This window comes from Paenibacillus sp. FSL M8-0228, assembly GCF_038007385.1.
In the GTDB taxonomy this organism is placed as follows: domain Bacteria; phylum Bacillota; class Bacilli; order Paenibacillales; family Paenibacillaceae; genus Paenibacillus; species Paenibacillus polymyxa_D.
Genome location: NZ_JBBOXA010000001.1, coordinates 3690045 through 4151417 on the forward strand (window position 1 = coordinate 3690045; position 461373 = coordinate 4151417).

The 461373-nt window shown below is 44.3% G+C and carries 421 protein-coding genes, 1 tRNA gene, 1 other RNA gene, 8 pseudogenes and 2 other annotated features; of the genes and pseudogenes, 82 read left to right on the forward strand and 349 right to left on the reverse strand.

The features are described 5' to 3' along the window. Positions 1-42: 42 nt before the first annotated feature. Together MKY98_RS16430 and MKY98_RS16435 are read right to left on the reverse strand one after the other, a co-directional pair. Positions 43-369: a YnfA family protein gene (locus MKY98_RS16430; RefSeq protein ID WP_029517707.1), complete on the reverse strand. Its 327-nt coding sequence runs from the start codon at positions 367-369 to the stop codon at positions 43-45. A gap of 53 nt (positions 370-422) precedes the next feature. Further along, positions 423-605, reverse strand: coding sequence for a hypothetical protein (locus MKY98_RS16435; RefSeq protein WP_029517708.1), 183 nt, complete (start codon positions 603-605; stop codon positions 423-425). Between the two features lie 353 nt (positions 606-958). Between MKY98_RS16435 and MKY98_RS16440 the strand changes: the two genes are divergently transcribed. Then, the gene (locus MKY98_RS16440; protein WP_029517709.1) at positions 959-1237 is read left to right on the forward strand and encodes a hypothetical protein; all 279 of its coding nucleotides are present in this window, start codon (positions 959-961) and stop codon (positions 1235-1237) included. Positions 1238-1268: 31 nt separating this feature from the next. Then, a complete protein-coding gene (locus MKY98_RS16445; protein WP_029517710.1) occupies positions 1269-2300 on the forward strand; it encodes a glycosyl hydrolase in 1032 nt (343 codons plus the stop codon). 72 nt (positions 2301-2372) lie between these two features. Here the strand turns inward: MKY98_RS16445 and MKY98_RS16450 are convergent, their stop codons facing one another. The 6 genes from MKY98_RS16450 to MKY98_RS16475 all read right to left on the reverse strand — a co-directional run bounded on the left by MKY98_RS16450 (position 2373) and on the right by MKY98_RS16475 (position 6966). Continuing rightward, a complete protein-coding gene (locus tag MKY98_RS16450) occupies positions 2373-2588 on the reverse strand; it encodes a hypothetical protein (RefSeq protein WP_013311038.1) in 216 nt (71 codons plus the stop codon). Between the two features lie 186 nt (positions 2589-2774). Continuing rightward, a complete protein-coding gene (locus MKY98_RS16455; protein WP_029517711.1) occupies positions 2775-3878 on the reverse strand; it encodes a glycerol dehydrogenase in 1104 nt (367 codons plus the stop codon). A 133-nt stretch (positions 3879-4011) separates the two neighbouring features. After that, positions 4012-4560 carry a GNAT family N-acetyltransferase gene (locus tag MKY98_RS16460; RefSeq protein ID WP_081317512.1) on the reverse strand — a complete coding sequence of 183 codons (549 nt, stop codon included), beginning with the start codon at positions 4558-4560 and terminating at the stop codon, positions 4012-4014. Between the two features lie 200 nt (positions 4561-4760). After that, positions 4761-5747: a ketoacyl-ACP synthase III gene (locus MKY98_RS16465; RefSeq protein ID WP_208332683.1), complete on the reverse strand. Its 987-nt coding sequence runs from the start codon at positions 5745-5747 to the stop codon at positions 4761-4763. A gap of 31 nt (positions 5748-5778) precedes the next feature. Continuing rightward, entirely contained in the window at positions 5779-6129 is a 351-nt protein-coding gene (locus MKY98_RS16470; RefSeq protein ID WP_029517714.1) for a hypothetical protein, read from the reverse strand. Between the two features lie 183 nt (positions 6130-6312). After that, complete coding sequence (locus tag MKY98_RS16475; RefSeq protein ID WP_069010300.1) at positions 6313-6966, reverse strand: cell wall hydrolase; 654 nt, start codon at positions 6964-6966, stop codon at positions 6313-6315. 457 nt (positions 6967-7423) lie between these two features. On the opposite strand from MKY98_RS16475, the pseudogene MKY98_RS16480 reads away from it, so the two are divergent. Together MKY98_RS16480 and MKY98_RS16485 are read left to right on the forward strand one after the other, a co-directional pair. Then, positions 7424-8091: pseudogene (locus MKY98_RS16480) on the forward strand (cupin domain-containing protein). A gap of 112 nt (positions 8092-8203) precedes the next feature. Beyond that, positions 8204-8434, forward strand: a complete 231-nt coding sequence (locus MKY98_RS16485) for a hypothetical protein (RefSeq protein ID WP_029517718.1) — start codon at positions 8204-8206, stop codon at positions 8432-8434. A 189-nt stretch (positions 8435-8623) separates the two neighbouring features. On the opposite strand, the gene MKY98_RS16490 is transcribed toward MKY98_RS16485, so the two are convergent. Beyond that, the gene (locus MKY98_RS16490) at positions 8624-8752 is read right to left on the reverse strand and encodes a hypothetical protein (protein WP_013371969.1); all 129 of its coding nucleotides are present in this window, start codon (positions 8750-8752) and stop codon (positions 8624-8626) included. Between the two features lie 168 nt (positions 8753-8920). On the opposite strand from MKY98_RS16490, the gene MKY98_RS16495 reads away from it, so the two are divergent. After that, positions 8921-9187 carry a DUF2642 domain-containing protein gene (locus tag MKY98_RS16495; protein ID WP_025719729.1) on the forward strand — a complete coding sequence of 89 codons (267 nt, stop codon included), beginning with the start codon at positions 8921-8923 and terminating at the stop codon, positions 9185-9187. A 71-nt stretch (positions 9188-9258) separates the two neighbouring features. Here the strand turns inward: MKY98_RS16495 and MKY98_RS16500 are convergent, their stop codons facing one another. Continuing rightward, positions 9259-10803, reverse strand: a complete 1545-nt coding sequence (locus MKY98_RS16500; protein WP_069010299.1) for a GH25 family lysozyme — start codon at positions 10801-10803, stop codon at positions 9259-9261. A 239-nt stretch (positions 10804-11042) separates the two neighbouring features. Continuing rightward, a complete protein-coding gene (locus tag MKY98_RS16505; RefSeq protein ID WP_069010298.1) occupies positions 11043-12068 on the reverse strand; it encodes a YeiH family protein in 1026 nt (341 codons plus the stop codon). Between the two features lie 118 nt (positions 12069-12186). On the opposite strand from MKY98_RS16505, the gene MKY98_RS16510 reads away from it, so the two are divergent. After that, the gene (locus MKY98_RS16510) at positions 12187-13074 is read left to right on the forward strand and encodes a LysR family transcriptional regulator (protein WP_029517721.1); all 888 of its coding nucleotides are present in this window, start codon (positions 12187-12189) and stop codon (positions 13072-13074) included. A gap of 60 nt (positions 13075-13134) precedes the next feature. Here the strand turns inward: MKY98_RS16510 and MKY98_RS16515 are convergent, their stop codons facing one another. The 7 genes from MKY98_RS16515 to MKY98_RS16545 form a co-directional block, all read right to left on the reverse strand. Continuing rightward, positions 13135-14712: a glycoside hydrolase family 43 protein gene (locus MKY98_RS16515; RefSeq protein WP_069010297.1), complete on the reverse strand. Its 1578-nt coding sequence runs from the start codon at positions 14710-14712 to the stop codon at positions 13135-13137. A 16-nt stretch (positions 14713-14728) separates the two neighbouring features. Beyond that, the gene (locus tag MKY98_RS16520) at positions 14729-15685 is read right to left on the reverse strand and encodes a pectinesterase family protein (RefSeq protein WP_029517723.1); all 957 of its coding nucleotides are present in this window, start codon (positions 15683-15685) and stop codon (positions 14729-14731) included. A 25-nt stretch (positions 15686-15710) separates the two neighbouring features. Next, a complete protein-coding gene (locus MKY98_RS16525; protein ID WP_029517724.1) occupies positions 15711-16595 on the reverse strand; it encodes a dienelactone hydrolase family protein in 885 nt (294 codons plus the stop codon). 23 nt (positions 16596-16618) lie between these two features. After that, positions 16619-17980 (reverse strand): glycoside hydrolase family 28 protein, encoded by a 1362-nt coding sequence (locus tag MKY98_RS16530; protein ID WP_069010296.1) that lies wholly within the window; start codon positions 17978-17980, stop codon positions 16619-16621. A gap of 171 nt (positions 17981-18151) precedes the next feature. Beyond that, the gene (locus tag MKY98_RS16535) at positions 18152-19672 is read right to left on the reverse strand and encodes an extracellular solute-binding protein (protein WP_029517726.1); all 1521 of its coding nucleotides are present in this window, start codon (positions 19670-19672) and stop codon (positions 18152-18154) included. A gap of 28 nt (positions 19673-19700) precedes the next feature. Further along, positions 19701-20324 carry a YesL family protein gene (locus MKY98_RS16540; RefSeq protein ID WP_069010295.1) on the reverse strand — a complete coding sequence of 208 codons (624 nt, stop codon included), beginning with the start codon at positions 20322-20324 and terminating at the stop codon, positions 19701-19703. Positions 20325-20345: 21 nt separating this feature from the next. Next, positions 20346-21305 carry an ABC transporter permease gene (locus MKY98_RS16545; protein ID WP_023989418.1) on the reverse strand — a complete coding sequence of 320 codons (960 nt, stop codon included), beginning with the start codon at positions 21303-21305 and terminating at the stop codon, positions 20346-20348. 268 nt (positions 21306-21573) lie between these two features. Here MKY98_RS16545 and MKY98_RS16550 point away from each other — a divergent pair, with 268 nt between their 5' ends. Continuing rightward, positions 21574-22473, forward strand: coding sequence for a carbohydrate ABC transporter permease (locus tag MKY98_RS16550; protein ID WP_013311057.1), 900 nt, complete (start codon positions 21574-21576; stop codon positions 22471-22473). On the opposite strand, the gene MKY98_RS16555 is transcribed toward MKY98_RS16550, so the two are convergent. Beyond that, the gene (locus tag MKY98_RS16555; RefSeq protein WP_069010294.1) at positions 22470-24731 is read right to left on the reverse strand and encodes a helix-turn-helix domain-containing protein; all 2262 of its coding nucleotides are present in this window, start codon (positions 24729-24731) and stop codon (positions 22470-22472) included. The genes MKY98_RS16550 and MKY98_RS16555 overlap by 4 nt on opposite strands. Before the next feature lie 168 nt (positions 24732-24899). Here MKY98_RS16555 and MKY98_RS16560 point away from each other — a divergent pair, with 168 nt between their 5' ends. The 4 genes from MKY98_RS16560 (at position 24900) to MKY98_RS16575 (ending at position 27883) form a co-directional block, all read left to right on the forward strand. Next, positions 24900-26396: a GDSL-type esterase/lipase family protein gene (locus MKY98_RS16560; protein ID WP_029517729.1), complete on the forward strand. Its 1497-nt coding sequence runs from the start codon at positions 24900-24902 to the stop codon at positions 26394-26396. A gap of 291 nt (positions 26397-26687) precedes the next feature. Continuing rightward, complete coding sequence (locus MKY98_RS16565; protein ID WP_069010293.1) at positions 26688-27020, forward strand: hypothetical protein; 333 nt, start codon at positions 26688-26690, stop codon at positions 27018-27020. 266 nt (positions 27021-27286) lie between these two features. Next, positions 27287-27493 (forward strand): hypothetical protein, encoded by a 207-nt coding sequence (locus MKY98_RS16570; protein ID WP_069010292.1) that lies wholly within the window; start codon positions 27287-27289, stop codon positions 27491-27493. 171 nt (positions 27494-27664) lie between these two features. Beyond that, positions 27665-27883 carry a hypothetical protein gene (locus MKY98_RS16575; RefSeq protein ID WP_176715676.1) on the forward strand — a complete coding sequence of 73 codons (219 nt, stop codon included), beginning with the start codon at positions 27665-27667 and terminating at the stop codon, positions 27881-27883. 544 nt (positions 27884-28427) lie between these two features. On the opposite strand, the gene MKY98_RS16580 is transcribed toward MKY98_RS16575, so the two are convergent. The 12 genes from MKY98_RS16580 to lspA all read right to left on the reverse strand — a co-directional run bounded on the left by MKY98_RS16580 (position 28428) and on the right by lspA (position 40835). Beyond that, complete coding sequence (locus MKY98_RS16580; protein ID WP_341011026.1) at positions 28428-29165, reverse strand: hypothetical protein; 738 nt, start codon at positions 29163-29165, stop codon at positions 28428-28430. A gap of 416 nt (positions 29166-29581) precedes the next feature. Then, a tRNA-Ile gene (locus MKY98_RS16585) sits at positions 29582-29655 on the reverse strand. 124 nt (positions 29656-29779) lie between these two features. Continuing rightward, positions 29780-29944: a hypothetical protein gene (locus MKY98_RS16590; protein WP_014282411.1), complete on the reverse strand. Its 165-nt coding sequence runs from the start codon at positions 29942-29944 to the stop codon at positions 29780-29782. Positions 29945-30091: 147 nt separating this feature from the next. After that, positions 30092-30733 (reverse strand): orotate phosphoribosyltransferase, encoded by a 642-nt coding sequence (gene pyrE / locus MKY98_RS16595; RefSeq protein WP_013311063.1) that lies wholly within the window; start codon positions 30731-30733, stop codon positions 30092-30094. Then, positions 30730-31467 (reverse strand): orotidine-5'-phosphate decarboxylase, encoded by a 738-nt coding sequence (gene pyrF, locus MKY98_RS16600; RefSeq protein ID WP_069010290.1) that lies wholly within the window; start codon positions 31465-31467, stop codon positions 30730-30732. The genes pyrE and pyrF overlap by 4 nt, the downstream gene beginning before the upstream one ends. A 124-nt stretch (positions 31468-31591) precedes the next feature. Beyond that, entirely contained in the window at positions 31592-34807 is a 3216-nt protein-coding gene (gene carB, locus MKY98_RS16605) for a carbamoyl-phosphate synthase large subunit (protein WP_029517733.1), read from the reverse strand. Position 34808: 1 nt separating this feature from the next. Continuing rightward, positions 34809-35945, reverse strand: a complete 1137-nt coding sequence (gene carA, locus MKY98_RS16610; protein ID WP_069010289.1) for a glutamine-hydrolyzing carbamoyl-phosphate synthase small subunit — start codon at positions 35943-35945, stop codon at positions 34809-34811. A gap of 61 nt (positions 35946-36006) precedes the next feature. Further along, the gene (locus tag MKY98_RS16615; protein ID WP_029517735.1) at positions 36007-37329 is read right to left on the reverse strand and encodes a dihydroorotase; all 1323 of its coding nucleotides are present in this window, start codon (positions 37327-37329) and stop codon (positions 36007-36009) included. Positions 37330-37388: 59 nt separating this feature from the next. Beyond that, a complete protein-coding gene (locus tag MKY98_RS16620) occupies positions 37389-38303 on the reverse strand; it encodes an aspartate carbamoyltransferase catalytic subunit (RefSeq protein ID WP_023989427.1) in 915 nt (304 codons plus the stop codon). Beyond that, positions 38300-38866 carry a bifunctional pyr operon transcriptional regulator/uracil phosphoribosyltransferase PyrR gene (pyrR, locus tag MKY98_RS16625; RefSeq protein ID WP_029517736.1) on the reverse strand — a complete coding sequence of 189 codons (567 nt, stop codon included), beginning with the start codon at positions 38864-38866 and terminating at the stop codon, positions 38300-38302. Before pyrR ends, MKY98_RS16620 begins: the two co-directional genes overlap by 4 nt. 504 nt (positions 38867-39370) lie before the next feature. Next, a complete protein-coding gene (locus tag MKY98_RS16630; protein ID WP_039272237.1) occupies positions 39371-40342 on the reverse strand; it encodes an RluA family pseudouridine synthase in 972 nt (323 codons plus the stop codon). Position 40343: 1 nt separating this feature from the next. Next, positions 40344-40835: a signal peptidase II gene (gene lspA / locus MKY98_RS16635; RefSeq protein WP_023989430.1), complete on the reverse strand. Its 492-nt coding sequence runs from the start codon at positions 40833-40835 to the stop codon at positions 40344-40346. 235 nt (positions 40836-41070) lie between these two features. On the opposite strand from lspA, the gene MKY98_RS16640 reads away from it, so the two are divergent. After that, positions 41071-41805 (forward strand): TraR/DksA C4-type zinc finger protein, encoded by a 735-nt coding sequence (locus MKY98_RS16640; protein ID WP_069010288.1) that lies wholly within the window; start codon positions 41071-41073, stop codon positions 41803-41805. Between the two features lie 22 nt (positions 41806-41827). On the opposite strand, the gene MKY98_RS16645 is transcribed toward MKY98_RS16640, so the two are convergent. The 37 genes from MKY98_RS16645 to MKY98_RS16825 all read right to left on the reverse strand — a co-directional run bounded on the left by MKY98_RS16645 (position 41828) and on the right by MKY98_RS16825 (position 83323). Beyond that, positions 41828-42175 carry a DUF5665 domain-containing protein gene (locus MKY98_RS16645; protein ID WP_029517740.1) on the reverse strand — a complete coding sequence of 116 codons (348 nt, stop codon included), beginning with the start codon at positions 42173-42175 and terminating at the stop codon, positions 41828-41830. Between the two features lie 185 nt (positions 42176-42360). Continuing rightward, positions 42361-45450 carry an isoleucine--tRNA ligase gene (ileS, locus tag MKY98_RS16650; RefSeq protein WP_069010287.1) on the reverse strand — a complete coding sequence of 1030 codons (3090 nt, stop codon included), beginning with the start codon at positions 45448-45450 and terminating at the stop codon, positions 42361-42363. 79 nt (positions 45451-45529) lie between these two features. Further along, positions 45530-45811, reverse strand: a binding site (T-box leader). A gap of 167 nt (positions 45812-45978) precedes the next feature. Continuing rightward, complete coding sequence (locus tag MKY98_RS16655) at positions 45979-46488, reverse strand: DivIVA domain-containing protein (protein ID WP_023989434.1); 510 nt, start codon at positions 46486-46488, stop codon at positions 45979-45981. 172 nt (positions 46489-46660) lie between these two features. Then, on the reverse strand, positions 46661-47443 hold the full coding sequence (locus tag MKY98_RS16660) for a YlmH family RNA-binding protein (RefSeq protein ID WP_029517742.1): 783 nt from the start codon (positions 47441-47443) through the stop codon (positions 46661-46663). A gap of 8 nt (positions 47444-47451) precedes the next feature. Next, a complete protein-coding gene (locus MKY98_RS16665) occupies positions 47452-47709 on the reverse strand; it encodes a YggT family protein (protein WP_029517743.1) in 258 nt (85 codons plus the stop codon). Between the two features lie 7 nt (positions 47710-47716). Then, on the reverse strand, positions 47717-48169 hold the full coding sequence (locus tag MKY98_RS16670) for a cell division protein SepF (protein ID WP_069010286.1): 453 nt from the start codon (positions 48167-48169) through the stop codon (positions 47717-47719). Beyond that, positions 48160-48861 carry a YggS family pyridoxal phosphate-dependent enzyme gene (locus MKY98_RS16675; RefSeq protein WP_029517744.1) on the reverse strand — a complete coding sequence of 234 codons (702 nt, stop codon included), beginning with the start codon at positions 48859-48861 and terminating at the stop codon, positions 48160-48162. The genes MKY98_RS16670 and MKY98_RS16675 overlap by 10 nt, the downstream gene beginning before the upstream one ends. A gap of 8 nt (positions 48862-48869) precedes the next feature. Continuing rightward, the gene (pgeF, locus tag MKY98_RS16680; protein WP_069010285.1) at positions 48870-49754 is read right to left on the reverse strand and encodes a peptidoglycan editing factor PgeF; all 885 of its coding nucleotides are present in this window, start codon (positions 49752-49754) and stop codon (positions 48870-48872) included. 81 nt (positions 49755-49835) lie between these two features. Continuing rightward, positions 49836-50180, reverse strand: a complete 345-nt coding sequence (locus MKY98_RS16685) for a YlmC/YmxH family sporulation protein (RefSeq protein WP_176715675.1) — start codon at positions 50178-50180, stop codon at positions 49836-49838. 112 nt (positions 50181-50292) lie between these two features. Further along, entirely contained in the window at positions 50293-51075 is a 783-nt protein-coding gene (sigG, locus tag MKY98_RS16690; protein WP_007431182.1) for an RNA polymerase sporulation sigma factor SigG, read from the reverse strand. A 96-nt stretch (positions 51076-51171) separates the two neighbouring features. After that, the gene (gene sigE / locus MKY98_RS16695) at positions 51172-51912 is read right to left on the reverse strand and encodes an RNA polymerase sporulation sigma factor SigE (protein ID WP_176715674.1); all 741 of its coding nucleotides are present in this window, start codon (positions 51910-51912) and stop codon (positions 51172-51174) included. Between the two features lie 105 nt (positions 51913-52017). After that, a complete protein-coding gene (gene spoIIGA / locus MKY98_RS16700; RefSeq protein WP_029517748.1) occupies positions 52018-53004 on the reverse strand; it encodes a sigma-E processing peptidase SpoIIGA in 987 nt (328 codons plus the stop codon). A 188-nt stretch (positions 53005-53192) separates the two neighbouring features. Beyond that, a complete protein-coding gene (ftsZ, locus tag MKY98_RS16705) occupies positions 53193-54317 on the reverse strand; it encodes a cell division protein FtsZ (RefSeq protein ID WP_069010283.1) in 1125 nt (374 codons plus the stop codon). A gap of 67 nt (positions 54318-54384) precedes the next feature. Further along, entirely contained in the window at positions 54385-55656 is a 1272-nt protein-coding gene (gene ftsA, locus MKY98_RS16710) for a cell division protein FtsA (RefSeq protein WP_039272246.1), read from the reverse strand. Between the two features lie 199 nt (positions 55657-55855). Further along, complete coding sequence (locus MKY98_RS16715) at positions 55856-56620, reverse strand: cell division protein FtsQ/DivIB (protein WP_069010282.1); 765 nt, start codon at positions 56618-56620, stop codon at positions 55856-55858. Positions 56621-56677: 57 nt separating this feature from the next. Next, positions 56678-57988, reverse strand: a complete 1311-nt coding sequence (gene murA / locus MKY98_RS16720; protein WP_176715673.1) for a UDP-N-acetylglucosamine 1-carboxyvinyltransferase — start codon at positions 57986-57988, stop codon at positions 56678-56680. After that, on the reverse strand, positions 57978-58883 hold the full coding sequence (gene murB / locus MKY98_RS16725) for a UDP-N-acetylmuramate dehydrogenase (protein WP_029517752.1): 906 nt from the start codon (positions 58881-58883) through the stop codon (positions 57978-57980). Before murB ends, murA begins: the two co-directional genes overlap by 11 nt. Before the next feature lie 146 nt (positions 58884-59029). Further along, positions 59030-60139: an undecaprenyldiphospho-muramoylpentapeptide beta-N-acetylglucosaminyltransferase gene (murG, locus tag MKY98_RS16730; RefSeq protein ID WP_039272248.1), complete on the reverse strand. Its 1110-nt coding sequence runs from the start codon at positions 60137-60139 to the stop codon at positions 59030-59032. 6 nt (positions 60140-60145) lie between these two features. Next, positions 60146-61243, reverse strand: a complete 1098-nt coding sequence (gene spoVE, locus MKY98_RS16735) for a stage V sporulation protein E (protein WP_029517754.1) — start codon at positions 61241-61243, stop codon at positions 60146-60148. Between the two features lie 49 nt (positions 61244-61292). Next, entirely contained in the window at positions 61293-62714 is a 1422-nt protein-coding gene (gene murD / locus MKY98_RS16740) for a UDP-N-acetylmuramoyl-L-alanine--D-glutamate ligase (RefSeq protein WP_069010281.1), read from the reverse strand. A 4-nt stretch (positions 62715-62718) separates the two neighbouring features. Further along, entirely contained in the window at positions 62719-63687 is a 969-nt protein-coding gene (gene mraY, locus MKY98_RS16745; RefSeq protein WP_013311092.1) for a phospho-N-acetylmuramoyl-pentapeptide-transferase, read from the reverse strand. 22 nt (positions 63688-63709) lie between these two features. Continuing rightward, on the reverse strand, positions 63710-65113 hold the full coding sequence (locus MKY98_RS16750; RefSeq protein WP_069010280.1) for a UDP-N-acetylmuramoyl-tripeptide--D-alanyl-D-alanine ligase: 1404 nt from the start codon (positions 65111-65113) through the stop codon (positions 63710-63712). Continuing rightward, positions 65113-66600 (reverse strand): UDP-N-acetylmuramoyl-L-alanyl-D-glutamate--2,6-diaminopimelate ligase, encoded by a 1488-nt coding sequence (locus MKY98_RS16755; RefSeq protein WP_069010279.1) that lies wholly within the window; start codon positions 66598-66600, stop codon positions 65113-65115. The genes MKY98_RS16750 and MKY98_RS16755 overlap by 1 nt, the downstream gene beginning before the upstream one ends. A 55-nt stretch (positions 66601-66655) precedes the next feature. Then, complete coding sequence (locus MKY98_RS16760) at positions 66656-68572, reverse strand: stage V sporulation protein D (protein WP_025721601.1); 1917 nt, start codon at positions 68570-68572, stop codon at positions 66656-66658. 81 nt (positions 68573-68653) lie between these two features. Next, complete coding sequence (locus MKY98_RS16765; protein ID WP_069010278.1) at positions 68654-71008, reverse strand: penicillin-binding transpeptidase domain-containing protein; 2355 nt, start codon at positions 71006-71008, stop codon at positions 68654-68656. 60 nt (positions 71009-71068) lie between these two features. After that, entirely contained in the window at positions 71069-71449 is a 381-nt protein-coding gene (locus MKY98_RS16770; RefSeq protein WP_029517759.1) for a hypothetical protein, read from the reverse strand. A gap of 24 nt (positions 71450-71473) precedes the next feature. Next, a complete protein-coding gene (gene rsmH, locus MKY98_RS16775) occupies positions 71474-72424 on the reverse strand; it encodes a 16S rRNA (cytosine(1402)-N(4))-methyltransferase RsmH (RefSeq protein WP_023989455.1) in 951 nt (316 codons plus the stop codon). A gap of 17 nt (positions 72425-72441) precedes the next feature. Continuing rightward, complete coding sequence (mraZ, locus tag MKY98_RS16780; RefSeq protein WP_013311099.1) at positions 72442-72879, reverse strand: division/cell wall cluster transcriptional repressor MraZ; 438 nt, start codon at positions 72877-72879, stop codon at positions 72442-72444. 331 nt (positions 72880-73210) lie between these two features. Continuing rightward, entirely contained in the window at positions 73211-74476 is a 1266-nt protein-coding gene (locus MKY98_RS16785; RefSeq protein WP_013311100.1) for an adenosylhomocysteinase, read from the reverse strand. 65 nt (positions 74477-74541) lie between these two features. Then, positions 74542-76173: a bacillithiol biosynthesis cysteine-adding enzyme BshC gene (gene bshC, locus MKY98_RS16790; RefSeq protein ID WP_029517760.1), complete on the reverse strand. Its 1632-nt coding sequence runs from the start codon at positions 76171-76173 to the stop codon at positions 74542-74544. 122 nt (positions 76174-76295) lie between these two features. After that, positions 76296-77234 (reverse strand): ABC transporter ATP-binding protein, encoded by a 939-nt coding sequence (locus MKY98_RS16795; RefSeq protein WP_029517761.1) that lies wholly within the window; start codon positions 77232-77234, stop codon positions 76296-76298. An 11-nt stretch (positions 77235-77245) separates the two neighbouring features. Then, entirely contained in the window at positions 77246-78196 is a 951-nt protein-coding gene (locus MKY98_RS16800; RefSeq protein WP_029517762.1) for an ABC transporter permease, read from the reverse strand. Between the two features lie 4 nt (positions 78197-78200). After that, positions 78201-79133, reverse strand: coding sequence for an ABC transporter permease (locus MKY98_RS16805; protein WP_029517763.1), 933 nt, complete (start codon positions 79131-79133; stop codon positions 78201-78203). Between the two features lie 202 nt (positions 79134-79335). Then, on the reverse strand, positions 79336-81039 hold the full coding sequence (locus tag MKY98_RS16810; RefSeq protein ID WP_029517764.1) for a peptide ABC transporter substrate-binding protein: 1704 nt from the start codon (positions 81037-81039) through the stop codon (positions 79336-79338). Positions 81040-81192: 153 nt separating this feature from the next. After that, positions 81193-81582, reverse strand: a complete 390-nt coding sequence (locus MKY98_RS16815) for a DUF3397 domain-containing protein (RefSeq protein ID WP_013311106.1) — start codon at positions 81580-81582, stop codon at positions 81193-81195. A 4-nt stretch (positions 81583-81586) separates the two neighbouring features. After that, positions 81587-82546 (reverse strand): ketopantoate reductase family protein, encoded by a 960-nt coding sequence (locus tag MKY98_RS16820; protein ID WP_069010277.1) that lies wholly within the window; start codon positions 82544-82546, stop codon positions 81587-81589. A gap of 126 nt (positions 82547-82672) precedes the next feature. Further along, entirely contained in the window at positions 82673-83323 is a 651-nt protein-coding gene (locus MKY98_RS16825) for an RsfA family transcriptional regulator (RefSeq protein ID WP_029517765.1), read from the reverse strand. A 297-nt stretch (positions 83324-83620) separates the two neighbouring features. On the opposite strand from MKY98_RS16825, the gene MKY98_RS16830 reads away from it, so the two are divergent. After that, the gene (locus MKY98_RS16830) at positions 83621-84706 is read left to right on the forward strand and encodes a coiled-coil domain-containing protein (protein ID WP_029517766.1); all 1086 of its coding nucleotides are present in this window, start codon (positions 83621-83623) and stop codon (positions 84704-84706) included. A gap of 98 nt (positions 84707-84804) precedes the next feature. On the opposite strand, the gene MKY98_RS16835 is transcribed toward MKY98_RS16830, so the two are convergent. The 5 genes from MKY98_RS16835 to MKY98_RS16855 form a co-directional block, all read right to left on the reverse strand. After that, entirely contained in the window at positions 84805-86136 is a 1332-nt protein-coding gene (locus MKY98_RS16835) for a PhoH family protein (RefSeq protein ID WP_029517767.1), read from the reverse strand. Between the two features lie 302 nt (positions 86137-86438). After that, positions 86439-87500 (reverse strand): LCP family protein, encoded by a 1062-nt coding sequence (locus MKY98_RS16840; protein ID WP_029517768.1) that lies wholly within the window; start codon positions 87498-87500, stop codon positions 86439-86441. A 125-nt stretch (positions 87501-87625) separates the two neighbouring features. Then, a complete protein-coding gene (typA, locus tag MKY98_RS16845) occupies positions 87626-89467 on the reverse strand; it encodes a translational GTPase TypA (protein WP_029517769.1) in 1842 nt (613 codons plus the stop codon). A 291-nt stretch (positions 89468-89758) separates the two neighbouring features. Next, positions 89759-90250, reverse strand: coding sequence for a hypothetical protein (locus MKY98_RS16850; RefSeq protein WP_069010275.1), 492 nt, complete (start codon positions 90248-90250; stop codon positions 89759-89761). A 94-nt stretch (positions 90251-90344) separates the two neighbouring features. Beyond that, complete coding sequence (locus MKY98_RS16855) at positions 90345-91004, reverse strand: TerC family protein (protein ID WP_029517771.1); 660 nt, start codon at positions 91002-91004, stop codon at positions 90345-90347. Between the two features lie 216 nt (positions 91005-91220). On the opposite strand from MKY98_RS16855, the gene MKY98_RS16860 reads away from it, so the two are divergent. After that, on the forward strand, positions 91221-91916 hold the full coding sequence (locus MKY98_RS16860; protein ID WP_069010274.1) for a TerC family protein: 696 nt from the start codon (positions 91221-91223) through the stop codon (positions 91914-91916). A 73-nt stretch (positions 91917-91989) separates the two neighbouring features. On the opposite strand, the gene thiI is transcribed toward MKY98_RS16860, so the two are convergent. The 6 genes from thiI to MKY98_RS16890 all read right to left on the reverse strand — a co-directional run bounded on the left by thiI (position 91990) and on the right by MKY98_RS16890 (position 96797). Next, positions 91990-93216 (reverse strand): tRNA uracil 4-sulfurtransferase ThiI, encoded by a 1227-nt coding sequence (thiI, locus tag MKY98_RS16865; RefSeq protein ID WP_069010273.1) that lies wholly within the window; start codon positions 93214-93216, stop codon positions 91990-91992. A gap of 1 nt (position 93217) precedes the next feature. Then, positions 93218-94366 (reverse strand): cysteine desulfurase family protein, encoded by a 1149-nt coding sequence (locus MKY98_RS16870; protein ID WP_069010272.1) that lies wholly within the window; start codon positions 94364-94366, stop codon positions 93218-93220. A gap of 157 nt (positions 94367-94523) precedes the next feature. Next, on the reverse strand, positions 94524-95216 hold the full coding sequence (locus MKY98_RS16875; protein ID WP_029517775.1) for a lytic transglycosylase domain-containing protein: 693 nt from the start codon (positions 95214-95216) through the stop codon (positions 94524-94526). Between the two features lie 222 nt (positions 95217-95438). Beyond that, a complete protein-coding gene (locus MKY98_RS16880; protein WP_029517776.1) occupies positions 95439-95831 on the reverse strand; it encodes a hypothetical protein in 393 nt (130 codons plus the stop codon). A 44-nt stretch (positions 95832-95875) separates the two neighbouring features. Next, positions 95876-96103 carry a DUF1540 domain-containing protein gene (locus tag MKY98_RS16885; RefSeq protein ID WP_029517777.1) on the reverse strand — a complete coding sequence of 76 codons (228 nt, stop codon included), beginning with the start codon at positions 96101-96103 and terminating at the stop codon, positions 95876-95878. A gap of 187 nt (positions 96104-96290) precedes the next feature. Continuing rightward, a complete protein-coding gene (locus tag MKY98_RS16890) occupies positions 96291-96797 on the reverse strand; it encodes a YpuI family protein (RefSeq protein ID WP_069010271.1) in 507 nt (168 codons plus the stop codon). A 186-nt stretch (positions 96798-96983) separates the two neighbouring features. On the opposite strand from MKY98_RS16890, the gene MKY98_RS16895 reads away from it, so the two are divergent. Then, positions 96984-98864, forward strand: coding sequence for a S8 family peptidase (locus MKY98_RS16895; RefSeq protein WP_069010270.1), 1881 nt, complete (start codon positions 96984-96986; stop codon positions 98862-98864). Positions 98865-98921: 57 nt separating this feature from the next. Here the strand turns inward: MKY98_RS16895 and MKY98_RS16900 are convergent, their stop codons facing one another. After that, positions 98922-99152, reverse strand: a complete 231-nt coding sequence (locus MKY98_RS16900; RefSeq protein WP_080658632.1) for a hypothetical protein — start codon at positions 99150-99152, stop codon at positions 98922-98924. An 88-nt stretch (positions 99153-99240) separates the two neighbouring features. Beyond that, positions 99241-100716, reverse strand: coding sequence for a MocR-like pyridoxine biosynthesis transcription factor PdxR (gene pdxR, locus MKY98_RS16905; RefSeq protein WP_069010269.1), 1476 nt, complete (start codon positions 100714-100716; stop codon positions 99241-99243). Positions 100717-100832: 116 nt separating this feature from the next. Between pdxR and MKY98_RS16910 the strand changes: the two genes are divergently transcribed. Then, positions 100833-102053 carry an aminotransferase-like domain-containing protein gene (locus MKY98_RS16910; RefSeq protein ID WP_029517781.1) on the forward strand — a complete coding sequence of 407 codons (1221 nt, stop codon included), beginning with the start codon at positions 100833-100835 and terminating at the stop codon, positions 102051-102053. A 415-nt stretch (positions 102054-102468) separates the two neighbouring features. Here MKY98_RS16910 and rnpB read toward each other — a convergent pair. The 33 genes from rnpB to MKY98_RS17075 all read right to left on the reverse strand — a co-directional run bounded on the left by rnpB (position 102469) and on the right by MKY98_RS17075 (position 144464). Beyond that, an RNA gene (gene rnpB, locus MKY98_RS16915) (RNase P RNA component class A) lies at positions 102469-102867 on the reverse strand. A 79-nt stretch (positions 102868-102946) separates the two neighbouring features. Beyond that, positions 102947-103513: a flavin reductase family protein gene (locus tag MKY98_RS16920; RefSeq protein ID WP_029517782.1), complete on the reverse strand. Its 567-nt coding sequence runs from the start codon at positions 103511-103513 to the stop codon at positions 102947-102949. Positions 103514-103574: 61 nt separating this feature from the next. Next, positions 103575-104690, reverse strand: a complete 1116-nt coding sequence (locus MKY98_RS16925; protein WP_069010268.1) for a Nif3-like dinuclear metal center hexameric protein — start codon at positions 104688-104690, stop codon at positions 103575-103577. Continuing rightward, positions 104666-105427, reverse strand: a complete 762-nt coding sequence (locus MKY98_RS16930; protein WP_069010267.1) for a tRNA (adenine(22)-N(1))-methyltransferase — start codon at positions 105425-105427, stop codon at positions 104666-104668. Before MKY98_RS16930 ends, MKY98_RS16925 begins: the two co-directional genes overlap by 25 nt. Further along, positions 105424-106263: a hypothetical protein gene (locus tag MKY98_RS16935; RefSeq protein ID WP_069010266.1), complete on the reverse strand. Its 840-nt coding sequence runs from the start codon at positions 106261-106263 to the stop codon at positions 105424-105426. The genes MKY98_RS16930 and MKY98_RS16935 overlap by 4 nt, the downstream gene beginning before the upstream one ends. Before the next feature lie 87 nt (positions 106264-106350). Further along, entirely contained in the window at positions 106351-107484 is a 1134-nt protein-coding gene (gene rpoD, locus MKY98_RS16940; RefSeq protein WP_007431230.1) for an RNA polymerase sigma factor RpoD, read from the reverse strand. A 43-nt stretch (positions 107485-107527) separates the two neighbouring features. Continuing rightward, complete coding sequence (gene dnaG, locus MKY98_RS16945; protein WP_029517786.1) at positions 107528-109402, reverse strand: DNA primase; 1875 nt, start codon at positions 109400-109402, stop codon at positions 107528-107530. Further along, a complete protein-coding gene (locus tag MKY98_RS16950) occupies positions 109395-109871 on the reverse strand; it encodes a YaiI/YqxD family protein (RefSeq protein ID WP_069010265.1) in 477 nt (158 codons plus the stop codon). Before MKY98_RS16950 ends, dnaG begins: the two co-directional genes overlap by 8 nt. 115 nt (positions 109872-109986) lie before the next feature. Beyond that, on the reverse strand, positions 109987-112062 hold the full coding sequence (glyS, locus tag MKY98_RS16955) for a glycine--tRNA ligase subunit beta (RefSeq protein ID WP_069010264.1): 2076 nt from the start codon (positions 112060-112062) through the stop codon (positions 109987-109989). After that, entirely contained in the window at positions 112055-112942 is an 888-nt protein-coding gene (gene glyQ / locus MKY98_RS16960) for a glycine--tRNA ligase subunit alpha (protein WP_023989480.1), read from the reverse strand. The genes glyS and glyQ overlap by 8 nt, the downstream gene beginning before the upstream one ends. Positions 112943-113345: 403 nt before the next feature. Continuing rightward, positions 113346-114098 carry a DNA repair protein RecO gene (gene recO, locus MKY98_RS16965; RefSeq protein WP_013311133.1) on the reverse strand — a complete coding sequence of 251 codons (753 nt, stop codon included), beginning with the start codon at positions 114096-114098 and terminating at the stop codon, positions 113346-113348. A gap of 42 nt (positions 114099-114140) precedes the next feature. After that, on the reverse strand, positions 114141-114278 hold the full coding sequence (locus MKY98_RS16970; protein WP_080658633.1) for a YqzL family protein: 138 nt from the start codon (positions 114276-114278) through the stop codon (positions 114141-114143). 507 nt (positions 114279-114785) lie between these two features. Continuing rightward, entirely contained in the window at positions 114786-115688 is a 903-nt protein-coding gene (gene era, locus MKY98_RS16975) for a GTPase Era (RefSeq protein WP_029517791.1), read from the reverse strand. 49 nt (positions 115689-115737) lie between these two features. Next, positions 115738-116112, reverse strand: coding sequence for a diacylglycerol kinase family protein (locus tag MKY98_RS16980; RefSeq protein WP_025722122.1), 375 nt, complete (start codon positions 116110-116112; stop codon positions 115738-115740). Further along, positions 116112-116609 carry an rRNA maturation RNase YbeY gene (gene ybeY / locus MKY98_RS16985; RefSeq protein WP_029517792.1) on the reverse strand — a complete coding sequence of 166 codons (498 nt, stop codon included), beginning with the start codon at positions 116607-116609 and terminating at the stop codon, positions 116112-116114. The genes MKY98_RS16980 and ybeY overlap by 1 nt, the downstream gene beginning before the upstream one ends. A 55-nt stretch (positions 116610-116664) precedes the next feature. Then, positions 116665-118911 carry an HD family phosphohydrolase gene (locus MKY98_RS16990; protein ID WP_069010263.1) on the reverse strand — a complete coding sequence of 749 codons (2247 nt, stop codon included), beginning with the start codon at positions 118909-118911 and terminating at the stop codon, positions 116665-116667. Positions 118912-119006: 95 nt separating this feature from the next. Continuing rightward, on the reverse strand, positions 119007-119978 hold the full coding sequence (locus MKY98_RS16995; RefSeq protein WP_029517794.1) for a PhoH family protein: 972 nt from the start codon (positions 119976-119978) through the stop codon (positions 119007-119009). Positions 119979-119984: 6 nt separating this feature from the next. Further along, complete coding sequence (yqfD, locus tag MKY98_RS17000) at positions 119985-121178, reverse strand: sporulation protein YqfD (protein WP_069010262.1); 1194 nt, start codon at positions 121176-121178, stop codon at positions 119985-119987. After that, complete coding sequence (yqfC, locus tag MKY98_RS17005) at positions 121175-121468, reverse strand: sporulation protein YqfC (RefSeq protein ID WP_029517796.1); 294 nt, start codon at positions 121466-121468, stop codon at positions 121175-121177. The genes yqfD and yqfC overlap by 4 nt, the downstream gene beginning before the upstream one ends. Before the next feature lie 380 nt (positions 121469-121848). Then, positions 121849-123258 carry an amino acid permease gene (locus MKY98_RS17010; protein WP_029517797.1) on the reverse strand — a complete coding sequence of 470 codons (1410 nt, stop codon included), beginning with the start codon at positions 123256-123258 and terminating at the stop codon, positions 121849-121851. A 421-nt stretch (positions 123259-123679) separates the two neighbouring features. Next, on the reverse strand, positions 123680-124258 hold the full coding sequence (locus MKY98_RS17015; RefSeq protein ID WP_069010261.1) for a hypothetical protein: 579 nt from the start codon (positions 124256-124258) through the stop codon (positions 123680-123682). A gap of 44 nt (positions 124259-124302) precedes the next feature. Beyond that, positions 124303-125304 (reverse strand): flotillin-like protein FloA, encoded by a 1002-nt coding sequence (gene floA / locus MKY98_RS17020; protein ID WP_029517799.1) that lies wholly within the window; start codon positions 125302-125304, stop codon positions 124303-124305. A 43-nt stretch (positions 125305-125347) separates the two neighbouring features. Then, positions 125348-126715, reverse strand: a complete 1368-nt coding sequence (locus MKY98_RS17025) for an NfeD family protein (protein WP_069010260.1) — start codon at positions 126713-126715, stop codon at positions 125348-125350. A 279-nt stretch (positions 126716-126994) separates the two neighbouring features. After that, on the reverse strand, positions 126995-127438 hold the full coding sequence (locus MKY98_RS17030) for a GatB/YqeY domain-containing protein (RefSeq protein WP_013311146.1): 444 nt from the start codon (positions 127436-127438) through the stop codon (positions 126995-126997). A 16-nt stretch (positions 127439-127454) separates the two neighbouring features. Next, complete coding sequence (gene rpsU, locus MKY98_RS17035; protein ID WP_005547957.1) at positions 127455-127628, reverse strand: 30S ribosomal protein S21; 174 nt, start codon at positions 127626-127628, stop codon at positions 127455-127457. 171 nt (positions 127629-127799) lie between these two features. After that, on the reverse strand, positions 127800-128159 hold the full coding sequence (locus MKY98_RS17040) for a histidine triad nucleotide-binding protein (protein ID WP_025722131.1): 360 nt from the start codon (positions 128157-128159) through the stop codon (positions 127800-127802). 162 nt (positions 128160-128321) lie between these two features. Further along, positions 128322-129665 carry an aminotransferase-like domain-containing protein gene (locus tag MKY98_RS17045; RefSeq protein WP_069010259.1) on the reverse strand — a complete coding sequence of 448 codons (1344 nt, stop codon included), beginning with the start codon at positions 129663-129665 and terminating at the stop codon, positions 128322-128324. A 329-nt stretch (positions 129666-129994) separates the two neighbouring features. Beyond that, positions 129995-130399 carry a hypothetical protein gene (locus MKY98_RS17050; RefSeq protein WP_029517802.1) on the reverse strand — a complete coding sequence of 135 codons (405 nt, stop codon included), beginning with the start codon at positions 130397-130399 and terminating at the stop codon, positions 129995-129997. A 261-nt stretch (positions 130400-130660) separates the two neighbouring features. After that, the gene (locus MKY98_RS17055; protein WP_069010258.1) at positions 130661-134056 is read right to left on the reverse strand and encodes an AAA family ATPase; all 3396 of its coding nucleotides are present in this window, start codon (positions 134054-134056) and stop codon (positions 130661-130663) included. Next, positions 134053-135237: an exonuclease SbcCD subunit D gene (locus MKY98_RS17060; RefSeq protein WP_069010257.1), complete on the reverse strand. Its 1185-nt coding sequence runs from the start codon at positions 135235-135237 to the stop codon at positions 134053-134055. The genes MKY98_RS17055 and MKY98_RS17060 overlap by 4 nt, the downstream gene beginning before the upstream one ends. A gap of 28 nt (positions 135238-135265) precedes the next feature. After that, the gene (addA, locus tag MKY98_RS17065; protein ID WP_069010256.1) at positions 135266-139285 is read right to left on the reverse strand and encodes a helicase-exonuclease AddAB subunit AddA; all 4020 of its coding nucleotides are present in this window, start codon (positions 139283-139285) and stop codon (positions 135266-135268) included. Next, positions 139282-142848, reverse strand: a complete 3567-nt coding sequence (gene addB, locus MKY98_RS17070; protein ID WP_069010255.1) for a helicase-exonuclease AddAB subunit AddB — start codon at positions 142846-142848, stop codon at positions 139282-139284. The genes addA and addB overlap by 4 nt, the downstream gene beginning before the upstream one ends. A 236-nt stretch (positions 142849-143084) precedes the next feature. Then, positions 143085-144464: a class I SAM-dependent rRNA methyltransferase gene (locus MKY98_RS17075; RefSeq protein WP_069010254.1), complete on the reverse strand. Its 1380-nt coding sequence runs from the start codon at positions 144462-144464 to the stop codon at positions 143085-143087. Between the two features lie 394 nt (positions 144465-144858). On the opposite strand from MKY98_RS17075, the gene MKY98_RS17080 reads away from it, so the two are divergent. Further along, the gene (locus MKY98_RS17080) at positions 144859-145881 is read left to right on the forward strand and encodes a Na/Pi cotransporter family protein (RefSeq protein ID WP_069012562.1); all 1023 of its coding nucleotides are present in this window, start codon (positions 144859-144861) and stop codon (positions 145879-145881) included. Here the strand turns inward: MKY98_RS17080 and MKY98_RS17085 are convergent. From MKY98_RS17085 to prmA, 5 genes are all read right to left on the reverse strand, one after another. Beyond that, the gene (locus tag MKY98_RS17085; RefSeq protein WP_029515343.1) at positions 145871-146305 is read right to left on the reverse strand and encodes an NUDIX hydrolase; all 435 of its coding nucleotides are present in this window, start codon (positions 146303-146305) and stop codon (positions 145871-145873) included. The two genes, MKY98_RS17080 and MKY98_RS17085, sit on opposite strands and share 11 nt — an antisense overlap. 104 nt (positions 146306-146409) lie before the next feature. After that, entirely contained in the window at positions 146410-147753 is a 1344-nt protein-coding gene (gene mtaB / locus MKY98_RS17090; protein ID WP_029515344.1) for a tRNA (N(6)-L-threonylcarbamoyladenosine(37)-C(2))-methylthiotransferase MtaB, read from the reverse strand. A gap of 1 nt (position 147754) precedes the next feature. Continuing rightward, positions 147755-148519 carry a 16S rRNA (uracil(1498)-N(3))-methyltransferase gene (locus MKY98_RS17095; RefSeq protein WP_029515345.1) on the reverse strand — a complete coding sequence of 255 codons (765 nt, stop codon included), beginning with the start codon at positions 148517-148519 and terminating at the stop codon, positions 147755-147757. Between the two features lie 188 nt (positions 148520-148707). Continuing rightward, positions 148708-149400 carry a site-2 protease family protein gene (locus tag MKY98_RS17100; protein WP_029515346.1) on the reverse strand — a complete coding sequence of 231 codons (693 nt, stop codon included), beginning with the start codon at positions 149398-149400 and terminating at the stop codon, positions 148708-148710. 2 nt (positions 149401-149402) lie between these two features. After that, a complete protein-coding gene (gene prmA, locus MKY98_RS17105) occupies positions 149403-150368 on the reverse strand; it encodes a 50S ribosomal protein L11 methyltransferase (RefSeq protein ID WP_029515347.1) in 966 nt (321 codons plus the stop codon). A gap of 39 nt (positions 150369-150407) precedes the next feature. Between prmA and MKY98_RS17110 the strand changes: the two genes are divergently transcribed. Then, entirely contained in the window at positions 150408-150806 is a 399-nt protein-coding gene (locus tag MKY98_RS17110; protein ID WP_141695525.1) for a hypothetical protein, read from the forward strand. Between the two features lie 84 nt (positions 150807-150890). On the opposite strand, the gene MKY98_RS17115 is transcribed toward MKY98_RS17110, so the two are convergent. From MKY98_RS17115 to hrcA, 10 genes are all read right to left on the reverse strand, one after another. Further along, complete coding sequence (locus tag MKY98_RS17115; RefSeq protein WP_029515349.1) at positions 150891-151076, reverse strand: YfhD family protein; 186 nt, start codon at positions 151074-151076, stop codon at positions 150891-150893. A gap of 24 nt (positions 151077-151100) precedes the next feature. After that, entirely contained in the window at positions 151101-151475 is a 375-nt protein-coding gene (locus MKY98_RS17120) for a hypothetical protein (protein WP_069012560.1), read from the reverse strand. A gap of 168 nt (positions 151476-151643) precedes the next feature. Then, entirely contained in the window at positions 151644-152840 is a 1197-nt protein-coding gene (locus MKY98_RS17125) for an NAD(P)-dependent malic enzyme (protein WP_069012559.1), read from the reverse strand. Positions 152841-152903: 63 nt separating this feature from the next. Further along, complete coding sequence (locus MKY98_RS17130; protein ID WP_069012558.1) at positions 152904-154250, reverse strand: 2-hydroxycarboxylate transporter family protein; 1347 nt, start codon at positions 154248-154250, stop codon at positions 152904-152906. A gap of 121 nt (positions 154251-154371) precedes the next feature. Beyond that, the gene (gene dcuR / locus MKY98_RS17135) at positions 154372-155082 is read right to left on the reverse strand and encodes a two-component system response regulator DcuR (RefSeq protein ID WP_069012557.1); all 711 of its coding nucleotides are present in this window, start codon (positions 155080-155082) and stop codon (positions 154372-154374) included. Beyond that, positions 155075-156730 (reverse strand): DcuS/MalK family sensor histidine kinase, encoded by a 1656-nt coding sequence (gene dcuS / locus MKY98_RS17140; protein WP_081317617.1) that lies wholly within the window; start codon positions 156728-156730, stop codon positions 155075-155077. Before dcuS ends, dcuR begins: the two co-directional genes overlap by 8 nt. 155 nt (positions 156731-156885) lie before the next feature. Further along, positions 156886-158016 (reverse strand): molecular chaperone DnaJ, encoded by a 1131-nt coding sequence (dnaJ, locus tag MKY98_RS17145; protein ID WP_029515355.1) that lies wholly within the window; start codon positions 158014-158016, stop codon positions 156886-156888. A 247-nt stretch (positions 158017-158263) separates the two neighbouring features. Further along, a complete protein-coding gene (gene dnaK / locus MKY98_RS17150; RefSeq protein WP_029515356.1) occupies positions 158264-160108 on the reverse strand; it encodes a molecular chaperone DnaK in 1845 nt (614 codons plus the stop codon). Positions 160109-160285: 177 nt separating this feature from the next. After that, positions 160286-160858: a nucleotide exchange factor GrpE gene (grpE, locus tag MKY98_RS17155; protein WP_029515357.1), complete on the reverse strand. Its 573-nt coding sequence runs from the start codon at positions 160856-160858 to the stop codon at positions 160286-160288. A 121-nt stretch (positions 160859-160979) separates the two neighbouring features. Further along, on the reverse strand, positions 160980-162011 hold the full coding sequence (hrcA, locus tag MKY98_RS17160; protein WP_029515358.1) for a heat-inducible transcriptional repressor HrcA: 1032 nt from the start codon (positions 162009-162011) through the stop codon (positions 160980-160982). A gap of 327 nt (positions 162012-162338) precedes the next feature. Between hrcA and MKY98_RS17165 the strand changes: the two genes are divergently transcribed. Then, positions 162339-162533, forward strand: a complete 195-nt coding sequence (locus MKY98_RS17165; protein ID WP_029515359.1) for a hypothetical protein — start codon at positions 162339-162341, stop codon at positions 162531-162533. 82 nt (positions 162534-162615) lie between these two features. On the opposite strand, the gene MKY98_RS17170 is transcribed toward MKY98_RS17165, so the two are convergent. The 6 genes from MKY98_RS17170 to gpr form a co-directional block, all read right to left on the reverse strand. After that, positions 162616-163092, reverse strand: a complete 477-nt coding sequence (locus MKY98_RS17170) for an N-acetyltransferase (RefSeq protein WP_069010457.1) — start codon at positions 163090-163092, stop codon at positions 162616-162618. A gap of 156 nt (positions 163093-163248) precedes the next feature. After that, a complete protein-coding gene (gene hemW / locus MKY98_RS17175) occupies positions 163249-164436 on the reverse strand; it encodes a radical SAM family heme chaperone HemW (RefSeq protein ID WP_029515361.1) in 1188 nt (395 codons plus the stop codon). A gap of 335 nt (positions 164437-164771) precedes the next feature. Then, a complete protein-coding gene (gene lepA, locus MKY98_RS17180) occupies positions 164772-166586 on the reverse strand; it encodes a translation elongation factor 4 (protein WP_029515362.1) in 1815 nt (604 codons plus the stop codon). A gap of 71 nt (positions 166587-166657) precedes the next feature. Beyond that, entirely contained in the window at positions 166658-167173 is a 516-nt protein-coding gene (locus tag MKY98_RS17185; RefSeq protein ID WP_029515363.1) for a hypothetical protein, read from the reverse strand. Positions 167174-167201: 28 nt separating this feature from the next. Further along, complete coding sequence (locus MKY98_RS17190; protein ID WP_069010456.1) at positions 167202-168461, reverse strand: stage II sporulation protein P; 1260 nt, start codon at positions 168459-168461, stop codon at positions 167202-167204. A gap of 222 nt (positions 168462-168683) precedes the next feature. Continuing rightward, positions 168684-169685, reverse strand: a complete 1002-nt coding sequence (gpr, locus tag MKY98_RS17195) for a GPR endopeptidase (protein ID WP_029515365.1) — start codon at positions 169683-169685, stop codon at positions 168684-168686. Between the two features lie 198 nt (positions 169686-169883). On the opposite strand from gpr, the gene rpsT reads away from it, so the two are divergent. Continuing rightward, positions 169884-170156, forward strand: a complete 273-nt coding sequence (gene rpsT, locus MKY98_RS17200; RefSeq protein WP_013311181.1) for a 30S ribosomal protein S20 — start codon at positions 169884-169886, stop codon at positions 170154-170156. A gap of 143 nt (positions 170157-170299) precedes the next feature. Here the strand turns inward: rpsT and holA are convergent, their stop codons facing one another. From holA to MKY98_RS17240, 8 genes are all read right to left on the reverse strand, one after another. After that, positions 170300-171331 carry a DNA polymerase III subunit delta gene (holA, locus tag MKY98_RS17205; RefSeq protein WP_029515366.1) on the reverse strand — a complete coding sequence of 344 codons (1032 nt, stop codon included), beginning with the start codon at positions 171329-171331 and terminating at the stop codon, positions 170300-170302. Positions 171332-171544: 213 nt separating this feature from the next. After that, positions 171545-173002: an anti-sigma factor gene (locus MKY98_RS17210; protein WP_069010455.1), complete on the reverse strand. Its 1458-nt coding sequence runs from the start codon at positions 173000-173002 to the stop codon at positions 171545-171547. Continuing rightward, positions 172999-173547, reverse strand: a complete 549-nt coding sequence (locus MKY98_RS17215; RefSeq protein WP_013311184.1) for an RNA polymerase sigma factor — start codon at positions 173545-173547, stop codon at positions 172999-173001. Before MKY98_RS17215 ends, MKY98_RS17210 begins: the two co-directional genes overlap by 4 nt. A gap of 403 nt (positions 173548-173950) precedes the next feature. Further along, the gene (locus MKY98_RS17220; RefSeq protein ID WP_069010454.1) at positions 173951-174163 is read right to left on the reverse strand and encodes a hypothetical protein; all 213 of its coding nucleotides are present in this window, start codon (positions 174161-174163) and stop codon (positions 173951-173953) included. 126 nt (positions 174164-174289) lie between these two features. Further along, positions 174290-176863, reverse strand: a complete 2574-nt coding sequence (locus MKY98_RS17225) for a ComEC/Rec2 family competence protein (RefSeq protein WP_256026029.1) — start codon at positions 176861-176863, stop codon at positions 174290-174292. Then, positions 176793-176945 (reverse strand): hypothetical protein, encoded by a 153-nt coding sequence (locus MKY98_RS17230; RefSeq protein ID WP_256026030.1) that lies wholly within the window; start codon positions 176943-176945, stop codon positions 176793-176795. The genes MKY98_RS17225 and MKY98_RS17230 overlap by 71 nt, the downstream gene beginning before the upstream one ends. 178 nt (positions 176946-177123) lie before the next feature. Further along, positions 177124-177642: a deoxycytidylate deaminase gene (locus MKY98_RS17235; RefSeq protein WP_069010453.1), complete on the reverse strand. Its 519-nt coding sequence runs from the start codon at positions 177640-177642 to the stop codon at positions 177124-177126. Between the two features lie 89 nt (positions 177643-177731). Next, the gene (locus tag MKY98_RS17240; RefSeq protein WP_069010452.1) at positions 177732-178379 is read right to left on the reverse strand and encodes a ComEA family DNA-binding protein; all 648 of its coding nucleotides are present in this window, start codon (positions 178377-178379) and stop codon (positions 177732-177734) included. A 294-nt stretch (positions 178380-178673) separates the two neighbouring features. On the opposite strand from MKY98_RS17240, the gene comER reads away from it, so the two are divergent. Continuing rightward, positions 178674-179519, forward strand: coding sequence for a late competence protein ComER (gene comER, locus MKY98_RS17245; RefSeq protein WP_029515371.1), 846 nt, complete (start codon positions 178674-178676; stop codon positions 179517-179519). On the opposite strand, the gene leuS is transcribed toward comER, so the two are convergent. Further along, positions 179500-181938, reverse strand: coding sequence for a leucine--tRNA ligase (gene leuS / locus MKY98_RS17250; RefSeq protein ID WP_069010451.1), 2439 nt, complete (start codon positions 181936-181938; stop codon positions 179500-179502). The genes comER and leuS overlap by 20 nt on opposite strands. Before the next feature lie 61 nt (positions 181939-181999). Further along, positions 182000-182257 (reverse strand) — a binding site (T-box leader). Between the two features lie 184 nt (positions 182258-182441). Between leuS and MKY98_RS17255 the strand changes: the two genes are divergently transcribed. Further along, positions 182442-182831, forward strand: a complete 390-nt coding sequence (locus MKY98_RS17255) for a tautomerase family protein (protein ID WP_029515373.1) — start codon at positions 182442-182444, stop codon at positions 182829-182831. 72 nt (positions 182832-182903) lie between these two features. Here the strand turns inward: MKY98_RS17255 and MKY98_RS17260 are convergent, their stop codons facing one another. From MKY98_RS17260 to spoVAC, 15 genes are all read right to left on the reverse strand, one after another. Continuing rightward, the gene (locus MKY98_RS17260; protein WP_029515374.1) at positions 182904-183677 is read right to left on the reverse strand and encodes a class I SAM-dependent DNA methyltransferase; all 774 of its coding nucleotides are present in this window, start codon (positions 183675-183677) and stop codon (positions 182904-182906) included. 3 nt (positions 183678-183680) lie between these two features. Continuing rightward, positions 183681-184589, reverse strand: a complete 909-nt coding sequence (locus tag MKY98_RS17265) for a CvfB family protein (RefSeq protein WP_029515375.1) — start codon at positions 184587-184589, stop codon at positions 183681-183683. Continuing rightward, positions 184586-184933, reverse strand: a complete 348-nt coding sequence (gene rsfS, locus MKY98_RS17270; protein WP_013311194.1) for a ribosome silencing factor — start codon at positions 184931-184933, stop codon at positions 184586-184588. The genes MKY98_RS17265 and rsfS overlap by 4 nt, the downstream gene beginning before the upstream one ends. Then, complete coding sequence (yqeK, locus tag MKY98_RS17275; protein ID WP_069010450.1) at positions 184930-185526, reverse strand: bis(5'-nucleosyl)-tetraphosphatase (symmetrical) YqeK; 597 nt, start codon at positions 185524-185526, stop codon at positions 184930-184932. The genes rsfS and yqeK overlap by 4 nt, the downstream gene beginning before the upstream one ends. Then, positions 185510-186100, reverse strand: coding sequence for a nicotinate-nucleotide adenylyltransferase (gene nadD, locus MKY98_RS17280; protein WP_029515377.1), 591 nt, complete (start codon positions 186098-186100; stop codon positions 185510-185512). The genes yqeK and nadD overlap by 17 nt, the downstream gene beginning before the upstream one ends. Positions 186101-186117: 17 nt before the next feature. Then, a complete protein-coding gene (gene yhbY, locus MKY98_RS17285) occupies positions 186118-186414 on the reverse strand; it encodes a ribosome assembly RNA-binding protein YhbY (RefSeq protein WP_013311197.1) in 297 nt (98 codons plus the stop codon). A gap of 68 nt (positions 186415-186482) precedes the next feature. Beyond that, positions 186483-187352, reverse strand: coding sequence for a shikimate dehydrogenase (gene aroE / locus MKY98_RS17290; RefSeq protein WP_029515378.1), 870 nt, complete (start codon positions 187350-187352; stop codon positions 186483-186485). A gap of 110 nt (positions 187353-187462) precedes the next feature. Continuing rightward, on the reverse strand, positions 187463-188590 hold the full coding sequence (yqeH, locus tag MKY98_RS17295) for a ribosome biogenesis GTPase YqeH (protein ID WP_069010449.1): 1128 nt from the start codon (positions 188588-188590) through the stop codon (positions 187463-187465). After that, positions 188583-189113, reverse strand: a complete 531-nt coding sequence (locus MKY98_RS17300) for a YqeG family HAD IIIA-type phosphatase (protein ID WP_013311200.1) — start codon at positions 189111-189113, stop codon at positions 188583-188585. Before MKY98_RS17300 ends, yqeH begins: the two co-directional genes overlap by 8 nt. Before the next feature lie 108 nt (positions 189114-189221). After that, complete coding sequence (locus MKY98_RS17305) at positions 189222-191432, reverse strand: transglutaminase TgpA family protein (RefSeq protein ID WP_069010448.1); 2211 nt, start codon at positions 191430-191432, stop codon at positions 189222-189224. Beyond that, positions 191429-192676, reverse strand: coding sequence for a DUF58 domain-containing protein (locus tag MKY98_RS17310; RefSeq protein WP_069010447.1), 1248 nt, complete (start codon positions 192674-192676; stop codon positions 191429-191431). The genes MKY98_RS17305 and MKY98_RS17310 overlap by 4 nt, the downstream gene beginning before the upstream one ends. Positions 192677-192679: 3 nt before the next feature. After that, on the reverse strand, positions 192680-193639 hold the full coding sequence (locus tag MKY98_RS17315; protein ID WP_039272322.1) for an AAA family ATPase: 960 nt from the start codon (positions 193637-193639) through the stop codon (positions 192680-192682). A gap of 215 nt (positions 193640-193854) precedes the next feature. Then, positions 193855-194211 carry a stage V sporulation protein AE gene (gene spoVAE / locus MKY98_RS17320; protein WP_013311204.1) on the reverse strand — a complete coding sequence of 119 codons (357 nt, stop codon included), beginning with the start codon at positions 194209-194211 and terminating at the stop codon, positions 193855-193857. Then, positions 194208-195230 (reverse strand): stage V sporulation protein AD, encoded by a 1023-nt coding sequence (spoVAD, locus tag MKY98_RS17325; RefSeq protein ID WP_029515383.1) that lies wholly within the window; start codon positions 195228-195230, stop codon positions 194208-194210. Before spoVAD ends, spoVAE begins: the two co-directional genes overlap by 4 nt. Continuing rightward, on the reverse strand, positions 195227-195733 hold the full coding sequence (spoVAC, locus tag MKY98_RS17330) for a stage V sporulation protein AC (RefSeq protein ID WP_029515384.1): 507 nt from the start codon (positions 195731-195733) through the stop codon (positions 195227-195229). The genes spoVAD and spoVAC overlap by 4 nt, the downstream gene beginning before the upstream one ends. 185 nt (positions 195734-195918) lie before the next feature. On the opposite strand from spoVAC, the gene MKY98_RS17335 reads away from it, so the two are divergent. Beyond that, on the forward strand, positions 195919-196998 hold the full coding sequence (locus MKY98_RS17335; protein ID WP_069010446.1) for a M42 family metallopeptidase: 1080 nt from the start codon (positions 195919-195921) through the stop codon (positions 196996-196998). Between the two features lie 98 nt (positions 196999-197096). Here the strand turns inward: MKY98_RS17335 and MKY98_RS17340 are convergent, their stop codons facing one another. Further along, on the reverse strand, positions 197097-197813 hold the full coding sequence (locus tag MKY98_RS17340; RefSeq protein WP_069010445.1) for a metal-dependent hydrolase: 717 nt from the start codon (positions 197811-197813) through the stop codon (positions 197097-197099). A 479-nt stretch (positions 197814-198292) separates the two neighbouring features. On the opposite strand from MKY98_RS17340, the gene MKY98_RS17345 reads away from it, so the two are divergent. Beyond that, positions 198293-199006 carry an expansin EXLX1 family cellulose-binding protein gene (locus tag MKY98_RS17345; protein WP_069010443.1) on the forward strand — a complete coding sequence of 238 codons (714 nt, stop codon included), beginning with the start codon at positions 198293-198295 and terminating at the stop codon, positions 199004-199006. A gap of 262 nt (positions 199007-199268) precedes the next feature. Here MKY98_RS17345 and map read toward each other — a convergent pair whose 3' ends face one another. Next, on the reverse strand, positions 199269-200015 hold the full coding sequence (map, locus tag MKY98_RS17350) for a type I methionyl aminopeptidase (RefSeq protein WP_029515388.1): 747 nt from the start codon (positions 200013-200015) through the stop codon (positions 199269-199271). A gap of 26 nt (positions 200016-200041) precedes the next feature. After that, on the reverse strand, positions 200042-200761 hold the full coding sequence (locus MKY98_RS17355) for a TetR/AcrR family transcriptional regulator (RefSeq protein WP_069010442.1): 720 nt from the start codon (positions 200759-200761) through the stop codon (positions 200042-200044). Between the two features lie 266 nt (positions 200762-201027). On the opposite strand from MKY98_RS17355, the gene MKY98_RS17360 reads away from it, so the two are divergent. Then, entirely contained in the window at positions 201028-203289 is a 2262-nt protein-coding gene (locus tag MKY98_RS17360) for a helix-turn-helix domain-containing protein (RefSeq protein ID WP_069010441.1), read from the forward strand. A 76-nt stretch (positions 203290-203365) separates the two neighbouring features. On the opposite strand, the gene MKY98_RS17365 is transcribed toward MKY98_RS17360, so the two are convergent. The 5 genes from MKY98_RS17365 to MKY98_RS17385 form a co-directional block, all read right to left on the reverse strand. Then, positions 203366-204907 carry an extracellular solute-binding protein gene (locus MKY98_RS17365; protein ID WP_029515391.1) on the reverse strand — a complete coding sequence of 514 codons (1542 nt, stop codon included), beginning with the start codon at positions 204905-204907 and terminating at the stop codon, positions 203366-203368. 111 nt (positions 204908-205018) lie between these two features. After that, positions 205019-205912: a carbohydrate ABC transporter permease gene (locus tag MKY98_RS17370; RefSeq protein ID WP_029515392.1), complete on the reverse strand. Its 894-nt coding sequence runs from the start codon at positions 205910-205912 to the stop codon at positions 205019-205021. 18 nt (positions 205913-205930) lie between these two features. Further along, the gene (locus MKY98_RS17375; RefSeq protein ID WP_069010440.1) at positions 205931-206926 is read right to left on the reverse strand and encodes an ABC transporter permease; all 996 of its coding nucleotides are present in this window, start codon (positions 206924-206926) and stop codon (positions 205931-205933) included. Between the two features lie 207 nt (positions 206927-207133). Further along, positions 207134-208324 carry a copper amine oxidase N-terminal domain-containing protein gene (locus MKY98_RS17380; protein ID WP_069010439.1) on the reverse strand — a complete coding sequence of 397 codons (1191 nt, stop codon included), beginning with the start codon at positions 208322-208324 and terminating at the stop codon, positions 207134-207136. A 143-nt stretch (positions 208325-208467) separates the two neighbouring features. After that, on the reverse strand, positions 208468-209355 hold the full coding sequence (locus tag MKY98_RS17385; protein WP_069010438.1) for a DMT family transporter: 888 nt from the start codon (positions 209353-209355) through the stop codon (positions 208468-208470). 217 nt (positions 209356-209572) lie between these two features. Between MKY98_RS17385 and MKY98_RS17390 the strand changes: the two genes are divergently transcribed. Continuing rightward, complete coding sequence (locus MKY98_RS17390; protein WP_069010437.1) at positions 209573-210322, forward strand: YdcF family protein; 750 nt, start codon at positions 209573-209575, stop codon at positions 210320-210322. A gap of 105 nt (positions 210323-210427) precedes the next feature. Here MKY98_RS17390 and MKY98_RS17395 read toward each other — a convergent pair whose 3' ends face one another. Then, positions 210428-210889 carry a DUF523 domain-containing protein gene (locus tag MKY98_RS17395; RefSeq protein ID WP_069010436.1) on the reverse strand — a complete coding sequence of 154 codons (462 nt, stop codon included), beginning with the start codon at positions 210887-210889 and terminating at the stop codon, positions 210428-210430. Positions 210890-211001: 112 nt separating this feature from the next. Beyond that, a pseudogene (locus MKY98_RS17400) lies at positions 211002-211172 on the reverse strand (sigma factor); the annotation flags it as partial. A 224-nt stretch (positions 211173-211396) separates the two neighbouring features. On the opposite strand from MKY98_RS17400, the gene MKY98_RS17405 reads away from it, so the two are divergent. Both MKY98_RS17405 and MKY98_RS17410 read left to right on the forward strand, forming a co-directional pair. Next, on the forward strand, positions 211397-212026 hold the full coding sequence (locus tag MKY98_RS17405) for a TetR/AcrR family transcriptional regulator (RefSeq protein ID WP_029515397.1): 630 nt from the start codon (positions 211397-211399) through the stop codon (positions 212024-212026). Continuing rightward, entirely contained in the window at positions 212023-212997 is a 975-nt protein-coding gene (locus tag MKY98_RS17410) for an alpha/beta hydrolase (protein ID WP_029515398.1), read from the forward strand. The genes MKY98_RS17405 and MKY98_RS17410 overlap by 4 nt, the downstream gene beginning before the upstream one ends. 158 nt (positions 212998-213155) lie before the next feature. Here MKY98_RS17410 and sigK read toward each other — a convergent pair whose 3' ends face one another. Together sigK and MKY98_RS17420 are read right to left on the reverse strand one after the other, a co-directional pair. Beyond that, positions 213156-213857, reverse strand: a complete 702-nt coding sequence (gene sigK / locus MKY98_RS17415; protein WP_069010435.1) for an RNA polymerase sporulation sigma factor SigK — start codon at positions 213855-213857, stop codon at positions 213156-213158. 280 nt (positions 213858-214137) lie between these two features. After that, a complete protein-coding gene (locus tag MKY98_RS17420; protein WP_029515399.1) occupies positions 214138-214509 on the reverse strand; it encodes a hypothetical protein in 372 nt (123 codons plus the stop codon). A 217-nt stretch (positions 214510-214726) separates the two neighbouring features. On the opposite strand from MKY98_RS17420, the gene MKY98_RS17425 reads away from it, so the two are divergent. Then, positions 214727-215236 (forward strand): discoidin domain-containing protein, encoded by a 510-nt coding sequence (locus tag MKY98_RS17425; protein ID WP_069010434.1) that lies wholly within the window; start codon positions 214727-214729, stop codon positions 215234-215236. A gap of 49 nt (positions 215237-215285) precedes the next feature. Here MKY98_RS17425 and MKY98_RS17430 read toward each other — a convergent pair whose 3' ends face one another. From MKY98_RS17430 to MKY98_RS17460, 7 genes are all read right to left on the reverse strand, one after another. Next, complete coding sequence (locus tag MKY98_RS17430; protein ID WP_069010433.1) at positions 215286-219872, reverse strand: fibronectin type III domain-containing protein; 4587 nt, start codon at positions 219870-219872, stop codon at positions 215286-215288. A 193-nt stretch (positions 219873-220065) separates the two neighbouring features. Beyond that, a complete protein-coding gene (locus MKY98_RS17435; protein ID WP_029515402.1) occupies positions 220066-220944 on the reverse strand; it encodes a hypothetical protein in 879 nt (292 codons plus the stop codon). Positions 220945-221156: 212 nt separating this feature from the next. Next, entirely contained in the window at positions 221157-222626 is a 1470-nt protein-coding gene (locus MKY98_RS17440) for a hypothetical protein (protein ID WP_341011045.1), read from the reverse strand. Positions 222627-222899: 273 nt separating this feature from the next. Beyond that, positions 222900-224381, reverse strand: coding sequence for an Ig-like domain-containing protein (locus MKY98_RS17445; protein WP_069010431.1), 1482 nt, complete (start codon positions 224379-224381; stop codon positions 222900-222902). 478 nt (positions 224382-224859) lie between these two features. Continuing rightward, positions 224860-225690 carry a siderophore biosynthesis protein gene (locus MKY98_RS17450; RefSeq protein ID WP_069010429.1) on the reverse strand — a complete coding sequence of 277 codons (831 nt, stop codon included), beginning with the start codon at positions 225688-225690 and terminating at the stop codon, positions 224860-224862. Between the two features lie 10 nt (positions 225691-225700). Continuing rightward, positions 225701-226153, reverse strand: coding sequence for an AAA family ATPase (locus MKY98_RS17455; protein ID WP_069010428.1), 453 nt, complete (start codon positions 226151-226153; stop codon positions 225701-225703). A gap of 2 nt (positions 226154-226155) precedes the next feature. Further along, on the reverse strand, positions 226156-226893 hold the full coding sequence (locus MKY98_RS17460) for a tRNA(His) guanylyltransferase Thg1 family protein (RefSeq protein WP_069010427.1): 738 nt from the start codon (positions 226891-226893) through the stop codon (positions 226156-226158). 60 nt (positions 226894-226953) lie between these two features. On the opposite strand from MKY98_RS17460, the gene MKY98_RS17465 reads away from it, so the two are divergent. Further along, positions 226954-227220 carry a DUF4395 domain-containing protein gene (locus tag MKY98_RS17465; RefSeq protein WP_256026026.1) on the forward strand — a complete coding sequence of 89 codons (267 nt, stop codon included), beginning with the start codon at positions 226954-226956 and terminating at the stop codon, positions 227218-227220. A gap of 27 nt (positions 227221-227247) precedes the next feature. On the opposite strand, the gene MKY98_RS17470 is transcribed toward MKY98_RS17465, so the two are convergent. Further along, complete coding sequence (locus MKY98_RS17470; RefSeq protein WP_013311231.1) at positions 227248-227595, reverse strand: DUF2294 domain-containing protein; 348 nt, start codon at positions 227593-227595, stop codon at positions 227248-227250. Between the two features lie 117 nt (positions 227596-227712). Next, entirely contained in the window at positions 227713-228141 is a 429-nt protein-coding gene (locus MKY98_RS17475) for a MarR family winged helix-turn-helix transcriptional regulator (RefSeq protein ID WP_069010426.1), read from the reverse strand. Between the two features lie 156 nt (positions 228142-228297). On the opposite strand from MKY98_RS17475, the gene MKY98_RS17480 reads away from it, so the two are divergent. Next, complete coding sequence (locus MKY98_RS17480; RefSeq protein ID WP_069010425.1) at positions 228298-229608, forward strand: amidohydrolase family protein; 1311 nt, start codon at positions 228298-228300, stop codon at positions 229606-229608. Between the two features lie 236 nt (positions 229609-229844). Here MKY98_RS17480 and MKY98_RS17485 read toward each other — a convergent pair whose 3' ends face one another. The 8 genes from MKY98_RS17485 to moaA (MKY98_RS17520) form a co-directional block, all read right to left on the reverse strand. Then, positions 229845-231380 (reverse strand): choice-of-anchor Q domain-containing protein, encoded by a 1536-nt coding sequence (locus tag MKY98_RS17485; protein WP_069010424.1) that lies wholly within the window; start codon positions 231378-231380, stop codon positions 229845-229847. A 244-nt stretch (positions 231381-231624) separates the two neighbouring features. Then, entirely contained in the window at positions 231625-232290 is a 666-nt protein-coding gene (gene modB / locus MKY98_RS17490) for a molybdate ABC transporter permease subunit (protein ID WP_069010423.1), read from the reverse strand. Between the two features lie 27 nt (positions 232291-232317). Next, on the reverse strand, positions 232318-233139 hold the full coding sequence (modA, locus tag MKY98_RS17495; protein WP_039274513.1) for a molybdate ABC transporter substrate-binding protein: 822 nt from the start codon (positions 233137-233139) through the stop codon (positions 232318-232320). An 89-nt stretch (positions 233140-233228) separates the two neighbouring features. Further along, positions 233229-234302 (reverse strand): thiazole biosynthesis adenylyltransferase ThiF, encoded by a 1074-nt coding sequence (locus MKY98_RS17500; RefSeq protein ID WP_029515414.1) that lies wholly within the window; start codon positions 234300-234302, stop codon positions 233229-233231. 64 nt (positions 234303-234366) lie between these two features. Continuing rightward, positions 234367-235098 carry a molybdenum cofactor biosynthesis protein gene (locus MKY98_RS17505; RefSeq protein WP_069010422.1) on the reverse strand — a complete coding sequence of 244 codons (732 nt, stop codon included), beginning with the start codon at positions 235096-235098 and terminating at the stop codon, positions 234367-234369. 56 nt (positions 235099-235154) lie between these two features. Then, positions 235155-235403 (reverse strand): MoaD/ThiS family protein, encoded by a 249-nt coding sequence (locus MKY98_RS17510; protein ID WP_039274509.1) that lies wholly within the window; start codon positions 235401-235403, stop codon positions 235155-235157. Between the two features lie 133 nt (positions 235404-235536). Further along, positions 235537-236349: a formate dehydrogenase accessory sulfurtransferase FdhD gene (fdhD, locus tag MKY98_RS17515; RefSeq protein ID WP_039274507.1), complete on the reverse strand. Its 813-nt coding sequence runs from the start codon at positions 236347-236349 to the stop codon at positions 235537-235539. A 40-nt stretch (positions 236350-236389) separates the two neighbouring features. Further along, entirely contained in the window at positions 236390-237403 is a 1014-nt protein-coding gene (moaA, locus tag MKY98_RS17520) for a GTP 3',8-cyclase MoaA (protein ID WP_069010421.1), read from the reverse strand. 641 nt (positions 237404-238044) lie between these two features. Between moaA (MKY98_RS17520) and fdhF the strand changes: the two genes are divergently transcribed. Then, complete coding sequence (gene fdhF, locus MKY98_RS17525; RefSeq protein WP_069010420.1) at positions 238045-240987, forward strand: formate dehydrogenase subunit alpha; 2943 nt, start codon at positions 238045-238047, stop codon at positions 240985-240987. 12 nt (positions 240988-240999) lie between these two features. After that, positions 241000-241482, forward strand: coding sequence for a DUF1641 domain-containing protein (locus tag MKY98_RS17530; protein ID WP_039274499.1), 483 nt, complete (start codon positions 241000-241002; stop codon positions 241480-241482). 82 nt (positions 241483-241564) lie between these two features. Here MKY98_RS17530 and MKY98_RS17535 read toward each other — a convergent pair whose 3' ends face one another. From MKY98_RS17535 to MKY98_RS17560, 6 genes are all read right to left on the reverse strand, one after another. Continuing rightward, positions 241565-241918 carry a hypothetical protein gene (locus MKY98_RS17535; RefSeq protein WP_069010419.1) on the reverse strand — a complete coding sequence of 118 codons (354 nt, stop codon included), beginning with the start codon at positions 241916-241918 and terminating at the stop codon, positions 241565-241567. A 130-nt stretch (positions 241919-242048) separates the two neighbouring features. Beyond that, positions 242049-243050, reverse strand: a complete 1002-nt coding sequence (gene kdgT / locus MKY98_RS17540) for a 2-keto-3-deoxygluconate transporter (protein ID WP_029515422.1) — start codon at positions 243048-243050, stop codon at positions 242049-242051. Between the two features lie 48 nt (positions 243051-243098). Next, positions 243099-244106, reverse strand: coding sequence for a tripartite tricarboxylate transporter substrate binding protein (locus tag MKY98_RS17545; RefSeq protein WP_069010418.1), 1008 nt, complete (start codon positions 244104-244106; stop codon positions 243099-243101). A 129-nt stretch (positions 244107-244235) separates the two neighbouring features. Beyond that, positions 244236-246683, reverse strand: coding sequence for an AraC family transcriptional regulator (locus MKY98_RS17550; protein WP_208332741.1), 2448 nt, complete (start codon positions 246681-246683; stop codon positions 244236-244238). Between the two features lie 215 nt (positions 246684-246898). After that, on the reverse strand, positions 246899-248563 hold the full coding sequence (locus MKY98_RS17555) for a methyl-accepting chemotaxis protein (RefSeq protein WP_069010417.1): 1665 nt from the start codon (positions 248561-248563) through the stop codon (positions 246899-246901). A gap of 27 nt (positions 248564-248590) precedes the next feature. Next, entirely contained in the window at positions 248591-249595 is a 1005-nt protein-coding gene (locus MKY98_RS17560) for a BMP family lipoprotein (protein WP_029515426.1), read from the reverse strand. A gap of 284 nt (positions 249596-249879) precedes the next feature. On the opposite strand from MKY98_RS17560, the gene MKY98_RS17565 reads away from it, so the two are divergent. Beyond that, entirely contained in the window at positions 249880-253056 is a 3177-nt protein-coding gene (locus MKY98_RS17565) for a bifunctional cytochrome P450/NADPH--P450 reductase (protein ID WP_069010416.1), read from the forward strand. Between the two features lie 95 nt (positions 253057-253151). On the opposite strand, the gene MKY98_RS17570 is transcribed toward MKY98_RS17565, so the two are convergent. The 4 genes from MKY98_RS17570 to MKY98_RS17585 form a co-directional block, all read right to left on the reverse strand. Continuing rightward, complete coding sequence (locus tag MKY98_RS17570; protein ID WP_029515428.1) at positions 253152-253739, reverse strand: restriction endonuclease; 588 nt, start codon at positions 253737-253739, stop codon at positions 253152-253154. A gap of 175 nt (positions 253740-253914) precedes the next feature. Then, entirely contained in the window at positions 253915-255324 is a 1410-nt protein-coding gene (aspA, locus tag MKY98_RS17575) for an aspartate ammonia-lyase (RefSeq protein ID WP_029515429.1), read from the reverse strand. 185 nt (positions 255325-255509) lie between these two features. Continuing rightward, positions 255510-256055 (reverse strand): GNAT family N-acetyltransferase, encoded by a 546-nt coding sequence (locus tag MKY98_RS17580; protein WP_069010415.1) that lies wholly within the window; start codon positions 256053-256055, stop codon positions 255510-255512. A 112-nt stretch (positions 256056-256167) separates the two neighbouring features. Continuing rightward, positions 256168-256569, reverse strand: coding sequence for a VOC family protein (locus MKY98_RS17585; RefSeq protein WP_029515431.1), 402 nt, complete (start codon positions 256567-256569; stop codon positions 256168-256170). A 396-nt stretch (positions 256570-256965) separates the two neighbouring features. Between MKY98_RS17585 and MKY98_RS17590 the strand changes: the two genes are divergently transcribed. Next, on the forward strand, positions 256966-258129 hold the full coding sequence (locus tag MKY98_RS17590) for an aminotransferase A (protein ID WP_029515432.1): 1164 nt from the start codon (positions 256966-256968) through the stop codon (positions 258127-258129). A gap of 512 nt (positions 258130-258641) precedes the next feature. On the opposite strand, the gene MKY98_RS17595 is transcribed toward MKY98_RS17590, so the two are convergent. From MKY98_RS17595 to MKY98_RS17625, 7 genes are all read right to left on the reverse strand, one after another. After that, positions 258642-259715 (reverse strand): ABC transporter substrate-binding protein, encoded by a 1074-nt coding sequence (locus MKY98_RS17595; RefSeq protein WP_069010414.1) that lies wholly within the window; start codon positions 259713-259715, stop codon positions 258642-258644. Then, positions 259712-260533, reverse strand: a complete 822-nt coding sequence (locus tag MKY98_RS17600; protein WP_013311255.1) for an ABC transporter permease — start codon at positions 260531-260533, stop codon at positions 259712-259714. The genes MKY98_RS17595 and MKY98_RS17600 overlap by 4 nt, the downstream gene beginning before the upstream one ends. After that, the gene (locus tag MKY98_RS17605; protein ID WP_023989586.1) at positions 260523-261335 is read right to left on the reverse strand and encodes an ABC transporter permease; all 813 of its coding nucleotides are present in this window, start codon (positions 261333-261335) and stop codon (positions 260523-260525) included. The genes MKY98_RS17600 and MKY98_RS17605 overlap by 11 nt, the downstream gene beginning before the upstream one ends. Then, a complete protein-coding gene (locus tag MKY98_RS17610; RefSeq protein WP_029515434.1) occupies positions 261325-262434 on the reverse strand; it encodes an ABC transporter ATP-binding protein in 1110 nt (369 codons plus the stop codon). Before MKY98_RS17610 ends, MKY98_RS17605 begins: the two co-directional genes overlap by 11 nt. Before the next feature lie 66 nt (positions 262435-262500). Further along, positions 262501-263637 (reverse strand): N-acetyldiaminopimelate deacetylase, encoded by a 1137-nt coding sequence (locus MKY98_RS17615; protein ID WP_069010413.1) that lies wholly within the window; start codon positions 263635-263637, stop codon positions 262501-262503. A gap of 181 nt (positions 263638-263818) precedes the next feature. Beyond that, positions 263819-264532, reverse strand: coding sequence for a 2,3,4,5-tetrahydropyridine-2,6-dicarboxylate N-acetyltransferase (gene dapD / locus MKY98_RS17620; RefSeq protein WP_029515436.1), 714 nt, complete (start codon positions 264530-264532; stop codon positions 263819-263821). Between the two features lie 212 nt (positions 264533-264744). Continuing rightward, positions 264745-265653, reverse strand: a complete 909-nt coding sequence (locus MKY98_RS17625) for a hypothetical protein (RefSeq protein ID WP_069010412.1) — start codon at positions 265651-265653, stop codon at positions 264745-264747. 239 nt (positions 265654-265892) lie between these two features. On the opposite strand from MKY98_RS17625, the gene MKY98_RS17630 reads away from it, so the two are divergent. After that, positions 265893-266837, forward strand: coding sequence for a DMT family transporter (locus MKY98_RS17630; RefSeq protein ID WP_069010411.1), 945 nt, complete (start codon positions 265893-265895; stop codon positions 266835-266837). A 75-nt stretch (positions 266838-266912) separates the two neighbouring features. After that, positions 266913-267776, forward strand: coding sequence for a sulfurtransferase (locus MKY98_RS17635; RefSeq protein ID WP_069010410.1), 864 nt, complete (start codon positions 266913-266915; stop codon positions 267774-267776). A gap of 299 nt (positions 267777-268075) precedes the next feature. On the opposite strand, the gene MKY98_RS17640 is transcribed toward MKY98_RS17635, so the two are convergent. The 9 genes from MKY98_RS17640 to MKY98_RS17680 form a co-directional block, all read right to left on the reverse strand. Then, positions 268076-268441, reverse strand: a complete 366-nt coding sequence (locus tag MKY98_RS17640) for a hypothetical protein (protein WP_069010409.1) — start codon at positions 268439-268441, stop codon at positions 268076-268078. Positions 268442-268608: 167 nt separating this feature from the next. Beyond that, positions 268609-269205, reverse strand: coding sequence for a class I SAM-dependent methyltransferase (locus tag MKY98_RS17645; RefSeq protein WP_069010408.1), 597 nt, complete (start codon positions 269203-269205; stop codon positions 268609-268611). Positions 269206-269226: 21 nt separating this feature from the next. Further along, positions 269227-269682 carry a DinB family protein gene (locus MKY98_RS17650; protein WP_069010407.1) on the reverse strand — a complete coding sequence of 152 codons (456 nt, stop codon included), beginning with the start codon at positions 269680-269682 and terminating at the stop codon, positions 269227-269229. 23 nt (positions 269683-269705) lie between these two features. After that, positions 269706-270023, reverse strand: coding sequence for a GNAT family N-acetyltransferase (locus MKY98_RS17655; protein WP_209018384.1), 318 nt, complete (start codon positions 270021-270023; stop codon positions 269706-269708). Positions 270024-270266: 243 nt separating this feature from the next. Continuing rightward, positions 270267-270884 (reverse strand): hypothetical protein, encoded by a 618-nt coding sequence (locus MKY98_RS17660; RefSeq protein ID WP_141695435.1) that lies wholly within the window; start codon positions 270882-270884, stop codon positions 270267-270269. Positions 270885-270911: 27 nt separating this feature from the next. Next, entirely contained in the window at positions 270912-271499 is a 588-nt protein-coding gene (locus MKY98_RS17665) for a hypothetical protein (protein WP_256026025.1), read from the reverse strand. A gap of 933 nt (positions 271500-272432) precedes the next feature. Beyond that, positions 272433-272846 (reverse strand): GNAT family N-acetyltransferase, encoded by a 414-nt coding sequence (locus tag MKY98_RS17670; protein ID WP_069010404.1) that lies wholly within the window; start codon positions 272844-272846, stop codon positions 272433-272435. Between the two features lie 88 nt (positions 272847-272934). Then, the gene (locus MKY98_RS17675) at positions 272935-273384 is read right to left on the reverse strand and encodes a GNAT family N-acetyltransferase (protein ID WP_069010403.1); all 450 of its coding nucleotides are present in this window, start codon (positions 273382-273384) and stop codon (positions 272935-272937) included. 302 nt (positions 273385-273686) lie between these two features. Further along, positions 273687-274244 carry a TetR/AcrR family transcriptional regulator gene (locus MKY98_RS17680; RefSeq protein ID WP_029515451.1) on the reverse strand — a complete coding sequence of 186 codons (558 nt, stop codon included), beginning with the start codon at positions 274242-274244 and terminating at the stop codon, positions 273687-273689. A 240-nt stretch (positions 274245-274484) separates the two neighbouring features. Here MKY98_RS17680 and MKY98_RS17685 point away from each other — a divergent pair, with 240 nt between their 5' ends. After that, a complete protein-coding gene (locus MKY98_RS17685; protein ID WP_069010402.1) occupies positions 274485-275234 on the forward strand; it encodes an SDR family oxidoreductase in 750 nt (249 codons plus the stop codon). 242 nt (positions 275235-275476) lie between these two features. Here the strand turns inward: MKY98_RS17685 and MKY98_RS17690 are convergent, their stop codons facing one another. The 24 genes from MKY98_RS17690 to MKY98_RS17805 form a co-directional block, all read right to left on the reverse strand. Continuing rightward, positions 275477-275932 (reverse strand): NUDIX hydrolase, encoded by a 456-nt coding sequence (locus MKY98_RS17690; RefSeq protein ID WP_029515453.1) that lies wholly within the window; start codon positions 275930-275932, stop codon positions 275477-275479. Positions 275933-276208: 276 nt separating this feature from the next. Then, positions 276209-276598, reverse strand: coding sequence for a hypothetical protein (locus MKY98_RS17695; RefSeq protein ID WP_029515454.1), 390 nt, complete (start codon positions 276596-276598; stop codon positions 276209-276211). Between the two features lie 194 nt (positions 276599-276792). Next, positions 276793-277479 carry a hypothetical protein gene (locus MKY98_RS17700; RefSeq protein WP_069010401.1) on the reverse strand — a complete coding sequence of 229 codons (687 nt, stop codon included), beginning with the start codon at positions 277477-277479 and terminating at the stop codon, positions 276793-276795. A gap of 117 nt (positions 277480-277596) precedes the next feature. Further along, positions 277597-277950: a hypothetical protein gene (locus tag MKY98_RS17705; protein ID WP_069010400.1), complete on the reverse strand. Its 354-nt coding sequence runs from the start codon at positions 277948-277950 to the stop codon at positions 277597-277599. A 215-nt stretch (positions 277951-278165) separates the two neighbouring features. Beyond that, positions 278166-278534 carry a hypothetical protein gene (locus MKY98_RS17710; protein ID WP_069010399.1) on the reverse strand — a complete coding sequence of 123 codons (369 nt, stop codon included), beginning with the start codon at positions 278532-278534 and terminating at the stop codon, positions 278166-278168. 221 nt (positions 278535-278755) lie between these two features. After that, complete coding sequence (locus tag MKY98_RS17715; protein ID WP_029515457.1) at positions 278756-279106, reverse strand: hypothetical protein; 351 nt, start codon at positions 279104-279106, stop codon at positions 278756-278758. Positions 279107-279879: 773 nt separating this feature from the next. Beyond that, positions 279880-281601, reverse strand: a complete 1722-nt coding sequence (locus MKY98_RS17720; protein ID WP_069010398.1) for a helix-turn-helix domain-containing protein — start codon at positions 281599-281601, stop codon at positions 279880-279882. 109 nt (positions 281602-281710) lie between these two features. Beyond that, on the reverse strand, positions 281711-282487 hold the full coding sequence (locus MKY98_RS17725) for a (2Fe-2S)-binding protein (protein WP_069010397.1): 777 nt from the start codon (positions 282485-282487) through the stop codon (positions 281711-281713). Between the two features lies 1 nt (position 282488). Continuing rightward, positions 282489-283529 (reverse strand): ABC transporter substrate-binding protein, encoded by a 1041-nt coding sequence (locus MKY98_RS17730; protein WP_069010396.1) that lies wholly within the window; start codon positions 283527-283529, stop codon positions 282489-282491. 709 nt (positions 283530-284238) lie between these two features. Continuing rightward, the gene (locus tag MKY98_RS17735; protein WP_013372313.1) at positions 284239-284616 is read right to left on the reverse strand and encodes a retropepsin-like aspartic protease; all 378 of its coding nucleotides are present in this window, start codon (positions 284614-284616) and stop codon (positions 284239-284241) included. Then, complete coding sequence (locus tag MKY98_RS17740; protein WP_013372314.1) at positions 284617-284859, reverse strand: hypothetical protein; 243 nt, start codon at positions 284857-284859, stop codon at positions 284617-284619. A gap of 199 nt (positions 284860-285058) precedes the next feature. Continuing rightward, positions 285059-285676 (reverse strand): hypothetical protein, encoded by a 618-nt coding sequence (locus MKY98_RS17745; protein WP_230585174.1) that lies wholly within the window; start codon positions 285674-285676, stop codon positions 285059-285061. Positions 285677-285969: 293 nt separating this feature from the next. After that, complete coding sequence (locus tag MKY98_RS17750; protein WP_341011443.1) at positions 285970-287211, reverse strand: caspase family protein; 1242 nt, start codon at positions 287209-287211, stop codon at positions 285970-285972. Positions 287212-287601: 390 nt separating this feature from the next. After that, the gene (locus tag MKY98_RS17755) at positions 287602-288018 is read right to left on the reverse strand and encodes a DUF2569 family protein (RefSeq protein WP_029515461.1); all 417 of its coding nucleotides are present in this window, start codon (positions 288016-288018) and stop codon (positions 287602-287604) included. Positions 288019-288110: 92 nt separating this feature from the next. Continuing rightward, a complete protein-coding gene (locus tag MKY98_RS17760; RefSeq protein WP_069010395.1) occupies positions 288111-288545 on the reverse strand; it encodes a hypothetical protein in 435 nt (144 codons plus the stop codon). Between the two features lie 169 nt (positions 288546-288714). Further along, the gene (locus tag MKY98_RS17765; protein WP_069010394.1) at positions 288715-289203 is read right to left on the reverse strand and encodes a hypothetical protein; all 489 of its coding nucleotides are present in this window, start codon (positions 289201-289203) and stop codon (positions 288715-288717) included. Positions 289204-289350: 147 nt separating this feature from the next. Further along, positions 289351-289881 carry a hypothetical protein gene (locus tag MKY98_RS17770; protein ID WP_069010393.1) on the reverse strand — a complete coding sequence of 177 codons (531 nt, stop codon included), beginning with the start codon at positions 289879-289881 and terminating at the stop codon, positions 289351-289353. Between the two features lie 266 nt (positions 289882-290147). After that, positions 290148-290960 carry a class I SAM-dependent methyltransferase gene (locus tag MKY98_RS17775; RefSeq protein WP_013372320.1) on the reverse strand — a complete coding sequence of 271 codons (813 nt, stop codon included), beginning with the start codon at positions 290958-290960 and terminating at the stop codon, positions 290148-290150. Positions 290961-291172: 212 nt separating this feature from the next. After that, a complete protein-coding gene (locus MKY98_RS17780) occupies positions 291173-291832 on the reverse strand; it encodes a hypothetical protein (RefSeq protein ID WP_069010392.1) in 660 nt (219 codons plus the stop codon). A gap of 626 nt (positions 291833-292458) precedes the next feature. Next, positions 292459-293064, reverse strand: a complete 606-nt coding sequence (locus MKY98_RS17785; protein ID WP_013372319.1) for a class I SAM-dependent methyltransferase — start codon at positions 293062-293064, stop codon at positions 292459-292461. A gap of 249 nt (positions 293065-293313) precedes the next feature. Continuing rightward, positions 293314-294126: a DUF2785 domain-containing protein gene (locus tag MKY98_RS17790; protein WP_069010391.1), complete on the reverse strand. Its 813-nt coding sequence runs from the start codon at positions 294124-294126 to the stop codon at positions 293314-293316. A 129-nt stretch (positions 294127-294255) separates the two neighbouring features. Then, positions 294256-295134: a hypothetical protein gene (locus MKY98_RS17795; RefSeq protein WP_069010390.1), complete on the reverse strand. Its 879-nt coding sequence runs from the start codon at positions 295132-295134 to the stop codon at positions 294256-294258. 199 nt (positions 295135-295333) lie between these two features. After that, positions 295334-296020, reverse strand: coding sequence for a hypothetical protein (locus MKY98_RS17800; protein WP_069010389.1), 687 nt, complete (start codon positions 296018-296020; stop codon positions 295334-295336). 289 nt (positions 296021-296309) lie between these two features. After that, positions 296310-296513, reverse strand: a complete 204-nt coding sequence (locus MKY98_RS17805; RefSeq protein ID WP_010345194.1) for a helix-turn-helix domain-containing protein — start codon at positions 296511-296513, stop codon at positions 296310-296312. Between the two features lie 171 nt (positions 296514-296684). Here MKY98_RS17805 and MKY98_RS17810 point away from each other — a divergent pair, with 171 nt between their 5' ends. Continuing rightward, entirely contained in the window at positions 296685-296972 is a 288-nt protein-coding gene (locus MKY98_RS17810) for a hypothetical protein (protein WP_129549708.1), read from the forward strand. 193 nt (positions 296973-297165) lie between these two features. On the opposite strand, the gene MKY98_RS17815 is transcribed toward MKY98_RS17810, so the two are convergent. From MKY98_RS17815 to MKY98_RS17845, 7 genes are all read right to left on the reverse strand, one after another. Next, positions 297166-297405: a hypothetical protein gene (locus MKY98_RS17815; protein WP_069010536.1), complete on the reverse strand. Its 240-nt coding sequence runs from the start codon at positions 297403-297405 to the stop codon at positions 297166-297168. Positions 297406-297660: 255 nt separating this feature from the next. Next, the gene (locus MKY98_RS17820) at positions 297661-298032 is read right to left on the reverse strand and encodes a hypothetical protein (RefSeq protein WP_040103232.1); all 372 of its coding nucleotides are present in this window, start codon (positions 298030-298032) and stop codon (positions 297661-297663) included. Positions 298033-298182: 150 nt separating this feature from the next. Beyond that, positions 298183-298680, reverse strand: coding sequence for a hypothetical protein (locus MKY98_RS17825; RefSeq protein ID WP_069010535.1), 498 nt, complete (start codon positions 298678-298680; stop codon positions 298183-298185). A gap of 140 nt (positions 298681-298820) precedes the next feature. Further along, on the reverse strand, positions 298821-299693 hold the full coding sequence (gene xerA, locus MKY98_RS17830) for a site-specific tyrosine recombinase/integron integrase (protein WP_256026033.1): 873 nt from the start codon (positions 299691-299693) through the stop codon (positions 298821-298823). A gap of 277 nt (positions 299694-299970) precedes the next feature. Beyond that, a complete protein-coding gene (locus MKY98_RS17835) occupies positions 299971-302034 on the reverse strand; it encodes a methyl-accepting chemotaxis protein (protein ID WP_069010534.1) in 2064 nt (687 codons plus the stop codon). 284 nt (positions 302035-302318) lie between these two features. Next, complete coding sequence (locus MKY98_RS17840; RefSeq protein WP_069010533.1) at positions 302319-302858, reverse strand: CueP family metal-binding protein; 540 nt, start codon at positions 302856-302858, stop codon at positions 302319-302321. A gap of 229 nt (positions 302859-303087) precedes the next feature. Further along, the gene (locus MKY98_RS17845) at positions 303088-305475 is read right to left on the reverse strand and encodes a polyprenyl synthetase family protein (protein ID WP_069010532.1); all 2388 of its coding nucleotides are present in this window, start codon (positions 305473-305475) and stop codon (positions 303088-303090) included. A gap of 177 nt (positions 305476-305652) precedes the next feature. On the opposite strand from MKY98_RS17845, the gene MKY98_RS17850 reads away from it, so the two are divergent. Beyond that, positions 305653-306222, forward strand: coding sequence for a TerD family protein (locus tag MKY98_RS17850; RefSeq protein WP_069010531.1), 570 nt, complete (start codon positions 305653-305655; stop codon positions 306220-306222). A 43-nt stretch (positions 306223-306265) separates the two neighbouring features. Here the strand turns inward: MKY98_RS17850 and MKY98_RS17855 are convergent, their stop codons facing one another. From MKY98_RS17855 to MKY98_RS17870, 4 genes are all read right to left on the reverse strand, one after another. Continuing rightward, the gene (locus tag MKY98_RS17855) at positions 306266-307186 is read right to left on the reverse strand and encodes a hypothetical protein (protein WP_069010530.1); all 921 of its coding nucleotides are present in this window, start codon (positions 307184-307186) and stop codon (positions 306266-306268) included. 212 nt (positions 307187-307398) lie between these two features. Beyond that, positions 307399-308340 carry an ADP-ribosylglycohydrolase family protein gene (locus MKY98_RS17860; RefSeq protein ID WP_029515476.1) on the reverse strand — a complete coding sequence of 314 codons (942 nt, stop codon included), beginning with the start codon at positions 308338-308340 and terminating at the stop codon, positions 307399-307401. A gap of 83 nt (positions 308341-308423) precedes the next feature. Beyond that, entirely contained in the window at positions 308424-309509 is a 1086-nt protein-coding gene (locus MKY98_RS17865; protein ID WP_069010528.1) for a hypothetical protein, read from the reverse strand. After that, entirely contained in the window at positions 309509-310504 is a 996-nt protein-coding gene (locus MKY98_RS17870; protein WP_069010527.1) for a hypothetical protein, read from the reverse strand. The genes MKY98_RS17865 and MKY98_RS17870 overlap by 1 nt, the downstream gene beginning before the upstream one ends. A 181-nt stretch (positions 310505-310685) precedes the next feature. Between MKY98_RS17870 and MKY98_RS17875 the strand changes: the two genes are divergently transcribed. Both MKY98_RS17875 and MKY98_RS17880 read left to right on the forward strand, forming a co-directional pair. Next, on the forward strand, positions 310686-311336 hold the full coding sequence (locus MKY98_RS17875) for a hypothetical protein (RefSeq protein WP_069010526.1): 651 nt from the start codon (positions 310686-310688) through the stop codon (positions 311334-311336). 34 nt (positions 311337-311370) lie between these two features. Then, positions 311371-311940 carry a DUF1697 domain-containing protein gene (locus tag MKY98_RS17880; RefSeq protein WP_069010525.1) on the forward strand — a complete coding sequence of 190 codons (570 nt, stop codon included), beginning with the start codon at positions 311371-311373 and terminating at the stop codon, positions 311938-311940. A 94-nt stretch (positions 311941-312034) separates the two neighbouring features. Here MKY98_RS17880 and MKY98_RS17885 read toward each other — a convergent pair whose 3' ends face one another. The 4 genes from MKY98_RS17885 to MKY98_RS17900 all read right to left on the reverse strand — a co-directional run bounded on the left by MKY98_RS17885 (position 312035) and on the right by MKY98_RS17900 (position 318987). Beyond that, positions 312035-314965 carry an nSTAND3 domain-containing NTPase gene (locus tag MKY98_RS17885; protein WP_341011057.1) on the reverse strand — a complete coding sequence of 977 codons (2931 nt, stop codon included), beginning with the start codon at positions 314963-314965 and terminating at the stop codon, positions 312035-312037. Positions 314966-315010: 45 nt separating this feature from the next. Continuing rightward, complete coding sequence (locus MKY98_RS17890) at positions 315011-315442, reverse strand: hypothetical protein (protein ID WP_341011058.1); 432 nt, start codon at positions 315440-315442, stop codon at positions 315011-315013. Positions 315443-315515: 73 nt separating this feature from the next. Then, positions 315516-317195: a hypothetical protein gene (locus tag MKY98_RS17895; protein ID WP_069010523.1), complete on the reverse strand. Its 1680-nt coding sequence runs from the start codon at positions 317193-317195 to the stop codon at positions 315516-315518. A gap of 46 nt (positions 317196-317241) precedes the next feature. Beyond that, a complete protein-coding gene (locus tag MKY98_RS17900) occupies positions 317242-318987 on the reverse strand; it encodes a methyl-accepting chemotaxis protein (protein ID WP_069010522.1) in 1746 nt (581 codons plus the stop codon). A gap of 348 nt (positions 318988-319335) precedes the next feature. On the opposite strand from MKY98_RS17900, the gene MKY98_RS17905 reads away from it, so the two are divergent. Next, positions 319336-319923, forward strand: coding sequence for an RBBP9/YdeN family alpha/beta hydrolase (locus MKY98_RS17905; RefSeq protein WP_209018382.1), 588 nt, complete (start codon positions 319336-319338; stop codon positions 319921-319923). Positions 319924-320029: 106 nt separating this feature from the next. Here MKY98_RS17905 and MKY98_RS17910 read toward each other — a convergent pair whose 3' ends face one another. The 9 genes from MKY98_RS17910 to MKY98_RS17950 form a co-directional block, all read right to left on the reverse strand. Further along, a complete protein-coding gene (locus MKY98_RS17910; protein WP_069010521.1) occupies positions 320030-320566 on the reverse strand; it encodes an SMI1/KNR4 family protein in 537 nt (178 codons plus the stop codon). A 52-nt stretch (positions 320567-320618) separates the two neighbouring features. After that, complete coding sequence (locus MKY98_RS17915; RefSeq protein WP_069010520.1) at positions 320619-321053, reverse strand: hypothetical protein; 435 nt, start codon at positions 321051-321053, stop codon at positions 320619-320621. A 28-nt stretch (positions 321054-321081) separates the two neighbouring features. Further along, positions 321082-321741, reverse strand: coding sequence for a DUF2625 domain-containing protein (locus MKY98_RS17920; protein WP_069010519.1), 660 nt, complete (start codon positions 321739-321741; stop codon positions 321082-321084). A gap of 35 nt (positions 321742-321776) precedes the next feature. Continuing rightward, complete coding sequence (locus MKY98_RS17925) at positions 321777-322295, reverse strand: hypothetical protein (protein ID WP_069010518.1); 519 nt, start codon at positions 322293-322295, stop codon at positions 321777-321779. A gap of 30 nt (positions 322296-322325) precedes the next feature. Further along, a complete protein-coding gene (locus MKY98_RS17930; RefSeq protein ID WP_069010538.1) occupies positions 322326-323486 on the reverse strand; it encodes an immunity 26/phosphotriesterase HocA family protein in 1161 nt (386 codons plus the stop codon). An 84-nt stretch (positions 323487-323570) separates the two neighbouring features. After that, the gene (locus tag MKY98_RS17935; protein WP_081317525.1) at positions 323571-324578 is read right to left on the reverse strand and encodes a phosphotransferase; all 1008 of its coding nucleotides are present in this window, start codon (positions 324576-324578) and stop codon (positions 323571-323573) included. A 93-nt stretch (positions 324579-324671) separates the two neighbouring features. Then, complete coding sequence (locus MKY98_RS17940) at positions 324672-325670, reverse strand: AraC family transcriptional regulator (protein WP_029515487.1); 999 nt, start codon at positions 325668-325670, stop codon at positions 324672-324674. A 28-nt stretch (positions 325671-325698) separates the two neighbouring features. Then, positions 325699-326892 carry an MFS transporter gene (locus MKY98_RS17945; RefSeq protein ID WP_341011062.1) on the reverse strand — a complete coding sequence of 398 codons (1194 nt, stop codon included), beginning with the start codon at positions 326890-326892 and terminating at the stop codon, positions 325699-325701. A gap of 14 nt (positions 326893-326906) precedes the next feature. Next, positions 326907-329666: an alpha-L-rhamnosidase gene (locus MKY98_RS17950; protein WP_069010516.1), complete on the reverse strand. Its 2760-nt coding sequence runs from the start codon at positions 329664-329666 to the stop codon at positions 326907-326909. Between the two features lie 260 nt (positions 329667-329926). On the opposite strand from MKY98_RS17950, the gene MKY98_RS17955 reads away from it, so the two are divergent. Then, positions 329927-330931 (forward strand): hypothetical protein, encoded by a 1005-nt coding sequence (locus tag MKY98_RS17955; protein ID WP_069010515.1) that lies wholly within the window; start codon positions 329927-329929, stop codon positions 330929-330931. Positions 330932-331059: 128 nt separating this feature from the next. On the opposite strand, the gene MKY98_RS17960 is transcribed toward MKY98_RS17955, so the two are convergent. The 4 genes and pseudogenes from MKY98_RS17960 to MKY98_RS17975 all read right to left on the reverse strand — a co-directional run bounded on the left by MKY98_RS17960 (position 331060) and on the right by MKY98_RS17975 (position 334077). After that, complete coding sequence (locus MKY98_RS17960) at positions 331060-331461, reverse strand: hypothetical protein (protein WP_069010514.1); 402 nt, start codon at positions 331459-331461, stop codon at positions 331060-331062. 22 nt (positions 331462-331483) lie between these two features. After that, on the reverse strand, positions 331484-331810 hold the full coding sequence (locus MKY98_RS17965; RefSeq protein WP_069010513.1) for a hypothetical protein: 327 nt from the start codon (positions 331808-331810) through the stop codon (positions 331484-331486). Between the two features lie 94 nt (positions 331811-331904). Further along, positions 331905-332759 (reverse strand): annotated as a pseudogene (locus tag MKY98_RS17970) (CbrC family protein). Positions 332760-332874: 115 nt separating this feature from the next. Continuing rightward, complete coding sequence (locus MKY98_RS17975; protein WP_029515494.1) at positions 332875-334077, reverse strand: MFS transporter; 1203 nt, start codon at positions 334075-334077, stop codon at positions 332875-332877. A gap of 360 nt (positions 334078-334437) precedes the next feature. On the opposite strand from MKY98_RS17975, the gene MKY98_RS17980 reads away from it, so the two are divergent. Beyond that, positions 334438-336198: a methyl-accepting chemotaxis protein gene (locus MKY98_RS17980; RefSeq protein ID WP_081317524.1), complete on the forward strand. Its 1761-nt coding sequence runs from the start codon at positions 334438-334440 to the stop codon at positions 336196-336198. Between the two features lie 301 nt (positions 336199-336499). Continuing rightward, positions 336500-338068, forward strand: coding sequence for an S-layer homology domain-containing protein (locus MKY98_RS17985; protein ID WP_069010511.1), 1569 nt, complete (start codon positions 336500-336502; stop codon positions 338066-338068). Between the two features lie 90 nt (positions 338069-338158). Here the strand turns inward: MKY98_RS17985 and MKY98_RS17990 are convergent, their stop codons facing one another. From MKY98_RS17990 to MKY98_RS18125, 28 genes and pseudogenes are all read right to left on the reverse strand, one after another. Beyond that, positions 338159-339121, reverse strand: a complete 963-nt coding sequence (locus tag MKY98_RS17990; protein ID WP_069010510.1) for a helix-turn-helix domain-containing protein — start codon at positions 339119-339121, stop codon at positions 338159-338161. A 130-nt stretch (positions 339122-339251) separates the two neighbouring features. Further along, complete coding sequence (locus MKY98_RS17995) at positions 339252-339647, reverse strand: hypothetical protein (protein ID WP_069010509.1); 396 nt, start codon at positions 339645-339647, stop codon at positions 339252-339254. A gap of 34 nt (positions 339648-339681) precedes the next feature. Then, on the reverse strand, positions 339682-340665 hold the full coding sequence (locus MKY98_RS18000; RefSeq protein ID WP_069010508.1) for a sensor domain-containing diguanylate cyclase: 984 nt from the start codon (positions 340663-340665) through the stop codon (positions 339682-339684). A 24-nt stretch (positions 340666-340689) separates the two neighbouring features. After that, entirely contained in the window at positions 340690-341496 is an 807-nt protein-coding gene (locus MKY98_RS18005; protein WP_069010507.1) for an alpha/beta fold hydrolase, read from the reverse strand. Positions 341497-341582: 86 nt separating this feature from the next. After that, positions 341583-341933 carry a hypothetical protein gene (locus tag MKY98_RS18010; protein WP_029515501.1) on the reverse strand — a complete coding sequence of 117 codons (351 nt, stop codon included), beginning with the start codon at positions 341931-341933 and terminating at the stop codon, positions 341583-341585. Between the two features lie 13 nt (positions 341934-341946). Continuing rightward, positions 341947-342110: pseudogene (locus MKY98_RS18015) on the reverse strand (methyl-accepting chemotaxis protein); the annotation flags it as partial. A gap of 146 nt (positions 342111-342256) precedes the next feature. Further along, on the reverse strand, positions 342257-343714 hold the full coding sequence (locus MKY98_RS18020) for a glycoside hydrolase family 1 protein (RefSeq protein WP_069010506.1): 1458 nt from the start codon (positions 343712-343714) through the stop codon (positions 342257-342259). Positions 343715-343744: 30 nt separating this feature from the next. Continuing rightward, positions 343745-345658, reverse strand: a complete 1914-nt coding sequence (locus tag MKY98_RS18025) for a beta-glucoside-specific PTS transporter subunit IIABC (protein WP_029515503.1) — start codon at positions 345656-345658, stop codon at positions 343745-343747. A gap of 107 nt (positions 345659-345765) precedes the next feature. Then, positions 345766-346599 (reverse strand): BglG family transcription antiterminator LicT, encoded by an 834-nt coding sequence (licT, locus tag MKY98_RS18030; RefSeq protein ID WP_069010505.1) that lies wholly within the window; start codon positions 346597-346599, stop codon positions 345766-345768. 585 nt (positions 346600-347184) lie between these two features. Then, complete coding sequence (moaA, locus tag MKY98_RS18035) at positions 347185-348201, reverse strand: GTP 3',8-cyclase MoaA (protein WP_029515505.1); 1017 nt, start codon at positions 348199-348201, stop codon at positions 347185-347187. 37 nt (positions 348202-348238) lie between these two features. Next, positions 348239-348472: a MoaD/ThiS family protein gene (locus MKY98_RS18040; RefSeq protein WP_029515506.1), complete on the reverse strand. Its 234-nt coding sequence runs from the start codon at positions 348470-348472 to the stop codon at positions 348239-348241. After that, on the reverse strand, positions 348465-348908 hold the full coding sequence (locus tag MKY98_RS18045) for a molybdenum cofactor biosynthesis protein MoaE (protein WP_069010504.1): 444 nt from the start codon (positions 348906-348908) through the stop codon (positions 348465-348467). Before MKY98_RS18045 ends, MKY98_RS18040 begins: the two co-directional genes overlap by 8 nt. Positions 348909-348993: 85 nt before the next feature. Then, positions 348994-350013, reverse strand: a complete 1020-nt coding sequence (locus tag MKY98_RS18050) for a ThiF family adenylyltransferase (RefSeq protein WP_069010503.1) — start codon at positions 350011-350013, stop codon at positions 348994-348996. Then, the gene (locus tag MKY98_RS18055) at positions 350006-351160 is read right to left on the reverse strand and encodes a nitrate/nitrite transporter (protein ID WP_029515509.1); all 1155 of its coding nucleotides are present in this window, start codon (positions 351158-351160) and stop codon (positions 350006-350008) included. The genes MKY98_RS18050 and MKY98_RS18055 overlap by 8 nt, the downstream gene beginning before the upstream one ends. 166 nt (positions 351161-351326) lie before the next feature. Beyond that, positions 351327-351857, reverse strand: a complete 531-nt coding sequence (locus MKY98_RS18060) for a hemerythrin domain-containing protein (protein WP_176715682.1) — start codon at positions 351855-351857, stop codon at positions 351327-351329. A 22-nt stretch (positions 351858-351879) separates the two neighbouring features. After that, positions 351880-352527: a response regulator transcription factor gene (locus MKY98_RS18065; RefSeq protein ID WP_023989699.1), complete on the reverse strand. Its 648-nt coding sequence runs from the start codon at positions 352525-352527 to the stop codon at positions 351880-351882. Between the two features lie 7 nt (positions 352528-352534). Next, positions 352535-353599, reverse strand: a complete 1065-nt coding sequence (locus MKY98_RS18070) for a PAS domain-containing sensor histidine kinase (RefSeq protein ID WP_029515511.1) — start codon at positions 353597-353599, stop codon at positions 352535-352537. Continuing rightward, positions 353600-354052, reverse strand: a complete 453-nt coding sequence (locus MKY98_RS18075) for a GAF domain-containing protein (RefSeq protein WP_029515512.1) — start codon at positions 354050-354052, stop codon at positions 353600-353602. A gap of 45 nt (positions 354053-354097) precedes the next feature. Next, positions 354098-354781 carry a respiratory nitrate reductase subunit gamma gene (gene narI / locus MKY98_RS18080; RefSeq protein ID WP_029515513.1) on the reverse strand — a complete coding sequence of 228 codons (684 nt, stop codon included), beginning with the start codon at positions 354779-354781 and terminating at the stop codon, positions 354098-354100. After that, positions 354781-355347: a nitrate reductase molybdenum cofactor assembly chaperone gene (narJ, locus tag MKY98_RS18085; protein WP_029515514.1), complete on the reverse strand. Its 567-nt coding sequence runs from the start codon at positions 355345-355347 to the stop codon at positions 354781-354783. The genes narI and narJ overlap by 1 nt, the downstream gene beginning before the upstream one ends. Next, on the reverse strand, positions 355340-356917 hold the full coding sequence (narH, locus tag MKY98_RS18090) for a nitrate reductase subunit beta (RefSeq protein WP_028542275.1): 1578 nt from the start codon (positions 356915-356917) through the stop codon (positions 355340-355342). Before narH ends, narJ begins: the two co-directional genes overlap by 8 nt. Beyond that, positions 356907-360581, reverse strand: a complete 3675-nt coding sequence (locus tag MKY98_RS18095) for a nitrate reductase subunit alpha (RefSeq protein WP_069010501.1) — start codon at positions 360579-360581, stop codon at positions 356907-356909. The genes narH and MKY98_RS18095 overlap by 11 nt, the downstream gene beginning before the upstream one ends. A 198-nt stretch (positions 360582-360779) precedes the next feature. Continuing rightward, the gene (gene modB / locus MKY98_RS18100) at positions 360780-361457 is read right to left on the reverse strand and encodes a molybdate ABC transporter permease subunit (RefSeq protein WP_069010500.1); all 678 of its coding nucleotides are present in this window, start codon (positions 361455-361457) and stop codon (positions 360780-360782) included. Continuing rightward, positions 361454-362308, reverse strand: coding sequence for a molybdate ABC transporter substrate-binding protein (gene modA, locus MKY98_RS18105; RefSeq protein WP_069010499.1), 855 nt, complete (start codon positions 362306-362308; stop codon positions 361454-361456). The genes modB (MKY98_RS18100) and modA (MKY98_RS18105) overlap by 4 nt, the downstream gene beginning before the upstream one ends. Before the next feature lie 29 nt (positions 362309-362337). Next, a complete protein-coding gene (ric, locus tag MKY98_RS18110) occupies positions 362338-363057 on the reverse strand; it encodes an iron-sulfur cluster repair di-iron protein (RefSeq protein ID WP_029515518.1) in 720 nt (239 codons plus the stop codon). Positions 363058-363166: 109 nt separating this feature from the next. After that, complete coding sequence (gene hemG, locus MKY98_RS18115; protein ID WP_029515519.1) at positions 363167-364588, reverse strand: protoporphyrinogen oxidase; 1422 nt, start codon at positions 364586-364588, stop codon at positions 363167-363169. Continuing rightward, positions 364572-365687, reverse strand: a complete 1116-nt coding sequence (locus MKY98_RS18120) for a TIGR04053 family radical SAM/SPASM domain-containing protein (RefSeq protein ID WP_069010498.1) — start codon at positions 365685-365687, stop codon at positions 364572-364574. The genes hemG and MKY98_RS18120 overlap by 17 nt, the downstream gene beginning before the upstream one ends. 14 nt (positions 365688-365701) lie before the next feature. After that, entirely contained in the window at positions 365702-366490 is a 789-nt protein-coding gene (locus MKY98_RS18125; protein ID WP_069010497.1) for a YwiC-like family protein, read from the reverse strand. A 169-nt stretch (positions 366491-366659) separates the two neighbouring features. On the opposite strand from MKY98_RS18125, the gene MKY98_RS18130 reads away from it, so the two are divergent. Then, positions 366660-367082, forward strand: coding sequence for a hemerythrin domain-containing protein (locus MKY98_RS18130; protein WP_029515522.1), 423 nt, complete (start codon positions 366660-366662; stop codon positions 367080-367082). 28 nt (positions 367083-367110) lie between these two features. Here MKY98_RS18130 and MKY98_RS18135 read toward each other — a convergent pair whose 3' ends face one another. From MKY98_RS18135 to MKY98_RS18155, 5 genes are all read right to left on the reverse strand, one after another. Beyond that, positions 367111-367908 carry a hypothetical protein gene (locus tag MKY98_RS18135; protein ID WP_069010496.1) on the reverse strand — a complete coding sequence of 266 codons (798 nt, stop codon included), beginning with the start codon at positions 367906-367908 and terminating at the stop codon, positions 367111-367113. 78 nt (positions 367909-367986) lie between these two features. Then, positions 367987-368454, reverse strand: a complete 468-nt coding sequence (locus MKY98_RS18140) for a hypothetical protein (RefSeq protein WP_069010495.1) — start codon at positions 368452-368454, stop codon at positions 367987-367989. A 52-nt stretch (positions 368455-368506) separates the two neighbouring features. Beyond that, on the reverse strand, positions 368507-368977 hold the full coding sequence (locus MKY98_RS18145; protein ID WP_029515525.1) for a DUF6097 family protein: 471 nt from the start codon (positions 368975-368977) through the stop codon (positions 368507-368509). Positions 368978-369154: 177 nt separating this feature from the next. Next, positions 369155-369856 (reverse strand): DUF1963 domain-containing protein, encoded by a 702-nt coding sequence (locus tag MKY98_RS18150; RefSeq protein ID WP_069010494.1) that lies wholly within the window; start codon positions 369854-369856, stop codon positions 369155-369157. A gap of 20 nt (positions 369857-369876) precedes the next feature. Continuing rightward, complete coding sequence (locus tag MKY98_RS18155; RefSeq protein ID WP_069010493.1) at positions 369877-370803, reverse strand: cell division protein ZipA C-terminal FtsZ-binding domain-containing protein; 927 nt, start codon at positions 370801-370803, stop codon at positions 369877-369879. Positions 370804-370962: 159 nt separating this feature from the next. Here MKY98_RS18155 and MKY98_RS18160 point away from each other — a divergent pair, with 159 nt between their 5' ends. The 4 genes from MKY98_RS18160 to MKY98_RS18175 all read left to right on the forward strand — a co-directional run bounded on the left by MKY98_RS18160 (position 370963) and on the right by MKY98_RS18175 (position 374414). Further along, positions 370963-371709, forward strand: a complete 747-nt coding sequence (locus tag MKY98_RS18160; protein WP_039274388.1) for a hypothetical protein — start codon at positions 370963-370965, stop codon at positions 371707-371709. A gap of 269 nt (positions 371710-371978) precedes the next feature. Further along, positions 371979-373064, forward strand: a complete 1086-nt coding sequence (locus MKY98_RS18165; protein WP_069010492.1) for a WXG100 family type VII secretion target — start codon at positions 371979-371981, stop codon at positions 373062-373064. Between the two features lie 35 nt (positions 373065-373099). Then, positions 373100-373936 carry a hypothetical protein gene (locus tag MKY98_RS18170; RefSeq protein WP_069010491.1) on the forward strand — a complete coding sequence of 279 codons (837 nt, stop codon included), beginning with the start codon at positions 373100-373102 and terminating at the stop codon, positions 373934-373936. Next, positions 373929-374414, forward strand: coding sequence for a DUF5381 family protein (locus MKY98_RS18175; protein ID WP_069010490.1), 486 nt, complete (start codon positions 373929-373931; stop codon positions 374412-374414). Before MKY98_RS18170 ends, MKY98_RS18175 begins: the two co-directional genes overlap by 8 nt. 174 nt (positions 374415-374588) lie before the next feature. Here MKY98_RS18175 and MKY98_RS18180 read toward each other — a convergent pair. From MKY98_RS18180 to MKY98_RS18190, 3 genes and pseudogenes are all read right to left on the reverse strand, one after another. Continuing rightward, positions 374589-374726 (reverse strand): annotated as a pseudogene (locus MKY98_RS18180) (phosphorylase family protein); the annotation flags it as partial. Positions 374727-374730: 4 nt separating this feature from the next. Continuing rightward, the gene (locus MKY98_RS18185; protein WP_081317528.1) at positions 374731-375906 is read right to left on the reverse strand and encodes an aminotransferase class I/II-fold pyridoxal phosphate-dependent enzyme; all 1176 of its coding nucleotides are present in this window, start codon (positions 375904-375906) and stop codon (positions 374731-374733) included. 69 nt (positions 375907-375975) lie between these two features. Then, positions 375976-376815 (reverse strand): MetQ/NlpA family ABC transporter substrate-binding protein, encoded by an 840-nt coding sequence (locus tag MKY98_RS18190; protein WP_069010487.1) that lies wholly within the window; start codon positions 376813-376815, stop codon positions 375976-375978. A gap of 289 nt (positions 376816-377104) precedes the next feature. Between MKY98_RS18190 and MKY98_RS18195 the strand changes: the two genes are divergently transcribed. Next, positions 377105-377662 carry a YdhK family protein gene (locus tag MKY98_RS18195; RefSeq protein ID WP_069010486.1) on the forward strand — a complete coding sequence of 186 codons (558 nt, stop codon included), beginning with the start codon at positions 377105-377107 and terminating at the stop codon, positions 377660-377662. A gap of 86 nt (positions 377663-377748) precedes the next feature. Here the strand turns inward: MKY98_RS18195 and MKY98_RS18200 are convergent, their stop codons facing one another. The 5 genes from MKY98_RS18200 to MKY98_RS18220 all read right to left on the reverse strand — a co-directional run bounded on the left by MKY98_RS18200 (position 377749) and on the right by MKY98_RS18220 (position 381991). Beyond that, positions 377749-379632 (reverse strand): stalk domain-containing protein, encoded by a 1884-nt coding sequence (locus tag MKY98_RS18200; protein ID WP_069010485.1) that lies wholly within the window; start codon positions 379630-379632, stop codon positions 377749-377751. 159 nt (positions 379633-379791) lie between these two features. After that, positions 379792-380079, reverse strand: a complete 288-nt coding sequence (locus tag MKY98_RS18205; RefSeq protein WP_069010484.1) for an antitoxin Xre/MbcA/ParS toxin-binding domain-containing protein — start codon at positions 380077-380079, stop codon at positions 379792-379794. Between the two features lie 13 nt (positions 380080-380092). Then, positions 380093-380578: a methylated-DNA--[protein]-cysteine S-methyltransferase gene (locus tag MKY98_RS18210; protein WP_069010483.1), complete on the reverse strand. Its 486-nt coding sequence runs from the start codon at positions 380576-380578 to the stop codon at positions 380093-380095. A gap of 26 nt (positions 380579-380604) precedes the next feature. After that, positions 380605-381165 carry a bifunctional transcriptional activator/DNA repair enzyme AdaA gene (locus MKY98_RS18215; protein ID WP_039274368.1) on the reverse strand — a complete coding sequence of 187 codons (561 nt, stop codon included), beginning with the start codon at positions 381163-381165 and terminating at the stop codon, positions 380605-380607. Positions 381166-381202: 37 nt separating this feature from the next. Beyond that, complete coding sequence (locus tag MKY98_RS18220) at positions 381203-381991, reverse strand: isocitrate lyase/PEP mutase family protein (protein WP_069010482.1); 789 nt, start codon at positions 381989-381991, stop codon at positions 381203-381205. 265 nt (positions 381992-382256) lie between these two features. On the opposite strand from MKY98_RS18220, the gene MKY98_RS18225 reads away from it, so the two are divergent. Continuing rightward, positions 382257-383261, forward strand: a complete 1005-nt coding sequence (locus tag MKY98_RS18225) for a chitosanase (RefSeq protein WP_069010481.1) — start codon at positions 382257-382259, stop codon at positions 383259-383261. Positions 383262-383488: 227 nt separating this feature from the next. Here MKY98_RS18225 and MKY98_RS18230 read toward each other — a convergent pair whose 3' ends face one another. Beyond that, positions 383489-383860, reverse strand: a complete 372-nt coding sequence (locus MKY98_RS18230) for a hypothetical protein (RefSeq protein ID WP_029515541.1) — start codon at positions 383858-383860, stop codon at positions 383489-383491. Between the two features lie 439 nt (positions 383861-384299). Between MKY98_RS18230 and MKY98_RS18235 the strand changes: the two genes are divergently transcribed. Further along, positions 384300-385112 carry a GNAT family N-acetyltransferase gene (locus MKY98_RS18235; RefSeq protein ID WP_029515543.1) on the forward strand — a complete coding sequence of 271 codons (813 nt, stop codon included), beginning with the start codon at positions 384300-384302 and terminating at the stop codon, positions 385110-385112. Between the two features lie 101 nt (positions 385113-385213). On the opposite strand, the gene MKY98_RS18240 is transcribed toward MKY98_RS18235, so the two are convergent. The 4 genes from MKY98_RS18240 to MKY98_RS18255 all read right to left on the reverse strand — a co-directional run bounded on the left by MKY98_RS18240 (position 385214) and on the right by MKY98_RS18255 (position 388027). After that, a complete protein-coding gene (locus MKY98_RS18240) occupies positions 385214-386386 on the reverse strand; it encodes an MFS transporter (RefSeq protein ID WP_069010480.1) in 1173 nt (390 codons plus the stop codon). Between the two features lie 71 nt (positions 386387-386457). Continuing rightward, positions 386458-386736 carry an ArsR/SmtB family transcription factor gene (locus tag MKY98_RS18245; RefSeq protein WP_029515545.1) on the reverse strand — a complete coding sequence of 93 codons (279 nt, stop codon included), beginning with the start codon at positions 386734-386736 and terminating at the stop codon, positions 386458-386460. A 222-nt stretch (positions 386737-386958) separates the two neighbouring features. After that, positions 386959-387696, reverse strand: coding sequence for an SDR family oxidoreductase (locus tag MKY98_RS18250; RefSeq protein WP_069010479.1), 738 nt, complete (start codon positions 387694-387696; stop codon positions 386959-386961). Between the two features lie 49 nt (positions 387697-387745). Next, positions 387746-388027: an Atu4866 domain-containing protein gene (locus MKY98_RS18255; protein ID WP_069010478.1), complete on the reverse strand. Its 282-nt coding sequence runs from the start codon at positions 388025-388027 to the stop codon at positions 387746-387748. Between the two features lie 200 nt (positions 388028-388227). On the opposite strand from MKY98_RS18255, the gene MKY98_RS18260 reads away from it, so the two are divergent. After that, positions 388228-389157: an AraC family transcriptional regulator gene (locus tag MKY98_RS18260; protein ID WP_069010477.1), complete on the forward strand. Its 930-nt coding sequence runs from the start codon at positions 388228-388230 to the stop codon at positions 389155-389157. A gap of 140 nt (positions 389158-389297) precedes the next feature. Here the strand turns inward: MKY98_RS18260 and MKY98_RS18265 are convergent, their stop codons facing one another. Together MKY98_RS18265 and MKY98_RS18270 are read right to left on the reverse strand one after the other, a co-directional pair. Then, the gene (locus tag MKY98_RS18265) at positions 389298-389948 is read right to left on the reverse strand and encodes a hypothetical protein (RefSeq protein WP_069010476.1); all 651 of its coding nucleotides are present in this window, start codon (positions 389946-389948) and stop codon (positions 389298-389300) included. A gap of 117 nt (positions 389949-390065) precedes the next feature. Further along, complete coding sequence (locus tag MKY98_RS18270) at positions 390066-391103, reverse strand: LacI family DNA-binding transcriptional regulator (protein ID WP_013311372.1); 1038 nt, start codon at positions 391101-391103, stop codon at positions 390066-390068. A 341-nt stretch (positions 391104-391444) separates the two neighbouring features. On the opposite strand from MKY98_RS18270, the gene MKY98_RS18275 reads away from it, so the two are divergent. After that, positions 391445-392497, forward strand: a complete 1053-nt coding sequence (locus MKY98_RS18275) for a 2,3-butanediol dehydrogenase (RefSeq protein WP_029515549.1) — start codon at positions 391445-391447, stop codon at positions 392495-392497. Positions 392498-392670: 173 nt separating this feature from the next. On the opposite strand, the gene MKY98_RS18280 is transcribed toward MKY98_RS18275, so the two are convergent. Further along, the gene (locus tag MKY98_RS18280; protein ID WP_081317522.1) at positions 392671-394665 is read right to left on the reverse strand and encodes an AraC family transcriptional regulator; all 1995 of its coding nucleotides are present in this window, start codon (positions 394663-394665) and stop codon (positions 392671-392673) included. 179 nt (positions 394666-394844) lie between these two features. On the opposite strand from MKY98_RS18280, the gene MKY98_RS18285 reads away from it, so the two are divergent. The 3 genes from MKY98_RS18285 (at position 394845) to MKY98_RS18295 (ending at position 398952) form a co-directional block, all read left to right on the forward strand. Continuing rightward, complete coding sequence (locus MKY98_RS18285; protein ID WP_069010475.1) at positions 394845-396149, forward strand: VWA domain-containing protein; 1305 nt, start codon at positions 394845-394847, stop codon at positions 396147-396149. Positions 396150-396443: 294 nt separating this feature from the next. Further along, positions 396444-397787 (forward strand): amino acid permease, encoded by a 1344-nt coding sequence (locus MKY98_RS18290; RefSeq protein ID WP_029515552.1) that lies wholly within the window; start codon positions 396444-396446, stop codon positions 397785-397787. A 7-nt stretch (positions 397788-397794) separates the two neighbouring features. Further along, the gene (locus tag MKY98_RS18295; RefSeq protein ID WP_165149694.1) at positions 397795-398952 is read left to right on the forward strand and encodes a VanZ family protein; all 1158 of its coding nucleotides are present in this window, start codon (positions 397795-397797) and stop codon (positions 398950-398952) included. A gap of 143 nt (positions 398953-399095) precedes the next feature. On the opposite strand, the gene MKY98_RS18300 is transcribed toward MKY98_RS18295, so the two are convergent. The 10 genes from MKY98_RS18300 to MKY98_RS18345 all read right to left on the reverse strand — a co-directional run bounded on the left by MKY98_RS18300 (position 399096) and on the right by MKY98_RS18345 (position 410721). After that, entirely contained in the window at positions 399096-399749 is a 654-nt protein-coding gene (locus MKY98_RS18300) for a nitroreductase family protein (protein ID WP_069010473.1), read from the reverse strand. Between the two features lie 51 nt (positions 399750-399800). Then, a complete protein-coding gene (locus MKY98_RS18305; protein WP_029515555.1) occupies positions 399801-400193 on the reverse strand; it encodes a MarR family winged helix-turn-helix transcriptional regulator in 393 nt (130 codons plus the stop codon). 243 nt (positions 400194-400436) lie between these two features. Further along, positions 400437-401813: an NADP-specific glutamate dehydrogenase gene (gene gdhA, locus MKY98_RS18310; RefSeq protein WP_029515556.1), complete on the reverse strand. Its 1377-nt coding sequence runs from the start codon at positions 401811-401813 to the stop codon at positions 400437-400439. 381 nt (positions 401814-402194) lie between these two features. After that, positions 402195-403586 (reverse strand): threonine synthase, encoded by a 1392-nt coding sequence (thrC, locus tag MKY98_RS18315; RefSeq protein ID WP_069010472.1) that lies wholly within the window; start codon positions 403584-403586, stop codon positions 402195-402197. A 216-nt stretch (positions 403587-403802) separates the two neighbouring features. After that, on the reverse strand, positions 403803-405146 hold the full coding sequence (locus MKY98_RS18320; RefSeq protein ID WP_069010471.1) for a TldD/PmbA family protein: 1344 nt from the start codon (positions 405144-405146) through the stop codon (positions 403803-403805). A 2-nt stretch (positions 405147-405148) separates the two neighbouring features. After that, positions 405149-406543, reverse strand: a complete 1395-nt coding sequence (locus tag MKY98_RS18325; RefSeq protein WP_069010470.1) for a TldD/PmbA family protein — start codon at positions 406541-406543, stop codon at positions 405149-405151. Between the two features lie 402 nt (positions 406544-406945). Then, a complete protein-coding gene (locus tag MKY98_RS18330; protein ID WP_069010469.1) occupies positions 406946-407251 on the reverse strand; it encodes a hypothetical protein in 306 nt (101 codons plus the stop codon). 255 nt (positions 407252-407506) lie between these two features. Continuing rightward, a complete protein-coding gene (locus tag MKY98_RS18335; protein ID WP_176715681.1) occupies positions 407507-407650 on the reverse strand; it encodes a hypothetical protein in 144 nt (47 codons plus the stop codon). A 154-nt stretch (positions 407651-407804) separates the two neighbouring features. Further along, positions 407805-408608: a hypothetical protein gene (locus MKY98_RS18340; RefSeq protein WP_069010468.1), complete on the reverse strand. Its 804-nt coding sequence runs from the start codon at positions 408606-408608 to the stop codon at positions 407805-407807. A 154-nt stretch (positions 408609-408762) separates the two neighbouring features. Further along, entirely contained in the window at positions 408763-410721 is a 1959-nt protein-coding gene (locus MKY98_RS18345; protein ID WP_069010467.1) for an ATP-dependent nuclease, read from the reverse strand. Between the two features lie 843 nt (positions 410722-411564). On the opposite strand from MKY98_RS18345, the pseudogene MKY98_RS18350 reads away from it, so the two are divergent. From MKY98_RS18350 to MKY98_RS18375, 6 genes and pseudogenes are all read left to right on the forward strand, one after another. Then, positions 411565-413590 (forward strand): annotated as a pseudogene (locus MKY98_RS18350) (contractile injection system protein, VgrG/Pvc8 family); the annotation flags it as partial. A gap of 399 nt (positions 413591-413989) precedes the next feature. Then, a complete protein-coding gene (locus MKY98_RS18355; RefSeq protein WP_081317526.1) occupies positions 413990-414646 on the forward strand; it encodes a polymorphic toxin type 15 domain-containing protein in 657 nt (218 codons plus the stop codon). Positions 414647-414661: 15 nt separating this feature from the next. Further along, positions 414662-415210 (forward strand): T6SS immunity protein Tdi1 domain-containing protein, encoded by a 549-nt coding sequence (locus MKY98_RS18360; protein WP_069010464.1) that lies wholly within the window; start codon positions 414662-414664, stop codon positions 415208-415210. A gap of 208 nt (positions 415211-415418) precedes the next feature. Next, a pseudogene (locus MKY98_RS18365) lies at positions 415419-415664 on the forward strand (HNH endonuclease domain-containing protein); the annotation flags it as partial. 20 nt (positions 415665-415684) lie between these two features. Then, on the forward strand, positions 415685-415855 hold the full coding sequence (locus MKY98_RS18370) for a nucleoside triphosphate pyrophosphohydrolase (RefSeq protein ID WP_230585218.1): 171 nt from the start codon (positions 415685-415687) through the stop codon (positions 415853-415855). A gap of 179 nt (positions 415856-416034) precedes the next feature. Beyond that, the gene (locus tag MKY98_RS18375; protein WP_069010463.1) at positions 416035-416772 is read left to right on the forward strand and encodes a hypothetical protein; all 738 of its coding nucleotides are present in this window, start codon (positions 416035-416037) and stop codon (positions 416770-416772) included. A gap of 293 nt (positions 416773-417065) precedes the next feature. Here the strand turns inward: MKY98_RS18375 and MKY98_RS18380 are convergent, their stop codons facing one another. The 3 genes from MKY98_RS18380 to MKY98_RS18390 all read right to left on the reverse strand — a co-directional run bounded on the left by MKY98_RS18380 (position 417066) and on the right by MKY98_RS18390 (position 421532). Continuing rightward, on the reverse strand, positions 417066-417584 hold the full coding sequence (locus MKY98_RS18380) for a DUF6985 domain-containing protein (protein ID WP_069010462.1): 519 nt from the start codon (positions 417582-417584) through the stop codon (positions 417066-417068). Between the two features lie 178 nt (positions 417585-417762). Further along, a complete protein-coding gene (locus MKY98_RS18385) occupies positions 417763-418806 on the reverse strand; it encodes an ankyrin repeat domain-containing protein (RefSeq protein WP_069012685.1) in 1044 nt (347 codons plus the stop codon). 485 nt (positions 418807-419291) lie between these two features. Further along, the gene (locus MKY98_RS18390; RefSeq protein ID WP_069012684.1) at positions 419292-421532 is read right to left on the reverse strand and encodes a right-handed parallel beta-helix repeat-containing protein; all 2241 of its coding nucleotides are present in this window, start codon (positions 421530-421532) and stop codon (positions 419292-419294) included. A 200-nt stretch (positions 421533-421732) separates the two neighbouring features. Here MKY98_RS18390 and MKY98_RS18395 point away from each other — a divergent pair. The 6 genes and pseudogenes from MKY98_RS18395 to MKY98_RS18420 form a co-directional block, all read left to right on the forward strand. Continuing rightward, positions 421733-421984, forward strand: a pseudogene (locus tag MKY98_RS18395) (phenolic acid decarboxylase); the annotation flags it as partial. Positions 421985-422916: 932 nt separating this feature from the next. After that, entirely contained in the window at positions 422917-426063 is a 3147-nt protein-coding gene (locus MKY98_RS18400) for a contractile injection system protein, VgrG/Pvc8 family (protein WP_245231614.1), read from the forward strand. A 12-nt stretch (positions 426064-426075) separates the two neighbouring features. Beyond that, positions 426076-426480, forward strand: a complete 405-nt coding sequence (locus MKY98_RS18405; RefSeq protein WP_341011078.1) for a hypothetical protein — start codon at positions 426076-426078, stop codon at positions 426478-426480. Positions 426481-426915: 435 nt separating this feature from the next. Further along, positions 426916-427203 (forward strand): hypothetical protein, encoded by a 288-nt coding sequence (locus MKY98_RS18410; RefSeq protein ID WP_069012536.1) that lies wholly within the window; start codon positions 426916-426918, stop codon positions 427201-427203. Positions 427204-427951: 748 nt separating this feature from the next. Continuing rightward, positions 427952-428248 (forward strand): hypothetical protein, encoded by a 297-nt coding sequence (locus MKY98_RS18415; protein WP_256026127.1) that lies wholly within the window; start codon positions 427952-427954, stop codon positions 428246-428248. 267 nt (positions 428249-428515) lie between these two features. Beyond that, positions 428516-428881, forward strand: coding sequence for a putative zinc-binding protein (locus tag MKY98_RS18420; RefSeq protein WP_069012535.1), 366 nt, complete (start codon positions 428516-428518; stop codon positions 428879-428881). 631 nt (positions 428882-429512) lie between these two features. Here the strand turns inward: MKY98_RS18420 and MKY98_RS18425 are convergent. From MKY98_RS18425 to MKY98_RS18460, 8 genes are all read right to left on the reverse strand, one after another. Beyond that, entirely contained in the window at positions 429513-430445 is a 933-nt protein-coding gene (locus tag MKY98_RS18425; RefSeq protein WP_039273027.1) for a M23 family metallopeptidase, read from the reverse strand. After that, the gene (locus tag MKY98_RS18430; protein ID WP_069012534.1) at positions 430445-431569 is read right to left on the reverse strand and encodes a serine hydrolase; all 1125 of its coding nucleotides are present in this window, start codon (positions 431567-431569) and stop codon (positions 430445-430447) included. The genes MKY98_RS18425 and MKY98_RS18430 overlap by 1 nt, the downstream gene beginning before the upstream one ends. A 10-nt stretch (positions 431570-431579) precedes the next feature. Then, on the reverse strand, positions 431580-432368 hold the full coding sequence (locus tag MKY98_RS18435; protein WP_245231612.1) for a DCC1-like thiol-disulfide oxidoreductase family protein: 789 nt from the start codon (positions 432366-432368) through the stop codon (positions 431580-431582). A 544-nt stretch (positions 432369-432912) separates the two neighbouring features. Then, entirely contained in the window at positions 432913-433596 is a 684-nt protein-coding gene (locus MKY98_RS18440; RefSeq protein WP_069012532.1) for a DUF5819 family protein, read from the reverse strand. 75 nt (positions 433597-433671) lie between these two features. Then, positions 433672-433989 (reverse strand): hypothetical protein, encoded by a 318-nt coding sequence (locus MKY98_RS18445; protein ID WP_039273018.1) that lies wholly within the window; start codon positions 433987-433989, stop codon positions 433672-433674. Positions 433990-434583: 594 nt separating this feature from the next. Then, the gene (locus MKY98_RS18450) at positions 434584-435108 is read right to left on the reverse strand and encodes a VOC family protein (RefSeq protein ID WP_069012531.1); all 525 of its coding nucleotides are present in this window, start codon (positions 435106-435108) and stop codon (positions 434584-434586) included. Positions 435109-435159: 51 nt separating this feature from the next. Then, entirely contained in the window at positions 435160-435786 is a 627-nt protein-coding gene (locus tag MKY98_RS18455) for a type 1 glutamine amidotransferase family protein (protein WP_069012530.1), read from the reverse strand. Positions 435787-435895: 109 nt separating this feature from the next. Then, on the reverse strand, positions 435896-436858 hold the full coding sequence (locus MKY98_RS18460) for a helix-turn-helix transcriptional regulator (protein WP_069012529.1): 963 nt from the start codon (positions 436856-436858) through the stop codon (positions 435896-435898). Between the two features lie 279 nt (positions 436859-437137). Between MKY98_RS18460 and MKY98_RS18465 the strand changes: the two genes are divergently transcribed. The 8 genes from MKY98_RS18465 (at position 437138) to MKY98_RS18500 (ending at position 445657) form a co-directional block, all read left to right on the forward strand. Continuing rightward, the gene (locus MKY98_RS18465; protein ID WP_069012528.1) at positions 437138-438640 is read left to right on the forward strand and encodes a hypothetical protein; all 1503 of its coding nucleotides are present in this window, start codon (positions 437138-437140) and stop codon (positions 438638-438640) included. Between the two features lie 20 nt (positions 438641-438660). Continuing rightward, complete coding sequence (locus MKY98_RS18470) at positions 438661-439764, forward strand: pentapeptide repeat-containing protein (protein ID WP_069012527.1); 1104 nt, start codon at positions 438661-438663, stop codon at positions 439762-439764. 12 nt (positions 439765-439776) lie between these two features. Further along, the gene (locus tag MKY98_RS18475; RefSeq protein ID WP_069012526.1) at positions 439777-440289 is read left to right on the forward strand and encodes an imm11 family protein; all 513 of its coding nucleotides are present in this window, start codon (positions 439777-439779) and stop codon (positions 440287-440289) included. A 12-nt stretch (positions 440290-440301) separates the two neighbouring features. Continuing rightward, positions 440302-440934 carry a hypothetical protein gene (locus tag MKY98_RS18480; RefSeq protein WP_069012525.1) on the forward strand — a complete coding sequence of 211 codons (633 nt, stop codon included), beginning with the start codon at positions 440302-440304 and terminating at the stop codon, positions 440932-440934. Between the two features lie 31 nt (positions 440935-440965). Continuing rightward, positions 440966-441421 (forward strand): DUF4280 domain-containing protein, encoded by a 456-nt coding sequence (locus tag MKY98_RS18485; protein WP_069012524.1) that lies wholly within the window; start codon positions 440966-440968, stop codon positions 441419-441421. 24 nt (positions 441422-441445) lie between these two features. Beyond that, positions 441446-444349 (forward strand): CdiA C-terminal domain-containing protein, encoded by a 2904-nt coding sequence (locus tag MKY98_RS18490; RefSeq protein ID WP_141695521.1) that lies wholly within the window; start codon positions 441446-441448, stop codon positions 444347-444349. Positions 444350-444356: 7 nt separating this feature from the next. Further along, positions 444357-444824, forward strand: a complete 468-nt coding sequence (locus MKY98_RS18495; RefSeq protein ID WP_069012523.1) for a hypothetical protein — start codon at positions 444357-444359, stop codon at positions 444822-444824. A 575-nt stretch (positions 444825-445399) separates the two neighbouring features. Beyond that, a complete protein-coding gene (locus tag MKY98_RS18500) occupies positions 445400-445657 on the forward strand; it encodes a helix-turn-helix domain-containing protein (RefSeq protein ID WP_029515616.1) in 258 nt (85 codons plus the stop codon). Positions 445658-445817: 160 nt separating this feature from the next. Here MKY98_RS18500 and MKY98_RS18505 read toward each other — a convergent pair whose 3' ends face one another. The 10 genes from MKY98_RS18505 to MKY98_RS18550 form a co-directional block, all read right to left on the reverse strand. Beyond that, positions 445818-446699: a carbohydrate ABC transporter permease gene (locus MKY98_RS18505; RefSeq protein ID WP_069012544.1), complete on the reverse strand. Its 882-nt coding sequence runs from the start codon at positions 446697-446699 to the stop codon at positions 445818-445820. 55 nt (positions 446700-446754) lie between these two features. Then, positions 446755-447636 (reverse strand): carbohydrate ABC transporter permease, encoded by an 882-nt coding sequence (locus MKY98_RS18510; RefSeq protein WP_029515618.1) that lies wholly within the window; start codon positions 447634-447636, stop codon positions 446755-446757. 26 nt (positions 447637-447662) lie between these two features. After that, a complete protein-coding gene (locus tag MKY98_RS18515) occupies positions 447663-449006 on the reverse strand; it encodes an extracellular solute-binding protein (protein ID WP_029515619.1) in 1344 nt (447 codons plus the stop codon). 135 nt (positions 449007-449141) lie between these two features. Next, on the reverse strand, positions 449142-449942 hold the full coding sequence (locus tag MKY98_RS18520) for a response regulator transcription factor (protein ID WP_029515620.1): 801 nt from the start codon (positions 449940-449942) through the stop codon (positions 449142-449144). Positions 449943-449944: 2 nt separating this feature from the next. Continuing rightward, a complete protein-coding gene (locus tag MKY98_RS18525; protein ID WP_029515621.1) occupies positions 449945-451705 on the reverse strand; it encodes a cache domain-containing sensor histidine kinase in 1761 nt (586 codons plus the stop codon). A 296-nt stretch (positions 451706-452001) separates the two neighbouring features. Then, entirely contained in the window at positions 452002-452994 is a 993-nt protein-coding gene (locus tag MKY98_RS18530) for a Gfo/Idh/MocA family protein (RefSeq protein WP_069012522.1), read from the reverse strand. A gap of 168 nt (positions 452995-453162) precedes the next feature. After that, positions 453163-453606 carry a HEAT repeat domain-containing protein gene (locus tag MKY98_RS18535; RefSeq protein ID WP_029515623.1) on the reverse strand — a complete coding sequence of 148 codons (444 nt, stop codon included), beginning with the start codon at positions 453604-453606 and terminating at the stop codon, positions 453163-453165. Positions 453607-453725: 119 nt separating this feature from the next. Continuing rightward, complete coding sequence (locus tag MKY98_RS18540; protein WP_069012521.1) at positions 453726-454067, reverse strand: cupin domain-containing protein; 342 nt, start codon at positions 454065-454067, stop codon at positions 453726-453728. A gap of 74 nt (positions 454068-454141) precedes the next feature. Continuing rightward, complete coding sequence (locus MKY98_RS18545) at positions 454142-455392, reverse strand: PTS ascorbate transporter subunit IIC (protein WP_029515625.1); 1251 nt, start codon at positions 455390-455392, stop codon at positions 454142-454144. A gap of 322 nt (positions 455393-455714) precedes the next feature. Then, positions 455715-456737 (reverse strand): substrate-binding domain-containing protein, encoded by a 1023-nt coding sequence (locus tag MKY98_RS18550; RefSeq protein ID WP_039272991.1) that lies wholly within the window; start codon positions 456735-456737, stop codon positions 455715-455717. Between the two features lie 374 nt (positions 456738-457111). Here MKY98_RS18550 and MKY98_RS18555 point away from each other — a divergent pair, with 374 nt between their 5' ends. Both MKY98_RS18555 and MKY98_RS18560 read left to right on the forward strand, forming a co-directional pair. Then, positions 457112-458305: a glycoside hydrolase family 5 protein gene (locus MKY98_RS18555; protein ID WP_069012519.1), complete on the forward strand. Its 1194-nt coding sequence runs from the start codon at positions 457112-457114 to the stop codon at positions 458303-458305. A 215-nt stretch (positions 458306-458520) separates the two neighbouring features. Beyond that, positions 458521-458850 (forward strand): hypothetical protein, encoded by a 330-nt coding sequence (locus MKY98_RS18560; RefSeq protein ID WP_029515629.1) that lies wholly within the window; start codon positions 458521-458523, stop codon positions 458848-458850. 145 nt (positions 458851-458995) lie between these two features. On the opposite strand, the gene MKY98_RS18565 is transcribed toward MKY98_RS18560, so the two are convergent. Together MKY98_RS18565 and MKY98_RS18570 are read right to left on the reverse strand one after the other, a co-directional pair. After that, the gene (locus MKY98_RS18565; protein ID WP_029515630.1) at positions 458996-459577 is read right to left on the reverse strand and encodes an NAD(P)H-dependent oxidoreductase; all 582 of its coding nucleotides are present in this window, start codon (positions 459575-459577) and stop codon (positions 458996-458998) included. Between the two features lie 74 nt (positions 459578-459651). Continuing rightward, positions 459652-460236, reverse strand: coding sequence for a TetR/AcrR family transcriptional regulator (locus tag MKY98_RS18570; RefSeq protein ID WP_029515631.1), 585 nt, complete (start codon positions 460234-460236; stop codon positions 459652-459654). 282 nt (positions 460237-460518) lie between these two features. Here MKY98_RS18570 and MKY98_RS18575 point away from each other — a divergent pair, with 282 nt between their 5' ends. Then, positions 460519-460698, forward strand: coding sequence for an oxidoreductase (locus MKY98_RS18575; protein ID WP_238437886.1), 180 nt, complete (start codon positions 460519-460521; stop codon positions 460696-460698). Here MKY98_RS18575 and MKY98_RS18580 read toward each other — a convergent pair. After that, the gene (locus MKY98_RS18580) at positions 460676-461317 is read right to left on the reverse strand and encodes a DUF4183 domain-containing protein (RefSeq protein WP_080658569.1); all 642 of its coding nucleotides are present in this window, start codon (positions 461315-461317) and stop codon (positions 460676-460678) included. The genes MKY98_RS18575 and MKY98_RS18580 overlap by 23 nt on opposite strands. Positions 461318-461373 lie beyond the last annotated feature (56 nt).

Genomic DNA, 461373 nt, shown 5'->3' on the forward strand with positions numbered 1-461373 from the left:
ATAGTCATGTTTTTAAAAATAAAAAAAGGGTTTTTCGTCCTATCATCCTGATCGCGGAAACAGGATTACAGCTATACCGACCAAACAAATCAATCCACCAATGAAATCGTACAAGTCGGGTGTCTTTTTATCAATCCACCAGCCCCATGCAATGGAAAGAACAATAAAGACACCACCATATGCTGCATATACACGCCCAAAGGAGGAAAATACCTGAAAGGTAGCAATAATTCCATACACAGCTAAAATTAATCCGCCGCAAAGTCCGACATACCATGTCTTCCCTTCCCGCAGCCACTGCCAAATCAAATATCCTCCTCCAATTTCAGCGATGCCAGCCAATATAAAAAGTAAAGCTGCCTTTAGCACCATTTCACATCCCTAATTCTTTAAATTTTTTTTGATTTTTTTGGGATATCTCATTAGAGCACTCGACCTAAAATGATAATCAATGCAATCACACCAACCAGAATCAGCAGGTTGCTGACCTGACGCCATAAGCTAGGCACTCCCTCGGAGTGAAGCTTCCGCTGATTGGCATCAAAGTTCGCTTTTGCTCCTTCAGCATCTGCTGATCTAGAGAAGGGTCTGTTTTCTTCATTCATAAGAGTACCTCCTTTTCAATCCACTTTAATCATACCAAACTTTTCCGTCGATTTCGCGTTGCTTTTATGTATATACTTACCACATATTTCTGATTGCATCTTCATATATGTGAAGTGTACCCCCTTATGTCAATATTTCGCTGAATATAAAGTCTGATGTCGAATCAAGGTAGAGTGGGTATTTAGACGTCTTTCATTGCAGGACGGTAGTTATGGTATAATTTAGTCAACTTGTTCAAGATCGTAACCAGTGCTCAATTGTTTACTCAACTTGCAATTAAATTCACATCCAAGAATCCACATTCCGTTTACAACCTGCATATTCTGTTTGTAAACCCAGGAGGAGGATACCGATGTCCCCAATCTTTTTAGCAAGTTTAATGATAATGGGTATATTTTTATTTCAGGCAGCCATCGTTTTCGGCATCATACATTGGATTTCGAAACGCACTCAACGTCCAGCACAAACCAAAATGTATCTCACAATGAGTTTGCTCGTTGTAATTTTAGGCTTCCTTGTATGGGACAACTGGATACACTCACAGGAATTCAATGGATGGGCCATGATTAGTCTGCTGGTGATTATTATTAGTGCCTATATACAGCTTAGAAAGCAAAAAGAAAAATACTAATCCCATTACCATGCATCAAAGGAGGAGCGCCATGAAATCTCACTCAACACGCTTTTGGTTACAGAGGGTGCTACTGCTAATGCTTGTTTTACTCTTCAGCGGCTCTCAGCAATCGTTCATTGTTGCCGATGCCGCCCCGCCAATTAATGTTCAGGCCTCTGCCAAAGCCAAGCAATTACTTGCCTACCTATCTAATGTACCGGATGGTATGCTAATTTCCGGGCAGCATGATTACTTAGAGGCACCGGATGAACAAAATAACAAGCTACAACAAATCAGCGGACAATACGCAGGGCTTCACGGCTATGAGTTTGGAGGATTAGCCAATCAGTCTCTTACGGCCCTACGAGAGCAACGTCAGCATGTTGTGAATAGTGCTATCCAATGGAGTCGGGGCGGCGGAATCGTAGCTGTTACCTTCCATCAGGCGCTACCGGGCAAACCCAAAACGTGGAAAAACGTACAAGCAAAAATTACTCAAGCTGAATTTAATCGTTACATCACGCCAGGTACCCCGCAATATAAACAACTGATCGCCGATCTGGATGAGGTGGCTCTGTCCCTTAAGACCTTACGAGACGCGGATGTACCTGTTTTATGGAGGCCCTATCATGAAATGAACGGCAACTGGTTTTGGTGGGGAGACAAGCAAAATTACGCCAAGTTGTGGAATTTAATGTATGATCGATTTACTCATGTCCATCATCTGGATAACCTGTTGTGGGTGTGGAGTCCCAATGCCCCAAACGCATATAGCACTCCTTATGATCTTTCCTTCCCAGGTATTAACCGGGTAGATATTCTTGCAGCTGATATCTATAACAATGATTACAAATCCTCTTACTACACCGAATTACTAAAGCTTGCGCAGGGCAAGCCTATGGGAATCGGAGAAAGTAATATTCTGCCGAGTGCGAAGGTGCTGCAGAACCAGCCAGCCTGGGCCTATGCCATGACATGGGGTAAGGAACTGTCGGCAACCAATTCACAAGCAGCAATCAGACATTTTATGAACCAAAATAATATCATTACACGAGACCTTCTTCATGAATCTCTGGACTGAAAGAAAAAAGCTTTCACTTCGCTCTAGAAGCAAAGTGAAAGCTTTTTTATACCAAAATCCAAATAAAGTTCTCTAACTATTCCTGATAACCTCTTCTAGATCAATATCGGCATATGCCTCTTCTCCAAGATGTACGGATACAATGGTGTAGATCCGCTTGGACAGTCTAGACATCAGCCGATCACCCGGTGCTACAGAGTATTCTTCCCGATAATCTCCAATTTTGTGAAAACCGCTGGACATATGGATGTACAAGTTGCCCCTACGTGTTTTACCATGCACCAACATCAAATCTCCTCCTGCTGTGTAACCAACCTAATTTCCCTGTTACATGTATATCGGTCAGAACAAGATAGGATATAAGTCCCTGGTATCCTTCTTTCGTTTCACATGTAGTGCACGTACACGAAACGGGTCTGCCAGTGATGTGACAGACCCGTTTTTGCAAACCCATTTTCGTGATTTAGGAAGAAACTATTCTTGATAGGATTCTGCTATTGCATTCGCTGCAATGATTGCATTGTACACGTCAGCAGGACTAACCGGGAACGGCATGTTGACCATTGTATCATTCGATGCACAAGCAGCTTCAGCCACTTGGCGCCATTCAGCCTCAACAAATTCCTCTACACCCAAGTCACGAAGTGTCAATGGAAGGCCTACATCCTTAACCAGTTTAATCACGGTTTCCAGTTCTTCTTTCGGTGCATTTTCCAGCACTAGCTGGGTTAACAAACCGAATGTGACTTTCTCACCATGCTGTGCTTTATGAAGCGAAGGAACAGCCGTCATACCATTATGAATGGCGTGTGCTGCTGCCAATCCACCTGATTCTGCACCAACACCGCTCAGATAAATGGTAGCTTCAATCGTATCCTCCACCGCACGAGTATATACTTTACGATCCACAGCACGTTTGGCCTTCACAGCATTTTCCAGCAACGTATCATAACAAAGACGAGCAAGTCCCAGCCCTGTAGTGGAAGGCTTGTTCAGAACCAGGTTATCCCCGTTGGCCTGATAGCAAGCACGAGCTTCAAAATAAGTGGCCAGTGCATCACCGATTCCAGCTGCAAAGAAACGTGCAGGCGCTGCTGCCAGAATGCCTGTATCCGCCAGTACAACGTCTGGATTAGTAGGCAGGAACAGATATTCATCGAAAGAGCCATCTTTTTTGTATATAACCGCAAGCGCGGTACAAGGAGCATCTGTAGAAGCAATCGTTGGGAAAATAACAACAGGCAGCTTTTCATAATAAGCCGTTGCCTTAGCGGTATCCAATGTTTTTCCCCCGCCAATGCCTATGATAATGTTCGAACCATGTTTACGCACCAATTCGCGGTTACGATCAATCTCTTCTTTTGTACATTCATATTGGAATTTCTCGAAGACCACTTGGTTACCAGCTGCTTCAATTGAAGCGCCTGCCTCCTTTTGGGCCCTTTCAAGTATGAACTCATCGCAGATAACAAAGGCTTTATCGCCATAATCCTTAATATAGTCATTTAACGACGAGAGCAGATTTTGTCCAGAAATAAATTTCTTGGGTGAAGTGATGGATCTTACAACGTTTGCCATGTAAATTCCTCCTCAGCTTTGACTCATACTCAAATTAATAACCATTTGGGCATGTGACCCCTTAACTATAAACCTCTTTTTACATTATTAAAAGGCTTATTATGGAATATTTTATGAACAAATTGTGTATCTATTATACTTGAACAGTCGAGCTCCATTCAGAATACAGGATACCCATCATGATACGATCATAACTGTTGCCATCACGAAGAACAGCGGAACGAACTCTACCCTCAAGCTGGAACCCCGCCTTCTCATAAGTTCGGATCGCTTGTGTATTGTACTCAATCACATCCAAGCCGACCCGATTTAAATTGAGCTCATAAAACGCATAACGAAGAATGAGACCTACAGCTTCTGCCCCAAAGCCCTTGCAACGGTACTCCGTATTACCTATACCTATTGCCAGTTGTCCGCTGCGATTATTCCACTCAATCCCGTGGATAGCAACAAATCCGATCAAGACATCATCTGCCAATGTTCTTAATCGAAAATAGACCTCGTTAGATCTGGGAGATCCTTCTGACTCCATCTGTTTCAACGTGTAAGGAAGCGCTAAATCCGTATCTACATTTCGCAGATACTTCGCATCCTCACCCCATTTGAACATCACTTCGGCATCTTCTTCCCTGACTGCGGCCAGCTTTATTCGTTCTCCATAAAATAAATTTTCGATCTTAATGACCCTTCAGCTCCTATTATGAAATGTGTGCTATGTTTTCTGTCACAATTGTCATGCTATCCGATGCCGCAATATAAGCTCTCCCTTATGAATTCAATGTTTAAATTTTACAAAATAATCAAACATAACACAACCAAATCATTACAATTGTCATTGTGTGATACACAAAAAGACCTTGCAGCTGCAAGGTCTTCGCATAACTAATATTTAAACAACATAGCAACCAGCTGATACCCAGCTCCAATCGTCCAGAACAGCACATAATCACCGCGCCGGATACGACCCGATTCAATACCTTCATGTAGAGCAATGAACGGGCTACTGGTTCCTGTGTAACCATATCGATCACCCACATAAATCATTTGGGCATCCTCTAGCTCCAAGTGATCCCGAATCTTTAATACATTTGCTAACGAGAACTGAGACAGACAATAAGCCCGTACATCCTGAGGCGATAGCCCATTCTTTTTTAAAATGCGTTCAAGCAGATCAAATGTAGGAGGCAAGGCCATATTAGCATCGAACGGAAGCCACTGAATATATTTTCCGGGGGCATTCCTTTGGAGTGTTGCCGCTAACCCCTGAGCCGGGTACAAAATTTTATCTATATTGACTGGGTCCGTAAAATACATAGAATCTATAAATCCGGTGTCTTCTTCTGTACGCTCCAAAATAACCGCACATGCAGCATCTCCATAGTTCGCATAAGTAATCTCATCCTCCGGACCGGAAATGAGTGAATTATAATCCGAACCGATAATAAGCGCTGTCCGCACGTCAGGATTAGATAACATCGACCGACTGGCTTGATCGACAGCGACTGTCATGCCTGCACAATTCGCGTTGGAATCCATCACGGCCACATCAGGTCTGGCCCCAATCGCATGGTGAACAAACAAGGCATTCATCGGAAACAGTGACTCAGGAACTTGAGTGGAGAACACGATCATATCCACGTCACAGCCTGTCATACCAGCCTGTTCCAAAGCTTTTTGCGCAGCCGCAATTCCCATGGTTAAACCGTTTTCGTTCGGATCATCAATGATATAACGCTGTTTTCTACCCATATGCTCCATGAAGCGTCGAATATCTTTGCCCCGCTCGTCAAAATGGCGAACATAGTATTCATTATCCAACGAATGGGACGGATGGTACACACCCAGTGCTTTTATTTTGATATGGCTCATCAGGCTTCCCCCTTACACAAACGTCAGCGCATTATTGTACAACAATATCTACGTTGTTTAATCCTGCTTCGCGTGCTACTCGACCAAGCTGCATTTTAATAATGGTTTGTTGAAGGCTGATACCAAAGATTACTTTGGCAAATCCGGTTTCTTTATAACGTACAAATGAGCCCTTCAATTTTTCCACTTCTCCTGGACCCAAAAGTGCCATCTGGGTACAATCTACCTTGAGTGTAAAGCTGGACGCCTGAATGGATGAGGTTTTGGCTACATAATCTTTTACAAAGCTATCATACTCCTCCTGGCTAAACACTCCATTCACCGCCATATGTACCGTTTTCATGGCTTGATCTACTTCGATAGTGTAAGGATGTTGACTCATTTTAGAAAGACTCCTTTAATTTCATTTTTTTGTCTATTAAGAGTATCGGAATAATAGGTAGAATTTTTAATATTAAATCAGATGAATCACCACTAATATATTACAAATTTGCGAATATAAAAAACCGTCACTGCTCCTAAAGAAGCAACTGACGGCTAGAGATTTGCGTATTCTCATGTGAAATTAATTCGTAAACGTATGGCGCCCGAGTGAGATGACAGCCGGGCGACTTTTACTCCATTTGGCTGTGGCAATGGCCGGGTTGTAATAAAACAAGGACCCATTGGTCGGATCAGCACCATTAAGTGCCTGTCTGGCTGCGCGGTACGCAGTCTTGTTGGGTTTCAGGCGGTATTGTCCATCCTGTACAGCGGTGAATTGGCCAGGCTGCAAAATAACGTCCGGGATCGAGCTTGGAAACTCGCCGGACTGAACACGGTTTAATACGACAGCCCCGACAGCCACTTGACCTTCAAACGATTCTCCGCGCGCCTCAGAATAAATGATACGAGCCAGTTGATCCAGCGCGGTTACGCGCACCTTACCGAAGGATTTCAGCTTGGCTTGTGTAGCAGCTCCGGCTACTCCATCAGGTGTCAGACCGTTATCCCGTTGAAAACGAGTCACCGCTTTACTGGTCAGAGAACCATAGTACCCAGTAAACCCGGCTTTGAAATAACCGAGCAAATGAAGCCGCTGTTGAAGCTCCAGCACCCGTTCGCTTTGAACCCCTTTCTTCAAAGCTGACGATTGTGCTTGTGCTTGTCCTGGTGCGACTGACAATACAGTACCTAACATACATGCGCAGGACAGGATTAAAATAGATAATTTTTTCATATTCCAGACAACCTCCTCTTTCATGTTCTGTCCGGTGCAACCATTCCGGCCTGTACAACTCAGGGACGTTTATCCGATGATGTTTCTTATGACATAACTTATGCCTAGCTGCAGAAATGACGCGTGGCTACATACGGAATGGGACAATCATGCTTTCACACGTCCGTTGCAGTATACCACAAGCCGCATTTACGTATCATCCGGCTCTGGTCCTAAGACTACCCAAGCAAATAAAACGCCATCCCTAAAGGAATGACGTGTATTAAAAGCAATGGAGCATGTTCTGGATACACTTGAATACGTGACTTTTTTCGCTATTTTTCGCTTTAACTTACCCGGGACCGAAGCCTGATTTCTATGAATTCAAATCACATTTCCGCGCACACATATATGGGCGTATGCATAGAGTAGCGTACGATCCTCAAATTTCGAATAACAGAAAGGCTGGAAACGACGCGTGAATTCATATATGGATTACACCTCTCCTACTGTACAATTCACCTATGATTTAAGAGACAATGTTTTGTTTCAGAAGGATGCTCAAAATTCGATCAACGAGCTGTCGATCCAGCAGCTGAATACATTGGCAAATGTATCGCTGCTGGATATTCGCCTCAGCACTGCTAATGTTGTGGAGCCTCACTATCATCAAAATGCCACAGAACTGGTCTACTGCATCTCTGGAGCCGTAACCGTGTCACTGATTAACCCCTTTACCCGCGAGTTACGACATTTTCCGATCACACCTGGCCAAGTGGCTAACGTCCCTCAAGGATGGTGGCATTATCTGGTCGCCACGATGGATAACACTCATTTGTTGACGATTTTTGATGCCCCGACCCCTGAATTTATACTGGGATCTGACATTTTGCGCCTAACGCCAAATAACATTATGGCTCATACTTACTGCCTGGATGAGAATAAGGTTCAGGAAGCGCTCGTCCCTATTAAAAAGCCTGTCATCATCGGTCCTCCCAATGACTGCAAGCAGCAGCCCCCCCCCGAAAACCTGGGATACATGTGAGGCTTGCTGATGCTTCACCACACTATCAAGCCGTCCCCCAAAGAGATTACGCCTATACTAACGGATATCCTGGCTTCTCTTTTAATCCCTATCAAGAATAGGCTAACTCTAGTCAGGTCTTAAGTTCGAGGGAATACCTTTTCCCTGTATGTTCGCCGTTACCATAAGACCGTCCCTCTCATAAAATGCCAATGTATAAGAGGGGGTGATGGAATGGACGCTTACTACAACTGTTTGAACTGCATGAATAAAAAAGTACGTATTCTCACCATGGACGGAAAACAGTACGAAGGAACCATTATGGATGTGGATCGTAATAATGTGTACTTAAAAACAGAACGGAACGGACGTGTACAAACGTCTGCCTTTTATCCTGGCTACGGGTATGGGAATCAAATCTTAACATTGAGCCTGTTCACCCTGCTGGCGATTGCGTTAATTTAATCCCTGACCCATTGTCCGTTCCTGTCTATAGATGCCAATGTACCTCAAATGACAGCTGTCCCGCCCGGTACCATTTGTGTAGGGCTTGTACGCTGTTATTTGAGGTGTTTTATCATTTATTCCATCCTCTAAAACACTTAACCCCCCATCAGTTATATACCGATGGGGGGTTAAGCTACTCATTTTAAATTAAACCCATAAAGACTTCGTAATGATAACGAGCAGAATGAACAGTACCAGAATAGCTCCTGTCGATGTCCAAACTCCTGGGTAGCCTCCTACTGAACCGCCGCCACAACCTCTTTCACATTCACTCATGGTCATTGCCTCCTTCAATTCAAGGTACAACATAGCTTATGTATTGAGCTTTCCCATGGACCGGGCTTTTTGGCAATGTTATGAATGTTTTCGCTGATGGGCATTAGCCTACACCTTTCCTAGGCAGGAGCATAGGATAACACAACTAATCTTGAAGGAGTGAAGCAATTGAATTCAAATCAAATGCTCAATTACAACGTTAATCAACCTTTTCCTCACCATCCTACCTCTCACCACGTCGTGGTGCACCCTGTAGATCCATACGTCGTAGAAACATTAAAATCGGTGATCGGCAAGTACGTTGTACTTGAGACCACTCGTGGCAGAATTGATGGATGCGTAGTTGATTGTAAGCCCGACCATGTTATTTTAGATGTATATGGGAAAAAATTCTTTGTTCGAATCAGCGAAATCGTATGGATCATGCCCAACTAAACAAATCAGACATTAAAAATCCTCGCAGATCCTGTTCCGGATTCGCGAGGATTGATCATAATATGATTATGCTAATCGAGCTCTCCTCCAAGTGAAGCCCGGAGTTCATCTATCGTTCCGTTGTATTCATCCAAATCCACTTGGCCTCGAATACCCGGAACACTGCCTGTGCTACTGTACTGCCAAGCCCACCAGTTATTCCAAGCTGGAACCGCGGTCGGCTTTTGCGTAGTGCTGTATCGGGCTACCCACAGTTTATACATAGAAAATGTAGGATCAAACTTGGAAGCAAAGACATTACCCGTGTATACGATCGGCTGACGTCCGGTAAGCCTCTCCATTTCATCCAAAAAGGCATGAGCCACTTCATTAATTTGTGCAGGAGTAAGACCTTTGGGGTTATTTTCATAGTCCATCACAGGGGGCAGATCCAGCCTGCCTCCTGCTGAATCTAGAGCCCTAGCAAAGTTAGCAGCTTCCTGACGAGCTCCATCCGCGGTAGTTGCGTTCAAAAAGTGGTAAGCGCCAACCAAGATGTTAGCCTCTCTGGCACCCTGTACATTTATCAAAAATTGATTATCTTGATATTTTGTGCCCTCTGTAGCTTTAATAAAAGCAAATGTTTTACCTGCCGCTGCCACTTGCTGCCAATCAATATTGCCATTATAGTGTGAGACGTCAATCCCTTGCGCGTGTCCATCGGAAGAAATCACAGGTGCAACAGGTATGGTAGGTAAAACGTTCTCGGTAGTTGATGGCTCCTCCGTTTCCTGATCCAATGCTATAACAACCTTACCATCATCTGCATTGAGTATATGAAAAGGTGTGCTGTTATTAAGATCAACCACAATACGTACCGATGCGGGAGTTGTACTAAACATGGAATATCTTACTTGGGAAACATCTGGATCTTCTGTGACTGGAAAACTTCCTTGTCCACTATTGTCAAATGATTGCGATGCTAGAAATTCCTCAGCAAACTTTGTATCCGGTATGTCTACAACAATACGGTCTGCATGAGTCAACGTAGTTACTTTGGGGGTTACTTTTCCATTAACAGCTATAGTCAATTGGTGATTAGCGAAGCTAATTTGGTTTATAGCCGTGCGCGCACTCTCTTTAGGATTACTTACAGCTGGAGTAGCAGAATGATCATGAGTGGACTCGCTATTCCCGCTTGAAGCAGGTGGAGTCGTCAGGAACACGGTTTTAAGCTCGTTGTTCCAGACCACATCAACCCCTGTCTGTTCGGATACAAAGCGAAGCGGAACATAAGTCGTCCCCTCTCTAAGCAAAGGCGCTACAGCCAATCCCATTTGATGATCATTAACAGAGGCCATGGGATTGTTGACCTGAAGACTGAGGTTAAGATTTTGCTTATGTATAGTTATGGTCCCTGTCTTGGACTCCCAATTCACGCTATAACCCGATTCCTCTACAATGAGACGGAGTGGAACCAGTATATTCCCCTTTACTTCTTGAATCTGAACACCTTTGCCAACACTTATATCTTTACCGTCTAACTGAAGATGTGAACTCGAAGAGGCAGCGTGACTCTCTCTTGGAAATGCTAGTAGAAACAGAAACAAAAAAGCAAATAAACAAATTTTCTTCATTATGTACCCTACCATTCTCTATATTTTCGCTTATGAAATTCTTGCACTCTATGATTCTCAGGACCTCCATTTTGATAGACGCGAATCATATGTAAAAAGTTACGATTGATTCAGTACATATTTCAGTTTTATCATACAAAAGTACTAAAAAACTCTACCAGCTATATAGCAAGCAGAGCTTTTTCCAGTTTTATTAATCTGGTTTACTAGCAATCTTATCACAAACGAATACTTCATGTTCACACTGTTAAAAATGTTAAACCTATAAGAATGATCGAGGTAACAGACAGTACCAGTAAGGGAAGCATTGCTTTCTCTCGCAAAGCCTTAAAGCTCACATTCAGCCCCATACCTACCATAGCCATCGTTAACATAAAGGTGGTAACTTGAGAAATTCCGTTTGTCAGACTAGATGGAACTACAATATATTTTCCAAAAACATAGCTGCCCACAACACTTGTAGCCATAAAGCCGATGAGGAACCAGGGAAACTCCACTTTAGCATCTGTACGAATTTTTCCGGTTCGTTTCATCCAAACCATTAAAACAAAGCTGAGCGGTATGAGCAAGAAAACACGCCCCAGTTTGGCTAATAAGCCCATTGCAAGAGCATCCTGTCCGGCAGGCGCTGCAGCTAAGGCCACATGTGCAATTTCATGTAAACTGACGCCCGACCAGATCCCATATTGCATATCCGTCAAAGGAAGCCAGGGTCGAAGCACGGTAAACAAAATGGCAAATATCGTACCAACCAAGGCAATGAGTCCTACTCCTATGGCTGTATCCTCATCTTTGGATTTTAACAAGGGAGAAACCGCTGCAATCGCTGCTGCACCGCAAACTCCTGTTCCAATACCAAGAAGAAGCGAAAGCGAAGCATCTGCCTTGAAACGTTTTGCCAGCCAAACCGTAAAAAAGATGGAAAATACAACGGTGCCCACATCACGCAAAAGTAAACCCAGTCCATGATGAATGACAACATCCATATTCAGCTTCAGCCCAAATAACACAATCGCTCCGCGTAGTATTTTCTTTGCTGAAAACTCAACCCCTGAGCGCACAGCTTCAGGGTATCCCCACAACTGTCGGTACAGAATAGCGAGAAACATGGCACAAGCCAATGGACCTACATAATGAAAGCCTGGCAATTCGTTCAGACCGTAGCCTGCCAAAGCAAATAACATCGTGAGGATAATGCCAAATATACGCTGGAATAATCGCCCTCTGTTCGAAAATAATTTGGTATGTTGTGTATGACTATTCATGGTGAACCCCTCCAATTCTACATACATCCAGCTTAATATGTTTTTTGTCATAAGAAAAATAAATCATTATAATTATGATAATAAGTAAATAGATATAATAAATTTGGAGGAATGGGCTTTGGACCAATCTTTAATCGTATTTGTTAGGGTCGCAGAGAAACAAAACTTCACACGAGCTGCCGAGGTATTACACATGACCCAACCTGCGGTAAGTCAGTATATTCAAATGCTGGAACGTAGCGTAGGAACCCGTCTCCTGGAGCGTAGTAATAAATATGTGCGCTTAACCAAAGCAGGTGAAATTGTGTATCATCATGCCCAGGAGATTATCCGACTCCATACACGTATGCAGTACTTGGTGGATGAGCTAATGCATACGGCAAAGGGTAACCTGTCTATTGGTGCAAGCTACACGTATGGCGAATATGTGCTGCCGCATGTGATTGCGCAAATGAGAATCCAGTATCCACTCATTCAGCCCTCCATTACCATCGGCAATACATTGGAAATTGAAAAGCTCGTGATCCATAATCAACTGGATGTGGGGATTATCGAAGGAGAATTTCAGCATGACCATCTACACATTGAATCATTTGCTGATGATCGAATGTATATCGTCGTTCCGCAAAATCATCGTTTGGCTGGTAAATCTCAAGTGGATATAAATGAGCTGCATGAGGACATCTGGATTCTGCGGGAAGAAGGCTCTGGAACCCGGGAGGCGGCTGAAAAGATGTTTGCACAGCTTCGATTTTATCCTTCTCATATGATGAATTTTGGCAGTACACAGATCATCAAAGAGTCTGTAGAAGCAGGCTTGGGGATTTCTTTGCTGTCCCAATGGGTCATTCAGAAGGAACTTGCTTTGGGAACATTAGAAGTATTGGATATTCTCAATCTCCCGTTCATTCGGAAATTTTCTTTTCTGACCCCTTCTGCAGTATTTGAGACGAAAGCATGCACCGCTTTTTTGGAGGTTTTGCGAAGTTATAATGTGAAAAGATAACGTGCATAAACAAAAAAGCACCCATAAAGGTGCTTTCAGCATTCATCATTATAATATTTTTTATGAAGAAAGATGATCCATACCATGATATAAGAAATGAGAAAAATCAGCGTAGCTTCCTTGGAACTGTTGCATATCATGAGCAGCAATACCTACAAAATTCCCTGTAAAACCACCGGATAAAAAGCTGATATCCTGCATTTCAAAAAGTCGCTTCCAAGCAGATCTATCTCCGACTCCATAATAAAATTGCCCGTGGGATGCATGGACTTCCACAGCTAAATGTATAGGAAGATCGTCCTGAAGCGTAATCGCTTGGGGAACTAAAGTAAATGTATTGGCTTCACATCGCATCAAGCGTAGTACCTTCCCTTGTCCTTCCTCATAGCTAATATAGGCGTACAAATAATCTTCTTCATTAAGGTACAGTAGTAGCCCCGCCATCTGCAAATAGCTTGTTGGCTGGTACTCCAGTGCTGTTTCTACCCGGAAATGATGATCTGTTTGCCGAATGGCAAGCACGTGATGCTGGAACAGACTTTGTATGGATTCCCCAGCATGGATTCGAAGATAGCCCGGGCGCTGACTTAATGAACACCAGCTCTCGTTCGCTAGGATACGCAATGTGTTCCACGTTTTATCTAATAGGGCTCCCTCGAAAAAATCCTCGAAAATATTACTCTTTTGCTCTTGCTTAACCGAAATTGTCCCTTGAGGTGCAGGCACCTCCAATTGAGGCGTATGGCCCCCCGCGGTTAATCGCAGCCAGCCTTCATCATTCCAGTACACTTGCTGCAAGGCTGTTTCCCGTCCCAAAATGGCATATTTCCCCTCTACCGGGCGTGTGCATAAATGAGCCATGTACCATTCGCCGTCCGGTGTTTGTACAAGACTGCCATGTCCTGCACATTGTAACGGGAAATCCTGTCGATCACGTGATGTAAGCATCGGGTTGTGCGGGTCTACTTCATATGGTCCGGTTATTTGCTTCGAGCGTGCTACGGTAACGGCATGCCCCGTACCCGTTCCGCCTTCCGCTGTAACAAGATAATAATATCCGTTTTGCTTGTAGATATGAGGCGCTTCTGTTTTCTTCAAAGGAGTACAATCAAAGATTTTAACAGGCTCCCCAATGAGCTGTTGTTGCTTGCTATCATACTCCTGCATAACGATACCGGAAGATTTATTGCTTTCCAACATGCGATAATCCCACAATGCGTTCAACAGCCATTTGCGTCCGTCCTCATCATGAAATAAAGACGGATCAAATCCGCTACTATTCAGATAAACGGGCTTCGACCACGGTCCTTGGATCGTAGGCGCCGTCATCACAAAATTATGAACATCCTTGAACGGACGTTTGGTGCTTTTCACATCCGTATAGAGCAGATAAAAAAGGTTATCCGCATAACTAAGCTGTGGTGCCCAAATACTGCAATTTTTAGGATTACCTCTTAAGTCAACCTGATCGGTCAAAATATCTGTGCAGTGCTCCCAATGGGCCAAATCTTTGGACTGGTACACCCGTACTCCAGGCAGCCACTCAAACGATGACACCACAATATAGTAAGTATCCAGGGCTCGTGTAATACACGGATCGGGATTAAAGCCTTTTAATATGGGATTTTGGATCATCATGAGACCTCACTTCTCCTTACTTCCAAAATGTGACTTCAGCAAAAACCTGTTCCTTGCTCCATGCTTCTGTTCCCGCCTCAAAACAATCCGCCCACGGAACACGCTGCTTACGTAACGTAGCAACTTCATCGGGTCCGTTATATTCCTGATAACAGACGGTTTTCTCGTTCGCAACATTGTTCCAATTGTCCCAGCCACGTGGGTCAATATGATCGCCCATTTTACAATCGACAAATACGGTTTTGGCATATTCCCGCCACGGACGGCCCAAAAAAACCGGGGTAATATCAGGCTCTGCAGTTAGGTAGCATTGGTTGAATACATAGCCATACGCTTGTCCTTGCGGCGTAGAGGCGGCTGTGACGTAGCTCGTTTGGTTCTCATGATGGCGTAAACTGCGAATTTCGCAATCTTCAAAATAAGCGGTAGCCCCACCAAAAATAAAGTCCACCGTACCCTCTATATAACAATGCTGATAGAGCTGCCGATAGTGTCTATGGTGCTCCTTCAAATGGATTCCACCAAACTGGAGTCGTTCTTTCGGTGCAGGAGGTAGAGGGCCTGTAAATAAAGTATCCTGGTGCCCTTTAAAGGTACAGTTTCTAAAGACCGTTTCATCGCAATGAGCGTATACCGCAACGGCCTGCCCAATGGCTTCTCCCTGTCCTGCCGTGTTGGAAATCGTGAGATTTTCCAAGATCAGATGGCTACCGCCTAAAAATAAAGTGGGTGTCGCAAAGGTCCCTATTTCCTCACCCGCTTCATTCCGCTCCTTGGCATACCGATTCATTCGAATCTCTACCTGCCCGATGCCTATAATATGAAGATACGAACGGTAAATTCGCACCTCTTCCTCATAAATACCTGATAAAATAGTTAACGTTTCCATTTCATTGGAAGCCGACTGCTCCAATACAGCAATTGCCTCCTGAATCGTATGGAAATCACAAAAGGATTCTTTTCCAACTAGCATGATTACCCCGATCCTTTCATTTGATTTACAGGTGCTTGGCTAAAAATGTCTGCCACGCCGTGCGCATTTGCAGCGTCTCCATATGTCCACCGCCTGCAATCACAGGCTGCCAATGCTCTGGGTGACCTGCCTGCTGGTAAGCTTCCAGCAACCCTTTTGCCAAATGCTCGACTCCTTCAATAGGACACATCCGGTCATTTTGACCTGTTATACTCATCCGTGGACGAGGTACGATCCGCTTTTGAATATCAAGGGTGGTAAAATGCTTCAGCAAGCCGGGGACATAGGAATAAAAGCCATGATGGTCCAATCCCCGTTTAGCGATTAGCGTATGGGCATCTACCTGTCCACAAATATCAACCGTAACCTGTATCCGTTCATCTAACGCAGCCATCCACCATGCCATGAGTCCGCCCATCGACATACCGATTGTTGCGATACGGGAAGCATCAATGTCTTCACGCTGGCACATATAATCCACCAAGCGACGGTTATCATACAGCATCATGCCCCACAGCACTTGGCCCTGCCAGAGCATTTCCTTTACCAGCTCGCTTTCGGTTTTGCCCCCACGTTCATTGAAGCCCCACATGTCAATGCAGCATACGCAGTACCCCATGTCTGTCAGGGTTGTAGCAAACGAGGGCTGCTGCAAGTAAGAGCTGCTATGGAGCAGTTCCTTACGTCCATTCGTATAGTTGCCCCCATGCGAATGGTTAAAAACGACCATTGGAAACGGACCGTTCCCTTGCAAGGGTGTAGCTACATAAGCGGGTACAGATTCGATCCCGTTCAAGTCCAGCAGGAGACACTCCAGTCGGTACCCCTCACGCTCTTCTTCATTCAACAGAGTTGCCGTTATAGGGCGATCTGCCGGAAGGTCTCCCAACAATGCTTGTAATTTATCCACGTTGTACCTCCTTTCATGTCCTCCTAATTCATCCTATTTTGTTCAGAAGGTTGTATCGTTACTTGTTCTATCAGCTTTTCGGGCTCAGCTGTATTCTTCGAATGGCAACGATTGATTTCAACGTCTTCCCCATTCTCAATATAAAAGGCAGGACCTTGATGATTTTCAATCGTCACCTGTTGAAAACGAATATCCCTCACGTTACCTAGATAAAAACCACGGTTATTCATATCTTCGATCCCTGTCATCATGGCCGGACGACCGGGAATTGCATTTTTAGCCATAGAAATATCAATATTGGAGAATGTAATTTCAGCAATATATTGTTCTGCTAGTCCGTATAAGAATCCAGCAGCCGCATGAACCTGTCGTGCCGTAATATCGGAAAAATGAATTCGTCTAAAGCACGGGGTTTCATCGGTAATCGGATAGGGATTTTTGTCCCACACATATTTGTCTTTGCCCCGAGGGCCGCAGAAATAATACAGGTTCAGAATAAATGGACAAATGACCTCCTCCATCACAATGTTGCTGACGCGGATATCCTCGATGATTCCGCCACGTCCCCGTCTGGATTTCAGACGTATACCCCGATCTGTTTGCTTGAACACACAATTGCTGATCGTAACATTACGAATATCACCACTCATTTCGCTCCCCAGTACAACTGCGCCATGTCCATGCACCATCGTACAGTTGGTAATCGTAATATTTTCACATGGAATTCGCTCTTGTGTATCTTCGGTCCCCGCTTTGATCGCAATACAATCATCGCCCACATCTATATTGCAGTTGCTAATACGAACATTGGAACAGGATTCAGGATTAATGCCATCCGTATTGGGGGAGTCCGCCGGGTTAAGAATGGACAAATTATCAATCGTAACGTTATAGCAAGCGATGGGGTTCACAGTCCAACTGGGGGAATTTTTTAACATAACATCTTTAATGGTAACCCGCTGACAACGGTCAAAGCTGATTAATTTGGGTCTCGGATACTGTAACTCCTCTGGATGATTTCGGTGCTTTTCCCACCACGGCTGACCATTTCCATCCAGCGTTCCGCTACCTGTAACTGAAATATTCTCAAGATTCTGTCCATAAATGCATGACGCATGCACTTCCCGCTGAACGCCTTCCCATCTGGATTCCACTACAGGGTAATCAGCCAGATCCGTACTGAAGGACAGAATTGCGCCAGGACTTACATGTAGTTCAATGTTATTTTTCAGAAAGATAGCACCTGTCAGATACGTCCCAGACGGAACAACAACGGTTCCTCCTCCAGCATTGCTGGCCGCTTCAATGGCAGCCGCAATCGCTCCCGTAGCCAACGTCGTGCCATCCTGAACTGCTCCATATTCTACAATGTTATACAATTGCATTTCGTTCTCTCCTGTCTTTTTTTTGTGAATACGAAAATGATTTATAGACTGGGCTTGAAAATACACTGGAAAACGGAATAGGCGGAATGGTGCTGGACAAGTGTCAGCGATGGTAAGCACCTTCCGCCTGCGTAGTGGCAATTCATGTACACTCATGCTCAACCTATATCTTTATTTTTTCGTTTTCTTATACGCTTCCTCATACTCAGCAGTAATCCGTGATCCACCGGAGTTTTTCCAGTTTTCTACGGCTGCTTTAAATCCGGCTTCGTCAAGCTCACCCATAATAAATTTGAAGGAGGCGTCGGTAATGATTTTCTCCAGCTCTGTTCCTTGCTCATTAGCGGTGACTGAATCCAGTGGCACGGTCGGGTCCAGAACAGCAAATTCATTATTTTCTCGGACTAATTCATTAGCCAGTTCCTTTTCTGGATTGGCATCTTTTAAGTTATAAGTCACTTCACTTGGTCTGGAGCTTGAAAATGGCTGAACATCTGCTTGCCACAAATCTGTATTCGTAATTTTGAAGGCTCCATCTTTTTCGATTTTATAATGAGTGCCTTCAATACCACCGGTCATATACATATATACATCTTTGTCAATTAAATCATCTACAAATTGCAGCAGTCTCTTCAACTCAGCTTCTGTTTTTACTTCGGATTTCGGAAATGCCAGCAAACCTCCTACCCCGCTTCCCTCAGACCATACGTGGTATTTGCCATCTCCATTCGAAATCTTGTTAACTGGTACCAGCTTCAGCCCCTTTTGCAGGCCTTGGGACAAGGTTCTGAGGTTAGAGATATCGATCATGCCTGTATAAATACCTGCTTTACCTTGTGCAAATTGTTGCTGCTGGTCCGTTTTAGCGGTTACAGCAAAGTCTTTAGAGAGATATCCGTTTTTGTATAACTTATTCGAATACTTTAAGGTCTCCAAATATTGGGGAGTATCAAATTCCGGCGTAAACTTTCCGCTTTCATCTACTTTCCAGCCATTAGGTGTGCCAAAGTAGGAACTTAAAGTTTTGAAGCTGCTGTAGCGTAGATCCGATCTGTCAACAAATCCAGTCGTATCCTTTTTTCCATTCCCATCCGGATCATCTTCTGTAAACGCTCTCGCAACTTCATACAACTCATCCAGTGTCGTCGGCACCTTCAATCCTAAGCGATCCAGCCAATCCTGACGAATGACCAGACCTGCCCGAGCCAGATTCTTCTGGAACGGAACGCCATACAGTACCCCTTCAATGGATGCGGCTTCTCGCACTTCAGGCGGGATCTTCTTCAAATTTTCATAATCATCCAAATACTTTCCTACATCCCAGAATAGTCCTGATTTCAATGAACTACGCACTGAAGAGTTAGTCATCATCGTCAGCGTCACCATATCAGCCAGTTCACCAGAAGCCAGTGCGGTGGTAATTCTCTCTTCTTTGGAAGCATCCGGCACCCAGTTGAACGTGATTTTAGAATTGGTGTATTCTTCAATTTTGCTTTTGATCGTTTCTGTAGGCGGAGAAGCTGTATGCAATACGTTTAACCAAGTGAACTCCAGTTTGGACTTCGGATCATAGGTTTGGCCGCTTTGATCCTCCCCCCCCTTATCACCACAAGCTGCTAAAAAAACACTCATGACCATTAGTACAGCAAGAAGGCCTGATACTCCCTTTTTCGTCGTGATTCCCTTTTTCATCGTGTTTGCTCCTTTTCTGTTTGTATATTCATGCCATATCTTCCTCTTTCACCAGAACCTCTCGCTCTATTTTGCTGAATACCTGATGCGTCATCCACATCACGAGATAGCCCATAATACTTACTCCGGCAAAAGTTAGAATTCCTGGGTACAAGCCTAGAATCAATGCAAATAGCACGACAATGGCTACAAAAAGAACAAGCGTGTATTGTAAATACGAAAATCCAATCACTATTGACATCTTGACCTTCAGTCTGATGCCTTTCCAATCATAGTGAGCCAGCAGCGGGAAAATATAGGCCAAAGAGATAAGATACAAAAAGGCTCCAATAAGCGTCACCACACGAACATACCAGGACGAGACGTTGACGATATCCACGTAGAGCACGTAACCCACAAGGCTGTAAAGCCCGCCAATGATTGCTGCTTCTTTAAAGCTTTCTCTAAAGTAACGTACAAACGTCGGGAAAATAGCGACTTCCTCATTGCCCCGAATCCACTGTCTTAAAATACTAAGCATAGCAACGGTTGCAGGCCCAACGCCTATAAAACCCAAGCCCAGAATCGTCGCAACCGTCCAAAGCAAATTAAGGTAGACCAGGCGTAGCAGGCGCATGCACCATTTGTTCATGTTTTCTACAAACCGCACCATTTTGCATCCTTCCCGTCGTCATTAGTAAACGCCGTCTTCACCAAATTTCTTGGCCAGTCGATTGGAGCCCATAATCAGGATTAAACCTACCACACCTTTAAAAAGCCCTACCGTTGTACTAAAACTTAATTGTCCATTCTTTAAGCCCGCAGTATAAATGTAAGTGTCAAAGATTTCGGCAACTTCGCGGTTTAAGGAGTTCAATAGCAGATACATATGCTCAAAGCCCAAATCCAACGTGCTACCGATCTTCAAAATTAACAATGTAATAATGACTGGGCGGATCGCAGGCAAGGTAACGTGCCATGTCTTTCTCAGGCGTCCAGCTCCGTCCATCTCTGCTGCCTCATACAATTGCGTATCTACCACTGTAATCGCAGATAGATAAATGATGGTAGACCAGCCCAGTTCCTTCCAAATCACTTGCCCGATGTAGACTGTTCGCAGCCATTGCGGAGAAGTTAAGAAACTGATCTTCTCACCACCTAGCGCGGCAATCATTTCATTCAGCACCCCACCGTCTACGGTTAGGAATACATAAGAAATCGAAACAATGATAACCCATGACATAAAGTGCGGGATGTAGATAATGGTTTGGATAATGTTCTTAAAGAACATCTTCCTGACTTCGTTCAGCATAAGCGCCAAAATGATGGGCAATGGAAAAAAGATTACAATGTTCAATGCAAACAAAACCAGCGTATTGCGAAGCAGCATAAAAAACGTAGGCTCGGTAAACAAACGAATAAAATGCTTCATGCCTACCCATGGACTGCCTGTGATTCCCTGAAAAGCTTGATAATCCTGAAATGCAATCACCAATCCCCCCATAGGAAAGTACTTAAAAATAATGAAGTATACCAGTCCGGGTAAAACCATTAGATAGAGCAGCTTGTGTTTCTGCATTCGTAAAAGGCTTTCCGTCGTTCTTTTGTTCTTTTTCATTTTCATGTTTGGTGCGGGGACACTTGAAACTTTCATTAGTTCGACCTCCTTCAAACGTTCCTGTATACGTTTTCAAGAGTATGCGATTTTCAGCATTCCGTATATAATCACCAAATGATAGCGTTTACAAAATTGGGTGTGCAGCCTACTTTTCAACCTTTCACCTTAGCTAATGATTACTACACAACCTAATGATCATTCGCTTTTTTCCAGGCTTAGGGAACACCTCAAGATTTGATTATATACGGAATTCTTTCCTCTTGATAAGGTTGCCATGTAAACGATTACGAGGAGGTCAACCACATTGACACAGCCATTACGAAAACAAAAATTACGAAAAAAAGAATCGCTGGGCAGCCGTATCTTCAACATTGTAAACAGTACACTATTGATTCTCATTGCCCTCACTTGTCTCTTACCTTTTTTGAATATCATCGCCAGCTCTTTTGCCTCAACCGAAGAAGTGATAGCCAAGAAGTTCATTTTATTCCCAGTTACTTTTTCCTTGGATGCCTACCGCTATATTCTGTCGACTCCCACCATTTTTAGAGGTCTCGGGGTTTCGGTCGGCGTAACGATCGTCGGTACAGTTGTAAGTATGATATTTACTGCTTTTATGGCTTATGGATTATCCCGAAGATATCTACTCGGCCGCAATACGATTAACTTCATTGTCGTGTTTTCTATGTTGTTTAGTGGGGGGATGATTCCAACATTCCTGGTTGTAAAAAGCATGGGGCTTATCAATTCGTATTGGTCCTTGATTCTTCCTGTGGCCATTAATGCGTTTAACCTGATTATCATGCGTAACTTCTTTCAGGCGCTGCCAGATGATCTGGAGGAATCAGCCAAGATGGACGGGTGCAACGATTTTGGTATCTTCTTTAAAATTATGTTGCCATTAGCCCTGCCTTCTATTGCAACCATCTCTCTATTCTACGCTGTTGCCTACTGGAATACGTATATGCACGCCATTCTCTATATCAATGATTCTGCCAAATGGCCGATTCAAGTCTTGCTACGTCAAATTGTAATCGTTTCCAGTGGTATGCAGGCAGAAGGGACTGCTGTAGATGTCATTCCGCCTGCGCAGACGATTAAGATGGCGGTCATTGTCATTGCGACCGTTCCGATGTTAATCGTGTATCCATTTGTGCAAAAGCACTTTGTCAAAGGAGCTTTGTTAGGAGCGGTTAAAGGTTAATTGGCTTGCTTCATCTTTCGGTAAGCTCCCGGTGTAACCTGTTCCTTTTTCCGAAAAGAGCGGATAAAGTTTTGCGAATTATGATATTGCAGTCGCTCGGCGATTTCTTTAATCGTCATATCTGTCTCAACGAGCCACTTCTTACCCATTTGCAGCCGGTAGCCCATCAGATATTCACTAAACGTCGTTCCGTATTCTTTTTTGAAAATACTGCTTAAATAATTCGGATTGTAATGAAGTCGGTCTCCAATGAGTTCTAATGATAATTCCTGGTCATATTCAGCACGGATAATAGCAGCAATTTTCTCCGAGAGACAGCGGAATTGCTGGTTGGTCTTCTCCTTCATGCTTTTTACCATGGGGAAAATAACTTGCTCTATCAGCATACGTTCTATCTCTTCCGGATTACGGATGTCCAGCAAACGATGATACAAGGCATGATTGTCTTGCGTCAGCAGCACTTCAATCCCTAATAGTTGCTCTAATTGGATGAGGTTATTCACAAACCGTACCAACAGCACCTCAAAGTTCATGGAATGATTGTTTTTTACCATCATTTCCTCCAATAATGAGTGCACGGTATGATATACCTGCTCTTCGTCCCCTATTCGGATGGCATCAAATAGTTTTGATTCCAATTCCGTAGGATAATGGAGCAGCACCGGACCTGAAATGACCATGGAAATATCTTCATAAAAAATAATCGACTCTTTGCCTAAATTTAAACGGTGATGCAAAGCTTGCTTGCTCATCTCACAGGCTTCTTTACTTTCTAATAAGTTATCATACGCCGTACTAATGCCGATGCTGATGGAAACATTTAAATACTCTTTTACGTTTCGAACCAAAAGGGTCGCATCATCCAAGACTTGCTTTCTCATTTCCTGTTCGCTCAACCCTGTCAAAATTAATATGGTGGCCTGAGTGTTATCGTTCAAAATGATGGGAAGCATTCGCTGCTGCTCTGGAATCGTTTCTTCTACGATTTTGTTAATAGCCAGCAGCAAAACATCTTTATCCGAGGGCTCTCGATCTCCCAGATTATCCAGTTGGACTAACAAGGTAATATACATTTGATTCTCGATCTGCGGATAACCCAAGCGTGGCATTTTTCGTGCCAATTCCTCTGCAGAAATACGTTTGCGGAACAGGTTGAGAATCAATTGGGTTTCCAACTGTGGCATTTCGGACTGAATGAGACTTTCCAAGCTTTCCTTCTCGGTTACAATGTTATCGATGGAATTAATAATCCATTCAATTTCATTTTTAGAAGGTTCATTTTTGAAAGCGAAATTAGGATTTTTAGGCAAGCTTCGTTTTATTTGCTGAAATGGCTTTGTAAAGTAAATGGCAATGAAGTACGCCACTACCACCATTAAGAGCGTTAATACAAGTCCCATCATGATGATCCCAAATTTGGTCGTTTGAAAGGCATCCGCAATTTCTTTCTTATCTAATACTGTTAAGTAAGTCCAATTGTTATAGGCAGATTTGGCATAGATGACTTGTCGTGCAGGCTGCTGATCCGTTTTCTCCAAAGTTAGCATACCTGTGTTGCTCGGCTTCACTGTGGCTTCTGAAATATGCTGGAGCTGCTGGGTGGACAATAATTGTTCGGCAGGCTGGGTTTCATACATTAAATCGCCTTGATTATTCAAGATAAAAACAGCCATATGATCCTCGGTTTGAATCGTATGATTTAATGTTTGCAGCGAAATATCCGACAGAGCAATGGCTTGCTTCTTCTTAGAGAATACAGGCAAGGTATTAACAAAACGAATCCCTTTATCTGTTTTAACCCAGAATAGTCCCTGATTCTGATGGTCGATATAGGTATTAACCAGCTTCTCCCTTTCTGCTTTCGTCAAATAAGACAGGCTTCCATTGGAGATTCTCCAATTCTGATCCAGACTGATGAGTGAATATTCCGTTCCCTCTAATCCCATCGTAGCAATATAATTGAGCTGAGTATTCACATTCCGATACGCTATAAAATCTTTTTCTGTAATGGGATTTTTCACAACATCATTAAAGGAACTGGTCGTGCTATACGTATTAAAAGCATATTCAATCGTTTGAATTTTCTGCTCCAGGCTATTTCTGATCTGTGCCATATAGCTTTGCTTGGTATTGGAAACCCTCTCCACAACGGAGCTAATTGTTGTAAAATAGATGTAGCTTCCAAAACTGGCCACAAATCCTATTCCTAAAACCAGAATCGTAATAAAAATGGTGTAGAACATTCTTCCTTTTTTCATTGCGCTCCCCCTCTGGCTCTTTGCATCACATCAAAATTATAGCGCTTTCATAACAAGGTTTAAATCATTTTTTTCACGTGTGCATTATTTTTTACATCCGTATCATTCCAATTTAAGTCGATTTTGTTTGGTTGGCGGCAGTTAAAAAGAAATTTGGAGGAATTACTTATGTTACATGTTGTTAGTCCTAAAGAACCGATTGTAAAAGAAGAATTTCCGTCAGAAACTTCCTTTCTCTCCCTCTATCCCCTAGCAGTTGGTGAAGCTCGTCCTTTTATATTGGTATTACCTGGCGGTGGTTACGAGCATTTGGCCTCACATGAAGGAGAGCCTATAGCTCGGTGGTTAAACGATCTAGGTATTCATGCGGGTGTGCTGGAGTATCAAGTCGGTGATTTCGAGATTACTTCCTTGTTGGAGGATGTAGAACATGCTCTGCAATGGATTCGCCAAACATCGCATGACTGGCTGGTCATCCCTGACCAAGTGGGGCTCATCGGTTTTTCAGCAGGCGGTCACTTGGCCTCCATTGTCTCCACTATAGGGACGGTAAAGCCAGATCTTCTGTTGTTGGGATACCCTGTAATTTCATTTTATGAGCCTTATACACATATCGGAAGCCGTACGCATTTTTTAGGGGAACAGCCGACGCTGGAACAGCTTCAAGCCTTTTCATCCGATCGGCAAGTGACTTCAAAGACACCTCCAACTTTGATGTGGACTACAGCCAATGATGGCGCTGTACCGGTAGAAAATAGTCTGTTGTTCGCTTTTTCATTATCCAGGGAACGTATTCCGTTTGAACTGCATGTATTTGAGGAAGGACGACACGGCTTGGGACTGTCAGAGGACAACCATGAATGCCATCAATGGCTCAATCTGGCGGAAACTTGGCTTCAAAAACATGGATATGCTCGGGCGAGACAACAGATCACAACTCGACTGTTTATCGCCGGGGACTCCACTGCAGCTCAAAAAGGGGCTACCGAAAAACCGATGACAGGCTGGGGTGAACACTTGCAAAGCTATTTGGCACCGTCTGTTCATGTGGACAATCGTGCTGTCAATGGGCGAAGCACCAAATCTTTTATAGCAGAAGGCCGATTAGCTGATATTGAAAAAGATATTCTAGCTGGAGACTATCTGTTTATTCAATTTGGACACAACGATGAGAAAAAAGAAGACCCCACTCGCTATACCGATCCTGATGGAGATTATCGTCAAAACTTAATTCATTACATTCAGTCCGCTAGAGAGCGTGGTGGAATTCCAGTGCTATTGACCTCTGTAAGCCGCCGCCGATTCACCGCAAACGGTGAACCTGATCCGCTGGCTGTAGGAGCCTATCCCGCTGCCATGAGACAAGTAGCCGCGGAAACCAAAACACCCCTGCTCGATATTTTTGAAGCTTCTCAGCAGCTTTATCGTTCCATGGGTGAAAAAGAGTCCCAGCAGCTATTTATGTATTTGCCTGAAAAAGCGCACCCTAATTACCCCGCTGGTATAACGGATAATACCCATTTTTCTGACAAAGGAGCCAAACAGGTCGCCCAGCTTATAGCGGAAGCCATTCGTCAGTGTGCGGAACTGTCTGCATTAAAACAGCGTATGGTAGAAAGGAATCTAGACAGCGATGAGAGACTTGCACATCAACTTGTCAACTGATATCAAGAACTAGAAAGAATACAAATACGAAAAACGGGCTTGGAGCTAATCACTCTGACGTCCGTTTTTTATTCCGTGTGGATCAAAGACTATACAGCCAGGAGAATAGTTCAAAAATACAGTACAATAAAATGAATTTCTTTAATTGTTATATTTTAATTATTTTGTATCTTATAGGACTTTAGAATCGTTTTTTGTATTATTTTGACAACATTTGTCGAATAAAGCGAAATCAATAATTTTACATGGTATATTTTAGGAGCTCATATCATACATCAGGAGGAATTTTTTATGAATACTAAGAAAATCTTATTAACAACAGCAATGTCTTTGGGGCTAATTGGTAGTATCATCGTCCCTAGTGCGTCCGCAGCAGTAGGTCCTTCGCCAGTAATTACGCCTGTTGTAGAAGTTAACGGAGTATATTACAGAACGGCTACATTGCCACGAAATTATTCCTATGCGCTGTCAAATTACCCGGGCGATACTTATAAAGTGGCGAGCGGAAATGTCACAGTCTCCTCTTCCGGCGTGGTAACAACCACCACTGCAACGAGCGCAAGAGTAGAAATTTACGGCGGTAACGGTAAATTGAGAATGGTGTATACCGTCAAGGTAAACTAAGGTTGGAATAAGCGTTCCTGGGAGTACGGAGTCAACGATCATTATCAAAATGGTGATTTGATAGCGAGTTTCTTAGGCACTTTGTTAAGTGATTTCGAGAATATCAAAAGAAGCACTGTCCGTTTATTGGGGCAGTGCTTTTGTTTAATGCAATCGTAATTATTATTCGTACATACACCAGCAGTAGCTAGTTTAAATAATTTGTTTAAGTAAATTAGGCGTTTATCAGTATGAAATATTGTATTGTAAGGTGGTGGTTAATTTTAATGCAAGCTTTTTGGGTTTATTACTATCCTGTCGCTATGCAATTTGATGCCCGTCCCCCTCTATATCCAGAATTAATCAAACAACTTTACTTAGATAAAGAAGTAAATGTTTTTACAAACCAAGGAGTGTTGATTAAAGGAAAAATTACGATGTTTGGGATTCAACCGATGTTGCAATGGGGCGACCTTATGGATATGTATTTATAACAGATCATACGGACCCTTCAAAACCTAAATATTGCAACCTTAAATATACAGACATACAATGGATTGCATTCACCTAAATTTAGGAAGAAAAGCTACATGAACGTAATAGAAATCGAAGTATACAATATTTAACGGTTCCTACTGCCAAAAGTTTTGAGAAAAAAGGTAGATATGATATTGAAAAATGGGTTTATTTACAAAACCGCTTATATTGAAGAAGTTGATATTTCGTCTGGCGCTAATTTTGGATCTGTTAAGTTTTTCCCTCAGGGAGCACTACCAGATGCACCACAATTTACAACAGCTGATGATATTATAGCGATTGCTGCGGCAGGGCAGCTTGTTATACCTGGCGGAAGTACATCTGGTAGTGGTATGCCTGCCTGGTAGTGGTATGCCCGGTACTGGTGTGCCTGGTGATGGCTATTACCCAAGAAATTGGTATCCTCAAATGTATCCTTAACAAAATTATAGTTTTTCTTCCCCTTCCCCGTTTTGGGTATGTTATTATCCCGTTGCCTTTCACCTATATTCCTAAAACTATAAATTCTGATTTGCTCCGAAATTGAATAAAACTTTGAAGATGCTTGTTCAGTCACGATATAGTTATTGTAATTATAAAATATGAACAACTACTCTACTATAGAAGAACATGGTGGCAAGACTTCGGTCCACAATAGGTATTCCTCTCAAAAAAAGAACTTTATAAATTTGTTATGAGGTGACAAAAAACAAATGACATAATAATCTTTCGATCCGATCTGTTCCCTATCCCTCGATACCAAAAACGCTGATTCTCATAATTCCCAATACCTTTAGCGACAGTATTCAAAGGCGGTCGGCTGAGAAAAAAAGAGTATGTGCGACAGCTTTTGTTTTACAAGAGATAAAAAGAGCAGGAAAGGTACCTTCACTGCTCTCTTATTAAATTTATTTAAAACTTCAATCCTGACCAAGAACCAACTTTAGTTTTTCCTCCCGTAGTCTTAAGCCATTTACCCAATAAATTTTTGTGTTGAGATTCAACTTCGATCCATAATTCCTTGTTTACTACCCATATTGCAAATTTTATTCTCGTTACTATGCTTGTAGGGTAAGTACCTTCAACTCTATTTTTGTCTCTATTCAATACAAACTTTTGAACAGGTATTCCGGCAACTTTTGGCGTTACTTCGATTTGGCATTCATGTACCGTGTAACTTACCGACCCTATCGAGATACTAGCTTCTCCCGAATAAAGGAGATTACCTTTACCTCCAGTTATGGCACAATTTTGAGGTGTTGGTGTTGGTGTTGGTGTTGGTGTTGGTGTTGGTGTTGGTGTTGGTGTTGGTGTTGGTGTCGGTGTCTCACCGCCTAACACTTCTAAGCCACTCAATTCATCAGGAAGATAACTTAGATTTCCATAGTTTACTCCTGTTCTGTCACTAATAATATTAATCAACTGGACTCGGTTTGTATTCGAATCATAATCCCCTACTGTGGCGGTAATTGTCCCGGTTATATTTGGTACAGTCGTTCGGATTTTTTTGCCCTTTAGATTTTTTACTTCGGGTAAGGTAATAAGCTGAAGCGATCTGACAGATGAAATAAAATTTTGCTTTCCTTTTTTTCTTAATTGCTGAGCCGGACTTTTTCGGGAAGTTTTCAAACTTCCCACCTTGTTCTTCACAATCACCACTCCTTCGCTGATCAATATGATTGTTAACTACATGCTTAGCTTATAAAGTCATAGTTATAAATGTCCGGGCAATTTTCACTTTATTTATGTCATCAACTTAAAAATACTTCGACAAATGAATAAATAGGTATATAAGGACTTCTACTAATAAGATAGTATTCTTTGTGGAAACAGTGTCCCCCAAGTTATCCTTCTTATGGAAAAAGGTTTTCATAGATAAATTATTCAATACCATTCTTCCTTTTTCAAAAAGTTTAATTAAATTAAATTAAATTTATTTGATTAATAAGAGGGTCACTTTTAAGTTTCCATCTTGTAAATCACTTTCAGTAGTCCTGTGTCACTCTTTTCCTAATGCTTCTATAAACGACGAAAAAACCCTTGCTAAGCAAGGGTTTTTGAGGAAATGGGCCCTGAGGGACTCGAACCCCCGACCAATCGGTTATGAGCCGACCGCTCTAACCAACTGAGCTAAGGGCCCTCAAAAAAACATGTATATTCACGTCACATATTCATAACAGCAACGTTAATTAATATACAACATTTTCTTGTGTTTCGTCAATAGTCTTTCGAAAATTTTCTTTTTAAAAATTATTTTTGTGGACTTACGGAATAAATCGGACACCATAACGACCTTTGCGCGAGCGGTACACCTCCACTGCGCGGGGATCATTGTAGCCATACATCCAGCCGTCGTGCTCCAACCTTTTTGCCAGACATCCTGCCTGAAATTTAGTCGTGTACAGTCTGCCATAGTAAATCCAATACATCCGAGCTCCCTCTTTTCACATGATGGTAGGAGTTAGTGTAACCGGATCGAATTCGATTTACACGGCCTGGGCCATAACAATCTACAATGGTTAGCAAAGAGTACGAATCGCTCTAATCATTAGACCTATTGGCCTCTATAGCTCATCTTATTTACCAAAGGAAGCGGGGTCCTGGCGCCAGGAACGCAGCAGTTCCATCTCTTCTTCCTGAATGGTTCCTTCACGCAAGGCAACGTTCATCAGGGCTGTATAATTGGACAAGCTTTGCAGCTCCACACCCGCTTCTTCAAAGGCTTGAGTCGCTTTGTCTAGCTGGTAGCTGAAAATGGCCAGTACCGCTAATGGCTGAGCGCCTGCTTGTGCTACGGCCTGTGCTGCTTTAATGGAGCTGCCTCCTGTAGAAATAAGATCCTCGATAACCATAACCTTCTGACCTGCACTAATACGGCCTTCGATTTGGTTTTCTTTCCCATGTCCTTTGGCTTTGTCCCTTACATAGGCCATTGGCAGATTTAGCTTTTGCGCCACCCAGGCTGCATGAGGAATCCCTGCTGTAGCTGTCCCTGCAATGACTTCAGTTTCGGGGTATTGCTCACGAATAAGGGCAGCAAATGAGTCTGCGATCAGCTCGCGCACCTCCGGGTAGGACATGGTCAGGCGATTGTCACAGTAAATTGGCGATTTAATGCCGGATGTCCATGTAAAAGGCTGTTGTGGGCGCAATGCCACCGCCTGAATACGTAACAGATGGGATGCAATTTGCTCAGGTATACTATTGAATGTGGTCATACTTGTATCATCTCCTCAATAATGTGTTCCGCTGCGGCGCGTGGGTCTGCTGCTGCGGTGATAGGACGTCCAACGACAATGTAGCTGCTGCCTTGTGCAATGGCTTGGCGAGGTGTAAGCACACGCGACTGATCGCCTGTAGCACTACCTGCCGGGCGTATGCCAGGAGTTATCGTCTTAAAGTCTGATCCACATACAGCACGAATGGCAGGCACTTCCAAAGGTGAAGCTACCACACCATCCAGTCCCGCCTCACGGGTCAGTTGCGCGTAACGAACCACTGCATCCTGTACCGTACCAGGAATACCTAACTCCTTATTCATGGTCGTCTGATCCGTGCTGGTCAGCTGTGTGACTGCAATAATGAGCGGCATGGAAAGCGAGCTGTCTGCGGAAATAGCTGCTTCTGCACCAGCTTTAGCGGCTGACATCATATTAACGCCCCCAGCAGCATGTACGTTGAACATATCTACACCTAAGCGGGTAATGCTCTCTGCCCCTCCCCGCACCGTGTTAGGGATATCATGCATTTTCAAATCCAGAAATACGGAGTATCCTCTGGACTTTAGTTGTTCTACAAAAGCTGGCCCTGCACTATAAAACAGTTGCATACCTACTTTTATATAACAAGGAATCCCTTCTAGCTGCCGAATTAACTGCTCAGCCTGTTGTGCATTGGGATAATCTAACGCAACCATCAGCCGTCCTGCCATCTGCTGAAATGCTCCATTCACCGTTCTTCATCCCCTTTTTACGTCAATTCGGGTGCATTTGCCCGTGATAAAGGACATCCGTCAGCCGAAGCTGATGAATGTCCTTCCCTGTGCTACTTATTTCCTCACATCTATTCGTAACGCATTATTTGCTCAGGACCGGCATGGATTCGGATGTGAAATTGATCGTTTCCAGCATTCTTAGCAAAGCGCGTACTGTATCCAGTGAGGTCATGCAGACAATGCCATTCTCAACTGCTTCGCGGCGGATACGGAATCCATCACGCTCTGGCGTTTTGCCTTTGGTCAACGTATTGAAGACAAAGTTGGCTTCACCCGTGCGAATCATATCCAGGATGTTCGGATTACCTTCGCTCAGTTTGTTGATCGTGTTCACTGGAATATTGGCCTGCTTCATAGCAGCCGCCGTTCCACCTGTTGCAATAATTTTATAGCCCAGTCTGTAAAAGCCCTGCATCAACTCGACAGCTTCTTCTTTGTCCTTATCTGCCACTGTAATGATGATCGCCCCAGTGGATGGAATTTTCATACCAGCTCCCACAAGTCCTTTGTACAGTGCTTTGGCATACTGAATATCGCGTCCCATAACTTCACCTGTCGATTTCATTTCCGGGCCCAGCGTCGGCTCTACACGACGCAGTTTGGCAAAGGAGAATACCGGAACCTTAACCGAGACATAATTACTTTCAGGCCATAGGCCTTCTGAATAACCTGCATCTTTAAGCTTACCGCCCAAAATAGCCTGTGTAGCCAGATTCGCCATTGGGATATTTGTTACTTTACTCAAGAAAGGAACTGTCCGCGAGGAGCGAGGATTAACCTCGATCACGTACACCTCGTCTTGATGAATAACAAACTGGATATTTACCAGACCGATGGTTTTCAATTCCTTAGCGATGCTGATTGTAATTTCCACAATTTTTTGTTTCAGCTCGACAGATAAGTGCTGTGGTGGATACACCGCGATAGAGTCACCTGAGTGAACCCCGGCCCGTTCCACATGCTCCATAATGCCTGGTACCAATACTGTCTCGCCGTCGCAGATGGCATCGACCTCTACTTCTTTACCCAGCATATAACGGTCGATGAGCACCGGATGCTCTGGATTGATTTTAACCGCTTCTTCCATGTACCGCAGCAATTCCGTATCTGAGTACACGATTTCCATAGCGCGTCCGCCCAGAACGTAGGATGGACGTACCAGAACTGGATAGCCCAGCGCCTGTGCGGTTCCTACTGCTTCATCAACTGATGTGACCGTGTTGCCTTTAGGCTGTGCGATAGCCAGACGAGACAAAAGTTGCTCAAACTTCTTCCGGTCTTCCGCTTCATCGATACTTTCCAGACTCGTACCCAAAATATTCACGCCTGCCGCACTCAGTGGAGCTGCGAGATTAATGGCCGTTTGACCCCCGAACTGGACGATAACCCCAATCGGTTTTTCCTGCTCGATAACATTCATTACATCTTCGAAGAAGAGCGGTTCAAAGTAGAGGCGGTCGGATGTGTTAAAGTCCGTAGATACCGTCTCCGGGTTGTTATTGATAATCACTGCTTCGTAGCCCGCTTTTTGAATAGCCCATACCGCATGTACGGTGGAGTAATCAAATTCAATCCCTTGCCCGATCCGAATCGGTCCGGAACCGAGTACGATAACTTTCTCTTTGCTAGATGGAATCACTTCATTTTCCACCTCGTAAGAGGAGTAGTAGTACGGAGTTGTGGCTTCAAACTCGGCTGCGCACGTATCTACCATTTTGTAGACCGGACGCAGGTTTTGAGCTAGACGGAATTCACGTACCTCACGCTCGGTTGTCATACTGTCGTTTTGGCCCATACTGCGAATCTCGGCGATCGAGCGGTCGGTAAAACCTTTACGTTTGGCCTGATAGAGTGTTTCGTAGGTCAGCTCAGCTTCTCCAGCGATGATGGCTTCGAACTTGATGATTCCCTCTACCTTATCGAGGAACCACCAGTCAATTTTCGTCAAATCTTGAATCTCCTGCTGCTGCCAGCCGCGACGGAACGCCTCGGCTACCAAGAACAAACGCTCATCATCTGCTTTAATCAAGCGATCCTTGAGCACGTCATCAGACAGCTGATCGGCTCCCTTAAGATGCAGACGGTGTACACCGATTTCCAAAGACCGTACCGCTTTCTGGATGGACTCTTCGAATGTGCGTCCGATGGCCATGACTTCACCCGTTGCTTTCATTTGCGTGCCCAGCTTGCGGTTGGCAGAAATGAATTTGTCAAATGGCCAGCGTGGTATTTTGCTCACGATGTAATCCAGTGTTGGCTCAAAGCAAGCATACGTCTGTCCCGTTACCGGATTCACAATTTCATCCAACGTGTAGCCGAGTGCAATTTTAGCAGCCATTTTAGCAATCGGATATCCGGTTGCCTTGGAGGCCAGTGCCGAGGAGCGACTTACGCGTGGGTTTACTTCAATGACATAGTATTGATAGCTGTGCGGATCAAGCGCAAACTGTACATTACAGCCGCCTTCGATATTGAGGGCGCGGATAATTTTCAGAGAAGCAGAGCGCAGCATCTGGTATTCGCGATCTGACAGCGTCTGACTCGGAGCTACGACAATACTGTCGCCAGTATGCACGCCGACTGGATCAAAGTTCTCCATATTACAGACAACGATGCAGTTATCATTGCCGTCACGCATGACCTCATACTCGACTTCCTTCATGCCTGCAATACTTTTTTCCACCAAACATTGTCCGATTGGACTGTATCTCAAGCCAGAGCTGACGGTTTCACGCAGTTCTTCTTCTGTGGAGCAGATACCGCCACCTGTTCCCCCTAGCGTATAAGCCGGGCGAACGATAATTGGATAACCGATTTCGTTAGCAAATTCTAAAGATTCTTCCAAGGTTGTTACAATGACACTCTCTGGTACAGGTTGTTCCAACTCGCGCATCAAATCACGGAACAGATCACGATCTTCGGCTTTTTCTATCGAATTCAGTTGAGTTCCCAGTAGCTTAACGTTTTCACGCTCCAGCACTCCGGCGCGAGCCAGTTCCACTGCCATATTCAGACCTGTCTGTCCTCCCAGCGTAGGAAGCAGACCATCTGGACGCTCTTGACGGATAATCTGTGTTACAAAATCAAGTGTAATCGGCTCGATGTATACTTTGTCTGCCATGTTGGTGTCTGTCATGATGGTTGCCGGATTACTGTTGATCAGTACTACCTCGACGCCTTCTTCTTTGAGCGCTTGGCAAGCTTGTGTACCAGCGTAATCAAATTCTGCTGCCTGACCAATGACGATAGGACCGGAACCGATCACGAGTATTTTTTTAAGTTCTGTATTTTTCGGCATATTAGCGCTCTCCTCTCACTGCGGCGGCGATAGCAGCCTGACGCGGTTGCTTTGGATGATTTCTTTTGTGCTCACGGATCATGTCCAGAAAGCGATCAAACAGATAGCCATTATCGTAAGGTCCTGGTGCAGCCTCTGGATGATATTGCACCGAAAACGCGGGATACTTGGTATGTTTTAGACCTTCAATCGTTTTATCGTTGTTATTAATATGTGTCACTTCAAGCTCAGTCCCTTGGATCGAATCCTCATTCACCGTGTAGCCGTGATTTTGTGATGTGATAAAGCAGCGTCCGCTCTCCAGTTCTTTCACCGGATGGTTACCACCGCGATGTCCGAATTTCAGCTTTTCCGTATCCGCTCCCGAAGCTAAAGCGAACAACTGGTGTCCCAAGCAAATTCCGAAAATCGGATATTCCCCTAACAATTCAGCTACCGTACGAACGGCATAGGGTACGTCTTTTGGATCTCCAGGGCCGTTAGACAGCTGGATACCGTCTGGGTCCAAGCGACGAATTTCCTCAGCCGTCGTATCATGTGGAACGACAACTACATCGCAGTCCCGTTTATTCAGTTCGCGCAAAATGCCGCTTTTTGCACCGTAGTCAATCAATACGATCCGCTCTCCGTTGCCAGGACTGCTGTACGGATGAGGTGTGGAAGTCATAGGAACCTGATTGCGCAGTTCTTCAATGGTCAAGTCAGACATCATTTCTTTCAGTTCTTCCAGCGGCTGGGAACCAGTCGTCAAAATGCCCTTCATCGTACCGTGATGGCGAATAATCCGGGTAAGCATGCGGGTGTCGATGTCGCTAATGCCAATGATGCCATATTCCTTCAGCAAATCGCCCACGCTGTATTGAGCACGCCAGTTACTTGGCGCTGGCTCGTAATGTCTAACAGCAAAGCCATGGACATAAGGCCGTACCGATTCAAAGTCATCACGAGTAATTCCATAGTTGCCAATCAGCGGGTAAGTCATCGTTACGATTTGTCCGCAGTAAGAGGGATCAGTAAGCACCTCTTGATAGCCTGTAATCCCTGTGTTGAAAACGACCTCGCCTGTTTTATCACCTTCCGCACCAAATGATGTGCCTGTAAACAGCGTGCCGTCCTGAAGTAACAATCTTGCCTGCATCCCGTCTCACTCCTCTATATTGTTTCCTGCTATAAGGTTCTATTTTTTTAGTGGTTTCTATTTATTTTGCTTCGTCAGCAGACCATACCAGTTTGCCATCTACCCAAGTTTTCACAGGCCAGCCTTTGAGCTTCCAGCCTGTAAAAGGAGTGTTGCGTCCTTTGCTGGCAAACGTTTGCGGATCAACTGCCTGCTCCTGCTCCAGATCAATCATGGTCAGGTCAGCTGGAGCCCCTTCTTCCAGGCGTCCCGTATCAAGGCGGAAGACACGCGCTGGATCAGCAGTCATACGACGCACCAGAAAGTCCAGCGTCCACTGTCCGGTAGCTACGAATTTCGTGTACAACAGCGGGAAGGCCGTCTCAAATCCAACGATCCCGAATGGCGCCAGCTCCATCCCCCTTGCCTTCTCTTCCTCACTGTGCGCTGCATGGTCGGTTACGACGATGTCAATCGTACCGTCTTCCAGTCCCTCGATGCATGCCTGCACATCACGCGGGGAGCGTAGCGGAGGATTCATTTTCCAGTTCGCATCCAGCCCAGGGATATCCTCATCTGACAATACCAAGTGGTGCGGGCATACCTCAGCCGTTACCTTGATGCCAAAAGATTTCGCATGGCGGATTAACCGCACTGACTGCTCCGTGCTGACATGGCATACATGATAGTGTGCCCCGGTTGCCTCGGATAGTAAAATGTCCCGTCCGACGTGAATCGCTTCAGATTCGTTCGGAATGCCTTTAAGCCCGTGGCGCTTGGCAAATTCGCCGTCCGTCACTGCCGCTCCTTCAACAAGTGTGTTATCCTCACAGTGTGCAATAACCGGCATATCCAGTGCTTTGGCCCGCGTCATGGCGTCCTTCATCATTTGCGCGCTTTGCACCCCGACACCATCGTCAGTAAAGCCGATGGCACCTGCTGCTTTGAGCGCTTCAAAATCTGTCAGCTCACGACCCAGTTCGTTTTTCGTGATGGCTGCGTAAGGAAGAACCTTGGCTAGCCCCGCTTCCTGTCCCTTTTTCAATACCAGCTGAACTGTGTCCACATTGTCCGTCACTGGACGTGTATTTGGCATGCAGGCAATCGTCGTAAATCCGCCTTTCACCGCCGCGCGGCTACCCGTTTCAATCGTTTCTTTATATTCAAAGCCGGGTTCTCTCAGATGCACATGCATGTCGATTAAACCGGGGATGACCAGCTTCCCCTGGGCGTCAACTTTCTCGACTTCGCGCTCCTGCCCAGATGCGCCTTCTTCCATAAGTAGGCTGATTCCAGCATCCGCACTTGCGATAGCCAAAATCTTTCCGTCGGCGATTAGGATGGATTTCAATTCAGCCTCGCCCTGCTCGTTCAATACGCTTGCATTCATAATTAATTGTTTCATCTGAAATATTCCTCCGCTCAGTTTTTTGCAACTTTTCCCTACGATCCTACTGACAGCTTCTACAGCTTCATTGCCCGTTCCATAACCGCCATGCGGATCGGAACCCCGTTTGCCATTTGAGGAAAAATTCGCGATTGTTCGCTTTCCACAACTGCACTATCAATTTCCACATTCCGATTCACTGGAGCTGGATGCATGATAATCGTTCCGGGCTTCAGGTTCGCTGCTCTTTTCTCTGTCAAACCGTACTGCTCTCGGTATTCATCCGCTGAGCGCAACATCCCTTCGGCATGCCGTTCCAGCTGTACCCGAAGCATCATGACCACGTCCGCTTGTAGTGCCTCTTGCATCGGAACATAAGGCGCGTAGGCCGCAAGATCAGGTGCTTGCATATTATCAGGAGCGCAGAAGCTTACCTTGGCTCCGAATTTTTGCAAGGCCCACAGATTCGAGCGAGCGACACGGCTGTGCAGAATATCTCCTATGATGGACACTCTCAAGCCTTTAAGCTCACCGAAAGTTTTGCGCATGGTGTACAGGTCCAGCAGAGCCTGCGTTGGATGCTCATTGTTGCCGTCCCCCGCATTAACCAGTGGGACACTGACCTTCTCAGCGAGCTCTTGCAGCACTCCGGCTGGCTTTAACCGGATGACTCCTGCATCAATGCCCATGGATTCGAGCGTACGTACTGTATCGTAAATGGACTCCCCTTTTTCCACACTGGAAGCCGCAGCGGAAAAGTTCAAAACCTGAGCGCCCAGCCGCTTCTCTGCCATTTCAAAAGAAAAGCGGGTACGAGTGCTGTTTTCAAAAAACATGTTGGCCGCAAAGCGTGATTGCAGTACTGGAACCAGTTTTTCTGGTTGAGATTCCCAATAATGAGCGCGATCCAGAATGGACTCGATTTCATTTCGGCTGAGTTCCTTTAACCCGAGTAGGCTACGTTCTTTAAGTTGACTGGCTGTGGTGATCATAGCTGTTCCCCCCGGTTCTGAATGATTGTCACTTCGTCCTTACCGTCCGTCTCTTGAAGGGCTACTACGATTTCCTCAGATTTGGAGGTCGGGATGTTCTTGCCGATGTAATCCGGACGAATCGGAAGCTCACGGTGTCCGCGATCCGCTAGTACTGCCAGCTGAATCATTTGCGGTCGTCCGCAGTGCATCAATGCATCCATCGCCGCGCGGATGGTGCGGCCTGTGTACAGCACATCGTCAAAGAGAATGACTTTCTTATCATGAACCGATACGTCAGCAGGATTCATCAAAAGCTCTTTTCCATTTCCTTTAGCTTCGGCTACGCTGTTCCGGTCATCCCGGTAGGCTGTGACGTCCAGCTCTCCCCATGGAATTGGTGCGCCTTCAATCTCAGCAATTTTTTCAGCCAGGCGTTGCGCCAGATGAACTCCGCGTGTTCGAATACCTACTAGCACACAATCGTCAATACCTTTGTTTTTCTCCAAAATTTCATGTGCAATCCGTGTCAATGCCCGACGAATCGCAATTTCATCCATCAGTACATGTGTTTCATTACTCATGCTTCCAGCCTCCTCAGGTGATGTTCCCTTCAGACCTGGTCCCGTGTTCGGATACAAAAAAGACTCCTTGCCCAAGTTTGGCAAGGAGTCTCGTGTGAACAGTCTTCTACTGTTCTCCGATCTCTCGGACACACTGAAGACATACCGCCGCAGCGGATGCACTGATCAGTGATCCATTCACGTTACCTTGCCAGCCTCACGGGACTGATTTAAAGGTGCTATTCAGGATTTCCTTTGTCCTGCTTCTCATAGTGTGAGATGGTTAGCCATCTCTTGGACAAAGTTCATCGCAACTACAAGAAGTATGACAGATTGAAAATCGTGTGTCAACACCCGTTCAACCGGAACCACCGGAAGCACTTTAATAATTATACAATGTCATTGTATAATTATCCATAGTTGTTTTTACCCATACCTTGTCTCACAATAAAAAAACCGCCATTTAGGCGGTTTAACTTAATAATTTATTCAGGTTTGTGAATAGGAATGCAAATCACCATTGTTTTAACGACTACGCAAGGATGCTAACACATCCTCCATATCAGGAGGAATCGGTCTGCTGAATTCCATGTATTCTCCAGTGGATGGGTGCTTAAAGCCCAGTACCGCCGCATGCAGCGCCTGACCATCCATACGAACCCCTTTGCTGCGCCCATACATAGGGTCACCAACCAATGGGTGTCCAATAAATTTCATGTGAACACGAATTTGATGTGTTCGTCCTGTTTCCAATTGAAGTTCAAGGAGGGTATAATCCCCCAATCGTTCAATGACGAGAAAATGGGTGACGGCATGCTTGCTGTTACGTTCCGTCACTGTAAACAATTTGCGATCACCCGAATCACGGCCAATCGGAGCATCTACCGTTCCCTGATCGTGGCTCAAATGACCGTGAACTAAGGCTATATATTTCCGAGTCACACTATGATCCTTAAGCTGTGCTGCAAGTGATGCGTGAGCCTGATCATTTTTAGCCGCCATCAGCAGTCCTGATGTATCCTTATCAATACGGTGAACAATACCAGGACGTAATTCCCCGTTAATGCCCGAAAGATCGTGACAGTGGTACATCAGTGCGTTAACTAATGTTCCTGAAGAGTGTCCCGGTGCAGGATGCACGACCAGACCACGTTGCTTGTTAATAACAATAACGTCCGAGTCCTCGTAAACGACATCCAACGGAATATTCTCTGGAACAATATCTACACTTTCTGCTTCCGGTACTGATAATACAATCCGGTCTCCTTCAGCCAGCTTGTAGTTCGCCTTAATCGTCGTACCGTTCACCAGCACGCGACCATTTCCGATCCACATCTGTATCTGAGAACGAGACACTTCCTTCATTTCTTCGGCGATATATTTGTCTATACGCGTTTTGGCATCGCTGGAATCGGCCGTCCATTCCAGAGATTCACCCTCCAGTTCGTCCTCATAAGACAGACCTGCGGCTTCGCCGTTTTCATTCACTTCGCTCATGCTATGACTTCCCTTCAATGCTATCATTGCCATTTCCCTTTTCCCGACGCGATTCCAGCAATGTATCCAAAATAATCAGTGCTACACCGATGACAATTGCCGAATCTGCCACATTAAAAATGGGGAACGTATAGCTTCCAAAATTAAATTGCGCAAAATCAACCACTTCCCCTGAAATAGCTCGATCCAGAAAGTTACCGACTGCTCCCCCCAGCACTAAACTTAGCGCAACAGGAAGTAGCTTTTGTCCAGCCTTAACTGTTTTTCGCAGATACCAGACGATACCAATCACCACTACAATTGTAATCACGATAAAAAGCCAACGTTGACCTTCCAAAATCCCAAAAGCGGCTCCACGATTACGATGGGAGGTGATTAAAAAGAAATTGCCGATGACTGGTATTTGTTCGTACAATTCCATTCGTGTAGCCACCAAATATTTGACTCCCTGATCAATCAAAAAAATTATTAGCGCAATACCAAAATAAATCACAGTCCTTCGTCACTCCGATCCGCTTATATCCGTTGTTGAACCCATTTATTGTAGCATAAGCGTTCTCAGATCGTCCACGAAACCCGCAAGCTATCAAGCACAGACCATCCATAAAATAAACTCCTTCGCATTTGATTAGAATTTCCTATGTAAAAGAGGTCTTCCCGGTGCAAACTACAAGGAGCATACTCGACACAACGCATGCGCATGAAACCTAGAACAAGGAGATGATTCCATGTCCCCATTGACGGAGCAACAATTGCAGGGTCTGCGTAACGAACTGCTGGAACGCAAAAAGGAAATTGAGCATCGCTTGCAAAACAACGACCATTACGGACTCGGTGATTCACAGCGCGATCAAACCGGTGAGCTTTCTCCCATTGATAACCATCCAGGCGATCTGGCTACCGAAACCTACGAGCGAGCCAAAGATATTTCCTTATTGGAGCATGATGAGTTTCAATTGGAACGTATCAAATCAGCCTTGATGGCAATGGACAAGGGGACCTATGGCATTTGCGCCGCCAGCGGTAAACCTATTCCCTATGAACGGCTACTGGCTGTTCCCTATACCATTTACTGCAAAGAGTACAGTCCCGAAACAGAAGTGTCTAACCGCCGCCCAGTGGAGGAAGAATTTCTCGCTCCCTCGTTCGGCAGAACGAGTCTGGATGAGCGTGATGATCAAAATGGCTTCGACGGTGAAGATGCCTGGCAGATCGTCGAAAATTGGGGTACATCTAACACCCCAGCCATGGCCGAAAGCGGAGAAATCCACAGTTATGATGATATGGAAATTGAAGCAGGCGACGATAATATGGGCTTCGTAGAACCATACGAAAGCTTTGTTGCTACTGACATTTATGGACAAAATGTATCTGTTATTCGCAGCTCCATTTATCAGCGTTATATCGAAGATGGCGAGGGCGAAGGTCTACTGGAGCCGGATACGCACGAAGACGAATCGTGAACTTCAAGGTGGAAATCGCTTCCTAATAGGTAGTAAGCTCCAATTGTCGTTGTACGATCCGTACAATATCAGCGATATAATCACCGATAATCGGCAAATTCAACGCTCCGAGCACTTGCAGCACATAAATAATGGTAGCGGCAAAAAAAGTAAAACCTAGCGCAATGCCGATTCCCCGGGAAACGCCTGATATTAGATTTAGCCAGAGCAATCGCCAAGGCTTATTCAACAGCAAAGCGTAATCTGCAATACGTGTCCGTTCCATCTGCTCTGAGACAGCACGTATCAGCTTTTCAACACGACTTAATCGCTCTGTCTGATTACCTATTTTGCTTTTATCTGTGGCTATGGCAGCTCCTTCTCCGTTCATCCCTCGGAGACTCCTCTTCTGTCTACGCCTTGATCGTGCCGTCATGTGCACAATCCCCCTTTTCCCATGGCTGCCCTGAACGCAGCAAACGAGCCGAAGCACGTAACGGAGAAAACCCGTTTCCGATGCTTAGGCTCGTTTTTATATGCTGCCTGTTATTGTATTATGGGACAGGGGGCTTGTAATTATTCCCCAATATGAACGCCGATGGTTTTACCGTTCACTTCCACATGTTCTGCCGGTTCGGCTTGACCAAATGTCACAGTCGTAACCAATACGTTCTCACGCAACACAGTGTCGAAGCTTGCGATGGCCTGGCGCAGCTCGTTATCTACATCCAACGTCAATGCCACATACTTTTCAATCGGCAGATCCAGTTTTTTACGGTAATCCTGTACCGCACGAACCACTTCACGTACCCAGCCCTCTTGCTCCAGCTCCGGTGTAATGTCCGTGTTCAACGCTACCGTTAAGCCATAACCGGAAGCAGAAGCGAAGCCTTCTTTCGCTTTTTTCTCTACCAGCAATTCTTCAGCTGTAACTTGTAGCTCTTCACCTTCTGGAGAAGCGACATTTAACATTCCCTGTTCTACAACAGTACGGGTATCCTCAGCAGACATTCCTTTGAAAAAGTTTTGTAGGAAACCGACATTTTTGCCGTATTTCTTGCCTGCTACTTTCAAATTCAGTTTCAGTGTAAAATCTACAAAGCCGCTATCGTCCGTCTCAACATGAATATGCTTCACGTTAATCTCATCTTTGATGATATCCTCATAGCCACTCAGTTCAAAATCTTGATCCATGGATAGAATCAACTCGGACAACGGTTGACGCGTTTTCAAACCCGTTTCGTTGCGGACGTTACGCGCCAATTCGACAACACGACGTGCCGTTTCCATATCTCGTTCCAATTCCAGATCGATCAAGGATTCATTGGCAGTCGGATAATCATCCAGATGAACACTTTCCCCGTTACTCAGGTTGAGGTAAATATCCTCTGCAAGCAGTGGTGTAAACGGCGCAAGCAGTTTGGCAGTCGTTAACAGCACTTCAGTCAGTGTACGGTATGCATCCAGCTTATCTTCTGTAAGACCATTGCCCCAGAATCGGTCGCGTGAACGACGGATATACCAGTTGCTCAGCTCATCCACAAACGACTCAATTGCTTTGGATGAGTTCAGGAAGTCATTTACAGCCAGCGCTTTGTCCACTACCAAAATCAGGCTGTTCAGACGGGACAAAATCCAGCGATCCAACTTATGAGCCGATGGTTTGAACGGGTGCTGTGCCGGATCAAATCCGTCGATATCCGCATATAAGGTCAGAAAAGCATGTGTATTCACAAGCGTATCTACCAGCTTCGATTTAGCCTCACCTACGATTCCTTTGGAAAAACGTTTGCTATTCCATGGTGCACTATCGGACAACAATGCCCAGCGGAAAGCATCTGTACCATACTCGTCAATCACTTCCCACGGATCAATAACATTACCCTTTGATTTGGACATTTTCTGCCCTTGCTCATCCAGTACATGGCCTGTCGCCATGACAGCTTTATAAGGAGCTTTGCCAGTCAGCATAGTCGAAACCGCAAGCAAGCTATAGAACCAGCCACGAGTCTGGTCAATTCCTTCACAGATCATATCTGCCGGAAATTGCTGCTCAAACGTTTCATTATTTTCAAAAGGATAATGATGCTGTGCAAACGGCATGGAGCCGCTATCAAACCATACGTCGATCACTTCCGGTGTACGAGTCATTTCGTATTTACCGCATTGGCTACGAACCTTAATATCATCTACATATGGTTTGTGCAGCTCGATGTCCGCTGGTACGTCGCCAATCGCACGTTCCCTCAATTCAGCAATACTATGCGGAGCAAACTGTTCTCCAGTTTCCTCACAAACCCAGATGTTTAGCGGTGTACCCCAATAGCGATCACGACTGATGTTCCAATCCACCAGTTCCTCCAAAAACTTGCCAAAACGTCCTTCACGTACATGACCCGGATACCATTCGACTTCGCTGTTGTTGGCAATCAGTTGATCCTTGATCGCAGTTGTTTTGATAAACCAACTGTCCATAGCATAGTACAATAATGGAGTATCGCAACGCCAGCAGAACGGATAGCTATGCTCGTATTTTTCCTTGCTGTACAGCAGGCCTTTTTCGGACAGCATTTTTACAATATCTACATCACAGTCTTTCACAAAACGACCTGCAAAATCAGTGATTTCCTCTACATAGTTACCTTGAAGATCCACTACGTTGATGAACTCAACACCATTTTCACGACATACCCGGTAATCATCTTCACCATGCGCTGGAGCCATATGAACGATACCTGTACCGCTGGAATCTGTTACGAACTTCGCACCCAGAATCTGATTACCCTTCTCAACCTGAAAATACGTAAATGGCGGGGTATAGGTTTGGCCAACCAGTTCTGAACCAGATAGCGTGCCAATCACTTCATGCTCGCCTTTAATGACGTCTTCAACCAGATTTTTAGCAACGATGTATACACCGTCTTCCTGCTTCACACGTGCATATTCCAGTTCAGGGTTGACGGCGAGCGCCACGTGACTCGGCAAGGTCCAAGGTGTTGTCGTCCAAGCCAGTACATATTCACCACTACTATGCAACTTGAACTTGGCCGTGGCACTCAGATCCTTTACATCTTTGTAGCCCTGCGCTACTTCATGAGAACTAAGCGTTGTCTGACAATCCGGACAATACGGACTCACACGATGACCACGATACAGCAGATCTTTTTCATGAATGGTCGCCAAAATGTTCCATACGCTCTCGATATAGTTATTATCCAATGTAATGTACGGGTTATCGAGGTCTGTCCAGTATCCGATCGCTTCGGTTAGATCACGCCATTGTTGCTCGTACTCAAACACGCTCGCCTTACATTTTTTTATAAACTTTTCAACGCCGTATTCTTCAATTTCAGGTTTATGGGAGATCCCCAGTTGCTTCTGTACACCTAATTCTACCGGCAAGCCATGCGTGTCCCAGCCTGCCTTACGTACGACGCGGTATCCCTTCATTGTCTGATAGCGGCCCACAAAATCCTTAATTACACGGCCCAGCACGTGACCGATATGCGGTTTACCGTTAGCTGTTGGTGGGCCCTCATAGAACACAAAATTTGGCTTTCCTTCACGATTTGTAATGGATTTACGGAATGTGTCCTCCTGCTTCCATTTGCTCAGGATGCGCAGGTCACGGGACCGTGCTTTTTCTTTAACATCCACTCTGTTCATACTGTCATACTCCCTCTCTGCTCATCATTGATTTCCCTAGCATTTCCTAAAAAAAGCAACAAAAAAAGCCCCATCCCTGTAAAGGGACGAGACTGTGCTCGCGTTACCACCCTGATTCCGTAAAAATAGACCATTCTAAAAATACAGTCTCATCACGGCTCTCTGAGCCCCACTCAACTACAGCAGGGCGCCATTATAACGCATGGCAAACGGTGATTGCTTACACACGCCATACATCTTAAGCGCTTCAGCTCACTTCTCCGGGAGGATCTTCGGTCATGTTCTGAACGTTGGCTTGCACCGGAAGGCCAACTCTCTGAGGGACAAATCATGACGTACTCGTTCCCATCAACGAATTAAACATGTTAAATTCATCGAATATTAAACAGCAACATCGTTGCCTTGAATAACAACCATCAGCCGACGGACGGACAATCGTTGAATTCAGTATAGTATTTACAGTTATAGCCTGTTTAAAGTGAAAAGTCAACCCTAACAACGTCTAATAAAAGCTTGTCAGAAATGAAATTAGTAAATTTCTTTCATCTCACGCTCGCGCTCCAGTACTTCGCGTTCCCGGTTTTCAAGAGCTTCCCAGCCGTCTTGGCTTAACAAGTCAAGCTGTGCTTCCACCAGTGTACGAAACCGTGCTCGGTAAATCGATGCCTGCTTCTTCAGCTCTTCAACCTCCAACGCGATCTTGCGGGATTTGGACAATGCTTCGTTCACAATACGGTCCGCATTTTTTTCCGCTTCCTTCACGATCAGTTGGGATTCTTTCTTGGCGTTGTTACGAACTTCATCTGCGGCTTCCTGCGCTACGATAATCGTCTTACTCAGCGTATCCTCAATAGTCGCGAAATGATCGAGCTTCTCCTGTACGTTCAACAACTCGGTGCTCAGTTCTTTATTTTCACGAATAACGCCCTCGTAATCTTTGATCACCTGATCCAAAAATTCATTAACCTGATCCTCATCATAACCGCGAAGCCGGCGGGCAAATTCCTTGTTATGTATATCCAATGGCGTTAATGGCATGCCGTCCACCTCCTATAAGATTGACAAAAAATACATTTTCCGCGTCACGACGCTCACTATCATCTATCGGTCATCATACCCCGTTTTGTGAATACTGTACAGAGCAAAATCGTTCCAGTTCTTCGCTATAGCTTAATTCTTTCGACAGAAAGCTCGTGATTCCTGCCTACAGCTATACAAACTTACCAATTTTGACACGGAATCTTCCCTTTTTTGTCATCCCGTCTGTTTCAAGCACTTTGAAACGCCCAAAACCCTGCATGGAAATAACGTCTCCAGCTTTAAGTGGAGTGGATGGATTCTCCTCCACCTTCCAATTTACCCTGCACCGTCCCGCCCGAATCGGTGTTAATATTTTACTGCGGCTTAGCTTGTACACATCGCTAGCAATACCGTCCAGACGCAAAGAAGCGACCGTCAGGTCTAGCGTCTCTAATGCAACTTCCTTCGTTCGCAGACTCGCTACAGGCAATAGTTCTGTCCATACATGAACACGGTGTACCTGCTGCAAATGCATCGTCATAAAATTACCGATCTCTGAAGCTACCAATACATGACACCCATCATCCAGTACATGAATATCTCCAATTTTCCCACGTTTGATTCCAAGTCCCAGTAGGGCACCTAGATAATCACCGTGCTCAAGGGTACCTATTTTAAGATCGTCAGATGTGATGGAAAGGACCTGAATCCCCATCTCCTCACCGTCCAAATACGAATAATCGGGCGCAATCAGCGCCCGCTTTCGTTCCGAAGCCATGTATCCGCCATCTACCCTAATCGTGACCTTGTCTTCCTTCGAAGCAAGTGTCTCCAATATGTACTGTTGGCGCGGGTCCAAAAAATCAGTCAGCTTCTGCTCATGATAAGCCCCCGCATGACTGATCCATTCGGAAGCACGATCCACATAATCCCGTTCATCCGGGTGAAAATGCTCATAAATCTCAGTTCGCATAACTTCTCCTAGACGAGCTTACCAATTAAAGAAATCAAACCGTACGACGCAAAACGCAGAGCAATCAGCGCAACGATGGGAGAAATATCAATCATCCCGAAGATTGGCGGTATAAACCTGCGAAAAGGAGACAAATACGGCTCCACAAACTTGGCAAGTAAATCACCAATCACACTCTCTCTAGCATTAGGAAGCCATGACAGCAGAACATATGCAATGATCATGTACGAATAAATCTGAAATAGCCAGTAAATTACCTCGATCAAGAAAAGTTCACCTCATTCTGTTAAGTTCTTGTTCAGTGTCAGCCAGTATTTCCGTAATAGAGCCTTGAATCTCAACCGTATCTGGTGTACACAGAAAAATATTGTTCCCGACTTTGGAAATACCACCACCCAGTGCATACACAGTACCACTCAAAAAATCAATAATGCGTAGCGCCTGATCCTTGCGAATTCGTTGCAAATTGACTACGACGGTGCGATGGGAACGGATATGGTCGGCAATTTCCTGTGCTTCATCATAAGAACGCGGCTCATACAGGACAACTTTCACATTTTTCTGTGAATGGATGCTGACAACATTAGTGCCCTTCTGGTTCTTACGTTTATCAAAGCTTGGGGTTTCAATTTCTTGATCTTCCTGCGTATTCATAACCTCTCGCTCTATAACTTCCTCTTCTTCCTGAAGCCCCAGAAAGTTCATGAACTTATTCATTACGCCCAATGGAAATCCTCCTCTCGTCCGACCAGTACGGAACCAAGCCGCAGCCAGGTCGCTCCTTCTTCAACCGCCACTTCAAAATCATTGGACATCCCCATAGACAAGTGAACGATGGGTTCCCTGGTCAAGGCTTGTCCATTTAACCTATCCCGTAATTCACGCAATCCCCGAAACACAGGCCGAGTTTTTTCCGGGTCTTCCTCATGAGGAGCCATCGTCATCAAGCCAATCACGTCCACATGTTCCAGCTCGCGAATTTGTTCCAAAAAGGGGACAACCGCCTCAGAGGACAAGCCATATTTGGACATTTCCCCAGAAATATTGACTTGCACAAAAGCTTTAACTCGCAGTCCCAGAGCAGCTGCCTTCTTATCCAATTCCTGAGCGAGTGATAAGCGGTCAAGCGAATGTATAAATTTAAATTTTCCAATTACATCTTTAACCTTATTCGTTTGGAGATGACCAATAAAATGCCACGTTCCCCGGTCACCCAGCTTACTCCATTTATCCGCAGCATCCTGCCAGCGATTTTCGCCCACATGCTCTAAGTCGCTATCCAATACCGATGTCATTGTCGCCGCCGAAACATATTTCGTGACAGCGATCACATTTACTTCATCACGCGAACGTCCGCTTCGGGCACATGCCGCTTCTACACGGGCATTCACTTCTTTAATTCGTTCCTCCAAAGACACGGGAGGACTCACCTCTCTTCCAGACCAATCCAACTCGCCATTCTTCCTGTGACGCCGCCTTCTTTGCGATATGAAAAAAACAAATCGCTACGGCTACTCGTGCATAAGGTAGTACATTCGATATGGCTCGGCAATATTCCTGCTTTCATCATAATGTGTCGATTGCATTGTTTCAAGTCAAGTAGTGTTTTACCGTCGGCTAAGGGGAAGTAAACAGAACCTTCCCATTTATCATTACCCGGGCAATCATGCTCCAAAACCCGAATTTGGTTCATCACGTGCTCATCCACCTCATAGGATTCAGAACCAATGGAAGGACCAATAGCTGCTAGTATATCAGACGGCTGAGATCCATATTCGTTTTGCATGGTCTGTACCATTTTCAATGCGATTTCCGCAACGGTTCCCTTCCAGCCTGCATGCGCCAACCCAATCACACGGCGCACTGGATCACAAAAATATAAGGGTACACAGTCTGCATAAAAAGACGTCAGCAAAATGCCAGGTACATTCGTCAACAGTCCATCTGTGTCCTGAAAAGCGGATGCACGATCTATAAAGCCCCGCCCGCGGTCAGTAGCCTTGACCACAGCAACATGATGACCATGAACCTGCTCACCGCACGTCCATGCTTCAGCAGCAAAACCAAGTTGCTCTGCAATGAGCCGCCGGTTACGAATGACTTTCTCGGGGTCATCCCCTACATGAAACGCACAGTTCAGACTAGCGTAGGGAACCTCACTGACACCTCCATGACGACCTGTAAAACCCGCTGTTAATCCCTGAACCTGTCGTTCCCAGGATTGAATATATAACAACTCCGGTACGGGACGTCCGCCATCTTGCATTGGCATAGCCCCCGTAGCCTCGGTATTCATTACAAATGGTTCCATTCATTCTCACCTCTACTGCCCAGTGTACCAAAAAGCCGCCGCTGTGTCTTCACAACATACTAAATTACGTGTCCCTCTTGTTCAAAAGACCCGTCGGTCATTCCGCTCCTGACGTTCGATATACGGCTTTTCCTCCCTTTCATCCGGTGGATCATGCAATCCCTCCAATCGAACAAGCACAACATCCGAACCAATTTTCACAATGTTGCGCCACGGAATAACCAATTCGCTTCCCCCTCCAAACCAGCCCATGAATCGACTGCTGCCCGGAACCACAATAGCTTCAATTTTCCCTTGTCGTACGTCAATCTCCAGATCACTGATTTGTCCCAGACGTCGCCCATCTACAATGTTAATGACATCCTTGGTTTGAAACTCGGAAATTTTCATGGCTCTTACTGACGTTTCCGGTGCACTCACACGCATCACATCCTTTAATTCACTATATGAGCGAAAGAGCCCAAAAAATGTCCTGTAAACGCAAAAACGATCCGGATAGGATCGTTTTTATCGCTGAATCATTCCAGCATTCATTTCATTAGGACTTTACATGTTTTTGCATTTGCTGAATAGCCGACTTCTCTAATCTTGAAACCTGGGCTTGAGAGATACCGATTTCGTCGGCAACCTCCATTTGCGTCTTTCCTTCATAAAAACGCATAGACAATATCATCTTTTCACGCTGGCCCAGGCGATGCATCGCTTCCCGCAGAGCGATTTCCTCAATCCATGAGACGTCTTTATTTCTGTCATCACTGATCTGATCCATCACATAGATTGGGTCGCCCCCGTCGTGATATATCGGCTCGAACAGCGAAACCGGATCCTGAATTGCATCCAACGCGAACACAACATCTTCTTTAGGCACATTCAGTGCCTCTGAAATTTCAAAAATCGTGGGTTCCCGCGAGTTCAGATTCGTCAGACTGTCCCGCACCTGAAGCGCCTTATATGCAATATCCCGTAACGAACGGGATACTCGGATCGGATTGTTATCCCGCAAATAACGGCGGATCTCTCCGATAATCATCGGCACCGCGTAAGTGGAGAACTTTACGTTTTGCGAAAGGTCAAAATTATCAATCGCCTTCATTAGGCCGATACATCCTACCTGAAACAAATCGTCCACAAACTCTCCCCGATTGTTAAATCGTTGAATCACACTCAGGACGAGTCGGAGATTGCCGTTGACCAATTTTTCTCTGGCTGATCGTTCATTATTTTGCTGAAGTGATGTGAACAACTCGCGCATTTCTGCATTGGTTAATACCGGCAGTTTGGCGGTATCCACACCGCAAATTTCCACTTTGTTTCGGGTCATCGTGTCTTACCTCCCAAGGAGCAACATTAATGTACATTATCTCCTGAGGGCATTTTTTTATTCGCCGTTTCCATCGCTTCCGGATATACCCATGCATTATACCATTTTATTAAATTCTTTTCGTAAGCGCTTTATTATTCGTTTTTCCAGACGCGAAATATACGATTGCGAGATACCCAACAGGTCAGCAACATCCTTCTGTGTCTTCTCTTCTCCGTCTTGTAAGCCGAAGCGCAGCTCCATAATCAAACGCTCTCGATCCGTCAACTTATCCAGTGCTTTATGCAATAATTTACGGTCTACCTGCTCTTCAATATTACGGTAAATGGTATCATTTTCCGTCCCCATCACATCGGAAAGCAACAACTCGTTACCGTCCCAATCAATATTCAGAGGCTCATCAAAAGAAACTTCCGTTCTTGTTTTACTATTGCGACGCAAATACATCAAAATCTCATTCTCAATGCATCGGGACGCATAGGTGGCAAGTTTGATTTTCTTCTCCGGATCAAAAGTGTTAACCGCTTTGATTAGTCCAATAGCACCGATGGATACGAGATCTTCAATGTTGATGCCCGTATTCTCAAATTTGCGGGCAATATATACGACTAACCGCAAATTTCTTTCGATTAGCATCGACCGTACTGCCGCATCTCCAGAAGAAAGTTTTCCCAGCAAATATTCTTCTTCGTCTCTCGTCAGCGGTGGGGGGAGCGCCTCGCTGCCGCCAATATAATAAATTTCTTCACTTTTCAGCCCAAGTAAAAATAAAATACGATAATATTGCAGTTGCAACGCTAGCCTAATTTTCATCTTCAATTTCATCTGTTCCCGCATATCATTCTCCCCCTTTTGAAAATAGTGCAATTCCTGCTGTGCTCCGTGCATTTCACCATTGGATATTTCTTGTCGCCTTCAAACATCATTTTGTGTTATGCTCCATCATCCTGATTCTGTAAAATGTTCACTCAAATGTGCATCTCGTTTCTGGTTGGTATCAGCACTGCCCCCTTCTTGTGCCGTCACATCCGGGTGGATGATGGCGCGATACTTCCCCTCTGCCGACAATGTTCCCCCGTCCAAGCCAATCAACACTCGATGATGTACAAAATGAACCCCATTCATCACCACCTCTACCCGGTCTGGTTTAAGGGCAAGCATAAAGGAATGACTGCGGTTAATTCCACGATAGGGGACGAGACGAACACGATCCTGCCAGCTAAACGATTCGTCTCCCAGTTCCATCACCAGTTGGTCAGCATTACCCTCAGAACATTTTTGGAGCCAGGAAGCGGGCAAATACGACTCCCACAATGCTGCCTCCATGACCATCACCGGGGTTCGGGTCAAAGGATCATGGAGCTGGTTACCTGTATCCAACAAGCCTGTACACTCAATATGATCCTGCCCAATCCACACCTGCACTTGTCCCAGAAACCCACTCATCCTTTCTGTGCGCTGCTTTGAGGACTGCACAATTCGAAAGAAAAGCATCACTCCGCCAAATGCGCATAAAATAAACCAGAATGCAATTTTCAGTTCAAAAGACATTCCTCCTGAAGCGGTGTACCAGATGCCATTAAACAATTCCCCCGTATTTTGGAGAAAATAATGCATCCCCAAAATGCCACCTGCAGCTACAAAATTGATCATGTAAAAGGCACCCATTGTACGAAGATACTTTTGCATGCTGCCAAATCCAAAAGCCACCAGCAGCATTATGACCGATAATGCCAGCTTGATCAGGAACGTAAATAAAAAGGACAGTTCCGGCACAAACATCATGACCACGTACATTGCGCCGATTCCAGCTGAAGCCATCAACCTCCACCACACCGGACGGATTTTTCTCATCCAAGCGGTGACCATCAGCAGCACAGCATCAATGAACAAATTGGCCAAAAAAATCAAGTCGATATAAACAACCAAGGCTTCACCCGCCCAGCGTTTGCAGGATAGGCTTAAGTATAGTAGTCATGCTGTTCAAAGTCTGTCTAACGGTGGGGACGGTGACCGACTAATTTTGTCGGAAAGAGGAGAAGCACCTGAACTGCAGGATACGTAAAACAGAAAGAAGCCCGCATCTCCAGGGAGAATGCGGGCAGTCTGAATTGAAACTAGTTATCGTTATTATTATTGCGCGAACGGTTACGTAAAAATGTAGGAATGTCTAATTGATCACTGCTTTGAGTGTTACCAAATGGACGCAAGTTAGGAGAGCCTTTTTCCGCCGATTCGGAAGTAGCCGGGTTAGCTACCGGTTTACGTCCCGGTGCCGGTTGACTTGGCTTGCCTTCAAAGCCAGTGGCAATGACGGTAACCTTGATCTCTTCTTTCAACTCTTCGTCAATGATAGCACCAAAAATCATGTTTACTTCCGGATCGGAAGCCGATGTTACAATTTCAGCTGCCTCATTAACCTCATACAGAGACAGGTTGTTGCCGCCAGTGATGTTCATAATCACACCGCGAGCACCTTCAATGGATGTCTCCAACAACGGGCTCATGATCGCCTTGCGTGCTGCTTCAGCCGCACGATTTTCACCAGTTGCTTCGCCAATCCCCATCAAAGCGGAGCCACGCTCCGTCATGATCGTCTTAACGTCAGCAAAGTCAAGATTGATTAGACCCGGTACAGCGATCAAATCTGAAATACCTTGTACCGCCTGACGCAGAACATTGTCCGCTTCACGGAATGCTTCCAACATCGGGGTTTTCTTGTCCACAATTTCAAGCAAGCGGTCATTCGGGATTACAATCAAAGTGTCTACTTTTTCTTTTAATCCCTCAATACCAAGTTCAGCTTGATTGGAGCGCTTACGCCCTTCAAACGTGAACGGTCGGGTTACCACGCCTACAGTCAGCGCGCCGCATTCCTTGGCAATTTCAGCAATGACAGGAGCCGCTCCGGTTCCTGTACCGCCACCCATTCCCGCCGTTACGAATACCATATCCGCACCTTTGAGCGTATTCATAATGAGCTCACGCGACTCTTCAGCCGCTTTTTTACCCACATCCGGGTTAGCGCCGGCACCCAGACCGCGGGTCAGCTTATCGCCAATTTGAAGCTTATGCTCAGACTTCGCTAAATGAAGTGCCTGGGCATCTGTATTGACTGTAATGAACTCCACACCCTGAACACCATTTTCGATCATTCGGTTAACCGCATTGCTGCCGCCGCCTCCGACGCCGATCACTTTAATTTGAGCCAAGCTCTCCATTTCAAAATCAAATTCCAACATACTATTCCATCTCCCCCTCAATGTGCATGGATGGCCCGTCCATGATTGGCATAATTAGCAATGAACGTTATATAAATTCACTGAACATATTTTTTAAGCGTTCAATCAACCCCTGCTTTTGCTCGCCTTCCGCAACGGGACTACTGCTTTTGGTTCGGTTAGTCGGCTTCTTGGCACTTCCGCCACTGTTGCTAACGCTAGTCGATCTTCCGCGATAGTAACGAATAGCATTATGCAAGATTCCTACTCCGCTCGTGTAGCCCGGATCCCTTACACCGATAAAATCAGGTACGGCGATCCTTACGGAAGCGGCCAGTTCGCTTTGTGCCACCTGAAGTACACCAGGCATGGAGACGGTGCCTCCGGTAAGTATATAACCTCCCGGAAGCTCTGTGTAACCCAAGCGCTTAACTTCCGCCTGAATGAGTTGAAAAATTTCCTGCACTCTCGGCTCAATAATAGCAGCCAAATCCTGCTGGTTGAACTCCTTATCCACATTACTGCCGATACGTGTCACTTTAAAGACGACATCGACTGCCGCATCATCATACCATGCGCAGCCGTATTTAAGCTTTACTTTTTCGGCTTGATCGGTAAGGGTTCTCAGTCCGTAGGCAATATCATTGGTTACAAACTCTCCACCAATCGGAAGTGTTGATGTGGCAACAATCGTTCCTTCCTGGAAAATGGCAACATTCGTAGAACCTGCACCAATATCCACCAGCACTGAACCCATCACCTTTTCATCCTTCGAAAGAGACAATTGTCCGGCTCCAAGAGGCAGCAAGACCAGATCTTTAATCCTCAAGCCAGCTTTCTCAACGCAGCGCAACAGATTATGTATCGGGGTCTTGCCTCCAGTAACAATCGTAGCCTCTACTTCGAGACGAACTCCAATCATACCGCGAGGGTCCTGAATGCCTTCAAGGCCATCTACGACGTACTGCTTGGCTACCACGTCAATAATTTCTCTCTCCGGTGGTACGGCAATAACTTCAGCTGCCTTCAGTACACGCTCAATGTCCTCCTCACCGATTTCACGGTCCTCGTTGGACACAGCTACTACGCCATGACTATTTTGCAGGCCAATATGATTGCCTGAAATCCCCACATACACTTCTGTTATTTGAATACCAACCATGCGTTCTGCGTGATCCACGGCGTTACGGATTGATTGCACGGTTTGATCAATGTCTACAATTGCACCTTTGCGAATCCCTTCCGAGTCGGCAGATCCAACTCCAATAATATTAAAGGTTCCATTATTCATTTCCCCAATAATAGCCCGAACTTTGGATGTACCGATGTCCAAACTAACAATGATGTCATTGTTGCTCAAGTCTGTGGCACCTCCTGACTCCAAAATGAATTTCGTTCTTTAAACACACTCTGTACATATTCAACAAACTCCATGCTTTCCCTCTTTTTTCTACAAATTTTTTAGAAGCCAATTTATGGTTGCAGTCACATAAAAATTTGAAGAAAAAAGAAGGAGGCAAGTCTATTACCCATAAAATCAATTCTAGCATTTTTTCACATCACTGAGTAGTATCTTTTTCTTGGCTCTCTTCACTCGTATCTGGTTTGAACGGAACGTAGGAATCCGCCTCCAACATGGTGATCAAACCTGGATCTTCTGTTTCTAGCACCTGATTCAAATAGCTGATTTTAGAATTCAGTAGAGAAACGGTTGTTATAACCTCAAACTGGGAACGTGTGTACATTTTGATGCGGTCCGGAAAAGAAGGAATCGGCGCAGGAATGATTTCCGAAATATCGGCAGTCCATTCCCCCGGAATGCGTGATAAAGCATCACACAGCTTTGCTTTGTACGGATCATCAGATTTCCATTTGGTCAAAATAGGCTTCTCAACGGCTATTCCGCTACTCCCCACGCCCACGCTTGTCCCATTCGCTAGAATAGCACGAAGGCTCCCGTCACTCTGCAACTCGTAAGCGACCGTAGCAAACTCTTTAATGTGAATAGCAATAATACCCGGAAACTGCTTGTCCACTGTGACTTGCTGTATCGATTGAATTTCCCGCAACTTCTCAGAGATGTCAGATGAACTGACTCCGAAATACTGATCTCCAACAGCCAGACCGCTTCGGTTAAGAAGCTGGTCTCGGGTCGAAAATACATTACCATCAAAACGAATTTCAGAAACCCGACTCAACGAAGAACGGAAAAAGAGAACAGCGAGCAATACGATAAACAACAAAATGAGAAGAATAGCAATCTTTCGGCTTGTTCTTTTTTTCGTTCTGTTCTTTTTAAGAACAGGTATTTGAGCATTTGGCATAGCTTCTCTCCACAAAAGCCCTTTTGTCCCCCCGTTAATGGAGGGACATTACAGGCATTAATTTACGAAATCCAGTTGCTCCGGCACCGGAGACTGACGGCTCATTCGGGCACCCAGTCCCTGAAAAAGACGCTCGATCCGGTCATACCCTCTGTCAATATGATGAACCTGCTCGACAACGGTACGTCCTTGAGCCGCTAGACCCGCTATGACCAGCGCAGCCCCTGCCCGCAGATCGGTAGCCTCTACCGTAGCCCCGTACAGACGTGAAACTCCTCTTATAAAGGCAGCATTTGCATCAACCGTAATATCAGCACCCATTACATTTAGTTCATCCACATGTTTGAATCGGCTCTCGAAGACGGTCTCTTTCATGACACTGAATCCGTCCGCCAAAGAAAGCAGAACCATGACCTGAGATTGCAAATCCGTCGGAAAAGACGGGTAAGGGGAGGTAACGATCCTCTCCACTGCTTTGGGACGACTCATACAACTTACGGTCATTATATCATTCAAGATGCCGACTTGAACACCAGCCCGCCTGAGGACATGAATCAGAGCAGACAAGTGGGATGGATTGCAGTGTGTCAACGACACACTTCCTCGTGTAGCTGCAGCTGCGATCATAACCGTTCCAGCAACTATGCGGTCAGGAATGACCTCATACGTACACGGATTGAGGCAACTGACCCCCGTAATTGTAATCGTGTCGGTTCCAGCACCGATAATGCGGGCTCCCATGGCATTCAAGAAGTTTTGTAAATCCTGAATCTCCGGTTCCCTCGCTGCATTGGTGATCGTTGTTCGTCCTTCAGCCAACGCAGCGGCCATCATAATATTTTCCGTTGCACCTACACTCGGGAAATCCATGTGGATGTCCGAGCCGATCAGCTTGTGGGCTCGAAACGTGATTTGCTCGTCTTTTTCCTCTATCTCTGCGCCAAGAGCTTTTAAGCCCTCTAGGTGAAGATCAATTTTGCGCTCGCCTATGGCACAGCCTCCGGGCTGGTAAATAGAAACTTCTCCATATCTGGCGAGCAGCGGTCCCATCAGAAAGATAGATGAGCGCATTTGCTTCATCAAATCTTCCGGAATTTGGAACGTTCGGACGGACGACGTATCCACGTATACCGTTTCCTCTTCATGTCGGCATGTACAGCCGAGTCTTTCAAGGATGTGCAGCATGACCTTAATGTCTAAAAGATGGGGCACATTCCGAATTTCTACCTTACCTTGTGCAAGTAAGCTCGCTGCAAGAATAGGTAGTGCCGCATTTTTTGCCCCATGGATACGTATGGTGCCTGACAGGGGACGGCCTCCCTCAATCACCAATTTGTCCAATGTATCACCTCCGAGTTTACCGCTCACCCACTACGAAAACCTCCGGAACTAGCTTGATGCCGGTTTGAGATGATATTGTACTTTGAATATGCTTCATTAGGGTAAGCACGTCCTCTGCTGTCGCTTGACCGGTATTTACAATGAAATTGGCATGCTGTACAGATACCTCTGCGCCTCCCGCCTTCAAGCCCTTGAGACCTGCGCTCTCAATAAGACGGGCAGCATAGTCTCCTGGAGGATTGCGGAACACGCTTCCTGCACAAGCTAACTGTAGCGGCTGAGTCAGCCGACGGCGGTCTTTAAAAGCCGCAAGCGCTGCTGAAATTTCCTCGCGGTCGCCCCGCTTCATCCGAAACACTGCCTCTGTCACCATTCCACGTTGCTCATGCAACACGGAGTGACGATAGCTGAAATGCATATTCTCGGCATCGTACACAGCCAATTCCCCTGTATCCAGCACAATCTCAGCGGACTGGAATATTTGTGACACATCAGACCCATGGGCACCGGCGTTCATGTAGACAGCCCCACCGACCGATCCTGGGATACCACCAGCAAATTCAAGACCGGATAGGCCCTGTTTGCTGGCCATAACGCACAGTTTGACCAGTGAAACGCCTCCTCCAGCAACGATCTGTTCATCTTCAAAATGAACATAATCAAATCCTGGTCCCAGCTTGATCACAAGTCCCCGTATCCCTTTGTCAGAGACGAGCATGTTGGAGCCCCGCCCCAACTGCATCCAGGGAATTCCGTGCTCGCTAGCCAGCTTCAAAACTCTTGCCAGCTGCTCTTTGGTATCCGGGATGACAAGTGCATCCGCAGGGCCTCCAATCTTCCATGTCGTATATTTGGACAGCGGCTCATGCTCCAGCACTTTTCCGATATCATGCTCCGCTAATAATGGCATCCATTGCTGCATTGTACTGAAACCTCCTTGTTGCTTGCCCCGCATGGTTATAAGGCTCTCACCTGACAACCGGCAGCCTGAGTGATGGTCACAATCTATAGGGTATCCTATGTAAATACCATCCGGTGTGTGACAACCGCCCAATTCTACGCTGCAAACTACCTTTTACGGGCAAGACGTTCCATTTCTTTTACTAAAATATCCGCTGAGTCAGGCTTGCCAAGCGCAGACGCCGACTCCGCCATGCGACTCCGCCATGCCTTATCCTTCATAATTCCCGCTATAGATTGAAACAGGGCCGGGCCACTCAGTTCCTTTTCTACAATCATGACGGATGCGCCTGCCTTTTCAAGGGTACGAGCATTAGCCTCCTGATGGTTATTCGTCACATTAGGTGATGGGATCAGAATGGACGGAATGCCGAGCGATGTAATCTCTGCCAAGAAGGACGCACCTGCGCGATTAACAATTAAAGAAGTACAGGCCAGCACCTCTGGCATATTGTGAATATAGGGAAGCACATGTAGATGATTGGGCAATGAGCCGATCTGATTCCGTATGCTATCCAGCGTTTGCTCGTAATAAGATTCACCGGTTACATATACAAAATGGACGTCTTTCAGTTGCGAAAGTTGCGGAGCCATTGCAATCATGGCGTCATTAATGGCCTTCGCTCCCCTGCTGCCACCGACCACAAGGACAACTGAGCTGTCCATCGGAACCCCAATCGTAGCAAATCCCCGATCCCGGTTAGCCAAACGAACTGTTGTAGCACGTGGGTTTCCGGTGTACAGTACATTTTTAGCTTTGGGAAAAGCTCCTTCTGAGCCTTCAAAGCTAACAGCCACTGTATCCACATAGCGACTCAGAAATGTATTAGTCAGCCCTGGAATTGCATTTTGCTCATGAATAATGCTGGGAATTCCCAACTTGGAAGCTGCATAAACGACGGGGCCACATACATATCCCCCAGTTCCAATAACGACATCTGGCTTAAATTTCTTTAATAATGCTTTGGATCTGCGAACCCCTTTGAAAAAACGCATGATCGTTTTTATATTTTCCACAGACAAGCTGCGACGAAATCCTGTGATATCAATAGCCTCAAATGGAATTTTTTCCTGAGGAACCAACTTACTTTCGAGTCCTCGTTGACCGCCAATGTATAAAAATTCAGCGTCTGGATCAATCTCTTCGCACTGTCTGGCTACGGCCAACGCCGGATAAATATGCCCTCCGGTGCCGCCGCCGCTCAACACGACGCGCATAAACGTTCACCTCGCATAACGTGATAAATTTAGTAAAATGCCCAGAGCAGTTAGCATTAAGGTCAGAGAAGAACCTCCATAGCTGATTAAGGGCAGTGTTATTCCTGTCACCGGCATTAAACCGATAACGACACCAATATTAATGACGACCTGTACGGCGACCATTGCGACAATACCCACCGCAAGCAAACTACCATAGGTATCCGGAATGGTTATAGCGACACGCATTCCTCTCCACACGAGAACCAAAAAGAGCCCCAGCACCGTCATTCCACCGATAAAGCCAAGCTCCTCCGCCAAAATGGAAAAAATAAAATCAGTCTGCGGCTCAGGAACGTAGCTATATTTTTGTCGACTCATTCCGAGTCCCAAGCCCGCCAGCCCGCCAGGACCAATCGCATATAGCGATTGAATAATTTGATAGCCTGCGCCAAGCGGATCGGACCAAGGGTCCAGAAAAGCTGTGATGCGCTGGAGTCGATAAGGCGCAGCTGCAATCAGTGCAGCAAACCCCGCTGCTCCCGACAGAGCTAGCAGACCGAGATGCTTCATACGCGCGCCTGCCGTAAATACGATGAGCATGGACGCTCCCATCATTACCGTACCTGTGCCCAAATCGGGCTGGAGCATAATAAGCCCAAAAGCCAGTCCCATGAGTCCAAGCGGCGGCAACAGGCCGCGCGTAAAAGAGCTAATATCATAATCAGGACGACTGAGCCAACGAGCGAGAAAAAGAATCATACCCAGCTTCATAAACTCGGAAGGCTGAATGCCGAAAGAGCTAATACCGAGCCAGCTTCGTGCCCCGCCTCTTACTACACCAATGCCGGGAATTAATACGGCAACCAGCAGCGCTAGACAGATCAACAATACGACCTTGGCATATTTCTGCCAGACCCGGTAGTCCGTTCTGGCAGTAAAGTACATCGCTACTAGGCCGAGCCCCGCAAACAGCAATTGTCGCTTAACAAAATAGTAGGAGTCCCCGTACTCGTGAAAAGCGAGGACGGCGCCCGCACTATATACCATAACCATGCCGATGGCTAATAAGCTTACAATACAAACGAAAAGCCATAGATCCGGCGCTGGACGAGACTGCTTCATCAGGAGGCCACCCCTTGCATAAAAGTAGGGGCTTATCCAACCCCCCTACTTACAATTTATGCGCCGCCTCTTTAAAAATACGTCCACGCTCTTCATAGGATCGGAACATATCCCAGCTTGCACAGGCGGGTGAGAGTAATACCACATCTCCCGTCTCAGCAAATTCAGAAGCCTTGTTCACAGCCTCCACGAGCGTAGCGGCGGCATCCTCCCCATTATCGACGACCTTGACATGCTCTATTCCGGCCTGCTTGGCCCGCTCAGCCAGCTTATGCCGTGTCTCACCCAGGAGCACAACGGCTTTCACACCTTCCTGTAAAGAAGGTACGAGCTCTGTATAATCAGAGCCACGATCCAATCCTCCGGCAATGAGTACAATAGGCTGCTTAAAGGAAGATAAGGCCATCATCGTTGCTTTCGAATTGGTTGCTTTGGAATTATTGTAATAAGCTACACCAGCGTGTTCTAAAACATATTCAAGCCGATGTTCTACGCCGCGAAAAGTACTTAATGGTTCCGCCAAATTTGCTGGTTCTGCGCCTGCAGCAATGGCGATTGCGCAGGCAGCAAGAGCATTTTCTACGTTAAAACGACCCGGAAGTCCAATCTCAGCTATGCCTATAATGGGATGCAGCACACCATTTCCATCGCGGTATACGATGCTACGTTCAATATCGTCCGTCACATCCGGTATGTATGGCGGATCAGCAAACAACCCTTCCTGCAAACGTTCTGTCGTAGAGAACGGAAGCAGCTTCGCTTTTATATAGGGTACCAGCTCCCGGCAGACGGGGTCGTCCCAGTTCACCACCGCAGTATCCGCCGCCGTTTGATTGGCAAATAGACGCGCCTTGGATGCAACGTAGTCCTCCATGCCTCCGTGGTAGTCCAAATGGGTCTCTGCTACATTGAGCAGGCAGGCCACAGCGGGCTTGAAATCCTTTGTTCCTTTTAACTGAAAGCTGCTCAGCTCCACAACCATCCACTCATCCGACTTGGCGTCCACAGCCGCCTCACATAAGGGCGTACCGATATTACCAGCCACGATTGGATTCATGCCGGATGCCTCCAACAGCTTGCCTACCCAAGTGGTCGTGGTCGTCTTTCCGTTGGAGCCAGTAATTCCGATGATCGGAGCTTTACATAGATGGTAGGCGACCTCAACCTCGGTCACAACCTCAATGCCGAGCTCGACAGCTTTCTGTACGGGAAGGGCCGTATAAGGAATGCCTGGATTTTTGACAACCAGCTTCACTCCAGGATGAATCAACCCCTCTGGGTGACCCCCGCATAAAACGGAAATTCCCAAAGCCTCTAATTCAGAAGCTTCGGGACATTGTTCCCTATCTTTTTTATCATTGACTGTCAGCTTCGCTCCGGCCTGGTGCAGCACCTTGGCAACTTGCACACCGCTTTTGGCCAGACCGATAATGACGACTTCCTGATCTCTGTATGCGTCTGGATGATTCATTAGTCTACAACCCCTTGTTGAGATAAAGTCCGAGTCCTGCCAACAGCAGTCCTACAGCCCAGAATGTAATAACTACGCGCCATTCGGACCAGCCGGACAGCTCGAAATGATGATGAATAGGGCTCATTTTGAAAATACGCTTGCCACGTGTTTTAAAGGAAGCTACCTGCAAGACCACGGACAGCATTTCAATTACGAATACACCGCCGATAATGAGAAACAAAATTTCGCTTTTCGTAACGATGGCAATGGCACCTATGGCGCCGCCGATTCCCAGCGAGCCTGTGTCACCCATAAACACCTTGGCAGGATGAGCATTATATACAAGAAATCCTAGTACAGCGCCGATCATAGCTGCTGAGCATACTGCTGCCGGAAGCGAGGTTGCCTGAATCGCGACAATGGCATAAGCAGCAAAGGCAATGGCACTTGTACCGGACAGCAGCCCGTCCAGCCCATCCGTGAAATTGACAGCGTTGCTAATTGCCAGCATCATGATAATAATGAACGGATAATAGAACCAGCCGCCCCAATCAAATGACCATGACGTTCCAGGGATGCCGATCGCAGTACTATGATCATTGCTAAGCAGAAGCCAGCACATGATCGCGCCAAACAATAATTGTCCAAACAGCTTTTGACGCGCCGTCAGGCCTAACGAGCGTTTGAATACAATTTTGATATAGTCATCCAAAAAGCCGATCAGCCCAAAACCGAGTGTAGCAACCAGCAGAACGTAAAAGTCCGTATTTTTGATAGCTGAAAACTTAAGAAAGGTCAGCGTAAAAGCCACCAGAATCACGATACCGCCCATTGTAGGCGTACCTATCTTTTTAAGATGGCTTTGTGGCCCGTCATCCCGGACCTGCTGGCCAAATTTCATTCGCCGCAGCAGCGGAATGAGCAGTGGAGCGGCAATGACCGCCAGTATAAACGATACGACGATCGTCAGCAGTAATAATTGAATATCCATGGGAGTCTCCCTCTCGTCAACATCAGTTCTGTAGCGGACCGTTTTTCAGCGCATCCACAATTTCTTCTAGTCGCATCCCTCTGGATGCCTTAACCAGCACAATATCATTGGCGTGGAGATGAACCCGCAAATGCTGGATCAACTCTTGCTTATCTGTATAGGCGTGCACGTTAACAGCTGGCATCAACCCTTGCGCGCCCTGTGCAATCGAAGTGCCTAACGCACCGTAGGTAAACAGTACCTCTACGTCGTGCTTTGCCGCGAAAATTCCAATTTCCTCATGGAATTGCTTTTCCTCAGGTCCCAGCTCCAGCATGTCACCAAGTACGGCGACTTTACGTCCATCCGTTTTATACGCAGACAACGTCTGAATTGCAGCCTTCATAGAAGCCGGACTGGCATTATAAGCGTCGTTTAGCACAGTAAGTCCATTAGGACAGTTCACGACCTCAATACGCATGCCCGTCAGTTTTAAAGACGACAACCCTTTACGTATATGGTCTGCATCGACATTGAAATGACGCGCTACCGCCAGTGCTGCCAAACCATTTACAACATTGTGCTGTCCAAGCAAGGGAAGTCGGAAAGCCTCTTTGCCAGATTGGGCTGTTATGAATAAGCTACCTTCTCCATCCGAAGTGATTTCAGTTGGATAGTCATCGTTGCCTGCAGCTAGCCCGAACGTAAATAATTTTAAACCTTCAGGCTTGACCGTTTCAGACTCCGCCAACACTTGTGAAAGCAGTGGTTCATCCCCGTTGTAGATCAGCAAACCACCGGGCTTAAGGCCACTTGTGATTTCCAACTTTGCACGAGCGATTTCCGCACGAGAACCAAGCTGCAGCAAGTGCGATTCGCCTATGTTCGTTATGATAGCTACATCTGGTTGGGCAATATTAGCCAGCAGACGAATCTCTCCACGTCCACTCATGCCCATCTCCAGAATGAGAATATCTGTATCCTGCGGCATGGACAGTACCGTTAAAGGCAAACCGATATGATTGTTATAATTTCCTTCGGTTTTGTGTACTTTAAAAGTCGTGCCCAGCAGAGCGTTTACGATGTCTTTCGTTGTCGTCTTGCCGTTGCTTCCCGTGATCCCAACGACAGAAACGCCAGTTTCGCGTAAGTATGCAGCTGCTAGATGCTGAAGGGCTTCTAACGTATCCTCTACCTCAATAGCGTTCTCAGCCGGAGGTACGCCATGATCCTTTTGCCATAAAAATGCAGCTGCACCTGCCTCACTTACGATCTGCTGCACATAATTATGCCCATCAAATCGTTCGCCCACGAGTGGAACAAACAACCCTTGGCTCTGCGGCCTGCGAGAATCTGTAAAAACGCCTTCGACTATCTGTTCGGCGTCCGCTTCTCCGTGAAGTGTTCCTTCACACATAGATGCAATCTGACCGATTGTTCTTTTCATCACTTGGATAAACCCCTTATCGCTTCTTTGGCTACGATGCGGTCATCGAATTCATGCACCGTTTTTCCGATCAACTGGTAAGTCTCATGACCTTTTCCCGCAATCAATACTACATCGTCAGGGCTTGCCATTTCAACAGCTTTATGAATTGCAGTTCTTCGATCCACGATCAATTCGTATCGTTCTGCGGGTATACCTTCATCAATCAGCCCTTGTTCGATGTCTTTCAAAATCACTTTCGGGTCCTCTGTTCGCGGATTGTCGGAAGTAATAAACGAATGATCACTGTAACGCGCAGCAATTTTCCCCATCAACGGACGTTTCGTACGATCCCGGTCACCGCCGCATCCAAATACACACCATACTTTACCGACCGCAAATTCCTTTACGGTGCGAAGGACATTTTCCAATCCGTCCGGTGTATGGGCATAGTCTACAATAACAGCAAAGGGCTGACCCGCATCTACAGGCTCTACCCGCCCATCTACGCCCGCGATAGACTCTAGACTCCTCTTGATATCCGCCAGCGAAATTCCCTCCAGCAGAGCTGCGGTAATGGCCGCCAGTGCGTTGTACACATTGAACTTGCCCACCATTCGAAGCTCAATATCGGTATCTCCTTTAAAAGTGGACACATGGAAGAAGGTTCCCTTGGCACCAATAGTGATACGAGATGCCTGCACATCAGATTCCTTTTCCACGCCGTATGTAATCACTTGGGCCGCAGTTTGAGCCTGCAAATAGGAAGAAGCCGGATCGTCTGCATTCAGAACAGCATATTTGCTATCTGATGCATCACGCGAGAAAGCATTTCCCAACCTAGAGAACAAAAGTCCTTTTGCAGCACGGTACTCCTCCATTGTGTTGTGGTAGTCCAGGTGGTCCTGCGTCAGGTTTGTAAATATAGCTGTGCGAAAATCAGTTCCCTTGACGCGACCCTGCTCCAACGCATGTGAGGATACTTCCATGACACAGCATTGAACCCCCTGCTCTGCCATATTTCCCAGATAACGTTGAAGTTCCACCGCTTCGGGCGTAGTGCCAGACATTGGATAAGACTGACCACCGTAACGCATTTGAATCGTACCAATCAGTCCGGTGTTCACCCCGGCGTCCTTCATGATCTTTTCAATCAGATAAGTTATCGTTGTTTTACCGTTGGTTCCGGTTATGCCGATCATGCGCATGCGTCGGCTCGGTGAATCAAACATATAATCCGCCAAAACCGCCATGGCATGTCGTGCATCCTTAACTACAAGCTGCGGAACAGGTACATCCAGTTCCCGTTCAACGACCAAAGCTGCCGCTCCGGACGCAATTGCCTGCTCGGCATATTCATGTCCGTCCACTGTAAAACCTGGCAGACACAGAAATAAATCTCCCGGTTGCACTCGACGTGAATCCGCCCCGATTCCTCGGCAATCCACTGTACCGTCACCCACGACACGGGAGACGGCCAGCAGTGAAGCCAATTGTTGAAGCTGCATCTTTCATTCCTCCATTGCTCTCTCGTTATTCATAGTATGGTATAAAATGAACCTATCAATCCCCCATGTAAATACGGATCGTTGATCCCCGCTCCAATCTGGAGCCCGGCTTCGGCGCCTGACTCACGACCGTCTTGCCTGACCCGGATTTTACGAGCATAAAGTTCATATTCATATCTTCGTACAAATCAGCTGCAGTAGCACCTACCAGATCAGGTACCGTTTCGATCGGATTTTCTCCATACTTGTACTCTTTGGCAATTTGATTGGTGCGAGGTGGTATTTTTAAGGCAATCAGCGCGTCCTTTAAAATATTTTGCACGATTGGCGCAGCAACAACCCCGCCGAATTGAATGCCCTTCGGGTTATCGACAGCGGTATAGACGACGATTTGCGGATCATCTGCCGGTGCAAAACCAATAAAGGATACAATATGCTCCGAGGAAGAATAACGCCCGTTAATCACCTTTTGTGCTGTCCCCGTTTTACCTCCCACCCGGTAGCCTTCAATAAAAGCAGGACGACCTGTACCTTTAGCAACGACACTTTCCAGCGCTTCCCTTACCTGTCGGGAGGTGTCCTCTGAAATGACCCTACGTACCAGTTCTGGTTCTACTTTTTCCAGCACTTTTCCGGTTCCCGGCTGAACCCAACCTTTTGTAATGTGAGGCTTGTAAAGATTACCGCCATTGATTGCCGCTGATACAGCCGTAACCTGCTGGATCGGGGTGACAGACACCCCTTGACCAAAAGCGGTCGTCGCCAGTTCTACAGGACCTACCTGAGGTAGCTTGAACAAAATGCCGTTGCCCTCACCAATCATGTCGATCCCCGTTTTGCTGCCGAAGCCAAAATTGCGAATGTACTTGAACAGTGTTTCTTTGCCTAACCGCTGCCCCAATGTTACAAAACCAGGGTTGCAAGAATTCTCCACCACTTGAAGGAAAGTTTGGCTCCCATGTCCGCCTTTCTTCCAGCAACGCAGACGTGCTCCACCGACTTCAATATATCCCGGATCAAAAAAACGGTCATTTTTGAGATTGACCTTCTTTTCTTCCAAGGCAGCCGCCAATGTAATAATTTTAAAAGTAGACCCAGGTTCATATGTCATCCAGATAGGCAGATTTCGATTGTAGATTTCAGGCGCATATTGCTTGTATAGCGCTGGCTCATAGCTTGGTCGTCCAGCCATGCCTAATATTTCACCCGTCTTGGGGTTCATAGCTATAGACAACGCGGACTTCGCCTGAAATTTGACCATGGCTTGGTCAAGCTCCCGCTCCATAATGGACTGCACAGACTTATCAATGGTTAATTGTAAATTCAGTCCATCCTTCGGTTCAATGTATTTTTCGGAAGAACCTGGCATCAGACGACCACCTGCATCTGATAAATATGCAATACTTCCGTCAATTCCCCGAAGCTTACTGTTTTGCTGCTTCTCTACGCCTGTCAGCCCTTGATTATCAATTCCTGTAAACCCAAGAATATGAGCGGCTAGATCACCATAAGGATAATAACGTTTGTTGTCTTCAGCAACAACGATACCCGGCAGCTTCAAATCACGAATTTGCTGCGCTTTCTCCATCGTAATTTTTCGTCCGCCGGGCTGAAGTTTTTGGCTTGCTGTTCGTTTGGTAATCAGCTTGAGCACTTTATCCTCACTCATATCCAGCAAGGGCGCCAGCCTGCGTGCCGTTTCTTCCGGCTTCTTAATCTGTACTGGTATCGCCATGACTGTGGGCGAACTGACATTGTAGGTCAGCGCCGTACCCTGCCGATCCAAAATTTCGCCACGCTTGGCGGCAAATGGAATATTGCGGCGCCACGAATCCTCAGCCTTGGCCGAGAGCTCGCCTCCTTTACCCAATTGAACATAGGCGAGCCGGATCGACAAGGCCGCAAACAGTACAAATAATCCCATTAGCCCCCATACCAGCCTTCGCCGCATGGTCACGTTAGATTTTTTCAAACGCGCTCCCTCCGTTCCTCAAATACTCATGACATGTCTTACCTCATGAATATTCAAAAGAACGAACATTAGAACAAGCTATCAGTTATCCTCGCCTTTAATCTCAGCAGCACTTTTCTCATCTGCAACAGCCGATATTCCTCTCTTAGGAGCTCCCGCATCTGTTCCAGCTTCGGCAGTAGTACCGGATTCGTTTTTATTATCGGCCTCCGTTTTTGTTGCGCTCCCAATCTGGTTAGCTGCAACTCCATTGGTCGAGTCCTGTGTATCCTCCGGTTTCACTCCGGTCACCGTTTCTTTGGCCGGCTGAAGCATCACACTGACGATTCGCTTTCCATTTACCATTTGCGCCTTTTGAGAGACGACATAACCTTCGCCGCTTACCTGCACACCAACCCTCATAAGGGTTAGAACTTGAAGTGTGTCACGCAACGAAACACCTGTAAAATCAGGGATAGTCATGTTGGCACTATCCTCAGTCAGCAAGTAAATGCGTTGTCCGGGTTTCATTTTGACGCCTGCTTCAGGATACTGGCGAACAATTTTGGAGCCTTTGCCTACCGTTTCATAGGCAATCCCCTGTTTGAGCAATGCGTTTTGCGCATCCTTCTTCACCTGACCCGTTAATTGTGGTACCGTTGGCAAATTCACTGTTTTTACAACAGCGCTGCCTGATTTATTCGTTTTAGTTCCCGTTTTTGGAACACCCATATATTGCAACGATTGGGATACGATTTTTTTAAATACAGGCGCTGCTGCTGTACCGCCGCCTACCGATTTGTTAGGTTCGTCCATAACAACCAAAACAGCCATTTTCGGATCATTTACCGGTGCAAAACCTATAAAGGACACGACATCCTTCGAATGGTCATATACTTTTCCAACGACCTTCGTCGCTGTACCTGTTTTACCAGCTACACGATATCCGTCGATATAAGCAAGGCGTCCCGTACCAATTTCCTGGTCAGACACAACCTGCTCCAGATAGCTACTTGTCTGAGCTGCAGATTCCTGAGTAATCACTTGGCGGATTTCCTTTGGCTGAATCGTCTGCACTTCGCCTGTATCTGGGTTTATAATTTCCTTTACCAGATGAGGCTGCATCAGCTTCCCCCCGTTAGCAATTGCCGAGATGGCAGCTACCTGCTGGATTGGCGTCACCTGGACACGTCCGTGTCCATATGAAGCTGTTGCGACCTCGGATTTGTACTGGGTATGGAATGTGATAGCTCCGGTAGACTCACTCGGAAGATCAATACCCGTTTTCACCCCGAAACCAAAGTTATTAATATATTTCTTCAGCCTTTCGCCACCCAACTTATCCAGCCCCAGATGGACAAAGCCGACGTTACTTGAACGCTTGACTCCCTGAAGATAAGTTAACGTTCCCCAGTTACGGCTTACGTCACGAATATCCCAACCTCCGACCCGAATCATACCAGATTGGTAGGATTCATTCGGGTTGAATACCTTTTCTTGAACCGCGGCAGCCAAGGTCACAATCTTAAACGTGGAGCCCGGCTCGTAGATGGACTGAGTAGCATTATTACGGAAATTTTCCAAAGGTGTACTCCCATATGTATTGGGATTAAAATTCGGGTAGGTCGCCATACCGAGAACATCCATCGTTTTGGGATCAGCCGCTACCACAGTCATCGTTTTCGGATTGTATTTTGCAATAGCTTCCTGCATGGCATCCTCTATATAATACTGAATCGTATCGTCAATCGTCAGCTTTAAATTTTTACCATTTTGTGCCGGCTCATAGACACTTCCCGATCCTTGAAGAGGAACTCCCTTCCGATCCCGCTGATACAGAAGCTTTCCAGCCGTCCCCGAGAGCTCTTTATTATAATAAGCTTCCAACCCCATACCTGCTGTGCCATCTTTTCTTTGATAGCCAAGAACATGGGAAGCCAGCTTATTTTCTGGATAATAGCGTTTGGATCCTTGAACAGTGTCCACAGCTCCAATTACTTGATACTTATCCTTCAAATACTCTTTGAACGTATCCACTTGTGCCTTGACCTCAGGATCTACCTTCCAGCCTCCATTGCGGATCTCGCGGTTTTTTAAGTAGTTCCCCGCTTTATCCTTTGCAGAAAGATGCCTTCTCAGCTCATCCTCAGGTGTTTTGAGTAATTGGTGTAGCTTAGCTACAACCTCATTCTCCAAATCATACTCCTGAATAATGGTAGGATTGACAACTACCGTATAAGCTGGTGCATCCGTAGCCAATACGTTTCCTTTACGGTCCGTAATGGTTCCACGCTTGGGCTGAATCACCTGATCTTTTTCCACTTGAGTAACTACCAGGTTATGCCAGTACTCCCCGCTCACAACTTGAATCCAAAATACCTTAAGTAGCAGAACAAGAAAAAAGAGGGTAATACATCCCCCTATCAGCAGTGTACGAAGCTTTATTCTTTTGACCATAGCTCAAACCTCTCTGCAAAAAAATGTACGTCAGAGCATAGCTTGATGCTATGCCCTTAACTATTTGGCAGCCTGCTTTTCCACACGAATGGGCTCTCTTGTTGGTTCGATATATCCCTGTTCCTTTGCAGTCGGCACGATCTGATTTTCCAGACGCTCTTTTTGAATCTTCAGTTGGGCGATATTGGTCTGTAATTTGGAAATGTCCTTGCTTGCCGTATTAATCGAATAATTGATTTGATAAATGTGAGCGTACCTGCCAATCAACATACCAGCAATGACAATGCACGCTACAAGTGTCAATAGATACAGCAGCTTTTCTCGAATCGGCAGCTCTCTGCGGCGTGTAACGACTTTGGTGGTCTCACGATACCGTTGTTGCTGAACCTGTTCCTGACGGGCTCTTTCTTTTACAGCCAAATTACCGCGTGTATAAGCCATGTCGCCTCTCCTTCTCCATTAAATTTACAATTTTTCGGCAACTCTCAGCTTCGCTGACCGGGACCGTGGATTAAGCTCCAATTCCTGCTCTGACGCTACAATCGGCTTACGGTTCACCAGCTTCAGATCGCCTATCATTTTGTCCTCCAAAATAGGCAAATCAGATGGATAGATGCTTTTCGCCAAATACTCCTTGAAAATATGCTTGCATATCCGATCCTCCAGAGAATGGAATGTAATGACCGAAATTCTGCCTCCTGGAGCCAGACATCTTATTGCCTGATGCAAAGTATCTTCCAGTGCACCCAACTCATCATTTACAGCAATCCGCAAAGCCTGGAAACTGCGTTTAGCCGGATGTCCCCCGGTTCTGCGTGCCGCAGCCGGAATTCCTTCTTTGATAATATCGACAAGTTCCCCTGTTGTGTGAATAGGCTTGTTCAATCGACGTTCAATCATGATCTTTGCGATCCGCCGTGAAAACTTCTCTTCTCCGTAATGAAACAAAATACGCGCAATCTCTGCTTCCGACCATTCATTGACAATTTCGTAAGCCGTAAGCGAGCTACTCTGATCCATCCGCATATCAAGCGGCGCATCATGATTGTAACTAAATCCCCGTTCCCCCTCATCGAACTGGGGCGAGGACACACCCAGATCGAACAAAATACCCTGGACCTGCGGGACGCCGTCTTTTTCGGGCAATCCCAATTCAGTCAGCTTGTCCTGCAAGTGGCGGAAGTTAGATTTCACTAATGAAATCTTTCCTTCATAGGCTGACAGCTTCTCTCGCGCATTGTTCAATGCCCAGTCGTCCTGATCAAAGGCAATAAGCCTTCCCTCAGGGCCAAGCTGTGATGCAATGACGGAACTGTGTCCTGCCCCTCCCAACGTGCAGTCCACATAAATCCCGTCCTGCCTGATGTTTAGTGCCTGTGTTGCTTCTTCTTTGAGTACGGTAATGTGGTGAAACAAACGGCTGACCTCCTAAATTACAATTCAAAGTTGAAATCAACCAATTTCTCAGCAATGTCATTAAATGCTTCCTCTGATTGGTTGAAATATTGCTCCCAAGTGTGCTTACTCCAAATCTCTACACGGGTGGACACTCCCAATACGACGCACTCTTTAGTAAGCTTGGCGTATTCGCACAAATTCCCCGGTAAATTTACCCTGCCCTGTTTGTCCAATTCGCATTCAGTCGCCCCCGAGAAAAAAAAACGGGTAAACGCCCGCGCATCGGCCTTCATCAGAGGCAGTGCTTTAAGTTTTTTCTCCATGACAGCCCACTCATCCATAGGATACACGAAGAGGCATTGGTCCAGCCCGCGGGTAACCACGAACGAGGCACCGAGAAGTTCACGAAACTTGGCCGGTACAGTAAGCCGACCCTTCTCATCAATGCTATGTTGGAACTCCCCCATAAACATTGGTTTCGTCACCCCTTACCCCATTCTCCCACTTTGGCCCACTTTCCACCACCTAAGCATAATAGATTCGCTTTAAAAAATCAAAGACCTCTTTTTCATTACCAAAAAGTGATAGAAGCTGGATCCATAGCATTATGTCTGTTATTGTAGCCCTGCGTCATAAGATACAAAAAAGCCCCTTATCCCATGAAGCCGGCACCCGACAATATGCATCAGGTTTCGAAACCACACGGAATAAAGGGCTTACTCTCTGTCCATTATGTCAACCTAAACAAACACTTGCATTAAAAACACAACACTTTTGCAGCGAAAATCGTGACGAAAAATCCGCTTACGCGTTCCAGCTGTCCAAATAGATCTTTTGGTCTTCAGTTAACGTGTCAATTTGAATTCCCAGACTATCAAGCTTGAATCGAGCTACCTGCTCATCAATTTCATAAGGTACATTGATAACGGCCTTACCAAGCTCATTATAACGATCATTCACGTATTTCAAGCCAAGCGCCTGAAGCGCAAATGTCGTATCCATAATTTCTGCTGGATGACCATCGGCGGCAGCTAGATTCACAAGGCGTCCTTCTGCCAGCAAATACATTTTACGTCCATCTTTAAAGCGATATTCCTCAATATTACGACGCACCGTACGAATGGATTCGGAACGTTTAGCAAGCTCAGGCTTACTAACCTCCACATCAAAATGCCCTGCGTTACACAGCACAGCCCCATCCTTCATCACATCAAAGTGTTCCCCTGTAATTACAGCCTTGTTACCAGTTACTGTAATAAAGAAATCACCCAGTTTGGCAGCCTCTACCATTGGTAACACATGGAAACCATCCATATGGGCTTCTACAGCCTTGATTGGATCAACCTCGGTTACAACAACGTTGGCTCCCAACCCTTTCGCACGCATTGCAACCCCTTTGCCACACCAGCCATAACCTACCACAACCACTGTACTTCCGGCTACAACCAGATTAGTCGTACGAATAATGCCGTCGAAAGCTGACTGTCCTGTACCATAGCGGTTGTCAAACAAATATTTGCAGTAAGCATCATTAACAGCCACCATCGGAAAGTGAAGTTGCCCTTCTTTTTCCAATGCCTTCAAACGAATAATGCCAGTAGTTGTCTCCTCTGCTCCCCCACGGATCGTAGAAATCAGATCAGGCCGTTCGGATTGCAACAGAGTAACCAAGTCACCACCATCATCTATAATGAGATCCGGCTTTGTTTCCAGTGCCTTGATTTGCAAATTTTTGAATTCTTCTGGGTCCGGATTGTATTTAGCTAATACTGTAACGCCATCTTCAACTAATGCGGCGCAAACATCATCTTGTGTGGACAATGGATTACTACCCGTAATAGTTACCTGCGCTCCACCTGCTTGTACCACTTTAGCCAAATAAGCCGTTTTGGCCTCCAGATGTAGACAGATGGTTACCTTCAAACCAGCAAAAGGCTGTTCTTGCTCGAATTGTTGACGTATACGGTTCAATACCGGCATATGTGCTTCTACCCAATCAATTTTCAAATGACCTTCAGGAGCCAATTTAAGATCGTGAACTATGCTATTTTGCAGAGAATGGGAAGTCATACTTTGTTTCCTCCTTCAAATTGGTTAAATTTTATTCCATGATAAATCCTATATAAAACAACAAATTATACATAAATAACACGATGCGTCCCCGTCAAATCCAATGGTACATTCATAATCGTATCCATCAGACTGAGACCATAACGATTCAGAAAATGATAGATCGTATACGCCCGCTCCTGCGGCTGTCCAAATGGGAAAAGCGACCATTCAATACGATCCCACTGGCGAAGTGCTGTTTCATTTTGTCGAAGCAACGCTTCCTGAACTTTTGCCTCCAGATAGGCGATCTGTGACAGAATCTTATCGCGGTTGGTTTCTCCAAGCCGTAGCAAACCTTTTTCAATCAAACCTGTCTGCTGCACAAGCGGTTCGTACATGCGGACAAAAGCTTCCTTTGCCCCGGAAAACTGATCCTGCATTCCAAGCTGGTCTTGAGTGGCAATCCATTGCTTTTTCCGTTCCTCAAGTCCGTCTCGAACTTGACCAAAACTTAATTCATACTTAAGCATATGCTTCTCCACACCTGACTCTACCAACGTAAAAGACATCCGTGGCAGCAGTATCGGCATCTGCATCTCCAACACCCCGAAAGCATCCCGTGTAATCGCCCAGTAAGCAATCTCTCCTAGACCCAGCACAGATGCCAGCACCGGAAACATTGAATCCTGCATTAGAGGACGAGTTAGCACATTATTACTAAAACGTTCGGGATGTCTATCTATCTCTTCAAGCAGTTCATCCACAGTAAACACCACCAGACCGTGTCGATCTGTGAATAGCCCAGCTTTTTTGAAAAGCAGCAAACGTTCATCTTCATGGATATAAAAGAGATTCGCGCCGCCTTCATGCACATCCGCTTGTAAATGATAGCCATAATCTACGATCCGCGTGGCAGTCGTCCGGTAAGCCTGCTCCAACTCATCATTGTGCTGAACCAGCCGCTTAAAAACGGATGCTTCCAGCTTGCGTAGCGAAGGATCTGCTGAATCCAAAAGTACTAATCCATAGCTGCCGAACAAAAGGCCCAGCAACTTGGCAAAGGCTTCACTCAGTCCATATGAGTCCGTTAATCCGTTCTCAATCATGCGCATTATATCAGCCTTATGTTCTGAATCTGGCAAGCTTTGCTCTATATCCGCTATCGCTTGCTTCCACTCAACAGTATCAACTTTAATCGCACTAACCGAAGAACGGCGTTCTAGTTGCTTATTCAGCTTGATTTTGACGGCTTGTGGGTCATTTGCCATTACGTATGTATGATTGACCTCATCCCAGTCATGATCTTCGCCAGCAATCCAGAAGACGGGGATAACCGGACGTCCAAGCCGTTCCTCAGCTTCTCTCGCTGCCTTAATAATTGTAGCGGCTTTGTAAATGACCAGCATCGGACCTGTGAACAGTCCGCTTTGCTGTCCGCCAGCTACTACTAAGGCATCTGGACTATCCAGACGGTCCAATGAAGCACGAACCGCCTCATGCGAATTGTATTTCTCATTGTATATACGAAGACATGCTACGACATCCTTACGGTTTAATCGCAGATGCCCCGTCTTATCCAGCCACTTCGCCCGTTGGGCATAAGCATCGGCGTGCAGCACATTATACTCATACAAATCGCTTGCGCGTCCCGTACCCTGTATATAATCTTCTGCCAAAGCCGACCCTCCGCGAAGCGTTTCCGGAATTATTTTCATGGGTCTGCCTCCTGTCTCCACCAAAACCTTACTGCTTGATTGTACCGAAAGCCCATGTCCACGTCAAAGCTTCCTACAAAAAAAACCGCCGAATAACTCGGCGGTTGTTGCATAAAACAAGATCAGGCGTAAGGCTCAGCTACAAAATGTCCTTTAGACACTTCGATAAGCGTGGCATTTTCCAGGTTATAAGCCCCTGTCTTATTGCCAGATGCATCATGAATCGGGCCTGCTTGGTCGCCTGGCATAATAATCCGTTTTTTGTTAGCTTCTACTTCTGGATCAGGAAGTGGGATCGCCGACAAAAGCATTTTCGTATAAGGATGGATCGGATTTGCATACAACTCAGCGCTTTCTGCAAGCTCGACCATTCTACCCATATACATTACAGCTACCCGATCACTGATGTGCTTAACCATCGACAGATCATGCGCAATGAACAGATATGTCAGACCCAAACGTTCTTGAAGCTCTTTTAGCAGGTTGACAACCTGAGCCTGGATAGATACGTCAAGAGCTGAAATCGGCTCATCACAAATGATGAATTTAGGATTAACCGCTAGTGCGCGTGCAATACCGATCCGCTGACGTTGACCACCAGAAAACTCATGCGGATAGCGTGTTGCATGGTCAGGGTTCAAACCAACCAGATCAAGTAACTCTTCAATCCGTTTCTTACGTTCTGCACGGCTACCCGCCATATTGTGAATATCCAGCGCCTCACCAATAATATCAGAAACAGTAAAACGCGGGTTCAATGATGCATACGGATCTTGAAAGATCATCTGCATATCACGGCGCATGGCTTTCATTTTACTCGGTGATAATTTGTAAATATCCGTCCCGTTAAAACGTACGCTTCCTGCTGTAGGTTCATACAAGCGCAAAATCGTACGACCCGCTGTAGACTTACCACAGCCGGATTCGCCAACCATACCCAGCGTTTCACCCTCACGAATATAGAAATTCAGGTTGTCCACCGCTTTGAGCACACGGTTTTTGCCAACATTAAAATACTTTTTAAGACCTTCAACCTCAATTAAATTGTTGCTACTCACCATGATCTCACCTCCTATTTCTTCAACTTCGGATCAAGCGCATCACGCAAGCCGTCGCCAAAAAGGTTGAACGCAAGCATAATCAAACTGATCAAACCTGCCGGGAAAAGCATCCGCCACGGGTAATACATCCACCCGGTCAGAGCTGATTCAATCATTGAACCCAGCGATGCCTCCGGATTCGGTACCCCTAACCCGAGGAAGCTCAGGAAAGCTTCGGAAAAAATAGCGGTCGGAACGCTCAACGTCAATGTAACGATGATCGGACCTACTGCATTAGGCAAGAGGTGGCGGAAAAGCAAACGACCTGCTCCAGCACCCATGGAACGGGAAGCAAGTACAAACTCTCTGTTTTTGAGTTGCATCATTTCACCACGTACAATCCACGACATGTTAATCCACCCGGTCACACAAAGCGCAATAATGATTGTAGTGATACTTGGCTCCAGTACAACCAGCAACAGGATCGTAACAAGCAAGTAAGGAATGGAGTACAAGATTTCAGAAAATTTATTCATGATTTCATCAACGCGGCCACCAAAGTAACCCATAATTCCACCATAAATAACACCAATCAGCAAATCAATCAAAGCTGCAGCCAGACCTATCGTCAAGGAAATCCGTGCTCCCATCCATGTACGGACAAACATATCACGTCCAAGATCATCCGTACCGAACCAATGCTCCGCGGAAGGTGGCAGATTCGTGCTGAGTAAATCATTAGAGTAATAATTATAGGGTGACAATATCGGGCCGATTAAAGAAAAAAGCACAATCAGAACTAAAACAATCAAGCTAGTCATTGCAACCTTGTTTTTACGAAGTCGTTCCCAGGCATCGCGCCAAGCAGATAAGCTTTCTCGCTGAATAACTTCAGACTGCTTTTCATCGACACCTATTTTTTGGAAATCTTCCGGTTTCACCTGAAGTTTATCCAAATTCACAGCATTGTCTTTCACAGACATAAAGTTACCCCTCCTTCCCGCCGGACAGCTTAATCCGAGGATCAATAAACCCATACGCGACATCTGTAATAAAACGCGCTAACATAAGCAAAACACCGTAAAAAATCGTTATCCCCATAATCATAGTGTAATCACGGCTTGTGATACTTTCCACAAACACTTTACCAATACCGCCAATCCCGAAAATCCGTTCAATAACCACAGATCCGGTAATAATATTCGCTGTCATTGGACCTACGTAGGTAACAACTGGCAAAATAGCATTCCGCACAACGTGCTTGAACATGATCGTAATGGATTTCAAGCCTTTAGCTTTGGCCGTTTTGATATAATCTGCATGCAGTACTTCTATCATACTGGAACGCGTCAATCGTGCAATAAACGCAATTGGTTGAGCGGACAAAGCCGCAACAGGCAGAACGTAGTCCATTGGGCCCTCAAAACCCATAACATTAAACAATTCCAACTTTTGGGCAAAAAAGAACTGGATTAATGATGCCAAAACGAAGCTGGGAACCGCAATACCTAGAATTGCCAATATCATCGCTACGGTATCAATGAGTCTACGATGGTACAAAGCCGCCAGCATGCCTAGTAAAATACCGACAATAATGGAGACAATAATTGCTACCAGACCTAATTTTAATGATACCATAAAGGTCTGTCCAATAATGTCGCTCACATCTTGATTCAATTTTTTCATAGAAATACCAAAATCACCCGTAACAATATCACCTAAGTATTTAAAATATTGTACATATACAGGCTTATCCAACCCATACTGTTCCATTAATCGGGCTTGAATCTCAGGAGACGTCGCTCTTTCGCTCATAAAAGGGTTACCTGGAATTGCCTTCATCAGAAAGAACGTCGCAGAGATCAGAATGAGCAAAGAAATAAGCATAAATATAAATTTACTGATCAAATAACGCGCCATCGCCCGTTTACACCCCCCATATTTTTTCGACACCATTCGATTCTATAGAAATAGAGTTGGGTTGTCCAATCTACTTATATGCATGGTTAATTTAATCATATTAAGAAGAACCCTCACACACAAAAAAAACGGGATATATATGGCAGTACCCACATATATATCCCGAAGTAACTCTTCAACTTCAGAATCAAGTATCAGCTACTTACTGTGTTATATAAGCTCTTGTAAAATCAATTGCACCACTAAAATCCAAGGCAACGCCTTTTACATTTGGTTTCGTCAAAGAAGTATTAGAGTAGTAATAAATCGGCAGTAAAACCATATCATCCTGAACAAGAAGCTTCTCTGCTTTCGCAAATATTTCCATGCGTTTTCCTGGATCAGTTTCTGTTTTAGCCGCTTTAATCAAACCATCATATTCAGGATTAGAATATCCAGAATTATTGTTGCCATTACCAGTTGTCCAGATATCCAAGAATGTCATCGGATCATTAAAGTCAGCAGACCATCCACCACGAGCAATTTGGAAATTCAACTTGTTACGTGTTTGGATAAATACGCCCCACTCCTGGTTTTGCGTTTTCACATCGATTCCCAGGCTTTTCTTCCACATATCTGCAACTGCCAAAGCAATTTTTTGGTGTCCTTCAGTAGAATTGTAGAGTAGAGTGATTGGAGGGAGTGAAGTTACTCCTTCTTCCTTCATACCTTCTTGAAGCAATTTCTTCGCTTCAGCTACATCTTCTTTGAAATAATCATCTTTATGCTCATTACGGTATTCCTGAGATAAACCTTTAATACCCGGAGGTACAAAGCCGTAAGCAGGAATCTCTCCACCCATCGTTACTCTATCAACAATCGGCTGACGTTGAATCGACATTGCAAATGCTTTACGAATTTTAAGATTATTGAACGGTTTTTCGGTGACGTTAAACAAATAGTAATAGGTGCTTGCTATACCTTTAGCCTGGAATTCATTAGGCATTTCATTTTTCACAGCCATCATTTGGTCTGCAGGAATTTCACCATTTGGTTTACCTGCATAATCAAGTTGTCCACTTCTGTAAGAAGCGAGTTCTGTTGCACCGCTGTTTACAAGGGACATTGTAATTTTCTTCAGTTTAATTTCGTCCTTACCCCAATAATTCTCGCTTTTGGAAACCTCAATCTTTTGACCTGTCTCCCAAGTCGACAATGTGAAAGGCCCGTTAGTGATCATGCTTTCTTTTTTAGTCGCCCATTTATCATTACCTTTAACAGACGGATGCACCGGATAATAGGTGTAGAAAGAAGTCAATCCCAGGAAGTAAGGTGTTGCATGTTCCAGTTCTACCTGTAATGTATGGTCGTCAACTGCTTTGACACCTACATCTTTGAAGTCCGTAACTTTAGTACCTTTAAAAGATTTGGAAGTGCTCAGGTTGTAACCCTCAGCATTTTTGATATAGTACAATTGGTAAGCATATGGAGGTGCAGGAGCCGTGGAAGGATCCAATACCCGTTGCCAAGCAAATACGAAGTCGCTTGCTTTGACTGGGTCGCCATTACTCCATTTTGCAGTATCGCGAAGCTTAAACGTATAGGTTTTGCCGTCATCGGAAATTTTCCAAGATTCAGCTACGCCAGGAATTTCTTTACCATCAGGGCCCATGCGAACAAGACCTTCATACATTGTTTTTAAAACAGTGTTTGCTTGAGTATCTTGAGCCTGTGCCGGATCGAACGTTGGCGGCTCGGATGCAAGGTTAATGCGCAAAATTTGCTTGTCGGCCGGAGCCGGCGTAGTCGAGGTGTTTTCTTGTGCGCCCTTACCATTGGTATCGTTCTTGCTGGAGCCGCAACCTGCGAGCAATGCGCCAACTGCAAGAATGAGTGTCAAAAGGACTAAAAAGCTTTTCCTTTTCATCTAGCGTTTTCCCCCTAGTTCTAAAGTGGTATATGTTTATAGATTATACAACCAGCGGTCAAAAAAATCTACATTACATTTCTTCAAATTAAGCTTTTTTTTCAAAAAAACATGATTAATTCATATTTTTTCACCATTTCATGTCATGTTATATCACATGATGTTGAATATATTCTTAAATATGCCAACAACAGTCAACAAAATATACGCCAATGTCATTGCTATAAAAGTTAATCTCCAGACCGCTCTACATAATCTTTTACCATCAACCTTCCCTTTTATTCGATTTTGAGCTCCTCCAATTAAACCCAAGGCCAGTAATAGGAGCAGTAGAATCAAATAAAAACCGAATCGAGATGTAAAAATGACGTTAAAGAGTGCTGCGACGGAAAATATCAGAAAAAACGTGGTAATATCCATAGAAGTAAGTAACGATTTCTTTTTTTCCATTTTAAGAATGTAGCGACAAACCGCAAACACGATCAAAAACGGAAAAAAGGGAAGAATACTGAAAGTGATAATAGTACCTTGTATAAGACTCAACTGATCACCCCTCTTTTAGCCGCATACCTTCAATTAATTGCCACAATACCTCATGAGTTGGTGCAGTAACCCCAGCCTGATCTGCCATCTGCACCAGTTGTCCGTTAATTGAAGCAACTTCTGTCATGGACTGTGCAAGTACATCAGCTAGCATGGACGAGTGATTTTCTGCCGTTGACCGGCATACATTTATAATTTGCTCCCACCATGCGTTTTCCCAGTGGATACCATGAGCTTCATACACTTGAATGCCTTCATCGTACAACCTGCGCATCATATGTATTCGAATAGGGTGCGAAAGCAGCTCGCCATTACGAACTCGCCATACCGCCGTCAGCGGATTGATTACAGCATTGATCAACAACTTGCGATACATACCGTTCTCGATTTCTTTCGACAAGCAAGCGTCAAATCCTGCTGCAAGCAGCCGATTTAGCACACATTGGTTAAAATTATTGTTCTTCGACTCCTCCCCTTCCTCCGAACAACCTATTTCAGTAACACCCGATCCTGCATGTACAATAGATGCGACTCCCTGCCTCTTGGCTCCTTCAGTCGTCACAGCAGGGTATACCACAGCTTTAGGCCAAGCCTTTCTAATGCGTTCTATATGACCGATTCCATTCTGCAAGCAAACGATTCCTATATCTCTGTCCATTTGAGCTGCAGGCTGGATCTGTTCTAATACTTCCTCAATCGCCCCCTGTTTGGTCATAAGCATTATCCATCGTGCCGGAGCCTGTGAATTTAACCGTTGCCAATCTGCCAATGGCGCTACCTTCAATTTATCTCCAGACATATGTACTGCCACCTGCCCCTCCTTATCAAACACAGTAATTCCTTCATGAGTAATGACGCGTGCTTGTTCAAGTGTACGTGTCCACAGCCTTACTTTCGTACCTGAAGCAGACAACCTCCCCGCAAACAACAATCCTAGCGAACCCGCTCCAATAATATCAATCACCTTTGTATCGTCTCGCTTCCATCTTTTTTTCTACTATATCATATGCACTCTAAAGAAATACAAAAAACGCCAACTACGGCAAAGCGCTAGTTGACGTTTTATTTCAGAATTGCAGAAGTAATCTTGTTACTCAATGCGCTCCAGATTCCCATTGGCATCCATTTTGAATCTGGATTTAAGCTCTTCCTCATCTTCAGTAATTAGAGCCAAGCGCCGAGCCCGGTCCATAATCTGAATCAGAGCTTTATAATCATCATTCACAACACGATAGTCGGTTTGCACCTCATTCACTTCTTTGGACAGCCGGTCATTAATGGAGCGAAGCTGACTCAATTCTTCTTCCTTTTCCCGTAAATCTTTCTCCAGCATCTTAATCTGCCGATTCGTTTCCTGGACGGATCCCTTCCATTGACGCAAGAAACGAATTACTGCATCAATAGATAATGTATCCTCACTCGTACCATCCGTTCTGTACCCACCTTCGACTGTATCAAGCGAGGCAAAAGCCGCAACCTGTGATACACCTACCGGGTTCTGCTTGCGGATATAACTGCGCTTCTGGCGCTGTGCTTTGGCAATGCTAATTGCTTCATCGTAACGTTTGCGCACGCAACTGTTCCAACGAAAGCCGCATGCTGCAGAGGTTCTTCCTATCTTTTGTCCAACCTCCTCAAACGCAGCAAGCTGCGTTCCACCTTCACGGATATGCCGCAATGTCACCTCCGCCAATATCAAGTCATCTTCCACACTCCATGCATCTTGTCTTATTGCAGTCATGCCTCTAGCCCTCCTAACAACATCCTGAAATAACCGTCTTCATGAACCGATCCTGCCGGTATTTGAATAGGGTATAAAAGCTGTTTATTCATTCCTATGCCTCTCGTAGAGTTCATAGAATCTATTTGATACTAAATTGTATTTCCATTTCTGCAAGAACTCATACGTGAACGTAAACAGTTTCGGGTTTCAAGCATGCTCAGACTGCTGTACAATAAAATGAATGGTTAAAGAAACAGAAAGGATCATATACATTACCATGAGTTTTTTTCGGGAATACATAAAAGGGGAAACCAAATGAACAAACGAATAAAAATCACAATCAGCACCCTGCTGAGCACCATTATGTTGCTAACTTTCATATATGTACGTCCTACTCTAGCCGCTCCCTCCCAAGAAGAAAGTCAGATTTTACAAGATAGTCTGTCGATTGTAGAGATAGACCATGAAATTGAGCGAATCAGTCAGGAGCAACAGACTCTTTTGCAGCGCCAGCAGGAACTGCGAAGTAACCTCACCGTTCAGCAAGAGCAAATGACCATACAACGGAAGCGTGCAGGCTCTGTGCTGCGATCTTATTATATGGGGGAAAGGGACAAGCTGTTAAGTGTGGTGCTAGGGGCAAAAAGTATAAGGCAACTTCTCTCTCTGTACGATTACTACTTGTTATTGATTAGTCACGATCAGGATGTGCTTCAAGAATACGAATCCAATTATCAATCTATGCGAAAAACAGAACAACAAGTCATCCAAGCGTCAATGGAATTGGAGACAGTCAAAACAAACTTACTGGCTCAACGCAAACGCATTGTCCTGCTTCAGTCGCGTGTAAATGACGGCGTTAGCGCCAGTAATGACCCGGATACCCTACGCAAGCTAATTGGCGAAATGACAGCTTATTGGGAAAATGTAGGTGTCTACGAGGTAAATAAACACTTTAAAGCATTAGCTCAAGCTATGCAGGATTTACCGCAATTCATTCAACAACAACAAGGTGCCATGGTTACAAATGGAAAAGTCATTACGATAAGCATTCGTGAAGAGGACTTTAACCGTTTTTTAAAGTCAGAAAATGAATTGTTTAATCACTTCAACTTTACATTTGCGCAGGATCAAATTATGGTAGAAGGCCAACAAGGAACGATGAAATTAAGGGTAGAAGGTCACTACACGGTAGAGAATGAACCGAAAAATGCAATTTTATTTCATGTGGATCGATTAGTATTTAATGGTCTGGAACTACCTGATACGACCCGCAACAAGCTGGAAAGGGATTTTGATCTGGGTTTCTACCCACAGCAGCTTATTTCCTATGTCAAAGCCACAGAAGTACGCACTTTAGCAGGAATGCTTGAAGTTAAGCTCGAATTAAACTTTAAATAAGCTTTTGCCCACTTTCATTGTTCTGAACTTTTACGTGTACAAAACAAGAGACCCCGGGATATTCCCGAGGTCTTTATTATTGTAATAACGATAGGACTTTATAGCAAATCAGCTGCCAACTGCGCGAGCTTGGAGCGTTCTCCTTTTTCCAACATAATATGCCCGCTAATCCCTTCTTGCTTAAACCGCTCCACCACATAGGTTAAACCGTTGCTGGCTGCATCCAGATAAGGGTGATCAATCTGCTCCGGGTCTCCCATCAAAATGATCTTGCTTCCCTCACCCACCCGAGACACAATCGTTTTAATCTCATGTCGGGATAAATTCTGCGCCTCATCGACTATAATAAATTGCCCAGGTATCGAACGTCCGCGAATATAAGTAAGTGCCTCCACCTGAATACTGCCCAAGCCCATCAAAATTTTGTCGATATCACCTGATTTTTTGGCATCAAACAGATATTCCAGATTGTCGTAGATTGGTTGCATCCATGGACGAAGCTTTTCATCCTTTTCTCCTGGTAAATAACCAATATCCTTGCCCATAGGAACAACAGGTCGAGCAATCAGCAGTTTCTTGAAGCGATGCTCATCCTCTACTTTAAGCAAACCTGCCGCCAGCGCCAGCAACGTTTTGCCCGTACCCGCTTTTCCTGTAATGGTCACGAGAGGGATATCATCATTAAGCAAAAGCTCCAATGCCATCCTCTGTTGAGCATTGCGCGCGCTGATTCCCCATACTGATTCGTTACTTAAGTACAGCGGCTCTAATCGCTCTGCCTCCTGGTTAACTTTCAGTAATGCTGATTTTCCAGTTCCCATTTCATCTTTCAGAATGACAAATTCATGTGGATACAGTGTATAAGGTAGTTCCAGTGACTTGATTAGTAAAAACCGGTTAGAGTAAAATTCATCTATGATGGACGGGTGCACCTGTATTGCCGAGTATCCGGGGTATAGCTCACTTAAATCGCCTGTTCTATCGGAGAGGTAGTCTTCAGTCAGCAGTCCCAATACATCTGCTTTGATCCTGACCAGCACGTCTTTACTGACCAAAACGACCGAACGCGGCTCAGGCTGCTCCTGCTCTTCCAGATGATAATTCAAGGCGACCGCCAAAATCCGGTTATCGTTCGAAACCTCCCCGAACATCTCCTGAACTTTCAAAAAACTTCGGTGGTTCAACTCAACCTTAAGCCTTCCACCTTGGGGAAGTGGAACGCCACTATGCAGATGGCCCACTTCTCTCAACCCGTCCAACAATCGCGATACATTGCGGGCATTCCGTCCAATCTCATCCGCGTTGCGTTTTTTGGAGTCGATTTCTTCCAGAACTACAGCTGGAATAACAACTTCATGTTCTTTGAAGGTAAAAATGGCTTTCGGATCATGCAGCAGCACATTCGTATCCAGCACAAAAATTTTCTTCATTAAATCCCCTCCAAAGCGGCGTGGACAATCTCGTGTTTCATACCTATACCTATTCACCGGGTACCTAATACTTGCTGATTCCCTGAAAAAAGAACCCCAAAGCAGCATAAAACAACGAAAAGTTGTAAGTGAAGATAGCCTCTGAGCCTGTCCATTTTTGAATTTAGACACAAAAGGCCCAGTGATTGCTCACTGGACCTAGACTTGGTTCACTATAACTTTAGACATACCTCAACCCCCTTATGTTATATAAGAGCTTTACTCGCTGCGAGTATAACATAAGCGGGAAGAAATATACATACTCAGGAATTGGAAGAAGCTGCGGTATTGTCGCTTACTTTTTTAGCTAACTCCTCTTGTAGCGCTTGTTTGGCCAAATCGAGCTGTTGCTCATCAATGTACACATACGGGCTACGCCATGTTCCCGCTACCGGATTGTATTTCACATTTTGCTTGGAAATATTCCAATAGGTTTGTACGATATTCTTCATTTGCTGTGACTCAATATCTGTCATCATATTCTTATCAACCGATTTAATAATTGCACTAAACTTGGTCAAAGCGTTAAAGGATTGCATTTGGTCAATTAGAGAATGAAGCACCTGATTTTGTCGACGATTGCGATCAAAATCGTCAGATTCAGCTGTTCTCGGACGACAATTCGATTTGCGGTAGCGAACAAAATCAAGAGCCTGGTCACCGTTCAAATGCTTGGCTCCAGCTGTCAGATTAATATCGGTACCATCTGCACGGTCACGATAACACATGTTTTTATCAACCGTCACATCTACGCCACCCAAATTATCTACTACATCTCTAAAGCCCTGGAAGTTAATAACCGTCACATAATCGATATCAATGTTTAAATATTTGCCGATCATCTTCTTCATCTGTTCTTCAGCAACTTCACCAGATTCTTTTTCTCTAGCCTTAAACACCGGATAATACTCATTCAACTTGCGAGGTTTATATCCATCCATTTCTAGACGCGTATCGCGCGGTAGGGACACGATGGTAGACGATTTAGTATTGGGGTTCAATGTAGCTACCATAATAACGTCGGACAAATAAGTCGGATGATCAGGGCGGTAATCGGTTCCTAGCAATAAGATAGTCAAAGGCTTAGTTTCTGCCAATTGTGTTTTGGGTACTTCCTTGTTGATCCCCGTATCCAAAACTTCCTCTACCTGATTGTAAAGATAGTAGGTATAACCACCTGCTGCTAAAATACCTATAATGAGCAGAAACAAGACAAACTTCATAAACGATCTGAAAAAGCTTTTTTTCTTTTTCGTTTTTTTCGGTTTGGCGGATTTTTTCCCAGTTTGTGTCCGGGGAGGCAATCCGTTCGAAAGATTACTCATGCTTCAACACCTTTTCCTGCGTTTTGAGAAATATAGCTTTCTCCAAGTTTACAATCCTAAAACACACACAGCGGCGCATCCCGTTCCCGGGCGTCGCCGCTGTGGCCAAAGACCAATCCAATCAATTACATATTTGCTTGTGCTGTTTTACGTTGCTTCTCTGCACGCTCGCGTTCACCTTTGTTCAAAATCTTTTTACGCAAACGGATGGCATTAGGTGTAATTTCGCAATACTCGTCATCATTCAGGTATTCGAGCGCTTGCTCCAAAGAGAAGATTACAGGTGTTTTCAGTTTAACTGTATCGTCTTTTGTTGCTGAACGAACGTTTGTCAGTTGTTTTTCTTTACAAATGTTAACGACGATGTCGTTATCACGTGTGTGCTCTCCAACGATCATACCCTCATAGATTTCAGTACCTGGCTCTAGGAACAAAATACCGCGATCTTCTACGCCCAGCATACCATAAAATGTAGAGCTGCCGTTTTCTGTTGACACGAGTACACCCTGATGACGTCCACCTACTTGACCGCCAACAAATGGTCCATAGCTGTCAAACGCATGGTTCATTACGCCATAACCACGAGTCAAAGTCAGGAAGTTTGTAGTGTAGCCGATCAGACCACGTGCAGGGATCAGGAATTCCAAGCGAACTTGTCCGGTGCCGTTATTAATCATGTTAACCATTTCGGCTTTACGGGAGCCCAAACTTTCCATAACTGCGCCCATGCTTTCTTCCGGAATATCAATAAGGAGACGTTCGATTGGCTCCATTTTCTTACCATCAATTTCCTTGACAATAACTTCCGGTTTGGACACTTGCAGTTCGTAACCTTCACGACGCATGTTTTCAATCAAGATACCCAGATGCAACTCACCACGTCCGGATACAATAAAGGCGTCCGGGCTATCCGTTTCATCAACACGTAAGCTGACATCCGTTTCGAGTTCTTTCAGAAGACGCTCACGCAATTTACGGGATGTTACCCACTTACCATCGCGACCTGCGAATGGGCTGTTGTTAACCAAGAAGGTCATTTGCAGTGTCGGCTCATCAATCTTCAGTACAGGCAGCGCTTCAGGATGGTTTGGATCAGCAATGGTTTCACCAATGTTGATATCTTTAATTCCCGCAATCGCTACAATGTCACCAGCGCCCGCTTGATCCGTTTCAATACGTTTCAGGCCTTGGAAGCCGAACAGCTTCTCAATACGCGCCGATTTACTACTACCATCACGTTGCATAACTGTGACTGCTTGCCCCTGCTTGATGATACCGCGGTTTACACGACCTACTGCAATTCGGCCAAGGTATTCGTTATAATCCATCAGTGTTACGAGGAATTGAAGAGGCTCATCTACATTCTCAGTTGGAGCCGGAATATGCTCTACAACTGTTTCGTACAATGCTTGCATGTTATCGTCTTGCTTTTCAGCATCCATGCTGGATGTTCCGTTCAGCGCCGAAGCGTACACAACGGGGAATTCCAGTTGCTCATCATTCGCACCCAGCTCGATGAACAGATCCAGTACTTCGTCAATAACTTCTGCCGGACGAGCCGCCGGACGGTCAATTTTGTTCACTACAACGATAGGCGTCAGATTTTGTTCCAGCGCTTTACGCAGTACGAATTTCGTTTGCGGCATGCAACCTTCGTAAGCATCTACGACAAGCAAAACACCGTCAACCATTTTCATAATCCGTTCCACTTCGCCACCAAAGTCGGCGTGTCCTGGTGTATCTACAATGTTAATCAGATAATCTTTGTAAGTGATAGCTGTATTTTTAGCCAAAATCGTAATACCGCGTTCACGCTCCAGATCGTTGGAGTCCATGGCGCGCTCCTGAACAGCCTCGTGTTCTCTAAATGTTCCGGACTGTTGAAGCAGCTTGTCGACAAGCGTCGTTTTTCCGTGGTCGACGTGGGCAATAATCGCAATATTGCGAATGTTTTCTCTAGCATGCATGGTTTGTATCCATATCCTTTCCGTATATCAAAATAGTGTCTCTATCCTGAAGCAGTGCTGATTCAAGGCTAACAATCGTTCTTTAGGCCCACTCCCTGCCAGCCTTCTATATGTTTCAGGCTTTGTACAGACAGCTTCTCTCTCCGATTCGCGTGAAAACCTTAAAATAAGCGTCAGAAATCATTCCGACGCTCTTATCATATCCATTATATTATAGTTGAAATATGTCATAAAGCAAGACATTATTGCCTGTTCCGTAATTTACCGCCATAAAATCTCATTGCTTGTCGTTTACCATTTGCGTTTGCCACGGTTGTTTACGACCAACCAGATTCCAGCGCCGATCAGTAAAACTGCAATAACATATATGATACCCGTTCTTAACAGGGTAATGACCAATAAAAACACCGATACCAAGCCCAATATCACGCCTCCCGTATATACATTACGAGAAAGCGAAATATCATTAAGGGCGTACTCCCATAATCCAACCGCCACACCTAGAAGTAACAAAGGCCATAAATAGGCCATTAAATGCCAGCCCCAAATATTGCAGAGCAAAAATAAGAAGCCATAAACCGATAAAATCCCTGCTGGCAGCAACATAAAGGGTGAAACTTTACGCTTCATGTACATTGCATGCAGTACGATTCCAGGTATTAAAAACAGCAAAGGCCAAAAGTTTCGTCCCAAGAAGGAGAACGTCCCCAGTTTCCCCAACAAAATAATCAGTCCTACGGCAACAATGCCCACTCCGATCATACGCTCTTTTCCGGAATTCATCGTGGTCTCCTTTGTTTGCTGAATTTGTTTTTAGGTCGCTTAATGTGATTGTTTTTAAGTATATTTTAGCCGATGTTTTCCAAAAAAACTACGTTCAAATATGATGAGCACGTAGCTGACGATATATTCCTGCAATCACAACTGCTGAGGCTAAGAGTCCTGGTAACCATGCATGTATAAGCTCTCCCGTACCTGCTAACCATACACCCAATCGGGGATCACGCAGTAGCATTTCTCCTGCCGTAAAAGCCAGGATTGCAGATCCGAGCAAAACAAGTACAGGGAACCGGTGAAGCCAGATCGCAATTACGTTGCTGCCCCAGACAACTATCGGAATGCTAATTGCAATACCAATGACAATAATGGCGATATCCCCATCTGCTAGTGCTGCAATAGCTAATACGTTATCTAGACTCATCACAAAGTCCGCTACCAGAATCACCTGTATAGCCTTCCATATGGTTGTTTCTGCTCTGACTCCTACATGATCCTCACTCTCATAAAGCAGCTTAAACGCAATCCATAACAGAAGTAGACCGCCTGCCGCCTGAATAAAGGGTATGCCCAGCAAAATGACAGCTACAAAAGTCAAAACACAGCGCAGGAGGACTGCACCGACTGCCCCCCACCATATAGCTTGACTCCGCTGCCTTGCAGGCAAATTTTTGCTCGCCATGGCTATAACAACCGCATTATCACCGCTTAACACCAAATTAATCATTAATATTTTCAACAGCAAAATGATATGCTCCATGTGTACAAACACCCCCATCCTACTTGTATGCGAAATAGGACGAGGCTATGCTTATAAGCTTTGTCAAATAAGTCATCATTTATTAAAAAATGATGTCAAATTCGTTGAGTAAAGACCTTGAAATCAATAACAAACAGCCATATAATGAATCGTATTTCTGGAAAACGGGTATTAAAATAAACACATACAACGATTTTAGGATGTTTAATCAGGGAGATGAGAACGATTGATATGTCCGGACTTCAGTTCTTTTGGCTACTGCTTAATGTGATATTTATTGATCTTCTGCTCGCAGGGGATAATGCGATTGTAATTGGACTTGCCGCCAGAAAGCTGCCTCCTGCAACGCAAAAAAAAGCGATACTGTACGGCACCGGTGGTGCCCTGCTTATTCGCATAGCAGCCACCATTGTGGTACTCTGGCTGCTTCAAGTACCGTGGTTGTTACTCATCGGGGGGATTATGTTAGTCTGGATTGCGTATAAGTTGCTCGTAGACCAGGAGGACCATACCGAAGTCAAAGCGGGAACAACATTATGGGGTGCTATCCGCACGATTGTTGTAGCCGATGCGGCTATGGGTCTGGACAATGTGATTGCTGTTGCTGGCGCTGCCCAGCAGCATTTGCTACTTGTAGTGCTGGGCCTGTTAATCAGCGTGCCAATCGTGGTATGGGGAAGCACTCTTTTTATCAAACTGATCAATAAATTCCCCTGGATTATCTATTTGGGATCGGCTGTACTTGGTTATACGGCCTCTAATATGATTACTGAAGAACGTAAGCTGGAACCTTACTTTACCGAGCACCCTGCGCTGCGTATCTTGTTTATTGCTACAGTTATGGCTGGTATTTTGCTCACGGGATATCTTCAAAATCGCAAAGCAATGTCCAGTCGAGAAAAAGCTGTTTAAAATGCTTCAAAAACTGTTTTAACTAAAATCAAAAAAGGCAGACCCCATAATAACAGTGGGTCTGCCTTTTTGTTTAAAACCAATCTTCCTGTATAACTTCCTCATTACGCCCCTCTATAGCTCCGCCTGCCTCCAGGACAAGCGTTTCCGTTGCAGCCACAGCCTGTTCAATCAAGGCATTTAAATCCCGAATAGAGGCTTCAATCTTTTGAACAACCCACAAATTTGGATTGGTCGTTGGGGATTTAGGAACAAACAATGTGCAGCAATCCTCATATGGAAGGATGGATAAATCGTAGGTGCCAATTTGCTTAGCGATTTCCGTGATCTCCTGCTTATCCATCATGACGAGAGGTCGCAGCAATGGTAATTCTGTCGAACGGCCAATCACATTCATGCTGGATAACGTTTGACTAGCAACTTGACCCAGACTGTCACCCGTCACGAGTGCCAGCGCTCCTTCACGCTCAGCCAGCATCGTTGCAATTCGCAGCATAGACCGTCTCATTAGCGTTATAATCAGATTGTCCTGTCCAGTGCGCGTAAAGGCCGTCTGCACCTCTGTAAACGGTACAAGGTGGATTTTGATCCGCCCTGCATAGCCTGCTAATACCCTTGCCAATTCAATGACCTTTTCTTTCGCACGCTCACTTGTAAACGGATAGCTATAAAAATGTACACATTCAATTTCCAGTCCTCTACGCATGGAAGACCATCCTGCTACCGGGCTGTCGATTCCACCAGACAGCAGCAGCATAGCTTTACCGTTCGTTCCTAACGGAAAGCCCCCTACAGCCATAATAACATCGCTGAATATATAGGCCGCCTGCTCTCTGACTTCCACACGCAACTCAATATCTGGTTGATGCACATCGACCCTCAACGCTTGAAACTCTCGCAAAATAGGAGAACCAATTAAATGGTTCATCTCTTGTGAGGAATGAGCAAACTCCTTCCACACTCTGCGGGCATTTACCTTGAAAGTCGTTCCCTCGGCCACATTCAGCTCACGCATCAAGGCTACAGCGGTCTCAATTATAGCACCCAGCTCGACAGGAGCCATTTTGACAGGACTTATTGTCGTGATGCCAAACACTTTTTGTAACACTTGAATGATCTGTTCATAAGGCTCTCCTCCGAGTACCACATAAATCCGTCCAAATTCCTTCCGCAAAGAAGCGCCAGGGAACGGCTTGAGCAGCAGCTTCACGTGATTCAGTACTGCCTTTTCAAAACGAGTTCGATTCTTCCCTTTTAATGTAAATTCACCGAAGCGAAGTAACAGCATATCATAGTGCATTTTAACGTTTCCACCTTTCAAGGGATTCCAGCTTGGCTACAGCCTGTTGCAGTGCAAGTATAAGCTCATCGATATCCTGTTCCGTATGTTCATCACCGAAGCTGATACGAATGCCGCCAGATGCTTCTGCCTCATTGCGGCCCATCGCCTGCAGCACCCGGCTGGGCTCGGCCAACTTCGAAGAACAAGCCGATTTGGTGGATACGGCCACACCTAGTTGCTCCAGCGTATGCAGCAGCACCTCGGCCTTCATACCCGGATATGAAAAGTGGACAATATGCGGTGCTTCCTCCCCGCTGTTTAGCCGCAGTTGAGGGATTGTCTGCACTTCTGCGACCACCCGTTCTCTCCACTCGGTCATACGTCGTGCTGTTTCTGCTTGTCGTTCGCCCGCTAGTCGTACCGCTTTGGACATACCAACAAGCAGTGGCACATTTTCCGTACCTGCACGAAAACCCTGCTCCTGAGAGCCGCCACTATGCAGTGGGAAAATCTCTACACCTTCCCGAACGAATAGTAGTCCAGCACCTTTAGGTCCACGCAGCTTATGCGCAGAGAGGCTGTACAGATCAGCCCGCCAGCCCCGGATATCAACCGGCAGCTTTCCAAACCCCTGTACACCGTCAATATGAAATAGAACACGGGGGAACTGTTTCTTCAGCGCAGCTCCGATATCATGCACCGGTTGCACCCTTCCCGTCTCATTATTGACATGCATAATACTGACTAAAATCGTATCTTTACGGACAGCGGCACAAACCTGTTCGGCGCTCACATGCCCTTCCGCATCGACAGGTAAAAATGTAACCTCAAAGCCCAGATTTGTCAGTTGTCTGCAAGCTTCATACACAGACGGGTGTTCTGTCGATACAGTAACAATATGCTTGCCTCTGGTCTGATACTGCAAAGCTACTCCCTTAATAGCAAGATTGTTGCTTTCCGTTGCCCCAGATGTGAAGACAATCTCTGATGGATACACTCCCAAAGCCGCAGCACATACTTCGCGCGAACGCTTAAGCAACTTATCCGCATCCTCTCCATACCGATGCATCGAAGATGGATTGCCATAGTGGCGTCTCATGATCTCAGCAACGGTTGTAATCACCTCTTCAAAAGGCGGAGTTGTCGCCGCATAATCAAAATATTTCATTAAACTCCCCTTTCTGCCCTACAACTGCTGCAACAAAAAAAGACCAAAACAGGGAAAGGCCGCTACATTATAGCGACACCCTTTCCCCATATTGACCCTGTTCTGCGGACCTAATCTAATTGAAATTACGCACTTTTTTCGTTATAAGCTATAGGGCTTAGATCGTATATTTTTCACGTGCATTTTGAATCTTGTTAATATATCTTTGCGTTTCCAGCGGAAGCTTATCTAGTACAGACATTAACTGTTCATCACTACTTACACCAAGCCGCTGCACCCGTCCGGGACCTGCATTATATGCAGCCAGCGCCATATTTTCTTGTCCGTTAAAACGTTTAATCTGATAAGACAAATAACGAACTCCAGCATCAATATTTTGTCCAGGATCATACGGGTCACTGACTCCCAGACCTTGAGCCGTAGCATCCATAAGTTGCATAAGCCCTTTGGCCCCGGCCGAAGAAGTGACCGACGGATTGAATGAAGATTCCGTATCAATAACTGCTTTAATCAACGCTACTGGAACGCCGTATTTCTGACTAGCCTCGTTAATCATATCATCATATGCCGTAGGTGTTGTAGGCCCGTCTGTTGCTGTGCTGGAAGGAGCGGGATACAATGACGAAGCCGTTCCCCTCGAAGGTCCCAATTGAAGCCAAAGCAAACCATTTTCGTCTCTGGTAACATCACTTGAATTTTCTCGAGTCACAGCACCATCTGTTTCCAACTGACCTACTTGTTCCAGTAATCCGGAAAAAGCGTCCGTTGTCCCCGTCTGGGTTGTAGCACTCATATTATTTAACAGCTGCATGTCTAACATGGACTTGGACACGCGCGGATCAATTTGCATGTGGTGTTCCCAACTTTCTATAGTTGTTATATCCCAAATAGCTTGTCGTTACTGCTATGATACAACTTTTTACTATGTACTTCCATACCTTTTAATGAAAAAAAGCTCCGTTTCTGTCGAAAAGACAGCGGAGCTTTATAGATCAGCTTAAATGTAATTATATCACTAAGATGATTTTTCTCGGATATACAAAAGAAAACTGTACTTTTTCCTCCAGCAAGGTCAGCGAACGAACGGGATAAAAGCAAAATAACTCAATGTCGCCAGCGCCCCAAGACCAATCGACCAAATGCCGGTCGTTTTGCTGCCATTCACATAAGCAAAAAAGCCTAAAACTGCAGCAATAGGCCCCAGTACTATGGACCACATAAACAATGAGGCAATTCCCGCAGCCAGACCAACATAGCCAGAAATACGACCACTATTGTTTATAACTTGCTCTTCACCCTTGACCTCATGTCGAGTCACAACTGAGCCGGGAGCAACCTCTGCTGCATATTCCTCACGATCATTACGGCGCTTGGCAGATCGTTCATGAATGTGACGGGGGTAATCTACACGTTTGCGGCTAACATGCTCTTCATTCTGATGCTTGTCGTTTTCATGATCTTCCATAATAAACTGCACCTCCAAATGCAAAATGAATCGCGTAATAAAATTTACACGGACTTCGGTTTAAAAGTGTGGCAACAGGTTGCGGCTGACGTGTCGGCCTTATCACGTTCTTCTGAACTGAAGCTTTCCCCCGCATATTCTTCTTTAAATTTCTTTCCGGCATGACCATCAACTTCAATCATGATCAAATCTGCCTTGCACAAGTTGTTTTCTCCCCAATAATGACAATTGGCTACGCTACACTTAACGATTGGCTTGGCCTCTTGGCTCATGATCATCACCTCGGATTCATTGTCCCCCCGCTATCCCGCACCTATGCGTTTATGGTATATGGCAGTTGGTGACATACGAAAAAAGCCGCTTCCTTCACCTCCTCCAAAATGGCAGGAAGCAAGTAGAAAACGGCTTGCTTGTCTTGTTTTAGTTTTTGATTAGAAATGATCTTCCCCGTTGAATGCTTTATGCATGAGTACGGCGAGTCTGCATCCGGCGCTGAGTCAAATAGTCACTTTCATAATAAGTCAGATCATCACGCAATTCTTCAAAATTTTTCGTAATGTCCATGATCACTTCGCGAGCGGCTGGCACTGGCGTTTTACGGAAGCGGATAGCATCTTGCCCCGTATACGCATAACGTCCATCCTCTGCGTAAGTTTCATTTTTGGGATAAAAAAAGCTGTTCACGCAGTCATGGTAAACGTTATACAATGCCTTTTCCGCAAAATCGACGTCAAAATTGGCACGGCGTAAAGCCACACCCAACTTTTCATAAGATACTTCGGAAAAAACAAGGACATGACGGAGATCCGACAAAAAGCCTTTGTAAAAGAGCACGGACTCCTCATTGCCATCTGCAGCCAGTTGCGGCAGAGCATGCTCATTGAGGAATGTTTCCACCCGTTTCACGGCAGTTTTCAGTCTCTCCTGCGCCGACTCACATAATTTTTGTACGTTGACTGCTGACATCAAGGCAGCTCCCCCTTATTTGTTGCTTGTTCATCAATTTGGTTACCCGAAAATAGTCCCCTCTAACCGAAAGAGCTGTAATTTTCAGTATTTATCCTACCACAAATAAGCATTGAAAGGTATAAAAACATGCCAACCTCCTCACGCTAAACCATAAATTTATGAATTCTCAAGGAGGACGGTCCCATGTCTCGGCGAAAATGGTTAAAACCCCTGCTAGGAGCAGCTGCCGGGGTGCTTCTCATCACACTGATGCTGCCTTCCCGTGATCACCGCCATACACCGCAGCCCGAATATACGGCCAAGATGGTGCCACAGCAAGAGAAGCAACTCAAAAAAGGAATGTTGGCTTTGGACCTGTCCGCTACGGATACCCTCACACGCATGGATGCAAGGCAGGATATTCAGTACGTGATGCGGGAACTTGATGGTAAAACTGCTGATCAGAAAAGGCAGTTTACCCGCACGCTACAGCAATCGCACAGTCATCTTCATACGTTACAGTGGATTCACACAAGCGACGGGAATACGAACACCTACACGGGCAGCAAAGCACAAACTCGTCTGCTCAGTCATCCTCAAATTAAAAGCAGCTTGGCTGCGGCTCGCCGTTCCGTCATGCAAAATAAATCCTACGAATCTGCTGCATTTCAGGCTGAAGGCGGTAAATATTTTGTCATGGCAGAACCATCGGCTGACGGAACATGCGGCGTTGCTGCTCTGGTCAGTCAGCAAGTATTGCGTGACGTGGAGAAGCATCAGCGGAAAAATTTGCGTTTGATTCCCTATCCAAAAGAAGGCAGCTACAAAATCGAATCCGTACATCCCGACACATTGCACGATATTACTGTCAAGACGGGCCACGACAACGAAAATGCAAGCCATTATTTTGAAAATGAAATTGTCGTTCGCTTCCATCATAATCCTGATTCACGACAACTGCAGGAAATTGCAGCAGATTTACACTGTGCGCCAGGCCGCAAGCTTGGTTATACCTATGTATTTCATTCGGATAAGATGAACTTTAAGGAGCTAAAGCAATATTTTTCAAGAAAGTGGAACCCGCTTTATACGGAACCTCACTATATGTATCTAACCAATGAGAGCACACCTATCAAAGCGGACAGCTCTATTCCCAATGATTTGCTCTTTTCCCGCTATCAATGGAATCTGCCGGCAACTGAAACCAACCGAGGTTGGAAATTAAGCAAAGGCAGCAAGGACGTAATTGTCGCTGTCGTAGATACGGGAGTAGATTTGGATCACCCCGACCTAAAAGGTCAAATCCTTTTAGGTCATAACGTGGTAAACCCGTCTGAAAAGCCTTATGATGACGTCGGTCATGGAACGCACGTCGCCGGCATCATTTCTGCCCTCGTGAATAATGGTGAGGGGGTCGCTGGCATGACATGGTACAACAAAGTCATGCCGATCAAGGTACTTGACCAATCCGGCTCCGGTACGACTTACTCGGTTGCAGAAGGTATTATCTGGGCAGCTGATCACGGTGCCAAGGTTATCAATTTAAGTCTGGGCAATTACGCACAAGCTGAATTTTTGCATGATGCGATCAAATACGCCTATGATAAAGATGTCGTATTAATTGCAGCCACAGGCAATGACAATACGGAACGGCCTGGGTATCCAGCAGCGTATCCTGAAGTGTTTGCCGTTTCCGCTACAGATTCTTCTATGCACCGTGCATCCTTTTCTAACTATGGAGATTATGTAGACGTCATGGCTCCAGGTGCAAGTATTGCCAGTACGTACCCAGGGAATCAATATGCTGCACTGTCGGGCACTTCAATGGCCAGTCCCCATGTATCAGCACTTGCTGCCCTGATTCGATCCGTTAACCCCGATCTGACCAACAAAGAGGTTATGGATTTAATGAGAAGCAGCGTAATTGACTTGGGCACACCAGGGCATGACAAATATTTCGGGTATGGTCAAATTGATGTGTATAAAGCGTTGAAAGCAGCACAACGTCCATATGTTCCTTTGCAATTCTATCCACAGCATTTAAGTGACAAGTTAAAATCTATTTTGAAGAAACTGGAAACGTAAGATTCCTTATTGGAAAAAAGCAGCCATGTTGCTCCATGGCTGCTTTTTTGGGCTTTATTAACGCTTGGAACTGCTGCGAACAGGACGCTTGCTATGACTGCGAGTATGACAGCAAGGTTCTCCAGGATCCTTTATACTCACCGGAAATACGTGATGTGGTACAGGTACAATGTGCGTCTGATTAACAATTTCAATTGGATGAACCACAGGCACGACTTGTGGGAAAAATTGATGATTTACAAATTGGATCGGCGGGCACACGATCGGGTCGTAAGGGCAATGACTCATAATGTGCAACTCCTTTCGGTGAATTAGTACAGCATATTAAGAAGGCATGTGCTGTGCTTGGATGTTTACCCCCTAATACAAATATCCCTTATAAAATAGGCTTCCGTTCAACAATGACCGAATGATCAAGCAGTTCGCCCAACAAACGGCACAGTTTGTGAAGACCTGTTATAAGTGTTTCCTTGTCCACATACGAAAAAGAAATACGGATATGATTACTGTCCATACCACCTGCATAGCACACTGCACCAGGTAAAAAGGAAACGCCTTCTCGGTCAGCCAGCCGCTCCAATTCTGGAATATCAACATTAGGAGGAAGCTTAATCCACACATTTAAGCCGCCTTCGGGAGCATACCAGCTAACCTCTGGCGGAGCATAGCGCTGGAGCGTATACAATGCGACTGTCAACCGATCCCGCATTTGTTCCCGCAACCAGACAAGATGTCGATCAAGACGGTTCCTGATAAAGGGCAATATCGCTTTTTGCGTTAATAGAGGGCTCCCCAAATCCGTAGTAGACTTGGCAGCCACCAAACGATCCATTACACTGCCAGTGGCCGCTACACAAGCTATACGGCAGCCGGGAGCAACGGTTTTGCTAAAGCTTTTGATATATATCACATGTCCGGATTGATCATGTGCCTTGATAGAGAGTGGCGGCTTTGTTTTATAGTAGAGGTCAGAAAATGGATCATCCTCAACAATGAGGCAATGATAACTTTGAGCTAGATCCAATAATTGTGTGCGTCTGGCCGTCGTTAAAGTTACTCCGGTAGGATTATGAAAGGTGGGTATCGTGTAGATCAGTTTTGGGGGATGAGTATCACAAAGACGCGTGAGGATATCGATCCGCATGCCCTGCTCATCCATCGGAATCATAATTACTTTGGCACCACGACTGGTAAATACATCAATGGCCCCCGTATATGTAGGAGCCTCCATGTAGACAACATCTCCAGAACCAACAAAAGTACGTGCCACCAGGTCAATGCCCTGTTGGGCACCACTGGTCACGAGCAGCTGTTCTGCAACAGTGCATAGGCCACGTTCGTTCAGGTGATCTACAAACACTTCCCTCAGCGCTAAATCACCTTCAAAAGTACCGTATGCTGCCATTGCATCAGGATTTCCAGAGGATAGACGTTGAGTATCAGCGATGATTTCGCGTGTAGGAAGAAGCTCCGGTTGAATTGCTGCTATATGAAAAGAATAGGGAACCTGTCTGCTATGGTTAAAGTTTCTCCATAACTGTGCGCGTGGCAAATAATCGATCAGCGACATTTGCCATGACAAATCCTGCGCTCCCTCACGTTGAACAGCTACCGAAGGCTCTGCTACATAGCAACCTTTTCCCTGTGTACAGGTAACCAGATTAATAGACTCCAGCTCAGCATATGCCTTGCTTACAGTTACGGGACTTACCGCAAGCAAACTGGACAAATGACGGACAGAGGGAAGCTTTGTGCCCTGAGGCAACAGTCCAGACTGGATGCGATCTGCTAATGTTTTGGCAATCTGTAAATATAATTTAACACTGCTATTGCGGCTGAGATCAATATGCATCGGAACCGTCCCCTCCAAAAATCAACTGTTACATTTAGACGTTTACTGTTATACTTCATTATCGATATAATACAACAAATTTCATAGTACAGTATAGAACACAGGAGATGATTGGATTGGAACACAAATTTTCGGGTATGGCTCGTACTCAGGGCTCGTCCATGGTAAGGGACATTTTAAAGCTGACACAGGGAACAGATGTGTTATCTCTGGCAGGCGGCCTTCCTGCCGATGCCTTTTTCCCCATCGAAGCTGTTGCTAAAGCCTATGAGCAGGTATTTCGCCTCGGCGGTACTACCGCTCTTCAATACGGCCTAACCGAGGGCTACATTCCTCTACGGGAACGTCTTGCAGCAATCATGTCATCCCAAGGCATCTCCGTCACCAGAGATAACATCATCATGACGACGGGCTCACAGCAGACCATTGATCTGGTTTCGCGTGTATTGCTCGATCCGCAGGATACTGTATTGGTGGAGTCCCCTACTTATTTGGCAGCTCTTCAGGTATTTAATTCCTATGGTGCCAACATTGTAAGTGTAGATACAGACTCTAACGGTATGCGATTAGAAGATCTTGAAGCCAAGATCAAAAAACATCAGCCTAAATTCGTGTATGTCATCCCAACCTTCTCCAACCCGGCAGGAAGTGTTTGGAGTATGGAACGAAGAACAGGCGTTGTTGAAATATGCCGTAAATACGGCACTTTGATTTTTGAAGATGATCCTTACGGACGTCTTAAATTTGACGAAAACCTTAACTTTCCATCCCTTTTCTCAATCGATCAACAGCTAGGTGGAGACGGTCATGTGATGTACACTTCTACATTCTCCAAAACCGTCGCTCCTGGTGTTCGATCTGGTTGGCTGGTAGCTAATCAAGCGATTGTCGTTAAAGTCGCCAATGCCAAACAATCTGCCGATCTGCACTCCAGCAGTATTGATCAACGTGCTTTGAATGAGTTATTGGACTTTTTTGACTTGGACGGACATATTCGTACTGTGTCTGCTGAGTACCATACTCGTATGCTACGTCTCACGTCGCTGATGAAAGAACGCCAATGGGAAGGAATCACCTGGAATGATGCACTTGGCGGTATGTTTATGTGGGTTACTTTACCCGAGGGATTCCGTTCTGATCGGTTGCTGCAACTCGCAATTCAGGAAGGAGTGGCATTTGTGCCTGGACAAGTCTTCTATGCTGACCTAAGTGGCAGCAACCATATGCGAATCAACTTCACGCATACGGATCCTTCCTTGCTTCCAAAAGCAGTTGACCGATTGGATCGGGCACTGAAGATGTACACAGAGGAAAGTGTTGTAAACAGCGTGCGATGATGGAGTTGGCAGGACACGTACGTGAGGCCGCTTCACGAATCATTTGATTTTACGATCGCTGTTCCCTCTGATTCGTTTGGAATTTGAATAGCATGTTGGAATCTGGGACAAAGATGTACGCCTCGCCTCCGTAGATTCAAATGCGTTTGCTACGCTGACTACGTGCCTCATTCTCGAACGGTTTTACGGTAGAGAAGTAAAAATTAGGATGAAAGCCCACAGTAATTATGCTGGGGGCTTCATTCTAAGAATGCACTATATCTGCGTAAGTACGGTATGTTAAAAAGGGTGTGCCATCATTCCCACAGGAATATGACACACCCTTTTTAATTCAATAAATACATTTGGATTAAAGGCTTTCATGCAAACAGGTCATTTACAAAAGTTAAATTCATACTTTTTAAGGTGTTGCAGTGGGGAAAGTTTTCCGTAAGCCGGGTTCTGTGCTATTCGTGGTACAGACGGGAACTACCCTCCCACTACAAGCGACAATCATCTATCTAGGCCGAACATTGCTATCCAGCTCCAGCGACCAACCTAGACACGCCTCGGGCTAAGGCTGCTTCGCGAAGAAGCTGTGTCCCATTAGGTCTTGCTCCAGATGGGGTTTACCAGGAACGAAGTCACCAGCGTTCCTCGGGGTCTCTTACACCTCGGTTCCATCCTTGCCTGTGCCGCAAGCGGCCATCGGCGGTCCATTTCTGTGGCACTATCCTTCAACTCGCGCTGACTGGACGTTATCCAGCATCCTGCCCTATGGAGCCCGGACTTTCCTCTCGCGGCTTACGCCACCAGCGATTGTCTGTCAAACTTTCCGAACAACATTACATAGTATACAGGGAACGCGCGCATGATACAACCCTGAAAATATTGTAAAACGTATAGATCTCTGTTTACTTGCCCAAATAAAACGGATGTACCTTTCTCTGCAATGAATCATCCGCCACATAATAAGCAGACCTTCCCACGTATAGCGGGATAGAAAGCTTACTAAAATCAGGAACGTCCTCATCTAGGAACAGTTCATCATCTCGGTAGGTCTGCTGTATTTCACCGACGATCCAATCATGATCTCCATAGGTATGAATATCCACGACTTTACACTCATAAGCAAGATAAGCCTCCAGCAATATAGGCACATTGACTGAAATTCCATCCTCATATGCAATGCCAAACTGCTGAAACTTATCTACATCTTTACCACTAAAGGTACCTACAGCCTGAATCCATTCCGATCTGTGCGCAGGCAGAAACTGAATACCAAAGCCTCCGCTTTTCTCGATCAGTCCGTGAGAATATGTTTCCTTCCTCAGTGAAATGCCATACATGCCCGGTGATGATCCGATATAGGTATGCCAGCCTGAGGCCATTACATTATTTTCCCCCTCATAGCGGGAAGTAACAACAGCGACCATGCCTGGATAGGCATGAATTGCAGAATCAGCTATCAGCGTCCGCATAGAACCTCTCCCTACGAAAAAAATAATAGAGCATCTTCATTTTCTCATAGATGTTGAGATTTTACAAAAATTGAAAAGGTTCGGTTTCTACCTGAGATACATGTACTTCCGTTGAATAACGACCTTCTACCAAGCGTTTGCGCATCCATTCTGCGGTTTTAGGCTTCATAATCTTTTCAGCATTATGTCCAGGGTCAATAATAGCAATCCCCGCCATCAGGGCATCGTGAGCCGTGTGATAGTCAATATCCCCTGTGACCAATACATCAGCGCCTTTGAAAAGCGACTTATTCACATAGCGGCTGCCTGAGCCCCCAAGCACGGCTGCCTTTTTGATCATACGGTCCAAGTCGCCCACCACACGTACATGCTCCACGTTGAGGCCATTTTTCACAACATCGACAAACTCCCGTAGCGTGCGAGTTTCCTTAAGCTTGCCCACCCGTCCCAAACCAAAGGAACGGCCCTGCAAATCCATGTGATACAGGTCATAAGCCACCTCTTCATAAGGATGAGCCTTCAGCATCGCTTGAATGACTTTGTTGCGTACAGCCTGCGGTACAATGGTTTCAATACGAACCTCTTCGCTACGTTCCATTTTGCCCGGCTCACCCAAAAACGGCTGTGTGCCTTCACCCGGCACAAAAGTTCCATAGCCGTCAATGTTAAAGCTGCAATGGCTGTAGTTGCCGATATGTCCAGCTCCCGCCCCCAGTATGGCATCCAGTACCCGTTGATGATGTGTTTTTGGTACGAAAACAACAAGCTTGAATAATTGCTCGGTGTGAACATCCTCCAGCGTACCTTCACTTTGAATACCCAGTGCTTCTGCCATCCAGTCATTCATGCCGTCCTCAGCTGTATCCAGATTCGTATGACTGATGTAGACAGCAATATCATTCTTGATCAGTTTTTCATACAATCTACCCGCAGGCTGATCTGTGTTCAAAGCTTTAAGTGGGCGGAATATAATTGCATGATGCGCAATAATGAGGTCAGCTTTTATGCGGATTGCCTCTTCGACAACCTCATCATTAACATCCAGGGCTACTAATATGCTTTTGATTTCCTTTTGCAGACTACCCAGCTGAAGCCCAATTCTATCGTCCGGAACTGCCAAGTATTTCGGAGCCAGCTGCTCCATATAGCTAATTACTGTCTGTCCTTTGGCAAACATGCAAGTACCTCCTCTAGCTGTTCAATTTGCTTGCGCAATTGCTCCCGCTTATGCTGTGCGGATTCCTGATCTGATCGTGCCACTTGTGCCAGCACATCCTCAAGCTTGCGAATCTCCAATTTCCATTTATAAAAAAAGATTTCATTCGGTGCTTTGACCAATAGTGGTCCGAGTTGCATCAACAAATCCGGTGTCAGTACCAGCGAACTATCGGGAATTTTCCATGGTTGATACAGCGCATCCTGTTTCAGTGGGCTTACCGAATCAGGTACTGCCGTCAGAATCTCATATATTTTCCCGTCTTCTTCCATAATATGTTCACTTGTTAGTATCCATTGATGTTCGATGAGCCAACGGCGTAAGATATCCTCTCCTACGTTAGGTTGTAGAACAAGTTGTTTCACTGAAACAAGCTTGTCTTTCCCTTGCTCTAAAATGGTAGCGATCAAGGCACCACCCATCCCGGCTATCGTAATAACATCAACTTCATCGACCTTAATTACAGCCAAGCCATCTCCCTTTCTAACCGCAATGCGATCCGTGAGACCTGCTTCGGCCACCTGCTTTTGAGCCGCACGCAACGGTCCATCATTGACTTCACCCGCCACAGCTTGCGGTACTCTGCCACTACGCACTGCGGCCACGGGGAGTAGTCCATGATCCGAGCCAATATCCGCAAGTCTGCTCCCGGCAGGAATTTGTTCCATAATATATTGTAATCGTTGAGAAAGTTTCATAACGTCACCCACGTAATCCATTTTTTTCGAGTCCAAAATAAAATTCCAACAACAAATGCCAACTTCAGTAGGCTGTAAAACACCACATCTCCCGCCGCTTGATGGCGCAGGATAATCGTGTCTGCTTCAGCCATGAATGCTAGTGTCATGCCTATAGCGAAATAAACCAAAGCGAGACGCGGAAAGCGGCGATGTACCCACCAGCTTAACCAGATCAACAATACTGCGTGCAAAATCCAAAATGCCTCAAGCATCACTAAAGTTGCTGTAGGCCAGAAGCGGCCTATAAGGATCGCGTACACTAAAAGTAGCCCAGCAATGCCACAGTAATGAAGTAAGCTGTTGCGCAAAGTTAATCCCACAAGACACCATACCACACCGCATAGGCCTACGAGCAAAAGAAACCAAACCTTAGCTTCACCTTGATGGAGCTGAATGATCCATACACCCGAACCCAACATAATCGCACTGCCTAAAGTGCTCAACATCGCGCTCATACTCTTTTCAGAAGACCGCCAAAATGCGGCCACTCCATAGCAAATCGTAGTAACTGCACTCGCCGAGAATATTTGCATTGCCAACGGAAAAGCGGTAAAATAAAAACCGATCAAACAAATGCAGGAAATAATGACAAAACCAAGAAGCCAGGCGATCCCATGCCCGTGTCTAAGATATGTAAGCAGCCCGGTGTTGTTACGGTTCTGGCTCTGCGTCGGATCTTCGTCCTCCCGATACAGGTTAGACAAAAAATCGCAATATTGCTCAGGGAGCAGCCGACTTCGCCGCCAATGCTCAATTTCATGTAACAGTATTGCCCGCTTTTTCTCCTGGTCCAAGCTTCTTCCCCTCCACCAAGACTGCCATGAGATAAAAAAAGACCTCCTGCGCGCTTCAAGCCGCAGAAGGTCCGCAATGTAACGCTTCTATTCGAGGAAATCCTTCAGTCGCTTACTGCGGCTTGGATGGCGCAACTTACGTAGCGCTTTGGCCTCAATCTGACGAATACGTTCACGTGTAACACCGAACACTTTACCCACTTCTTCAAGGGTTCTGGTTCTTCCGTCGTCCAAACCAAAGCGGAGACGCAAAACATTCTCTTCCCGTTCGGTTAACGTATCCAGTACATCCTCGAGCTGTTCCTTCAGAAGTTCATAGGCAGCCGCATCTGCAGGCGCCAACGCTTCTTGATCCTCAATGAAATCCCCCAGATGTGAGTCATCCTCTTCACCAATTGGTGTTTCCAATGAAACCGGTTCTTGGGCAATTTTCATAATTTCCCGTACTTTTTCCACGCTCAGCTCCATTTCGGCAGCCACTTCCTCGGGCGTAGGTTCGCGCCCCAGCTCTTGCAACAGTTGACGCGATACGCGAATCAGCTTGTTGATCGTTTCCACCATATGCACCGGAATACGAATCGTTCTCGCCTGATCGGCTATCGCGCGCGTAATGGCCTGACGAATCCACCAGGTTGCATAGGTACTGAATTTAAAGCCTTTTTCGTAATCAAATTTTTCTACTGCCTTAATCAAACCCATATTACCTTCCTGAATCAGATCCAGGAAAAGCATTCCGCGACCAACATAACGTTTGGCAATACTTACAACCAGACGCAAGTTCGCTTCTGCCAACCGGCGCTTAGCTTCTTCATCGCCGTTATTGATCCGTTTGGCAAGCTCCACCTCATCATCAGCAGAAAGCAACGGTACACGACCGATTTCTTTCAAGTACATCCGGACTGGGTCATTAATTTTAATACCGGGAGGCAGGCTCAGATCGTCATCGAAATTAAAATCATCCCCATCATTGTTTTCCGGGTCGTCATTTTGACGCAATCTGGTAACTTCTTCGTCGTTGTCATTCACAACCTCAATCCCCAAGTCACCCAGCTGCTCATAAAACTCATCCATTTGCTCGGGGTCCTGATCAAACGGCGATAGTTTTTCCATGATATCTTTGTAGTTCAGAGAAGAACTTTTTTTACCCAACTCAATCAGTTGATCTTTAACCTGATCCAGTGTTAGTTCCGTCTCCAGTTCAGTATGCTGATCATTCGCCATCTTTCGACTCCCTCCTCCCTAGAAACATCCGACCTCTGTGTGTTCATTGTCTCTCTAGGGCTATAATCTCACTTGCAATTTGTGCTGCGCGCAGAAAGTCACCTAAGCGCTCAGCGGCTCTCATTTCTTCCCTCTTCAAATCCAGTTGCTCCTGCAATGGAAATTTTCGCACTTGATGAATATAATCATCCAAAATGTGCGGTGCCCATACGCCTGGAGCATCCATCATCATGATCGAACTTACGTTCTTCTCCAGTCGGTCGTCTTGCAAAGATGAAATAAAACGGCTTGTATCCGGTAACTTCCCTTGCGCGTAATAGGCATATAGATAAGCAGCAATTGCTGCATGATCCTCAATATTAAAGGCGTCGCCCAGATGCTTTTCTACATACTCTGCAGCTTCTAAATCCTGCATCATCCAGTGAAGCAGTCTGCGTTCAGCCACATGGTAAGCCGGCAACAGATTAGGTGTGGAGACCTGCCCTTTTTTATGCCTACCATTATTCCACCCATTTTCGTTATTATCCCCAAAGTTCTGTTTTTTTTGCAGGGATTGACGCAGTAAATTGCATTCTTGCTTCAAGGTTTCAAAATCCACCTTGACTTCGGCTGACACTTCGCGCAGATACACTTCCCGCTCGGTCGGGGATGACAGAGGTGCAATGACATTTAATGCTTCGCGGGAATACGCGATTCTTCCTTCTTCCTCTTGCAGTATATGGTTTTTTTTCAGATATATAAGCTTAAATTTCACCGTTGAAACGGCACTTTCGATAATTTGGCGCTGGAATCGTTCGCCGCCGTATTGCCGGATAAAATCATCCGGGTCCATACCGTCACTGACCAGCGCTACTTTCACGTGAAGCCCCGCATTTTCCAACAGCGGAAAATTTTTAAGCGCAGCAGCTTGTCCTGCCCGGTCACCATCATAACAAATAATGACCTCGTCGCACAGTCCTTTTAACATCGTAGCATGGTGCTCTGTTAGAGCAGTGCCCATGGCGGCCACCCCATTTTGTACGCCAGCTTCCCATGCCGAGATGACATCACCGTAGCCTTCAAAAAGAACACTTTGGCGAAGCTTGCGAATTGAGGTTTTAGCATGATGGAGATTGTACAGCGTTCGGCTCTTATTGAATAGCTTGGTCTCCGGTGAATTCAAATACTTCGGCTGTCCCTCACCAAGTATACGGCCTGCAAAGGCAATAACTTTTCCGTTGCGATTCCAAATGGGAAACATGATACGATCTCTGAATCGATCCACATATCCATCACCCTCATGCCGGGGAGAAATAAGCCCTCCCTTTTCCATCTCCACGGGATCAAAAGAACGCTTATCCAGAAACTGAACGATCGTATCCCATCGGTTGGGTGCATAGCCAATTTGAAATTGATCAATGATCTTGTCACTGAATCCTCGTGAGCGCAAGTATTCCATAGCTGGTTTGCCGTGCTCCGTATTTTTAAGCAAAAAATGGTACATCTTAGAAGTTAACTCATACGCTTGCAACAGCCTGTCCAACTCAGGATGCTGATGCGATGAATCACGTCCCTGCCATTCGCCGAGCGGGATATGACTTTCTTCTGCCATTGTCCTGACAGCTTCGGGAAAGGATAGTCCTTCGATTTCCATCATAAACTTGATGGCATTGCCTCCCGCGCCGCAGCCGTAGCAGTAAAAAATCTGACGATCCGGTGTCACGGTGAATGAAGGGGTTTTTTCGGAATGAAAAGGACAGAGGCCTTTCATATATTTCCCCTGCTTGGTCAAATGCACGTACTTGCTTACCGTATCTACAATATCATGATGTTGTAAAACTGACTCAATGATATCGTCCGGTATGTTACCTTGTCCGGCACTCATATTAACCACCTTCATCTCTTTAGCACGTAAATATAATTCGATACCGTTACTCATTCTCCTGCAAGCGAAGTAAAAGTTTTGTCAGTTTATGTTGAAAAACTTCACGATCCTCTAATGAAAACGGTTTAGGACCTTTTCCATAACGTCCTTTTTTCCGTTCTTTGGCAGAAGTATGACGTCGGTCAAGCATGAAATCTATCGAATCGTTTCGATACATAGCTCCGCGAAAAGACATCACTTCACAACCTTTTGCCAAGGCAAGTGCAGCAAGACCATAATCATTGGTGGTTACAATATCTCCGCGGCGGATATGATTGGCAATATAGAGATCGGCACTTTGGTCGCTTCGGTCTACTTTAACGACGCTTACACCTTTGCTGCCCTGAATGAGATGATCATATGAAGATACCATAATAACCTCAATATGAAAACGGGAAGCTATCTCCGCAATTTCACTTTTAACAGGACAAGCGTCCCCGTCAACAACGATCCTCACACCCAGTAAAGTTTCGGTTCCCCCCATAAGCATCCCCCATCCGCATTCGAGTAAAATACGGAACGGCTGCAAGATTACTCTTACACCGTTCCGTATATTTATACCCATTTTTTCAAGTTGTTCATACTACCACAACTGACGTTTAAACTACAAGCTTGGAAAAATCGGCAAAACGCTTCAGCTCTGAGTCAATAACAGCCAGCAATGCCAAACGATTATTACGAACAGCGTCATCCTCAGCCATAACCATAACGGAATCAAAGAACGCCGTTACCGCAGGGGTAATGGATGAAGCTAGCGCTAACGCCCGTGTCGCATCACCTTCCTGTAGAGCTACGCTGTAAGATTCATAAGCGCTATACCATGCTTCGTAAAGCGTTTTTTCGCCTTGTTCCGTAAACTCACCCGTATTAACTGACTTATGCACTGCTTTAGCAGCCAGATTACCTACACGATTAAAGGATTCAACTGTTGCTTTGAATACCTCACCTGTTTGTACGGCAGTCATTAACGCAGCTCCGCGGTTAACAACGGAAGCAACGTCGTCATATCCAGCTGCAAGCACAGCATCCACAACGTCATAACGAAGTGTCCTAGACAATAGTTTCTTCACGCGTAATCCAAAAAACTCATGTAATTCTTTACGTATTTCATCCGCGGAACGTTTCATATTTCCAAGGTTGCCGTGCACATCGAGCGCGATATTGAACACATCAGACAACGTAGCTGAAAGCTTACGATCCAACAAAATCTGCACAATACCTGCTGCCTGGCGACGAAGCGCGTAAGGGTCCTGTGAACCTGTTGGAATAATACCGATGGAGAAGCAGCCTGTAATAGTATCTATCTTGTCTGCGATACTTACAATCGCTCCAGCATTCGTTGAAGGAACCGTTTCTCCTGCATAACGCGGCTGGTAATGCTCAAACACCGCTCTTGCCACTTCTTCCTTCTCTCCAGCCTTACGAGCATAGTCCTCACCCATCACACCTTGCAGTTCCGGGAACTCATATACCATTTGTGTTACCAGGTCAAATTTACAAATATCCGCTGCTCGACTAACCGATTCCTGTGTATCTGGAGAAACGCGAAGCTTCTCTACCAGAGCATCAGCAATACGGCGAATCCGGCGTACTTTGTCTCCAACCGTTCCCAGCTCTTCGTGGAAAACGATACTTTCCAGTTTGGAGAGTGCATCCTTAATTTCCAGCTTCTGATCTTCTTCATAAAAGAATTTGGCATCAGACAGCCGCGCACGCAATACTTTTTCATTCCCTTTAGCAATGACTTCCAGCGATTGACTTCCTCCGTTACGTACCGTAACAAAGTATGGCAGTAGCTCTCCTGTGCGATCCAGCACTGGGAAATAGCGTTGATGTTCACGCATGGAAGTAATGAGTACATCCTTCGGAATGTTCAGGAACGCAGGATCAAAACCTCCGAACAGTACTGTTGGGGTTTCCACCAAATACAGCACTTCTTCCAGCAAATCATCCTTGACCGCAATCGTCCAATCTTTTTCGGCTGCCAACGCTTCAATCTGCTTTACAATAAGCGTTTGACGTTCCTCAATGTCCACAATGACATGCTGCTTGCGAAGTACTTCAACATAGTCAGCTGGACTTTCTACAACGGCATCCTGTCCCAGGAAACGATGCCCTCTTGTCACATTTCCTGACTGTACGCCGGCAATCTCCAAATTAACAATATCGTTACCAAACAAGGCAATCAACCAGCGGATCGGACGAACAAATTTAAAGTCATAACTTGCCCAGCGCATGAATTTAGGGAATGTCATCGCATGTAAAATGTGCAATAAACCTTCGGACAGCACTTCCGCTGTTGGTACACCTATGCTGCTCTTAGTTGCGTAAATATATTCGACGCCTCCAAGCTCCTTGAACGTGAACTGTTCAGGATCAACACCTTGGCTACGAGCAAAGCCTAGTGCAGCCTTGCTCCAGTTACCAGCTTCGTCGAGTGCGATTTTGCGGGAAGGACCTTTAACTTCTTCGTTAATATCTTCTTGCTTCTCCGCTACTTCCTTGACAAGTACCGCCAAACGGCGAGGTGTAGCATAAGCCTCTACAGCACCATAAGCAATACGCGAGCTGTCAAGCCACGCCGTCATACGCTGCTTCAACTGCTGAATTGCATTCGGGATAAAACGTGCAGGGACTTCTTCCAATCCGATCTCAAACAATAAATCCTTAGACATTTGCCGCACCTCCTTTCTTCAACAGCGGGAAGCCCAGCTTCTCGCGCTCCTCCAGATAGGTCGCAGCCACCTGACGCGCCAAATTGCGCACTCGTATAATAAACCCAGTCCGTTCCGTCACACTGATCGCTCCGCGAGCGTCCAGCAAGTTGAACGCATGAGAACATTTCAGCACATAATCATAGGCTGGAAATACAAGATGCTGCGCCATCGCTTTATTTGCCTCTTCTTCGTACATATTGAAAAGAGTAAAGAGCATTTTGACGTCAGATACTTCGAACGTATACTTGGAATGCTCAAATTCAGGCTGGTGGAAGACATCACCGTACGTGATTCCATTGACCCACTCCAAATCGAACACATTCTCCTTGTCCTGGATGTAGGAAGCAAGACGTTCCATACCATACGTGATTTCTACCGCAACCGGACTGGCATCAATACCGCCCACTTGCTGGAAATAGGTGAATTGGGTAATTTCCATACCGTCCAGCCATACTTCCCAACCTAAGCCCCACGCTCCCAACGTCGGTGCTTCCCAGTTGTCTTCAACGAAACGAATATCATGCTCCAGAGGGTTAATGCCCAAACGGCTCAAACTCTCCAAATACAATTCCTGAATGTTATCCGGTGAAGGCTTCAAAACGACTTGGAACTGATGATGCTGATACAGGCGATTCGGGTTCTCACCATAACGTCCGTCTGACGGACGACGAGAAGGCTCAACATAAGCTACATTCCACGGCTCAGGTCCGATCGAACGTAAATACGTCATTGGGTTCATCGTGCCTGCCCCTTTTTCCGTGTCATACGGCTGTACAATAATACAGTTGTGTTCAGCCCAAAATTGTTGCAGCGTTAAAATCATCTGCTGAAAATTCATTGGTACACGCTCCCTTTCCACTTCTCTCAAATGTTGGTGATTTCTTCTCATTAAGCTCGTATGTACAGGGCTATTTTATCCCAAAAGCCTTGCTAGAGACAGCAAAAAGCCCCCGCCTCTACGCCTGTACAGACGTAGGGACGAGAGCTGACTCCCGCGGTTCCACCCTACTTGATTGCGATCCTATATCACCAATCAGATCGTAATCCTCTTTTCCGTGTCCATTCAGACGCTCCCGAGTGCCTTGTTCACGAAGAATTCCCGCTGGGCTTACACCGTCCCCAACTCGCTAATTACAGAGAATACATCCCGCTACTTTCTCGTTCAATGCATCTGCTCCCGAAGGAGATATATAGTAGGATATTACACGGTTTCAGCAATACAGTCAAGAGAATAGGGCGTTTCACATATCGTATTTGTCGAGCTGATCCAAGAAATTGCGGGATTTCAGCTTGACCTCCAACTGCATATCCATGAACTGACGCATGACATGTTTGATCTCCAGCTTGGTGGAGTCCTTCACGTCAATGTTGCCGAGCCGATTCAAATCCATTCTGGCGAACAAGCGCAGCAACTTCAATGTACGTGGAGTCACGCTCAATGCCGCTGGATCAAAATGCTTGTAGCTCCGACACAAAACTCCGCCTAGTCTCGGACTGACAAACATATCTTCATCAGCACATTGTTGACCACTTGAAATACATGCATCAAGCTGAGGAGCATATCCGGCCGCCTGCAATATTTTAAATTCATAAATACTCATGACGATCAGCGGATCTTTGCCACTCTCCAGCGCCTCCAAACATGCTTTTAGCTGCTTAAACCAGAACGCACCTGTTTCCTCATCCTGTAACACCCGATCGAGTAATTCACAAGCATAGGAAGCGTAAGCAGCCTTAGTAATATCCTCGCGTAATGTATGGTGGGATTGGATGATTTCACCGGCATTCAACGTGCCTAAGCCTGTGTTTCGAAAAAAAACGAATTCACCGTACGTAAACGGCTGCGTTAAAGCAGCGTGACGGCTTTTGGACTTTTTTGCACCTCTGACCAGCACGCCTGCTTTGCCTCCGCTTTCGGTGCAAAGCGTAATAATTTTGTTCCCCTCACCGTAATCCATGCTGCGGATGACGATTCCTTCCACCCTGTAAAGCATGCCTCTTCCCCCAAACATTCGCGAAGAAGCCAGTGGCTTGTACTATTCACGGGCTTCTTCATGCTCGTCCGACTCTCCTTCATCCGTATCTTGCTCCCTTGTCATGGCGCTCTCCCGGTATAACAGATACGCACCGACATCTCCAGTCATCGCAAAATACTTCCACGAAAAATCTCGCAATCGTATTCATCCTCTCTTCGGAAATGACGTTTGCATCTCAAAATTAGGATGATGCGAAGAGAAGGGAAGTATGCGATGAAATAAATGGATTGCGTTAAAAAAGGCTGCTGTATGTAGAATGGAATACGCTTCGCAAATGATTTGATCTTACGATCGCTGTTACCCCCGAATTTATTTGAATGTAAAACATACAAAGGGTTAAATTCGGGGGTAAAGGCGAACGCTATCGCTTCTTCAGATTCAAATCCTTCGCTCCGCACATCGTGCATACAAGGCCTTTTTTAAAGCACACCTATTTCATCGCTGGAAGAAAAGGATAAAAAGAGCAAGAAGTTAAGCGCCGCACATACGCGGCGCTTTAAATGATCAGGAGACTATTACTATCTCAGCCAAGAGATCGGGACGGCTTTTTTATGATGCTTACTACAACTATACATATTTATATAATATCAATTTTTAACCTCAATAAACCCTTGAACTAAAGTGACGTAGAATCGAGTTCTGTTTTTAAGCGTCGCGATGAAAGCCAAGGTCACGAAGGACGCGTTCCTGGTTGCGCCAGTCTTTTTTGACCTTAACCCAAAGTTCCAGGAAAATCTTGGAGCCTAACAGGTTTTGGATATCCTGGCGTGCCTGTTTGCCCACTTCTTTGAGCATGGCTCCCTGTTTGCCGATAATAATCCCCTTCTGGGAGTCACGTTCTACAAAAATAACAGCCATAATATGCACTACACCATTATCCTGCACTTTCATGTCTTCAATCATAACCGCAATAGAATGGGGTACTTCCTCACGTGTCATATGCAGAATTTTTTCACGCACCAGCTCGGCAATGACAAACTGTTCTGGATGATCGGTAATTTGATCATCCGGATAATATTGCGGACCTTCTGGTAAGTATTTTTGCACCTGCTCCAGCAGGGTGTTTACATTGTTGCCCATTTTGGCCGAGATGGGTACGATTTCTGCAAAGTCGTACAACTTGCGATACTGCTCAATCAGGGGTAACAATGCTTCTGGCTCAATACGATCAATTTTATTCAGCACCAAAATAACTGGCGTTTTTACTTGTTTAAGCTGTTCCGCAATAAAACGGTCGCCACCGCCTAGACCTTCAGCAGCGTCAATAAGAAAAAGTACCGCTTCTACTTCACCCAACGTATTAAAAGCAGTCTGATTCATGTAATCGCCTAATTTTGACTGACGCTTATGAATCCCGGGTGTATCCAAAAATACAATTTGCGTGTCCTCTGTAGTAAATACGCCGTGAATTTTGTTGCGTGTAGTTTGTGGCTTGTCTGACATAATGGCGATCTTCTGCCCAATGACGTGGTTCATCAGTGTTGATTTTCCGACATTAGGTCTGCCAACAATTGCGACAAAGCCTGATTTAAAGTGTTTCTTAGCCATTTCATTTCCTCCAGCGCGATTAAGCACCTATTTTATTTTGGTTTTTCCATTAAAACAGCGAACTAATTAACGTCAACATAGGCCTATAAAACACAAATATACCAATAATTACAGCAAAAACCGCTGCCAGGAGCACGGCTCCGGCGGCGGTGTCTTTAGCCGCTTTGGCCAGCGGATGAATATCAGGTGAGATGAGATCCACCGCTGCTTCAACAGCGGTGTTGAACAGTTCGGCTACAATGACTATAGCGATAGCCACGCAGACGAATAACCAGTCGAGCCGGGAGATGTGCAGAGTTAAGCCTGCTACAATGACAAGGAGCGCCACGGCCACATGTATCCGCATATTTACTTGCGTACGCAGAGCGTACATCACGCCTTCTGCCGCATAGCGAAAAGTCATTCTCCAAGGCTGACGTCTCATTACCTTGTCAACCCCGCTTGAGCCAGTACAGCTTCCTGTTTGCCCATCATTTCAGCTTCACTCACATCATCCTGATGATCATAGCCTAACAGATGAAGAAAGCCGTGAACAAACAAAAAACCGATTTCACGCTCAATCGAATGTCCGTATTCTTCACTCTGAGCTTGCGCTGTTTGTACAGAGATTATAATATCCCCCAAAACATCAGGTACATCATTCAATGAATTTTCATCATTCGGTTCGTAAATAATTTCAAGCTCTTCATCCAGTGTTTCCTTCATAGCAAAAGACAACACATCGGTGGGACGATCAATTCCCCGATAGTCCCTGTTCAACTCATGAATTTGCTCATCATTAACGAAGGTAAGGGCTACCTCACCGTCAGTGACTCCTTCCACTTTGCCTGCCTCCTCTAATAAGGTGTTCAGCAGCGTAATCAAGGATTCGTTAATTACCATATCGTTTTGTTCATTATTCCAAGCTAATTGAAGGCCCATGCCAACCGCTCCTTTTAATTCTAGTGCTCTAACCGTACTTCATGCACAAGTTATATTAAGCTTTTCCGTTTTCAGACTTGGGCCTTTCCTCCGGATACTCAATACGGGAATGGAAAATCCCCATTACTGTTTCCTTGAGGGTTTGAGCCACGATATCAAGCTCCCGCATGGTCAGCTCGCAGTCGTTAAATTGGTGATCATCAAGACGGCTCTTAATAATTTTCTCAATCATGGATTCAACCTGTTCCACTGTCGGCTTCCGTAAGGAACGAACTGCTGCCTCCACGCTATCAGCAATTCCCACCACAGCAGACTCTTTAGACTGAGCCTTCGGTCCCGGATAACGGAAATCATCCTCCGTGAAGTCAGGCTCCACCCCCCGCTCTTCAGCTTCGCGCAACGCCTTGTGATAAAAATAGTGTAAGAATGTCGTTCCGTGGTGCTGCTCGGCAATATCGCGAATGGGCTTGGGCAGCTTGTAATCCAATTGCATTTCCACGCCGTCACGAGCATGGGCGATAATGATGGATTTGCTCAGCTTGGGCTCTATTGTATCATGTGGATTTTCCAACCCATTTTGATTTTCAATGAAGTACGAAGGCCTCTTGGTTTTACCAATATCATGATAATACGAACCAACCCGGCACAACAAGCCGTTTGCCCCTATAGCCTCCGCTGCGGCCTCTGACAGATTACCCACCATTACACTATGATGATACGTTCCCGGTGTCTCCGTAAGCAGCTTGCGGAGCAATGGATGATTGGGATTTGACAGCTCAACAAGCTTCAGTGCCGACAAGATACCAAAGGTAGACTCAAAAAATGGCATTAGCCCAATAACAAGTATTGCTGTTATCAGACCGCCTGCAAAAGCAAAAGCTACCCCATAGAGCGTCGTCGTTTGAGTCCAATTCCCTTGGTCAATCAGTGCCAGAGAAAAAACAGACAGGGCACCGAACAGGCATACCATAATCGCCCCTTTGAACAGTGTTGAACGCTGGCTGGCTCGATGAGTAGAGAAAATCGCTGCCAGACAGACCACAATAGCAAAAAATCCAAAATTAAAGTCGAAAATTTGTCCCTGACGGACATTCAAAATAACACTTGCCAATATACTGAATATAACGGCACATACGAAAGCCAACGACATATCAAGCAACAGCGTTACAAGCATAGCTCCAAGCGCGATAGGCGCCAGATAGCCGAGATAGGAACGTTCATTGTTCTGCAGTATGGAAATTAACATCATTGCTCCAACTGTTATCACAAAGATTAATACTAGCATGAGCAACTGCGCATTATTATACTTGAAGTTTCGTGTTCGTGATTGAAATTGACGAATATACATAAACAGGCCCAATGCCAGCATCATAGACAGCATCAGCAGTCCAAATTGTGGCCAATAATTGATTTTATCCTTGAGCAATTCATTTTCATCAAGCAGTGTATAGATTTCCTGGGTAATAATCTCACCCTTCTTGACGAGTACTTCACCCTGTTTAATGTAAACTGTCGGTGTATCTTCACGAGCCTGTACCTTTGCGTCCTTCGTAGCTGTATCATCATAAAACTTGTTGGCGGTAATCACAAGCCTTGCAAGTTCCTGAACAACCTCCCGTGAAGTACGCTTAGTAAGCGAGCTTGTACTAACCCGCTCAGCTACTTTCGCTCGGGCTGTCTGAGCATCCGTAATTTGATCATTCATCAACCCTGTCACAATCTCACGGGCAACAGGCCGCATTTCAGCAATATCCTCAGATGTAAGGCGCGGAATTTTAATGAATGTCTCCTCTGGAATTCGGTACGTTTGCTCTTTCGTTTTTTCCAGCACTTCATCCAGCAACTTATCTGGGTAGGCATCCGCATTACGGCTGTTATTCACAAAATTTTGTACAAATTCCCGTGCACGTTGCGGAATCTCATCCTTATAAATCGAAATCTTATCTGCTCTGGAGACCTGGTCATCCTGATTGAGCCGTTCAATTCGATCCAAAATACCAGTAATCAGGTTATCGTTGCGAACGGGCACAATGGTATACATGGGCTGCACACGTTCAGCTGATTCCTCTTGAGCCTTCAAAGTCGCCTTACTGTTAGGAAGCTGCATCGGGGCGACAATTTCCTTTTCACTCGGTTGATTTACCCGAATATCATAACGCTCGGGAAGCAGCTTGGACGCAAAGCCTACATAAAAAAGAACCACCAAAAATAAAAACAGAAGATAGCGTGTCGCCACGCTATACTTCCATCCATTCATTCTATGCTGGAACGTTTTCCCTTTAGATAATTCCTTCGAGGTCATCTAAAACAATCCCTCTCCATCATCTTTTTCAAGGCAGCTACACTGCTCATTTTATACTTTTTCTGGTCGTACACGGCATACTCGTGATTGAATGACTATCCTTGATTTTCGGCAACTCGGTCATAAGCAACAATAATTTTTTGAACCAGGGAATGACGGACAACATCCTCTTCTGCAAACTGGACAAAGCCTATTTCCTCAATCCCTTGTAAAATCGCATTTGCTTCAATCAGACCGGATTTTTTGCCACGAGGCAAATCAATTTGCGTGACATCGCCGGTAATGACCATTTTGGAGCCGAAGCCAAGTCGAGTCAAAAACATTTTCATTTGCTCGGGTGTAGTGTTTTGCGCTTCGTCCAGAATAATAAAGGAGTCATCCAGCGTACGTCCCCGCATATAAGCCAAAGGTGCAATTTCTATTAATCCGCGCTCCAGTGCCTTTGCAGTCTGCTCTGGGCCCATCACATCGTATAGGGCATCATACAATGGGCGTAAATACGGATCAACCTTTTCCTGTAAATCCCCTGGTAAAAAACCTAAATTTTCACCTGCTTCCACCGCAGGACGAGTCAGTACAATGCGCTTGACTGAACCTTCCTTCAGGGCAGCTACGGCCAGCACTACAGCCAGATAGGTTTTACCAGTACCCGCCGGGCCAATTCCAAATACAATATCGCGTTTCTTAATCGTGGTTACATAGTGCTTTTGTCCAATCGTTTTGACGCGAATCGGTTTACCCCGGAACGTCGTCGTAATTTCACCCTTGAACAAATCGAGCAGCTGATCAGCGCGCAAATCTTTTGCCAGTTCAATCGCATAATGGACATCCCTTTCGGTCAGTATATACCCATTGCGAATTAACTGGAGTAATACGTCGAACAATTGTTCGAGCACTTCCACCTCGTGAGCATTACCAAAAACATTAACTTCTGCCTCTCGAGATGCTATTTTTGCGGGAATAGCTGCTTCGATTAATTTCAAAAAGGAATCCTGCGGGCCAAATAACGCCTGTCCTTCTCCCGCATTGTTCAATGCAATTTGTATGCTGCGTTGTTGTTCTGCCAAATAGCCTCATTCTCCTTGGTTATGAACTAACGGAAGTTCTTCCGCAATATCCTGCTCCACTTCAAAAAGCACTTTCATATAAACTTTACCATTCTCTCTCTTCTCATGCAAAATTTTTTGGCTCATTATTTTCGTTCCTTTGCCGTATTTAGCTAAAATATCAGCTCGCGCGCCTTCTAAACCTGACATTTTCGCTTCTGCTTCCGTAAGCTTCTGCTCCTGTATCTTTGTCTCTCTCACACTTTCGGTCATCCAACCCACCGGAAGTTTGTAGGAACGCCATGTTAGCGGATCATGTTCAACTGTTGTTTTATGTGTAGAATAAGGTATTTTCCCATATCCCCATAATTGTATCGCACGGTTGCCTAATACCAGATACAAGCGGTCGTGACTGGTACCTGTATACGTGCTGCTGCGTTGCACCATGGGACTGCTAATTTCGTATTCATGCCATACAAGACCCTTAACCTCTCCTTTGGCTACGACCTGCTGTTGGTTCTCCTCATCTCCAAGCGTTCCAGAGATGAGGATGGCTCCTTTTTTGACACGCGTATTTTTATGCACGACAGGACGACCCTGCTCGGCAAAAATTTCAGTAACTACCGCATCTGCCTTACTAATGATATGACGAGGGCTGTAGAGCGGCGCAGGGGTAGGCTGTGAAGCTTCAACAACCTGAATCGTCACCAAAGTACCCTGCTTTTCCACACCGATCCAGGATGCCTCTGGAAGCTTCTGCATGAGCGCACGTGAAAGCTTGTCTTGACTGGATAGACGAAAGCTCCATTGAAATGGATACAGCCCCTCCTGTCGAGCGGCTTTGAGAACGGATTCCGTCGATAGTTTATCATTCCCCTTTACTTCAATGTCCCAGATAAGTGAAGACATCAGCAGGAGACCTATCCAGAACAAAGCCAATCCAGCCAGGAAAAACTTACGTTTGGCAAGTCGTGCAGCAGTAAAGGGAAGCCCTTGCCGCTTCAGAACATGCATTTTACAGCCTGTCCTTCTCAAAAGCGGGCGTAGGAGGAAGACGTGCGGCAGTAGAAGGTTCATTTCTGCATGTCTAGTACCCATCGGCCGCACGTTCCACACAGGTAAATGGTGATCGGTGAGTAAATTAATGAAAGCTTCCACACTTTCGCCCTTGATAGCAAGGGTAACCGTACCACGCAGCTTTGCTAAAGCAGGATGTTTCACGAGCCTTCCTCCGTTCCTTCCATTTGGATATCCGTTATATGTCCCTCCACACTTACCTGCTCTGGCAGAATAGACGTAATGACTAGATCATGGCCGGACACCCTCAGCCTGCCTTGCGCAAGTGCAAGTACGAGCTGATCCGGCGTGAAATCCACCACGCCCCGGTGATTCTCCACATAAAGCTGACGGCTGCCGATGAGGGTTAACCGCGGCAGGTCAAATAGAATGTCCTGCGGAAGCTCCAGCGTCTCGCTGGCCCACTTTCGCAGTTTGCGGCTCATCCTGCTCATACGGCGAAATCTCCCTTCCTGTCATCAAAATATTTGTTATCCAACGGCTAGAGTTGTTTTGATGACAGCACGCTGCTATTTTTTCATCTTCTGTTATTGCCATCCGGTACCCATAGATGTTTCAAGGCAGCTACGCTGCTGGCTTTCCATCTTATATTCTTATGATCAGTGAACACCATTACACCAGTGCCACAGATATCTGTACTGTACATTTTATGATCCAGTCGCGGCATTTATGAGGCTAAACTTACAATTCGTAGTAGCTACTATATTGCAGAGGAAAAAGATGTGTCCTTTCAAAATTCCCAACAAAAAAGACAACCTCATTTTCATATTGAGAACAAAGGTTGTCTTTTTTTGAATTTCATTAAATGACACGGTTATTTTTCGCTATCTCGATTTAAAAGAGAGTTTTTTCTAGAGTATAAGAAGTAAACAGCCATACCAATGACAAGCCAAATAATAAAGCGAATAAATGTCTGGCCATTCAAATTAAGAATGAGCACCCCACATGAAACGATAGCCAGGATCGGGATATACGGAACTCCAGGACATCGGAAGGCCCTTGGCAAGTCAGGTTGTGTTTTTCTCATAACGATAACGGCGACCGAAATCAGAATAAATGCTGACAAGGTTCCAATGTTCACCAAACTTGCTAACTCATCCAGCGGAATCAGTCCACCCATTAATGCAGATAAAGTGCCGAAAAACAACGTGTTAATGTAGGGCGTTTTGTATTTGGAATGAACCTTGGATAATACTTTGGGGACTAAGCCGTCACGTGACATAGCAAACATAATACGAGTTTGACCATAGAGCATTACCAGCATGACCGTTGTCATCCCTAAGATGGCTCCTATATCTACAATACCTGCAACCCAGTTCTGGCCCGCAACCTGCAATACCAATGACACGGGGTGAGAGATACCTTCAAATTGCATAAACGGTACTATACCAGTCATAATCGCGCTAACAATGACATACAAAAACGTACAAATAATGAGTGAGAAAATAATGCCTCGCGGTAAATCAGTAGTGGGATTTTTAGTTTCTTCAGCCGCCGATGAAACAGCATCAAAACCAATAAAAGAAAAAAACACAAGAGCTGCGGCTCCAAACACCCCACTGAACCCAAACGGCATAAACGGTGTCCAGTTATCTGGCTTCACATATTTAAAAGCAACGATGATAAATAATAAAATAACAACAATTTTTATGATTACCATGATGTTGTTTATCCGTTTTGATTCTTTTATCCCTAAATAAAGCAAGAACGTGATACCCATCAAAATTAAAAAAGCTGGGAGATTAAAATAAGTAGTTTGGTCTTTCAAAGCCCCCGGTGCAGCAGTGAATTCAAGCGGAATGTGAAGGCCAATTCCGTTCAAAAATGATACAAAGTAACCCGACCAACCTGCGGAAACGGCGCTGGCTGCCAGCATGTATTCCAAAATTAAATCCCATCCAATAATAAAGGCCAATAGCTCCCCCATCGTAGCATATGTAAAAGTGTAAACAGAACCGGATACTGGAACGGTGGATGCAAACTCCGCATAAGCCAATGCTGCGAATAAACACGCGAGTCCCGCAATCACAAAAGAAAGAACCAAGCCTGGACCAGCCGTAACTGCTCCTGTACCTGTCAACACAAAAATTCCCGTTCCGATAATGGCTCCAATTCCAAGCATCGTTAAATCAAACGCACCCAATTCCCTTTTGAGTGCTTTTTCCCCTCGCGTAGCGGCAATCAACTGATCAATGCTCTTCTTTCTAAACAAGCTATTTCCCATCGATCCCATCCTCCTAAAAATTAATTTTTCCATTTTTATGACCTTGTTGTATCACCTCGATATAAATAAAATTTTAGGTAAATTTGGAGTGAATTTCATAAGTATCTATCATTGAGAACATTATATATAAAAAAGAAAAAATGAAAACTGCTTTCGGAAAGCTCCATTCATATTGTTACATTTGATCATTTTTCAGGAATATATTTTCATAAATGAGACGCTAAATTAGACAAAATGCCACCATTTTAGATGACAACAAATGTGAGAAAGCTAGAGCACACAAGGGATTATCACATTCGTTGTCAGGTAATTAGAGCATTTGTCGTTAATTCACTTTTTATTCCGAGCATGGTTATGTATTCCTAAAGCATCACAAAAAAAGATCCGCCACAGCCAAAGCCGTGACGGATCCACTATCATTTTAACGTCTTCCTCCACCCATGTAGCGCTTGGAACGTGGAGGACCTAATATTTCTGCCCAAATCACACCTCTGCGCAGATCAGCCGTATCCACCGTATTACGGTCTTGCGAAGCTATCTCTGGCGCATCTGTAATTTCCCCTGACTCCCTCGCATTGGATATACGATCGAGACGGGCTAAAACCATTTTTCGTTCTTCTTCCATAGCACGGATCCGGTCCTCTAGAGTCGAACCATTATCTAATAAATCCCGGTCCATCCGTTCTTCGGTTTCCGACCGATCGCCCATTTCTTCTATGCGACGAGCTTCCATAACCGTCCGTCGTTCATTAGGAAATTGACGTTGCAACTCTCCAGCAATATCCTGCTGACGTTGCTCTTGCCCATGTTCCATTGTGAAGGGTCTGGATGACGTCGAGGGTCCACGAGAACCATGATCACCACCAAAGGTAGGCATACCTTTTCGCGGCGGTGATTTCCGCCCTGTACCTTGGATGCTTTTCCCCAAAAAGGACACCAAAGCAAAGCCAATCACGATCAGGATATACAAATGTTCAAAGATCCAGCTGATAAAGTTCATTACTCACCACCTAGCTGCCGTAATTCATCGGCTATGTCCCGTTATTAATCCCGGTTTTTGTTGTCATTCCCCGAGTTCTCATTCGGTTTGCCTAAGGAGCCACGCATTTGCGTATCCGCCTCAATATTTTTCAAATTCATATAGTCCATGACACCAAGCTTCCCGCCGCGTAGCGCTTCAGCCATTGCCAGCGGTACTTCGGATTCGGATTCCACCACGCGTGCTCTCATTTCTACAACACGTGCCTTCATTTCCTGCTCCTGCGCTACAGCCATCGCACGCCGCTCTTCCGCTTTTGCCTGCGCAATACGTTTGTCGGCTTCCGCCTGCTCTGTTTGCAGAAAAGCACCGATATTTTTACCTACATCAACGTCCGCAATATCAATGGACAGGATTTCAAATGCTGTCCCGGCATCCAAACCTTTGGACAATACGGTTCTTGAAATTGAATCCGGGTTCTCCAGCACGTCCTTATGCGAGTTACTGGAACCTACGGTCGTAACAATACCTTCACCGACCCGTGCAATAATCGTTTCTTCTCCAGCCCCCCCAACAAGTCGATCAATGTTGGCACGCACCGTAACACGAGCTTTAACCTTCACTTCAATACCATCCTTGGCGACCGCAGCAACAATAGGTGTCTCAATAACACGCGGATTAACGCTCATTTGGACCGCTTGCAGAACATCCCGTCCAGCAAGATCAATCGCTGCCGCACGTTCAAACTCAAGCGGAATGTTAGCACGCTGCGCAGCAATCAACGCATTGATCACTCGGTCTACATTCCCTCCTGCGAGAAAGTGGCTTTCCAGCTGGTTGATGTTCAAGCCCAGACCCGCCTTGGTTGCCTTAATGAGCGGATTGACAATTCGGCTTGGCGTGACGCGCCGTAAGCGCATAGCTACCAGCGTAATGATGCCAATGCGCACACCCGAAGCCAATGCTGAAATCCACAGCATCACCGGGAAGAAACTAAAAAATACGCTCAATACAATAATCACTACAACGGCAATCAGCAAAACGCTGACAATACCCGATTCGAACACTCGCATCATCCTCCATTAATCTAATTCTTTGTTATTTGCTTGTTTAGACGCTAGTGTCTGCCTTGACCACAATTCGCCCGCCTTCTACTTTGGATACTATAATCGGCATATCTGTAGCAATAAACTCGCCGTTCGTTACAACATCGACTCGCTCATCAGCGATCAGCACCGTTCCGGCTGGACGAAGTGGAGTCAGACTGACACCCCTTTGACCTAATAGCATTTCCCGGTTCACAACTGAAGAAAAACCTTGTTCAGCCGTTAAACTTTCTTTAAGTATAAAACGGTTCCATATCCCTCGGTCCTTGAATACAACCGCGATGATCGCTACCACGGCAACCGCAGCTGCAAAGGCAATGCCCAAAGATATAAACGCATGCTGCATGTTGTATGCTGCACGAACAACTCCGGCGACAAGGCTGACGGAACCCAGAATGCCCAAAATACCAAAACTCGGGATGAACATTTCAAGTATAAGCAGAGCCAGACCGATAATAAACAACAACCACGTCTCCGAACCTGCAAAACCAGCGATATAATTGCCGAAAAAATACAAACCAAATCCGAGTATGCCCAAAATTCCCGGTACACCAAAACCGGGTACGATCAACTCAATAACAATACCTGCGATACCGATAAATAAAAGCAACGTCTGTACAATTGGGTTGGTCAATATCTCGGCTGCTTTTTCAGCCCATGTTCGCTCCACATGAATGACATCATCCGTGCTGTAACCCATCCACTGAATAACCTCTTGTTCGGAAGACGCGATGTGATCCGCATAACCCAACTTCAGCGCTTCCTCACTGGTTAAAGAAATGATCTGACCATTTTCCTTGTTAAAGTTCATCTCAGGAATAGATATGGTCGTTTTAGAGTCAACCATACCTCTGGCAATATCCGGATTACGTCCGCCAGCTTCTGCGGCAGATGCCATGCTACTCTTCCACCAGGCTATCGTTTTTGGATCTGTGATAGCCTGCCCCCTGCCGTCTACTAACGCTGCTGCTCCGATAATACTCCCCGGTTTCATAACAATCTTGTTTGCGCTCAACGCAATATAGCTACCCGCTGAGGCCGCTTCGCCCCTTATATAGGCTACGGTCGGAATTGGACTGTCTTTAATCAGTTTGCCCAGCTTCTCCGCTGTATCTACCCGTCCACCGGGAGTGTTAATATCCAGTAAAATCAGACCTGCTTTGGAATCTGCTGCTTCTGCAAATCCACGTTCCATAAATTTGCCCAGGCCATGCTCAATTTCCTGATCGACTGGTATAACAAACACAGCTCCACCTTTAGTTTGGGCCGCCGCTGATTCGGAATGAACTAAGGGCAACAGCAAAACGGATACCATAATCCACAACGTTAAAAGGATCCATTTGCGACTGGAGTGGTGATGTTCTCTATGCATTTCTCTCCCCCTTTCGATCTCTCTATGTTACAGCATACCAAACTTTGTTAGACAAACTATACAGTTTTCAGGATTTAATGTGAAATTATTGGGTATATTGCTAATCCTGACGGCTGCCAAATACTTTACGCACCCAATGAACATCACGTTTCACATAATTAACAATAGCGCTTACATATAAGAATCTTCTCATCATTACATTCTATGGTAGGCAACACATATATAGAAATAACACCCTCTGTAAACAGAGGGTGTTGTGTTTTCCTGTTTGTCGCAGGTTTATTGCAGAAATTGCTGAACCGCTTGGTTCACGAGCTTACCGTCAGCGCGGCCTTTTACCTTAGGCATCAAGGCCGTCATTACTTTCCCCATCTCGGCTTTCGAAGAAGCACCGGTTTCCTGGATGGTCTGCTGTACAATAACTTTAATTTCTTCCTCAGAAAGTTGTTCGGGAAGGTACTGAGCGATGATCTCTATTTCTGCTTTAGTGCTTGTCGCAAGTTCATCACGACCGGCTTTTTCAAATTCATGGAGGGCATCTTTTCGCTGTTTGATCTCACGACTCAGAATATCAAGCACTTCGTTGTCGTCCAAATCCCGTTTCAAATCTATTTCAAGATTTTTAATCGTAGAACGAACCATTCGAATGGTGGAGAGTTTGAACTTGTCCTTACTCTTCATTGCTTGCTTCATATCTTCGTTCAATCGTTCGCTCAAATTCATGATTGCTTAGATCCTCCTAGAACTTTCTCTTACGAGCAGCCTCGGACTTTTTCTTGCGCTTTACGCTTGGCTTTTCATAATGCTTGCGTTTCTTCACCTCAGCCAATACGCCATCCTTAGCAATGGAACGTTTAAAGCGACGAAGTGCAGCATCAATTGTCTCGTTTTTGCGAACTTTAGTTTCAGACACCAGTTTTCCCTCCCTCCGACCAGACCGTCCAAGAGCAATAACACGGTTCATCAAATTTTATTATAGGTGAAACGGAAACCAGGTGTCAACCTATAAGAAAAAATGAATACATAAAGGGCCACTTTTCTCCATTCACATCCGTATTACTGAAAAGACAAGCTCTGTCATTTTTTAAGAATGTGAGTCCGAAATACCTGTCAGGGCACCCAATTTGGCGCCGCCCAGTAAGTGATAATGCAGATGCCCCACCGCTTGTCCACTATCCGGGCCACAGTTGTTAATCAACCGATAACCAGACTCGGCGATTCCTAACTTTTTTGCAACCTCAACCGCAACACGATGAATCTCCGCGATAAGAGGAAGATCCTCCTCCGTCACAGCGTTCATTGAAGGAATATATTTTTTGGGAATAATGAGCACGTGTACTGGCGCCGCAGGCTGGATGTCATGAAATGCGAGCACATTGTCGGTTTCCAACACCTTCTTGCTGGGGATGGTTCCATCCACAATTTTCAAAAACAGATCGTCCATTCAAAACCCTCCTTTGGCAGTGAGCCGATCCTAAGCAAATAGACACAACCCCCCCTTGCTCTCGGCATTCAAAGTTATGTATTTCCCACACTGAATAGAAACATATACAGCCATGTTTGGTTATACTTATGTTTCTATATGTATCATAACGGAAAAAGGGTCTTAATACCAGTTTCCCTTACTAACTTCCTCTACAATGGCTTTCACCCCTCCATCAATTTGATCCAGCTGCGCGCGCGAAATACTTATGCGCAAAAACTTCTCTTGTTCCCTATAGCCTGATAAATAAAAACCTTTGCCAGCTACAACCTGGATGTTCCTCGCAGAAAGACACTGTACCAAGCGTTCCAAATTCACTGTCCGAGGCAGTTTAAACTGCATATAAACTCCTGAGGTTACAGCTGAAGTCTGAACGTATCCGGCCTGATTGTATCGTTCCACGGCCTTGTTCAGAGTACGAATGCGCTCCGAATACAGTTTACATATCGTGTGCTTGTGGCGTTCATACATTCCATTTTTAATATAAATATCAAGCGCCGCCTGAGACAACATAGATGTGTCGACATATCTTTTATAAGCGTTAAACGTCTTTAATAGGACTTCTGGCAATACCGCAACTCCTAATCGCAAGCCTGGGAAAATGATTTTCGAGAAGCTTTTCAAATAAATAACATGGTCCGAATGGTCGTATGCATAAATGGGATCAAAAAGATGATCGGCCCCCAAATCTGCCATATAGTCATCTTCTACGATGTACACATCATATTTGGCGGCTAAGGCAGCTATCGCTTTTCGCTCCTCTGTGTTATATGAGATCCCTAATGGATTATGATATCTTGACATGGTATAAAAAAACTTGATGCTCTCGTTCTTAAATTGATTCTCCAATTCGTGAAAATCCATACCTTTCGCTGTCCGGACGATGGTACTGACGGGTATGTTCTCTTCCTCCAGAAAGCGCAAATAAATATCGTAACTTGGCTGCTCGACCAAAACCTTTTCTTTGCCATTGGGAAACGGCATTTTAGCGAGTATCTCCAATGCCTGCTGAACACCCGAAGTAACGATAATCCGATCCATTTTTGCAAACACCTGAGTATTAGCCAAATGGGAAACCAACGTATGACGCAGTGTTTCCAGTCCTTGCGAATCGCCATAAGTGAACAGATGATATTTGTAGGTATCAATAGCCTGATTCAAACAATGTTGGAAATCCAGATAAGGGAATACATTTAAATCCGGGGAGGCCGAAGCAAAATCAACGGAGTCTTGCATATGACTATGGTGTAAATCGCCCGAATTTTCCACTACATAGTATCCACTTTGCGGTATGGAATAGATGGCGTGTTTCTTTTCAAGTTCAGAATATGCCCGCAGAATCGTGCTTTTGCTGCATCTATATAATTCTGAAGCCTCACGGACCGACGGTAGCTTGTAACCTGATTTATATTGTCCCTCGCGAATTTTAAGCTCTATATCCAATAAAATTGATACATATTTTTTCACAATATCCACCCACCTGCTCTTTACATACTCATTACATGCTCATTTCATTACATGCTTATTCCGTCTTATGTTTCTTTACACGCTAGATGTTACCATGCTTTATGGATAAACAGGATACCTCATTTCATTGAACTGTACTGATACAGTTTCAATTATTGGATCATATTGGGGATAGAATATGTGAAAAAGAGACTGTTTCTTCATGATGGAAGAAACAGCCTTGCATGGTGATGATGTATGGATGCGCCTTAAAGTCCCTTGTACTGTACAAGAGCTGTAGGCGGGAGAGAGCAGAGAATTCACTATATCTGGCGACTAAGAAATTAGGATTAGTAATAAGGCAGCAAGCTGATCGCTGTCAACGCTGCAAGTGGCAGAATCAAACGATTAAAGCGACGGCGTCCGTAGGGGAACCCATATGCATAAGCAGGTACTGGATACGGGTACGGGTACGGATACGGAGGATAAGATGCATAGCCACCATAAGCACGGGAACCGCAGCCACAATTGTTAGGCGGATACGGGAGATTAACATTGACATTCTCCATCTCGTCTCCACCCATAGGAACGGCTAAGTATATCTTTTCATCATCCACATGCTCTACAATGCCATCATACATTGTCCCGTCCTTCACCCATACGCATACATAACGATGCATATGCTTTTGACATAGTGTTTTAGCATCCGTCTGTTCCGGTGCTGTAACTTTTTCGGTTGTCATGCTTTTTTCCATGGTTGTTTCCTCCTAGGCTCTTGCATGTATACCGTATGTTATTCAAAAACGGGCCATTTGCTACATCAAATTGGGCGAATTCCGGCTTGCAAAAAAAAGAAGCACCCCGGGAGCTCTTGGCAGAGCCCCTCTGAACGGACGTATGATGGGAAGATTTCTTCCGCAGCATACGTCCGCCGGGGTGCTGTATGATTAACTTGTCGGCTTGGCTGTATTATAACAATAGTTTGAAACTGTATCTGTGACCTGTATCACATTACTTCAAAAAGTTTCCATAACCACACGTGATCCGCCTCCAGCCTGCTCTGCTGGAAGAACAACCAACTTGCGCGGAAGACGGGCCCGTAGTTCAGGCACATGACTAATCACACCAACAGACAATTGATCGTGGTGCAGCTTTTCCAGTGAGGTGATCACCGTGTCAAGCAGCTCAGGGTCCAACGTTCCAAAGCCTTCATCCAGAAAGAAAAATTGCAGAGGGTACTGGCCCCGCAATTGAATTTGAGCCGACAGCGCAAGCGCAAGCGACAAGGAGGTCAGGAACGTTTCGCCACCGGACAAGGTCGATACCGGACGTTTGACCCCACCGTTGGCATCGTCACTAATGACAAAACCACCGCTGGAATCTACCTCTAGCGCGTATCGCTGCTTGGTCAGAAAACGCAGGCGGCGTGAAGCCGATTGACTGACCTGCATGAGCTGCTCCTCAGCAATATATTCAACAAAGGCATTGCCGCGAAAAACAGTCTGGAGCTTGGACATTTTTTCCGCTTCACTACGCAAATGTACACGATTGGACTCCAGCTCCATCCAGCGGACGTGCCGACGCTGCAAGTCCTCTAAATCACGCTCAGCCTTGGCGCGATTTTGAAGCGCCTCTTCATCGCGTGCACGGCAATCACGTAGCTGTGCAGTGGCCGCTTCCCACTGTTCCTCTGTTACCGTTGCTCCATTCAGCTGCTCTTCGACATGCTTTAAGCGGGAAGACATCTCCTTTTCCCGTTCTCGATGTAAACTCACTTCACGCTCATAGCGTGCGGCTTCTTCCGGTCCCAGGCAGCATTCCATAACCTCTGCTTCCGTAGCAAAAGAGGAGGCTTCCAGACGACTGCCCCAACGGGACTCTGCCATCTGACGTCTTTCTTCTGCCGAGTCGGAGGCCTGCCGGGCAATCAGTGAAGCATGAACGGCTTGCTGCTTGCGTTCTTCCGCTTCAGTACGTTGTCGTGCCGCGACTTCGGCTCCGTTTTTCAGCCCCAACAGTCGCGAGGTCGCTTCTTCCAGCAATGAAGCCGCTTGGCCATCTCCAACCCACTTTCGGAGCTGGGCCAGCTTTTCGCGAAGCGAATCATCTTTGCTTTGGAGCCCTGTACGACGGGCAATAATGATTTTGTCTTCCTCGATGATACTCTGCTGTATCTGTTGAACACGCGCCGCCTTTTCTTCGAGGAAGGTCACACTCGTCTCCAGCCGGGACCGCAGCTCTTCCGCGCGCCCATCGCGCTCCTGCATGGCGCGGTAACGCTCCGCGGCTTCGTCCGGAGCGACATCCGTTAGCTGCGCCGCCCATTCGGCGCGCAGCCCCTCGCTGCGCGTGGTGCATGCCTCGCGCTTGCTCTGTGCCTGCGTCAGCGCTACAGCTGCTGCCTCCTGCTCGGCGGCGGCACGGATACGCCGCTGCTGTCCAGCGGCGTCTGCTTCGCGCAGCGCCAGTGCCTCGGCAGGCAGCGCATGCGCACGTGCGGCTAGCTCGGCTGCAGCACGTTCCAGCGCCGCGCAGCGCTCCGCCCATGCTGCGGCACCACGCGGCTCTGCTGGCGCTGCCGCAGGCGTGAAAGGCTCGCCCGTGGCGGCAGCGCCACTGTTTGCGGTGGCGGGCTGCGCCAGCAAGCTGCGTTGCTCGTGCAACTGCTGGCGCAGTGTGAGGCGCAGCTCCTGCAAACCAAGCCGCAGGCGGTGCATCTCATCTGGCGCAGCGGCATCCGCGCTATGCGCCGCGACGACGGCAGGCGCGGGGTGATGCAGCGAGCCGCACACTGCGCACGGCTCGCCTTCGCGCAACTCGGCAGCGAGATGCTGAGCGAGACGCCCCAGCTCCTCGGCACGGAGCTCGTGACGCAGCTGTTCTTCCTCGGCAGCCAGTGACGACATATCGGCGGTGATTTCTGCCTCCAACGTCAGCAATGCCTCAATGCCATCAGCTGCCTGTGCAGCAAGGGCAGAACGCCGTGCCTCCGTCTCCTGTGTCTCCTGGTCCGTCAGCTTTAGACGTTCGTCAGCTTGCGCAAGCCGTTTCTCCTGAGTCACGTACTCCAGTTCAGCTTCACGCAATTGCTCATTCGCGATTTCCAGCTGTTGCAACCGTTGCACAGCCTCTTGCAGCATACGCCGCTCATCTGCTCGCACTTCATTTTGCTTTAGCTCTTGTTGAAGCTCTTGCTGTCGCTTCAAGCCTCGCGTCTGTAGCTCTTGTTCCTTTGCGAGTCCTTCTGCATGTTCAGCAAGGATTTGTTCGCTATGCCCAAGCTCGGCCGCCAGACGGTCCCGTTCGGTCCGCAACGCTTCCGTATCACGCTCCAGTTGAAGCGCCTGTTCTAGTTGGTCGATCCGAAGCAATAGCTTTGGTTCTTCGGCACTGAGTGCTTGCCGGGCCTGCTCATCTGCTTGCGCAGAGACAAGCGCAGCCTCCTGCGCGGTAGCGGCCAGGACTGCCACTTCTTCGGCAGTCTTATGCCGTTTTTCCGCTTCAGCAATGGCTTCCTTCCAATCCGTCAGCGCAGGCAGCAATGCCTCGGCTGAAGTTGCTTGTCGAAGCTTGTGCTCCAGCAAAGCAATGCCCGGCTCCTGTGCTGCCAACTGCTTCAGCTCTTTCGATCTTTGGCTGAGCTCGATGACTAGCTCACGTGTTTTGTTTAGCGCCTCCGATTCACGTGAGACACGCTCTAGCTCGCGACGCGAAGCTTCTGCATTGGCAATCGCCTCTTTGAGACGCAACTCTACATGTTCAAGTGCTTCAGCACTCGCATCCCCCAGCCCTTGCTGCTCCGCCTCTAATGCTTTCAGTGCGATATCGTTATCTTTCACACGACGGCTTAGCTTCTGTGCAAGTTGATCTCCGTACTTCTCCAGATGGAACAAACGCTGTAGCATCTGTCTGCGTTCACTGCCCTTTAAGGACAAGAATTCCGCAAACTTTCCCTGCGGCAATACGACAGCTCGTGTAAAATCGTCCATTTTCAGGCCGATATACTCCTCCACACAGCGCGTCACATCCTGCACCTTATCGGCAAGCACTTCCTCGCCATCCTCTGTTAACGCAATAAAACGGCTAAGCGTATTATTAACCGATACGCCTCCAGCACGTTTGAAACGTCGTTCTACACGGTAACGACGAGGTCCTTGAGCTGACATTAATTCAAACGTAAATGCAACAGACAACGTATCCTCGGCATGATTCATAATGCCTTGTGTACCATTCACTGCCCGCTCCACTTTACCGTACATAGCCAACGTAATAGCATCCAGCAGCGTTGATTTACCACTACCCGTTGGGCCGAATATTCCGAACAATCCAGTTTCGGTCAAATCGTCAAAGCGAATTTCCTGCGACTCCCGGTAGCTTTGCAACCCCGCCAGTTTTAGAAGGATTGGTTTCATGCGTCCTCCTCCTCAGCGTGATCTCTTGCATCATCCTGTTCCACCAGCTCCAGAAACAACTGCACTAATCCGTCATCTGGCTGTGCTCCGCCTGTCTGCCGCTGATAGAATGCCCGGAACAGCTCATGCACTGGCAGTTCTGATCGTTGGTGCTCCAGCTGTGCGGCAGCCATTTCTGGATACATGGGGCGAATATGAATGATACCTTCACGGCTTTTGCGCAGCCGCTGAATATCTCCCATTGACATTGCTTCATCCAGCGTAATTTCCAGATCAATAAAGGCATCGGCATCTAGTCCTTCGTCCAGCCAGCGATATACTTCCTCCAGACCTCCCCGTGCGCGCCACCTCACTAATGGGCGTCCACTGGTAATATACAGTTCCTCGACCTGAGCAGGCTTGCCAGCAACCACGTCAATTAACGTAACCGATTTGGCTTGTCCGGCTTCGGAAAAGCTATAAGCCAGCGGCGAGCCACTGTAACGCATCAGCCCGTCTCCTTTCACATATTGGGGACGATGCAAATGTCCTAGAGCCGTATACTGTGCCCCAATGCTCAAAGCAGACGGATCTACGGTATACGCCCCCCCGACCTGAATCGGGCGTTCCGAGTCCGACTCCAGCCCGCCGAGCACATAAATATGGCTCATTGACAAATTGACGGTGTCAGGCCGAAATGCTGTACCCAGCTGTGACATCAGCAAGCCCACACGGCGACTGTATGCCTCGCGCAAGACTGTTTCATCTCCGTCTTCAGACAATAGCTCGTTCAGACGAGACTCGGAGGGATATGGCAAGGCTGCAATGCATGCCATTTCACCCGTTCGCGGTGTACGAACGCGTACCGCTTCCCCATGGGGCAGTCCCAGCAATGTAATTCCGCGCCCGCTCACCAGTGGTGTGACCGAGGATACCCTTTCCGGCTGATCATGATTGCCCGCAATGACGACTAGTGGTCTTCCTCCAGCCGTAAGACGGGCAGACGTTTCATAAAACAATTGCTCGGCTGCGGCTGAAGGATTGACTGAGTCGTATACGTCTCCAGCCATCATAATCAAATCGGCCTGCTGATCGTCAGCCATTTTCGCTAGTTCTTCCAAAAACGCCTCCTGCTCCTTCAAACGGCTGCGTCCTTCCAACGTGCGACCCAAATGCCAATCACCTGTATGCAAAATCCGCATGTTATTCCTCCTCTCCCTAGCTATATAACTACAGCTGTACACTCTCTCCAGCTTCTAAAAAATACAGCCACTTCTCAGCAACCTTTTTGCCTGTAATTTCTTCGATCACACGGGCATACAGCTCCAATTGAAAACGATATTGGTCTGTTAAATGGGACAGTGTACGATACTCAGATATCCGATCTGTTTTATAATCCACCAGCACGAGTCCTTCGGGAGTTTCAAATAGACAGTCAATAATGCCGTTCATCAGCACTTTATCTCCGTCCTGTCCACCTTCCGAATCTGTTTCTTGTCCTGGTGACATCGATGGTAAGCTGTGGTTCCAGTAATCGTTTGCCCGCATGGTATAAGTAAACGGAAGCTCTCTTTGAACATGCGATGCCCCCAACATTCTGCTACCCAGCTCACTAGTGAAAAAGCGTAATATTTTATTCGTATCTAGCGCCTTTGCATGGACATTCAGTAACATACGCTGATTGAGCAAACGAGCCTTTGTTTCCTCAATAACTTCGGCGCTCATCCCCCCATCTAGTGGCAAATGCAGCATCAACGTATGATAGACCGTTCCTCGTTCCGTTGGAGTCAGTCGCTGATTCCCCATAAACTTAGGTCTGCGCAAGTGTAATTGACTGCCCCCAGTGTGAGAATCCTCCCGATCCTCCGGTAACTCTGCTAGTACGGTGGTAGATAGATTCAACCAGTCGTCCGATCCCATCTCCTGCATTTCCAGCCATCTTTTCATCTCAGTAACCGATGTATTGGCTGCCGTCTTGCCGGCCCGCTCATACGGATAGGTCCAGGAAAGAGCAGCTTCAATGTCCGTTTCACTCTTTTCGTTCAAGTCGATTAGCTCCGCATTTCTCAGTGCTTCTGTCTTCTTTTGGCGCTCTTCGCCCGACACCTCTTCCTCATGATCTGAGTTCACACGAGAGCCGGAAAATGTTTCCGAGGCCACAATTTTAAATAACCAGTCTGTTCCCGGCATATGTTCCAATTTGTGATAGTACCCATCTTGATCACCTGCCGCTTCCCTCAACAAAGTAGCAGAAGGATGCCGAATCAAAGCGGGACCTACCCAGTCCAGATAGCTGCGGCCTGCCGCCAGCATATAGTCTGGTAAGACCGTTTCCGTATGCTCTTTGGCACGTGCCCAACCCGCTGCGCGTGAAGCTAGATCCTTCACGGTTCCGGTCATAATCAGCTTTTCACGCGGCCGTGTAAGCGCCACATATAACACCCGCATTTCCTCAGCCAATAGCTCCAGCTGTGAGCGTCGGCGGATCGCTAAATTGGGCAGCGTAGGGTAGCTGACACGATTTTGTTCCTCCACATATTTAGGACCAAACCCCAACTCCTTGTGCATAAGAAACGGCGCATTGAGATCCTGTTGATTGAACATTTTTGCCGTCCCGGCTATAAACACGATAGGGAATTCAAGTCCTTTACTTTTATGAATGGTCATAATGCGGACAGCTTGATCGGGTTCGGTCCCCCCGCTAATGGATCCTAAATCACCGCCTCGCTCCCGTAGACGGGAAATGAAGGTCAGAAATCGGAACAATCCTCGGTTGGACGTTGAAGTCTCATACTGTCTCGCTCGGTCATATAGCGCCCGCAAATTGCTTTGACGCTGTGAGCCGCCAGGCAGTCCACCGACCCAATCCAGATACCCTGTTTCCTCCAGCACATTCCAAATCAATGCACTTAAGCTACCTTGTCGGGCTTCCTGCCGCCAGGCTTCCAAATTATGCAAAAATGAACGTAGTCGGGCAGACAACGTATTCCCGTTATTTCTATTACCAAAGTCAGATGAAGATAAAGAGTCCTCAGGGAAAAGATACAACTCCATGATGTCAGCAGTGGTCCCTTTTTCGCTCTCCTTCAGTGGGTCCGCCTCTGCCGCCGCCAGCAATGCGCCATAAAACAATCCATCCGGCTTTTCCAACCGAATTTGTGCCAGTTCATCTTCGGTCAAGCCGACAATCGGCGAACGAAGCACGGATGCAAGCGGGATGTCCTGCTGTGGATTATCAATAATGTGCAGCAGAGACAACATTACCTCAACTTCCGTTGCTTTAAAAAAGCCAGTCGTCTGCTCCCCGGAGGCCGGAATGCCCTCAAGCCGCAGTTCCTCTACAATTAGGGGGGCCCACACGCTTGCCGAACGAAGCAAAATGACGATATCGCTGTAGACTGCCGGACGCATCGCTTTTAATCCTCTGTCGTAAATCAACAGTGGTTGTCCGGTATCTCCGGTCAGTTCTTTAATCCGTTGCGCAATCGCACGAGCCTCTAACTGTGCCGTTTCCAGCTCCACAAGCTCAGCCAGCTCACTTTCCTGAAAAACAGATTCGTCCTCCGTTTCGGACAGCTCCGAAGCCTCGGAAAGACCATGGCCACCCTTATCTACTAACAGCAGCTCAGGTGCATATACAGATGCGGTGTCTTGATCCGACGGGTCGGGATAGGATGCGCCGTGTACCAGCCACGCTCGTTCATCGTACTCAATTTCCGCCACATCCACACTCATAATCTGGCGGAACACCAAATTGACCGCATCGACAACTTCCTCCCGACTGCGGAAATTACGCGCCAAATCAATTAAAAATCCATCTTCCTGCTCCTGCATGCCGTACCGTTGATACTTATTCAAAAACAGACCCGGCTCCGCCAGCCGAAACCGATAAATACTCTGTTTCACGTCGCCCACCATAAAACGGTTACCCGGTTCCTCCCGTGATACCAGCCTAACGATATCTTCCTGTACGGTATTCGTATCCTGATATTCATCTAACAGCACCTCGTCGAATTGCGCCTTGTATTCGAGCGCAGCGTCGGAAGGTAGTAGCTTGTACGGAGTAGAATCGGGATGTCGTAATATTTTCAGACAATAATGTTCCAAATCCCCGAAATCCACCAACCCTTTTGACTGCTTGTGCTGTTGAAAACGTTCCCCGAATACAATCACGGTTTCTACCAATTCGTCCATCAACGGAGCTGCGGCGTGTAGCTCCTCCCAATAGGCTTCTGCTCTCCTGCCAAACAGGGAAGCCTTCATATCTGTAATCATTTTTTTGGCTGCTTCGCGCAGCGTCTTAACCCGTTCCTGCAATGCAGGCTCAGTCTGATCTTTTTTGACCGGCTTGAGCTTACCGAAGGCAGCTGCCTGAAAATGATCATATAGAGATGCCCACGGCTGTGTCTCCAATTCCTGCAGCAATCCCTTCACCATCGCCGTATCCTCTTGCAGCGTCACTGTATAAGGTGCAGGACCGCCGGGCTGCATAGCAGTTTCATGCGCCTGTTCCAGCAAGCTCGCTGCTCCGCGCAATGAAAGTGCAGCATCCGCCAAAATGCTGCGAACCCAAGGCGTCTCTCCGAGAGCCGCTACATCCTGCACACGAAATGCAGCTGCTGTCTCCCGCAGCCAATGCTCCGGCCAAGGATGACTTTGAGAAAAATCATACAACCGCTGAACAAGCACATACATCGCATCATCGGTGCGTTCTCCACTAAACCAGTCGACTAGTCTGCGGAATGTACTGCCTTCATCATGAGCCTCATATTTCTCCTCAAACAGTTCTTCTAGAAGCTCCTGGCGCAGCAATTCTGTCTCATGCTCATTCATAATCCGAAAACCAGGATCAAGGGGAATGGCCTGATAATGCCTGCGGATGACCTCCATACAAAATGAGTGAAGCGTCGTAATCGAGGCCCGATTCAGCAACGATAGCTGACGGCGTACATGTTCACTTTCCGGTTCCTGCTCCAATACACGTTCCAACGCTTCGCGTATCCGTTGACGCATTTCGGCGGCGGCTGCCTTCGTAAAGGTCGCTACCAGTAACCGATCCACACTGAAGCCAAGCTGGGGATCGACAATTTTACGAATAATACGCTCTACAAGCACCGCTGTTTTACCAGACCCTGCCGCTGCCGCAACCAGCATGTTGTTACCAGATTCCGAAATGGCACGCCACTGGTCATCGCTCCACATACTGCCTTCCGGCTTCGGTAAACCTTTAATGTTTGACATGCCTATCATTGGTCCATTCCTCCTTTCCCTTCCTGTGTATGACCCAGCAGATTCCAGATCTGATCCTTACCGGGTTTACCCCATTGATTGTAGCCACTGCCCTCCAGACTGTCGTCAAATTGACAAACAGGCTTAAAAGAGCAGAAGGTACATGCCGTCTCTTGCTGGATACGATACGGTTCAATGGCCACATCGCCCTCTGTCATCCGTGTACCAATCGTCCGAATATTATTACGCACCGAAGCTAGCAGGCTGTCCCACTGTTCCGGCGAAGCAACCGAGGCACTGCTATAAAAACTACCGTCTGCTTTCACCGCAACAGGTAAAATAGAAGAATATCCCTTGTCCAATGATGTATCCATCTGCCCAACTACATCCCGATCCGCGAGCAACAATCCCTTCATCTTGAAGCGTTTCAAAAGCTCCTGACGGGCCTGTTCTTCGCTAAGACCGTTAGGCGACTGTAACATCGGATTGTGGACGTGAAAATACAGCGTACCCGCCGGATAAGCAGTCTCGCCCAACCATTCCTCCGCCGCATTCAGCAGCACATCCAGGTACGTGAGCATTTGCAAGGACAAGCCATAGTACACTTCATGCAGCTTGAGATCCTTTTGGCTGGACTTGTAATCGATGACACGCAAAAGTAAACCTTTTTCTCCCTCTGCCACATCTACACGGTCGATCCGTCCGACAATTTCCATCACAACACCGTTATCTAACCGGAAGCTTAACGGAGGAAGCTGCTGACCCGGCCCAAAGTCCAACTCCAGCCCAATCGGCTCAAAACTACCTCTTCGCGCATGTTCACCTAAAATCAACGAAGCACGGCTCACGATATCTTTCAATTTGCGCAAAATGTACCCATACCGCTTGGAGCTCATTAGAATCTCGCCTTGCAGACGAGGAGCCAAACGCTCCACTGTACTTTCCGCCTCTTGGCGGCATTCCTCCGTGCTGAGACTGCCCCAGCTGACATTGCGATTACGCAGATTGATCGCCATCTCTCCAAGCGCTGCATGGAATAATTGTCCGATATCCGGGGCCTTCAGGCGATACATTTGACGTTCCTTCAAACGAAGACCATGAGAGGCAAAGTGCGAAAATGGACATGCCACAAAACGTTCCATACGAGATACGCTGGTACGCAGCTTGCTGCCGTACAGACGACGGCTCGTTTCCTTCTGCATTTCGGCATGGTTCTCGTAAAAAAGTGAGGTCAACAGCTGACGCAGCTTGTCCTTCTCACGCCCTTGCTGGCTGGCATACCAGTTATATACCTCCCACCAAGGAGATAAAATGTCACCGCCACGTCGCCATTGTCGTAATTGCGCAATAAGCTGCGGCAAAGCCTCGGACGGATGAGAAGCATACTCCCATTGCGTCGTCCAAGCATCCCCAGGCAAAGGGTATCCAGCCAGTGGGCGTTCGTCCAGACTAGGAAACAATTGCCGCACATGTCGTACTAACTCAGACGGCAACAATGACTTGCCTTCTTCATCAGTCACGGCATAGCTCATCCACAGGCTTCTACCGGCTGAAGTAAGGGCCGTATAAGCGAGAAAACGTTCGTCCAGCAGACGTCTTGTCATATCCGGCGCCAGCTCTACGCCTCGTTCGTTTAATGCCGTACGCTCCTGCTCATTCAGCACACCGTCCTCATGGAACACAGCCGGCATCACACCTTCGTTCATACCTAGCACAAAAGCATGTTGAATACCGGTCACACGTGTACGATCCGTGTTTCCGACTAGAACCTGATCCAGAGCTGGCGGAACAAGTCCCATACGGAATTCAGCCAATCCCGTTTCCAGCACACCCGCAAACAAAGAGGTATCCAGCCTCTCGTCACCCATCATTTCGACGATTTGATCCAGTAGTTCAAGCACTGCATCCCATACCTGACGATGCTCCTTGGCCTGCTCAGGATTTCCTGCTTCCTCTGCCTGATGAATGAAGGCGTCCAGCTTGTGGCCAATTTCTGCATCCTCCAGTAACAGATATACCGCTTCACACTTCTCAAGTGCAGTTCGTGCCTTGCCCACACGTTTCTCAAACGCACGTAAAGGCGTCACGATTACATCCCGACACAGCTCCATCAAATCCAACGTTTCATCCCGCCTACGGTTCCGTTCCTGCTCCTCCAGCTCCAGTGACAAGCTGGGCACAGCCTGCCACGGGCGACCGTCTGTCCAACGGCTACCTTGTATTCCGCAGGCCAGTACATAGTTTTCCAGACGATCCATCTCCTCGCGGCTCACCCGACCATCCAGCGGCAGGAGAAGATCTGTTTTGACCGCACGGAATACATCCTCATATCGCCAGCGTCGCTGCACGATATCCAGTGAAGCCCGAATCAATTCCACTAAGGGATGATGCAATACACTTCTCCGCTGATCCAGAAATACTGGAACCTCATATTGTTTGAATATCGGTTCCACCCATGACTCATAATCTTCAATATGACGCACAAACAGGGCCATCTCCCGATAACGCGCGCCCTCATCTCGGGCTAAACGACGCATTTCGCGTACAGCACCTTCCAACTCAGCGCGGCGATTCGCCGCAGCATACAGTTTTATGCCTTCCGGCTGTTCTTCTGTCCACTGCTCTCGTAGCTGCTGCAGCCGCATCCGTTGTTCCTGATTCCGTAACCCTGTACGATATTCAAAGTTAGCCTCCAAATACGCCAACGCCGGACGCTCCTTAAATCTCGGCGGCGGATCAGGGCGAAGTAATTGTGTCTGCGTCTCTATCATCAGCTCGTCTGCCATTCCTTTGAGCTTTACATACGTAGCCGCCGAAGGATGAAACAAATCCAGCTCATGCGGAAGCTGTCCGCTCTCGTAGCTGCGGTTGCAAGTCAGCGCCACTGTCAACGAAGAGGCATGCAGCATAAGTTGCTCCACCACTTTATATTCATGTGGTGTAAACCTACGGTAGCCATCCATCCAAATGTCTGCTCCACGCACAAGGGAAGACTCTGCAATCTGTTCTGCCAGCATGCGCAGCGTATCTTCACCGTCAATATATTTAAGCGTCAGCTCTCGTTCAAAATCCTCGTAGATTAGACTGATATCTTTGAGCTTGCCGCGCAAAATCGGAGTTGACTCTCCAGCAGCGTTCATTCGCTCCAGTTGCTCGGGTACAGACCGAGTATCATTTCCATACTGCTTCAGCTCCGTGAACAATGTATTCAACCGATCCACAAAGCCGAGCTGGTCTCCCGAATCCTTAAACAAACTCAGTTCATCCTTGCGACGACGAATAATTTTATATAAAAGCATCTTCTTGCCTTCTTCCGTTACAGGCACCAGCGCTGAACCCCCGGTTTCCTGCATAACTAAATAGGCAAGACGGTGAAATCCCATCACTTGGGCGCGCACCGACCCCTGAATACCGTTTCCGGCTTCTGTAAGTAACGCATGCTCAGAAGCAAATGACGATTGCTCCGGTACAAGTAACAGCATAGGCTTACCTAGCGGCTCCTCGCGTAACAAAGACGTCATTTCATTGCGGATTAACGTACTTTTACCACTCCCAGAGCGGCCAATCAACAAACGGACCGACATGATGCGGCCTCCTTTCCAACGAACAACATTCTATTAAACAGTATAGCATATCAGGCAAGAGAGAAAAGAACGTACGTTTGCCATGTTGTAGCAATTCTTTCTCCCTCTAAAAAATAAATCAGTCCCGCAGATTGGCTTGGTGCACGCCTTCTCTACAGGACTGATTTATACCTAAAACGAGTTTATTTTACCTATTTAATCACCAAAAGGGCGATTGACTTTGACTTTGTATGAAACTACAACTGTGTCCGGCTGCGCACCTCAAAGATGGCGAATTTCAAGTAATGGCCTTCCTCCACACCCAAAATTTGAGGATGGTCCTTACCAGCTGCTCTCCAGTCTACCAGACGAAGGATTTTGCCGGCATCTGCCGCTGCTTCCTTAATGGTGTCCAAAAACAACTCCGGCCGCATGTGGAACGAGCAACTCGCTGTCACCAGATAGCCGCCCTCATTAACGAGCTTCATCCCGTGCAGGTTGATATCTTTATATCCACGTGTAGCCCCTTTGACAGCGTTCTTCGTTTTGGCAAAGGCTGGCGGATCAAGAATGACCACGTCAAAGGTGCGTCCGCCACCCGCTGTCAGCGGCTTAGACGTATCTCCTTTGCCCCCGGCTCGTGCATTGCGTTCCTCTACACCTTTCACCTGATTGCGCAAATATTGAAAAGCATCGTCGACGACAAACTCGACGCGTTCCTCAAAACCGTTCAGCTTGACATTGTCCCGCGCACTTTCAATCGCATGCTCAGAAATATCAAGACAAGTTACTTTTTTAGCACCATATTTACAGGCATTGAGCGTAAAGCTTCCCGTATGTGAAAAACATTCCAATACGGTTGCGCCGTCCCAGAATGGGAATTCAACAACCTTACCACTTTTATTCACTGGCTTCATGACCGTTGTGGCAGCGTCCCCTGAGTCTGTAGCAACTTCTTGTAGCGTAATTCCACTACGTGCTCCCCAACCTGTCATCAACGGTGCTATGGCCGCACGATTTTCACGCTGGTCAAAGAAATAACCCGTCTTCTGGCCCTCTACGATATCAACCTTGATGTGCAGGCCATTTTCCGTCACCACTACATGACGCGGGCAATCACCGTACAAAGGACCCTTCGTTTGTTTCAATCCTTCCAGCTCTCGGATGGATACATCACTGCGCTCATATATACCAACAGGACCCAATACTTCAACGAGCGCATCCCTGATTTCTTCCCTGCGCCGATCCATGCCAAGCGTTAACAGCTGCACAACCAACACATCACCAAAACGGTCTACAATCAGTCCAGGCAAAAAATCAGCCTCGCCGTACACCAACCGATAAGCGTCTCCCCCGGTCACAAAACGTTCGCGGTGCTCCAGACATTTGCGAAAGCGTTGGGCAAAAAAGTTTTGATCCATCGCTTCCAGCGGCTCATAGGACATCACACGCACTGTAATTTGTGAAGCCGGATTATAGTAACCTGTCGCCAAATAACGCCCCTGATGGTTAACAATACTGACCAAATCGCCTGCCTCTGGGTCTCCTTCGATCTTGGCTATTTCGTTTTTAAACACCCAAGGGTGTGCGTGCTCCAGCCTTTTTTTACGGCTGCGTTCTAATATTACTGAAGGCAAAATCCTTCACTCCCATTCTTGGATTACTCAAAGTGTTAAAACGTTGTTCGATAGGGGCGCGGCTCTGCGGATCATTTGATCTTACGATCGCTGTTGCACGGGGATTCTTTGGATTTTATAAATGATTTTAATGGTAAGAATCCCCCTAGGTTTATACTTCCGAAGCAGCTTTCCTTTGGAAAGCTTTCAGGCGAACGCTCTCGCTTCTCCAGATTCAAATGATCCGCTTCGCTACTGCCCGCCTGTATATCGGCGTCACGCTTTTAAAGCTTGTGAAGATACTACAAAAATTATCGTTTTCCTAAAAAGAGCTTAGCCATGCTTGTCATGGCTGTCCTCGACAGATCATAGGCTGTTACATAAGTATTTTCACCTAGAAAAGGGGGCTATGCCCGTGCTTATACATGTTATACTCCCGCTGTGCGGCGGACTGTTTATTTTTTTGGGCGGGATGAAGCTGATGGAAGCAGCCCTCCGGCATTTGGCTGGCCCCTTCCTCACCCGTTGGCTGAACCGCGCCACCGTTTCCCCTTGGCGGGGTATGCTGTTCAGTTCAGGCATTACCGCCCTGTTGCAAAGCAGCACCGCTGTAACGGTGCTGACGATCGGACTGGTCAACGCCGGGCTATTGACCTATGGCCGTACGCTCGGCATCATTCTTGGCACCAATATCGGTACCTGTCTCACCACCGAGCTGATGGGGCTCCAGCTTGGCAAGCTGGCTGTTCCGCTGCTCTGCGGCTCACTGCTCTGCTGGAGCGCCGCCGTACTGTGGGGAGAATCCGTCTCCGTTCGCCAGTACGCGTCTGCCGGAATTTCACCCGGCTCCAATGGGCTTAGCCGTCCGCAGGCTGTACAATATATCAGCCTCGTATTTGCTGGATTTTCGCTGATTCTGGCGGGTATCCGCGTAATGCAAACGGTCGGCCCATGGATTGAGCAGGCCGGACTATTCCGCTGGTTTCTTGATCACGCTGCGGCCAACATGTGGTGGGCCTTCGCTGCGGGTGCCTGCCTGACCGCACTGGTTCACAGTAGCGCAGCCGTTATTGGCATGGCGATCAGCCTTGCCGCTGCGGGTGCCTTGCCAGCCGATGTGGGGATCGCCATCGTCATCGGCTCCAATGTAGGCACCTGCGTAACCGCCCTGATTGCCGCTGTTGGTGGCAGCGTGTCCGGCAAATTTGTAGCCTGGTCCCATGTGCTGCTGAACGTAGGCGGAGCCTTGCTCTTTATGCCGTTGATCCCTGGGCTAGAAATGGCCGCCGCCTGGATATCTACCGAGCCCGGAGCCAAGGTAGCCCATGCCCAAACCCTGTTTAACGTCATTAGCTCTCTGCTGGTCTTGCCTCTGTGCTACCTACCTGTATGGACGCGTTTAGAGGATCGTATATCTCCCCACAGAATCAAACGTTAATTCCTAGCATGGACAGCGCCTTGCTCAAAATGACATCATTATTGTCATATCCGCCCTGGCGCTGGAGAAGCCATGCTTCCTCAGGCTTATGCCATGCAACTCCCTTAATTTCTTCGATTTGTGCCTGTAAATCCCCATCTAGTGCCTCTACAAGATAATAGTGTACTTCTTTATCCACTTCCCCAAATTCCGGATGCTGATACGTATAAGCAATCATATCTACATGCTGGATAATCCGCCCGTTCAACCCTGTTTCCTCGCGAATTTCACGTAAAGCCGTCTGTTCGATTGTTTCTCCCAACTCCATTTTTCCTTTAGCCAAGGATACCTTGCCATATCGGTCAGTAATGAGCTGAATTTCAAGTTGCTCCCCCTGTTTGCGAAACACAACACCGCCTGCTGAAATTTCCTTTTTTGCTGCCATCCTGTAATCTCCCTTCCTTGCGCAACAAGGATTCCGTCCTCTCTGTAAGGAAAGGCGAAATCCTTGTTTGCCATCTCTATTGCCTTTTCAGGCTTTTTTTGTTCTTACAGAGCTGTTTGCAGCCCATTCTCCAGTACGCGAACCAATTGGCCTTCACTTTCATTAATGCCTGCCTTCGTTAGCTTCACGCGGCATACCTTGCCAACCAGATCCTCAGTACCTTCAAACGCCAGTTGAATATAATTGTCACTATATCCATGGAGTATGCCGCTATCTTCGGTCCCTTTCGGCGCAACTTCCGGAATGACCTCCAGCACCTGACCTACAAACCTCTCAGCATACGCCAGTTGCATTTGCTCTGACAGTTGTATCAGCTCATGCACTCGTGCATTTTTCACGTCTTCGTCCACCTGATCCTCCATACGCGCCGCAGGAGTTCCACTACGCTTGGAGTACGGAAACACATGCATTTCTGAAAAACCGATTTTTTTCATCAGCTCATAGCCATTGCGGAACATTTCATCCGTCTCCCCAGGGAAGCCGACAATTACGTCCGTTGTAATCGCAACATCGGGCATTGCTTTGCGAATCATAAGCATTTTGTTATAAAACTCTTCTGTGGTGTACTTACGACGCATCCGTTTCAATACAGTGTCGTCCCCCGCCTGAAGCGGTATATGAAAATGACGAACCAGCTTGGTGGAACGGTTCAGTACATCAAGCATTTTTTCATCAATCTGGCTGGCTTCAATCGAACTGATGCGGATACGCTCCAGCCCTTCCACTTTCTCCAGATCCCACAGCAGATCAGATAGGTCATAATTATCCATGTCGTCACCATAACCGCCAGTATGGATACCAGTGAGTACTATTTCCTTGTAGCCTGCGTGTACCAGTTGACGCGCCTGTGCAATAATGCTCGCAGCGTCACGACTGCGGGATAGCCCCCGCGACCATGGAATGATGCAGAAGGTACAGAAGTTGTTGCACCCATCCTGAATTTTCAAAAAGGCCCGAGTATGATTAGCAAAATCAGGCACATCCATTTCCTCAAATACACGCGTTTTCATAATATTGCGCACGGCGTTCACTGGTTGACGCGTCCCTTGAATTTCCTGCACGAACGGAATGATTTTGTCCCGATCTTGAGTCCCGATAACGAGATCAACGCCAGGAATATCCATAATTTCGGCAGGAGAAGTTTGGGCGTAGCAGCCCGTCACTGCCACAATGGCATCTGGATTCCGGCGAATCGCGCGGCGAATGATCTGACGACTCTTTTTATCACCGGTATTCGTAACGGTACATGTATTAATAAGATAGACATCCGCGGTCTGCTCATCAAAGTCCACCTGTTCATAACCTTCATTTTTAAACAGCTGCCAGATCGCTTCTGTATCATAAAAGTTTACCTTACAGCCCAATGTGTAAAATGCCACTGACGGCATATTAAACCCCTCCCATTTCTCCTGTCTCATATAAAATGCAAGCCAATGCAGCCATTCCTGCGGTCTCAGCACGCAAAATACGTCTTCCCAGTCCTGTAGACTGGGCCCCAGCCTGCTCGGCCTCCAGGCTTTCCGCTTCAGTAAAGCCGCCTTCCGGGCCTACCACCAGCAGAACACGCGGCATGTCCGTCGACGCCCATTGTCCTACCAATGGCTGGATTACATCCCGTAGCTGCTGACCCTGCTCTTTTTCATAACAATAACATATCAAATCATACCCAGCAAAAGAAGCCAGAAGTTCTTTCCACGTCATTGGCGCACTAATTTCTGGAATCCGGTTACGGTGGCTTTGTTCAGCCGCTTCCTTCACAATCTTGCGCCAACGCTCCAGTCGCTTGCCTTCTTTTTTGGCATCATACTGCACTACTGTACGCTCGGACAAAAACGGTACAAACCCGGTTGCTCCGATTTCTGTACATTTTTGCATCACCGTCTCCATCTTGTCTCCTTTAGGAAGACTCTGAGCGATGGTGACCTGCACATGCGGTTCAGAGGTCATCTTCAGCGGCTCAATAATCGTCGCCGTAACATGATCCTGCTCTATCGTATCCAATGCAGCCAGTGCTTCCCTAGATACCCCGTCACTGACTATAATTTTGTCACCACTACGGCCCCGCATGACTTTAGCGATATGCCGCGCGTCCTCACCCGCAACAATCACGTGATCTTCTAGAAATTGCTCTGCCGGAATAAAATAACGCTGCATTCTCTCTCACACCTATTCCTGGATTTTGCAAAAATCCTCATTCTAAAAATAACTGTTATCCACTAATGTTCCGTACAAAATCCGAATAAATCACCAAGCAACATCATATCATCTTTTGCGCCTGTATGACCAGTCTGTTCACTCTTCTATTCAAGGTATACCTACCATTCTCGTAAAAAAAGGAGCCCTTAGGCTCCGAACAATCCAGTGATATAAAAAGAGAACTGCAAAAACTGTATATAAATCATCTGGGCCAGCGTGTAAAGAGGTTCAATCGTTACAACTCGAACCTGTGGAATGACCAGGATAAGCAGAAAAATAAAGATCGACCACTGTTCAAACTGCTGGAGTTTGCGACGTACAGGAGTGGGGGCCACATCTTCCACAATCCGGTATCCATCCAGTGGAGGCAATGGGATCAAATTAAAGATAAACAAAAACAGATTTAAATTGATCAAAGCATTGATAAACAAATAGATTGCTTGAGCCACCCGTTGGTTCTCCATCCCCGGCAATACTTGAAAATGAAGGAGCACGGCATAGATTAAAGTAGTAACAAATGCAAGCAGCAGATTGCTGAGCGGACCCGCAGCCGATACAATAATGCCCATGAGGCGCGGACGACTAAAGTTATCACGATTAACCGGAACTGGCTTGGCCCAGCCAAAGCCTCCGATCAGCAGCAGTAGCGTACCCAGCAGGTCAATATGCACTGCCGGATTTAAAGTCACGCGCCCAAGTAGCTTGGCTGTAGGGTCACCAAATTTATTGGCATAAAATGCATGTGCAAACTCATGAACCGTGAACGATATGATCACGGCCAGCAAATAAAATGGAAGAACATTTAAATTTACACGAAAAATATTTTGTAAAAAATCCATACTTACCTCTTTCTCGCCACAAACGCCAGCCAATCTTCATCCCGGCTTATTTCGGCAATCTCAAAGCCAGCTGCCTTCAACGCAGTTTCGACAACTTCTTCTTTGTTCTTCCAAATCCCTGAAGCAATATAAATACCACCTGGTTCCAGGGCTTTATATACATCGTCAATGAACAGCAAAATAATCTCTGCCAATATATTAGCTACCACTAGCTTGACGGGTAACTGGATACCCAGCGTTGGATCGCTTGCATTAAGCACCGATAGCAAATCACTTTCTTTAATGGTAATGCGTTCCTCCAGCCCGTTCAGACGCGTATTTTCCCGCGCACTGGATACTGCCACCGGATCGAGATCCAAGGCAAGTACATGCTTCGCTCCCAGCTTTACAGCTCCAATGGCCAAAATACCGGAACCCGTGCCGACATCAATGACTTCTTCCCCGCCCTTAATTACAGATTCCAGCGTTCTCAGACAAAGGGATGTCGTAGGATGCGTTCCAGTCCCGAAGGCCATACCAGGGTCCAGCTCAATGATTTTTTCCTCTTCACTCGCAGGCTCATAGTCCTCCCAAGTGGGTTTAATCGTCAGACGGTCCGACACACGCAAAGGCTTGAAATATTGCTTCCAAGCATTTGCCCAGTCGTCCTCATCAACTGTTTTTAGTTCATACTGAACCTCACCAGGGTCAATATCGAAAGTTCTCAATTCTTCGACGCGCGGCTCAATTTGCGAACGAATACTATCCATGTCCACTTCTTCGGCAAAATAGCCTTTGATGATCGCTTGTCCTTCAGGTATGTCGTTCAAAGGTCGATCATACCACTGTCCATAGGACGTATCCCGCGGCTTGTTGAGCGAACCGGATTCTTCAATGGAAACCCCTCCTGCACCTGCTTCGTGCAGAAAATTCGAAATCATTTCGATGGCTTCTTCGGTTGTATGTATTGTAATTTCATTCCACAACATGGTTTTCATTTCCTCCTCATTTCACATGCATACATTACATTGTACTATATACATGCACAGGAGTTCAAAAAAGCTGGTAATCGTCCTTTTCCGATTTCTCCAGCCGGACTTGGAATTGCTACGACGTCTGTATTTATTGATCCTGCTATTTCTGGTGCTGTCAACAACCGTGTAGAGTTAAAAGCCTCGATTGGACTACGTTTCGTCGGTGTCGGCAACATTCGAGTACTTGTACGTATATGGAGAGCCGGCAAGGAAATTTATTACGGACTGGAATCCAATGTCTTCGATAACAATATTATTCTTAATGTCGAAACGGTAGACGTTGCGCCTCTGGGCGTGCAAAACTACCAACTAATTATTGAAAATCAAACGCCTGCGACTACTGCTTTCGTCGCCGGTCCTCTTGTTTTTAGTGCAACAGCATACAGCGGATAATGAATAGAAAAAGGAAAGAACACAAATAAGACGGGCTATCCCACAAATCATCCTATTGATGGAGATAACCCGTCTTATTAAATTCTACTCATTGTCGTTTATGATACGCTGCTGACGACGGTCAGCTCCTTCGCTACGCCGGATCGCTTCCAGATCCTCAGCATCTGCCTGATCTGCTGAGAACTCAACATCTTCATTTTTAGCAGATTGCATGCGTTTGATTTTCTCTGTTTTGGTTAGCACTTTATCAAACCGTTTGTTTTTAGACATCGGTCACTGCCCCTTCCAAACTTTTCACAGCATTCCACCCGCTTGTTCCACGATGGACATTGCCTGATGATGAATGGATTCATCCACCACAGCAGTCAACAAAATATCGCGGCCTGTCGGTCCGCCCTGTCCTCCATCACTCATGCCACTGGCGGACGGATCAGCCGCAGCCAGTATTGCTGGAGTTGCATCTGTAAAGTCCACGCCCTGTGTCAATGAGGACAAGCTGCTAATCTGTCCTGAAAATACAGGCAATCCGGCGTTGCCAGTAGACTGCCGCGGATACCGGCTAAATCGGTCTATCGACACATCGGCTGCCCGGAGAGCTTCCAGTTTTCTAGCAGCTCCCTGTGCTTCCTCAGGACTTTTGAAATACGCCAAAATATTTTTTTCGCCCATCTCAAAATCTCCCTGTGTAGTATTGAGCGCAACTGCTCTTCAAGAGCATAGAGCGTTACGCTTTGTTATATCCTGCTCATTGGCACGATTTTATATTCCGACGGATGCAGACGATATCAAGAACAGTAGGCCAAGACAGTGAACCAGAGTTTGTGAAGAGCATAACTTTTACGGGTGTAAAACAGCTGCTGGAGCTTCACCTGACTTAGCTACTCCTGTCTCCCAAGCAGCGCGAATAACTGCATCCCGTACCTTTTGAACCACCTTCGGATTAAAGACATTCGGTATGATATAAGTTTCACTTAGCTCCTCAGGACAGATCGCATCAGCGATGGCAAGTCCGGCAGCTAGTTTCATTTCCTCATTAATCGTCGTAGCATGACAATCTAGAGCACCCCGGAAAATTCCCGGGAAGCACAGCACATTGTTAATCTGATTTGGAAAATCGGAGCGGCCAGTAGCGAGCACACGTACATAAGGTGCAGCTACAGCCGGATCGATTTCCGGAATCGGATTCGCCATGGCGAACACAATAGGATCAGTTGCCATGCTCTGTATATCCTCTACAGTCAGTATGTTCGGGCCTGACACACCGATGAATACATCAGCTCCCACAATCACCTCGGATAAACTCCCACTTAAATTGTGCGGATTAGTCATGTTCGCATACTCTGTCCAATGCGGATTACTGTACTCCACATCACGGTGAATAGCTCCCTGTCGATCAACGCCAATCAGATTGCGCACACCTGCCTTAAGCAGCATACGGGAGCAGGCCATACCCGCTGCACCGATTCCTGCAAATACGACTTTGACATCCTCCATTTTTTTGCCACATACCTTTAATGCATTGACCAGACCCGCTAACACAACGACTGCCGTACCATGTTGATCATCATGAAATACTGGAATGTCCAGTTCCTGCTTCAACCGTCTCTCGATTTCAAAACAGCGTGGCGAAGATATATCCTCCAAATTAATGCCGCCAAAAGCAGGAGCAATCATTTTAACAATTTGAACAATTTCATCAGCGTCCTTCGTGTTGAGACAAATCGGAAAGGCGTCGACACCTGCAAATTGTTTGAACAACACCGCTTTACCCTCCATTACAGGCATAGCAGCCTCCGGCCCGATATCTCCTAATCCCAGTACTGCTGTTCCATCTGATACGACCGCTACAGTATTTTTTTTGATCGTTAATTCGAACGCTTTGGCAGGGTCATTGGCAATTTCCATACAAATTTCAGCTACACCCGGCGTATACACTTTGGACAGCCCCTCCATCGTTTCAATTGGTTTCTTCGGTAAGGTCTCCATTTTGCCACCTGCGTGTAATTCTCTAATTTCATCTATTAAACTGCTCATATTTTTCTCCGTCCTTTCATGTCTCTTTTTGGATATGAATCTCAGTCCTGTGTATAAAACTCATCAGCTCCATAATTGGAGTAACAAAGTTGCTAAAATGACCGTGCCTGCCCCACCAATACGTGTTGCAATTTGCGCAAAAGGCATCAGTTCCATCCGATTGGACGCAGACAGAATGGCTACATCTCCCGTGCCCCCTAATCCACCGCGACAGCTAGTCACCAAAGCAGCTTCTACAGGATACATGTGAATCCATTTTCCTGTGAAGTATCCGGTAACAATCAATGCAACTACAACAGATGCGCAGGTGATGGCATAAGGAACCGTTAAGATCCCAACCACACTATCCAAAGGTACATACAAAATACCCAATCCCACCATCAAGGGCCATGTCAGACTTGCCGTTATACATTTGTATAAGTGAAAAGCTCCCTGCTCCAATGTGTTCGGCATAATCTGAATGCACTTAATTAACGCCGCCGCCAGAATCATGAGGATCGGACCTGGAATATGGAGATACGGCTCCAGCAACTTACCCACAATAAAGAAAGTGCAAGCTAACAGCAGACCTCCTCCCATCAATGGAAAAGAAATCGATTGTTCCAGACTTGCCGGGGCTAGCTTTTCTGCATGTTTTTCTAGTTTCAATAACCTCCCGTTACCTGAAGTTTTTGGATTTTTCTCCGCTAATCTCTTCAGAATACCCGCACCTATGATTGCAACAATGTTCCCGATAATTGCAGCGGGGATAAATTGAGACACGAATATTGCCGAATCCTTGCCCAGCACCAATCCATACGAAATGGACAACGGTAAAATGCCTTCCCCAATCCCACCGGAGATAATCGGAATGATGATGAAAAAAAATGTATGATAGGCGCTATAGCCAAAAGCCATACCCACTATCATCCCCACGGCAACTGCTGCAATAGATCCTATAATAATGGGGGCGAAAATCCTGACAATTCCGTTCATCAGCATTTTCCGATCCATACCAAGAATACTACCCGTTACTAGACATGCGATGTAGAAGTAAAGAAAATTCGAGGTTTTCATAAGCGTGTGTACAGCACCCATCGCAGATGGACTGAACATATTCCAAAATACCATTAACGATGGAACCATAAGAGATAAAATGGCCGGCCCGCCAATATGCTTAAGCAACGGAAGTTTGGCCCCTAGATCACTGAGCAGTATACCTAAAATCATGATGACGGCAAACCCGCCTAACAGATCGTTCGGAATTCTTTCAGTAATTGCAGCTGCATAAACAATCAGCGCGATCACGGCATAGAGCGGAAGAGGAATAACCCCCACCTTTACCCTGCCCAGCATTCTCATGCCATCTACAAAATTTTTGCTCCATCTTTGCCCCTTTTGAATGACAGGCTGGTTCGTAGCATTTTCCATAAATCTCCCTCCATAAAGTGAAGAATGATGATCATGTTTCCATTCTACACCTTGGAAAACGCTTTATTTGGTTTTAAAACTAATCATTCACTTTTGTAATTAAAGTAATCGGAAAGAAGACTTAAATAAAACTATTCATGATGTCTTCTGCCTGTGGCAATATTCGGTATTGGTAAACAGGGCGTCCTATGGTTCCGTATATGGTTTCCATGGAAAGAGCCTCAATCTCTGTCATAAAAGCCAGGTACTTGCGCATAGACACCCTGGATATCCCTGCACTCTCCGCAATATCCTCGGTGGAAAATAGTACCTTATTATTGTGCCGCTGGATACAATTCCATATCATAGCCAGCGTGGATTTAGTTATGCCTTTGGGCAATCGTGCCAAGTCTTTAGTCAAGCTTTTATGATAAATCAGTCGGTCCAACTCCTCCTGAGAAAGTAGACTGCGCTCACGCACGATGCTAATGTGCTCTCGGTACCCCGTGAGGGCCTCCAAAAAACGGTTAAAGTGGAACGGCTTAATTAAGTAATCCACCGCGCCGAAGTTCATTGCTTTTTTGACACTGTTCATGTCACTTGCAGCCGAGATGACAATGACATCTATATTTACACCTGTCTCCCGTATGAATGACAGTAAATCGAGGCCATTGTTTTCCTGCATATACACATCTAGCAATATCAGATCAATGGCTTGTTCAGCTATATATTTCTTAGCCTCTTCCACAGAAGAAGCCCAACCCCCACATCGGAAACCTTCTACCTGCTCCATATATTTGCGGTTAAATTCCGCAACCATCGGATCATCTTCTACAATCAGGACATTAATCATGTTCATCATTCCCCGCTATAATGTATGGAATCGTAATCTGAAAACAGCACCCTTGCTCGGCTGGGATTAACTTTATACTTCCCTGTAATCTTTTCACGCTTTGCGTCACTAGATAAAGACCCATCCCTCGTGACTCTCCCTTGGTCGAAAAACCTTTTTCAAATATAGCCTTCACAAGCCCTTCCGGTATACCTGGACCATTGTCGCACATGATACAGGTCAGATAACCGTTCTTCTGGCTTTCTTCATAATAAAGTGAAAGGGTAATTCGCTTGTGCTCGAAAGATTCCATCGCCTCCACCGCATTATCAAACAGATTGCCAAGAATAGTAATCAGTTCATGCGTCGTTTGAGTTTGACTGGATTCGGGCAAGTAACTACCTGGAGTCAGTTCAAAACTTACCGCTACCTCTCTGGCCCGGCTTAATTTTCCCAACACAAACCCTGCCATAACCGGGTCCCTAATCTGCCGGGTGATAGAGCCAATTTCCACTTGATGATGCTCGACGGCATCCATAATGTAATGCTCCAGTTTATCATACATTTGCAAGTGCACCATCCCCATAATGACATGCAGCTTGTTCATAAATTCATGAGCCTGCGCACGTAGTGCTTCCGTGTACAGGGACACTCCTGTCAAACGTTCTGCCAGCTGGTTCATTTCCGTTTTATCTCGAAAGGTTACAATTGCCCCCACAATTTCCCCTTTGACCCGTATCGGAACACTGGTAGTCAGCAAAGTTATTCCACCCAGCTCCATTTCCTCATCCATTTGTGGAGTACTCGCTTCCAGGACCTCTTGCAATCGAAAAGCGGATAGATAAACGGTAATTTCCTGTCCGGAGAATGAGAAATCTTCAATCCCCGCTTGTCTAAGTAGACGAATCGCTTCTGCATTCATCAGCATGACGCGACCGAATTCATCTACCGCAATAACTCCTTCCTTGATGGATTGCAACATAGCACTGCGTTCCTCCAGCAAGCGTGCGATTTCCGGCGGCTCCAGACCGACTAGCATATTTTTGATTTTACGAGCCAGCACTACCGCACCTCCAGTGCCGATCAATATTCCGATGCCAAGGGCGATAGCAATAAGACGGTTGTTGCCTTCCTGAGCCATCTGTACATCTTGCATGGATATACCAACAACAATCGCCCCTACCTGCTTCCCCGTTGAACTGAACACGGGGGAAAAGGCTCTCATGGACAAGCCCAATGTACCCTTCGCAACGGACACGCTCTCATGGCCATGAAGTGCAGTATACTCGTCTCCACCGACAAAGGCTTTGCCGATCATCCTAGCATCCGGGTGCGTTTTACGAATTCCCTTCATATCCATAGCCACGATGAACTGGATGTGATTTGCTACTGAGACCCTCTTTACATACTCCTGCATGGAAAGAGACGAACCTGTCCCTTGCAATTGCTTGACAATAAGCGGCGTATGGGCGAGTGTACGCGCGATGGACATTGCCTTTTCTTCCAGTCCCTTCTCAGTTTCCTGCTCCACTCTCTCCGCAAATAACAGGGTTACAGGCAGAAGCACAAGTGCCATAACTAGACATACTAGCAGTGTAATTAGGCCTCTGAGCTTTAATAGTGGTTTACCCCGACGCAGCTTGAGCTGTACATTTCCGATGGAACTCACCCCTTTCTACTTGATATTAAGTCTCGATAGTTCAACATGCCTATACAAAAATGGTTATGTATGTGTTTACCTGAATATAAAAAAAGGAACTACCCCGCAATTGCGGAATAGTTTCCTTTGATTCATGGTTGAAGCTCCGCGATTTCTAATTGGGCTTAGTCGCCTCGGAAGGCGCGCTTCACACGGTCAAAAAAAGACTGCTCATTCTCATGCGTCTGTTCTCCGCTAAGCGAAGAGAACTGACGCAGTAAATCCTTTTGTTCCTCACTCAGCTTGCTAGGCGTTATCACAACTACCTTAATATGCTGGTCACCCTGACCAACGCCACGCAGTTTTGGCACACCTTTTCCTTTAAGACGGAAGTAAGTACCTGTTTGCGTACCTGCTGGAACTTTCAACTTCACTTTCTCGGTCAACGTCGGGATCTCGACTTCATCTCCCAATGCTGCCTGTGAGAACGTCAGCGGAATTTCGCAGTAGATATCGTCTCCCTCACGCTCAAAGAAGTCGTGCGATTTCACACGGAACACGACGTACAAGTCACCTGCCGGTCCTCCGTTGACACCACCTTCGCCTTCACCGTTAATACGCATCTGTGCGCCGTCATCCACACCCGCTGGAATGCGAATATGAATTTTACGTTGCTTGCGTACCCGACCGGAACCGCTACAAGTCGTACATTTTTCTTTAATGATTTTACCGGAACCGCCGCAATTAGAGCAGGCGCGTCGATTAACCATACGACCAAACGGTGTATTCTGCACCACTTCTTCCTGTCCGCTGCCGTGGCAGACGGAGCAGGTTTGTGGTTGAGTACCCGCTTTGGCTCCCGTACCGTGACACGTATCACATGTTTCCGTACGTTCAATATGAATGTCGGTTTCTTTACCGAACACTGCTTCCTTGAATTCAATCGTCATCGTATATTGAAGATCGTTCCCACGCTGCGGTGCATTCGGATCGCGTCGGCCGTTACCGCCGCCACCAAAGAACATATCAAAAATATCGCCAAACCCGCCACCGAAGTCGGCACCACCACCAAAGCCGCCTCCCATGCCTTGGTTCGGGTCTACATGACCATACTGGTCATATCTTGCCCGCTTCTGACCATCGCTGAGAACATCGTAAGCTTCTTTCACTTCTTTAAATTTAGTTTCCGCGTCCGCAGCCTTGTTCACGTCCGGATGATACTGACGCGCAAGCTTACGGTAAGCCTTTTTGACTTCATCATCCGAAGCGCCCTTCGCGACGCCCAGCACCTCATAATAATCACGCTTATCAGCCAATGTTCCACCCCCATGCCTACAACGTGTCTGCACTACATATAAAAGGAAAGCCAAAGGCACGGGATGACCCGGCTTTGACCTTCCCATCATTTCAAGGCAGTACAACCCGTAATATGCTTATTTATCTTGGAAATAACTCTTACCCTTCGGCTAATTGTTATTTATCAAGGCAGCTACGCTGCAATTACTATTCAGTATATCATAACGCATCGGTGTACCGTAAAGCTACCACTACCCGATCCGTAACTTAGTCTTTCTTCTGGTCTTCGTCAACAACTTCATAGTCCGCGTCAACCACATTGTCACGGCCTTTGCTGTCTGCTGCGCCGTCTTGGCCTTGTTGAGCCTGTGCTTCTTGAGCAGCTTGCTCATACAGCTTTACAGACAATTGCTGAACGATTTCAGTCAGTTCTTCAGTAGCCTTTTTGATATCTTCCAGGTTGTCGGTTTCCAGCGTTTTTTGCAGATTTTCTTTTGCTGCATTTGCTTTTTCGACTTCGCCTGCATCCGCTTTTTCGCCCAGATCTTTAATCGTTTTGTCTACAGAGTAGATCAGTTGATCCGCAGCGTTTTTCGCTTCTACCAAATCTTTGCGTTTTTTATCTTCTTCCGCATGCAACTCGGCATCCTTCATCATACGTTCTACTTCCTCGTCGCTCAAGCCGCTGGAAGATGTGATCGTAATCTTTTGGCTTTTGCCTGTGCCTTTATCTGTAGCGGATACGTTCACGATACCGTTCGCATCCAGATCAAAGGTAACTTCGATTTGCGGTACACCACGTGGTGCTGGAGGGATATCTCCCAATTGGAAGCGACCCAGTGTTTTGTTGCCTGCTGCCATTTCACGTTCACCTTGCAGCACGTGAATTTCTACGCTAGGCTGATTGTCGGCATATGTCGAGAATACCTGCGATTTGCTCGTAGGGATCGTCGTGTTACGATCAATCATTTTAGTAAATACGCCACCTGCGGTTTCAATACCGAGGGACAGTGGAGTTACGTCAAGAAGAACGACGTCTTTCACATCACCAGTCAGTACACCCGCTTGAACTGCCGCGCCCAAAGCTACCACTTCATCAGGGTTTACGCCTTTGTGAGGCTCTTTACCTGTCAGCTTTTTGATTGCTTCTTGTACAGCCGGAATACGTGTGGAACCGCCGACCAGAACGATTTTGTCGATGTCGCTGGCACTCATGCCTGCATCTTTCATCGCTTGACGAGTAGGTCCCAAAGTACGTTCTACCAGACCTTCAGACAATTCTTCAAATTTCGCACGAGTCAGGTTCAACTCCAAATGCTGTGGAACGCCATCAGCTACTGTGATAAACGGCAAAGAAATCGTCGTTGTCAGTACGCCAGACAGTTCTTTTTTCGCTTTTTCCGCTGCGTCTTTCAGACGTTGTACAGCAGCTTTATCTTTGCTCAGGTCAATGCCTTGATCTTTTTTGAACTCATTTACGAGGTAATCAATAATCACTTGGTCAAAGTCATCGCCACCCAGCTTGTTATCGCCGCTTGTTGCTTTAACTTCGAAGAAACCGTCGCCCAGTTCCAGAATGGATACGTCGAATGTACCGCCACCCAGGTCATATACCAGGATCGTTTGGTCTTCGGATTTTTCCATACCATATGCCAATGCAGCTGCTGTCGGCTCATTGACAATCCGCAGAACTTCCAGACCGGCAATTTTACCTGCATCCTTGGTTGCTTGACGTTGACCGTCATTGAAGTAAGCTGGAACAGTGATAACAGCTTGAGAAACGGTTTGTCCCAGGTAAGCTTCAGCATCGGATTTCAGCTTTTGCAAAATCATAGCGGAAATTTCCTGTGCGGAATATTCTTTGCCGTCGATGCTTTCTTTATGATTTGTACCCATGTGACGCTTGATGGACATGATTGTACGATCCGGGTTTGTAATTGCTTGGCGTTTTGCTGTTTCCCCTACAGTACGTTCTCCATCTTTTTTGAAACCAACAACGGAAGGGGTTGTGCGTGCGCCTTCCGGATTTGGAATAACGACTGCTTCGCCGCCCTCCATAACAGCCACACAAGAGTTGGTTGTACCTAAGTCAATACCGATTACTTTGCTCATCGGACAATTCCTCCTTCTGTATATACGAGGCCCGCAGGCCAGAATGGTTGAATCAAAATGATGTATTTCTAATGTCATAATTTTGCAAAATTCGATTCCAGTCGCTCCAAAGTGCAATATTGTTCATTGAAAGTCGCTTATGGGATTTTTGCAAAATCCTCATGTATATTGAAAAAGCTACATGCTCACTTTTACCATCGCTGGACGAAGCACCTTGTCCTTCAGCATGTACCCTTTTTGTACCTCTTCAACAACAATGCCTTCCTCATGCTCTTCGCTCTCCACCTGCATAATAGCCTGATGGAAGTCAGGATTAAACGGTTGTCCCACCGAATTCATGGCCGTTACTCCTTCTGCCTGAAGCACACTCTCAAACTGGCGGAAAATCATTTCCACGCCTTTGCTGAATGACTCAGACTCCGCTCCTTGCGGTGCTGTTGCCAGCGCACGCTCGAAGTTATCCAAAACAGGCACCAACTCGGTAACCAGCTTCATAGATGCATATTTGGCAAGGTCTTCTTTTTCTTTCAGCGTACGACGGCGGAAATTATCAAAATCCGCCTGAGCGCGTAAAAACCGTTGCTGATGCTCTTCCGCCTGAGCGCGAAGCTTATTCAGCTCTGTTTCGCTTTCTTGGTCTTCCAGTGCCGCCGCTTCATTAACCGGCTCTTCCTGCTGGCTCGCTTCGGCGGCTTCCTCTGTGCTTACATTTTGTTGTTTTTCTTCTTGGAACGCTTGTTCTTCCTTCAAAATGTTTCACCTCCTTCAAGTCATAACTACCTTTACAAAAACACGCAACAATGCACCCGCGCAGGATACGAACCGTATCCAGACGCGGAACATGTAGTACCGCAACCTATGCGGCTTTGTTCTATTTAAACCGCTGCGTTAGCATTGCGGTCAAATCCTTAGACAGGATACCCAAAATATTAATAACTCTCGCATATTCCATCCGTGTCGGACCCAGTATGCCTATAGTGCCCAACGCTTCTCCGTCTACTGCATACGTAGCAGTAATCAGGCTGCAATTGGCAAACGCCTCATGATCATTTTCAGTGCCGATGCGGACTTGAATTTCAGGTGCCCCGACAACAGGTGTCATTAGTTTAAGCAGCGTTGGTGTTTCCTCCAGCAGATCGAGAATATGTTTAACCTTTTCTACATCTTTAAATTCAGGTTGATTAAGCATGTTTGTCGCACCGCTCAAATACAAGCGCTGATCCGATTCATTATCCAGTGCTTTATCCAGCACCTTCATAGCGTCCTCAAAATGAGACACATGCTTCTCCATCTCCTGACCAAGTGCGGTGTAAAGGCGTGATTTAAGCTGATAAATCGGCACACCGACCAGCTTGCTGTTCAGTAAATTCACAACCTTCTCCATCTCGGAAATCGAAATTCCCGGTGGAATATCTACCGTTTTGTTCTCCACCTGACCGGTATTGGTCACGATTATCGCCACAGCCGTCGTTTCGTTGAGCGGCAACAGCTGAAAATGACGCAATGAAGTATGAAAAACCTCCGGCCCAAGCAGGATGGAAGTATAATTGGTCATATGGGACAAAATGCCTGACGCATGCTGGATCACTTGCTCCATTACATTCAGCTTTTCGGCATAAAAGGCTTTCAGTTCCCGCATTTCCATAGGCTTCAGTGTATTCAGTGGTACCAGATGGTCCACATAATAACGATAGCCTTTATGAGACGGGATGCGTCCCGCAGAAGTATGGGGTTGCTCCAGATAGCCCTGTTCCTCCAAATCCGACATTTCATTACGGATCGTGGCCGGGCTGAATCCGACATCCTGCCTTTTGGATATGCTGCGGGAACCCACTGGCTCAGCCGAACGAATGTAGTCATCAATAATCGCATTCAGAATGAGTCTCTGACGTTCGGTTAACAAGCGAATCCCCCCTTGTTGTTTATCCATAATAGCATGATTGTTAAATGGAATCATTAGCACTCGTTCGCGTTGAGTGCTAACCGATAATACAAAAATACCAAACCGACCTGATCATTGTCAAGTCAGATCAGTATTTTCAATAAACAAGATTTATCACAACAGTTTAGTTTACTGGAATGAATCCAGAACGTTTACACTTTTTCACGAAAAACCTCAATATCCAGCGTATAAAAACCGTATTTATGTATAGTGACACAGAAAATAGAAAAACTCGAGACTATGTCTCCATACCATTATAACTTCTTTGTCCTTGAGGAGGAATTAAATTTGAGAACTAATCGCCGCAACCTAGCCGCCTTGTATAAATATAAACACCGAGTTCCATTAGACGGCACTGCATATTTTTATAATGATACTGATTATCATAAGGACCATCCCATAAGAAGCCTGAAGGGAATACCTTCCGAGCTGGAGCCTCATCATCAATTCATTTGGTGGTTGCTCAAAACATATGAGAAATAAACCCGCATTAAACAATGTAGGCTGTATAATATACGCATGATTAGGTCCTGATGAAAAAAGAACTGACCTCATTATTGACAGGTCAGTTCAGTACTTTCAACACTGCGATTTCATCACAATTGTTTTGTTTACTACAGTGAATGCAGTCGGTCCATACCTTTTCAGGGAAAATCTCTTTGCTTACTACATCAAAACCGTTTTTTATAAAAAAGGAGACCTCGTAGGTCAATGCCATAATTTTAGGAATACGTTGCCGCCGTGCTTCTATCATAAGGCCCTCCACGAGCTTAGAGCCAATACCCATACCTTTGTGTCCCTCAGAGATGCCAAGGGAGCGAATCTCTACCAGGTCAGCGCCCAATTTGCATAAAGAACCACAACCAACAACTCCGCCGTCCACCTCTGCAACAATAAACAGCTCCAGTTGGCGCGTTAGCACTTCCCTCGAACGTGGCAGCATAATCCCCCGCTCTGCATAGCCGCTAATCATTTGATATAAAGGCTCCACATCCTCAGGAACCGCACTTCTGCACAATACATCTTTACACACTGAAGCCATCTTGCTCTCCTCCTACCGCTTGCCGCATATAATGAATAAATATACAACATCACGCATAGAATCGCAATACTCCATTTACCCTGCTGTGACAGAATGGTGTAATAAAATGATGGTCCCAGCTTACGAAGTTGAAACGCGCTGTATTGAAGCTACGACTTATGAATTTACCGTGATTGAACCAATAAACTCTGCAAATACATCATTTCCGAATAAAATGCCACGTTCACTCAAACGATAACCGTCCTCAATCGATTCGATTAACCCCGCATTGAGCATTTTTCCAAGAGGAGCAGTAAACGTATCCTCCAACGCCTGACCGAATTGAGCTTCAAAGCGAGACTTGGAAACGCCCTCTAGCATTCTCAAACCGACCATAAGAAAATCCTCCATGGCTTCCGCCGCTGGCACCTCAAAGCTATCTAGACGCGGCAAACCATTACGACTAGCCTCCACATAAGGGTTAATGCCCTTAATGTTCATATGGCGCTCTCTGCCAACATATCCATGTGCCCCAGCTCCGAGACCGTAATAGTCCTCATTTCGCCAATAGGTCATGTTGTGCTTGCTCCCCAAGCCTGGTTTTGCGAAATTACTAATCTCATACTGTTCATAGCCCGCTTCTTTCATGCGACGCATGAGGAGTAAGTACATTTCCAGTTCGTCATCCTCATGTGGAAGCGGTAGCTGATTTTTCTGGTACAGCGTGTGGAAGAGCGTGTTTTCTTCAACCTTCAAACTGTAGATAGAGTAATGAGGAAGCTCCAACTCTAGCGCTCTACTGACGCTTTCATGCAGCATCTCCACTGTTTGATTCGGCAAACCGAACATCAGGTCAATCGACAGGTTGTCCAAGCCAACCTTACGTGCGTTTTCCAAACTACGATATACGTCATCTGTACTGTGAATACGACCTATGCCTGTGAGTAGCTCATTCTGAAAAGCCTGTACGCCAAAGCTGAGTCGATTGACGCCGCCTTCTTTCATCACAGAGAGTTTTTCAAAATCAGTGGTACCTGGATTAGCTTCCATGGAGAACTCAATATCTTCCGCCCAATGCGGGAAGTAGGTTCGGACGCTCTTCAGGAAATATTCCATTTCTTTCGGATTTAGGGTAGTTGGTGTTCCACCCCCGACAAAAATAGTTTTAATCTCTCCTGGTGGGTGAAGCTTAACTGTATGTTCCATCTCCCGTTCCAGTGCATACAGATATTCCATAACAGGTTGATCCTTGAGCACATAAGAGTTGAAATCACAGTAAAAGCATTTATTCGTGCAAAAAGGTATATGCAGGTAAACCGCTTGAGGCGCGGATGAATGTTCATGTTTTTGTATGGATGCGGTCATACCGATCCTCCTTGTCAATTCAGGGAATAGTGAAAAAATGCGCCGAGGTCTCGACAACCGCTTCGTGTTCCATTTGATCTTCTGATCGCTGTTACTCCAGATTCAAATGGACCACTCCGCTGCTGCCTACCACCATCGATCATTTTTTTGTAATGTAGGTGTTGCAGTAAGAGTAAAGCATCTATAGAAATACGCTAAAGATACTGTTGTTATACTATTTTTGCAACTGAGATAACAAACACTCCATCTCTGGATAGCTTGCTCAAATAAATAACGTCCATTCTCCATGCACGGCAAATGCCCCATGAAAGAATGGACGAATACTTCAAACAACTTTACTCATCTATTTTCAGTACCGCCATAAATGCTTCCTGAGGTACTTCTACGTTACCGACCTGCTTCATACGCTTTTTGCCCTCTTTTTGCTTTTCAAGCAGCTTCCGTTTACGAGAAATATCGCCGCCATAACATTTGGCCAAGACGTTTTTACGCATCGCCTTAACGGTTTCACGCGCCACAACCTTTGTTCCTACAGATGCCTGGATCGGCACCTCAAACATTTGACGCGGAATTAGCTCGCGCAGCTTCTCACAGATAATACGTCCGCGATGATAAGCCCGATCTCTATGCACGATGAACGACAGTGCATCGACCTGCTCGCCATTCAACAAAATATCCATTTTCACCAGGTTGGACTGGCGATAGCCTGAAATCTCATAATCAAAGGAAGCATAGCCTTTGGTACTTGATTTAAGCTGATCGAAGAAATCATATACGATTTCAGACAGTGGAATTTGATACGTAATGGTTACCCGTGTCGTATCCAGGTATTCCATATTTACATACTCACCACGTTTGGTTTGACAAAGCTCCATCACCGTACCCACGTAATCATTAGGGACGATAATGCCTGCTTTTACATAGGGCTCTTCCACATGTTCAATCCGTCCGATTTCCGGATAATTCGATGGATTGTCGATCTGGATCGTTTCCCCATTCGTCAACTTTATGCGGTAAATAACACTTGGTGCCGTTGTAATCAGCGGAATGTTAAATTCACGTTCAATCCGTTCCTGGATAACGTCCATATGAAGCAGACCAAGGAAGCCGCAACGGAAGCCAAAACCCAACGCGCTTGATGTTTCCGGCTCAAAACTGAGCGAAGCATCGTTCAGTTGTAGCTTTTCAAGCGCCTCACGTAGATCGTTATACTCCGATGTTTCGATTGGATACAAGCCACAATATACCATCGGATTAATTTTCCGATAACCTGGCATCGGTTCTAATGTTGGATTTTTTGCATCTGTCACTGTATCCCCGACACGCGTATCACCCACATGCTTGATACCGGCAACGATAAAGCCAACATCACCGATGTTCAGCTCGTCCACGATGTTCATACGCGGCATAAAAGCACCAACTTCAATAACCTCAAACGTTTTGTCAGTCGCCATCATTTTAATTTTCGAACCGGCTCGGATACTACCATCCACAACGCGAACATATACGATAACGCCTTTATAAGGATCATAGTGCGAATCGAAAATGAGTGCCTTGAGCGGATTATCCGGATTACCTTGCGGAGCAGGCACACTTCTGACCACCTGTTCCAAAATTTCTTTGATGCCGATTCCAGCTTTGGCTGAGGCATGTACGGTCTCGCTCGTATCCAAGCCGATAACATCCTCGATTTCCTGCTTTACCCGCTCAGGATCAGCACTTGGCAAATCAATCTTGTTAAGCACAGGCAAAATCTCCAGATTGTTGTCCAACGCCAAATATACGTTAGCCAACGTCTGTGCCTCGATTCCCTGCGCGGCGTCTACTACCAGCAAAGCACCTTCACAGGCTGCCAAACTACGGGATACCTCATACGTAAAATCGACGTGTCCCGGTGTATCAATCAAATTCAAAATGTACTCTTCGCCGTCATCGGCCTTATAAGTGAGTCGCACTGCCTGGAGCTTGATCGTAATTCCGCGCTCCCGTTCCAGCTCCATCTGGTCAAGCACTTGCTCCTGCATTTCACGGGAAGTGAGTGCACCGGTATATTCTAGAATCCGGTCAGCCAGCGTGGATTTACCATGGTCTATATGTGCAATGATACTAAAGTTCCGAATTTTACGTTGTCTTGCCAAAATGTCAGTCATGCCTTACCCCCACACAATGCCTAGTGTCAATCAGCTTATTATAGCAGTTGTAAGGGGGGTCAGCAATATTTCTATTCTGTTACTCCATCAAATACAGATACGACCCATCGAATGCCCTGTCTCGACAGGTTTTGAAGCAACCCAGCTGTTTTGTCCGCCATAGTATCCACCGAGGCTTGCTGTCCCTTGACGGCTAGCAGTTCACGCGGTGTCTCCAGACCCTGAGTATTGACATGTTGCGCAGTCGTCGAATACCATCTGGATGCTCCGAGCTGCGTCTGTTCCTCATTTTCTTCCCTTCCACCAGCTTCATTTATACCCGCTTCCGTTTTCGGCTCAACCTTAACTTCTCCACTTGTGCTATACGTACCGCTATATGCACGAGTGTTAGCTGCGGGTGTGTCCTCAATAATCGTCTGTTCATATCCAACTTTCTGTTGATTTACCGATTGAATCGTATTCCCTCCGTTCCATTCCGGCCCATACACTGAACGCAGACCAGATCCTGCCAGTTGCATACCAAGAAGAATACCTGCCCCCATAAGCAGTACAAATCCAAGTGCTTTCTTACGAAAATGTCCAGACATTACCTTCCCCCCCTTACTGCTACCTCATTTAATTATCGCTGTTGCTCTTTTTTGTATCCGATACATTAGTGCCCGCTTTCTGAGCTTTCTGATCTTCCCAATACACTTCACCGATCATGTCCGCCAAAACGTCCGAGGTCCGTTTCAACTCCTCCTCGGTGTTATCAATACCCCCGATTTCAATTAAAATGCTATGCGAAGACAAGCTTTGATTGTATTCACCGTTGTTGCCTTTGCCACCATCTTTCCCCCATACACCACGTGATACGCCATGATACGATTTTTCCAGCTTTTCATGAATACGAGCAGCAAAAGCTTCATTTTCGCGCCAATTTTTGTTGTCATGTCCGATAATAAAATACACCTTGGCATAAGAAAGTCCATTAATGGTTGCTGTTGTTTTTCCATGACGTTGTGAATCCCGATGGATATCAAGCAAATAAGTTAAACCTTTATTTCCAGCTAAAGCTTCCTTAACCGTTTCGCGTGAATATTTATAGGAATAGTTCCAATTGTAATTTTGAACTGTAGTAGCATAATCCTTGTTTATATGCAGTGTGGATATCCCTTGCTTTTCCAGCCTCTTCTTTACAAAGTCCCCTACCCTTGACACATTCGCTGATTTAGAACCTGAATTGGGATTGGAACTGGTTTTGCTAAGTAGTGGGTTATATGCTTCTCTGGGATGAGAATGGTAGATTAATATGCGCTTGTCCCCTTTGGCCGTATCACCTGGATGATCCTCACGTACCGGATCTGTTTCCGGTGTTGTCGGAATATTCGGCGTGTTAGTCGGTGGGTTCTCAGATGCATCTGAGCCACCAGGAGCATCCGTCGTTCCCTGATCGGGCTGATAATCCGTAGGACCCTCTACCTTGATGTTCCCCGAACCCTTGCGCAGCAAGACAGGTGCTCCTGCAGACATGCCAGGAATCTCACGAGAAATGAGACTTTTGGGATCCTGCGGATTAATGCCTGTAAGCATCTGAAATACAAAAGGCGACCATTGTTCACCCGACAACGAAGATTGCTGCTTCTTTTGTGCCAAATGAGGTACTTCCATACCTAGCATATCCGCAAAAAAACCGCTGGACACCGAGCCTGCCAATCCTTTCATCGAAGAAACAGGAGATGTTTGTAGACGATTTTCTGCCAATCCCCCTAGCCCCAAAATGACAAATAAAAGCGCCGAGCCCATGATCAGCAGCACAAGCGTATGTCCCATCGCCAAAATTTCGATACCTTTTCTTCTCCATCTTCCGACGTTCCAGGTCTGAATTTTTTTCATGTGAGCCTTGTCCTCCTTCGTCCCGTCGAAACCCGCTTTATATTTGGAACATAGGGTTCCTATCTGCTGCGGAAATCTCTTATATTTCAACTCTATGAACGGAGAACAATTACTAGAACACAAAAAATCTCTACCACAGGTATATCACCTCCCTTTTTGAAAGAGATTAGATTCCTGTTAAATAGAGACTTTTGTGTGAAATACGATTTTATCAACCCTTGATTAATGCGTATATGCGGCGACATTGCCAGGATCCACAGCTTCGTGCAGAGCAGCGTTCAATCCAGTAGCAATGATGTTCGCGATATCTTCAATAAATTCATCGATTTCTTTAGGAGTCACAATCAGATCATGTCCCAGCGGTTGCAGTACCTCTCTCACCAGCCCAAGTCTCTCAGGTTCTGAAATATCGTCCAGCATCCCCAGGATTGCTTTTGTAGAAGCCTTTTCTTTGGTAAAATGTGTTTTCATCAGTTCAATTACGTTATTGACAATGGTCGAAGCGTAGCATACCGTTGGAACGCCGATAGCGATACACGGAACACCCATAATATCCTTGGTGATACCGCGCCGCTTGTTGCCAATACCTGAACCCGGATGTATCCCGATATCGGCCACCTGAATGGTCGTATTGACACGCTCCAGTGAACGTGACGCCAGTGCGTCAATGGCAATAATCAGTTCTGGCTTTGTGCGATCCACGATGCCTTGAACGATTTCACTGGACTCAATCCCCGTAATACCCAGGACGCCCGGCGCAATTGCGCTCACATCCCGATAGCCCGGGTTGATTTGATCAGGTGTCAGTTCAAAAAATTGACGAGTCACCATCAAATTCTCAACGACAAGCGGACCCAGTGAATCGGGAGTGACGTTCCAGTTGCCCAGACCTACCACCAGTACCTTTGCCGTATTAGAAATCCCTATTTTTTGTATAAAATGCTCCATTTCTTTTGCAAATGCAATAGCTACACGTTGCTGGAGCCCCGTATCGCCTTCACGCAAGCCGGGTACTTCCAGTGTGACGTAATGCCCTTGTACCCGCCCAATACGGTTGGCTCCTTCTTCATTCAGTACATCCAGCCGTGTGATTTTGATTCCGTCATCTTCCTCCACGTTCTCACTGATGCCCGCCAGAGGTACAGGCTGATCCCGTTCGGCCAATTCTCTTGCCTCTAATGCCAAATCCGTGCGTACCGCGTACTTCTGCAAATCCAGATCCATCTTTTGAGCCTCCTTGGATGCCATCTTTGACTATAGTGTGCGAGACACCCAACAGGTTTATGCACATCCATTTTCATCCTGTAATTCGCATCGCCTCAGAATGTTTTCTTATTGCAATTTGAGGTGTGGCATGCTAAAATATTTTAAGTTGTGAAACGTTTGTGTTCATAAGTAATGCCTTTACAGGAGGTGAATGTAATGCCAAACATCAAATCCGCTATCAAACGCGTTAAAACTAGCGACAAACGCCGTGCGTTGAACGCTTCCCAAAAATCCGCGCTTCGTACAGCAGTAAAAGCTGCCGATACAGCGTTGGTAGGTAACGAAGCTGAAACTGCTGCTGCTGCTTTCAAAGTAGCTTCCCAAAAGCTGGACAAGGCTGTAACTAAAGGTCTGATCCACAAAAATGCAGCTGCTCGCAAGAAATCTCGCTTGGCGAAAAAACTTAACGCTCTTACAGCTCAAGCGTAAGCAAGAGCTACTTTCATACGTTAATGAAAAAAACCTGACCAGCCTTGGCTGATCAGGTTTTTTTAGTTTATAACTTTTATTCGTTTACAGCATCAGCATTCTGCGCTACATAAGCTGACTCTATTAGCAGCACATGAGTGGAATTAGATCGAAGCCCCCGCACCCATTTTCATCAAAAATAGCTCCAGTCCCAGTACCTTGTCAACGACACCTGTTTTCATATGATAATCCAGCTCGCCCAATTCGTAGAGAAGCTGACGTAGCTGCTCAGGGCGGAACCTCCGCGCTTGGTCCCCCGCAACTTTCACCCCATAAGGATGCAAACTAAGCTGACTCGCAATTTGTTGCTGGGAATAGCTTTGACCTGCCAGTTCTTTGACCTGTAACATAATACGGAACTGTCGCGTGATCAAAGCGGCAATCTTGATCGGTTCCTCTTTTTGCTTAAGCAACTCATAAAAAATACTGAGCGCCTTATCCAGCCGCAAATTAGCCAGATCCTCAACCATCGCAAATACGTTTTGCTCTGTGTTACGAGGCACCAGGGATTCAATATCAGCGGATGAAATCGTTCCCTGTGCTCCTGCGTATAAACACAGCTTGTCTATCTCGGCAGCCAAGGATTGCAGCCCAGTACCTGTGAATTGAATGAGGCTTTCAGCAGCTCCTGCAGCCAATTGCACTTCTCTTTCTCCTGCACGCTTATGGATCCAAGCCACAAGATCATCTCCACCCATTGGAGCAAAGGCAATAACCGAAGCATCACTTTTTAGCTTTTTGACAATCTTTTTCCGTTCATCCAACTTTTCAGCCTGAACCGTAAAAACGATGACGCTATAGTCAGTCGGGTTATCCATATAAGTCAACAGCGTCTCAAGCCGGTGCTCTATCTTACCGCTATCTTTGCCTGCTGCAAATACACTGGTATCCCGTACAATAATCAGCTTCTTTGGTACCAGAAAAGGCGCTGTTTCCGCCTCCTCCACAACCACCTCAATTGGCGTTTCGGTTAAATCATAAGGAATGATGGCGAAGTCACGATGCTCCTCTTCCACCACTTTCTCTTTAAGCATCTCAACAAACTGCTTCATTTGGTATTTTTCACTACCGTATAGCAAATACACTGGCGAAATGTCGCCTTTGCGAATAGCCTTAGAGGCTGTTTTTACATCCATTTTCCGTTCCCCCCACCCACTGATCGTACCTGACATCCGAGCGGAAGGCAAGTCATGACACAAACGAAGGGACCCTACCTATAGGCAGGATCCCTTCACCACCATCTATATCAACACGGCAGCAGAAAGCTCTAGAAACTTTCGGCCGTCGGGATACGACGTCGGTTCATATAGTTTATTCCCTGTTTTTAAAAGTGTGTCAACTTACGGAAACTATTTTCCAGTGCTGCGCGGAACGGTGTACGTATATTTACTTGCAGTCCCATCCTGCTCCGTCTCATACATAAAGGTCTGGCTGTCTTCCGACCAGCTTCCTTTGACCCAGGCACCTTTTAGAGTACGGACTTCCAGTGTTGTTCGGTCTACACCGTTATCGGAAAGCTTATACACTTTCAGCTTTTTGCCCTCAATAGCCACCGCATAGCTACCATCAGGCGAGTTGAGCTGATCTGTAGAGGCAGATTGGGCACTATAGTTGGAAGCATTATTGTTGTCCGGAGAGACCAGTGAATTAGATACAAAGCCTTCTTTACGAACCGGGTCTTGTGACACGGATGATTGCTGATCATTAGAAGCTGCATTGCTGCTATCCGTTCCCAAGGCATTGCCCGAATCCTTGGTGATGCTTCTGGAAGTCGCTTCTTTCGACGCTTCATTTGACGCAATTCGATCCTGTACCTTCAAATCCTGACTAAGCGACGAAGATGAATCATTCGTACTTGTGTTACCATTATTATCGTCCTGAGCAGTACCCGCTAGGGGTGCTTTTTCCATTTTCGGTTCCAACTGTTCATCAGGAGCAATCGTGGATTGATCAGATTTTTCCTGACTTAGCTGTTTGTCCTCAGATTTAGGAGCATCTCCAGCAGACGGATTTTCCTTTGTCACCTGACGATCCGTACGTAGCTGTCCATGCCCTTCATCCTGACGAGAAGAATGTTCGGCTGGTGCAGACTTCGTCGAATCTTCCTCCCCAGCTCGCTGATCGTCACGTTCCCCAGCATCCCGTTTGGAAGAGTTCTTTTCATCGTCTGTATTAGTTGCACCTTGTTTGCTCAGGCCAGGATCTTTATCCGCAGGTGGCTGAGATGCATCCGTTTCTTGCCCCTGCTCCGACGGCTGCTTTGTAGAATCCGAACCAATGGCTGCATCATGTCCTCCACTGCCATTGGCTGTACCTGGAAGAGTTTCCGTCTGATTCTGCGGATTCGTCACTTCGGGCGACTGGGTAGTAAGTATGCCTTCCGCATCTTGTACTGTTTTAGGCTCGAAGTTAAATACTACAATCCCCAGTACAACAGCAGCGGCAGCCACGCCCATAGCAGCGCGCCCAGCCATTCGATTCCACCAAGGTATAGGCTGGGTACGTTGTCTAGGCACTGGTCCAGGCTCTACAGCCACAGGCTGCATTTCCTGAAGCGCACTTCCCTGCTCTTCACGTGCGCGGTCAATGGCATCAAGCTGAGGCATGATGGAATCCACCAGGCTGAACGCCGGGGAAACCGCAGGCAATTCCTCCAGCTCGCGAGAGAGTGTCTGAAGAATAAGAAATTTTTCCGCACAGTCCGGGCAAGTCGCAATATGGTTCATTAATTGGGACGTCTCTTCTTCGCCCAGCTCATGATCCACATAACGCTGCATCCAATCCATCACCTCTTCCCCACACTTCATCCTGATACACCACCTTTCTGATATTCCTGAAGTAGCCCTTGCAATTGCTGTCTTGCACGATACAAGTATGACTTGACCGTATTTAGCGGCAAATCCAGAGAATCTGCAATCTCGTTATAGGAGAAATCCTGCAAATATCTTAAGACAATTACCGTCCGGTGGTGCTCCGGAAGCTGTTGTATAGCCTCACGAACATCCTGTGCCATGTAAGAGGTCAACACCTCGACCTCCACATTTTGGGGATCGTTGAATATCATGTCGTGCTCGTCAATGGAAACCGAGGGCTTCGTTCTTCTGAATTTGTCGATGCATATATTCGTTACAATGCGTTGGACCCAGGTTTTAAACTGCGCTTTTTCCTCATAAGAGTTAATTTTGGAATAGATCCGTATGAGGGCTTCTTGTGAAGCATCCATGGCGTCCTGCTCATTGTTTAGAATGTAATATGCCGTACGGTACACATGCTGTTCTATCTCTCTTAATAGGGTAATGAGAGCGTCGCGATCGCCCGATTGAGCGGCTCGAATGAGTCCCTGCTCTACCACAAAGGATCCCCCTCTCCCTGCAATATTACAGACGTATCCCTTTTACAAATTGTTGCAGGATAGACGTCTGACACTAATTTTATTTTTTCAACAAAAAAAATTATACCAAAAAGCCCAGAATCCCCAGCGTATCCTCCCTTAGAATAACAGAAAAAGGGAAGGTAGTCACCTTCCCCTAGCTCCTACTACATCTAAGTGCTAGCCTATCGAGCTGCAAGATCATATTGTTACTTCTTGGAAATCAAAAAATCCGATATGCATTCTAATTGATAAGTCAGAGCAATCGGATCTTGAAAATAAAAATCTTCGATTGAGTATTGATATACTTTACCTGATTTAACGGCAGAAAGGTTCTTCACACGCTTTTAGATAAAATATCTTTTCCTTGGCTGCTCCATCACCTCTAATACCCAACATTAAATAAGAAGAGTAATTGTACCTTTATCACTTTCATATGTACGCGTGGCAGCTTCATCTCCAGTTGATGTGGTCTTGGCAGCAGCCGATTGACCGCTTTCCGTTGCAGTCTCACCCCCACTTGTAGCATTGCGCTCAATACCAGCATTAACGAAATGATGAACAAACAAGCTGAAGCTCTAAATTTAAAATAACTCACAATATTCCCCCTATTAATAATGATTCTCATTTTCATAACTCATTTGATTCTATCAAAGCTTACAGCTACTGTCCATGTAGATTGGATTCAAAGCAAACAACACACTCTTAAGAGTGAGCACCCGTTTTAGTGTGTTGTTGTATTCGTATCTGTTTTGCACTGTTTGCGTTGGTACCGCACACTCAGTTTTCCTTGCTGTGCTCGAATCTGTATCTCTCCCATCGTATCGGTTCGATATATAGCAGAATCAACTGCTGACAAACGTTCCAATACCGCTTCATTCGGATGTCCGTAAGTATTGGTCGCACCGACCGAAATGACAGATACTCTCGGTCGCCAGTAGGATAACCACTCTTCTGAGGTAGAATACTTGCTGCCGTGATGTGCTATTTTCATGACATCTATAGCTTTCCTTGCCCCTCCCGTTGCTCCCTCATCTTTCAAACGGAATGAAGAAGGGGTTAATTCAGCAAGCAACAATGACTCTGCTGCATCATCCATATCTCCTGTGAACAAAAAGGAGGCTCCCTCCATCTCCAATATCATGGCAACAGAGTAATGATTTTGTTCCTTCATAACAGGCAGCTGTTCAGATTCGTTATCCGGTAGCGTAAACGGATAGAGAAAGCGGATTTTCGTAGCCTGGTCTGGTTCCCATTCCATGCTATGATGTGCCCCGTACAGCTTGATCTGCTTATCTAAAGTCGTGTTCAACAGCTTACGGAATGGAGCTTTATCTGTCAGGGTACCATTAAAAAACAAGGTAGATACGGGAATCTGGTCAAGCACAGCTTGTAATCCTCCGGCATGATCATGATCTCCGTGTGTTAAAATGACAGCATCTAGTCGATGCACACCTCGTTGCTTTAGTAAGGGTACAAGCGTATCTTTACCTACCTCGTAGGGATCTGCACGCTTGCGCCAAGCATTTTTCCCTGTTGCAAAGTCCATTGTCCCCCCGCCATCAACCAAGATATGTTTCCCGCCCGGCGTTGTGATTAAAATGCTGTCACCTTGGCCCACATCCAGATATTGAACAATTCCCGTATTCCCCTCACCATGAGATTGGTAACCTGTATACAATATTCCAAGCCAAGCAATAACACTTAGAGCCAGTGCCAAATGACGATAACCATTCCACTGTCGACGTACAAATCTCCCTGCTCCCTCAGGTTCAAGAGCCGTATGCAATATAGCCGCCCACTCTGAAGAAGCTGCTAATCCTGTATAGATAGTTGATGAATTGGGAGTAGAGTCCAAGACGGTAATGTCGTTCGTTTTTCTGCGGGATGTCAGCCACGTTGTGAGCCAGTACAAAACACTGTACAAAGCTACGTAATACACTATGACCCACAGAATGGAGGAAGACGGCCAAATACTCACATAAGCATCATCCACATTCAGCCATTTTACTAGTAAAAAGGTCAAATCGTTCAATTGCTCTGCCGGCCAAGCAAAAATGTGAGCCCCATCCCCCCACAAAAAGGCAACTCCCATCGCCACCGTACCCAATGGAAGGACGATATATGTAATAAGGGGTACAAGCACAAAATTGGCCACAAATGATAGCAGCGAAAATTGATTAAAGTAGAATACCGTCATTGGAAACGAAACAAGCTGTGCCGTAATTGTAATCGCAACCTCACCGCCGATCAGGAGAGGCCATTTGGCGAAAAAAGGCTTCATAAGCGGCATATAAATGAGCAACCCACCTGTCACCAAAAAGGAAAGCTGAAAGCTGACGCTAAGTAGATAATTTGGATTCCAAATCAGCATGAGCAGCGCGGATATACTTAGAATATTAAGTCCGTCTTTGAGCAACCCTCGTCGGGCTGCAAACAAGCCGATCATCGCCATAATTCCTGCCCTCACAACAGAGGGAGAAGCACCAGTCAGCAGGACATAAGCCGGAATGAGTATCATCACGACCGTAAGAGATGTCTCGCGGCTAACTCGTAACAGCCTGAGTAGATATAATAGTGTAGCTGCATATACTGCCACATGCATGCCCGATATTGCTAAAATATGCGTTAAACCAAGCTGCGTAAACTCGTTATAGGTTGCTGGGTCCAACTCATCTGTTACCCCAAGTACCAGTCCTTTCATATATCCTGCGTGATGAAGCGATGTAAATGCCAGTTCCATTCTCTGTCCTAGCTGCTCCCTAAGCTGGTCATTCCACCTGAACAAAGTGTAGCGGTTCCATAGTGAAGCATCCTGCTTCTGTAACGAGGCTGCCCCATCGCCTTTGAAAAGCCAGTGGATTTCCTGTGTGTGCAGGTATTCACTGTAATCAAAGCCACCAAAGTTCCCCGCTTTTGCAGGAGCCTTTAAGGTGCCACACAGTAGGATCGCATCTCCACGTTGCCATGCTGCCGCAAGTTGCTGTTCCTGCTTGGCAGCCAACTTGATATGAACAATGACCTGTTCAGAAATTGGTGCACGATTCTCGTCCTTGTTCGAATGATTTCCGAAGTGATTGATTGAAGTAACTCTCATCTCAAACTGTGTTCGATCACCATCTACCTGTACTTCAGAAGCGATAAACCCTGCTGCTTGAACAGGCATGTCTTCCACCATAGAAGACGATACATGAAGAGCATCGGGAATACTGCTAACATTATGCATATCATGCCAAAACCAATGAAATCCACCCCCGCTGAATACAAGCCAAAGTAATACCATATGCCGAATGGGGATTTTTATCAATAAAGCTATAAGCGGAAAGATCAGAGTAACCCCCGCCCAGAGCAACAAAAGCATACGTCCAGAATACAGACATGCTCCCGCACTTCCTGTAATCCAACAAACAGTAAGGGTCAATATAGGTCTAGTTAACACAAGCTTAGCTTGAATACGATCACCTTCCGGTAGCAAACATTGCTTTCTGTTTAAAAACACAAAACAAAAAGAACCTCTGACAAAATAGCATTCGTCAGAGGTTCTTCCTCGTTTACTTTTTAATTCATAACATCCATCAGCGTTTCTTTTGGTGGATGATAGGTCTTCAGCATGCGAAAAGCGATGCCCTTTTCCTCCATCATAGCACGAACCTTGTCGGCATCTTTGGGATAAGGTCGGTGGTATACAATCTCCACAATACCGCTGTTCGCCAACATATTGGCACACGTCCAGCATGGCTGGTCGGTGACATATACTGAAGAGCCTTCACGATCAATTCGGTCAGTAAACAGCAGCAGGTTCTGCTCTGCATGAATAGTGCGAATACAACGCTGCTTTTTAACCATTTCCTCGTGCCCATCACGGTGAACGACCTCATACTCCTCTGAAATCATACAACCTGCCTCTGAACAGTCAGGCACCCCCGATGGTGCTCCATTATAGGCCGTCCCCAAGAGCTTTTTACCTTGTACAAGTACGGCTCCAACATGACGCCGCGCGCAGCGCGAACGGGTGGATACCATATAAGCGATATCCATGAAGTAGGTGTCCCAGTCCTTGCGTACATCTGCACTCATTTCCATCTCTCCCGTATAAACAAGTTAAAACGTAAAACATTTCCGCTATTGCCGTTCTCAGAGCCTGTAGATTGTAATTCTTATATAAGTTACAAGCTGACATACGGCTTCATTTTCGCCAACATTTTAGCTCCGATTCCCTTTACATGATCCAAATCGTTCACACGTTTGAACACCCCATGTTGATTACGATAGTTTAAAATAGCCTCGGCTTTTTTAGCCCCAACCCCTGGTAGCTCCATTAACTCAGCAGCAGTCGCCGTGTTGATGTTTACCTTTTTTTCGCCGGAAACGGGTGTAGTAACCGAATCACTTACCGTATTGGTCCTACTCGTCGTTGCACCACTCGAACTGACAATACCTGTGTCTGAGCTTGGATCTGCAACACCTGACTGCTTCTCGGTATTCGAATTTCCCGCAATAGAGTTTCCGCTCACAGCAGCAGATACACCAGTAGATATCTGCACAGTATCACTTTTCACTTTGTAAGCGGCTTCGGCATTCCTACTGCGCTCAGCTTTGTCTGAAGGTTCTTTTACAGCAGGCTTTTCCTGGGCATAGTCACTGCTGCGCTGCGACTCATTTGGCTCTGAATCCATCGCCACAGCCTGCTCCACCTTATGGTTAAGTAAAGTCCACTCTTCTTGCGGCTCAGAACGCTGTCCTCCGGCAAATAAAATAAGTCCACTGCCGATTACAGCAAGCGTTATCGCTGTTCCTGTCCATACGCGTTTCATTTCCGTATCGTCCCCTACTCCACATGGATTCGAGAAATTGAGCCGACTGAAAACACCGCCTCTATCAAACAGAGCAAGTCTGTCCAATTCCCGTTTAGCCGGAGGGTGTAAACAACCTCCATACGGTCTCGCTGTGAGCATTTTTACAATAAAGTGGTACGACCCCGGGCACGATCTAACATGCTCAGACATAAAATTCGTCATGTCGGCCAAGACCAGGCGCATACACTAAGAAGAATGACAGCTGACAGCACAGCGTCTATACCGCAAAGTATGAAAGGAGGACGTTGAACAATGAAAGTTGGATTTATCGGGACTGGCAGCATGGGAAGTCTGCTAATTCAGTCTTTTATTCATTCTAACGCACTCAAGCCGCAGCAAATATCAGCAAGTAATCGAACGCATTCCAAGGTAACCGAGCTAGCCCGTCGTTATCCAGGTTTGCATGCAGTCCAAAGCAACCGTGAAACGGCAGCGGAAAGCGATGTTCTGTTTATCTGTGTGAAGCCGCTGGAATCAAAAGCCGTAACGGATGAAATACGCAACGTCATTACAGAAGAGCAAATCGTCGTATCTATCACAAGCCCGGTGCAGATTCGTATTTTAGAGCATGCACTGAAAGCTAAAGTGTCCAAAATTATCCCCAGTATCACCCACCAAGTAGGCAGCGGAGCCTCACTATGCATCCATGGAAGCCGGATTACAGAGGAGGACCGCTTCCTTCTGGAAGAGCTTATGTCCCACATCAGCAGGCCGATTCGGGTTAAAGAATCTTATACTCGAATCACGTCGGATTTTTCGAGTTGCGGTCCTGCTTTCTTGGCCTTTTTTATGGACCAGTGGATTCAAGCCGCAGTTCAAGCTACAGGTATGGACCGTACGGAGCTATGCGCTCTGGCCGGTGAAATGATCATCGGCACTGGAAAGCTGCTCACGGAAGGCGGGATGACACCAGCCGAGTTACAGGCCAGAGTAGCGGTTCCCGGAGGTATTACCGCCGAAGCTCTCGCACTGTTGGACATCAGCCTGCATAGTGTCTTTCCCGAGCTGATACAGGTAACGCACAACAAATATGAAGAGGACATGCAAAAGATAGATGTCTCCTTCGGATTAAAGCCAATTAACCGGCAACAATATTAACCAGCTTACCTGGAACAGCAATTACCTTGCGGATCGTTTTGCCGGCCAGTGCCTGCTGAACATTGTCCAACGACACAGCGAATGCTTCCATCGCTTTAGCATCAAGATCCTTGGCAATCGTTGCACGCTGCACAATTTTACCATTCACTTGCACAACAATTTCCACTTCGGCGTCCACCGTCCATGCTTCATCATAAGCAGGCCAAGCCGCGTAGGTAATGCTATCATTGTGCCCCAGCAGCTGCCACAATTCCTCGGCCAGATGGGGTGCAAGCGGCGACAGCATTTGCACGAAGTTTTCCATTGCTGCACGCGGCAGAAGGTCTGCTTTATATGCATCGTTGGTGAAGATCATCAGCTGGCTGATCGCTGTATTGAAGCGCAGTGCATCCAGATCTTCAGTTACTTTTTTCAGCGTTTTATGCCAAGTACGATTGAACTCATCGCTACCGCCGTCATTTGTAATTTTATCGTTCAGGCTACCATCCTCGGAAACAAACAGGCGCCATACGCGGGACAGAAAACGATGTGCTCCCTCTACCCCATTCTCATTCCATGGCTTGGTCGCTTCCAGCGGCCCCATAAACATCTCATAAATACGCAGCGTATCGGCGCCAAACGTATTGACAATATCATCAGGATTAATGACATTACCGCGTGATTTACTCATTTTTTCATTGTTGTTGCCCAAAATCATACCCTGGTTGACCAGCTTATAAAAAGGCTCTTTCGTTTCCACTACGCCGATATCATACAATACCTTATGCCAGAAACGGGCATATAGCAAGTGAAGAACCGCATGTTCAGCTCCGCCAATATACAAATCAACAGGCATCCATTCACGTTGTTTCTCTTTGGATACAAGCTCTTTGTCATTTTTCGGATCAATAAAGCGCAGGTAATACCAGCAACTTCCTGCCCATTGTGGCATTGTATTCGTCTCGCGACGTGCTTTCATACCTGTCTCAGGATCAATGGTTTCCACCCAATCTGTTGCGTTCGCCAGCGGGGATTCACCTGTACCTGAAGGCTTAATATTGTCCATCTCCGGCAGTACGAGCGGAAGTTGGTCCTCAGGAACCGTTTTGATCGTTCCATCCTCCAGATGAATTACCGGAATCGGCTCGCCCCAATAGCGTTGACGGCTGAACAGCCAGTCACGCAGGCGGTAGGTGACTTTGCCGTGTCCTTTGCCCTCGGCTTCCAGCCATTCAATCATCTTCGGAATCGCGTCCTCGTTGGTAAGTCCATTCAGCGGGCCTGAATTCACGTGCGGTCCATCCTCAGTATATGGCTCATTAGCCACATCTCCACCTTGGACAACCTCAATGATATTCAATCCGAATTGCTTGGCAAATTCCCAGTCACGCGTATCGTGAGCAGGTACAGCCATAATCGCTCCAGTTCCGTAGCCTGCCAGTACATAGTCAGCAATCCAGATCGGCAGCTTTTCGCCGTTCACTGGGTTCACTGCATAAGCTCCTGTGAATACGCCTGTTTTATCCTTGGCCAGATCCGTACGCTCCAGATCGCTTTTACGAGCAGCTTGTTCACGGTACTGTTGTACAGCATCCTTTTGCTCAGGCGTAGTGATAATATCCACCAATTCCTGCTCTGGTGCCAGCACACAGTAGCTTGCGCCGAACAGTGTATCTGGGCGAGTTGTAAATACTGTGAGTTGCTCGTCATAGCCTTCAATCGGAAAACGAACCTCTGCCCCGGTAGACTTACCGATCCAGTTCCGTTGCATATCCTTAATACTCTCAGACCAATCCAGTTCCTCCAGATCATCCAGCAGACGATCCGCGTATTCCGTAATTTTCAGCATCCATTGACGCATTGGTTTACGGACGACCGGATGACCGCCACGCTCACTCTTACCGTCAATAACTTCTTCATTCGCCAGCACCGTTCCCAGCGCTGGGCACCAGTTCACAGGTACTTCAGCTACATATGCAAGGCCGCGCTTGTACAGCTGGATGAAGATCCATTGTGTCCATTTGTAATAATCAGGATCCGTCGTGCTGATTTCACGATCCCAGTCGTAGGAGAAGCCGAGCGATTTGATTTGACGGCGGAAGTTATTTACGTTTTTCACCGTAATTTCGCGTGGGTGCTCCCCTGTATCCAGCGCATGCTGCTCCGCAGGCAGACCGAAGGCGTCCCAACCCATCGGATGCAGTACGTTGTAGCCGCGCATTCTTTTATAACGTGAAACAATATCCGTAGCTGTGTAGCCCTCCGGGTGGCCTACATGCAGGCCGGCTCCAGATGGGTACGGAAACATATCCAAAGCATAAAACTTCGGTTTGCCCGGTTCTTCCCCGGTGCGGAACGTCTTGTTCTCATCCCAATATTTCTGCCATTTTGGTTCAATACTTTGCGGTTGATAGCCGTGCTTCGGCTGTGTGTCTGTCATTGTCTTTTCCTCCTCAAACGGTATGCAACAAAAAAACCTCTGCATCCCGTAGCGTGTCAGCGCTAGGGACGAGAGGTTATATTCCCGTGGTACCACCCTAGTTAGCAGAAAGCGTTCTTCGCGTTCTACTCCCTTTGCACCTGATAACGGAGGTGATCCGATGCGGGTTAATAACAGGATACAAGCACCAGTATAGGGCGTTCCTGCGTTGGACGCATATCTCCGAGGCGAGTTCACTTTGTGCTGTCAACCGGCTTGCACCACCCGCCGGCTCTCTACATGTCCAGACAAAGCTACTATTCCTCATCAGCGATTGTTTAACCGTTAATAATGGCACTATTATATTGAAAACCGCGAAAAAAGTCAAATAAGGACTACCTTTGGTGTTAAGAGCCCTCTCCATACTAAATTTTCATGACACATGCATACGAATGTTTTATAATAATTCCGAGTTAAATCGCTTCAAGCTGAGATGAGTTGAGATAAGAAAGGTGAGCTGAGACATGGCACAAATTAAAATTTACGGAATAAAAGAGACTCTAAATCCAATCAAAAAGCAACTTTCAGAGGTGATTCATTCTGCTGTGGTGGATGCGTTCAAATATCCTCCTGACAAGAGGTTTCATCGTTTTTTTCCTATGGATCAGGAAGATTTTATATATGCCGATGGTCGCTCTGAGGCGTACACCATTATTGAAATCAGTATCTTTGAAGGCAGAACGATAGAAGCTAAGAAGCAACTCATTAGCCTGTTATTCCAAAGAATTAACGATCTTTTGGGTATTTCTCCACAGGATCTTGAGATTACTATATTTGAAACACCCAAACAGAACTGGGGCATTCGGGGTGTACCGGGTGATGAGCTTCAGTTGAACTATAAAGTGAATATATAAGTGCAAAAAGACGCCCTTCATGTCATCATGAAAAGCGTCTTTTTTTTCCCATATTCGTTCAATGAATCTTTGCTATTTTACAGCAACATAAAACAGTCTCGCCGCGTCATCTTCTGCTTCTACCCATTCAAAATCCGCATATACCTTCACATCGCGAAAACCCGCTTTGGACAATTCTGCCTTCATCCAGTCTGGGTCATAGGCACGTTGTACATGTATTTCCTCGAAACGCTGGTATAGATCGCGTCCTTCATGTTCTGCTTTCGCAAAGATACTAAGATGATGCTCAATTTCACAACGGGGAGTGTCCAACGCACATGTCCAGATATATGAGATAGAGCGTTCGTCCAGTACGAAAGGCTGCTCTTCATCATAACGTAAAAACGTCTGGGGATGATGCACATCGAACAAAAAGGTTCCGCCAGGCTTCAGACCAACATGCGTTCTGCGAAAAGTAGAAATGATATCTTCTTCCTCCAACAAGTAATTCAGACAATCGCAAAAAGAAATTACAGAATCCACAGGCTCGGGTAAAATCCATTCTCTCATATCCTGCTGTATCCAGCGAACGCTTCCCTCACGAAACAATCGCTGTCCCTGTGGAGTGGTTTCCATTTTGCGACGGGCTACTGCCAGCATGTCAGAGGATAAGTCGATTCCAGCCACTTCGAACCCTGAGTTAACCAGGGGAATCGTAATTGAACCCGTTCCGCAGCCCAGCTCGGCCACCGTATGCGGCATCCCGTACTGATCCCAAGCCTGCCGTGCAAAGCGCAACCAGTCCGGGTACGGCATGTCCTGCATCAGCTCATCATACACATAGGCAAACTTCCGGTAAGAAGCCATTTTTTATTCCCCATTCCCGTCCTTCGGTTTCGGCATTTTCTCCACCAGGTAGGTCCAGTTTTCCTTTTGTGTAACCATTCCTTCCTTCATCAGCTTGCCCATCGCACGCTTGAAGGCGGATTTACTAATACCAAACCGTTGCTTGATAATATCCGGCGGTGTTGCGTCGGAGTAAGGCATACCGCCGCCCGGACGCTCTTTCAGAAAAGCAATCAATCGATCCGCATCCTCATCACGGCCCACTTCCTTGCGTGGCGACATTGCCAGATTGACCCGACCGTCTTCGCGAACAAGCGTGACCCGTACCTTAACCTCTTCGCCCAAGCGAAGCATCCGGTTGCGTTCTGAGGAGTGAATCATCCCAATCGCGCCAAAACCAAGCACACCTCCGTCCACCAGAACGAATGTGCCCATTTGAAGCGGCTTGTACACAGTCGCCTGCACCCACGTATTCAGCCACGAATCAGGGGCGTGGAAGCACAACGGAGCCAGTTCCTGTTCCCCTGCCAGCTTAGCCCGCAATCTGCCTTGCTTGTCATGCTCCATAATGGCATACACGTAGTCGCCCACCCGAGGATGCAAATCTCGGTTTTCTGGCAACTCACGAATCGGCAGCAAAAGCTGACGACCCAATCCCATCTCCAGGAAACAACCCAAACGCGGATGCACATCGGCCACCTCAAGCTTAGCCATTTCGCCCAACGACAAGAACGGCTTTTTCATGGTTGCGGCCAAACGGTCCTCTGTATCGTGAAAAATAAATACCTCCAACCGTTCACCAACTTCAATTTCACGTGTCAGCTCCGTATAGTGCAGCAGCACATCCTGCTCACCAACAGTGAGAAAGTAGCCGAAAGGAGATACCTCACGATCCACCATAATGGTGACATAAGTACCGGCGATCAAACTCATACCTTTTCCACAACCTTAGCATCCGACCAGAGTCGTTCAATGTTGTAATATTCGCGCTCGTCGCGATGGAAGACATGCACTACGACATCCCCCAAATCCATTAGAACCCAACGGGCGGAATCCATCCCTTCGATTCCTTTGATAGTTACACCTTCATCATGAGCGCGTTTGCGAATTTCTGTTGCAATCGCCTGTACCTGTGTATCCGAATTACCGTGGCAGATGACAAAATAATCAGCTACTAGTGATATTCCCCGCAAATCCAGTGCGACAATATTCATTGCTTTTTTATCATTTGCGGCATCAACCGCTGTTTGCATTAATTGCTCATTAGTTAGGGTCATTCATGAACCTCCGTTTTTCTCTGTTTTAGTTGTTGAATCAAGTCATTGCGCGACAAGACTGTCAGTGGAAAAATAACCTTTTTCTTCTCCAGCAACAATGAAATTGTGGAGTCAAATCCAGCGACAAGGCCCTGCTCCAAACTTTTGTTTGCCTGTTTGCGGATATGCTCAACCCCGGGAAAATCCCGTCCCGGTTCGATGTAATCAGCGAGACACACGACTTTGTCCAGCAGGCTCATACCTACGCGTCCTGACGTATGCCAGCGGATCGCATTCCTTATTTCAGAATCATCCACTCCGTAATCTCTTGCTGCAACGCAGTATCCTACCTCTGAATGCCAGAGCTGCTTGTCATGTTCCAAAAGCTCCTGATCACATTCGGGATGACTGCGAATCACCTCTTCCATCTGCTGAACAGGCCAATATTTCGCTACATCATGCAAAATAGCCGCCAGTTCGGCCTTATCCGGATCTACTCCATAACGCTTCGCAAGCTCCACTGAGGTATGCATAACACCTAGTGTGTGCTTCCAGCGTTTTTCAGGCATTTGACCAGATACGGCTTCCATTAATTGCTCACGGCTGTACTTCATACAAACCGCCCCTTGTAATATAGTCATGCACTCGATCAGGCACAAGATAACGGATAGTGCGCCCTTCCGCAGCACGCTCTCGAATATCCGTGGACGAAATGTCCACCACTGGCATATCTGCCAACAGTACCTTGTCCTGCAAATAATGTGGCAACTCATCCATTGCAAGCTGGAATCCTGGTCGCCGAACACCAATAAAACAAATTCGCTGCGCCAGTTCCTCAATTCCCTGCCAATGAGGCAAGTAGTTCACCATATCCGCACCAATAATAAAATAAAAATCCACAGCAGAATGCAACTCCTGAAGCTCCTTGATCGTGTCAATGGTATAGGATACTCCCCCGCGAAGCACTTCAATATCCAGCACTTCAAAAGCAGGATGACCCGCCACCGCTTCACTCGTCATCTCCAGACGCTCTTTACCGCTCGCCCCCGCCTGATGCTTGTGCGGAGGAATATGAGAAGGCATAAACCATACTTGATCTAGCCCATAGGCATCTCTTGCCGCTTCTCCAGCCAGCAGATGTCCAATATGAATCGGGTCAAATGTACCACCCATAATACCGATTTTCATAATTTTCTCCCCGCATGTTATCCTCTAGGCAACTCAATTTCCTTATGGTCACGGGATTCTTTGTACAAAATAATAGTGCTCCCGATGATCTGTACAAGCTCAGAACCTGTCTCCGCGGCCAGTTCTTCCGCAATTTCATGCTTGTCGTCCAAACAGTTGTTCAAAATTTGTACTTTCATCAGCTCACGCTTTTCAATCGCATCGTTGATGTGACGCATAAGATGCTCATTCGTACCGTTTTTGCCTACTTGAAAAACCGGGTCCAAATGATGCGCCATTGAGCGCAGATATCTTTTTTGTTTACCTGTTAACATGTATATTTAACCCCTTCGTCGCCACATATGCAATGCAGCATTTCCATAATTTTAATGTACCCTCTTACTTACGACAGGCTACTCAGCACAGCCGCTCTCATTTGCTCTACAGCAGGGACAACCCCTGTAAAATACTCAAAAGCCACAGCCCCCTGGTACACGAACATGCCCAAGCCCCCATGTACAGTGCAGCCGCGCTGTTCACGGCTTTCCTGTAAAAGTCTCGTTTCCAACGGGTTGTAGATCAAATCACTCACAATGATTCCCTCCGGAATCAAGCTCGTTTCCAGTGGAAGTTCATCCGATAAAGGAGACATTCCCACCGAGGTTGTGTTAATCAAAACATTCACTGTGGCGAGCACGCTCTTGGCATCCTCGTTGGAATAACCCCTCACTGGGATCGCTTCCGTCGTCCACTCTAATGCCAGTTGCTCAGCTTTGTCACGTGTTCGGTTCAAAATAATGACCGATTCCGGCTGCTCCTCCAACAGAGCATGAATCACGCCACGAGCAGCCCCTCCGGCTCCAAGCACAGCAATTCTTGCTCCCTTCAACTCAACAGAAGTCTCTTCTTTGAGGGAACGTACGTAGCCAATTCCGTCCGTGTTATACCCCTTAAGCCGTCCATTATCATTTACTATCGTATTGACAGCGCCAATGAGTCTGGCACCTTCATCAATCTCATCCAGATATTTCATAACCTCGACTTTATGGGGAATCGTCACATTGACTCCGCGGAAATGCAAAGCGCGAATCCCCTTCATGGCATCTTCCAGCTGATCCGGTTTTACATGAAGAGGTACAAAATCTCCTTCAATCGCCGCTGCCTGCAAAGCTATTTTATGCATAAGAGGCGATTTGGAGTGCTTGATTGGATCACCCAATACGCCCAATAGTACAAGACCTTGTTCAGTCGCTTCAGACTCCCCGCTGTTCATCGTCGCTCTCCCCCATATTGCAAAATATTAGGCCGCACAAATACATGAATGGCGGCAGGAACCAGTACAGTACCTGTTCCTTGCCGCCCTATAACATGGTTACAGCAACGTTATATCAACGCAGGCCGCAAAAGCACACGGACTCCCCGAGGAGCATGAATCGCAACCAGAGCTCCGTTCTCGCTATTTACCCTGATCCATCCCAAGCCGGAAATATAGATGTCCGATGGAGACTTTCGTGGCACGCGGAACTCATGTCTTGTCCATTCCGGCATCTCTGCCAATTGATCGCGTGTTGGCGGAGATAACAATTCCCCGGCATGATCAGCGAACAACTGATCAGCTCGCTCCAGCTTCGTGCGATGTATCTTAAGACCACCGTTAATGTAGCAGGTAAAAGATTGGTGCTGACCGTCGACAAAATCAAATCGGGCCATACCGCCGAAAAACAATGTTTGTCCGGCATCAAGCTGATACGCAGCAGGCTTCAGCGGCTTGTCCGGCATAATAGCGCTCAAGTCCTGACGGGAGACGATCTCACTGAATCGCCAAGGGTATACAATACCCGGAGTATCAATAATGTGCTTGCCGTCGTCGAGCGGAATATTCACCATATCGAGTGTAGTTCCCGGGTAACGGGACGTTGTGAGCTCCTGCTCCATGTCGCTATAATCACGAATCAAACGGTTAATGAGCGTGGATTTACCCACATTTGTCGCTCCAACCACATATACATCGCGGTTACCACGGAGCTCAGATACCACATCCAAAAGACGGTCAAAGCCCTGATTTTTTTTAGCTGAGCACAGTACGATTTCTTCCGTGCGAAGCCCTTGCTCCTTCGCTTGCTTTTGTACCCAGTTACGTATCTTGTTCCAATTCGTTACCTTAGGCAGCAAATCGGTCTTGTTTACAGCCAGTATAACCGGATTAGAGCCTACAAAGCGTTGCAGACCGGAAATCAAGCTGCCTTCAAAATCAAAAATATCTACAATGTGGATAACGAGTGCATCCTTGTCGCCAATCTGGCTGAGCAGCTTCAAAAACTCATCTTGATCCACCGTCACTGAAGACGTCTCATTATAGTTTTTGATTCGGAAACAACGCTGACAGATGACAGGTTCGCGAGTAAGCAATTTTTCAGGAATAAATCCCGGAAGCTCCGGGCTAGTGGTCTGCACGGTTATACCGCAACCACTACATTTGACGGCAGTGCCGCCGTCAGGTCTTTCAGTCATTCTTCTTTTCCTCCTCAAGCCATAAGCCTTTCTTACGTAACCTTGTGAGCGCGATTCGCTCCAACCGCCGATTAAATCGAGTCATGACTCCTTCATCATGAATGGATATCGGTAGCACCAACACCGTATGCAACCCCAGTCGGTTACCTCCCAATACGTCCGTCAACATTTGGTCTCCGACCATAATAGTTTCTTCCGGAGTCAGCCCCATCATACGGATGGCTCTACGAAAAGACGAGTTGGAGGGCTTCCGTGCGGCATGTATAAATTCAATGTCCAAAGGCGTAGCAAACACGGATACACGGTCCATATTGTTGTTAGACACGATGACAAGCTTAAAACCCGCCTGTTTGACCTTCTCAAACCAGGCCACCAGCTCGGGAGTTGCATTCGGCGCTTTTGCGCCGACCAGCGTGTTATCCAGATCCGTAATAATGCCGCGATATCCTTGAGCATATAAGCCTTCAAGATCAATATCAAAGACGGTATTCACCCGTAATTTGGGCATCAGCATTTCAAACAACGTCGGTCACCTCAGTTTCATACGACAAACTATACCATATTACTATGGCTTAGTAAAAAGCTATCCGCAACAAACGGACAGCTTTTTCACTAAATATATAGCTAAAGATTAAAATAGACGTTTTATCCAGCCTTCTTTGTGTAACAGAGAGGCTTGCTTGCGAACCATATGCCAATCTTCTGCGGTTACGGATGAGGGACTATAACGCGCCTGTTCAAATCGTCCAAGCAGCTGATGTAAAATTGAAGCCTGTTCCGGTACTTCTAGCGACCATCTATCAACTGATTCCCTCAGTGTTTCGTGACTGGCGCGGACAAATCCCCTTCTTCGCATGTACCTTAACCAGTGCTCAGTTTCGACGACCACCTTTTCATCCGGAGTCAACGGCTTACCTCTGCGTAAACGCAGCAGGTAAAAGTGAAGGTCTGCCCGATTACGCCAGACGACATAAGCAGCCCACAACAGCAGAATTGCAGCAGCAGAACCTATAATTACAGGATGAATTTTTGAAGCTTCCTCCGGATTAGTCTGCGGGGTCTGCTCAGGCTGTTCCGGTTCAGACTGATCTTTAACCTCTGGGGCTTCTGGAGTCTTTGAATCCTCCTGTTCCGTAAGCAGCGGCATATCAAAGCCAGGCGTTGCTTCTACAGGAACCCAACCGTATTCACCTAAATATACTTCCGCCCAGGAATGAGCATCCGCATTTGTCACGGAGTAAGAGGACATATTTTCGTCACCTTCACCCGTTGTTGCATCATCTGAAAACGTCTGCTGACCAGGTGCATACCCTTTAACCCAACGGGCCGGAACCCCAACGGAGCGAGCCATCATGACTAATGAGGTGGAATAATAATCGCAATAGCCCTCCCGAATCTCAAACAGAAAGGCATCCACAAAATCTCTGCTTCTTTTCCGTGAGAGATCCGGATTGTTCGTATATGCATAATTTTGCTGCAAATACTGCTGTAGTAATCCGACTTTTTCATATGGCGTTTTCGCCGTTGACGTTACGTTCTGAGCCAAATCACGAACCCGCTGTGGCAACTCATCTGGAATTTGTAGATAGGCTTCCTGTTTGTTTTTTCCGTACAACTCATTAAAAGTTTTTGTGCGTAGCTCTTTCTCAGGGATCACAGGGACATGCGATACCAGAGTATACGTTTTAGGATAAGCAGTTCTTCGGGAGGATGGATTCCAAAGCAGTTCCGCCTGTTCCGGCTTCCAACGTAACCCGTCTGCCCGTGAATCTCTGTCCACCGATTGAACACGCTGCACCGAATAAGCGCCAAATAGAACAGGATAGCTTTGGTCGTTTTGCATCGTAATGGTCTGAACGACCTGCTCAGTCGAATGCCGCGTTTCTTGTGTGTTTTCAAGCTCTGCGGTCATTGGAACATCGTTTAACGTTTGATCATCGTTGCCCTTGTCACTCCAGCCTGTACCGGAATAGGTTCGTTTCGTTTCCCCCCGCCAATAGCTTCGTTGAGTGGTCGTGATGGTCATGACAGGAGAATAGTCAAAATTAAAACCTCCCCCCAACCGATTATCCTGGCGACTATAACCCGATGCAGTGTTCATCCGCTGATCCAGTGCCCCAGATCCATTGTTGATCCCGGCGGTAGTTGAGCTATTTCTCTGGGTCCACGCTGTATAGGGATCCGTCAAAGCGGGCTGTACCTCGGGCATATTGACACCGGCCATAATAATGAGCGCAAAAATGACCGCAATATTGGCTACTATTTTATATGGATAGCGCCGAATATGCTTCCATCCTTGAGGATAATGCTGCCGAAAATACTGCAGATGCTGTGTCACCAGCCAACCCATACCAGCAAAGACGATCCAAGCAACCTCCTCCCACAGCACAGTTGGCGTGAAGGAATCAAGCACTGCCAGCGCGGCAATGTTAATACCCACAAAAACAAGAATCCGCTGCTTCGTTGTAACGATGAGCGGCACCATTTCAATAACTAGCCAAGCAATGAGGGAAAACCAAATATAAGGAGACATATTGGAAATAAACTGGTCCAGGCGATTGGCTACCCCTCCGAAGGGGATAATGATTGAATAAGACACCAATGTCCGATACAAAATAAAAAACAGCACCGCCGCCTTAACAATAAATTCAATCCAAGGACGAAATGGTAGTACAATCTTCACCAGAGCCAGCATTGTAATGGTCATTAGTACGAGTGCTCTTGTCTCTTCCAGCCATAATTCGGAAGCAAAAGAAACCCATTGCATGGCAATAATAATAATCCATAAAAATGTAAAAGCGGGGGCCCAGGAACCCTTTAACGATTGTAACCAGCTCTTCATAGTGTTCCTCCCCCCATTACAGCCGGGAGCTCCTCAAGGCTCTCAACATCGTAGCCCTTGATTCCTCTTGCACGAAGCATGCTCATCCATTCTTCAGCTTCTCCCTCAGCAGAACCTTCTCCGATATAAACGTGGCACGGAGTCATCCCCCGGGTATCGGCCCAGCGAAGAAGCTCCATCGCCTGATAATCCTTCAGCGGACTAATCAGTATAAAATAACAGCCTTGCGGAAACTGGCGCACACTGCTTTCTACAGCGGATTTCAAGCTACCTTGTGAAGTGGTGTGTATGTCTACCAAGTGATGCATCATTCGTTGTCGTTCCATTGTCTGCTCACTTGGTTGAAAGACGGTGCCTTTCTCTCCAGCTGTGCACAATCCAACCCCCATTCGCTCCCGTCCACCATATTCCAGCAATGAAGCGGTAGAGGATACAGCTAGCTCAAACTGTTCGGCGTTCACATAATGCTTCATGTGTACGTCCAGCACAAGCATCGTTTTAGGAACGGTCTCATGCTCAAACTCCTTGGATTTCCAGCTACCTGTACGCGCCGTCGCATTCCAGTGGATGCGCGAAAACCGATCTCCATATACATAATCCCGTACACCGTTAATTTGTGTCGTTTCACGCCGCGTTCGAGTTTGAACGGTCTGCGGTCCAGACATCTTTGAGCGACGGTCATTCATCTGCCAATATGGAATGAATACCGTTCGGGGCAGAACCCGAAATTCACCGCGTGCGTTCAAGCTGCCTTTGTGCTCCAACAGACCGAAGATATCCTCACTCACACATTCCGTTTCCTCAAAGTGATAGCTTCCTCGCTCTAAAGCGGGAGTCTGAAATGTAAGCTGACCGCCCCCTTTTAGACTGGGAATGACACTATCCTCAAACGACCAGGTCTCACCTGTATGTCGCTTAAGGACCTCACGGACAATGACATAGGGTAACGGAAGAAATCCAGGAATGCTGAGGCTCAGCTTTACATGCACCTGATCTCCTGCATGCAGCAGTTCTCCAAACTCCGAGCCTTGCGAAAGCTGCCGGGAGCCTTGCACACGGCGAACTCCGCTCAAACCAACGATCCATAAATAAACGATTAACAGCGTAACCATAGACAACAGCATGACCGACGTCTTGCCGCCCTGAAACAACAAATATAGCAGGCACACTCCCCATATGACCATCAGAAGCCAGATGCGGCCTGACAGCCGGGGAAGCCTGCGCTTCCTTTTGACCATATTCATTCCCTAAGGACGCTCCATTCGTACGGGTACATGTACCTGCCGAAGGACAGCCTCCAGCACGGACTGGGCATTGGAACTATCCAGGCGCGCCTCGGGACGCAGCAACAAACGATGCGTTAGCACATAAGGTGCCAGCGCCTTCACATCATCAGGCAGCACATAGTCACGGTTGTCCAGAAAAGCGTATGCCTTCGCAGCCATTACAAAAGCAAGCGCCGCCCGGGGGCTAGCTCCCAGCAGCACAGATGGATGTTCTCTTGTCGCACGTACGATATCAAGTAAATAGGACGTCACTGCTTTGTCCATATAAATCCCTCTAATTTCCTGCTGGATGTCAGCAATCTGCTCCATATGAGCTACAGCCTCCAGACGATCTGCTGGCTGGCCTGCCTGATGATGGAGCAGCATGTTTCGCTCCGTCTCCATATCAGGATAACCCAAGCTGATTTTGAGCATAAAACGATCTAACTGTGCTTCCGGCAGCATATAAGTGCCTTCAAAATCAATCGGGTTTTGTGTCGCACACAACATAAAAGGATGAGGCAACATATGAGTGTCCCCATCCACCGTCACACTGCGTTCCTCCATAACCTCCAGCAGAGCTGACTGGGTTTTCGTCGTCGCTCGGTTAATTTCATCCGCCAGCAAAATATTAGTCATCACAGGACCCGGACGGAAATAAAAACGCTCGTCCCGTGGATGAAATATGGATACCCCTGTAATATCACTCGGGAGAATATCAGGATTACATTGAACACGGCGGTAATCACCGCGCATGGATTTGGCAAGAGCCTTGATCATTTGCGTTTTTCCCGTACCCGGAACATCCTCGATCAGAATGTGTCCACCCGCCAGCATAGCCGTAAGCAGTAATTTTATTTCAAAGGATTTACCTAATATACATGATTCCAGATTAGAACGGATTGCAGATACAATCTGCACAGATTCTTGACGTACGGGCATAGCTCTGTAAACCTCCTAGATAGCAACCTGTTTCCTATTATTGTACATGAAGGTAGGCACAGAGTACACTTAACCCCCTGCCCATATTATTCAAACTCCATCCTTCTTTCGATCTCTCATGTGCAGAACAATTAAAAACCCTTCGGTCATTAGATCCGAAGGGCACATGTATACAATTATTTATCTTACGATGTCAAATCTAAAGTACGCTGCTTTTATATGCTTCCTTTTGGACGAACAAACAAGCATGCCAGAAAAGAGAAAATAATCGCAGAGGAAATCCCTGCACTTGTCAGACTAAAAATCCCTGTAATGACACCCAACCATCCGTCCTTCTCCAATTCGGTTAATGCGCCGTGTACAAGTGAGTTACCAAAACTGGTAATTGGAATGGTCGCACCCGCCCCTGCAAATTTAATAAGCGGATCGTATATCCCAACAGCATCAGCAATTGCACCTGCAACTACCAACGTACTCATCGTATGTGCCGGCGTCATTTTGAACACATCCATCATCAATTGGCCCACGACACAAATGGCACCACCCACTAAAAAAGCCCATAGAAATATCATACTGTTCCTCCCGCCTCAAAAGCTACAGCATGTGCAACACAAGGAATGCTCTCACCCTGCTGTGTAGTCAAAGGAGATAATAACGCTCCAGTCGCCACCACCAGTACCTTTTGTAGCTCTCCTTTTTCGATCCGCTTCAACAAATGCCCGTAGGTTACAACAGCCGAGCAGCCACAACCACTGCCTCCTGAAATGACTTTCTTTTGCTTATTAATGTCGTAAATCAGTAAACCGCAATCATTAAATTCCGTCTGATTCATATCAAACCCATCTTTTTTGAGCAACTCCTTGGCAATCGGTAGCCCCACAGAAGCTAAATCGCCCGTTACAATGAGGTCATAGTAACTAGGGTCACGGCCAGTATCTCGAAAATGAGACAACAGCGTATCCGCAGCCGCGGGAGCCATGGCTCCACCCATATTAAAGGGGTCTTTAATGCCCATGTCCATTACACGTCCAATGGTAGCACAATCCACCACCGTCCCTGACTTGGCATGGCCCACTATTGCGGCGCCGGAACCGGTAACAGTATACTGAGCCGTAGGAGGCTTCTGCGATCCGTATTCATTAGGATAGCGGAATTGTTTTTCCACAGTACAATTATGGCTAGTCGTACCCGCCATCACGTAGTCACCGGCCTCTGAGTCCACAATAAGTGCGGCTAAGGCTAAGCTTTCCATTGATGTTGAGCATGCTCCAAAAACACCCAAATAGGGAATGGCCAGCTTGCTAGCTGAGAAGGAGCTACTGACAATCTGATTCATTAGATCACCACTAATAAAAAACTGCACTTCTTCTTTGTTCAAATTGGCATTAATTAGCGCCAGCTCTGTAGAGTGCTCAATCAATCTACGTTCCGCTTTTTCCCACGTTTTCTCGTTGATTTCTATATTGTCATAAATATAATCAAAATCTGTGGACAACGGCCCCTCTCCTTCATCCGGGCCCACAACAGTGGCACTTCCAATGATGCGCGGTCTCGATTCAAACTTCCAGGTTTGTCCTCCCTGTCTTCTCATAAGTGATTGCCTCCTACACCAAGGATGGCATATATAACGCCTATGATAAATGCAGCCACCACCCCGAATACGACAACCGAGCCTGCCAGTTTGAACATATTCGCGCCCACTCCGAGCACCAGTCCCTCAGAACGATATTCCAATGCAGCCGAACACATGGAGTTAGCAAAGCCTGTAATTGGCACAGCGGTTCCCGCTCCCGCCCATTGGGCAACCTTATCGTAAACCCCGATACAGGTTAATATTACCGCCAGCAAGATCATCATAGATGAGGTCGGCGGGGCGGCCTCCTTGGCTGATATGTGCATCCCTGCCATAAAAGCCTCCTGAATCGCCTGTCCAATCACACAGATCCCGCCTCCAACCAGAAAAGCGCGCACACAATTGGCAAATACTTTTCTCGAGGGCTCATGCTTTTGTGAAATATTCTGATAGTCCTTCTCATTTATGGACAGCGGCGACGTATTGGTACGAAAACCGCGCTGCCCGGATTTAGCTGGCATCATTCACCACCCCTTATCTGTAAATTTTCGCGCTTGGCGGTTCGAATTGCTTGGGTCTTTTTCATTATGAGCTTTTTGGAGAAATGTTATGTCAGGAAAATGATATCGTGGACATTCCGTACAAATCCATTCATACTAAATACATGACGACCACTGGTTAATTAATAAGGAGTGAGGTATACATCATGGAATCAAAAACATTGGAATTGTTTAAAACCTTAACGGAGTTTCCTTCCATTCCTGGGCATGAGCGAGAGTTACGGGCATGGGTTAAGGAACGGATATCCGGCTATACCGATGAAATCGTGCAAGATCGATTGGGCAGTCTTTTTGGGGTGCTACGCGGTCAAGAGAGTGGACCACGTGTAATGGTGGCAGGCCATCTGGATGAAGTCGGTTTTATCGTGAATGGTATTACGGAAAATGGAATGATTCGTTTTCAGCCGGTTGGAGGCTGGTGGAGTCAAGCCATCATGTCACAACGTCTTCAAGTATTGACTCCAAAAGGCCCAGTTATCGGTGTAGTTGGCTCTATCTCGCCTCATTTGCTGGATGAATCGCAACGCAGTAAACCTATGGACATCAAGCATATGTATCTGGATATTGGCGTAGACAGCAGACAGGAAGCTCAGGATCTGGGGATCGTACCAGGAACAGCCATAGCGCCAATCTGTGATTTCACACCACTGGCAAATCCTAAAAAAATCATGGCTAAAGCGTGGGATAACCGCTACGGTGTAGGCTTGGCTATTGAACTGCTTGAAGCGTTACATAAAGAAAAAGACAAGCTTCCCAATACATTGTATGCGGGGGCCACTGTTCAGGAGGAAGTAGGACTGCGCGGTGCACGCACAGCGGCCAATCTGATTCAGCCCGATATTTTCTTTGCACTGGATTGCAGTGCAGCCAATGATATGGGCGGTGACCCGAATGCTTACGGACACCTCGGTAAAGGCGCACTGCTGCGGGTATTTGATCCGGGTATGATTACACACCGCGGGATTGTGGAATACGTGCAAGACATGGCGGAAACTCACAAAATCAAGTATCAATATTTCATCTCCACAGGGGGAACCGATGCAGGCCAAGTGCACTTGAGCGGAATTGGCGTGCCATCCACCGTCATAGGCATCTGTGGACGATACATCCATACTTCCTCGTCTATTATTCACACTGATGATTATGATGCAGCCAAAGAGCTGATCATCAAGCTGGTTCAAAACCTGGATCGTACAACGCTGAATACCATTATTGAACGAGCTTAAGGTGTAATAGAGAATCGCTATCTATAAAAAACAGTCAAGACACGTACAACGTGCATTGACTGTTTTTTTAATTTAATAGAAACAAAAGATAGAACATTTCAAATCAAATGCTTATAACGAAGCAAAGCAATCACTACAAGTACAGCAGTTAGAGCAATGCAGACGTTTTCTACCTTAGCTCCCTTCCGGGTTCCGGTACTCATCAATTTAAATCGCAGCTTCCATTTGAACGGCGGCAAAGGTTTAATTCCATTATTCGTCAAGGAATCTGCCAGTAAATGCAGCAAGTACGCCATACCTCCAGCCAGCCATATGCTGTCACCGTGCAAACGTGTTGTACCATAAAGCAGCGCAGTCCATGCGACTGTCCCGTATACCGTATGAGTTAACCCCCGGTGTGGGACTAGCGTACAAATGATCAGCAGACACCCAGCGATATAATTCCACGGTGCATATGATTCTCCATACCAGGCGAGGCCGATACCAATTAGAAAGATAATAACCTTGCGCATGGATCGTGAAGGCATAAAAGAAGCACTAATCATCAGCAAAGCCAGAACAAGATTCCATGGCGGCGGAGCCAAACGAGTGAAAAATACCCAACCAGCAGCCCCAATCATTAGAAGCTGTATGAGTCTAAGCATTTTGGTTGGCAGCGCACGGCTCACGAGCATGGAGTTAGGCTCGTCAATATCCGGCAACAGTGAACCGACCACAGCAGCTGCCACGGCAGCCGGGGTCACTTCGTATCCACTTAGAGCTAATACCGACAGGGAGACCCCGGTTCCAATAATCAAATGGGCTCTTCCCATCATGGTGCAAAACATCCTTTCGTTGCAGCATACAGCAGAGTTCAACATCACTCCATTTGAATCAGCATGATTCGATTGTATACGACAAACAAAAGGAGAACAATAGTTCGCTTATTCTATTTAAAAGACTTCATTCAAAAGTCCTAGTTTAATCGCTCTAAAGTATTTTACTGGCGGTGCATAGAAGACATTCGTCCTTATTATTAATCCCCTCCTCTGTCCTTACTCTCCAGTCAGCCCTGTCCTGTGTTATAAGGATACATCTTCCTGAAATTATCGGCTGCCCTGCAAACTTTCTGCGAAAAAGAGCACCGTTCAACCATTTCCCAAAAAAACAAGACATATGGCCTATGAGTAAGTTGACAAACATCTTCAATATTTTCTTTTTGCCTCAAAGTCCTATTGTACAATTTGAAATATTAGGTAATATAGTGTTTATATTTACTATATGAATCTATTAAATGAATAAGGAGGAAATGATTATGCGAAAAAAATCGACGTTCCGAAAGTTCAAAACCATCGGTCTGACATCGTTGTTAAGTCTTGTATTATTCGCCCTTCCCGCTTCAGCTGCTTGGAATGATACATACACAGGCTACGCCACATATACGGGATCAGGTTACTCTGGAGGGGCATTACTACTTGATCCCATCCCTTCGGATGCCAAAATCACAGCGCTTAACAGCACACAACTGAATTATAACGGAATCAAAGCTGCATTAGCTGGAGCCTATTTGGAAGTTCAAGGTCCCAAAGGGAAAACAACCGTATATGTAACTGATCTTTACCCCGAAGGTCCAAGTGGCGCACTCGATCTGTCCCCGAACGCGTTCAACCTGATTGGCAATCAATTAGACGGAAAAATTAATATTTCGTGGAAAGTTGTCAAAGCTCCGGTTAGCGGCAATGTCTCCTACCGTATTAAAGAAGGCAGCAGCCAATGGTGGGCAGCCATTCAAGTACGCAATCATAAATATCCGGTCTTGAAGATGGAAGTCCAACAAAACGGACAATGGCTCAATCTCGAAAAACAGGATTACAACCACTTTTTGGGTACCAACTTAGGAAAACAGCCTCTGAAAATAAGGATTACGGACATTCGTGGTGCCGTGCTCAACGATACCATCCCAGCTCTAGCGGAAAATGGCACAGGCCAAGCCTATATCGTTAAAGGTAACGTTCAATTTCCAGACTGATGAAGTACTGCCTCTCTTTGCTTACGTTATTTCAGGATCGATCCCCTAGGCTAATGGGAGTGTTTTACTTCTAGGCCATTTTCCCCGGGGAAACGGTTTTCCGTAAATCGGTAAAAGTTTCAAACCATGCAAAAAAAGCGCTGATCCAGGTAGGCCCAGCGCTTTTTCGTGGTTTCGGATTACGAACTTTCGTCAGGCCAAACAGGCCGGGTTGGCGACTTATTTCCTGAAATGACGCATTCCCGTCCGTTCGCCTTTATTCTTACTGGGCCGTTAAAATCAGCGGTCCGTCCGGCGTGACTGCGATCGTATGCTCATATTGCGCTGACAACTTGCCGTCGGCCGTCCTCGCCGTCCACTGATCGTCGTCGATCGTGATACGAAACGTACCTTCGTTGACCATCGGTTCAATCGTAAACACCATGCCTTCCTTTAACCGAATGCCTTTGCCGGCTACGCCGATATGCTCGTAGCTCGGCTCCTCATGCAGGCTCCGTCCGATCCCGTGGGCCAGCAGATCGCGTACGAGCGAAAACCCGTTCGCTTCCGCATGCTGTTGAATCGCCGACGTTATGTCGCCGAGCCGGCCCCCAGGGAGGGCCCGGGCGATCCCCAGATCCAAGCATTCCTTTGTCACCTTCATTAATTTTTGCGCCTCCGGCCGGATATTGCCCACCGCATAGCACCAGCACGAATCGCCGAACCATCCGCCGTATTCCACGACGATGTCGAGCTTCAGCAAGTCGCCGTCCATAAGCATCTGGTTCGAAGGAATGCCGTGAGCCACCACATCATTGACCGAAATGCAGGTTTCGGCGGGGAAACCGTTGTACCCTTTCGTAAACTGCTTGCCGCCCAGCTTGGTGATGTGTCTGGCAACAAAGTCATTGATTTCCCGGGTGGTGATCCCAGGCTCGATCAGTTTGGCCACCTCGCGGTAGCAGTCCGCAACGATTTGGCTCGCCGGCTTCATCTCTTCGATTTCCCTAGGTGATTTTAAAATAATCATCTTTGTTTGTTCGCTCCTTATCCATTCTATAATTTTAAAAGTCGGACGATATCCCTGGCCTCCTCGTGCAGCTTTCCGCGGCGAAGCGAAAGCGCGGCGCAACCGACCAAAGCGGCCAGCAGCATTTCCGCGCGCTGTAGCCGATACGACGGCTCCGTCGCGTTTTCGCCGGAAGCGGTAGACCCGCCCGCCACACACCCGGTTTCCAGCAGCGTGGCAAACGGCGCGAGCACCTCCCGGCGAAAGGCGGCCGAGAGCGGGACCGAGCGCGCTTCAGGCAGCGAGGCAAAGCCCTCACCGGCCAGCTTATGCAGCAGGTACAGGGCGTGGTCCTCCGCCCAAAGCTGCAGCAGCCGGACGCTGGCAGCGGCAACGGGGCCAAGCTCTGCGGCAGCCGAGATCCCAGTGTCCGCCGCATCAGCCAAGCCAAAATGCCCGCCCGCCGGCTCCTCCCCCGAAGCCGAAACGTGCGGGACCTCCGGCGGAACCTTCAGCGGAGCCTCTAACGAGGCCTCCAGCCATCCCCCGGCCCGCTCCAACGCATCCCATAGCAGATCGTAGAGCAAATTGCCCTTATTGCTGTAATAATGGTATACCGTGCCATAGCCGAGTCCCGCCTGCGCGGCCACATCGCGGATTTCCAGTAAAGGCCCCTTATTCAAAAATACATCGGCAGCGGCTTTCCGGATTTGCTCCAGACGCCGCAGTCGAATCTCTTCGTTTTGTTCCTTCGTGCGTGGACTCATCTCGTCCGTTCACCTCTTTTATTTTTGACCTACTATTATGTCAATATAAAACATTGGCATGCAAATAACAAGAGATTAGCTGGAGGATTTCCGGCTCAACCTAGAAATCGGTACTTGACCAACGGGTTAGCTGCTTAACGAAAAATCATTATTTTTCACAAAGAATCGGTTTGTTCACTGTCCTGTTCACAAGATCACACGTATAATGAATACATAAATAGGGTGTACTTTACAGCTACGTGCACACAGACAGGAGGCCTGTTCAAATGAGCAATTTCAAAAAGCATCATAAGCTTCACAGCAAATTGCTGGTCAGCATTACGTTATGTATTACGCTAACGTTGCTGGTATCCACCACTGTGTATTATTTTTACTATATTCGTGTGGAAAAGGAGCAGGCATTCGAGGCCAATCACAACAGCTTGACGTTGAGAAGCAGAGAGGTTATTAACATGACATCTATCGCTCAATCGTTGGCATTCCAAATGTATCGCAGCAGTACCCTATCCAAGTTGTTGTATTATCCCAAACCTAATGTATATGATGTAACCGCTGCCATGACCGAATTGAACAATTATCTTAACTCCATGCCGTATATCGAATCCATCTACGTGTTTAACCCTAAAAGCGGCACCTTCTACATTGCGTCTTCACAAGGTCAAAACGGGTTATTCAGCAAACATGAACTGGCTGATACAGATATCATTCGCGTACTGGATCATTATCAGGACTATAAACCCTTTACGCCTATTCCACGCACGTATCCGCTGCTGACTGCCTCAGACTCCAGAGCTGGAGTAGAGCAAGCAAGCCCAGATATCGCAGCCTATACGTATTTATGTTATGACGCAATTAACTCGAACGAAGCGATAAATTCGGCTGTGATTGTGAATGTGTCGGCGGCCTGGATGAACAAGGAAATGGCGGCGAATCCAATCTCAGGCGGGACCGCTTATATTTTAGACGATCAGGGCAGGCTGTTGTCTGGTACAACATTGACAGACGAAACTTTGAACGAAAAAGAGCAGCTATGGTTGCATACGAGAGTCAAAAAACAAGAAACAGGCTATTTTGTAGAAGACTTTCATGGTAAAAGATCACTCATTTCCTACACCTCCCCGGACGGACTAGGTTGGCAGTATATTAGTGTCACACCATATGAAAGCGTTATCAAAATGGCGAGTGTTATTCGTAATGCGATGTTACTGATAGCCGCCATCATTGCATTGGCAGGATTCGTGGCTTCGTGGCTGCTGTCCAAAATGCTGTATACGCCTATTGGCCAAATCGTTGTGCATATGAATTCACTGGAATCGGAGAAACGAAACAGTATGTACACGATCCGGCAAAACATTTTAAGAAATGTGATTCGGGGAATTCAAAATATCCCTGCCAGTGAAGAACCGGAACGATTGCGCGAGCTTGGGATTACGTTCCAGTTCGACAAAGACTACCGCCTTGTGCTGCTACGCATAGATGAATATACCCGATGGCAAAGCGAACGTGGACCTGATCTGCTACCCTATAAGTTTGCAATTATGAACATTGCTTCTGAAATATGCGGACAGACGTACCGGGTGGAGACTGTTGATATGGATGAGGACAGTGTACTGCTGATGCTTAACATTCTCGATCCCGCAGAACATACAGACACTGTACTACTAGAAACTTTATTACGCCAAATACGCGAAGCTTGCTTTGAATATTTGAAGCTGAGCGTTTCACTGACTTACAGTGCCATCACGAGTCAACCAGAACGGCTACATTTGCTGTACCGCCAGGTACAAGACGCATCTATGCACCGATTTTTTCAGGGACATGGCTGCATTATTAATGCGCAAAACACTACAGACGAAGATATCCAAAATACTTACGTATATCCAGCCGATAAAGAGAAAAAAATGCTGGATATGCTACTGTCTGGTCATACGGAGGATGCACACAGTATGATCAAAGAATTATTGATGCATATGGAAAAATATCCGTTTTCCTCTATTCGAGAGGCGATATCCCGGCTCATCATGAGTGTGAATAATGCTGTTCGGCATATCAGTGAGCTCAATGGATTTGCTATAGAATCTAAACCTGAATTACCATCCGCAGATCGGTTAGAGACCGCTGAAAACCTTATTGATCATTATCAATTGGTCTTTGATCATATTCGCTCCAGTCTATCGGAAAAACGAAACACGAAACAGGAACGTTTGGTGCGACAAATTAATGAACGAATGGAGCAGGCCTATACGGATCCCAATTTTTGTCTCAATCAGATTGCGGAAGAGCTGGATATGTCGCCGATCTATGTCAGCAGGCTATATAAGCAACAGACCATGTCTACTATCGTGGACGTCATCCAACAACTCCGTATTCGCAAGGCCTGTGAGTTACTGGAACAGACCGACTGGTCCGTGGCTGACGTAGCAGAACAAACCGGATTTGCAAGCAGCTCTTATTTCCATCGCATGTTCAAACGTAGCTTGGGCGTAACACCGACAGATTTTCGCCGTTCTAGAGCAAATGCGCAATAAGTAAACTGACATCAAGAAAGCAAGCCTCCAACTTTCTGGAGACTTGCTTTTCTTCTTTATCACAATTCTTTAGGTTTTATTTAATCCCCTTCTCCTTTACATAAGCTTCCCATTGTTTTGTATATTCGGTTTGAATTTTCTCCAAACCAGCTTGGTTTGCCTTTTGCAAGAAGGTCTGCAAGCCTTGATCTACATTGTCGATCAGTCCAGCTTGGAGTGGATACAGATATTGCTTCTCAACCTGTTCTAGAGCTGCTTTTTCTGCTTGGTAGGTTGTGTAGTCCTCTGCAAAGCCGGTAAACAGGTCAGGCTTCTGAATTTTATCCAGCTCAGCAAAAATCTTTTTCACACGGTCAAAGCCTGAATCAAACAGCATATATTCCGGGTTACGCCAAGCCCAACTGTTCATACCTTCGCGTGAAAATCCATTAGAACTGCCGCTACCTATCATATGGTAGTAACCATCTTTGACTTCGTAGTTTTTGCCTTCAATACCATATTGCGTGAGCAAGTTATAGCGTTTGTCCGTCACAAGCTTTTCATAAAAAGCTAATGCGCGCGCCGGATTTGGGCTGCTTTTTGGAATTGCAAAGCCGTTATGAATCGGATGCACTGGAGTTGCATAACCTGTCGTCAAAGGGAATGGGTAATACTCGAGCTTCCAGTCCGGGTGAGATGCTTTGAGCTTAATGACCATATCATTAAACCGGGTTGGATTGTCACCGAAAATACTCGCTGCTTTACCAGAAGTCACTTGATCCTGAAGCGTATCTTTTACGTTTAATACATTTTTGGGAATGAATCCTTTATCGGCCCAGCGTTTGTAAGTATTCAGCTCTTCTTTTTGCTCATCCGAGCCCCAAAATTTATAAACCTCTGTTGGTTTTTCATATTTAATACCAATGCCATAAGGCAAGGCACCTATACTCTTCGTTACTAATTCGGTATATCGGTCATGTAGATTTCCCTTGATATCGCTGTTCAGAGATACGGTTTTCATATTTGGTTCATGCTGACGTATCCCATCCATATAAGCCTCGTAACTTTTGATATCTGTCGGTTTAGGCAAATTGTACTTCTCTCGTAAATCCTCACGCCATACAAAGCCGTTAGTGACATACTCTTTATACGTGCCAGGCACGGTATAAATTTTGCCTCCGATTTTAACTCCATCCCACATGTCCTGAGGCACAAATTTTTGCAGGGCAGGTGCGGCCTTAGGCAGCAGATCGTCTAGCGGCAGGAATGCGCCCTTCTTGGCATAGGCCTGATACTGCGTCCAATCTGCAGTGAATATCAGGTCGATAGGCTGACCCGAAGACAATAACAGCTTATATTTTTGATCCCAGTCTGTCCACGTCGTATAGTTAAATTTGACGGTGGCATTCAGATCTTTTTCCGCCAACTTATTAATCTCTGCCTCAATGGTAGACAGATCCTTAGGAGCATCACCCAGCATATAAAATTGCAGCTGCACTTTTTGGGATTTATCATCCTCTCCATTTGCTTTTTGTGCGCTGTTTCCGCTACCGCCTCCACATCCGGCTAATAGCGCCATGATGACCATTACTGCAATCAGGATGGACATGCGTTGTTTTCTTTTCTTTGTGAATGTCATGTGAATCCTCCCTTTGAAATGGTAGTCTGTTTAAATAAAACGCTTACAAAAAGTGCTGCTTTGATGGCATACCGTCAGCACGTTATGCCATCTCAGCCCGTTAGTGTCGCTTCAGCCTTTTACCGCGCCAATGGTCAGCCCCTTGACAAAGTAACGCTGAATGAACGGGTACAGCAGCAAAATGGGTCCAGTAACCACGATCGCCATTGCCATTTTCGTCGATTCTGTCGGCATATCACTGGAAAGGGATACGCCAGTACCTGCACCCATTTGAGCGATAAATTGCATGGAGTTAATTACATTATACAGATAATATTGCAACTGGTATTTATGCGGATCGTTAATAAAGAGTGAGGATGAGAACCAGTCATTCCAGTAAGCCAAGGCCAGAAACAGCCCCACAGTGGCAATACCCGGTGTGGATAAAGGCAGTACAATTCGATAGTAAATTTTAAAATCACCTGCACCATCTATTTTAGCGGACTCGAACAGCTCTTCCGGCATGGAAGAACGAATGAAGTTTTTCATTAAAATGATCAGAAACGGAGTCATCAATCCCGGAAAAATAAGCACTGTATACGTATCAAGCAATCCTAAATACTTCGTCAGCATAATGTACCAAGGTACCAACCCGCCCCCGAACAGCGTCGTAAAGTAAATATAGAAGGAAAACGCATTGCGGTATTTAAAATCTTTGCGTGCCAGCACATATCCTGCCATCGTCATCAGGAACAGGCCCAACGTCGTACCTACAACCGTGGTAAAAATCGTCACCCCGTACGCCCTTAACACCTCTTCAGGAAAGGTGAACACCGTCCGGTAACCTTCCAGTGAGAATTGCTGTGGTATAAAGTGATATCCATCCCTGATAATCGATTCATTACTGGTCAGTGAAGCCGAAATAATAAGTAGGAACGGGAGTAAACAAGCAATGGAAGCCATAATGATAATCACATAAGAGATAATTTTAAAAATTCGGGTGTATACATCCTCTTTGATCGCCATCCGTTTGGGTCCTCCTTTCTAGAATAAGGCATACTCGTCGTTCAACTTACGGATGATATAGTTCACGGTCATGATCAGTACAAAGCCGAACAATGATTGGTATACGCCTGCCGCCGAAGCCATACCCACATCAAAAGTCACTTTCAGCGATCGGTACACATAAGTGTCCAAAATATCCGTCGTACTGTACAGCACCCCATTGTTGCCGATTAACTGATAGAAAAGATCAAATTGTCCTTTCATAATACTACCAAGCGCAAACAACAGCAGCACAACGAATGTCGATTTAAGCATAGGAACGGTAATGTACCAGATTCGTTGAAAAATGTTGGCTCCATCCATTTTCGCTGCCTCATAATATTCGTCACTGATACCTGTAATCGCTGCTAGATAGATCACCATACTGTAGCCAAGATTTTTCCATAAATAGAACAGGATAATCAGGAAAATCCATACCCATGGTTTGTTGTATACATCCACGCGTTCACCACCAAGTTGCAGCAGCAGCGTATTCAGAAAACCATTATCATAATTAAATATGTTATACACGATGACACTTAGAATAACGAAAGAAACAAAATAAGGCAGGAACATCACAGATTGAGCGATCTTTTTAAAGTAGCGGCCTCGCAACTCATTCAACAAAATAGCGAGAACAATCGCTAAAACGTTACCAAGTAAAATAAACGCTGCGTTGTATCCGACCGTATTCAATGTCAGTTTTGTCAGCGTGCCGGATTGCCATAAAAAGCGAAAATTTTGGAGTCCGACAAACTTGGCATCAAACAGGCTGGTATTAAAGTCGAACTGGGTAAATGCATAATAAATACCCACCATAGGAATGTAGGAATTAATGAAGAAAAAAATTAAAGTGGGCAACAACATCAGAAATAATACTCGATTGCGGAACAGTTCATAGAAAAAACCGTGTTTTCTACCCGTTCCCAGCCTCTTACCGTTCAGGCGGGAATCCGCTGTAAGCATTGCAGAATTTTTGGGCATAGGCTGATTCAATGTGAGTCACTCCCCCTCTGTATACGTTGCCGACAGCAAGGTTTGTAGCACTGCCGCCGTATAACTATATTTTATGTAAACGCATTCAAAATAAAAAGTGAAGCCTCTCATGCTTCATGAACAAAGGAGTGTCCTGAGGAGTGAACAATTCGGATATTTGTGAAGTTTTATGTAATAAGAGGCGTCTGATCGACGCCTTAAACCCATTCACAAAGCATAATTGAACGTTTGAGGCCGTCCTTCACTATCATGTAGCTCGAAGCGCAGTTCACCGTCATTTTTGTTCTGACCCATAAACTTAATACCATCTTCCCTGAATCCGTTCAGTTGCTCAGGAGCTAATTGAAGCAACTCATACACCAACAATGACTGGTGGGTTTTAAGATTAATTAATATTAAAAAGCCCTCATCATTCGATCTGGCAAGAATAAACCCCTCGCCCATGCCTTCCACCGCAAAGCTGTCCTTCAAACGACCGGAAAGCTTCCCCATATTCCATATTTCTTTTACAGAACCATTAGCGTCAATCAGACGAACGGTCTGTCCATCGTTCATGACTGCTTTACCATTATAAAGCTTGATATTGTTGGCATTAAAATTCCAATAATGAGCCTTTGCCTGACGAAGTACCTTTCCTTTCTGGACGAACAGCGTATAAAAATCGTCATTAATCATGGGCTCGCCATACGCTTGCCATACCGTAACCAAATCTGCATCCTCCGTAACCTTGGTTGAAATGATTTTCGTCATGCCAAAATAATCTTCTTTCAATTTAATATTTGTTGGACTGAGCGCACGGATACGGCCGCCATCCTCTTTACGGTACAATACTCCGCTGCTTGCATCCAGCAAATAGCCCTTGCTTTCCTCCGATTCCCCAACCAACTGAGGATAGCTTATGCTAGCCATTCGTTCGTTTTTCTTCCATTCGAGCTTGCCTCCGACCACATCACTGATAAATGCCAGAGGAACATAAAGCGTTCCACGAATGCTACTGGCTGAAACGTCGTAAGTAACCTTCCTGTTATGTACAAAACCTATATTGGAGTTAGCCTTTATTCGACCGGAACCCAGACTGGCTATACCATTGGTAAGTGTAAGCGTCTGTGTTTTGGGGTCATAATCCGTGGCTATTCCTGGCAGAGCAGCATCTGTAATAGGAATCATGACCTGTCCCTTGTTAATGAATGACTCTCCTTTGGGAAACGACATCATATTTCCGTTAAAATAAACACGGACACTTGCAGTTCTCTGACCTTGCTTTATAGATGCAGAAGTTCCCGCTGCCTGAGCAAACTCTCCATCGTTCAGTCCGATTGCCACACTTGCCAATAAAACAAATGCAACTATTATCCGCTTGGCAGACTTATACCGTTTGACATTTTGAAGCTGGATCATGCTTGAACCCCTCCTTATAGATCAAATTCGTTTCAGCCGAACCCGTTTCATTCTTCCTAAAAATTCGCCGGACAGGTGTTAAAATCCTCTAAAAAAGGACCCTGCTACCTGCGCAGAGTCCTTGCTTGTACCATATCCTATTTTCAAGCTTGCCGTACTACTCTCACTCTGCGATTCACCAAATAAATGCTAAGCCCGATTAAGATCAACCCGATCAGCAGGAAAGCCGTAATCGCTTCGCCCAGCACCAACGAGCTGACAAACACCGAGATCACAGGCACCAAAAACGTATAAGATGCAATCTTGCTCGCATCCCCTGAATTAACAAGTGTGAAATACAGCAACCAGGAAAGAGAAATTCCCAGCACCGTGCCGAATATCAGCCCTGACACATACGGGACATTCCATACGATATCTGACCAGCTTTCCGTTACCGTTCCAGCTCCCGTCAGCACGACGCCTCCCAGTGTACATTGAAATGCAACCAGCCACAGCGAATCCACACGCTGGTTTACTTTTTTCACATATACCGTTCCCAATGCCCAGCTCACGGCTGTAATAATGGCGAGGATTACACCTGCCATAGCCACATGTCCTGAAAATCCGCCGACACTGACAGCCGCAACGCCCAAAAATCCGATGACCAATCCAAGCACTTTAAGTCTGGACATCGCTTCCCCTAGCCACATCCATGCAAAAATGCCGACCAGTACAGGCTGGAGATATACCAGCACAGAAAACAAGCCAGAGGGGACGTACATCAGTCCCACCGTTTGCAGACCATAAAACAATACCACGTTAAAAATACCTGAAATAGCATACACCCGCCAATTTTCTTTCCAACGAATGCGATTCCATCTCGGTACTAAAATCACTCCCAATAGCAGACCGCCCAGCAGTGTACGTAGTCCTGCAAACAACAGTGGAGGTGTGAATTCCAATGCAACTTTATAAATGGGCCAAGAAATGCCCCACAATACAACCAGTAGCGCGATCATCATCATCCGCTTGGCTGTCGTTAACTCTCCCATGACGCTATCGCTCCTCTATGAAAAAAATCACTAGACTTTATATACTACGCCTACAGAACAACTTTATCAAACAAAAAATATGTATTGGAAAGCTCCAACTTTCATGCCCGCTTGTTCATCGAGGTATGTCTTCGGACAGAGGAATCCAGTCAGTTGCCTATGTTACAATATACCAAAAAGACAGATAAAGCTTATAAGGATAGGAGGTTGTCTGCACTTGATTTATATCATCAAATTTTTGTACAGCTTTGTGCTCCCTCCCGGTTTGTTCATCCTCGTGATGGCAGGGCTCGTGATTTGGCTATGGAAAAGGGCACGTATACCTGCGGTCGTACTGCTTCTTGTCACATTGCTGCTGTATGTTTCCTCGACCAATTTGGCTGGAGATTTGTTAATCAGTAGCCTGGAAAAACAGTACCCACAGCCCCGTACCATTCAAGGTGATGTCATTGTCGTACTTGGGGGCGGAGCCACAGAAGGAACCCCTGACATCAATGGACAAGGCAATCTGCTAGGATCTGCGGCCAATCGACTGCTCACTGCGGCCAGATTGCATGAAGCAACAGGCATACCCATTCTTTTCTCCGGCGGGCAAGTGTTTGGAGACAGTGGTAATGAGGCGAATATTGCACAAAGACAGTTACTGGGACTCGGTATTCCGGCAAAGGACATTCTGATCGAAAACCGTTCTTTGAACACACAGCAAAATGCCGTATATACATCGCAAATTTTAAAAAAACATCAACTCACTAGACCTGTTCTGGTGACCTCCGCTTTCCATATGCCACGTGCTGCAATGGAATTTCAGCGTGCAGACATGCAGGTCGTAGCTTATCCTACCGACTATCTGGCAAGTGAAAAGCTGTCACTGTATGCTGGCAAACTCTCGCCGTCTGCTGGGGCCATGTCTACAACCGGAACAGCCCTCAAGGAATACCTAGGAATTCTTGCATTAAAGCTTAAATAATGTGATGTCTATATCATATAGCGGCATACAGCACAAACAAGCGTCTTACGCTCCGCAGGTATAAGCCTGTAAGCTAGCAAGGCGCTTGATTTACCATTACATATTCTAATCCAAGAAAATATCCGAAATTTGTTCTTCCGATATGACCTTAAAGCCTTCCTTTTTTAACAAAGCCGAGGTTACCCCATTACCAGCTATTTTACGATTTTCGAATGACCCATTATATATTGCTGCTGATCCGCAGGACGGGCTGTTTTCTTTTAAAACAACATGCGTTGCGTTAACCTCTCTGGCTATATTCAAGGCTTCGTACGCACCCCTAATGTACATATCGCTGACATCGTTGCCTGAAAACTCGACCACCTTGGCTGTGCCGTTCAGCACATCCTCGCCTGTCCCTCCAACAATCTCAGCAGGCTCTCTCGGAGTCACAAAGCCCCCCAAAAGCTCAGGACAGATTGTCACAGCTTTCTTTTCCTCTACCAACTTCTGTATATATAAATCCAGGCTATCCGTCCCGTTATATCGTACCTTCATGCCCGCCAAACACGAACTTACCAGAATCATTAGTTCCACCTCATATCCATTACATTCACTATTAAGTAGTTAAAGTATAAACAAATTTTCTCGTAGAGTCATCGTGCGAAAATTTTGACTCGCCTCTACGTCTGCGTTCCGTAAGAGTGATACGTCTTTGCATGTTTTTCAGAGATCGCAAATGCATCAGGATTTCATTTTCTATACAACGGGCTGCAAATGTTGCCAGCTTGGTGCCTTTCCCAGTCTGAAAGCTTTCAATGTCCTTCATCAGGCCGATGGTACCGAAGGGTATGAGATCCTCTAAATATTCATTGTTTTATTCATTTAAGGAAGGTGGAGCGTGTACTCATCCAAAATAACCTGATAAAACAAGCCGGAGGCGCATGTTGGGCAGCCTTCGGCTTATTTTTATATGTTGAGGTTCATCCTGCTCGTAAGTAAGATAAATTTCACTCTTGCTATATGTCATAATTTAAGATATATTATTAATTAAATAATCGATCATTTAATTAATTTAAAGAGAGGGGAATACATTTGGCAAGACCCATCAATGAAGAAAAAAGACTGGAGCGGCGTAAACGTATCCTAGAAGAAGCTGTTGTCCTGTTCGCAGAAAGTGGATATTCTAACACCACAACGGCGATCATAGCGCAGAGTGTGGGAGTGACTCCTGGAACCATTTTTCAATATTTCCCCAGCAAAGAAGCTTTATACTACGCCGCTGTCCTTGAGCCGCTGGCTGATATTCAGGCGAAATCGCTTGCTTGTCTACAACAAGAGGGGACGCCGGGCGTATTGATTAAGAGCATGGTGACAGAACAATTCAACCATATCTACTCCTATATAAATGAATTGCGGCTTGTTCAATCTGTCTTAGGACAACGAGTAAAATTCCCCGAACTTACACAGAAGGTCCTTGAAAGTATAAAGGTAATGACAGATGCGATCGAATGCGTCTATGCCAAGGGACAGTTAATGGGAGAATTCAACAAAAGCTTTTCTCCAGCAATGATCTCTCGTGCCTATATCTCTTTCTTAAATGGAGTGGGCTTAACTCTTGGAGAAAGTATTATTCATCATCCCGAGTGGGAAAATCTGAAGGGGCATGCCTTTTATTTGTTCGCACCCATACAACCTAAAGAAAAACTGGAGGAGTCTGAATGAGTCAAGCATCATTACAACCCGATCTGACATTTAACGTTCGTGTGAAAAAACGAAAGAAAATTTTATGGAGCCTAGGGATCGTGCTTTTGCTTGTGACGGCTCTTGTATTTTTTATATCTTATAAAGTAGTAGACACCTTGTTGCACCATCCTAGAGACACTAATGTCAGCTACGGATTGAATATCGATAAAACTCCCTATGAAGAGGTCGAGTTCAAGAGTGAAAAAAATGATAATACGATTAGAGGTTCCTTCTTTCCTGCAAGTGGTCTTTCTGGTAAATCAAGTAGTAAAACGATTATTGTCGTCCATGGATATACGAGCAATCGTTTAGTCAAAGGGCGGACCCAAAAGTTAGTAGAGCACTTCGTTCCGAAAGGCTACAATGTATTGGCATTTGACCTCAGTTCACAAGGTAAGTCCGATGGTGATTTGATTACGCTGGGCCTCAATGAAAAATATGATTTGCTAGGAGCTGTAAGCTATTTAAAATCGAGAGACCATACGGGTGATAACATTGGAGTTATCGGTTTTTCAATGGGTGCTGCTACTTCTTTGCTAGCCGCAAGTGAAAGTGATGACATCAAAGCCGTAATTGCGGATAGTCCTTTTCGTAATGCTGGTCTATTTCTGAGAGAGGGTTTGCCCTTCTTTTCAGGTTTACCTGCGTTTCCATTCAGTTATACATCGACATGGATGGCAAATTGGGCCTTTAAGGTTGATCTTGATTCCATATCTCCTATGGATGCGGTAAAAAAGATGCAAGACAAGCCAGTTATGCTCATTCATGGTACTGGAGATCAGCAAATTAGTTATAAAAATACAGAAATTATTTACGAGTCCTTAAAAGATAACCCAAAAGCAGAAGTATGGTACCCGCAAAATACGGAGCACATCGATGCCATCAACCATTACCCCACTGAATATTTCAAAAGAGTAGATCACTTTTTGGATGAATATGTAGGGAAATAAATTCAATCCAAGAGAGCCAACTAGCTGAACGAGTAACCACACTTATAGGAAAATTCCCTAGCGCTTTTCAGCGTAAAGAAGCAAGTAATTGAATTATGAAAAAGACCTAAAAAGGCCCTGTAAAGGGCCTCAAGTGGGTTCATATATCTCCTTATCCATTACCCCTTCTGCTTGTAAAATTCATGGTACAGCTTCATTAATGCACGCTTTTCAATGCGGGACACATACGAACGCGAAATCCCCAGCTCTCTGGCGATTTCCCGCTGTGTACGTTCTTCACCTCCGGCTTCCAGGCCGAATCGACCAATAACTACTTCTTTTTCACGCTCATCTAAAATATCCAGGTTGCGATAGATTTTACTCTTCTCGATTTTGAGCTGTACTTTATCTACAATATCGTCCGCCTCGGTGCCGAGGATATCAATCAAAGTAATCTCGTTGCCTTCCTTATCAGTCCCTATAGGATCGTGAAGTGATACGTCTTTGCGTGTTTTTTTCAGGGATCGTAAATGCATCAGGATTTCATTTTCTATACAACGGGCTGCAAATGTTGCCAGCTTGGTGCCTTTCCCGGTCTGAAAGCTTTCGATGGCCTTGATCAGTCCGATGGTGCCGATGGATATAAGGTCCTCCAAATCTTCACCGGTGTTATCGAATTTTTTCACAATATGGGCCACCAGCCGTAGGTTATGTTCAATGAGTGTGTTACGAGAGTGTGCGTTGCCTTCGGCAAAAAGCTTTAGGTGTCGAGCTTCCTCTTTCTCAGTCAATGGCTGCGGAAAAGCGTTGTTTTTCACGTAGGAAACGAGTAGCGTCAATTCCTTGATGAACAGAGTGATAGCGCTAAATAGTCCGGGCACGGATGACACCTCCTGAGGTAGTTGCGAACTTACCGGCCTTTGTTACTTACCGGGCTTGCGGTCTGTTTATTGTATGTAGGCAGGTGCCCATCCGTGCCTGTACTCCGAAAACTGCTCTGTAACAATTTGCCGGAAATCTTTCTAGAGCAACTTCCAATACTTGATCCGAAACGTAGAAATCTCTTCGACACAAATCAACGCACTCCATATAGGCAGAGAGAAACCCGGGATAGCTTTACATTATTCATCACTTGATTTCCCATTTTATTCCAGTAGAGTATTAACTTCTTTCTAAATATGACAATGGGAGTGGAGAATAGACCATTGTATCTCCATCTTCATCACGTTTTAAAACAATAGCAAACTCAGCACCATTACTTTCATCACCTCTTGGCAACGGGAATATCATAGCCGGACAACGCAACTCATAATTATGAGGAAATTCTTTTCGAAAGTTCTCTAAAGCATAATTCAAAATCGCATCTATTTTGTCGGTAAGCACATTAAATCCGCCTATTACAAAATCATTGTATTCTTGGGAAGCGGTGTACTTCTCAAATAATTTTCTTTTATATTCCTCAACAGTACTAAAACAAACTTCCCAATCCAAAGGGAATATGCCATTTCCCAAATAATAAGTGTATATTTTCATATTCGATCCATTTCCTTTCTCGCACCTCATTTAGTTATTTATATTCTAAACATGCAACTCCCCGCCCGCAAATGAGTTTGCTATTATGATGTCAGACCGCTTAAACACTAGTATGCATTCCATGATCAAGGAATATATTCATAGAGAGTTTCATATAAATGATATATATCAACCTTTTCAACACATTCAAAAATTAAACTTAAGGAGGAATTTCAACATGGCAAAATTCAGTCAAAATCCAGACAACTATACTTTTTCCATGGATCCTGTTGTTATAGCAGAGGAAAATGTATCAACCAACGGAGATTCCAAAAATACTTTTCCGAAAAATGTTTTAATTGATAATAATCTCTATTGGGAAAGCAGCTTAAACGGTAAAGGTGGAGAAATCATCTTTAAATTAGATACAGGTAAGACGATCAATGATATTCTTTTAGCTCAGCCATCTTCTCGAGCTTTTATACTTTCATTTTCTTTTCACGGCTCTAGAGACGGAGAAAATTGGTTTAGGTTAGGTGAAGTCGAAACTTTGCCAACCACTGCAAAAACAACCTATCAATTTAGTAATGAGATTCCTTTTTCATATTATAAAATAACTGTACTTTCATCGGGAATGAGTAGTACAACCTCCTATTATGGTTTACGATATGTTCAGCTAAGAACCGCACTCATTAATGGCGTTCCTGCCTACAGAGCATCCAATCTAAACCCCGCTATTGCGGAATAAGTTAGTATACACAAAAAAGGGGCTGGCCAACGCCGCCCCTTGATTCATTCTATTTCATTTGAAGCATGTTATAAATCATCTCTGCTGCTTCTGCACGTGTGACCTCCTGCTTGGCACGGAAGCTACCATCTGGATATCCTTGTACTAAATTAATTTCGGTTAGACCAAGTACATCCTTTCTGGCCCACTCTACAATTTGAGAGGAATCCGAGTATGCACTGCTTTCTTGCTGTGGTATAGCTTTGATAATGTTATTCACCATTTTAGCCGCCTGCTCACGGTTAATGACACGATCTGGGCCAAACTCTCTATTACTAAACCCGCGAGCGACCTGATCTTTAATCGCCGTTTTGAGCAGATCCACATACCACGCCGATGGATTGATATCCTCGAAGCCTAAAGTCACATCCGTTTCGAGCGGTAATTTCAAGGAACGGACCAGCATAGAAGTGAACTCCATACGCGTTACAGGTCTGTTCGGCTCAAATAGCGTGTGGGTTGTTCCCTTTACTACACCCAAATTGGCAAGCACATTTATTTTTTCTTTATTAAATATCCGATCAATGTCACTAAAATGATTTGGCTTCTTCTCAACGGTTGAATCTTGAATGTGCTCTGTTACTATCGGTTCCTTTATAACAGGCTGAATCGGTTTTACACTCTCCGCTCCTCCTGCTCCGCCAACTACGTCCACAGTATTACCCGTTGTTTTTCCATTCGCTTGTTTTGCCTCTGTGCGTTTTCCTTGACTATTTTCTGCCCAAAGTTGAACGGTATACAACTGCTTCTCTTTAAGTTGTCTCCAGATATAGCTTCGATCCTTACCACGATATAGCTCTGTTCCTCCTTCACTGGCGAGGACGAAAATATCATTCTCATGGTCTGATTCCCAATAGATAATAAACTCACTATTCGTTGTATCCGTCTTCGAAAACGCAAACGCTGGGGACGGTAGCGTCTCGACCTGACCTTCTGTTGGCTTACCCTCACCACTTGTGTTCAATGGCTTGACGGTAATACGATACAATGTAGAACTATCCAGTCCATCTACTTTAAATTCATGGGTGGCCGTATGACCGATAAGCATCTCGTTTTGGTAGACATTGTAGGCATCTGCACCCGGAGCTTCTTTCCACGTAACAACCAAATCGGTATCTGTTACTTTTTTCACAGTCAATCTACTGTCTGATATCTGACCTGGCAAAGCGCGATACGTAAACGGAGCTAAATTACCTGCCCCCGTTGTATTCACGGCCTGTATACCAAACGAGTAAATCATACCAGGCTGGATACCTGAAAGCTTAATATGGGCATCTCTGGTGTTAAAAACTTCCCCCGTATCTTTACGGGTTACAGTATATTGATAAGCGCTCTTGATTTCATCCCAGCTCAGTGAAATCTGGCCAGCCTCATGTTCTGTAACATTCACATTTTGTACTTCAGGAGGAAGTGTCAGCAGCTCACCCAACGCTGGCTGGCTAAAACCACTACTGTTCCCACTGCTCACTTGAAAATCATAGTTACTCCCACCTGTTAAACCAGCTATAACCACACGTGGTTCCGTACTATAATAATCTTGACCGTTGATCGTCACCTTATATTGAGTTGCCCCATCAACCGAGGCCCATATCAATATGGCATCGTGCTCGCGAACATCTACAGTTGCAAGTTGTACAGCCGAAATTGGTAGTGTTAATGCGTTGATAGAAGTATCTTTACCCGTACCACTTCGATTGTAGGCTCGTATTTTAATATTGGCAGACCTGCCCGCTGGCAAGCCCTCAAAAGTATAAGAATGAATACCACGCGCAACCCGGACCTTCGGTTCATCGTTAACATTCAAGATGTATCCTTCAGCCCCCTGCACATCCTGCCACTCAACACTGACAGCATACACATCCTTCGTCACACCCGATAATGTAGTTACTCGATCAGGTAAAGTGATGACTCCCAGATGAGCATAGTCTCCGAATCCTGTTGCATTTTCAGCGGAAACGTTATAATCATACTCTGTTCCCACCTGAAGATCAGTATCGGTGAATTCTGTATACACATCGTTATAAACCGATACTTCATTACGTTCTAGGGCATAGTAGGTGGCAGTGATTACAGAATTCCACTTCAAGTCGATTCCATTTTCTCTTACAGTTACATTCCGGAATCCGTTCGGGCTGTCTGGTAGGCTTAGAAAAGATACATGCTTTGCTGTACCCTCTCCAGTGTCATTAATAGCTGATACAGAAATATCGTAATATTTACCAGGCTTCATTCCCGTAATTGGATTATACACATCCTGTGTAACCGTATCCTTAAATATGATTTCTCCCGTACTTACGTCTGCTGCTGTAATATTATATCTGTTAGCTGATGAAACTGGCGTAAAGTCAGCCATGATTTCTGTAGAATGACGAGAGACAGGTCGTAACTGGATATGATCAGGAGCATCAGGTAACGTTAATACATGGACTCGATTGGAATACGCATTGCCTCCTACATGATTACTAGAACGCACTTCATATTCGTATTGTCGTCCTCCTTGTAGCCCTCTATCTGTAAAAGAATTTGTCGGATGCGTAACATCCCAAACCTCATTAGTTGTTATATTTCGGACTGTATAGACGTAACCATCGTCAAGGCCCGACGGGAGTGTCCACTGCAAATCAGCTTCTGTATTTCGTACGGATGTCGCAGAGAGCACAACCGACTGGGGCTGGTTTTGAATGCGAAGTGCACCGCTAACCGTTTCATAAATGTTACCCACCCTATCTTTGACCTTGGCATGAACATACCATTCACCTTCATTTGAAAGATCCATCTGGATTGTTGTGTCAGCTGCAGCATCCCAGTTTTCGGGTGAATCAGGGCTGTTCGTGATTTTATACTGCATTGTGGATGACTCAATCCCCGAATGCTGATCGGCATATCGTATCCTTACAGGAATATGAGTATCTTTCCATTCACGCGAATCCGGCGTCAGTTGGATCGTCGGTGGTTCCAAATCAATATAAGACACCGCGGACACCGGATCGCTTCGATTTCCAGCTGCATCTACAGCTTGTGCAGTCAATTGTATGACCCCCGAACCCTTTAATATTCCCGATGAACCAGACACATAAGCGCCAGAACCTAATTGATATTCATAATGTACTGCTGTAGTATCCGTCGCACCCGATAGAGCAAACTGAACTGGCTTATTGGTATATCGAGTAGGTATCGTCACCTCGGAAAACGTAACTTTTGGAGCCGTTGGCTTGGTTCGATCAATCATAACCGATTGAGTTACGATTGAACTAGACACATCAAGATTATTGATCGTCCGTGCTGATAATTCGTAAATTCCTTCTGCGTTTAATGTAAAAGTACCCTTGTAGGTCAACCACTCGCCAGATGGATTCAAGCGATACCGTGTCATCTTAATTCCATTTGTAGGGTCACTTCCTGAACCAATGGTAATATTCACATCACGGTTCGTTGGGCCTGTTTCACTAGCCCGGATGACAGGAGCAGTCGGTCCCTTTTTATCAATAGTGACTTCCTTGCTTACTTCTCGGCTCACATTACCGACGCTGTCAATGGAGCGTGCATGTACCGTGCTTTTACCATCTTTATTCACATGAAACGCTTCACTATAATCCTGCCAATCCTGATTCACAACGCCTGTCATACGAAATTGAGTATGGGCTAGTCCAGAATAATCGTCTACACCTGGTTGTAATGAAATCGTATAGTCATTACTATTCCCTGTTGCTTCTATGCTAGGGGGAGTTGGTGGCATCTTGTCTATTCGGACATTCCCGGAAGAAAGGCCACTATACTGGTCATTCACATCCACTGTCCGGGCATAGATTGTATTTACACCATGGTCATAGACAGTGAAAGGCCCGGTGTATTGCTGAAATGCTCCTCCGTTCAGACTATATTCATAGTATTTTAATCCTTCAGGAGCCACATCTCCATCGATCCACACGGTTACAGGGTCTTTGGTCCACCCTGTAACAGCTTGTCCCTCTGCGTCTGCGTGAATCTGGGGTGGTTTAGGCATGAGGTCCGATTTGGGAATAACACGGACCCCAAACTTGGATATTTCATTACTTGTCTGTTGGTTAGTTCCCATCGCTCTGAAATAGCGAACATCCCTTAATGTAATTGAGTCGGTGATATCTATCCATTTTCCCTGGTAATAGCTATCAGCATAGAATTTCCTTACATTAATCCATGTATATAGATTCGTTCCGTTAGGCCTCCAACTGTCGCCTGCGGCGGCATTAGACGTATATATATCGGTATGATAAGACCCTTCAATATAAACAAAAATCTTGTAATCCGAAGCCTTAATAGATCTTCCAATATCAATAAAACGATTTGTCGGCTGTGTAGTCCCATCACATTTATACCTCGCCGAACCCGTGCCAGTGTATACTTCTGTTGCTCCTATCCCATTTCCTGACCAAGAACCCCAACTATCGCCTCCACCCGGCAAATTGTTTTGGCAAAAAGGGCCCCCAATGATCTCCTGAGCAGCAGCGGATACCCTTTCCGGAAATATGGGAATCATCGTTAATAGTAGGACTACAGCCAAAAATCCATACACCCACTTCCTATACTTCCTTACCTTTCGCTTATTTTTTCGATACATACACTTCTCCTTACTTTATTTTATTTTCAAAGAGTTTTACAAACTCGCTTCGAGTAAAATAGAAAAAGCACCTCAAACGAAGGCGTTAATGCCTAGGTTTGAGGTGCTTCCTCTATATCACGAGTATGTTTTGAAGCTATTATACTTCGTTCCAAGCAGGATGTAAACAGAACTGACAAATTATTTAAGGGTGTTAATGAACTTGAACGCCTAAGCTCCGAAAAAATCCTCGCATATTCTGCATGTAAGAATCCTGAGTAGCGGAAGATTCCTTAAGAAGATTTTGCATGCTGTTCATAAAAGCAGAAGCTGATGTCGTATCCGCTTTGTCAAAGCGATTGTTTAACGGTGTGTTATTTAGCAACTCTGTATTCTGTCCCATACGTTCCTTGTATTTCTCAATCCAATCAGGATGTTGAGGAACCTTTTGCGCAAAATTTAACAGTTGGCTCAACCCATTTCCTCCACCTTTAATATCATTCATGTACGCCGTATATTTTTGAGGATCGACCTGCTTCATCACTTCCGACAGCTTGACATAATCCTCAGGAGCACCTGACGGACGATCCATTGGAGTCGTGTAGCTAATATCTCCGGTCTCTGGATCAGTGGATCGTGTTAAAGCAATACCAGCGATCTGGTTCATGGTTTCCAGAAATTCTTTGGCCTTGTCGCCTTCCATGTAATGATCGGCAATATACTTGGATTGGGTAACTCCCATCTCCAGCAGCACAGCTCGCTGACTCTCATCGGTTACTGTTCCGTCGACGATAAAATTAGATTCAATCATACTGTACACTGCATTAGACACTTCTTCTGACTGACCTTCCAAAACCCGGTTTAATGAATCATTGATTTGGGTTGTACCGAAATACTTGGCAGCCTGTGATACAATAGCTCCTTCGGCCAACTGTCTGCCGGCTTCACTGATCTCCACGGAGTCTTGAACTACGAATCCCGAGACCTTTTCTTCATGAAGCTGGGATGATGGAACTTGCTTACTTGTCGGATTGATCCGTAAGCTACTCGCATTAAGAATCGCTTGCTGTGCTCTAAGAGGCCCAAAATTCATCCTATTTCCTCCTGTCATGTTTGTAACAGGCAATCTAAGGCGTATGTATAGTGTAATGTGACCCTGTTTCTATATATATCGGACAAAGCATATATGGAATGAATATATGCTTTGTCCCAAAAATGAACAAATATTGAAGAAAACTACTTTTGATTCAAATATAAAATACTCAAGCAACAAGTTACCTTAGGGTTAGCTTAATAACCTATCTATCAACCGCCATAAATACTATAGGCAAAGTGATATACAATATCCGTATCTATAATCGAAGTACCTGACACCTGAGCGGCTACCCCTGATAGATCATAGTAGTGTGTAAAACTGATGGCTCCAGACAGGTATTCCGCTATACTTCCAGTGGAAGATGGCAGGGAAAGAGTCACACTAAAGGCTCCATTCTGGTCCGTATAAGCTGTGCCTGTACGAGTACGATTCCCGCTGCCTTCAGTCCAGTTCTGATTCAACCATGTCACATCAACAGGTGCATTTGCCACTGGATAACCATCAGTTGTCTTAACTACACCATTCACGGTAAGGTTACTGCGTTGATTAACCCGATAATGACGACCATATGAGTAGTTCGGATAATCATTATGGCCATTAGCAGAATCATAGCCGGTAATTTCAATTTTGCCAGCCCGAAGCACCGGCTTCAGTGTAAGTGTGTACAAATGATTGGGTGAATACTGATTGGGTGTGTACACTCGCACATAGTAGGTTCCTGTATTTAAGCTAACATTATGGTTCGTTTGCGGCAAAAGCACCATTTGGTTTCCGGTAAGGACTCCGTAGACTTCCGCTTTGTAGCCATAACCGTCCGAAACACTGTCAAGCTTGACGTTCAAAGCGTCATAATTGCGGCTGGCTGGGATCGTAACTTGGTACCAGTCATTATCAATGCCTGAATGAATGGAGCGTGAATTAAGCGATGAACCGCCCGTACTAAAGGTAAAGTTGTAGGCATGGAAAGCACTCTCATCTGGTTCATATGCATCGTAGCTGGAACTTGTATCGACCGTTAGATAGAAAGGATCATTGATACTGGAACCTTTTTTGGCATGGACAGCAATCGCATATGCCTTTTCATTTCCAGAAGCGTTGCGGGTTCCTACGTTTTCAGGAAGTGAGGCAGCCCCCTGTTCATAATTGTTAAAATAAGTACCATAGGTGGATGCGTCAATGGCATTAGGATTAATGTCCCCTGTCGTCATATCAAACTCATATAAGTATAAATCATAGTCAAGCTGGGCTGAAAATGGACCATCCAACTGGGCCTGCAACAATTCACCAGGCTGCAAATAGATTGGATATAAAAATTGTGTACCTCCCTCTTGCGTAATCGTACCGGAATACGTAGCAGAAGAAGCTGTGGCTGAAGCAACCATTGGGCTTTCTTTCAGCGAAGACATGGATTCCCTTTTCAATGAGGTTGTCTCTGGTGTCTTGAAGTTGAGATTTTCTTGCATGACATAAACCGAAGACGTAACGCTGTCTGGCTTGTCTGCCCGCGTTAAACGCTTAATTAAGTCTCCATTTTCAGTTGTTAGCTGAATCTTGGGTTCTGACTTAATCGCTTGATCCGATGCAGCCTCCTTACTTTCACTCGCGTTCGCAGTCATTCCGAAAGCAAACAGAAGCATCATGCTTAACATCATTGCAATAGCCTTTTTGAACCTTTTCATACTGAAATCCCCTCTCAAATGGTTTAAGGAATTCCCGCTATCCCCGGATAAACCAGGGTGATTTCTAGGCTGCATGGCTCTATCATAAATCATCTTTGGTTCTATTGGAATATATTATGCAAAACATTTTCTATTTGTAATCTATGAAAACAAGACTATTTTCTTATCCTTGCTAAATAAACATGAAAAGTCGCTCTTTCAGAAATGGAAAGCCTCGGCTAACCCTTCAGAAAAAGCGACTCTCTCATGATCAAAATGACATTAAAGCATTTCTTAGTTTCTCAAGCTGTAAGCAAATAGATAAATAATGTCCGTCGCACTAATCGAAGTTCCATCGACATGAGCCGCTACTCCTGTAAGATCAAAATAGTGTGTGGAACCAATTTCACTTATATATTCTACATTTTTTCCTGTCGATTGCGGAAGAGAAAGGGTCACACTGAATTTACCGCTATCATCGGTGTACGTAGAAGCCGTTCTCGTACGGTTACCGCCACTCTCGCTCCAGTTCTTATCCAGCCAAACGACCGTGACAGGAGCATTGGGAACCATTTGACCATCTGTTGTTTTCACAACACCGTTCACGATCAGACTGCTGCCTCCGTTAATACGATAATGACGACCGTAAGAATACGTCGGATAATCATAATAGCCATTGGAGTTATAGCCGGTAATTTCAATTTTGCCAGCTCGAAGCACCGGTTTAATCGCTAGTGTATACAAATGGTCGGCTGAATACTGACTTGTGCAGTACACTCGTACATAGTAGGTCCCTGTGCTTAAGGTAACATTATGATTGGTTTGCGGTAGAAGCACCATTTGGTTGCCAGCAAGAGCTGCATATACTTCCGCTTTGTACCCATAGCTTTCCGAAGTGCTGTCCAGCTTCACATTTAATGCATCATAATTACGGCTGGCTGGTACTGTAACTAGATACCAATCGTTATCTATAGCGGAATGAATGGTACGGAAGTTAATCGAGGAGCCTTTGTCGTTAACCGTAAAATCATAAGCATGAAAGGCACTGTCATCCGGCTCATAGGCATCATAGTTGGAGCTTACTGCTACAGTTAAATAAAAAAGATCATTAATGCTAGACCCCTTCTTGGCATGAACTGCAAGCGCGTATGCCTTCTCGGCTCCGATTGAGTTGCGAGTTCCTACGTTTTCTGGAAGAGAAGCAGCTCCTTGCTCATAATTGTTAACATAAGTCCCGTAGTTGGAAACATCTATAGGATTGGAATTAATATCACCTGTCGCCATATCAAACTCATACAGGTATAAGTCATAGTCTAGCTGGGCTGAAGACGGACCATCCAACTGAGCCTGTAACAATTCACCCGGTTGCAAATAAATCGGATATAAAAACTGTGTGCCTCCCTCTTCTGTAATCGTGCCGGAATATGTAGCAGTAGACGCTGTCGCTACGGTCGCTGCAGCTTTAGCTGATACTGATTTTGTGCTGGCTTTGAGCGAAGGGGTAACTTTCTTTTTCAATACAGATTTCTGTGGTGTCGCCAAGTTAATATTTTCTGTAATGGTGTACACCGAATTTGTGATACTGGCAGGCTTGTCCGCGCGTGTTAATTGTTCAATGACACTTCCCTTATCAGTTGTTAGCTGCACATTGGAAACTATTTGAATCGCTTGATCCGTCTTCACCTCTGGGCTTGCACTCGCGTTCGCCGTCATCCCGAATGATAGCAGGAGCATTGAGCTTAGTGTAACTGAAACCACCTTTTTAAACCTTATCATACTGAAATCTCCTCTCAAATGTATTAAAGAAATACAGCTATTCCTAAATATATGCAGGGAAATTCTAGGATGTCCTTTTCTGTCATAAAGGAATTCTGGTTTCAATGGAATATAATTCTTAAAATATTCTTATTTGTAATCCGTATGAATAGGGTTTAGGTTAATTAACTTAATTTTGACACTATTTTACCGCAAAATCCCTACCATTCTCTTATTTATACGATATAATCAAATAATATGGATAGTTCTTTTAGACTATGAAATGAATCGAATTACCCATAACATACATAAAAAAGGGGATCTGAACTTAATTAATGAAAGTAACACCAAGCTAAGCGAGGGTAGAAAGCTATTCAGAGATTTTGGCGAACAGGTTAACACACTTGCTAAAGAGCATGATGTGACTTTGAATAAGAAATAAACAAAAAAACTCCCATTATGGGAGTTTTTTCACTTCAGGATTTTGCAAAATTCACACTTATGAATATTCGAAGCAAATTACCGCTTTACTTAATTCTTGGTCGTAAAATAAATAGACGGTATCCGCCCCACACGCTTGAAAATAATACCCGGTAATGGAACCGATATAGGTAAAAGTCTCACCATTGGGACGCTTAGGCACATGAAGCAGATTGGTTTGCTCGAACTGGAGCATCTCTTCCAGAGATTCATGATATTCCTTGATGTAACTTTGAGCCTTGTCAGACTGAAAAGCGATATCATCTAAAATTCCGTTAACTTCAGGGTAACTCAGCCCCCAACCACTGGATTGCTTTTCCTCAAAATCACGGGTGAGTTCTTCAACAGACTTTTTAGCCTCTCCAAAGGAGGAATATGGATAAATTTTATTATTTTCCAGGAAAAACGCTTTGCGAGCTTGGTAGTCTTGTTCATTATTCATATACACCTGTTCCAGTCCGCCCAACGCCATGACTTCTCTCTTCATACGTAGGTACGCTTTATCCCCGGTTGATTTCAGCGCTTCATAGGTAGCTTCCAATTGCTCCTTCTGATGAAGACTAAAATAATTCCAGTCTGCTTCGAACTTGTATTTGCCGTCAACTACATCGAATCCCAGCATATCTTCCTTGGTATATGAGGTATGAAAGTCCTGAGTATTTTCACCCACACAGCCTTCGTAGATTTCTTTTACGGAAACAAAATGCAACCACTCGTCCTGCTCTGGAAATAAGAACTGAAGATTAATCGAGCAAATCGGCAGAAAATGCTTGCGATGATGTTCAAGATCGCTGGCAAATACGTCCTCGTATGCTGGAAAACGTTTGATGAATCTCTCAGGTATGTTCATGGTAGTCCCCCTATATTGTATAGTTTTCCGGTAGCCTTCTAATCTGAAACGTTCCTTCCATGGAAATCACGCTATAGAGTTCATCAAATCCTTCTTCGTAGCTCGGAACCTCTAGTTTACGCATAACACTTTTAATACCGATTTCAGGAATATACTCTTTGCCTGTACGTTGCTCATTACGTTTAATAGATTCTACAAAATCGGGCTCAAAATAGTAGCCAATAATTTTAAACGCCTTATTTTTACAAGCATCTATATATTTCTTCCGTTCGATAACAGTGGCATTTGTATTATCTACAACAAAGCGCTGCATTGCTTCGATGGAGGCCTGAAGGTAAATATTTTCTCTATTTCGTGTTTTAAGCATATCCAGATTTATTCGCATATGTGTTTTGAAGAATTGTTCTTTATAAAAAGTCGACTTGCCCGAAGCCTGAATTCCTATAAAAATAACACACTCCAAATCTACACATCCTTGTCCAAGTATACATATTGGTTAATATAATCTCTATTCTGCGAAAAAATCGGTGTCTCATGATCAACATCCCACTTGCTTCTAACGGCTTCGCCTTTGTTGTATTGTTGTTTGGTAATGCAAATTCCCCGCTTTTGCCAGACCGGAAGGTCGTTCCAGTTTAGCCCTTTTTCCACAAAAAGCTTGTCTTGGAGCTGATTTCCGTTCAATCCTTCTAGATCTGAATGCCCGAAATGGGCTTGAGCTACCATAGAAATGCTGTTTTTAGTAGCATCTTGTTGTCTCCATAGGAAGTAGTTTGTAACCTCATCCTGAGGCAAAACCCAAGCTCTCGCATCAAAAGTGGCTAAAGGCTGACCTGGGTAAACCTTTTGGATTTCCTCATTAAATTTGGCTGTAGCCAGAGAGGCAGATATGGACACCATCTTTTGAAGATTATTTTCAAACCAGGATTGCGTCGTTAATTTGTCATCATTCGTAAGAAGCAGTGAGATTTCATCGCTCTGATGATACACCAATTTACATCCCATAATGTTATAGGCCAAATATTTACACGTCTCCCATAATGCAAAAATTAGTTTCTCATCAAAAGGTTTCGTCATCCCACGCGTAAAGGTATGAAAATGCGCACCATCAATTCTGATGATTACTGGTAAACGGCGTGGTAGGCTTAATCTATAGGCATTTTCATATTCCTTCATCCTATTTCCAAAATCATTTTTTTTCATAAACTATGTAGGTTCCTTTCATGATCCGTGATTTACGTACGCAGTACAGGGCGATATGGGGTGCGGATAGCCAAGCTTTTCTTGAAGAAAAGCCCCTCCTCGTATGTGCAGGAGGACCGAGAACAGCAAAGGTTTAATCAGCTTCTTGCCGTCTTTTTTCTGCTGGTCGCTTGGGTAGGATTTATGCTCCAGTGGAGTATTGTCGCTTATGTATTCTCGACCATGGGCCTGGTGGCGGCCTTGGTGGCTATCCTTGGTTTTTGCATAGGATGTTTTATTCTCTACCAATGGTCCCAATATCAATATCGAAGAAGAAAACACGTGTAAACAGACTATGTCGGTTCCGCCTTCTTATTATTTTGCAGTAATATTATCCTCAAACACAAAAACAGAGATGGCTATATCTTCCTCCACTTTAATATCTGAAAAGAGGTGCAGCAGCCGGGAATCCATGTAATCCTCCAGTTCTTTATTGAAGTGTGTGGGATAGATTTTTTGAACCATTTTGGTTCGGGCTGCATGCACCATCTCTTTCCCGGATTCTTCTTGTGCCAGAAACTTTTCGGATGGGGTTAAATTTCCATACAGCATCGTGATGGCCATATTATCTACAAAGGTTGTATGTATGCGCTCCGGGCCTTTCCCAAATAGCTCTTTACGTACTTTTCGAATAATTTCGTTAAAACCCGTTTCCCTTCTCATATCGCACCGCTCTCCTAAAATCTACTAAAATCCCTATTACTATTTCCATCATAACCGATTCCTATCATATAAAACAGAGACTAGCGAAAGTGATTTTTGGAACATGATTTTACGCAATTATAGGCGTTCATTAATTTTGTTTAACATTCCCTCTAAAATTCGCTTCTCCTCTTCGGTCAGGGCCTGAACAATTTCGTCCTCCACCTTTTGGAAAGAATCACTAAAAGTTTCAATCAATTCAATGGCTTTTGGTAAAACATAAATATTTTTTTGCCGTTCATTATTGGCCGGGATTTTGCGCTCGATGAATCCTTTTTGCTCAAGACCTTGAAGTATGCTTGTAATGCTGGCTCCGCGCAGATGAAACCGATCGGCAAGATCCTTCTGAATTAAATTATTTTCTTGATTCTCGTAGATATATCTAATCATTTTTCCTTGTTGAGCATTTAATCCCAACTCTTTTATGCTCTCGTCCGCTCTTTTCTTTAGCTTAAGACCGATAACCTGAAACAAATCCAGAAAAACCGTATCCTTTTGGGTTTTCATCATCGTACCTCCTCAAATTATTAGAAGTCTAATTGTCAGTAAATAAACTATATAAATCTCTAAACTGTTTGTCAAATGAAAATTAGTTTATTGACAGTTATACAACTAACAGTTAGAATTCTAATTGTTTGAAGCTGAACACTAAGGAGGAACGACATGAAGAATGTAACTCAAAGCTCTACGGTAGAAAAAGTTACAGCGATTACGAATGTACGTATTTTCGATGGAGAAAAAGTTATTGAGCCCAGAAATGTTATCATCCAGGGGAAAACTATTATTTCGGTAGGTGGAGACCTTCCGACGCATGCAACGATCATCGATGGGGAAAATGCGACATTATTGCCCGGCCTGATTGATGCGCATGTCCACACTTCAATCGGTGGGTTACGAGATGCTTTAAAATTCGGCGTCACGACAGAACTCGAAATGAACGGCAGTTTTACAGAAAGAGGGCGCAAGATCCAGTTAAAAAACGTGAATGACGCCGCTGAAGTCCGTTCCGCCGGCACAGCGATCACTGCTCCAGGTGGTCATCCGGATGAATTATTGCAGGATGAGGATGAAATTCCTGAGTTCGTATTAAAGGAATTGGAGAAGTTACCCAAGAAAGACCGGGAAGCTATGCTAGCCGCTTACGCTCACGATCACGAAAAAGTGCCCCAAGTGACGACAGTGGAAGAAGCGATCAAACATGTGCATACCCAAGTGGAGAGTGGCGCCGACTTTATTAAAATCATGATTGAAGAAGGGACGGTCTTGGGTGCCCCTGGACTGCCTATTTTAAGCGACGAGATTTTAAAAGCAGCTGTGGTAGAAGCCCATAAGTTCGATAAAATAGTCATAGCCCACGTCTTGACGGCTCATTCTTCGCAAACCGCCATCGATATTGGAGTCGACGGATTGGGTCACTTATTTCTCGACAGGCCCGAATACACATCTGAGTTGGTGAAATCCATAGCGGATTCAGGCGCATTTGTTATACCGTGCTTAGTATTGAACTCATCCATTCTAGGGAATCCAGCATCAGAATTGGCGAATGATTCACGTGTTTATTCCAAATTAAGTCCGGAATGGATCGATATTTTGAAATCAAGCTTCCATACTTTCCCGCAAGGCAATTTGGAGAATAGCTTTAAAAATGTGATGGATCTTCACCGTGCCGGTGTGGATATTCTGGTCGGGACGGATGTCGCCCCCGTTCCTGTTCCCAATCTTGGCGGCCTTGCTCATGGAGCCAGCGTTCATCATGAAATGCAATTGCTGGTTGAGGCCGGATTTACTCCCATAGAAGCGCTTCAGTCGGCTACCGCGAAACCGGCCCGTTGCTTTGGGCTTAACGATCGCGGCTGTATTGCCGAAGGTTCGCTCGCTGACCTTATACTAGTAAACGGTGATCCGACAACCAACATCTCGGATACTTTGTCGATCAAATCCGTATGGTTCAAAGGTGTGCAACAACTATGTTAATCGGAGCCTATCGAACAGGAACAACTTTCTAATCTCATTTATATGACTTCCATTTTTACTTTCCGAAGATAGCTTAATCTTGTTGCCAACGCAAAAACACCTCCAAGGTTATCTCCATATCTTACGACATGGGGTTTCACTTTGAAGGTGTTTTAATTGCAAGCAACATTGTAAAAATGTACAAACAGTGGTCCCAAATAATTTCGCCATGCTCTGTTTGTCATAAAATATACGGCTTACTCGTAGGCACCGATGTTCACAGCGGCTCCCTGTACTCTTGGCTTCCCGTCGATATCCAGTGTTCCAATGATGGCAAGGTCCGTGTTCCCGGCATCGATCGCAGGTGACGAAGACTGCAAATGGAAGTCGCCGTTCGCGGCATTCACGAATTTAGGATCGGCAAATAGGGAATGCGTATCGTTGCCGGTCCCCGATTTGTACGCGGAGAAACCCGTATACTCCTTTTTTTTCCAAATCCAATTTGCTTCCGAGCTGCCGCTCGGAGCAAAATATAAATTATAATCCACAACATTGCCGGAATTTTTGGTGTATCCATTGGAGATCAGCATATCCGTGGAGCTGGCCACGAAAATATTGTTTTGGATCACGTTGTTTCGCGTATCATATTGAACCAAAAACTGGCCGCTTCCATCTTCAAACGTATCGTTCTTGTATAGTGTATTGTTCACGATCTTGCAGTTTACCGTGGAGCCACGCTCCTCATTGTAACCGCCCATGGCAATGCCGGTCAGTCGGTTGTTATATATCGCGTTGCTGCGGACCGTAATATTGCTGGTGGCTTTACCGGCGTGCTCGGAGGCAATTTCGACGCCGATATCGTTGTTGTAGCTGTAGTTCTGCTCAATAATACTGTCCTTGCCCCCATCTACATAAATGCCCCCGGCCGAGTTGTCATCGCTCTTGTAAGATGGGTTATTTTGAACTGAATTATTATACACCCGATTGCCCTTCACCAACCCGTTCCGCGCCTGATCGTAAGTCGTATTCGGCGCGGTGCCCTCAAAGCCGATCAAATCAATCCCGATGTTGTCATTATCGTGAATGAGGTTGTCGGTCACCGCAAAGCCATCCACGTTGCCGTTTAAAACGAGCGATTCGCTGGAGCCCAGCACGAGATTGTACAGCTCATTGCCGCTGATCGTAAGATCGTGAATCGAAGCCGGAGCTTTCGTGCCGTAAACAGCGATACCGTGAGCATCCCGGCCCAGCCGATCTTTGCCGGTCGGAGTGACCATGTTTTTGATGTCATGGATTTTATTGTTGGATAGATTAATGAAGCCGCCCGAACCGTGGACATAAATACCTACAGGCACCACGTTCTTGGAAGCAGTGGTAAAATTGCGGATTTCAAACCCCCGAACAGTAACGTAATTGACATCGGCCAGTTCGATCAGCCCTTCGTTCCCGCTGACCGAAAGTCCGCTGCCATCAATAATGGCGGTCTCTGTCCCATAGTTGGTGAACACAATGGGACCTTGCGAAGCGGAGCCAGAGCGGGTAATCTTTACTTTCTGCTTGTACACGCCGCCCCGGACGTAAACCGTGCTGCCCGCAGGAGCCACGTCGGCCGCGTGCTGCAACGTCTTCCACGGCGCATCGTTCGTTCCGGCGTTAGAGTCGCTGCCGCTCGTGGCCACATAATATTCTGAACCGGCCGCGGAAGCGACGGGAGGTTGCACATTTCCGGCCACCAGACCAAGCCCGAAAACCACGGCTAAACCTACCAGAAACATTTGCCCGAATTTCTTCATGTTCCTCATCCCCTTTGTTTTTCTTGTAAATTGTACCCTAATTCCACTAAATCTGGTTCTTTGGCATCGGCCATTAGTGCAACCTAATGCGCCATACCAAAGAACAGGAGGTCACCGTAATCGCTGTCGATAGAAACAAGAAACCCTGCGTTTTAGTAATCGCAAGGTTTCTTGGTGATCAAAGCTGCTAACGTTGCCGCAGCTGCCCTATCGGCAGACTACGCATATTCTTACTCCAAACGAACTAATCCTTTACCAGTCGATTAGAAAGCATCAACATGATAAAAGAGAATAAAATGATGACAGCTACCCAGCTCCAAGAGAGTGTCATATTTCCGACCTCGGACGCGGTGTAAATTGCTGTAGGCAGGGTTTGAGTCTGTTCAGGAATATTACCTGCAAGCATCAGCGTAGCACCAAATTCCCCTAACCCTCGGGCAAATCCGAGAATGTATCCTGAAATGAGGGGGCGGTAGGCAAGGGGCATCGTAATGTGGCGAAACACTTGCCATTCGTTGGCACCTTGCGCACGTGCAGCCTGCTCTACCTCCGGGTCTACAGCTTCAAAACCTGCTTTAATGGTGCGGTAAGCCAGTGGAAAAGCAACAACTACGGCCGCCACCACTGCAGCTCCCCACGTAAATACAATCGTCTGCTGGAACAGGCTTTCGAAGGCAGTGCCAATCCAGCTTTTCCTTCCCAGCAAGATGAGCAAAATAAAGCCGATAACAGTAGGAGGCAAAACGAGCGGAAGAAGTAGGACGGTCTCAATCACGCTGGTTCCCCTCCGCGACGTGCAGTTCGCCATCATCCGCGCTACCACAGTAGCTAATAAAAAGACGATGATGCTGGCGACGACAGCGACTTTAACAGATACGATAACCGGAGGAAGAAAAGCTGACCAATCCAACGGGACCCCCTCCTTTATCTGTAAATTCTATTTTCCCGTCATTTCTGTAGGAGCTGAAAATCCATCTTTACTGAACACACTCATAGCTTCATCTGTTCGTAGAAAATCAAGAAACTCTCCTGCTTCCTGGCTGTGTTTGGTTGCTTTTACAATGCCTTCAGGATACAGGATGGGTGCGTGCAATTCCTCGGGCACTTCCAGTGCTATGACCGTTTTATCGGATGATTTGGCATCCGTTAGATAGACGAGTCCTGCATCGGCGTTGCCTGTTTCAACATAATTTAATACCTGTCTTACGTCCTTGGCGAATACCATCTTAGGTTCCAGCTTGTCCCATAGCCCAGCCTTCGTTAACGATTCTTTAGAATATTGTCCGGCGGGAACGGTAGTAGGCTCCCCAACAGCCACTTTCAGGAAAGAAGGACCCATCAAGTCATTGAGCGTAATGCTTTTGTTATCTGTGCTTTTCGCCTTATCTTGCGGAATAACCACAACCAGTTTATTTTGAAGTAGCACGTTATCCTTTTCCACCAATGAAGCATCGGTTAATGCCTTCATTTGCTTCATGCCTGCCGAAATAAATACGTCAGCGGGTGCGCCTTGCTCAATTTGTTTTTGTAATGTACCAGATGAAGCGTAGTTAAAGGTAAGTTTGATATCTGGGTGCTTTTTCTCATACTGGCCCTTGAGCGTATTCAGACTATCTTGAAGACTCGCAGCGGCAGAAACGACTAGTTCTGTCTTGGGTGCGGACTGTGCCGACTGTACAGCAGCCGGAGACGAACACCCAGCCAGAACCCATGCCAACAATCCAACGAACGTGAATATGTACCCAAATTTCTTTTTCAACTTGTTCTTCCCCTATCCTATAAATTCCAAAATGAGATAGCGAAAATAAGGAAGCATTGTACATCTCATAACGGGTCGAATCTATTGGGTCAACCCAAATATTTGTGATAAATTGATCTCGCCTCGGCGATGTCCTTCGTGCCATGAATTAAGACGCGACCATCCTGAAAAAGAACGATTCGATGCGTCCCGATAACAACGGATACCAGGTATGGATTATGCTCCACTTTGCCCCCCTGACGGGATAACAAACGTGCCGCTTCATTCAGATCACGTACAGCACCCGAAGCCGGGCGGATTTGAACCGTATCTCGTCCGCACAAGACAGCCGTTTTAGCCTGATGCTCCGATTGTAAAAAAGGATACACTGGGTGCTCACCACACGTTGGACAATCGGCTTTCTTCATGGCGCTGATTTGGATTGCCTGATGCTGATTGTTCCACAGATCGAAAGAAATCAGCTTATTTTGCAAAGCCGAATCGTCCCCTGTGAGCAGCTTCAATGCCTCGGCGCTTTGATAAGCCGCTACCATCTGTACAGCCGGGCTAATCACACCGACCGTATCACAGGTTGCACCGCCGAGCGGTACAGTTCCGAGCAGGCAATGCAGGCACGGTGTCTGCCCTGGCACGATGGTAAAGGTTGTCCCATAACTACCTACACATGCCCCGTAAATCCAGGGTATTCTGTGCTTGACCGCATAATCGTTCATAAGCAAACGTGTATCGAAATTGTCAGTGGCATCTACGATGAGATCCACCCCTGCTGCGATATCGTCGATTTCCTCCAGCGAGACGTCCCGGACTAGCGCACGAATGTCCACGTCCGAATTGGTTTGCTGCAATCGCTTCTGCGCGGCCACTGCCTTGGGGATCTGATTACGGGCATCCGCTTCGTCATAGAGCTGTTGGCGCTGCAAATTACTCCAGTCTACATAATCACGGTCTACCAACGTCAGCCGTCCGATGCCCGCTCGCACCAGCATGTCAGCATTGGCAGTGCCCAGTGCGCCGGCCCCCACCATCAGCACGTGCTTACTACGGATATTTTGCTGGCCTGTCGGTCCAATTTTCGAGAATAATTCCTGTCTAGAATAACGGGCATGAGACGTATGCGCATGTGCAGCAACCTCTATTTTCTGGATCTTGTCCATTTCTGACATCGTTGATTTACGCCTCCATACTTATCCATTGAATAGCTACAAGTTGATCAGACAAGCTAAAAGCTTAGATGTCCTCGCCCTTATTTGAAAGCTTTGGGGTACTTTGAGGGTTCCAGCCACCCAGCTGATGCCCCTTCCATTCTGAGCCGTCCTCCCACACTTCCTTTTTCCAAATCGGTACGATTTGCTTTAACCGTTCAATGGCATGGCGGCTGGCTTCATAGCAAGTATCGCGGTGTGCAGCTGAGACAGCAATCACCACACTCGTCTCTCCAATTCTTACCGTGCCAAGCCGATGTGTAATCGCAGTACGTGTGGAAGGCCAACGTTCTGCAATTTCGTCACCAATCTGCTTCATCGTGTTCATGGCCATCGGGACATACGCCTCATATTCAAGCAACACCGTTCGCTGACCTTGCGTAAATTCCCGAGTCGTACCATTAAAGGTCAGCGAGGCGCCATGAGAAGGGTCGAGTACCTTTGAGGTTACTTCATCGGCATCAATCGGGTCGTACGTAATGGCAAATAAACCACATTTTGAAACGACCGTCTCCATCCCGGATGCTGACTGATGAAGAGCAATTGCATCTGATGGAAGCACAAGTTCATTTGGAGAAGCCAGCTTTTTATGATGGGTAAAAAAAGAACCTGCCAGTTGTGAAGCCACTTCCGGGTACAGCTCATTCAGCCTTTTTCGAATGTCTGCAATGGTCACCGCTTCCTGTGAAAGTTCTACCGTGATCACATCACCAAGTTGCTCCGCCATATCTGCGAATAGTTGAATACGATATTGCATATGATCTGCCCCCTTGCACCTATTCTATCGAATTCACCTATCCTATTAAATAAAATCTACCCTCCTGAAACCGGAGGAATAATCGCAATCTCATCATGTATACTCACGAGGTCCTCAGGAGCGGCGTAGGCTTGATTTCTGGCAACAAAAGAACCCTGCAACTGAGCTGCTGATTCAGGGAAACGCTCGGATAGCAAGTCTTTTAATGCGGCAACGGTCATCGTTTCTTGCTCAGTAGGCACCATAATTATAGGCCCTCCCATCTGTTCCGCAAGTCCAGCAAATACTTGAATATGATAGTTCATTTAACATCCCCTCCTTTTCAGTACAGTGACTGCCCACCACATATGTACCAAGAAAAACCAACATGAATGAATACCTCGAAAGGTTTTATTCCATGCTGGTTAACTATGACGGTGTACATTGAAGATTATTATATTATATTTTAGATTCGACCAGTTCATCAATCCGTTCGGTATGCGTATATACATTCAGAGAACGACTGCGTATAAAGCCAACGGTCGTAATCCCCAGGTCCTCAGCCAACTCAAGTGCAAGCTCTGTAGGAGCTGACTTGGACAAAACAACTTCACAGCCAATCTTCGCAACCTTCAACAAAATTTCAGACGAAATGCGTCCGCTGAATACTATGATTTTGTCTTGTAATACAATATCATGTTTTAGGCAATGCCCATAGATTTTATCTAGCGCATTGTGTCGGCCGATATCTATTCTGGATAGGATCATCCCGTTTTTATCGCACAGCGCTGCATTATGAACACCACCGGTCTCCTGAAACGTAAGTGCCGAGTTTTGCATTAAATTCATCAAACGAAAACAATCGTCAAAAGACAGCGTAACATGGGTGTCATTCATTCTTTTTGCCACTTTGGCATCATTGATAAAATAAAAGCCCTGTCTACTTTTTCCGCAACAGGAGGTAATGTACCGTTTGGAATGAAAGTTTTGATAAAACTCATTCATTCGACGGGTTTTAATATGAACAAAGCCTTCTTTTTCCTGAACCCAAATATCTTCGATATCATCGTACCGTTGAATGACGCCTTCAGAGGCCAAAAAACCTACTGCCATATCCTCCACATACTCCGGTGTACAAACCATGGTAGCAAATTCCTGCTGATTGATTTTGATGGTCACCGGATGCTCCGTCACCACCGTGTCTTCAAAACGCTTGATCTGACCGTCACGATAACGGAAAATCTCACGTTTCACCTCAGCTGGCTTTTCCATGTGCTCCACTCCCTCATTTCTGACAGGCTGGCTCTCCGGCTCACCCGCCGATGTGTGACATTTCAATTTTAGACGTTGCTTGCTGTGTATGATTCAGCCGTTCCTCTGAATAGCGGTCGGTACGGTCTCTCCAAACACGCTCAATGTAAGCTCTAATCTCGTCATCGGACTGTTCGGAACGTAGCATCGCGCGAAGCTTGTACCCTTGAGAGGCAAACAGGCACGTGTACAAGGAGCCTTCAGCAGAAATTCTCGCTCGTGTACATGTGGAGCAGAAGGCGTCCGTAACAGACGAAATAATACCGATTTCCCCGTCCCTGTCCTGATACCTGTAGCGCGTCGCCACCTCACCTTTGTACTGGGGTGCGACAGGCTCTAACGGCATATGCTCGTGAATGGCTTCGATGATCTGCTGCTTGGAAACGACCTGATCCAATTTCCAGCCATTGGTGTTGCCTACATCCATAAACTCAACAAAACGTAAAATATGCTTTTTCTTTTGGAAATAGTCGGCCATGGGAACAATATCCTGATCGTTAAAGCCCTTTTGCACGACCATATTTATTTTCACCTGCATCCCTGCTTGATCCGCAGCCTCAATACCATCCAGCACCGCCTTTACGCTGCTTCTGCCCCCGTTCATTTGGCGGAACCGATCATCATCGAGCGAATCCAGACTAACCGTCACTCTCTTCAGTCCCGCCTCTCGCAGTGCTGCAGCATATTTAGGCAAAAAAACGCCGTTTGTCGTCATTGCAATATCTTCAACCCCATCGAGTTGAGTTAACGAATGAATAAGCGAGGACAAATTTTTCCTCAGCAACGGCTCACCACCAGTAATACGCAGCTTCGTAACGCCCAGCGAGACAAAAATACGGGAAAGGCGTGTAATTTCTTCAAAGGTCAATATTTTTTCTTTTGGCAAAAACGGATAGTCATGGCCAAATATTTCTTCCGGCATACAATATCGGCACCGAAAATTACATCGGTCTATGACGGATATTCTTAAGTCCCGTAACGGACGATTCCATTGATCGTCGCTCCGGTTCGCCATCCTGTTCACCTCAATCCGTCTTCATTAATAAAACTCTTTACCCTTTTAAATCGGAACGGTATTTCCATTCATTTTATACTGAACCAAAAAACCGGCATCACAACAACTTCTTCGCTTATGAATATCGAAGAATCTGCTAAATGCCGGTTAATTTATCTACATCAGGATTTTACGAATCCCACATCATGCGATATAGAAAAATCAAACTAACAAGCGCTGCGACAAATAAAATATACGCGATTCCCACGTACACTCCATTTACGATTGCTCAGAAATAGACTACATTCCTATTGTTAGCAATCCTGGAACGTTTGTCAATGATTTTTCGTTTTCTCAAACGATAATCATTATCAATTAAAAAAATAGTAATGTACCGTTGAACTATCTTAAATTTTACGTTATAGTTACACGAGATAACATGCAGAAAATGACATATCTAAGTTATTCAGAAGTTATTGATATACAGACGGTGCGTACTGTTTGTTATTAATACATATTCAAATGGCGGATTGGCCTCCAGGACCTAGAGCTTGGTCACTACTCCACCATAAACACAAGTGCTGGAACATGAGCACTTGTGTTTATGGTGGAGTTTTTTTATTCCTAATTTTTAAATTTAAAATCTGAAAGGAGCCTGAACCGTGACTGATAGTACGATCAAAATTACATTAAACGGACAGGAACTGAAAACGAAGAGCAGCGCAACGATTCTTGAAGTGATTAACGAAAACAATATCGCCCATCCCCAGCTGTGTTACGTTCCCGAGGTCGATCCGATCCGTACCTGTGACACATGTATCGTGGAAGTGGACGGAAAACTTATGCGTTCTTGCTCGACATTGGCTTCGGATGGAATGAATATTCATTTACATTCGGATCGCGCGAAAGCAGCTCAAACCGAGGCTATGGACCGATTGCTGGAAAATCATCTCCTCTACTGCACCGTATGCGATAATAACAACGGTAATTGTACTTTGCATAATACAGCAGAGCTTATGGAAATTGAACATCAAAAATATCCATATCAACCGAAAGTTGACCCAACAGAAGTAGATATGTCTCATCCCTTCTACCGATATGACCCCAATCAATGTATTGCATGCGGCCAATGCGTAGAGGTATGCCAAAACCTTCAGGTTAATGAAACGCTGTCCCTCGACTGGGAGGCTGAACGTCCTCGCGTCATATGGGATGACCGGGTTGCGATTAACGAATCCTCCTGCGTTAGCTGTGGTCAGTGTGTAACCGTCTGTCCATGTAATGCCTTGATGGAGAAATCTATGCTGGGAGAAGCAGGCTTCATGAGTGGCATGAGCAAGGATTTATTAAATCCGATGGTGGATTTAATAAAGGAAGTGGAACCGGGCTATAGTGGGATTTTTGCTATTTCCGAAGCCGAAGCAGCGATGCGCGAAACCCGTACGCAAAAAACGAAAACCGTCTGTACGTTTTGCGGTGTAGGTTGCAGCTTTGAGGTTTGGACCAAAGGCCGCAAAATTTTGAAGGTACAACCTACCTCTGAGGGACCTGTTAACGGTATCTCGACATGCGTAAAAGGAAAATTCGGCTGGGATTTTGTAAACAGCGATCAGCGTCTGACCTCCCCTTTAATTCGTCAAGGTGACGAATTTGTGGAAGCAACCTGGGAAGAAGCACTGAGCCTGATGGCCAGTAAAATGGGAGCTATTCAAGAAACTTACGGTGGCGAAGCACTCGGCTTTATTTCTTCGTCCAAATTTACCAATGAAGAAAACTATTTGATGCAGAAGTTGGCTCGTCAGGTCTTCCAAACGAATAACGTCGATAATTGCTCACGGTATTGCCAATCTCCTGCGTCATGGGGGCTGCAATACACCGGAGGCATCGGTGGAGACAGCGGTACGATTAAAGATATTGCCAAAGCAGGTTTGGTCATGCTGGTCGGTTGCGCGCCGGGAGAAGGTCATCCCGTGCTGGCTACGCGTATCAAACGTGCGCATAAGCTGCACGGTCAAAAGTTAATCTCGGTCGACCTGCGCAAGCATGAAATGGCAGAACGCGCTGATCTGTTCATTCGTCCGAAGCAAGGTACTGATTATGTATGGTTATCCGCTGTAGCCAAATACATCATTGAGCAAAACTGGCATGATGCAAAATTCATTGAAGAGCATGTAAACTTCTATCCTGAATATTTGAAATTGCTAGAGCGATTCACCCTGGACTTTGCCGAACAGGAAACTGGTATTTCCAAAGAGACACTGATTCAGGTAGCGACTATGATTCACGAAGCCGACGGCACTGCCATTTGCTGGGGCATGGGTGTGACGCAAAACATCGCAGGCTCTTACACTTCGATTGCGATTGCCAATCTGCTGCTGGTGACTGGAAACTTTATGCGTCCGGGTGCAGGCGCATATCCGCTTCGCGGACATAACAATGTTCAGGGTGCTGCCGATATGGGTACGATGCCGGATATTTTCCCGGGCTATCAGCCCGTGACGAACGATGACATTCGTGCCAAGTTTGAAGCGGCCTACGGTGTACAAATCCCAGGTCAGCGCGGACTGGACAACATTCAGATGCTAGAAGCCATTGAAACAGGTAAGCTTAAAGCGATGTATATCGCTGGAGAAGAGATGGCATGGGTGGATGCCGACTCCAACCATACCCAAGAAATGCTGGCGAATTTGGATTTCCTTGTCGTTCAAGATGTATTTCTGAGCAAGACAGCTGAATTCGCTGACGTTATTTTGCCAGCCGTACCTTCACTTGAAAAAGACGGAACCTTTACGAACACCGAACGTCGTGTCCAGCGTTTATACGAAGCACTCCGCCCTATGGGAGACAGTAAACCGGATTGGTGGATTTTCAGCCAATTTGCCAAGCATATGGGATTTGATTGGGATTACAGCCATCCAAGTGAAATTTTTGAGGAAATGGCGTCGCTCACTCCATTTTTCTCCCAATGTAATTATGACGTATTGGAAGGCTGGAACAGCTTCCACTGGGGATCGCCGGATGGTAGCAATACACCGCTGCTGCACACCAACGGCTTTAACTTTCCAGATAAAAAAGCGCGTTTGGGACTTTTCGAATATGTACCACCAAAAGAGTACCCTGTTGAATTCGATCTGACCTTGAATAATGGTCGACTGCTCGAACAGTTTCATGAAGGAAATATGACGACCAAATCAGCGGGTATTCAGCTCAAACTTCCAAAAGTATTTGTGGAAGTGTCACCTGAATTGGCTAAGGAGCGCGGAGTCACAGACGGATCGCTGGTTCGATTGGAATCCCCTTATGGTGCGGTCAAGCTACGCGTTCTGGTTACAGACCGGGTGCAGGGAACTGAAATTTATGTGCCGATGCACTCTACCAGCCATGATGGTGCTGTCAATCTGTTAACTGGTGGAGCGTTCGATGTGGTCACCCGTACACCGGCCTATAAACAAGCCAAAGTACGGATGCAAATTTTGGAGGTAGATGGTCAAAATCCACTCCCACGTATTAATCCGCGTTACAAAAAGCGTCACCCGCAAAATGGGGTTGAAGTGGACCGTAAGTGGAATCGTCCCGGTTATGTTGATTTGGTAGATCAAAAATAAGGAGGTCGAACCGTGGCTAAGCCTATTTCAATTGTGAGAAAACGCATTTTGACAGAAGAAGAACGCCAAAAACAATCGCTGGATCAGCTTACTGCTGATCTGGCGGACAATGGAGCGGCACTGCAGAAGACACTTGAAATCGTACGTGAGCTGCACGATAGTGGTCTTCTCGAAGCAGCCCAGTCTATGCTAAAGGCTAAAGAAAGCATCGCCAAAATCGCTGTAGGACAAGCGACGCGTAAGCCTGTGACGAACATCATCAATAATCTCATGGGAGCAGCCGGAATGCTGTCTGAGGTAGACCCCGAGCTGATGAAAAAGCTGACAAACAGCGTTACTAATGGCCTGAACGAAGCCAATGAACATCTAAAACAGAATAAAAAGACTCGTCTGCGCGATCTTATGAAGGCGATGAATGATCCAGATGTAAACCGTGCAATGGGATTTGGCATTCATTTTCTCAAAGGAGTGGGAAAAAGTTTGTCTGATAAATAACTCATAGAGTGTGAAGGTGGAAGACTAGTAACAACAGACAATAAAAAGAGCTGGCTCCGAAAACGGGGGCAGCTCTTTTTATTTATTTTTTATCCACTTGCAATAGCGTCACCGTTTTAAGAGAAACAGCATCTTTTATTTGCTCCTCTGCGATGACCTTGAGCTTAAGCAAACTGGCAATCTTCGACGTATCCGGCTTGGAAAACAAGCGCCATAGCTGCGGATCAGGCAGTGAATCATACAGCTTTGTATGATCGTATTCCTTACGGTGCTGCTGCACAATCTTGACCCGATAGTTGCCAATTTCCCAATCTGACACTTCCTTCTGCGCACAATGAGCGGTAATGTCATTACGCAAATCAGTCAGTTCACCTTCAATTTCTTTTTGCTTTTGCTTTAACTGGTAGTATCGGCGCACCTTGTTTTCCAATCCCATCACGCTCCTCTGCTTACATATGTATGTTTGCAGAAGTGTTTTAGGACAAGTTTTGTGATGTTAGGATTGAAGGCATAACTGCAAAAGCATTTCCCGGGTAATGGAAAGATTTTAGGATACTGCAAAATCCTTATTTAGATATATTCGCTCCTGGATTTACAGGCCCTGCTCCTCGGGATTTCTCCTTACGCTTCATATAATTGGCCCAGTATGCCGTCAGAATAGGTACCAAAATCGAGGTCACAATGACCGAAGCGGCAACTAAGGCCGTTGCAGATTGCGCAACAGGCAGGAACTCAGGCTTGATATTGGCGACAATGACTGGGTTCGCTACTGCTGCACCTGCTGTACTGGAAGCTGCGATTCCTGCTGTACCGTTGCCACCACCGATATATTTGTCCGCCAAAATTAGTGGAATACCTGTAACGAGAATGACAAAAATACCCAATAAAATACCGAGCATACCTGTCTGGACAATGACACTCAAGTCAATGGAACAACCAAGTGCAAAACCGAAAAATGGAATTAAGGCTTGCGTTGCGTTCCCAAAATACTTTCGGAAATCATGATCCAGATTGCCCAACATAAAGCCGATCAAAAATGGTAATACCGCCCCCACAAATGTCTGCGGTTCGAAAACGGCCAGTCCGGTGCTACCCAAAATAATCATGGTCACTAATGGACCCGATTCCAGTGACATCAGTACAAATGCTCCCGCCTCTTCCTTGGAGCCATACTGCTGCATAATGGAGGCGTATAACCCGCCGTTCGTCATATCCATAGCCGAGATCAGCGCCAGCACCGACAAACCTGCAAATAGCCCACTTTCTACACCCCCAACAGGCAGCAATCTGGATGCAATGATCGCCACTACCCACGCGACCGCGATTTTAGTCAATACGAGCGTTCCTGATTTACGCAATACAGTACCCGTCGCTCGCACATCTATAGAAGCCCCCATACAAAAAAACCACACTGCTAAAATGGGTACCGTACCTGTCATCAGCCCCTTGGTAAAAGATCCAAAATAGTCGCCTGCCCATGGAGTAAATGTATGAAAAAGCGCGCCAATAAACAGCGGCACCAGCATAATGCCCCCTGGAATTTTATCAATGTTTTGTTTGATTTTCATAACTTCGTTCAACCCTTTCGTTTTTGCCAATGCAAAAACAAGGCCGTGTCACTTGCGGCTCAAACCGAGCTCGGGAATCAGTCTCGCGAAGGTATCATGACTCTCCTTCAGTTGTCGCGCGAATGCGTCTGCATCCTGGACACGCAATCCCAACCCATGCTTACGCATTTCCTCCCTGAATTCCTCGTCTTTCGTTCCCTTGATCAGTGCATCCGTTAGCGTTTGAGCAACTGCATCCGGTGTATCCTTAGGCACAGCCAGCCCTCTCCAAGTGCCGATAAAATGTACACGCAGCCCAGTGGCTTGCTGTAGTGTCGGCACTTTTGGAAACGCTTCCGAAATAGTGTCTGACTGGATCGCCAGTATGCGAAGTTTCCCTTCGTCCACGTATTTCTTCACTTCTGCGGGACTGACGGGTACAGCATCCACAAATCCGCTCATTAAAGCGGAGACGGCTGGGCCTGCTCCCTCATAAGGGATATGGGTAAAGCGGACTCCACTTTTCTGTTCCAGCATTGCGGCAGCAAGGTGCCATATGCTCCCTGTGCCTGCATTCCCCATTTTGAGTTTGCCGGGATGGGCCTCAGCATCCTCCAGAAATGCCTCTGCTGTCTTCCATGGTGCATCCGCCCGGACCGTAATGGCAGAAGGGTCCATATTGGTTTGAAGCAGCGGCTTAAATCGCTCATAGGTGAGCGGTAGCAGTCCCAAATGAGGCAACGTAGTCAGCTCAGCGACCAGATACGTTACAGTATAACCGTCCGCCTGCGCCTCAGCCCCTTCCATCAGCCCGACAGAACCGCCTCCTCCCGTTCGATTAACGACGATGATCGGCTGACCGAGATGCTTTTCGGCAGCTTTCGCCAACGCTCTCGCGGTAATATCCGTACCGCCTCCGGCTGCATAAGGAACGACGAGTGTTATTGGCTTCGTAGGAAATATACGGCTGTGATCCTGCAAGGTGCGGTGATCCACATATTCACTGATACTCAAGGCAGAAAGCATAGCTATTCCCGCCGCAACCAGCACATATTTTTGCCATGGCTTTTTCTTCATTACGTTTCCTCTTCTCCAAAAATGAACTGGGCCCGTCATGCGCCCGTTTTCACCTCCACCGTTTTCGGTCTTGTTGTTTGCGTTTACATGAAGTCAATGTACCGCAACGTGGAGGGCTACAGCTATCGCTTAATCTTCGTATTTATCTTCTATTTCGCCAAAGTATCGGCCTTTTGACCGATCTGCATATTCATTGGAAGATTTGCTGATTTGTCTGAATTTCCCTGGGGTCACTTGCTTATGCTTGCGGAATACCCGAATAAAACTGTTCTCATTTCGGTATCCGACCTGCTCTGCAATTTCACTGATTTTCAAATGGGTTTCACATAGTAGAGTGCTTGCCTTTTTTACGCGTAATCCAGTCAAATAATCGTAAACGGTAGTTCCTGTTTCTTCCTTGAACATACTGCTCACCGAGGACACGCTCATGTGAACATGATCCGCAATTTCCTGAAGTCCGATGTTCAAATGCAAATGATGTTCCATATACTCGATCATCTCTTGTACACGCACAAAATCTTTGGACTGAATGCGTCCGTGCCATTTTTCTTCAATATCAGTCAACATAGTGACCAGCAATACCTCAATGTCTTGAAGGTCTAGCGTCAGAATCTGATTCCAGTGGTAATCAGCAAGCTGATCCGGCGGCGTCACACTCTGAGTGGCACACCATTTTAGCAAATCTTCCAGCAATTCATGAACAAACAAGTAGACCTGGGCTGGGGATGTTCTGTGGAGTCGAAGTTCTTCTACCCAGTGGCTGATTAGCTTTACACTTGCACCAGGTTCCTGCGACTCCAGGGCATGAATTATTTCCAAACGCCAATTGTCAAACAATGTTGAATCCTGAATTTGCTCCTTTGACTGTTCATCCACTGTATTATCCTTTTTCACACTTAGGCTGCTGTCCATATTCGTGTATGAACGTCCATACCCCTCGTACAAACGCAAATTAAGGGCCTCTTTTCCTTTTATAAAAGATGCCCGTGCCTCTTGAATATCCGTGACCATATGACCAATCCCTATAGAAATGGTCAAAGGAAGATACTCACCGACAACCTGAATCAGTCTATCAACGCTTTTGTGAAGCAAAATACTCTCTTGGAGGGCAGTCTCCGAACCAACTTCAACTTCATTCGAACTCTCGCTGTACTGTAACAGCACAATAAAACCACTTTCCTCTTCCGGCGAGCATACTGCTTTCCAGTAAGGTTCGAGCATCTCTAGCAAAATATTGTTCAGCGCATACTTGAGCAGCATTTTATCCTCTTCTGGAAAGCTTGCAGCCCACGCAGAATATCGGTCGATGGACACGATCATGACAAACAAAGAATTACCGTCCCAATCGGAAAAATACTGTTCCCATTTCATACGCATTTCCTGTATGCCCATTCTACGCTGGATGACATCTTCCATATATTTGGAACGCAGCTCCGGCAGGCTTCGCTCTACCACCAATGATTTGCGATGAAACTCTCCAACCAGTTTGCTAATCACAGGTTCCAGGTCATACAATCCTCCTTGGCGCGTACCCTTATTGCCCGAATTCAACAGGCTATTAATTTTTTTCATGGGGCGAAAAGCTGCATAATTGTAATAGTAAACTGCTGAGCACCCAGCCAGTATAGAGATAAAGGCCAGCCACAGCATCATATTGCGCGCCAGCTTAACATTTTTCAGCAGCTTGTCCATCGGAACGAGCGAGACTAGACGCCAGCCCGTTACATCAGAAAAGGTTTGGTTCGCCATATATTCCATATTCCCTATCTCCACATAAGCATAGGGGCTCACATCCAGCTCTTTCAAAACCCTGCCCATATCATTTAAGGGTAAGGACGATCTCAGCTTGGGATAGATCAACTCGCCCTCCAGATCATACACGTATTGCGAGTTGGATAAATGAATATATAGTTTGGAGAAAAAACGGTCGTAATCCAGATTGATTAGCACCGCACCCATGACCTGACCATTCTCTACTATGGGCCTGGCCAGCGAAAGCAGCTCTAACGTCCCCTGCTCACGATCGGTGCCGTACCATCTCCGCTTAATCAACAACGGCTTTTTTTGAATGTCCTGAATCCAGGGAACCCATGTGGTATCCGGTGCCTGCTTCCAATCAGGCATGTAACCATAATTGCTGGATACGAGAGCATGATTGTCCAAAGAAATCACTTCAACCGAATAAATTTCTTCGTGTGAAGAAAGGGTTTTCAAGTATTTATGAAGCCGATCTATGACGGAGGCGTTATCTTCCAGCGATTTCCTATCCGTTTGGACACGTACAAAAGCCTCTACATCCGGATGATATGCTGCATCCAGCGCCTTGTTATCAGACTCACGAAAAGCCCGATTGGTTACATCCAGATTGATTTGCAATAATTCTATATTGGGTGTGTTCAGCTCGGTATCCAAACCTTCACGGTATCCTGAATAGGATAGCAAGCCGATCACGCTAATCACGAGCGACACACACAAAGTGAGCAGTAGAATCAGTCTTGTCTGTTTATTTTTCAGTATCAATCGAAGCTTAAGTCGCAACATTCCCGTAACTTCATCCTTCCGGACTTCGTTGTCCATCTTCCTCTTGTCCATATACGTGGTGACATATTCTCCCTAAATCTATTTGACGTAAGAGTTGGAATTCCCTGCCTATGTAAATCAAACTTAATAAAACTTCATATAAGTACATCATTAAAATAAAAAAAGAAGAAGTCTCCCTGTGTTAGGTAGAACTTCTTCTTTGGCTGCTTATATTCATTATTCAGCAAAAACAGATACTCGCTTCACAGGTTTTAGTTTGTCTTTTCCACCTGAAAACGATCCAGTTCCCGCTGCATTTCCTCGCGAATCTGACGAAGCTCTTTTACCTTCTCAGCCGATTCCTCAAATGAACGCTTCTGCTCTACCGTGGAAGCCGTAATCTCTTCGCTGCCTGCGGCGGATTGCTGAGTGATTGCGCTGATATTTTCGATAGCTTGCTGCACCCGTACGCTCAATTCTCGCGATACATTCATGTCCGTTGATAGCTTGCTGACTTGGCCGGCAATTTGCTGCACTTTGCCACTAATCTCTGTAAACGATTCTCCGGTCGAGGAGGTTGCCTTCTCCTGCTCACGGAACAGCTCCTGACTTTGCGCCACAGAAGTCTTCACTTTATCCATTGCCTGCGTAATACCGTCAACTGCGGTATAAATTTTCTTTACAGCAGACTCTGATTGATTCGCCAGCTTTTTCACTTCATTGGCAACCACAGCAAAACCTTTTCCTGCTTCACCCGCACGTGCAGCCTCAATAGAAGCATTCAAGGACAACAGCGATGTTTGGCTGGCAATTTCGGATACGTATCCAGTCATGGTTGTAATCTCGGCCGCATTAGCTTCCAGCTCCTTGACTGTCTGCTCCACTTCGGACATGGCTGAACGATTTTCTGCAACAATACGCAGTTGATCGCTCATGACCCGCGTACCCTGCTCAATGACACGCAAAGCATCCTCACTATACACGGTCGATTGAGTGGTCTCCAGCAGATTCGATTCAAACTTTTGCTGCATCTCGTCCACAACACCAACTGTCGACGACAGATCCTCAGCAATTTTCTGACTGCCTATCGCCAGTTCCTCTGTTGACGTGCTGACTTGTGTCACAATTTCCTTCATGGCCTCATTATGGTGATCAATATCCCGAGCCATCAGATCGACACGATTACCCGCCTGATCAATGGAGAGTACAATGCTGCGCAAGTTCCCGATCATTACCCGGAAAGATTCATTGAGCTCGTCCAGCTCATCGCGTCCCTTCGTTTGTGCGAGCTGAACGGTCAGATTCCCCTCGGCAATTTGCTTTGCGGCATCCGTTAACTTACGTGTTCTAAGGGCAAGCTGCCTGGAGGTGTATGTATTATATAGCCCAACTGCCACCAGAAGTAAAACTGCACCTGCTAAGGCCAATTGCCAAGTAAAACGAATGCTCTTGGTCAAATCTTCTGTGTATTGGTCATAACGTGCCTTGGTCAGCAGATCCAGCATAAAAACATCGTTCTGAATCCCCTGGGCGCGCATGGCCTCCCGCTTGGACTCCGGACTGTTTTGGGTACTCATTGCTTTCTCCGTTGCTACTTTCAATTGGCTGAATTTTGTTTTAATCGTATTCAGTCGTTTTTGCTGTTCTTCGGTCTGCATCATGCCCTGTGAAAGCAAAGCAATCGTCTTTTCAGACTGAGTCAGTTGATTTTGCACATCAGCTTTGTTGCTCTCTGTCATGGAAGCAGAATAATTTTGCAACGCCTGTCCCGACTGAATCAAATAGGCATTGAGCTGCTGTACATTCAACATAGCCGGAACCAAATTACTACTTTGCGAGTTAATACGAATTAATTCAAAAATGATATATGCCACTAAAGCCAGACAAGCGATCAAGGAAATCATCGCATTCAGCACCAGTTTACCTTGCAGTTTCATCAGCTTTCATCCTCCGTTTGCGAAAATTTATTGGGTGGGAACAGTAAGTGTGCCGGATTTGATTTTTTCCTTTAAATCATCCAACAACTTTTGCTGATCCGGACTCAGTGTCACGACACGAATAGGCGCTAAACCTACGCCATCTTCTGCAAGACCAAACACCATATCCTTCTCCGTAAATTTTCTTTGATGATCTGCAAAGCCTTTGACTGCTGTATAAATTGCAATGTCTACATTTTTAAACATCGAGGTCACTACCGCCTTTTCCGCAATAAAAAACTGGTCGCTATCGACCCCGATGGCTAATTTTTGCTGTTTTTGCGCTTCCTGTAGCGCACCTACGCCCGTGAGACCTGCGGCTGCAAAGATAACATCAATCTGATCCTGATTAATCATGTCATCTGCAATTTTCGTACCCAGTTCCGGCTTTCCAAAATCTCCTGCATACGTTGCAGTAACTTTGGCATTAGGCTTGACTGATTGCACCCCTGCGCGGTACCCAATTTCAAATTTTTTCAACAGAGGAGATTCCGCACCTCCAAGAAAACCCACCTGTTCGGTGCGACTCGTCAAACCGGCAACGACCCCAGCCATAAAACTGCCCTCTTCTGCTTTGAAGCTAATAGAGGCCACATTCGGTAAATCTGATTTCTCATCCACGATTAAAAATTTACGGTCTGGGTATTTTTTGGCAATGGATTCCATACTGTCCTTCACCATATAACCCAACCCAATGATTAAATCCGCTTTTTCTTGAGCAAGCTGCTCAAAAGCCGCATCATACGTCTTGGTCTCCGTTATTTCCCGGTATTCAAAAACAATCTTCCCCTCATCCCGTGCCTTGACCAAACCTCGAAAAGCCGCGTCGCTGTAAGATTGGTCACCCAGACCAATATCTGACAGTACGATTCCCACCTTAATGGGTTCGGCCTTGGTTTGTACGTCTGATTGCCCACATGCACTTACCAATAATGCAAAGATCGTGACAATGGGAATCCACCTAAAAGTTAATAATAGAGCTCGTTTCTTCATGACATATCACCTCAACATAAAATGCAAATCCCCAACATCTTTATATCGGTTATAAAAGCATATTTTTTCATAAGAGTTTCTGTAAATTCATTGTTAATAGAAGTGTGATAAGTGTGATGTCTTTGTTTATTATGTAAAAAATGTATATTTTGCTTTGTTTTTATTATACGAACTGTCCAAATTCATTTATTTTCGTTTATACCGGAAGAATAAAGTGTAATTTGGAAAACATAGGTACTTTGAAACCATCACCCTATTTCAATCTGAAAGGAGCAACATTTAAAATGACTTCGACCCATTTAATTCCACAACCCAAAACATATGGTCCCTTAGGAAATCTGCCCTTGATTGATACACATGCCCCTGTCCAGTCTCTGGTTAAGCTTGCTAATGAGTACGGTCCCATCTTTCGCATGGATCTGCCTGAAGGAACGAACATTTATATTTCCGATCATAAGCTAGTGGCAGATGCTTGTGATGAATCCCGTTTCGATAAGCAGGTGTGGGCTCCCTTACAAAAAGTACGAGCTTTTGCCGGAGACGGACTATTCACAAGCTGGACTGAGGAACCGAACTGGCGCAAGGCCCATCAAATATTGCTACCAAGCTTCAGTCAGCGGGCTATGAAGGGTTACCACAATATGATGCTTGATCTTGCGGTTCAGCTGGTGCAGAAATGGTCTCGGCTCAATCCAGATGAAAGTGTAGAGGTACCGGAAGATATGACCCGGCTGACTTTGGATACCATCGGATTATGCGGCTTTAATTATCGTTTTAACAGCTTTTACCGCGACCAGCCCCATCCGTTCGTGACCAGTATGACACGCGCACTGGATGAAGCAATGGGTCAGTTGCAACGCCTCAATTTGCAAAACAAGCTGATGTTATCGAAGAAAAAACAGTTTAAACACGACATCGAAACGATGTTCTCTCTGGTGGACAGCATTATTCAAGAACGCAAAACCCTGGGCAACCAAGGTGAAGAGGATTTACTGGCACGTATGCTGGAAGGCAAGGACCCGGAAACAGGTGAAACGCTGGATGATGAAAATATCCGTTATCAGATCATCACCTTCCTCATCGCCGGTCATGAAACGACCAGTGGGCTTTTATCCTTTGCCATTTACTATTTGCTTAAAAATCCACGAACGCTAACCAAAGCCTATGAAGAAGTGGATCGCGTGCTCACCGATTCGCTGCCTTCCTATACTCAGGTGCGTGAGCTCAAGTACATAAGGATGATACTGAATGAAGCTCTGCGGCTATGGCCGACAGCGCCCGCCTTCTCGCTCTTCGCCAAAGAAGATACACTGCTCGACGGAACCTATCCGCTTAAAAAGGGCGACAGTGTAAATGTACTCATCCCGAAACTGCACCGTGATACCGAGGCTTGGGGTGAAGATGTTGAGGAATTTAGACCGGAACGCTTTGAGGACCCATCCGCCATTCCACAAGATGCCTATAAACCGTTTGGCAACGGTCAACGGGCCTGTATTGGACAACAGTTTGCCTTACAGGAGGCCACCCTTGTGCTGGGTATGGTACTGAAACATTTTGAGCTGATTGATCATACTCATTATGAGTTGAAAGTCAAAGAGACGCTCACACTCAAGCCTGAGGGCTTCACCATTCAAGTACGACCGCGTAGCACACAGACTGCCGTCATGCTGCCGGGTGCCGCTCAAGAACTTCATGAACAGGAGGAACAAAAAGTTGCAGCTCCTCATGCCGAAAAACATGATACTTCTTTGCTGTCTTTGTACGGCTCGAATCTGGGTACAGCTGAGGGACTTGCGGGTGAACTAGCCGATTTAGGTCGGAATTGGGGTTTTAACAGCAGCATAGCAACTCTGAATGATCGTGTGGACCATTTGCCTAAAGAAGGCGTGGTACTTATTACGACTGCATCTTATAACGGACATCCGCCGGATAATGCTGATGCCTTTGTAGAATGGTTGAAGCAGGTAGACGAGGGCCAACTGGCAGGCATAAGGTACGCTGTCTTTGGTTGCGGTGACCGGAATTGGGCCAGCACGTATCAGCGCATTCCAAGGATGATTGATGAGCTAATGGCTGCCAAAGGGGCAAAGCGACTGTATGATCGGGGCGAGGGCGACGCCAGTGGTGACTTCGAGAAGGATTGGGAAGTCTGGAATCGCGGCCTATGGCCGGAATTGCTGAATGCTTTCGGCATAGAGCACAGTGATACAGAACCACAGGACACCAGCAGTCTGAGCATAGAGTTTGTAAGCGACGTACTTAGCGCTCCTCTGGCGGCCAACTATGAGGCAACTACTGCCGTTGTTACCGCGAATCGTGAATTGCACGCTGCTGAAAGTGAACGCAGTACACGGCATCTGGAGATCCAATTACCAACCGGATTGTCCTATCGCGAGGGTGATCATCTGGGTGTTTTGCCGCGTAATCCTGCTTCGTTGGCGAATAGAGTAATGCAACGCTTTAAGTTACAGGATCAAGACTACATCGTATTGAGAGGCAGTGACCGGGATGCGGCGCATCTCCCCTTAGATCGGCCTGTCAGCGTAGGAGATTTGCGCACTCTCAGTGTGGAACTGCAAGAACCGGCAACGAGAGCCCAGCTACGGCAACTAGCATCCTTTACAGTGTGTCCACCGCACAAGAAAGAAATCGAAGCTTTGCTAGAGGATGCTACCTTTGATCAAGAGATACGACAGAAGCACGTCACGATGCTGGATATTCTGGAGAAGTATCCAGCCTGCGAGCTGCCATTTGAAAACTTTATCTCGCTGTTACCTCCACTCAAGCCTAGGTACTACTCCATCTCAAGCTCTCCGCTTGAATCGGAGAATTCAGCGAGTATAACCGTGGGCGTCGTGCGTGGACCAGCCCGTAGCGGACAGGGCGAATACCTGGGAATTGCCTCCAACTATTTGGCGCAGCTCCAACCAGATGATCCAATTGTCATTTTTGTGCGTAAGCCTCAGTCGGGCTTCCGTTTGCCGGAAGATCCGACGGTGCCTGTCATCATGGTCGGTCCAGGTACTGGAGTGGCACCATTCCGCGGATTCCTCCAAACCCGCCATGTACTTAAAGAAAGAGGGGAACAGCTCGGCGAGGCTCACCTATACTATGGCTGCCGTAATCCTAAGCTTGACTATCTGTACAAGCAAGAGCTGCAAGCCTGGGAGCAGGAAGGAATCGTTACGCTTCATACAGCCTTTTCACGTCTGCCCGATCAACCCAAAAGATACGTGCAGCATGTCATGAAAGAAGATGCGGACACTCTGATTCACTTACTTGATGAAGGAGCGCATCTATATGTATGCGGTGATGGTAGCCGGATGGCTCCCGATGTAGAAAACACCCTTTGTGCTGCTTACGCGGAAGCACACCATACCAGTAAAGAAGAAGCACAGCAATGGTTGGATCGTCTCCAACAGGAAAAACGCTATGCCAAGGATGTCTGGACAGGCATCTAATGATAACAGTATAAGAACAAGCACCATGTTAAAAAATAAAAGGGACTGATTACTGGCCTTCAAACTCGTCGCCAGTAGTTCAGTCCCTTTTATGATTATCTTTCACTCCATTTGGAAGCAATCACATCTACTTTACTTTCTAATAGGTCCATAACCTCCTCGCGGTGCCTAGCCTTGAATAAATCTATGATGTCGATCAAGTCGTTGCGATCTAATAATTTAACCCCGTTGACAGCAGCAAGTGTTTTACAAGATTCCGTATAACGGCCGGAGGTGATGACGATAGACTTGTCGGCCGCATAATAACGCATAGAGGTGTAAATTTCCTGTACTGCTCCCAAGCCCACCGGATGTTGTACGCCATAACGTTTGGCCTGTATGACAACTCTGACGCCTTCACGGTCTGTAAAAACCAGATCCGCTCCAAAATCCCGGCTACTGGTTGTTTTATAGATGTCCTTATAGCCAAGCGCGGATAATAACCGTTGCAAATAAAGCTCAAATTCCGAGCCATCCTCCATACGATCTATATCCTGAATTCCAATTTTGCGTGGGTCCAGATCACGTAAAATCCGATTTCTGCGACCGCGTATCAGTCCTCTGATGATGAGCGCAAACAACACTAAAAGTACAATGAGCCCTATTCCTAATTCCTTGTATGCCAATAATTTTTCTAGCAACATCCAACTCTCCCTTTTCTACCATAAGCGTAGCCGTATCATCCTTAACAGGGAACTCCCCTATGCACGCTGGCTCCCCTATTACATCTCTCTTTATCACATAACAATAGCCCCGCCAGATTCGACGGGGCTATCTTCGTCTTGCCTCAAAGCTGTCTAAATTCCATACTCCGCATCATTATTCGCGATTCAGCAAAGATTCTCCGGCAATACCAGGCTGAGTCATTTGGTACGGGTCCAATATAATGTCCAACTCTTCCTCGGTCAGTACATTATACAGCAGGCACAGCTCGCGCACCGATTTCCCCGTCGTAATTGCTTCGCGGGCAATGCGTGATACTACCTCATATCCAAGGTGGGGATTGAGTGCTGTAATAATACCTACACTGTTCTCCACATATTCACGGCACCGCTCCACATTTGCTTCAATTCCTTCTACACAATGTATACGGAAAACGTGGAAGCCCTGCTTCATAATTTCCAGCGATTGCAGCAGATTGTAGACAAGCACAGGCTCCATCACGTTCAGCTCCAGCTGACCCGCCTCTGAAGCCAGGCAGATCGTATGATCATTACCAATGACCTGAAAAGCAATTTGGTTAATGACCTCACACATCACCGGATTTACCTTACCTGGCATAATGGATGACCCTGGCTGACGAGCAGGCAGACTCAGTTCTCCCAGACCTGCACGAGGTCCGGAAGCCATTAAGCGGATGTCATTTGCCACCTTAGACATATTCATCATACAAATTTTCAAGGCGGCAGACACTTCGGTATAAGCATCCGTATTTTGTGTAGCATCTACAAGATTTTCGTCAGCTTCCACAGGGAAGCCACTGACGTCTGCCAGTACCTCTGCAACACGCTGAATATAACGACGGTCTGCATTCAGGCCAGTACCCACCGCAGTTGCACCCATATTAATCGTTAACAGGTGCTGTTTGGTCGCACGCACGCGTCCGATATCACGACCCAGCACACGCGCATAAGCCTGAAACTCCTGTCCTAATCGGATTGGCACTGCATCCTGCAAGTGGGTTCTACCCATCTTAATCACACTATCAAACTCATTGGCCTTGCGGGAAAATGCCTCCTGAAGCTCACTCATGGTATCCAACAGTTTATCAATCATGCTTAATACAGCCAAGTGTACGGCTGTAGGAAAAGCATCGTTCGTCGATTGCGCCATATTAACATGATTATTAGGACTGATCTCCTGATAATCTCCGCGTTGCTTGCCAATCAGCTCCAACGCGCGGTTCGCAATCACTTCATTTGTATTCATATTAATGGACGTGCCTGCGCCGCCCTGAATGGGATCGACGATGAAATGATCATGCAACTGTCCTTGTATAATCTCATCAGCAGCCTGAATAATGGCCTCTGCTTTGGGGCGGTGTAAACGGGTTAGTTCCATATTTACCGTCGCTGCTCCCTTTTTCACGATCGCCATGGCTTTAATCAACTCAGGGTGCAGTCGTTGGCCTGTAATTGGAAAATTTTCTTTTGCCCTCAGCGTTTGTACACCGTAATAGGCATCTAATGGTACTTCCTTGGTACCTAAAAAATCATGCTCCAACCTCATATTCTCTGATTCCTCCGCTGTGTTTGCTACGTTCTTCAATTCAGTACAGCCAAATTGACATAAAAAGACCTCTTCTGATCCCCTCTTCATTATACGTTCCGATTCCCGTGCTTTACCAGTCGAATAAACGCGGAAAAAGGTTATGTAATCCTATGACAAGTTATGATTACCCGTATATACCAGGGTTATTCGGCAAATGCTCCGCTATGACTGGAATACGGATTTAATGGCTTATAATAATATCGAGTGGCATGCAGTTGACCATCGGCTGATTGAGCGTAATCCGGAATAACACCAGCTTCCACGAACCCGATCGACTCGTATAGTCCATTGGAGGGATCACCCACCCGCGTATCTAGCACCAGTAACGTTCTACCCTGACTTAGTGCCTCTTCTTCCGCTGCCTTCATTAACTGACGTGCGATCCCAAGCCTGCGCCCGGACGGATGTACCATAAGCTTTGCAATTTCCGCACGATGAATTGCGTTAGCTTTTTGAGCCAAATGAAGCTGGACCGTCCCTACAGGTACTTCGTCCTTCTCGGCAATCCACAGAACTACGCCATCCTCAAGTACATTATTCCAATAAGCTGCTGCTTCCTGATAACCTAATGGAGGTAAGAAACCTATAGATGCACCGTCTGCAACCACGTCGATTAACAGTCGACTCAGTGAATCTGTCAGGGCTTCGTTCAGAGCTTGAACAGGGTAAACTCTCACTTCGTTAGACATTGTGATTCCTCCCGGTGAGTTCGATAACATACAATAAAGAAAGTAAACTATCTTTTTAGGATAGCTTACTTTCCATGGTACTTTGTTTACTACTTAATCACCCTTACTTCTATTACTGCTCTGCCATATAAAAGAACTCCCACAAATGACCATCCAAATCCTGAAAGCTCCATCCATACATAAAACCATGATCTTGAGGTTCATTCGAGGGCTGGCCGCCTGCTTCCAAAGCCTTGCGAACGATCTCGTTCACCTTTTCTCGGCTCTCCACCGATAGAGCAACAATCGCTTCTGTGCTTTTCGTGGCATCTGAAATTTCCTTTGTAGTGAACGCTTTAAAACGTTCTTCAACCAATAGCATGACAAAAATATGCTCACTAACAACCATGCAGGTTGCATGTTCATCAGTGAACTGAGCGTTAAATTCAAATCCAATTGTAGTGAAAAAATCAATGGAGTGCTGTAGGTTTTTAACTGGTAAATTCACAAAAATTTGTTTAGCTGTTACTCCCACGATGCTTCACCTCTTCATTCTACTTTATCATACGACTTCTCCACAAAAGATAACTTAACTACCTCACAAAGTCAATCAATCTGACATTTGCAATTAAACTAACAACTCTTACCTTGTCCCTTAGCTTGCTTTACACCAAGAATAGGCTTGTACAACAAAATGGCTTCAGATGTTTTTTCATCCTGATCCACTTGATCATCCACTCTTGGATTTAGAAGCTGTTCCCTTCCCCAATTTAGCCATGATTACGCTTACAAACATATCCTATATTTAAGATACCACAAATTAGCCAATTTAGTACTTAAATTATGTAAAAATGAATTCTTCTTGCCGTAGCGTAATCAGATCATATTATTGTAAACTTGTTCTAATACAGAAAAAGGTGGCACACACGCTATGGAGCATTTGCTTAACGATCAGGTCAAAAATATTCAAATCAGCGGCATCCGCAAAATCGCAAATAAAGTTGCCGCATTACCCGGAACGCTCTCCTTAACGATTGGACAGCCGGATTTCCCTACCCCTGCGCATATTATGGAAGCTGCCCATCGGGCGATTGATGAAGGCCGGACCACTTATACACCTAATCCGGGACTGCCGGAATTACGAGAAGCCGCAGCGGCGTTTGTAGCCCGTAAATACGGCCTAAATTACCGTGGACAGGATGAGGTTATCGTAACGAACGGAGCCAGTGAAGCGCTGGATATTACCTTACGCACGATTTTGTCACCCGGTGATGAAGTCATTCTACCCGTGCCAATCTACCCAGGGTACGAGCCATTGATCCGTTTGTCAGGCGGCATTCCTGTGTTTGCCGATACCCGCAGTAGCGGATTCAAGCTCACAGCCGAGGTGCTGGAGCCTTATCTGACCGAACGGACAAAAGCAGTCATTCTCGGATATCCTTCGAATCCGACCGGGCGAGTGATGAGCCGCGAAGAACTGGAAGCGGTCGCCGATTTACTGAAGGAGCGCGATCTGTTTATCATTTCGGACGAAATATACAGCGAACTGATTTACGATACCCCCCACGTGTCCATTGCAGCTCTTCCAGGTATGCGGGAGCGCACCATCGTCATTAACGGTCTGTCCAAATCACATTCCATGACGGGATGGCGTATTGGTTTTACACTTGCACCCGCTGTAATTACACAGCACATGGTCAAAGTCCATCAGTACAACGTGACCTGCGCTAGCTCAATTAGCCAATATGCAGCACTCGAAGCCCTGACCGTCGGGGTGGATGATGCACTTCCGATGCGCGAGGAGTACCGCCGACGTCGCGACTATGTACACGGAAGACTGACTGATATGGGAATTCCACTAGAGAAGCCTGAGGGAGCCTTTTATCTCTTCCCTTCCATCGCCCATTTTGGATTAAGCTCGATGGGTTTTACCTTGAAGCTGCTGGAAGAGCATGGAGTGGCTGTAGTACCTGGAGATGCCTTTTCTTCCTATGGCGAAGGATACGTTCGCTTGTCCTATGCTTACGGACAGGATGTGCTGGAGCAAGGATTGGATAAAATAGAGAAGTTTGTTAGAGGAATGGTGAGGGGTTAAGGTGGTTAGAGGCGCTACGCAGTCCATTTGATCTTCCGATCGCTGTTGCTGGGGGATTCTTGAATTGGATAAAACATTTATAGGTAAGAATCCCGCCACAAAAGCGAACGCTGCCGCTTCTCCAGATTCAAATGACCCGCTTCGCTCACTGCCCACCTTAAAGTCCCAAAATTCTCTAACGTGTGTGTGGAGCAGCAGGATAAAAGAATACTCACCGCTTTACACGGTGAGTAAACAGAATAGGCCTCTGAGGCACCCCTACGGGTGGCTCAGAGGCCTATTCTTCCACTACTCCCACGCGCTATCGGCGTAGGGATTCATGGGTGACTAGCTTTAAGCACGGTGCAGCGGAGGGGGCGGAATGGTACTGGACAAGCGAAGCGGTCGCCTTTAAATTCCGATTTCCACCTTTATGCGGTAATCATAAAAATCGGAATTTAACAGCGATGGTAAGCACCATCCGCCTCCGCAGCGACCTCTAAAGCGCAAACCTGAATCCTCACGCCACTCCCCTACTTTAAATGCATTTTGAATTGCAGGAACAATTCGTTGTAATGAGCGAGCATGCGCTTGCCCAGATTGTCGTACACTTCCAGCTTATCTGTAATGTCGGACGGAGGGTAAAAACGCTCGTCGCCAGAGATATCTTTAGGCAGCAATTTCTTTGCATCCTTGTTTGGCGTGGAGTATCCTACAAATTCGGCATTTTGAGCGGCTACATCGGGCTGCATCATGAAATTGATGAACTTATGGGCCGCATCCACATGGGTAGCGGTTTTTGGAATAACTATATTATCAAACCACAGGTTGGAACCTTCATCCGGCACGATGTAATCGAGCTTATCGTTCTCATCCATGATTTCAGACGCATCACCGGACCATACAACCCCGGCAGCAGCTTCCTCGTTTGCCAGCAGCATTTTAATCTCGTCACCAACAACCGCTTTGACATTGGGCGCTAATTTCTCCAACTTCGTCAAAGCCTGCTGCAAATGTGCCTCATTCGTATCATTCAAGGAATAGTGGAGACTGTTCAGCGACATGCCCATAATCTCCCTAGCTCCATCAACCAGCAACAGGTTATTACGTAGCTTCGGGTCCCATAGGCCATCCCAGCTATGAAAATCAATGCCTTTCGTCAGCTCCGGGTTAAACACAATCCCGACTGTACCCCAAAAATACGGAACCGAATATTGGTTATTCGGATCGAACGAAAGGTTTAGATAATGAGCATCTACATGCTTCAAATTCGGCAGCTTGCTATGGTCCAACGGGAGCAACAAGTGCTCCTGCTTCATTTTAGCCAAAGCATATTCTGAAGGAACCGCTACATCAAACGAAGTTCCTCCCTGCTCGATTTTCGTCAGCATCGCCTCATTGGAATCAAATGTCTGATAAATGACGGTAATTCCCGTCTCCTTCTGAAACCGTTCCAGCAGCTCAGGATCAATGTAGTCTCCCCAGTTGTACACCGTCAGTGTGTTGCCACCGGAGTAGCCTTGACTGGAATTAAGCCATGCAGCCACCCCCATCAGCCCAAACGAGATGATGAAAATCGACAGAAACACGCGCACAAGTGACTTCATCTAGGCACCCCCATTTCTGCCGCAGGCTCTTTTTTACCATTGCGATTCGCCTTGCGCATAATAAAGTAGTAGCCCACTACCAACAACACAGTAAATAGGAAAATGAGCGTGGACAGCGCATTGATGGACAAGGAAACCCCTTGCCGGGCACGTGAGTATATTTCCACCGATAAGGTCGAATAGCCACTACCTGTCACAAAAAAGGTCACCGCAAAATCATCCAGCGAGTACGTTAACGCCATAAAGAAGCCCGCATAAATCCCTGGCTTGATAAAGGGTAGAATCACCTTGGTCAGCACATCCATTCGGCTGGCACCCAAATCACGCGCGGCATCGACCAGAGATGGACTCATTTCCTGCAGCCGCGGCAAAATCATAATGACCGCAATCGGCACACTAAATGCAATATGGGACAATAAAACGGAGTAGAAACCCAGCTTAATCCCGACCATCGTGAACAAAATAAGGAAGGAAGCGCCAATAATGACGTCCGGGTTCACGATCAATACATTATTGAGCGATAGCAGCGTATTTTTGACTCGACGGTTCTGCATCTGATGAATAGCCAGCGCACCCATGATGCCAATAATGGTAGCCAATGCAGATGACAGCAAAGCAATCACCAAGGTGTTAATGACAATAATGATCAAGCGAGTGTCCGCAAACACCTCTTTGTAATATTGGAGTGTAAAACCTTCAAACTCATGCATCGTCCCTCCGCTGTTGAAGGAATAGTACATCAAATACAAAATAGGTGCATACAACACGAGAAAAACAATCACCAAATATATATTCCCGAATCGGTTTTTATTTACCATGCCGCACCCTCCGTTTCGTTCCCGAGGTGAGCAGCATAATGATCCCCATCGCCAAAATCAGGAACACGGCAACCGTAGAACCCATACCCCAATCCTGAGTAACCAGAAAATGCTGCTCTATCGCCGTCCCCAGTGTAATCACACGGTTACCTGCAATCAGACGGGTAATCATAAACAGCGACAATGCTGGAATAAACACAGCCATGCAACCAGATCGCACACCCGCAAGCGTTAACGGAAAAATAACCCTGCGAAACGCAGTCCACTTGGAGGCTCCCAAATCACGGGCTGCGTCCAGCAATGAAGGGTTTAACCCTTCCAACGCGTTATAGATGGGCAAAATCATAAAAGGCACAAAAATATAAACCGACACAAACACAAAGCTGGAGCTGGTAAATAATAATTGCTGACCTCCCAACCCAACCATACCTAACACCGCATTCACCGGACCATAGGTTCCGAAAATCCCAATAAAAGCATACGTTTTGAGTAACAGGTTAATCCATGTCGGCAAAATAATGAGCAACAGCCACAGTTGCTTATGCTTGGTGCGTGTGAGTAAATAGGCTGCCGGGTAAGCAACTAACAGTGAAAATACAGTGATCAGAAATGCATACCAAAACGAGCTAAGCGTCATGCTCAAATAAACAGGTGTCAGAAACTGAGCATAGTTGTTGAATGTGAGATGACCATCCACATCAAATAGTGAATAGTAAAACACAAGTACAACCGGAGCCGCCACAAACAGCACAATCCATAAATAATAAGGCAGCAGATACGCTGCTCTTGTATTACCGGACATGCTGATCCACCTCTTCATAGGCTTCCAGACGCCGATCAAATTCTTCCTCTGTTTCCCCGAACCGCATCACATGGATCGCTTCCGGGTCAAATCGCAGACCGATTTCACTGCCCAGCTCCGCCTTTTTGGTAGAATGCACGAGCCATTCCTGTCCCGAATCATCATAGCAGCTTATTTCATAGTGAACACCACGGAACAATTGGGTATCCACTTTTACACGCAGCTTGCCTTCAACAACACTCGTAATCTCCAGATCCTCCGGTCGGATCACGATTTCAATGGGCTCGTTCGGACGTAAGCCTCCGTCGACACATTCAAACTGTCGGCCGTTAAATTCCACTTGGTAATCCGCAATCATCCGTCCTGGGACAATATTGGATTCGCCGATGAAATCAGCAACAAACCGATTGATCGGCTCATCATAAATATCATTAGGCGTACCACTCTGCTCAATCTTACCTTTGTTCATGACAAAAATTTCGTCCGACATGGCCAGTGCTTCCTCCTGATCATGCGTAACGAAAATAAAGGTAATTCCAAGGCGCTGCTGCATTTCGCGCAAAATGTACTGCATTTCAGTACGCAGCTTTAAATCCAATGCAGACAACGGTTCATCCAACAAGAGAACGTCAGGCTCATTAACGATAGCCCGTGCGATGGCAACACGCTGACGCTGTCCTCCGGACATCTCAGAAATTTCCCGCTCGCCGTAGCCTTCCAGATTGACAAAGGACAACGCCTGTGTCACCTTCTCTTGGATGTCCTTTTTATTCATCTTTTTGATTCGCAGACCAAAGGCTACATTTTCAAACACATTCAGATGCGGAAATAGCGCATAATCTTGAAAAACCGTATTGACCTGCCGCTCATTGGCTGGAACACGATTAATGAGTTTTCCATTTAAATAAATAGAGCCTTCTGTCGGCTCCGCAAAACCTGCAATCATACGCAGAATCGTCGTTTTACCACAGCCGGAAGGCCCCAGCAGTGTATAAAATTTACCACGCTCAATTTCAAAGCTGACGTCCGCCAGCACTGGGGGATCGTTGTCATATTGCTTGGTCACCCGTTCAAATCGGATGATGGTTTGCTCTCCCATAACACCCTCCTTCAAAAATTCGACTTCATTCCATTTTATTAAACATAATTATTCAGGGCGCCTCATTTACCCTTGAGACTTCCATGTAAAATAGTCTGTCAGCACACGAATGGCTACACCAATCGCTTCTTCCGCAGGCTCCAGCTTCGCATGATGCAAACCATAAGGCGTATCAACGCCAAGCCAGAACATCAGACCGGGAATTCGCTCCAGAAAATACCCGAAGTCTTCTCCGGTCATCGCTTCTCCGCATTCAATAAGCTGCACATCCTGCCGGTTACTGACCCAGTTCATAAATTCCTCGGTCACCTGAGCTTCATTGTACACTTGCAAATAATTGGAGCCATAATGAATCTCGGCATGGCATTCAAACCCAGCTTCCACACCGCGCACCAGCGCTTCGATCCGCGATTTAACCAGCGCCATCGTATCGGCAGACAACGTTCGGATCGTACCCTCCAACCGGGCGGTTTCTGCGATAATATTTTGCTTCGTGCCTCCGCTAACCTTACCCACAGTAATGACTGCTGCATCGAGTGGATTCACATTACGGGCTACAACCGTTTGTAATTGTCCCACCAGTTGGCAAGCAGCCACTACCATATCATTCGCCTTGTGTGGATACGCAGCATGCCCGCCCGTACCCTTCAGGTCGATGAAAAGCTCCGACGTATTGGCAAATAGGATGCCCGGGCGAGTCGCAATTGTACCGACAGGATATTCAGGTGCAACATGCAGCGCGACAATTTCATCGGGTATCCAGTCTGCCAGCTCTGTGCTGTCCCGCATAGGCAAGGCTCCGCCCGGCCCTTCCTCAGCCGGTTGAAACAATACAACCAGATCATCCTTAATCGGATGGCCTGCAAAGTGAGTAACAATTCCCAATCCAATCGTCATATGTAAATCGTGTCCACAAGCATGCATATAGCCGGGATGGGTCGAACGGAAATCGTAACCTGTCTCTTCTTCAATCGGTAAACCATCCATATCACAACGATATCCATAGCGGCGTTCAGGAGCTGATCCATGAATGAACACTAACACGCCTGTACGCCATGTACGAATGTCCAACCGCTCCTGAGGGAGCGTTTCCAAATAATCCAGCAAATATTGTTGTGTTTTGTACTCCTCAAAACCCGGTTCGGGAATTTGGTGTAAATCTCTTCGTATTTGGACAAAAGAACGATAGTCGACCGTACTCATTGCTGCCACGCCTCCTCTTTATAGCTCATCAGCTCTTATCGGGCAAAAGAACAAAAGGACAAAAGCCCGGCGCAGCCGCCGAGCCTTGTCCGTTGTGCTTCGTCCCTAAGTTATGCTGTCAGTGCATCATGCTTCTGACAAGGAATCGTTCACCTTTGGTACATAAAAAACTTCTGCATTCTTACAGAACGCGCAGTTCTTTCAAAATCTCAGTTTTAGATTTGGTCTTATCGTCGACCTGTTTGATCACACGTGCAGGTGTACCCGCCACTACGGAGTATTCAGGCACATCTTCAGTTACAACCGCTCCGGCTGCAACAACTGCACCTTTACCAATGCGTACGCCTTCCAGTACAACCGAGTTCGCACCGATCAATACTTCGTCTTCTACGATAACAGGCTGTGCGGACGGTGGCTCAATGACACCCGCCAGGACAACGCCTGCACCGATGTGGCACATGTTGCCTACTTTAACACGACCGCCCAGCACAGCATTCATATCAATCATCGTGCCTTCACCAATGGTGACACCGATGTTAATCACTGCACCCATCATGATGACTGCGTTGTTACCGATGCCAACCATATCACGGATATATGCGCCTGGCTCAATGCGTGCATTAATGCCTTTCAGATCCAACATTGGAACAGCGGAGTTACGGCGATCATTTTCCACCACATAATCTTCTTCTTTAGCGTTTGCGCTATCCAGTACCGGCTTGATATCAGCCCAATCACCAAATACAACACCACTGTCTCCAGAAATAAAAGCTTGAACATTCTCGCCAAATGATGCGGAAGCCAAAGCTCCTTTTACATATACTTTAACAGGCGTCTTTTTCTTGCTGTTTTTAATCACGTTGATGACTTCTTGTGTATTCATTTCGATGGACATAGTAAATCTAACAACTCCTTCATCGCTTCATACGACTTCGCAAGCCGGAATGATCTTATTCTCTCATCCTTTATAGCACAAAAGTGCAGGTCTCGCAATTATAGATTAGACCCTTATAGCTCTAACCTAGCCCTTAAAATAACCATTTTCAGCGGCATGACTGCCTTAAATTCATGATTGTAAGCCGCCGATCATCCCGCATCAAAGTAGGGTTATTTATTAGCTTGCAGGCTCTCCAGCGATGTATAAATGTAGGATTGGAATCCTTCAGCAGGTTCACCTTGTGGAATGTTCACTTTCACGATGAAACCGCCTGTTTTATTTTCTACAACTATATATTGCTGTGTCATCTTCGAACTGCTCGCTTGTAAGAACAGACGGCTACTGGATAACGCTTCAGGTATGGCTGCTTTGTCCAGCATTTGCACCTTACCGATGGAAGCTAGATCCTTTTCGCCTTCTTTTTGAAGTTCGTCCAGATTAAAATCGGAGGGTAGCTTCGTAATTTCAGCATAATAGTTATCATCTACAGCCAAGGCAACACGGTTTTGATCAGGAAACAGGGACATCGGATCAAACACATACAGCGAATATCCCTCTCCTTTTGCTAATGTCGCAGTCTGCTTTTCCTTTTTTCCCTCAAGGGTGAGATCAAAAGTTTGAGTCTTTGTGCGTTCTCCGCCTACTGCTTGACCAGCACTTCCGTTTTGATTGCCATCTGTTGCAGCCTCTGTTTTTTGTATTTTCGTTAAAGTCAGTTGCTTCGCCGTCGCGTCGCCCTCTACTGCTTTTTCGGTGTATTCAAACGCTACTGTATCGCCTTCCTTAAGTCCAGCTATTACCGTGTCCAGTCCGTCCCCCAATTGGAAGGATTGGGCTTCGCCATTGGTTCCAATCTCTACCGTATGCGGGTCAGCAGCTCCATTGTATACACCTGTGCCTTTTTTAACCTCCGACTCAGCGATTGTCTCCGGTTTAACTTGCGGCTGCTGTTGCGTTTGCGGTTGGTCTGACCCTTGAGGTGCGGTGTTATTGGTTTGCGGTTTCGTTCCACAGGCTGACAGAGCCAGCACTGCCACTACAGTCAGTAGTATGATTGAAATTGTGTTTTGTTTTTTCATAAAATCCACCTCCACTATGATAGACGAGCTTGTGCAGCAAAAGTTCTACGCAGCATCTCACTTAAAATCCAAAATCCTACCTCCTGCTCCCGTTTATTATATTCTCAGGATTTTGCAAAATCCTAATACCACGGGAATGTTAGGTACGGTATAATGGGCTGTATTAACCTAATTTTCGAGATACCGCTTGGAAGGAACATAGACGTATTTATTTTCCCCCATACGGATGGAGCTGCCACGTGAATCAAGCACACAAACCGTCGTTTTCCTTTGAATTATTGTACATCATAGGTATTATCGCTATTTCGTTCTCCTCGATCTTCGTAAGATGGTCTGAAGCCGAGGTGTCCGTCATCGCTATGTACCGTTTGTACCTAACCAATCTGATCATGCTGCCTTTGGTCTGGAAGTACCGCACTGAGCTGTTTAGCCTGACCCGCAAGCAGTGGATGCTGATCCTCTGGTCCGGTATTGCGCTGGGGCTGCATTTCTTGCTCTGGATGGGCTCACTGCGACTGACCACCGTTGCAAGCTCTACCGTTATTATGACATTGGAGCCGATCCTTGTCATGCTCGGTTCATTTTTGTTTTTCCGGACGGGCACGAATCGCGCTATGCTCATCGGGATGGGTATGGCTTTTATCGGCTCGCTGGCCATCGGAGCTGGAGACTTCCATGTCTCAGGACAAGCCCTGCTCGGGGACGCACTGTCCTTCTTGGGTATGGTAGCCGTGTCCATCCATATGCTGATGGGCAAGCATCTGCGCGAGCATTTGAGCGCGTTTGTGTATAATTTTTGGGTTTTTGCCATCGCAGCCACATCACTTGCGCTGTATAATGTGGTCAATGCCATTCCTTTTACCGGATACGCTCCACGGGAATGGGGACTGTTCCTGCTGTTAGCCATTGTACCTACGCTGTTCGGACATTACCTATTTAACTGGCTGCTCAAATACATTAACGCCACTGCGGTGTCGATGGCGGTACTCGGCGAGCCCGTTATTTCTTCCTTGCTAGCTTGGGTGCTGCTCGGGGAATGGTTGTCTACTTTACAATTTGGTGCAGGCTTTTTCATCCTGTTCGGGGTATGGATTTTTATCCGATACGGAACGGATTTTAAAAAGAAAGTTGTCCATCAAAGTGAGTTGCCTGACACTGAGCATCCCCTGAAGGCCAGCTCTTAACTTATTTACCCCATTTTCATAAACCATACTCAATGAATTAAATTCACTTCTAAAAAAAGGAAGGCGGAATTCTCTATGAAATCCATCGTATCCAAACGCTGGCTGCTAGCCCGATTGTATGAGCCGGACATGATCATCGCCGACTGCCGTTCCCTGCTCGGACAAGCCGGAGCTGGGCGGACTCAATTTAATGAAGACCATATTCCAGGGGCGGTTCATTTCGATTTGGAAGAAGACCTTACCGCTCCTCTTGCTGAGCATGGGGGTCGCCATCCCTTACCTGATGTGGATACACTTGCTGCACGTCTAAGTCGTGCCGGAATCAATGCTGCCTCGCGCATCGTCGCTTATGATGACCAAGGCGGTATGATGGCTTCCCGCTTCTGGTGGCTCCTGCGCTATCTCGGGCATGAGCAGGTATATGTGCTGGAAGAGGGCTACAGCGCTTGGAAAGAAGCGAAGTTCCCCGTTACGGTAGACCAGCCGATTCGCATTCCAAGTACATTCACACCAAATGTACAGCCACAAATGCTCACAAGTATGCAAGAGGTGCACCGTGTATCCGAAGATTCTGTTCCTGTTGGCTCCTATATCGGTTTTTCACCTATATTAATCGACTCCAGAGAGCGGCCTCGCTACCTGGGGCTGGAGGAGCCCATTGATCAAGCAGCGGGACATATCCCCGGTGCAGTGAATTTCTTCTGGAAAGAGATCTTGGACGAAAAAGGCAGCTTTAAAAATGCGGAACAATTGCAGCAGCACTTTGCCGATCTTGATCCAAACGCAGAAATTATCGTGTATTGTGGTTCTGGCGTATCCGCCTGTCCCAATGTACTGGCCCTGAATGAAGCTGGATTTAGTAAGGTCCGTTTATATCCGGGAAGCTGGAGCGACTGGATTAGCTATGAGGAGAATCCGGTGGCGACCGGAGAGGAATAAAAAGTTTCAACGGATATACAGGTTCAAAAGACAAATAAACTGCCTTAAGCGATTTGGCTCATGGCAGTTTATTTGCTTTGTTAAAAAGTACATAAAAAATCAACTTGAGCCGAGTGAAGCGACCTTATATAGAATTCCAAAGCTGATTTTTTTCTACGTCCTGACGATTTGGCGTAAGTTTCTGACTGGTTCCACATCTCCCGAAATTCTTCTACCAGATTGAGATGATAGCCGGTACAAAAATACGTTGTTAACTGGAACTTATTTCGCCTTCGAATAGCATCGCATTGCTCTATGCACTATACGTTCACCTCATCCCATCTATAAATAACATAGCCGAGTTGACATATAACTAGTAATAAATAAATTACGTTTATACATAGATATATTTTAATTTTTTTCTTGTATTTATGTAAATCTACTTCTTCGTTCACTTCTCTTTTCTTTATTTTCTCTCTCCAACTCATTAATCTTGAGAATTCTACTGCGCCTAATACTCCCCATAGCAATGTAAATACTAAAAATACGGCATTTACTAGAGACAATAATATCCCCATTCCTACATCCATTGTTCTTATTGATCTAAAACAAATATGCACCACTAGTGTCAGACTAAATAATCCCAAGCCTATAATACTTACTATCGGTTTATCTTGCATTCTCATTTTTTATTCCCTTCAGTTCCAAATACATGTAACGTTTCTTTATTCACGATGTCCCAGCGCTTTAAGATTAACAGTCCGGCTGCCACTTGCGGTAGCTAAGCGATGGGACATGTCTGTTGAATTACTTCCTCGAAATAGCTATCCAATATTTTGAACAACTATATATCTTAATTCATATTCTTTCTGTTGTTCTCTGCATGTATCAGAGTTTCTCTCATGGAACCCGTTTCTAATATATTCAAATCATTAAAATGTTCTTTTAAATCTTTTTCAGTAAAGAAGTGAGCATATTTCCCTTTCTTGTATTCATATGTTCCTTCCTCAACTTTCCTACCCACACCATTATTAGAATCACGGTCAGAAAAACACGTAAAATACATCACTCCCTGTTCCTTCAAATGCATCACACAATTCTGTATCAATTTTTTTCGGTCTTCTAACAAAAATAAATGTAATAAATCATAACAATATATGCCGTCATACCTTTTGCTTGTACTAAACTCTAACACCGATTCTTGAATAAAATTCGTTCTTAAATCCCATTCTTTTGCTAGATCTATAGCTGAACTAGATATCTCAATTCCATCAACCTGAAAATAAGAAGAAAACATCTTGGTATTTCTCCCATACCCAGAACCGGGAACCAAAATATTATGTGCATTATTCTTTTTGAACAAATCTATAGCTTGGGTTACAGTTTGACTTGGTTCACAACCCCAAATCATTCCTTCTTCAGCAAACCTTTTGTTCCAATAATCTCTCATATTATTCACCCGCCTATATACTCACATAGCTCTTCTTTTAAGCTCATCAATCTGTCTGATATGATGTTGATCATGCCAGATAAAATCTCTTAAATATGATATTACAGTAAACTTCCCGTCAGCATATTCTTTAGTAAACTTGTCGTCTTCAAAACTCTCTATACTCTCCAATATCATGTTACGGTACTGAATAGTCATTTTAATTAATTCTTCTTTCGTTTTTGTTTTTCCATATTCAACAGCATCCTGATTAAATTGTTCAAAATCCATATGTGTTAATGTCAGAGGTTTATTGTTCAATATCGGATTTATGGCTGCTTCAAAAAAGTATTTATCCCACAGCAGTATATGACTTACGACATCCTGAATTGACCATTTACCTTCAGTAATCGATATGTCCCAATCCATTTCACGAATCCCAGAAACAAAACGATTCCATTCTTTGAAATCCTCTAGTAACTGCGACTTCTCATTCATGGTATCACACTCCTTTTTTCAAATTATTCATTGTTCCTTTGCCATTCATCTGTTAAAATCGCATGTTGATATGCATTATGCCAAATGGGTTGTCCTTCTTTTCGCATCAACAAGCGCTCCAATAATCTCCACGATGAAGCGTTTTCTGGATTACACATCGCAATAATCCGATGAGCCTTTAACTCTTCAAATCCATATTGCAATACTCTTCTACTTGCCTCAGTAGCATATCCATTTCCATAGTATCTTGGGTTGAATATGTATCCTATTTCCCATGTTAAAAACTCAAACGGTACGGTTTGATTAAAGTAAATGTGTCCTATCATTTTATAAGTAATCATGTAGATCATTCCAATCATCAGATCGAAAATTTCTTATAAGTAATCTTTCTGACGCTAAATCTATCATAATTATCGCCTCTAATACGTTTATTTAGCCTTTGCCTGAATTACTTTTACCGATCATTTAAACCCTCTCCATTGAGAATTTTCTGGATACATTTTTCAACCCTTGACTCCCGAGTTTTGGATTGTTTGGGTGCAGAAAAATACATAATAGAACTACTACGACCTGGTATTCTTCATTCATTCTATCTGCTCGTATCCTATCCAGCTCATTTCCTCAATGTTTAATAATTCTTTAAACTCTTCTACTAACTGATGCTTAGATTCCAGTTGTGTATAGTAATTATTATTCAAAATATCGTCTAATTGTTTTATTCGCTCATTATCTAGTTCAAAAAATCTAAATGTTTTTAGATTGCAATTTGTAAACTGTTTTGCTATTTTCTCATTGTATTCATTAGATCCCAAAACTTCTTCAATTAATTCAGTTCTGATTTTGTCCCCTCTAGGGTCGACATATAAAAATTCAATGTGATCTTCCTCTGGATATCTTTCTTCTGCAAGCTTAATAATTGAAGTATCTAATAACACATATGATATATGAAGACTTGCTATCTCTTGTGAATTATAAACTACACGGTATCCCCAACAGTGATCTTCAAAATTATAAAAATATAACACTGGGATTTTTTCTGAGATTTGAAATAGACTTTCTGGAATTTCTTCACTTTCTTCTGTATCTTTGGTTACGAAAACAAACCATTTGTCATTTAAATCCTCCGCGTATATAGGATCATGCTCAAGAATTGCTTCTTTATATTTCAATAGTGATAAGCTTCCTGAAGTCAATTCACTCATTTGTTTTGGCTCCTTTTTATTCATATTTCACTGATATTCTTCAAATTTATATTTTGTTAATTTATTTATTTCAATTACTTGTTCTTTATTAAAATAGCCCATTAGGCAACCTTGATCTAAAATTGAAATATACAATTTCATGGATTGTTCAGTCTTTATTAGTTCGTTAAATTTCTTGAATATCTCCATATCCAACCAATCATCATATACTTTCATTTCCCATCTGATAAGTTCATTAATATATTCAAAAGAGACCCATGCAGTACCATTCTGAATATCTACGTAATCCGTTATATTATTTAAATTAAGTTTTGTCATATTCTCTAATCGTATTATTATTCTTGCATAGTCTCCATGGTCCTCAATACATTCAGTATCTAAATACCAAATTTCCTCAGATACATTTATAAATTCACCATTCACTTCAACTTCTCCACCTAAAGTAAGTAGTAGCAAGTTGTAGGGATCTTCTTCATATTCATTTCTCGAAAATTCTTCCAAAAGTAATTCTTTTTTTAAATCTGCACTCATGAAGATGCCCAATTCAGAAAGTTTGTTTAGTTGATCTTCAAATATTATTTTCTTCTTCTTAAATAAACCAAACAACTTAAACACCTTCTTTTTATGGTTTGCGTCCCTTTTCTATAACGCTTGTATTCATGAGCTCCGTCAGGGGTTGTCTGCTGAAATTCCTCTTCGATATCCAGCTCGCAGACCAAGATTCCATAGGAGCTAACGAAACATAACTTCTTCGATTCACTTACAAAATCAGCCCTTTATCATCCTCGCCTTCGAGCTGTTTATAATTCTCAATAAAATATCTATAAGCAATTCTCTTAATCGTAGACAAAATTGCTTCGCATGAAAATGCCAACATTTATTTGTAATCATAATCCCTTAATGATAGTTCTTGAACAATTTTTCTACTGTCCTTTATTCTTAGAATTTGCTTCGGTTTATCATATATCCAAGCAAGCTTTATACAATATTCAATTAATATGGATTTTATTAAAGGTCTATATAAGTTAATGTAACAACATTCTTTCCAGTCGAACGAAATTTCAATAAAAGAAGTTTTATACTTCCTTGAATAAGCTCTAAACAATACCTCATAAGGTTTCTCATCAACAATGCAAATGAATTGATAATGTCTAACAATGATTGGGATTGCTTTTTTTTGAAATACTTTCATCATTCACCTCAACATTACTTTATCAGCAATTATGTCTAATAGCGTTCTTGTGTTCCTGAACCCGAGAAGCTTAAAGAAGCGTAGCGACTGGCTAGCTTCGGTTCTTAGCCTCGCAGGATTGTCTACCTGACTTTCACTTTCAGGAAAACGATGTTATGTGATACCTCTAGTTCTTATTTAATATATTCTTCAATCCTTGTTTAATATTATTTGGTCTCGTCTATTCTAGATTACTCTATTAAAAAAATCTCTGTAGTCTAAAGTCAATTCCTTTTTTAGTTCTATATTGGAAGAAATACACCACATATTATTAGCACTCTCTTCTTAAAATGCTTTTTACATTGATTTCCTCAACGTCAATTTTTGTTTAAATCCTTTGTCAGTATTATTTCCAGAGGTTCATTCTCAAACATTAAACATCCAGCATCTCTATATCCAAGCTTCCTATAAAAATGTTGAGCTTCTTCATTTGAAAGTGTTGAGGTCATAACCATTTCAAAACCTTTTTGTTTCATTAATTCCTCCCAATAGTGGACAACTTTTTTACCAATACCTGTTCCTCTATACTCCTCATCTATCCATATCATATTCATAAATGGTGTGTTGTCCCAGAAAAATCCGTATCTCATCCAACCTATTTTTTGATTGGATTCTCTGATTATTAGAATTTCATTTTCTTTTATTTTTGGTCTTATCAGTGTCTTATGTATGTGCTTGTCTCTTAACAAGATGTACTCATAATCAGATTCAATCGCAAAATCAATCTGCATTGTAATCCTCCCTTTCACTCTTTTCATCGAATATCTTCTTTGTAACACTCAGCACTGATGTCTCATAACGTTTGTACATTACATAAGTTTATAAAGTCTTTTTAAAAATGTATAAGTCACCTTCTTCTCTAACCTTAGTAAACCCACACTTTGAATAGAAGTGATGATTCTTCACACTCCAGCTAGGAGTATCCAGCCACCATTTAGTGCTGTCCGGAAATTTATTTTCAATTTTCTCCATCACCTTCGTTCCGATTCCTAGATTTTTAAAATTTGGATCAATAAAGATCCTTCCTAGATTATGCACTTGATTACATTCTACAAATATCATAGCTCCCCCGATTATTTCTCCATTAAAGAGCACCTTGAAATATTCGCAATTTTGCATCATCTCTTCTTGCCAACTTATGGAGTCATATCCTATGGGCCCAACGGTTTCGTTATTATTAAAATGCTTTGATTCATCCTCAAAACTGGCCTTTTGTATTTCAGCAAGTCTTTGCGCATCATTTTTTCCAGCTTTTTCTAATGTCAGCACCAAACATACCTCCATTATCTTTTTATTTTTTCCAGGGTTGTCTGCTAAAATGCCCCCCCAAAACTCTATACCAGCAGGTCAAGGCTCCGTAAGGATTCGATGCTTGAATATTATGTTATCAGAAGTTACCGAACTTCTTCATTATGCATTCAAAATCAATCTGCAATTTTTTTATCAGCGAATTTTCTTATATGGTCTTTTTTTATTTTGTAATTTGATTATTAGTTCATCTGCATCTCTTTCACTTTTTTGAGCTTTTAGTGACTCTTCTTCTGTTATTTCTATTTCTATCATTTGAACCACTATTGTTCGTGTCCCTCGACACCACGGTTCAGCAAATTCCAAAATTGTTCGACCATGACCGATGCCGGATATGGCATTGAACGGGTAATCCACCATTCCAATACCCCCACTGCCGCTGAAATTAAAAATTGCACCGTAATGTCCCTGTTCATATCCTGATCGAGGTTGATCGAATCCAGATGCTCGCACAGACTTTGCCGGAACATTGTCTCTATTTGGTTTCGAAAAACCGTACTTCCCTTGTTCGTCAGCATTATTGAGTAGAATGAAGCATGCTGCTCCAAATATTCAAACGTACGCAGTAGTGCGGTTTTGGAAGGGAGATGAAAGAAGTTATCTTCAGACATACAATTGCGTAGTAACTCTTTAATTTGAGCTTCCATGCATTGATCGCGCAGATCGTACTTATCAGCAAAATGCAAATAAACCGTTCCGCGATTGACATTCGCTTCCTCAGCAATTTGATTGATCGTAATTCTCTCGAATTCCTTTTCTGACATCAGCCTCATAAAAGCATCAATAATGGCTTGCCTCGATTTTTGAATACGCCTGTCCATATCCTTCTCCCCTTTGTGCTATCCGAAAAAATGAACACTTCGAAGTCCTCTGTTGAAAAATCAACAACCACGCTTGTTTTAACCATTGAACCCCATATACCGCTCTGATACATTCACTTTATAAAATTTATGTTGATGATTCAACATATGTTCAATTTTAGTGGAGCTGTAATCATGAAATCTATTGTTTTACAATCTTTGGAATGATTTAAATCACATTGAATTAGGAGGGTTTAAAAATTGAAACTTACAGGAAACACGATTTTTATTACAGGCGGCGGTTCGGGAATTGGACGTGCGTTAGCAGAAGCTCTCCACAATCTTGGAAACAAAGTTATTATCGCCGGTCGACGTAAAGAGCGTCTGGAGGAGACGATCAAAGCGAATCCCGGCATGTCCGCAGTGGAATTGAATGTACAAGACCCTGCCAGCATAAAGGCGGCCGCCAAGCGGTTAATCAAAGAATACCCGGATGTTAATGTCTTGATTAACAACGCCGGCATCATACAGTCTGATAACGCGGCAGGCGTGATTGATGAGGATGTTTTGATTTCGACTGTCACGACAAACTTTCTAGGTCCCATTCGGTTGATTTCTGCATTCATCGAGCATTTGAAGTCCAAAGAAGAAGCCGTTGTCATCAACACGACTTCGATACTTGGATTTGTACCATTAGCGACAACTGCTGTATACTCCGCGACAAAGGCAGCACTTCATACCTATACGCTGTCCCAAAGGTACATGCTTAAAGACACATCGGTAAAAGTAATAGAAATTGTACCCCCATGGGTTCAAAGCAACAACGATGAACCGCGTGCGATGCCACTTGATTCATTCATTGATGCAACAATAAAGATACTTGGCACGGATACAGACGAAGTTCTGGTGGAAGAAGCGAAAATGTTTCGAAATAACCCTGGCCCGAACGAAGGTGTTTTTGTGACCCAGCTTAACGATTTGATGAATTCTGAACCTCCAAAGATCCATTGATCCATCTGTAATTCAGTTTTTAAAAATTTAAGCGAGCATGAAGTAAACACTCATCTCCGTCTACTTCATGTTCATTTTACTGCAACTTGCACGTGGAATAAGAAAAAGCGCCAAGCGGCCACACCCATGTTTACCTCTTAAATAATTTCGTTGATTTCACATAATGTAGGGAATTCCCGAAGTTCAAACAGCCCTTTGTTAGGTGATGTCGGGGACATCCTCGATTTACTAAAAAAATGTTTTCATGATCTTACTTCATTTAAAAATCTTGTTATTATCGGTAGGTCGGGAGGACTTATTTGATTAGGTATCTTGTTTAAATCAAAAAATCGTATATCTTGTACTTCAGCTTTATCACCTTTAATTATTCCACTGTATTCTTTACATATATAAGCTGCAACTACGTTATATACTTCATCTCCATGCGGATATCGATAGTAGAGTTCCGGGCCTGAAAATATATCAAGTAATTCTAACTCTTCGGCTTCTAAGCCTACCTCTTCAAAAAGTTCCCGGCTTGCAACCTCCTTCATATTCTCACCAGGCTCCATTGAACCTCCTGGTAATCCCCATAGACCATTGTCAGTTCTTTGCTGCAATAGTAATCGTCCCTCATCATCTATGAGAATCACACATGCTCCTGCCATAATTATAGGTCGGGTACCTACTAACTCTCTTAATTCTCTTATGTAATTCAATTTCTTCACGCCCCTTTGAGATCCTTCAACAGACCAAGGCTCCGTTAGGAGCCACTGCTTGAATTTAACGTTATATGACGGATTCACTTCTAAAATCTACTTTCGTCAATGGATAAGGCACGTAGTCCGGGTGGCTCTGCTATTTAGCCGGTTGAATGTTTCCGTTGAATCCGCCCTTCCGAAATGCATCTTCCGGGCTAAGGGTCGGGCTTGTCCCGGCCAGATGAGTTGAATGCTATGTTAAATAACGTTGACTTTTTTCGAGTTAAGTAATTATTATTCTCGTTTCCATTTATGTGTTTCGAGTAGTTTTCCAGTTTCATAAAAATACTTTATTACTTCAAGCATAGGAATTAATTCTATACAAATGTTATCGCAATAATTGCCTAACTGGCCACCAGCAACCAGATGAATTTCACCGTTTCCCTGTTTATTGTTCATAAGAGTATATATATTACCATCAATTGTAATAGACACTATAAAATATTCCGGTCCGCCTCCAACCAATGCTGAATCTGTATCTGATACCTCAAAAAAAACTAATGTAAATTTATCTCCATCGAGTTTTTTAAAAAAACTTAAAGTGTCTGCCCACGTAGGATTCATAACTATTTCTTCATTGAATGTGGTCCCAATCCATTCATCAATACTAATAGATTTTATCACTTTTTCTTTTCATCCTTTTTAGATGGTTTTATTTATTCGGGGGCTTTCATCTAACGATTCTACATTCACGATCCCAGCGAGTGCTCAGGTGTCCTACAGTGATCTCCTTTTCCGAAATCCTTCTGCCGGGCCGAGGGCGTATGCCGATGTGTGATACTATGTTATCAGATGAACTATGACAATTTTGAGGGTATCTACAAAATTTCTTCTCCCTTTAATATTTCATTTGAGAACTGGTCCACAGCCAACCACGTCGAAACATCCTCTTTGATATTCTTATTCCAAGCAACTAAAAAATGTACTTGGCATATCTCATTAGAATCAATTAGTGTCATAGGAATTTTAATGCCTTTATCAGAACTTAGGATAAAACCGTGCTTTTCAAAGTCAGAGTTTAAACATAGCGATTTAGGAATCATATCTCCTTGATTTCTTCTTGCCATTAACATATCCCCGTCTTGTGTCCCCAAGTGTAAACGGTATATCTGATTCTCGTATTCGACAGCTTCAAGATCTTCCCCAGTATTAGATCCATAATCTGTCCAACTGTAACCCTCCTTCCAAGAAGCAGAAAAGCTGCACGTACTTATTTGAGTGTTCGCATGAGGCTTTATTCTAAAAACTGCTCCCCAACATTCTTCTACTGTCAGATGTAAAGCGAGATTGAGCTTGGGTCTACAGACAACTAGCTCACAATCAAATGAATCATAATAATATTTATATAATGATCCACCATTTTTGAGTTTATAACTTTTTTCTGGATAATAGAAGTTATCAGAGACTGTGATTGAAAATTCAATTATTCCAAGAGGAGTATGTATTTGTGGCTGTAAGAGATTGTTTTCTTTAATTAAGACTTGTTCTCCATGAAATAGCTTCATTATTTTCCTCCTCATAGTTTTTCTAATAACGTTCCTGTATGCATGAACCCCAACTCGCTGGCCTAGGCTCCGATATTATGTTATGCGAAGCTTCTTCGAAAACTTTTGAACCGATGTCTACAATTCTTTGTTTAAAATAAACTCAAAATCTTCATCAGACACTAAATGATTATCTTTTATAAATGTCTCTAACTCATTCAAATAATTATTACAGAGTTTGATATATTTATCTCCATATTGATATTGAATCTTATTTGAATTGGTTTCAATATTAATGATTTCTTTACGTGCTCTTCTTAAAAACAATATTGAACTTGTATAATTATCACTTAGACATAAAGAAATTGAATTGTTAATATAGCAGACCAAGCCATAGAATACAGAATTTCTTCTTAAGCCTGTCCATTGCTTATGATTCTCTTCTGTATTTAATTTTTTGGCTAACTCAAAGACATGAGAATTCAAAAACATCTGGTATTCCTCCATCTCTAAGCAGTTTCGCATAACGTTCTTGTATCTACGAATCCGAGAGGCTTAAGGCGCAAAGCGCCGGGTCCATCGGACTTAGCCTCGCAGGGTTGTGAGCTGATCCCGCTTCTCTCTCTGCTTTCCACTTCTAGTGAATCAAGGGCAACGGCCGCAGCGTAGATGCGATGTTATATGAGGTCAGTTCTTCTTCAAGCCAACTAATAATTATGCTTCCTTGCTAGTTCCCACTTCATGAATAAATTTATATCACTTATAGCATCTAATATTATTCCTGTATGTTCTATATTATTTTTTAATTCTTTCACAATGATTGGTTTTACTAGTCTTTTATCTAACTGTTTTTTAGTTCTTGCTATATGTGCTAATCCCAATACAGAATTCGCTCTTACATTTGGATTATCATGTTGTGCTGATTTAAGACATATATCTTGAGCAAACTTCCAATTGTGATGATACATTCCAACTGAAAGTGGTAAATATATAAGTTCTTCTACTTCTTGACGAGTTAAAATATCTTTTATTTCCTGATCTGTGTATTCCTTGATATGCTTGTAAATTCGCTCCATAGTACTTGCTCCTAAATATAATCTTTTATACCTAGCTGATTTCACGTAACGTTTCTGAATTCAAGACGTCCGGCGTATGCCGGATATGTTCGGCTGATTCTACTTCATGGCTTCTCAACTTCTGCCGAACCGAGGAGCGAATGCGACGATGCTTGAATGTGATGTTATGCAAAGTACCATTACTTCATTGAATCTACTTAAAAATCCTGTATAATTCACCATCACCATTCTCTCCATTCTTCCGTAATATCTTGATCCTCCTCAATTTCTAATCCAGCTAGTCTTGCTGCCTTATCTATAAATTCAGCCAGTTCTTCACGTTCCATCGTTTCAATAAAATAGTCGTTCTTTTCATTCAATTCATTAAACGTAATTACAATTTCTTCTACAGCCTTCATAATACTTTCAGGATGTGTAGTTTCTTGTAATAATATTAATTGGTTTAGATAGTTATCCAGGACTTTATCACACATTAATAATCTCTCTTCCGTAAAAAGGTCATCTCCGTATTCAACCATTCTTTTGTTCCACAATTGAGTTGGTTTTTCATTAAATAGGTCCTGTAATGTCATTGGCATATCCCTCATTTTCTTGTTTTTGTTTTAATAGATTTTTAAAATTACTGCATAGTATTTCGCATATGAGTTTGCTTACTAACTTGCTTTTCACTTCACTTATCTAATTTTTTCTTTGATTCATCTTTTTTCATCTGTTAGTACACCCTTAATGAAAGACCAAGTACGGTCATCACCCGGTCAGTACAATTGGCTTAGAGGGTTTATTCCCTTCTAAGTCTCAGGTAATAAAAACCCACCTCCGGCTCTTAACCTTTAGGTGATTTTTTGCCTTCTCTTGTTGTTATTGATGTATGTCAAAAGTGCAAGAATAAATGTTCAAAATAGTAACATTAGAGTCACCGCATCTTTTACATCCATGGTCTCACTTTTCGAAGGAAAACCATGCCCACCCAAGAGTCAATTGTATCTATATTTTACCTGTATTCGCGAGTGCAAACAAGTGTTCTCATTTATTTTCTTGCATTTTTCTTTTATTCTACTTGTTATCCATCATTTCTAGCATATAACGTTTCTGTGTTCACGATGTTTCTCTGACTTATGCGAACGAAATGAGCGGCCGCCGTGCGTATGTGTCCGCCTGCCCCTCCCTGGCAATCCTCTTTGCCGGACCGAGGAACCGCCAGGCTCCGATGCGTGGATATGATGTTATCTGATGGATTGCCCATAAAAAAACAGTTCAACTTTCCCTCTATGACATAAGGCAAAGATGAACTGTCTTTAGTTCCTGTTAAAATCTCTATGCGCACAAGTAGCAACTTCTTCTCCCATCAAGCCAACAAAGCCTGAGCGATCTGATCCACAATGCCATTGATGCCTGTGGGTCCATAACAGCCAATCCATGTCGCGGCATCGACCGAGTGTATGTGCTGGCGCTCAACGGTATCAAGCATTCCCCAGACACGTTGCTCTGTTGCGGATATTCCCTCCTGCATGAGTTCATGGCTAAGCAAGAAGTAATGGCTGGCGTGTACAGCCGGTAGTCTGTCAACTGAGATGTGATAGGCCGTGTCGGAGGTATCTGCCACAAATAACGGAACAGGCAGACCTAGATCATGGTACAGCACAGCCCCTGTACGATGAGAGGCAGAATGCACGCGAACCAGAGAATCCAGCGGACGGATCAGTGCGACGCTCTTGCCTGCCAGAACGGGAGCAAGTTCTTCGGACAGCAATGTGGTTCGTCGGTTATAATCCGCTATAATACGCTTTGCCTCTTCTCGTTTGCCTGTCAGTTCACCGAACAGAGTCAGAATAGTCTGCCAGTTTTCATTGCGCTTAAACATGAGAACTGGAGCGATCCGGCTTAACTGTTCATAGTGCGGCTCATGCACCTCGGTGCAAATAATTAGATCCGGAGACAGTCGTTCCACTGCAAGCAGGTCGGGGTACTCATATGTTCCGAGTAATTCAGTATTCTGAAGTCCTGCCCTGATCGTTTGAGGGAAATGTAACACTGCATTGCCTAGTCCTACGCTACCTGCTGGAGAGAGCCCCAGCGCAAGCAAATGATCGGCATATTGCACATCGAGTACAGCGATACGCTTCGGAGATCCGATAACATAGTATTCCCCTCGCATATGGCATATCACCGAGCCTTGGGCCGACTCATATGAAGAAGCTGTGCGGTTCAGCTGCAAGGAATGAGCATAGTCTATATCTGTTTTCGAAGCGGCATCAAGCCTATAACGCAGCGGAGGGATGCCATAATATTTCTTAAACGCCCTACTGAAATAATACATGTCGCGATAGCCCATTCTGTCAGCAATTTCACCGATGGGAGCATCCGTGTGACGCAGCATCCGCGATGCACTCTCCATGCGCAACTGAATGACATACTCAGTCAGTCCGAGCTGCTTCTCTTGTTTGAATCGTCGCTGCAGCTGTCTTAAGCTGCATCCAGCAAGGGCTGCCAGCTCTTTAAGCTCCAGATTCTGGCGATAATGCGACGCTATATATGAAGCGACAACATCCACCATGTCAGACGCTTCTCCTCCCTGATCACGTTCGTAATCCATGATCAGTTCGTAGATCATGCCCTGAAGCAACGCATTGGCATGAAAACGTTCCATCCCTTCGCCACGACGCCATTTGGCAACGATTTTTTCTGCATTCTCGATCCATTCTGCTTGGGTTACCGAATTTTGCACAAATGAAGTGCGCAACGGATGTTTTCGATATGAAGGCAAAACAAGAGAGGCTCCCTCCATAGAAGAAGCCTTGTACATGATCACGATATAATAAATGTCGTCTGATCTGGCCGTCAGCGTTAAGGATGTCCCCTTAACAACATGACCAGCAAAAGAAGCTCCAATGTGGCAAACCTCACCATTCATTGCAAGCTCCCCTTCCCCTCCGTATGCCAGCAACAACACATTCGAAGTTAATTCCGTTTCGCGAAGAACACTGCCTGTCTGCAAAGTACCGCTATACTCGTCAAGCATCTTGATCGTTGTATCACTCCATAGACTTGTCTGTTCTTGTAGCGGCATTTCTCTCATCTCCTGACAATAGCATCCTTTGCTAGAGTGACTCGCATGACTGGGCTTAACCAATTAACTACAACCAGGCCTGTCAGCAAAAGTAAAATTGTTGCTGTTGTCATTTTAATTGAGATTTATTCTCATTGTCAATTTTCGGACATTTTCTGCAATATTCCCCTGACATCTGGTAATAAAAACAACAGGTGGTACGCTTGCTTTTCACGGCTGGAAAGCTGTCCTTATTTTTTGTGAACCGGGTGAACGGATTTCTTTTTACACCGAACAAATGCCCGGGCGCTCCTTGCGTCAGATATAAAAAATCTGCCTGGATGTGCTGACTTTCTTGCTCAGCATTGTCTACTTCAGGAGTATATAATGGGACAATGCGTATCATGATATTCTCCCAAAGGATACTCATCGAAAGAGGAGCAATTGCAGCAAGCGTCTTTAACAGCGGTGCAAGGTGTAACGCAAACATCTCCTTTACCACCTTTTCCCGCCACACTTCCCTGTCTCCAGTTAGTGCTTCTGCCCGAAGCCCGTTCATAGCTAGAAAAGGAAAATGCGTCCCCCCCTCATTAGCTGTGAGCGTCGGATGATAGAGAAAGCTGTTGTCTAGCCGAAAAGAAACATGCTGATGATGAACGGTCATCGCGGTCAGCAACGGAGCAATCCACAGGTAGCCGATTCGCTTAGCTAACATCGAAGCAGCTACCCTCATGTCAGGCGCACCAATATACTCTTGAAGCCAGCTTAAATACTCTCGGCATGCAGCTTCTTCATGTAGTTGACTCAAAGCAATAATACGGACATTATCTTCAGACGGCTCACCAAGCCGAATCGAGTGTTCTTCCACCGTTTGCTGCCATAAGTCAGTCGATAGATAATGGTCCATTTTAATTCGATCCCAACAGTGCTTCCGATGCCTGATCTACAATAATATTAATTGCAAGTGGGCCATAATAAGCGATCCAAAGTGTAGAATTAACATCATATGCACGGTTATTTTTGACTGCATCAAGGGATTTCCATACTGAACTGCTATCCAAAGCCTCTGCCTCTGCCGCAAACAACTCATCAGACAGAACAAAATAATGATCTGCACCAATCTCAGGAACTTTCTCCATCGAGATTTCAACGGAGGTATCATCTTTGATCTTCTGGACTAATGCAGGCATTTTTAAGCCCAAATCCTCATACAGAATGCCGCCTGTTCGATGCTCAAGACCATGAACACGAATGCCTTCTTTTCTCGGACGAATAAGTGCTACCGTTTCCTCTCCCAACTTCTCCGACAGCTTCTCCTTCAGTCCTGCAATTTTGTCCTCATAAGCCTTACGCACAGTTTCTGCCTCTGCCTGCTTACCTGTGATCGCAGCCACCGTAGCTAACGTATCTCGCCAATCCTCGTAGAAGTCAAGTACGATTGTGGGTGCTATTTTGCTTACACTCTCATACTCTTTCTCTTGAAAATCAGTCATTAAAATAAGATCCGGGTCCAATGCTACAATCGCTTCCAGATTGGGCTTGTCCCGTGTACCTAAAACCTGTACGTCACCCGGCTTATCGCCTAAATATTCCGGAAATGTGGTATTGCCTTCAGCGATAACACTGCCTGCCGGCTGCTCGCCAACGGCTAGCAATTGATCCAGAAATTTGACATCAAGCACAGCAATTTTCTTTGGTTTCTCGTTAAGCGTATACTGACCCTTCATATGCGAGATCGTAACCGGGAAGGCTCCGGCAGTCTGAGACGCTCCATTCGAAGGCGTGTCCGTTGGAGTTGTAGCAGACTCATTGCCGCCATTTGTACCTGCTCCGGCACCGCAAGCCGTCAGTACAAGAACAAGGGCCAGCATCCAGCCCATTAAAAATCGTGATTTATGGTTAGCATGTGCCATGCTTCCGGCAGCTTGCCTCTTTGTTCCTTTATTCATGGTGAATCCTCCTTATGTATGATAATGATTTTCATTATCGAAATATAAGGCGAGTATAATATATCTCCACATCGCGTTACCATGTACTTTTGCGACATTTCAGCCGGACTAATGCGACATGTAAACCGCTATATCTTCATTTACAATTCTATCAGCTCTTTTACTAATTACTGCATAATCATCGTCTAATGTATCAAGCCAATAAAACCAAGAATCTCCCATTTTTTCTTTCCATTCATTTAGGAGTTCCGTTATTTCTAATCTAGCAACAACTATTTGATCTTCATTTTCTTCAAAAGAATATTTTTCTTTTCATTGATTTCTACCTCTTGCGTCAATGTACATTCCATATCCATTTGTTCCATTGAAACTACAACAGAGGTTTGTATGATAAATTTGTGGATGCTCTTCATTAAATTCTGAATGTGGAAACTCATAAAATGTTCCTTTGGATTCATAAGCCATATTCGGTGAAACATCTATCTTTAATACCCTTTCGTCCGCAGATATTTCTAAAACATTTTGCTTTCTCCTTTTATCAAGTATCTCCTATAACGTTCTTGTATTTATGAACCCGTTAGGGGGTGTCTGCTGAAATTCCTCTCCGAAACTCATCCCGCAGACCAAGGTTCCATCGAAAACATAGTGTAAATATTGTGTTAAGTGAAGTTCAACTTTTTTTTGAATAACCTTTTTAAATTTAATGGCTTTATGAACGAGAGAGTTTAAAGTTCTCTAGATCTACATTGAATTTGCCTTTTACCAATATGTCTAATCCCAATAATCCGTTGATATTGTGATATTTAAATGAAGTAAAATCTATGAGTACATCTCTTAAAATAAAATCTCCTACCTGTATTCCCTTGATCCGTTTGGAAAATGCGTGTTCTTTCCCTCCAATTCCGTAACTTGTTATGATTTCGTCATCCATCCCGACCTGAATCCCAATATCATCTACTTCATCCTGTGAAATCAATGTATGGCTTGCTCCTGTGTCAATAACTATGTTATTTATGACTTTCTTTTCTCCATTAAAATGGACTGTTATTTCGGTGAACAACAGCCCATCCCTATATTCAATTTTCATTTATAGATTTCTCCTTAAACCAACATTCTTCCGAACCTTCACAATGACCTGGTCCTTAGAAGTATGATAAACCAAGGTTTTGTCTCGGCTATTCAACAACTCTCTTGTTGCTTCTTCGTCACTTACAGGACCAATCACAGCGACGTCATCTATGATTTCTTTATTTTCTGTCTCTTCGAAATGAAGAATTTCAAACTTTACAAATTGATTCGGGAAGATTTGTTGTACTTCTTGCCACTTCACATTAATCCCTCCTGTCCTTTTATGGTTACATTATATCATTTAATTAGAATTTCACTTAACGTTCCTGTATTCACGACCCTAGCGAATGCTGGGATGTCTGGCCTCTGCTGGACCGAGGGTACATGCCCGGTGCGTGAGTATATTGTTTAAGTAAAGTCACTTATCTTCGAGTTATATTCGTCACGATTTAGAAAAATTCTCAATATAATGTTTCATAAAAATTATAATTATCATGACTTGAATCAATATTAAATATCTGTCTATCTGTTACACCTTTCTCTCTTACTTCTATTTTTATGTTTCTTTGGTTACGTTTAAACTTGATATCTAGAAAAACTTCTTTTATTAAATCGTGTTCTATTTGACTATCTCCCGGGAAATTAAAAATATGTTTTTCTGTACTTGCATTGAATAGTGCAACAATATCTATAAAGTCTGACACTTGTTCTTTATTTGGAACAACAAATTCATGTTCAACTAAATTCCTTACAGAATTTATTTTATTTAATATTCTAGGAGCAATAATTCCTAAGTTTTTTAAAGTCTCTATCTTCTTAGGTACATTCCATTTTTTTGAATTTCCAAAAAAACCAAATGCAATCATCAAACAATCAATTTGGCAGTCAAGAGATCTCTTTGCATTTGAGAGAGCATTTATTAAACTGTGTTTTTCAGTTCCCGATTCTAAATCAAATTCAGCAAAGGACAAGTATTCTGAAGGCGTAACATCAAATGGTATATCTATTTCTTCATGTCCACGAGAACTCCAATAACTATTATCATTACTTAGAAAATCAATCACCTCAGAAAATTCCATAAGATCAACTCCAATTTAGTATTTAGGTGATTTCACATAACGTTCTTGTATTCTCGAACCCGAGAACCTTAAGGCCGGCTTGACCGGCCGGGTTCGCTTGCAGACTTAGGTTCGCAGGGTTATCTGCCTGACTTCACTTCCTCGAAATGCCTCGGGCAGATCAAGGCTCCGCCAGGAGCCGCAGCGTGAATATGTTGTTATCTGATGGATCTGCCCCACATCTCCGAATTAAGACAGGACGTCGACCCACATTTAATTACTAATGTTATAATATATTTCAACTGAATATCTATTTACTCGTCAATTTCATTTAATAATTCTTTTTCAATTTCCTTTTCAAGCAAAAAATATCTTCTAATTTCATCCCAGCAATCCGAAAAGATTTCTTGAATCTCTACTTCCTCTACATTGTAATCACTAGAATCTGTATATATTTTAAGTTCATCATTAGCAACGTCGAATTCAGAATTAAATATTGTATCACCCATTGGGTGTAGGCCTGAAATTTTTAAGGATAGCCCCAGAGAAACAGTTATTTCTCTCGTTTTGTCATCTTCGTAAAGAAATGCACTAATGTTGAATTTATCATCACTTCTCTCAAATATAACTTCTTCCTCCCACTCGTACTCCATTAGAAAATCCATAATTTCTTCTAATATCTTTCTTATTTCATTCTTAACCTTACTAATCCTTATACAATACGCCTCTACATCTATTTCTTTCAATCCTTCATAATCATACATTGGAAAATGTCTTCCATCATTCTCGAGACCTCTAAGATGAGCAATTATCAAGTCATTTTCAAAATCAATAATAAGCCTTTCAGGAATAAATATAAAATCAATATAATTATTACTTACTTCAGAATTAGCTCCTGAAACTTCATAAATAATAAATGTATTTGAGCTAGAGACTTCGGCCCATGGTTTTTGAGTTCCTCTTATGTCTGTACTAGATTTAATATAATCCGGAACTATTTTTCCTAAATAATTCTGCAATGATGTACTAGTAATAAATCGTTCACGTTCAACTGCTTCGGGGGCTTCTCCATTTAATGCCTTTATCAGAAAATGTGTCCATATTCCATGTTCTAGTTCTGGACTACCGTATGATTTCTCTCCACGTGAACATGACAGAAACATAGCTCTATAATTGCTTGATCGCACAAAATCGCTAAACTCTTTGGTATTCATATCAGCAATAAAATCTCTGCTAACTAATTGCTCATCAATATAACTCGCACATGCATCTATAAATATCAAACATTGATTACATCTTGAGTTTCTTAGTGGCTCCATTAATATTCGGTTTAGTGAAACAGTAGTTTCTTGTATATTATTTGGGTGAGTGTCCCACGTTGTTATTTTGTTATATCCTCCATCATAAAATCCATGACCAGCATAATAGAAAATAAATCGATCACTTTCAGTAAGATTTGATATCTCATATTGAAGTTCTTCATTAAGCGCGGATTTTGTCGCATCAACATCAAGCCAAAGCTTAATATTTTCTTGAGGTACTTTAAGATTATTTATAAGCCATTGTTAAAATGCTATTGCATCATTCCTCGCATAATCAACTGTCTTGATTCTAAATTGATAATTTTCCACTGCTATTATTACTGCGAATGTATTCCCATGAAATCCTGAATTCATAAAACACCACCCATGAATCTGTATAATTTCTTCGAGCAACAGGACGTTGCGAATATAATACTTTCACTCTCTCTGGGGCAGATCTTTCAGATAACGTTCTTGTATTCTCGAACCCTCACTGGTTTAAGGAGCGAACGTGCCGGGTCCGACGGACTTAGCCAGTGCAGGGTTGTCCGGCTGCTTCCACTCCCCCAAAATGTCTCTGCCGGACCGAGGGCCGAATGGCCCGATGCGTGAATATTTTGTTATCTGATGCCAATGCCTTCTTGATTAACTTTCAAATGTTGCTTTGACTCGTTTTGAGTTTTTAAAATACAAAATCCATATTGATCCAAAAATAATTGTAGAGATTAAACTTGGGAGTTCATCTATTTTGTTAATTGTGAGAATGAAGTTTAAAAATCCAAATATTATAGTGATTATTTCAATTTGAATTATTATATTTGGTCCTTTCCTTTTCTTCTTCAATATAAGCACTAGAGAAACAATAATTAAGACTTCAGAAAATAAATATATTCCGACAGAAATAGTTCTAGCAAGATTCCAACCAATTGTTCCAACTAACATATAAATATAAAATTCGAAATAAAGACCTATTAAATTACTTATAAGTAGATAAAAAGAATAGATCACAAAGAGAAGCAGCCAGCCTTTAATTCCACTCATACTATTCTGAGATAATTGCATTATTGGCTCCTTAATTTTTGTCTTTTATTTGCATTGAGCATTGGTTTCAGATAACGTTGTTGTATTCACGACGCCCCACCACCTTAAAATAACTATTCAACCTTTACTTCAGCAATAAAGAAATTCTCTCCAGGTATTGAATATCCAGCCATTCTTCTTATCATTGACAATTGACCAACATGTGTCATTGCATCTGATAATGGTCCTTGAATCAGTTTTTCGATAATTCTATCTTTGTTTGGTATTCCATTTGATTTCATTAAATTGTCTAAGTTATGCAGCTCATTAAAAAATGTCTGTACTTCGTCATTCCAGTTTCCTGATTCTTTCTTAAGTTGTACTTGGTTATCAAAAACGGATTGGGCATATCTTATGACATCAGACATGTGTGCCAAAATTTCAATTGGAGTTCTTACACCGTTACCGAGCTCATAATTCGGGTAATTACTTGGAGCATTTAGAATTGCTTTTGAACATCGATACCTGAGAGACGAGAGGTAATGTCTTAAAAAGTAAATTTCATCCATTTTTATTATCCCCTTTTCTAATTCTTCTCTTTTTAAAGGTCTACCGATCTTTCATATAACGTTCTTGTATTCATGACCTAGCGCATGCTGGGTGTCCGGCGACTGCCGGACCGAGGACGAATGTCCGATGCATGAATATTATGTTATCTGCTGTTTCTCACTTCTTTGACTAAACAGTAAGCAAGTCTTTTAACGACCATTCATTATCATTTCCGTCTTTTGAAACAAACCAAATATGAGTGTATTTTTCTGGCTTGTATATCTCATTTTTATTTCTAAGAAAATCACTCATTCCGAATATAGGAGAAGCGTTCCTAATTAAAAGCGCTATTGGATATGCAGCATCATACTTCTCTATCTTTTTTTCCTTCTGTTTCAGTAGTTCATTAAGAACCTGCATATAGCTGGCTGAATTTTCTAATCCATGCATTTCCTCAGCCGATCTTCCAAATAACATTTTAGCTTCGTCGGCATCGTAGAATAGGTGAGTTACTTCTAGACCTACTAATCCATCTTTTATGCTCTTTAAGATATAATCTGGACGCTCACGTCTCTCTATTACTTCTAAGTGATCTTCGCGATTTAAATTATATAAATCTACAAAGATGCTAACGGCAGCTTCTTCTAAGGCAGATTTTTCATCATCATGATTTTTCATTACTTCTCCCTCCCTAAATATATTTGAGAAATTGCAGATAACGTTTCTGTATTCACGACCACAGCGTATGCTGAGGTGTCCGGCTCCTGCCGTACCAAGGACGAATGTCCGCAACGTGAATATTATGTTAAGTGATGTTCCTCTGAATTACCTATCAAATACGTCTTGAAAATATTTATCCATTAATCCTTTATTCTTAAATCTGTCTTTAATATGTTCTTTTGCTCTTAAACAAGCATTTTTATAACCTTCACTTCTCATACTGTCCGCAAGAAAAACCATTTCAATTATTGGATCACTTGGTTCCAACTCGTATGCTTTGGACAGCATGTTTTTCCCTATGCTTTCCCAATGCTCATAGTCTCCAAAATGATGAGGAAACAAAGTGATCATATAACCGAAAATCAATAAAAACTGCGTCTCTTTCGAGAAATTATGTATCCCTTCTTCTGTAATTTCGTTTAGTGTCAATTCAATCATTTCATAATCGTTATCATCAAGCCCCTGAGTAACAAACGTATTTCCAGATTCGACACTCAAATACCAGGATATAAAACCTAAATTCAAGCATATACTCAAGTCACGCTTCCCTTTGTCCCACTCTCTTTTCGTTGACAGAAAGGCTTCTTGATAATTTTTTGCAGTCTCAAATTGATTTAATTGATCTCCATTAATCATCCTCTAGCTTCCTTTCAATTTTGCCTCGGAATTTCACTTAACGTTCCTGTATTCACGAACCCTCACTGCCTTAAGCGACCAACGGGAGCGGCCGCGATGCGGTTAGGCAGTGCAGGGTTGTCCGCCTGTTAATCTTCCCTGAAAATCCTCGGGCGGACCAAGAGGCGCGACAGCGACCCGCAGCGTGAATGTTTTGTTATCGGATGTCAATACCTTCCTCGAACCTCTAAAAATCTTGGAGTCAGTTTCGCTTTTGTTTTTATATCTTATAGTTTTCTTGCCTTTATCACAAAAGTTACTGGAAGCATTTTTGCTCTCTTTGCCATATCGCTGTTATCATCCCGCAATTGCATAAACTCATAATCACATTCCTCAATCATTAGCTCAATTACAAACCCAGCTTTTGCAAGCGCGTTTACATAAGTTGACAGCATACGGTCCGCTAACAATAGCTCACCTTCATCAACTGCCACCGGATACCAACCTTCATTAAAGTAACTCTTATTAATTACAAACCTATCATTTTCTGTAGTAACCCATCTGTGTATAGGGTGAGACCAACTGAAAATAAATAGCCCGTCTTTTTTAAGGTAAGAAGATATTCGTCGAAAGGTACCCTCAAGATCGGTGGTCCAACCTATGGCATAAATTGAATAAACATAGTCAAAATAATCCGTCGGGATGCCGCATTCTTCTTCCATGGGAGAACATATCAATTTTGCTGCTATTCCACATGACTTCAAATGTTGCGCTGCCTTTTCTATTTGTCTTTCTGAAATATCCACAGCCCATAGTTCAGATGCGTTTCGTTCCCCTTGATATTGCAAGGATTGACCATTTCCGCAGCCGATCTCCAGCAGTTTTTTTCCTGAGATATCACCAAAGAGCTGGCAATTTTCTTCTGAGATAAATGCTCCATAATAAGGGAGCACGATTGCTTTTAAGAAGTCATTTCCTTTGGTATCCCAATATAGGCTGTTTGTTTTATGAACAACATTCTTTTTTAAGTCTTCCGAGCTGCCGACACCATTTTCCCCGTCAACAATAATGCTTCTTCTATTTAATGAATTCTTGTCCATGAAGGCACCTTCTCTTAGTAGATATTTATGTTTGAGCATTTCAGATTTGCATTAATTTCTGATAACGTTTGTGTATCTACGAACCCTCACCACCTTAAGGACCGTAGGTCCGGCCGCGATGCGGTTAGGTGGTGCAGGGTTGTCTGGTGAATAGGCTTCCTCAAAATCCCTCTTGCAGACCAAGGCCGTCAGGACGCAGCGTATATACGATGTTAACTAATGTTCCGGCCTCCTTCGAAATAATCAATACTCTGGTCTTTAAATAGTTCTTTCAATTCCCTTGATGTTTCACTAACAAAGATCTTAATAATTTCTGCTTTAAAATAGATAGGTGCTATATGAGGTTCATTCTTTAGATCTTGCAGCCATCTCACCTTATTATCCCTATACTGATTGACTTCAAGCTGCGTAATGTAAGGATTTATTGTATATCCCTTAGCTTTTAAGAGTTTTGTAAACAGTTTTTCAGTACTTCCCATTGATCTTAAGAGATCAAATTCTACTTGGCTAACTTCAAGGTTATATGTCTTTCTAATATCATTCTTTTCGCCTCTGTAGTTTTTCTCAAAATCGAAATAGACGGTATCTGTCCACCTTAAATCTGTATAAATATGTGAAAAGTAACCTATAACAAAGTCCTTCCATTCTGGCCCCGCTTGCTTCAGTAAATATTCCTTGCACTTCTCCATGATCAATTCCTTGGCTGGTAATTTATCGTTATGTACGAGATGAGTCACACCTTTTTCTTCCCTGGATACCTTCCCTCTCATATGAATCGCATCCGGAGCAATACTGCCTAATAAAAAATTGGGTGAGGGGGCATTAATAGAAAGGTTTTCTGAAATTGCAAAGTGTACCATAGGCCAAGGCAAATTAATTCCTCCTTTGATATTTCCTTCAATCATGAACTTGTCGGAATTTCAGTTAACGTTTTTGTATTCATGAACCCCGAAGGGGTTGTCTGCTGAAATGCCTCTCCGAAATCCTTCTCACAGACCTAGGCTCCAACGGGGCCGCAGCTTGAATATTATGTTATGTGTAGTTATCACTCCATTGATTGACATTCTAATTTACGCCTTCCAACCCATCTCTTTATACAATCTTTTAATCTGTTTTATAAAACTATCATCTTCTTTTCCCTTATTTATAATCTCTTCATCTGTGGTTACAGCCCATCTAAAAAATTGTTCAATGCTCCCGCAGCTACGTTTAAATCCTTTGGCCAACTTCAGTATGTTTTCTTTAGTTGGTGCAAATGATAATACTACCGGAAGTTACGCATAACGTTCCCGCATTCACGACGTCTCAGCGCCTTAAGGCCCGTATAGGGCCGGCTGCCGCTTGCGGCAGTTAGGCGGTGGGATGTGTCCGGTGAATTCACTCCCCCGAAATGCCTCTTCCGGACCAAGTGGCGGACTTGACCCGCCACGCAGCGTTGAATGCGATGTTAACAGATGTCCACGACCTCTTCGAATTACATACGATAAATCTTATATATTCATTTCTTTAATATGTAATCAATAAATCCTTGTCGTATTTTTTTGCCCTCATAGATTCTTTCCAAAACTCGATCTTCTTTATAGATTAATTTCATATCATCAAACATCGCATCAGCTTCATTGTAATCATAATACGAATGGATAACTGGCTCATTATCTTCAATCTGTTCATATTGGTTATCTCCTAAATCAACACCTTCTCCAACCCGAAAATCCTTAACGGTTAGGAAATTCACAAATAATACTCCATTGGGTTTCAATACCCGTTTCATTTCATTGATTGATTGTTTCACATCTTCTTTTCTCATATGAAACACCGAGTTATATGAATACACAAAACTAATCGACTCGTCACTAAATGATAAAGATCTCATATCACCATGTTGTATATTTAAATTCTGTCCTCTCATTTCTGCAAATCGATTCGCTTTTTGAAACTGTTCAACATTCATTTCTATTCCAATAGTTTTGTATCCATAATGGACAAATAGACTTAATGGAGGGGAATCACCTCCCGCCCCGCAGTCCAATACCGTTCTTTCCATACCGCTTTCATTACATAAAGCTAAAAATCTATACAGTGGTACTTGTCTGAAAAGCTCCACAACAATCGTCTCCTTCGTCTTTTGGTTTTATAGTTTTATTGTTTCGTGGATTTCTGCTAACGTTTGGCATTGACGTTCAAGCAGCTTAAGTGACCGCAGGGAACAGGTCGTCAGACTTAGCTGGTTGAATGTATCGCCTGAATAATCTTCTTGCAAATCCTCCTAGCGATCAAGGGCGAATGCCCGCAGTAGGAATGTTGTGTTATCGGATGTTCGGGACTTCTTCGATTTAACTAAAGTTTAGTTTTTTTAGAGCTGGTTTAATGTTTTTAGTATTTCTTTAGTTATATCCTCAGATCCGCTAATATTCAGTAATTTAAAATATACACTTCGCAAAAGATTCTTGATGTTCCCTCTAATTATGTAATATTGTGGATATATTTCTAATCTTTCAATGCCCCCAAGCTGTTGCACCCAATTAATTAAAATATCTTTCATAAGGATATCACGCTTTACAATTTGAATTACTACTTCTGCCATTCTTTCATCTTCATCGTTTATAAAATAATAGTTATTAACACAAGCCTTTTCCCCTATCAACTCTAAAATAACCAATAAATGTTTCTGAGAATAATAAGATGCGGCTGAAATAGAATCTAAACCATCAGCAGCATGTGCAATCGAATGTGCCCATCCCTTATCTAATATATATCCTCTAAAATCCTTCTCAAGTTCAAAATATAATGTCATTCTAGAGTAAATATATTCATATTCATGTTCAGTTAAATAATTAAAAATATCGTTATAATGTAAAGCAAGCGGAATGAACAGGGCTGAAAAAGAACGTGTAAACACTGTATCTTGATCGTTATCACCAATTCCATAGAATAAATGATCATCATCTAAAGTCACGTATAATACTTGTCTGACTAATTCTATACTTAGTTCTTGATTCATTATCCATCTATATAAAGTTCCATAAATGAGCTTATCCCTTAATTCGTCATCAATCGACCCAATGTGTTTAATCATTTCATGAACTACTTGATCTATGTCTGTTCCATTAGGAACTTTATAATTATTATCTCTTACATCTTTTAGAAAGCTTTTAATGCTGTTCATTTATTTCTCCTTATTTTTAGGGTTCCCCCCGAATTTCCGATAACGTTCCTGTATTCACGACCTCGGCGAATGCCAAGGTGTCCGGCTGTTTCTGGACCGAGAGCGTATGCCCGATGCGTGAATATTATGTTAAGTGATTTTGTCGTCATCCTCGAATATATTTTCAAGTATATGTTGTTGTTTCCTAATTCTATATTCTTCTGCATCAACATGTTTCATGATTGTATGAACTGATTCTAAAGTAAGTTGGCTAACCGTAAGGACATCGTTTCCTTGTCTCAGTGCTTCTTTAATAAAGCTATTCGAGTAGACAGTAGGTGTAAGTGGCTTTCCTGTTATTTTCTTATTTAATATTTTCACTTTTTCACTCACATAGTTTTCATCAATTTTAAATATTTTCTCGAAAGGATTAATGGTTTGTTGCGAATTAAAATAAACTCTGACAAGGTTTACAACTGTACTTTTTAACGGGATATTTATTGTACTTTCACCAAATTCAAAAAACAATGATACATACTCGTTTCCAAAACTAAATTGGTAATGCGTTAAATTAGCTACATACTTTCTACTTAAACCTGTATATAACAGTAAACCGAGCAAAAGCCTATCTTCTATTTTTTCATTTGAATCTTTAATAAAGCTCTGGATTTGTATTAATTCAACCCGACTAATATAGTCTAGCAATTTAGATTGAAGAACAGGTTTATTTACTCCTTTCATAACATCGCTCTGTAAATTGTCTGATAAATACATGTATCTGAAAAAACCATTGAAAGCTCTAAAATAATTCAACTTTTCCGCATCCGAACTTTCTAATTGATCTATATATGTATTCAAATCGTGGAAGTTAATTGTATTAAGGGGGCGTAGTATGTTATGTTTCTGAGACATATACTCATTAAAGAATTTCTTAATTCTTGTTTGATAAAATAACTTCGATTGTTTATTGGGTATTGTTACTAAATAATTTTCAAGATTCTCTTGTGCTGTATCGATATGCTTGTACATATGTTTTAACTCCTTTGCGACAATTTCACTTAACGCTTTTGTATTCACGACTCAGTGTATGCTGAGTGTCTGGCGAATGCCAGACCAAGGACGTATGTCCGCAGCGTGAATATTATGTTAACTGATGTCTCCTACTTCCTGAAAGATCCACAAAATTACTAATAAAGGTTTCAAACATTTTTTTAAATTTTCTTAGGTCTTAATCCTGAGTTTTATTCTTTTTAAAGTACTTTTCAAATACTTCGTTTCCAATACCAATTTCCGGAATCACCTTATTTAATATTCCTTCTAGAGTAGAGTCAAATTCATTCAGAAAAGGTACAAGTTCGTTGAAATTAAATCCATTTATAATTAGCTCTAATTTATGACTACTTCCTCCAGTAAAATTAATATCATCTGGAAGCGCTTGATAGTGCACAATTTTATTCCTAATACTTATAATCTCTCGTACTTGATTAATCATTTTATCTGATAGCGTCTCACTCGTTGTCAACTTAAAAAACCATCCTATTTTGTCTGGAATCTTGAGTCCAGTGATAGCTTTTGTAATTTCATCTGCTTCGAGTCCTTGCTTTAATGAAAGCACCTCTCGATAAAAGTGATTAAGGATATGTTCTATACAAGTTCCTGCCATGATAAATGCACTTTTAAATCTCTCTGACTTTATTTCGGATTCGGTAGCTTCAATAAATTCGCTATAATTGATCATCTGAATTTGAAGTTCATCTACTAATGCTATGCCTCTTTCTATAATTTCTGCTCTATACTCAGAATCGTCAATCTTATCTATATTAAGCTCACCCGAACGAATTAAGTTTGTTAGTAAAACGGGTAAAAAAGTCTCTGCAATTCTAGTAATCATTTTTTCATCTTGTAATATCTCCACAGTAATTTTCCTCTCTGCATAATTTAGTGATTTTATTTACTCGCACTAAATTATTTACTTGAACTAATTCATTAACAATAACAACAATATTAAAGAGGTCTTTCGTTGGTTTCGGAGATTTCAGTTAACGTTTCTGTATTCATGAATCCCGAAGGGGTTGCCTGCTGCAATGCCTCTCCGAAATCCTTCCCGGCAGACCAAGGCTCCAAAGGAGCCGCTGCTTGAATATTATGTTATACGATGGAATCACTTCTTCGATTAACCAGCATTCATTCTTGATTCTAATCTGTCATTGTTCTGCTATATGTTCCAATAAATCTCCTGGCTGACAACCTAAAGCCGCACATAATTTATCAATCACTTCTAATGACACATATTCGTTTGTATTGAGTTTCGCCATTGTAGCAGACGAAATACCCGTCATTTTCAATAAATCCTGCTTCTTAATCTCCCTGTCGATCAATAATTTTTGAAAAGGTTTATAACTAATCATCTGATATTCCTTTCACACATCAAGTGAATTTTTCTTTAATTATATGAAAGTATATTTTCTTTATCAAAAACATCTTCAACATGTATTGACTTAATTATTTGATATGATAAAATTATGTTTAATAAGTTGAACTTTTATTCATAAAATTAAATACATTGGATGGTGTTCAAAATGCATAATTCTTTAGAAGTCTTACTTGATTCACTGATTCATACTCGAATTGAATCTTTATATGGTGAGCTTATCAAAAACAACTCCAGCTACAACCAGTTCTCATCCGAACGGAATCTCTACTTCAAGCAGTTACATGAAGGAGTACCGGAGAATATACAGAAGACCCTATTCCTTTACGATGATGCTGAGCTTTCTGTTCAAGCTATTTTAGAACGTGAAATTTATTTGCAAGGTTTTAAGGACGCTCTTCACCTGCATAACGAATTACATATATATTTAGATTGAGAGCCTTCTGGCTCTTTTTCATTTTGATTCTGTCGTATAACGTTCCTGTATTCACGACCCAGCGCATGCTGGGTGTCCGACGCATGTCGGACCAAGAGCGAATGCTCGAAGCGTGAATATTATGTTATCCGATGCTGCTGACTACTTCGGTTAATCTACTAACCATGTTTCTATCTATTGCTCGCTTGTTATTTTAATAAATCGGTTTATATATTCGATCTGTATCTGTGTCTATTACATAATCTATTCTGAGACTTTCAATCTTTTGCACTTCCTTAAGGTTTAAATATTCTTTCAATTTCATAGGTATGTCTTTTGTTTTGGAACAGGTCTCTTTTGCCTTCTCATAGATTTCTACTATTTCTTGGTGATCAATATCTCGGTCACTAACCAAGAGACAGTGTATGTAGTAACCATCAACTTCAATAATCATAATCGATCACCCATCATTGTAATGTGTTTTTTTAATCTTTGATCTATTGAGATCTTCTTATTTCTAAAATATTTCTTTATGTTTATATAGGGCCTCAGCAGTTTCGGATAACGTTTCTATATTCATGAACCCCAAAGGGGTTGTCTGCTGGAATCCCTCTTCGAAATCCATCTACGCAGACCAAGGCTCTGTTAGGAGCCGCAGCTTGAATATTATGTTATGTGTAGTTATCACTCCATTGATTGACACCCTAATTTACGCCTTCCAACCCATCTCTTTATACAATCTTCTAATCTGTTTTATAAAACTATCATCTTCCCTTCCCTTATTTATAATCTCTTCATCGGTGGTTACAGCCCACCTAAAAATTTGTTCAATACTCCCGTAACTACGTTTAAATCCTTTGGCCAACTTCAGTATGTTTTCTTTAGTTGCGGCAAATGATAATACTACTCTTAACTCTTCATCTGTCCAAGGTCTCCCCTTATTTTCTGTACTATACGCTTGTTTTTTCTCATATTCAAAAATCAACAATTTCGTTTTGTGGATTACTTGGTCTGTTGTTAGTTCTTCAATTCCTTCATTAAGTAATTCAATTAATCTATCTTTATATTCTTTCTTTTTCATAGATTTCCCCTCCATGATCTTTTCAGTAATTACGCATAACGTTCCTGTATTCACGACCCAGCATATGCTGGGTGTCCGGCGCATGCCGGGCCAAGGACGAATGTCCGCAGCGTGAATATTATGTTATGTGATGTCTGCTTCTTCTTCGAACTACTTAGACAGCTTGTTTGATTTCTTTGCCATGATTTTAAACTCTTCATATTTCTCTTTAGCAGTTTTAATTTTACTTTCCACTACATAAGGAGCATCATCTGAAAAACTGGGTAGTTTCTCATTTATGTAATCGTATAATGATTTTTTCTCAGCAGTCGTCGGAATTATCGGCGCAACAGGTATAGGTAGTGGCTTATCTTCTACTTCTATTCCTTCATGCAAATCAGCCATCCCAAAAGAAAGAAAATTATGAATAGCTCTTTTTCTATCTTCTTCTGTCTGTTTATAATTTCCGTCCGAATCTAAATGGAATCTATCAAATTCCACCATAAGTAGTTTATGCGGCTTCCTGTCTTTATTCCTGTAATATAAGATCACTTCAAGTACTTCCTCACCTGCTAATTGAGGAACAGATTTATGCTTATGATCTTTAGGTCGAGCGATCTTTATAACTTTGCCTGCACGAGATACAAATAAATATCTGCTTTGAATCATCTATCTCACTCTTTCTCTCTTATTTAAGCTGATTTCACATAACGTCTTATTTACGAACTTCCGAAAGAATACTCTCTTTGTCATATTCACGAACTTCGTGAATCCTGCACTTTTCTCCTTCTTCCCGCACTTTCTGCGTTTCAATCCTCCAGCCCGCTCATCCGATCCAACGGACTTTGAATCCGCCCAATGTCCCGTCTGCTCACATGTGTATACCGCTCCGTCGTTCGCACACTCTGATGCCCTAGCAGTTCCTGAATATAGCGAAGATCAATCCCATTCTCCAGCAAGTGGGTCGCAAAGGAATGCCTTAGCGAATGGATACTCACCTGTTTGCCAATGCCCGCTTCAGCCAGCGCTTTTTCAAACACTTTCTGCGCTGAACGTTCCGTCAGGTGGCGGCCTTCCCTCTGCCCTGGAAACAGCCAGTCTGCTGGCTGCTCCACCCCTATATACTGCTCGACCACCGCAAAAGCCGCTTCGGATAGCAGCGTTTGCCGATCCTTCCTGCCCTTTCCCTGACGAACTTTCAGTACTTTCCGTTCACGGTCGCAGTCTTCAAGACGCAACCTCACCACTTCGCTTACCCGCAGCCCGGATGTATACGTCAGGTACAGAATAGCCTTATGCTTTAGATTTTTCACTGCTTTCAACAGACGCATAACCTCATTCAGGGACAGCACATCTGGCAGTTTACTCTCCTTTTTCGGACGAACATAGGCGGCGGATTTGGGCTGCTTTAGCACATGGCGAAAGTAAAATTTCAGCGCGCTGATCGCTTGGTTAACATAAGCGTGCGAAAGGCCTTTTTCGAGCAGCGCCAACGCATATTTTTGCACCGCCGCATCATTTATGCTTGCTTCGGTCCCTTGCAATCCGGCAAAAAAACGTTCCGTTTGCGATATGTATGCTTTAATCGTCTTGCTGCTGTAGCCCCTTGCCACCAATGCATCGCGCATTTCTTGCCGCTGATCCGAATTCCATTCACCTCGTTCCGAAGATGAGGGAACCACATTAGCCTGCGCGTCCCGCCGATCGTTTTTTCATCCCGATAAAGTAGGTTTATCTTCATCTCACTTGCCTCCTTAGTATATCAGCCGTTCAAAAAATTGGAAATCTAATTTTACACAAAAAAAGGGACTTAAGATGGATATTCATCTTAAGTCCCTGATTCTTTCAGAGTGAATTATTGATCCATTAAGTCCAATTTTCATCATCATAAAGTGTCTTGCCTTTACTTGTCCCGTTCCTCCGTCACATCATCCCATAGCATCGCCGCCACCTACCTTGTTACTCAACCTTAAACTGTTTTAATTCGTCTTGCAGCTTAGTGGACAATTGGTTTAATTGTTTGGAGAGTTCAGCAACCTGTTCGAAGCTCTCCAATTGTTCCTGCGTGCTGGCGCTAACCTCTTCGGTTGAAGCAGAATTCTCTTCGGTGGTGGAAGAGATGATTTCCAGCGCCTGCAAAATCTCATCTTTATGCTTGTGGACTTTGGAGGTGTTGGTGCTGATCTGGATCATTCGCAATTTCAAATCTTCCAAATCCTTGTTAATGCTAAAGAATACTTGCTTGGTGTCCTCCACCGATCTCGCATTTTCTTCTGCAATTTTCAGACCATGAACGGTATGCTCAACCGATACGCTAGTTTTTTCTTCGATGACACGGACCTTCTTGTAGATTTCCTGTGTCGCCAGCGCCGTCTGCTCAGCCAGCTTGCGAACCTCCCCGGCAACTACCGCAAACCCTTTGCCCTGTTCTCCTGCACGTGCAGCTTCAATGGAAGCATTGAGCGCCAGCAGGTTGGTCTGTGTTGCAATTTGGTTGACCGTATCCACAATGCCTGAAATCTCGTGACGGCTCAGATCGATATCCTGAATAATAGCCGACATCGCTTGTGTGGAGTTATGATTTTCTTCCGCCCATTTGGAAAGCTGATCTACTACTGCAAGCCCTTGTCCGCTTTGTTCGGCCGAAGTTTGTACCATCGATTCGATAGCTTTGGTATCATTGGCAATTTCGTCAATTTGGCCGGATAAGGCTCCGGTTTTTTGTAAAATGTTATCCGTCTCGATGGATTGGTAGTTCGTTGCATTGGCAATCTCATTAATTGCTGTCGCCGTATCGTTCATGGTGATTGCGGTTCTGGAAGAAATGGATTGCAAATCATTTGAAGACTGATTCAAGACTTGAGCTGAGCCACCCACCATTTGGAGCATGCCTTGAATTTTTTGAACCATATTGTAAATTCCTTGAGAAATTTGCCCGATTTCGTTGTTGGAATGCGTATCAAACTGAACGGTCAAATCTCCATTTTCAATCAGTTTGATTTTGGCAAGCAATTTCGGGATTGATCTCAACAGATAGCGGAGCGTTATATAACAAATCACAACCAGCAGAATGGTGGCTGCAGCAAAACCGCCAATCGTAATCCAGGTAAAGGCTTTTAATTCTGTGAGCACCTCTTCTTCAGAAATGGTTAAGCCAACAGACCATCCCGTATCTTTACTGGTTGCATACCCAATATAACGAGGTTCCCCATTATCATTAATGAGCTGTACTCCGGACTCACCAGCAATCATTTTCTTTCCGATCTCCCCAAGATCACCTGTGCTTTCGTTAATCTTTTCTTTCAGCACTTTATTTTGATCGGGGTGATACAAAATATCACCTGTTTTGGATGCAAGAATCGAATAGCCTGTGCTTCCAAGCGAATAGCTTTGCATAACGGCCGGGATGTCTTTGAAAGCAATATCGACAGCAGCAAATCCGATTAATTGGTTACTGCTATCTTTGATCGGATAGAAAATGCCCATGAGCACATTACCCGAATTGACGTCCTTATAGGGTTCTGAGTAGTATAAACCGTTTGCTTCAACTGCCGGTTTAAAGTACGGGCGTGTATGGATATCGAAATCCGGTTTGGAAGCAACACCATCATTCTGAAGAAAGAAGCCTTTACCAGATATTCCTGCAATCCAGGCGTCGGCAAAAGATGGCTCTGCCTTTACAATGGCTGCCAAAGTCGCTACTGTTTCCGCAGCATAAGGAGAAGTTTTCACCATTTCTGCCGATGGGGTGGTTTCTAAATATTGCTTAAAAGTGTTGTTCGTTGACATTTGCTGGACAAGTGAGCCCTTTTCCTTAAACAACGCATCGAATTGACTAACGATGGCCTGCGTCTTGGTCTGGAGCATGGCCTCTTGCTGCTTGACAAGTATGCTTCGCGTGCTTGCAAACATGAACGTCCCCAAGATTGCAAAGACGACAACGATAATAACTAACAAGACCATGGCCAATGTGTTCGCGATGCTGGATGATCTGGATACGCGCTTCTTCATATTTTGTGACATGCTGCCATCTCCCCGAGTAATATTGAGCGAAAAGCTCTTAGATAATATGTCGGAAGTTTGCAGCTATTTCAATAGGTTTTTAGTATATACAATTTAAAGTTTCGCTATCTGATTCCTCATAGATTCCCACCTAACCTGTTCCGCAACTCCAGCAAAAGATTAGGGCAGCACAAAGAGCCTCCGTCAGACGTAGGCTCTTTACTAAAAGCTATGTATGAACGCAGGGTTATGTGGACTTAAAGTGTACGAGCGATCAGTAAGCTCAACCCCTTTATTCTCTGTCGTTAACCTAACTGCATCGTTGTGATACATGTATCGTCTTTCTCATATGTAGAGAATTCAGTTTCAGCCGTTTTACCTTCATGATTGACGCTAATGCGGTAGGTTTTATCCCTCGGCAGCCATAGATCAATAAAACCATTGGGTTGTGATTTCATGGCAGCATTCTCCATGATGACATTCCCTTCGGAGTCGTGAACGGTCACATTGAATTCTCCGTTTTTTATTTCGCCTTGGCAGCCGGTTAGACTATGAATTGCACAAGGGTGGGTCTGGTCTACATATGGCGCAATCGAAACAAAAAACTCGTTGTCAGGCAAATTATAAGTTATGGGTTGTGTATTGTCTCCATTAACAATTAACTGACTGGAATTAATGGAAGCGGATTGACCTGTTGCCTTGCCTGCGCTGAAATCATGCACCAATTGCTTGATATCTGTTGTCCCGAGCTTGTCCGCTCCTTCTTTCTGCATATTTCCTGCAATCAGGTACGTGCCCAATGCCGCAACAACCAACCCTGAAGCGACCAAGATTCCTTTTTTCATCTGGAGTTCATCTCCTTGTCCGTTTTTAAACATTATAATGTAGAACGCGCCGTAACGGACAAAATACGGTACTGAAGTCACCAGATATTCACATCTTTGCTTGTTTATCCAGACGTATCTGCGTTACATTAGATGATCACCAAAGAGGGGCAAGGAAGTATGAGCAACTCTACTGTCTCAACGTACAAACACCCCACCACTCCTATGGAGCTATGGGGCACAATTCTTTTTAACGATCCCGGTTCACAATATAATTCATTAAGTGCTTCAGAAAAGCGATATTGCGGGGTACCTCTTTTAATGCTTCCATGGCAAGGCAGTAGTGCTCCCACATTTCTTTACTGGCACCTTCGTAACCAAGGATGGACACGAAATTCGAGTTATTGTTATCCGAATCCTGTCCCACAGGTTTTCCAAGTAACAGCGTATCTCCTTCCACATCAAGCAAATCATCTTTAATCTGAAAAGCAATCCCCATATGATAGGCAAATTTCTGCAAAGCAGCAATCTCCAGCTCCTCGGCCTGTGCGAGCATGGCTGGCATAACGAGACAAGCCTCGAACGCCACTCCTGTTTTGTAAAAGCACATCATATTCAGCTGTTCCAAGGTCAAAGCCTTTCCTTTGGAATCCAGATCCATCGCCTGCCCCATACACATATCCTCTGCCTTACGAGCCGAGTATTGGATCAAGGCAAGCACAGTCTCAGCATTGAACTGGTTCAGTGACGATTGCTCCCCGATGGCCTTCTGGATCAGATATAGTCCGGTTAATTCCGCAGTAGCGCTATTGTGCACCTGATGTAATGTCTGACGCCCTCTACGGGTAGACGCGTTATCCTGGGAAGGCAAATCATCAAAAATCAGGGAGGCTGTATGCATATATTCCAATGATCTTAGAAGAGGCACGATTGCCGAAGCGTCTAAGCCATATTCATTCACACCCATGACCCAGGTCAATATAGGACGTATCCTTTTCCCATCCCCCTCAAGACTATAATTGGCAGCATCAATAAGATGTTCTTTCATGGCCTCGATCCCAGAAGGCTTGGTAATTTTCAATTGGTTGTTAATCTGGTCACGGACTGTTTTGACCATATTCATAAAGTCTTCTTTTTCCCTTGAATCATTTTTCAGTTGGGTAATCATCTGGTCTCGAAGCAGCTTATCCAAAAAATCTACATCCTCTGCTTTGCCCACTATCTTCTGGATGAGACGATTAAATTCCGGATTTCCGGATGCAAAAATCCCCATTATTTCATTGTACTTTTCTACACCTACCCGTTCTTTACAACGTTTGAGTCCATTTATTGCACGGTCCAGTATCACCTCGCGAGCCATAGCATCCGAGTCATATACGTTATGGATCAAATTCGAAATGACCGCCCAGTATAGTTCGAAGGGATTGATCAAATCCGATCTTTGATGATGATATTTTAAATAATAGGTATAGGGTGTTACCGCACCGTCCCTCATATCGTCGGCCATATCTGCAAAATCATCAGCAAGCTGGTTATAGATACCATAAAAGAATGTTCGTTGCTCAAACCCTTCATCCTCAGGAGCACTAATCACGGAACGGACAATCAAACGGGAAGAAGCAGATTTTAAAATAACGGGTATATAAAGCTCTTCATTGGTGTAATTAGCTCGTGTTAGATCCTTATCCCGGTCGATATCTTGAGAATGAAAGAAAACATAGGACTGCTCGAAAAAGGTTTGCTGTGTGTCTGGCCGCTGATGTGCCTTAATATACTCAAAAGCATCCGAGAGCTCCGAATGGATATAGCGAATGAACTTCATATGATCGCCGGACCAGTCGCCCAGTTCTGGCACAGATCCGGTAAGAAGCGCGGTACGTATCATATGGGAATATTGTTCTTTCTCTTGAACGGTCAACAGCTGAGAATCGAGCAGATCATCCATAAAAGGATAAGTCAACCCATAGGAATACCCAAGCCTGATGGCTTTATCCAGTCTGCGCGAACGTTCAACAGGTGACACGGCTTCGTCCATTTCTTCCATCACATGCAGAATAACCCCAATGATGATTTTAATCAGTTTGCGCTGGGCATGCTCTGCATCCATTTCCTCAGGAATATGAGAAGCTACAGAGTTAAGCTTGTTGATTAGCCAGATTACAGTGGTTTCGATCCCTTCCTTTTGAGACCACCGATACACCCCGGCTAAATTCATAAACTCCGCTTGGTCTCTCCTGTTAGCATGGGTGGGTTGAAGCAAATATCTTTTTACGTCAGCAATGACGCGCTGAATCCGGGTCTGTGTGTCGACAGAATCTAGAGCCTTGCCTAGATCCCTCATGTAAATATAAGAGACACTCCGCTTCAGATAATCATCCAGTTTCCCTGTGTAACTCAGCCATTGAATATATCTGTAGTAATCCCGGGTATCCGGCTTTCTCTTATTCCGCGAAAAGAAGGATAACCATGAAGAAGAATGGATATGATTCCTTTTCCATATATGGATATCTTCTGTAAGAGAGGTCACATAAGTTTTATTCTTGACCTGATTATAGAGTGATGCAAAATACTGAAGCGCCTTCTGTTCAGCCAGCTGATATCCTGTATCGGCTTGAAATTTTCCATTCATATGATGCATTACCTCAACTTCTCATTTTGTTAAACATGGTTGCATTTCTCCCTGAGGGAACGAATTTGGATCATGTTTTTATCTTTATACGGAATAAAGTCTGTGAAGTTACGAATAGATTATATCCTTCTATATATATGCTACAATCTCAGAGTAGAACGAAAATAATGATAGGGAGGCATAACGTTGAGTATTAGTCTAGTTAAAGGACAGAAGGTAGACCTAACCAAAAATAATCCATACTTATCCGTGCTAAAAGTAGGCCTTGGATGGGACCCTATGAAGGGTAGAAGCATGGATATTGATGCGTCAGCGCTGCTTCTTAATGAGAACGGCAAGCTGACCCAGACGAAAAATCTAGTATATTTCGGAAACAAAAATAGCCCTTGTGGGGCCGTCGTACATAGTGGTGACAACTTGACAGGACATGGCGACGGTGATGATGAAGTCATTACCGTCTCCCTCCAGCAACTACCACCGGAAGTGCATAGAGTCGTATTTATTGTGAATATATTCCGTTTTTTCAGCTTTGGTAGACGTAAAGATTTCAGTATGGTGAACAATGCTTATATTCGAGTATTGGATGCGTCCCAAGATGAAGAGATTCTCCGATACAACTTGACAGAGGACTATAAAGGGATGTGTAGTATCCGTGTAGGTGAAGTATACCGCTATGGAGGGGAGTGGAAATTCGGTGCTATTGGAGAAGGAAGCACCATTACCTCCCTGAATGAGCTTGTAAAAACGTATGAATAAGCATTTTTGGTGTTAAAGAAAAACCCACGTCTGACGTGGGTTTTTACGCTAACTCTCCTATAGTCACCTGATACAGCAGAGAACCTTCTCGGAGCAGCAGGCGGTCTTTTCTGAAATCCTGTTCGTGCGGCTGAAGGAACTCTTGATCGTCATTTAAAAATCGAATGTGTTGTCCTTTGCTTAAGTTGCCTGGCTTCACATTCTTTTTCAAGACATATTGTCCGTTCTTTCCATACCCGCCATCCAACAAAAAGTGATACCCATCTGTAGCCACCCCGGAGCAGCCGGAAATGCTCGGATTCATAAACGTAATATTCGTACGGTCGCTACCGGAAATACGCCCTAACGAAAAGTCTGAATAGTAATAAAACCAGATTTCCTGTTCGCTGACCACGTTCAAAGCATAGCAATCATGAATGTCTGCCGCTTGGTTTTCATATATTTTGTGTCCTTCTTTATTCCAGGCGACAAGGCCGGAGGACCCCACAGGCTCATTCCAACCATAATTCCCAAATATACCTTCATCAAAATAACTGGTCCAGATCGTACCTTCCCCTGTAACCTGAACACTCTGGATACCGTCTCCAAGCAGTAGTTCATTTATGGTACGGCCTTCATAATCAATAATTTTACCATTTAAATCATATTGGCCGGTTCCATAATAATGACAACGCGCTCCGACGAGCAGTAGATGATGATGTAGAGGCTGTACATAATGATAGTTAAACTGCTGTCCCTCCACATACACTTCTTCAATATGATCGTCTATAATGAGTATCTTGTAAGTACGTCTCTCTTTAAGAGAGGCAGGCGGGAACATCCCTCGTACTCGTTCCGGGATTTTATCAATTAGCAAAATATACACGCGCCCATCAGGGCCAAATTGGGTTGAAACAATCTCAAACCCTTTAGTATAGTTGGAAATATCGACAAATGAATGAAGCTGTTTATTTAGATGTGACAATGTAGTTCCTCCTCTGAAAGATCAGTAAAGTGAAGTATGATTTGTACTGGACTTCATTTTGTCATAACAACATGCTACTGAGGAGGGCGGAAGTATGGCGATATGGATAGTGATCCCAAGAGATGAGGCATCGGCAAAAATATTGGGAACAAAAAAAGCCGGGTTCTGCTCATAATAAAAGTAACCCAGCTTGATCTTTATAGATGTCCCTCTTAAAGTGTCTGGCCCTTGTCGGCCTTCTGCCATAAAGCCTCAGTCAGCTCATCGATCATCTCCTTCATCGCCAGCTTCTCACGCCAGTGATTCGGGATACCGCTTAGCCCGTAATAAGCTCCTGCAATTTGCCCATACACCGCCCCGGTCGTATCGGCGTCATCCCCCAGATTTACGGCCAGCAGTGCCCCCTCTTCAAACGAAGTCGAATGGTGAAATGCCCACAGCGCAGCCTCAAGGGAACGAATGACATAGCCGGTTCCCTGTATTTCGGGCGGCTCCTTATCCTTGTAAGATCCCTGAATGATTTCTTCAATGGCTGCCGAATAAGCTGGCTGTTCCTGCCGCCGCCACTTATAGCAGATGTCGGCTGATAACATGGATTCTTTGTCCGCTCCCCGCAGACCTGCCACAAGGATTGAAGCAAGCACAGCACAGGCCTCCACACTTTCGACTGCTCCATGGGTGGTTCGCGAGCTCAGTTCGGCGTACATCACGGCCTCTTCCGGACGGTTCGCATAGGCCATGGCAACAGGTGCAAGCCTCATGATCGAGCCATTACCAGCAGTCATGGGGTCAACGGACCCACTGTACGGCTCTCCAGTGGCCTCGAAGCGATGCAATGCTGCTCTCGTCGCACCGCCGATATCAAAGCACGTTCCCGTGCTGCTCATATATCCCAGGTGATACCAATTGGTGTAGCGACGCATTTGGTCCGCTGGATCAAAGCTATCTTTTTGCACCATACTCTCGGCTAAACAAAGTGCCATAGACGTATCGTCGGTCCACTGCCCCGGCTTTAACCCAAAGACACCGCCGCCCACGATATCCGTTACAGGTTCAAATGTACCTGGACTGCTGAATTCCACAGTGGTTCCCAAAGCATCACCCACGGCCAGTCCAGCGAGACTTCCATAAAAACGATCCTTGATCAGTGCCATTTTGATGTACACTCCTTTAATAATTGTTATAGCTAATGCATATATTTCCATATCACTGGAAGGAAGAAAATCCGGTAACGCCATTATTCGTAGCTTAAGGCTGTACAACCGCTATCCGGTTTTAATTCAATGAAAATTCCTGCCTCTTGATGGTAAATGAGTGGAAATCGCTCCGTATCTACATCTTCACGCACACCTCTTGAAAGCCGCCATACCTGAAGCGGGACTCCTTTCCCCCATAAGAATAATCGGTCGCCAGAAACGACCATATCCGCTTGGGGATATGGATAAATCCCGTCTTCTTCAGGCTTACAATTTAGTGGCGGGATCGCAGCAAGCACTCGTCGATACCCAGGCTGAGCCATGTCGAATAGGACAACCGCCGGTTCCACTCCTTCCTCTCCCCAATCTTCCTCCTCCAGTAAATCGGCATCCATCTGTCCCCAAACCGCCAATGTATCAGGTCCTGTCCAGCACACTGGCCCATCCCAATCTATGGTTTGCCAAAGATGGCGAACTGACGGACCATTCTCCGATTCCCATGAGTTCAGCAGCCAATTAGATAAGGACCAAGTTCGGACTACTCCTAATGGAGCCCATACCCATCCCGTATCCGCAATCCACTTTCCCTCTGGAGAAGTCAGGAGCCTCCCATGAAAATAATCTAGATAATGCTCATCTTTGTTTTCGCTGTTATAAACTGGGGTAGGTCTTGCTGTTAAAAGCCTCCCTGTTTCTACATCCGTCAGATCCAGCCGATTCCATTCCGTACCATGAACAAGGATACATGCACCGTCTTGATGTACAAATGCCAGGGGGAACATACTTTTATCGTAGTGGTATTCGTCCCGTGATAATTGCATTTTTTCTTGAGCATGGACTAAATCATACACTGCCGCATGTCGGCCAAATCGATTGGAGATCGCCACGTACTTGCCGTCAGGACTGGTCACCATTTGGACAGGTTGCAGGGGATTAAAATCAGGAATACAAATATGTGTGCATAATTCTGCGCTGCCAGAGCGAAGTTCTAGTCTCCACAGTTCTGCCTGTGTGTTTAGTGCTAGCAGGGTTATGCTTCCCTGAGAGCCACCCTTTAGTGGATGAATGGCCGTAAGACGTCCGATAGTCTGTGGTAAATCGGGTAAAGAAACGTGATGAAATGGCATCATTTAACCCCTTTTAATCTGGATAAATAATAATTTATACCCGTATTTGTGAAGCTGGATTTATCGACAAAAAATCTGAGTTCAAGCAATGCAGTCAATACTTTCATAAAAACTCCCGGTTTTTTCTTACATAATAGTTTAAGATATGTAATTTCGCTAGGATTACTTTTGAGAACAAAATAGGAGTAATTCATCAAAATCATATTGGAGATGAACTGCTCTGTTGGAGATTGATGCTCATTAATAGAGTCGATCAGCAGCTCTAATACCCTATTTTTATTAGAGTTATAGGCTTGTATAAACATCGTTGCTTCTGCAAACGACTTGTTGAAATCATCATACGGAAAATCATATACATCATGACTGCCCAAGATGAAGTTGACCAACTGTCCTTGCAAAATTTTTATTTTCCCCAGCGCTGCTCGGGTATCCATATCCATCTTATTTTTGTTAATATGCTCATGCAACATGTCAATTAGAATGTGCAAATCATACTGCTGTCCGTCTTCCATGCTGTACAGTATCTTATTATTTTCAATCGTTAGACGATCATAAATGTCATCACCTAAACCCAGTTCAAATAAAAGCTGGTGAAGGAAAAATAGTCTGTCCTGAGTAAGCGAGAATTCATTCCCTCTCTCTGCTAGATGTGAAACTTGATATTGATAATAAACACAACATAAGTTTTTTCGGCTATAAGCAACATCTTTATGTATATCAAAAACGTTAAACATGAGCGAAAGCAATCGAATTAGACGTTCAGCATCCGCTACGCTTAAAATGGGATGATCCATTTTGGTAAATAGCGACCTATCAAATAAATCGTGCCATCGTACTAAAGAAATATGATTCTGCTCGTTTATATTCAGAGTTAATATTCTTAAATTTTGCTCTTGATCAGGATAGGAATAAAATAGATCTTCATGATTCAAATCAGAAATGCGCTCATTAAAGTAGGCTCTTAATTTGTAATCGTATATTATAGAAAAAGACATTTCTCTCCTCCATGCACCTTATTTTCGAACTCCTATATTGTAAAATTATTCTGGATCGACTGACAAGGTAGCATAATTACAGAAACATATGTTCTTCATTTCTATATTATGATATCTTAATGCTAAAAGTAAAACGTGATGTCACAGGTCATAGTCTACGATTAGAAAGGAATACACACCTATGAAACAGTTAAGCGAAGCGATTACCCGGTTTGTACACCAGCAAAACTTATATAATGCAGCCTACGGGCTGTTCCAAGACCACTATATCCAGCCCCGTTCAGAGAGTATAACAGATTGCTGGGACAAGCGGATTCCTCTATCCCCTGAGCTGGAGTACCTATATAGCCATTATGAAATGATCGATGCTAAGGCAGCGGGAACACACAAATTGAAAAATGCGGCCGTTGAAATCGGGGATGCTGCTGTTCTCTTTTTTGTCGCACCAGAACATTTATATCGCCAACAGCTGGGCTATCGCTTCATTACATCTGGAGAGCTTGTTCATGAGTCATCTTCGTGGCCCTCCCACCATGTTGTAATTGCCACGTTTAATGATGATCCAGTCATTGTCGATACTAGCGCACCTGCTTCCCCTGTATATGCTGCAATTGAAGGTGGCGCAGCGCAGCAAGTTGCTGACTCTTTAGCTAACTTCTTTACGGCTCTTTCCATCCTGATTGAAGGTGCCTGTACCTTTAAGGGAGAATTGATAGATGAAGATACATACGAAACCAAAGCAGAATATATCGAGCACGTAAAACCATTGCTACATCATTTGTTGGGCGAAAACCAAACCACGTATTTGCTGAATTACCTATCCTTTTGTTAGAAATCCTATTTGTTAAAGAGAGGTGGGGCTTTTTATGATCTATATCGCATTACTGCGGGGCATCAATGTGGGCGGCAATAACAAAATCGAGATGAAGAAGCTCAAGCAAACGTTTGAACATGCAGGTATGGGGCATGTGACGACTTACATTAATTCTGGAAACATTATTTTTTCCAGTCAGGAGCGGCCCAACCAGGAGCTATCGCTCATACTGGAACAGGCGATTCTGGAGGATTTTAGCTTACCCATCCGCGTCATCGTCCGTAATATGAAGGAGATTCAGAGCATTATGGAGGCACTGCCGAATGAATGGGCTAATGATACACAGATGAAAAGTGATGTAATGTTTCTGTGGGATGAAATTAACGATATTTCCGTTCTGGACAACCTTCCTTTAAAACCGGGAATTGGACATGTCATCTATACGACCGGAGCCATTCTGTTTTCTGTCAGCAAAGAACAAGTCACAAAAAGCGGGTTAACGAAATTAGTCGGCACCAAGCTGTATCAGCAAATGACGGTACGGAATGTGAACACAGCACGGCAGATTTATAAGCTGATGCAAATGGCTGAACAGGAAGAGTTGCAGGCTTTGGACGCATGACTGTAGTCTTGTTTAAATAGGGCTAGACAAAATAGTGATTAAACAGCCAACATCTTATTACAAAGGTGCTGGCTGTTTAAATAAAGAAAACTCATCAAAAATATTGTTCGATGAAATTATCAATCTTAGTTAGATCATCCTTTATAATTTGTTCAACTGAAGAAGTGTTAAGCAATGGAGCCAACTTTTCTGGGTGCGCTATGCAATATTCATAATCAATTGCACATTCTGTCTCATACTTATTTGTGGCGATCTTCTGAAATAAATCATAAGACAAATCAGAAGTCACTTCATTAAACTCTACTTCTAACATTTCTAAAAACCTAAGTAAAGTCCAATTTTTAATTGTACTCGATACTTCTTTTTTATCGTTCATCTCTTGAAGTGTATAGACAGAAGATAAACCAAATGCCAATTGTTCTGTACCATTCAGTTCCTTTATGTGCTCAATAAAAGATTGAATGCTTTCCAAAAAATAATTTTTACTTTCATCCGCAAAAAACTCAACAAGAATACAAAATACATTATAAATATAAGTATGAAATTCGGACTCGTTAATAATCCAGTCAATCAAGCTCAAAATTTTGACTTTATTATATGAATGGTCATTAATATTCTTACATAATAGATAAACTTGAATCTCAGAGGCTATTAAATACAACCATCCATTATTATGCCCCAAGTAGCTACTTTCTTTAATCAAGTTCCATTCTTCATTTGATATATTGAGCCATTGTTTCAAATTATCCCGATTAAAATACATTTCATTATGTTCCTGCGCTGCAACTGCAATCTTGGTAAGAATTTCATATTCGGAACAATCAATTGAACTAAACATGTTGTCGAAGAAATTGCGAATCTGATTCTCTATTCTATTACCTCGTTTATATTCATCAACAATTTTCGCGAGAAAAAGCGGATCAGTAGAATAATATGTTCCTTTCCATTTAGATTTTCCCATGAACAAATCTTCTTGAACTCGATCCATGATAGTAATTTCACAGCTTACTATTCCAGCTAAATTAATTAAAGAATCCCAACTATCTTGATCATCCCTATGTATATAGGGAAGCAACTCCTCCATAAAATCCCTTTCACTTGTTTCTTCTACAAAGATATCATCATCTTCATGAAATTCGACTTGGCTTTTATTAGGATTACGATTTGTAGTCTCTTCAAAGTTAGAATGAATTCTATTCCACTTTACTGAATATCCGTCCCAATTTAGAGTTTTCTCCAATATTCTCATGGCCTTAAGGGATTCTTTTTTAACCTGTACGTTATATAATTGGATCGCTTCAGGAGCGTCTCCGAATAACAAATTCTCGATCTCAATTTCCAAATAATCGGATGCATAAAAGTCATAATCATCCCCAATAAGCCAAATAATTTTATCAGAAATTTCATTGTAGTTTTCCTGGAGATAGCAGTCAAAGTCTTGACCATATATATCTCTGAATTCATAAAAGACGATGTAAAATTTCAAAAAATTTATTTTAGAGCGATAGCCATCTAATAACTCTTTCATAGCAGGGATTTCGAACCCTTGCTTTAATAACTTATTGACAATCTTAGGAACGCCATACTTCTCTTCATCGGAAAGTGCATGACGGTCATCTTTTAACAAACTATTAATAAAAAACGCCTTTAACTTTTCTATTACATCCCTTAATTTTTGAGAGTTATATTGTTCATTCAAATCTAATATTTGTCTTAATTTAAGATTGTAACTGTTGGTATAATCTGAAGAGAAATAAAAGTCTGTAAATCTATCATCTGTACAGTATTCCTCGATTCCATTGGAGTAGATAAAATCTAAACGTTCGTAGTCTTTAGCGATTCTATCAATAATTCCTGGAATAATTGTCTGCTCAAACTCCATATTATTATGTTCATCAATTAAATTTAGTAAAAGTAAATTGTGAGCGAAAAACAAAATAGGATTCATTAAATTAACACTCTTAATAAGATTCAGCCCATACAGTGACAAATTTTTCGATATTAAATGCCTCCAAAATTCCATCATGCTATGATTGTTAAATCCTATAATTGTTTTTTTTGCTTCAAAGTCAATACCTGTCAATGTTCTGATAAAATTCATATCTCTAACGAAACAAAAAGAGGCGGACAATTGATCTAAAGCATCATCAAAACTTTGCCACTCTTCCCAAGGAAGACTTTCTTGTAAGTTCCCGTAGCATTTTCTTAAAATATTTAATTCAACCGGATATCCAAAGATCGCCATACATACACCAAGATAAACTGCACTTTTTGAAGTCTCATGAAGGTGATTATACATTCTCTCATAAATTTCATTGGGATTCTTCAATGTTTCCAACAGTATTTTTCCCGGATACATACCATCATGCTTTATTTTAGAAAGAAGATGGATCGCATCATTAATAAATCGGGGATTATAATTATCGTGATTAATAATTTTGTCAGAAACTATTACAATGCTGTGCAAAAGACTGTACTGTAAGTTTGACTTTTTTAGAATACTCCAACATATCCTCATCTTGTCTGAGCTTTCTAAGCTAGTTGAAGATAACTCAACACTCATATTTTGAATTATTACCTTTAACTCATGTAATAATTTCATACCTTCAAAAAGAATATTTTTTCTCGAAATCAATACAATTTTATGATTATTTCCACTAATAATGCTCTTAAGCATTCGATAAATTTTAGATTCACCATTTTGGATCTGATTATTGACGTAATTTACACCTAAAAAGTCATCTACTATAAATAATTGCTTTTTATCTGAGCGATAAAATTTATACACATCTTCAATAGTATCTGTAAAAAAAAGATCAAGCTCCTCATTTTGCATCAAATAATGGAACGCTATATTAAAACCTAGCATCGTTTTCCCAATTCCCGGTTCACCATATACCAATAAACAATTATGTGAATCCATAATATCAAGTGATTCATGATAAGCTTTCGTTTTTATGTAGTACTCAACGTTATTTTTCATTTCATTTAAGTGAAATTGATTAAAATTATTGGGTCCACGCAAAATAATATTTTCTAAAATATGTTCAAAAACTACTGTACTAGGCGTCTATAAATTATTGTACTTTAATTGAATAATAGAAAACTTTGGGTCAGCAAGATACTCATTTAGTTCTATTCTACCAATTATATCTTCATCAGAATGGATGTATCCTTTAAATAAATCCATTATTCCCCTTTGTTGTTCTTTATTCAATCCAACTGATGTTACTAAAATATATCGACTCGGCTTCAAATTACGCAACTTTAATACTTCTTTTTTCAAACTTCCTTTCAAAATGTTAAAATCATTTTTATAGCATTTTGCTTGAATAATAGTATTATCACTGTACCTATACCCATCAATGCCTCCATCCCTACCTTTAGGATATCTGCGAAATACATTGGGTTCTAAATTTTCTCGAACTCGAACAATATCTATTGCCAACGCCTCAAATTCAACGTCATCTAATAATGCGTGAAAATCATAATTGTTTTTCATAATCTCCCATCTTTCTAAGACTGATATATTCATCTTTGAATCCTATGAATGTGTTATACTTCATGCTTTTAATTTAATACAGTAATCTGTGATCATTCTCAGTAGCTGTGAATAATTCCTTCATTTTATCTGCTAACAATTTATTTGGAGGATAATTGCAACACACTTTTTCAAGATCCTCCATACTAAGTGGAATTATGTTTCTTCCATTTACAAACTGATGCTCAATCTCTTTTAATGAAATCTGCGTATAACCTGCCATACTAAAAACAATACATGTTTTAATCCCTTTAGAATCCATTACAGGAACCAAATTTCTGATATCTGAAACCTTAATTTTTTCTTTTCTATTTTTACATTCAACAGAGATTAGAGCCCCTAAATTCCAAAGAAACGAATCAAGAGACACGTTACAAAAATAAAGATCAACTTCCTCTCTCTCTTCCTTAATGCGGTGACCCATAAGTTTCAAGCCATACACACTGCGTAGAAAATAACTTGCCACCTCTTCAAATAGTAACCCTTTCTCATAACCACTCTTTAAATTTTTAGCTTCATCTAGTAAATCACCAAACTCTTTCATGCTAAATTCTAATTTTTCAAACCGTTCATTAACTTCTTTCCAAAAAAATGTTTCTAAAAAGTTATAAATGATCGGCAAAAAAGCATATCTATTTTTCATAAGGAAGATAATATTTTTGGAGATTCCTTCTTCTTCGCTACCAGTTAGATAAGATCTTAACTGATCTATTCCTTTCTGCACTACTTTCAAGAATTCAGTTTTGTCTGGTAAAATCACTTCAGCTTTATAAAAGTAACATATGTTTTGTTTTACTTTCTCCATAAAACTTTCGTACACTATCTCTAGTTTTTGTATAGGATACTTTTTAATCGGTAATGTTGCCAATCCGTATAATAAAACATATTGCCAATCATAGAATAATTCTGCTGGTTCAAACTGTACTCCATAAGCATATACAGGATTTTTAAGAATCATTTCTACATCTTTAACCGTCCATTGGTTAATATATTGGCTATCTATATAAGATAGGTTCTTGTAGCCATCTTCATTAAGAGGGATAAGTAGTCCTCCTTCGACTAGAAGACTTACATGATCAGATTCTGGATTTCCAATCATCGTTGTTATCCTTCTTCCTTTAATACTTTCCCCCAAGACAAATGAACGGGTAAAACATTGATAGCCTTTTAAAAAAGGCTTTTCTTTTACTATCCATAAATTAATTATGTCATTTACAAAGTCCGATTCATAATTTTTGTATCCCTCAATCCCATAAAAAAATGAAATTGATAAATCGTCTTCTTCTAATTCTTTTATTCCTCCGTAAGGGGCTTTTAAAACCTCGTTGTTAAAAAGCTCATTAACATAAAGGAGAAAGAAGAGATTCTGAGATATTACATTATGCGGCTCCTTTATTTCCCTATCAAGTGAATCTAAGAAGTTTTCGTTTTCTGTAGCTTCGTGAAAAATTTTTTTTATTTCTCTTTTCCATACTTCATTATATAATTCCACTTCTTCTCTATGCCCAACATTCAAAAATATTGTTGGACCAGGCTTCTTATCCTTCCACTTTTTTTCAATATTTAATACCCTAACCTTGAAATCAGAAAATGGATGTTTTAAACTATCTATTATTTCAATCTCATAGCCTAATCCTTCCTCTTCATCCTCAAAAATAATGTAACTCTTTATAACTACCGACAATACACTTACCTCTTCAAAATTAGTTCCCATATTTTTCTTCTCCCTTCATTTAAATACCAACACCGTATGGTCCTCATTAAATTTTAAAGCCTGCAACCAGTTCATTCAGTCGAGCTGCACTTTCCTTCACCTGATCAGACTGGTATGCCACTTCACGAGATTTTTCCGTTGAAGACACCATATTCTCAGCAATGTGTTGGGTAGATATGGCGGACTGTTCGCTGGCGGTAGCAATCTCATGGATCGCTCTCACCATGGTTTGGATGGTTTCATTTACCTGCTTAGAGGTGGCGTTCAAATCATTGACTGTGTTCGTGTGCTCAACAGCATCATTGTAATATTGCCCTGCTGTATCCTCAAGCAGCTGATAATCCTTGCCTACCTGGGCTTGCAGGAAGTGCAGCAATTCTTCTGCATTGGTAGTCAGATTTTCTACAGACTGCACAACCTCTTGAGTAACACTCTGAATTTGGTCTACCGCGTGTTTGGAGCCGTCTGCCAACTTACGAATCTCGTTAGCTACAACCGCAAACCCTCGACCTGACTCACCGGCACGAGCTGCTTCAATGGATGCATTTAGGGCCAGCAAATTGGTCTGTGCCGTAATTTCCAAGATAGACTGAGAAAGTATACGAATCTGGTCTACTGCCTTGGCTCGCTCTAACGCTTCCGTCATCTTTTCATTAGCTTTTTGGTAAATTTCTTTGGCCGCTTTATTGGATTGACTAGCCGCCTGCTTCAATGTTTCAGCTTTTACACTCGTATCATAGGCAGACTGAGCTCTTTCTTGAGTTTTGACCGAGATATACTCTGCTGCCCGCTGCATTTCTTCCGCAGAATGGTTCATATTTTCGGTGTATGCCGAAGTCTCTTCCATAGCTGCTGACAGCTGTTCGACCGTGGCTGATACATCGCGAATCCGCTCATTGAGATCTGTCATATTATGATTCGTCTGATCACTCAGTTGGTTAATTTGATGTGACTCATTGATCACCCCTGTGATGACCATTGAGGTTGAATCTGTCATTTGCTGAATGGCACGAGCTATAACAGCGATCTCATTATTTCCTTTGAGCAAGGCAGGATCAAGTGCTGTCGTTAAATTTCCTTGGGTAATCTCTTCACAGTATTTCGTAATGGTGCTCATCCGGGAACGGATATTTCGAATGGCTGCAAAGGAGATTGTGATCAGAACAGCCAACACGAGAGCAAGAACTGTGATTAAAACAATTGTGCGCATTTTGATCTCGTTTTGCGTATTTTGATATAGGTTGGCGGATTGCTCATTGTTATAATCTGAAATCGTAGTCAGCATCGTAACAATGGCCGTACTAGATTTATTGATCCGGCCTCTCTCTTCTGTGTCATAGGTTCCAGTATTCTTTTTGACGGCCATGATCTGTTCGATGTCCTGAAAATACGTGTCTATACTCCTCTGTAGTTCCTCAAACAATTTCTGTTCCTTAGTATCCAATGTCCTTTGTGAAAATTCATTTAGCCCAGTTGTAACGCTATTTTTTCCTTTCTGCACCTGCTTATACTGTTTATCTGTATACTCCTTATTGTCGAGTATTTTTGTATAATTGGCTCGCATGTTATAAAAGTCACTTTTGACCTCAAGAATATTCGTCTGGTGTTGAAAGCGATCTGTATACAAAATACCTTGACCCTCTTTAGCTTGATACATACCGATAACTCCTACCAACGATACAATGAGCAAACCCACTAAGCTGATCATAATCATGGAGATCATCGTTGTCGTGATCTTTAAATCTCTAAAACCTTTTCCTTTTTTAGTCCTGTCCGATAGTTGGTTACTCATTCAAACCCCTCCAGCTCGTCTATGGATAATAGTTCACGCTGCTCTCAACTTTCACGAGTACTCTGGTCTTCCTCTTGATGCTGCCCTCCATACAACAAAATAAAGCAGATCACAAAACGTGATGCTATATATATCGGTAGAAAGCGCTTAAATTTATTAGCCAAATTACAGTACTGCAAAAATAATGAATATTATAATAGGCAAATTCATACATAGGCTTGCTACATGAATCAACAATTTTAGGTACTCATAAGCATTGGATGTTTGGTAAACTAGAGAGGGATTTTTACATGAAGTGGGACACATATGCAAACTAAGATCTAAACACTGGATGATGGGGGAGAACGTATGGTGACAAATCTACAAAATCAAAAACAAGTATATATAATCCACGGATACACAGCTTCGCCAACAGATCATTGGTTTCCTTGGTTACAAGACAAATTACAGGAAGACGGGGTTTCGGTAAATATACTAGAAATGCCCAACTCGCAAGCACCCAAGCTTAATGAGTGGATTGAGCATCTACTACAAAATATTAAAGTTCTACATAAAGATACCTATTTTATTGGACATAGCTTGGGTTGTGTATCCATTTTAAGGTACCTGCAGCAAGTAAATATCCCGGAACCACTGGGTGGTGGAATTTTCGTTTCCGGTTTTTCTGACCCAGTGCCAAGCCTACCATCATTAGATGAGTTTACAAATGACCATTTGAGTTATCAGCAAATCATGGATTCACTAGGGGCACGTGTAGTTATAGCTTCAAAGGACGACGCAATTGTCCCCTTTGCACTTAGTAAGAAACTAGCGGAAGATATGCAGGCTGATTTCCACGAAGTAGATCATGGGGGGCACTTTTTACAGAGTGACGGTTTTACTACCTTACCGATGGTACATCAAGTTTTAATGGAAATGATAAATGAAAATAAGTAGCGTTAAAAACCCGCAAAATAGACCTGGCAAAAAGGGTCCAGCTTGCGGGTTTTACATTTTCTACTGGATGAATTAGGGGGAATAAAGCGTATGTTTAGTCAAGATATCAATACAATGCCCATTTTTCCGTACACAGCTCTATAAATGAATGGGCAACCTGTTCACATTCGTCATACCCCAAGCTACCAGAATGAGCAAAAAGAATGGGATATTCGTTGTTACTTTTTTCCTCTCTCATATCAAACATATAGTGGTTTCCGCTACCATCCATCGCAAACGACACGGCACCCGGCATATACTCTGGCAGCTCGTAGGCGAGGTTCATTTCTCTCAAATCTTCAGTATTGAAAAACTGGAAATAACGTTCTCCATTCTGAAATTCACCGCCATTAGAATATTTCAGCAATTCTATGTAACTATCAGGAAATTGTCCTTGGGGCAGATGCCAGCCCACAGGATCTAGCGGTTTATATTGATCATAAAATGGAGACGATTTCGGGAAAGGGTTCACTTGTCTTTGTTGGATTTCGTGAATCTCCTGCTCCGATAGCTTGATGTTCCATGTGCTCAAAAAATTCGCGATTTGTTCACCAGTTGCTTCCGGACATTTTATAAATTGATGTTCAAAGTGAATACTCCACATAATAACCACCCTCCTACCTTGACGTCTCTAAAAGTTGTTTTTGCTACCTTTTTCAACCTTTTCCATCTTTTCCAAGCCACTCAGCCACACTTTCATGAGGTTGAAGGTTCTCACGTTTATAGTAAAAAACGGTCTTGAGCTCGTAATCCAAGCTTTCCGCAGCAATGAAAAATCGGGTACCAAACGTTTGATCCTCCATACAAATCACAGGCCCCTCAAGAAATCCGTAAGAGACAGTTTTTAACATTTCCAATTCCTTGTCATTAGCCAGTCTAAAGCATTCAATTGAAAATACACCGCCCGGACAGGAAAGAAACGAGACCTCGTAAAATGTAATCTCTATGTTGTGATAATAGCTAAAGTCAAAGCTCCCTGCTAGTACCAGCTTAGGGCGACTTGTATAATCATAAATGTAGTAATGGTCAATGTTATTTTGAGAAAGTATTTCATTCAGCTGCATCAGTTTGGATTGAATGGAATGATTCATGATCTACGCCTCCTCATCATTAGCGGGGCTAGCCCCTATCTATTACCGCCTGCCATGCTTCTGTTAGTGCTATAGGTGATTTGTGGCTGGTCTCTCCGCCACCTTCCTGAGTCCATAGCGGCGGATAATAAGCAAATACCTCTCCTGGCTGAAGTTGCTCCATATCCGACTGCCAACCATTCCAGCGGAATGTCTGGTAGAACAAGCCCAAATCTCCCTCAGCCAACCAGCTCAAGAAACCGGAATAGGCCAGCTCAGTGGATTCCCACTCCAATGCATCCGGTGCAAAATAGTAGATATGGCCGCTACGTCCAAACTTCCCTGTATCCAATCCAAAGAAGCCACCTGCTGCATCATAGGCCACAATCAGCATTCCCCCAAGTGCAGGAACGCTCGCTGGCTCTTGCAGCCCGTTCCACGAAGCCAAACTACCGTAAATTTCAGGCCCACCTGCACCCAGTAAGGTGATCCATCCGTGGTCAAATATGATCCCTCCTGTTTCATAGGCAACCGTTCCCAAGTACGATTTTGTGCTCACTTGCAAACGGTAGAGCGAATCTCCCCTAGCAGATTCCGATTCTGCCGGTACAATGCGAAATGGATTATTCCCTTCTTGCAGAATGTTTCTGACCTCTTCCCATGCATGGTTGTCCTGATCCACCAGCTCATCAACCGTTAACGTATGCATATCCATTCTCCTTCCTGTATTCCGATATCTATCTTTCAACCTTTGAACTGATTTTCGAAAACCTGCGTTTGCTCTAAAATCACCCACTGATTCAGCTCGTCGTAGCCCTGGACAATCGCCGTGATCTCATGCCTCGGATACATCCACTCAGATGGGGTCTTTTCCGCATATGAATGGGTGTCTGCCAATCCGACTGTATTGTGCTGGAAAATATGAATAAGTGTTCCATGTGGGAAAAATGCTTCAATATAACCCTTTACCTTAGTCCCAACGGGCAGTACGGTTTTGACTTGATGCCATTCCTTGTTAAAAGTGTGAAGATTGTTGGACCAGACTTCTTCAAACTCTTTTTTTGTAATTTTCGTATAATAGGGCTCTGTATCATCAATTGCTTTCTCGGCTAACAAGAAATGATATTGCTCGTGCTTGCGATTAGAAGCAATAAAAGTACCGTCATCCTGGATCACAATTTGCCGATAGGCTACGCCGTCTGAGTCTATTTCAAAATACCAGGTTCCCATGCCTGGTTCCGGACAATCTTTAAGATATTTCATTGGCCCCTCCTAAAAGGATGTATAACCGTGTCATTTCATCTTTCTTTTTCCGCTATAGACTCTTGTCAAGTATGCGAGATATTCCGAACGCGTCAGGCCTCCCGTTTGGCGGTTGAACTCATCGTACGAAATGTCTTCCGGGAATCCGAATTCGGCCAGTGCTTTTCGGCGCTCTTCCCGATACAACGGGTTATCCAGCGTGTGGTGCCACTCCCGCTCTTCCCAAGGACCAAAACAGTCTGCAATGACACCTGAATACACACCGTTATTTAACAATTCCCGCGAAGACTTGAACACTGTCTCCCCTTCCGGTTTGGAAATTGTGCCCGTTCCCCAGGACAGTCTATATATTCTTTCTTTACTGCTATCTATGCTACTGCCGTAACCCATCGGAAACACAATATCCTCTTCCGCCAACGCTTTATGCCCTATCCGCTCGTAGGACCCTCGCATAAAGGAATCATCCATGACAATCCAGGTTGCATCCGATAACGGGGCGGCCGTGATGGATTCCAAAGTTATTGAACGGTCACGACTTGTACACAAATACGGACGTACGAACAAAGGCATTGTCATGACACTATTCCATATGCTCTCCTTTGCAAACAACTGATCCTTTTGCATTTGGCGCAAATCTCCGACGACCAGTACATAGCCATCTGTAAAAAGGTCTATTTCCACGCGGAAGATGTCTCCCGGAATGGTTTTATAACGCAGGTTTTTCATATGCTTCAATCGTTCCACCTTACGATCATAGTCGTTAGGTACAAGCGACGGGTAACGTTGAAGCCAATCGATGATCTCTTCTTTACTATGTAAATGCTCACATCCAGTGATGGGCAATCTCACGCCAGTTTTGCTATTCACAGCAGTAACATAACTAATATTACGATCTCTTCGAATGCCTGCTGAAAAGGACACACCTTCTGCTGTGATGCTCGAAACACTTGTATAATTCAGTTTTTTCTCTTTGCCACGAGCCGTTTTAGGCAGAACAAATGCCCGATCACGAGTAAAAATCTCTACATCAGCTTCTCCATAAGCATCCTCTTTGGAAGAAATTCGCTTGCGAATAACATCTCCATCCATACAAATAAAATATCCTTCTTTAATTTCTACTACGTCCCAATGTTCTTCCAGCGTCTCCAGCCCAAAATAGGGTCGTAACGCGTTCGTTAACCAACTATTCATCTGCTCCTCCTGTTCCGAGTACAATTCAGTAGACTTCATTTCTGTTCTTCCAGAAATTATAACATAACACGGCATGTAGCTCGTTTATTCATACATTGTTCCAGCTTGGACCAACTCCTCCTGAATCCAGCTACTGCTGGTAGACAGTTGGAGCAAGTCGGCCGTGATCTGTTTAACCTGTTCTTGCAGCACGTGTGGCTGATCTGTTCCTTCCAGAAAGCGACTCATAAAATGAAGAAAAACGTCTACCTTCCTAAGCAGCATTAACACAGGCAAAGCGTCAACCTCGGATTGGCTTAAACGAACCTGACGGCTGAAGCCCCGGCAAAAATCACGAACAGCTGTCGTTTCCTCCGGTTGTCCCAAAAATCCTGATAAAATGACCGCCGGATCCATGACCCGAACGTCCAGCGTACAAAATTCAAAATCAAGCAGTGCAGCCACCTGACTAGGGTCAGAATCCTTTACCAACAAATTGGAAGCGTTCAAATCTCCATGTACAAGCTGATGCGGTAACTCTTCCAATGCATGAAGTGAATCTATAATCTCTTCATATACTTTTCCTATCAAACGCAGCTCCTCATGTAAATCTTTTAGAGGCTCCGGCGGGTTTAAACAAAAGCCTTGGATTACTTCCCGGTTACATAATGGATAGGATTGCTGCAAAGCATAATACGGCCGATAGACTGGAGTCATATCAAGATTGAGTGTTTCAAGTGCAGCAGATAATTCGCCAGCAGCCTCGCCAAAAGAATGGGCAAAGCTAGGATCCTGCTCCAATGGGGATGTGCCTTCTATGTATTCGAACAGACACACATATTTGCCACTATCCTTCTCAACCTGTGCAAGTGTCTCTCCCGTAATCGTTCGGATTGGCATTGGAACCCTGAATGATAGAGAATGCCTGCTCAGTTCCTGCAAAACCGCATGCTCAAATTCGATTTTGTTCCGATCCCTGTGTGTATCGTAGATGCGCAGTACCCCACTTCGCCCACCGCTCTTAACAAAATACGTCGTATTATTCCAACCTCCGGTTCGTCTCTGTAGTGTCCCGTCCCACTCCGGCCAGTGCCGTCTTAATACCGCTTCCAAAATGTATCCTCCCTATTAAACATCCGCTTATGAATTTGCCGATATTATAACAAATATAGACGCCCATTAGAATTGGACGTCCTTGTGTATCCTTCATTTCCTCATTTGTTTGTTTCGGATATTCTGCGGGGTGGCACCATACGCTGTTTTAAATTTTTTATAGAAAAAACTCATGCTGTTATATCCGACCTGCTTAAAGATCATTTCGAATGGCAGGTTGGTATTGACTACCAAAGAATAGGCCGCATTAAGTTTAATGTTGGCAATAAGCTGCGTGTAAGTAAGACCGGTTACTTTTTTCAACTTATTACTTAAATACGTACTATTGTAATTAAAATGAGTAGATAATTGCTGGAGGCTTAAATGCTGATAATGCTCTTCCATGTAATTCAGAATAGAAGTAATATTACTTTCCTGCTGGTTTAAGTGAATATTATGCTCGCTTTCCAATACACGGACCAATTCCCCAAATACAATGGACAAATAAGCCTTGACCAGCTCCATTGAATCCTCTTGCCTGGAAAAATATTCGATCAAGATTCTACGCAATATATATTGAAGGTTTTCATTATGCTGTGACTCAAAAATAATAAAGTGATTATGATGCTGATGCTGGAGGACTGAATTGGCAAGAAACTCGCCGATCAAACTTTTTTTCTTAGATAGCCGCTGTAGAAATAGGGATGAAATCGTTTCTCTTTGCAGGAGGATATTAATCAGTATATCGTTTTCTCCCAAAGGTGCGATGCTGTGCGGTACATCCTTATCGAGGACACACACTTGGCCTTCACAAAGCTCAATTTCTTTACCCGCTATGATTTGGTTGCACTTACCTGAGTAAACATAGTTTAACTCAATAAATTCATGCATGTGCTCCAGCATCGGAGCAAACCTGTTGTGCTTGCTAATATAAATATCATGTTCTCCGAAGAAAAATAAAGCAGGCATACGATACATATTCTGATTTATATCAAAAAATCGCTCATTTTCCGATTCTTTGGAGAGATCATTAATCACTTGATTGTTTTGCTGTTGTAAAAGTTCAATTTCAGTTTTACTTCTCAGCAACTGATCCAACTCATGAAGGTTCATAAACACAGACTCCTCCTTCAGACTCCCATTAACTGTGAACTGCCGTCTGTGTTTTGCTTCCCTTTCCTCTAATAGCGATTCCCAGACAGAGGAGCGCAGCAATCATAAATACAATCGCAGAGACGAGAAAGGAAAATGAGGCAGTTTCATTCCCAGACAACACCCCAACTAACTTGATAACATAAGGCGAAGCAAACGCTCCCAAATTGGAGCCTACCATTGCAATCGAAATAGATATCGTCTCACTGCCTTTAGGTACGATTTTAGTTAGTATCGTAAAAATATAAGGAATAAACAGCGCAAAGCTAAAGCCAATGATCAGCATGGCAACCGTAACCATGGTCACATTCTGAGCAAACCACAGCAGGACAAAACCTGTCGCTGTTAAAAAACTGGAGATAAAAGGTGCGTAATTTCTGAACCATTTATATATTCTACCGAACAAGAAGCCTGCAATCATAGTTGATAAGGAGAACAGCGTCAAAGCGGTCCCTAAAAACCCTGCGTTAGGCATACTCTTTTCAGCAATCATAATACCTGTTTTGGTATACACAATCATGATAAAGGTCATAAACAGGAAAAGTGCAGCCCCTAATCCAAGTACAGGTAGGGACATTCCCCCACTCTTTTGGCCCGTTCCTGTCGTGCTCACTGTAGGCTCCTCACGCTCTGGTTCAGGAATGATAAAAAAGAACAACAGTGCGATAGGAATCGTGATCGCATAGCACAAAAAGGCAAACGGCCAGTCGATTAGGGCAAGCTGTCCTGCCACAAAGGTAGCCAAGCTGCTTCCGAGCCCTTGTACAGCGCTTTGAAAACCTACCAATTGAGCACGTTCATCCCCTTCAAAAAAATCACTAATTAAACTGACAGCCAGCGAATTGAACATCCCCAGGCCTGCACCTAGCACCAAACGCAACGCGAGAATCCATGTAATGTTCGTAGTGAGCATAGGAAGTATTCCGCCGATGACCACGAGCAAAAGTCCTAGCAGGACTGTATTTTTTTTACCCAAGCGGGAAGAGATCGGGCCACTCAACAGCACAAACAGCATCATCGAGAAAGATGGGATTGTAACTATGCTTTCAATCAGTGAACTGGAGACTCCCGGTAATTGGTTCAGCATCATCGGGATGATAGCTGAAATAGCACTCGCTGATGTCAGGACTAAGGAAATGGACAACAATGCTGTTTTAAACCATATTTTGTTTTTAATATTCATCAAGCTTCTCACCTCTAGTCTATGTTATTTAGCCTCTGGTTGTATTTGTACTGGAACGTATACTGTCCAGATCCGACGGTAAACGTCAATTCATGATCTCCACTCAGTTGGAAATCAGGTTCTCCGGGAGAACCTGATTTCCCGGCCAGCTCTTGTGGCACATTACCAGGCGGATACTGAATCGACGGGTATTGCTTAGTAATGGTCTGTTGTAATGCATCTGGCTCTAGAACGCCCGGAAGCGTAATCTCAGCTGTCGTATTATGTGGTACGTGAACCGTCATCCGCATTTCTTCATTCACGATTTCCCAATGGACAGCAACCTCACCATAAGGTGTCTCCAGCTTGCCATGGGCCGAAGTAAGATTAACAGGCGGTTTGGGTGCTAACCGTGACTTTTTGTAGCCCGCTTCAAGCACATCGATTCCGGCAATATTTTGGTACATAAAGTCTCCAACTGAACCGTACGAATAGTGATTGAACGAGTTCATATCGGTGCTCCAGAACGAGCCGTCCACTTTGATACTGTCCCAATGCTCCCACATGGTCGTTGCTCCCCGTTCAACCTGATAGAGCCAAGAAGGATAATCTTTCTGAAATAAAATTTTATAAGCTATATCTGTATAGCCATTGTCGGATAAAACCAGGCATAGATAGGGTGTGCCTACAAAGCCAGTATCCAAATGCATATCATTTTTTTCTATCAGCCGTACGAGCTCCTGAACCACTTGCTTTTTATATTTTTCTGGTACCAATCCGAAGTGCAAAGCCACAACCTGTGCAGTCTGGGTATTAGAAGTCAGTTTGCCAGCGTCATCAAAATAACGGTTCGCAAAAGCGCTTCTAATCCCCTCATGCAAGCTTTGATAAGTGTTGTAATCGGTATAGCGATTCAGCAGTTTGGCGGTCTGCGCCAAGATATGAGTCGAATACGCAAAGTATGCAGTCGCTACCAACGTTCCATCGGTCGCTCCAAAATAGCTTCCTTCCTCGCTATCCAGCGCCAGCCAGTCTCCCAGCTGCAAACCAGTATCCCACAAATGTTCCTCGGTCCCCTGGGCACGAATATAATCGACCCATGCTTTCATACTGTCATACTGCTGAGCTAGAATTTGCTTATCCCCATAACATTGATAGATCGTCCACGGACATACAACTGCTGCATCTCCCCATACGGCTGTCGTTTGGTCCATATTGTCTGCAAAGGTTCCTTTGAGGACATCCGGCACGACAAAAGGCACAGCCCCATTCTCCAGCTGGTTGTAAGCCAAATCTTTCAGCCACTTTCGAAAGAAGGAAGCACTATTCATATTGAAGCTGGCCGTTCTGGCAAAAATCTGTGCATCGCCGGTCCAGCCTAATCGCTCATCACGCTGCGGGCAATCGGTCGGCACATCCAGGAAGTTCCCTTTTTGTCCCCATACAATATTGTGCTGGAGTTGGTTCAGCTTTGGATCGGATGTCTCGAACAAGCCAATTGTCGCCATGTCTGAATGCAAAACAACGCCTGTAAAATCTTCAATGGCTACGCCAGCCGGAAAGCCCTCAAGCTTCACATACTGGAAGCCTTGAAAAGTGAAATGCGGCCTAAATATCTCCGTCCCCTTGCCGCTGCAAATGTACGTAATCTGCTGCGCTGCATCACGAATATTATCTCGGTAAAAGTTCCCTTGCTGATCCAGTACTTCACCATGAACCAGATTCAGAACCGTACCTTCGGGGGCTTCCACTTTAAATTCCAGCCAGCCTACCATATTTTGACCCAAGTTAAGTACTAGTTCGCCTTTAGGAGTCCAAATCAGTTCAACAGGCTTTAATCGGTTCATTACACGGACAGGCTCGTTCTCCTGAGCAACCAGATGACTTAACGGAAACGGGGCGACCTGCATCATTTTCCGTTCGTTCAAGAAGCGATGTTCGGCTGCCTGCTGCTCCAGTCGAGCATCATAGATTTCGCCGTTATAAATATCTGACATCAAAATGGCACAGCTCGTTTCCTCCCAGGAAGAATCAGAGCAAATGAGTTCTGAACGGCCATCTTCATAGCTAATCTTCATTTGAAATAGCAAAGCATTCGTGTTCCCGTAGGTATCCTTGCGCTTTTGCCAGCCTAGATAGCCGCTGTACCAGCCTTCTCCCACCGTGGCTGTGATGCGGTTATGTTGTTCTCGAACGGTAGAAGTCACATCATAGGCTTGCACCTGAACACGATCGTTATAATCTGTCCATCCCGGGGTAAAGTAGGCATCGCCTACTCTTTGTCCATTGAGCTCCAGCTCATACAGACCAAGGCTTGTGGCATAAATGACTGCTTTTTTCACTTTTCCCTCAACTGAAAAACACTTGGAAGCAGCAAAAGGGGCTCTTGTCTGAAACTTTTCATGGATGCTTCGCTCCTGCACTGTAATCCATTGTGCCTTCCAGTCCTGCTCATGGAGCAGCCCCATTTCCCAAAAGCCAATCTCACTCCATTCCGATTCCTCGGGTTCGGTGTCACCCGCTCCCTGAGCCCATACTTTTACCCGGTAATAATATCTTTGTCCTGATTCGAGTGGAGGACCTTCATAGGGAAACAAAATGGATTGTTCCGAATAGGAAAAATGATTCCAGAGCAGCGGTTCAAAAGCGGGATTTATGGCTACCTGCAATTGGAAGCGTTTTTGGAAAACGTATATGTTGTCAGATTCAATTTGCCAACTTAATCGAGGCTTTAGACAACCCAGTCCAATCGGATTGTTTACATGTTCACATCTAAGCGCTTTCACTTTTAGCATCTTATGTCCTCCCTGAGATCTTCTTTTGTGTTTCTATACTCAAATTAAAACGCTTCCATTAGTTGTGCGCAATGTTGTATCCCTGCATGTTGTATGCTTGATTTACAGGTGTTGAATGTCCATCCCTCATATCGAATCTTAAAATGGGTCTATTAGAAAAATATGTACGTGTGACAGCGCAGTACTCAAAAGGAAAACTCTTGTTTTTTGTACATATGGATTGTAGTATTAAGCCGATCAGTGAAAGGAGAATTACAGTAATGGAAACGAACTACAAAAAGCTGCTGGATCAGATGATCGCACCCTATGATGAAATGCTGCAGAGTCTAATAAGTGATCACGCCGATTTTTCGAAGGTTGACTATTTGGAGCAACACAGTGAGGAATATGGAAAAAGTGATGCCAATTATACCCATCGCTTGAAGGTGCTTTTGGCTTTGTATAATCTTGAGGATCGAGATTCCCCGCATTACGAACCGATTGTGAGAAGGCTGCTCGTTAATGAGATTATAGATAGGGAAACGAACAGTTTTCAGGGGATTGGAGATGCTCTGCATTATGCCGTTTTTTTACTGCAAAAGTATGAGCGTGAACAGGACCAAATTTTGTTCCAGCAGGCCAAGAAAGCCAATTTCGATACATACGCCGGGTTTGATCCTGAGTTGATTTTGGAAACATATTTGTTCAGCAAAGATACAGCTGATCTTGAAGATTGCATCAATATCGCGAGTGAACTCGGGGAAGATGTATACCTATCATTATTTATTGATTTGTGGATCAGAGAGCAGACGGATTGGAACAAGGAAAATTTACGGACACTCGTTTACCATGAGAGATGGCGCAACCAAGCAGAAGGTGAAATTGAAGCCCTCAAAAAGCTGGCCGAAATGGAGAAAATAGAAGAAAATCCTAGTAACTACTGTTCTACTGCATCCAGCTTGGCAGAAAAGCTCATTGAAACAGGACGATGGGATGAAGCTTGGGAAACGATGGCAACCATCATTCCGCTTATTACTAAGGAAAAAGAATGGTTCCTGTACGGACTTGGCCGCAATATAATTACAGCCTGTATCCACATCATCATGCATTTTGGAGCAAAAAGCCGACAGGCTACTTCGTTATGGCAAACGATAAAAGGGGTTCTTCAACCTGCCGCTAACAATATGGGGACCATTCAATATCAGCTTGCTGTATCTGTCAGCAAATTTATGGGTGATACCAAATTGGAGCAAAAGTTACTCCGGATTCGGAAGCAACGTCAATAATCCAGTTGCCATAAGGAGCCTGTCGCATGCAATGTAAAGAACGAGGCATTTGACCCAGCAGCTCGCTTTCCAGTTGCCCCTCGAAGCGAGGGGCAGCGAAAATACGGATTGCAGTGCATTGCCTTCCTCTACAGATTTCCGGTCACGATAATACCATCTGCTTGCTTCAAATGCGCTCTGACCCATGCTGTAAAGGAATCGATAAATATGCGTAATTCTGGCTCCTTGGCAGGCCAAGCATCCAATTCTGTTAATATTTCATGCCATACCGACGCCTGAATCGGATTATCCCAGCAGGCATCAAAAGCCTCATACCTTTCCCCCGTGTCAGGATCGACAAGTGGATATATGGACTTTAACACAGACAGCACGATATCAAAGTCATCTGCGTAGATGAAGATCATCTCCTCCAGCTTTGGCTCATCTGTATCCCCATAGCGCAGCGGTTCAAAAGTATATCCAATATTGGCTCTTGGACCACTATAGCGATAGATTAGTGTCTGAATCTCTGTTTTTCCTTTCTTAGTCACTCTCTCTTACTCCTCTCTTCGGCTACAACTCGAACCAATCCGCAGCGCATTTCTCTTCTTCCAGTGCCCTACACATTCCTTCCCTCAACCCCATCGCATCTCCGCCGCCGATATGAAATAGACAATAGATATAAGGTTCATCATCTTCTAACCCTTCAATATTTCTTGCCTCTTCCACTGAAATCTGAAGCGCTTCAGGCCAATCAGAATTATTCTGAAGCAGAACAAAACCATCCTCATCCCTTTGCATCCGATATCCCTCAATCCTAGGCAATGCTTCAGCTAAGCGTTCCATTAGCGCTTTAATATCCTTAACATCTGCGACCTTAATCCCATACTCCCAACCCATCTGCATTCCTCCAATTTTATGAACTCCTCCTTAATTAGAACCACCCCTAAATTGGGTTTCACCTTCTCATTCACCTCAGGAAATTCACTTGGATTCAGTCATAGTCCGCATATAAGAGGTATTCCTTACAATGCCTGCACTGAAATAAATAACCCCGGAACGATCCGTCACGTTCCATGCTTTCCCGTATTCGACTCTTAGCCTCTTCTTCATTATACAAAGCCAGAATAGGCATAAACATCAGGTTGACATCATTTTCTATCCCTCTACTGACAAGCTCCTACCAGCCCACAAAATCTATAAAAACACAGTAGTCATCACAGTGATCCAGCCACGCGGCGGTCTGCCATGCCTCATAACCGGGAGTCCGATGCAGTAGCTCATCCAGCTTTGGTTCCTCCAATTGTGCACAGCAAGCAGGGTCATGAAATGTTCCCTGTAGCATGCTCGCAGCGCTACCATTCGCAATACACCAAGGACAGATCGCCTCATAAGATAATGCTGTATAAAAGGGACCCGCGTACCAGATATCGGTCTGCCGTCCACAACAGGAACACGTTTTCAAAAAGCCTGATTTAAGGATCTGAGTGCGTACAGGGTCTTGATGATAAGTAAACACAGGGAGATCGGAAGTTTTCTTGCGCTTGGCTACTTTGATTAAAGGCTTAATCACCGGCAGTCGAATCGGGCTATTAATCATCTCTTGAATACTCCACTGTTTCTTCAAATCTGCTTTATTTTTCCGGTTCATGACGGACATAAAAACCTCTAGCGCCTCTTCGTATTGATGCAGGTGAAGATACAACTCTGTCAAAATTCTGGCAGCCTGCTCGCTTTCTAAGCCCTCAAGCTCTTCCTTCAATTGGTACATGGCTTGTACAGCCTCGGGACTGGGTGCGTACAAACTATATCTTTTGTTTAGTGCCACCCATTTTTGCTGGATTTCCATAAGCCCCCCACTTCCTTCTGATTTTCCTGAAATTTCTTATAACTTATTATAATAGATATAGGCTTCCGGTGAGTATACCCCGGAAGCCTATGGATTCATCTAACCAATCTTTTATTTATTTTGCCTTATGAGGAACAGGCTCACTATTCCCGTTTCTTTTTCTCACTACCCACATAATAACAGCCATAACAGCTACCAAGACTGCTATAAGCGTAAAGGGAATATATTTGTCCACTCGATACAAGGTGGTCGTCAAAATAGGAGCAATGATCGCGGAAATTCCCTGTACCGCAGCTACCAGCCCCGCTGCTCCCCCTTGCTGCTCTTGACTGACTGAAAGCGAAGCACCTGCCATAAAACCGGGCATCAGTAAGCCTGTGCCTATGCCAAACATAAAGAACGCTGCATAGTAAACGACCAAGCTGGCTGAAATCAGAAATAATGCCATTCCAGCAATCAGGAATAGAGAACCAAGTAAAATCATCGGCTTAGGCTGCCATTTAAGCCATTTCATCTGGATGATCTGCACAATCAGCATCGCTGCCCCGGAGAACATAAGTCCAAAGGACACGACTCTTGCTGTTTCTTCGGATGTAAGACCTAACTGATCTTGAAAATAAAAACCACCTATAACCTGAATAGTCACAATACTTATCATCGTAACCAAGCCTGCAAACAAATACATTCTTAGACCTGGCTGGAGGGGGTTAATTCGAGCGGGTTTTTGCTGAATAACGGGCTGGGCCGCCGGAATCGCCAGCAGAGACACCACGAATGCAACAGCGGCAATGACAATTCCAAAATATAAGGGCCATAACAGCCCTATTAAAGTAAAGGCACCTGCAATCGCGGGACCAAATACCAGCCCAAGCCCATTCGCCGCACTAATAATAGCCATACCACTTCCACGCTCTTCTCCTTCCGTTACATCTCCCATATAAGCTTGGGACGATGACAACACCGCCGGGATAAAGCCACCAATTAAGCCGCGTGTAACAATCAGCAGGACTAACAGCAGCCCCCCACTGAGCCAACCATTTAATCCTGCAAAAAGAGTAAGTGTAAACAACAGGCAGCTTACACACATCCCTATGAAACCAAGCAGAATCACCGGCTTGCGTCCCTTTGCATCACTTAGATTTCCCCATACTGGAGCCATTAAGGCCATCGTTATAGAACCAAGCGATATAATTAATCCGGAATGGCTTTCTCTTAAGCCTAATTCACGAATAAGGGGCGGCATAATTGGAGCAATGAGCATGAGCCCTAGCATAGCCACAAATACACTGAAAAAGATGCTCCCTTTTATTCTATTCATCCTCGCACACTCCTCTGTTAAAGATTCTCTCTATGCAGAAGTATACGGAGCATACCAAAACGCTACTGCCTATAGACGGATAAATTTGCGGTTAAACGGATTTAATTTTGCGTATAAAACAGCAGCCAGTCTTCAGACAGTAAAAAATGGCCTGCATTCTATGGCCCAATGGGCGTCGTTAATTATAGAGTCGCTCTTTCGTTGTGAAATGAACTACATCGGTCTCTTCATCGCTGACTGGATGGAAGGGCTTCATTTCCTGGCATGTTATTACGATATATGATGTACAGTCTTTTGCCTTTAGTAATTAGCGTAGCTGTGGGTTGAGTCTGTATATCGATGTCTAAGGGGGAAATCTCAGTGAAAACAAAAATAGGATCAATCATGAAGGTAAGATCGTTAAGAACGAAGTTAACCATAATGTGCTTGATTATTTTAATTGTACCCACATTCGTGATTGGAATCAGTTCTTATGTTGTTTCCAAGAATGAAATGAATGAATCAGGCAAAGTAGCACTTAAGAATAGTGTGCAAATGGTAATTGGTATGATTAGTTTCCTCAATGGGCAAGTCGAAGCCGGTAATTTAACATTGGAAGAAGCACAGGAAAAACTGCGCATCGAGCTGCTCGGTGTAAAAGATGCTAATAACAAAAGACCGGTAAAGATTAAATATACTGTAGGTAAAACAGGTTATCCGTGGGCAGTCAACCAAGATGCCGTTTCAGTGATGAACCCTTCAAATGAAGGCCAGGATTTAATAAATGCCGTATCGGAAGACGGTGTGCATGTGGGAAAAGAGTTTGTAGAAGCCGGTACAAACGGCGGTGGATTCGTCACTTATAAATGGGCTTTACCTGGTACAGATCAAGTGGAGACGAAAATTTCGTACGTTGAAAGGGATCCTTATTGGGGATGGATCATCGGTTCTGGAGCATATTTTAACGAATTTAACAGCGGGGCGACCAAGGTCCTTTATATTGTCCTGATTATTACGACTATTGCAGTTATTCTGGGAGCAATTATCGTAAGCTTTGTTTCGGGACATTTTACGAAGCCTATTATCATGATTGCAAAGCGGCTTAACTCAGTTGCGGACGGTGATTTAACGGTCGAAGAAGTCAAAATGAATTCAAAAGATGAGGTTGGCGAGCTGGCACAGGATTTCAATCATATGATTAAAAATATTAGATATTTGATCGGTGAAGTAAACCTGTCCACAAAGCAGGTAGCAGCTTCCTCGAAAGAATTAACCCTTGGTGCAGAGCATACTGGGCAGGCAACCGAGCATATCACCATCGCGATTCAAGAATCGGCGGCCGGTGCGAAGGAGCAGCAACTGATGCTCCAGAAGACAACCAGCTCGCTTGAAGAAATTTCAATAGGCATGCAGCGGATCACGGATAGCTCCTTGACTATTGCTGAATCGTCTGCAGACGCGATGGAAATGGCGAGCCTTGGCGGTACTGCTGTACAACATACGGTGAAGCAAATGGACTTGATTAACCATTCCGTCAATGAAACCGATGCGGTTATGAGGATGCTGGATGAACGTACTCAACAGATCGACACGATGCTGCATGCCATTACGGATATCGCACAGCAGACCAATCTGCTTGCCTTAAATGCTTCGATTGAGGCTGCCCGTGCAGGCGAGGAAGGCCGCGGTTTCTCCGTAGTTGCTGCAGAGGTGAGAAAGCTGGCCGAACAATCGAACCAGTCTTCCGGGCAAATTTCCGGGTTGATTCAGAATATGCGCAAAGATATGGAGCATTCGCTTAAGACCATGGAACGCGTAAAACAGGATGTCGACTCTGGTATTAAAATTGCCAATGAGACAGAGCAGCAGTTTAACAAAATTGTGACGTCCACCAATCATATCGCGCAGCAAACAGAAGAGCTCGCAAGCATCACGCAGCAAATAACCGCAAGTGTCCAAGAAATTTCGGCGGGCGGAGAGAACGTATCAAGTCTGGCGCTTCAAGCGGCGGACAACTCGCAGAATATTGCAGCGTCTGCAGAAGAGCAACTGGCTTCGATGCAGCAGATCACCAGTCTGGCCACGACCTTGTCGGATATGTCACAAAAGTTACAGGATCTAACGGTCAAATTTAAATATTAACGGAATAAATCTTTCCAAAATATTACGCTAAACTGTCATTCATATTATGAGGTCAACCCGTTCCTTTGGGTTGACCCTTTTTGCATTTGTTCTGAGAAATTACTGAAAAGGCTCGCAAATCGTGATCCCCTTCTAGCGATGTGAATTGGGCACGGTTTTTGTCGATTTGGTTCAGAATTGGTTCAGAGGCATTTAGTATAGTAAATCAGTAATGTAAGAAAGAAAATTATATTAGTAGGTTAGTCATCATGGAGGATCTTAGTAAGTTCATCGTGACACCGGAAATTTATGGAGGAAGTTTATGCGTAAAATCAAGTCTTTTTGTTTATCTTATCTTGCTGTTATCGTCTTATTAGGGACCTGGACATGGAGTTTTTCCGAGAGTGCTGTGTATGCAACCTCCTCACCAGTACCAAGTGTAACGGATGCTGTGTATGCTACTGAAACCACGGTAACGAGTTGGACAAATCCTTCTAAACAAGGTCAATCCGTAACGTTTAGCATCAAAACCATCTCAACCCCACAAATTACGAAAGATTTAACCGGCTCGGTTATCCTTATGGACGGTACAGATATATTAGATACGCTTACGATGAGGCCAAATGGCATTGCGAATGGATATGCCACTGCGACCTACACCACAAGCGATTTAAGTGTGGGAAGTCACCCAATTACTGCTATATATAGTGGGGATGCTCGATTTGCCCCCAGTACATCTGAGCCATACATTCAGGTCGTAAATGCATCTGCGCCTACACCTTCACTGAGACCTACAGTAACTACAATATTGAGTTCGCTGAATCCGTCTAATCAAGGTCAGGAAGTAAGGTTTAGCTTGAGGACAACCTCAAACCCACAAACTTCGGGCGATTTAACCGGAACGGTCATCCTTATGGACGGCACGAATATATTAGATACGCTGACGATGGAGCCAGTGGGCATTTCGAATGGCTATGCCAATGCGTACTACACTACAAGCAACTTAAGTGTGGGAAGTCACGCAATTACTGCTATATACAGTGGGGATGCTCGATTCGCGCCGAGCACCTCTGATGCCTATATACAGGTTGTAAATGTAAATGGAAATGCAGGCACGGGTGATATTAGCAATAACGACAGCAGCAGTAGCAATAAAAAAGATAAGAAGGATAACGCGGATAGCAGTGACTCATCTTCTTCAAGTGAAACAACCGCATCTTCATCACCATCGGCTTCTTCAACGGTTTTACCGACTGCGGAAATCATGCCAGTAGAGCAATCCGAGGTTGCGCATGAAAAATATATAACGGGTTATCAGGATGGTACATTCCGACCGGACCAGTCAATTACACGAGCTGAAACCGCCGCGATGATGGCTAGGATTATGAAGTTGGAGATAAAAGAAGGCTCAACGACATACAAAGATGTACCTAGCACGTATTGGGCAAAGGATTCGATTATAGCACTTACGACACAGCACCTTATGAATGGATATGCAGATGGAACATTTCGACCAGAGCAACCCATTACCCGTGCAGAAATGGCAGCAATACTCGCATCCTGGAAGCAGCTTAAAGGAACGCAAACCACAGCGTCTCCTTATACCGATATCGAAAAGCATTGGGCAAGGGATTCCATTGTAGCGTTAGCTAATGCAGGATGGATTACCGGCTATAACGATAACAGCTTCCAACCCAATAAATATATAACACGAGTAGAAACGGTTACCATTTTGAACACGATCTTAAAACGAGGACCCCTGGAAGGAACCATTCAGGCTACATGGAAGGATGTACCAACAGATTACTGGGCATTCAAAAATATTGAAGAAGCGTCTCGTACCCATACTTCAACCATCAATACAGATGGCATTGAAACTTTCGTGAAATAAGCACCAAATAAAAAGTCTGGAATCCTATCTATACAGGGTTCCAGCTTTTTGTTACCTTGATATTTTTTTAAAATGGTCAAAACAGAATTTTTAAAATACTTTCTTCAAAGATGATGGTTTCACTCCGTATTCCCGAAAAAATTGCTCTGAAAATGCACTCACATTACTGTATCCTACAGCCATCGCAGCTTCTGTTACATTGCTTTCCTGGCTTCTAAGCAGCTTCATCGCATAATCAAGACGAATTTGGCGCAAATATTCAAATACAGTCGTTCCAAAACATGCTTTGAATCCTTTTTTTAATTTAAAATCGTTTAATCCAATTCTTTTGGATAATGCGATCAGTGAAGGAGGATCAATCATGCTGGATTCAAGGATTTGCCGAGCCATATGCAACTTTCTGACATCTTCTTTAGATAAGCCTTCGGGCATGGGAGTTAAATCAAATAATTGAATCATAAACCTATTCAAAATCTCTAGTGCCGCTGCTTCCATTAATAAAGGCGATCTATGCACACTTTTCAAATCTTTGATCAAATGTTCAATCATCACTATACTTCTGTGATCCAGCTCAAAACTAAGGTGATGGAACGCAGCACCCTTCAGAATTTGTTTAAATTCAATAGCTACCTGGCGACGAGCCGCCAACTGTGAAGCCGCATAATTAAACAACGAAACAGGAATGCCAAGTGCAAAGGATTGGTATTGTTCGTTAATCGGAGGATGAAAACGTGCTTTGAAATCCTGTAAAAAAATAAGAGTACCCCACCCTATCGGGAGCGTGTAGTCCAGACCAGCTATATTCACATGACGTTGACCCGAAAGTGCAAATTGAAGTTCAATCATTTGTCCTTTGGAAGCAAAGTTCGTCTGGTAAGGCTCGTGATATTGGATATGCGAATACACAATCTCGATACCGCTGTAAGTCGTAACTCTGTAGATATGTCCGTCACCTGCTTCCGGTAACATCATATACGTATGCTCGTTTTGTTTTCTAAACGGAGTTTTTTCCAAATAATGGTTATATATTAATGATAACGAATTTGAATTCACAAGCGTCCACCTCAAAGGTTTTCATTCATTTTGATGATCCAAATGAGAATCGTTATCATTAATATTAGCTGAATTTGAACGATTTGACCAGACTTATTGGAGTATGCTGTGAAGATATCCGGGGAATCTATTAATCCCAATCCATATAAAACGTTGCCTTCAATTTACCCTTCTCACATGCGGGGCAGCTTAAATGATGAGGAGCATTGTTTTCAATATGCTCCTGTTCCATAACACTCGTGCATCTAGGACAAGCATAAGAAATCCTGTACTGGGATGAGTCCGATTTCATCTCTATAAACAATTCATTGCGTATAGTCTTGCAGACTGGGCATACATACAGAGCCTTATAAGCATCATATCTCGTCGAAGGGTCGCCTATGAATTCCTCAATACGTCGTTTAAGGGCAGCAACTTGCACAAACGAAGCAATGGATTCCAAACTCATATATGCAAAACCAAATCCTACAAATACGTTCCCAGTATAAGTACAGGTATCACAGACCAGCTTGTACGCTTCCCCCATTTGTATCCCTCCACATCAATCATTCTTTTTATATCTATCTCTTTACGAGATTTACTGAATGAGTGACCCGGTTTCTCCCGCCACTTTTGGAAGCATACAGAGCTAAATCCGCTTGATGAACAATTGTTTGTTCCGTATCCGCTTGCGTAACCGTTGCCACGCCAATACTCACAGTAATGCTGTATTCTCCCCAATCCCTTGAGGCCGTCATGGAACGATATTTTTCTGCCGTACGAATGGCTTCCTCTTGATCGTTGCCCGGAAGAATAATGACAAACTCCTCGCCACCATAACGAGCGACAATATCCATCTCCCGTGACATGGATTGCAGTAATTCTGCCAGATTCGTAAGCACCAGATCGCCCACCGGATGACCATAAGTATCGTTAATACTTTTGAAACGATCAATATCAATGATAAGCAGCGAAAAAGATATTCCGCTCTCATGAAAGGACGCGAGGCTAGCTAGTAATTGATCTTGGAAATACCTTCTATTTTTGAGGCCAGTTAACGGGTCCGTGGATGCCATCGTTTCAAGCTGGAGATTGATCCTTACTAGCTCCTGCTGTTTGATTTCATATTCTTCGTGCAACCGTTCAAGCTTCTGATTCGCTTCATTCGTGGCCTGATATAATTCCTGAAGCTTGGTTTTGGTCTGCAGGATATCTCTCTCATGTTCAATTCGCTTACGCATCATAAGCACGACACAATCAATAACCGTTTCTCCGTTTCGTTCCTGACGAACCCCGTTCAGAAGTACAGGCACATCCTGTCGATCACTTGTCCGAAACGAAAAGTACATCTCATCGACATGCCCGTACAACTGAATATAGGGATAAAAATAAGTATGAAAAAATAGCTTGTTGGTAACAGACATTGTCATTTCAATCGGCCATCCGAGCAATTGATCGCGTTCATAAAGAAGCATGTCCAATAACGTTTGGTTTACCGATTGAATGATCCCAGCGTCCGAAATTGAAAAGTATCCACAGGGAGCTTTATCTAATTGAATATCCATTAAATGACTGCCTTTCTTTCGATATTACACACTAGCTAAATATTCTTTGATTAAATCGCTCGTTTCTCCTGGTTGGCTTAAATGAGGATAATGCCCCTTTGCTCTCATCTGCTGAAGTCTGCTATTTCTAAGATGGGTGTGTAAATAGTCCCCTACCTCAATCGGAGCAATACTATCATCTGAGCACTGGAGTATAAGTGTAGGAACCGAAGCATGCTGAAGATCAACACGGCAATCTGAAAAAAATGTAACCTCTGCGAATTGCCGTGCAATATGAGGATCTCTTGAACAAAATGCCTTTTCCAATTCTTCGGTTAAGTCCCCTCGCTCGGGATTCTGCATAGCAATGGGCGCCATGTAACTAGCCCAGCCAATAAAGTTCATTTGCATCATATCCAGTAATTCATCAATATCACTCTTATCGAAGCCCCCATAATAAGAAGGCAGGTCATTCACATAGCGTGGAGAAGGACCGAGCATGACAATGCGTTCAAAATATTGAGGGCTGCGGATCGATGCGAGCATTCCGATCATGCTGCTAACGGAGTGTCCGACGAATATGGTATTTCTTAAGTCTAACGCTTCCATAATATCCAGCACATCCTGGGCATACCCTTGCAAGTCACTGTATTTTTGGGAATCATAGTACTTTATTTGAGAATCTCCCGAACCAACATAATCAAATAAGACGATTTGGTAGTTGTCGATAAAGCTAGGGACGATATAACGCCACATATCCTGGTCGCATCCAAAGCCGTGAGCAAACACAATCGTCTGGCTACCTGTGCCTAGCACTTTTATATTATTACGTAGGAGAATATCAACGGTCATTGTGAATCACCTCTCTGAGGTAGTATCTGTTCTATGGCTTCTCTTCCCTATTATATCGGAAAAGTTTCGATTATGGATAATGACTCTCATTCATAAATCCAGCGTTCAATGATCCCTTTTACCTTGTGCACATGTTGCTGTGATAAGGAACAAATAATAACCAATTCGTTTTTCCCATTTGTATCTAACCAATAGTGAACGTCATCCTCTTCATTAACCGTTTCTTGAATGATTCTGATGGATTTATGACTTATTTTTGATTTAGCCGAAAAAATGGGGTTCATATCCATAACTTTCTGACCATTAGAAAAGGATGTGTTGTAATAAGGAATCACCCAGTTCTCCTTATCCTGATCTTGTACTACATTTAGAAATACACGCACCCAATAATCCTCTAGTTCTGTGTAACTCTGTTCATTCAACTCATTCAAATTCATACATGTAACCACCCATCTTATACACTGGTTGTCTGACGGCTTGCAAGGATTGTTCAATACGCCCTGTTGCTTCCTTGGTGCCCGTAGACATTTTGCGGATTTCTGTAGCGACAACCCCAAAACCTGCTCCTGCGTCACCCACCCGAGCAGCTTCAATCCAGCATTTAATCCAAGCAGGTAATATGTATCCACTTCCTCAAATTTTGATATCAGCCCTACCCTCTATTTCGTCATTTTCACCCCATGTATTTAGTGAAGCAGCGCGTACCGATTAAAATTGGCACGCGCTGATGGTATGACTTTTATGAAACAGGTACTAAGATTTAATCCAGCTGCTCTCCATTGGTTTCGATCACATTCTTATACCAATAAAAGCTCTTCTTTCTGGATCTGGCAAGTGTCCCTTTGCCTTCATTATCCTTATCGACGTATATAAACCCATAACGCTTTTTCATTTCTCCGGTTCCCGCACTGACCAGATCAATACATCCCCATGGCGTATACCCTATTAGGTCCACTCCATCAGCAATTGCTTCTTTCATTTGCTCAATGTGTTGCTTCAGGTAATCAATTCGATAATCATCGTGAATGAAGCCATCTTCTTCCACTGTATCTACGGCGCCAAGACCATTTTCAACAACCATTAACGGGATTTCATATCGGTTATAAATATTATTGAGGGACCATCTCAATCCCTGTGGATCGATCTGCCAATCCCAGGCACTTGCTTTTAAATGAGGATTCTTTAAGCCCATAGATAAATTCCCTCCCACCTTCTCCTGGTTAGGATCGGCACTGACACAAGTAGAAGAATAATAGCTGAAAGTATAGAAATCTACGCAGCCTTCTTTTAAGATGTCCTCATCTCCTTCTTGCATTGTGATCTGAATATTATGATCTCTAAAATAGCGTTTGGCAAATCCCGGATAAGCTCCTCTTACTTGGACATCTGAGCATAGGAAATTACTTAAGTTATCCTTTTGTTGAGCCAGCAGAATATCATCAGGATGACATGTAAGTGGGTAGGAACACATATAAGCAATCATACAACCGATTTTAAAGTCCTTGTTGATTTCATGACCCAGCTTTACAGCCTTTGCACTGGCAATAAATTGATGATGCAACGCCTGATACAGAACCTGCTCATCCTTCACTATAGCATGGGCTAGCTCTCCATTCCCCTCCGGCATCATAGCTCCAGCCATGAATGCTCCAAATGACAAGGTTAAAATATTGATTTCATTAAAGGTTAACCAGTATTTTACGACATTTTTGTATCTGTTAAAAAGCACTTCACAATATCTCACATAAAAATCTACGACTCTGCGATCTGACCAACCATTATATTTTTGGGTCAAATGAAACGGTGCTTCATAATGTGAGATTGTAACCAAAGGCTCAATATTGTACTTTTTCAATTCTGCGAATACACGATCATAGAACTGCAAGCCTTGCTCATTCGGCTCTGCATCATCTCCGTTAGGAAATATTCTTGACCACGCAATGGACATCCTAAAGACCTTGAATCCCATCTCTGCAAATAAGCGGATATCCTCTTGATAGCGGTGGAAAAAATCAATAGCCTCGTGACTCGGGTAGTTCACTCCTTCTTCCAGCATAGGTGTAATTCTTCGGGAAGTCGTATGCGTTCCAGCCGTAATCACATCAGCAGTGCTTAAGCCTTTACCTTCTTCATTATATCCACCTTCAAATTGGTTGGCAGCCGTTGCACCTCCCCATAAAAATCCTTGTGGAAATTCCAATGTAGTTGTATTTTTCATTGTTTAATTCCTCCTCAACATTAATTAGGATTAGACTACGACGGTCAATAAGTCCTCTTGATACTCAATTGCCTTTTTCTCTGTTTCAATGACATCCAGGTAATTCGTAGTATTGGCAACGATAACAGGTGTGGTCAAAACATACCCAGCCTCTTTTATAGCTTCCATATCAAACTCCATAAGCAGCTCGCCTTTTTTAACAGCATCCCCCTGTTTTACTTTAGGATAGAAGTGTTTGCCTTTTAATTTGACCGTATCTTTGCCTACATGGATGAGGACTTCAACACCGTGATCACTTGTAATGCCAATCGCATGACCTGACGAAAATAATGATGTTAATACACCATCTACAGGTGAAACGACCTTACCTTCAGAAGGTTCAATGGCAATCCCTTTACCCAAGGCACCTGTCGAAAAGGCTTCATCTGTTACTTCAGATAAAGACTTCACTTCACCTTTTAATGGACTCATCACCGTCTCTTGTTTTACTAAAACTTCTCCTTTAGCTGCTCCCGAGGTGTTATCTTCCTTTTTAGCTTCTTTCACTTCATCATCTTTAAATCCGCCAAAGAACATAAGCAAGAAGCCTAATACAAAGCTTACCAGGATACCGATAACAGCCCCATAAAATCCGCTGTCTATTCCTGCCGGACTGATATAGCTCGGGATAGCAAAAATACCCAATCCACCAATGATATAACCTTTCGTTCCCATCATTCCTATAATACCGCCGCCTACTGCAGATGCTATGCAGCTTAAAATAAATGGTTTCTTACGTGGTAATGTAATCCCGTAAATCGCTGGTTCTGTCACACCAAAAATCCCGGAGATGACAGCTGGAATGGAAAGTGATCTCAGTTTTACATTTTTGGTTTTAAACAAAATTGCCAGTACGACGCCCGTCTGAGCAAAGGAAGCTCCCAGCGTAGCCGCAAGAATCGGATCGAATTTAAGAACGGCTAAGTTGTTCATAGCGATAGGAACAAGTCCCCAGTGTAATCCAAAGATAACAAACACTTGCCAGAAAGCGCCCATGATTATGCCTTCAATCATTGGACTTAAGTTATACACAAAGAGGGTTGCTGCCCCAAGCAGTTGACCTGCCCAAGTCGAGAGAGGTCCAATCACAATCAATGCTAAGGGTACAATAACTAACAATGTGAAAAACGGAACCAAAAATGTTCTCACTACGCTAGGGATTACCTTTTTAAAGAAGTTTTCTATTTTTGAGCCTACATAGGTGGATATGATAATTGGAAGAACGGTTGACGCATAACTCATCAGAATGACCGGAATGCCTAAGAAGGTGATATATACCGGTGACTCAAATATAGTACCGCTAAATAGAGTGTATAGTGGTTTGCCCGAGGCTGTTATCGTGCTAAATGTTGGGTACACAAGGGATGCACCTATAGCCATACCTATGAAAATGTTGGCATTGAACTTTTTAGCTGACGTATACCCCAGGAAAATAGGAAAGAAGTAAAATAAACAATCACCTAAAGCATTGAGAATTTGATAGGTACCCGATGTAGTGGTCAGCCAGCCCAAAGCTACAAATAGGGCAGTGAAGCCCTTAATCATACCTGTGGCACTTAAGACACCTAACGTGGGTGTAAATACACCTGAAATAGTATCAATGAATCTATTGAACAAACTCATTTTTTCACCTGATGCTTCTTCTGAATCTCCTGTCTGAAAACCACCCACAGCAGTAACATCAGCATAAACCTCAGGTACATGGTTACCTATAACAACCTGGTATTGCCCGCCACTCTTTACCACAGTGACAACACCATCCATATTTTTCAAAACCTCTGTATTGGCTTTACTTTCATCTTTTAGTTTGAAGCGCAAGCGTGTAATACAATGAGTTAGACTATTCACATTTTCTTTGCCGCCGACATTTCTGATGATGTCTTTTGCTAATGTCTCATACTTCATTGTAATTTCCCCTTTAATTGTATTTATAAAAAAAGGCGAAACCAAAATAGATCAAATTCGATCTAGGTTGGTTTCGCCTGCATTACCAGTAACAATCCAAGAGTTATTCAATTTTGTCTTTGGGTCACACGCTGAATATGAATCGTGATATACAGCTTTTCCTCATCTGACAATACCATATCCAAGTATTTCTCAATCTTCAGCATGCAGCCATAAGCCTTTTTGTACTTTGCTTTCACTTGCCTCCATAAAAAATCGTCTTCCAGTTCTACTTTTTCTTTTTTATTTAATCGCTGAAAGAAGAATCTTAAATGTGTAATAAATCGCTCATAACTGATCGAGTGTTCATCTATGGTGGTATTATAAGAGTATTTAATAATATTCAAGATGTCGTGTATTTTTTGAGTTTGCTGAGCAACATTTGCTACCTTGTTGTAGGAGCTGTTTACTTGAGCATTGATTAAATGAAGAGCAATATTACCTGCTTCATCTTCTGACAATCGTTTGCCTGTTTCGTCTTCAATAAACTCCAGTGCTTTTAAGCCAACCGCAAATTCTTTGGGATAAAATTTTTTGATCTCCCAAATTAACGGATTTGCATTTTTAAACCCTTCATCAAACATTTTAAATGCATTGTTCATGTGATCCGTAAGCGAAACATATATATAATCGCTCAATTGTACTTCTAATATGCTTTTTCCATATTCAATGATGTCATAGCATAACGAAACATATTCTGATGGAACATCCTCTAACAATAACTTAAATTTCTCTGAAGCATCTTTATGTTTAAGCACAAAGACCTTTTCAATTAGATGCTCTTCTACTTGTTCGCCTGCATTCTTTTTGAATGCAATACCACGACCCATAACAACAAATTCATCTCTTTTTTGATCTTTGGCTATTATGGCGTTGTTATTAAAGATCTTCGTTATGATCATCTAACTGCCCCCCTTATCCCATCAAATTTAAAAAAGGATTTAGATGCTGGGCGAAATTTCAGATAGGTCACAAGACGGTAATAGCCGATCAAATCTTCGTCGTAAATCAAATTCAAATGTATTGATTTACAATTCCGTGTTATGAAAACGCATTCATAATAAGAGACAAAGCCTTACGTTTTCCATCATTGATCTTGAGTGCTCCCAAACCGATCTGATATTCCGTTCTGAAAATGGATATAGTCGGTTAACCACGTCCCATGACATCATTTTTCGGATGTCGATTCGTTGGTCGACGTCATCATCTTTGTTGTTCAGCACTTGTAAGGCTTTATATCACTCACCTTTCTGCGTTATGGCTGGGCAGATTTTCATATCATGCAGGATATCGCAAAGCATGTATTCTAAAAAGAAAAGGCAAAACCCAACACATGGAAATTGAATTCCATGCCTCGGGTTTTGCCTTTTCAGTAACAATCCCAAAATCATAATAACATCGAATTTAAGTTTTGCCAACAAAAATGTTTGCGCTTTCTTTTTCGGAGCAACCACATCAAATACAACACACTATCATGGTATAAAATGTCATCCGCCAATGTAGGACATGTTAATCTTTTTTTTGTTGTTAGCTGTCTGCTCCGTACGTTCATCGGAATACCGGTCTGTACGTTGTTCCCATACTGAAGTAATCACATCGAGTAGTTCCTGGTCATCCGCTTCATTACGAAGCATCTGGCGTAAATCGAATCCGCCTGAAGCAAACAAACATGTATAAAACTTGCCATCGCACGATAAGCGGGCGCGTGTACAAGACGAACAAAATGATTCAGAAACCGAAGTAATAAAACCAATCTGTGCGTCGCTGTCTTTATAACGGTAACGTTTTGCCACTTCTCCAAAGTAATCCCGATCCATCGGCTCCAGCTCGTACGCATTCTTAAGTCGTTCAACAATTTGTTTTTTGGTTAGTACCTTTTTGAAGCTCCATCCGTTGTCATTCCCTACATCCATAAACTCGATAAAGCGAAGGGTTATTCCCTGCTCCTTAAAATAAGCGGCCATCGGCAAAATCTCCGAGTCATTAACGCCTTTTTGAACGACCATATTGACCTTGATTTCAAAGCCGATTTCTCTTGCATATTCGATCTGCTTCAAAATAAAATCAGGCTTAATCCCCCGCCCATTCAATCGCCCAAATAGCTCAGGGTCCAGAGCGTCCAGACTGACATTAAGCCGTCGTAGCCCCGCGTCATAGAGAGGCTTAGCCTGCTGTCCTAGCAGCACACCATTGGTGGTCAAGCCGATATCTTCCACTCCGTCAATGGACAGGATTTGGGAGACCAGGTCGGATAGATTCCTGCGCATTAATGGTTCGCCGCCCGTGAGTCGGATCTTTTTTACACCCAGGGATACAAAGAGCTTCGTTAGCCGGTGTATCTCTTCAAACGACAGACATTCATTTTGAGGAAGAAAGGCGTAATCGTCACCGAATATTTCTTTGGGCATGCAATAGGAACAACGGAAATTGCAGCGGTCCGTAACCGATATACGCAGGTCACGAATTGGCCGCTGCAACGTGTCTTTCAGTGGATAAAAATTCATACGCCCTCTCCTTTCTAGTTGTTTAGCATCGTTATTATTAGCCACCGCTGACTGGGGGAATGAAGGCTGCAATGTCTCCATCCTGTAATACATCCGTAGACAACGCATACTCCTCGTTTATCGCAATTCGCACAGACTCGATCGGCATATCTGGATATTGATCTGTTATCCAATTGGATAAATCGCCTACCGTTTGGCCCGCCAAATCTGCCAATTCTTCTGTTTTTCCCGTCACCTCACGGAGTCCCGCAAAGTAGTACAGCTTAATCATGACTGATCTCCCCCGGCTTTTTCTTTTGATCTCCGACCCACTGCGTTCCACCTTCCCAAATCTCTCGTTTCCAAATAGGAACTATTTCTTTAATTCGTTCGATCGCGTATTCATTTGCCTTATACGCATCCGAACGGTGAGGTGAAGAAACGGCAATGACAACGGCGATATCACCGATTTTAAGCTCGCCAATGCGGTGCGCGATTGCCACTCGCGTCCCTTCCCATTTCTGTTCGATTTCGCGACCAATCTCTGTGAGTTTTTTTTGGGCCATGGGGACATAGGCCTCATAAGCAAGGTATAAGGTCCGTACGCCTTGAGTCCATTCTCGTACGTGCCCTGTAAAAATAGTCACCGCTCCTGCTTCCGGCCTTAGGACATAATCCGCATAACCCTGCGGGATAATGGGCTCCGTCACGATTTCAAATACACTCATCTTTTCCACCTTCCAGCCCCCGGACAATCCACTCTCCGGTGACAGACTCTTTTAAATATTTCTGCTTTTTGTATCTATATCTCATTTAACCGAACAGCTGATGATATAGTTTTTGACCGTTGGCAACACTCCGTACACCGTGTATGAGAAGCCTTCCGTTTTTGAATAAAATCATTCGATGCTTAAAAGCATAAAATTCAACGAAATAAGGGGTTCTTTTTACACGATCTGCTATAAGCCTGCCCATTTTTTCTGCATCATCGAGCGTGATCGGACGTTGTGGGTCTGGAAGAACCTGTACCACGTTCCGTCCGCACAGAGCAGCATACGCCGAGCGACGTGATGCTGTCAGTGCAGGAAACGTAGGATGTTCTCCACAGGCTGGACAATCTTGGTTACGGATGCGGGAAATCCCTATGTCCATCTGCGTGTTCTCCCATAGATCAAATAGATGAACCTTGCGACGCATCTTATCACGTCCGCCGCTCAGCCACTTCATGGCTTCTGCACATTGGAGGGCGGCTGTCACCTGGACTGCGGGTGAGATGATTCCAGCCGTATCGCAGGTCTGATTGATCGCAGGCAGCGATGGCAGAAGGCAGCGTAAACAAGCTGACTCGCCCGGCACGAATGGAAAAACAACGCCTGTGCTTCCAACACAGGCTCCATAAATCCATGGAATTCCTGCCTTCAGTGCAGCATCGTTGATCAGCAGACGAGTTTCGAAATTGTCCGTAGCATCCATCAGTAATATACTCTTGCTGGCAAGTTCTAGAACAAGCTCAGCATCTAAATTATCGAGATATGTGTGCAAGCGCACGTCTTCTCGTATGGCTTTCAGCCTTTTTTCGGCTGCCATAACCTTGGGCTGCATTTCCGCGGCGTCCTGCTCCGTGAACAGCTGCTGACGTTGCAGATTCGACATCTCTACGTAATCCCTGTCAACAAGATGGAGCTCCCCAACGCCCGCTCTTACCAGTGTTTCGGCGATGGCAGAACCCAGTGCCCCGCAACCGATAATGGTGACGACAGCAGCGGATAGATTACGCTGCCCTTCGCCACCAATGGGTCTAAATAAGATCTGTCTGGAATAACGCTCATTCATTAGATTGTGTCCCTTGATAATACAGCCATATGACGAGGATCAGGCTAGCCAGCGCCACTTGGGAGAGCAGCATGAATCCAATGGAGTAATGGCCAGTAGCGGCATGAATCGTCGACAACAAGATCGGAGGGAAAAAGCCACCGAGACCGCCCATCATGGATACAATTCCGTTAACTATACCTGCTTGTTTATTAAAATAAAATGGAACTAGCTTGAAGATGACGCCATTCCCTACTCCAGCACATACAGCGATCGCCAAGCAGCCTACTGTATAAAGGGTGATCCCTGGTGAAAAAGCCAAAAGAATCGCAGCGACCGTATAAACAGAGAACGTGCCTACCAGCAGGAACAGAGGCTGAAACCGATCCGCCAGCCAGCCACCGATAGGGCGGAAGAAAGTAGCAATCGCAATAAAGCCTGCTGTACGCATCCCTGCATCCACTTTGGTCAGTTCAAAATTTGATACCAGGAAATTCGGCAAGTACACCGTGAACGCTACAAATGAGCCAAATGTAATAAAATAAAAGAGCGAGAAAAACCAAAGCTTCTCATTTTTATAAACCCCTTTGATCTGCTCCATAATGGGCGTCTTCACTTTAGCTTCATGACGATCCCCAAAGAAGAAATTCAAAACGATAAAAACAAGCAGCAGAATGAGATACAGCTTCACTGTAGGGGCCCAGCCGATTTGAGTAGCCACAATAGGGGCCGAGAAGGTAGTGACGGCTGTTCCCAAGTTTCCTATACCATACATTCCATTTACAAACCCATGCTTTTCCTTTGGATAATACTTCGGCAGCGAAGTCACCCCAACCGAGAACACAGCTCCTCCAATCCCAAGGAACAAGCCACCAATAATTAAATCCGTCATCGTAGAAGCTTCACTGATATAGTAGACGGGAAACAAAAGCAAAATAAAGCTAACGAGAAAAACGATTCTTGCTCCGAAGATGTTGGCATAATAACCAAGCGGGATGCGCAGAATCGAACCAAGCACGACCGGAATCGCCGTGACCATGGCCAATTTTCCGGGCGGAATAGCAATATCCTCCGTAATGAACGGCATAAGCGAAGAAATGATAACCCATACCATGAATCCAAGAATCAAGTTCAATGTTTGTAACGGTAACTGCATTTTTCTAATCATTTAACTCACCTTTTCAACGTTTTTTCTGTCGAATTATTAAATTGAATTTCTGTCCCCATTGTAGCCGCTAGCCGATCTGTTCGAATATAGGGGACTCCCCTTTACCCGACAGGGGACTCCCTGAAAATATAAAAAAGCCGCTTCTATAGGAAGCGGCTTGGTCTTTTTAAGAGATAAGTGTATTTAATTTGTCACATAACTTGGTTAGATCATTCCGATTGATCTGTTGCTCTGCCATAGGAAAAAGTACAGTTTCTTCTTTTATAAAATGTACAGTCAGCACTTCAAAGGCCTCTCCCGCGTTCTTGGCTGCCTCTTGAATGTCATCAAGCGTGAGCAAACTCAAATCGCCCTCCGCCTGATGAAGAAAATGATCGATATAGCCCTCTATTTCACGGTGCTCCTCCTGTATACCGACGAGCGGTCCCTGCTCAAAACCAATGTAGGTTCCTAGCATAGAAAAGAAGTGTTCTTCTTCCTTTTCGGTATGTTTCTTGAGGGGTACCCTAAAGTCGAGAATCTGCATTCTCAGTTTTTCCAGTTGCTTGCGGCCTTCTTCCAAATCTAGTATTCTGTGCTGCTCAAACCACAATACAATGGCATGCCATTCATCCATCAGATATGTTAGATATCGATGCTCATTTTCAAGAATACGCATGGCAGGTTTGGAAAAGCGCAGTTTCTCATTTTCCAGCACGCGGATTTCCTCCATTCATCGGCTAAAAATCCAGCATTTTTTTCTTTAATGCATATTGGACCAGTTCAGGCCGGCTTCTTAAATTCAATTTTTCCATGATCTTCGCTTTATTTGCTTCCACCGTCTTGACAGAGATGAACAGCTTTTCCGCAACTTCCTTGTTACCGTAACCTTTTGCAACCAGAGGCAGAATCTCCAGTTCCCGCTTGGACAGGATCTCATAAGGATCTTCTGATTGTGACGTTGTATCTTTTTTGATGAACTCACGAACGAGAGAAGTAGCCATTTTAGGATGGATATAAGTCCCACCCCCATGAATGGTTCGTATGGCAAGTAATAGCTCCTCATCTGGAGCATTTTTCAAAACGTATCCTGAAGCACCATTCTTTAAAATATGAAAAAGATATTCTTCATCGTCATGCATGGTCAAAATCAGAATTTTAGTATCAGGGTGGTCTTCTTTAATCTTGCCTGTGGCGATCAATCCACTTTCGCCTGGGGGCATGCTGAGGTCCATGATTAGAATATCCGGACGATATTTAGCTACCATCGTATACGCTTCAATGCCATCCGCAGCCGTTCCGACAACCTCCATATCCGATTGGAAGTTCAAAATCATGGAAAATCCGCTTCGTACAATAGCATGGTCATCCGCTAACACAATTTTGATCAAGTCTCTATTCCTCCTCTTGGCCAATCGGAATTTGCAAAAAGACTTTGGTTCCCTGACCCACATTTGATAGGACGCCAAAACTTCCGCCTACCAGCTCTGCTCGCTCCTGCATGCCATATAAACCTAATCCCGTTCCAATAGGCTGGCTCCCCTTTTCAAAGCCAATTCCATCGTCCTCTACAGTCAAACGAAGCGTATGATCGTGCTCAGTCAAAGAAACTTTAACCATGTCTACCTGGGCATATTTTAAGGCATTGAGAACAGCCTCTTGGCAGACACGGTAAATGACCGTTTCCTTTTCACTTCCGTATCGCTTTTGGGGAAGATCCGACACAAATTCAACGACAAGACCAAAGCTTTGTTCAACCCTCTTAAAGTGGGAACGAAATGCCGCTTCAAGCCCAAAATCATCAAGTGTGGCGGGGCGTAGTTCCACAGACAGGTTGCGGATATCATCCAGCAATCGCGTCATGGATGCTTCAGTCTGCTTCATGTTTTTGATGAGCTGTTCATCATTCGTCATGTATTTTAACACCCGCAGCTCAACAACCGCACTCATCAATTCCTGGGCGACGCTGTCGTGCAGTTCCCTGGAAAGCCGTTTACGCTCATTTTCCTGCGCTTCAATGACATGCTTCATCATTTTGTTTTGATACAATTTTTCCTGCGTCTGAAATTGCGGAGTCAAGTCCCTCAACATCAACACCCTTGTTCCATGTTCAGAATCAATGGTGTGAAAAGAAGCGGCATAGGGGATCATTCCGTTGCTCTTTGTTTCCAGATATACCTGAAAAGAAGCGAAATCCTTGGATTCTGGCATATTGAAATAACAATCAAGGCAGGTACGGGGCTCCGTTTCGCTTGTATAGCCCCTGCATGTTCCACACAAAGCTTTTTCCTTCCCTTCATAGAGTTGAATGAGGACGTCATCGCTCACAATCTCCTCCGCTGCCGGGTTCATAGCTAGGGTGTTCCCTTGCCCATCAAAAAAGAAAATGGCTTCTGTACTGTTCTCAAACAACTTCACCATTAGCGCATTCAAAGAGCCAGTCCCTACAGATAATGTCAATTACATCACTTCCTTCCCGTTCAACTCTCCAAATCCCCTATGCGCCAAAGCTTCCAAATCACGCATCATGGCTGCGGTCATCAGCAGTTCTTCCCGAAATCCACCAAGCAGTACGCCCGCGACGCGAGCATCATTCCATAGGGGAACAGCCCCGAGACTCTTGAGTTTCTCGGATTGAACGATCGGGTAGTTAAACAGGTTGTCTGCCCCCACATATTGATGAACAGATGGAATGAAAACGGATTTCCCAGTTTTGAACACGACTCCTGCTATGCCCTTTCCGGATTGCAGTACAATTCGCTTAAAGCGATCATTTAAATTACCGGCTGCATTTTTCCATTTAATTACGTATTGATATTCGGCCGGTTCAACCAGAGCAAGCGCCATGAAATCATAACCGAAATGTTCGCGTATTCGCTCAAGCTCCCTTTGATAATCCATCCTATTATTCATCGCTCTCTCCTAATAGAATTAGGAAAGAAGGCAGAGCCCGCTTTCCTAATTCGATTTATGTCTTCTGTAAAGGATATAACTTCTGCGCACATAATTCAACGGAACACTCCACACATGTACAAGCCGGGTAAACGGCCAGAATGCAAAAATCGCAAAGGCCATAAGAATATGAAGCTTGAAGGACATCGGTACGTCTCTCATCAGTGTCGGGTCGACACGGAATACGAATAAACCGCGGAACCAGATTGAGATCGTCTCTCGATAATCGAATTCTGGCTGTACCGCATTCGTTACGAGAGTCGCAAACATCCCCATGCATACAATGGCCAAAAGCAATACGTTTACTATCAAATCAGACGCCGTACTTAAATGGCGCACATTGCGTATTGTAAATCGACGAGAGGTAAGAATCAACATACCGAGGAACGTCATCGCTCCAAATATTCCACCAATATAAACTGCTCCAATATGATATAGATGATCGTTTACACCCAGTGCATGCATCCAGGTTTTGGGTATGCCCAGACCGGATACATGACCCATAATAACCGGGATAATACCCAGGTGGAATAAGAGACTTCCGATCATCAATTGTTTCTTTTCAATAAACTCACTTGATTTCGCTGTCCAATTGAACTGATCATTTCTGTAGCGGAAAATATGCCCTACAATAAAGACGACCACACACATATAAGGGAAAATAACCCATAAAAACTGCTCTAGCATCATCATTGCGCAGCTGCCTCCTGTTCTACGCATGCTTTAAGCGTTTCGCGCAGTCCCTTGACCAGATGAAAATACGGGCTTTCCATTTTCTCCAGCGCTTTAAGTAAATGATATGTGCCGTCTTCCAGGATCGCGATTGGCATGCGGAAGTTTTCTGTCGTCTTCGGATCTTGCGACCATTCGGCGGCATACAGAAATTCACACATGAGCGGAAGGTAATCTGGCAGCTCACCATCTGGCATTTCAAGACCATACATCTCGTATAGCACCTTTAACTTGACCAACATTTGTCCCCGTTCTTTTGCATCTTCGAATTTGAAGTAAGTCATATATAGTGCACAATTTTTTTGAAAATCAAAGGTTTCTGTATACATTTCCTGAATCTCTTCCATACTGAACTCTTGCATAAGGGACCAGTAGGTGTTCGCATACGTATATGCCGGATGGTTTGGATCAAACGATGCTTCCAGAAAAGCCGGATGAAAATCCAGCTTTTCCGGGTACATGAGTTGTTGGGCGAAAAACCCGAATGATGGCTTGCATTCATACAGCTTCGCTACATTAATCACGCCAAATACCCCCGTAGAAGTTTTCTTCATACATTTCTTTTCCCGTTTTCAAAGGCTCTTCCATCCCCATTGAACTTGCCATACTACAGCCGTCACATCCAGATCCTGAACCCATATTTCCCATGGTATCGCCGTAACCCGCAGATCCTTGAGCCCGGTACGGATTCGAATATCCTTCTTTATGCGACGTTGGAATGACGAAACGATCCTCATACTTGGCAATCGCCAGAAGCCGATACATCTGCTCAGTCTGCCGAGGTGTCATGCCAATGCGCTCAAGACGGCTTTCATCAAAAGATTGTCCTGTGGATTGAGCACGCATATAGGAGCGCATCATAGCCATTCTTTGCAAGGATTCCTTCACGGTTTGGGTGTCGCCCGCCGTCAGCATATTGGCAAGGTACTGAATAGGGGTACGCATTTCTTCGATAGCCGGAAAAATCATATCAGGATTCTCAATCGAGTCTTTCCCTTCAAAGTAATTCATGATCGGGCTAAGTGGTGGAACATACCAGACCATAGGTAATGTGCGATATTCCGGATGAAGCGGGAATGCCAGCTTGTGCTCAATGGCAAGCTTGTAGACCGGCGAGTTCTGCGCTGCTTCAATCCAGTCCTCCGAGATGCCGTCTTTTCTCGCTTGAGCGATCACTGCCGGATCACTAGGATCCATGAACAGGTCACACTGCGCCTTATAAAGCTCTTTCTCGTCCTGCGTAGAAGCGGCCTCAAGCACCCGATCCGCGTCATACAGCATAACACCGAGGTAGCGAATTCGTCCTGTACATGTCTCGGAGCAGACTGTCGGCAGGCCTGCTTCCACACGTGGGAAACAGAAGGTACATTTTTCCGCTTTGTTCGTCTGCCAGTTAAAGTACACTTTTTTGTATGGGCAGCCCGTCATGCAATACCGCCAGCCGCGACATGCTTCCTGATCCACGAGCACAATTCCGTCCTCGTCCCGTTTGTACATAGCACCTGAAGGACAGGACGCGACACAGCTCGGATTTAAACAATGTTCGCAAAGCCGTGGGAGATAAACCATGAACGACTTCTCAAAGTTAAATTTAATCTCTTCTTCGATTTTCTGAATATTTGGATCAAGCGGACCGGTTACATGCGCACCCGCCAGGTCATCTTCCCAGTTTGGACCCCACTCCAAATCCATTTTTTCACCCGTTACCGCAGAGTGCGCGCGTGCCACAGGTGAATGCTTCTGTTCACCGGCGTTGGTCAGTTGCTCGTAATTGTAAGTCCAGGGCTCATAATAATCTTTCATTTCCGGCATGTCTGGATTGTAAAAAATCTTACCCAGTGCTATCTTGGACAGCTTGTTGCCTGACTTCAATTCCAATTTCCCTTTGCGGAGCTGCCAGCCGCCTTTATATAATTCCTGATCTTCCCAGCGCTTCGGATAACCGATACCGGGTTTAGTCTCCACATTGTTAAACCACATATATTCCGCACCTTTGCGGTTCGTCCAGGTTGTTTTACATGTCACGCTGCACGTATGGCAGCCAATACATTTATCCAGGTTCATGACCATGGCAATTTGAGCTTTAATCTTCAAGCCAGTTAACCTCCTTCATTTTACGTACCGCAACGTACACATCACGCTGGTTGCCGATTGGACCATAATAGTTGAATCCATAACTAAGCTGAGCATATCCACCGACCATCTGGGTTGGTTTGAGATGAATTCTTGTTGGTGCGTTATGACTACCGCCGCGTGTATCCGTGATTTCAGAGCCTGGCACTTGAATGTGCTTATCCTGAGCATGGTACATGAACATAGTCCCTCTTGGCATCCGATGGCTGACAACGGCCCGGGCGGTTACGACGCCATTACGGTTGTATACCTCTACCCAGTCATTGTCAGCAAGATCGTGCGCCTCTGCGTCTTCATTGTTGATCCATACGGTAGGACCTCCACGAAACAGTGTAAGCATGTGCTGGTTATCCTGGTAGGTGGAGTGAATATTCCATTTACCGTGCGGTGTCAGATAGCGAAGCACGAGTGAATCTTGTCCGCCTTTTATTTCCCGATCCCGAGGACCGAACACCATCGGTGGCAACGTCGGTTTGTAGATCGGCAATGATTCTCCAAATTGTTGGAAAATCTCATGATCAATATAGAAATGCTGTCTTCCCGTCAAAGTACGAAACGGAACGAGACGTTCAATATTCGTTGTAAATGGTGAATAGCGGCGTCCCTTCTTGTTCGATCCAGTGAATACTGGTGTCGGTATAACTTCCCGAGGCTGTGCCGTGATACTTTGGAAAGTGATTCTTTCCGCTGCCCGATCAGCCGAGATGTCTTTAAGTTCAACACCGTGAAGCTCTTCTGCCTGCTCATAAGCCTTTTGCGACACCCGTCCATTAGTCGCGGATGAAAGATGAAGAATTGCATTGGCCACTTGGCGAGCTGTCTGGATTTTTGGCAGTCCGTCTTTAATGGACTCATCGTAATAAACTCCGTTCAACTTTTTCATTTCCTCATATTCTTCTGCTACGGAGAAGCTGACGCCATGCGCACCTGCTTTCCCAGTAGTCAAATTCGGACCGAGTGAGATAAATTTATCGTGAATTTTAGTATAGTCACGTTCGATGATGCTGAAATTCGGCATGGTTTTACCCGGGGTCGCTTCAATCTCACCCTTCGTCCAATCCTTTACAAGACCCATCGGCTGTGAAATTTCACCCACACTGTCGTGTGCAAGCGGCGCGGTCACAAGGTCTTTATATATACCTGGCAGGTACTCTTTCGCCATATCAGAAAAGACTTCGGAAAGCTGGCGGTAAATATCCCAGTCCGCACGGGATTCCCACAGTGGATTAACGGCCGGATTAAACGGGTGTACGAAAGGATGCATATCGGTGGACGACAAATCCGTTTTCTCGTACCAGGTTGCCGCCGGAAGCACGATATCCGCGTACAATGGGGTTGTCGTCATCCGGAAATCAAGTGCAACCATCAGATCAAGCTTTCCTTCTACATCTTCTCTCCAGACGATTTCCTCCGGTTTCTGCTCCTCGTTCGGCCGGGCAAGCAGGGCATCAGATGCTCCGAGTAAATGCTTCATGAAATACTCTTGCCCCTTCGCCGAACTGGAAATCAGATTGGATCGCCAAACAAAGAGTGAACGCGGGAAGTTCTCGGCTGCCCCAGGATCTTCTACAGCGAAGCGTGTCTTACGTGATTTAATCTCTTCCACAGAATGATTAATGATTTCCTCGTTGGACTTTTTGCCTAATTGCGCTGCCTCTTCGGCGAACAACAGACTATTTTTATTAAACTGTGGATAAGAAGGCAGCCAACCCAGACGCGCTGCGAGCACGTTGTAGTCTGCTGGATGTCTGTAACTGACATCCCCGCCAGTCGGTGACTTCAAGGTGTCTGTTCCACTTTCTTCGTAACGCCACTGCTCTGTTGCAAAGTAGAAAAACGATGTAGCATTTTGCTGTCGAGCCGCCCCTTGCCAGTCTTTTGCAAAGGCAATCGTTGACCAGCCTTCGATTGGGCGGAGCTTTTCTTGACCCACATAATGCGCCCAGCCTCCCCCGTTTACACCTTGGGAAGCCGTCAACACGACAAGGTTCAAGATGGACCGATAGATGGTGTCACTATTGAACCAGTGGTTGATACCCGCACCCATAATAATCATGGAGCGCCCTTTGGTATCGATAGCATTTTGGGCAAATTCCCGAGCAATCTGTACCACAACAGACGCCTTCACACCTGTGATCTTCTCCTGCCAGGCAGGGGTATAATGCGAAGCTTCGTCGTAATAATTCTTGGCGTTATGAGAGCTGTCATTGCGTGCGACACCGTACTGGCTCATCATCAAATCGTACACGGTTGCTACGTAACGTTCCGAGCCATCTGCCAAGCGTACTTTTTTGGCCGGAATTACACGTTTGAACGTTCCATTACCTGCGTTATCAAAATAAGGGAATACGATTTCTTCCCATTGCTCGCCATGACCTTCCACAGTGAGTGCAGGCTCAACTTTTGTTCCGTCTTCCCGCTCCAGAATCAGGTTCCATTTCTTATCCTGCTCCCAGCGCTGTCCCATCGTGCCGTTCGGAACCAGCATTTCCCCCGCTGCTTCGTCATATATGACTGGCTTCCAGTCCGCATGCTGCGAAGCATCTCCAAGGTCACTCGCCCGTAGGAAACGTCCACCTTTCCAGGCTCCCTCGTGCGGATCAAGCAGAATCATAAACGGCATATCTGTATATTGTTTGGCATAGTTAATGAACATCGGTTCTTGGCGCTCTTTGTAAAACTCATCCAGAATAACATGTGTCATAGCCTGGGCTACAGCAGCATCTGTACCCGGATGTGGTGCAAGCCAGTTGTCAGCGAACTTCACATTCTCCGCCAAGTCGGGAGCCACTGATACAACTTTTGTCCCCTTATAACGTACTTCCGTCATAAAATGAGCGTCTGGCGTCCGGGTAAGTGGTACATTCGATCCCCACATGATCAGGTAACCCGCATTGTACCAATCAGAAGATTCCGGTACATCCGTCTGCTCACCCCAAATTTGAGGAGATGAAGGCGGAAGATCGGCATACCAGTCATAGAAACTCAACATCTGTCCACCAAGAAGCGAAATGAATCTGGCTCCTGAAGCGTAGCTTATCATTGACATCGCCGGTATTGGCGTAAAGCCCGCGATCCGGTCAGGACCATACTTACGAATGGTATAGATGAGTTGCGCCGAGATCAGACGCAGGACATCGTCCCAAGCGACACGGACATGACCGCCTTTTCCGCGAGCTGCTTTGTAGAGCTTGGCTTTCTCCGGATCTTCCACAATGCTTGCCCATGCTTCCACCGGATTGGCATGTTCCTGGATGGCAGCCTGCCAAAGCCGCAACAGCTTACCGCGCATATAAGGGTATTTCACACGTAATGGACTGTATTCATACCAGGAAAATGTAGCGCCACGCGGGCATCCTCGCGGTTCAAATTCTGGCATATCTACACCGCAGGAAGGATAATCGATCTGTTGATTTTCCCAGGTAATGATGCCGTTTTTCACAAAAACCTTCCAACTACAGGAACCCGTGCAGTTCACTCCGTGAGTCGTCCGAACCACTTTGTCGTGAGACCAACGCTGTCGGTACACGTTTTCCCATTCTCTATTTTTTTCCTCAAGGATTGACCAATTTCCCGAATAGCTTTCGATCGGTTTAAAAAAGTTGAGGTTGTATTTTTTTTTCATCGATGACCAACACTCCTTTTTAGAATAAATCATCCCAACGCAAGTTCCATGGGAAGGTTCATTCGCTTACTCTCATTATGTAATTCATTCATCGCTGTTCCCATTAGGGAATGTCCTATAGCGCTACAGGAAATCCCTCGTTCTATCGAAAGATACAAAAAAGCCTCCCTCTGCTAAAGGGAAGCTTATATGAAGAGATTAATTGTTCTTTTGGCCCGTTAACAGGAGCATGATAAAAGAAATGAGTATGATAGAGCACGTCCAGGCCCAGGCCATAGGAAGATGCCCAGAATCCACCGCAATATAAATGGCCGTCGGAATCGTTTGTGTTTTACCTGGAATATTTCCGGCAATCATCAACGTAGCACCAAATTCGCCCAGACCGCGGGCAAAACCGAGTATAAAGGCAGCTTTAAAAGAAGGGAAAATTAAAGGAAAGGTGATATACCGGAAAACCTGCCATTCACTTGCACCCATCGAACGTCCCGCGTTTTCCAAGTCCTGGTCAACAGAAGACAATCCCATTTTCAGTGTCCGATAGACAAGAGGAAAAGCCACTACCACCGCTGCTATAACCCCAGCCCACCACGAGAATATAATAGGTTCTCCAAACCATTGCTCCACAAAACGTCCGAACCCGCTTTTTCGTCCTAGTAATATTAGTAGTAAAAAACCAACAACCGTCGGTGGGAGTACCAAGGGCAGCATAAGCACAGTTTCAACAACCGTTTTCCCTTTAAATAAACCTAACCGTGACATGGACCATGCCACAAGCAAACCTAATATGATTACTAGAACGCTGGATAACAGTGCAACCTGCAACGATAAGCGGATAGGAGGCCAATATTCATTCCAATCTATATCTTGCATGCTCACTTCGGTATGGTAAATCCATACTTAGCCATAATATTCAGAGATTCTTGTGATTGTAGGTATGCATAAAAGTCTTCGGCTTCTTGAATGTGCTTTGAACCTTTGATAATTCCGATTGGATACTCAACAGGTGAATAGGCTTTGGGATCCACCTCAAAGGCGATTTTTGCCTTTTGTGAAGTCAATGCATCTGTTTTATATACAAATCCGACATCAGCATTCCCAGTTTCCACATATTGCAGCACTTGTCTAACGTCTTTTGCTTGAACCAGCTTGCTCTGTAACGTGTCCCAAAGCTTCGCTTTCGTCAGCGCTTCCTGTGCGTAGTTGCCTGCAGGAACACTTTCAGGAATTCCGATCGCAACTTTCTTCACTTCTCTTTTTGTTAAATCGGTTACGCTCGCAATGTCCATCGTCCCATCTGCTGGGATAACCGCGACCAATTCATTCGTCAGCCATGTTTTTTGTTTATTACTCTCTATTAACTGCTGATTTACGAGAGACTTCAAGTTTTTCTTCGAAGCGGACAGAAACAAATCCGACGGCGCTCCTTGCTCAATTTGTTTTTCCAACGCACCAGAGCCACCGAAGTTAAAATTCAATTGGATACCTGTATGGGTTGATTCGTATGAATGCTGAATTTCTTTGAGCGCATCCGTTAAACTTGCAGCTGCGGATATGGTAAGCTCAACAGTTTCAGCCTTTTTCGAAGAATCCTGGCTGGAGACCTCGTTGTTCTGGGCCGTGCTGCTACCATTTGAAGCTGATTGTTGCCCCGCACCGCACCCTGAAAGTAATAAAATGATGGAAATAACCAAAACGAAAACAGTGCTACTTTTAATTAATTTATGCAATTGGTTCGGCTCCTCATGTTAGTTCATCATTAATTAATGGGTTTCGCTATTAGCTGTGCCTGTTTCGTACGTTCGATCAATGTACAATTTTCAAGAAGAATATGATTAAAAATATCTGCTTCCAGGTCTTCTAACCGCTTCAATACGAGTCGGTGCGTACCACAAGCTTCCTGCATCGGCTCAAAGCCATTTGTGATCAAGCGCATTTCCTTCAGGAATTCCACCACCGTTTGATGTTCGTTTTGCAACTTGGACAAAATTGGATTTAACTCATCTGCTCGTTCCATTGTTGATTCTTGTAAAAATGCTTCAATCATCGGAAACACAAGGTCCTCCTCATATTGAATATGTTCCGATATTTCCTGTTTAAGCAAGGTGAACAGTTCATTAACTCGCTTTAGATGCGGATAACGTTCGCCATGAACCCGCGTTAGTTTGGTTACATACGGCGTTAACGCCGATAGTTCTTCCCGAAGCTTCGTATGATACTCATTTTGAATATAGGCGATTAGTTCTTTTGGTTCGAGTGAAGGAGGTTGCATTTGCTTATGCTGTGCCTGCTTTTCTTCCACTTCATGTATCTGCGTCAGCAGTTCACCAGCGTGGAGACCTTGATTGGCTGCTGCTTCACGGAGCGATATTTTCCCTCCACAGCAGAAATCAATCCTCAGTTTGCGGAACAGATCTCCCGTTTTGGGTACTGCTTTCACAATGTCCGCCACCCATGTTTCTTCCGTTAACTGGCTCATCTTCCATTCCTCCATCTTACTTCGATTTTATACTTAACTTTCATTCTACGTCTCCCTTAAAGCTGAACCAATCAGGGGGTTCCCTCTTTCATTCGTGGAAAGAGCCTGATTATAAAAAATCAGAAAGCAACTGTTCAGCCGCTTCTTTCCCTTGAGCGATGCAATCTGGAATTCCAACGCCCCCATAGCCGGCACCACATAGAAAAACACCCGGTAAATCCTGTGCGAAGTCCTGTCTGATCTTCGCCATATGCTCTTTGTGTCCAATCGGATATTGCGGCATTGATCGATCACACCTACTGACTTCGGTGAATTCCGGTTCCGCTTCCAGGCCCATTAAATCTTTCAAATCTTTACGCGCGGCATCCACAAGTTGATCGTCTGTCATCTGAATCCACTCCTGTGCACCTGCATGTCCAATGTAGGTCCGTAAAAGCGTATATCCTTCAGGAGCAGTATGGCTCCACTTCGTCGAAGACCAAGTACATGCCGTAATCTTTTTGCCTTCTTTGCGGGGTACTAAAAATCCCGTTCCCTCAAAATTAAGATTAAGATCTGTGTTTTTATAAGCAAGAGCAATATTGGCTACGGAAACATAGTGAATCTTGTGTAACCAGCTAGCGCTTGCAACGCCGGAGAATAATGTAGCCGCTTCAAAAGCTGGAACAGCGCAAATCACCGCATCCGCATCTATTTTTTGTCCATGTTCTAAAATGACCTGATAACCGCTTTCTTTCCTTACTTCAACTACACCTTGCCCCATAACAAAACGTACGGTATCCAGCCTTTCCTTTAGCCGCTCCACGATCGAAGATAATCCTAGCCGATAAGAAAGAAACATACTTTTCTTAGCGATATCCGGCAGGTTGTCTTGTACTGCTGGCTTTCTCCCCGCCCCTTTAGACATACCCTTAATCAGACTTCCATGCTTTTGTTCCATTAGTTTAAATTGAGGGAAGGTTGACATGAGGCTCAGGGAATGTGTATCCCCAGCGTAAATTCCAGACAGCAGAGGTTCCGTAATCTGGTCCAGAACTTCTTTGCCGAGACGCCGTTTGATAAAATCACCTAGAGATTCGTCTGCATCACCTTTCTTTGCCGGAATGATTAAATCCAGGGCTGCCCGTGCTTTTCCCAGCGGAGAAATAAGTCCTGTCCGAATGAAGGGAGTGAGCTTTGTTGGAATGCCCAGAATGAAGCCCATCGGCATCGTATGAAGTTTGCCCTTATGCAAAATACTAGCAGATTTGGCTTTCGGGTTTGTCGATACCAGATCTGCTTCCAGCCCCAACTCCATAGTCAAATCCAATATTGCCGTCTTTCTGGCCAAGAAAGCATCCGGTCCTTTTTCGATCATAAAATCGTTTTGGCGAACGGTTTGCAGTTTTCCTCCTAGACGTTCACTTTTCTCCACCAGTGTAATCTCCACTTCAAGTTGCCGATCCTCAGCCAGCTTTTTCACATAAAAGGCAGCACTTAAACCGCTTATTCCTCCACCGAGAATAACGACTTTTTTAGAACTTTTCTTCATGAAAACACTTTTCCTCTCCAACCCCGGGTATATAAGCGCAATAAGGGTCACTCTCCAAATAGTCTCCTGTTATTGCAAAAGCCCTTGCTCTGGAGCCCCCACAGACAGCCTTGAATTCACAGACTCCACATTTACCTTTAAGTAGGGACTTATCTCTAAGATTCATCATGATCGGAGAGTTGCGATAAATGTCTGCCAAGCTATCCTTTCGTACATTCCCGCACATAAGAGGCAGGAAACCACTCGGGTATACTTCGCCGATATGACTAATAAAAACAAATCCATCTCCGTCATTTACGCCTTTAGGAGCACGTCCTAAAACATCTGCCCTCTTTTGTCCGTCTGCTACACTGTTCTCACCTGCGCTGTGCTTTTGCTGCAGCACGACCCTCCGGTAGTGAGGAGCTTCTGTAGCCTTCACTCCGTACGGCATCTGTTGCTGTATTTGATACAACCATTTCATTACGGCTTCATGCTCATCAGGAGTAATCATATCTTTCTCCATGCCACGTCCAGTTGGAACAAGGAAAAATAAACTCCATAACACGGCCTGCATTTCCTTTACTCTTTCTGCAATTTGCTCCAGATCATGAAGATTGTACCGGGATACCGTAGTGTTCACTTGAATAGGGATGTTCAGTTCCTTTAAATAACCAATTCCTCGCATGGTCGTATCGTAAGAACCCGCTGTACCCCGAAAATGATCGTGAATCTCGGCACATGAACCGTCCAGACTAAATGCCCACCGCGATAATCCAACTTGCTTTGCTTTTTCTACCGCTGTTCGTGTCACTTTAGGAGTGGCACTGGGGGTCATTGAAACCGACAGATTTTTCTCTTCAATTGCATATTGAGCCAGTTCAAACAGATCAGGACGCATTAAAGGATCTCCGCCTGTGAATACAAGCAACGGATGATTCATTTCAGCGATTTGATCTATTAGCTTCTTACCTTCTTCTAGTGTCAGTTGGCGAGGATCAGGTTTGTACTGAGCTTCCGCTCTACAGTGAAGGCACTTTAAAGCACAAGCTCGTGTAACCTCCCAGATGACTATAAACGGGTCAGTATGATAATCACGCGGCGTTTTCAAAGATATCATTGATGTCTCTCCTTTTAGAAATATAAAAACAACACAAAAACATAGAGCATCATTGAAAATCCAATTTCCGCCATGCCAACTTGTTTTGCCTTTAATCCGAGTTTAGGAAGCCAAATGGCTCTTATCAAAAAAATTAAAAAAGGAATAAACAGAAATAACTTTAACCAAATAGCAAACAACAAAATCACCGCATGATAGATAACGGAAGCATAATGGTAACGTATATTTTTTCTTTCACGAATGATCGTTTTGACATACAAAGCAGTTCCGATAAAGTAAAGCACCAAAAGCAAGAATAGCTCTGTTGCTACCCTCCAATCCTCTCCTCCCCCCATATAAATAACGGGATATATAAAAGAACAAAAGAGTAAAATTGCAACAATGTCATTGAGTAAAGCACGTTCATTTTTCGTTCTCGCAAAATAAATATTAGCCATAAAAAAGAGCAATAAAAGAACTCCATACCAGATCAAGGCAGGCTCAAACCATATCAGTGAAATTAACAAAGGAAGTAATATCACTCCATATACAACGGCGGGTTTGCGGTATCTTTCACTGCTGCCTGTTTTGATCCATTGGAGGACAGGAAAACTGAATAAGTAGATAAAAAACCAGCACACAAATAGGGGTATATGAATGAGATCCCCTCGAGAAGCAGCTAAACCGAATAAAAATGGAAGAATGAGCATAGCCCAGGCTCCATGTTGATTGGGTATGTATCTGCTCATCCCCCTCAAACCCTTGATCCTTTTTTCACAATCTTTTTTATGTCTGTTATTTCGGTTAATCGATTCATCATCCATTCCCCCAAGATTGAGTTTTATCTTCTAACTTCATTCTAAGTATTATATGAAATTGAACCAATTAGGGAGTTCCCTTTTCCTTAGAGGGGAAAATCCTAACCGGAAAAATAACGCTATTTTCTTATGCTATACTGTACTAAAAAAGGGAACAAAGAAAGGATGAACTGTTATGGGAGGACCTTCTTTACGTCAACTGCATGCTCATCATGCCATTCATCAAGGCGGGCTATCTGGCGCTCTAGATAAGACGAGAGAAGTAGAGGAATTACTCGAAGCGAAAGAATTCCAGGTGGCGCGCCAGGCTGCCGACCACTTGATCGAATATTGGGAAACCCGCATTCTCAGCCATGCTGATGCAGAAGAGGAAGGATTCTATCAGGAAATGGTCGAGAAAAAACCGGAACTGCAGGAGGCTGTCGTCAAACTTACACGAGATCATGATCTGCTCCGAATCATTGTAAAAGAACTCAAAGCCGGGATCCGTGAAGAAGGGCTTACGCCTGAAGTTCTTCAACAGTTCCACGCGCTTCTGGTTGTCAATGCCATTCATAGTCGGGAAGAAGAACGTTTGCTGTTTGAGCAACCGTCATAATCAAGATGTGCATAACGATTCACATTCTCTATAAAAACGTACCAAAGAAATAGTCCAACGCCTCTTGTGAGTATCCGTCATCTCCTTGCCAGGCTGCTACGGAATAAAAATCATGATTGCCGTGCTGTCGTTTACGAGGCGTGTCCTGTGGGACCAGCAGTCCGGCATATCCCCACACCTCCATGACGACATCACGCTCGTTTTTGCTGGATGGAAACACATCCTTCCAGCGCTTTTCCAATTGACGTGCACTGCTTTGAGCATCACAGTTCTGAACAGCTTCGAGCATGTTATGGAGTATAGCTAGATCCTCATCGGAAACCTGAACATCCTCTTCTTGACTGAACAATTCAAGGTCCATCCAGCAATACAGAAGGTGGTTCAGACGAATACCGCCCCATTTGATTCGTTCAAAATTTAGCACATTCAAATCTTTATTGACGTATTCCTTATCGGACATCAATTTATTAAAATTACAATCCCCACAGCTACTGTAATTGGGCAGGACGACAGGCCGCTCCCCATAGGTGTGCAAAGGAAGCCCTGCGGTTAATGCCCAGCTCGATAAGGCGCTTCGTAAATGAACCTTTTTCGTGGAAAGACTATGCAAAAATGCTGCTGCCACTCGTTCTTTTGTAGCCTTTTGCTGGTGCAGCTCATGCAGCCTGTTTATAATCTCGTTATGTGTAATGGTGATCGGATCGAACATCAAGCCCTTACTTTTGGCATATTCAAAATCCTCACCCGAAAAAGATCCCCGCTCCTGCTTCCAGCCGCTAGAGGACCAGAATGTGTTCATCAGTATTTTTTTCGCCTTTTTATCCACAACATATCTCCCTTACTCATCCAACACCCTCACCTCCAGCACAAAGCGCAGGGTTGTCGTGTATTTTATGTAAGATCACTATTCATCTTTATACTTAAAAGCAATGGCCGTATTTCCCGACCGGGGGTCAAAATAAGAAGAGATTTTCCCCCAGTTCAGTTCATATTCCATATAGGGGTAAGGTTTTGTTTGACGATAGCTTGGCTTTACGGACAAATGTTGCTGTAACAAACGATCATGCTCCCTTTGCCGCTTTCTCTCCCCTTCTTCAGACCAATTATCCCACGAAGTTGGAAATTCATTGCCCTGGAGCGAAATCTCCGCGACAACTAGGCTGGTATCCTTAAAGCATACAGACACAAAAAAATGCCGACGCAGCAAAGAAACCTGATCGAAATGATACCAGATATACTCATTTCCTAGCTTTCTTACAGAATGAAAATATTTCGAATACCAATCGGCCTCTAACAACTGATCTTCCGTTAAAGATGAGTAAATCGCACGCTCACCATCGACCTGAATGATTCCCGATTCCCAGTCATTCATTGCTGCCACTCCTTCAGCTATTATGCCAATCTCCTACAGTTGCTCTCTGCCCTTATTTGTCCACATGATTGAAAATGGCCTGCCAGGCCCGATCTAGCACCCTCGTATGTAATTGTTTGGCATAAACAGTTCTAACGATGGCGAGAACGATCACACCCACGAATACAACACTGAGCAAAGTAATAGAGGGAACCCAATAGTCAAACATGGCATTCGCCAGCACTTGCAGCAAATGTCGTTCGGGTTGTAAATATTCCATTGCTGCAACGATGCCTGCTGCCAGCAATATGATCACTGATATAATCATAAGCATTGCATTGATTACTTTGTATTTGGCAAGCCCTCGCTGAAAAACGCGAGTTCCCGCATATTGCTCCAGCACGATGATCTGCTTGTGAAAATCATGTTCTACCTGCTCTACAGGCAGATCGTGCTCCTGAATAAATGCATGAGCTTTCTTCAGTTCGGATTGAATAAATAAACTACTCTGGATAGCAGATCCCAGCTGACCTAAAACATTCATATCTTTTCACTCCACTTCATCGGATTGAATAAATAAACTACTCTGGATAGCAGATCCCAGCTGACCTAAAACATTCATATCTTTTCACTCCACTTCAATAGTATCTAACTTACGAGTATATAGGGTTGCCATGCTCTACAAAACGATCGGTTCCAGACTGCTCTCTAAATGAGCCTATTAGTAAAAATCAAAGTAACCCCGCCAGACTCCGTCATTCTGATGCTTGGCAAAATAAAAGCTGCCTCCATCCACAATATTCAATTGGGCTTTGGCATCCGAAGCAATCTGAAATACAAATTCATAGCCCTCGCCAAAGTCAATGCCCGATTGAATAAAGCTGGGATAGCCACCGATTTTGTGAACCGCATATATTTCCTCTACGATGTCCTCAAAATAGTCGGGTTCCTCCTCGTCCATTTGGTTAAGGGCATCGCCGTATTCCTCAGGGATGTCATCACCGTCCCAGACCGGATAATCATTCTCTTTGAGTTCAGGGAACAGCGGAAATGCTTTGATTTGCATAAATGACGGACCAAAATCTTTTTCGACCAAATCCTCTACCGACGTATACTCACGAATACACATATACCCTTCCATGTCCTCATGATCCAGTACATCGGGAGACAGGAAGACTGTCAACAGCTTGATGCTACGCATAGCTTCAGGGACAAAGGGCAAGGTCGGCAAATACAATTGCATGATCGGAGCCATAGCATTCCCCTGTACATCAATGGGTCGTTCCTCTGTTGGCAAAGCCACTGTAACTCTACCAATCCAGCTTTGTTCAAGGGAATCCGACGGTCTACGACCCCCTGTATGAAAAATCGTAGCTTTACGTTTTAGAATCGTTCTTAGCTTCTCAATAGCGTTGCTGGACAACGAAATCACTCCTTTCTAATCTAGAATAGAAACAGAACAACATCCTCGCCTGCTTTAAATCCAAACTCTCTTATTCGATCTTCCATCTCTTGAATCTGATGTAGATAATCTTCCGGCACAGCTGGCAGACCCTGTTCATTCACTAATGTCCCACCGAGTCTGGTGCGTGCATATTCGGCACTTTTCCACATCACCTCAAACACCGTTTGCGGCTGCGCGGTTCGCACCCCATCCATACTGAAAATTAAATCTGCAAAGCGATCCTCTGCGAGTGTACTCAACCAAAAAAAGCCAGGCTCGGTTCCCGTATGTACGCTAAATAGTTCATCATAACCTCCCGTCCCGTGATGGTGTGCATGGAAAATGTCCATATCTCCCCACTCCATTCCGAGACTCAGCATGACATCCCAGATATCCGCTCCACGGTAAGATTGGCCTTGATCCGCTACTAGCCTAAGCATGACAGCGTGTTCCCTTTCACCTTCCTGATCTGTAAATGCTTTAAGTTTTTCCGCCTTTGCACGTGCATGGTGAGCATCCTCTCGAGGAAGCACATGAACAGTTCCCTTCTCCTGAAAACGCGCTGGCAGTGTGTTCATAAAGTCTGCAACCTTGACTTCATCCAAACAAACCTGCATCTCTACATTATCGAATATATCTATACAAACACAAATTTTATCAAAATGGCATTCGCCTGCTGGTCTGCGCCCCACACTAGTCCACACCTGTAAATCATGAACATGCCCATACACGATATATCCTTTGAGCAATCGCAAAATATCCTCATCTGACAACGTAAAACCACTAAATTCCACATCAATCAGCCAATAGATATTAGCATCAGGCTCCACTTGATGGATTCCTTTTATGGTCTTGACAGGCTCATGTTCCAACTCCACGGCAAGGATGCTCGATACATCCTCACTCCCATGTTCGGGTAAATTCATGAATCTCTCTCCTAACTAGCTGTTTTCACTTTACAGTTTCCTATAATTCTCAATATATATTAAACTATAAATCACCAAGCACAAAATAGTATAAAAACGGTGCTGGGTTGTTGAACTTAACTTTTAGAAATTCAAAGCTTCGAAAGGGGAGAACTCATGATGCAAAAACTTTGGCAAAAAGGGAAGGCTCTATCACTGCCTATTATGGTGTCCGCATCGCTGATATCTGGAGCGCTGTCTGTAAGTACACCTGCGGCGAATGCGGCTGCAACCAAGGAATTGCTTCAGCTATCCGGTCAGACTACTTACTATGGAGAGGTCGAGAATGGGCAGCCTAACGGACGTGGTACGATCAAATGGAGCGAATATAAGCAGTATTCGGGTGATTTTGTGAATGGCAAGCGATCAGGTACCGGAAAATATACAAATCAATACACGGATGCAGATGGACAGAATCATAAAGTCGTATACAACGGAACATGGAGCAATGACACGATGAGCGGCAAGGGTACGCAGACTGAAAAAGTGACGCAAACGGATGGAACCGTACGTTCGAACGAGATCCAAGTAGGTACTTTTCAGAACAATGGATTACAGAACGGCTACCAAGTGATCCACGCTGTGGCCGATCCAGACTACAGCTTCACTTATAAAAATAGCAATGAAATAATAAATATCTTACACAGTAATCAAGATCTGGTCCAAAGGTGGCAAAAAGGAGACCTCTTCTCCGTAAATTATAAAAATGGCTCTGTCCAAAAGGAATACTCCATGTTCCCTGAAGAGACTGCTACCAAAGAACGCCAAAGACAAGCGTCCATTAAGTATCTCAAAGGTATTACTGCCAAGGTCACTCCTCACTTGCAGCAGTTTGAAAAGCTGTCCAAGCAGATTCCGCTAAAGTAATTAAACCGACGCGAAATATATATTAGTCTCTACGCAAGAAGGCCTCTCTTTCTAATGGAAAGCTCCATTTGAAAAGAGTGGCTTTTTTCGTTTCGTTATGAATGGCTATAAGAACTTCGGATCATACACCTCCTACTATTCTCCCTTATGCACCCTCATGAACTCATACAAATGACTTATTTTTCACTAAAATCCCCCCCTTTTTTTGCTAACCCCCACTGGATTCACTAAAATATAAGTAATTATTTTAATCATCCGAGGTGGACATCATGGCTAAAATTATGGTTCCTCCTGAGAAACTAGAAGCAGTTTCCAGGCAGTTCGCACAGGCACGTGAGCTGGGGGCACAAATTTGCGGACAACTGTCACAGCATATTCAGATGTTAGAAAATAGCTGGGCAGGAACAACACAGCAGCGCTTTTATCAGGATTTTCATAAAGCTCGTGGACAAATGGATGCTTTCACTCAAACTGTCAGTTCTGTCAGCACAGAGCTGCGTTCCATTGCAGTAAAATTCAAGGAAACAGACACCCAAGCAGACACGGGGATTACCAAAGGAGATCACAGCGGACAGATCAGCAACAGCGAAGGGGCAACTTCCGGGAAAAAAGGACCCGATCCAGCAGATATAGCCATTAACAGCCTGTCAGAGGCCAACAAATGGCGCGGGCAACTAGGATTTGCCGGAACAGCGATCTATAGCGGTCTGGCTTCCACACTTGTGCTCACCAAAACAGTAGAATTCAAGAGAAGTCTGAAGAATCCCACTCGAGCGGTTATACATAATGCGGCATGGGTGAAAGGCAAGGGTAACAATGCTTTTATGCGTAATTTAGGCAAAAGCCTAAACCGCCAATTCGCCAAACCGGGTATTGTGATGAAGGGGTTAAAGGGCTTCGATCGTTTAGCTGGAAAGCTTCAAATGGGTAAGCTCGGCCTCGGATTCAACAAAGCCAACAGCTTTCCTCAGTGGACACGGAACGTCATCGCCGGGGTGGAAAAAGGACGTTACGGCATAGCCACCCGCCAAATTCCCGGTATGATTGCCAAAAAGCTCTACCCTATTAATGCCACCATGAATATTGTGGGCGAGGGTATCAGTCTGGCTGGAAAATGGAAAAGCGGGAAGCTTACCGGAACGGATGTAGCTGTATCTGCTTCTAACGTAGCGATTAAAACCGCCGCAACTTATGGCGGCGCTGTCGTTTTGGGGTCCATAGGCGGTGCTATCGGTGGTCCGGTCGGCGCAGCCGTCGGGGCATACGTCGGCGGTACAGTGGGAAGCTGGGCAGGCGGAAAAGTCGCCAAATTTGCGGAAAAAGGGATACGCTGGGCCAGCAAATTATTTAAATAATATACACACCTAACAGATGGAGAAGGAGCCTGACTATGGACAAACAAACGGTAATTTTAACGCTTGAGGAGCTAGGTTTTGCCTTGACCGCATTGGGCGCAGAAGATATGGCTTCTGGTCTGCTCCAATCTTATTACGGGGAACTAACCGAAGATCGCTGGGAACTACTTTTTCATGCCGCAACGCATAGCATGATATCCAAGGGTTTGATGGAACAACGGGATGACGAGCAACAACAGCTCGAATTTGATGCGTTCATTGTTGAAATTTTAGCTCATCTGGTACAAAGTCGTCAGATGCTACGTGGCTTTAAGGAGCAACAAGATAAGCAAAATACGTTAACGATACACCATGGAAATGAACGTTTTCTGTATCATTTCTCCAGTCACAATGAACTCCATTTCTTTCGCTGGTCTTCTCCAGAAGACTGGCACCACGACATTGATCAACTGTTCGGCCTGTCTGCTCCGAACTTCAATGCGCACAGCCGATACGTCGATCTGACCGAAGAACAGTGGAATGAGTTAACCTCATCCAACTTCACCATGCAGCAAATGACAACGTGGAAGCTTCATGAGTCGGCTCAACAAATGATACAAGACTGGCGGGAGGATTTTGATCGTAATCAGTGTAGCCTTGATAATTTGAGCCAAATGGTATACACGGATACGGATGAAAATGGTCCTTCTGTTACAAATCTGCTATTTGTTCTTAAAGGAAAGAATGATGTGTGGATTGTAAGAAATACAGAACTGGATATGCAGGCCACTCCATGTCTGCGAATTGAAAGTGTGACCGAAGCTGACTGGATAGAACGGATAACTTATTTCATTCAGGCGTTTGTTCCCGACGAGGCGGTATTCCGTGGATAAAATTGTATATCGAAGATCTTTGGCATTTTGGAAAGCCATGGGCAGCTTGATGTTTGTGCTTATTTGTCTGTTTTTGCTGCTGCTCATTTTTATCGACGAAGATATCTCAGCTCTACAAATCTTCTTCTTTATTACGTCCGCCATTGTCGGACTTCCTTTTTTCGGTAGCTATCTCGTGGTTTGTTTGAGCAGAACGCTTCGAAAGGATACCTACCTGTTCATCTTTGACGAGCACAGCATTTCAGATGGTATTCGAACTGTCCCGTGGGCTGCAATCACTAAAGTCGAATTCGAAGGGGCCTCCATCCGCAAATGGCTGCGCCCTCGCTTTCCCGCCTTTATTTTTCATCTGAATGACCACAGCACCTGGGAAGTCAGCACCGACTATGTGTTGAACGATATAGAGCTGAACCAAACCGGGAAACAACTTCGAACTCTCATTAACCAGCATGGCAAGTCGAAGAAAAAACGTTCCTGAATAGTGCCATTGAATATATCAAAGCTTGTCTCTATCATATGCGGCCGAATTGGCCGCAGCCAAAAATGGAATACCAAACTGGCTGCGGATAAAGGAGTCTGCCGTCGTAATCAAACCCTTGACGATCTTCCCCTCAATCCTGGTCTCCGCCAGCGCTTCTGTCGCAAAAGCAAGCAGCGCTGGATCGAGCCCACCCGCAGACCCGGTATTAATGACAAGCTCTGGGCTAAAACGCTCAATCAGCAGGGCCGTAGTCGAGGCAGCGTTCGCTTTGCCAATTCCTGATTGCAGCAAAATAACTTCCTTGTATTCCGGCTTATACTTGAAAAACACCCGTCGCTGCGATACGCTGCACCGCCTCCAGCAGCCTTTCCTCACTGTTTACCAGACTGACCCGCACATAAGAAGCTCCTGCACGACCAAAGCCTTCTCCAGGAGCGACCGCAACGTGCGCCCCGTCCAATAAAAAGTCTGCAAAGGAAGCCGATGTATGCCCCTCCGGCACCTTGAACCAGGCAAAAAAAGACCCTTGGGGAGCTGCTACATCCCAGCCAATACCTCGTAACGCTGCAATAAGAACATTACGGCGCCGCTCATATAACTTCGCGAGCTCCTGTACTGGCTCCTGGGTGCCCAGCAATGCGACAGCTCCCGCATCCTGTACCGCGCCAAAAACAGTGCTGTAGGCATGCGTATGATAATGCTTGAGCGCACCAATAACGGACGCATTTCCAACCGCAAATCCGAAGCGCCATCCAGCCATGTTATACGTTTTGGAAGCTGTATACGTCTCGACGCCATACTCCTTGCCGCCGGGGATTTGCAATAAACTAATCGGCTTATGCCCGTCAAATCCAAGAGCACCGTAAGCAAAATCATTCATAACTGGAAACTGATACCGAGCGGCATAATCCAGCGTCTTCGTCAGAAAATCTGCAGTAGCTACGGCTCCAGTCGGATTGTTCGGATAATTAATCATAAGCAATTTGACCTGCTCTGCGATTTCCTCTGGCACGGTTGTATAATCAGGCAAGAAACCAAGCTTCTCATCAAGCGGAATCGTATGAATATGGGCTCTTGCCAGCGCAGCAGCGGAATAATATTGGGGATATGCCGGATCGGTGGTCAATAACCAATCACCGGGATTCAGCAGCGCCTGTGGAATCCCCATTACGCCTATGGCTGAGCCGTTGAATATGGCAATCTCCCGGTCAGGATCCAGCTCCACCTGATACTCCCGTTTATAGAACGCGGCGACAGCCTCCAGCGTGCTTTTTTTTCCATGAAAAGGCGGATAGCCCTGATTGATCGGTTGATCAACCGCTTCCTTCAAAGCGCTGATAATATGCGCCGATGTTGGCTGATCCGGGTTGCCGGCTGCCAGATTAATTACATCTATTCCTTTACTTTTATACAGATTCACTTTGTCATCTATTGCGCTAAAATAGTTGTCAGGCAGAGCCTTGACGAGATCAGAGGATGAAAAAATCACGTTCATATCCACCTTCTATCCATAAGATACAGGCTGACAACGTCAGCCCGCAGAAGATAATGCCCCATATTATTTGAAATAGCTTGGCAACTTGTAGCCTTCATAATCAGGGTTCGAATGGATGTACTTTTGGAATTCATCTGAATGATATCCTTCAATAATGTCTTTGACGAAGGGCTTATCCTTGTTCTTGCTGTCCACAGCGACCACGTTCGTGAACGGATCTGTCATATTTTCAAGCTTTAATGCCGAGGTCAGCTTTATTCCATTCGATACAGCAAAGTTCCCTTGTATAGCCGCAAAATCAACATCCTTCAGTACACGTGGCCCCTGTGCCGGATCGGTAGCAACAAATTGCAGATGATGCGGATTAGAGGTGATGTCGTTCACCGAGGTTTGCAATGGATCGATATTGTCCTTTAACGTAATCCAGCCTACTTCCTTCAAAATATTCAGCGCACGCAGCATATTGACTGGCTCGTTGGGCAGGTTGATTTGGGCTCCATCGCCGATTTCGTCAAGGCTGGTATGCTTGCTGGAGTACAATCCCATTGGAGGAGTCGGGACCTGTACAGCACCAATCAGATCAATATTCTCCCGCTTATTCATAGAATCCAGGTAAAGCGAATGCTGAAACACATTAGCATCAATATCCCCCTTAGCCACGGCTACATTGGGCTGAACACCGTCTGTAAACTCTTTATATGTAATCTTATATCCTTTCTTCTCCAAATATGGAGCCACACCATTCTTAAACTGATCGCTATATGGACCAGGATTAAAGCCGATATGCAGTGTTTTCTTTTCTTCACCCGCAGCATTGCCCGACGTATTCTTGCTGCCGCAGCCTGAAATAAAAAGCACGACTGCTCCCAGCAGCAATATAAATGAAATCCATGGTTTCTTCATTTGATGTCTCCCCCTGCTCCTTGATATCTTCTACTTTTGGTGAGTTAGAATGTTTACAGTCGCTCAAAATACCAAGTAACTTGATGCGTTTTATAGATATTACAATGATTTTTTATTCACTGTCAACAACATTTAATTACGCATCTTCTGCATAACAAATAAGGGATCACAACAGGCGATCCCCTTGTAGGTAAAAACACTTCACAAGTTTGTAATATTATTCCGTTTCAATTATACCCCCTGGGGGTATAATTGATATGAAAATAAAACCCTAAAGGAGCTATTAAATATGAGAATGCAATGGGCTTTGCTCGCTGGTACAGTCATGATGATTTTGAGTGGGTGCGGGAACAGTAACGCGCCAAACCAAGAGCACACGGCAAACAGCAGTCAACAGCACGACACATCGGAGATGAACCATTCCACTTCCAGTGAGCTTCCTGCCGGATTAAAAGAAGCTGAAAATCCAGCCTTCAAAGTTGGTGGTCAAGCGACTATACGAGCTGACCATATGGCAGGCATGAATCGGGCTACTGCCACGATTGTGGGTGCTTATACGACTACTGCTTATACAGTCTCCTATACACCAACCACTGGAGAAGAGAAAGTGAATAATCATAAGTGGGTTATTCATGAAGAGATTAAGGATGCAAGCAGCGAGCCCTATGCACCGGGCACAGAGGTTATCCTTGCAGCAGATCATATGAAGGGGATGGATGGGGCTAAGGCTACCATTGATTCCGCCGAGCCAACGACCGTATATATGGTAGACTATACGCCGACTACAGGAGGAGAGCCTGTCAAAAATCATAAATGGGTGACGGAGAGTGAGCTTTCAGCCCATTAGAACTCTTTCAGCACAGGTCGCTTGTGATAACAAAAGGGAGCCTGGCATCGGCTCCCTTTAACGGCTTTAATTGAGTTTGGACAAACCTACTTCGCCAAATTCAGCTTGGCCTCCTTGATATCATACAAAGTCCCTTCGTTGGAATCTACAAGCTTTTTCATTTGTTTGTTGGCTAGTCCATTTGCAGGCACGATTGCATTAAAAATAACATCATTTTTCTGTAATTGCTCGTTAATTTCATCTACTGAAAAACGGGCTTTACCCAGGGCTGTATTCTTATCATGAACTGGTGCATCTGTAATGAATATGATTGTTTTGGAATTAGAATTTTTGGGAAATTTACTTATAGCTAACTGAATAGCCTCTAATCCCGATTCCTTCAAATCCCCGCCAGCGGAAGGGCGCAGCATATTCAAGTTACCTTTTAACTTATTTTTATCGGTCGTAAACTCCAAAAATTCTAAATCTTTATCTGCCTTCAGATTGATATCCCGAAATGCAACGACAGCAAAATGAGAACCTGCTGGAACGGAATCAACAAAGCCTTTCACCTTCTGTCTCACATAATCCAGCGTCCCTGTCATACTACTCGTAACATCTATGACGAACACAATATCCGTAGATTTGGAGAAGGTGGTGGATATCTTTTTCAGAATCGTTGGATTGGATTGTGATTCGGAAGCATCTTCATTTTCCTCCATTAATTGTTCACTTTCGCTAGTTGTCAAAACCTGCGGTGGAGCAAGGAAAATCACAACGCTCTGAGCTGCAATATTCCACTTCACCTTCGCACCCAGCGCCTCACTAACAAAGCGAATAGGAACCATTACTTTGCCGTTAATGAGTCTTGGCGCCGCATTGAGACGCACTAATTTTCCGTTGATATAGGCATCCCTGGAGCCTACAGTTAACTTGATCGTTGTATTTCCTTTGGTTGCAGTAACGGTCTTGGTAGCTCCATCCCACTTCACTTTCGCCCCAAGCGCCTCAAAAACGGCACGAAATGGCACCAGCATACTTCCGCTAATAGAGGTCGCAGGCTGCTCATATTGTTGCAGTTTACCGTCTATAAACACCTCAACCTGCTGAGCCTTGTTATTATTTATAGGAACAAATTGGGGTACAGACGCTGCCGAATTTCCCGACTGATCGATCATTTTGATATAAAAGTAATATCCACCTGTAGATAAATTCAGGTTACTCAAAGGGTAGCTAAACGTTGTTTCCGGATCGAACTGAATCCGTTTAATTAATTGAGCATCCGCATTTTTGACCATAACATATGAAGTGTACGTGGGTTGAATATTTTTCATCTTCAAACGAACTGAAAATGATGTACTTGAAGAGTTGATTGTAAATGTACCCGGAAAATTTTCTCCAGATGGGATAGACAAAGGGATTTCCGGTGACTCATCAACCGCTTGGTCCACTTTAGGCTCCTCGATCGGCTGGGTTACTTGCGGTTCAATTACTTTCGGTTCATCCACAGGTTGAGCAACTTTGGGTTCACTGGGAGTGGGAATCTCTTTTATATGGGTCTCCACCTCAGGCTGCGTTACTTTCGGCTCCTCCGCAAGTGGAGTTACTGTAGATTCATCGACTGACTGCACAGTCCCTTTCATAGTTATAGCTATAGGAAGTTCTATATGATTTTCTGATCCTGGCCCAGGTGCTGGTCGTGAATCCGCAATCGTAATTGTGGAGTTGGCATAATCGATCGTAAAGTCACCAGAAGGAATTTCAATGTTGTTGCTATACAGACGAATTGGTGTATCAGGCTTAATCGTAAACGGGAGATCAAATTTAAACACTCTGTTTACTCCATTACCATCATCAAGAATAAGCTTAAGCTTATCTCCATCTTTGAATACTGTCGAATTGGCAGCCTGAACACTTTCTGTGCACAAAGTGATCAACCCTACAAATATCGTTAAAAACGAAAGTAGGAACATCATTTTTTTGAGCTTCATTCTTATTTCCCCTTTTAAATCTATATTCTTGTCGGTAAATCATAGCATAGGGTTAGATGAAGTTCATTCCATCTGATTACAGTTATGGATATAGGAACTCACTTTTTCCATCATTCGCGCTCTGTTCAATGTTCATATGTATCTTCTTGGTCCGCTTCTTCAACGTGGCATACGTAATATAGCCGCCTTCAGTGCTTTAGTCCCTTCTTCGCTTTTCAAATAATCCGACGGTGTTTCGTTGCCGAGTGCGGGGACTTTTCGATCCATCCAAATCAGCAAATACTCCCCCATATCGGGCAGCAGCACAATCTGAATCTCCTTGGGAATTTTACTTTTGGCCACTTTTGCTCTTTTAGCCGGATCTACCTGTGCATACCGCTCCTGATAGACCTGAACCATGTTGGCCCAGTTCTCCGGCTTAAACTCTTTCAAATATATGTCTCTCATCTACGAACCCTCCTTAGGGCCTCAGACAACGCTTTTCATGCTGGAGCAACCATTCTTTTCTCCATAGCCCTCCTGCATAGCCCGTTAGTTTCTGATTGGAACCGATAATTCGGTGACATGGAATCACAATGCTCAGCTTATTTTTTCCATTAGCACTGCCTACGGCTCGGATCGCTTTTTCATTTCCAATAGCAAGAGCAATATCTTTATAAGCTGTTGTTTTACCGTACCCCACGGACACCAGAGCATTCCATACTTTTTGCTGAAAATCCGTACCTTCAAAGGCATAAGGAAACATAAACTCAAAGCGCTCACCTTTAAAATACTCGTCAAGCTGGATAGCGCATTCCGCTAATACTTGGATTGGAATCTCTTCTATAGCCCTCGTTAAGAGCTCATTCCGATTAGAGAACATAATAGAATAGACAGCCTCATTTGTGCCCTGTATCTCTATCTCTCCAATCGGCGATACATACTTCATTACGTATAGTTCGCTCATAAGAAGGATACAACCTCCTTCCTTTTCTATTCCCTACTCAACTTTCTATACTCACTAGGAGAACAATGGTTCAAGCTACGAAACGCCTTATAGAAATGGGAGGGACTTTGGAAGCCCGTCTCATAGCAAATCTCAAGATTCGTAAGATTTGTACTTTTAAGAAGATAGGCTGCCTTATCTACTCTTATTTTTTCCAAATACGTGCGCGGGGTTTCGGCGGTTTCCTGTTTAAAGATCCGATCCAAGTAAAAGGAGCTTATTCCGATATGGTCCGCAATATCCTGCAATACAAGTTTTTCCTTGTAATGATTAACCAAGAAGGTTACCACATTCTGCACAAGTCTGATATACGGCGAATGGTCTGTATGGGGCTGGCATCTTTTGCAAGCACGAAAACCCGCCTTTTCCACTTTGTCCAAATCAAAATAAAACTCTACATTTATTTTCTTCGGCTTTTTGGATCGACAGGAAGGTCGGCAGTATATGCGGGTTGTTTTCACAGCGGTAAAAAACAACCCGTCATACTTACGATCACACGCTATAATTTTCTCCCACATTTCTTCAAAAGAAAGACTAAGGTTAGCCATGATCGAATGCTCCGTCCTTTCTATAGTTCATATTCATCTAGCTCAAGGATTTTGCAAAATCCTCATATAAATGTGATGTATCTTGTAGCTCTATCAACTGTTCTGCATTCTTTTGCAAAGCAACTATTATCTTATCAGAAAATGCATTTCCAAAGCTAAACCGTTTAACTCCTAACTGCTGAAGCTGGTGGACATTCGTCAGACCCGGCAGGGATAAAACATTAAGCGGAGCATGGATATGAAACACAACTTCCCTGATCTCTTCATCACGCTTTAATCCTGGAACAAAAATTCCGCTCGCACCACTATCCTCATACGCTTTGGCCCGCTCTATGGTCTCTGAAAGTGGAGTATTCATCTGCAAATATGTATCCGTTCTTGCGTTTATAAAAAACGCTTGAAACCCACGCGCATCCAAGGCCGCTCTAATTTTGGACAATAGGTTACTGTGCAGACCCACTTCTCGAAGTCCCTTTTGCATTTTCAAAGAATCCTCAATATTAATCCCTGCAACTCCCACATCGGCTACCCTTAAAACATGCTCAACAATCGTTGCCGTGTCCTCTCCATATCCTGCTTCAATATCTGCCGACACTGGAATCTGAACATGCTCAACAATCGTCCGAATAATACTTACGTGCTGGTCAAAATCAATAAGCTCTCCATCTGAAAATCCAAACGTATTGGCAATCCCCCAACTCGTCGTACCTATCGCCTTAAAACCTGCTTTCTCCAGAGCCACCGCAGATAGCAGATCCCAGGCGTTCCCTAAAAATAAAAGTTCCTCTAATGTGTGAAGTGCATGAAACTGCTGGATTTTGTTCATAAATATAGCCTCCTGATATGTGATGTAACTCATTTTATCAAGAGGCTATCTTTGTTTCGTCCTCATTCTTGCACTTATGGTCTGTAGGAATCTAGGAACAACTTGGTCCATTTATTCACATATAAATCATAATTTTTGAAAAAAACGGTTATTTAAGCTCTATTCAATCCTATGCTTTTTATCTATACTCTTGCTAAATCCATTCGAGTTAGATGGAAATCTACGCTTTTAGCCTTTCACAATTACATTTTATAGGAGGAGTTATATGTATAAAATAAAGTTCCTTATGATCTTGCTAAGCTTTACTGTAGTCGCTTCTTTCTCTAGCTTGTCCGGCTCTTCACCTAGCAAGGCTTTTGCTGAAGAGAATGGGACTCCGGTGCAGAAAACGATCGATTTAAATGAGGGCTTCGACAACTCAAATGAAGCTAGTATACAGCCATTATCCCTTACCAGCGAAGAAGCTACTAGCCAAGCAGCGGTTACAACTATTGACCATGATGCTAATTTCTCACCTTCAACACTTCAGTTCCTGAAGGCTAATACAGGACTCGACGGTGAGCAGTGGGATAATATTATGAAGCTAGTGAACAAACCAGAGCAAGATTCTTTGAAATGGACTGAATTCTATGGCTATGCTGAAGATATCGGCGATAATCGTGGGTACACCATTGGTATCTTTGGAGCAACAACAGGCGGTTCAAATGATACGGGACCAGATGGCCCGTACTTATTTAAAGCTTTTGATGCTGCTAGTGGAGCTAGCAACCCTTCCATTGCAGGTGGATTAACACGTGCTGGTCTAAAGGGGAAGATGAATGGTTCGATTCTAAAGCTCAGCGATAGCGATAGTGTAATCAAGAAGAAGATCAACGCTCTCCAAAACAATGAAGCTTGGAGAGAAGCCATGTGGCGTACGTTCTATGACACCTATATCGAATATAGTGTACAGCAAGCACATAAACGCGGATTTAATACTGCTCTAACGATTGGATCATTTGTCGACACAGCACTCAATCAAGGCGCTACTGGTGATTCAGGTAGTCTTGAAGGAATCCTCTCACGTTCAGGCAGTAGTACGAATGAGAAGAATTTCATGACTAGCTTCTATGCTAAGCGTACATTGGTTGTCGATACCAACGATTATAACCAACCTCCCAATGGTAAGAATCGTGTGAAACAATGGAGTTCTCTCTTAGCTTCTGGCGAAACAGATCTTAAGAACGCAGATGCAGCCGTGATCAAAGCAACGAATTGGGAACTGAAGTAAATACAATATACGTCATTAGGAGGGCATATCGTATGTCCTCCTTTATTTATTTTCATAAATATTGAGTTGGTGTTGACTACTAACAAGGTCCCATTTTCCCAAACAGTTCCTCTCATCATTCAAATATGTGGGTCGCGTGTGCAAATAGAGAGACTGTCCCAAAAGCCCGAAAGTTGCAAGCTCCTGAAACAGTCTTGTAAAATGGTTATGAAGTCGAAATAAGGCCGTTAGATGATTCGGTAGCCAGATGGAAGTCTACCGCTACTGCGGATATTACGGATTTGTTGCAACGTCAAACGTTGATTGGTAGAGATAATAGATTCCACATCATTCCCACGAATCAGATCATCCAGGTCGGCGATGCTGCGATTGCCTCTAAACACACGGAAGTTACCTCTAAACCGCGTGCCTGTAAAGAGTACCAGTGTAGCATTGCTGCTGGTAGAAAAGAAACGCAGACTTTCGATGCCGTCGAGAATGTTATCGGTATTACGAATGCCTAGGTTTCCTCTGAATACTCTCCTGGAACCCCGAAAATTTTCTTCGTTGTAAACTGTAAGACGTGGATACGTTTGAGATACATATGCTTTGTTGTCCATGTTGTAATTCCTCCTTTCAACTTATCTTATGCCTCACCATCCGATTGGCGCGGGCCTCGCAGCATCCATCTAAAAATGGTTATGTGATTGAATAGAGCGATGCAGACTTGAAAAAGGAACATATGTTCTGTATAATCTAGCTTAGCAATTTGGAAAATCCTGAACTAACGGAGATGCGGACATGGACGATAAATTTATTGAGGAACTACGTGAAATTAGCAGAAACGACAAGCGAAGATCCGAATTTCTTATTAAGGGTATGAAGGAAACACTTCAGGAAAGAAAAGAAAAAAACTTTATCGAAAGATGGATTTGGCGACAAAAAAATAAGAAGCGTATAGCGCGGAAGTTTAAATCCTAGTAGATATAACAACCGAATCTTCATAGCTTCATAGCACTTTACAAGTGCTTAGGTCACAGCTCATTAGGAGGCAGAGTCATGATTGAGCAACTAGTCCCAAACGACGATATATTAAATCAAAATCTATTTTTGGCTGATGAAGTTCGATACCATTTGATCCATCGAATTTGTGAGTCAGAAGGATCAACATGCCTCAAAACGTCCGATAAAAATATGGTCTTTGCTCAATCACCCGGACATAAGGCCTGGTTATGGATCTCACAACAAATCACAGATAATCATAAATTGACCTATATAGGAGAACTCTTACGTTATTTAAAAGGAACCACCCTATCAGGTGTATGTGGTGATGCCGAAACAGTCGAGAAGTTCGCAAATGCTTACGCACAACGTCGTCATGCTGCTCAGGTACATACCCATATGGTCATGGAATCTTATTTCTGTCCTAAATATAAAAAGCCCTCGGGCGTTGAGGGAATGATCCGACAATCCATCCCAGAGGATGTACAATTAGTTGCCCAGTTTCTAGCTGGTTTTTCAGAAGAAGCTTTAGGTAGTTTTATTGATCCGGTTAGTCAAATATCGGTTGCGGAGAAGACCATCGGGACAGGAAATTTGTATCTTTGGATTGTAAATAACATGCCTGTGTCCATGGCTAATATTGCTCACCGCTCGCCGAGACATGCTCGCATTAATGCTGTGTATACCCCGCCTAATTTACGAAAGAAAGGTTTTGCCAGCGGAATGGTATCCGAGCTATGTTCGATTTTGGAAAATGAGCATTTAGTACCCATGCTATATGCAGATTTAAAAAATTCGGTTTCCAATCAAGTTTATAAAAATATCGGCTTTAAGGAAGCCGGCAAAATCACTGATATTACGTTTGAATAAGCCCTCCTACTGCAAGAGAGCATATTATTGTTCATTCAAAATCAAAGAAGACCACAATGTCACCTTCATCACTGGGCCTCCTTTTCACTTATCTATAAGCTTTACTCCGTAACACCCAATTCCGTGTGGACTGAGGATCTTCGTGAAAGTAAATATACAGCCACAATAGCTATAACGACCCCTGCTGCTCCAAACCAGGTGATGGAAGCCAGCGAAACCTGACCAACAACTACACCACCGATCCCAGCTCCGGCCGCCATGGCAAGCTGCATCGTAGACTGATTGAGACTCAGCATCACACCGGAAGATTCAGGCACAAGAGTGACCAAGTTATATTGTTGAGTAGGTCCAGTTGTCCAGGCAGCGAACGACCAAAGGATCAATAAAGCAAATACTGCGATCAGGGAATGAGCGGCGGCAGGAAGTAAAAGCAAGGAAAAGACATGCAACACCATGCCCCCGAATAATGTAAAGGAAATACCCTTTTTATCTGCGCTGTATCCACCGATTTTCGACCCGATCAGGCTGGCAATCCCGAAGGCAAGTAATACTGAGTTTAGCATATTATCCCCTACACCTGATACATTCAGCAAGTACGGTGAAATGTAAGTATACGCGAGGAAATATCCCCCTCCCCAAAAGAAGGTAATCGCCAATCCCAAAGCAACTTCAGGCTTCTTCAGAAGAGCAAATTGCTGTAGTAAGGGAATCGGTTGATCTCCTTTCAAGCGGGGAATCGTCATTGCAATAACAATTAGGGCAATAATCCCTGTCAAAGCGATACCGAGAAATACGGTTTTCCAGCTATATGCAGAAGATATCATTCTTCCAAGCGGCACCCCGATAATCAGCGAGGCTGTAAAACCCATAGTAACTGTAGCAATAGAACTGGCCTGCTTGCCGGCTGGAGCAATCTTCGCAGCAATGCTCAGTGCTGTAACCACAACCATCCCCGCCCCGAGGGCCATAAGAATACGTGCGGCGATAAACATTCCAAAACCCGGCAGAATAAAGGAGAGGGCATTAGCTACTGCAAATAATCCGAGCGAACTCAGGAGCAGCTTGCGTCTGTCCCATTTAGCGGTTACTGCCATCAGAATCGGCGTGCCAATCGCGTAAGCAAGAGAAAAGACTGTAATCAACTGTCCCGCTGCGGACACCGTAATCCCCATGGTTGTCGCAATCTGATCCAAAATGCCTGAGATAATGTATTCGGATGTGCCTACCAAAAAACTAACAATGGCCAAAATATACACTTTCCACGTGCTCTGCATTTTTAAATAACGCCTCTTTTCTTATATTGTTTTTATATTTTTACAAATATCGAAATTAAGACTAAAAAAAATTATGTCATCAGGAACGGGGCATATTTCTGCGCTGCTTCCACATCCAAGCTGTAATAGATAAACGTCCCCTCTTTACGGTATGTGAGCAGCCCCGACTCTGCCATTTGCTTCAGATGATGCGATAGCGTTGAAATAGCTACACTGTTCAGCTTCTCGCCCAGCACAGAGCAGCATTGGCCACTTTCCTCTTTTAGCAGAAGTGCTATCTTGAGACGAGTTGGTTCTCCAAGTGCTTTATATATTTTTACAGCTTGTTGCATTTCCGTTGTATCTTTCACCCTGTTCGGCTCCCTTCTGTTCCAATCTTAATTTCGATGTTTGTCGAAATAAAGTTATCACAAACATTTGTAAAAGTAAACCCGTTTATTATAAAGGTACAGCTTTTTTACACTCTGAGGTGTGAATGATGGTCTTTCTCATCCGATAAATAATCCCCCATCCATAAAGGATGGAGGAAAAAATGATCTGAGTGTAAAGGGAGAATCATGGATGCCGTAGCATTAATTCGGGCTTGCCGTGGGTCTGACAATAATTTCATTAACATCTACATCCGCTGGCTGCTCCATGGCATACAGAATGGAACGGGCTATGGCATCAGGCGAAATCGAAATACGACGGTACTCTTTCATTCCTTGCCGGGCCTCTTCATCTGAAATACTGTCAGCAAGCTCAGATTCAGTTACTCCCGGCGATACCAGCGTCACACGAATATCTCCCCCCACCTCCAAGCGCAATCCTTCAGAGATCGCCCGAACCGCATACTTTGTAGCGCAATACACCGCTGCAGTCGGGGTTACACTATACGCGCCAATAGAGGCGATATTGATAAACTGACCAAATCCTTGCTTTTTCATAATCGGAAGCCCTGCCGCAATCCCATGCAGAACGCCTCGTATATTTACATCAATCATGCGATCCCATTCCTCTACCTTCAGGGCCTCTAATTTTGAAAGAGGCATCACTCCCGCATTGTTCAAAATGACATCCACACGCCCAAATGTTTTTTCCGCGTAGTTAATGAACGCTTCCATCTGGTCCCTCTTCGTCACATCCAGTTGCTGATAATCAGCTGATTCACCTTTAGAACGAATCTCGGATGTCAGAGCCTCCAGTCTCTCTGTGCGTCTGGCCCCTAATATCACATGAGCCCCATGGCGAGCAAGTAAACGGGCAGTAGCTTCACCGATCCCACTGCTTGCCCCCGTAATAGCTACGACTTTCCCTTTAATATCCAACATGCTTATTCCTCCTCTAGTTTAAAATGTCACTGAAAAAAGATAAAATAGATTACTTTTTCTCTTCCCTGTAAAAAACCATCCCTGCATGATACAAGACACCATCTTTGAATTCACCATCTGCCGTAAATCCAGTGTCGTCCACATACTCGATATAGTCATCTTCTACGATGATATAGCTTCCTGTATAGGCACTTTGCCTCTGACCACGTGCTTCATCATAACGACCATTAGGCAAGAGTTCCTGACGGATATTTCCGTCTTCAGTTACCCACATCCCTATATAGGGATGCTGCGAAGCGTGTACACTTTTTTCCGTTTTTTTGCTCTCCATGACTATTTCACTCCTTTGCATTTTTATTTTTTTCTCATTTGCTCATTAGGTGTTGTATCTGCATCTTATTATGAGAGGAATGTCCATCGAGCTGGTAGAAGAATCAGAGCAAATTATTGCCTAATCCTCCAAAGACCCTTAATATGTAATAAACTACTGAAAATGAAAACGGGCTACGTTGAAAGAAGGGATGTGTCACGATGGGGGCAACCAAAATAGAGGGTTCTACCATGGAAAAACAAGCCGAATTGGCAAGGCTTATAGAACGATTTTCAAATCAGGACGGAGTTCTCACTACAGCCATACCTTCGCTTCACTTCGTCCGAAGTTCAAATACAACCGTTCCGGTACATCAAGTCCATGAACCTGCCTTATGTATTGTGGCACAAGGCAGAAAAGTCGTGATGCTCGCAGAGGAAAGCTACCATTACGGCACATCCGACTACCTTGTTGTGTCGGTGGATTTGCCGATCTCGGGGCAGGTCATCCAAGCGTCATCAGAAGCTCCTTATTTGTGCCTCCGGCTCAATTTTGATCCGCATCAGGTTTTGGACCTGATCAAGGAATCTGCTTTTCCCACAAGCCCCATGCCTGATTCCAGACGAGGCTTGTATGTAAGTCAAACCAACTCACTACTGCTGGATGCCGTGGTAAGGCTAGTGCATCTTTTGGAAAACCCGCAAGATGTTCCGGTGCTTGCTCCATTAGTCATTCGTGAGATACTGTATAGGATTTTACAGGGTAATCAGGGGGAATCCTTAAAACAACTGGTCATGACCGGCAGCCATTCCAACCGAATTGCAGAAGTCATAAAGCGGATTAAGCAGGATTATGATAAGCCGTTGCGTATTGAAGAATTGTCCAAACTAGCGAATATGAGTCCTTCGTCACTACATCGTCATTTTAAAGAGGTTACGGCTATGAGCCCCATGCAATATCAAAAACAATTACGTCTACAAGAGTCCCGCCGCCTGTTGTTATCCGAATCAGCGGATGCGGCAGATGTAGGTTTTCAGGTAGGTTACGAGAGTCCCTCACAATTCAGCCGCGAATACGCCCGCTTGTTCGGCCTGCCTCCAATTAGTGATATCAAACGCTTGCGCTCGGATCAGGATCACCAGGCCACTTGAGCACGTTGTTAGATGAACATATGAAACCAATGGTCCTACTAACGCTTATCCCATCATAGATGGCAGGATGTAAAAAAACAGCACAAACAACCGCTCCTCCGGTAGAGACGCGGCTGTTCAATATTTCCTCTATACATGCATTAATACGGATTATCCAGCTTGACGAACAAAGCTCGAATGACATCCTTCTCTGCCGTAGTAAGCTTTTGTCCTGCCTGCCATTGTTGAATCTCTTTCTTGACTTCCTTGGGTTCTCTATAGCTGAGAGCATACCCGATGCTTCCTATACCTTGTGTGCGGTTGGTTTTATCCATATTTGCCAATGCTCGAGTCATCGCAGTTCTGTCTCTTGTAAACAAATCTCCCATAAGGGCAGCATAGCTTTCGCTTAAAGCTCCATCCAATCCTTCAGAAGCTCGGATCAGATTTGGAAAACTTTCCGATAGAATAAAAGCTCGCTGCCTATACAAATATTCGATCATTTCCAGGCTTTGATGTTCATTGTTTTCGTTCATCTTTCCCCATTGGATTCCTGCTAAATGGTCCGTTATATGACGTACTTTTGCTTCATCACTGAGGGAAGAATCCTTATAAAAGGACAGCACAAGCTCCTCTTTACTTTGCTGGGTATGCTGCGTATCGGCTGCAGTTTGCTTAGACTCCCCATGGTTTGCTCCGGACGGCGCCACAGTTTCAGCATCCTGTCCCACTGGCTGGGGAGTACACCCTATGGTTACAGCCAGCATTAGTGCAGTACAAGCTGCAGAAACGAACCCATTCCCTTTTAACATGAATCCACTCTCCTGTCTGAACAAACAATGGTCGTTATAATTGCCCAAAATCCACTCCTATCTTGCTACGCCTGCAACCGTTCATCCATCTAACAAAGGAAGATTCCATCTAGACTTTTACGCGTCACGTCCCACCGTAGGCTTACGGATCACGGAGACGCTCGATTCCCTCACGATCAGACGAGGCTCGAATTGCACACGCTCATAATCCCCAGGTGTCTGTTCCTGAATCCGCTTGAGCAGCAGCTCCGCAGCCAATCGTGCCACCTCTTCCCCCATGATGGAAACTGAGCTGATCTGAGGAGTCGTTACCATAGCCCACAGATTGTTATCAATACCAACTACAGCAACCTCATCCGGCACTTTTACGCCCAAATCCTTAAATCGATTGACGATCCCTATCGCCACCATATCATTAACCGCATAAATAGCATCCGGCATATGTTTCAAGCTGTAAAAATAATCGGCAGCACGCAACCCTGTCTCAAAGGAGAAATCATCACCAAAATAAACGAGTGAAGGGTCCACATGCTGGAGAGACTGCTCATAAGCGAAGTATCTTTCCTCGATTTTGTCCTTCGCAGCGCCTGCATAGGCAATTCTTGTTCTGCCGATTTTAAGCAAATGCTCCATCACGAGTCTTCCCTCTTGCCGGGCCAGACTGACGATATCCGCTTTGACATCTTCGCCCAGCTTCTTGCCATAGTTAATAATGGACACGGGAACGCTAGCTTTGTTAATCAGATCTACCAACATTTTCGGATACGCCAGCGGCATAATGATGAGCCCGTCGACATGCAGCTTCTTGACCTCACGAACTGTTTCAAGCTCCATTCTGGCATTCCCGGCGGTATTGATTTGCACGACACGGTAACCATGCTGCTTGGCGGCCTGCTCTACGGACCAAGCGATTTCTGGAATAATCGCGTTACGAATGTCCGGCACGGCCAGCGCGATTTGTCGTGTCTGACGCACTTTCAAGCTCTGAGCCGAGGTGTTGGGCGTAAACCCCATCTCTTCAATCACTTGCAAAATCAAGGCTTTCGTTCTCGGGCTGATGCCCTCACTATCGTTAATAGCTCTGGAGACAGTCGCAATACCGACTCCTGCCCGCTTGGCTACATCCTCTATGGTTACTTTCTTTTGATCTGTCACGCCCAAAATCCTTTCAAGAACGGAATCGTTTTCTGACTTTCTAAAATAAAGTCTTAATACTGATATTATACCACAGAATGAGTGTCTAAAAATTGAAGTCGTTTTCTTCTTGTCTTTGCTTCACCTGAAAAATCCACAAAATCTCTTTGTATAAAAGCAACGAGCCGAATATAGCACTGTAGTCACAAGTGATTATATTCACAAAAAAAATCAAGTGCTTTTTGTATGAATTTGGTTTGACAATGTGTAAAATTTGTGACATATTATTTTTCGGAAACGTTTCCTAATTCATTCACTTTTATAGAGGCAATGATCATATATTCTTCAAGGAGATGACAAACATGCAAGCATTGAGATGGCATGGAGTAAAAGACTTACGATTGGAAAACATTGAGCAACCCGCCGCTCTGGCAGGAAAAGTAAAAATCAAAGTAGAATGGTGTGGCATTTGCGGAAGTGATCTTCACGAATATGTAGCAGGACCAATCTTTATTCCCCAAGATGCTCAGCATCCATTGACTGGCGAAAAAGCGCCGATCGTAATGGGACATGAATTCTCTGGACAAGTCGTCGAAATCGGCGAAGGTGTAACCAAGATTCAGGTTGGCGACCGTGTCGTTGTAGAACCGGTTTTTGCATGTGGAGAATGTGATGCATGTAAACAAGGCAAATATAATCTTTGCGATAAAATGGGCTTCCTCGGTCTGGCAGGCGGCGGCGGTGGATTTTCTGAATATGTCGCAGCTGACGAGCACATGGTTCACAAAATTCCAGAAAGCGTATCTTTCGAGCAAGGCGCATTGGTAGAGCCTTCGGCCGTTGCTTTGTATGCTGTTCGTCAAAGCCAACTGAAAGTCGGCGATAAAGCTGTAGTATTTGGCGCTGGTCCTATCGGATTGCTGGTTATTGAAGCGTTGAAAGCTTCGGGCGCATCTGAGATTTATGCAGTAGAGCTTTCTGAGGAGCGTAAAGCTAAAGCTGAAGAGTTGGGTGCTATTGTGCTTGATCCTAAGACTTATGATGTGGTGCAAGAGCTGCACAAACGGACCAACGGTGGCGTAGATGTAGCCTATGAAGTCACTGGAGTACCTCCTGTGCTGACTCAAGCTATTGAATCTACTAAAATCAGCGGACAAATCATGATCGTCAGCATTTTTGAAAAAGAAGCTCCGATTAAACCGAACAATATTGTCATGAAGGAACGCAATTTGACGGGTATTATCGGCTACCGTGATGTATTCCCGGCTGTTATCAGCCTGATGGAAAAAGGATATTTCCCAGCCGACAAGCTGGTTACCAAACGCATTAAGCTCGAAGAAGTGATTGAGCAAGGTTTTGAAGGACTCCTGAAAGAGAAAAATCAGGTTAAAATCCTGGTATCTCCGCAAGCTTAATTTAGAAAATAAACCAGATGTCTGCTCTATGCAGACATCTTTTATTATAAAACCGGGTTGCACGGCAAGAGTTCATACGGAATTAAAAAGACAAAACAGCGCTCTCCTACTGTGGCTTCTGCCGTTAAGTGAGAATAGCGCTGTTTTATTATAATCTAGTTTATTGAGTTACATTACTTAGTTACATTTTTCAGAACATCGTCAATCATTTGACTATTTGCAATTGTACCTGTATACAACCAGCTGGAATCCTTGCCAAAATCGTATACATGGCCTTCTTTAACGGCTGGAATTCCCGCCCATACAGGATCTTTTACAATATCTTCTTTACTTACGTTTTTGCTGTTCACGATAAAGACATAATCCGCATCCAGCTCGGCCAGCTTCTCCAGCGATAAATTACTCCAGTTCGCCTTAGCCGTTTTGGAAATCTCCTGTACGACTTGTGGAATCTTGAATCCCAAATCCTTATACAATACATCACCGCTGGATAGATTCTGGTTTACGACATACACGTTTTTATCCGTTACCCATAATGCCGCCGCAGTTTTTTGTCCCACCGTCTGACTCAGCTTGGCTTTAGCCTCTGCTGCTTTTTTGTCGTAGTTGCTCAATGCCTGCTTCGCTTCATTGCTCTTATTCAGCACCTCACCCACGGTCAGCAGTTCTTGACGCCAATCATTGTTCATATTACTGCCTACCACGTAGGTTGGAGCAATTTTAGAGTATTGATTATATTTGTCGCCTTCCACCATGCTCGCACTGTCCATAATGATTAAATCAGGCTTGAAGTTCAGAACCGCCTCAAACGGAAGATCTGAAGCGATGGTAGGAACATCCTTCAGTTCTTTTTGCAAGTAAGCTTGAACTGAATTTTTACCCACCGACCATTGGGCTACCGGTTTAACACCCAACGCCACCAGATGATCCTCCAGATAAGAAGCGATCACACGTTGAGGCTGAGCCGGAATCTTCACCTCATGCCCGAGTGCATCCTTCAGCACCCTTTCCTGTGATGTTGGTTCCGCTGATGTATTATTGTTCCCTTGCGAAGCACCATCGGTTGCCGTAGGACTGGATGTGTCTGAGCACGCGCTGAGCAGCAGGGTAAAACTAAGCAATAAAATAAATGCCATGGAATGCTTTGCGTTTCTATTCATTCGTAAAATCCCTTCATCATAATTTTGATAATGATTATTATCCTCAATACCAGTATGCAGGGCGCCACTTATCGAATCAATGGAACATTCGGACATGCTCAATGGATTATCTAGACGTGTATCTCCCATAAAAGCAGATGAATATAGGCTGTCCCGATAGTGAACCGGGGATACGCCAGTATATTTTTTGAATGCTCGGCTAAAGAAATAGACATCCGGGTACCCCACACTGACAGCAATATCCTGTAAAGTGGCATCCGTCTTCCGCAAAAGCTCCTTCGCCTTGTCCATTCGCAGTTGAATCAAGTACGTAATCGGGCTACAGTCTGTTTGTTTTTTAAATAACCGGGTCAGGTGCCGCGGACTACATTCCAATAATCCGGCCAAACGTTCCAGCGTAATGGACTCCGCGTAACAATCCTGCATAAATCGAATGGCCTGTGTCACGATACCCCGCGCAGAAGTTCGAGCCTTCGGTTCCTGCAATTGCCTCATACATTCATATGCAAAATCATAGAACCGACCCTGAGCCTGAATCTTGGATAGCGCCTCTTGATCCTGCCATGCGTACTTCAGTAGTTGAAGCTTTTGATACAGTATAACCGGATAAGGCGGTGAAAAACCATGAACTATCGAAGGATGATTATACACCGTATGTCCCGATAGTGAAGTCGCTTTATATAGTACAAGGATATATTCAATCCCGCATTGCGAGGGTTTCATATTCAGTACAAAGCCTTTGCTGCCATGCAGTACGTACCCTGAATGTGGCGTATCCTTCCAATCACCATCCAAACGCACGCTACCCTGCAATACAAATACAAAAGCCTGCGCTGGAAGACGATACGGTTGAAGCAACTCTTCTGGCTCCAGTCGAATATGCCGGACATCCATGACACGGATCGACGAGTGGAGCCATAAGGACAGCAGCTCGTTCAGCTCGTCAGCCTCATGCTCCTTACTCGTCCCGGTGTGGGAACCTGTCTGCTTTTTCCGGTCCTGCTTCACTTGTCAAGGCCTCCGCTTCATAAATATCATACTTTGTATCCAAACCAACCTCATTATATATCATCTTTTACTGCGTCTACCATGAGACAAATATTCCTGCACGAAACAAAGTGAATATACCATTTCCATGGTACAATTTGTATAATACAAGATTTAAAATACATAGGGGGTTTGACAGCATGAGCGGTCCCAACGTTGCATTGAGTACAGGAGCTAATGCACCATTCGGTAAGGAAGATACAGTGCGGGTCACCATTACATGGAAGCATGCACCTGCCGAACTGGATGTTAGCTGTTTTATGGTAGGAGCAGACGGAAAGGTTTCCTCAGATGACTATTTCGTTTTTTACAATCAACCCGCTGACCCGCACGGCCATGTACGGTTACAGCGTCCAAATGACAGAACCACTGAGTTTACTGTAGCGCTCCAGGAACTGGAACGAACCGGGGTGGAAAAATGTGTGTTTGCGGCCACACTGGACGGCCCAGGTACTTTTGCCGATGTGGTCGGCTGCTCAGTTACTGCTCAAGGCAAGCAATCCCATATCACCTACAGCATCACCGAAGCCACCAGTGAGACATCGCTTGTGCTGGCAGAAGTGTATCGTCATACGTCTGGCTTCAAGCTTCGCGCAGTTGGGCGTGGTTTCAACGGAGGACTAAAGCCGCTTGCCGAAGCTCATGGTGTGACCGTGGAGGAAACGGAATCGCCAGTGGATACCGTTCAGATGAACATCCCTACATCGGCGATCTTAAGCGCGGTAGGTGCTAAAGCTGGCGGAAAAGAGACTGCCCCCATTAACGCAAGAATTAATCTGCACAAGCAGAATGTACAATTTTCACTGAAAAAGAAAAAAATAGACCGTGAAAAAGCACGTGTAGCGGTTGTATTCGATGCTTCTATTTCTATGTTCAAATTGTACACGGGTGGGACTGTGCAAAAAGCCTGCGAACGTGTGTTGGCTGTAGCCGCCTGTATGGATGACGATGGTGAAATGGATGTATGGTTTTTTGCGGACAAAGCCAAACGTGCTCCAAGCGTCACAGAGAGGAATTTCGAGAATTACATTCATAGGAATTATGCTGAGCCTAGTGAAGATAGTGAGCTGGGGTGGGGCAATAACGAGCCAGAAGTCATGAAGGATATCATACTTAAATACACAAAAGAAGATCCCAACGACATGATCCCGACCTACATTATCTTTTTTAGTGATGGAGGTATTTATGAACAAAAAAAAATAGAACAGCTGCTGATTAAAAGCTCAAGCACTCCGATTTTCTGGCAATTTGTAGGTCTTGGTAAAGCCGATTACGGAATTCTTCGAAAGTTGGATAAGATGCGCGGCCGCGTAGTAGATAATGCAGATTTCTTTGCCTTGGATGACATTGACTCCGTGACAGATGCAGAATTGTACGACCGTCTGCTGAATGAGTTTCCTAGTTGGCTCAAGCAAGTACGGGCTAAAGGAATATTGCGGAGCTAGTTCCCGCCGTAACGCCAATACTGCACCAGATTAACGCCCTCATGCCCCCTGCGTGATCACTTAAATATCACCAAGTAGAGCAATAAGAGGCACAATGATCGCTGATAAAGCAATCCTCAGCGCCAGCATTCTGCCTCTGTTATCTTCAGTTTGTCCTCTATCGATTTCAATCTCCCTACCATATCCTATTTCTTTCATTTCCTAATTGGATATTTTCATGTAGTATAAGTCTAATTGAAGTAACCCTGTTTGGGCTATGCTGAAGCTATACACTATATGAAGGAGGATTTCATATTGAAATCAAATGAACCCACTTTGCACAAAAAGCTGCTCCCACGGCATATTACCTTTATGGCTATGGGCGGAGTCATCGGGACGGGTATTTTTAAAGGAAGCACCGAAACGATTAGCTTGGCGGGACCAGGAGTTATTTTATCCTATGTCTTCGCAGGACTCCTGCTCTTGGTCGTTATGGGCGCAATTGCCGAGATGGCTACCGTCTATCCCAACATGAATATGAAGGATTTTATTCGCAAAGCTTTTGGAGAACGACTGTCCTTTATTATCGGCTGGTTGTATTGCTTCATGTGGCTGGCCGTCTGTATCATTGAGGTCATTGCTGCGGGTAGCTTCCTGCAATATTGGTTGCCAGATGTCCCTCTATGGGTACTCAGTTTAGTCAGTGCGGCTTTCATTATTGTCGTCAACATGCTGAGTGTCGGCGGATTTGGGGAACTGGAATTTTGGCTTGCAGGTATTAAGATTGCCATGATTATTATCTTCATCGCCTTAGGTGGCTGTATACTGTTCGGGATTATTCCCACTGAAACTCCACCTTATCTAAGCAACTACGCGCAGCACGGCGGATTTCTACCCAATGGCTGGTTGGCTATCTTTTCAGCGCTGCTGGTCGTAACCTTTTCATACGGAGGGTCCGAGCTGATTGGACTGACGTTGACGGAAACAGAAAATCCGGAAAAAGTACTGCCTAGAGTGGTTAAAAGCTTTATTCTTCGCGTTGTTTTGTTCTATACGTTGCCAATTCTCATCATTTGTGGCTTGATTCCCTGGAACCAACTGGATGCGAATACCAGCCCGTTTGTACAGGTATTGTCTTCTGTAGGGCTTCAAGGCTCGGCTCATGTCATGAACTTTATTCTGATCACTGCTGTACTGTCTGCCGCCAATTCGGGAATTTATGGGGCTACACGTATGCTCCATTCGCTGGCTGTCAATGGAGAAGGCCCCAAGTCACTTGCCCGCCTGTCTTCCAATGGGGTTCCAGTGAATAGTCTCAAATTGTGTGCTGTAATCCTGATTGTCGGTTCCATGGTTGCTTATATCGCTCAGGACGGGCTTTTCCGTATTTTGATGGCTGTGCCGGGCTTCGTCGTGCTGCTCGTCTGGAGCTGCATTTGTCTGTCCCAATTGAAATTGCGCAAATCTTATCCAGTGGAGCCTACTTTCAAGATATGGGGATTCCCTTATGTAACGGCGATTACAGTGGGATGCCTATGGATAATCGCGGTTCTATTCTTGCTTGACCCGCAAAATCGCATCAGCATTAGCGTGTGCGTGGCTTTCATGGTATTTCTGGTCATTTGGTCTTTGGTGAAGTTCCGGAGAAAGCAGGCGTAAGCAGCATATGATTCAATCGTACTTATTTCCTGTTTCATATGCCTTTCTTGCGTTTCCTTTTGCTGCGTTATTGTTCACACTGCCTTTCCTAATCGTGCAATATCGCAGGCATGGCTATATTCACAAGGCTAGAGCATGGCTGCTTTACCTGATGCTTTTATACTTGATGAACGCCTTCTTTCTGGTCATATTACCGCTTCCGGCATCGCGTCATAATGCTGCATTAACCGGGGGAGCGTTGCAGTTAATGCCCTTGCAGTTCGTTCAAGACATTATAAGAGAAACATCCGTCTCACCCGCTCATCCCTCCAGCTATGTTCATTTGCTGAAGGAGCGTGCCTTTCTACAAGTCGTTTTTAACGTTGTGATGACCATGCCTTTCGGTATGTTCTTACGTTATTATTTCCGTGCACGATGGGGATGGTGTCTGATTCTGTCTTTCACCCTGTCCCTCTTCTTTGAGGTGACACAGCTGACAGGATTATATGGATTTTTTGACCATGCGTATCGTGTATTCGATGTGGACGATCTGCTGGCTAATACATTGGGCGGTATGCTAGGCTTTCTATTAGGCGAATGGTTTTCACGCTTCCTGCCTCGCTTGGAGCATCTGGACAAGCATTTGGACATTACGACCAAACGGGTGTCCTATACCCGACGGGGTGTTGCCTTTTTCGTGGATTCTATCCTTTGGGCAGGGTTGCTCAGCATTATGGAGTCCATGCATGTATCTGCTGCTTTCTGGGTTTCCAGTGGAATTTACTTTATGGTGGTTCCTTACCTGACAAATGGACGAACTCCGGGGAAGTGGCTGGTACGCATTCATCTGATAGGGAGAGGAAAAAGAGTTGCCCTGTGGGAGCTCATTAAGCGCTACAGTCTCTTGTATTGGTTGTATTTTGGACTTAATTACGTACTAGGTGGATCTGTACTGGGATCTCATCTGTCTCCTTGGATAAATGTTATGATCAGCCTTGTGCTGTTGGTGATGAACGGATGGTTCTTTTTCCATCTAGTCATACGCCTATTCAAGAAAGCACCGTTATTTTATGAGGAGCTTAGTCATACTTCGCACCAGATTATATGGCCCAAGCGCTACCATCCTACTCAGAATGACCCCGCTGACCCAACACAGACGTCGGGAGCGAATATAGTACAAAAATAACCAGAGGATCGACACGTCATCAAGCCCCGGATCTGCATTGCATCCTGGCGAATAAAAAAACAGGCGAAGCAAAGGGATGTGCCTTTGCTCCGCCTGTTTTTATTTTGCGTATATTTTTATGTTGCATATAGATATAACTTAACTTATTTCCACTGTGCAATTTGATCAATAGGTAAACGTGTGGAAGGATGACCATCGTTGATTCCTTTACCCATGGAAATGAGCATAACAGGGACATAACGATCTTTGTCCAGACCAAAGGCTTCAGCAATTTGATCCTTCTCATAACCGCCGATAGCGTTGGTGTCGTATCCATGAGCGCGCGCCACCAGCATAAGCTGCATGGATACCAAACCACCGTCGATCAGGACCGTTTCTTTGTTCACAACGGGATCAAGCGCTGCAAAGTGAGCTGCTACTTTTTCCTGTTGCATTTCTTTAATGTCTTTTGGCATATAGCCCAGTTCTACAGCTTCTCCGAAAATTTGTTCGAAATTATCAAAGTTGTTCAAATCTCCAAACACAGCGATCACTGCCGAAGATGTCTCCACTTGACGTTGGTTGAAACGGGCCAATGGTGCCAGTGTGGCTTTACCTTCAGGGCTGTCAATGACGAGGAAACGCCAAGGTTGCAGGTTAATGGAAGATGGTGCGCGTGTAGCTTCTGTCAAAATCTCAGTCATTTCCTCACGGCTGATCTTCACGGACGGATCGTATACTTTTACCGAACGGCGTCCCAGGGCGATTTCTTTAAAATCATTCGTTTTTACAGTACTGGATGTATTCGTATTATTCATTCCAATCTCTCCTTATCCCTCTGTGGGTATAGTAATGTTAAAAAAATGTTGTCAGTCCATATCGGATATATGACTATTCATCACTTGCAGCATATCAGCTAGCTGGTGCCGCTGGGTCTCGTCGAAGCTCTGTAGCATCTGAGCTACAAACTGTGAACGCTCCTGCTTAAAGATGACAATGCGTGCACGCCCATAATCGGTCAGGCTTACCAAGGTAACCCTGTTGTCCTCTGGCTTTGTGCGTCGAGTGACCATTTCTGTCGCTTCCAGTTGTTTCAAATGGCGTGTTACGGCTGCAGCGTCAATGCCAACCTCTTTTTGCAGCAGAGTTTGACTGATTTCCTTCACTTGATACAACTTGCACAATAGTTGCAATCTGGATGCGCTGACTCCTGCACAACGCTCAAACTTGGAGCTAATCTGCTTGTTCAGCAACAACAGCATGTCAAAAATATACTCAGGCTCGGATGGTGTCTGGGTGATATCAATCTCTCCTCCCTTAAGCATATCGCTGGGCTTCATGATCCGACCTTTGATCTATCAATTATTGATCTATCAAGTAATATACATCCTCATTAAAAATAAATCAAGTCCCTGAGAAAAATAAAGTGCTCTTTGCAAATAAAAGCTGAGCGACTCGCACAAGAGCCGCTCAGCTTCAATTCAACTTTATTATGTTCCGTTGTGCTAAATAATCCCGTGAGACAGCATTGCGTCAGCCACACGCACAAATCCTGCGATATTGGCTCCGACAACCAGATTGCCCGGCACACCGTATTCCTCAGCCGCCTTTACGCTGTTAGCATAGATATTTTTCATAATATCATGCAGCTTGGCATCCACTTCCTCAAAGGTCCAAGACAGACGCATGCTGTTTTGTGACATTTCGAGCGCCGACACGGCTACTCCGCCTGCATTGGCAGCCTTGGCTGGCCCAAACAGAACTCCATTGTCCAAAAACACTTCAATGGCCTGTAACGAGGATGGCATATTGGCACCTTCGCCTATAGCTTCTACGCCATTGCTTACCAGCAACTGAGCTGCTTGCTCGTCAATTTCATTCTGAGTGGCGCATGGCAGTGCGATGTCGCATGGGATCGACCAGATCCCCGAACAGCCTTCTGTATAGATTGCGCCTGGACGCTCTTGCGTATACTCGCTAATCCGCAGACGGTTCACTTCTTTCAGCTGCTTCACCAGCTGCAGATCGATACCGTCTGGATCATAGATGTAGCCATTCGAGTCACTACATGCCACGACTGTAGCACCGAGCTGCTGTGCTTTTTCAATCGCATAAATGGATACATTCCCCGATCCCGACACGACGACGCGCTTTCCTTCAAAGGACGATCCCTGAGCCTGCAGCATCTCGTTTACAAAATACACACAACCGTAACCGGTCGCTTCCGTACGTGTGAGACTGCCTCCGTAATGAATCCCTTTGCCCGTCAGGACACCGCCTTCATGTCCTCCGCGAATCCGTTTGTATTGTCCGAACATGTAACCGATCTCGCGGCCACCTACGCCAATATCCCCTGCCGGAACGTCGGCATCCGGACCAATATATTTATACAACTCCGTCATGAAGCTTTGTGTAAAACGCATCACTTCGTTATCTGATTTCCCTTTGGGATCAAAATCTGAGCCGCCTTTACCACCACCAATGGGAAGACCCGTCAATGCATTTTTGAAAATCTGCTCAAAACCCAAAAACTTGACGATTCCCAGATAGACAGACGGATGGAAGCGAAGTCCACCTTTATAAGGCCCTATCGCACTGTTAAACTGCACACGGAAGCCACGGTTGACCTGTACAACCCCCGCATCATCCACCCAAGGTACACGGAAGGTAATGACTCGCTCCGGCTCCACTAGCCGTTCCAGAAGCCCCTGCTGCATATACTTAGGGTGCTTAGCCAATACCGGAATTAGCGAATCCAATATTTCCTTGACGGCCTGATGGAATTCATTCTCATGAGGATTGCGCGCGATAACCTTCTCAAAAACGGACTGCACATATTCGGCTGCTGCTTGTTGACTCTGCTCTGGACGGATCATGGTCATTACTTAATACACCCCTTTTATAATTAGCCCCTCTGTTAAATGACGGAACGACTTGATTCTGCACCTTTGAGAGTGGAACCTTATGTATTCATAAAATTTAGTTAACTATACATGATTTTTTATAATAATACAGCAAATTCGCCTATAAAAGATTTTTGTATCCTTCATTAAATAACTCTATGAACCTCTCATTGCCTGTTAGTTTCCTGAAGCTAAATCCCTTGATTTACGGGCTTTTTTCACGATTTCTAAGGCCCAAACACCTTACTCTATATGGCATTATAATGTGAACAAATTCAAACTAATACATACATCATATCTGGAAAATATGGATATAAAAAAAGAGGCTGCGCACAGGGCGTAGCCTCTTTTCCCATTCTGTTACACATAAAAGGCTTCAAGCTGACGCACAATTTCTGCTTCGTCATGCTCTACCACCTGCTGATGCTGCGATTTCGAGAACAATTGTTCAATTTGCGCCGGGAACTCCTGCTTGATATCCACCAGACGAATGGCCTCATCAAATTTGGCTGGATGCGCTGTCGCAAAGGTCACACATACTTCGTCCGCGCCATTATACGCCTCATACGCGGCAATACCGCAAGCTGTATGCGGATCAAGCAAATAATCGTACTCGGCTTTGTATTTTTTGATCAGCTCCAGACACTGCTCATTCGAAGCACCCAGCGCTTCAAAATCCTGCTGGACACGCTTCAAATCCTCTGCACCGATCACAATCCGTCCCTCGGTTTTGAGCTTATCCATGTATTCAGATACCTTGGCCGCATCCTCCCCGAGGAAGTAGTACAGGTATCTTTCGAAATTGCTTGCCACCTGAATGTCCATGGAAGGACTGTATGTGCTTTTGAAATCGCCCGGTTGGTATTCGCCAGTCTTCACGAAGCGCTCCAAAATATTATTTTCGTTCGTGGCAATGATCAGCTTATGGATGGGCAGACCCATTTTCTTCGCAAGAAAGCCGGAAAAGATATTGCCAAAGTTGCCGGATGGCACGCTGACATTGATCTTCTTCGTACCCGCAGACTCCTGTGCCCGAAAATAAGCATAGAAGTAATATACGGTTTGCGCCAAAATGCGCACAAAGTTAATTGAGTTAATCGCCCGCAAATGATGTTTGGCTTTGAAATCCAGATCGGCAAACAGGTCCTTAATGACCTTTTGACAATCATCAAAGTTCCCTTTTACGGACAGATTCAGTACATTCTCATCGTCTACCGTCGTCATTTGCAGCTCTTGTACTTTGCTCACCTTTTGGTGTGGGTGCAAAATACAGATTTTAATTCCTTCCTTGCCGCGCACGCCCTGAATCGCTGCTGCCCCGGTATCGCCCGAGGTTGCACCCAAAATGTGAATGATTTCATTCTGCTTTTTGGACACGTAGGAATAAAATTCCCCCATGAATTGTAGCGCCACATCCTTGAACGCGAACGTAGGCCCGTGGAACAGCTCCAAAATAGATAGGGAATCGTTGATCTTCTTCACTGGCGTAACTTCTGGATGGCGGAAGCTTGCATAACTGCGCTCTACCAGCTGCTCCAAATCTTCACGAGGAATCTCATCATTGATATACAGCGCAAAAACTTCCAGCAGCAGCTCTCTGTAGCTCAATGTCGCCCATTGCTCCAAAGTAGCTGCCGACACGGTCGGAATCTGCTCCGGTACCATTAGACCTCCATCGTCAGCTAACCCCATGAGCACAGTATCAATAAATCCCTTGGCTTCTACTCGACCTCTAGTGCTTATATATCTCATATACATCCCCCAATAAAAATTCAATTCGAACCTTTTTTCGAATATATTATTGTCTATAATACCCTGTCGCGGTGCTGTAACCAAGCCTTTTTTTCATATTTTAAAGACTTTCTCCTACTTTACCATACCCCGATGCATCAGGCATCTATCATTGCTAGACAATCAGAACGTCAGGAACAGGTCGTAAGTCTGAAAAAAAGCAGGCTGCTTCAGCCATTAGGAGCCTGAAATCGAGAGTGCAGCCAGCTTGAGCGAAGGAGATGTGCAGCTTCCTGTAAAACGCAAATCGTTGCCCACTTCCTCTACCTGCTGTAGTACGTCAAAGAAGTTGCCCGATACGGTAATTTGATTAACCGCTCTGACCACTTGCCCCTGCTCAATCCAGTAGCCCAGACAAGCCAGCGAAAAATTACCGGACGCCGTATTCGTACCTGCATGCAGCCCTTGCAGCTCAACGATCATCAGCCCGCGATCCATCTTGCGAATCATGTCTTCCAACGAAGACGCGCCTGGAGCCACGTACAGATTATGATACGACACCCCGATTTTACCGTTATAGCTGCCTTTGGAAGCATGAGAGGTACTCTCCACCCCAGCCTTACGGGCCGTCTTGCGGTTATGGAAATACGTCCGCAGTTCTCCATCCTTGATGATCTCGTTGCGGCGGGTCGCACTGCCTTCCGCGTCAAACGTGCTGCCTGCCGGAACATTCTCCATTAGCGGATCATCAATCAGTGTGATATGTTCGCTTGCCACCTTTTGTCCCAGTTTCCCAGCCAAGCGTGAAAAGCCTTTATCCACCGACTCCGCAGAAAATACCGACATATACGCAGCCAGCAATTGCGCTGCTGCATCATGACGGAAAATGACTGGATAGTTATCCGATTGGATCGTGTGCGCACCCAGCTTGGAAACCGCCTCTTTTACGGCTTTATGCGCCACATCCACAATATCGATTTCCTCCACGCTCCGCAGGGAATAATCATGCCAGCCCCCGGTAACGGTCTCGTCGTTGTCTGCTGCAATCACATACACATAAGCGGTCGCCAGACTTTTACGACGATGGCAGTGCAGTCCTTTGGTATTCACAATCAGGACCTCATTCTCACGAATGCTGACCGAGCAATGTCGAGCCATCACGATCCGTGGATCTGCGGCAAGCGCTGTACGTTCCATTTCCAGCGCCGCTTCGATCAGAATCTCAGGAGCCGTGTCGGCAAGCGTTGAGGCATAGGCAGGCTGCTCAGGGTAGCTCTCAGAGCCTGCAAACAGCTCATCCTGCTCCTCGCTCTCCAATATGTCCGCGTTGCTAAGTGCTTCTTCCAATAAGAAGTCGATCACATCCGGTTCCAGCTTCTCCGTAGAGGCATAGCCCATTTTGCCGTTAATGACACCACGGAAGGAAAGTCCGCCATTTTCAACGATGGTATATTGGTCAATTTCTCCCTTCAGTACCTTCACCGAGGTAGAACTTCCATTTACATAGTAGATTTCCATATCCGCGTAGCCCATTTCCCGACCTTTCGCGAACAACGCTTCCTGAAATTGCTGAATATTCATCGCTATTCCCCCTTTCGTCCGCCGACGGTCATTTCGGATACTCGAATCGTCGGTTGTCCGCAGTTCACCGGAAGACTTCCACTAACCGAGCCGCACATCCCCTGACCATGATCCAGATTGTTGCCGACCATATCAATATTTTGCAGGGTTTCAATCCCTTTGCCGATCAACGTTGCGCCTTTGACCGGCTCGGCAATTTTACCGTTGCGAATCATGTACGCCTCTTCAACCGCAAAATTAAACTCGCTCGTCGAGGTATTCACCGAACCACCGCCCAGCGATTTGGCATAGATCCCGTACTCCGTATTGGCAATGATCTCTTCACGGGTAGACTCGCCATTCGCAATGAACGTATTGTTCATACGGGATGCAGGCGCGAATTTATAGGACTGTCTTCGTCCCGATCCTGTCGCAGGTACACCCATCTGGCGCGAGCCCATGCGGTCGATCAGATATCCTTTTAAAATACCGTTCTCGATCAGTACGTTGCGCTGTGTTGGCGCCCCTTCGTCATCGATATTGAGCGAACCCCATGCATTCGGAATCGTTCCATCATCTATAGCTGTAACGAGCGGTGAAGCCACCTGCTGCCCGATTTTATTGGCAAACACGGAAGTTCCATGCGCCACCGCCGTAGATTCCAGCCCATGCCCACACGCCTCGTGGAAAAGAACGCCGCCGAAGCCATTCTCAATCACGACAGGCAGTCTGCTACTAGGCGCATATCCCGCTTTGACCATTGTGGACGCAATCCGAGCGGCGTGTCTCGCATTTCCTTCGATATTCAGGTTCTCCAGAAATTCAGTCCCAGCATACGCTCCCGGCCCACGGAACCCGGATTGTCTATGCTCCCCATGAGTCGCAATCGCGCTTATTCTCATGCGGGTATACGTACGGGTATCCTCCACCAGCAGCCCGTTACTATTGGCGATTAAGACGTTCTGGATCGAGTTGCTAATCCCAACAGAGGTTTGCGTGATGGAAGGATCATATTGGCTTGCCGCCTCATGCGCCCGCCTCATCATGTCAATCTTGGCGCGTTTCTGTGAACCGTCAGGGATGATCGCAATCGGATGTTGGTTAGGGATCGCATGGGGATGAAGGGTAATGGTGTGTGTACCTGGCGCTCCACCGCCACGAATGGCCTTGGCAGCCGATTTGGCCAGTCGGATCAGACTCTGTTCGCTCATATCGCTGGTGTAGGCATACACCGAAAAATGTTCCTTCATGATCCGAATACCAATCCCAAAATCCCGGCCCGACAGCGCCGTATCTACGATGCCCCCGGTCATGCCCAGTTGTCCATTCGTACGGTCCTCGACGAACACCTCTGCAAAATCCCCGCCCGTCTCCAGCGCGGCTTGCAGCATATCCTGAACCTGTGTTGGATGTATCATCACGTTCCTCCTCGTTTTGCCATGTTTCATATTGTACGTCTAAGCGATCAAGATCATATGCGGGTTCATGTTTATTTCCCATAACTTTACTATACATGATCTTGGGAGTGGGTGTAACTATCTGGGCGTAGGGTGATTGCGGGGAGAGTGAAGATTTATGCGCGGGAATGGAGGGATTGAAATGAGAAAACCCGACCAGACCATGAAGGGTCATGTCGGGTTTTTGAGCGTTTTGATTACTGGGTGGATTGAGCAAGTAAGTGCATATGAGGCCGCTACGTAGACGGATCATTCTTCCGATCGCTGTTGCCCCCAGATTTTTTTGATTATATTTTAGCGGTAAAAATCCGGGTTCAAAGGCGAACACTCCGCTTCTTCAGAACGATTCCGTCCCCTCCGCTGTTATGCTTGGGTTTGTTTCATTTTGTTCGCTAAAATACTTTTTTTCAAACGAACCTTAAACAGTTCTCTTCGTAAATCCAGTTCCATGATATGAAGATGGTCTGCTGCTTCTTTGACGGTTTCCATGTGCAGTACACTTGCCTTTTGAGAAATAATAGTTAGCGCATCCCAAATGAGCTTTGTGCATGTTTTAAGTCTTTCTATGTGCTCGTCTTCTTGCTGTACCAAGCTCTCGTATTCTTTAGTCGTATTTTCAGATGAGTTTGTATGTTCCACGTTCTTTAGTATCTTAGGTCGGGTATCCAAATTATCATCTCCTTTTAATTTAAAGTGTAGCAAAGGATGATAACCGATGTGGTACGTGGATACGTAATATTGGAAGAATTAAATGCTATTCTAGCTTCACGCGAAGATTTTGTTTCTAGATTCATTTTGATCAGGAACAGACATTGTACCGCATTCGTGATAACTTCTTTACAACAATCGACTATTTCTAATATATCTTTAATAATATCTTCTTGATCTCTATGTTCACTGATAATTAAGCACATTTGCTGAAGTTTAGTATTTAACGACCAGGCCATATTTTAGTTGCATGAAAAGTGCAAAACCATCTTTCTTCATTGCACGAAGCAAGCTAATCAACTCGTTATTATCTGTAGCTTCTTGCCCAATATTGATTATTTCTTCTTCTATAATTGCCATGTACAAATCACCTCGTCTTCTGGAGAAAAATGACGATCCACAATAAGTCTATCATCTTTTTAGAGTATTAGTCATCAAAGTTCGCATAGTTCATAAAACTAAAAAGGACGGTTTTCTGCCGCCCTTTTTAATAATCATTTTACTGTTAAAGTAATTAAGCATTTTCAGCTTTATAAACATATATCTTTTCATTCAATAAAACAGTCGTTTCTATAAAACGATATACAGTAGATTCTGATGGATTAGGAGTGTCACCTAGAATAAAGTGCAGGTTATTGGTGGGATGATAAATAAACCACTTTTTAAGTGTTCCTTGTTCTTGTATAAATAGAGCTCTACCATATAAATTATATCTATTAGCATTCATTGTGCTAAACATAAGTTTTATTCCACCGACTAAAAATGCTGACAATAAAATAGATAACATAAGTGCGCCTAGCAACAAAGTTTGCTGCTCAGTTTTGTTTAAATCTACTACTAATAAAGCTGCTGCATGAGAACCCATATAGTAAGGAAAAACTGAAATATAGGAAAAAATAACCAGGAGATAGAATATTGCAGTTAGTATTTTTGTAAGTGGTTTTGTGCTGAATACTATTGATCTAACAAAAACTTTAACTTTTTCAAACAAATTGATTAAAATGACTAGAATAACTCCTACCATAGTAATTGCTAACAAGAGGATACTAAAAGCTATATAATACTTTTGATTCAAATTAAAAGAATACACTAATGTTGCGAAGAATAGTATTGAAACATAAAGTGTTTGTAAACAAAAATTTGTTATTGTTACGATAAATCTTTTTTCTTTGCTTAAAAGTATTTTTTCTGTAAATGTTGATGTTAACAAGGTTATCGGCTTTAATTTAGAAATAAACCCAAACAAAGCGATAAGTAGTCCTACAATTCCTCCAGTATAGCCAAAAGCACTTAAAGATTTAGAAATTTGATCAAGCATTTAAAATTGCTCCTCATTTAGATAATCTGTTCATCATTCATGTTGGACTATTGGAAAATATTACGGAGCTCTGTGAAGTATCTTTTAAATCATAAATGTATAATTACATGGAAAGCATCTTGTTATTTGAGGGGCTAAGTACTATGAGATAAGATCAATCATTTTTATTATCGTTTGTAGGAGCTATTTCTTGTTGAACTGACGCTACCTCGTACATTGCAGTATCCCTATCTTCTTTTACAACATTTGAATTAAAAAATATACTTTCAACAATTGTTCTCCAACCATCAGTAATGCCCTCCCAGTCCTGTCCCCATGATTTTTGTATATGCTCATGAGCCTTGAAAGGTTTGTTACTTGATGGAGCAGGATAGCCTAATATGTCTTCGATGCAATTTATTAGAGGAAATATCTGAGTTGTATCCCCAACAGCTTCTTGGATTGGAACGTTAAATTTCTCGGCATGTTCTTTCCCAGTATCCAAGTCATGAACGACATATGGTCGAAATCCCATAGCCTTTAAATACTTGACAAGAGAAATAATTGTTGCTTTGCCCCTTGCCTTAACTATTTCCCAACTATAAGCCACATCTTTCCTTTGTTCTTCGTTCATCCGGTTAATTGTTTCTTTAAAGACTAAGTCTTCAGTGTCCCCCTCAATTATGAGAATATTCCGGGCAAAAAAGTTTTTCGCAATGGAGTCATCAATTTTAAGTAACAATTTAACATAATTTTGATCATTTTCTTGTAAATTTCTGAATGCTTTAGTGACATTGAAGGGGTTAGCTGTGATTGATTCCACTTCTATTTTATTTTCTCTGTCTTTATAATCAACTTGTTTTACATTAAACTGCAAACTATTCAAAATCTGAGAGGATTTCTTGGATAAATCAATCATGTACGGCGAGTGAGTAGTACATACAATTTGGTTCAAAGGTTCTTGGGCCAATTGATAAATGGTTTCTCTCATCTGAAATGCTGCTTTAGGATGTAGATAAATTTCAGGTTCCTCAAAAGCAATAAAAAGGGGACGCACAGAGGAGTTTTCTTTTCTACTCCGCTCATTCTCTCGCATGCTGCGATATCTAAGCATGGCAAACACAGCAGATCGAATAACTCCCGTACCTTGTTGTTCTACTTTGGTTGATATATTACTTTCTAATTTAATATCAAATTTAGGTTTTAGGATTTCTTTAGCATCGGACAAATTTGCTCTTGCATCAAATAAGGTATTTGGAAATACTTCTCCCACTACCTTATTCAGACCTTTTAACATTATTGAAAAATCACTAGTTTCATCTTCTGGGTCTAGTTCGGCAGCTAATAACGTTAAATATTCTTGAGCTTTTTTAAAGTTCTCAGAGGAATCCCTAACATCATCAAATAAGCTAGTTAGAGTTTTAATGAGGGCTCCGTTAGTTCCAGAAAGTTCGTCCACTTTATCTTGAGCTGGAATTAACAAAAATTTAGGCAATCGTGAAAGAACGTTAGCAGCTATCCCACCAGGATTTAAGAACCAATCTTCCTCGGACTCATTCACATCAAAAATTTCAGAAACATTATTATCTTTTAGAAAATTAATTTCTTTTAGTCCAATTTTCTTTGTTAACTTTTCATCAGGAAATAGTTCATTCACAATTGATTGATCCAGACCTACTTCGATAAAATCAGCCAGTGTTTTACAAGAAATATATTCTGCCTTAAGTTCTCTTTTATATTCTTTCATTTCACCTGCAAAATCTTTATCAGGGAAAAATGTCTTCCTATAAACACAACTCAACCCTGTTTCATTTGAACCAGGTTCTATATCATATGGTATAAGCCGACCTTTAAAACCTCTCCAATCATTTGCTTCTTCTGGAAGATTCCTAAACTCAGCCGTTAGAACTACTTTTTCTACAATTACACATTCTAAACTATCTTCTTTATCAAATGTACGAGAGAAATCATCAATTGATATCTTGGATTTACCACTTAGAAAATATTCCAATGCTTTTAATACGGAACTCTTTCCTACATTGTTCTCTCCAATTAGAAATGTAGCATCAGAGAACATTATTTGAGTGTTTAGATGCCTCCTGAATCCCTCGATTTTAAAAGAATGCAAATTCATACTTTAGACCTCCTCGAATCATTACTTTAGTCCTAATCTTGAAATTCGATGTGATCCAAAATATTCCTGCACAACTTGAGAAAATAATATAATTTTTTCAAAAATTCCTCGATTTTTTCCTCCAGCATTTTACTACCATCGACTTCTCGTGTGCCCTCTGTATGTAAATAAAATATGTTCCCGCACTCAACCCTAAAGCGATTTCTTGAATGCAGGAACATATTTAAATTACCCCCAATCCCTCGTGCATTACTGCTTCTCATCTCGATATATTACTACCACGCACTCCACATGTGTCGAGACGATGAAAGGGATATATTACTTTTCATTATATATATTACCTATATTATCAAAAGCTACTCCTTCCCACAACATCCCTTTTTCCAGATGATGCCTGTTCTCCCTTCACTTCTATTGATACTACTAATTCCATATGTGCCTGTGTTTAATTTACCCGAATCCATAATCACGATTAAATCAGCCCAGTTCCTGACTTTGGAAGGCAATTGCTCAAAATTGCTGTCAGCTTTCTCCCTTCCAGTATTACACATTGAAAATACCTCGACGAATGGGTCATTTTGTAAACTAAATCTCTCTTTCAACCGATATATACATATGCTGGACTATTATTTAAATATCTCCTCTTACCTTTTGTACCTTAAATGTAGGCTTACTCGGAACATCTGTATCCGAATAAGAACGTTTTGTACCCAACAAACTCAGTGATACATATGGATATTAATTCAAAGTTGTGTCCATCCATTTCTTCAAGTCAGACCGAATTAAAAATGACGTGCTTCACTTGGAAATACCCATCACATATAGAAAGGAGTTATAACTCACTTGAGCGTATTATCAGATGGGATTGGATATGAAAGCCTACGCTTTTATGGTCCCTTTCAGCCCCTACACATCGAACAACTTCAAATAACACGTACCATTAATGATCATACCTTTTTACATATCCGTGGTATGCTCTCCGAAGAACAGGGAGCCGCATGCATTGGACAAAATATGGAGCAAGAGCCGATTGTGATTCGTCAGTTGGATGATCAAGGACAATCGCTAAGAAGACTGTTCCACGGGATTGTTACGCAAATGTCTGTGAATTGCACACGGGGAGTATACACCTTTGAATTGGAGGCAGCTTCCCATTCTTATCAAATGGATATCAAGCTGAAAAAACGTTCTTACCAAGATATTCACCGCACTTATGATGATCTGGTCACCTCGATGGTTCGTAAATATGAGTATGGAGACGCCATTGATACCGTAACTAATTATGCCAAACTGGATACTTTTGTTTTACAATATGAGGAGACCGATTGGGCGTTTTTAAAACGTCTCGCTTCTCGCTTTGGTTCCGTACTTGTGCCAGAGGTAACCGCAGCTTCGCCCAAGGTTTTCTTCGGAATGCCAGAAGGCAAGCAGCATAAGGTAGAGCGGGATGTATTTTATCGGGTTCGAAAAACGTTTCATGAACTGGATGCCGAAAAGCCTGGAGAACGTGCTGGCTCGTATGTCACCTATATGATCGAAAGCCTGCAATACTACGCGCTGGGCGACCTCATTACGTTACCCATTGGACAAGGCAAAGAGTTGGTCGTGGTTCGGGCAGTGACCACACTAGCGGATGGCTTACTGCGTACCCGTTACGATCTTCAAGCCGAACAGGATATTCGATATGTCCGGTATGAGAACGATCAGGCGACCGGGATTTCACTGACAGGAACGGTACTCAAGGTACAGCAGGATTTTGTACAGCTTCAACTGGACATCGACCCAAAGCAAGATCCTGCCAAAGCCTGCTGGTTTCCTGTAGCAACTCGATATGTAGCTGAAGAACATAGTGGCTGGTACGATATGCCTGAGATCGGGGAACAAGTCGAGTTATATCTGCCTACACATCACGAACAGGATGCCTATGTGACAGATTCATTACGACAACAACGCCACGCGAATGGACAGCCCGATATGAAGGTGTGGCGACACGTGCAAGGAAGCGGCATAGAAATGTCTGAGCAAGAATTGACCCTGTCCACCTCGGATGGATTTTCTATTACACTGCACGAGGATACTGGCATCACCATCAACAGTCCGGGGGATGTACAGATTCAGGGTGGTCATGTGAAGCTGGGTGGCAGGTGAGGAACTGTCGCTGGAAGCTGGAACGGCGCTATATCTGAAAGGCGGAGCCAGCAGCATGGTACTGGATGGTGAGACAGATACCCACGCTCCAGTAATTTATCAGGAAGGTACGGTGAAAGCTCCTGTTTTCGTGGCTGACCTCCCTCCTGTACCTGAGCCGCCATTGATGAGTATCAAAGCATATCAGGCAGCCCAATCAGCGACAAAGGATTCATCTAGTAGCCAAGCCCCTACCCCTAAAGCAAAAGTTACGACCCCAGCAGCGCTTCAACAAGCCAAAGCCTTGATGGGTACGGTATCTAAGCTTTTAGGCTCCATTCCGGTGATGGGAAAAGTGGCTGGTGCTGTTATAGGAGCACTAAGTGGGCCTGCTTCGGGTGTCATTCTGAAAGCAACCGCAGCGATCCCTGTTCGGAGCAAAGGGACCCCTATCGTTGGAGGAGGCGGTAAAGGAACCAGAATTCATCCGTTAAAATACTTGGCTGGTTTAACAATGCAGGGACTGGTCAGTCAATACGAGTATGAGCGAGCTCAGGAAGCCTATTATAACAAGTGGATTTTGGGGAAAGTGTATACAAGTGCTCGTCATATGGCTCATTCCGGTGGAACATTGGAGCTGGTTCAAAACTTGCTGCAAGATTCTAAGATGATGGTTCATGCGTATCAGCAGGTTCCTAAAAGTGTTCGTGAAAAATGGATTAGGGATTATATGAAGCAACAACCTCCTCCTAAGCCGCTTTCCCCAGAAGAAGAAAAATTACAGAGAGCAAGAAAGTATGTGCAAAGTATTCGTGACTGGGAAGCTAATCGTCCCGAACCCCCTAAAAAAAGCTTTGGCGAGGAAACCACACTCTTTTTCCAGGGCATGGAGGAAACAGTTCAAGCGAACGTTGAAGGCTTGAAACAGTTAAAAGATGCTCTTATCGAGCATCCTGTGGATACTATAAGTACTATAGTGTCGGGCCAATATGAAGAGGCAAAGGGAGATTTGGTATTTGCTAAAAATTATGTTTTGGATCAGGAAAATGCCAGAGAAGAGTATCTCAAAGGTTTAAAAGAAGACGATAAACGGATGTTAGAGAAGGGCCAAAGTTACATGGAGGGTGAGACATTAGCTGGGATGCTAATTAGCTCTCTTCTGGGTAAGGGAAAAATAAAAGGTGGAAAAGGGACACATCATAATTCCAAAGATGTTCCAGAACCAAAACCCTTGAAGCCAACGAATGAGCCGAAATCGAGTCAAACTAAAACTGAGGGGACGGGTAAAGCTAATCTAAAAAAAATTCCCCGAATCTCTGAAGTTGAAGTCAATTTCAAAAGAAATCCAAAACATGATAAAGTAGAATTTGAAAGACAGCTAAAAGCTCAAGAGGAAGGACTTAATTCCTTAACCGTTGATGAGTTTATCAAAAATAGAGATAGATATTTAAAAGAAGGACGAGCACCCGAAGGTGATACTGCGCAAAAAGCTGCGAGAGAAAAAGCATACTTGGATAAGGTTACTGAGTTAAGAAAAGAAGGAGTGGATAAAGAAGAAGCAAAAAAACAAGCTAGTAAATGGCTAGATGGTCAAGCGGCATTACATAATCCTGATCAAATTGCTGGAGGTATACCAGAACATGTCAGTGGAGTGGGGGATAGAAGGATTAACTCTTCTCTTGGCTCCCAATGGAAAAAAAGGGCGGGTAAAATAGATGAACATGTAAGATCAGCTGCTGAATCTATGACCGAGGCAGAAAGAAAGTCAACTCATTTAAATATTAAACTAACAAATTAACAGAGGGAGATCAGGATGGATATTGGAATTTTTAATGATTTTGAGCTACATGAAAAGGCTTCTGAAAAACTGATTAATAAATTTGAAGGTAAAGTACCTGAGCAATTAATAGAAGTTTGGAAGCAGTATGGCTTTGGTAGTACCCTAAATGGATATTTAAAAATAGTAAACCCAGATGAATTTCATTCTTTGCTAGAAGAGGTGTATGTAAGAAGCAAAGAGGCTCTGGTTTTATTTACTACTTCCATGGGAGATCTACTTATTTGGGAAGATAATAAATATTTACTTTCACTTAATTTTAGAAGAGGAAAGATGCAAGGCATATCATCTGGGTTTGAATTTTTTTTCTCTGACCTAGAGGATGATTCATCCCTACAAAACGATCTAGATTGGCTACCATATCCTGATGCCATTGAAAAATACGGAAAACCAGCATTTGATGAATGCTTTGGTTATGTTCCACTTCTAGGATTAGGCGGTTCCGAAAAGGTAGAAAATCTAGAAAAAGTCAAACTAATTGAGCACATATATTTGATTACCCAATTCACGGGTCTTGTTGAGTAAGAAAATTGCTTTCAAAATTATTATACTTCTATAGGCTCATTCCAACTTGATTTATAAGGTGGATAAGTCTTTTATCTGTTCAAGATCAATAACAAATTAATATAGCCAGCCAATCCCCATAAATAAACAATGACTTGCCATCCCTCCCGATCAGAGTTAACATACACACACTCAAACCACGGGAGGGGAAGCACCGGCTGTTGACCATGTAATTCCGTGGTCATATTTGTACAGTGATGATTTATGGAACCTGGTCTTCTCCCATCAGACATGCAATTCGAGCAAATCAAATGTAATTCCCAGTGAGGAATTGATTACTCTACTAGAGGAAAGGAATCAGCGGTTGCTTGAAGCGTTGCTGAAACTTGGACAGAAGGATAAGCATGTATCAGAGTTGGAAATGGCGTTTGACAACGGACTGGTCAGAAAGTTTTGGATTTCATGTCAGGGTTGATATTGGGGAGGGGATTACTGATGAAGAAATTTAACAAGTTGGTTCGGGATAAGATTCCAGTGATTATTGAAGCATCAGGAAAGAAAGCTGAGATGCGAGTGCTTGATGATGCAGAATATAAGAAAATGCTTGATGTGAAGCTTCAAGAGGAATTGTATGAGTATATCACGGCAGTAGAAGAAAAAGACTAAGTAGCTGAATTGGGTGATTTGGTCGAGGTCGTATATGCTATATTGGATAATAAGGGAATTAGCATTGAAGAGTTTGAACTAGTAAGGTTGGAAAAAAAAGAAGAAGCGTGGCGGATTTGGAAAAAAGTTTTTGTTTGGTAAAAGTAGAATAAAAAATCTAATTCATATGAGGTTTATTAATGGAGCAGGAATATTTCGATTTTACAAAAGAAGAGTATCAATTATTAAAGGGACACAAGATAGATTCTACTTTTGATCCCAATTTTAATATTCTAACGTTTAGTCAATACTATCAGGCTTTGGAATATGTAAGTGAACCATTTATCATTTTTGAATACCGATTCGGTAGTTTAAACAGATACTTAGAGTACTCAAAAAGATATTGTGATGAATATATAGCTACAACAAATGAGTATCTTGAAAAGCTTCTTTTTAATAGAGATTCATCCGCTGAAGAATATGATATTCATTCAGAAATAGGCCTACCAGATACTGAATACTTCAGCGAATACAATTACTCATCAATTTTATCAATGTTAACCACTATTCTTGAATATTTTATAGTTCAAATATCCAAAATAATAGCTTCAGAGAAAAATGTTAAGTATGCAATAAAGAATGGGAAAGATCCAATAATCAATAAACATCTTGATTTTTTGTGTGATAGCTGCAATTTGAAAGTGGATATTGAACCTGTTTTATTAATTAATCTTGATTTGATAAGATCAGTCAGGAATAAGTACATTCATAATATTGATGGAACGTTTACAAATAGAGTCCTTTCTAAACTAAAAAAGTACCATCCCCATTCCTTTCGTAATAACAACTTTACTCTAGATTATTTATTCATGGATCATTCTTTCGAAACTATTGGATCGTTTGTAAAAAGAATAGAGATTTCTTGTGCAAAGGAGTAATCCATTATTACTTAGTAATATGCTATATTTTTGCCTTAACGAATGGGAGTCTGAAGTTCTGCTACTTGATATTATTTCAAGCAACTCGTCAATCGAGAGTTTCGGCTTATATTTATGAATCATAGCGTGGCAATTAACGCAAACTGGCTCTGATCTTTTATGGGGTCTAGTTTCATCCTCATTAATTAGATAAAAGACCAAATAACGATGAATGATCAGATTACGGTAACCTTTGCTTTTAAGCAAGTCATCCCAGCATTGGACTTTCCCCGTACTGCTTCTGTAAATGCTTTTTACCTATATTCGCTTTTACCCCAAATTGCATATTCCCCATAACCTAGAAACTCACGTACTTCAAGAACTTTCTTTCCTTTGATAATAACTTCTATGCCATCTTCAAATTCCCATTCCATACCAACCAAAATGCTTGCTCCAAATACGGCATCATTGTTATCATAGGGATTTCTGTAGATAAAAATATCGCTTACTGAAATAAAGCGTAAAATCTCCCTACCTTGAGCATCCGACAAACCATCCGGGCATTTCATATCTGGATACCAATCTGTCATTATACTATCTTTCCATACACACATTTCTTTGCTTAATTCATCAATAGTTTCATCAGACAGATTATTTAAACAATCTTCAATATATGACTCCGCTTCGTTTAAACTCATGTCTTCCTCTCTAAAATGATATTCTATGCGTTCATTAGATAAAACGAACAAACCAAATCCGGAAGTAGCTTTTCCGTTTGATGCGTAAATGTCTCCCTCTATTCCAACATTCTCTAAATGAAATGTAGTATCCAATTATATATCGCCTCCAAAAATATAAATACTCTGCACATTGCGACGGCTTTTTCAATCACTTCCTTGTCGCGATACACGATAAGCGCTTCGATCTGGTCTTTGATCTCATTGCTAAGCAGCGCGAAATACCGGGCTCTTAGCAGCGACCTCGATTGTCTCCTGCTTATTTACAATCACATCATTCCATCATATTAAATATTGTTTTGTCTTCACGTGCCCGAGCCAATTCCAAAGGTGTTCTTCCATTATCATCTTTAACCTGAATGTCGGCCCCGTATCTTAATAGGATTTCAACTGCTGCCGCATTTCCCTTGCTGACAGCTCTATGCAAGGCCGATTGCTTATACTGGTTCCTACATTCAATATTAGCTCCATGATCCAACAGGAATTGAATACCCAAAACGTTATTACAATCCGCAAAATTATGTAAAGGGGGAAACGGTTTCTTTTCGCAATTCACATCACAGCCCATCTCTAAGATATCATTTAACAGAGCTTCATCTTTACAATGAAGAGCGATCCCGAATCCCTTCTTTTCTACCTCTTTTTGATAGATATCCGCATATTCCGTATGTATATAATTCACAATATCACTTGAATATCTAAATGCAATTTCAAGCGGTGTTTCAGCCAACGCACGTTTTCCTACATTTGCCCCTTTTTTTGCTAAAAGTCTAAATGCCTCTAAATTATTGTGTTTACAGCAAAACTGCAAAGCTGTACCGCAATATTCCAGAACCTTTTCTAAATTAGATTTACTTGCGTTCGCAACGAGTTCCTTGATTCCTTCCATATCATTCATATAGCATGCAAACACTAGGTTTTTTTTTATTTTTTCGGCCTTTAATGATTTCCGTAAGGTTACTTTACTTTCCTCTCCCTCCGGTTCCAAATCATATCTCTGGTAGATAATCAATTCGAAGACATCACTATCAAAAAGTTCTGGATTCATATCGTTGACAATACTATATTCGATTAATTTCCCAGCTTCCACTTTGATACAAAGAATCCCCTTTCCGATCATTATCCTCTCAATCTCATTTGTATATTTTTCAAAAAGAAAAACAGTTACATCACTAACATATGAGACTTCATTTTCAACAATCCTATAATACCCACTGGTAAACGAATTCTCTGTGCCTGATATTAAATAAATATATGTTTTCCCTTTAACCACAGATTCATTGACAATGCTGTTAACTAAATTGTCCACACTTTTCATAATTCATGCCTCCATGACTATACCTTCTCTATTTCAGTATATTAGCATGAAATTCCTGCACCCAGTAAAAAACCAAACTGATTTTGAGCCCATTCAATTAATATGTTACTTATTTATTATTACCTCACAGAAACATACAACACTCCGCATGCCTTTTGAATAAAAATAATATGTTCCAGCACTCAACCCTAAAGCGTTTTTTTGAATGCAGGAACATATTCAAGTGTCTTAAACCCTCGTACATCAATGCTCCTGATCTCGATATATTACTACCACGCACTCCACATGCCTTGAGTGTACAAAAATGATGACCCTAAGGCCTGGTCGCCCCTTGGCGGAAAATCTATCGTTTTTAGATCAGAGTCTTATGTCTTTCTTTTTTTATTTTCTACTGAAAGTGTCCCTCCTGATCCATCTGCCCCAAGGCAGTCTTGGTTTTTCTGACTTTCTGACAATCCTGTCAAACATAAAACCAGTAAAATAATTTATTGCTCAACTACCCCAAAATCATCCACATAAACATATCCTGTACCAGGATTCTTGTAAGCATACACTGTTGCCCTGGTAGCGCCTGCTCCGGTTGTAAAAGGAATGTTTACCATTGTCCAGGATGTACTGTCAGATGTTGCGGATGCATCCGTTCCTTCAAAGCCATTAACGCCAATCTGAATCCGCTCTCCTATGTCTGCCTTAACCCAGGCGGTACACATATAGCTGGTATTAGGACTTAGCCCCGTAAGTACCTGCTCGATACCATCTTCTCCGGGTCCCAATCTAACACTCTTAGAGCCGCTTCTTGGTACCGATACACTTGCAGCAGTATCTGAATATGTTGCTGCCCATGGTGAGATTATCCCTTTCTCGAAATCAGATTGCCTTACGTTATTATCATAAAGTAAGCTGACACTCTCAAAAACCGGGTCCGGAGATGAAGAAAAATCATGCCCGGCAGTCCAGTCAGTTCCACCGAACTCATATGCTCCAATATCCGGTGCCGCACCAACATAATCATTCGTGATTCCAGATATTACAACCCCTGCATTAATAGCTGGAGAAGTAGACTGCAACCTGAAATCATATGCTGTGGGATTCACAAATAACGGATTGGTTTCTGAGGTAATATTATTTCCCTCTATATGAGTACCAGGCAGTGTAAAGGCTGTAGTAAAGATATTGTTGAAAATTCTGTCGCCGTACATATCTGACTGAAAATTACTTCCCCAATATCCTACATTTCCGTTACTGTAGGTGGTATTGTTATAAATCAGGTTAAAATTACTGGGTGTGTTCAATCTTATCCCTGTATAGTTTCCCCATACAACATTATGATGCACAATATAGCCCTTGCTACCGTTATCCAGATAGATACCAGTGCCGGAATAATTCTTTGCCAGATTATCATGGATGTAATTATGATGAATTACCGTCCCTTGCCCATCCCAGGCAAATTCATAGAGTATTCCGCAGTCTTTTGTCAGCTTTCCTGCATTGTACAGATTATTATATTGTATCTGGCTGTTTTGGGTAGGCATAAATATCAGATGACGCCCAGCGTTATATACCGTATTATGACTGATTAGATGGTTTGCCCCCAATAGATAGATTGCCGGAATATCCGCTGCCGAATAATTTGCTTCATGAATAAGATTATTAATTACCTTATTTCCTGTTCCCTCTATACTCACCAGATTACCGGAACTGTAGGTCAAAGTACTGTCTCTAAGCTCATTATTGGTACCGGACATAAATATCCCTGTACTGTATTGTCTGGTAACATCCGAATCATGACTGACATATTCCGCAATCATATTAGAAACTTTACAGTAATTAGAATTAGACATTTTAATGCTAGAGGCAAAGATATTAATTCCGGTAATATTTATGTAAGATCGGGAACTTAAATCAAATGCATAAGTCCGCTTCTTTGCTTCTACTGTCAAAGTATTCGGATCAACTCCACCAGGTGCCCATAAATAAAGTCTGCCAGTAATGCTGTCATAATACCATTCTCCCGCACTGTCAAGATCTTCAAGATTACCAGTAATATAATAGCTGTTACCGCCTGTCGCTGCAGTATCTATTTGATCAAAGGTAATGGAGCCGTCACTTGAGCTGGTAATGGTACTTTTATAAGATTTGTAGCCTGTTCCCGGAACACTCCAAACCGTTTTGCCAACCCAGTATCCAGGTGGCTGAGTTAAGTCCCCATCCTTGATGGTTGTAGTAGAACCGGAATCAACTGTTGCATATGTTAAATTTAAGGGATCAAGTGTTGGTGAATTGGGCCATCTGGCTTCAAATTGCATTTGCTTATTAACAAATATCTGATTTTTTGTTCCAAGGGAACCCTTCATTTCCGCATAATAGATGGATCCGGAGTAATTTTTCCAGCCAGTAACCGGATCGGCACCGGATACCGTTACGTTCTCTCCTGTATAAGCCTCAAAGTTTATGGGTTTTGCAGAAGTTCCGGAAGTATGAAGTGTTACTGTTTCCCGGTATGTACCACCTCGTATGATGCAGGTATCTCCGGCTTTCATGGTATCTGCTGCCTTTTGTATGGTTTTCCATGGATTTGATAGTGTACCGGTCCCAGTGATGTCATTCCCCGTTGTAGAAACATAATATACGGAACTTGCCTTTACAGTTTCCACACCCAGATTAAAAGTAAATACATAAATCATCATAATTACAACTAAAAATCTAAAGCCTGTTCTCTTATTCATAGCTTACCTCCTGGAATGAATTCTATTTTTAGATACGGCTTCTACGCCTAGGCTTAAGTTCACTGCTAGATATGTTCTAATATAGAAATTTGTGTATATATAAGCCCTTAATTATTTAATCGACTTATACCGACTTAAAGTTTATAATTCTTTCGGCGAAGCTTCTCCGATACTGAACCCATCCAGCCATTTCATTGACCATGCATGGTATTATTTTCTTTCCGAAATGGGTGCATGAGCATCCAGAGATTAAAGTACGCTATCAAAATGATTTCATCCCTCTGATGGAAGAATCGCGTGAAAAGTATGAGACTTATCCGAAGCATGTAGTTCCTGAATTCGCATATATTACTTTTATTGAAAATGCAGGTGTGAACAACGAGAAGTTGATTGCCCAGGCACCTTACGCGGGCATGACAGATGATATTCGTGCGGGTAAGTTGCAAGCATAGTCAATCAAGACGAATTGAACTGAAAAGCCTGAGCCTGTGCCTCATAACGTAAGACAAATTAAAACACCTACCAACCTGGTCATACCCTGTCTACTTGACAGGGGTATGACCAGATTGGTAGGTGCCCAGCATCTTTTTTAATGTTCTGTATAACCATCTAATCTCCATTGGCTATTCTTCTTTCTCTTTTTCATCATGAAGCATCATCTCTAATACAACATATACAAACTATGCTCCGTCCTTCATGCCCTGCCAGTACAAAGCTTCATTCTCCAATGCTTGCTTGTAATGATGCTTATCCTCCCATTCCGAGAATTCAGGTCTGTTCACAATATCCATCTCAGAAAGTCTCTTCAGTTCCTCTGGGCAGGGCATCAGGATCAATATTTACGCTAATTCCCAGTCGGTCAACAACCAGGTTCTCAATCGTACTTTTATCGCTTCCATTATTCCCCGCAAATACATACATCATTGGTATATGTTGACCTTACCTGCATCTGTTTTATTAAAGTAATTGAACCACAGCAAGTTGATTGCACGTCACAGAAGGGAATAACCTTATTTTGTTCAACTCCAAATCCTTACGTTCAAAAATGGTATCCGATCTCGGCACTTGCATATTACCATATTCCTATATTAACTCATGTTACACTTCCCTCTCATCCTCCTACTTCCAAAAATAAACATAGTAAATCCCCCAACCAATGGGTCATTCTGTAAACTAAATCTTTCTTTTAACCGATAAATACATATGCTGGGTTGTTTATTAAATATCACCTCTCGTCCCTTTATAGCGTACAAACCTTGTAATACATATCTATTTTGACTCACTGTTGTACTCATCTGTAGCTTCGATAATTCAGAAGCAAATGCAAGATGACATGCTTCACTTGGAAATACCCATCGCATCTAGAAAGGAGTCATGAACTCACTTGAGCGTATTATCAGATGGGATCGGATATGAAAGCCTACGCTTTTATGGTCCCTTTCAGCCCCTACACATCGAACAACTTCAAATAACACGTACAATTAACGATCATGCCTATTTATATATCAGTGGCATGCTCTCCGAAGAACAGGGAGCAGCTTGTATCAGTCATAATATAGAGCAAGAGCCGATTGCGATTCGTCAGTTGAATGATCAGGGACAATCGCTGAGAAGGCTGTTCCATGGGATTGTCACGCGTATGTCCGTACATTGTGTGCGAGGCGTATATACGTTTGAACTGGAGGCTGCTTCCCATTCATACCAGATGGATATTAAGCGTAAAAGGCTCTCCTATCAAGATATTCACCGTACCTATGATGGTCTGGTCACTGCGCTGGTTCGAAAATATCAGTATGGAGATGCCATTGATACGATAAGCAACCATGCCAAATTGGAGACATTTGTTTTACAATATGAGGAGACGGATTGGGCGTTTTTAAAACGTCTTGCTTCTCGCTTTGGTTCCGTCCTTGTGCCAGAGGTAACCGCAGCCTCGCCCAAGGTTTTCTTCGGTATGCCAGAAGGCAAGCAGCATAAGGTGGAGCGGGATGTATTTTATCGAGTACGGAAAACGTTTCATGAGTTGGATGCGGAAAAGCCGGGAGAACGTGCTGGCTCGTATGTCACCTATATGATCGAAAGCCTGCAATACTATGCACTAGGCGACCTTATCACGTTACCTATTGGACAAGGCAAAGAACTGGTCGTGGTTCGAGCAGTGACAACCTTAGCAGATGGCTTACTGCACACCCGTTATGATCTTCAAGCCGAACAAGATATCCGCTATGCGCGGTATGAAAACGATCAGGCTACTGGAATTTCGCTGACAGGAACGGTGCTCAAGGTACAGCAGGATTTTGTACAGCTTCAACTGGACATTGACCCGAAGCAAGATCCTGCCAAAGCGTGCTGGTTTCCCGTAGCCACCCGTTATGTCGCTGAAGAACATAGTGGCTGGTACGATATGCCTGAGGTTGGGGAACAGGTGGAACTGTATCTGCCTACACACCGCGAACAAGATGCCTATGTCACGGATTCAGTGCGACAACAACGCTACATAAATGATCAGCCGAATGTGAAGGTATGGCAACATGTGCAAGGTAGCTCCGTCGAAATGTCTGAGCACAAGCTGACCCTATCCACCCCCGGTGAATTTTCCATTACACTGCATGAAGGTAACGGAATTGCCATCGACAGTCCGGGGAATGTGCAGATTCAGGGTGGTCATGTGAAGCTTGATGCTGGGCAGGAACTTTCGCTCGAAGCTGGAACGGCGCTGTATCTAAAAGGCGGAGCCAGCAGCATGGTACTGGACGGTGAGACGGATACCAAGGCTCCAGTGATTTATCAGGAAGGTACGGTAAAGGCACCTGTTTTCGTAGCCAACCTCCCTCCTGTGCCTGAGCCGCCACTCATGAGCATAAAAGCCTATGAAGCAGCCCAGTCAGCAGCTAGGGATTCATCTAGCAACCAAGCCTCTACCCCTAAAGCAAAAGTCACCAGTCCAGCAGAGCATCAACAGGCAAATGCCTTGATGGGTACGGTGTCCAAGCTATTAGGCTCCATTCCAGTGATGGGAAAAGTGGTTGGCGTTGTTGCAGGAGCGCTAAGTGGACCTGCAGGAGGGGTGATTCTGAGAGCAACCGCAGCGATCCCTGTTCGGAGCAAAGGAACCCCTTCCGTTGGAGGTAGTAAGGGGAACGGCATTCATCCGTTGAAACACTTGGCTGGTCTAGCATTACAAGGGTTAATTACTCAGTATGAACATGAGCAAGCGAGACATGCCTACTATAGCAAATGGATTCTGGGGAAAGTGTATACAAGCGCACGTCAAATAGTACATTCCGGCAGCCGATTAGAGCTGATCCAAAACTTGCTGACAACATCGAAAACCATGGTTCATGCCTATCAACAGGTACCTAAAAGTGTTAAAGATAGAATGCTGAGGGAATATAAAGAACAAGAAAAAGCTAGGGCTGAAGCTGCTCTTAAAGCAGAAGAAGAAGCTAGAGCTAAAGCCCTTAAAGCGAAAAAAGAAGCTGCACCACCAGAGCTTACAGATGAAGAATATGAGAAAATTCAAAGAGATTATGTTTATTGGTCTTCATTAGAAAATCGCAGACCTGAAATTCCGCTAGGAAGCTACCGTGCTGAGGACGGGGTGGTTCGTACAGCGAATGGAAATCCAGATTTTAAATACTACGATGACTGGAAACAAAACTATCAAGGAGATTTTTTGATTCTATCTAATCAAGAGGGCATCACACCGGAAGAACAACGATGGATGAGCCATGCAAACATATTTGCAGAGCCAGTGCCACTTGACGGTCGAGGTGGTGAAGGTAGAGCCCTTAAAAATGAATTCTCCAAAATGAGTAAAGAAGGGGCACTTGAGAACGCTAGGCTCGCAAGAGAAAATGTGAGGAGAATCCAACAGCGAATAGATCAGAAGAGCATCACCACAAAAAATGCATCCGAACCTATTGAGAACGCATCAGAAGTTATGCCTTCAAAAGCAGGCAAACCCAAGGAGAAACCTCCTAAAACTGAGGGGACGGGTAAACCTAATAAAAAGAGAGAAGAAGAGAATACCAAAAAGCGTGTATTGGAGAACATTGAGAAAAGTAAAGCCGCCCGAGAAACTTCAAATTACGATGAGTATTTAAGAAAAGAGAAGGAATTACTTAAAGAAATAGAGAAGAAGAATGCTCTTGAGGGGGCGGGTAATGGTGGTAGGAATCTCCTTAACACTACAAATCCTAAGGATTTCCTTGATGAGGCTTTGGAACAACAGGGTCTGACGAGTATACCAAAGGGACTTAAGCATCCTTGGACAGCAGATGGATTTGTATATGAGGTAAGAATACATCCCGGTAATAGTCAACATACGAATGCGAATAGTATTTATAGAGTATCAAGAAAGTCAGCTCCAAATCCTGATCCTAAAATTCAAGGAAGTGGTACTGAGTATTTGGGGACGGATGGTAAGTGGTATAAGGAAAGTGAACTTAAAGAATTCTTTAAGGATGGAACGAAAAACCCTAATTTTAATGCCACTGGAGCAAAAAATACACATATAAATTTACCATAGGAGATGATTCTAGTGTTTATTATGAATTTAGATGAGGTAAATGTAGAGATTGACAAAATTAATACTTATTTAAGTAGATGCTTATGGATGGATTTTGAGTTTTGTCGTATGAACGCAGGACAAATTGTGTTGTCAGGTAGCATAGATCAAAGTAGTGATGAGTATACAATTGATATTGAGTTTGAACAACCGTATTTTGTTTCTACTTTGTTTTTATGGCATGGGGATACATCTAAAATATTTATTGAATTGGCAAATGATGAAGAAGCAATGGAAATGAATCAAAAATACAATGTAGAATTTGGAAATTACATTTTCAAAATAAGTGTAGAGGGTTTTGATAGCCCGCCGATTATCATAGTGGCAAAAAAAATATCATGCAAAATCCTAAATAATAATCCTTTTCCAAAATCTTAATCTATCTACTCGAAGACTGTCATAATCTTGATTTGTTAAATACTTTTCAAGGTTTATTTGGAGGAGGTGGGTGACGAATGAACCTATCACTCACCAATAACACATATAACCCATGTAATACCCGTATAAAAATTTCTTCTTTTTGGTTGTACGCACATCAAATGCTTTATTTTATAACCTAAATAACGCTACTGCGTTACATTGAACAGGTCGATTATGGTCAGATACTACTATGATTGACCTTTTTTTGTTATCCTTATTACTTAAATAGGTATTTCACCCAATATTTTAATCTACATATAAACCCAAATTCTCTTAATGAAAAATATATTTTTAAAGATAATTCAACATCCCTCCACACAATATAATGACTTGCCATTCCTCCCCATCAGAGTTAACATACACACACTCAAACAACGGGAAGGAAAATGTGCTATGTCAAATTGGCCAGATTGGTTTCTCGAAGCATTACGCCAACGATTTTATCATATAGAACTCGCTAATGAACAACAGGCTTCATGTTCATCAGAGGACAACAATCTATTCACTCAAATGGATCAATTCAAAATTAACCAAAACGAGGATATTCAGCAACCACTATCCGAATGGGAAGAAGCAATTGGCTACCAGTTAAGCCAGGACAAACAATCCATGTATATGGAAGGAGTAAAAGACGGGATTCGACTGATTCTCCCCGTCATACACCCTACAGTTACTCGTTAGTCTTTTTATCGCATTAGCCTATGATTCTGTTAGTCCAATATTTCATCTATGCTCATTCCACTTTTCAAGGTAAAAACAAAATGCGCTGGTGAGAGAATCGTGATCTTCTCCACCAACGCATTAAATAGGTTATCATCAAATTGTTCCAGTATATCTTGCCGTGAGCTTAGTACTTGAATGATTTCATCGACTCGCTCCTTGATTTTTCTTTCTGATCCTCTTCCTCCTCTAATAACAAAAAGAATGCAGTGTTATCTGGAAGCAAAGACAAAGCAGGATTATTGCCAAAAGATTCTCTTAATGAATATGCAGTGGGAAATTGCGCAGAAATAGATGCAGTGAATCAAGCACTAAATCAAAAGGCTAATGTGAATGATTTATATATATACTATTAAAACAACTCCACATCGAATTTGGAGCAGCAAAAATAGCCTGCGAAAACTGCACATTTACTTTAAAAAGAAATATTGCTGACGCACTAACCGGATGGTATAAAGGAGACCAGCGATGATGCACATGGAAAAATTCAGACATATTTCAATGAGGGGTAGAGTTGCATATGGTATTAGCTGTTTTGAGAACGCTATTATAGCCTTGAAATATAATGTTAATTTGGAAGATCGTTTTAAATTATTTATGGGAATTCACTAATATACAATACTTGGATGATTGGAACGATATAGTCGTTGAATTAATTCCTGAGAATTTAATAGAATTCAAAACATACGAGGAGGAAGAGTTTGAGAAGTTGAGTAAAGATGAATTCATATACTTGTATAGCTTATATCAAAATATTGATGGATCAGTCGACGCCTTACTACGAGGTATTTATGACCTTGGTATCAGTCATGCGTACACTGTAATCGAAGGATACGGCGAAAGCAGTTTGAAATCTTTAGAGAGAATTATAAAGCTCATGATAGATTACAATTTTCCATTGCCAAGTATCGACCCATTTCTAAAATTTTCTATAGAAGAAAATAGAGGATGGGGTGATAAGTTTGATGGTACAAAATTATCTAAAATTCTTCAACCAGGAAATTGATAAGTTTAATTGCACCTAAATATTAAAATTTCAAAAGCTTATTCCAACTTAAATCTATGAGTTGGGATAAGCTTTTTTTCTAAAGATCTAGCTGATTTACATACACACAGTTAGCCTTATAGCAGATTTCACAAAAATAATGTCGTGATCACGATCACGGTTTAGACTGTAAATTTAAGTTAAAATACAAACAATTTTAAATTTATTTCAGCTGAAACCAAAGATACCGTGATCGATCACAAAGAAAAAACAAGGAAGTGTACAAAGATGAAAAGAACTGATTTACCTCTTGTCTATTCATGTTCTGGATGTTCCTCTGCAGCACAAACCGCTAACATGATCGCTATACAAATGGATCGAGAAAAGGTTGCTGAAATGTCCTGTATTGCTGGTGTTGGTGGTGATGTCAAACCGCTTGTCAGAACAGCAAAATCGGGACGTGACATCATTGCAATTGACGGCTGTCCCTTGTCCTGTTGCAAGAGTTGCTTAGCAAGACATGAAGTTCAACCCAAACACCATTTCCTGCTGTCTGACTTTGACGTACCCAAGATCATAGGAGAAGATCCTAACCCCGATCATTATAGGAATGCTTACACACAAATCTTAGAACAAATTGGCAATAATTCTTAATCAAAATAAAAGTGTGTATCGAATTTTTGCTGGTGGCTCCTAACACATCTTTAAGGGCCACCAGTATTATTTTTGTACAATAAAACATCTTTTTAATAAGGAAAATAATTATCGAATGTTTAAATGAATTTGTCTCACAATTTAAAATTGATAAAATTCCTATGCGTCCTTGTACAAACGAAGATTTAATTAATGTGGGAAAAATGACTAGCAATCGAGCAATTAGTTTGTTAACCATTCCAAAGCAATCAAGCTTTATGTCTTAATGTCAACATGTAATGTTCCATTGATCGTAGTATTTAATGTATCCCCCAGAACTTCTGAAACAAATCTAAGAGGAACCATAATCCGATTTGGTCAAAGTGTTGTTATTTACTGCAACTTCAACTTAATATGGTCTATTACCTCTCTCCATTTATCAACTAGACCCTCATTAAGGAGCTAAAACACCGATACATCCTGTATTCATTCTGTCCTTACTGACAGTAAACAGCGCTCAACATGTGCCGAGACGATGTAAAGGATTATACCTCTCGCTTAAGTTGAAAATACTTGCTTTGAAGAACAATATACGATACTGAAAACCTGGTAAACAAATTCTAAAACCGACTTTCTAGGAAGGTATTCATTTTTAACGAAAAATAAGCGTTTGATTAAATAGCAAATCATTTCTCTTTAAGTAATTACCATTAAAAGTAATAGGAACCGAAGTTCCACTGAAGTAATCACTCTTATTGTCATGTTTTATAGCATGAACATGAAGATGCGGCTCACTGCTGTAACCTGAGTTCCCTACTTTCGCAATTTCTTGTCCAACCTTGACAAAATCATTTTTCTTAACTAGCAGACTATTTTTCTTCAAGTGTAACAACAGAATATTATATCCTTTGTGTTTGATGATAATCATATTTGTAGTACTACGACCCAGAGAGTTTGGCACATTATCTTCTACTCCATCCACAACTTCGATAATTCTACCCTCAACTGGACTATATACTGAATCATTATAAATGGGGTAGGATTTTAAAGATTCAGGATTATCAAATTTTCCTTTTCTTGAGCCTAACGGGGTGAGCTTAGTTATATCCACCGCATATTTCAGAGTACGATGCGAAAAGTGATAGTTCATAGATGAACTCATTCCACCATTCACTACCTCGTAAGCCCCTCCTTTCAAAGGGAAGGCTAAATCGACTGCATCTTCGTGTTTAGGAGTGGATGTAATGTATGAAATACTAAATAAAATACATATAAAAACTTGATATATCGCTAATAAACCATAAAGAGAAAGGGATATTCGTGTTTTTCTACTTAAGCCATTAAATTTAAAAGAGCGTAAAGTAACCATTTGACGGAATAAGGAACATCCAAACAATGCGATGCAAACCGGACGTAAATAATAGCTAATTTCTGTCCAATCATTTATGAATAAAATTATGAACGTATATGCACTTGTAAACAAAGTGTGTATATACCACGAAATACGATTTTTAAATGGAAAGTAAGCCATGATCCAGTAAAGTATAAGCGGAATCAACAGCATTTTCACAAAATAAAAAAACATCAATTTTTTCCCTTATCATATGATAATTTGCTTCTTACCTCTTCTTGAAATGCAGTATCCGTTAATAATTTGTAAAAAAACAAATCCAGCTTCTGCTTGAGCCAAATATGATCCACCCCAGAATCATCTTGAATAAACATGGCTAGTTGAATGTCATTTCCTTCCCGATCCGTACAATATAAAGCCTCTGTTAGAACAGAAATGGTAGATCCACCTTTGTTTCCAAACTCTATTAACTTGGAGTTATCTACTTGTCGCTGAATTAGCATTTTTAAATATGGATTTATAGTAGAAGGAACCAACTCCTCCTTGTGTATGAGCTTCATGAGGTAAGCATATTCTTTAGTCGTTGAACGAGGAAGCTTGCGCGATTCCAGCACTTGAAGCTTTCGTACATAATTCTGCCTGGTGTTCCATTTCTGAATACATTCTATCCCCTGATCACGATTTAAAATCTGATGAATTTCAATAGATTTTTTCATATATTCCTCGTAGCTCATCTCACTTATCTTTTGTATCGACTCTTTAAAGCCTATGTTTTCGGTCTCTTGGATATAAGGAGACATGAATCCCGCAGATGAAAAAGGAAAGATTTTATCATGGGAAGAAAGTGAAAGCTTCATAATATTCTCATTTATCTTATCCAAACCCATTTTCGCCATCAGAAATTCTGTATTGGCATTGGAACTATATGCTAACATGCCGTGGGTAATATCCAATAACGTAATTTTCCCTTGAACCTCTTTATGGTTTGCGCGAATGGATTTGATCCAGTTATGATGAGCGTTACCATCGGAAGCAGGAATATAAAATTTATTTAATTCCTCTAAAGGAACAAGTTCCTGCTCATCTAATATTTTCGCCACAACTTGGCGAGCAAATTCAATAGCAATAATCACTTTAACTGTACTGGCAAGCGGCATTTTAACTTCTGAGTTATAGCTGATTTTCTCCATACCATTTTTGATCATAAACAAAGATGCTTTACTCGGATTTTCCTTCAAAAAGCTTAGAACATCCATTTCTGTTTTCTTATTATTTTGGCGCTTCGCAATGAATAAAAACAGGATACATATGAACACAAATATTAAAATTATAGCTACTAACAATAAAATTATTTTCATACTTTGCTCCTTAATGGACACGCTTAGGCTGAAGTTCACATAAGTCGTCACAGTTCCCCACGGGAATCACCTTTCTTTTAGAAGCTATATAATCATACAAACAACCACCTATACCCATTTTTTTGAAAATAATTATAAAGGGAACCGCCCACCAAAGATACGGTATTCTTGTACAAATTTGTGCAATAGAGTCAATTCCACGTTGTATTTTACTGGAATCATTCATTGAGAAACTATGCATTCGCCTTTCTAATTCATTAACATCTAATTTGTATGCTTGAACCAATGAAGAATTCCGAAAACTAACAAGCCGTAGCAGTCTAAAATAATCTAGCTTGTACAAATTGTCTTTTATATTTGTACAGACAGGACACCAACCATCATAGAAAACCAGAATTTGTTTGTGTTGAAAGCTTACATATCCTATTTTTCTTGTTTTTCTTCGAATTATAATTGATATTTTCCGGAAACTGATCTTTATAAAATAGTATAACTTTTTATATTCTCGATCCGTAAACAACAATAATTCCATAACAATCATAATTAGTGAAAACGTCAGTAAGCCCATGCCTATACCGATTCCTGCATGAAACAATATCATAGCAATAACTACAAACGGTTTAAGGCTTTTATTAATTACAGCAAAAGGAAAAGCTATTTTAACAATTATAGATAAATAAGTGAATAAAATGGTGAGCCCAACATAATGGTTAACCATATAATCCAAAATAGGTCTGCTAAACTCTCTTACCTGAGAGATATAATAAAGTGCCGTTCCGTTTTGCCACATTTCCCCCATAAGCTGGTACATTCCTGAGAAGAAATAAACAATACACAGTTGTATAATACAAAAAAGTACTGCAAAATTGTGAATTATTATGGATAACTTATAAATCAAAGACTGCTTCGAGCCTTTTCCATGTAAGCTATTCAATTTAGAATCAAAAGAGAAATATGCAGTATTATTGGCGAATAGGAGAAAAAACATATTTACTATCAGTAAATTGTCTCCTCCGTCACTTATATGAAAAGAACGAACATACAGTGAATAAAAAAATAGATAGGTCAGAATTGAAAAAAGGCGGCCTTTGTATCCAATTAAATAAAAAATAGTAACCACAATTCCAAAATGATAGATAGAGTCAAAAAATAAAGCTGATGAATTCAAATTATATAAAGACCATGTTAATGACTTGTACCCAGCAGAATATATATTAATTCCAGATTCGTGCCAAAAAAAATATCTTTGTTTATAATGAATAAAATAATTGAAAAGTAATATCAACCCGATACATATCCGAAGGATACTTGTGCCAATAAGAAAGCGTTCATTCATAAAAAAGTTACGGTAATTCAACAACATCCTTTACAACTCCTTTCCAACCATATACGACATTATCTTCTTTCACTTTAAAATGAAGATCATCTCGCTTTGAATATGGAATTGCATCCGATATTGAGGTCATAAACTGGACATCGGTTATTTCATGTTTCAAAAACTCTCTTTTCGCAAACGCAGAGGCATAGCGGTATATGATTTGTTCAACTTGATCCGAATCCTTTTCTAAAGAAGCATTTATTTCTTTGGCGACATTATTTTTTTTAGATATTTTCTCCATTAATTTATATGTTAGATCATCTTTTCCTCCTATATATAATTGATGTATGTATCCACTTCCAATTCTGAGCATCCTATTATAAGGTGAAAATACTGTCGTCTCATTCGTCCTGATCATAGGTTCAGTAACATCATACCAATTGCTTATAACCGTTTTGGTACTGCCCTCCCCCTTATACCTCACACGTACATATAATTTTAGATTTTGAGTCATAGGCTGGGGAGCAAATAGATGCCAGTTTTGTTGAAAAAACCGTCCAACATAGTTATCAGTTACTGATTTCAACGAAACAGAAACCGGGTTAAGCGGTCCAGCGTGAAGAAAAATAAAGAAGAAATGAACCATCAAGAACAACGATAAAGAGAATAACGTAGCATTTAAAATAAACCCTTCACTTCTTTTTTTCATTTAAGCAATCACCTCTTTTAAATAACATCAGGGAGAGAGAAATATAAAAATCTGATCTTCTCCCTGATGTTTCAGCTATTTATCAAAAATTACATCTGCATTCTCTACATCACTACTAGAAACACCTGTACCTAATAGACTTCCTAAGCGGGTCGCTTCTCTCAAAGCATCCTTGTTAGCATCCCAAGCTGATTTACCAACTTGCCATGCTTTACGAGCAAGGGATGTTATTGCTTGAGGCTCAACAGCAGCACCATTTGCATGCGCGCTAATTAAAGGAGAAGAATTTCCAGAGGAAACGTCATAATCAGAAGCGTAAGAAGCGCTTAAACTTACAGTAGAGAAGGCTGTGATGGCTAGAGCCAGACTAAGTATTGTTAATTTTTTCTTCATAGATAATTCCTCCTAAGATGGTTAGTAACAAAATAATTTTTAATCTCTTAGTTTTATAACTTTTTTATATGACTATTATTGAATATAATTACTTATAATTACTTATTATATCACTCCCTTCCATATTTTATATCTTATTTTCCCTTGCCAAAAATCATAAACATAAATTTTTAGTAATTAAAATTAAAAATTATTTCGGATTATATCTTATTCCAGCAGGTGCCGCGCTTCATTTTATAAACCATCGAAAGAAGAAAACAATAACTTGCCATTCCTCCCTCTATCAGAGTTACCATGCATGCACACACTCATACCACAGGAGGAGTAATGTATCCTGCCAAATTGGCTAGATTGTTTCAAGAAGAATTACGCCAGCGATTTTGTAAACAACATGATTAAAACGTAGCAGAATGTCTACAAGCTCCATCAAACTCTATGCCTTAAATATTTCATGTCTACATTTTTCAAATGATTAAAAATAAAAACCCGCTCAATGAGCGGGTTACAGTATAGAGGCGAGGGGATATATTCAAGCTTTCCTTAACATCATTTCAGCAGACCGTCACTCTTAATACTTTTAAAAAGTGATTGCATTTATTCTCCACTCAAGCTTTTGGCCCATTCAGCAACCCTACGACTGCTTTCTTCTTCTGACAAATCCTCGATCCTGGTCATAATAGACCATCTTACTCCACAAGGGTCCAGTATACTTCCGAATCGATCACCTGATACAAAGTTTGTAACGGGTTCCCTTACTTTTGCTCCTCTTGCTACCGCATTTTCAATGACCTGATCAACATTCATCACGTAAATTCCGAAAGAATAACACGCATTGCCTTCATCTGGCGGCAAAACCAATTGATATGTCGGATTCGCTGCCCCCAGCTGCAAAAAACCATTTCCAAAATCTAATTCAGCATGAACAATGATTTTATTGCCATTCTCATCAGGAAATTCAGTAATATCCTTAACCCTTGCATTGAAAACACTTTTATAAAACTCTATTGCTTCCGAAGGATTCTCCACGGTAATAAACGGGGTAATAGATGTAAAGCCATTGGGCATCCCCTTCTTTGTATATTTACCTGACACTCCCATATATTCTCTGCTTTCAGTCATTTTAACTCCTCCTTTAAATGATCGTAACAGTTCAGTTTTATGCTTATACCTTTATTGGATTGAATTCATCAAATCATAATAATATTTGGATGCACGAGTCTTATTTAGACTATACCAGGCTTCTAATGTTTTAGAAGAAAACACACCCAGAGCTTTCAAAACATGTACGGAGAATTCCAACGGAGCCGTACCAGATGCAGTGATTAGTTTTCCATCCGTTACAGCAGACTCCATTTTGTAATAATTTTCGCCCGTGTAGGTGGGACAGGTCATTTTGAGGTATTCCAGATCATTGCTTGTATGCCAACGTGAATTCAGCAATCCTGCCTGGGCAAGTCCCATAGTAGCACCACAAATCGCAGCAACCCGTATCCCTTCCTCTAAGCACCTCTCAGCGATTTTTAAAATCGGTTGATGAATGGTTTCTGTCCATGTATTTCCACCGGGTAAAATCAATGCATCCGTGCTTTCAATTTTGCACTCATCCAGTTTGATGTCAGGCAGGATTGTCAATCCGCCCATGGTAGTGACAGGAGTCTTTTCCATTCCCACGGTAACTATTTTGGATGGGGACAGCCCCTTTTTATAATATCTCCCCGAGTTCAGTTCGGCAGTTAAGTAACCGATCTCCCAGTCTGCCATGGTGTCAAATACATACAGATATACCGTACTATTCATTCACAGGTTCTCCTTATTTTATAATTTATCAAGTGATACCAGCCCTCGGTAATCCGTGATTATCCTCATTATAAAAAAGCTTCACTGACATCTGCTGTCAGTGAAGCTTTTAACGTTGATAATATTCCATTAACTCCGACGCAACAGCAACAAGTTTTTTCTTCAAACTCTGTGGTTCGATGACTTGAATGGATTTCCCGTAGGGTAGGAGTAAATAAGGGACATAGGTATGAAGTGATTTTTCCTCAAGCAAAAAGATTGCTTGATTGGAGGTCCGCTCTTTCAGATGATGCCCCAAAAACCAATGCAGACATAAGTCATCCAATGCCTCTGACCTGCCTCCGATCATTAAAGAAATTAAACCGTCCTTGCCCACTAAATCAGGTAACAGATTTTGCATAAAAAATTCACGAGCCGAAAAATCCTCAGGACGCTTAAATAGGATTGGAGTCCGCTTGATTTGTAGAATCCGATCTGCCCGAAAGCTACGGATCTCATTCCTTAGGTGGCAAAATGCAATAGTATACCATTTGTTGTTCCAGTAAACCATTCCATAGGGATCTATCACCCTATACTTGGGTTGTTCTTCATGACTTGTGCGATAATCCATTTCTACAGAGAATTCGTTGGCTACAGCCTGCTCCAATTCTGCCAATATCGGCTGAAGAGAAGGATCTCCCATGCGATTTATCACTTCAAATCCGGCTAAATGACGGCTAAGTATACTTTCCTGCTCTTGATTCGAATACATCTTCAATTTTGACGTCGCATTGCTTAATGCCTCACTCAAAGGGTATCCAGCTTCTTTTGCAAAAACAGCAGCATGAAGGAGTGCCTTTTTTTCCTCCATATCAAATAGTAGAGGCGCTCTAATAAAATTATTCAGCAAGCTATACCCGCCATTATGACCAGAGTCGGATATTATCGGCACTCCACTGGCACACAGTGCATCAATATACCGATAAACTGTCCTTATATTTATTTCTAACTTTTCGGATATTTGTTTTGCAGTCATTTTTACACCCGAATTCAGCATCCATAGAATGGCCAGCATATTATCGTTTTTTGGCATAACCTGAACCCTCCTCTCTCATTAAAACTCAATCTTTATAAATATCTTTTGAAACTCCGTCTTAAAACCTATTATATGCTTTTCTCTGCACAATACTCCCCTCCCATATCTCCTACTTCCAATAATACACATAGTAAATACCACAACGAATGGGGCATTCTGTAAACTAACTCTCTCTTTTAACCGATAAATACATATGCTGGATTTATCATTAACAACATATCTAGCTGAGAATCTCATAATAACATTTACCAAAAACAACTATAGAAGGAGACATCTATGGAAAACACCGTGACGTACGGTCATATCGAAATCATGCCTTATGAATTTGTACGCCTTCATGAACTTAAAATCCTAAAAACAGTCAATGATCATGCCCGAATGATCTGTACAGGTATCATCTCGGAGAAAAAGCGCGAGCTGTATGTGCGTGCTTCGGATGAGGAAACCCAGGTCAAAGCTTTTGTTACAGACAAAAATGGCAATCGACAGCCCCTTTTTCGAGGCATTGCCTTGGATGTGGAGGAAAAAGTCGTTCATGGGGTTCATTATCTGACCGTCGAAGCCATTTCTCATACCTACGAGTTAGATATTAAGCGGCATCAACGCTCTTTCCAGAACCCCAAGCTCACCTATACAGGTCTGATTGAAAGTATTGTATCGGACTATTCCAAAGCCGAAGCCATGGATGTTGTGTCCCATAAGAAGCCCATTGGTACCTTTATCATGCAATATGATGAAACCGATTGGCAATTTCTGAAACGAATGGCCTCCCACTTCTACTCTCCGCTCATTCCTGCGGTGGGCTATGGGGTTCCCAAGTTTTATTTTGGCCTGCCTATGGGACTCAGCAAAGGAGAAATACAATCTACCAATTATAAAGTCACCAAACGGGTTGCGGATTTTCAAACCGCCTCAGAGAACCATATCCCTGGCGTACGTGATGCTGATTTTATCCAATATGAGGTCGAGACGGAGAAATTACTGGAACCTGGCTACGAAGTGACCTTTCAAGGTCATAAGCTGATCGTAGCTGAGGTGCTAACGGAGATGAAAGACGGGGTGCTGACCCATACCGCCAAGCTGTCACCACGAAGCGGCTTACGTCCAATTAAAGACTACAATCGCTCCATTATCGGCGCTTCCATTCATGGCAAGGTACTGAGCGTTCGTCGGGACAAAGTACGCGCCCAGCTCGATATGGACGATCAGCAAGACCCGAACACGGATTACTGGTTTCCCTACTCTACCATTTATGCATCTGCGGATAACACGGGCTGGTATTGTATGCCTGAGGACGGGGATAGCATCCGTATCTATTTCCCCAGTTATAAGGAAGAAGAAGGATACGCGATCAGCTCAGTTAAAAGAGAACCGCAGCCTTCCACGGGAAAATCTTCTGCGACTTCTGGACATGCCACAGCTTCTACTTTGTCTGCCGGATCAAAGTCTTCTTCAGCCTTATCCGCAGCAGCTCCTGCCCCAGATCGAATGGCTGACCCTGCCATTAAGACGCTGCGAACCAAATACGGCAAAGAAATCATGCTCGCCCCGGATCAAATCGTTATTTCTGGCAATGGCATGTCCATTGTCATTAACGATAAAACAGGCATTGATATTGTAAGCGGAAAAAATGTGAGCATTAGTGCGGCTTCGGATATTGTTATGAGTTCCGGTAACATCCAGCTTTCCGCCGGAAAAATTGAGCTGTCTGGTAAAGGCAACACGATTACGCTGGATGACAAAACCACCTTCTCCGGCACGGAAATTAAGATGAACTAACGGAAGGTGAGAACTAGCAGATGGATAAACAAGCGGCGTTACACCATTTTAAAGAGCACCATTTTACACCTTTGCTGGACATTCAGTTGGACATGCTGGAAGCCAAGTTTCAGCGTTGCCAAGCTCAACTGATCTTCGACTTCAAAGAATCGTTCAGGGATTTGTGTATACACATTCTGAGCATGCAGCAACAAGATCAAAAACAACCCATTGGATATATTCACTACTCGTTCTTGCGCACTCAGATGCTGGAGCAATCCTACCTGTATATGGTCGAGGCTTACTCTGCTGAATGGTACGAAGATGATTCCGATTGCAAGTTAACCTATGACGCATCATGGGCTTACGCAGCAATGAATACCATGTTGGAAACCTTGGAGCAGGAACGAAAAATATATATGGGGACGATCACTTCAGTGGACGTTGAACGACTGATGTTGGAATCCGCTCCTTTTTTTCACCAGTTTGTGAACTCCCTCCTGCGCTTAGGGATGGCAGAAGTGGTTCAAATGCCTGAGTATCTCGCCATTTATAAAGCTGATCGTTTAGCTATCCGAACGGGCGAGTACAAGGATATCAGCGAGAATCTATATGCCGAAGATCAGGAAGCACTTCTTGCAGATCATGCGAAAGAGCAATTGATACATTCCAGTGAAGAAGAACCCTATGTTTACGAAAACCTAAAGCGGCTTTCTCTTCCCCACCTTCACCTGATGCAAAAGGATTTGCGCTATAACGATTTTAGCCACAGTGACTTACGGGGAAGCCAGTTTCACAGCTGCATATTGATCGGAAGCATCTGGCAACGAGCCAATCTGGAAGGAGCCAGCTTTGGGGGATGTCTACTGACCGATACGGATTTTAGATATAGCGATTTGAGAGGTGCTAACTTCAATAGTGCCAGCGGACAGCCGTATCGGGAACATGGAGTTCGGGTGCCGGGGCTATGTGGGCTTCATTTCGAACACGCCAACCTGGATGGGGCTGATTTTACAGATGTACATTCGTTTGAACATGCATATTTTGAGGGGGCTTCGATGCAAGGAACTCTTGTCCCACGAAAGTACCAACAGTATTGGAAATTAAGCGAAGCACAGCGTCAATCTATTGTGTGGACGGAATAAGGAGGAATGTGTATGCGCCATTATTATGTGCTGGTCGATGATCATCGTATTTCCCGAAACATTAAACCGATGAATTTAGACCTTTTTAAAACGCCATTTGTTGGCATGCCTCCGGCTCAGGTTTTAGATGTTCATGCGACAGAAGATGCCGAGTACACGGACTGGCTACCGTTTTCACCCTCACAACCGCTATTTTCCGATTCTATGAAACGGATTCTAGAACTATACAATACACAAGCTCGTTTTAAACAGGTGTATATCGTGAACCGTGAACCTAGCCGTCAAGAATTATATTGGATTTCATCCGTTTCCTCTGTGGATGGCATTTCAGAACAGACTGAATTTTATGCGCACGACCAAACCTTAAAACGACTTGTGCTGGATAGCCATAAGGTGAATGGACACCATTTTTTTCGACTGTCTAACGTAAGGGAACCTTATTTCATTGTTAGCTTGGAGGCTGCTGAAAGCTTACTGCGGCGGAGTTTGAGTGGTTTTCGGCTACAAAAGCTAGAACTCTTATAAGGAGGTTCAACCTTGACGGAGCATTGGGATGAATTTTTTTTGAAACTGCATCATCAACAAATATTGAAAGAGCAATTAAGTACAGCGGAAAACGATGAAAGCTGGATGATGGTAACTATTGAAGAAGCGATGGAGGGAATTTCAAAAGGCTCGCTAACCCTATCGGATCAACAGGAAATCCGGTTTCAAACCCTTCCTGTCTTTGAAAATCAACTCACCATTTCCCTGCCTGACTCTCTTATTCCAGAAGTTCGGGCTGGACAGACGGTAGATCCGTCGAAAAGCTTCGTTGTTCAGGACAAGCTGGGCGGAATCCTGTTCGGTCTGCACCAAAGCAGGCAAGAACTGGACCCCTCGCAAATAGAAATCTATCAACAACAAATGATTGAGCAAACGAGTCGTGCACAACCAAGTATGAAGCTCGTAGATGAAAAGGCTCTTTCTATTCAAGATACCACCATTGGCTGCTATGAAGCTGTTTTTCTAGTTTCCCCCTCTCCCTATTATCAGATTGTCTTTGTGCGTTCCTGGCATGGCAAGGCTGTGATCGGGAGTTGTCAATTTAAACTGGAGGATGCTCCCCTCTGGGTTCCCTTAACCTATGCCATGCTGCACACCGCAACATGGTGGTCGGGGCTTTCTTGATTCTATACCTTTTATTCAAGGAGGTACTTATATGTTTTTACCTTTACTTATTAAAGCTCTGGCTCAAGGTGCACTCAGCGGAGAACATTCTTATGTGGTGAGAGGAGCCAAGTTACAGTGCAGTCAAGGTACAGATCCTGGTGTGCTCAATATGATGTACAGCCACGGTGTCTTCATTAAAGATAAGCCCGTTCTGAACGTGGACGATGCTATTTGTGGAGCCAATATTAGCAAAATTAATGCTTTTGGACTGTGTAAATTGAAGCAAGGCCTTCCTTGTGAACCTGAGATTGCGTTTGGGTCCAAGTGGACAGGCGGGAAGGAAGACGTATTGGTTGAGGGGGCACCCGCCCTACTCAACAATTCGACCTTAATGTGTAGCTGCCAAGGTGTACAAGAGGCGATATCCTCCTTTTTTGGTGCAGACAGCACGGGATCAGGTGGTGGAGGTATCATCTCCATTACAGATGACGGACAGGATGGTTGATTTTATCAAGCAAGGAGATTAAGGATGAACATCGTAGCGAAAGAACGCTTTACCTATCAGCACTTACATGTCACTTGGCCCTATGGCAAGCTGCGTCTTCATAACGTCCATATGAGTCACGAGCTGGGAGAACATGCTAGACTGGTGATCACGGGTAGTCTAGAAGCCGATCAGGCAGACACAATCATTACCAAAGCAAGCAGTGACGACGAAGTTGAGCTATGGTATTCCGATGCCAAAGACCAGAAGCATCCCTTATTTATGGGACAACTGTACTGCGTAGATGTGGAGCACAGACATCAGGAGATCGTGGTAACTCTCGACGTCATTTCTCATAGTTTTAAACTAGATACGCAGCTCAAAAACCGCTCCTTTCAACACATCAATCAAAAGTATGCGGAGATTGTAGATGCGGTGCTGGCCGATTACAAAGGCTCGGATAAGATTGATGAAGCGTTTGAGAAAAAAGAAACAGGCCAATTCATCATGCAATATCAGGAGACAGATTGGACTTTTTTAAAACGGCTGGCTTCGCATGTGGGAGCCCTTCTCGTCCCTAATATCGTTTCACACCATGCTCAAATTTGGATCGGTATACCGCAGGCCAGACAGCATATTCATTTGAAAGAGGTTCCTTTTACGCTTCAACGCAAGATTGCTCCCTATCTGGATCAAGAGGCGAATGGCTGGAGATCTGCCAGCATCGGAGATTACACCCGGTATACCTTTGAGTGGAATCGAATGCTGCAATTGGGAGATGAAGTCGAGCGCAATCACGAAACCTACGTCATCACCAAACGTGAAGGACAGTTGGTTCGCGGTTTAATGACCTGGTCGTATGAATGCGCATTGTCACAAGGCTTGAAGGTCCCTAAAATCTATAATCGTACCATCATTGGCGCGGCTATTGAAGGAAAAATACTAGATGTCAGCCGGAATCAGGTGCGGTTGCATTTAGATATAGACGATCAGCAGAATCCCAAGGATGCCCAATGGTTCCCCTATTCTGCTGAAGGGAATCAGGTGTGGTATCTAATGCCGGAAAAAGGTGCGCAGGTGAAGTTGTATTTTCCTAGTGCAGACGAAGACGATGCGATGGTCATACAATCGGTTCGAACAAAACCATCCAGCGTTGCTGTCCCTTCATCTCACGCAGCTCAAGGTGCCGTGGTCGAATCGTCTGCAGAACGCCACCAGCGCAAAACAGCCGATCCCGGGGTCAAATCCTTTGCAAATCCACAGGGAAAAGAAATCTCCTTAGGGAACTCTGAACTGTCGATGAGTGCGCAGGAAGGGTCACTGTACATTTCCATGAATACCCATAACGGTGTCAGCCTGAACAGCACCCAACGTATACAAATCCAAGCCGCAGGCAGTCTCAGTCTTTCGGCAGGTAGCATTCAGTTGCAAGGAACCAACGGCTTACACTTGAATACAACAACCGATACGTTGGATCTGGAGCAGGAAGTTAATAGCGTGAGCTCAGAAATCCAACTTAAAGCTTCCCTCCATCAATACTACCCAGAACCGATCTTGTCTGACTTTGAGAAGCAAGTCGCTGAAAAGGGAATCCAAAGTGTGCTCGGAGCACGCGTTAAGGAAAACGTAGGTGCGACCCTCAAGGGAGAATGGGATGCGGGTATAGAGTTTTTAGGCGGTGTATGGGACTCAGTTGTCGACATAGCGGATATGGGAACCATGGTAATGACTCCTTTCGTTATGCCGGGAAATTACACTGGTAAAGGTTTTTTGGAACGCAATGAGACGCTCGAGGGTATTAAGGGCGGTGCAAAGTTTGGCTGGGACTATATTGCCGATTCATTCCAAGGAAAAAAAACAAAGAAAGATGTGGTTCACGACCTTGAAACCGTGTGGGACGGCATAAAAAGCATACCCGATCCGATTGAGCGAAAATTGAATAATTTCTTCCCTAATCCATTGACCGATACCAAACAGGAAAGTTACGACGCAGGATATGACAGTATCAAGGCCGTGGAACGTGTAGCAGATATTTATGGGTTTGTCAAAGGCGGCGCAAAGTTAGTTAGAAAGCTGGGTAAGTTGGGTAAAGAAGAAGCCTCCTTATCTAAGGGACTCAAGGAAGCTGAAGAAAAGAAAGCCGGTAAAGGAGGGACTCCGGGGTTATTCGGAGATTCAGCAAAGGCCGACTCTGCTCTTGCCAAAGTTGGAGATGGAAAATTCAAAACGAATGCCATCCGTTTTCCAACCAATTTTGAATCCTTAGGAAGTTACTTGCAAAGTGTAGCTAGAAAGATGAATATCCGTATAACTAAAAGGTCACCCATCTTCGCAACGGCTGGAGATCATTATCGGCTTCATGATCCTGGTCCTGACGTTCCACATTCTAAAGGTTCCGGTGCAAAGATTTCGCCTGAGAGACAAAAACAGATTGATGCGTTAGAATCAGGAGAGTATACAGGTAAGAGCACTAAGGGGACGGGAGAAGTTCCAAAGTTTAAACTTACCGAACCTTCTTTACCAAAGGGTGGCAAACCTAAAGGGAATTATGGAGAAGGAGATTCCCATGGAATAAAGAAGCAAAATGAAACAGCCGATGTATTGGCTGATAATGGCTATGACATTGAGATGTTAGATGAAATTGATGGTGGAAATGGTCATGGCATTGCAGAAGGGTCGAATCCAGATTTTCTAATCGAAGGAAATGTATTTGATTGTTATGCACCAAAACCAGATGGAAAGATACAAAGTATAATTAAAGAAATAGCAGGAAAGACGAAGAAACAGTCTGGAAGAATTGTTTTGAACATAGACAACTTTCCAAATGAAAAAGTTACCGAAATTATCGAAACAATTTTAAGAAAAGCAAATCCGAATGGAGATTTAAAAAGACTAGAAGAATTAATTCTAGTGAAGGATGGAAAGATTACAAGAGTGTTTGGAGGTTAAAAGTGAGATGGACTGTACGTTATTCTTAGTCTCAAATTTGGATAAAGAAACACTTAAAAGAATAATTTATGAAATAGTATGCGATACAGTTGAAGATAAAGTAACTAACTACGAAGATTTTTCTCGTCTTAGCTGTAAATACTTCACACTTGATATTGAAACAGAAGATATTATTAGTATTGATTTTTTAAGAGAAGAATATGGGATGGACATCAATGCAGAAATTGGGATTCAATTATTCGGGAAATTATTCGAGAAAGGACTAGAAGTATTATTTAAAATTTTCGGTAATATTTTAATGGTTTTTAATCCTGACATGGTGTTTGTGGAAAATGGTACAGATCAAATATTCAGAAAAGAAAATGCTACTGTATTCATAAATACAAAGCTAGATCAATACCAGAAAAAGTATCTATCAAACAAGATAATTACTTCACTGCGATACCCATATATTTTCGAACAGTTATCAAACTGAAAGCAGGCTATAGAATGCTTGTTGGATATGAATCCACTCGAATCATGAACATTTTAAAGGTGGTGGGACTACCAAATGACGAATGAATCCATCATTCAACCAATAACACATATAAGCCATGTAATACCCGTATAAAGATTCCTCCATTTCGGTTGTACGCACATCAAATGCTTTAATTTTATAACCTGAATAACGCTATTCCGTTACATCTAACAGGTTAATTATGGTCAGATACCACCATAATTAACCTGTTTTGTTATCTTCGTTTTTTCTTGCGTTTTTTCAAATTTACTCGCAACTGTAGAATACGCCGCCCCGGTAGGGAGGATAAAATAGCAATAAATCGCATCTTTTAGGATAGGCACCGCCACTATTAGAGTAGGGGCGGCAAAAACGAAAGATTTTTCATACGTCGGCAACTTAACGGAACATTTCAGCGATTCTTACAGCGAAGAAAGAACTCTGCTGACGAGCAGTTGACATAGAGCAGGTAAGGATACGTTCTAGGCTCGCCTTCCTGACTTCATAGCCGCCGTGCGGCGGAGTAATCAAAAACGCATAAGGCAGGGATTGAAATGACAACAAGAGCGAGTGGTTTCGTTTTGATTCAAAACCGCCAAGTCGCTAACGAGTACATGGACAAGGTAAGTCAAGATAGTGAGTTCACGTCACTTCATAAGGTATTTACCAAAGTGCCGCTTAAAATCCATCGTTGTTATGGCTTGAGCCAGTATGAGAAGCTGATACTGGTCGACCTTATCGCTTATATGAGCGACAAGGCTCAGTGTTACCCCACCTATGAGATGATTGCTCGAAATGTCGGGAGTAGTTAAAAAAAGCTTAAATCTATGTTTTTTCTACTTCATTTATATATTCCTTCAACTCAACCCAGACCCGCACAAAAAATGCACCCCCTAGCATTCATCGGACAAACCAAGAGGTTTGATCCAATGTCTACACTAGGGGGTGCTATTCTAGCCTGGGGAATTTGTTTTACCCCTTAACCGACCCGGCTGCGATCCCTTCCACAATCCGGTCACTCATGATGAGGAACACGAGCAAAATGGGCAAAATGCTGATCATCAACGTAGCCCCAATAGCTCCCCAGTCGGTCGTATATTGTCCAATAAAGTTTTGAACGCCGACGGTCAGTGTTTTGTTTTCGTCCGAACTAATAAACGTATTCACGAAAATAAACTCATTCCAGTTATAGATCATGTTAATAATAGACGTCGTTGCCATGACGGGGGTGGTCATGGGCAGCACAATCCGGAAGAACATTCGGTTGACGGAGCAACCGTCCATAACAGCCGCTTCTTCCACTTCACGGGGCAGGGCGTAATAGAATCCCAGCAAGATCATCATCGTTGTCGGCAGATTAAAAGCAACATACGACAGGATGATAGAGAGTGAAGTGTCTGTTAAATGCAGTTTGAGAAACATACTGAACAACGGAATCAAGGTGGAATGGACTGGAATCATCAGTCCGACCATAAAGAGCCCGAGAACCAGCTGGCTTCCTTTCCACCGCATACGCGTAATGGCAAACGTTACAAAGCTGGCGAGCAGCACCGTTAACGCCACGGATATGACCGTAATCCACACACTATTGAAGAAATACCGCCCGATATTGCCGCTGGTCCACACATTCATATAGTTCTCCCAATGTGGCTGGGACGGGAGTGCAAACGGCGGAAGGTTAAACACTTCCTGATTATTTTTAAGTGAGAAAAGCATCAGCCACACCAGCGGTAAAAGCTGCGTCACCGCCAAGATGATTAAAATGATATACAAAGCGGCATAACCGACCCGAGTTAACATTTTGCCGCGGGTACCGACTCCAAGCGGATAGTTGGCGGCTGCCTGGGTTTTCATATCCGTTCCTCCCTCTTCCTGTCCTTTGTTACCCTCATCTATTTGCATGACCGTATTATGAATACTGGATGGTGTCACTAGTAGCCGTAACCTTGCGGATCAGCCACGTAGCGATCAGACAGATGAGCAACAGGGCAAAGGCTGTAGCGCTACCGTATCCAAAATCAAAGCTGCGGAATGCCTGGTGGTACATGTACGAAGCCATCACTTCACTGGCTCCATTCGGCCCACCATCCGTCATGACGTAGATGAGGTCAAAATATTTGAGCGAGCCGACAATGGACAATATGATCGTAACGTTAATCACCTCGCGCAACAGGGGCAATTTGATACGAGTCGCAATCTGCCAGGCACTGGCCCCGTCAATCCGGGCAGCCTCCATCAGCGTTTCGGGAATGTTTTTCAGCCCGGCATAATAGATCAGGATATAAAAGCCTGCATATTGCCAAATAATCGGGATGAACAAAGCAAACAGCACCAAGGACGGATTAGCTAACCATTCAGGCGGGTTGTGAACTCCGACCGACGCCAGTATGGAATTGAACACTCCGTTTGTTGGATGATACATTTTGAGCCACAGCTGTGCGATCGCTACAGATGACAACAGCATGGGAATCAGATAAATTTTCCGCAGCAGATTCGCTCCCTTGATTTTTCCTGACAAAATCATCGCAATGACCAGATAACCGATCAGACTGATGCCTGAAAACAAGGCCAGCAGCAGCGAATGCCAGGCACTTTGCCAGAATGCACTGTCTGTGAGCAAATGTTGATAATTGTCCAGCCCCACAAAAGTCATAGAACCGATTCCATTCCACTGATTCAGGCCGTAATAGCCGGTCAGTACGATGGGTACATATATTACGGCTAATAACAGCAGCAGAGAAGGCAATACATAGAGAGCAATGACAAGCTTATTGGACATGACCTTTTCCACGGTTGGACCTCCTTAGGTGGTCAATTTCAATTTCCTTTCTCGATGGCAGCCTTATGCTGGTCGGCAAATTGTTGCGGTGTCACCGCTTTACCAAACAACGCCTGAATCATATTCAAATGTACCTGTGCTGCATTCGGCTTCATCTGTACATCGGCGAACAACGTAATACTGCTGGCTTGATTCAGTCCGTTCAGCAAATCGACATACAGCTTGGGCAATTTTTCTTTGGAGGTGTCCACTTTCGTCGCCGGAATAACGCCCGCCTGTGTGACCGATTGTTCTCCCCATTTAACTACAAAGTATTCAACGAACGCTTTGGCCTCTTCTTTCACCTTGGAATTCTCAGAAACAAACAAACCTACTCCCGGACCTCCTACCCAACTGTTCTCGTTGCCCTTGCCGCCTGCAACCATCGGGAATTTAAAGAAGCCAATTTGATCTTTAAATGCTTGCGGGATTGCGGGATTGGTCGTAAAATTCGGCAATTCCCAAGTAGCCATCAAATACATAGCTGCCTTGTTGTTCATAAATTCGGATTTTCCCTCATCATTGGACAAGCCGTTAAATCCTTTGTTAAATGCATTCATATCCACAAGCGTCTGAACTTCGGAGGCCGCCTGAATTAAACCAGGGTCATCGAACGATCCTGAGCCGTCAATCGCTTTTTTCAGCGTTTCGTTACCTGCTATACGGTCCGCCAAATACATATACCAGAGCGAGCCGGTCCAGCGGTCCTTATTGCCTAATGCAATCGGTGCTACTCCATGATCCGTAAGTGTTTTCACAACCTGCTTAAATTCGTCAAAAGTCGTAGGTACCTTCAAGTTGTATTTTTGGAATATGGCTTTGTTGTAATAAATAGGTGTAATATTCAATTCAATCGGAAGCGCATACGTTTTGCCATTCAGCGCATAAGCTTCGGTCGTTCCCGGTACGAATTTGTCCTTCAGCTTGGAACCTTGCAGCAGGTCATCCATCGGCGTAAATAATCCACCTTTAACGTAAGGCTCCATAAAGCCTGCTGCCCAGGTGATGCCGATATCCGGCAATTCATTGGAAGCTGACAGCACTTTGAGTTTGTTTTTATATTGTTCATTTTCCAGCACTTCCTGCTGAATGACGACATTCGGATGATCCTTTTGGTATTGATCTATAATCTGAGTCACAAGCTTGCTCTGCTGTGCCGAGCTTCCCTCTGGCCAGAGGTGCATCATTTTGAGTGTAACCTTTCCCCCGTCTCCACTGGAACCGCCTTGACCATCCTTACCAGCACCGCAACCGGATAGCACCAGCATGAATGACAGCAGCAGGGTCAACCCAGCAAACCATTTTTGATGTGAGCGCTTACGTAAACCATACTCGTTGGACATCGTTAGACCTCCGTTTGTTGTATTTATATTTTTTGTAACCGTTATCATTTGTAAGTTTAGCACTCTATTCCTGCTTTCAACAGGGTACGCTCATTGGGTATAATTCCACTTTTATTGGGTTTGATCTGCCTACTGTCAGTCGATATTCTCCGGCCCTGTACGCATCTGCTGCCTGTAGCGGCTGGGACTTATCCCCTCGGTCGCTTTGAATACTTTAATAAAATATTTATCTGTTCGGTAGCCTGATCGTTCGCCGATTTGGGCAATCGTCAATTGGGTATGCAGCAGTAGCTCCTTGGCCCGTTGCATCCGCAGCCGATGCAGATATTCGCTGAAGGACAAACCACTTTGCTCCTTGAATAAAACACTAAAATAGCTCGCATTCAGGTGTGAATGCGCGGCAGTCTGCGCCATCGTAATGGATTCGTGAAGATGCTCCGCCATATAGGTGAAGGCACGTCGTACCGGATCACTAAGGGTAGCCGCCTGGAGATCAAGCTCTAGCAGAACAGGGTCAGCCAGCTTGTCCAGCTTCTCGTATCGCTGCCGCTCCTCTTCAAGCCGAAGCGCTTCATTGACCGCATTCAGCAGCTCTTGTTTATCAATCGGTTTGAGCAAATAATTGACGGCTCCCAGACGAAGAGCCTGCTGGACATAATCAAACTCCGCATACCCTGAGATGACAATGGTCGCTGGTCGTCGTGAATCCCGTTCCAGAGAGCGGATTAAATCCAGCCCACTGAATTCCGGCAACCGGACATCCGTAATCAACAGATGAACCGTCTCTGCACGCAGTATATTTAGTGCTTCCAAACCATTACCGAATGTCACAATCCGGTATTTCCCGGCTGCCCATTGCTCCAGTGTCTGGTGTATCCCCTGACGTGTTCGCTGTTCATCGTCTACAATGACAATGGTTTTGGATGAAACACTCATTGCTACCGCCCTCCATATTCATCAGGAATTTCAAAAGCGACCACCGTTCCTTCCTGCTCAGCACTATGTATCAGCACACCGTCCGTTGGATAAGATGCGCTGTCATAATAGAGAGCGAGCCTGCGCTGCACATTAACCAGTCCCATACCGGTTCCCTTGCTCTCGCAGGCTGCTCCCCCCATCAACGCTGTACGCACAGCTGCAAGTTCTTCCATCGTCATTCCAGGTCCGTTATCTATGACCGCGATCCTGGTCCACCCCGGTCTGGTCGAAGGAGTGACACTGATTTCAACACGGCCGTTGCCGATGCGATTTTCCACACCATGCAAAATAGCATTCTCTAGAATAGGCTGGATCAGCAGTTTAGGAAGCGGAATTCTGGCTGCCTCTGAAGGCATATGAATTTGCCAGCTCAGACGTTCACCCAGACGCATCTCCATCAGTTCCAGATAACGACGGATTTGCGCCATTTCTTCCCCGAGGGTCACCCAAGAGTCATGGTGAGCCGGTTCGATAACATAACGAAACAGCCGCGACATAGACACCATCAGCCCGGCAAGCTCCTCCTCTCCCTTCTCCTGTAGCGACCAGTTGAAAGCATCCAGCGTATTAAAAAGGAAATGCGGATTGATCTGCGCCTGCAGAGCTTTAAGCTCGGTCTGGCTTTGTAAAACCTCCTTTTCGTAAATGACATGGATCAATTCATTGATATCGACAATCATCGTATTGTACTCTGCGTTCAATTCTCGCAGCTCGACCGCTGCTGCCGGTTCTGGATTCAGAGCCAACGCCCCTTCCCGTGAACGACGCATCGCCTGAATCAAGTGACCTATCGGTCTTGTAATCAACGTAGACAACATAAAGGACATAAACAGGAAAAGCACGGCACCAAGAGACGCGGAAATGATAAGTGTAGTCCGTAAAACCGTAATTCCGTCTGTGACGACGCTAACCGGAATCAGGATCAGCAGCGACCAGCCCGTCCGCTCCGACTGCTGAACCGCCTTCACATATTCCCGCTCCCCAATATGAACCGTCTGTGTCTTGCTGTGCAGTACACCTGACAAATCCGTCTGGTTCATTGGTTCACCCGACAGCAGCTGGCCTTGACGATCTACAAGCAGCATGGTTTCATCCGCTTCTTCATTGACTGCTGACGCACCATTCAGTCCAAAATAACTTCGCTCCATACGGGTAATGAGGTACCCTCCGCGTGAGAACCAGCGATCCACCAAGCTGACCTGCCGAATTGCTAGCAGTGACCTGGGGTCCTCGGGATCAATGCCGATCCAGACCAGTCTTCCTTTCATCTGATTCGCTTCCCGGATGTCTGCCTGTCCGATACGTTCCTCCAGACTGCCCTCTCTAATCGGAAACAACATCTTCCCTTCAGCAGTATACAGTTCCAGTGAGCCGACACTCGGCATATATGCCTGATAGCTATGCATCACTTGCAGTAGGGATTGACGCTGTCCAAAATTCACCTTGCCCCCGTTGCGCTCCTCCAGCAAAATATGCTGAACAGACGGGTGATTAGCGACCTGCTCCGTCAAACTGTCCATCTGGCCGATTAATGCATCCAGCCTACCGCTTGCTTGTACCGCAGTTTGACCAATATGTCGCTCGGCACTGTCTTTTAACAGGTGAGACACATTGAGATAAATGAACGCCCCCGCTACACTCATCATAATAAGCATCACCAGTATAAATCCGATAAAAATCTGATTACGTAATGTGTTTAATGGTTGGTACCTTAAACGCATATGCCATCTCCCCCTGAGCCATCGCAGAAAAGTAGATAATGAGAACGCTTTCTATTTTCTATTCTAGCGCATCATTCTCCTTTGTTGGCATATTTTCAGCAGAGATTATATCAAAATGGACAGCAATCTCTGGAATCATTATGTTCGACAATAACACGTAATAACGATACTTATTAAAAAAATGACTCCCGACACATGCAGGAGCCATCTACTGACCAGTTAAACCGAAGCTTCTTTAAAATCACCCAAACTAAGGTACCGTCCAGGCTCCGAAGCTTGTATATAAAATAGGTATCCTATTGGAGGGCAGCCAAAATGCGGTCGCACAGCTCCATCGTTTTCACGTTGTCCCGTCCACTTGAATCAGGCGTACGTCCTTCTTGGCAGCAGTTTATGAAATGTGCGATTTCACCGACAAAACCGCGCAAGTACAAATCACGGTATCCGCCCGACATCGCGGAAGCTGATGGTGTCAGAACCGTATCATTTTCCGCAAGGGATTTCCAAGGAAGCTCTGTATGACTCTCCGACTTGTGAATGATCAGTGTATTCACCTCATCCGCGTTCGCAAAACCGTGGTCAAAGGTTACCGTAATACCTTCACTCTCGCGTGTCCATGCTGTCATACCTGCGAAGTATAGGCTGCCCACTACACCATTTTCAAATTTCAAGGCAATCGTATGGGAAATACACTCACCGTTATCGTTCGCAAATCCGGTAACCTGTACCACTTCCCCGAACAAATAACGTACCAGGTCGACCATATGAACCGCCGCCAGCTTCATGAAGTCTTCGCCAGTTTTACAAAACTGGGTACTGTCCACGAGAAATTTTGCCTGAAATGAGCGTGCGGCTCCAAGCGAGCCACCCTCAATCCATTCTTTTAACTTTATGTATACAGGTGCGTAGCGCTTCATGAAACCGACCATCAGCACAACGCCTGCTGCTTCTGCCGCATCTGCAATTTGGGCCGCTTCCTCGGCATTCCAACCCAGTGGCTTGTCTACAAAGACATGTTTTCCAGCCTTAATGCAGTCTAGTACGAGCGAAGGATGATCTGCCGCTTGTGCTATCACGACAACTCCATCACAGTCTTCCTGCTCCAGCATAGCCTTGTAATTGTCATAAGGTGTGCCACTACTTCCAAACCGCTGAAGTGCTGTCTTCGATCTGCTTAAATCTCTAGTCGCAATCGCCTGAATTTCAGCACCTGCCCCAATAACAGCAGGATATATATTCGTTGAAGCGTGAAAGCCAGCCCCGATAAAACACAGCTTCGCCTTGCTCATGTTAGTCCCTCCCATGTACACACTAAAATAATCCGATCCCATCGTACCCTATTGCCGAAGTATATATACAAAAAAACCTTAACAAAGATAATCCCTTATCCTTGTTAAGGCTCTGTCTGTATCACCTGCAACCATCCTTAAAATACATACAATTACAGGGTTCAGAAATTACCTTGTGGATAATGAAGCCCATTTTTGCTCCAGCCACTGGTCAAATTCAGCGCCCTTGTCGCCTTCATAGATGTCATAAATATCGACTCTCATCTTGTGCAGCTTCTCGCGAAAATCGTTGTAGGTATGGTCGGCTGGCAAGCTTTTTTTAATCCGCACCAGAATTTTCGTCAGGCCCTTAACAAGCTCACCCTCTTTGCGCACAGGCGGCTGTACATTCTCGCCCCATTCCTGAAGTCTGCGGTAAGCGGCTTCCTGAACGGCATATACCGTATCATGATTCAAACGATGTGTCAGCAAGTCAATCGTCTGCTGGTTCTTCCATGCACCCAGATCATTTACCGCAGCTAGGCGTGTTTTCCAATCGGAGGTTCGGTTTGCAGCTACTTTAAGCTGCTCATATACTTCTGCAAATTCCTGCTGAGTTTCGTTGTTTTCCAAAATTGTCTCATCCTTTTCTAAAAATCACTATATTACTGTTCATCACGATTGCCGTTTGTTAAATATAACATACTTGCAGGTCTTCTTCTAAAAAAAGATAAAAATGAAATGATCGGACGTTACAGGAAATCTGCACGTGCGGGTGTAAATGCATCTAGCAGAATACCGCCATCCTCCAGTGGGATACAGCCATGAAGAGTATCGGATGGAAAATGGATGCTGTCTCCATCTTTGACGGTCTGGACTTCCTTGGTTTCGCCATTATCGATCATAAACTTAAAACTTCCCTTTATTACATAAGTGACTTGTTCATGGACATGCTTATGCAACAGGATCTCCCCTGTTTGGGCTTTAGCAAACATCACTTTGACATACATAAGCTGGTCGCTGTGGGCCAGCACTTTCCGGGTGGTATTACTGTCAACGATGTCAATTTGAATATCTTGGTCGTTAAAAAACATGGATCATTCCTCCTCTTTTTAAGCACAAATGATTTAGATGAGTTATTTTGAAAAAATTCATAAATCGGTTTAGTTTAAAACCAGCGAAAAATAAGCCAAAGTACTCCGGAAAGGGTAGTAAAGTCGGGATCGGCGAACGTTACCCCTTCGGCACCCAAAAAAGAAAAGAGCGGCAAGGTGAGAGCTGGTAGCAGACAGAGCAAGAATCCATTAAGACAACTGGAAATAACAGCTCCTCTAAAACCACCGCTGGAATTGCCGAATATCGCGGCTGCACCACCAGCGAGGAAGCAGGCCATGATCCCTGGCACAATGACAGGCAATCCGACAAACGGGAAAAGAAAGACGCAGGCAACGCCTGTGAAGAAGCTGACCAAGAAGCCTACCAACGCGGAATTGGGTGATTTGTCGAACAGTACCAGAACATCCACACCAGGGATTGCTCCAGGTGCGAACACTTGGGAGAAGCCTTTGAAAGCGGGTACAATTTCAGTTGTGAACAGCTTAACACCCGCTTTTGCGATATACAAGCCGGCTGCGAAAATAGCTGACTGTTCGAGGATGAAGACGATGTATTCTTTGCCATCCGATAATTTGCTGACATAGTCAGAACCAGCAACCAGTCCAGATACCAGCAAAAGCACAAGCATCGTCAAGGTCGTTGCAACATTGGGGTCGCGCAAAAAACTGATGCGGTCATTAATTTTTACATTTTCGGTGTCATTTTCACGGTTGCCGAACACTTTCCCTAAATAGGTGCCCAGAATGTAAGAGGTCATGGAAGCATGAGCAATCGTATAATCATCCGATTTAATAATGTTTTTGCTGGCATTTCGGAGTAGGTAAGGAAACACCGCCATATAGCTCCCAATGACCAAAGAACCGACGATGATCGTAGTCAGCGAACTGAGACCTAGACCTTTCATAACGGCTGTAGCGGCAAAGCTCATAAACAAAATCAAGTGAAGAGACAAATAAATGTACTTGAACTTGGTCAGACGTGCAAGCACGATGTTAAGGATCATGGAAAAGAGCAGAATGAGCGCAGCATCCGCCCCGATCTGATCAATGGTCAGTGCCATAATGGCTTCATTGCTGGGTACGACACCTTTAAGGTTGAACGCATAAGAAAAAATTTGGCTGAAGTTAGTGAGAACGCCTCCTAAAATGCCGCCGCCGACCTTGATCATGGTGAAACCCATGAAAGAAAGGGTAGTTCCCGTAATGATTTCTGATACTTTCTTCCTCTGAAATATAAGGCCGAGTAATGTCACAATCGCGATAATGATGGATGGCTCCCTGATAATGCTCATAAACATTTCCATAGTGATCTCCGACTTTCTTTTATTTATTTTCCATTCTTACTAAATCGATTTAGTAATACTCGAAAAAAATTTCCCTTCCGGGAATGTAAAAAGAAGAAGAATCATTTTTTTGTGAATTAAATCACAAATTACTCCATGCATTATTCGTTTGAGCTCTATTCCTCCCCTCTCTTCAATCACCATCATCACTAAATTCAGGACAACCATAAATGAAAGGGTATTCATGACTCGAATCATAAGATCATTATAGCTCTTTATTTTCTTTTTACAATAGAATTCATAAAAACGTTTTCAAAAAGATGAAAAGGACTTATTCAAACATTCAGTTCAGCTTTAGGACCGATTCTCTGTGGTTGATGACCGGATTCATACGGATGATTTCTGACAGCTCCTCATGATCCTGTTCTTTTTGATCAATTTTCTCCAGCAGTAGCCTGGCACTTCTTTTCCCCATTTCAAAACTCGGCTGGGAAACGGTTGTGATCGGCGGATTATAAAAAGACGCAAAGGATACATCATCTATGCCAATCAAGGAAAAGTCATTAGGTATGGTCAGATGATTATTTTTTGCATAAATCAGCACCTGCTCCAAAATCATGTCATTCGTAGCAATAATTGCAGTGGGCGGATTCTCCATGTGAAATAGTTGTCCAATCAGATTAGGCATTTCATCCAACCTGCCGCTTTTGATATAGTTTTCATTCACGGGTATGTCATGTTTACCCAGCGTATTTCGGTAACCTGACAGTCGCTCACTTCGTGTGGTGATCGCTTTTTTGCCTAAGGGGAACGTGATAATCCCAATGTTGTTATGACCATGCTCAATGAGTGCTTCAACCGCAAGCTCGCTGGCCTTTTCATTATTCAGTAGCACCGTATCTACGCTGAGTTCATCGATTTTTCGGTCCACAAACACGAAGGGATAGCCATTTTTGACAAGGGAAACATATAATTTCTTGTTCTCTTCCGTCGGGAAAATGATAAGTCCATCCACTTGCCGAGCAATCATCGACTGGACATACTTTTTCTCTTTGAGCGAATCATCATCGGTATTGCAGACAATGACCTGGACATTTTCCAGTTGGCATTCATCTTCAATGGCACGCACGACTTCTGTTGTAAATCTCGATAAAATGGTTGAAGAAATAACCCCCACAATGAAGGTCTTCTTCTGCTTGAGACTACGTGCCACCTCATTGGGTATATAACTGAGATCCTCAATCGCTTGCTCGATCTTCTTCTTGGTGTTTTCACTCATATAGTTGTATCTCTTTTGCAGAAACTGCGAAACTGTACTCTTCGACACCCCGGCACGTTCTGCCACTTCCTTCATCGTTGTTACCATAATTACCCTCCTTTCTTTTTTGCATGTCATGCGTGCTAATTTTCAAATATATATTCTGCAACCTGTATGTAAAGTGAATTTCACTTTATTATATACCTTCTTTTACAGCAGGAAAATATAATAAATAAAGAGTTAGAGCGTGCCTCTACTCATATACAAGCGCGGCCAAAAATATGGGGTGGAAACTCCCTCACGAATCTTTTACAAGGGGAACTTTCCTACTTAGCTTGATAATCCGTTGTTATAAATCTATTGATTTCGAACGAAATCTTAGAAATATACGAATTTTATGAACTTGTTTGATGGAAGATTTGAACATAAAATGAAAATGTAATCGGTTACAAATTCTTTTAAATAAAGGAGGAAGCAGAATTATGAAGAAAAAAGGATTAAAAAAAACATTTTTCGTCATTGCCTCCCTCGTAATGGGCTTCACACTGTATGGCTATACACCCGTTTCTGCAGATGCAGCCAGTGTGAAAGGATATTATCACACCCAAGGAAACAAGATTGTAGACGAATCCGGGAAAGAAGCGGCATTTAACGGCCTGAACTGGTTCGGTCTGGAAACTCCTAATTACACCTTGCATGGACTGTGGAGCCGCTCAATGGACGACATGCTGGATCAGGTGAAGAAAGAAGGCTACAATCTGATTCGTCTGCCTTACAGCAATCAGTTGTTCGATTCCAGTTCCCGTCCAGACAGTATTGATTATCACAAAAACCCTGATCTGGTCGGATTAAACCCGATTCAAATTATGGACAAGCTGATCGAAAAAGCTGGACAACGCGGTATTCAGATTATCCTTGACCGTCACCGTCCAGGCTCAGGTGGGCAATCCGAGCTGTGGTACACATCCCAGTACCCTGAGTCTCGCTGGATTAGTGACTGGAAAATGTTGGCTGATCGTTATAAAAATAACCCCACCGTCATTGGTGCGGATTTGCACAACGAGCCACACGGTCAAGCAAGCTGGGGTACAGGCAATGCCTCCACAGACTGGCGTCTGGCGGCACAACGTGCAGGGAATGCGATTCTGTCCGTGAATCCGAATTGGCTGATTCTCGTAGAAGGTGTAGACCACAATGTACAAGGCAACAATAGCCAATACTGGTGGGGTGGCAACCTGACAGGTGTAGCCAACTATCCTGTCGTTCTGGACGTACCGAACCGTGTCGTATATTCTCCACACGATTACGGCCCCGGTGTGTCTTCGCAGCCATGGTTCAACGACCCGGCCTTCCCGTCCAACCTGCCAGCGATCTGGGATCAAACCTGGGGCTACATCAGCAAACAAAACATAGCTCCGGTGCTGGTTGGTGAATTCGGCGGCCGTAATGTTGATTTGTCCTCCCCTGAGGGGAAATGGCAAAATGCGCTTGTTGACTATATTGGTGCCAACAACCTGTACTTTACGTACTGGTCCCTGAATCCGAATAGCGGCGACACAGGCGGTCTGCTGCTGGATGACTGGACTACCTGGAATCGTCCGAAGCAAGATATGCTGGGTCGAATTATGAAGCCTGTTGTTTCCGTAGCCCAGCAAGCGGAAGCAGCAGCCGAATAGGCACAGGCCTTCAACTTCACTTAATTAAAAAAGCCGATTTTCCTCCTTCAGGCCAGATTATGCTGGGCTATGAAGATGTGGAGAAACGGCTTTTTTTGTTCTTCCAGTTTTACACATTGTAAATTCCCCATTGAATGGGTCATTTTGTAAACTAAATCTCTCTTTCAACCGATAAATACATATGTTGGATTTTAATTTAGAAAGGAAGTATTCATGTGATTATTTGGAAGGGTTTTGGTATTTTAAATATTATTATTCCAGGGATTTTATTTGTTATTGTCGGTAGTTTAGTATCCGCTCTAGGGCTTGACTCCATAGATTCCCGGCTGCCAATGGCTTTTGTGTTCATTGTGTCGGGAGTTATTATCTGGTATTTGGGGAAAGCACTCAACTCCGACTCGGACAAAGTGCTAGTTGATATGGAAACGGGACAACGCTATCGAATGGGAACCCAGCACAGTCTGTTTTTTATCCCTATGCATTATTGGGGCCCTGCAGGTCTAGCGATCGGATTTATTTTAATCGTTGCATCGATATTTATTTAACGTTGATTGCAAACATAAGCTATTCCGAACACCGCAATGCGAGCTAGTTGCTCCCATTGCGGTCTTTTTCCTTCTCGCAGGTCGATTATGCTCAGATACCGCTATGGTTTACCTGTAGGCCAATGGGTTTGGGTCAGGGGAACACCTAGCTCATGCTTCGACCTAGCTGCTCCACCTTGCTCAGCCAATCGTTGCGCTGCTGATCCGATAACTTATTCATAAGATCAATGGTCGTAGAACGCACTGGTTTGACACCACATAGATGCAGCGTGGAATCCTTCATCATCCGATGCCCAGGCTGTCCCTGGAAAAATCGGTAGTACCAGTGCGGACCGTCCATCGTTGTAATGAGGCGAGCTGTTCTTCCTTTTAGAAGCTTGTCAGGCAAGGATTTTCCTTTTTGATACTTAAACGCAAACCCCGGCATAATGGTACGGTCAATGAAGCCTTTCATTAATGCAGGCAAGCTGCCCCACCAGATTGGAAAGACAAAAACAAGATGTTCTGCCCATTTAATCGACTCCTGTGCTTGGATCAAATCAGGTTCCAGCGGCAATTTATTACGATATCCACCTAATAGATTTGGGTTAAAATCCAACGCGGATAACTGCAACAAACGAACCTCTGCTCCTGCAGCCTTCGCTCCTTTTACATAGGATTGAGCCAACGCTTCTCCATAACTGCCAGCGACTGGATTCCCTTGAATCACCAATATTTTTTTAGACATATAAGCCACTTCCTATCTTCACATTATGATTTTAGTTAGAAAACACTAACTTTATATTTAAAAAGAAAAGGTCACTACTGACCTTTACTTAATAAAGCTGTTAAACGTTGTTTGACCTCTGTTGCAAATGGAACCAACTGCTGTGGAAGTTCACCTTCCAGGCTGGATACGGACAAGCGTGTAATAGCTCCAATGATGAGCACACCGGATAGCTGAGCATCCTGCTTCGGCAGTTCACCTTGTTGAATCCCCTGTTCGATGAATTCAGTCAACGCCTCCAGCGGCTGACGCACATTCTGGCTCTGGCTTGCTTCAACATACAGCTCATGATGCTGGGATAGTAGAAGCAAACCATACTGGTCCTCATCATGCATATTCAGCACTTCATCCACCAGTTGATGGAAACGACTAACGAAGTTCCCACTCTGCTTGCGATAGAAGTCAATTAAGGTGGTGTAGCTATTGCAATACTGCCCAAATACTTCCAAGGCCATCGCATCTTTGCTCTTAAAATGCTTATAAATCGCGGCATCCGTCACACCGGCAGCCTCTCCAATTTCTTTGACTGAAATCCCGTCAATTCCTTTGGTTGCAAATAAGCACATCGCTGCCTGCAGAATATCTTTCTTTTTGCTGTCTATATGTGTTTTCTTGTTCATAAAATTATAGTAAGTGATAACTAACTAAAATGCAAATTATATTTTTATGCAGGCTCATTCTATCTTCATACTTTCATTTGAAATATATTGTATTAAACCTAAATACCATGTTTTTATAAGTGAATGATCATAAATACAATTAATGATACGTGTATCGCCACATTTTATTCATATAAAATAGATATGTAATCGAATAAAACGGGCGCTCGGGCAGGCGGGACTCATTATGCTTAAGGTGCATGCAGTCACCCAGCAGGGAAAAGACTCAGGCAGTCTTGGCATATGAGCGACGAGCACATTTCCCCGCTGCAAAAAGTCGTGCACGCCATCCATAACCAAAGCTCCAAGGCCGGTCTTCAGCTTTGGCATGTCGGACGCAAAGGCTCGTTGCCCCAAAAACAGCTGTATCTGCCTCTGGGTTGCCTCACCGCGAACAGTATCATCCACTGGCTCGCACACTAAATTGAACAATTTCCACAATAATAGGTGTGCCGGAGGAAATTGCCTCCCCTTCGTTAAGGCGAATCGTCAGCGATTCAGGTGTCAGTCTATACAATGTGCTTTCTTGTATCATTCCATTAATGTATAGATTGGCATAACTGTTGCTTCCGACATTAAACCGCTGAAAGGGCTCCTGTACACCATCTACAGAAAATTGATCCGCCATAATCGTGATTGAAGACTCAATTGTAGCAGGTGCAAAATAAAAATATCGCTCGGCTATGGGTATAATTTCAATATTTGAAATGTCAGCTGCCGGACCGGTTGGGCCTGTTATTCCTTGGGCTCCGGTTGGGCCCGCTATGCCCTGTGCTCCAGTAGGGCCGGGTGCACCTGTTGCACCTGAACTACCTTGGACGCCAGCCGGACCTGGCGCTCCCCGTGTTCCTGCTGGACCCTGTATTCCTGGTATTCCTTGGACTCCCGGTGTTCCCGCAGTTCCCGGTATGCCTTGTGCTCCTGCTAAACCTGGAATACCTTGTACCCCTGTTAACCCGGCTTCGCCTTGCTTCCCTGTCAAACCAGGAATACCCTGTGCTCCTGCCGAACCTGGAACACCCGGCTTTCCCGTCTTGCCCATTCTCCGCCTCCGCTTGGTAGGAGTATTTCTACATCTCCGTTGCATGATTAGCTTTG

Bases quoted from the DNA above. Each gene is read 5' to 3' on its own strand.
- MKY98_RS16435 (WP_029517708.1), bottom strand. From the start codon at position 605: ATGAATGAAGAAAACAGACCCTTCTCTAGATCAGCAGATGCTGAAGGA.
- MKY98_RS16440 (WP_029517709.1), top strand. From the start codon at position 959: ATGTCCCCAATCTTTTTAGCAAGTTTAATGATAATGGGTATATTTTTA.
- MKY98_RS16445 (WP_029517710.1), top strand. From the start codon at position 1,269: ATGAAATCTCACTCAACACGCTTTTGGTTACAGAGGGTGCTACTGCTA.
- MKY98_RS16450 (WP_013311038.1), bottom strand. From the start codon at position 2,588: ATGTTGGTGCATGGTAAAACACGTAGGGGCAACTTGTACATCCATATG.
- MKY98_RS16455 (WP_029517711.1), bottom strand. From the start codon at position 3,878: ATGGCAAACGTTGTAAGATCCATCACTTCACCCAAGAAATTTATTTCT.
- MKY98_RS16465 (WP_208332683.1), bottom strand. From the start codon at position 5,747: ATGAGCCATATCAAAATAAAAGCACTGGGTGTGTACCATCCGTCCCAT.
- MKY98_RS16470 (WP_029517714.1), bottom strand. From the start codon at position 6,129: ATGAGTCAACATCCTTACACTATCGAAGTAGATCAAGCCATGAAAACG.
- MKY98_RS16475 (WP_069010300.1), bottom strand. From the start codon at position 6,966: ATGAAAAAATTATCTATTTTAATCCTGTCCTGCGCATGTATGTTAGGT.
- MKY98_RS16485 (WP_029517718.1), top strand. From the start codon at position 8,204: ATGGACGCTTACTACAACTGTTTGAACTGCATGAATAAAAAAGTACGT.
- MKY98_RS16490 (WP_013371969.1), bottom strand. From the start codon at position 8,752: ATGAGTGAATGTGAAAGAGGTTGTGGCGGCGGTTCAGTAGGAGGCTAC.
- MKY98_RS16500 (WP_069010299.1), bottom strand. From the start codon at position 10,803: ATGAAGAAAATTTGTTTATTTGCTTTTTTGTTTCTGTTTCTACTAGCA.
- MKY98_RS16505 (WP_069010298.1), bottom strand. From the start codon at position 12,068: ATGAATAGTCATACACAACATACCAAATTATTTTCGAACAGAGGGCGA.
- MKY98_RS16515 (WP_069010297.1), bottom strand. From the start codon at position 14,712: ATGATGATCCAAAATCCCATATTAAAAGGCTTTAATCCCGATCCGTGT.
- MKY98_RS16520 (WP_029517723.1), bottom strand. From the start codon at position 15,685: ATGCTAGTTGGAAAAGAATCCTTTTGTGATTTCCATACGATTCAGGAG.
- MKY98_RS16530 (WP_069010296.1), bottom strand. From the start codon at position 17,980: ATGCAATTGTATAACATTGTAGAATATGGAGCAGTTCAGGATGGCACG.
- MKY98_RS16535 (WP_029517726.1), bottom strand. From the start codon at position 19,672: ATGAAAAAGGGAATCACGACGAAAAAGGGAGTATCAGGCCTTCTTGCT.
- MKY98_RS16540 (WP_069010295.1), bottom strand. From the start codon at position 20,324: ATGGTGCGGTTTGTAGAAAACATGAACAAATGGTGCATGCGCCTGCTA.
- MKY98_RS16545 (WP_023989418.1), bottom strand. From the start codon at position 21,305: ATGAAAGTTTCAAGTGTCCCCGCACCAAACATGAAAATGAAAAAGAAC.
- MKY98_RS16555 (WP_069010294.1), bottom strand. From the start codon at position 24,731: ATGAAAAAAGGAAGAATGTTCTACACCATTTTTATTACGATTCTGGTT.
- MKY98_RS16560 (WP_029517729.1), top strand. From the start codon at position 24,900: ATGTTACATGTTGTTAGTCCTAAAGAACCGATTGTAAAAGAAGAATTT.
- MKY98_RS16565 (WP_069010293.1), top strand. From the start codon at position 26,688: ATGAATACTAAGAAAATCTTATTAACAACAGCAATGTCTTTGGGGCTA.
- MKY98_RS16570 (WP_069010292.1), top strand. From the start codon at position 27,287: ATGCAAGCTTTTTGGGTTTATTACTATCCTGTCGCTATGCAATTTGAT.
- MKY98_RS16575 (WP_176715676.1), top strand. From the start codon at position 27,665: ATGATATTGAAAAATGGGTTTATTTACAAAACCGCTTATATTGAAGAA.
- MKY98_RS16590 (WP_014282411.1), bottom strand. From the start codon at position 29,944: ATGTATTGGATTTACTATGGCAGACTGTACACGACTAAATTTCAGGCA.
- pyrE (WP_013311063.1), bottom strand. From the start codon at position 30,733: ATGACCACATTCAATAGTATACCTGAGCAAATTGCATCCCATCTGTTA.
- carB (WP_029517733.1), bottom strand. From the start codon at position 34,807: ATGCCGAAAAATACAGAACTTAAAAAAATACTCGTGATCGGTTCCGGT.
- carA (WP_069010289.1), bottom strand. From the start codon at position 35,945: ATGCAGGCAAGATTGTTACTTCAGGACGGCACGCTGTTTACAGGCACA.
- MKY98_RS16615 (WP_029517735.1), bottom strand. From the start codon at position 37,329: ATGAAACAATTAATTATGAATGCAAGCGTATTGAACGAGCAGGGCGAG.
- MKY98_RS16620 (WP_023989427.1), bottom strand. From the start codon at position 38,303: ATGATCACCACAGCCAGTCAACTTAAAGAACGTAGCCTACTCGGGTTA.
- pyrR (WP_029517736.1), bottom strand. From the start codon at position 38,866: ATGAGTAATGAAACACATGTACTGATGGATGAAATTGCGATTCGTCGG.
- MKY98_RS16630 (WP_039272237.1), bottom strand. From the start codon at position 40,342: ATGAGCGAAGTGAATGAAAACGGCGAAGCCGCAGGTCTGTCTTATGAG.
- MKY98_RS16640 (WP_069010288.1), top strand. From the start codon at position 41,071: ATGTCCCCATTGACGGAGCAACAATTGCAGGGTCTGCGTAACGAACTG.
- MKY98_RS16645 (WP_029517740.1), bottom strand. From the start codon at position 42,175: ATGAACGGAGAAGGAGCTGCCATAGCCACAGATAAAAGCAAAATAGGT.
- ileS (WP_069010287.1), bottom strand. From the start codon at position 45,450: ATGAACAGAGTGGATGTTAAAGAAAAAGCACGGTCCCGTGACCTGCGC.
- MKY98_RS16655 (WP_023989434.1), bottom strand. From the start codon at position 46,488: ATGCCATTAACGCCATTGGATATACATAACAAGGAATTTGCCCGCCGG.
- MKY98_RS16660 (WP_029517742.1), bottom strand. From the start codon at position 47,443: ATGCGAACTGAGATTTATGAGCATTTTCACCCGGATGAACGGGATTAT.
- pgeF (WP_069010285.1), bottom strand. From the start codon at position 49,754: ATGGAACCATTTGTAATGAATACCGAGGCTACGGGGGCTATGCCAATG.
- MKY98_RS16685 (WP_176715675.1), bottom strand. From the start codon at position 50,180: ATGCGTGTGAGTGCACCGGAAACGTCAGTAAGAGCCATGAAAATTTCC.
- sigG (WP_007431182.1), bottom strand. From the start codon at position 51,075: ATGACCCGAAACAAAGTGGAAATTTGCGGTGTGGATACCGCCAAACTG.
- sigE (WP_176715674.1), bottom strand. From the start codon at position 51,912: ATGCGGGAACAGATGAAATTGAAGATGAAAATTAGGCTAGCGTTGCAA.
- ftsZ (WP_069010283.1), bottom strand. From the start codon at position 54,317: ATGTTGGAATTTGATTTTGAAATGGAGAGCTTGGCTCAAATTAAAGTG.
- MKY98_RS16715 (WP_069010282.1), bottom strand. From the start codon at position 56,620: ATGCCAAATGCTCAAATACCTGTTCTTAAAAAGAACAGAACGAAAAAA.
- murB (WP_029517752.1), bottom strand. From the start codon at position 58,883: ATGCAGCAATGGATGCCATTATTAGCGGAGCATGATATCGGAAAAGTG.
- murG (WP_039272248.1), bottom strand. From the start codon at position 60,139: ATGCGCGTCGTGTTGAGCGGCGGCGGCACCGGAGGGCATATTTATCCG.
- spoVE (WP_029517754.1), bottom strand. From the start codon at position 61,243: ATGAAGCAGTCTCGTCCAGCGCCGGATCTATGGCTTTTCGTTTGTATT.
- murD (WP_069010281.1), bottom strand. From the start codon at position 62,714: ATGAATCATCCAGACGCATACAGAGATCAGGAAGTCGTCATTATCGGT.
- mraY (WP_013311092.1), bottom strand. From the start codon at position 63,687: ATGGATATTCAATTATTACTGCTGACGATCGTCGTATCGTTTATACTG.
- MKY98_RS16750 (WP_069010280.1), bottom strand. From the start codon at position 65,113: ATGAAAAGAACAATCGGTCAGATTGCATCTATGTGTGAAGGAACACTT.
- MKY98_RS16755 (WP_069010279.1), bottom strand. From the start codon at position 66,600: ATGCAGCTTCAACAATTGGCTTCACTGCTGGCCGTCTCCCGTGTCGTG.
- MKY98_RS16765 (WP_069010278.1), bottom strand. From the start codon at position 71,008: ATGGTCAAAAGAATAAAGCTTCGTACACTGCTGATAGGGGGATGTATT.
- MKY98_RS16770 (WP_029517759.1), bottom strand. From the start codon at position 71,449: ATGGCTTATACACGCGGTAATTTGGCTGTAAAAGAAAGAGCCCGTCAG.
- mraZ (WP_013311099.1), bottom strand. From the start codon at position 72,879: ATGTTTATGGGGGAGTTCCAACATAGCATTGATGAGAAGGGTCGGCTT.
- MKY98_RS16785 (WP_013311100.1), bottom strand. From the start codon at position 74,476: ATGACTTCCCATTCTCTGCAAAATAGCATAGTTCACGATCTTAAATTG.
- bshC (WP_029517760.1), bottom strand. From the start codon at position 76,173: ATGAAAATAATTCCGGAAACGCTTCGCGGAGGGTCGGCTTTGGCAGAA.
- MKY98_RS16795 (WP_029517761.1), bottom strand. From the start codon at position 77,234: ATGGTGAGTAGCAACAATTTAATTGAGGTTGAAGGTCTTAAAAAGTAT.
- MKY98_RS16800 (WP_029517762.1), bottom strand. From the start codon at position 78,196: ATGTCTGTGAAAGACAATGCTGTGAATTTGGATAAACTTCAGGTGAAA.
- MKY98_RS16805 (WP_029517763.1), bottom strand. From the start codon at position 79,133: ATGGCGCGTTATTTGATCAGTAAATTTATATTTATGCTTATTTCTTTG.
- MKY98_RS16810 (WP_029517764.1), bottom strand. From the start codon at position 81,039: ATGAAAAGGAAAAGCTTTTTAGTCCTTTTGACACTCATTCTTGCAGTT.
- MKY98_RS16825 (WP_029517765.1), bottom strand. From the start codon at position 83,323: ATGACTGCAATAAGACAAGATGCATGGAGTGTGGAAGATGACTTGATA.
- MKY98_RS16830 (WP_029517766.1), top strand. From the start codon at position 83,621: ATGAACAAACGAATAAAAATCACAATCAGCACCCTGCTGAGCACCATT.
- MKY98_RS16835 (WP_029517767.1), bottom strand. From the start codon at position 86,136: ATGAAGAAAATTTTTGTGCTGGATACGAATGTGCTGCTGCATGATCCG.
- MKY98_RS16840 (WP_029517768.1), bottom strand. From the start codon at position 87,500: ATGAGTAATCTTTCGAACGGATTGCCTCCCCGGACACAAACTGGGAAA.
- typA (WP_029517769.1), bottom strand. From the start codon at position 89,467: ATGCATGCTAGAGAAAACATTCGCAATATTGCGATTATTGCCCACGTC.
- MKY98_RS16850 (WP_069010275.1), bottom strand. From the start codon at position 90,250: ATGAATTCCGGAAAAGAGCGTATGATCGGAGTGGGCATTGTTGCCGTA.
- MKY98_RS16855 (WP_029517771.1), bottom strand. From the start codon at position 91,004: ATGGAGCATATCATTTTGCTGTTGAAAATATTAATGATTAATTTGGTG.
- MKY98_RS16860 (WP_069010274.1), top strand. From the start codon at position 91,221: ATGAGAACGATTGATATGTCCGGACTTCAGTTCTTTTGGCTACTGCTT.
- thiI (WP_069010273.1), bottom strand. From the start codon at position 93,216: ATGCACTATGATATGCTGTTACTTCGCTTCGGTGAATTTACATTAAAA.
- MKY98_RS16870 (WP_069010272.1), bottom strand. From the start codon at position 94,366: ATGAAATATTTTGATTATGCGGCGACAACTCCGCCTTTTGAAGAGGTG.
- MKY98_RS16875 (WP_029517775.1), bottom strand. From the start codon at position 95,216: ATGCAAATTGATCCGCGCGTGTCCAAGTCCATGTTAGACATGCAGCTG.
- MKY98_RS16880 (WP_029517776.1), bottom strand. From the start codon at position 95,831: ATGGAAGATCATGAAAACGACAAGCATCAGAATGAAGAGCATGTTAGC.
- MKY98_RS16885 (WP_029517777.1), bottom strand. From the start codon at position 96,103: ATGAGCCAAGAGGCCAAGCCAATCGTTAAGTGTAGCGTAGCCAATTGT.
- MKY98_RS16890 (WP_069010271.1), bottom strand. From the start codon at position 96,797: ATGTCAGCAGTCAACGTACAAAAATTATGTGAGTCGGCGCAGGAGAGA.
- MKY98_RS16895 (WP_069010270.1), top strand. From the start codon at position 96,984: ATGTCTCGGCGAAAATGGTTAAAACCCCTGCTAGGAGCAGCTGCCGGG.
- MKY98_RS16900 (WP_080658632.1), bottom strand. From the start codon at position 99,152: ATGAGTCATTGCCCTTACGACCCGATCGTGTGCCCGCCGATCCAATTT.
- pdxR (WP_069010269.1), bottom strand. From the start codon at position 100,716: ATGCATATTGATCTCAGCCGCAATAGCAGTGTTAAATTATATTTACAG.
- MKY98_RS16920 (WP_029517782.1), bottom strand. From the start codon at position 103,513: ATGCGGACGCTGATAGCTGATTCTGCAATTCATGCCTATCCAGGCATG.
- MKY98_RS16925 (WP_069010268.1), bottom strand. From the start codon at position 104,690: ATGTTTGCCAAAGGACAGACAGTAATTAGCTATATGGAGCAGCTGGCT.
- MKY98_RS16930 (WP_069010267.1), bottom strand. From the start codon at position 105,427: ATGAAACTTTCTCAACGATTACAATATATTATGGAACAAATTCCTGCC.
- rpoD (WP_007431230.1), bottom strand. From the start codon at position 107,484: ATGGCGAATGATCAGCATACTGAACTGGAGACGGAACTAACACTGGAT.
- dnaG (WP_029517786.1), bottom strand. From the start codon at position 109,402: ATGAGTAACGGTATCGAATTATATTTACGTGCTAAAGAGATGAAGGTG.
- MKY98_RS16950 (WP_069010265.1), bottom strand. From the start codon at position 109,871: ATGGGGGGAACCGAAACTTTACTGGGTGTGAGGATCGTTGTTGACGGG.
- glyS (WP_069010264.1), bottom strand. From the start codon at position 112,062: ATGTCTAAGGATTTATTGTTTGAGATCGGATTGGAAGAAGTCCCTGCA.
- glyQ (WP_023989480.1), bottom strand. From the start codon at position 112,942: ATGAATTTTCAGCAGATGATTTTAACGCTGCAACAATTTTGGGCTGAA.
- recO (WP_013311133.1), bottom strand. From the start codon at position 114,098: ATGCTTTACAGGGTGGAAGGAATCGTCATCCGCAGCATGGATTACGGT.
- era (WP_029517791.1), bottom strand. From the start codon at position 115,688: ATGGCTAAGAAACACTTTAAATCAGGCTTTGTCGCAATTGTTGGCAGA.
- MKY98_RS16980 (WP_025722122.1), bottom strand. From the start codon at position 116,112: ATGAGACGTCAGCCTTGGAGAATGACTTTTCGCTATGCGGCAGAAGGC.
- ybeY (WP_029517792.1), bottom strand. From the start codon at position 116,609: ATGGGCCTTCAATTAGCTTGGAATAATGAACAAAACGATATGGTAATT.
- MKY98_RS16990 (WP_069010263.1), bottom strand. From the start codon at position 118,911: ATGACCTCGAAGGAATTATCTAAAGGGAAAACGTTCCAGCATAGAATG.
- yqfC (WP_029517796.1), bottom strand. From the start codon at position 121,468: ATGAGCAGGATGAGCCGCAAACTGCGAAAGTGGGCCAGCGAGACGCTG.
- MKY98_RS17010 (WP_029517797.1), bottom strand. From the start codon at position 123,258: ATGGGAAATAGCTTGTTTAGAAAGAAGAGCATTGATCAGTTGATTGCC.
- MKY98_RS17015 (WP_069010261.1), bottom strand. From the start codon at position 124,258: ATGAACTTTATCAGCTGGATCTTTGAACATTTGTATATCCTGATCGTG.
- MKY98_RS17025 (WP_069010260.1), bottom strand. From the start codon at position 126,715: ATGCATAGAGAACATCACCACTCCAGTCGCAAATGGATCCTTTTAACG.
- MKY98_RS17030 (WP_013311146.1), bottom strand. From the start codon at position 127,438: ATGAATTTGAGCGAACGATTGAACGAAGATATGAAGCAAGCAATGAAG.
- MKY98_RS17040 (WP_025722131.1), bottom strand. From the start codon at position 128,159: ATGGACGATCTGTTTTTGAAAATTGTGGATGGAACCATCCCCAGCAAG.
- MKY98_RS17050 (WP_029517802.1), bottom strand. From the start codon at position 130,399: ATGGAAAAAAGCATGACAACCGAAAAAGTTACAGCACCGGAACAGACG.
- MKY98_RS17055 (WP_069010258.1), bottom strand. From the start codon at position 134,056: ATGAAACCAATCCTTCTAAAACTGGCGGGGTTGCAAAGCTACCGGGAG.
- MKY98_RS17060 (WP_069010257.1), bottom strand. From the start codon at position 135,237: ATGCGGATTTTGCATACAGGTGATTGGCATTTGGGTCGCACGTTGGAA.
- addA (WP_069010256.1), bottom strand. From the start codon at position 139,285: ATGATAGGCATGTCAAACATTAAAGGTTTACCGAAGCCGGAAGGCAGT.
- addB (WP_069010255.1), bottom strand. From the start codon at position 142,848: ATGTCGGTCCGTTTGTTGATTGGCCGCTCTGGGAGTGGTAAAAGTACG.
- MKY98_RS17085 (WP_029515343.1), bottom strand. From the start codon at position 146,305: ATGGCAGCAAAAAAGGAAATTTCAGCAGGCGGTGTTGTGTTTCGCAAA.
- mtaB (WP_029515344.1), bottom strand. From the start codon at position 147,753: ATGCCGTCAGTGGCATTTTACACATTGGGCTGTAAGGTAAACTTTTAT.
- MKY98_RS17095 (WP_029515345.1), bottom strand. From the start codon at position 148,519: ATGCAGCGTTATTTTATTCCGGCAGAGCAATTTCTAGAAGATCACGTG.
- MKY98_RS17100 (WP_029515346.1), bottom strand. From the start codon at position 149,400: ATGGATTTTTTACAAAATATTTTTCGTGTAAATTTAAATGTTCTTCCA.
- prmA (WP_029515347.1), bottom strand. From the start codon at position 150,368: ATGTTGTGGAATGAAATTACAATACATACAACCGAAGAAGCCATCGAA.
- MKY98_RS17115 (WP_029515349.1), bottom strand. From the start codon at position 151,076: ATGTCTAAAAACAAACGGTTTGATAAAGTGCTAACCAAAACAGAGAAA.
- MKY98_RS17120 (WP_069012560.1), bottom strand. From the start codon at position 151,475: ATGGGCGAAAAAAATATTTTGGCGTATTTCAAAAGTCCTGAGGAAGCA.
- MKY98_RS17125 (WP_069012559.1), bottom strand. From the start codon at position 152,840: ATGAGCAGTTTAATAGATGAAATTAGAGAATTACACGCAGGTGGCAAA.
- MKY98_RS17130 (WP_069012558.1), bottom strand. From the start codon at position 154,250: ATGGAAAATGCTACGAACCAGCCTGTCATTCAAAAGGGGCAAAGATGG.
- dcuR (WP_069012557.1), bottom strand. From the start codon at position 155,082: ATGATTAATGTCCTGATTGTAGAAGATGATCCGATGGTTGCGGAATTT.
- dnaK (WP_029515356.1), bottom strand. From the start codon at position 160,108: ATGAGCAAAGTAATCGGTATTGACTTAGGTACAACCAACTCTTGTGTG.
- MKY98_RS17170 (WP_069010457.1), bottom strand. From the start codon at position 163,092: ATGGCTTCAGTGTGTAAAGATGTATTGTGCAGAAGTGCGGTTCCTGAG.
- hemW (WP_029515361.1), bottom strand. From the start codon at position 164,436: ATGACCGCATCCATACAAAAACATGAACATTCATCCGCGCCTCAAGCG.
- lepA (WP_029515362.1), bottom strand. From the start codon at position 166,586: ATGACTGACATTTTGGCAAGACAACGTAAAATTCGGAACTTTAGTATC.
- MKY98_RS17185 (WP_029515363.1), bottom strand. From the start codon at position 167,173: ATGTCTGGACATTTTCGTAAGAAAGCACTTGGATTTGTACTGCTTATG.
- MKY98_RS17190 (WP_069010456.1), bottom strand. From the start codon at position 168,461: ATGAAAAAAATTCAGACCTGGAACGTCGGAAGATGGAGAAGAAAAGGT.
- gpr (WP_029515365.1), bottom strand. From the start codon at position 169,685: ATGGATCTGGATTTGCAGAAGTACGCGGTACGCACGGATTTGGCATTA.
- rpsT (WP_013311181.1), top strand. From the start codon at position 169,884: ATGCCAAACATCAAATCCGCTATCAAACGCGTTAAAACTAGCGACAAA.
- holA (WP_029515366.1), bottom strand. From the start codon at position 171,331: ATGGATGTAAAAACAGCCTCTAAGGCTATTCGCAAAGGCGACATTTCG.
- MKY98_RS17210 (WP_069010455.1), bottom strand. From the start codon at position 173,002: ATGAAGTGTGGGGAAGAGGTGATGGATTGGATGCAGCGTTATGTGGAT.
- MKY98_RS17230 (WP_256026030.1), bottom strand. From the start codon at position 176,945: ATGTCTGTATTCTGGACGTATGCTTTTGTTGCTCTGGGCGGGGGTTAC.
- MKY98_RS17235 (WP_069010453.1), bottom strand. From the start codon at position 177,642: ATGAGTGCAGATGTACGCAAGGACTGGGACACCTACTTCATGGATATC.
- MKY98_RS17240 (WP_069010452.1), bottom strand. From the start codon at position 178,379: ATGAAACGCGTATGGACAGGAACAGCGATAACGCTTGCTGTAATCGGC.
- comER (WP_029515371.1), top strand. From the start codon at position 178,674: ATGAAAGTTGGATTTATCGGGACTGGCAGCATGGGAAGTCTGCTAATT.
- leuS (WP_069010451.1), bottom strand. From the start codon at position 181,938: ATGACAGACACACAGCCGAAGCACGGCTATCAACCGCAAAGTATTGAA.
- MKY98_RS17255 (WP_029515373.1), top strand. From the start codon at position 182,442: ATGGCACAAATTAAAATTTACGGAATAAAAGAGACTCTAAATCCAATC.
- MKY98_RS17260 (WP_029515374.1), bottom strand. From the start codon at position 183,677: ATGGCTTCTTACCGGAAGTTTGCCTATGTGTATGATGAGCTGATGCAG.
- MKY98_RS17265 (WP_029515375.1), bottom strand. From the start codon at position 184,589: ATGAGTTTGATCGCCGGTACTTATGTCACCATTATGGTGGATCGTGAG.
- rsfS (WP_013311194.1), bottom strand. From the start codon at position 184,933: ATGACCCTAACTAATGAGCAATTAATGCAAACAGCGGTTGATGCCGCA.
- yqeK (WP_069010450.1), bottom strand. From the start codon at position 185,526: ATGAAGTACAGCCGTGAGCAATTAATGGAAGCCGTATCTGGTCAAATG.
- nadD (WP_029515377.1), bottom strand. From the start codon at position 186,100: ATGAAAATCGGTATTATGGGTGGTACATTTGACCCGATTCATATTGGA.
- yhbY (WP_013311197.1), bottom strand. From the start codon at position 186,414: ATGTTAACAGGTAAACAAAAAAGATATCTGCGCTCAATGGCGCATCAT.
- aroE (WP_029515378.1), bottom strand. From the start codon at position 187,352: ATGAACAGCGGGGAGTCTGAAGCGACTGAACAAGGTCTTGTACTATTG.
- yqeH (WP_069010449.1), bottom strand. From the start codon at position 188,590: ATGACTGAAAGACCTGACGGCGGCACTGCCGTCAAATGTAGTGGTTGC.
- MKY98_RS17305 (WP_069010448.1), bottom strand. From the start codon at position 191,432: ATGAAGAGCTGGTTACAATCGTTAAAGGGTTCCTGGGCCCCCGCTTTT.
- MKY98_RS17310 (WP_069010447.1), bottom strand. From the start codon at position 192,676: ATGAATATGGTCAAAAGGAAGCGCAGGCTTCCCCGGCTGTCAGGCCGC.
- MKY98_RS17315 (WP_039272322.1), bottom strand. From the start codon at position 193,639: ATGCCCGTACGTCAAGAATCTGTGCAGATTGTATCTGCAATCCGTTCT.
- spoVAE (WP_013311204.1), bottom strand. From the start codon at position 194,211: ATGATATTTCTATGGGCTTTTTTAGTGGGTGGTGCCATTTGTGTCGTG.
- spoVAD (WP_029515383.1), bottom strand. From the start codon at position 195,230: ATGAGAAGACAGGGAGGACAAACCTGGAAGTTTGAATCGAGACCGCGC.
- spoVAC (WP_029515384.1), bottom strand. From the start codon at position 195,733: ATGCCAGCTAAATCCGGGCAGCGCGGTTTTCGTACCAATACGTCGCCG.
- MKY98_RS17335 (WP_069010446.1), top strand. From the start codon at position 195,919: ATGGAATCAAAAACATTGGAATTGTTTAAAACCTTAACGGAGTTTCCT.
- MKY98_RS17340 (WP_069010445.1), bottom strand. From the start codon at position 197,813: ATGATGGGAAGAGCCCATTTGATTATTGGAACCGGGGTCTCCCTGTCG.
- MKY98_RS17345 (WP_069010443.1), top strand. From the start codon at position 198,293: ATGCGAAAAAAATCGACGTTCCGAAAGTTCAAAACCATCGGTCTGACA.
- map (WP_029515388.1), bottom strand. From the start codon at position 200,015: ATGATTATTTTAAAATCACCTAGGGAAATCGAAGAGATGAAGCCGGCG.
- MKY98_RS17355 (WP_069010442.1), bottom strand. From the start codon at position 200,761: ATGAGTCCACGCACGAAGGAACAAAACGAAGAGATTCGACTGCGGCGT.
- MKY98_RS17360 (WP_069010441.1), top strand. From the start codon at position 201,028: ATGAGCAATTTCAAAAAGCATCATAAGCTTCACAGCAAATTGCTGGTC.
- MKY98_RS17365 (WP_029515391.1), bottom strand. From the start codon at position 204,907: ATGACATTCACAAAGAAAAGAAAACAACGCATGTCCATCCTGATTGCA.
- MKY98_RS17370 (WP_029515392.1), bottom strand. From the start codon at position 205,912: ATGGCGATCAAAGAGGATGTATACACCCGAATTTTTAAAATTATCTCT.
- MKY98_RS17380 (WP_069010439.1), bottom strand. From the start codon at position 208,324: ATGATCCAGCTTCAAAATGTCAAACGGTATAAGTCTGCCAAGCGGATA.
- MKY98_RS17385 (WP_069010438.1), bottom strand. From the start codon at position 209,355: ATGGGAGAGTTAACGACAGCCAAGCGGATGATGATGATCGCGCTACTG.
- MKY98_RS17395 (WP_069010436.1), bottom strand. From the start codon at position 210,889: ATGATTCTGGTAAGTTCGTGTTTGGCGGGCATGAAGGTACGATATAAC.
- MKY98_RS17410 (WP_029515398.1), top strand. From the start codon at position 212,023: ATGAGTCAAGCATCATTACAACCCGATCTGACATTTAACGTTCGTGTG.
- MKY98_RS17420 (WP_029515399.1), bottom strand. From the start codon at position 214,509: ATGAAAATATACACTTATTATTTGGGAAATGGCATATTCCCTTTGGAT.
- MKY98_RS17425 (WP_069010434.1), top strand. From the start codon at position 214,727: ATGGCAAAATTCAGTCAAAATCCAGACAACTATACTTTTTCCATGGAT.
- MKY98_RS17430 (WP_069010433.1), bottom strand. From the start codon at position 219,872: ATGTATCGAAAAAATAAGCGAAAGGTAAGGAAGTATAGGAAGTGGGTG.
- MKY98_RS17435 (WP_029515402.1), bottom strand. From the start codon at position 220,944: ATGAATTTTGGGCCTCTTAGAGCACAGCAAGCGATTCTTAATGCGAGT.
- MKY98_RS17440 (WP_341011045.1), bottom strand. From the start codon at position 222,626: ATGAAAAGGTTCAAAAAGGCTATTGCAATGATGTTAAGCATGATGCTT.
- MKY98_RS17445 (WP_069010431.1), bottom strand. From the start codon at position 224,381: ATGATAAGGTTTAAAAAGGTGGTTTCAGTTACACTAAGCTCAATGCTC.
- MKY98_RS17450 (WP_069010429.1), bottom strand. From the start codon at position 225,690: ATGAACATACCTGAGAGATTCATCAAACGTTTTCCAGCATACGAGGAC.
- MKY98_RS17460 (WP_069010427.1), bottom strand. From the start codon at position 226,893: ATGAAAAAAAATGATTTTGGAAATAGGATGAAGGAATATGAAAATGCC.
- MKY98_RS17470 (WP_013311231.1), bottom strand. From the start codon at position 227,595: ATGAGAAGGGAAACGGGTTTTAACGAAATTATTCGAAAAGTACGTAAA.
- MKY98_RS17475 (WP_069010426.1), bottom strand. From the start codon at position 228,141: ATGAAAACCCAAAAGGATACGGTTTTTCTGGATTTGTTTCAGGTTATC.
- MKY98_RS17480 (WP_069010425.1), top strand. From the start codon at position 228,298: ATGAAGAATGTAACTCAAAGCTCTACGGTAGAAAAAGTTACAGCGATT.
- MKY98_RS17485 (WP_069010424.1), bottom strand. From the start codon at position 231,380: ATGAAGAAATTCGGGCAAATGTTTCTGGTAGGTTTAGCCGTGGTTTTC.
- MKY98_RS17500 (WP_029515414.1), bottom strand. From the start codon at position 234,302: ATGTCAGAAATGGACAAGATCCAGAAAATAGAGGTTGCTGCACATGCG.
- MKY98_RS17505 (WP_069010422.1), bottom strand. From the start codon at position 235,098: ATGCAATATCGTATTCAACTATTCGCAGATATGGCGGAGCAACTTGGT.
- MKY98_RS17510 (WP_039274509.1), bottom strand. From the start codon at position 235,403: ATGAACTATCATATTCAAGTATTTGCTGGACTTGCGGAACAGATGGGA.
- fdhD (WP_039274507.1), bottom strand. From the start codon at position 236,349: ATGGAAAAGCCAGCTGAGGTGAAACGTGAGATTTTCCGTTATCGTGAC.
- moaA (WP_069010421.1), bottom strand. From the start codon at position 237,403: ATGGCGAACCGGAGCGACGATCAATGGAATCGTCCGTTACGGGACTTA.
- MKY98_RS17535 (WP_069010419.1), bottom strand. From the start codon at position 241,918: ATGGGATTGGAAAACAAGGTGCGCCGATACTACCAGTTAAAGCAAAAG.
- kdgT (WP_029515422.1), bottom strand. From the start codon at position 243,050: ATGAAAATCAAACAAAACATTGATAAAATTCCAGGGGGCATTATGCTG.
- MKY98_RS17545 (WP_069010418.1), bottom strand. From the start codon at position 244,106: ATGAAGAAAAAGCCATGGCAAAAATATGTGCTGGTTGCGGCGGGAATA.
- MKY98_RS17550 (WP_208332741.1), bottom strand. From the start codon at position 246,683: ATGGACAACGAAGTCCGGAAGGATGAAGTTACGGGAATGTTGCGACTT.
- MKY98_RS17555 (WP_069010417.1), bottom strand. From the start codon at position 248,563: ATGAAACTGCAAGGTAAACTGGTGCTGAATGCGATGATTTCCTTGATC.
- MKY98_RS17560 (WP_029515426.1), bottom strand. From the start codon at position 249,595: ATGAAGAAACGAGCTCTATTATTAACTTTTAGGTGGATTCCCATTGTC.
- MKY98_RS17565 (WP_069010416.1), top strand. From the start codon at position 249,880: ATGACTTCGACCCATTTAATTCCACAACCCAAAACATATGGTCCCTTA.
- MKY98_RS17570 (WP_029515428.1), bottom strand. From the start codon at position 253,739: ATGTTGCTAGAAAAATTATTGGCATACAAGGAATTAGGAATAGGGCTC.
- aspA (WP_029515429.1), bottom strand. From the start codon at position 255,324: ATGAGGTTGGAGCATGATTTTTTAGGTACCAAGGAAGTACCATTAGAT.
- MKY98_RS17580 (WP_069010415.1), bottom strand. From the start codon at position 256,055: ATGTCTAACGAAGTGAGAGTTTACCCTGTTCAAGCTCTGAACGAAGCC.
- MKY98_RS17590 (WP_029515432.1), top strand. From the start codon at position 256,966: ATGGAGCATTTGCTTAACGATCAGGTCAAAAATATTCAAATCAGCGGC.
- MKY98_RS17595 (WP_069010414.1), bottom strand. From the start codon at position 259,715: ATGAAGTCACTTGTGCGCGTGTTTCTGTCGATTTTCATCATCTCGTTT.
- MKY98_RS17600 (WP_013311255.1), bottom strand. From the start codon at position 260,533: ATGGTAAATAAAAACCGATTCGGGAATATATATTTGGTGATTGTTTTT.
- MKY98_RS17605 (WP_023989586.1), bottom strand. From the start codon at position 261,335: ATGTCCGGTAATACAAGAGCAGCGTATCTGCTGCCTTATTATTTATGG.
- MKY98_RS17610 (WP_029515434.1), bottom strand. From the start codon at position 262,434: ATGGGAGAGCAAACCATCATCCGATTTGAACGGGTGACCAAGCAATAT.
- MKY98_RS17615 (WP_069010413.1), bottom strand. From the start codon at position 263,637: ATGAGTACGGTCGACTATCGTTCTTTTGTCCAAATACGAAGAGATTTA.
- dapD (WP_029515436.1), bottom strand. From the start codon at position 264,532: ATGTCCATCGAAATGAATACACAAGAAGTCATCAACGTGATTAAAAAC.
- MKY98_RS17625 (WP_069010412.1), bottom strand. From the start codon at position 265,653: ATGAAAAAACAAAACACAATTTCAATCATACTACTGACTGTAGTGGCA.
- MKY98_RS17635 (WP_069010410.1), top strand. From the start codon at position 266,913: ATGAAATCCATCGTATCCAAACGCTGGCTGCTAGCCCGATTGTATGAG.
- MKY98_RS17640 (WP_069010409.1), bottom strand. From the start codon at position 268,441: ATGAGAATGCAAGATAAACCGATAGTAAGTATTATAGGCTTGGGATTA.
- MKY98_RS17645 (WP_069010408.1), bottom strand. From the start codon at position 269,205: ATGAGAGATTATTGGAACAAAAGGTTTGCTGAAGAAGGAATGATTTGG.
- MKY98_RS17650 (WP_069010407.1), bottom strand. From the start codon at position 269,682: ATGAATGAGAAGTCGCAGTTACTAGAGGATTTCAAAGAATGGAATCGT.
- MKY98_RS17655 (WP_209018384.1), bottom strand. From the start codon at position 270,023: ATGATTACTTATAAAATGATAGGACACATTTACTTTAATCAAACCGTA.
- MKY98_RS17660 (WP_141695435.1), bottom strand. From the start codon at position 270,884: ATGAGTGAATTGACTTCAGGAAGCTTATCACTATTGAAATATAAAGAA.
- MKY98_RS17670 (WP_069010404.1), bottom strand. From the start codon at position 272,846: ATGCAGATTGATTTTGCGATTGAATCTGATTATGAGTACATCTTGTTA.
- MKY98_RS17680 (WP_029515451.1), bottom strand. From the start codon at position 274,244: ATGGACAGGCGTATTCAAAAATCGAGGCAAGCCATTATTGATGCTTTT.
- MKY98_RS17700 (WP_069010401.1), bottom strand. From the start codon at position 277,479: ATGAAGCTATTTCATGGAGAACAAGTCTTAATTAAAGAAAACAATCTC.
- MKY98_RS17705 (WP_069010400.1), bottom strand. From the start codon at position 277,950: ATGTTTTTGAATTCTCATGTCTTTGAGTTAGCCAAAAAATTAAATACA.
- MKY98_RS17710 (WP_069010399.1), bottom strand. From the start codon at position 278,534: ATGGAGCGAATTTACAAGCATATCAAGGAATACACAGATCAGGAAATA.
- MKY98_RS17715 (WP_029515457.1), bottom strand. From the start codon at position 279,106: ATGACATTACAGGACCTATTTAATGAAAAACCAACTCAATTGTGGAAC.
- MKY98_RS17720 (WP_069010398.1), bottom strand. From the start codon at position 281,601: ATGCCGCTACAAGAACAGACAAGTCTATGGAGTGATACAACGATCAAG.
- MKY98_RS17725 (WP_069010397.1), bottom strand. From the start codon at position 282,487: ATGGACCATTATCTATCGACTGACTTATGGCAGCAAACGGTGGAAGAA.
- MKY98_RS17730 (WP_069010396.1), bottom strand. From the start codon at position 283,529: ATGAATAAAGGAACAAAGAGGCAAGCTGCCGGAAGCATGGCACATGCT.
- MKY98_RS17735 (WP_013372313.1), bottom strand. From the start codon at position 284,616: ATGAAAATTGAATATAGGGATGGGCTGTTGTTCACCGAAATAACAGTC.
- MKY98_RS17745 (WP_230585174.1), bottom strand. From the start codon at position 285,676: ATGGAATTTTCTGAGGTGATTGATTTTCTAAGTAATGATAATAGTTAT.
- MKY98_RS17755 (WP_029515461.1), bottom strand. From the start codon at position 288,018: ATGCAATTATCTCAGAATAGTATGAGTGGAATTAAAGGCTGGCTGCTT.
- MKY98_RS17760 (WP_069010395.1), bottom strand. From the start codon at position 288,545: ATGGATGAAATTTACTTTTTAAGACATTACCTCTCGTCTCTCAGGTAT.
- MKY98_RS17765 (WP_069010394.1), bottom strand. From the start codon at position 289,203: ATGAAAAATCATGATGATGAAAAATCTGCCTTAGAAGAAGCTGCCGTT.
- MKY98_RS17770 (WP_069010393.1), bottom strand. From the start codon at position 289,881: ATGATTAATGGAGATCAATTAAATCAATTTGAGACTGCAAAAAATTAT.
- MKY98_RS17775 (WP_013372320.1), bottom strand. From the start codon at position 290,960: ATGGACAAGAATTCATTAAATAGAAGAAGCATTATTGTTGACGGGGAA.
- MKY98_RS17790 (WP_069010391.1), bottom strand. From the start codon at position 294,126: ATGAACAGCATTAAAAGCTTTCTAAAAGATGTAAGAGATAATAATTAT.
- MKY98_RS17795 (WP_069010390.1), bottom strand. From the start codon at position 295,134: ATGTACAAGCATATCGATACAGCACAAGAGAATCTTGAAAATTATTTA.
- MKY98_RS17805 (WP_010345194.1), bottom strand. From the start codon at position 296,513: ATGATTAGTTATAAACCTTTTCAAAAATTATTGATCGACAGGGAGATT.
- MKY98_RS17810 (WP_129549708.1), top strand. From the start codon at position 296,685: ATGCATAATTCTTTAGAAGTCTTACTTGATTCACTGATTCATACTCGA.
- MKY98_RS17815 (WP_069010536.1), bottom strand. From the start codon at position 297,405: ATGATTATTGAAGTTGATGGTTACTACATACACTGTCTCTTGGTTAGT.
- MKY98_RS17820 (WP_040103232.1), bottom strand. From the start codon at position 298,032: ATGAAAAAGAAAGAATATAAAGATAGATTAATTGAATTACTTAATGAA.
- MKY98_RS17825 (WP_069010535.1), bottom strand. From the start codon at position 298,680: ATGATTCAAAGCAGATATTTATTTGTATCTCGTGCAGGCAAAGTTATA.
- MKY98_RS17835 (WP_069010534.1), bottom strand. From the start codon at position 302,034: ATGTCACAAAATATGAAGAAGCGCGTATCCAGATCATCCAGCATCGCG.
- MKY98_RS17840 (WP_069010533.1), bottom strand. From the start codon at position 302,858: ATGAAAAAAGGAATCTTGGTCGCTTCAGGGTTGGTTGTTGCGGCATTG.
- MKY98_RS17845 (WP_069010532.1), bottom strand. From the start codon at position 305,475: ATGCATCATATGAATGGAAAATTTCAAGCCGATACAGGATATCAGCTG.
- MKY98_RS17860 (WP_029515476.1), bottom strand. From the start codon at position 308,340: ATGGCACTGATCAAGGATCGTTTTTATGGAAGTCTCGCTGGACTGGCC.
- MKY98_RS17865 (WP_069010528.1), bottom strand. From the start codon at position 309,509: ATGCCATTTCATCACGTTTCTTTACCCGATTTACCACAGACTATCGGA.
- MKY98_RS17870 (WP_069010527.1), bottom strand. From the start codon at position 310,504: ATGTCTTTTTCTATAATATACGATTACAAATTAAGAGCCTACTTTAAT.
- MKY98_RS17875 (WP_069010526.1), top strand. From the start codon at position 310,686: ATGAAACAGTTAAGCGAAGCGATTACCCGGTTTGTACACCAGCAAAAC.
- MKY98_RS17880 (WP_069010525.1), top strand. From the start codon at position 311,371: ATGATCTATATCGCATTACTGCGGGGCATCAATGTGGGCGGCAATAAC.
- MKY98_RS17890 (WP_341011058.1), bottom strand. From the start codon at position 315,442: ATGAAAAACAATTATGATTTTCACGCATTATTAGATGACGTTGAATTT.
- MKY98_RS17895 (WP_069010523.1), bottom strand. From the start codon at position 317,195: ATGGGAACTAATTTTGAAGAGGTAAGTGTATTGTCGGTAGTTATAAAG.
- MKY98_RS17900 (WP_069010522.1), bottom strand. From the start codon at position 318,987: ATGAGTAACCAACTATCGGACAGGACTAAAAAAGGAAAAGGTTTTAGA.
- MKY98_RS17905 (WP_209018382.1), top strand. From the start codon at position 319,336: ATGGTGACAAATCTACAAAATCAAAAACAAGTATATATAATCCACGGA.
- MKY98_RS17910 (WP_069010521.1), bottom strand. From the start codon at position 320,566: ATGTGGAGTATTCACTTTGAACATCAATTTATAAAATGTCCGGAAGCA.
- MKY98_RS17915 (WP_069010520.1), bottom strand. From the start codon at position 321,053: ATGAATCATTCCATTCAATCCAAACTGATGCAGCTGAATGAAATACTT.
- MKY98_RS17920 (WP_069010519.1), bottom strand. From the start codon at position 321,741: ATGCATACGTTAACGGTTGATGAGCTGGTGGATCAGGACAACCATGCA.
- MKY98_RS17925 (WP_069010518.1), bottom strand. From the start codon at position 322,295: ATGAAATATCTTAAAGATTGTCCGGAACCAGGCATGGGAACCTGGTAT.
- MKY98_RS17930 (WP_069010538.1), bottom strand. From the start codon at position 323,486: ATGAATAGTTGGTTAACGAACGCGTTACGACCCTATTTTGGGCTGGAG.
- MKY98_RS17940 (WP_029515487.1), bottom strand. From the start codon at position 325,670: ATGAACCTTCATGAGTTGGATCAGTTGCTGAGAAGTAAAACTGAAATT.
- MKY98_RS17945 (WP_341011062.1), bottom strand. From the start codon at position 326,892: ATGAATATTAAAAACAAAATATGGTTTAAAACAGCATTGTTGTCCATT.
- MKY98_RS17950 (WP_069010516.1), bottom strand. From the start codon at position 329,666: ATGCTAAAAGTGAAAGCGCTTAGATGTGAACATGTAAACAATCCGATT.
- MKY98_RS17955 (WP_069010515.1), top strand. From the start codon at position 329,927: ATGGAAACGAACTACAAAAAGCTGCTGGATCAGATGATCGCACCCTAT.
- MKY98_RS17965 (WP_069010513.1), bottom strand. From the start codon at position 331,810: ATGGGTTGGGAGTATGGGATTAAGGTCGCAGATGTTAAGGATATTAAA.
- MKY98_RS17975 (WP_029515494.1), bottom strand. From the start codon at position 334,077: ATGAATAGAATAAAAGGGAGCATCTTTTTCAGTGTATTTGTGGCTATG.
- MKY98_RS17985 (WP_069010511.1), top strand. From the start codon at position 336,500: ATGCGTAAAATCAAGTCTTTTTGTTTATCTTATCTTGCTGTTATCGTC.
- MKY98_RS17995 (WP_069010509.1), bottom strand. From the start codon at position 339,647: ATGGGGGAAGCGTACAAGCTGGTCTGTGATACCTGTACTTATACTGGG.
- MKY98_RS18000 (WP_069010508.1), bottom strand. From the start codon at position 340,665: ATGGATATTCAATTAGATAAAGCTCCCTGTGGATACTTTTCAATTTCG.
- MKY98_RS18005 (WP_069010507.1), bottom strand. From the start codon at position 341,496: ATGACCGTTGATATTCTCCTACGTAATAATATAAAAGTGCTAGGCACA.
- MKY98_RS18010 (WP_029515501.1), bottom strand. From the start codon at position 341,933: ATGAATTTGAATGAGTTGAATGAACAGAGTTACACAGAACTAGAGGAT.
- MKY98_RS18020 (WP_069010506.1), bottom strand. From the start codon at position 343,714: ATGAAAAATACAACTACATTGGAATTTCCACAAGGATTTTTATGGGGA.
- MKY98_RS18025 (WP_029515503.1), bottom strand. From the start codon at position 345,658: ATGAAGTATGAGACATTAGCAAAAGACATCATCAGAAATGTCGGCGGC.
- licT (WP_069010505.1), bottom strand. From the start codon at position 346,599: ATGATCATAACGAAGATCTTTAATAACAACGCCATAATAGCCAAAGAT.
- moaA (WP_029515505.1), bottom strand. From the start codon at position 348,201: ATGAATTTTTATCCACTGAAAGACACGTTGCAGCGGCCAATTCGTGAC.
- MKY98_RS18040 (WP_029515506.1), bottom strand. From the start codon at position 348,472: ATGATTAAGCTGTACTACTTTGCGGGACTCCGTGAGGTGACGGGAAAA.
- MKY98_RS18045 (WP_069010504.1), bottom strand. From the start codon at position 348,908: ATGAGTGTATTTGAAATCGTGACGGAGCCCATTATCCCGCAGGGTTAT.
- MKY98_RS18050 (WP_069010503.1), bottom strand. From the start codon at position 350,013: ATGAATGAGCGTTATTCCAGACAGATCTTATTTAGACCCATTGGTGGC.
- MKY98_RS18055 (WP_029515509.1), bottom strand. From the start codon at position 351,160: ATGATTAGAAAAATGCAGTTACCGTTACAAACATTGAACTTGATTCTT.
- MKY98_RS18075 (WP_029515512.1), bottom strand. From the start codon at position 354,052: ATGAATAATAGGATGGATTATCAAAGGGAGCTTGAGCGAATACGCGAA.
- narI (WP_029515513.1), bottom strand. From the start codon at position 354,781: ATGATGCTAGAGCAGTTTTTATGGGTTATTTTCCCTTATATGTGTGTG.
- MKY98_RS18095 (WP_069010501.1), bottom strand. From the start codon at position 360,581: ATGAAAAAAAAATACAACCTCAACTTTTTTAAACCGATCGAAAGCTAT.
- ric (WP_029515518.1), bottom strand. From the start codon at position 363,057: ATGAGCCAGTTAACGGAAGAAACATGGGTGGCGGACATTGTGAAAGCA.
- hemG (WP_029515519.1), bottom strand. From the start codon at position 364,588: ATGAAGAAAAGTTCTAAAAAAGTCGTTATTCTCGGTGGAGGAATAAGC.
- MKY98_RS18120 (WP_069010498.1), bottom strand. From the start codon at position 365,687: ATGATATCTTTGAAAACGCCGCGTGATTATCATACTGACCCGTTTATA.
- MKY98_RS18125 (WP_069010497.1), bottom strand. From the start codon at position 366,490: ATGGATGATGAATCGATTAACCGAAATAACAGACATAAAAAAGATTGT.
- MKY98_RS18130 (WP_029515522.1), top strand. From the start codon at position 366,660: ATGGGAGGACCTTCTTTACGTCAACTGCATGCTCATCATGCCATTCAT.
- MKY98_RS18140 (WP_069010495.1), bottom strand. From the start codon at position 368,454: ATGAATGACTGGGAATCGGGAATCATTCAGGTCGATGGTGAGCGTGCG.
- MKY98_RS18145 (WP_029515525.1), bottom strand. From the start codon at position 368,977: ATGAATGTTTTAGGTCAGCTGGGATCTGCTATCCAGAGTAGTTTATTT.
- MKY98_RS18155 (WP_069010493.1), bottom strand. From the start codon at position 370,803: ATGAATTTACCCGAACATGGGAGTGAGGATGTATCGAGCATCCTTGCC.
- MKY98_RS18160 (WP_039274388.1), top strand. From the start codon at position 370,963: ATGCAAAAACTTTGGCAAAAAGGGAAGGCTCTATCACTGCCTATTATG.
- MKY98_RS18165 (WP_069010492.1), top strand. From the start codon at position 371,979: ATGGCTAAAATTATGGTTCCTCCTGAGAAACTAGAAGCAGTTTCCAGG.
- MKY98_RS18170 (WP_069010491.1), top strand. From the start codon at position 373,100: ATGGACAAACAAACGGTAATTTTAACGCTTGAGGAGCTAGGTTTTGCC.
- MKY98_RS18190 (WP_069010487.1), bottom strand. From the start codon at position 376,815: ATGAAGAAACCATGGATTTCATTTATATTGCTGCTGGGAGCAGTCGTG.
- MKY98_RS18195 (WP_069010486.1), top strand. From the start codon at position 377,105: ATGAGAATGCAATGGGCTTTGCTCGCTGGTACAGTCATGATGATTTTG.
- MKY98_RS18200 (WP_069010485.1), bottom strand. From the start codon at position 379,632: ATGAAGCTCAAAAAAATGATGTTCCTACTTTCGTTTTTAACGATATTT.
- MKY98_RS18205 (WP_069010484.1), bottom strand. From the start codon at position 380,079: ATGAGAGACATATATTTGAAAGAGTTTAAGCCGGAGAACTGGGCCAAC.
- MKY98_RS18210 (WP_069010483.1), bottom strand. From the start codon at position 380,578: ATGAGCGAACTATACGTAATGAAGTATGTATCGCCGATTGGAGAGATA.
- MKY98_RS18215 (WP_039274368.1), bottom strand. From the start codon at position 381,165: ATGGCTAACCTTAGTCTTTCTTTTGAAGAAATGTGGGAGAAAATTATA.
- MKY98_RS18220 (WP_069010482.1), bottom strand. From the start codon at position 381,991: ATGAACAAAATCCAGCAGTTTCATGCACTTCACACATTAGAGGAACTT.
- MKY98_RS18225 (WP_069010481.1), top strand. From the start codon at position 382,257: ATGTATAAAATAAAGTTCCTTATGATCTTGCTAAGCTTTACTGTAGTC.
- MKY98_RS18230 (WP_029515541.1), bottom strand. From the start codon at position 383,860: ATGGACAACAAAGCATATGTATCTCAAACGTATCCACGTCTTACAGTT.
- MKY98_RS18235 (WP_029515543.1), top strand. From the start codon at position 384,300: ATGATTGAGCAACTAGTCCCAAACGACGATATATTAAATCAAAATCTA.
- MKY98_RS18240 (WP_069010480.1), bottom strand. From the start codon at position 386,386: ATGCAGAGCACGTGGAAAGTGTATATTTTGGCCATTGTTAGTTTTTTG.
- MKY98_RS18250 (WP_069010479.1), bottom strand. From the start codon at position 387,696: ATGTTGGATATTAAAGGGAAAGTCGTAGCTATTACGGGGGCAAGCAGT.
- MKY98_RS18255 (WP_069010478.1), bottom strand. From the start codon at position 388,027: ATGGAGAGCAAAAAAACGGAAAAAAGTGTACACGCTTCGCAGCATCCC.
- MKY98_RS18260 (WP_069010477.1), top strand. From the start codon at position 388,228: ATGGGGGCAACCAAAATAGAGGGTTCTACCATGGAAAAACAAGCCGAA.
- MKY98_RS18265 (WP_069010476.1), bottom strand. From the start codon at position 389,948: ATGTTAAAAGGGAATGGGTTCGTTTCTGCAGCTTGTACTGCACTAATG.
- MKY98_RS18275 (WP_029515549.1), top strand. From the start codon at position 391,445: ATGCAAGCATTGAGATGGCATGGAGTAAAAGACTTACGATTGGAAAAC.
- MKY98_RS18285 (WP_069010475.1), top strand. From the start codon at position 394,845: ATGAGCGGTCCCAACGTTGCATTGAGTACAGGAGCTAATGCACCATTC.
- MKY98_RS18295 (WP_165149694.1), top strand. From the start codon at position 397,795: ATGATTCAATCGTACTTATTTCCTGTTTCATATGCCTTTCTTGCGTTT.
- MKY98_RS18300 (WP_069010473.1), bottom strand. From the start codon at position 399,749: ATGAATAATACGAATACATCCAGTACTGTAAAAACGAATGATTTTAAA.
- MKY98_RS18305 (WP_029515555.1), bottom strand. From the start codon at position 400,193: ATGCTGTTGTTGCTGAACAAGCAGATTAGCTCCAAGTTTGAGCGTTGT.
- gdhA (WP_029515556.1), bottom strand. From the start codon at position 401,813: ATGACCATGATCCGTCCAGAGCAGAGTCAACAAGCAGCAGCCGAATAT.
- thrC (WP_069010472.1), bottom strand. From the start codon at position 403,586: ATGAGATATATAAGCACTAGAGGTCGAGTAGAAGCCAAGGGATTTATT.
- MKY98_RS18320 (WP_069010471.1), bottom strand. From the start codon at position 405,146: ATGAATATTCAGCAATTTCAGGAAGCGTTGTTCGCGAAAGGTCGGGAA.
- MKY98_RS18325 (WP_069010470.1), bottom strand. From the start codon at position 406,543: ATGATACATCCAACACAGGTTCAGGATATGCTGCAAGCCGCGCTGGAG.
- MKY98_RS18335 (WP_176715681.1), bottom strand. From the start codon at position 407,650: ATGGCAATTATAGAAGAAGAAATAATCAATATTGGGCAAGAAGCTACA.
- MKY98_RS18340 (WP_069010468.1), bottom strand. From the start codon at position 408,608: ATGCTTGATCAAATTTCTAAATCTTTAAGTGCTTTTGGCTATACTGGA.
- MKY98_RS18345 (WP_069010467.1), bottom strand. From the start codon at position 410,721: ATGAATTTGCATTCTTTTAAAATCGAGGGATTCAGGAGGCATCTAAAC.
- MKY98_RS18355 (WP_081317526.1), top strand. From the start codon at position 413,990: ATGCTAATTAGCTCTCTTCTGGGTAAGGGAAAAATAAAAGGTGGAAAA.
- MKY98_RS18360 (WP_069010464.1), top strand. From the start codon at position 414,662: ATGGATATTGGAATTTTTAATGATTTTGAGCTACATGAAAAGGCTTCT.
- MKY98_RS18370 (WP_230585218.1), top strand. From the start codon at position 415,685: ATGAAGAAATTTAACAAGTTGGTTCGGGATAAGATTCCAGTGATTATT.
- MKY98_RS18375 (WP_069010463.1), top strand. From the start codon at position 416,035: ATGGAGCAGGAATATTTCGATTTTACAAAAGAAGAGTATCAATTATTA.
- MKY98_RS18385 (WP_069012685.1), bottom strand. From the start codon at position 418,806: ATGAAAAGTGTGGACAATTTAGTTAACAGCATTGTCAATGAATCTGTG.
- MKY98_RS18390 (WP_069012684.1), bottom strand. From the start codon at position 421,532: ATGAATAAGAGAACAGGCTTTAGATTTTTAGTTGTAATTATGATGATT.
- MKY98_RS18410 (WP_069012536.1), top strand. From the start codon at position 426,916: ATGTCAAATTGGCCAGATTGGTTTCTCGAAGCATTACGCCAACGATTT.
- MKY98_RS18420 (WP_069012535.1), top strand. From the start codon at position 428,516: ATGAAAAGAACTGATTTACCTCTTGTCTATTCATGTTCTGGATGTTCC.
- MKY98_RS18425 (WP_039273027.1), bottom strand. From the start codon at position 430,445: ATGTTTTTTTATTTTGTGAAAATGCTGTTGATTCCGCTTATACTTTAC.
- MKY98_RS18430 (WP_069012534.1), bottom strand. From the start codon at position 431,569: ATGAAAATAATTTTATTGTTAGTAGCTATAATTTTAATATTTGTGTTC.
- MKY98_RS18435 (WP_245231612.1), bottom strand. From the start codon at position 432,368: ATGGGGGAAATGTGGCAAAACGGAACGGCACTTTATTATATCTCTCAG.
- MKY98_RS18440 (WP_069012532.1), bottom strand. From the start codon at position 433,596: ATGAAAAAAAGAAGTGAAGGGTTTATTTTAAATGCTACGTTATTCTCT.
- MKY98_RS18445 (WP_039273018.1), bottom strand. From the start codon at position 433,989: ATGAAGAAAAAATTAACAATACTTAGTCTGGCTCTAGCCATCACAGCC.
- MKY98_RS18450 (WP_069012531.1), bottom strand. From the start codon at position 435,108: ATGACTGAAAGCAGAGAATATATGGGAGTGTCAGGTAAATATACAAAG.
- MKY98_RS18455 (WP_069012530.1), bottom strand. From the start codon at position 435,786: ATGAATAGTACGGTATATCTGTATGTATTTGACACCATGGCAGACTGG.
- MKY98_RS18460 (WP_069012529.1), bottom strand. From the start codon at position 436,858: ATGCCAAAAAACGATAATATGCTGGCCATTCTATGGATGCTGAATTCG.
- MKY98_RS18465 (WP_069012528.1), top strand. From the start codon at position 437,138: ATGGAAAACACCGTGACGTACGGTCATATCGAAATCATGCCTTATGAA.
- MKY98_RS18470 (WP_069012527.1), top strand. From the start codon at position 438,661: ATGGATAAACAAGCGGCGTTACACCATTTTAAAGAGCACCATTTTACA.
- MKY98_RS18475 (WP_069012526.1), top strand. From the start codon at position 439,777: ATGCGCCATTATTATGTGCTGGTCGATGATCATCGTATTTCCCGAAAC.
- MKY98_RS18485 (WP_069012524.1), top strand. From the start codon at position 440,966: ATGTTTTTACCTTTACTTATTAAAGCTCTGGCTCAAGGTGCACTCAGC.
- MKY98_RS18490 (WP_141695521.1), top strand. From the start codon at position 441,446: ATGAACATCGTAGCGAAAGAACGCTTTACCTATCAGCACTTACATGTC.
- MKY98_RS18495 (WP_069012523.1), top strand. From the start codon at position 444,357: ATGGACTGTACGTTATTCTTAGTCTCAAATTTGGATAAAGAAACACTT.
- MKY98_RS18500 (WP_029515616.1), top strand. From the start codon at position 445,400: ATGACAACAAGAGCGAGTGGTTTCGTTTTGATTCAAAACCGCCAAGTC.
- MKY98_RS18505 (WP_069012544.1), bottom strand. From the start codon at position 446,699: ATGAAAACCCAGGCAGCCGCCAACTATCCGCTTGGAGTCGGTACCCGC.
- MKY98_RS18515 (WP_029515619.1), bottom strand. From the start codon at position 449,006: ATGTCCAACGAGTATGGTTTACGTAAGCGCTCACATCAAAAATGGTTT.
- MKY98_RS18520 (WP_029515620.1), bottom strand. From the start codon at position 449,942: ATGAGTGTTTCATCCAAAACCATTGTCATTGTAGACGATGAACAGCGA.
- MKY98_RS18525 (WP_029515621.1), bottom strand. From the start codon at position 451,705: ATGCGTTTAAGGTACCAACCATTAAACACATTACGTAATCAGATTTTT.
- MKY98_RS18530 (WP_069012522.1), bottom strand. From the start codon at position 452,994: ATGAGCAAGGCGAAGCTGTGTTTTATCGGGGCTGGCTTTCACGCTTCA.
- MKY98_RS18540 (WP_069012521.1), bottom strand. From the start codon at position 454,067: ATGTTTTTTAACGACCAAGATATTCAAATTGACATCGTTGACAGTAAT.
- MKY98_RS18545 (WP_029515625.1), bottom strand. From the start codon at position 455,392: ATGGAAATGTTTATGAGCATTATCAGGGAGCCATCCATCATTATCGCG.
- MKY98_RS18550 (WP_039272991.1), bottom strand. From the start codon at position 456,737: ATGGTAACAACGATGAAGGAAGTGGCAGAACGTGCCGGGGTGTCGAAG.
- MKY98_RS18555 (WP_069012519.1), top strand. From the start codon at position 457,112: ATGAAGAAAAAAGGATTAAAAAAAACATTTTTCGTCATTGCCTCCCTC.
- MKY98_RS18565 (WP_029515630.1), bottom strand. From the start codon at position 459,577: ATGTCTAAAAAAATATTGGTGATTCAAGGGAATCCAGTCGCTGGCAGT.
- MKY98_RS18570 (WP_029515631.1), bottom strand. From the start codon at position 460,236: ATGAACAAGAAAACACATATAGACAGCAAAAAGAAAGATATTCTGCAG.
- MKY98_RS18575 (WP_238437886.1), top strand. From the start codon at position 460,519: ATGAGCGACGAGCACATTTCCCCGCTGCAAAAAGTCGTGCACGCCATC.
- MKY98_RS18580 (WP_080658569.1), bottom strand. From the start codon at position 461,317: ATGGGCAAGACGGGAAAGCCGGGTGTTCCAGGTTCGGCAGGAGCACAG.